The organism is Parvularcula oceani (assembly GCF_000733125.1).
Taxonomy (GTDB): Bacteria; Pseudomonadota; Alphaproteobacteria; order Caulobacterales; family Parvularculaceae; genus Parvularcula; species Parvularcula oceani.
Map to the genome: position 1 here is coordinate 1 of NZ_JPHU01000002.1, position 375,173 is coordinate 375,173.

Genomic DNA, 375,173 nt, shown 5'->3' on the forward strand with positions numbered 1-375,173 from the left:
TGCCCCGCCGCGAACCCAGCCCCCGGCGAAAGCCGTTGCGGCAGGCGCGCGAAGCGGCCTCGGCGACACGCGGCTGCCGCGACGCCGCAAGAGCCGCCGGGCACCGTGCAGGGCAGCCGCCCTACGGGCCCTGTAGGGTGGATCATGATCCACCATCCGGCGGCGGGGTCCGTGGTGGATCACGATCCACCCTACGCGCATCTCGGTCGCGCTATCGCTCCGCTACATGAGCGCACTTCAGTCGCGCTACCGCTCCGCCACATGAGCGCGGAGGAGCCCCGCCACCCGCGCTTCGAGCCCCTCCGGCGGGTCTTGGACCGCGAGCAGCTCGTCCCGCCCGCGCTCGCCTCTTTCGATCGAGAGGGAGGATTTCGGCACGCCCAGCGCCTTCGCCATCTGCTTCAGCACGGCCCGGTTCGCCCGCCCGCCCTCGGGCGGCGCCGTCACCCGGACGATCAGGCGCGGCGGCCGGCCTCCGCGCCGGGATCATGCGTGCCGCCGACAGAGGGCGCGGCGGCGTTCGGGGTGACGCGGAGGGGGATGTGCATGAATGAAATTAGCCCAGACCGGTTTCTCCTGTGACAAAACCTCAGAAGCTACTTAGCGAGTGTTGGGCTGATTTGATACTGATCTATATATAACGCTTAGCCCACACCCAAACCTCATGGCAGTAAGCCAACGATTGCCTCCATCTCGTCCACCCAAATACTCATACGGGTTTCACCCAAGGCGCCTACATTCTCTGTAGGGAATGTGTATAGTCTCGAATCATCAACGTTGACTTTACTTTTGAGCTTTATAGCCGCCTCCTCTGAGCGGTGTGCAATAAAGTTCCGGTAGTGCCGGAAATCGTCAAGAGCCCATGGAGTTTGCCCAAAAAGAGTCGATACGTCGTTTGCCACTTGGGGCGCCATTAAGTTCGTGAAACTGATACACTCCTGAGGTATCGTCCAATTCGGCTCCCGGCGGGCTCGAGCGCCGCGATTAAGATACTGTCGGAGAACCGCATTTGTATGCAAGCGCCGTTGCTGACGACTTGGCCTATGAGCCACTGCAGCTTGATGTAATAAATAGGATCTTACAAGCTGCTCCCATCGGGCAAATGTCTCAATCTCTAGAGCATGCCGCACAAGCCGATCATGTCGATCCGCCCCGTTCAGGCTTTCAATTTCATCAGAAAGCTTCTTGATAACACCGAATATTCGTAAATAATTATCGGGCACATCAATTCACAAGGCTTGCCAAATGCTGAAAGCGCGACAAGCGTTGAGCAAGACGTTGAGTTGATGATTTCGAATTGATCACAAATCGGGCATGGGGACCGTCGGCTTCGTTGTTCTCAACCGCAACTGCAACTTTACGAAGAGCATCAATAAGCTTATCGTCATCTATATCCTTGAAGGATTCTATAGGCGCGGCCTTTGCCTTTTCATTCTGCGAGTTCTCCGGTAGGTACCCAAATTTTGCCGACACGACGTAGAACAATATCAAGAAGTTTGGAGCATCGAAGAACGTTGTTTCCGACAGATCATATTCATACACTTTCTTTATATGGCCAATCATCTCATCAAATTTTTCCCTGTATGATTCGAAATAATTCTCGTCCTCCTTTGTCTTTGCCCTGTAAAACGCATCAATTTTTTGCTCTCCCCCATCTTGAATCCCCGAGATCAATGCCCTCATCAACTCAGCAACTAGAGTGTTGTCCTTCATTCGAACAACGTCACGAGTAGTCAGTATATGGTTATCAGTTATGAATCCGCGGTAGGCTTGAGCTAAATTCCATACCGCCCACTTTATTGGCTCAGAGTACTTAGCATGCCTCAATTCAGGCGGCGTTACCTTCACACTATACGAGTTCAGCCTCGCAAATACCTCTAGCACATCCTCGTCTTTTGCGTTGATAAGCTGAACCGTTGCGATTTGATAAGAGAGAAACTGTTCCTGCTCATCATCGGTTAATGAACTATACTTTTTACCAGAGAAGTCATTACTCTTTGTTGACAGCCGTAACTTGTCTGACGCAAAGTCCAGTATGGCTTTCAATCGCTGCTGCCCATCAACAACTTCTCTTATGCTAACCTTCTTTTTTGTATCTACCCGCGTTCTTATATAGACTTGTGGTATACTGAGACCTTTGAGTATTGTATCGATTAAGAACGTCCGAGCTGCCGGTGTCCAAACATCTCCACGTTGAAAATCTGGGGACAGTTCGAGCATGTCTTTTTCATGCCATTCAACAAAATCAGCAATAGTATAAGTCTGCTGAGACGATCCAGCCATAAACTTTCCCTTCGTATTTATTTCCACAACGGTCGGATCGAAAGCTCAGCGCGCCTACTGCGATTGATTGAGTGCTACAGTCTGATTCCGAATCCACAGCAACATACGCTGAGTCTTATCACCCCGCCACATCCTCAGCCGTCACCGTCTCCTCCTCGGCGCGCTCCTCGCTCACATAGAGCCGCCCGCCGACCTCCGCATATTTCGCGCTCATGGTCTCCATGCCGCGCTGGCGCTCGGCCTCGGACATCTCCTCCAGCGCGCGCTTCTCGTTGTCGCCGAGGCCTGCGGAGTAATCCCGCACGTCCTGGGTGATCTTCATCGAGCAGAATTTCGGGCCGCACATGGAGCAGAAATGGGCGGTCTTGTGCGCCTCCTTCGGCAGGGTCTGGTCGTGGAAGTCGCGCGCGGTCTCGGGGTCGAGCGAGAGGTTGAACTGGTCCTCCCAGCGGAACTCGAACCGAGCGCGGCTGAGGGCGTCGTCGCGCAGGCGGGCGGCCGGGTGGCCCTTGGCGAGGTCGGCGGCATGGGCGGCGAGCTTGTATGTGACGACGCCGGTCTTGACGTCGTCGCGGTTGGGCAGGCCCAGATGCTCCTTGGGCGTCACATAGCAGAGCATGGCCGTGCCGAACCAGCCGATCATGGCCGCGCCGATCCCGCTCGTGATGTGGTCGTAGCCCGGCGCGATGTCGGTCGTCAGCGGGCCGAGCGTGTAGAACGGCGCCTCGCCGCAGACCTCGAGCTGCTTTTCCATGTTCGCCTTGATCTTGTGCATGGCGACATGGCCCGGCCCCTCGATCATCACCTGGCAGCCATGCTTCCACGCGATCTTGGTCAGCTCGCCCAGGGTCTCGAGCTCTGCGAACTGGGCCCGGTCATTCGCGTCGGCGGTCGAGCCGGGGCGCAGGCCGTCACCCAATGAGAAGGTGACGTCGTAGGCGCGCATCAGCTCGCAGATCTCCTCGAAGCGAGTGTAGAGGAAGCTCTCCTTGTGATGGGCGAGGCACCACTTGGCCATGATCGAGCCGCCGCGCGACACGATGCCGGTCACGCGGTCCGCCGTCAGGTGGATGAAGGGCAGGCGGACCCCGGCGTGGATGGTGAAATAGTCCACCCCCTGCTCGCACTGCTCGACCAGCGTATCCATGAAGATGTCGAAGGTGAGGTCTTCGGCGACGCCGCCCACCTTTTCGAGCGCCTGGTAGATCGGCACGGTGCCGATGGGCACGGGCGAGTTGCGGATGATCCATTCGCGGGTGTTGTGGATGTTGCGCCCCGTGGAGAGGTCCATCACCGTGTCCGCGCCCCAGCGCGTGGCCCAGACCATCTTGTCGACCTCTTCCTCGACGGAAGACGCGACCGCGGAGTTGCCGATATTGGCGTTGATCTTGGTCAGGAAGTTCCGGCCGATGATCATCGGCTCGGCCTCGGGGTGGTTGATGTTGGCGGGGATGACCGCGCGGCCGCGCGCGACCTCGTCCCGCACGAATTCGCCGGTGACGAATTCGGGCAGCTCGGCGCCGAAGCCCTGGCCGTCGCGAAGGGTTTCCGCGGCGGAGGCGAGCGCTTCCTGCCGGCCGAGATTCTCGCGGATGGCGATATACTCCATCTCGCGCGTGACGACGCCGGCGCGGGCATATTCGAGCTGGGTCAGCGGGCCGTCGCCGGTCTTGCGCAGGGGCGCGTTGCGGACGGGGAATTCGCGGGCGAGATATTTGCCGGCGGCGCCGCCATTGTCCTCCGGCTTGACCTCGCGGCCGTCATATTCGGCGACGCCGCCGCGCCCCTCGATCCAGGCGGTGCGCTTGCGGGCGAGGCCGGCCTCGACGTCGGGGACGAAGCCTTCTTCGGTGTAGGGGCCGGAGGGGTCGTAGACCGGCAGGTCCGGCTCATTCGCGCTCTCGTGCACGGAGATGTAGCGGACGGGGGCGGCGACGTCCTCGAACCGGGCGGAGCGGACATAGCGCTTCTCGCTGGCGGGCAGCGGGCCGGTCGTGACCTTGGGGGTGGCGAACTCGCTCTGATGGGTGGGCTTGTTCATGGTCGTGTCTCCTCTTTCGAGGGGACGCGCGGGAGGGGAATGCCCTGTCGTCCGCCGTCCCTACGCCGGTGTCAGCCGGATCAGGTTCGAAGGGTAGCGTCTCAACCCCGCTCATCGGGGTGCCCCTCGGCTGATCGCAGGCTAGTGGCGCGGGGAGCGTCCCGCAAGGACGTCGTCAGTCAATCGGCGGAAGGCCTTGGCGAGGATGCGGGCGGTGCGGCGCCCCTCCTCCACCGGCAGGCCGTTCGGCGGCCAGGCGGGCGTGTTGGCGACGTCCACGATATAGATGCGGCCGTCATGCCGGTCGCGCAGGACGTCGAGCACGCCGTAATCGAGGCCCATGGCCACGCAGAAGCGCCCGATCTGCGCGATCTCGTCAGCGCTGAAGACCTCTTCGGCCTCATGCGCGGTGACGGAGGTGTTCTCGGCCGCCGCGAAGCGCTTTACCTCGGGCCGCCGCTTGACGAAGACGAGCGGGACGGCGCCGCCGCAGACATAGGTGCGCAGGTCGCGCGCCTCGCCGTCCTTCACCGTGTCGACGAGGCGCTCATAGACGGCCTCGCCGCGCACCCGTTCGGGCGGCAGCGGCCCCTGAACGATACGGCCGTCATGCCGGTAGTTCTCGTCGGATTTCTCGACAAGCGGGCCGTCATGGGTCAGCGGATCGACGGCGAGGGCGTAGCCGAAGACCTCTTCGAAGACCTGCTCGACATGGCGCTTGGAGATGTCCTCGCAGGCGCGGTTCAGGATCGGCACCCCGCCTGCGACATGGGGCATGTCGCCCTCGCCGAAGCGGATGGCGAGGTCATGGGGGGCGCCGTCCGCCGCCTCTTCGGCCGTCACGATCCGGTCGCCATTGAGGGCGCAGAACAGCGTCAGGGCCTGATAGATGGAGGGGCTGCGCGGGGTCGTCAGGATGCGAAGGCGCGGCGCGACCCGTTGGCGCAACGCCGCGGATAGCGGCTCGACATAGGGCGCGACCTGGCGCCCGCGCCAGCGCATGCGGCCGACGGCCCCCGGTGCCTGCTGCAACCCCTCTAACCACGTCTGTGGCATCATGGCCCCTACTGCGCTGGCCCGGCGCCTTTGCGGCGCGAGGTCAATTCCAGTGAGGGTAGGTCAATCCGCGGCCGCGTCGAGTAACAAACCGATGAATTCCGAGAGGGTCTCGCGGTCGAGCCAGCGGACCACGGCCACGAGGTCGTGCTCGTAGTCGATGAAGACCATGTTCGTCCCCGCGCCGAGATAGGCGACCGCGTCCTCGCGCGCCGCGGGGAAACGCTCCTGCCCGGTGTTGAGGAACCAGTTCATGTAGCCATAGCCGGGCTCGGGTCCGGTCGGGGTGGTCGCGCGCTCGACCCAGTCCTCCGACAGGATGCGCTCGCCGCCCCATTCCCCGCGCCGAAGGCCCAGGAGCCCGAGGCGCGCGAGGTCGCGGGCGGAGACGAACATGCCGCCGCCCCAATGGCCGCCGCCGGAGACGACCTCGACCGGCTCGCCGCCAAGGTCGATGGTGGAGTTCTCGTAGCCCTCCCAGTGCCAGTCATCCGAGGCGCCGATGGGATCCATCACCCCCTCCTTCAGAACCTCCGGCAGCGGACGGTCCCAGAGATGGGTCAGAGCGAGCGCCAGCGCGTTGACGCGGACGTCGTTATATTCCCAGTGCTCGCCCGGCTCGGGCGGACCTGCGGCGAGGTCGGACCAGGGTTCCTCGCCCTGCGGGCGGTCGGCCCACCATGGCTTGCCCCAGAGCGTGCCGATCCAGCCGGAGGTCTGGCGCAGCATCTGATCCCAGGTGATCGGCCGGTTGTGCGGCAGGGCGAAATCCTCCGTTGGCGGATCGATGGTATCGAGCATTGCGGTGTCCGGGTCGAGCATCCCCCGGTCGAAGGCGAGCCCCGCCATATGCGAGAGGAAGGTCTTGGAGATCGAGAAGGTCATGTCGACCGCGTCCGTCTCGCCCCATTCGGCGACGATATAGCCGTCCTTCAGGATGATGCCGTTCGATGCCGCGCGCGGCTCGAAGGGACCGATGGGCGAGGAGAAGGGCTCGCGCGCCCAGGTCAGCGGGACGGTCAGCGAGAGGTCGCGGACATCGGCGACCTCCGCCAGCTCGGGCGGGAACTTGGTCTCGTTCTCGACGGCGAAGTCGATGGCGGCCTGGAGCTTTTCGGGGTCGAGGCCGAGGTCTTGGGGCGCGCGGGTGTCCCAGGCAGGATGGGGGCCGGGGACGTAGCCCGTCTGCGCCTGCGCCGTGCCGAAGAAGAGCACTGTTGCTGCCAAGAGAATCCGCATCCGTCCGCTCCGTCGCTGTCGCGGCATCCTTCTGGCAGTCGCCGGATGCGAAGGCACGGGAAAGGTTCAGCGTTTCCCGTGCGAAGCGGAGGGGTTGCCGTCCTGCCCGCGTCGCCGCAGGCTTGCAGCGGAACGGGGGCGAAGATGATCTTGCGATTGGCGGCAGCCGCGTTGTTCGGGATGGTACTCGGCGCGGGCGGGGTCTTGCTGGTGCAGGACATGCGCGCGGGAGGGGCCGGGGCCGAGGGGGCCGAGGCCGCGCTTGGGCGGGACCTGCTCGCGGAGGTGCAGCCCGCTGCGGGAGATGCCGAGGCTGCACCGCTCGTCGCGGTCGAGGCGGACCGAGCCGATGCGGGGCCCATCGAGGACGCGGTCGAGCCGAAGGAGGCGGCGGCCTGCGACGAAGCCTGCGCCGCCGACCTTGCCGACCGTTGGATTGATGGCAGGTTGGAGGAGGAAGGGAGCGAACGGCTGATGCGCAACCTCCAAGGCGTCGCTGCGGCGATCAGCGGGGACCGGAACCGACTCAGCCGATTTCTTGGCGTGGTCAGTCGCCAAACGGATCCGCCGGAGGAGTGGAGCGAGGAATTGCTTCTGCTCGAAGCGAGTCTCTCACCACCTGCCAAGCGCGAAATGGTCGAAATGATGGTCCGGTCACCCGAAGAGACAATTCGCGCACGCGGCATCTGGGCCTTGCCGTTCGAATGGTGGAAGAACCCGCAGGACATCGCGCTCTTGGAGCGTCATCTGACGAGCGAACGGGGCGGTCCTGCCCTTATGGCCGCAATTCATCAGATACAGTATCTCGATCCCAGCCTTCGTTCCCGGGGAATGCAAGCGACGCTGCGAAGCCATGCGCAGCATCATCCGGAGCCGCAGATCCGTGCCGCTGCGTTCGGAACGGTGCTGAGCCACGAGGTACGACCAAGTGCGAGTACAGGCTTGGCCGAGAACGCGCTAACCGACCCCGCGCCGGAAGTCAGACTCGCCGCCGCCTACTATCTCTATCCGGTGGGAGATCGTCCCGAGGATGAAGCTTTGCGGACCGATCTGCGCTCGATCGCGAAAAGCATCGCTGATGACCCGAAGGCCAATGCGCACCTTCGACTTCAGGCGCTCAGCCTTCTCATCGATGGACCCTTCGTGATCCAGCACTAGCCCTCCCGCGCCCTCAATGCCCCGTATCCGTCCGCCCCGTGCGGACGCGGTAATCGGCGGCCACGGGGTAGTCCGGATCGTCCGGCAGGGTGTCGATCAGCTGGCCGGCGGTCGTCAGGAGCCTGCGGCAGTCGGGGCTGAGATGGCGCAGGCGGAGGTCCTTGCCGCGGGCGGCATAGCGGCCAGCGAGCGCATCGATGGCGGCGAGGCCTGAATGGTCGGCGACGCGCGCCTGCTTGAAGTCGATCACCACGTGCTGGGGGTCGTCCTTGGGATGGAAGAGATCGCCGAAGCTCTGCGTCGAGCCGAAGAAGAGCGGGCCCGCCACGTAATATACCTTGGCGTCATCCTCTTCCTCGGTCCTGGCGATGTGCATGTGGGTCGCTTGCTTCCACGCGAAGACCAGCGCCGAGATGACGATGCCGACGACCACGGCGACCGCCAGATCCTCCATCACCGTGACGACGGTGACGGCGAGGATGACGAGCGCGTCGGATTTGGGCACGCGGGCGAGGATCTGGACCGACTTCCACGCGAAGGTGCCGATCACCACCATGAACATGACGCCGACCAGCGCCGCGAGCGGGATCTGCTCGATGGGGCCGGAGGCGAAGAGGATGAAGGCGAGGAGGAAGAGCGCGGCAAGCGTGCCGGAGACCCGCGTGCGGCCGCCCGATTTCACGTTGATCATGGACTGGCCGATCATGGCGCAGCCGCCCATGCCGCCGAAGAAGCCGGTGACGACGTTCGCGGCGCCCTGCGCCACGCATTCCTGGCTGGCGCCGCCCTTCTCGCCCTTGATCTCGCCGACGAGGTTCAGGGTGAGGAGCGACTCGATCAGGCCGATGGCCGCGAGGATGACAGCATAGGGCAGGATGATGCCGAGCGTTTCGAGGTCGAAGGGCACGCCCGGAATGTGGAAGGGCGGCAGGCCGCCCTTGATGCTGGCGAGGTCGCCGACGCGCGGCACGGGCAGGTCGAAGCCGATGACGAGCCCCGCCACGACGCCGATGGCGGCGAGCGGCGCGGGAATGATTCTCGTCACCTTGGGCAGGCCCCAGATGATCGCCATCGTCAGCGCGACGAGGCCGAGCGAGAGATAGAGCGCGGTGCCGGACATCCATTCATGCCCCCCTGCCCCGTCAGAGACCTGGAACTGTTCGAGCTGGGCGAGGCCGATGACGATGGCGAGGCCGTTCACGAAGCCCAGCATGACCGGATAGGGCACCATGCGGATGAACTTGCCCCAGCGCATCAGGCCCGCGCCGAGCTGGATCAGCCCCATCAGGACCACCGTGGCGAAGAGATATTCCACGCCATGGGAGGAGACGAGTTCGACCATGACCACGGCCAGAGCGCCGGTCGCCCCCGAGATCATGCCGGGACGCCCGCCGAAGAGCGCGGTGATCAGGCCGACGATGAAGGCGGCATAGAGGCCGACCAGCGGGTTGACATTGGCGACCAGCGCGAAGGCCACCGCCTCCGGCACCAGGGCGAGCGCCACCGTCAGGCCGGACAGGGTCTCGGTCTTGAAGGTGGCGGGCGTGAGGCTCCGCCACTCCTTGGCGGTGCGGTCGGCATAGCCGCGAACGGCCGAGAAGCCGTCCGCGAACAAGGTCGCGGTCGTGTTGCTGGTCATGGCGGTCCGGGCTTGGGGAAAGAAACGATCCGGCCGCTAGCGCGTTTTGTGCGATGCAGCAAGGGCGCCCCCGAAGGGGCGCCCTTCTTCAGGCGCCGACGAACTGGCCCAGGATCGCGCCATAGGCGGCGACGGGCGTGACATAGGCGACCATCAGAAGCAGCGAGCCGAAGACGGTGCCGAAGTTCCAGCGGTTCGAATTGGATGTACGCATCGGGGTCTCTCCTTGTGTTCTGCGTCGAGGAGAAGATGCGCGCCCCGCGTGTGAAGCACCGTTTGAACGGGTGTGGAGATGTCGCGCGAAACCGTGGAATTCACGTGGCGAGGAAGCGCTCGATCGTCTCGATCATCACGCGCGAGGCCGGCTCCCGCGACAGCGGCAGGTGGCTGTCCGTATCGAGCCCGACGAAACGCGCGCCGGGAATGCCGGCGGCCAGCGCCCGCCCCGCCGCGAATGCGACCCGCCTGTCGCGCCGGGCGTGCATGACGAGCGTCGGCGCGCGGACCTCGGACAGCCTGTGCCGCACGTCGATCTCGGAGAAGGCCTGCAGGAAGCGGACGGCGTTTTCCGGCGAGGTCGTGCGGCGCTGGAAATCGTCGAACCACTGGAGCTCCTCCTGCGTCGCCGAGGGCATGAAGGCCTGGGAGAAGATGTGCCTGTAGGCGGGATTGTTCCGTCCCCAGCCGGTCTCTGTGAGGACCATGATGGCCTCGGCCTCCCGCGCCGCCTCGGGCGTGGCCGTGAAGCGCCAGCCCGCCGCATAGCCCCCGATCAGGATGAGGTGGGAGACCCGCTCTGGGTGCCGCACGGCGTATTCCACCGAGACGGCGGCGCCCTGGCTGATCCCGAGAAGGGCGAAGCGCTCGGCGCCCGCCGCCTCGACCACGGCTTCGAGATCGGCGACGAAGGTGTCGAAGGTCAGCTCGGGCACATCCCAGTCCGACAGGCCGCAGCCGCGCTCGTCATAGCGCAGGAGGCAGTGGGCCTGCGTCAGCGCGTCGAAGATGCCCGACCAGACCGGCGCGTCCCAGTCGAGCTCCAGATGGGTGAGCCAGTTCGCGGCCTTGACGATGCGCGGGGCCTTCGCCTCCCCCATCTCGGCCCAGGCGAGGGTGACGCCGCCGGGCGCGGTGCAGAAATGGGTCCGCTGCCGCTCGAGAAGGCGGCGCGACAGGGTGCGCGGGTCGGGCGCGGGCGGAGGGCCGGCCGGCGGCGTCGCGGCCTCATCGAGCCGCAGCCCTGCCGTGCGGAAGCGCGTATCGAGCATCCCGGCCAGCGCATCGGCGTCTTCTCGCCGCCCGAGGCGGCGCCGCGCCTCGAGCGCGGTCCTCGCGGCCTCGTCGCTGTAGGGCGCGGCCCAGAGCCAGGCATCGGCCCAGCACAGGCGCTCGTCCGGCGGCATCAGGGGATGCCGGGCCAGAGCGGCCGCAAGATCCCCCCTCAGCCGGTCGAGCGCCGCCCTCTCGGCCGTCAGCCAGGCATGGAAGCTCTGCGCATCGGGAAGATCGCAGCCTGCCAGGAGAGGCTGGCTCGCGCTTTCGAAGGCCGTGCGCAGATCCTCGATATCGGCGGCGCTGTCCGCAGCGACCTTGCGGATCGAGAAGAGATCCACCTCGTCCCGGGGCGCAAGGCACAGGACGACCCGCTCGCGATCCGCGCGGAGGCGCTGCCGGCCGGCCCCGTCGACCACCCCGCGCAGCTTGCTGAGCGACCAGCGCAGCGCACCGCGCGGATCGTCCGGCAACTCCCAGAAGAGCTCGCAGAGCCGGTCCCGCCGCTGCGGACGGCCGGTGAGAAGAAGATAGGCGAGGAGCGCGCGCGTCTTGCGCGATGGCGGCAGGCCGAGAGGCGCGCCTCCCGCACTCACCGCGAGCTCGCCCAATACCGTGAAGGTCCGTTCTTCCATGGCGCCTCTCCGCGCGCCCCGGCACACGATCATCGCGGCTCGAAGGCCGTCTGGCCAGTGAATTCCGCTGCGGAACGGAAGCGCAGTCGCCTCCTGTACTTAGCTTGGCAGGAGGGGCTCAGGACCTGCGGAGGCTGCGCTCATCGCTGGAAGGCGCACGCTTTCGCGAGTACTGTCCTCCGACTGCCGTCCGGGGGGCTGGAGGAGAGGCGAGGCAGGCCGCGGGTGAGTTCTTTGCAGATGTCCTTCAAGAACGCTCGGCGGGCGCTGAGCGTGATCGGCCAGGAGCAGGCGCTGCGGACCCGGCTGTTCGCCGTCTCGCATCTCCTCGCGGGGAATTTCGGCGCGGCGGGCCTGAGCCTCCTGACCACCGCCTTCGCCGCGCGCACGCTGGGCCCGGCCGCCTATGGGACCCTCGCCCTCGTCACGGTCTACGTCCAGACGATCGAACGCCTGTTGAGCTTCCAGACGTGGCAGCCGCTGATCCGCTATGGCGCAGAGGCCGAGCGCGCCCAGGACTCGGCCGATTTCAGGACCATCGTCAAATTCGCCTTCCTGCTGGACCTGTCCACGGCGGTGGGCGGCTTCGCCCTGGCGGTGACGCTCGCATTGATGGGGCAGAGCCTGTTCGGCTGGAGCGAGGAGATCTCCCGCTATGCCGTGGTCTATGCGGCGACGCTCCTGATCGCGATCAACGGCACCCCCGTCGGCGTCCTGCGGCTGGCGGGCCGCTTCCGGGCGGTCGCCTATGTGCAGGTCGTCACCATGAGCCTGCGGGTCGTCCTGTCGGCGCTTGGATATCTTCTCGGCTGGCCGCTCATGGCCTTCGTGCTGATCTGGGCGTCCACGCAGGCGCTCGGCGCGGTCCTCCTCCTGGCCGCGGCGGGGCGGGAGCTCGCCGCGCGGCAGTGCCTCGGCTTTCTGCGCGAGCCCATGGTCGGGCTGAGGCAGCGCTTTCCCGGCATCTGGCGCTTTTCCCTGGTGGCCAATTTCGGCCTGACCCTGCGGGCGAGTTCCCAGCAGGTCGACGTGCTGCTGGTCGGCGCGATCATCGGCCCGGCGGCGGCCGGCTTCTACCACATCGCCAAACGGGTCGCGAAATTCGCCGAGCAGGCGGGCGGGCAGCTGCAGGTCGTGGTCTTTCCGGAGCTCGCGCGCCTCTGGGCGGCCGGCGAGCGGGCCGCGTTCCGCCGCGCGGTGGTCCAGTCCGAAATCCTCATCGCGGCGGCCTGCGTTCTCGGCGTCGGCTTCGTCCTGGTCGTCGCCGAACCCGCCATCGTCCTGTTCGCCGGGAACAGCTTCGCGCCCGCAGGAAGCCTTCTCAAGGTCCAGATCGTCGCCATCGCGCTGTTCCTGTGCGGCACGATCGCCCGGTCGGGCCTCCTGGCGCTGGGGCGGGAGACGGAGATCTTCTGGATCTCCCTCGCCGGAGCCGGCGTCTTCTTCGCCGCGGCGCCCCTCCTCCTGCCGCGGATGGGCGCGATGGGCGCCAATGTCGCGCATGTGCTTCAGGGCCTCGTCTGGCTGATCAGCCTTTCGGCCGCCTTCCTCCTCGCCCTGCGGAGGACGGAGCGCGCCGCCGGTCCGGGGCCCGGCTGAACGCGCGTCAGCGGTCCTTGCGGACCCAGAGCTCTCCGGATCCGTAGCGGTCGGTGACGGAGAAATCCGGCACCTGACGATAGCCGTTCTCGCGCGCGAAGCGGCGCATCGGCGCCTCGATCTCGGGCACGAAGCCCAAAAGCAGGGCGGCGGGCGGGTCGGCGGCGAGGAAGGCTTCGACGTCGGAGGGCGCGGTGGTCACATAGCGCGCCCGAAGCTCGGGCCTCAGAAGATCGCCCGTGCGGTAGGCGAACTGGCCCGTGGCGAATTCGGGATAGACCGGCAGGCCCGCTTCGAGCGGATAGACCGGCAGGAGAGTGGCGACGGGCCCTGCCTGCCCCTCCGCTTCGATGGCGCGGCGCAGGGCCACGCCTTCCGCGTGGATGCGGTTCACCGTCCAGCCCGAAGGATCGGCGAGCGCCGGCGCGGCCAGAAGAAGGCGCGGCAGCCCGAGCGCGAGGCCGAGGAGGAGAACGCCGGTCATGACCTGCGCGGGCACGGCCTTTCCGGCAAGGCCCAGGCTGCGCCAGAGGATCGCGGCGAGAAGGGGCAGAACGACGAGCGGCGGCGCGAAATATTGCGGGAAGGACGGCGTGGGCAGGAACGCCATTCCGAGCGGGATCAGGAGGGCGATCAGCAAGAACAGGACGCAGCGCTCTTCCTGCCCGAAGCGGAAACGCCCCCTCTGCGCGGCGAAGAGGACGAGCCCGATCACGCAGAGCGCGAAGAGGAGGAGGTTGGCGCCCGATCCGTAGACGTCATAAGCCAGGAAGACCTTTCCGGACAGCGACAGGGCGAGGCCGGGTTCGGTTTCCGCCGCCCCGGCCCACCAGTCCCTGTGCGGACCGGTGTGATAGGCCACGACATTGGCCCAGAAGGTCGCCGGGCCGCGCAGGACGAGCGGCAGGAGCGGCAGCGCCCCGGCCAGCCCGCCCAGCGCCAATGGCAGGGTCACCCTGCGCAGGCGGTCCGCCGCGCCCAGTCCTGCGGGCAGGAAGAGGCTGCCGAGCGCGGCCGCGAAGGCGAAGGCGACCGCATTGACCTTGAACAGGATCGCCGCCGACAGAAGGATGCCGGCCACGAAGACGAGGCCGGACCGGGGCATTGAAGGGGCGCCCCCCGCCGCAGCCCCCTGCGGGCCGCCCGCCCCCAGCACGAAGAGCGACAGGCCCGCAAAGGCGATCGGCAGCGGCAGGATGTTGTTCGTCGCGGTGACGCCGGAAACGCCCATGAGATAGTCGTTCGTCAGTATCAGGATCACGAGCGCGGCGCCGAGCAGCGCGCTGCCGCCGAAGCGCCGTCCGGCCCAGAAGACGAGCCCTGCGAACACGATCCAGGCACAGAAGACGGCGAGGCGGGCGGGCAGCAGGACGCGCTCGCCGCCAAAGGGCAGCGCCGCGGCGCGGAACAGCCAGGCCGAGGCGGGCGTGTGATTGTAGAAGACGTCCTCGTAGAGGCGCATCTCGTCCAGCAGCACGGCCGGCGGCGCATAGAGATGCTCGTCATTGCGCATCTCGAAGGTCATGATCCGCAAGAAGACGCCGAGAAGAACGAGCGCGGCGGCGGCGGCGAGCAGCACGGCGCCGATCCGCCCGCCTGCGCGGATGGATGACGGGCGCAAAGGCGCAGCCTGCGCGGCGGCGATGGTCACCTCTCCCCTTCCCCCTTCGCATGCCGGCCGCGCCGGGAGGCCGGCCGGGTGCGCCCCGACCCTAGGGAAGGAATTTACAGCCCGGCAAGCGGGACGGGCAGTCCGCTCTCTTGCCTAAAGCCGCCGAAGAGGGGACACTCTGCCCGGGGGCCGGTTCGGGGACCGGCTGAAGAGAGAGGGGGATGGTCATGCAAACCGTCCTGCTGGCAGGGGGCCTGGGCTCCCGCCTGGCCGAAGAGACCGTTCGCATTCCAAAGCCGATGGTGGAGGTCGGCGGCCGGCCGATCATGCTGCACGTGATGGACACCTATTCGCATTGGGGGTTCCGCGACTTCATCATCGCCTGCGGCTACAAGTCGATCCTCATCAAGCGGTTCTTCCGGGACCTGCACCTGATGAACAACGATTTCACGGTGGCGCTGGGCGACGGCCGCATGAAGCTGCAGCCCTGCGGCGACATGGACTGGAACGTGTCCGTCGTGGACACGGGCGAGCTGACCATGACCGGCGGACGGCTTCTGCGCCTTCGCGACTGGCTGAAGGGCGAGCCCTTCATGGTGACCTATTCGGACGGTGTCGGGAATATCGACATTCCGGCGCTGATCGAGACCCACAAGAAGCACGGCAAGCTCGCCACGGTGACGGCCGTGCAGCCGGCCGCCCGCTTCGGCAGCCTCGAGATCGACGATGGCGAGGTCACCGAATTCTCCGAGAAGGTCCAGCACAAGGAAGCGTGGATCAATGGCGGCTTCTTCGTCTTCGAACCGGGCGTCCTGGACTATATCGAGGGCGACGAGCAGCCGCTGGAGCGCGGGCCCCTGGCGGCCATCGCGCGCGACGGGCAGCTCGCCGCCTACAAGCATCCCGGATTCTGGCACCCGATGGACACGGTGCGGGACCGCGATCACCTCAACGGCCTGTGCGAGGACGGCGCCCCGCCCTGGAGGCAGTACGGCGATTGAGCCGTGCTGGGGGATGGCGAGGGAGCGATGAGCCCGATGGACGATCCGAACGCTTCCCCGCTTTCCCGCGTGCGCCGCGCGCTTGCGGGAAAGCGGGTCCTCCTGACCGGCCATACGGGGTTCAAGGGCGCCTGGCTGAGCCTGTGGCTGTCCCGCCTCGGCGCGGAGGTGACCGGAATCGCCCTGCCCCCGCGCGACGAGCGGGACCTGTTCGTCACTGCCCGCATCGGGGACCTCGTCGAAACCCGCGTTGGCGACATCCGGCACGAGGAAGACTTCGCACGCGCCGCAGAAGGGGTGGACGCGGATCTCGTCATCCACATGGCCGCCCAGGCGCTCGTGCGTCCAAGCTATGAACGGCCGGTCGAGACCATCGCGACCAACGTCACCGGCACGGCCGTCGTTCTTGAAGCGGCGCGGCGCATGCCCTCCCTGTCCGGCGTGATCGTGGTGACGAGCGACAAGTGCTACGAGAACAGGGAATGGGTCTGGGGCTATCGCGAGAGCGACCCGATGGGCGGCGCCGATCCCTACAGCGCGTCCAAGGGCTGCACCGAGCTGATCGCGAGCGCCTATCGCCGTTCCTTCTTCTCGCAAGGCCAGGCCCTCCTTGCGAGCGTGCGGGCCGGGAACGTATTCGGCGGCGGCGACTGGTCGCAGGACCGGCTCGGCCCCGACCTCGCCAAGGCGGCGATCGCGGGCGAGACGGTGACGATCCGCAACCCCGCGAGCGTCCGCCCCTGGCAATTCGTGCTGGAGCCGCTCTGGGGCTATCTCCTGGTCGCCGAGCGCCTGCTCTCGGGCGACGCTTCGGCGGCAGAGGGCTGGAATTTCGGCCCCGACCCGGCAGCCGTCGCGCCGGTCGGACGCTTTGCGCGCGCCTTCCGCGACGGCTGGGGCGGGCGGCCCGAGCTGTCGCTCGGCACCGCGCCCGGCGGCCCCCACGAAGCGAAAATCCTCCGCCTCGACAGCACCAAGGCGCAGGTTCAGCTGGGCTGGTCGCCCGCCCTCTCCTTCGAGGCGGCGATCGGACGGACCGTGTCCTGGTACAGAGGGTTCGCCGAGGGCGCTGACATGCGCGCCCTCAGCCTTGAACAGATCGAGACCTATGAAGACCTGGCCTGTGCGTCCGCACCGGCCGCCGCACCGGGCGAAGGGGGACGAGGATGAGAGTGAATTACGGGCAGACCGTGCATGGCGACGAAGAGATCGACGCCGTCACGCATGTGCTGAAGACGTCGACGCAGATGGGCGAGCATGTGCGCAGGATGGAGGCGCGGGTTTCCGACCTCTTCGCCAAGCGCTTCGGCATCATGGTCAATTCGGGCTCTTCGGCGAACTATATCGCCATGGAGATCGCGGGGCTGGACAAGGGCGCCGAGGTCATCACGCCGGCCCTCACCTTCGCGACCACGGTGGCGCCGATCGTGCGGTGCGGCCTCGTCCCCGCCTTCGTCGACGTGGCGCCGGGCACCTATAATATCGATACGGACGCGATCGAGGAGATGGTCACCGAGCGGACCAAGGCGGTGATGATTCCCTCGCTGATCGGCAATCTGCCCGACTGGGACGCGATCCGCGCGGTGGCGGACAGGCACGGCCTCCTCGTCATCGAGGACAGCGCGGACACGCTCGGCGCCACCTTGCGCGGAAAGAGCACGGGGACGCGGTCGGACATCAGCACGACGAGCTTCTACGGCAGCCATGTCATCAATGCGGGCGGCAATGGGGGCATGCTCTGCGTCAATGACGAGGCGCTGGCGCGCGAGGCGCTGCTCCTGCGCAGCTGGGGCCGCTCCTCCTCCCTCTTCGTGGAGAGCGAGGCGGTCGAGAACCGCTTCGACGTCGAGGTCGGCGGCTTCAGCTATGACGCGAAATTCGTCTTCGAGCGCCTTGGCTACAATGTCGAGCCATCGGAGATGGGCGCGGCCTTCGGCCTCGTCCAGGTCGACAAGCTGGAGCGGAACATCGCCGCGCGGGAGCGGAATTTCGCGCGGCAGCTCGACTTCTTCAAGGCCTATGAGGACTGGTTCGTCCTGCCCCGCCAGATGGAGGAGGCGCGCACGGGCTGGCTCGCCTTCCCGCTCACCCTGCGCGAGGGCGCGCCCTTCTCGCGGCGCGACATGCAGATCTTCCTGGAGAAGCGCGACATCCAGACGCGGGTCGTCTTTACCGGGAACATCCTGCGCCAGCCCGCCATGAAGGGGGTCACGGCGAAGACGCGCGATGAGGGATATCCTGTCGCCGATGCCGTGATGCGCGGCGGCGTGCTGCTCGCCTGCCATCATGGCCTGACGGACGAGCAGATCGAGTACATGCATGAAAGCTTCGCGGCTTTCGCGGAGCAGTTCTGACGCTGCCGCGTCGGACGCATGAAGGGGGAGAAGAGATGGCCGAAACGTTGAGCGCATGCCGGGCCTGCAGGGCCCCGGACCCTTACCTGTTCCTTCCTCTGGGAGATCATCCGCCGGCGAACATGTTCGTCCGTCCCGAGGACGCGGACAAGCCGCAGCCCGCCTTTGCGCTGAACGCGCAGGCCTGCCTGAACTGCGGCCTGATCCAGGTCGCCGACCAGATCCCCGAGGATTTCTTTCGGCACTATCTCTACGTGCCCTCGGCCGCGACGACCATGCACGGGCATTTCGACGCCCTCGCCGAGCGGCTCGTCGCCGAGGCCGGTGGCGGGCTGATCGTCGATATCGGCTGCAATGACGGCCTTCTCCTGATGAAGTGCAACGACAAGGGCGCCAAGACGCTGGGCATCGACCCGGCCGCCAACCTGGCCGAGACGGCGAACGAGCGGGGCGTCGAGGTCCATGTCGCCTATTTCGGCCCGCAGACGGCGCGGGACGTCCTCGACCGGAACGGCCGGGCGAGCGTGATCGTCACCACCAACACCTTCAACCATATCGGCGACCTGCACGACTTCATGGCGGGGGTGGATATCCTTCTCGCGGAGGACGGGACCTTCGTCATCGAGGTTCCGCGGGCCGACAAGCTGCTCGAATACAACGCCTTCGACACGATCTACCAGGAGCATGTCTCGGAGTTCAGCCTGCTGTCGATCCAGAAGCTCGCCGAGTTCTTCGACATGACGGTGGGCGACGTGGTGAAGATGGACGTCCATGCGGGGTCCATGCGCGTCTTCGTCAAGCGCAACGGGGCGAAGAAGACCGAGGCCGTCACCACGCTTCTGGCCGAGGAGAAGGCGGCGGGTGTGCTCTCGGCCGAGGCCTATGACGCGCTGGCCGGGCGGGTGCAGGACATCCGCGCCGAGCTCCTCGAGATGCTGGAGGACGCGAAGGCCCAGGGCCTGAAGCTCGCGGGCTATGGCGCGCCGGCCAAGGGGAACACGCTTCTCAACTTCTTCGGGATCGGGCCTGACCTCCTGCCCTTCCTCGTCGACAGGAGCCCCCTCAAGCAGGGCCTCCTCTCGCCGGGCATGAAGATCCCGGTCCGCAGCGTCGAGGCGGTGGAGGAAGAGAGCGTGGACGTCCTTCTGGTGCTGGCCTGGAACTTCCTCGACGAGATCCGGGCGCAGCAGGAGGGCTTCCTGTCGAGGGGCGGCCGCCTTCTCGCGCCCCTGCCCACGCCGCGCTTCATCGGCTCCGCGCCAGCGGAGCGGTAGCCTTGCGGGTCCTCGTCACCGGCGCGAACGGCTTTGTCGGCTCGCATCTCGTCGCGCGCCTCGCCGCAGACGGGCATGAGGTGACGGCGGCGGTGAGACCCTCCGCCGACCTGCGCCGCCTGGCGCCGCTCGGCACGGCGGTGAGCATCGTCCGGCTCGAGCTGGACGATGCGCCCGCGCTCGCCGGGGCCTTCGCCCGGGCCAGGCCGGAGGCCGTCTATCACCTGGCCTGCCGGACGCGGCCGGGCGGGCAGGATGCCATCGCCGAAGCCCGGCGCTTCCTGTCCGAGGACGTGACGAACCTCATGCGTGTGGTCTCTGCGGCGGCCGAGGCGCAGGAGCCGCCCTTCCTGCTCGTCAGGACCGGGACGCTGGCCGAATATGGCAGCGCGCCTCCTCCCCATACGGAGGAGACGCTGCCGCGCCCGAGCACCCCCTATGGCGCCGGCGCGCTGGCCGGGTCGGTCATGCTGGGCAGCCTGACCGGCAAGACGCCCTTCCGCCTCCTGAACCTGCGTCTCGGCCTGACCTATGGACCGGGGCAGGACGAGAGCTTCCTCATTCCAAGAATCATCCGCAGGCTTGCCGAGCGCGAACCCGTCACCGTGGCCAGGCCCGCCGCGCGGCGCGACCTGATCCATGTGGACGATGTCACGGCCGCCCTCCTTGCGGCGTTGCGGACGCCGGTGCCGACGGGGACGGTGCTCAATATCTGCTCGGGAGAAGCGCCGACCATGAAGCAGGTCGCCCGGATCCTGTCCCGGCTGACCGGCGCGCCCGGAACGCTTCTGTCCTACGGTCCCGCCAATGCCGGCGCGGACGACGTCCTGTCCTGCGATCCGCAGGCGGCGCAGTCCCTCCTCTCCTGGCGTGCGAAGGTGCCGCTCGAGGAGGGACTGGCGCGTCTCGTCCATGCTTTCCCCGCGCCGCAGCCAGCCGAAGAGGCCATCTGATGCCCCAAGATCCCATCCTCGTCTCGGTCCTGGTGCCCGCCTTCAACGAGGAAGAGAACGTGCATGCCGTCCACGAGGCGGTGAAAGCCGTCTTCGAGGAACTGCCGGGCTACAGCTTCGAGCTCGTCTTCACCGACAATCATTCGACCGACCGGACCTTCGATCTGCTGCGGGGGATCGCGAAGACCGACGAGCGGGTGCGGGTGATCCGCTTCTCGCGCAATGTCGGCTATCAGCGCTCGCTCCTCGTCGCCTACAAGGCGGCGCGCGGCGACTGCGCGGTCCAGATCGACTGCGATCTTCAGGACCCGCCCGAGCTCATCCCGCGCATGCTGGAGCTGTGGCGCGAGGGGCATGCCGTGGTCTACGGCGTCCGCAAGACGCTGAAGGACGGCCCCGTGACGGCGGCGAGCCGGCGCCTCTTCTACCGCTTCATCCGCGCGATCAGCGAGGACGACCTTCCAGCCGATGCAGGCGAATTCCGCCTCGTCGACCGTCGCATCCTGGACGAGCTGGCCATCGTCGAGGACACCTCGCCCTATCTGCGCGGGCTGATCAGTTCGATGGGCTTCTCGCAGGTGCCGCTGCCCTACGACCGGCGGGCGCGGGTGGCGGGCGAGAGCAAGTTTCCCTTCCGCGCCATGCTGAGCCTGGCGGTCGACGGCGTCCTCAACCACTCGCTCGTGCCGCTGCGCATCGCCACGCTGACGAGCCTGGCAGTCGCCCTGCTGACCTTCCTGGTCGCCTTCGTCTATCTGTTCGGCAGGCTGTTCTTCGGACAGGACTGGCCGGCGGGCTTTGCGACGACCACCGTCCTGCTCCTGATCTCGATCACGCTGAACGCGCTCTTCCTCGGCGTGATCGGGGAATATCTCGGACGCGTCTTCCTGCAGGCGAAGCGGCGCCCCTATCCGATCATCGAGGCGGTGGTGAACGCCCCGCCCCCCGGATCTTCACGCGCAGACGCCGCGCCCTCCCCCTCCTTGCGGCATCTCAACGGCGGTGGCCGGGCGGCGAAGCCGAAGAGCGCCGTTCAGGAAGGCCGCCCGATCGAGCTGTAGGCGAAGCCCGCTTCGCGCATCGTCGCCGGGTCGTAGACATTGCGCAGGTCGACCAGGACGGGCTCGTTCATCATCGACTTGACGCGGCCAAGATCGAGCGCGCGATAGGCGTCCCACTCCGTCACGATGACGCAGGCGTCCGCGCCTTCGAGCGCGTGATAGGGCCCGTCGCAGTACAGAATGTCCTCGAGGTGCTTTTGCGCCTCTTCCATGCCTTCGGGATCGTGCGCGCGCACCTTGGCGCCCATGCGCTGAAGCTCCGGCAGGATGTCGAGGGAGGGGCTGTCCCGCATATCGTCCGTGTTCGGCTTGAAGGTCAGGCCGAGCACCGCGACCGTCTTGCCCGACAGGTCTCCGCCCACCGCCTCGGCGACGCGGGCCGCCATCTTCTTCTTGCGCTCGTCGTTTATGCCGACGACCGCCTCGACGATGCGGCTCGGCGCGCCGTGCTGCTGCGCCGTGCGGACGAGGGCGAGCGTGTCCTTGGGGAAGCAGGAGCCGCCATAGCCGGGGCCCGCATGCAGGAACTTCGCGCCGATGCGGCCGTCGAGGCCGATGCCCTTGGCGACCTGCTGGACGTCGGCGCCGACCTTCTCGCACAGATCCGCCATCTCGTTGATGAAGGTGATCTTGGTCGCAAGGAAGGCGTTGGCGGCGTATTTGGTCAGCTCGGAAGTCACGCGATTGGTGAACAGGATCGGCGTCTCGTTGATGTAGAGCGGGCGGTAGAGCTCCCGCATCACGCCGCGCGCCTTGTCGTCCTCGGCGCCGACGACGACGCGGTCGGGCCGCTTGAAATCCTCGATCGCCGCGCCCTCGCGCAGGAATTCGGGGTTCGAGGCGACGGAGAAGTCCTTTCCGGGCACGAGATCCGGACGCTCCTCGAGAATGATCTTCTCGACCTCCGCGCCCGTGCCGACCGGCACGGTCGATTTGGTGACGATCACGGTATAGCCGTCGATCAGCGCCGCCACCTCGCGCGCCGCGGCATAGACATAGGAGAGGTCCGCGAACCCGTCGCCGCGCCGCGACGGCGTTCCGACGGCGATGAAGACCGCATCGGCGCCGGGCATGGCCTTGGCGAGGGATCCCGTGAAGGAGAGCCGCTCCTCGGAGACGTTCTTCTCGACCAGCGTCTCGAGTCCGGGCTCGTAGATCGGCATCTCGCCGCGCTCGAGCCGCTCGACCTTGCTGGGATCCTTGTCCACGCAGACGACCGTGTGGCCGAAATCGGAGAAGCAGGCTCCGGAGACGAGGCCGACATAGCCGGTTCCGATCATCGCGACGCGCATAGCAAGTTCCCTTTCAGGTGCAGATCGGTCTTAGGTAATGGGCCGGGCCCTGCAAAGGCCGCACCGGCCCCGCATTGATTGACGAGAATGAGCCTTTCGGCGGCAGGCTCCGGCGGCATGCCTGATGCCGAACGGAAGCAGACGCTGCCTATCCGAAGCTGCGCAGGCTGTTAAGCATTGAATGCGGATGCGGATGCGGAAGCGGCCTGCCCGGCGCCGCATCACCGCGCACCGCGCAGGGGCGGACGGGCCGCAGCGGCCGCCCGCTGCCCACGCCCGCTCATCGCCCGCTCATAGGCCTGGACGTGCCGCGCGACATAGCGGTCGAGGCCGAACTCGCCCGCGACGCGCGCCCGCGCCGCCGCCGAGAGGCGGGCGCGCCCCTGCGCGGGGAGGTCCAGGATGCGCGCGCAGGCCCGGGCGAGAGCCTGGGGGTCCGAGGGCGGCACCGTCGCGCCGGCGTCTCCGACAAGCCAGGCGCTGTCTCCCACATCGGTCACAACGGGCGGCACGCCGCAGGCCATGGCCTCGGAAATGGCGAGCGAGAACGCCTCCCCCCAGGCCGAGCTCTGCACATAGAGGTCGAGGCCCGGCAGCAGCGCCGCCACGTCACCGCGCGGGCCCAGCACGCTGATCCGCCCACCAATGCCGTGGGCCGAGGCGGCGGCGCGCACCGCGCTGCCGCCCTCGTCGTGACCCGCACCGATCACCACGCCCTGCACGTCCCGCCCCTCTTCGAGCAGGCGGGCGATCGCGGCCACGAAACTGCCGGTGTCCTTCATCGGATGCGCCCGGCCGACATGGCCGACGAGCTGCCGGGCGGGCGGCACACCGAGAAGCTCCCTCAGCCGCTCCCCCGCCCCCGGCGCCGGACGGAACGCGTCGGTATCGGTGCCATTGGGGATGACGATCGCGGTCTTCGCCCGGAAGCCGAGCGCTTCGTGCTGGCCGCGGGCCGCCCGCGAGCAGTAGGAGATCGCGGCCGGCGAACCGGACATGGCCGCGGACAGCCGGATGACCGCCCGCGTCGACGCCTTCTCCCGCGAAATGTCCGCAAGGGAATGGTGGATGCTCCAGAGGCAGGGCGCCCGTCCGGCGGCCCCCGCCAGGCTCGCGGCCAGATTGCCGTGATACATCCAGCCATGCACGATATCGGGCCGCACCGCGCGCGCGATGCCGGCGATCCGCAGCGCGGCGCGGAGCGTGAACCGGCCCTGCGGCATCAGGGCGGAATGCACCCGCACCCCCAGCGCCGCGGCATTGGCCGCAAGAGGCCCCGGCGGCAGAAGGGAGAGGATCTCGCTGCGCCAGGCGGAGGGGTCGAGCCCCGCGGCATGGCGCAGGAGCATGTGCTCGGCGCCGCCGATGTTCAGCCCGGTGATGACATGGAGGACCGTCTTCGCCATCGCCCCTCCCCTCCCAGGCACGACGCAAGGCCCCAAGCGTGCGTCGGCCGGGCGGCCCGGTCAAGCCGGAGGGGCAGCGGGTCCCGCGCCATCTTCCGGCGAGATCCGCCCGCACTGCATCGGAGCGTTTGGGCGGGCCGCGCGCTGTGTTAGGATCATCGCAGGGGAGAGAGAATGACCAGTTGCTTCAGGACCTGTGGTCCAGCCGCTGCGGGCGTGCTCGTCACGCTTGCGTTCAGCCTGCTCGCCGCCAGCGCCCAGCAGCTCGCCTTTCCGACCGCGGAAGGGTTCGGCCGCTTCGCCGAAGGCGGGCGCGGCGGCGAGGTCCATATCGTGACGACGCTGGCCGATTCGGGGCCGGGCTCCTTGCGCGCATGCGCCGAGGCGGCGGGCGCGAGGACCTGCGTCTTCGAGGTCTCGGGCGAGATCAAGCTGCGCGACGCGATCAGGATCCAACATCCCTATATCACCATCGCCGGTCAGACCGCGCCGGGCGACGGGGTCATGCTGACGATCCGGGGCGGCCCGTCCCTCGTCTATCCGATGCTGATCGAGACCCATGACGTGATCGTCCGGCACCTGTCGATCCGCCCCGGCCCCTCGGCCCAGCCCTCAAGCAATGTCGACGCCCTCGTCGTGAGCGGCCAGGACATCATCCTCGACCATCTGAGCCTGTCATGGGGCACGGACGAGATTCTCAGCATCTTCGGCAATAGCGGCACGACCGGCAGCCAGGCGGTCGAGAACGCCGCCCGCATCAGCGTGCAGTGGAGCATGATCTATGAAGGGCTGCGGCGCTCGAGCCACCCCAAGGGATCGCACAGCAATGCGACCTATATGGGATATGCCGCGCAGGAGATCACCTTCCACCACAATCTGATCGCCCATTCGAGCCGCCGCAATCCCAATCTCGGCATCACCGGCCAGTTCGATTTCCTCAACAACATCGTCTATAACGGGTCCGATTACTTTGCCGAGGTCTATAACCGCCACGGCACCAGCAATCTGAACTGGGTCGGGAACATGGCCATTGCCGGGCCCGACACGCCGCGCAAGCTGGACCGGAACGCGGTCAACCTGTTCGTCAACGAACCGCTCGGCACCCACAACCTCTTCCTGTTCGACAATCTCGACATCAACAGGCGCTCCGGCTCGCAGGCGGAGCGCAGCCTCGTGGATCCCAAGGACTGGCAGTATATCCGCTCCGCGCCCGTGGGCAGCGGAACGCTGTCCCTGCCCTGGACCTCGATCACCCGGCCCCAGCAGGCGCTTCAGGACGTGCTCGCCTTCGCCGGCGCGACCATGCCGGTGCGGGACAGCGCCGACCGGCGGGTGGCGGACGAGCTGCGCCGCTGCGGCGGGGGGATCATCGACCACCCGGACGAGCGCGGCGGCTGGCCCCTCCTCCTCGGCACCGTCGCGCCCGCCGATACCGACCGCGACGGCATGCCGGACGACTGGGAGCAGGCGCGGGGCCTCGACCCGGCACAGCCGAACGACCGCAATGGCGATGCGGACGGCGACGGCTACACCAATCTCGAGGAATATCTGAACGCGCGCGCCGGAGACGATGACGGCTTCCGGCAGGGCAAAGGCCGGGGCCGGAACCACGACACGCGCTGCTGGTGGAGCTTCGAGCCGGGCTCCGACCTCAGGATCAAGGCCTTCGAGGTCTTCCCCCAGGCCGTTCCGCCCGGCGGCGAGGTGACGGTCTATTACGATGCCGTCGCGCGCACCTGCGACAAGAGCTGGGCGCCGGGCTCCGATCCACGCGATGTCGGCGGGCTGATCAAGCTCCGCCTCTTCGAGACCCAGCGCTTCGATTTCTTCTGCTCGAAGGACGGCCAGGAGGACTGGGCGAGCGCCATCGTCTTCGTCAATGACGAGGGCACGGTGCCGCGGCCCAGCGTGACCCTGCGCACGGACAAGACGTCCTATGCGCCCGGAGAGCCCGTGACCCTGACATGGATGACGGGCGATGCGGGCGGACCGGATGCCGGCGAGTGCGAGGCGTCGGGCGCATGGAGCGGGATCAAGCCGGTCATCGGCGCGCAGACCTTCGAAGCGGCCGTCGCGGGCGACTACACCCTCGCCTGCCACGGCCCCGGCGGCACGAGCAGCGCCAGCGTGCGGGTCGCGATCGGGAGCCCCGGCTTCGCCCCCGGCAGCCCGGTCCGCCTGTCCGCCGTTCTGGCCTGGATCCGCGCTTCGCCCGGCGGCGCGAGGATCGGCTCGCAGCGGGAGGGCGCGCAGGGACAGATCGTCGGCGGGCCGTTCCGGCAGGACGGGTTCACCTGGTGGGACGTCGACTTCGCCTCCGGCGTCGATGGCTGGGTGACGGAGGCGAAGCTCGCGCCCTGACCGGCCGGCGCCGCGAAGGATGAGCGGCATCCCGGAGGCTTTCTTACGAAAAGGGCCGGCGCTTCGCAGCGCCGGCCCCTTCTTTTCCTTGCTTCGCGCGTGCGGCGTTCAGCGCACGGCCAGGGAACTTTCGCGGATCCAGCCATCGGCGCCGGAGGCGAAGTCGACGTCCCACCAGGTGAAGCCGTCCTGCTTGCGCGATTGCCCGCTGATCGTGCCGGCCGCGCCTTCGCGCTGAAGCGCGATCTTGGCGCCGCCGGGATTGGCGCGGACGAAGCCCGTCCGCACGACTTCCACCGCCGCATCGGGGCCGAAGCTGCCGCCCGGCGCAGGCGCGGGCGCTGGAGCGGGTGCCGGTGCCGGAGCGGGCGCCGGGGCCGGTGCAGGCGCGGGAGCCGTCGTGCCGCCGCTCGTCAGGGCGAGCTTGGCTTCGGGCACCCAGCCATCGACGCCGGAGGCGAAGTCGACCTTCCACCAGGTGAAGCCGTCCTGCCTGTTCGGCGTGCCGGTGATGACGCCCGCCGCGCCATCGCGCTGCGCCCCGGTCCTGAGGCCGCCCGGATTGGAACGGACATGCACGAGGGGCACGTCGACCGCGACGCCCGCCCCATCGCCGAAGCTCGTCGGCGCGGGCGCCGGAGCGGGGGTCGGGCTCGGCGCAGGCGTGGGAGCCGGAGCCGGTGCCGGAGCCGGCGCGGGTGCCGCATCGTCATTGCGGATCACGCCGTCGGCGGTGGCCGTGCCGATCGTCGCGTCCTCGGCTGCGAAGAGCTGCACCGTGAAGGCTTCGTCCCGCTCCACATCGGCGTCGCCATGAACGGAGATCGCGACGGTCTTGCGCGTTTCCCCGGCGGCGAAATCGACCGAACCGGCAGGCAGGGCGCTGCCGAAATCGGCCGCGTTCACCTCGGTCCCGGTGGTGCGGTAGTTCACCGAGGAGGAGGAGGAGATATCGCCGCTCCGCGTCACCGTGAAGGTGAAGGGCGTGGTGCCGCTATCGCCTTCGGACTGGGCCGCATTGACGGCCGCGAGGCTCAGCGTCGGCAGGGGAGCCGGCTGCGGCGCGGGCGCCGGAGCGGGCGTCGGCGCAGGAGCCGTCCCGCCGCCATTGACCTCGAGCGAGACCTTGGCGGACCCGGTGCCGCCCGGTCCCGTGCAGGTGAGAACGTAGTCGCCGGAGACCTCGGCGGGGAATGTCTCCTTGCCGATCACGGTCTTGATGCCGTCCCAGCCGCCCGAGGCGCGGCATTCGCCCGCTTCCGTGTCGCCGGCCTCGCCGGTGACCCAGCTCATCTCGACCGGCTCTCCGAAGTCGTAGACGCTCTTGTCCGCCCTCAGCACGGGCTTGGGCTTGGGCATCTGGCCGTCGGGCGTGGCGAAGGCGACCGCGCTGACCCAGTCATCGAGGCCGTTATCGGTGCAGATGAGGTCGAACTGCGTCGTCTCCTCGAGCACGAACTTGTCGCTGCCCGAAAGCATGAAGGGGCTCAGATCCCTGTTCCAGCCCTTCTGGCAGGTATTGGCGACGGCGTCCCAGTAGACGGTGACCGTCTCGCCCGGGCGCGCGGCCCGCGGCTCGACCCGCAACTCCTTGATCTCGAGCTCCGTACCCCTGGCGAAGCTGTAGCCGCAGGTCGGATCGGGATCGGCGCCCGTGCCCCTGCCCGCCATCGAACCGGCATTGTCCCCGGCGCGCTCGTTCAGATACTCCTCGAGATTGGTGTAGCCGTCGCCATCGGCATCGCCATTGCGGTCGGCGGCATCGTTGGGATCGAAGCCCTGCGCCTGCTCCCAGCCGTCGGGCATGCCGTCGCGGTCCGCATCGACCGGCGCGGGACCGCCCTTGAGCACCGGCCAGCCGCCGACCTCGCTCGGATCGTCGATGATGGAGCCCGAGCAGGAGCGGATCTGCGAGGCGATCCGGCTGTCGGCGCTGTCGCGCGCCGGGCGGGTCGCGCCGGCGAAGGCGAGAACGTCCTTATAGGCCTGGGAGGCCGTGGTGACGGAGCCGCCCGCAAGGGAGAGCTCGCCATAGCCGACCGGCGAGGCCTCGATGTATTTCCAGTCCTTGGGATCGACGACCAGCCGCTCGTCCTGCGCATAGGACGTCCGGTTGATGTCGAGATTGTCCCGCACATAGAGCTTGTGCGTCGCGACCGCCTCGTTGAGGAACAGGTTCACCGCGTGCCGGTCGTCGCTCTTTCGCGTGTCCGGACCGGCGATCGCGACATTGCCGACCCAGTTCAGGTTCGACGTGCCGTGGCGGTCATAGACTTCGCCGAAATACTGTCCGGCATTGTAGATGATGTTGTTGACGAAATCGAACTGGCCGGTGGCGCCGAGGTTCGGATTGCGCCGGGTCGAGTTGGCGATCAGGTTGTGGTGGAAGGTGATGTCCTGAATGCCGTAGCCAAGATAGGTCGAGCGGCTGTGGTTCGCGCTCGGATGGGTCGAGTTGCGGAGCGATTCGTAGATCATGCTCCACTGGATCGTCACGTTCTCGGTGTTCTGGGCGCCGCTATAGTTCGTGGTTCCCGAATTGCCGATCATGTTGAGGGTTTCGTCCGTACCCCACGACATGGTCACATGGTCAAGGATGACGTCCTGGCCCGACAGGAGGAGCGCGTCCACATTGCCCGAGACTTCCTGGGAGGGGCCGGGACGGAGCGCAATGTGCCGCATGATGACGTCATGCGTGGCGATCTCCATCGGATAGTTCTTGGACGGGCCGCCCCGGATCGTCAGCATGACCCCGTCGCCGGGCGCGGTCTGGCCGGCGATGGTGATATAGGGGTTGCGGATGCGGATGGCGTCGCGAACCTTGATCTCGCCGGAGACCGCGAAGACGCAGGTCCGCGGCCCGCTCGCCTCTGCGCATTCGCGGAAGGAGCCTGCGCCGGAATCGGCGAGGTTGCTGACGATGTAGACGTCGCCGCCGCGCCCGCCTTCGGCGAAGCGGCCGAAGCCTTCTGCGGTGGGGAATGCGAGCTGCCCGCCGGCCGCCGGCGCAGCGGCCGCGGAGGCGAGCAGGCACGCCTTCACAGCCACCGTCGTGAGGGTGAGTCTGGGTTTCATGGGTGGTTCTGCCCTGGTCTGCTTCGAGTCGAGCCGGTCCGCCGGCCCCGCCGCGCTGCCCAGCGCGGTGAGGAAGTTTTGCACATAGCAATGGAACCAAAATCGGGTACGAAGTGAGGCATGTTCGCCTTATTGGTGTAGATTCGAGAAGCCCCCCGGCGCCGGCAGCCTAAGAACGGCTTCGTAAACGCTCTGCTAATCGCGAGAGGCGCGGCGACAGGATCGGCTCGCCGCCCCCTCGAAGCGGGGCATCGCCTGCTCCCGCGCCCTGTGATGCGGAGTTGAATGCTGCAGCATCCTGCGAAACAAGAGCGGCGGGATGGAGTTCGGCATGCCGCTCGAGCGGCATGCCGGAGGGGAGAGGGGAAGCAGCCGGGCGATGAGACATGTCCTGATCCTGTCCGCGGGGCGGCGCGTCTCGCTGCTCGAAGGGTTCGAGGCGGCGGCGCGGCCGCACGGCTTAAGGGTGCTGGCCGCCGACGCCGTGCCCGGGCGGAGCGCCGCCTGCGCGCGCGCCGAGGCGGCCTTCTCCCTGCCCAGAGTGGGCCAGGCGGGCTGGGCCGACGCGCTGATCGATCTTTGCCGGTCCGAAGAGGTCGGCCTGATCGTGCCGACGATCGACACCGAACTGCCCGCCCTCGCAAAGCTGGCCCCCCGGCTGGCCGAAGCGGGAGCGGCGGCCGTGGTGAGCGCGCCGGACCTGATCGAGACCTTCGCGGATAAGAGGCGGACCGCCCGCTTCTTCGAGGAGGCGGGCGTGGCGGCGCCGCGCCTCTATCGGCCCGATGGCCTTCCCTTTCCGGTCTTCGTCAAGCCCTATGACGGCTCCTTGAGCGCCGGGGCGCGCCTTCTTTCCTCGGCGGCGGAGGCGACGCCCGAGATCCTGGGCGATCCGCGCAACATCTTCTGCGAATATGCCGACCCCGCCGAATATGCCGAATTCACCTGCGACCTCTATTACGACCGGAAGGGCTCCTTGCGCTGCGCGGTTCCGCGCGAACGGCTGGAAGTGCGCGGCGGCGAGGTTTCCAAGGCGCGCACGGCGCGGCTGGATATCACCGGCACGCTGTTCGAGCGGTTCGGAGCGGTCGAGGGCGCGCGCGGCGTCCTCACCTTGCAGCTCTTCCGGCACCGCGAGACCGGCCGGATGCTGTTCAACGAGGTCAATGCCCGCTTCGGCGGCGGCTATCCGCTCAGCCGGCTCGCGGGCGCGGACTGCCAGTCCTGGCTGATCCGCGAATATCTCCTCGGAGAGGAGGTGCCGGTCTTCGATCAATGGGAAGAGGGCCTCGTCATGCTGCGCTACGATGCCGAGATGATCGTCCGCTCGTGAGCCAGACCGCCTTCGTCTTCGATCTCGACGACACGCTCTACAAGGAGCGCGACTATGTCGCCTCCTGCTTCGCCTTTGTCGGTGCGGCGATGGCCGGTCGGGGCCATGAGGGCGTGGCGGCGCGCCTGCACGCGCTGTTCGCCGAAGGGCGGCCCGATCCCATCGCGGACGCCTGCGCGCCGCTCGGCCTCACCCCGGAGGAGGTGCGGGCCCTCGTCTTGGAGATGCGGGGCCATTTTCCCGACATCGCCCTGCGGCCCGATGCGGCCGCCCTGCTCGGCGCCCTGCGGGAGCGGGGCCTGCCCTATTCGATCGTGACCAATGGGCGCGGCGAGACCCAGCGGCGCAAGATCGGCGCGCTAGGCCTTGGGGATGCCGCCTCGGTCAGCATTTCCGGAGAGACCGGCCATGCGAAGCCCGACCCGCGCGCCTATGAGGCGGCGGCCGCGGCGCATGAGGGATGCCGCCTCGTCTATGTCGGAGACAATCCGCAGAAGGACTTCCTCGCCCCCAATGCGATGGGCTGGACCACGGTCATGCTGCGCTGCGACGGCAGCCACATCCATGCGCAGGCGGCGGTGCCGGAAGAGGCGGCGCCGGCGATGACGATCGGCCGGCTGACCGAGCTCCTGCCGCTCTTGGAGAGCTGACCGCTCAGTCCACGATTCTGCGGATCAGCACGAAGCCCTCGGCCGCCTCGGCGCCGATCTGCGAGCCGCGAAGCGCCGCGAGCGCGCGGATCGCCTGCTCCGAGCGCGGCAGGGGCGCAGGCTGGCTCTGGCTGTCATAGCAGGACAAGGCTTCGACCTTGCGCCCGATCGTGGCGGAGATGTCGACATAGACGTTGGGCGTGAAGGCCGGCTCGAGATAGGGCGCCGACAGATGCGTCTCGGACGGCGTCTCATAGGCATAGACCTCCGAGATGCTGCGCCCGAGCGGGAGATAGGCGCGAGCATGGACCGAGAAGGAATAGAAGAGCTCGCGATGGTCCCGGTGCAGATCGTAGGGAAAGGGCAGGTAGAGCCGATCGGGCCGGACCTCTTCGATCACCGCCCTGGTGACGGCGTTGACCGCGTGGGTCGGCTCCTCGTGGACCTGCACGGTCGGCAGGTCCTTGAGGATCGCCCGCTCCACGCCGAGAACGCCCATCGCCCGGCGGAATTCCGCGCGCACCGTCTCGAAGGCCTCACGCGGGAAGAGCGGGTGCCGCCCGCCCTCCCCCGCGCCGGTCATCAGGGCGACGGTCACCTCGTGCCCTTCATCGCAGAGCTTGGCGATGGTGCCGCCCATGCCGAGGGTCTCGTCGTCCGGGTGCGGCGCGATGATCAGGATACGGCTCATTGCGGTCCTCCGAGGCGCATGTGCTGGCGGAGGACCGCGCCGTCTTCGGCCGTCCAGTCCTCGATCAGGATCGCGCCTTCGCCGCAGCGCACGCCGATCCCGGCCTGGCCGAGGCGCACGACCTGGCCGGGCGCCGCGGCGTGGCGCTCGCCTTCGGGCCACAGCCTCGCGCGCCAGACGGTGAGCCGCCCCTTGGGCGTCGTGGTGAAGGCGCCCGGATAGGGCCGCGTCACCGCGCGGATCAGGCGCTCGACCTCCAGGGCGGGCCGGGTCCAGTCGATCCTTCCGTCCTCCGGGCCGCGCTTGGCGGTATAGGTGGCGTAGCGCTCGTCCTGGACCTGCCCTTCCTCTCCCGCCTCGATCCGCGGCAGCGCTTCGCGCAGGGCCTCGCGCAGCGCGTCCTGATGCTTGTCGTAGAGGGTCGTCGCCGTCTCGTCCGGCGCGACGTGGAAGAAGCGCTGCGCGAGGAGCGGGCCGCTGTCCACGCCCTCGTCGATCCAGAAGAGCGAGGCCGCGCTGATCGGCTCCTGCAGGAGGATCGTCCAGGGCAGCGCCGCCCGCCCCCGACCGCGCGGCAGGGGCGCGGGATGATAGCCGAGCGCCCGGCCGCCAGCCGCCGCAACGAAGGATGGCGGGCAGATCTGCGACCAGCCGACGATCACGGCGAGGTCGGCGCCGAGCGCTTCGACCGCCGCGATGACGCCTTGATCGTCCGAACGCGCCGCTTCGATCACCTCCGCCCCCTCCTCCCGCGCCATGCCGCGCAGATCGGCATAGTCGGAATGGCGGGCCGACAGGCGCGGGGGCAGCGTGACGAGCCCGGCGAGCGACCAGCCCTCGGCCCGCGAGATCTCCTCGAGAGCGACCCGCGTGCTGTCGACGGCCCCGACCAGAACCGCTCTCACGCGCGGCTCCCGCAGGGCTGGCGGCGCAGGCGCTCACCGAACAGGACGACGCCGAGCGTCAGGACCAGGATGCGCAGGTCGAACAGGAAGGAGCGCCGCCGGACATAGTGAAGATCGAGCGCCGCCTTCTCCTCGTCGGACAGGAGCGTGTTGCCGTTGACCTGGGCCCAGCCGGTGAGCCCGGGACGGGCGGCGAGGCGCAGCCTGCCCGCCTCTCCCTGGTTGATCGGCGCATCCGGCAGCAGGGGCCTCGGGCCGACGAAGCTCATCTCTCCGCGCAGGATGTGCAGGAGCTCGGGCAGCTCGTCGAGGCGGCTGCGGCGCAAGAAGCGCCCGAGCGGCGTGACCCGCGCGGCATCGGGCAGCGGACGCCCCTTCGCATCGGCCTCGTCCCGCATCGTACGGAACTTGACCATGGTGAAGGGCCGCCCGCCCTTTCCCGCGCGCCTCTGGCGGAAGAAGACCGGCCGGCCCATCCGCGCACGGATCGCGATCATGACCAGGAAGAGGAGCGGCGAGGCGAAGGCCAGAAGAAGCAGGGAAGCGGCGATATCGAAGCCCCTCTTGAGAGGCTCCGCCTTCGTTCTCCGCGGCGGCGGCCCGCCCGTGCCTTCGCTGCCGCGAAGGCCGATCGTGCGCAGGATCCTGTCATTGACGAGCCGCACGTCGAAGCGCTCCAGCACGCGCTCGCGCGAGCGCTCCCCCATCGCCCCGGCGAGGCCCGGATCGGCCGCGAAGCGCTCGGCCGCGCGGATCAGCGCGTCCGGATCGCGGGGCGGGACGAGGAAGCCGTTCACTCCCTCCTCCACCGTGTCGCGGCAGCCCGGCATGTCCGTCGTGATCACCGCCCGCCCCGTCGACATCGCTTCGAGGATCGAGCGGGGCAGCCCCTCGCGGTGATAGCTCGGCAGGACGAAGACGGAGCAGTCGGCAAGGTGGGGGCGGACATCGTCCGTCTCTCCCAGATAGCGGATCGCGCCGCTCTCGACCCAGGCGTCGAGCTGCGCCTTCGAGATGCTGGCGGGGTTGGGATCGAATGGCCCGAGGACCCGGAATTCGAGCTCGGGATGGCGCTCCCGCAGGGTCCTGGCCGCAGCGGCATAATCCTCGAGCCCCTTGTCCCGCATCAGGCGGGCGACCAGCAGGAAGACGGTCGGCCCGTCGGGCACAGGCATCTGGGGATAGCGCTGCGGATCGACGCCGGAGCCCGCCACCCGCACCACGCGCTGGCCCGGCCGGATCATGCCGAGCCTGCGCATGTCGGCCTCGTCGGCATCGTTGAAGACGAAGACGGTCTCCGCCTTGGCGAGCGCGGCCCGGTACAAGAAGGTGACCGCCTGCCGGAGGCCGGCGCTCTTGTTCTCTTCACTGAACGTATAGCCGAGGCCGCTTTGCAGCGCGTGGAACCGGGCGCCGGTCGACCGGGCGGCGAGCCCGCCATAGACGATCGGCTTCTGGGTGTAGGCGATGACGATGTCCGCCTGCCGCTTCCGGAAGATGCGGCGCAGCGCGAGAAGCGTGCGCAGGTCCGAGAGAGGATCGGCGGCGGCCCGGCGCATCGGCACCGTCTCGAAATCGATGCCCATATCCGCCAGCTCCGCGGCCACCGCGGGATCGTCCTCGGGCGCGCAGGCGGTCACGGTGTGCGGCCCGCTCTGGGCGATCTCGCGCAGCAGATCGCGCCGGAAATTGGTGAGCGAGCGCGTAAGGCTGGCCACCACGACAATGTTCCGTCCCCCGTCCACGTCTCTCCCGCCGGTCCCCTCTCCCTCATCCGGCCGGGCAGCCCCGGGCCGGACGGTCCCCCGACCGTTCTCGCCGGCATGATGCCACCGGAAAGCGCATCGCGCCAATACAGCGTGCAGAACGCCGCAAGCCCGGACATATCAATCGACTGGTTCGCTGCAGTGCAGCGAACAGCACTGTCGATTCCGCAGATTGCGTTAGGAATTTCGTAACCTGTGTTTGCCTGACGCCGCTTTCCGTGATATCCAAAAGGTGGAGAGAGGGTCCCTTCCTGCCGATAGGCGGGAAGGACATTGGGGGACGATCGTGAAAGCGAAGGTGTACTCCGCCTGTATTCAGGGCAGAAAGCGTTCTGCCCTTCTGGCGCTGGACGTTGCCGCCGCAGCGGCAATGCTGATTCTTGCGAGCATCCTCGTCACACCGCCCCCCGGCCTGCCCGCCGGTCCCGCGGGACAGGCGGCCGCGCTGGGGGCGCTCGCCCTTTGCGCCGCCGGCATCTTCCACCTTGCGGGCCTCAGCCGGCGCTTCTGGCGGTTCGTCTCGATCCTCGATCTCGCCTTGATCGTGCTGTCCGTCGCGCTTCTGGCGCTCGTCGTCTCCGGCTTCGTCGTGGCGAGCGGCGATCCGCTGCCGCTCGGCTTCATCGGCGCCTTTGCGGGCCTGACCATCGGCGCGATGGCGGCCATGCGGATGCTCCGCCGCGCCACGGTCGTCATGACGCGCCGGAGGAGCGGATGCGCGAACGCGCCTCTGCCGCGCGCGCTGGTCGCGGGGCGCCCTGACGATGTCGAGGCCCTGTTGCGGGCCAATACCGGCTCCGCGCAGAGCTTCGAGCCCGCAGGATGCCTGCTCGAGGACAATGTGGATTACCGCCGCGTCCTGCGCGGCGTGCCGGTCCATGGAAGCCTCGGCGCCCTGCCCGCCGCGCTGTCGCATCTCCGCGGCCGCGCCCTGCCTCCCGAAATGCTGGTCATCGCCGCGCAGCCCGAGGCGATCTCCGATCCGCACTATCTCGCCTTGTCGAGCCGCGCCCGCGCGCTCGGCCTCAAGGTCTCCCGCGCGGGCAGCGGCTCGGCTCTGGCCGACGGTGTGGCGCTCAAGGCCTTCGACCTGTCCGAGCTTCTCGGCCGCGATCCGGCTCTTCTCGACCCTTCGGTCACCCGCAGGGCGATCTCGGGGCGGCGCGTCCTCGTGACCGGCGCGGGCGGCTCGATCGGCAGCGAACTCGTCCGGCAGGCCGCCGCCGCCGGCCCCGCGGAAATCGTGCTTCTGGAAATGTGCGAGTTCGCGCTCTATTCGATCGACCGGGAGATTTCCGAGAACTTTCCGGGCGTCCGGGCGGTTCCGCTCCTCTGCGACATCCGCGACCGCAAGAGCGTCCTCGCCGCCTTCCGCCGCCACAAGCCCGACCTCGTCTATCACGCCGCCGCGCTCAAGCATGTTCCGCTGGTGGAGCTGAACCCCTGCGCGGGCGCGACCACCAATGTGTTCGGTACGAAGAACGTCGCCGATGCGGCCCTGCGCTGCGGCGCGCGCGCCATGGTGCAGGTCTCGACCGACAAGGCGGTGGATCCCGTCGGCATGATGGGCGCGACCAAGCGCGCGGGCGAGCTCTACTGCCAGGCGCTCGACCTCGAAAGCGCGGAGCGCGCGCATGCCACCCGGTTCATGACCGTGCGCTTCGGCAATGTCCTGGGGTCGAGCGGTTCGGTCGTGCCGCTGTTCAAGAGCCAGCTCGAGGATGGCCGCCCCCTGACGGTGACCCATCCCGACATGAAGCGCTTCTTCATGACGGTGCACGAGGCGGTGTCGCTGATCCTGCACAGCTCCCAGGCCGCCTTCGAGCAGGATGCCGCGCGCGGGCGGATCTTCGTCCTCGACATGGGCGAGCCGATCAAGGTGATGACCATCGCGGAACGGATGATCCGCCTGTCCGGCCTGGAGCCAGGCCTCGACGTGCCGATCGAGATCGTCGGCCTGCGTCCCGGAGAGAAGCTCTTCGAGGAGCTGTTCGACAGCGCGGAACGCAAGCTAGCCTCCGCGATATCGGGCGTCTTCGAGGCCGAGCCCTCGCCGCTGCCCCTGCCGGTGATCGAGCGCAAGCTGGCCGCGCTGCAGGATGCCATCGCGAAGCGCGACGACGAGGCGGCGCGGCGCGCCGTCTTCTCGCTGATCGCCGGCGAAAGCCGGCCGGCCCAGGGCCGCGCGAACGGAGCGGGACGGGAGGCCGGCGAGATCGGCCTCGAAGCGGCCGTCATCATCAAGCGGCCGGTCGTTCCCGATGAGGCAAGAAGGGGGATCTCGCGATGACAATCTCGAGCAGCGGGAAGTTCATTCTGGACGAGATGCCCGAGCGGGCGCTCGGCGCCGGCGCGGCCGTCCCGCTCGCCGAGGCGCTGGACGGGGAGAGCCTTCCCCCGATCCGCTCGGCCTGGCCGCTCCACGAAGAGGACGAGATCGAGGCCGCGTCCGACGTCTTGCGCTCGGGCCGCGTGAACGCGCTTCAGCACGGCGATCACTGCCGCGCCTTCGAGGCGGAGTTCGCCGCCTTCTGCGAGGCGCCCCATGCGCTCACTCTCGCCAATGGCACGCTCGCCCTCGAGCTCGCTCTTCGCGCGGTGGGCGTGCGCCCCGGCGACGAGGTCGTGGTGACGCCGCGCAGCTTCGTCGCCTCGGCGAGCTGCATCGCCAATTGCGGCGCGAGGCCCGTCTTCGCCGATGTGGACCCCGACACGCAGCTCATCACCGCGGGAACGGTCGAACCCGTCCTGACCGCCCGCACCCGCGCCATCGTCGCGGTGCATCTCGCCGGGCGTCCCTGTGAGATGGATGCGCTGAGAGCGCTGGCGGAGCCGCGGGGCATCGCCCTCGTCGAGGACTGCGCGCAGGCCCATGGCGCGCGCTACAAGGGGCGCCCGGTCGGCGGGCTCGGGGATGCGGGCGTCTTTTCTTTTTGTACGGACAAGATCATGTCGACCGGCGGCGAGGGCGGGATGATGGTCACCCCGCGCGAGGACGTCTGGCGCAGGGCCTGGGCCTATAAGGATCACGGCAAGGATTACGACTTGTTCCGCCGCCCCGCAGGGGGCAACGCCTTCCGCTATATCGTGAACAGCATCGGCAGCAATTTCCGCATGACCGAGATGCAGGCGGCGATCGGACGGCGCCAGCTCGGCAAGCTCGGCCGCTGGCACGCCGCGCGCGCGGAGCGGGCCGACATCCTCACCCGCATGCTCGGCGACGTGCCGGGCCTGCGCGTTCCGGCGGTGCCCGGGCATCTCACCCATGCCTGGTACAAGTTCTACGCCTTCGCGCGCCCCGAGCGCCTGGCGCCGGGCTGGACCCGGGACCGCATCATCAATGCGGCGAGCCGCGCCGGCGTGCCCTGCCAGAGCGGAAGCTGCTCGGAGATCTATCGCGAGAAGGCCTTCCGCGACCTCGTCGGCCCGGACCAGCCGGTCCTGCCCCATGCGCGGGCGCTCGGGCAGACGAGCATCCTGCTGCCTGTCGATCCCACGCTGTCCCTGACCGATGTCGTCCGGATGGGCGGGGTGCTGCGCGAGATCGCCGAGGCCGCCTCGGGAGCGCAAGGCTGAGCCATGTCCGCGAAGATCCAACCCGACTTCATCATCATCGGCGCGATCAAGGCGGCCACGACCTGGAGCGCGCGCGCGCTGAGGGCCAATCCGCGCGTCTTCATGCCCGCGCCGGAGCCGCATTTCTTCAGCACCGAATATGAGCGGGGCGCGGACTGGTATGGCAGCCTCTTCGCGGAGGCGCCCGAAGGCGCCGTGGTGGGCGAGAAATCCGCCGATTACCTCTCCCACCCCGATGCCGCAGCGCGCATCGCCGGGATGCTGCCCGAAGCGCGGCTGATCGTGCAGCTGCGCGATCCCGTCGCCCGCGCCTATTCGGACTACTGCATGCTCTTCCGCCGGGGCACCGTGACGGCGCCGCCAAGGGAGCTCCTGCGGCCGGGCAGCGCCTATGCCGACAGGTTCCTCAGCGGTGGTTACTACGCGGATCATCTGGCGCGCTTCTACGACCGCTTCGCGGCCGACCGGATCGAGGTCGTGCTGATGGAGGATGTGGAGCGGGCGCCCGCCGCCGTCATCAGGGCGCTCAGCCGCCATGTCGGCGTGCCGCCCGTCATCGAGGCGCCGCTTCTCGAAAGCCGGGCCAATGACAGCCAGGCGCCGCTCCTGCCTCTCGGCCTGCGCCGGACGCTCGCGCCGCTCAAGCCGCTCGCGGCGCCGCTTCGGGACAGCCCATGGTTCGAGCGCGCCCGCCGCAGCATGGCGCGGCCGCCGGACTATCCTCCGCTCGACGCTGCGACCCGCCTCTATCTCGAGGATCTCTACGCAGCGGACATCGCGCGGCTCGAGGGCATGATCGGGCGAAGCCTCGGCGCGTGGCGGAGGAACTGCCGGGCGAGCGAGAGGCGAAGAGGGACCGCCCTGCCCGCCGCTCCCGCACTGACGTGATCGCCCACCGCATCCGCGCGCTCGGCCGCCTCGACCTCGCCGATCACGCGCTCTTGCTCGGCGTGTTCCTCGCGACCTATCTGTCGATCAGGCCGTGGGCGGTCTTCGTGACGATCAGCGACCTCCTGATCCTCGCGGCAGGCGTCCTGATGCTGCTGACCGGGCGGCTCATCCTGCGCCCCTTCGGCAGCGCGACGGGCCTCTGGTTCATCGGCCTCGCCCTCCTGCTCGGCGGGCTGTTCATCAGCAGCCTGAATTCGGGCGCCCTCGAGCGGTGGGCGCTGGTGGGCGTGCAGTACCTTTTCTGCCTTCTCGTCCTGCCCCTGATCTTTCTGAGCCGCGGAGCCGCTTCGTGGCGGCGCCTGGCCAAGGCCTTCGTTCTCGGCATCGTGGCGATGGAGCTCGTCACCTTCGCCGTCATCATGGGCCATGGCGCCTCCTATCCCGCGTTGAGCGCGCGGTTCGGCTATGCCTTCTTTTCCGGCTCGGGCCGGGTCGGCGCGTTTTTCGGCGATCCGAACCAGCACGCCGCCATCATCAGCATGGGGCTGCCCTATCTCTTCTATCTCCGCGGCATCCGCGCGGTCAGGCTCCTGCCCTTCCTCGCCGGCCTCGGCATCCTCGTCACGGCGCTGTTCTGGACCGCCTCCGTGACGGGGTTCGCGGCGGCCCTGGCCGCGAGCCTCGTCTATTTCGTCCTGACGCCGGCGCGCGCCTCCCTGCCCGCCCTGATCGGCGTCGCCTCGCTCGGCTTCACGCTTCTGGCCTTCGACCTGCCCCTTCCCTCGAGCTTCGAGGAGCGCGTGCTCAACGCGGTGACGAGCGGCAATGTCGAAGAGGCAGGAACCTTCACCGGGCGCACGGCCCTGATCGCGGAGGCGTGGGAGGTCGCCAGCGACACCACCTTCCTCGGGGTCGGCGTCGACCAGTACCGCGTCGTGAGCAGCCATGAGGCGCCGGTGCACAACACCTTCCTTCTTCTCTGGACGGAAGGCGGGTTCGTCTCTCTGCTGGGCTGGCTCGTCCTCCTGGCGGTCTTGGCGTTCAGCGGGCTTTCCGCCCTGCCGAGGCAGCCGCGGGAGGCGGCGCTGGCCCTGTCGGTGCTCGTCGGCTTCGTGATGTTCTCGCAGACCGCCGCGCACATGTATGCGCGGGTCTGGATGCTGCCGGTCATCCTCGCCCTCGCGCCGCCTCTGCGCGGGCTGCAACCGGGCGGCCTTCTGCCGCGCGCGGTGCCGCAGGGCGCCGCGCCCTGACTGTGCTGGCGTCTTTTCTGCTTTCGCAGGAATGGCTAACCTTTCGCGAGGGGATGAAGAGGTGGGGAGAATGCGACCAATCCTGCGATTCTGGCGTGCGGTCCTGCCGGCGCTCCTGATGGCCTGCGCCTCGGCGCCGCCGCCATTGCCCGCTGCCGATCAGGGCCCCTACCGCATGGGCGCCGGCGACGAACTGCGCGTGACGGCCTACGGGCTCGACGACCTCTCGGACAGCTACCGCGTCGGCGATGCGGGGACGATCTCCCTGCCGCTCCTCGGCGCGGTCGATGCCGAAGGGCTGACGGTCGCGGAACTGGAGACCGCGCTGACCGAAGCCGTCCGCGACAGGGCCCTGGTGCGCAATCCGAGCGTATCGGTCCAGATCAGCGAATACCGGCCCTTCTACGTCATCGGCGAAGTGCGCAATCCCGGCGAATACGCCTATGTGCCCAATGCCTCCGTCCTGACGGCCATGTCCGTGGCAGGGGGGCCGACCTTCCGCGCCGCCGATGACAGGGTGGTCATCACACGGAGGGTCGACGGCCGGACGGTGGAGGGGACGGCCTCGCTCGACGCCCCCATCATGCCGGGCGACACGATCCGGGTGCCGGAGGGATGGTTCTGATCCCGCCGAAACCGCCGCGCATCAGCGCGGGATTCGCCGCGGCCATGTCCTCGGCTCTCGCCTGCGGCGCGGGCGCCGCGCCCGCCATGGCGCAGGACGGGGGCATCACCTCGATCGGCAATCTGCCCCGGCCGGGATACGAGCCGAGGGGCATCCGCCAGGGCGGCATGCTGATCCTGCCCTCCTTGCAGGCGAGCGCGCAGACGGAGAGCAACGTCTTCGCGACGCCGGACAACGAGGAAGACGATGTCCTCTTCCTGATCGAGCCGCGCGTCGAGGCTTCGGGCGGCACGCAGAGGCTGTCCGTCGGCGCCAATCTGGGCGCCGCCGTCTATCGCTATGCGGAGAATACCCAGGAGGACCTCGAGACCTATCTGGCCGAGACCGTCCTGTCCTACAGCCTCGACAGCGCCAGCACGCTGTCGGGCGGGCTGCGCTATGTCCGCGACTTCGAGCGGCGCAGCGACCCCGAGGCGCGCGACGACCTCACCCGGACGCCCACCTCGATCGACGTCTTCGCCGGAGAGGCGAGCTACAGCTACCGCCCCGGCCGGCTCGGCGCGACCGCCAGCGTGAGCGCGAGCGATGCCGATTTCCTGGATCCCGAGGACGACGAACGGGACCTTGCGACCTACACCGCCTCGCTGCGGGGGCTCGCGGCGCTTTCGGCGGATATCGACGCCTTCGCGGAGATTTCGGCGACGCGCAGGGATTTCCGGCTCGACCGCGACTTCAGCGGCGTCGACAGGGACGCGGAGACCGTGGGGATGCGCGCGGGCCTCGCTTTCGGCCTGACGGACAAGCTGGTGGGCGATATCGGCGCAGGAGTGTTCGACGTCGACAATGACGACTCGCAGCTCGAGGATTTCTCGGGACTGAGCGTCGAGGGCCGGCTCGCCTGGGCGCCGAGACAGCGCACCAGGGTCACGCTGTCCGCCTTCCGGGGAGATGTCGCCACCATCCGCTCGGGCGCGAGCGGGCGGATCGACACGCGCATCGTGGCCGGAATCGAACAGGAAATCCGCCACGATCTCATCGGAACGGCGAGCCTTGGCTATCGCGCCAGCACGTTCAGGGCCAATCGGGACCTGGTGCAGGAAGACCTGACCGGGAGCGTCGCCCTGCGCTATCTCCTCAACCGAACCGTGGCCGTCGAGCTCGGCTATGCGGCACGGCAGCGCGAGGCGGATATTCCGTCCGAGGAATTCGAGTCCCACAATGTCCGGCTGGCCCTGACCCTGACCTATTGAACGGCATCCGCCTGGCCCTGAGCGAGCAGGGTCCGGTGGCGGTAGTCGAGATATTCCTCGAGATTGCTCCACCCGTCGCCGTCCACGTCCTCCCACGGATCATAGACGCCGGCCGCGATGCCGCGCATCCGTTCCCACCCGTCATCCATGCCGTCGGCATCGGCGTCCGGCGGCGGCTGCCCCCCCGCGATCGCGGGAAGGGTGCCCGGCTCGGACACCCGGCCGCCCGCACGCCCCACGACCTCGGCGACGATGCGCGCATCGACATCGTCGCGGGGCATCGCCCCGGCCCGCGCCAGCACCCGCCCGGCGGCGCGCGCAGCGGGCACGGGGCTGTGACTGAGCGGACAGACCGGCCGGTCGCTGAGGATTTCCGCGACGTCGAGATCCGCCTCGCCGAGGGGCGGCTCGATCCGGTTGTCCGCGGCGAAGACGGCGGCGGTGCCCGTGCTCGCGATGCGGTTGCGGGTGATGGCCGGCGTTCCGGGCGCCGTCTCGGGGCCTGGCAGGAAGACGTTCCCGACGAGGTTGACCGGGCTGCCCCCATAGGTTTCCCAGACCTCGGCGAACTCCGTGCCGCCGTCATAGAAGACGTTGTTGACGACCTCCACGCAGGAGCCCGGCGGGAAGTTGATGTCCGGGTTGCGGTCGCCGTTATGGGCGCAGAGATTGTTCAGGAAGCTGACATTCTGCGGCCCCTCGGGATCGCTGCTCAGAAGCGCGCATTTGTCGTGCGGCTTCAGCCCTTCGGCGAAGACCGACCAGGAGACGGTCAGATCGTCATTGCGGCCATGCCCGTTATAGTTCTCGTCGAGCGCCCATGAGCCGCTGACATGGTCGAGGATGACCCTGTGGCTGTTCTCGATCGTGAAGGCGTCGTTCCCGCCGCGATTCCTTGCGATGCGGTCGGGCCGGACCCGCATGTGGCGGATGACGACGTCATGGGTGTTCTTCACCACGAGAGGCGTCAGCCCCGCCGCGCCGCCTTCATGGGTCAGGAGGATGCCGCCGCCCGGCGCGGTCTGGCCGGCGATCGTGATATAGGGCGAGCCGATGATCGGCCGCTCGCCGCGAAAGCGGATCACGCCTCCCGTGCGGAAGATGCAGACGCGCGGCTCCTCCGCCTCGATGCAGGCGCGCAGGGAGCCCGGGCCGCCATCCTCCAGCGTGTCCACGAAATAGAGCGCGCCGCCCCGCCCGCCGCTCGCATGGCGGCCGAATCCCTGCGCGCCGGGAAAGGCGAGCTGCTCTGCGCCCTTCGCCGCCACCGCCGGGGCCCGCGCGCCGGCCGGCGCGGCCTCCTCGCCGCAGGCCGAGAGGCCGCCGAGCAGCAGGAGGGCGGCCGCGAGAGGCAGGATGGCTCCCCTCTCAGCCATGCCGCGCCAGGAGTTCGTCATAGATCGCCATGACCGCCTCGGCATGGGGGCCGGCGCCGTAGCGATGCTCGGCCTGCGCCCTGGCCGCATGCGACACGGTTTTGCGGAGGGCGTCGTCCCGCAGGAGCCGATCGGTCCCCTGCGCCAGCGCCTCTGCGTTTTCGGGCGGGACGAGAAGGCCGGTCACGCCGTCCTCGATCGCTTCGGGATTGCCGCCCGAGCGGGTGGCGACGATCGGCGTGCCGACCAGCATGGCTTCGATCAGCGTGCGTCCGAACGGCTCCTCGACCGCCGGAACGACCAGCACCTCGCAGCCCGCGATCCACCAGTCGCCGGGGCTGCGGAAACCCATGAGGCGCACGCAGTCGGCGACGCCGCAGGCTTCCGCATGGGCGGCGACGGCCCGCATCTCCCGCTTGGGGCCGGTGCCGAACAGAAGGCCCATGAGCGGGCGGTCAGGATCGCGCGCGCGGAGCGCGGCGATGGCCTCGACGAAGAGGCGCGGCCTCTTGCGCGGAATGATCGCGCCGAACGTGCCGACGAGCCGGGTGTCCCCGGGCAGGTTCAGCTCGCGCAGGATCGTCTCGCGCGCCTCGGCGCGATCGGCGGAGACCTCCGTGTCGAAGGGGCTGTGGATGACCGTGTTGCGCCGCGCCGCCGACAGGATGCCGGGGTTCGGCGAGGCGAAGCGCGAGACGGAGACGACGCGGTGCGCCAGCAGCGGCGCGGCGAGGCGCAGCCCCCGCGCCCGCGGATTGCCGCGATTGTGCCAGACGACGCGCTTGCCGGCGAGCCGGGCCGGAAGCGCCCAGAGGGCATTGGTGCGTCCGTCATTGCAGTGCACGATGTCGACGCCGAGGCTGCGCAGGAAGCCCGCCAGCCGCGGCGCCTCCATCACCGCGCGCAAGCCCGCCAGCCCGCCGAAGGGGCGGCCCGCGACGAGGGTCATGGTGGGCGGCGATGCCACCGCCGTCAGCCCGCGCGCCGCGACCGCCTCCGCGATCGGGCCGTCGGGATGCTGGAGCACGATGACCGGGTCGAAGCGCTGCCGGTCGAGCCTGTCGATCAGGCCGAGGGAAGAGATATGGCTGCCGCCGAACTCCCGGCCGACATAAGGATAGCAGATGCGCGTCAGCTTCTTGGACACATCGGCCTCTCCCCTCTCCAAAGTCCCCGCCAGGACGTTCGCGGATAGGGACCATGGGGGTCAACACACTCTTGCACTTCGGCGGGACTGCGGTCTTGATTGCGGCAGCGACGAGGAACTCGGGGGAGAATATCGTCATGACGAGGCCAATGCCGGACCACTTGATGCTTGCCGTACCTTCGCTGGGCGCAGGCGGCAGCGAGCGGGTCATCTCGCATCTGGCCAATCACTGGGCCGAAGCGGGCCGGCGGATCACGATCGTGACCTTCGATGCGCCTTCCTTCGAGCCCTATTACGCCCTGCACCCCGCGATCAGGGTCGTGAAGCTCGCCCTGCCCGCCCTCTCCAAGCCGCTTGCCGCGGCGCTCCTGCGAACGGGTCGGCGCATCCATGCCCTGCGGCGCGTGCTCCGCGAGCAGGAGCCGGACGTGGTCATCAGCTTCCTGACCAAGATGAACATCATGATGCTTCAGGCGGCGCGCGGCACCGGCATCCCCGTCGTGATCTCCGAGCGGAACAATCCCTATCTGCAGCGCTTCGGGCCGATGTGGTCGCGCGCGCGGGCCCTCTCCTATCCCCGGGCCCATAGCTTCGTGACCATGACGCAGCGCGCCGCCGACTTCTATCCGGAGGCGCAGAGGCCGCGCCTGACCCTCATCCCCAATCCGGTCGCGCTTCCGCCGGGCTGGCGGGACCGCCGCGAGGGCGGCAAGCTGGTCGCGGTCGGGCGGCTCGATCCGCAAAAGCGCTTCGACCGCCTCATCGACGCGTTCTCGCGCATCGCGGAGCAGATCCCGCAATGGTCGCTGGTGATCTGGGGAGAGGGGCCGGAGCGCGCGCGCCTGGAGGCGCAGCGGGACGCCTTGGGCCTTGCCGGGCGGGTCCATCTTCCCGGGACCACGCCCGCCCCCGGAACCTGGGTCGAGACGGCGGACGTGTTCGTGCTGTCGTCGGAGTTCGAGGGCTGGGCGAATGTCATCATGGAGGCCATGGCCGCCGGACTGCCCGTGGTGAGCTTCGACTGCCCGTTCGGGCCGAAAGAGATGATCGAGGACGGCGAGAGCGGCATTCTGGTCGAGAACGGATCGGTGGACGCTCTCGCCGAGGCGGTGCTGCGCGTCGTGAAGGACGAAGACCTGCAAAGGCGCCTCGGCGCGGCAGCCGCCCGCACCAGCGAACGCTTCGCCATTGCGAACGTCGCGGCGCAATGGGAGGCGGTCGCCGCCAGCGCCGCGGAGAGCGGAAGAACGCGCCGGGCGCAGCCCGCGGCAGCCTAGGCGACGAATTCCATGGCATCGCCATAGCGGCCGCGGGCATGCTGGCGGACATTCACGTCGGTGATGACCGCCGATAGCGGCACGCGCCCGAACAGATGGCGGGCCGTCCGCAGCGCCCTCGGCTTCATCCTGCCCCACGGGATACCCAGCACCACCTCGTCGGCGAAGGGCGCCAGCGCCTTCGCGTCCCGGCTGACGAAGACCGGCGGCGCCTCGACCACGATCAGGTCCCAATCCTCGGACATGCGCGCAAGGTCGTGGGGCATGCGGTGGGACAGGGCCGAATTCTCGCTTCGCGCCGGAGCCGCCGCGTCCGCCTCCGCTTCCGCCGGATGGCCGGAGGGCCCTGCCGCGCCCCGGGCGCGCCACCCTTCCGAGAAGGAAAGCTCGCCCTTGCTGTCCATGCTGAGAACGACCGTCCGGTAGCCGAGAAGCTCGGCGGTGGTCGCGAGGGCCGCGGCGAGCGTGCCCGCGCCCTGGCCCGGCAGAAGCGTCGTGACCACCACGGTCCGCAGCTCGCGCGTGCGCTGCGCGGTCGACAACTCGAGGAACAGGTCGCGCACGGCAAGAGCGTAGTGGGAATCCCGATGGGACCGCAGGTAGTCGCCGATCGTGTCGGGGGTGAGGGAGCGGTCCTTCATGCGCGGCAGCAGGGACAGGGTCGGCGCATCGAGAAGGCCGCGCACCTCCGCCGCCGAGCGGATGCGGCCATCGAGGGTCTCGGCGGTCAGCGCGGCGAGAACGGCGAGGGCGAAGGCGCCGAGCGAGCCCACCGCGAGGACCTTCGCGGTCTCAGAATGCTCCGTCGCGGCCGGGACGGAGGCTTCCGTGACATAGCTGATGCTGTCCGGAACCCGCTCGGAGAGCGCGCGGGTGCGGCTCAGCCGGTCCTCCACCGCGTTATAGGCATCGAGCTTGCGCGCGGCGGCGCGCTCCAGCTCGCGCAGGCCCGCATTGGCCTCGAGCGCGGCGAAATGCCGGCTGCGCACGCTCGAAAGCTCCTCGGACAAGGCGGCGGCACTCGCATCGACCGCCGCCCTGCTGTCCAAAAGATCGCGCTCCACGGAGGCGCTCTCCTCCGCGATGCGGCCCCTGAGCCTTGCGATCTGATCGGTCAGCGCGACGACCTCTGGATAGCCGGTTCCGTAGGTGAGGGTGAGCGTCGACAGCCTTTCGGCGAGGGCGGCCTCCTGTTCGCGCAGGCGGTCGAGCTCACGCGAGGCGCCTTCGGCGCGGGCGGTGCCGAGCGCGCGCTCGAGCGCCGCCATGCGGGCTTCCACCGTTCCGCCCTGCTGCGGGGAGACCAGATCGTTGTCGCGCATATAGGCGGCGGTGGCGAGTTCGGCCTCGTAGAGCTCTGCCTGCAGCGTCTGCGCCTGCTGCTCTAGCCTCGCCATGCGCTCGCTCTGCGCGCGCTCGATCGCCGTCCGTTCGAGGTTGAGATAGGTCTGCACCAGCGCATTGGCGAGCACGGCTGCCTGGAGCGGCGTTTCGCCCTGCGCCTCCACGCCGATGAGCCGCGAACCGCTCAGCCGGTCGACGGAGGTCGCGCCGAGCACCTGGACCGTCAGCCTGTTCAGCTCGGCCGCCCGCGCTTCGTCCTCCGGCCTCGGCGGCGCCGCCTCCGCGCCGCCGAGCACGGGTTGCAGCACCTGCCTGACCACGCCGATCAGGCCCGGCATTTCCGGCACCGTCAGGTCGGGATCGTCGATCGCCTCGGAGGCCAGCGCCCGGGCCACGGTGCGGGAGGACAGCTCCTCGATCACCGTCTCGATCTTGAGTTCCTCGGCCAGGCTCTCGGAGGCCGTCAGCGGCGAGACCTCCTCGACCGGATCGCGTCCCTGCACCCGGACGACGGCCTCGGCGCTGTAGGTCGCCCGCAGCGCACCGGCCACGAGCATGACCAGGATCACGCCGAGGGCGAAGACACTCCAGAAGACGAGGCGGCGGCGCCGCAGGACGAGCATGAGGTCGGCAAGGCCCATATGCTCTTCGGCGAAAGGCCCGGCGCCCTGCGCGCCCGGGGTCCCGTAGTCCATGACCGGCGAAAAGCTCATCCCCTTCCCCCTCCCCAAGGGCGGCCGGGCATCGCAGCGAGGACGGAACTTGCAGGATCGATGCCGGCCAATGCTTGAAATCGTAAAGGCTCGCGGGAAAAAATTCCACAAGCTTCTTCACTGCCTCCTCCCGGCGGCTACTCCCGTTTGACTGTCACCGAGCCCCCGTTCAAACCGAGGCGAAGCACACCATTTCGGCGGAGGAAGGAGAGCGATGCGCGTTCTTGTGACCGGCACAGCGGGCTTTATCGGCTCCTACGTCAGCTCCGCCCTGCTGGCGCGGGGGAACGAGGTCCTGGGCGTCGACAATCTCAACGCCTATTACGACCCGGCGCTCAAAGAAGCGCGCCTCGCCGCCCTTGAGGGACAGCCTGGCTTCTCGTTCCGCAAGCTCGACATCGCGGAGGACGGTGCCCTCGAAGCCGCCGCGGGCGCGGCCGGGATCGACCGGATCGTGCACCTCGCGGCGCAGGCGGGCGTGCGCTATTCGATCGAGAACCCGTCCGCCTATGTCCGCGCCAATCTGAGCGGCCATGCCCGCATCCTCGAATTCGCGCGCGACCACGACATCGCGCACACCGTCTACGCATCCTCTTCTTCCGTCTATGGCGGGAATACCAAGGTCCCGTTCTCCGAGGACGATGTCACCGACGACCCCGTCTCCTTCTATGGCGCGACCAAGAAGTCCGACGAGCTGCTCTCGAACAGCTATGCCCGCCTCTACGGCCTGCCGATGACCGGCCTGCGCTTCTTTACCGTGTACGGACCGCAGGGAAGGCCGGACATGGCCTACTGGATCTTCAGCGAGAAGATCCTGAAGGGAGAGCCGATCCGCCTGTTCAACCAAGGCCAGATGGGCCGCGACTTCACCTATATCGACGACATCGTGGCGGGCGTCGTCGCCGCGCTGGACAGGCCGCCCTCGGGCACGCCGCCGCACCGGGTCTACAATCTGGGCAATGATTCGCCGCAGGAACTGATGGAGATGGTCGGCCTGCTCGAACGGCATCTGGGACGGGAAGCCGAGAAGCGCCTCGAGCCGATGCAGGCGGGCGATGTGGAGCGGACCTGGGCGGACATCTCGCGGGCCCGCAAGGAGCTCGGCTACGATCCGAAGACGAGCCTCGACGAAGGCCTGGAGCGGTTCGCCCGCTGGTTCCTTGACCATGCCGGGCAGCGCCACGGCTGACGCGGGGTGGCCAGGGCGCGCCGCTCCGGCTAGCGCTCCGCCATGCGGATCGATCGTTTCTCCCATCTCGACTGGCAAGGCATCCTGTCCGGCATCGCGCAGGACGTGGAGCCGCATCTGGGCCAGGGCCGCGTCGCCGATTACATTCCCGCCCTCGCCGAGCAGGACCCCCGCGCCTTCGCAATGGCCTTCACCAGCCTGCGCGGCGAGACCTATGCGGTCGGACAGAGCGACCGCCCCTTCTCGATCCAGTCGATCTCCAAGGTCTTCACGCTCGTCCTCGCCCTCCAGCTCGAGGGCGAAGGCCTGTGGTCGCGTGTCGGCAGGGAGCCGTCGGGCACGCCCTTCAATTCCATCGTGCAGCTCGAGCGCGAGAAGGGGCGCCCGCGCAATCCCTTCATCAATGCCGGGGCGATCGCGGTGACGGATTCGGTCGTCGGCCATTGCGGCAGCGCCAGCCCCGCGCAGACCATTCTCTCCTTCGTGCGCCGCTGCGCAGGGTCCGACGCGCCGGCGATCGACGAGCGCGTCGCCGCCTCGGAACGCGACTACGGCGACAGAAACCGGGCGCTCGGCTATTTCATGAAGAGCTTCGGCGTCGTGAAGAACGCCGTGCCGGACGTGCTGGACACCTATTTCAGCCAATGCGCCATCGCGATGAGCGCGGCGGAGCTGTCGCGGGCCGGCCTGTTCCTGGCGGGCGGCGGAAACGATCCGCGCACCGGAGAGGCCATCAGCGATCACGAGCGGGTCGATCGGGTCAACGCGACCATGATGCTGTGCGGCCATTACGACATGTCCGGCGATTTCGCCTTCCGCGTCGGCCTCGCCGGCAAGTCGGGCGTGGGCGGCGGCATCCTCGCCGTGATCCCGGAAGTCGGCTGCGTGACGGTGTGGTCGCCGGGCCTCAATGCCGCCGGCAATTCTCTTGCGGGAACCCTGGCGCTCGAATGGTTTTCGGAGCGCACGGGCGTGAACCTGTTCTGACGGGGCGCGGGCTTCACCCGGCCTGCGGGCCGGCCCGCCCTCCTGCCGGGACGATGCGAAAAGGACCGAATGCGTGACGATCGAGACCCCCGGCAGGCCCAGCAAGGCGGCCGCCCCGAAGAAGATCGAGGGAATCCAGCTCCTGCGCGCGCTCGCCGCGATCCTCGTCGCCGCCTTCCACCTGAACGGGTCGATGGTGAACGATTACGGCTATGACGGCCTGCTCGGCCTCTTCCGGCATGGGGAGGCGGGGGTGGACCTGTTCTTCGTCATCTCCGGATTCATCATCCTGCACACGACGCTGAAGCGGCCGGAGATGACGAGGAACGCGTTTCTCGAGGCCCGGGCCTTCCGCATCTATCCGATCTACTGGGCGATCCTCGCCGCCTATCTCCTTCTCGCGGTCGTCGGGGCCCGGTTCGGGGTCGAGGCCGGCTATGCGACCGACCCGCTCACCGTCCTGAACAGCGCGGCGCTCTTTCCCTATCCTCGCGAAGTCATCACGATTGCATGGACACTGACGATCGAAGTCCTGTTCTACCTCGTCTTCGCGCTGACCTTCTTCCGCTTTGGCGTCAAAGGGTTCCTGACGGCCATGCTCGCCTGGGTGCTTCTCTCGCAGGCGGTCAAGGCGGCCGGTTTCGAGGGGCCCTGGACCGCCCTCACCCTCTATACCGGCAATGCCGAATTCCTCTACGGCGCGCTCCTCGCGCTCGCCTTCGCGCAGGGCCGGATGCCCGCCGCGCTTCCCGTGCTTCTCGCCGGGGTGGTGGGCTTCTCGGCTTTCTTGTGGACCGGCGGCGAGGGATACGGGCCGCTTTCCTCGCGCGAGTTCGGCGCCGGGATTCCGGCCGCCGCGATCCTCTACGGCATTCTGGGCCTCGGCGGGCGCCTGCCGCGCGTCTTCACCCTGCTCGGCGATGCCTCCTATGTCCTCTACCTGATCCACCTCCTGGCCTTCTCGGTGCTGTTGCGGGTCTTCGGCAGCGTGCTGGCGCAGGGGGGGCTCCTTCAGGAGGCGGCCCTGCTGGTGATGCTGGTCGCCGTCACCGCCGCGTCGGCCATCGTCCACCTCCTCGTCGAGCAGCCGCTTCAGCGCTGGTACAGGGCGCGGCGCCGCGAACGCATATCGGCGACGGCTCGACCGGCGGCCGGGCGCTCCTAAGTCGAGGCGGTGATGACCGATTCCCCTCCCCCTCCCGCGGCGAGCCTCGGCGAGGACTTTTCCGTAGCGGTGCAGCCCGCGCGGTTCCCGAAGCATGTCCTGCGCTTCCGCAATGACCGCTGGGCCGGGCGGGTGGGCCTCGCGGCGCTCGATGGCGAAGCCTGGACGGAGCATTTCGGGCGCTTCGCCCCTTTGCCGGACAATCTGGCCGAGCCCCTGGCCCTCGCCTATCACGGCCACCAGTTCCGCGTTTACAATCCCGATATCGGAGACGGCCGCGGCTTCCTCTTCGCGCAGCTGCGCGATGGGCGCGACGGCCGACTTCTCGATCTCGGCACGAAGGGGTCGGGCACAACGCCCTTCTCGCGCGGCGGGGACGGGCGGCTGACCCTCAAGGGCGGCGTGCGGGAGGTGCTGGCGACCGAAGGGCTCGAGGCGCTCGGCGTCTACACCTCCAAGAGCTTCAGCCTGATCGAGACGGGCGAGGCGCTTCTGCGCGGCGACGAGCCGAGCCCGACGCGGTCCGCCGTGCTCGTCCGCCTGTCGCACAGCCATATCCGCTTCGGCGCGTTCCAGAGGCTCGCCTTCCTCCTGAACGTCGAAGGCATCGAGACGCTGCTGGACCATGCCTGCGCGCTGCATTTCCCGCAGCTCGCGGAGCTGCCGCGCGAGGAGAAGCCGCCGGCCTTCCTGCGCGCGGTGGCGGTGCGGTCGGCCCGCCTCGCCGCGTCCTGGATGGCGGCGGGCTTCGTGCACGGCGTTCTGAACACGGACAACATGAACGTGACGGGAGAGAGCTTCGATTACGGCCCGTGGCGCTTCCTGCCAAAGGTCGATCCGGGCTTCACCGCCGCCTATTTCGACCATGCGGGCCTTTATGCCTATGGCCGCCAGGCCGAGGCGGTCCTTTGGAATCTCGGCCAGCTCGGCGGCGCGCTCCTGCCGCTTTCCGGCGAGGACGCGCTGAACGAAGCGCTCGGCGCGTTCCCCGCCGCCTATCAGGAGGCCGTCGCCGACGCCTTCTTCGCCCGCCTCGGCCTGACCCGCGGCGGCGGGGAAGAGGACGGCGCCTTCGTGCAGGACCTTCTGCGCTGGATGCAGATGAGCGGCGCGCCCTTCGAGCAGACGATGTTCGATCTCTTCTGCGGGAAGGCGGGCACGGCGCGCCGCGCCGCAAGCCCGTCCGCCGCGCTCTACGCGGCCGCCGCCTTCGCGCCGCTGGCCGAACGGCTCGACGCCATGAAGCCGGAGCGGCCAGAGCGCTTGGACGCCCCCTATTTCGCCCGGCCCGAGCCCGAGACGCTGGTCATCGAGGAGGTCGAGCGGGTCTGGGACAGGATCGACGAAGCCGATGACTGGTCCGCCTTCGAAGAGAAGATCGCCGGACTGCGCGAGGCGGGCGCGGCCTATGATCTGCGGCCGCTATCGGCGCCGGAGGGACATGTCCCAATGGCGCCTCGCTGAATCACACGGGAACGTGATAATTTGCTTTCCCTGGCCCCGGCACCGGCCTAGCCTACCGTCTCGTAACACAGTCGGGGGGCATCCCAGTGAAGGTCCAGCATCTCGCCGTTCTCGCGGCACTCTTACCCATGTGCGCCTGCGCGACGGTCACGCGCGGCACCAAGGAGGTCATGGTCATCGAGTCCACGCCCAGCGGAGCGCTCGTCTCTCTCAGCAATGACAAGATGAGCGGCGCCATGACCTGCACCACGCCCTGCACCGTCGAGATGCCGCGCAAGCGCGGCTTCGAGGTGACGGTCGAGAAGGAAGGCTACGAGACGATCCAGACCAAGGTGATCACGCAGGTCGCCGGCGGCGGGGCGGCGGGCATGGCCGGCAATGTCCTGGTCGGCGGCGTGATCGGCGCAGGCGTCGATGTGGCATCCGGGGCGATGAACGAGTTCAAGCCGAACCCGCTCGTGCTGACCCTCGTGCCGCTGGCCGTCGCGCCGCAGGCCGAAAATGACGTGCAGGACGCACCCGTGCCGAAGGCCGACGAGGAGGCCGAGCTCGGCAGCTGACCGCCGACGCTCTCGACCCGGCGGCCGCTTCGCGGGACGCGGCCGCCTTCCCTCCCCTTCCGCGCCGGGAATGGCGGGCTCTGCCTCTAAAGGCTCGCCCGGAGCGGCGCGGCGTTCAAGAAGGGTGCCGCGACAAGGGCGCCGGGAGATCGGACTTGCGGCTCTTGCGCCTTGCCCTGCTTGTTCTTCTTTCCGCCTGCGTCACCACGGCGGACAGCCCGGTCGATGCGGCCTTCACCAGCGCCTATGCGCCGCCTGCGGTCCGCGTGCGCGTCACGGATGCGGAGGAGCTGCCGGGCACCTACGACCTGGCCTTCAGAGAAGCCGGCCTGACCCGCGCCGGCGCGCCGCTGGACGGTTCGGCGGCCGCCTGGGTGGAGCGGACGCTGGCGGAGCGGCTCGGCGAGCAGCTGTCCCCCGCCTATACGGGCAGGCGGCGCGCACAGCTCGAAGTTGCGGTCGTTAACGTGATCCTGCCGGACGCCACGCGCTTCACGCCGCTTTCGGGCATGAAGAGCTTCGCCGTCGAGGCGCGCCTTCTCGACGGCGAAGGCCGCGTCCTGGCCGAGACCACCCGGCCCTTCACCGTGCTGAGCGAGATGCAGAAGCGCCGCTTCGGCCGTTCTGCCTGGTCGCGCCTTGGCGAAACCGATCGCCTGCGGGTCGAGGCGGTGATGAGCCTGACCGAGAGCGCGGCTCTTGTCATTGCCGATGCGATGACCGGCGGCAGCGTGCAGACGGGCCTGTCCGGCGGCTTCACGGCCTATCCCGAAAGGATCGGCGGCCGTTAAGAGTTTTCGCCTGCCGGTCGTGCTAGACCCGGGGCATGACCCAGAGGCCGCAGAAGAACGCGCTGGTCCTCTCCGGCGGCGGCGCGCGGGGCGCCTATCAGGTCGGCGTCCTCAAGGCGCTGGCCGAGCGCGTGCCGCCCGGCACCAATCCCTTCCGCGTGGTGACGGGCCTGTCCGTCGGCGCGATCAATGCCGCCGTGCTGGCAGAGGGCGCGGACGATTTTCCCGGCGCCGTCGCCAAGCTCGAGCGGCTCTGGCGCTCGCTGCGCTCCCATTCGGTCTATGATACGCGCTGGTCGACGCTCGCGACCCGCGCTGCGGGCTGGCTCGGCTCGCTCGGCTTCGGCTGGGCCGGCGCCAAGGCTCCGCCTTCGCTTCTCGACGCGCAGCCTCTGGCAGAGCTTCTCGCCTCCCATGTCGATTTCGACCGCGTCGCGGCGATGGCGGACGGCGCGCCGCTCGACGCGCTCGCCATCACCGCCTCCTCCTATGAGAGCGGCAAGGCCGTCACCTTCTTCGCAGGCTCGGTGCCGACCGATGACTGGCAGAGGGCGCGGCGGACGGGGCGGCGGGTCAGGATGCAGGCCGAGCACATCCTCGCCTCCGCCGCCCTGCCGATCGTCTTTCCGTCCGTCGAGGTCGAGGGCGAATGGTATGGCGACGGCGCCCTGCGCCAGGTCGCCCCGCTGTCGCCCGCCATACATCTGGGCTGCGACCATCTCTTCCTGATCGGCGCCCGCGACAGCCGCCAGGACGTGCTCAGCCATGCCGCGATCGAGGAGGGGCCGACCCCCTATCCGACGGTCGGCCTGATCGGCGGCCAGCTTCTGGACATCGTCTTCAACGACAACATGGACGCCGATATCGAGCGCTGTGCACGGATCAACCGGACATTGGAGGTGATGCAGCCCGAGCGGCGCGCGCAGACCCCGCTCCGGCCCGTCGCGATCGAACGGATCAATCCCTCGCGCGACATCCGCCTCATAACGGCCGAGCATGCCAGCGCCCTGCCGCCCACCGTCAAGCTGCTCCTCACCGCGATCGGTGCCTACAAGGCGCCGTGGGTCCTGCCGAGCTATCTGACCTTCGAGCCCGGCTTCATCGGTGCACTGATCGACCTTGGCTATCGGGACGGCAAGCGCCGCGCGAGCGGGCTGAAGGCGTTTCTGGGCGTATCCGAGGGCCGCGCCATGCAACGGGCCCGCAGCGTCGCCGCCGCGGACCTCGTCGTCGACGAGTAGGCTCAGCCGGCCTGCCCCGCAAAACCGCCGAATTGGTAGCGGTAGGTCAGATTGAGGTTGAACGCCCCATAGTCCTGTTCCATCGTGAACGGATCGCCGAACGCATCGACATCGTCGCCTTCGAACGTTCCGCTGCCATGATAGGCGGCCTCGAGACCGAGCGCGTGGCTGCGCGCGAAGGGCAGAAGGATCCCGCCCTTCACCTGATAGCCGAGAGCGCGGTCCAGGGGATCGGCGAGATCGATGCCCGCATCGTCCTCGAGATCGTCCGCGCGGAACTCGGCGATGCCGATGCCGATGCCGCCATAGGGAACGAAGCGGCCGCCGGGTTTCCCGTACAGGACGGCGTTCAGCGACAGGAGGCTCGTTCCGATGACGATGTTCTCGTCGAGCGTGCTCGTATCGCTCAGGCGCGCGCTCGATTCGAATTCGAGCGCGAAGCGCGGCCTGATCCTGTAGCCGAGGAGGAGGCTCCCCGCGACGCCCGTATTCGGCTCGAGCGCGCCGCTCTCGGACAAGGGAAGGCCGTCGAGGTCGACGCCTTGGAGTTCGTATTCCCCATTCCCCGGGAAGGCCGCGCCGAGGCCGGTGCCGAGGTAGAAGCGGCCGCCATCCTGGGCGGCGGCAGGCATGCAGGAAGCGCTCGCGGCGAGCGCCGCGGCGATGATCGTTCTCATCTCGATGTGTCCCGAAAAGGATGTCCCCTGCCCGCCCTCATTACAAGAGAGACCGGACACTTCCCTTTAGGACATTCGAAGAGGCGGCGCGACGGCGAAGTCCTCCCGGATCAAGACTTCGCAAGATCCGCACAGTCGCCGCCGCGCCGCCGACAGGCTTAGTAGCCGTAGCCGAAATTGAAGCGATAGGTCGCCATGACGCTGACGCCGCCATAGGAGACTTCGAGGCTGTCATCGACGTCGAAATCGCCGGCGCCGAGATAGTTCACCTCGAGGCCGAGGGCCTGCGTGTTCTCCATGATGGGGAAATTGACGCCGGCCTTGGCCTGGTAGCCGAAGACGCCGTCCGTGTCGTCGAGATTGGCGTCGAGATAGCCGACGCCGAAGCCCGCATAGGGCTGGAACCGGCCCTGGGTCGGGGCGTTGAGCACGCCGTTCACCATGAAGGCGGTCGTGCGCAGGTCGTCATCGCTGATATTGCCTTCGAAATCGGTGTTGCGGCCCGCGATCTCGGCCTCGATCGCGAAGACCGGGGCGAGGCGGTAGCCGAACAGCGCGCTGGCGGCGAAGCCCGTATCATAGTCGATCGCTTCGGTGCCGAAGCCGTCGAGCGTGGCTTCGTCCTCGGTCACGAAATAGGCGCCGAGGCCGACCTGAAGGTAGGATTCGCCGCGATCCTGCGCGAGCGCCGCGCCGGGAAGAAGGGCCGCGGCCGATGCCGCGACGAGAAGAGGCTTGTTCATTTGAGACAGTCCACAGGGTGTTGAAGATGCACGGCACGCGTGTGCCGACACCGTCCGCCTGCAAGGTCAGGATGAACAGCGCCTTAACGCGCCTCAGCCTGCGAAGGGGTCGCGCATCAGGATCACGTCTTCCCGCTCTGGCGAGGTGGAGACGAGGGCGACGGGGCAGTCGATCAGCTCCTCGATGCGGCGCACATATTTCACCGCCTCGGCGGGAAGGTCCGCCCAGGAGCGCGCGCCCGCGGTCGAACCCGACCAGCCCGGCATCTCTTCGTAGACCGGCTGGACCCGCGCCTGAATCTCCTCGCCCGAAGGCAGGTGGTCGAGCGGTTCGCCGTCCAGCTCATAGCCCGTGCAGACCTTGAGCGTGTCGAAGCCGTCGAGGACGTCGAGCTTGGTCAGGGCGATGCCGTCCACGCCCGAAATCTTGAGCGACTGGCGCACCAGCGCCGCGTCGAACCAGCCGCAGCGGCGCTTGCGTCCCGTCACCGTGCCGAATTCATGGCCGCGCTCGCCCAGGCGCTGCCCCGTCTCGTCCTCGAGCTCGGTCGGAAAAGGCCCCGAGCCCACGCGGGTCGTATAGGCCTTGCAGATGGCGAGCGTGTAGCCGACCGAAGAAGGCCCGACACCCGCGCCCGCCGCAGCCTGCCCCGCCACCGTGTTGGACGAGGTGACGAAGGGATAGGTGCCGTGATCGACGTCGAGGAGAACGCCTTGCGCGCCTTCGTAGAGGATGCGCTTTCCGGCCTTGCGCGCCTCGTCGAGCAGGCGCCAGACCGGCTGAGCATAGGGCAGGAGCGCACCGGCGATGCCGCGCAGCTCTTCGGCCAGCGCATCGGCGTCGATCGCCTTCGCGCCGAAGCCCGCGCGCAGCGCGTTGTGGTGGGTCAGGAGGCGGTCGAGCTTGGGGCCGAGCGCATCCGGCGAGCGGAGGTCCGCGACGCGGATCGCGCGGCGGCCGACCTTGTCCTCATAGGCGGGGCCGATGCCCCGGCCCGTCGTGCCGATCTTGCCCGCGCCCGCCGCGCCTTCGCGCAGGCGGTCGAGTTCCCCGTGGAAGGGCAGGATCAGGCAGGCATTCTCGGCGATGGCGAGGCTGACCGGGTCGATCCGAACGCCCTGCCCGCGCAGCCGCTCGACCTCGTCCTTGAAGGCGAAGGGGTCGATGACGACGCCGTTTCCGATCACCGAGACCTTGCCGCCGCGCACGATGCCCGAGGGCAGCAGCGAGAGCTTGTAGACCTTCCCGTCCACGACCAGCGTATGCCCGGCATTGTGCCCGCCCTGGAAGCGCACGACCACATCCGCGCGCGCGGACAGCCAGTCCACGATCTTGCCCTTGCCCTCGTCGCCCCACTGGGCGCCGACCACCGCCACGTTCGCCATTTCGCGCTCCGGAAGAATGTCGCGCGGACCATAGGCACGGCGCGCAAAGGCGCAAGCTCACAACCAGGCTTAAGCCGGGATTAAGTCAGATGTGGGAGACCGGGCGCAGCAGTCACTTCCCGAGGTTCTCATGCGCGCGTCGATCAGCACACTCGTCCTGGCCGCAGCGGCGGGTCTCAGCCCGGCGCTGGCGCAGAGTGCCGATGATGGCGGCGCCTATGATCCGAGCGCCTATCGCGACGCCTATTTCACGAGCGATCGCCCCGCCATGCCGCAGGGCAAGGTGACCCCGGAGCCGCAGAACGATCCGCTGGCCGACCTGCCCCGGCTGCCCGCCCCAGAAGCGGCGCCGGAAGCCCCGACCCGCATCGCGGCCGCGCAGTCCTATCGCTCGCCGCAGAGCCGCGCCGCCCGGCAGAGCGAGGACCGCCAGGTCGGCGTGATGGCCGGACAGCAGGTTCCCGCCGGAACGCCCTATTACACCTCGCCCCTGCGCCGCCAGCGCACGGCGGGCAGCGTTCTGGGCGGCCGGATCGAGGCGCGCGTCGGCTATGACATGGTCGAGATCGCCAACCCCGCCCCGGCGGAGGACCTCAAGAGCGAGGGCGTCCTCTACGGGATCAGCGGCGGCTATGACCGCCGCTTCGGCAACATGTTCATCGGCGGCTTCGCCTCGGTCGACTTCTCCGAAGCGAGCGAGATGAGCACGGTGAGCGACAGCTTCGACAACGGCGCCGGCACCGTCACCGAAACGCTGATCGAGATGGAAAGCGGCATGGACCGCGACATCGAGGTCGGCGTGCGCGGCGGCTTCACCACGGACCGCTTCCGCGTCTACGCCCTCGCCGCGCTGACCAATGCGGTGCGCACGGCGAAGACCACGACGACCGAGACGGTGACGGACGCGACCGACCCCGACAATCCCGAGACCACCGTCAACGGACCGACCGAGGCGCCCGAAGCGCGCTTCTTCGACGATGGCTGGCGCGTGGGCGGCGGCGCCGAGGTCAGCCTGACCCGAGGCCTCTACATCAAGGCCGAGTACCGCTACTCGCAATATGACGAGGACTATACCCGCCACCAGGCGGTGACAGGCGTGGGCCTGCGCTTCTAGGCGGCTTGCCGCGGCCGCGCGGAGGGCCTAGCGCCCGCCCATGCTGAACGGCCGAACCCAGACGCCGCCTTCGGGCAGGCGCTCATCGCGCGTGGCGCCGCCCGTGACGGCGGCCGCCCCGGCTGCGCCGCGGCGTCCGGGGCGCACGGAATGGCTGATGATGCTCGGCGTGGCGATCATCGGCGGGTCGAGCTTCGCCGCCATCAGGATCGCCGTCGAGACCGCGCCCGCCCCCATCGTCAGCGCAGGGCGGCTCTGGATCGCCTTCGCCTTCATGCTCGTCTACACGCTGCGCACCGGCCGGACGATGATGCCGCTGAGGAGCGGCGGAGGGCTCAGCCCGGCCTGGGGCTATGCGCTCGCCGTCGGCCTCATCGGCTATGCGATGCCGCACATGCTGATCCCGGTGGCGCAGCAGACGGTCAGCTCGCTCCTCGCGGGCATCTACATGGCCTTCATGCCGATTGCGACCGTGCTTCTGGCGGCCGCCTTCGCGGACGAGCCGCTGACGCCGCGAAAGAGCCTCGGCTTCGTCGGCGGCACGGCGGGAGTCCTGATCCTGATCGGGCCGCAGGCGCTCTCGAACCTCCTCTCCGCCGATGTCCGGGCGCAGCTTCTCCTGCTCGTCGCCGTGACCGGCTATGCCGTGGCGAGCGTCCTGATGCGGCGCGCGCCCGAAGTGCCCGCCCGCAGCTTCGCCACGGGCTTCCTCCTGTCGGGCGCCCTTCTCGCCACGCCCCTGGCGCTGGCTTCGGACTGGCAATCCGTCAGCCTCTCCTCCTGGGCGGCCATCGCCTATCTCGGCATCTTCCCCACTGGCCTCACCGCGATCTTCATCATCCTGACGATCAAGCGGGTCGGCGCGGGCTTCCTGTCGCTCTCGGCCTATCTGTCGCCGGTGACGGCGATCCTGCTCGGCGTCGCGCTGTTCGGCGAGGCGCTGGCGATGCGGCACGTGCTCGGCCTCGGCGCGATCATGGTCGGCCTCGTCCTCGCCGAGCCGCAGAGCGGGCGGGCTTTGTCGCGCTGGCTTCTCAGACGGCGATCCGCCCCCGCAGATAGGTGACGGCACCGCCCGTGAGGCGGACCCTGTCGCCATCGAGGACGCAGTTCACCTTGCCGCCCCGGGCGCTCGCCTGGAAGGCGGAAAGCTCCGTCTTGCCCAGCCTCTCCGCCCAGTAAGGCGTCAGCATGCAATGGGCCGAGCCCGTCACCGGATCCTCGGTGATGCCCACCGTGGGCCCGAAGAAGCGCGAGACGAAATCGAAGTCCTCTCCCGGCGCGGTGACGCAGACGCAGTCGGTCGCCACGCCCTCGCGCGGGCTGCGGATCTCGCCGAGCGCGAGGAGATTCGGCCGGAGCGCGCGCAGCGCCGCCTCGTCCGGCAGCACGGCGAGGAGGTACTGCCCGGCGAGCACGGCTTCGAGCGGCGCTCCCAGCGCCTCGGCCAGCCCCTCGGGCGCCGAGATCGGTTCGGGCGGATCGGCCGGAAAGTCGAGGACATAGGCTTCCCCCTCCCGCGCCACCGAGAGCGCGCCGGAGAGGGTGTCGAAGCGCAGGGACGCCGCCGCCTCGTCAAGCTCGGTATAAAGAACATGCGCCGTGGCGAGGGTCGCGTGCCCGCAAAGCGGCACCTCGGCGCCGGGCGTGAACCAGCGCAGGTCGTAATGCCCCTCGCCCTTGCGCACGGCGAAGGCGGTTTCCGCGAGATTGTTCTCGGCCGCGATGGCTTGGAGGGTTTCGTCGGGCAGGAAAGCGTCCAGCACCATCACCCCCGCCGGATTGCCGGTGAACAGGCGCTCGGCGAAAGCGTCGACCTGGAACATGTCTCTGCTTGTCATGCCTGCACCTCGGCCACAGCCCGTTCATAGGCGGCGTTGATCGCCGCCATCCTGTGTTCGGCGATGCGCAAGAGGTCGGGCGGCACGCCGCGCGCGACCAGCGCGTCGGGATGGTTGTCGCGGGCGAGCTTGCGATAGGCGCTCTTGACCGCGTCGGGGGACGCATCGGCCTCGAGGCCGAGCACGGCGTAAGGATCGTCCCGGTCAAGGCCGATATGGGCGGCCTTGACCCGCCGCCAGGCCGCGGGGCTGAGGCCGAACGCCTCGGCGGCCTCTTCGAGCAGCCGCATCTCTTCGGGATGGGCGACCCCGTCGGCGAGCGCGACATAGAAGAGGCAGTCGAGCACGTCCTCGAGGATCGGCGCATCGTCCGAGAAGAGGCGCCCCACCTGCTTGGCATATGTGCCAAAGCCCGCCACGTCCTGCTGGGCCAGGGTGAAGAGCATGCGCACCCGCGATTCTTCTTCGGCCGGGAAGGTGAAGAAGCTGCCGAAGGCTGCGACCTCGTCCTGCGTCACCATGCCGTCGGCCTTGGCCATCTTGGCCGAAAGAGCGATGAGCGCGATCGAGAACACGGCGGCGTCGCGCCGCTTCCTTCGCTCCTCCATCGCCTCCATCACGGCGCCGAGCGTGCGCTCGCGCGCCTCCGAGAGAATGGCCTGAATGCGGTCCCAGAGATTCATGGGGGCCTGTTAGCCTGCTCCGGCAGCGAAGTCGCCTTCTGCCGCTGCATACCGTGTTTTCGGGACGGCGAAGAGACGGTTAGAGGGGAGCCACAGACGCGAAGGAGCGACCCCATGGCCATCGAAAGCGTGAATCCAGCCGATGAAAGCGTGATCGAGCGCTTCGAGGCGCATTCGGACGGCTTCGTCGACGAGGCGCTGGACCGCAGCGTCGCGGCCGTCGAAACGCTGCGCGCGACCGGGGTGCATGGCCGCGCCGCCCTGCTGAACGAAGCCGCCTCCGTTCTGGAACGCCGCAAGGACAGCCTCGCCGCCGTCATGACCGAAGAGATGGGCAAGACGCTGGCCTCGGCCAAGGCCGAAGTGGGCAAATGCGCCGCCGCCTGCCGCTATTACGCGGAGAACGCCGAGGGCTTCCTCGCCGAAGAGGCGGTGGTGATCGAACGGGGCGAGGGGCGGATCGTGCACCTGCCGCTCGGGCCCATCCTCGCGGTCATGCCCTGGAACTTTCCCCTCTGGCAGGTCTTCCGCTTCGCCGCGCCCGCGCTGGCCGCCGGCAATACGGGGCTCCTCAAGCATGCCTCCAACGTGCCGCGCTGCGCGCTCGCCATCGAGGACGTGCTGAAGGAAGCGGGCTTCCCCGAGGGGGCGTTCCAGACGCTGCTCATCGGCGCCTCCAAGGTCGAGAGCGTCCTGCGCGACGACCGGGTGCGCGGCGCGACGCTGACCGGCTCGGGGCCGGCAGGCTCGGCCGTGGCGAGCACGGCCGGCGACGAGATCAAGCCGAGCCTGATGGAGCTCGGCGGCTCGGACCCCTTCCTCGTCATGCCCTCCGCCGATCTCGACGCGGCGGTGAAGGCCGCGGTGATGGGGCGCACGCAGAACAACGGCCAGTCCTGCATCGCCGCCAAGCGCTTTCTGGTCCATGCGGATGTCTATGAGGCGTTCCGCGAACGCTTCGTCGCCGCCGTCGGCGCGCTCAAGATCGGCGATCCGAAGGCGGATGACACGGATATCGGCCCCCTCTCCACGGCAGGAACCCGCGAAGACGCAGAAGAGCTGGTCGACGACGCGCTGCGCGCCGGCGCCACGCGCCTTGTCGGAGCGGAGCGGATCGAGGGGCCCAATGGCGGCAAGGGGTACTGGTACGCGCCGGGCATCCTCGAAGGGATCACACAGGATGCCCGCGCCTATCGCGAGGAGCTCTTCGGTCCCGTCGCGCTTCTCTTCAAGGTGCCCGACCTCGATGCGGCGATCGAGCTCGGCAATGACACGGCCTTCGGCCTCGGCTCCGTCATCTTCACGCAGGACGAGGCGGAAATGCGCGAGGCGGTGCACAGGCTCGATGCAGGCGCCACGGCGATCAACCGCATCGTCGCCTCGGACCCCCGCCTGCCGTTCGGCGGCGTGAAGACGTCCGGCTATGGCCGGGAACTCGCCCGCGACGGCATGATGGCCTTCGTGAACCGCAAGACGGTGACGCGGCTCTAGGCCCTCTCGTCGCGCTCCCGCCGCGCATGGACGAGGAGCGCGACGCCGATCGCGCCGGGAAAGAGCGACACCGCCGTCAGGATCGGAAAGACCTGCGGATCGTCCGAAGCCTTGCCGACGATGAAGCCGAAGAGGATGAGAGCCACGGCCACCGCGATCAGGATCAGCCCGGCGACGCCTCGGCCGCCACCGCCCTCGTCTTCGCCCGCGGAGCGCTTGAGCTCTCTCACCGTGGCGGCGTCGAGCGGGACGCCTGCCCGGATCGCCTCGCGGATCGTCTCCTGCACCGCCTGCGCCTTGAGCCAGCTCGCAATGCTGGTGATGAGGACGATCAGGACCACGAAGCCGAACGCCCCGAGCGGCGCGTCGAAGCCGCCGAACAGCGATTCGATGTCGAACATGAAAAGCACTCCCCCGTGCTGACGGACGGGTTGTGACCCGAACATTGCCGAAGGGCAAGGCGGCAGGACACTCTCTGCCGGAGGGGCCCGCGCGGTCCCGGCGAGGCGCATCGTTTGGAACCTTCGCTGCCCGGCACGAGTCTGCTGGGAAAGACCGACAAGGAGGTCCGCGATGCTGAAGACAGGCGCACCAGCCCCGGAGCTGACGGTTCCCCTCGCAGAAGGCGGCAGCTGGCGGCTGAAGGATCAGTCCCCCGAGGCCTTCACGCTCCTCGTCTTCTATCGCGGCTATCACTGCCCGATCTGCAAGGCGCAGCTCGAGGAGATGTCGCGCCGCCGCAGCGAATTCGCGAGAGCGGGCCTCTCTCCTTTCTGCGTCAGCATGGACAGTCCCGAACGCATCGGCCGCACGACGGAGGAATGGGATATCGGCGGGCTGATCGTCGGCCACGGCCTGACGGCCGAGCAGGCCCGGCAATGGGGCCTTTTCCTGTCCAAGGGCGAGAAGGACGGGGAGCCCGCCCTCTTCAGCGAGCCCGGCATGGCCCTCATCCGGCCCGACTGCACGCTCTATGCGGCATGGGTGCAGTCCGTGCCCTTCGCCCGGCCAGGCCTCGACGACCTTCTTTCCGGCGTGAAATTCGTCACCGAGAACGACTATCCGGTCCGGGGGACAGCGGCGTGAGAGTGCTGACAGCTTGCGCCGCCCTCCTCGCCTGCCTTCTCGTTCCCGCTGCCGCCCAGACGGGCGCGGAGATCGCGCTGCGCACCAATACGGACGCCGAGAACGTCACCGACGGCGCATTCGTCCCGGCGCGTGCGGGCTTCACGGCCACCGTGCAGGACCTCGAAGTGCCCTATGAGCGCTTCTTCGCCCTCGCCCTGCCCGGCGAGGTCGTGGAGTTCGAGGTGCAGGCGCGGCCCGACAGCCCCGCCTTCGCCTTCGATGCGGGCAGCATCGAAGAGGTCATCGAAGGCCCCCAGAGCCTCGCCTTCGAAGCGCCAGCGACGCCGGGCCCCTATCCGGTGACGATCACCTCCCCCGAAGGCGAGACGATGACGGTGACCGTCTTCGTGCTGGTGCCCGCGAGCCAAGTCGAGGACGGCGAGCTCGAGGGCTACAGGATCGGCGCCTATCCCGACACGCCGCTTCGCGGCCTCGACAGCTACCTTCCGCCGGAGGGCTTCATCCGCATGCCGCCGGAGCTCCATGACTACGAGATCAGCCCGCATTTCCGCCTGGGCCAGTTCGTCACCAAGCAGGGCGGCAGCGAACCCGTGAAGTTCCTGCTTGTCCGGCCCGAGCTCGTCCTCAAGCTTGAGCAGCTCCTCGCCTACGTCAACGAGCAGGGCATCCGCGCCGACAGCTTCTACGTCATGTCGGGCTACAGGACGCCCTATTACAACGAGGCGATCGGCAACGTCGAATATTCGCGTCATCAATGGGGCGATGCGGCCGATATCTATGTCGACCGGGCGCCGCAGGATCAGAACATGGACGATATCGATGGCGACGGGCAGGTGCTGCGCAAGGATGCAGGGCGGCTCTACGACCTCGCAGAGGATGTCGACAATCTGACCGAGCTTCGCCGCTATCGCGGCGGGGTCGGCGAGTATGGCGCGACCTCCGCCCACGGACCCTTCGTGCATGTCGACACGCGCGGCACGCCCGCGCGCTGGGGCCGGAACTAGCCCCTAGCCGAGATCGCGCAGCAGGCGCTGCTTCTGGCGGTTCCAGTCACGCGATTTCTCGGTCGCCCGCTTGTCGTGGAGCTGCTTGCCCTCGGCGAGCGCGATGTCGAGCTTGGCGATTCCGCGCGAATTGAAGAACAGCTTGAGCGGCACGATGGTGAAGCCCTTGCGCTCCACCGCGCCGGTCAGGCTCGCCACCTGCCGCTTGTGCAGGAGGAGCTTGCGGTTGCGCTTGGGCGAGTGGTTCTCGCGATTGCCGCCCGAATATTCGAGGATGTTCGAGTTGATCAGCCAGATCTCGGTCCCGTTCGGCCCCGCTTCGGGCGAGCAATAGCTCTCGGCGATATTGGCCTTGCCCTCGCGAAGGGCCTTCACCTCCGTCCCGGTCAGGACGATGCCCGCCTCGATGACGTCGTCGAGCTTGTATTCGTGGCGGGCGCGCCGGTTCTCGGCGACGACCTTGATCGAGGGAGAGTGCTTTCGGGCCATGGCCTAGAGATCGAGGCCCGCCATGGCTTCGTCAACTCTGCGCCGCGCCGCGTCCGAGGCGGGCACGAGCGGGAGGCGGAATTCCTCTTCGCAGAGGCCGAGCCGCGAGAGCGCGTATTTGACCGGGGTGGGATTGGTATCGGCGAAGAGCGCTTCTGCCAGCGGGGTGATCTTGTCCTGAAGGGCGAGCGCCTCGTTCCAGCGGCCTTCGAGGCAGGCCTCCTGGAGCTGCGCGGAAAGCTTGGGCGCGACATTGGCCAGAACCGAGATGCAGCCCCGGCCGCCCATCGCATTGAAGCCGACCACGGTCGCGTCCTCGCCCGAGACCTGCACGAAGCCTTCGGCGCATTGGAGGCGGTGGCGCGCGACGCGGGCGAGGTCGCCGGTCGCGTCCTTGACGCCGACCACGCGCTCGAGCCGCGACAGCCGCGCCATGGTCGCCACCGAGATGTCCGAAGCGGTGCGGCCGGGCACGTTGTAGATCACGATGGGCAGGGACGTCGCCTCGTGGAGCGCCTCGTAATGGGCGAAGAGGCCGTCCTGGCTCGGCTTGTTGTAATAGCCCGTGGTGGCGAGGATCGCGTCCGCGCCCGCATCTTCGGCGCCGGCGGCGAGGCGGATCGCTTCGGCGGTGTTGTTCGAACCCGCCCCCGCGATCACCGGCACGCGCCCCTTCGTCGCCTTCACGCAGGCGGCCACGACGCAGAGATGCTCCTCCATCGACACGGTCGGGCTTTCCCCGGTTGTGCCCACGGGAACGAGGCCGTGCGTGCCCGCCGCGATCTGCCGTTCGATCATCGCCTCATAGGCTTCTTCGTCCACTGCGCCGCCCTTGAACGGGGTGACGAGGGCGGTGATGGAGCCGCGAAGCCAGTTCGCCTTTGTATCAGTCATGCCCGCGAGCTACGCGCCCGCCCGCCTGTGGGCAAGACGGCCTTCTCGTCATGTCACTACACGCGGCGCCGGAGGCATGTTAGCGTCGCCCGGTCATGACTTTGCGCATCGGGCGGGGCGCCCTTTTCCTGATCGGACTGACCGCGCTCGCAGCGCCCGCTGCGGCGGATGCCGCGCCGAGCCCGGCCCTCAAGCCGCCTGCCCCGACCTCGCCTTACGTCTCGCCCGCCGACGAGGCGGTCCTCAAATCGCTCTTCGAGGCGCTGGACCGCCGCCGCTACGGCCTCGCCGACACGCTGCGCCGGGATGTGGGAGAGCCCGTGGCGCGGTCGCTCGCCGACTGGGCCTATTACCGCTCGGATGCGGAGGACGTGCCGCTATCCGCCTATGACGCCTTCCTGACCGATCACCCCGATTGGCCGCAGACCGGCACGATCCAGGCCCGCGCCGAGGCGCTTCTGGACGAGGAGACGCCCGCGCAGGCGGTCCTGTCCTTCTTCGGGTCCCGCGATCCCGTCACCGCCGAGGGCCGCCTCCTGCTCGGGCGGGCGCTGATCGAGACCGGCAGCGAGGAGGCGGGGGCGCAGGAGATCCGCCGCGCTTGGATCGAGCACAATTGGAGCGCGTCCGAAGAGCGGGACATCCTGTCCCGCTTCGGTGCCGTGCTGCGGGATGAGGATCACGCCGCCAAGGTCGACCGGCAGCTCTTCGACATCATCGCCACCAATTCGCAGCGCCTCCTGCCCCTCCTGCCGCAGCCCGAGCGGCGCGAGGCGGAGGCGCGGATCGCCCTCCTCAAGCGCGACCGCAACGCGCTGTCGCTCTACGAGGCGCTGCCGCAGGCCTCGAAGGACGATGCCGGCGTGCTGCACGCCCTGACCCGCTATTCCCGCCGCGCCGATGACGAGGTCGCGGCAACGGCGGCGGCAGGGCGCGCGCCGCTGACGGCCGAGGGGCTGCGCGACCCCGAGGCCTGGTATCGCGAGCGGCGGCTTCTGGCCCGCAATGCGCTGGAAGATGGCCGCTTCGAGGACGCCTATGTGCTCTCGGCCTATTCGGGGCTCGAAGACGGCGCGGACTTCGCGGAAACGGAGTTCATGGCCGGCTGGATCGCGCTGCGCTTTCTCGGCGAACCGCAGCGGGCCAAGGCCCATTTCGCGCATCTCCTCGGCCGGGTCGGAAGCCCGATCAGCCTGTCCCGCGGCCATTACTGGCTCGCCCGCGCGCATGAGGCAGCCGGCGAGACGGAGGCCGCGCAGCAGGCCTATGCCCGCGCCGCCGCCCTGCCCTTCGCCTATTACGGCCAGCTCGCCGCCGAGCGGCTGGGGGCGCTGCCGGACACGGCCTTTCCCGCTCCGGCCGAGCCCGGCGCCGAGACGCTCGCCGCCTTCGAGGCGCGGCCGATGACCCGCGCCATGCGGATCCTGGCCGAGATCGGCGAGGGCTGGGCCTTCGACCGCTTCGCCCATGCCCTCGACGATACGCTGGAGGATCCGGGCGAAGTGCTCGCCTTCGCGTCGCTGGTCGAAGACGAGCGCAAGACGCATCTCGCCGTCCGGGCGGGCAAGACCGCCCGGCGCAGCGGCGCCTCGGTCCCCCAGATCACCTATCCGGAAATCGCCCTGCCCGAGGACGCGGATTTCGTGGAGCCGGCGCTCGTCCTAGGGCTCAGCCGGCAGGAATCCGAATTCAATCCGGACGCCTATTCCTCGGCGCAGGCGCGCGGAATGATGCAGCTCCTGTCCTCGACGGCGCGGATCACGGCGAACAAGGAAGGCATCGAATGGGCGCCGGACCGCCTCATCGGCGATCCGTCCTACAACATGATGCTGGGCTCGGCGCATCTCAGCCACCTGCTGGAGCGCTTCGGCGGCTCCTATGTCATGGTGCTGGCGGGCTATAATGCGGGGCCGCACAGGGTGACGCAGTGGGTGGACCGCTTCGGCGATCCGCGCGATCCCAATGTCGATCCGGTCGATTGGGTCGAGCTCATCCCCTTCTCGGAAACCCGCAATTACGTCATGCGCGTCCTCGAAAACGTGCAGATCTATCGCAGCCGCCTCGAGGGCGGACCCATTGCGGGGCGCCTCGCCGCGGACCTCACCCGCGGCGGCGGCGCGGCCGAGGCGATCGCGAATTCGGGCACCTCGCTGCGCCTCGCCGGTCGCGCCGATGGCCGCTCCAGCGTGCTCGCGCTGCCGGACGCTGCGCCCGAGGCGGTCAGCGCCCTGCCCGAGGCGCCGCCGCCGCCGACCCTGGCGCCGAACGGCGACTGATCAGCCGGCCTTTTCCCAGCGGCCCTGCGGGGTCTGCTTCCAATAGGTCGCCGTCAGCCCCGCCCCCTTCACCGCCCGCCAGGCATCGCGGGCATCCTCGGCACCCTCAGGGCCGAACATGACGACCGCGCGGGCGAAGCCCGAGAGAGCCCCGGTCTCGACCGGCGCGCCTTCGACCAGGAAGAGGACATCCGCCGCGTTTCCCGCCTCGCCCAGCGTCAAGAGGACCGGCTGCTCGTCCGGGCGCGGGTCGTCCTCCCGCGCATGGGGCAGGAAGCCGTCTTCGCGATAGGTCCAGAGATGGGTGTCGAGCGCTTCGAGACCTTCGGGCGTGCCGCAGCGCACGGCGGCGCGCTGGCCGCGGGCGAGCGTCTTCTCCAATAGGCCGGGCAGGACCTGCTCCAGCGTGGAGCTTTCGAGGTGGTAGAACAGGACTTCGGTCACGCCCCGCCCTAGCCCGGCCGGGCCCGGGCGGGAAGATGCGCGAGGCGCCTCGCGCGGGACAGGGCGGCGATGCTAGGACCGGTTTCGAACAGGGCGGCGGGGCGCGGTGACCAGGAAACGGAAGAGCGAAGAAGAGGCAGCCACGCCTGCCGCATCGCTGGCGACCGACCCTCTGTGGCGGGAGGCGCGCGCGCTGTTTTCCCATACCGGAGCGCTGCGCCCGAGGCTCAACTGGTTCACGAGCATGAGCAGCCGGACCGGCCCCAGACGGCTCGAAGCCCTCACCGGCAGCCGTCAGGCAAGACGCCTATGGCGCCTCCTCCTGAACAGCAGCGCCTATGAGCTGCGCCGGTTCGCGGTGCGCGCGCAGGTGAATCACGAGCAGGCCAAGGCGGCGCTGCGCATCAATGTCATCGTCAACATCTCCGCCCCCTTGGGTCTGCTCGTCCTTCTCCAGGAGGTCGTTCCCGCCTTGGGCGAGGCTCTGGTCGAGCTTGTGGAGCTGTCCACGCTGATCCTGGCCGGCTCGATCGGGCTCGGCCTCCTCCTTTTGAGCCTGTGGCACGCCTACAAGCTCACCGCCCAAGCGCAGGACCTGCACCACATCGCTCTTCTCGCCTTGGCCGAGCGCGACATCGCGCCGCCCGCAGGCGGGGCCCCGGACAGCGAGGACGACCCCACGCGGCTGAACGCGATATGAGCGCGCCCCTCACGGTCTGGGCCCTTTCGGACGGGCGCGCCGGGATGCGCAATCAGGCGCTGGGGCTCGCCGAGGCCGTGGGCCGGGTGCGGGATGCGGAGATCGCCGAGAAGACGGTCCGGATCGCTCCGCCCTGGGATCGCCTGCCCCGCGCGCTATGGGGCGATCCGTTCTCGCGCCTCGCGCCGGATAGCGACCCGTTCGCCGCGCCCTGGCCGGACATCCTGATCGCCTGCGGGCGGCGGACGATCCCCTTCTCGCTTGCCCTGCGAGAGCGCTGCTTCACCGTGCAGACGCAGGACCCGCGCACCGATCCGTCGCGCTTCGGCCTCGTCGTGCCGCCGCATCATGACGGGATCGGGGGACCCGATGTCTTCGCCATTCACGGCAGCCCCAACCGCCTGACCGAGGCGCGGCTCGCGGCGGATGCGGCGGCGCTGCGGCCCGCTTTGCCCGCTTTGCCCGAACCTCTGGCTGCCGTGCTGATCGGCGGGCCGTCCAGCGCCTACAGGATGACGCCGGGCACAGTGGCCGAGATCGCGCGCCGTCTCGAAGCGGCGGCGGAAGCGGGCTTCGGCCTCCTCGTCACCTTCTCCCGCCGCACCCCGCCCGAGGCCGAGGCGCAGCTTCGCGAGCGCCTCGCGCGCCTGCCTGCCTGGGTCTGGGACGGGGAGCCGGTGGGCGGCCTCGACAATCCCTATTTCGGGCTTCTCGGCCTTGCGAACCGCGTCTTCGTGACAGAGGAGTCGGCCAATATGGTGACGGAGGCCGCCTTTACCGGCCGGCCCGTCTTCCTCCTGCGCCTCGAAGGCGGCGCGCCGAAATGGCGGCGCTTCCACGCGGCGCTCGCAGAGCGCGGCGTGCTGCGCCCCGATGCGGCGCTGCGCGAAGACTGGAGCTACCCGCCCCTGCGCGAGACGGACCGTGCAGCGAAAGCCGTCCTTGCGGCCTATGACGCGCGGAAGCGCGCAGACGGTTGAACGGCCCGCCGCCCTCCGTACATTCGCTGTTCCAGATTCCTCCGCCCGAAGGCCCGATCATGTCCGAGACCACTCACGCCAAGCTGCTCATCATCGGCTCCGGCCCCGCAGGCTATACAGCCGCCATCTATGCCGCCCGCGCCATGCTGGAGCCCGTCATGGTCCACGGCCTGCAGCCCGGCGGCCAGCTGACCATCACCACCGATGTGGAGAACTATCCCGGCTTCGCCGACGTCATCCAGGGGCCCTGGCTGATGGAGCAGATGCAGAAGCAGGCCGAGCATGTCGGCACGGAGATGATCCACGACATCATCACCGAGGCCGACCTGACCGCCCGGCCCTTCCGCCTCACCGGCGATTCGGGCCGGACCTATACGGCGGACTCGGTTGTCATCGCGACGGGCGCGCAGGCCAAGTGGCTGAACCTGCCCTCCGAGCAGAAATATCAGGGCTTCGGCGTGTCGGCCTGCGCGACCTGCGACGGCTTCTTCTACAAGGGCAAGGTCGTCGGCGTGGTCGGCGGCGGGAATACGGCGGTCGAGGAAGCGCTGTTCCTGACCAATTTCGCCGAGAAGGTGGTCCTGATCCATCGCCGCGAATCGCTTCGCGCCGAACGCATCCTGCAGGAGCGCCTGCTGAACCATCCCAAGGTGGAGGTGCAGTGGAACCGCGAGGTGGAGGAGGTTCTGGGCGAGGACAACCCGCTCGGCGTGACAGGCGTGCGCCTGCGTTCGACCACGGGCGAGGAGACGATCGACGTCGACCTGCACGGCCTCTTCATCGCCATCGGCCATGCGCCCGCGACCGAGCTTTTCGCCGGCAAGCTCGACATGAAGGACAATGGCTACATCATCACCGCGCCCGATTCGACGGCGACCTCGGTCCCCGGCGTCTTCGCGGCAGGGGACGTGACCGACGAGACCTATCGGCAGGCGGTGACGGCGGCGGGCATGGGCTGCATGGCCGCGCTCGAGGCCGAGCGCTATCTCGCCACGGTGGAAGGCGTCGCCGAAGCGGCGGAGTGAACAGGCGGGGCGCCGCCCGGCGCCCCGCTCAACTTATGCCGTGAGGCCGAAGGTCACCCAGCCGACGCCGAACCAGAGGACGGTCGTCACCGCGCCCACGCCTAGAACATAGACCCACTCCTTCTCCTTGTTCGCGAAGAAGGCGAGCGTGATCACCCGCGCCAGCGCGCCCGCGGCGAAAGGCAGGACGGAGAGGCAGAGCACGGCGAGGAAGTTGAGCGGCGGGCCTTCGCGGGCGAGGTCGGACAGCCACAGGCCGCCGAAGAACAGCACGACGCTGGCCGCGAGGAAGACCAGCGCGGTCGACATGCGCTTGGCGGCGAAGGGCAGGCCGAAGCCGCACAGGAAGATCAGGGCAAAGCAGACGACGTAGAGAAACACGGCCATGAGGTCGCTCCGTTCGGGGGAAGAGTTCTGTTGGCGGGCGCTCTAGCGCGCGAAGCCGCGCGAGGCGAGCCCTCCGTCTCTGTTCCCTCCGTCGCTCTTCTCAATGCACGCCCGCCGCGCCCGCGCCGCTCGGCACCCGGATCCGCTCGACGAGCGCCCGCACCGTGCCCGGCACGGGCCGCGTGACCCTCGCCACGCCGAAGGCGACCGCGAAATTGAGCGCCATGCCCACAGCGCCGATGCCTTCGGGCGAGATGCCGAAGAGCCAGTCCTCCTCGCCCCCGCCACCGAACCAGCCGAACTTGAACCGGCCGATATAGAGGATGGTGAAGGTCAGGCCGGAGAGCATGCCGAAAATGGCGCCTTCCTTGTTCATCGACCGCGTGAAGATGCCCATGACGATGGCCGGGAAGAGCGAGGCGGCGGCGAGGCCGAAGGCGAGCGCGACGACCTGCGCGACGAAGCCTGGCGGGTGGATGCCGAACCAGCCCGCGATCAGGATCGCCACCACGGCCGCACCGCGCGCGGCCATCAGCTCGCTTCTTTCGGAAAGGCCGGGCCGGAAGGTCTTCTTGAGGAGGTCGTGGCTGACGCTGGCCGAGATGACGAGCAACAGCCCCGCCGCGGTGGATAGCGCCGCCGCGATGCCGCCCGCCGCGACGAGCGCGATGACCCAGCCCGGCAGGCTGGCGATCTCGGGATTGGCGAGCACCATGATGTCCCGGTCGACATAGATCTCGTTCGCCGAGCCGGTCGGGGCGTTGGTCAGCACGCGCTCGCCGGAGGGGCCCGTCTCGCCGCTGAAGTCCGGCGCCCCCTCGAAGGGCGCGCCTGCGGCGTATTGGATGCGCCCGTCCGCGTTCTTGTCCTGCCAGCCGATCAGGCCGATCCCCTCCCAGGACTTGACCCATTCGGGCGTGTCCTCGGCATAGGCGGTCCCGTTCACCGTCTCGACGAAGTTCAGCCGCGCCATGGCCGCGACGGCCGGGGCGGTGGTGTAGAGGAGCGCGATGAAGACGAGCGCCCAGCCCGCCGAGCGCCGGGCATCGGAGACCTTGGGCACGGTGAAGAAGCGCACGATGACATGGGGCAGGCCCGCCGTGCCCACCATGAGGGCGAGCGTGATGGCGAAGAGGTCCACCGTGGACTTCGTGCCCTCGGTATAGGCGGCGAAGCCCAGATCGGTCAGCGTGCCGTCGAGCCGTTCGAGCACGCTCTGGCCGGTCTCACCCGCCTCCGCCCCCAGAGCGAGCGGCGGCAGCGGATTGCCGGTCACGAGGATCGAGATGAAGACCGCCGGAACGAGATAGGCGAAAATCAGGACGCAATACTGGGCGACCTGCGTATAGGTGATGCCCTTCATTCCTCCGAGCACGGCATAGAAGAAGACCACCGCCATGCCGATCAGGACCCCCATATCGATGGGCACGTCGAGGAAGCGGCTGAACACCACCCCGACGCCGCGCATCTGGCCCGCGACGTAAGTGAACGAGACGATGACGAGGCAGAGGACGGCGACGACCCGCGCCGCCTTGGAATAATACCGCTCGCCGAGGAAGTCCGGCACGGTGAACTGGCCGAACTTGCGCAGGTAAGGCGCGAGGAGAAGCGCGAGCAGCACATATCCGCCCGTCCAGCCCATCAGGAAGACCGAGGCGTCATAGCCCGCGAAGGCGATGATGCCCGCCATGGAGATGAAGGAGGCCGCCGACATCCAGTCCGCAGCCGTCGCCATGCCGTTGGCGACCGGGTGCACCCCGCCGCCCGCCACGTAGAATTCCCTGGTCGAGCCCGCGCGCGACCAGATGGCGATGCCGATATAGAGAGCGAAGGACAGCCCGACGAAGAGATAGGTGAGGGCTTGCGTGCTCATGCCCGCCCCTCCTCGTCGTCGGAGACGCCGAAGCGGCGCTCGATCTTCGAGATCCGCCAGGAATAGACGAAGATCAGCGCCACGAAGACGTAGATCGATCCGGCCTGCGCGAACCAGAACCCGGCAGGGACTCCCAGGATCTCGAAGCGGTTGAGCGGCTCGTGCAACAGGATGCCGAAGCCGAAGCTGACGGTGAACCAGACGGACAGCAGCATGCCGAGAAGGCGCAGGTTCTCGGACCAGTAGCTGCGCTTCGGCTTCCCGTCCGATCTATCCGGCGATGCATCTTCCATATGGCGTGACCTCCCCCCGGGGACGTGCCGCCAGCACCGCCGCCGCCCCTCATCTTCGCGCGCACCTTAGGGAGCGTCGCCCGCAGGCAAAGCCCCGATTTTCTTTCTCGCCCCCGGCTGCCCCGGCCGCTTGCTTTCGGCGCGCCGCTTCCAATCTGACAGCCTCGGACGCGTGGGCGTCTTCAGGCCTGGGGCTTCTCGACCTTGATCTTCGTTCTCATCCTCGGCGGCTTCGCCGGTCTTCTCGTAGGCGGCGAGCTGCTCGTGCGCGGCGCCGTTGCGCTGGCGCGCCGCCTCGGCATCTCTCCCCTCGTCATCGGGCTGACGCTTGTCGGCTTCGGCACCTCGACGCCCGAGCTCGTCACCAGCATCCAGGCGGCGCTGGCCGGCGCGCCCGGCGTCGCCGTGGGCAATGTCGTCGGCAGCAATATCGCCAACGTCCTCCTGATCCTCGGCGCGGCGGCCGTGATCGCGCCGGTCGCGGCCCACCCGGCGGCGTTCCGCCGGGACGGGCTGGCGCTCGTCCTCGCCACGGGCCTCGGCATCGCGGCGATCCTGACCGGCACGATCGGCCGGCCTTTCGGCGCGGTGCTGGTTCTCGGCCTCGTCGCCTATCTCATCCTCGTGCTGCTCCTCGAGCGGAAGAACGCGGAGGGCGCGCGGCACGAGGAAGAAGCCGAAACGCTCGGCGAGGGGCCAAAAAGCCCGCTCGTCGCCGGCCTCTACTTTGTGGGCGGCCTGATCATCACCGTCATCGGAGCCCGCCTGCTCGTCACCGGCGCGACGGATCTCGCCCGCGGCTTCGGCGTATCAGAAGCGATCATCGGCCTGACGCTGGTGGCGGTCGGCACCTCCCTGCCTGAACTCGTCACCTCGGTCATCGCGGCGCGCAAGGGCCAGGCCGATGTCGCGCTCGGCAATGTCGTCGGCAGCAACATCTACAACATCCTCGGCATTCTCGGCATCACGGCGCTGGTCCACCCGGTCGCCGTGCCCCCGCAGATCGCGGTGCTCGATGTCTGGGTGATGGCGGCGGCGACGCTCGCACTCGTCCTCGCGGTCGTCACCGGCTGGCGGGTGACGCGGGCGGAGGGCGGCCTGTTGCTCCTCGCCTATGCCGCCTATCTCGCCGTGCTGGCCTTCCAGCTCTAGCGCGCGAAACGCCGCTTCAGATCGTCCCGCGCGCTGGCATGGGTGAGGTCGAGATGGAGCGGCGTGACCGAGATCAGGCCGTTGTAAAGGGCGTGGAGATCCGTCCCCTCGGGCGGATCGGACGGCTTGCCGTCGAAGCCGAACCAGAAATAATCCCGCTGGCGCAGATCGGTCCGGCGCTCTGCGTAAAGATGGAGCTGGTCGCGCCGCCCCTGCTCGGTGACCTCGACGCCTTTGACCTCATCGGGTTCGACATCTGGGAAATTGACGTTGGCGACCACGTCGCGCGGCCAGCCGCCATCGAGCAGGGTACGGATCACGCCTGCCCCGTGCGCCCGGGCCGTGTGCCAGCGGGCGGCATGGCGGTCCATCCGCGCAAGCGACAGCGCGACGGAGGGAATGCCGAGCGTCATGCCCTGGAACGCCGCCGCGATGGTGCCCGACATCGTCACGTCCTCGGCGATGTTCTGGCCGTTGTTCACGCCCGACAGGATCAGGTCCGGCCGCTCATCCATCAGCTGGTCGACCGCGAGGTGCACGCAGTCGGTCGGCGTGCCGTCCACCGCGAAATGCCGCTCGCCGATCTCGCGCACGCGCAAAGGCCGGTTCAGCGTGATCGAGCGCGCCATGCCGGACTGATCGACCTCCGGCGCCACGATCCAGACATCGTCCGTCAGCTCATGCGCGATATCCTCGAGCGCCTTGAGGCCCTCGGCATGCACGCCGTCATCGTTGGAAAGAAGGATTTTCATAAGGTCGCTCGCTGAACGCCTCCCCCGTGGGGGAGGTGGCTCCCGAAGGGGGTCGGAGGGGGCAGAATGCTCTTACGGGGATCGCGAAGCTGCCGCGCAGCTTGTCCAGGCGCTGCGAATGCCGCTACCGCGCTTCGATGCCGCCCCCCGTTCGAGAAGACAGAGATAGAGCGCGCAGGCTGCGTGAGGAAATGCCGCTCTGCGAGGTTCGACTCTGGAACCGGCTTCGCCGCTCCGCGCTCGGCTACCGATTCCGGCGCCAGCACCCGATTGGGCCCTATATTGCGGACTTCGCCTGCGTGGGGCTTCGGCTCATCGTTGAGGTCGACGGCGACAGCCACTACGCGAGCGAAGCGGCGGCAGCTTATGACAGGGATCGCAGCCGTTTCCTCGAAGAGAACAGGTTCAGGGTTCTGCGCGTGACGAATGCCGAAGTGTCCCGCGACATCTCGGCGGTGTGCGAGGCCATCATTGGGGCCTGCGGAGATGCCGCGCTCGCGCACCGCACAGACAGCGGCGGGACAACGCGCCGCATTCGGTAAGGGGCGGCTTGCCCCCTCCGCCCCTTCGGGGCACCTCCCCCACGGGGGGAGGAAGGTGGCGCCCGCCGTCACCGCGCGGCCTCGATCCGGTCCTTGCCCATGAGCGGCTTCAGCACGTCCGGCACGGCGATCGATCCGTCTTCCTGCTGATAGTTCTCCAGCACCGCGACCATGGTGCGGCCGACGGCGAGGCCGGAGCCGTTGAGGGTGTGCACATAGGACGGCTTCTTCTCGCCTTGCGGGCGGAAGCGGGCCTCCATCCGGCGCGCCTGGAAGTCGCGCGTGTTCGAGCAGGAGCTGATCTCGCGATATTTCCCCTGCCCCGGCAGCCAGACTTCGAGGTCGTATGTCTTGGCCGCCGAGAAGCCCGTATCGCCGGAGCAGAGCAGCATGGTGCGGAAGGGCAGATCGAGGCGCTTCAGCACCTCCTCGGCGCAGCCGGTCATCCGCTCGTGCTCTTCGTCCGATCTGTCCGGCGTCGTGACAGAAACGAGCTCGACCTTGGAGAACTGGTGCATGCGGATCATGCCGCGCGTGTCGCGGCCGGCCGAGCCCGCTTCGGCGCGGAAACACTGCGTCCAGGCGGTCATGCGCTTGGGGAGTTCTTCTTCGGAGAGGATGGTTTCCCGCACGAGATTGGTGAGGGTGACTTCGGCTGTGGGAGAGAGCCAGTGATCCCCGGCACGGAACAGATCGTCGTCGAATTTCGGCAGCTGCCCGGTCCCGACGAGCGGATCGCTCAGTACCAGAACCGGCGGCGAGACCTCCTCATAGCCGAACACCTCCGTGTGAAGATTCAGCATGAAGGTCGCCAGCGCCCGCTCGAGCTTTGCGAGGTCGGACTTCAGGACGACGAAGCGCGAGCCCGAGAGCTTCGCCGCCGCCTCGAAATCCATCATGCCGAGCGCTTCGCCGAGATCGACATGGTCGCGGGCACCCTCGATGCGGCGCGGCTCGCCCCATCTTCGCAGCTCGGCGTTCTCGTCCTCGTCCGCGCCTTCTGGCACGTCTTCGGCGAGGGCGTTGGGGATCGGCAGCAGGGCTTCGCGCAGCTCCGCCGACAGTTCGCGGTCGCGCTCTTCGAGGCGCTTCACCTCATCCTTGAGCCCCGCGACCTCTGCCATCACGGCCTTCGCAGCCTCTTCGTCGCCCTTGGCCTTGGCCTGGCCGATCAGCTTGGACTTCGATTTCTGCTCGGACTGCGCGGCGTTCATGGCCTGGGTGTTGGCGACGCGCTGCTCGTCGAGGGCGATCAGGTCAGAGGCCCTGTATTCCGCGCCGCGCCGCTTCATCGCGGCGTCGAAGGCTTCGGGGTCTGACTTGATGGCGCGGATGTCGTGCATGGGGAATTCCTTCTTCGCGCGCACAATAGGCAGGCGGCGCGAAGGGGCAAGCGCCCCCGGCCCCCGGCTTCAGCGCGCGCGGCTCTGGCGGAAAAAGCCCCAGGCGGTGGCGGCCTGAGCGAGGCCCAGGAGCGCGGAACGCCGGAGGGCCTTCTTGCCTCCTGCGCGCAGGGGATAGGTGACGAGGCGGGCATAGAAAGAGGGCCCCGAGAAGCTGTGCCCCCCGCCCTCTTCGCCGAGGCCGCGAAGATGCGCCGCGCCGCGCCCGTAATTGGAATGCTGGCGCCAGAAGCGCCTCAGGCTGAGCGCGTGATGGTGATGCATCAGCGCGCGCGGTTCGAGCACCAGCGGACGCCCGCTCCTGCCCCAGCGCAGGCCGAGGTCCCGGTCCTCTCCGGCTGCGAGCGGGAAGCGCTCGTCGAAACCGCCCATCGCCTCGAAGTCGGCTTTCGAACAGGCGATATTGTTGGAGGCGAAATAGCCCGCATCCGCGCCGCCGCGCTCGTGCAGGAAGCCGATCAGGTCCTGGCTCGCCTCGGCATAGACGTCGCCCGCCAGCGCGTTCACCGTGCGCCCGCCGACCAGAGCGTCGGGCGCTTTTTCCAGCGCGGAGACCATGGCGGCGAGCCATCCCGGATCGGGACGGCAATCATCGTCGGTGAAAGCGAGAAGCGGCGCCTTCGCCAGCCTCGCCCCTCGATTGCGTGCCGAAGCGGGACCGGCGTTTTCCTGCCGCTGATATCGCATCGGCAGCCCCGCCACGCCGAGCGCCGCCGCCTCGGCCGGCGGGTCCGAGCCGTCATCGACGACCACCACCTCGAAGGTCACCCCGTCGCTTTCCGCCAGCGCCTTGAGGCAGGCGCGCAGCGTTCCGGGCCGCTGATAGGTGGGCACGATCACGCTGATCTGAGGCGCTTTGCCGGGGCGGGCGGGAAAAGCGGAGCTGTCGGACATGGGAGCGGGCCTAATCCCCAAATGGCCGCAGCGCCAGCGCCTTCACGTCTGCGTCAAGCCTCTCGCTTCCCGCCGCATGGCACAAGAAATGCCTAACAATCCGCAAATAGTCGCGGTAACGGAAGTCTTAACGCGCTGTTCGGGCATGGAGTGAGTGAAAGCCGCTGCATCCCCGCGGGAGGGGTCTCGGAGGACGGCGGATGAAAGAGGGATTGCATGAAGTCGAGCGCGTTCAGCGTCGTCATTCCAGCCTATAACGCCGCCGAGACGCTCGGCGCGTGCCTGGAGAGCCTCGGCCGGGCCATGCCCGCTCCTGCGGAAATTCTCGTCTATGACGACGGCTCCACCGACGACACGCGCGCGATCGCGAGGGCGCATGGCGCGCGCGTCCTGCGCAATGACGGACCGAACCAGGGCCCGGCGCGGGGCCGCAATATCGGCGCCGAGGCCGCCTCGACCCGCACGGTCGTCTTCGTCGATGCCGATGTCGCCGTTCAGCCCGGCGCGCCCGGCCTCCTTGCTGCGCGCGTCGCGCGCGAAGCGGGCGTCGTGGCCGCTTTCGGCGCCTATGGCGCACGCTCTCCGGTCAAGAACTATGCGGGCCGCTATGCCAATCTGAGGCACCATCACACCCATGCCGAAGCGCCCGGCGAGGCGATGACCTTCTGGTCGGGCCTCGGCGCGGTGGACCGGGCGGCCTTCCTGCGCGCGGGCGGCTTCGATCTGTCCTATGACCGCCCCTGCATCGAGGACGTGGAACTCGGCCTCCGCCTGCGCGAGCAGGGCGGGCGCATCCTCCTCGTCCCCCAGGCGCAGGGCGATCACCTCAAGAACTGGACGATCCGCCAGCTCTGGCACACGGATGTCTTCGTGCGCGCCCTGCCCTGGTCGAAGCTGATGATCGAGGGCCGCCTCGGCGACACCCTCAATACGGGCGGCCGCGAGAAGGAAAAGAGCGTCCTCGCGCATGGGGTCTGGGCCTCCGCACTGGTGGCGCTCTTCGTGCCGCTCGTCTGGTTCGCCACGCTCGGCTTCGCCGCCGCCTATCTGTGGAGCAACAGGCGCCTCCTGCGCCTCCTCGGCAGGAATTCGCGGCGCCTGGCCGTGGCGGGCGCCGCGCTGCACTGGACCTATCACCTCTATGCGAGCGTAGCCTTCGCGCTCGTGCTCGTCGGGACCGGGCTCCGCACGCAGATGCGGCAGCGTCCACGCATCAGGCGGCAGGCGCGCCGCCTGCGCAGGGCCGCTCAGTCGCTGAAGACGCCGTCTTCGGCCCGGCAGGGCCTGCTCGAAGGTCCGACGCGGTAGAGACGGACCGGTTCGGGCTCGGCCGTCACCTGCACGATCTTGCCCGGCAGGACGCTCTCCGGCACTCGGCGGACCAGGCTTCTCGTCCAGGACACCCGGCGGATTTCAGCCTCGCTCAACAGGGCCCAGTCCGGCCCGGGACGAAGGCCGCCGGTCTGTCCTTTCGGCCGTCCCGTGAATGCCAAGGCGCCCGCACAGGGCTCCTCCGTCCCGTAGACGCGCGCGGCCTGCGCGCCATCCTTCCCGTCCCCTAGGTCGAGAAGAAGCTGCGTCCTGTTCGCATTGACGGGGTCGGTGGCCACTCTTTCGCCTGCGAGGGCGTCCGATTCCAGAAGGCGCGCAAGATGGCGCGCTTCGGCATATTCGTCGTAATCGCGGAAATCCGCCGCGGCCAGAGAGGCCGCGATCAGGCCGACGCTCGCCGCCGCTACGCCCGATTTCCCGATTCGCGGCCGGGCATGGCCGAGCGCGACGGCGCAGAGCAGGACGGCCGCATAGGGCAGGATGGGCGTGTAGAGCGCCTCTTCGAGCCGAAGGGCGAAGGAAGAGATGAGATAGGACAGCGCCGCCCCGCCGCCGAACACCAGGGCGACGGGCGAGAGCGGAGCGAAGACGCGGCGCGGCGCCAGCAGCGCCAGGAGAAGGGCCGCCAGAAGGAAGGGCGTCACGTTCGGCGTCGTCAGAAGCTCGATCAGCGGATTGCCCTGCAGCGGCGTGGCGACGGGAACCGCCACCGCCTCCGGCGCCTCGCCGCCGGCATTGATGACCTCGTGCCCGGAGCTGATGGTGAGACGGTAGAGCGGGTCGCCGGCGATCAGCCAATAGGCGGCGAGTTCGGCGGCGAGGACGGTCAGGAAACCGGCGCTCGACGCGAGCAGCGGCACGAGGCGGAAGCGGAAGGCATAGAAGCTGACGAGACCGAAGACGACCGGCAGGAACACGGCCGTCTCGCGGCAGAGCCAGGCCCCGCCGGCGAGCAGGCCCGCCAGATAGAGCCGCCGCACGCTGCCGGTCTTGAGCCCCTCGACCAGCAGCCACGCGCCCCAGGCCGCAAGGAACATCTCGGGCGCGTAGATCCTGACCTCGAAAGCCTGCGCGGCCAGAAAGGCGGATGTCGCGGTGAACAGGGCGGCGAGCGTTCCGGCGCGACGCCCCAGATGCCGCCGCCCATAGATGAAGGTGACGGCCACGAGCCCCGCCACGAAGGCCGCGCAGACGGCGCTGGCTGCGATTTCCGACGGCCCGAAGAGCCGGAAGGCTGCCGCGACCGGCAGCACGATGGGATAGCGCAGCGCCCAATGGGTCTCTCCCAGCGTCGGCCCCTCTTCGGCCCAGACGAGCGCGGCGCGGATATAGCGCTCGGCGTCCCGCGGCCCCATGCCGTCGAGGAAGGCGAACATCATCAGGCCGAAGCAGAGAACCAGAAGGCCGATCGCGGCTCCGCGCTCGGTGAGGCGCGATCCGCCCGCCGCCCTGCGGGCCTCCTGAAGATGCGGCTGCCAGACGCTCACGCCTTCGGCTTCTCTCTCGCCGTCAGGCGCTCGCGCAGGCTGGGGGGCAGGAGGGCGTTGCCGAGGTGGAAGGCCAGTTCCGCAGGCGAGACCCGGCCCTCAGCCAGCGCCTCGCGCAGAAGCGGCCAGAAGGCGCTGCGGTCTTCGGCCCTGCGGGCCCTGATGCTGGCAAGGGTCAGGAGATAGGCGCCGTAAGCCCTCTTCGTGACGAGGTGGCGGCGCGCCCGGATCCACTCCACGTCCCAGCGCCAGTCCGCCTCGTTGGAAATCCGGGGGCGGTCCTCGTCGATCGACCATGTCGCGAGCGGCGCCCTGCCGGCGAAGACGAGGCCGACATCGCCCCGCTGACCGGCCCGCAGGACCCAGTCGAGATCGACATAGCGCGACAGCGCCTCGTCGAAGGGAACGGCCTCGAACAGGGTCTTCGGCGCGAGGATCGTGGAGGTCTGGACGAGCCCCTCTCCCGTGCTCGGCCGCCGGCGGCAGAACAGGTATTCGCTGATCGGCTGCGAGGAGCCGGGCAGGCGGCGTGGCCAGGCATAGCGCGCCCGTTCGTGCCGGGCGATGAGGCGGCAGCTGACCAGCGGCAGCGGGACCGACGAGGCTTCGGCCGCATCCATCTGGACGGCCAGTTTCTCCGCCGCCCAGGCATCGTCGTCGTCGAGCAGCGCGATCCACTCCCCCCGAGCGGCGGCGATGCCGAAATTCCGCGCCCCGGCATTGCCGAGATTGCGCGGCGGCAGGAGCACGCGCAGGCGCCGGTCATGAATGGCTTCGAGGGCGGCGCGCGTTTCGTCGTCGAGGCCGTCGACCACCACGACGACCTCGATATCCTCGAAGGTCTGGCCGAGCGCGTCGGCGACGGCGCGCGTCACGCGCCCGGGGCGCCGGAAGGTGGGAATGACCACTGAGATGCGCGGCATAAGAGCCCGCTAGCACGGGCAGCGGGCCTGCTCTAGCGGGCTTCGAGCACAAGGTCGTCCCGGTGCAGGACGAGACGCGCCTTACCCGCCGAGAGCGCCGCATCGCTGCAGGCGGCGAGACCATAGCCGATCGTCTCTCCCTCCGCCTCGACCGCGAGAAGGTCGCCGGCCTCGAAACGCCCCTCGCTCCCCTTCACGCCCACCGCCAGAAGGCTGTTGCCCGCAGCCAGCGCCTGCGCGGCGCCGGCATCGATGAAGACCCTTGCGGCCGCGACGCTGCGGCCCGACAGCCAGCGCCGGCGCGCGGGCATCGGAGCCGCTGCGGCCTCGATCACGGTCGCCTTCGCCTCTCCCGACAGAAGCGCCCGCAAGGGCCGGGCCGGCATGCCCGAGGCGATGATCACGCCGACGCCCCAACTCGAAGCGAGGGCGGCCGCGCGCAGCTTGCTCGCCATGCCGCCGGTTCCGACGCCGGATCGGCTTTCCATGCCGCCGAGGTCGAGACCGGCCAGTTCCCTGCGCGACAGAGCGGGCCTGTGCCGCGCTCCCGGCTCGCCCGGCGGCCGGTCGTAAAGCCCGTCCACATCGGACAGGAGGACCAGCGTGTCGGCATCGAGAAGCCCCGCCGTCTGCGCCGCGAGACGGTCATTGTCGCCGGCGCGCAGTTCCTGGGTGGCGACGGCATCGTTCTCGTTGACGAGCGGCACGATCCCGGCGGCGTGCAGCGCCCGGAAGGCCGCCCTCGCATTGAGGTAGCGGGTCCTGTCCTCCAGCACGTCCGCCGTCAGGAGGATCTGCGCCGCTGTCAGCCCCTCCGCGGCGAGCGCCTCCTGCCATCGCGCCATCAGGGCGATCTGACCTGTAGCCGAGAGTGCCTGACGGCTGGCCAAGCCATCCCCGGTGATTCGGGCGATCCGGCGACCCGATGCCACTGCGCCCGAAGTGACCACCGTCACCTCGCCGCTGAAGGCGGCGAGATCAGCGGCGAGTCCCTGGATATCGGCTCCTGTCATGCCTTCCGGAGGCGCGAGAAGGGACGAGCCGATCTTCACGACCAGCCGCCGGCTGCCGCGCAGGAGTGCAGACGCTGCTGAAGGAAGGGGATCGGCCACCTCGACGCATTAGCAAGCGGCCCCACCGTTTTCCAGTCGGATGATCCATGCTCGCGACGCGAATTAGCAGTTAGTTGCGCATGCCTATTGCGTCGCACAATCGGTTGCTTCTATCTTGCGCAACCGTGATCAGAATCGGCGAGGGAGATCGAGATGCGAGGGCGAAGAAGAGTGGGCGTGGCGCTCACGGCAGCAGCGGCAGGCGCGGCGTGGAGCAGCGGCGCGATGGCGCAGACGACGGCCGAGACGCAGTTCATCCTGAACAGCTTCCTGTTCCTGTTCGGCGGCGTGCTGGTCATGTTCATGGCCGCGGGCTTCTGCATGCTCGAGGCCGGGCTCGTGCGGACCAAGAACGTGGCCGACATCTGCCTGAAGAACATCGCGCTCTACGCGCTGGCCGGCGTGATGTATTATCTGATCGGCTACGACCTCATGTATGACGGCGTCGAGAGCTGGATCGGCAGCTTCTCGATCTGGAATGCCGGCGAAGGCGCGCCCGGCGCCGAAGCGGTCACCGCAGAAGCCGGCGGTTATGCCGCCCATTCCGACTGGTTCTTCCAGATGGTCTTCGTCGCCACCGCCGCCTCGATCGTGTCTGGCGCCGTGGCCGAGCGGGTGAAGCTGTTTCCGTTCCTGGCCTTCGTGCTGGTCCTCACCGCGCTGATCTATCCGATCCAGGGGTCGTGGAAGTGGGGCGGCGGCTGGCTCGACGGCCTGGGCTTCAACGATTTCGCCGGTTCGACCATCGTGCATTCGGTCGGCGGCTGGGCCGCGCTGACCGGCGTGCTGCTGCTCGGGCCGCGCACGGGCAAATATGTCGGCGGCCGGGTCGCGCCCATGCCGGGCAGCTCACTGCCCCTGGCGACGCTCGGGACCTTCATCCTCTGGCTCGGCTGGTTCGGCTTCAACGGCGCCTCCCAGCTCGCGCTCGGCACGGCGCCCGACGCGATCGCGGTCAGCCGCATCTTCGCCAACACCAACATGGCGGCGGCGGGCGGCGCATTGGCGGCGACCGTGCTCACCAAGGCGCTGTACAAGAAGGTCGACCTGACCATGGTCCTGAACGGCGCGCTGGCGGGCCTCGTGTCGATCACGGCCGAGCCGCTGACGCCGAGTGTCGGCGCCGCGATCCTGATTGGCGCCGTGGGCGCGACCATCGTCACCTTCGCGATCCCGCTTCTCGACAAGGTCAAGATCGACGACGTGGTCGGCGCCATCCCGGTGCACCTCTTCGCCGGCATTTTCGGCACGCTGGTCGTGCCGGTGACCAATCCGGATGCGAGCTTCGTCGCGCAGCTGATCGGCGTGGCGGCGGTCGCGGCCTGGGTCATTCCAACCTCGGCGATCCTCTGGTTCGTCCTCAAGGTGACCATCGGGATCCGTCTGTCGCCCGAAGAAGAGCTGATCGGCGGCGACGCGTCGGAACTCGGCCTCGAAGCCTATCCGGAATTCGTGGACGGCGTTCCCGAAGGCGCCTCCTCCTCGCCGACGGCCATGGGGGCGCCGAGCCGGCAGACGGCGGCCAGCACGGCCTGATTTCAACGGATCGGTGGCGTCCCGCCCCTTCGACGGGCGGCGGGACGCCGGAACCAGCGGCCAGCGGGGGGAGCCCGTCGGACGCGACAGGGGAGCTGCGCCCGCATCCCGAGAGGATGGGCCAGCCGAAGAGAAGCGAGGGACAACTCGAAATGCGTAAATTCCAAGGATGCCTGACGGGCGCAGCGCTGCTTGCCGCTGGAGCGGCGCTGGCGCCGGCCGCGGCGCAGGACACGGTGGACGGACTGAGCCTGTCGGCGAATGTCGCCTTCACCTCCGATTACCGCTTCCGCGGGGTCTCCTTCTCCGAAGGCGATTTCGCCATCCAGGGCGGCTTCGATGCGAGCCTCGACAGCGGCTTCTATCTGGGCACATGGGCTTCCAGCATCGAAGGCTACGGCTCCAACATCGATGTCGGCATTGACGGGCTTCCCGTCTTCGAATCGGGCTCCGAGACGGAACTCGATCTTTACGGCGGCTATGCCTTCGGCACCGAAGCCGTCGCCTTCGACGTCGGCGTGATCGGCTATTTCTATCCCGGATCCGACAATACGGAATACTGGGAAGTCTACGGCTCGGCCTCGGGCAGCATCGGCGCGGGCAGCGTGACGGGCGGGATCGCCTGGGTGCCGGACCAGGACAATGCGGGCGGCGACAACCTCTACGTCTATACCGATGCGGGCTTCGGCCTCGGCGAGAGCGGCCTCAGCCTCGACCTGCATCTCGGCTATACCGACGGCGCCTTCGTCTATTCGGGCGACGACCAGCTCGACTGGTCGGCCGGCGTCAGCCTGTCGGCCATCGGCCTCGATTTCTCGGCCGCCTATGTTGCGACCGATGCGGACACCGATTTCGACGATATGGGCCTCGATCCGGTCGTCGCGGACGATCTGGAAGATGCCGCCGAAGACCTCTATGGCGGCACGGTGGTCTTCACCGTCGGCAAGAGCTTCTGACGCGCGCGCTCAGCGCGCGATACAAAACGCTAAAAACTGCGCCCCACGTGGACATTTTGTCCGCGGGGGCGTAGTTGCGTGAGGCGCCCGCCACAGGGCATTCCGAAAGCCGTCAGGAGTTCCTCCCGCATGACCGACATGCTGCGCTTCGTCACCGAGCCTCGCCGCACGCCAGACAAGCGCGCGCCCGAGCTTCGGCGCGAGGACTTCGAGGAGATCTATGCGGGGTTCCAGGAGCGCCAGGCCGAGGCGCAGGCCTCGCGCTGCTCGCAATGCGGCGTGCCCTTCTGTTCGTCGGGCTGCCCCCTGGGCAATCACATCCCCGACTGGCTCCGCCTCGCCGCAGAGGGCGACCTGCGCGAGGCCTACGAGCTTTCGACCGCGACCTCGAACATGCCCGAGATCTGCGGCCGGATCTGCCCGCAGGACCGCCTCTGCGAAGGCTCCTGCGTGATCGAGCAATCCGGCCACGGCACGGTGACAATCGGCGCGGTCGAGCAGTACATCACGGACAATGCCTGGAAGAATGGCTGGGTGAAGCCGGTCACCCCCAAGCGCGAACGGGACCAGTCCGTCGGCATCGTCGGCGCGGGGCCGGCGGGCCTGTCGGCAGCCGATCAGCTGCGCCATCTGGGCTACAAGATCACCGTCTATGACCGCTATGACCGGGCGGGCGGGCTGATGATCTACGGCATTCCGGGCTTCAAGCTCGAAAAGGACGTGGTCGCGCGCCGCGTGCAGCGCCTTCAGGATTCGGGCGTGGAATTCGTCCAGAACGCCGATGTCGGGGGCACCCTGCCCTTCTCCGAGCTGCGCGAGAAGCACGACGCGATCCTCATCGCCACCGGGGTCTACAAGGCGCGCGACCTCTCCGTGCCCGGCGCGGGCAGCAAGGGCGTCATCCGCGCGCTCGATTACCTGACCGCTTCGAACCGCAAGGGGCTCGGCGATGCCGTTCCCGATTTCGACAGCGGCGAGATGGATGCGCGCGGCAAGCGCGTCGTCGTGGTCGGCGGCGGCGACACGGCCATGGACTGCGTGCGCACGGCGATCCGCCAGGACGCGGCCTCCGTCACCTGCCTCTATCGCCGCGACCGGGAGAACATGCCGGGCTCGGCGCGGGAGGTTCTGAATGCCGAAGAGGAAGGCGTCGTCTTCCGCTGGCTGTCCAACCCGAAAAGCGTTCTCGGCGAGGCCGAAGCCCTGGCAGGCGTCCGGGTCGCGAGGATGCGCCTGGGGCCGCCCGACCAGTCGGGCCGCCAGAGCCCCGAGGAAGTGCCCGGCGAAGACGCCGATCTCGACGCCGACATGGTCATCAAGGCGCTCGGCTTCAGCCCCGAGGACCTGCCCGGCGCCTTCGGCGAGCCGGACCTCGCGCTGACGCGCTGGGGCACGCTCAAGGCCGACCCTTCGAGCTTCGAGACCTCGCTGCCGGGAGTTTTCGCGGCCGGAGACATCGTGCGCGGCGCGAGCCTCGTCGTCTGGGCGATCCATGACGGGCGCAAGGCCGCGGCGGGCATTCACGACTTCCTGCGCGCAGGCGAAATGCCGCATGGCGTCGCGACGGTCGGCGAGCAGTCGACGCGCTACGATCCGCGCGTGCAGGAGCCGGTGGCGGCGAAATGAAGAGCCGGACGGAAATTGCGGAGGGCGAATGGCAAGGAGCGGCGAAAGTCGTTCTCCAAGCCGCCCCGGAAGGGGTCTACATGTACGTGTACAAAACGGCGTCGTCTTCTTACGCAGAGGAGGACCACCTCCAAGACACTTTCGACATCTGCAAAGAGATTTGCACGGAACGCTTTCAAATTCCGGCAGATGCTTGGGTTGATACAAAAGAGTACGAACAATGAACAACGAACCCTTCGGACTCTATGACCCGGCCGACGAGCACGATGCCTGCGGCGTCGGCCTGATCGCCGCGATCGACGGCAAGCCGCGGCGCGAGGTCGTCACCAAGGCGATCGATGCCCTCAAGGCGGTCTGGCACAGGGGCGCTGTCGCGGCCGACGGCAAGACGGGCGACGGCGCGGGCGTCAGGCTCGACGTGGCCCAGGACTTCTTCAAGGAGAAGGTCGCGCGGGCGGGCCACATGCCGGGCAATGCCGATGTCTGCGTCGGCATGATCTTCCTGCCCCGGACGGATTTCACCGGCCAGGACCGCGCCCGCGCCATCGTCGAGACCGAGATCCTGCGCTTCGGCTTCCGCCTTTACGGCTGGCGGCAGGCGCCGATCGATTCGACCGTGATCGGGACCAAGGCGAACGATGCCCGCCCCGAGATCGAACAGATCCTGTTCTACGATCCGCAGGGCCGCGACCAGTCCACGCTGGAACGCGCGCTGTTCATCGTCCGCAGGCGGATCGAGAAGCAGGCCCTCGCCGAGCGCCTGCCCGACTTCTATGTCTGCTCGCTCTCTCCGCGCGACGTCATCTACAAGGGCATGTTCCTCGCCGGGGACATCGACAGCTTCTATCTCGACCTCAAGGACGAGCGCTTCGTCTCCTCCTTCGCGATCTTCCACCAGCGCTATTCGACCAACACCTTCCCGCAATGGCGGCTCGCCCAGCCCTTTCGCATGCTGGCCCATAACGGCGAGATCAACACGCTGCGCGGCAACATCAACTGGATGCGCAGCCACGAGGTGAAGATGACCTCGCATGCCTTCGGCGCGCATGACGAGGACGTCAAACCGGTGATCCAGCCGCAAAGCTCGGATTCGGCCGCGCTCGACGCGGTGTTCGAGGTTCTGGTCCATGGCGGCCGCTCGGCGCCCATGGCCAAGGCGCTCCTGATCCCCGAAGCCTGGTCCAAGCGCCAGTCGATCATGAGCCCGGAGGTCCGCGCCTTCTACGAATACTGCAACGCCGTGATGGAGCCCTGGGACGGCCCGGCCGCCGTCTGCGCCTTCGATGGCCGCTGGGCGGTGGCGGGGCTCGACCGCAATGGCCTCCGGCCGCTGCGCTATGCGGTAACCACGGACGGCCTTCTGACGGTCGGCTCGGAAAGCGGCATGTGCCCCTTGGGGGACAAGACCGTGAAGCAGCGCGGCGCGGTCCCGGCGGGCGGCATGATCGCCGTCGACCTCCAGGAGGGCCGCTTCTACGATGCGGGCCAGACGCTCGAACACCTGACCGCCGCCCATCCCTATTCGCAGTGGCTCGGCAATGTGCAGCAGCTCGACGAGGAGATCGTTCCGGGGCCGGAGGAGCGCCTCTTCGAGGAGCTCGAGCTTCGCCGCCGCCAGATCGGCGCGGGCTATACGCAGGAAGACCTCGAGCTGATCCTCAAGCCCATGGTGCTCGAGGGCAAGGAGGCGATCGGCTCGATGGGGGACGACACGCCGCTCGCCGTCCTGTCCGACCAGTACCGCCCCCTGCCCCATTATTTCCGCCAGCGCTTCAGCCAGGTGACGAACCCGCCCATCGACCCGCTTCGCGAGGGCCGGGTCATGTCGCTCAAGACCCGCTTCAAGAATCTCGGCAATATCCTGGCCGAGGACGAGACGCAGACGAATGTCTTCGTCCTCGACAGCCCCGTGCTGACCAACGGCATGTATGCCCGCATGACGCAGAAGCTCGGCATGCATGTCGTCGACTGCACCTATGAGGGCGGCGACGGGCGCGGCGAGGCGCTGCGCGAGGCGCTGGACCGGATCCGCGACGAGGCCTGCGCGGCCGTGCGCAGCGGCGCGGACCATGTGGTCCTGACCGACGAGGCCCAGGGGCCCGGCCGCCTGCCCGTGCCCATGGTGCTGGCCGCGGGCGGCGTGCATCGCCGCCTCATCGAGGAAGGCCTGCGCTCGTCCTGCTCTCTCACCGTGCGGGCCGCCGAATGCGTGGACAGCCACTACGCGGCGGTCCTGATCGGCGTCGGCGCGACCTGCGTGAACCCCTATCTCGCGCTCGAAACCATCGCCTCGCGCATCGAGGCCGGAAAATATCGCGGCGTCACCGTCGAAGAGGCGGTGACCGCCTACCGGACGGCCGTGGAGAACGGCCTTCTCAAGATCCTCTCCAAAATGGGCGTCTCGGTCCTCTCGGCCTATCGGGGCGGGTGCAATTTCGAGACGCTGGGCCTGTCCCGGACGCTGCTCGCGGAGTTCTTCCCCGAAGCCTCCTCGCGCATTTCCGGCATCGGCCTGTCCGGCCTCGAACGGGCGGGCGGAGAGCTTCACGAGCGGGCCTGGCCGCAGGACCCCGACGAGCTCGAACGCCTTCCCGTGGGCAGCTTCTACCGCGTGCGCAGCCATGGCGAACGCCATGCCTATGAGGCGAAGCTCGTCAGCGACCTGCAGACGGCGGTGCGCAATGACGACTACGGAACCTATAAGCGCTTCTCGAAGGCGCTGAACACCCAAGGGCCGATCCAGCTTCGCGACCTCCTGACCTTCCGCCGCGTGAGGGAGCCGATCCCTCTCGAACAGGTCGAAAGCGTCAACGCCATCCGCCAGCGCTTCGTGACCCCCGGCATGTCGCTCGGCGCCCTCAGCCCCGAGGCGCATGGCGCGCTCAATGTCGCGATGAACCGGATCGGCGCGAAATCGGTCTCGGGCGAAGGCGGCGAGGATCCCGCCCGCTACGAAGCCATGCCGAACGGCGACAACATGAACTCGGCGATCAAGCAGGTCGCGTCCGGCCGCTTCGGCGTGACGGCGGAATACCTCAACCAGTGCCGCGAGATCGAGATCAAGGTCGCGCAGGGCGCCAAGCCCGGCGAGGGCGGCCAGCTGCCGGGCTTCAAGGTCAACGCCTATATCGCGCGGCTGCGCCACGCGACCGAGGGCGTGACGCTGATCTCTCCCCCGCCCCATCACGACATCTATTCGATCGAGGACCTCGCCCAGCTGATCTACGACCTCAAGCAGATCAATCCCGAAGCGAGGGTCTGCGTGAAGCTCGTCAGCTCGGCCGGCGTCGGCACGATCGCGGCGGGCGTGGCCAAGGCCAAGGCCGACGCGATCCTGATCTCGGGCCATGTCGGCGGCACGGGGGCGAGCCCGCAGACCTCGATCAAATTCGCAGGCTCCCCTTGGGAACTCGGCCTCGCCGAGGCCAATCAGGTCCTGACGCTGAACGATCTGCGCGGCGACGTGACCTTGCGGACCGATGGCGGCCTGAGGACCGGGCGCGACATCGTCACCGCCGCCATGCTGGGCGCGGAGGAATACGGCATCGGGACCTTGAGCCTCGTCGCCATGGGCTGCCTCATGGTGCGCCAGTGCCATTCGAACACCTGCCCCGTCGGGGTCTGCACGCAGGACCCGGCCCTGCGCGAGAAATTCGTCGGCACGGCCGAGCAGGTCGTGAACCTGATGACCTTCATGGCCGAGGAGGTGCGCGAGATCCTGGCCGAACTCGGCGCGACCTCGCTCGACGAGGTGATCGGGCGCTCGGACCTGCTGCGGCAGGTCAGCCGCGGCTCGGACCTGCTCGACGATCTCGACCTCAACCCGGTCCTGGTCCGCGCCAATGAGGGGCCGATGCCGCCGCGCTCGGACAGGACGCACCGGCGAGAGCCCGATCCGACGCTCGATGCGCAGATCGTGGCCGATGCGGCGCCCGTCTGGAAACGCCGCGAGAAGATGCAGCTGACCTATACGGTGCAGAACACGCACAGAGGCGTCGGCGCGCGGACGAGCCACCACATCGTCAAATGGTTCGGCAACAGCCTGCCCGAAGGCCATCTCACCGTGCGCCTCTACGGCTCGGCCGGCCAGTCGCTCGGCGTGTTCGGCGCCAAGGGCCTGCGGATCGAGGTCGAGGGCGATGCCAACGACTATGTCGGCAAGGGCCTGTCGGGCGCCGAGATCGTCGTGCGCGGTTTCTCGGGAGAGAAGCCCGGCGGAACGGCGGTCGGCAATACCTGCCTTTACGGCGCGACCTCCGGCAGCCTCTTCGCCGCCGGCCGCGCGGGCGAGCGCTTCGCGGTCAGGAATTCCGGCGCGACGGCCGTGGTCGAGGGCTGCGGCTCGAATGGCTGCGAATACATGACCGGCGGCACGGTCGCGATCCTCGGCCCCATCGGCGACAATTTCGCGGCCGGCATGACCGGCGGCAGGGCGTTCGTCTACGACCCCCAGGACTCGCTCGAAGCCCTGGCCAATCTCGAGCATATCAGCTGGCGGGACCTCGGCGATCAGGAGGCGGATTGCCGCGCGCTGATCGAGCGGCACGCCGCGGAAACCGGCTCCGCCCTCGCGGCGGATCTCCTGGCCAATTGGGACGCCGAGCGCGGCCATTTCCGCGTCGTGGCGCCCAAGAACGCTCCGGCCATCCCGGCCGAGGAAGAGCTTTCCGCCGTCTCCGCCCGCCTCTGATTTGAGGTTGAAGATGCTCCGCCGCGCCTTTCCTTAGCCACAAAGGCGCTGGCGGAGCGCAAACTCGCGATTTTTTGCTATTTCCGTGTTGCGACGCGATGGGGGCTGTGTTAGCCGTCTCCCATCGGGACGATCCTGTCCCGCTCGCTTCGGAAGGCAGCGCCATGGCATGCGGCGTCTCGATCCCTGACAGCGTTCCCGGCCCGGCCGCCGCGCCGGCCCTCCTTCGTATCGTACTCCTTATTCCCTGCAGCCCCCCGGGAGCGGCATCGGTCTAGGCAGTGCGCCCACCGACGCGAAGCTCCCCCCGGGGAGCTTTTTTTATACCTGAATTCAGAAGATCGTTCATGACACAGACCAAACGCAGCGACGCGATCACCAAGGGACCGAGCCGGGCGGCGGCGCGGGCCATGCTGCGTGCGGTGGGCATGACGGACGACGATTGGGACAAGCCCATCGTCGCGGTGGTGAACACCTATTCCTCGGTCACGCCCTGCAACATGCATCTGCGGACGCTGGCGCAGCCGGTCTGCGACGGCATCCGCGAAGGCGGCGGCGTGCCGGTCGAATTCGGCGCCCCGGTCGTCTCGGACGGCATCACCATGGGCCACGAAGGCATGCGCGCGAGCCTGATGAGCCGCGAGGTGATCACCGATGCGGTCGAGCTGGCCGTGCGGGGCCACGCGCTCGATGCTGCCGTGATCCTCGTCGGCTGCGACAAGACGATCCCCGCCGCCGCCATGGCGCTGGCGCGGATGGATGTTCCCGGCGTCGTCTTCTATGGCGGCACGATCGCCGCCGGGTGCCTGGGCGACAAGGACCTGTCGATCCAGGACGCCTTCGAGGCGATCGGCGCGCATGCCAGGGGCGCGATCTCGGACGAGGCGCTCGATGCGGTCGAGCGCGCCGCCTGCCCCGGCGCCGGCTCCTGCGGCGGGCAGTTCACGGCCAATACCATGGCCATGGCGCTCGCATTCCTGGGCGTCGCGCCCATGGGCGCGGGCGAACCGCCGGCCGAGCACGAGGACAAGCCCGAACAGGCGCATCGCTGCGGCATGCTGGCCGCGAAGAGCGCGCTCGGCGAAGGCGCCCGCCGCTTCGTCACGCCCGCCTCCTTGCGCAATGCGGCCCTCGCCGTCGTCGCTTCGGGCGGTTCGACCAATGCCGTCCTGCACCTCGCCGCCATCGCGGCCGAAGCGGGCGTGCCCTTCGATATCGACATCTTCGACGCGCTCTCGCGCGAGACACCGGTCATCGCCGACATAAAGCCCGGCGGCCGCTATCTGGCGCAGGACCTGTTCCGCGCCGGCGGCTATCGCGTCTTCGGCCAGCGGCTGATGGAGGCGGGGCTGCTCGAGGACGCCCCGACCGTCAGCGGCAGGAGCCTGTTCGAGGAGCTGGCGGCCGCCGAGGAAACACCCGGACAGCAAGTCGTCCGTACGCTTGACGACCCGGTCAAGCGCACCGGCGGCCTGCGCATACTCTATGGCGACGTCGCACCGGAGGGCGCTGTTCTGAAGACCGCCGGCTATGCCACTGGCAGCTTTTCGGGCCCCGCGCGCGTCTTCGAATGCGAAGAAGACACTTTCGCCGCCGTCCAGCGCGGCGAGATCGGCGAAGGCGAGGTCGTCATCATCCGCCATGAGGGTCCGCGCGGCGGCCCCGGCATGCGCGAGATGCTGCAGGTCACCGCCGCGCTGGCAGGCCAGGGCCTCGCGGGCAAGGTGGCGCTGATCACGGATGGGCGCTTCTCCGGCGCGAGCCACGGCTTCGTCATCGGCCATGTCTCGCCGGAGGCCGCCGTCGGCGGGCCGATCGCGCTGATCGAGGACGGCGACACCGTCACCATCGATCCCGAGACCCGCCGGATCGATGCCGACATCGACTGGCAGGCCCGCAGGGCCGCCTACACGCCCCGCCCGCAGCGCCGCATGGGCGGCTATTTCGACAAGTTCGCCCGCCTCGTGGGCTCCGCCAGCAAAGGCGCCACAACCATCATCGAGGGAGATTCCGATGTCTGAAGATCTGCGCGTCTTTACCAAGGACGACGTCAAGCCGGAGACGCTGCGCGAGACGACCATCGCCGTGATCGGCTATGGCAGCCAGGGCCGCGCCCATGCGCGCAACCTCAAGGATTCGGGCCTCGACGTCATCATCGGCGCGCGGCGCGGCGGTCCTTCCGAAGAGAAGGCCGAGGCGGACGGCTTCCGCGTCCTCTCCCCCGCCCAGGCCGCCGAGGAAGCGGGCTTCATCGCCCTGACCGCGCCCGACATGGCACATGCGGACATCTTCGAGAACGACATCAAGCCGAACCTCAAATCCGGCGATACGCTGATGTTCGCGCACGGCTTTTCGGTTCTCTACGGACGGGTGACGCCGCCCAAGGATGTCGACGTGATCCTGGTCGCGCCCAAAGGCCCGGGCGACCTGGTCCGCCGCGAATTCGAGAAGGGACGCGGCGTGCCCTGCCTCTTCGCGGTCCATCAGGACGCGACCGGCAAGGCGGTGGACCGCGCCGTCGCCTATGCGGACGGGATCGGCGGGACGGCCGCCGCGCTCTTCCAGACGAGCTTCAAGGACGAGACCGAGACCGATCTCTTCGGCGAGCAGGCGGTCCTTTGCGGCGGGGCGACCGAGCTGGTCGTCATGGGTTTCGAGACCTTGGTCGAGGCGGGTTATGCGCCCGAGCTCGCCTATTACGAATGCCTGCACGAGCTGAAGCTGATCGTCGACCTCCTGCATGAAGGCGGCCTCGCCAAGATGCACGAGTTCATCTCCGAGACCGCGATCTATGGCGACCTAAAATCGGGCCCCCGCGTCATCGACGAGAACACGCGCGACAAGATGCGCGCCGTGCTGAAGGACGTGCAGTCGGGCCGCTTCGCCCGCGACTGGATCCTCGAAAACCAGGCCGGAAAGCCCGAATACAGCGCGCTTCTGCAAGCCGATCTCGACCATCCGATCGAGGAGACCGGCCGCAAGCTGCGCTCCCGCATGACCTGGCTGGAGCCCGGCCACAACAATTCAGGAGCCTGATCATGAGCGCTCGGCCAAAACCCGTTTCGGCCGCAGACAGGGCCCGCCGCCGCTATGAGCGCATGGTGGCGGCGGGCCGCGCCCCCGTGCCCGCGCCTGCCCAGGACACAGAGGCGTCCGCGGCCGAGCCTCAGCAGGAAGCGCGCGAAGAGGACCAGGGCGGCGAGAGCGGCGCCGAGCGCTTCGCAGGCTTCATGGGGTGCGCGCCATGAGCAGCACCGCCGTCGCAGAGGAAGTTCCGAAGGACCAGCCGCGCACGGGCGCGAGGCTGGTCGTCGAGGCGCTGGTCGCCCAAGGCGTGGAGACCGTGTTCGGCTATCCCGGCGGCGCGATCATGCCCGTCTATGACGCCCTGCCCGGCTCGGGCCTGCGCCATATCCTGTGCCGCCACGAGCAGGCCTGCGCCTTCGCCGCGGCCGCGGTCGGACGGATGACGCGGCGCGCGGGCGTGTGCCTCGCCACCTCCGGTCCCGGCGCGACCAATCTCGTGACCGGCATCGCCGACGCATACATGGACTCGGTTCCCATGGTCGCGATCACCGGCCAGGTGGCCCAGCCCGTCATGGGCACGGACGCCTTCCAGGAGATCGACACCTTCGGCATCACCATGCCGGTCGTGAAGCACAGCTATATCGTCCGGAACGCCGACGACATCCCCGCCATCATCGCCGAGGCCTTCGATATCGCCGAACACGGACGGCCCGGCCCGGTCCTGATCGACATCCCCAAGGACATCCAGATGGCCGAGGGCACGGGCGAGCCCTATGCCGGGCGCGTCACGCCGCAGCCCTGCCTCGACGAGGACGGCCTGCGCCGGGCGGAAGCCGCCTTGCGCGAGGCGGAGCGTCCCCTCTTCTATCTTGGCGGCGGCACGGTCCGCGCGGGCGCCGTGGCCGAGGTCCGCCGCCTGGTCGAACGCGCGCGCATCCCCGCCGTCTGCACCTTGCAAGGGCTCGGCATCCTGCCGACGGGGCACGAGCAGTTCCTCGGCATGCTGGGCATGCATGGCAGCCGCGCGGCGAACATGGCGGTGCAGGAATGCGACCTCCTGATCAATATCGGCGCGCGCTTCGACGACCGCGCGACCGGCGCCCTCGACCGCTTCGCGCCTCATGCGCGCGTCATCCATTTCGACAAGGATGCGAGCGAGATCTCCAAGCTGCGCCACGCCGATGTCGCGGTCTCCTGCGACCTCAAGCCGGCCGTGCGCTCCTTCCTGCCCGAGCCGGCCGATATCTCGGACTGGCGGAAGCTCAACCGTTCGCGCGCCGAGGAGTTCGCGCCCTCCTATGATGCCCCGGCCAAGGGCATCTACGCCCCGGCCCTGCTGAAGGAGTTGTCGGAGCGCGCAGGGGACGGCTTCGTCGCCGTGCCCGATGTCGGCCAGCACCAGATGTGGGTGGCCCAGCATTGCCGCTTTTCCCGTCCGCAGGCGCATATCACCAGCGGCGGCCTCGGCTCCATGGGCTTCTCCCTGCCCACCGCCATCGGCGCCAAGATGGCCGAGCCCGACGCCTGCGTCGTCTCGGTCTCGGGGGATGGCGGCTTCATGATGAACATCCAGGAGCTCGCCACCCTCAACCGCTACGGCGTGCCGCTCAAGGTCATCGTGCTGAACAATTCTCATCTGGGCATGGTGCGCCAGTGGCAGGACCTGTTCTTCGCGGGCAATCGCTCCGAGGTCGACCTGTCGGACAATCCCGACTTCGCCAAGGTGGCCGAGGCCTTCGGCATCGAGGCCTTCACGATCAGCGAGCCCGGCGAGGTCGAAGGCGGCCTGGACCGCCTGCTCGGCGCTAAGGGCCCGATCCTGATGCACGTCGTGATCGACCCGAACGAGAATGTCTGGCCGCTCGTCGCGCCGGGCAAGGCCAACCACGAGATGATGGAGCAGAGCGAGAGCTGAGAACGCTTTCGCGGCAGGAGAGAAGGATGACCATCGAGACCTTCACCATCGAGAGCGACGACGTGAACGGCACGCTGCGCCGCATCTGGACCGTCATCGAGCAGCGCGGCTGGTCGGTGCGCTCGCTCCTCGTCGAAGAGGTCGAGGGCGGCGTCGAGACGCGCGTCCAGGTGAGCCCTTACGGCACGACGCGCTCGATCGAGACGCTCCGCCTGCAGATCGAGCGCCTGCACAATGTCCGCCGCGTGCGCCTCGAGCGCCGCTCCCGCCAGAAGCCCTCGCGCTGGAAGGAGATCCCGCATGCCGCCGTCATCTGAAGCGCTGCGCGAGATCGAGCTGACGTCCCCGCTGGGCCTGCCCCAGGCGGAGATCGAGGCGATCACCAATCGCGCCGACCCGGCCTGGGATGAGGTCGCCGTGACCCCCTGCCTGCCGAGCCGGAAGCTTTCGGCGATGGCGGGCTGCGAGCTCTTCGTCAAATACGAGAACATGCAATACACCGCCTCCTTCAAGGAGCGCGGCGCGCTGGCGAAGCTCCTCTCTCTGAGCGAGGCGGAGCGGCGCTCCGGCGTCATCGCGGCATCCGCGGGCAATCATGCGCAGGGTCTCGCGCGGCATTCGGCGCTGCTCGGGATCGACGCGACCATCGTCATGCCCGCGCACACCCCTTCGGTGAAGGTCGAGGAGACCCGCCGCTTCGGCGCGCGCGTCCTGCTCGAAGGCATTGATTACGACGAGGCGAGCGGCCTCGCCCATGCCCGCTGCAAAGAGGAAGGGCTGACCTATGTGCACCCCTTCGACGACCCTTATGTTTGCGCGGGACAGGGCACGGTCGCGGCCGAGATGCTGGAACAGGCGCCGCAGATCGACACGCTGGTCGTGCCGATCGGCGGGGGCGGCCTGATTTCCGGCATGGCGACGGTGGCCGCCGCGCGGCGGCCCGATGTCCGCGTCATCGGCGTGCAGTCGGACCTTTACCCCGGCATGATCAACGCAGTGCGCGGCGGCACCCGGCCCTGCGCCGGAACGACGCTGGCAGAAGGCATCGCGGTCGCGGCGCCAGGGCTTCTGACCCGCAAGATCGTCAGCACGCTGGTCGACGAGATCGTCACGGTGAACGAGGCGCAGCTCGAACGCGCGCTGTCCCTCCTCCTGACCTGTCAGAAGACGCTGGCCGAAGGCGCGGGCGCGGCAGGCCTCGCTGCCGTCCTGGCGCATCCGAGCCTGTTCCGTGGGCATACCGTCGGCAGCGTCGTCTGCGGCGGGAATATCGACACCCGCCTCCTGTCCTCGATCCTGATGCGCGACCTCGCCCGCCAGCGGCGCCTCGCCCGCCTGCGGATCACGCTGACGGACGTTCCCGGCCAGCTCGAGCGGGTCAGCCGCGCCATCGGGCAGGCCGGCGGCAACGTCATCGATGTCAGCTATCACAAGACCTTCAACGATCTGCCTGCCAAGCAGACCCATCTCGACATCTCGGTCGAGGCCACGGACGGTGTGCATATGGACGCGATCGTCGATGCGCTGAGAACGGACGGCCTGCCCGTCGAGAACGCGAATTACTGATGGAGGACGCGGTGGACCATCGAGTGCGATCCTCCTCCCCCCGTGGGGGAGGTGCCCGCAGGGCGGAGGGGGCCCGCCGCCCCGCAAGAGAGGCCGAGCGACTTACGGGGCGGGGCATTCCGCTCCGCTGAACTCCCGCGCGGGGGCGTCTGCCCCCTCCCCTCCGCTTGCGCTCCGGGACCTCCCCCACAGGGGGAGGCGGGGCGCTCCGCTCCAAGGCCCGTTCCCATGACCTATACCCCAGAACCCATCGTCCGGATCTTCGACACCACTTTGCGCGACGGCGAGCAGTCGCCCGGCTTCTCCATGACCATGAAGGGCAAGCTGCGCATGGCGCGCGTGCTCTCTGCGCTGAAGGTCGACGTCATCGAGGCGGGCTTCGCCGCCGCCTCGCCCGGCGATGCCGAGGCCGTTCAGGCCGTGGCCGAAGAGGCGGACGGCCCGATCGTCTGCTCCCTCGCCCGCGTGACCGAGCGCGATATCGACGCCGCCGCCAAGGCGCTGGAGCCAGCGAAGCGCAAGCGCGCCCATGTCTTCATCGGCACCTCGCCCACCCACCGCCAGCACAAGCTGAAGATGCGCAAAGGCGAGGTGCTGGACGCGATCGAGCACGGCGTGCGCTATGCGCGCAGCATCTTCGAGGATGTCGAGTTCTCGGCCGAGGACGCGATGCGCACCGAGAAGACCTTCCTCGCCGAGTGCCTGCGCACCGCGAACGAGGCGGGCGCGCGGACGCTGAACGTGCCCGACACGGTCGGCTATTTCACGCCGGAGGAGACCTATGAGGTCTTCAGCTATCTGATCAATGCGGTGGAGCCGGACGATCAGACGGTCTTCTCGACCCATTGCCATGACGATCTGGGGATGGCGGTCGCCAATTCCCTCGCCGCCGTCCGCGCAGGCGTGCGCCAGATCGAATGCACGATCAACGGCATCGGCGAGCGCGCGGGCAATTGCGCGATGGAAGAGGCGGTGATGGCCCTGCGCACGCGCCGCGACACCTATGGCGTCGACACGCTGCTCGACACGCGCCGCTTCTACGAGGCGTCGCGGACGCTGGAGGATGTCACGGGAGAGAAGGTCCAGCGCAACAAGGCCGTAGTCGGACGCAACGCCTTCGCCCATGAAGCGGGCATTCACCAGCACGGCATGCTGTCCAACCGCAAGACCTATGAGATCATGGAGCCCGAGGATGTCGGCGCGCCGGTCAGCGCGCTGGTGCTGGGCAAGCATTCGGGCAAGCACGCCCTGTTCGCGCGGCTCGAGGAGCTGGGGCACGAGGTCTCGCCCGACCGCCGCGAAGCGGTCTTCGCCGCCTTCAAGCTGATCGCCGACGAGAAGCACGAAGTGTCCGACGACGAGCTGCGCACGCTGGTCTCGGGCGCATCGAACCGCGTGGTGCCGGTGCTGTGAGGACGCTGTTCGACAAGGTCTGGGCGCGCAACCTCGTCCGTGCGGAGGCGGAGGACATGCCCGCCATCCTGCATATCGGCCTGCATCTCGTGCACGAGGTGACGAGCCCGCAGGCCTTCTCCGTCCTGCGCGAGCGGGGCCTGAATGTCCGCCGTCCCGACCTCACCCTCGCCACCATCGACCATTCCGTTCCCACTCTGCCCGCGGGGCCGGACGGCCGCCTGCCTTATGTCACGCCGCAGGCCGAGCGGCAGGTCGAGACGCTGCGCGCCAATTGCCGCGAGCACGGCATCGAGCTTCTGGACCTCGGCGACGAGCGGCGCGGCATCGTGCACCTGATCGGGCCGGAGCTCGGCCGGACGCAGCCGGGCATGACGGTCGTCTGCGGCGACAGCCACACCTCGACCCATGGCGCGTTCGGCGCCCTCGCCTTCGGCATCGGCACCACCGAGGTGGGCCATGTCCTCGCCACCCAATGCCTGTTCCAGCGGCGGCCGAAGACCATGCGCGTCCTCTTCGAAGGCGCGCTCCAGCCCGGCGTGACCGCCAAGGACATGGCCCTCGCGGTGATCGCGAAGCTCGGGATGGAAGGCGGCACGGGCCATGTGCTCGAATATCAGGGCGAGGCGGTGCGCGGGCTGTCCATGGAAGGGCGCATGACTCTCTGCAACCTGTCGATCGAGGCGGGCGCGCGCGCCGGGATGGTGGCGCCCGACGAGACGACCTTCGACTATCTGCGCGGCCGCCCCGGCGCCCCAGCGGATTTCGAAGCCGCAATGGCCGAGTGGCGCGCTCTGCGCTCGGACGAGGATGCGGCGTTCGATGCGGAAGTTGTGATCGACGCGGCCGCGATCTCGCCCATGGTCACCTTCGGCGTCAGCCCGGACGAAGCGGCGAGCATCGCGGGCGCCGTGCCCGAGCCCGCCAATGACAGCCAGGCGGCGGGCCTTACCTATATGGGCGTGCGCGCGGGCGAGCCCGTGGCGGGCCTGAAAGTGGCGCGGGTCTTTGTCGGCTCCTGCACCAATGGCCGGATCGAGGACCTGCGCGCGGCGGCCGCCGTCCTGCGGGGACGGCGCGTCGCCGAGGATGTCACGGCGCTGGTCGTTCCGGGCTCCGAAGCGGTGAAGCGGCAGGCCGAGGCGGAGGGCCTTCACGAGGTCTTCCTCGCCGCAGGCGCGCAATGGCGAGAGCCGGGCTGTTCGATGTGCATCGCGATGAATGGCGACAAGGGCGCCCCCGGCGAGGTGGTCGTTTCGACCTCGAACCGGAACTTCCGCGGGCGCCAGGGCGAGGGCGTGCGCACCGTGCTCGCCTCGCCCGCCACGGCCGCGGCGAGCGCGGTCGAGGGCAGGATCGCCGATCCCCGTCCCTATCTGAAAGGCGCAGCGGCATGAGCTTTCAGCCCTTCACCGCCCTCACCTCGAAAACCCTCGTCCTGCGCGAGGAGAATATCGACACCGACCAGATCATTCCGGCCCGCTTCCTGACGACCACCGACCGGGAGGGCTTGGGCGATGCGGCCTTCCATGACTGGCGGTACGGGCCGGACGGCGTGCTCGACGAGGGTCACGTCCTCAACCGCACCGACATGGCGACGCATCGGGTCTTGGTCGCGGGCGACAATTTCGGCTGCGGCAGCTCGCGCGAGCATGCGCCCTGGGCGCTTCTCGCCTTCGGCCTGCGCGCCGTGATCAGCACGTCGATCGCAGACATCTTCCGCTCGAACAGCCTCAAGAACGGCCTGCTGCCGGTGGTGGTCGACGAGGAGACCCATGCCCTGCTGCTTTCCGAGCCGGGGCGGGAGGTGACCGTCGACCTCGAAGAGAACAGGCTGCGCTTTGGCAATCATGCCGTGCCCTTCGAGACCGAGGCCTTCGCCCGGCGCTGCCTCCTGGACGGAAAGGACCCCTTGGGCGTCCTGCTCGACGCCCTGCCTGAGATCGAAGACTTCGAGGAGCGCGCGGCATGAGCCTGCATGTCACCGTCCTGCCCGGCGACGGGATCGGCCCGGAGGTCACCGATGCCGCGCTGCGCGTTCTCGCGGCCGTCTGCGAGGCGGAGAATATCGGGCTGCGCACGGAGACCCGCCATTTCGGCGGCGCGGCCATCGATGCGACCGGCGAGCCGCTGCCCGAGGAGACGAAGGAAGCCTGCCTGTCGGCGGATGCCGTGCTCCTGGGCGCGGTCGGCGGCCCGAAATGGGACGAGGCCGCCAAGAGCGGCGCGCCGCGTCCGGAAAAGGGCCTTCTGGGCATTCGCTCGGCGATGGGTCTCTTCGCCAATCTGCGCCCCTCGCGCCTCTTTGCCGGCCTGGAGAACGCTTCGCCGCTGCGCCCCGAACGGGTGGCGGGAACGGATATCCTGGTCGTGCGCGAGCTGACCGGCGGCGTCTATTTCGGCGCCAAGGAAGAAGGAACGGACAGGGCGACCGACCTCATGCCCTATAGCCGGGAAGAGGTGGAGCGGGTGGCCCGCGTCGCCTTCGAGGCGGCCAAGGGGCGGCGCGGACGGCTGACCTCGGTCGACAAGGCGAACGTGCTGGCGACCTCGCGGCTCTGGCGGAGCGTGATCGAGGATCTCTCGGGCGACTACCCGGAAGTGACGGTCGATCACGTTCTCGTGGACGCCATGGCCATGCATCTGGTCACCCACCCGGCGGATTTCGACGTCGTTGTCACCGAGAACCTCTTCGGCGACATCCTCTCCGACGAGCTTTCCGCAGTGGTCGGCTCGATCGGCCTCGCAGCCTCGGCCTCGCTGGGCGAGCCGGGCCGCCCGGGCCTCTACGAGCCGATCCATGGCTCGGCGCCGGACATTGCGGGGCGCGGGATCGCCAATCCGGCCGGTTCGATCCTGTCCGTCGCCCTTTTGCTGCGCCATTCCGCCGGTCAGGAGGCGGCAGCCTCGCATATCGAGCGGGCCGTCTCCGCGGTGCTCGAACAGGGACTGCGCACCGCGGATCTCGGCGGCAGCGCTTCGACGGAGGCTTTCACGGAAGCCGTTCTCGAAGCCCTCACGGCGTCTTGAGCCGCGCGAACTCCTCTCAGTTTCCTTTCTCTCGACAAAGTCGGCAGGAAGACCGGGCGTAACGGCGTGGCCCTTGCTAGGGACTCCGCAAACCCGCACGAGGGGAAGACTTGGAACCAGAACGCGTAATTCGGGTTGGGCTCCTGAAGGGGCATGTCCGAACCGGCCGCTGCACTGCGGACCGGCCTGCGAGGCCGGCCCGGGTCCTGCCATCGTGACGCAATGAGTTCCCGCAAGAGGACGACCGATATGTTCGACGACGCAAGCGCCGCCGGAACGCCGACCACGACCGCCATCATCGGCGGCGGCCCCGCCGGCCTCACGGCCGCCTACGACCTGCAGAAATACGGGGGCGCGGGGCACAAGCCTCTCGTCTTCGAGGGCAGCGCGCTCGTGGGCGGCATCGCGCGCACCGAAAGCTATAAGGGCTACCGCTTCGATATTGGCGGCCACCGCTTCTTCACCAAGGTCGGCGAGGTCGAGGCCTTCTGGAAGGAAGTGATGGAGGACGACTTCATCACCCGGCCCCGCCAGTCGCGCATCTATTACGACGGCAAATATTACGCCTACCCGCTCAAGATCTTCAACGCGCTCGGCAATATGGGCCCGCTCGAGGCGGCCAGCATCATGGCGAGCTTCGCCAAATGGCGCGCCAAGCCGCACAAGGAAGAGGAGAACCTCGAGCAGTGGGTGACCAACCGCTTCGGGCGGCGCCTCTATGAGCGGTTCTTCAAGACCTATACGGAAAAGGTCTGGGGCATTCCCTGCACCGAGATCCGCGCCGACTGGGCCGCGCAGCGCATCAAGAACCTGTCGCTGACCAAGGCCGTGTGGAACGCGCTGACCGGGGCGAACGACACGACGAGCCTGATCGAGGAATTCGAATATCCCCGCCTCGGCCCGGGCCAGATGTGGGAGACCTGTTCGGCCAAGGTCCAGGAGCGCGGCGGCGAGGTCCACATGGAGACCTATGTCACCCGCGTGAACCGCGAGGGCAGCAGGGTCGTCTCGATCGAGACGCGCGACAAGGATGGGCAGACCCGCACGGTGAAGGCCGAGAACTTCATCAACACCATGCCCCTGCGCGAGCTGATCGAGGTCATGGATCCCCCGCCCCCCGCAGAGGTGCGCGAGGCGGCGGCCAAGCTGAAATATCGCGACTTCCTGATCGTCACCCTGATCCTGGACCACCCCGATCCCTTCCCGGACAACTGGATCTACATCCACAGCCCGGAAGTGAAGGTCGGCCGCATCCAGAACTTCCGCGCCTGGTCGCCGGACATGCTGCCCGACAAGGATACGGCCTCTATCGGGATGGAATATTTCTGCCATGAAGGCGACGGGCTGTGGGAAAGCACCGAGGAGGAGCTCATCGCCCAGGCCGGCGCCGAGCTCGAACAGCTCGGCCTCGCCGACGCCAAGACGGTGATCGGCGGCAAGATCATCCGCCAGCCCAAGGCCTATCCCGTCTATGACGGCGAATACCGGGCCGCGCTCGACACGATCCAGGCCTATATCGACACGCTGGAGAACTTCCAGACGGTCGGCCGGAACGGCATGCACCGCTACAACAACCAGGACCACAGCCAGCTGACCGCCATGCTCGCGGTCAAGAACATCCTCGGCGAGGATCACGACCTGTGGAACGTCAATGTCGAGCGGTCCTATCACGAGGACTTCACGACCGGCGAGAAGAAGCGGAACGAAGGCGGCATGGCCGGCGCCGCGGCCATTCCGGCCAACTGAACGGGCGCGCGCCCTAGGCATCGGCGCGCTTTTGCCTAACTTCCGCTCTCGGCAGCGGGACGACGGACATGGCGGATGGCGAAGAGACGGTGACGGCGGAAGCCGTCACCGCGATCGGCGAGATCGGCAAGGCGGCATGGGATGCGCAGGCAAACCCGCAAGGGCGGCCCTACAACCCCTTCGTCGCCCATGACTTCCTGAGCGCGCTCGAAGACTCCGGATCGGTCCGCCCCGAGACCGGCTGGGCGCCGCGCCACCTCGTCCTGCGCCGCAAGGACGATATTGCCGGTGTCATGCCCTGCTATCTGAAGGGGCACAGCCAGGGCGAATACATCTTCGACCACGCCTTCGCCGATGCCTATATGCGCGCTGGCGGGCGGTATTATCCCAAGCTTCTCAGCGCCATCCCCTTCACGCCCGCGACCGGCCCGCGCCTGCTCGCCGCGCAGGGAGACGACCGCGCCCTCCTCGCGCAGATCGGCCCGCAAGTGGCGAGCGAGCTTCGCCTCAGCTCCTTCAACATCAACTTCCCCCCGCCCGAAGAGACGGAGGCGCTGCGCGAGGCGGGCTATCTCATAAGGACCGGGCAGCAATACCATTTCGAAGATGAGGGGTTCGGCGACTGGGACGGCTTCCTCTCCGCCCTCTCCTCCCGCCACCGCAAGGCGCTGCGCAAGGAGCGGGCGGCGATCCGCGACATGGACGTCACCGTCCGCTGGGTCACGGGGCCCGAGGTCACCGAAGCCGAACTCGACACCTTCTGGACGTTCTATCAGGACACGGGCAGCCGCAAATGGGGCACACCCTATCTGACCCGCGACTTCTTCAGCCTCCTGGCCGAGCGGATGGCGGACAGGATGCTGCTCATCCTCGCGGACCGTGGCGGGCGCACGATCGCGGGCGCGCTCAACATGATCGGCGGCGACACGCTTTACGGACGCTATTGGGGCCGCACCGAGCATGTGCCCTTCCTGCATTTCGAGCTGTGCTATTACCAGGCGATCGACTTCGCGCTGGAACACGGCCTGACCCGCGTCGAGGCGGGCGCGCAGGGCGAGCACAAGGTCGCGCGCGGCTATCGGCCGGTGGCGACCTCGTCTGCGCACTGGTTCGCGGACCCCGGCTTCAAAGAGGCCGTCGCCGACTATCTCGAGCGCGAGCGCGCGCAGGTCGAGGACGATATCGGCTATCTTGGCGAATTCACGCCCTTCCGGCGCGGCTGATGCGGCAGGTCGCGGTGTTCCACGAAGCCGAGGAAGCGCAGATCGCGCGGAGCTTCCTGCGCAGCCACGGCATCGACGCGCAGCTGCCCGACGAGCAGGCGCTCTCGGTGATGCCCGATTTCGGCCTGGGCGGCTACCGCCTCATCGTGCCGCGGGAAGAGTTCTTCTCCGCGCAGGCGCTCCTGCGGGAGGTGGAGGAAAAACCCTCCCCTTACGCTGCGTGCGGGCGTTGCGGGAAGGCGGCCCTGCGTCGTAGCCGGGGCCGGACATTCCCGGCGATCCTGGCCGCCCTGTTCGGCGCGCTCGCCCCGCTCGCTTCGGCAAGGGGAGGCCTGCGCTGCGAGGCCTGCGGTCACAGACAGGACGCCGACGACAAGGAGATCCCCGCATGAGCCTCGATCATGCCTATGAGACCGAGAACATCTTCGCCAAGATCATAAGGGGGGAGATTCCTGCCGCGAAGGTCTTCGAGGACGACGAGATCCTCGCCTTCATGGACGCCTTCCCGCAGACCGAGGGGCACACCCTCGTCATCCCGAAGACCGTGCATGCGGTGAACCTGCTCGACACGCCTGCGGACACCCTGCAGCGCCTGATCGTCCGCACGCAGATCATTGCCGGCGCCATCGTCGACGCCCTCTCGCCCAACGGCTTCCGCATCGTCCAGTTCAACGGCGACGCGGCGGGCCAGTCGGTCTTCCACATCCACTTCCACATCATCCCGTCTTACCGGGACCGGTCCGAGGCCGCCCATGGCGGCGGCAAGGCCGATCCGGAAGACCTCGAACGCATTGCGAGCGTGATCCGTGAGCGACTCTAAGCCCATTTCGCCCGAGCGGCGCATCGTCCTCGTCACCGGTGCCTCGCGCGGCATCGGCCGCGCCGCCGCGCGCGAACTCGCCCGCCGCGGCGCCCATGTCCTCTGCCTCGCCCGCACGGTCGGCGCGCTCGAGGAGCTCGACGACGAGGTGCGCGCCGAAGGCGGCGCGTGCAGCCTCATTCCCGCCGACCTCACCGACGAGGATACCGTCACGCGCCTGCCGGCGGCGCTGGCGGAGCGCTTCGGACGGCTCGACGCGCTGGTGCTCAATGCCGGCACGCTCGGCGAGCTGACGCCCGTGACCGATATCGACGGGAAGACCTGGTCGAACGCCCTCGAAGTGAACGTCACCGCGAACTGGCGCCTCCTCGCCGGTCTCGACCCGCTCCTGCGCCTGTCCGACGCCGGCCGCGTGGTCGGCATCACCTCCAGCCGCGCGCGCAAATATGTGCCGTTCTGGACGACCTATTCGGCCAGCAAGGCCGCCTTCGAGGCGCTTTTGCTGACCTATGCCGCCGAGCGGGCGGAGACGAAGATCCGCACTAATCTCATCGATCCCGGCCCCATCGCCACCGGCATGCGGGCCAAGGCCATGCCCGGCGAGGATCAGGACACTTTGGCCCAGCCCGAAGACCTCGCCCCGCTGATCGCGGACGTCGCGGGCGAAGGCTTCACCGAAAACGCCGCACGCCTCTCCTTCAAGGAGTGGACGTCCGAGAAGGGAGAACAGGAATGAAGACACGCGCCGCCGTCGCCTTCGAAGCGGGCAAGCCTCTCGAAATCGTGGAACTCGACCTCGAAGGCCCCAAGGCCGGAGAGGTCCTGGTCGAGGTCAAGGCCACGGGCCTCTGCCACACCGACGCCTATACCCTGTCCGGCAAGGACCCCGAGGGCGCCTTTCCGGCCGTGCTCGGCCATGAAGGCGCGGGCGTCGTCGTCGAGACGGGCCCGGGCGTCACCTCTGTCGAGCCGGGCGATCACGTCATTCCTCTTTACACCCCCGAATGCCGGGAGTGCGAGTACTGCCTGAACCCCAAGACCAATCTCTGCCAGAAGGTCCGCTCGACCCAGGGCCAGGGCCTGATGCCGGACGGCACCTCGCGCTTCTCCTACAAGGGCGAGAAGATCCTGCACTACATGGGCACCTCGACCTTCTCGAACTACACGGTCCTGCCAGAGATCGCGCTCGCCAAGATCCGCAAGGACGCCCCCTTCGAGAAGGTCTGCTATATCGGCTGCGGCGTGACGACCGGCATCGGCGCGGTGATGTTCACCGCCAAGGTCGAGCCCAATTCGACGGCTGTGGTCTTCGGCCTCGGCGGCATCGGCCTCAACGTCATCCAGGGCCTCAAGCTGATCGGCGCGCGGCAGATCGTCGGCGTCGACCTCAATGACGACAAGCGCGCCATCGCCGAGCAGTTCGGCATGACCGATTTCGTGAACCCGAAGGATCACGGCAACAATCTCGTCGGCCACCTCGTCGAGCTGACGGGCGGGGGCGCGGATTATTCCTTCGAATGCATCGGCAATACCGATGTGATGCGCCAGGCCCTCGAATGCTGCCACAAGGGCTGGGGCGAGAGCGTCATCATCGGCGTCGCGCCTGCGGGCGCGGAGATCTCGACCCGTCCCTTCCAGCTCGTCACCGGCCGCGTCTGGCGCGGCTCGGCCTTCGGCGGCGCGAGGGGCCGGACCGACGTGCCGAAGATCGTCGACATGTACATGGAAGGCCGCATCGACATCGACAGCCTGATCACCGACGTGATGCCGCTCGAGGACATCAACAAGGGCTTCGAGCTGATGCATGAGGGCAAGGGCATTCGAAGCGTGGTGAAGTATTGACGATGTACAGCCGTGCGTGGTCGGTGGGTGTGGACTCGAACCACTCCCCGCGAACGGGCGCGGCTTTACAGGCCGCTTGCCGGAACCCCCGGCTTTACCCACCGATCGGTGCACCCTCTCTGGGTACGGCAATGAAAAGCCGTACTCAGGAAGAACGAATATGTTTTGTAAAGGCGTGCAACCGCACGCGCGTCTTCTAGATCCCCTTAAAGGGGATAAAGGCGCGCATATGAGTGGCGGATGAACATGCGCGTGTCTTGAGCAGAATCTCTGACGCCTGTCAATAAAGGATCTCGATCCATGAAGACCATCAAGAGTTGGCGTTCCTTCGGCGGCACGCTGTCCGTGCACGAGCATGACAGCGAAGCCTGCTCATGCCCGATGACCTTCGCGGTCTTCACCCCGCCGGGCGAAGGGCCCTTCCCGGTCCTCTGGTACCTGTCCGGGCTGACCTGCGACTGGTCGAACGTGATGGAGAAATCGGGCCTCCAGCGCATGGCGTCAGAGCTCGGCCTGATGGTGATCGCGCCCGATACGAGCCCGCGGGGGCCGGGCGTGGCCGATGACGAGGCCTATGATCTCGGCCAGGGCGCGGGCTTCTATCTCGATGCGACGCAAGAGCCCTGGGCGAAGCATTTCCGCATGGAGAGCTATATCACCCGGGAACTGCCGAAGCTCGTCTTCGGCAATTTCCCCGGCGACGAAAGCCGGCAGGGCGTCTTCGGCCATTCCATGGGCGGGCATGGCGCGCTGACGCTGCACCTCAAAAACCCGAAAACCTATCGCTCGGTCTCGGCCTTCTCCCCCATCGTCGCGCCCGCGCAGGTGCCTTGGGGCGAAAAGGCGTTCACGGCCTATCTCGGCGATGACCGCGATGCGTGGAACCGCCATGACGCGGCGGCGCTCGTGCAGGCGAAGGCGACGGAGGCCCATATCCTGATCGATCAGGGGACGGCGGACCAGTTCCTCGAAGAGCAGCTGAGGCCCGAGATCTTCGAAGCGGCCTGCGAGGCGTCAGGCCAGGCGCTCACCCTGCGGCGGCAGGAGGGCTACGACCACTCCTATTATTTCATCGCCAGCTTCATGGAAGACCATCTGCGCCATCATGCGCAGGCGCTGAAAGCCTGATCAGGCCGCCCGCTCGAGGCCGCGGGCGGTCCAGATCTCCTCGAGCGCATCGACCAGCCTGTCCATGTGCTCGTCGGTGTGCAGCGGCGTCGGCGAGAAGCGCAGGCGCTCCGTTCCCTTGGGCACGGTCGGATAGTTGATCGGCTGAACGTAGATGCCGTGATCCTCGAGCAGCTCGTCCGAGACCGCCTTGCAGGCGACGGGGTCGCCGACCATGAGCGGGACGATGTGGCTCGGGCTGTCCATGACCGGCAGGCCCGCCTCCGACAGACGCGATTTGAGCGTCGCCGCCCGTTCCTGGTGGCGTTTGCGGAGGTCGCCCCCTTCGCGCAGCGCCCTGACCGAGGCGAGCGCGCCGGCGACGAGCACGGGCGAGAGCGCGGTCGTGAAGATGAAGGAGGGCGCATAGGAGCGCACCGCGTCCACCATCGCCGCGCTGCCCGTGATATAGCCGCCCATCACGCCGATCGCCTTGCCGAGCGTTCCCTCGATGCAGTCGATCCGGTCGGAGACGCCGAGCTGCTGCGCAACGCCGCCGCCCTGCCCGTAAAGGCCGACGCCGTGGACCTCGTCGAGATAGGTGAAGGCGCCATAGCGCTTCGCCAGCTCCGCGACCTCCGCCACCGGGCCGAAATCGCCATCCATCGAATAGACGCTTTCGAAGGCGATGATCTTGGGCTTGTCCTTGGGCAGGCCCTGCAGAAGCTCTTCGAGGTGAGCGACATCATTGTGCCGCCAGATCAGCTTGGGTCCGCGGCCGCCCTTGATCCCCTGGATCATCGAGGCGTGGTTCAGCTCGTCCGACAGGATCACCGCACCGGGCAGGAGCCGCGCCAACGTGGAAAGCGTCGCCTCGTTCGAGATATAGCCCGAGGTGAAGAGCAGCGCGGATTCCTTGCCGTGAAGCGCGGCCAGCTCCTCTTCGAGGGCGACGTGGTAATGCGTCGTCCCGGCGATATTGCGAGTGCCGCCCGCGCCCGCCCCGACGGCGTGAAGCGCCCGCTCCATCGCATCGACCACCCGCTCGTCCTGGCCCATGCCGAGATAGTCGTTCGAGCACCAGACGACGACGTCCTGCCGGCCGCCATCCTCCAGATAGCGGGTCGCCAGAGGAAAGCGTCCGCGCTGCCGCTCGAGATCGGCGAAGACGCGATAGCGCCCTTCTGCGCGCACGGCGGCGAGCGCGTCCTCGAACACGGCTTCGTAGTCTGTCGTCATGGGCGGCGCCCTAACACGGCTTTCCTGAGGCAGGATATAAGGAACAGGCCTTATCTTGCGAGAAAGACCGGTCGTCGCAGCGCCTGCCTGCGCGGAACGCGCCCCGGAGCCGCGCTCTTAGAGCTGGTAGCGGATCTGGTCGGCCCAGAAGCGCTCGAGGCGCTCAAGCGAGATATTGGTCCGCTCCATCATCATGGCGCTGACATCGCCGACCTTCTCGACCGAGGCGAGGTGGCGGTCGAAGAGGTCCGCGATCTTGCCGCGCACGTCGAGGCCGGCTTCGGTGAGGGACACCCGCACCGAACGGCGATCGCTGTCGGAGCGTTGGTGGCTGATATAGCCCGCCTCGACCAGCTTCTTGAGATTGTAGGAGACGTTGGAGCCCAGATAGTGCCCGCGGCTGCGCAGCTCGCCGGCCGTCAGCTCCGCATCGCCGATATTGTACAGGAGCAGCGCCTGCACGGCATTGATGTCTGTCTGGCCGACGCGCTCGAGCTCGTTCTTGATGACGTCGAGGAGCTGGCGGTGCAGCCGCTCGATCAGGGTGAGCAGCCGCAGATAGACCGCTTCCTTATCCGTCGGCTCGTCATCCGCGGAATGGGCGACCTTGAGACCGTCTTGCATCAACATGGCGAACTCTCTGGACTGAGGACCTTGGCCCCGACCATAAGGATGCGTTTCTAAGGAGCGGTAAACTCCGACGCAAAAAAGAGGCGGTTCGAGGCAGGACTATGATTCGAAGCAGCTTTCCCGGTCGCCATCCCGCCACGCGCCCGCGCAGATTGCGCAGCGCGGGCTGGATTCGCGCGATCACGGCGGAGTCTCGCCTCATCCCCGCCGACCTCATCCAGGCGATGATCCTGCGCGAGGACGATGCCGAGGCGGGGCCGGTCCCCGCCATGCCCGGCATCCGCCGGCACAGCGTCGACGAAGCGGTCGAGGCCGCGCGGCGCGCCCGCGATCTCGGCCTGCCCGCCCTCGCCCTCTTCCCGCATACGAGCCAGGAGCAGCGCGATGCCGGAGCGAGCGCCGCCTTCGATCCGGACAATCTGATGGCGCGGGCGGCGCGCGCCATCAAGGCTGCGGTGCCCGGGATCGGCCTGATCGGCGACGTCGCGCTCGACCCCTATACCGATCACGGCCATGACGGCGTCCTGGCCGGGGGCGAGATCCTCAATGACGAGACCGTGCCGCTTCTTTGCCGGCAGGCGCTCGTTCTCGCCGAGGCGGGCTTCGACGTGCTCGCGCCTTCGGACATGATGGACGGACGGGTCGGCGCGATCAGGGGCGCGCTTGACGCGGAAGGGTTCACCGACCGGATGATCCTCTCCTACGCCGTCAAATATGCCAGCCGCTTCTACGGCCCCTATCGCGACGCCATCGGCTCTCGCGGCGTGCTGCAAGGCGACAAGCGGACCTATCAGATGGACCCGGCCAATGCCGAAGAGGGCCTGCGGGAAGTCGCGCTCGACCTCGCCGAAGGCGCGGACATGGTGATGGTCAAACCCGGCCTGCCCTATCTCGACATGGTGACGCGGGTGAAGCAGGCCTTCGGCGTGCCCACCGTCGCCTTTCAGGTCTCGGGCGAATACGCGATGCTCGCCCAGGCGGCCGAGGCGGGCGCCTTCGACTTCCAGGCGGCGGGGCTCGAAGCGCTCGCCTGCTTCCGCCGGGCCGGCGCGGATGCGGTGATCAGCTATTATGCCGACAGGGCGGCGCAGTGGCTGGCAGAGGAGCGCCGCTGACGGCCGGAGAGCTGGCGCGGCCCCTTACTCCTCGATCTGCGGTCCTTCGAGATATTGCCGCCCCGCATAGATGAGCGGGCGGCCCGGCCGGGAATCGAAATGCACGACCTGGCCGACGAGGATGATGTGGTCGCCCGCATCGTGCCGCGCCACGACCTCGCAGTCGAAGCCCGCCAGACGCCCGGCGAGAAGCGGCGAGGCGGTGGCGTAGAGCTCCGCCTCGCCCTCGCGGAAATCGTGCTGCCCCGGCGTCGCGAACCGGTTCGAGGCCTCGGCCTGATCGGCGGCCAGGATGCTCACGCCATAGCTCGGGCTTCCCATGAACGCGTCAAAGACGCCGGCCTCCTTGTCGAGGCACCACAGGACAAGGGTCGGGTCGAGCGAGACGGAGGTGAAGGAGTTCACCGTGATCGCGAGCGGCGGCTGTCCCTCCGGCGCGCAGGAGACGACGGTGACGCCTGTCGGATAGCGGGCGAAGGCGTTCTTCTGGGCACGAAACGGATCGGTCATCCTGCTGCGGTTAGACGAAGCGGCCCGTCGCGCCTAGGCCCCGGTTGCGCGCGCGGACGATGCGCGGCAAGACATGCGGCTGCGCAAGAGCGCTTCTCTCCCCCGCCGCCTTCCCGCGGGACCCGAACACCCGCAGACTGAGGCCTGATGGAAGTCGCGCTCACCACTTGGCAGATGTGGTTCACGCTTGCCGTCATCGCGGCGGCGATCGTGGCCTATTCGGCGGACCGGTTCAGCCTTGAGATCGTCTCCGGCGTCGTGCTGGCCGTGCTGCTGGTCTTCTTCCACCTCTTTCCCGTGGTGCGGGTCGACGGGGAGGTGCTGCTCGATACCGGCATCCTGCTGTCGGGCTTCGCCAGCCCCGCCCTGTTCGCGATCCTCGGCCTCCTGATCGTCGGCCAGGGCATGTATCAGTCGGGGGCGCTGGAATATCCCACCCGCATGCTGGTCAGCGTCTATGAACGCTACCGCCAGTTCGCGGTGATCGGCGTCTTCATCTTCGTGATGGTGATCAGCGCCTTTTTGAACAACACGCCCGTCGTCGTGATGTTCGTGCCGATCATGGCGGCCATCGCGGCCAAGGGAAAGATCGCGCCCTCGCGCCTGATGATGCCGCTCAGCTTCATGTCGATCCTGGGCGGCATGACGACGACGATCGGCTCCTCTACCAACCTGCTCGCGGTCGAGGCCTTCGAGAACGTCTCCGGCCTGCGCCTCGGCTTCTTCGCCCTGGCCCCGCTCGGCCTCGTGCTCGCGGCCGTCGGCAGCGGCTATCTCGCGGTCATCACGAAATTCTTCCTGCCCGACCGGCACGGCGCGACGGAGCTGACAGCGCCGGACGGACGGCAATTCGTCGCGCAGCTCACGCTTCAGCGGGGCAACCCCCTCATTGGGCAGGGCTCGGTTGCGGGCCTCTTCCCCGACCTGCCGAACATCACCGTCCGCATGGTCCAGCGGCGCGACGAAGTGCTGCTGCCGCCCTTCGACGACATCAAGTTCCGCCTGCACGACAAGGTCATCATCGCCGCCACGCGGGACGCCCTGACCGAGCTTCTGAGAAAGCGGCCCGCCATTCTCGCGGGCTACATGTCCGAGGTCGAGGTCAGCGACGGCTCGGAGGGCGAGCTGACCATGGTCGAGGCGGTGGTGGCGCCGGGCTCCCGCATCATCGGGCGGACGATCAGCCAGATCCGCTTCCGCTTCCAGACCAATTGCGTGATCATCGGCATCCAGCGCCGCTCGCGCATGATCCGCACGGAGGTGGCCCATATCCGCCTCGAGGCAGGCGACGTCCTCCTCATACTCGGAGACCGCGGCGATGTGCGGGCGCTGCGCGCGGACCGCGACATCCTGATGCTCGAGCAGTCGATGACGCAGCTGCCCGATCCCGACCATGCGCGCTATGCCGCCATGATCTTCGTCGGCGTCGTCGGCACGGCGGCGTTCGGCATCCTGCCGATCTCGGTCTCGGCCATTCTGGGCGCGACCGCGATGGTCGCCACGGGCTGCCTCAACGTGCGGCAGGCCGGCCGCGCCATCGACCGGCGCATCTATCTTCTGGTGGGCGTCGCCCTCGCCATGGGCGTGGCGCTCGAACGCACCGGCGGCGCCGCCTATCTCGCCGGCTTCCTGACCCCGCTGGCGACGAGCGAGGGGGCTTTCGGCCTCAGCGGGCCCGTCATCCTGATGTCGGCCTTCTTCGCGCTGACGGCGGCGCTGACCAACGTGCTCTCGAACAATGCGACCGTGGTCCTCTTCACGCCGATCGCGTTCAGCGCCGCGGCGGCGGCCGGCATGGACCCGATCGTCCTCGTCCTGACGGTGATCTATGCGGCGAACTGCTCCTTCGCGACGCCGGTCGCCTATCAGACGAACCTGCTCGTGATGGCGCCGGGGCATTACCAGTTCCGCGACTTCCTCAATACCGGGGTGCCGCTGATCGTGCTGCTGTGGATCGTCTACACGGCGGTGGCGCCGATATACTTTCGTGCGGTAGGGCTTCTGTGACGAAGAGCGTGCTAGGCACGCCGGCTCCAGCATCACCGCGAGGCGAACCGACTGCATGACGAAGGTATTCCCGACCGGGAACAGAGAGTTCTACCTGACCTCCCCCTCGCCCTGCCCCTATGTGAAGGGACAGCGCGAGCGGAAGGTCTTCACCTTTCTCGGCGGCGAAGGCGCGGCCTCGCTCAATGCCCTCCTGTCCCAGCGCGGCTTCCGGCGCTCGCAGAACATCGCCTATCTGCCCGCCTGCGACGGCTGCTCGGCCTGCAAGCCGGTCCGGGTGCCGGTGGCGGGGTTCGACGAGCGCCCCTGGCGCAGAACGCTGCGGCGCAATGCGGACCTCATCCGCGCCGCGCGCCCCCCGCGCACGACGAGCGAGCAGTTCTCATTGCTCAGAGCCTATCTCGATGCGCGCCACGCCGATGGCGGCATGTCCGAGATGACGGTTCTCGACTATGCCCAGATGGTCGAGCAGACGCCGGTCGACACCCTGCTGATCGAATACCGCCAGCCCAAGGACGAGGGCGGCGAGCTGATGGCCTGCGCCCTCACCGACCGGCTCGAGGACGGCCTCTCCATGGTCTACAGCTTCTTCGAGCCCGAGGCGCCGAGGCGCTCGCTCGGCAGCTTCATGATCGCCGACCACGTCGCCTATGCGCGGCAGCTCGGTCTTCCCTACGTCTATCTGGGCTACTGGATCGATGGCTCCCCCAAGATGGACTACAAGCGCCGCTTCGGCCCCCTCGAGGTCCTCGGCGGCGGACAATGGCAGCCGCTGACCGATTGAGCCGGGAAAGGCTGCGGTCTGCCGAAGGGCTCTCCCCGGCACAGGCGAGGCCTGTCATTCGCCTCCGGCGGCAGCGGACCGGTCGGACGGCGCCGCCGGACCGGCGTGCCGGGCGATCTCGGTGAGCAGGTCTCCCGCGGTGACGGGCTTCGTCAGATAGCCGTCAAAGCCCTGCGCCTTGTAGCGCTCGACCTGATGGCGGAGCGCGTGGGCGGAAACGGCGATGATGGGAATGGGTCCGCCCTCCTGCTTCTCCCGGATGCGCCGCATGGCCTCCACCCCGTCCATTTCGGGCATGGAGATATCCATCAGGATGATGTCGAAAGCGCCGCCCTCGGCGAGCGCCACGGCTTCCCTGCCGCTCTCGGCCATGACCAGGGCGGCGCCGGTCGGCGCGAGCAGGGCCGAGATGACCATGCGGTTGACGGCATTATCGTCCACCGCGAGCACACGCAGCGCTGACAGATCGGCGGCAAGCGGCCGCTCCGGCTGCGCTTCGGGTGCGGCGGCCTCGGCGCGATCACTGGCCGGCTCCAGCATGAGCGTCAGTCCGAAGCGCGTGCCGCAACCGGGCGAGGAGGCGACGCTGACGCTGCCGTCCATCGCCTTGACCAGAGCGCCCACGATCGCAAGGCCGAGGCCCGTGCCGCCATAGCGCCGCGTGGTCGAACAGTCGGCCTGCATGAAGGGATCGAAGATCCGCGCCTCCTGCTCCGGCGTCATGCCGATGCCGGTATCCTCGACGGTCAGCAGGACGGCATGGCCGCCCTCGCCCGGCTCGAACGCGACGCGGATGCCGCCCGCCGGCGTGAACTTCAAGGCATTGCTGACGAGGTTCTGCACGATCTGGATCAGGCGGTGCTCGTCGCCGATCCGCCGCGGCGCGAGCGCGGGAGAGACAGCGACCTCCAGATCGAGCCCCGCCGCCGCGGCCTTGAGGCCGAACAGGCTGCCCGTCTTTCTCGCGACATCCCTCAGGTCGAACTCCGCCCGCTCCAGTTCGAGCTTGCCCGCTTCGATCTTGGACACGTCAAGAATGTCGTTGAGGACCTGGAGCAGGGCGTCGCTCGAATCCGCGATGACGCCGAGCTTGTCCCGCGCACCCCTCGAAAGATCCTCTGCATCGAGAGCGCTGGCCATGCCGATGATCCCGTTGAGCGGCGTGCGGATCTCATGGCTCATATTGGCGAGGAAGGCCGATTTCGCCTCATTCGCCGCTTCCGCCGAAGCCTGTCGCTCGAGCGCCTCCTCGCGGGAGGCGCGCAGGCGCGCATCGGATCGCTGCGAGGCCCGGAAGGCGAAGCGCAGATGGCCGACATAGAGCGCGATCGCCATGAGGATCAGCAGGGCGCTGCCCCGGCCGGGCGATGCGCCGGTGATCAGGGAATGGAGCGGCAGCGCGACGGCACAGACCGCATGCGGAACGATGCCGCAGACGAAGATGCCGCGATCATGGTGCATGTGCAGCGTGACGTGCAGCAGCGAACCCATCAGCCACATCATCGCGAAGATCTTGTCGCCCTGCCCGCCATAGGCCCACACCGCGACGGGCAGGAACCCGTAGACGATCGCCGCCTGCATGGCGGAAAGGCGGATGGCGGCAAGCTGGCGCCGCCCCGGCGGGCCCGCATCCGGTGGGCGGCGCAGCGGCCGCCAGATGGCGTTGTCGACGACCTGGCTGAGGATGACCAGCGCCAGCCAGGGCAGAGCGAGGGGCAGCGAAGTGCCGAACCACAGGAAGATCGCGCCGACGGCGGCGATGCAGATGCGGGTTTTCAGTTCCTCGCGACGCTGCTGGGCGCTCGCCTGCATGCGATGCAGGGCGCCCTCCGACGACACCGGCTCAAAGACCGCGCTCTCCACCCCTGCGACACCCCCCGGACTTTATCACAACCCAAGGATGCCGCATTTGCCTTAAAGCGAATTGAAGAGCGGCCGGCAAAATGTACCGGCCGCTCCCCTTTCTTGATCGTCAGGCCGCGAGCTTGCGGATGACGTATTGCAGGATGCCGCCATTGCGGAAGTAGTCGAGCTCGTCCTGCGTATCGATGCGGGCGAGAAGCGTCACCTTGCGTTCCGTCCCGTCGGCGCTGCGGATCGTCATCTCGAGGTTCTCGCGCGGCTTGAGCGTCTCGACGCCGGCGATGGAGATTTCCTCCGTCCCGTCGAGGCCGAGGGATGTCCAGCTTTCCCCTTCGGAGAATTGCAGCGGCAGCACGCCCATGCCGATCAGGTTCGAGCGGTGGATGCGTTCGAAGCTGTTCGCGACGACCGCCTTGACGCCCAGGAGGATCGTGCCCTTGGCCGCCCAGTCGCGCGAGGAGCCCGTGCCGTACTGCTCGCCGGCGAAGACGACGAGCGGCGTGCCTTCCGAGCGGTATTTCATCGCCGCGTCATAGATCGGCATGACCGTCTCGGTCGGCGCGTATTTGGTCAGGCCGCCCTCGGTGCCCGGAACCATCTGGTTCTTGATGCGGATATTGGCGAAGGTGCCGCGCATCATGACCTCGTGGTTGCCGCGGCGCGAGCCGTAGGAGTTGAACTCCCGCGGGGCGACCTGATGGCTTTCGAGATATTCGCCGGCGGGGCTGTCCTCGGCGATCGCGCCGGCCGGGCTGATATGGTCGGTCGTGATGGAATCGCCGAGCAGCGCCAGGACCCGCGCCTTCTCGATCGGCTCGGGGGCCTTAGGATGCGGATCCATATCCCGGAAATAGGGCGGGTTCGCGATATAGGTCGAGGACGGCCACTCATAGGTCTCGGACGAGCTGGTCGAGATGCCCTGCCAGCGCGCATCGCCCTTGAAGACCTCGGCATAGCGCTCGGCGAACATTTCGGGCGTGACATTGGCACGGACCATCTCGGCGATCTCATGCGAGGTCGGCCAGATGTCCTTGAGGTAGACGTCGTTGCCGTCCTTGTCCTGGCCGAGCGGATCGGTCGTCAGGTTGATGTTCATCGAGCCCGCGATCGCGAAGGCGACGACCAGAGGCGGCGAGGCGAGGAAGTTCGCCCGCACGTCCTGACTGATCCGGCCCTCGAAGTTCCGGTTGCCCGACAAGACGCTGGCCACGGCCAGGTTGTTGCCCTGGATCGCATCGTGGATCGGATCGGGCAGCGGGCCGGAATTGCCGATGCAGGTCGTGCAGCCATAGCCGACGAGGTTGAAGCCGAGCGCGTCGAGATCGTCCTGAAGGCCCGATTTCTCGAGATAGTCGGTCACCACCTGCGAGCCCGGCGCGAGCGAGGTCTTCACCCAGGGCTTGCGCGTCAGGCCGCGTTCGCGCGCCTTCTTGGCGACGAGGCCGGCGGCCATCAGGATCGAGGGGTTCGAGGTGTTGGTGCAGGACGTGATGGCCGCGATGGCGATGTCGCCATGGCCGATCGTGTAGTCCGCGCCCTCAACCGGGACCTGCTTGCCCTTCTCTGCGAGCAGTCCGTATTCCTCGTCGAGCGCTCTGTCGAAGCCCTGGGGCGCATCCTTGAGCGCGATGCGGTCCTGGGGTCGTTTCGGACCCGCAATGGAGGGCACCACGTCGCCGAGGTCGAGTTCCAGCGTATCGGTGAAGACGGGGTCGGCGCCCTCATCCGTCAGCCACAGGCCCTGCGCCTTGGCGTAGGCCTCGACCAGCTCGACGCGGTCTTCCTTGCGGCCGGTGGCGCGCAGATAGCGCAGCGTCTCTTCGTCCACGGGGAAGAAGGCGCAGGTCGAACCGAATTCGGGAGACATGTTGCCGATGGTGGCGCGGTCTTCGAGCGTCATGTTGCGCACGCCGGGGCCATAGAATTCGACGAACTTGCCGACCACGCCCTTCTTGCGGAGCATCTCGGTCACGGTGAGCACGAGGTCGGTCGCGGTCGCGCCCTCGGGCATCTTGCCGGTGACTTTGAAGCCGATCACCTCGGGGATGAGCATGGAGACCGGCTGGCCGAGCATGGCGGCCTCCGCCTCGATGCCGCCGACGCCCCAGCCGAGGATCGACAGGCCGTTCACCATGGTGGTGTGGCTGTCCGTGCCGACCAGGGTATCGGGATAGGCGTAGGTCTCGCCCTCATGCTCGGCCGTCCAGACGGTCTGGCCGAGATATTCGAGGTTCACCTGGTGGCAGATGCCCGTGCCCGGGGGGACGACGCGGAAATTGTCGAAGGCGCCCTGGCCCCATTTGAGGAACTGGTAGCGCTCCTTGTTGCGCTCATATTCGCGCTCGACGTTCCGCTCGAAGGCTTCGGGCGTGCCGAAATAGTCGACCATGACCGAGTGGTCGATGACGAGGTCGACGGGCGCCAGCGGATTGATCTTCTCGGGGTCGTCGCCGAGCGCCTTCATCGCGTCGCGCATGGCCGCGAGGTCGACCACGGCCGGAACGCCGGTGAAGTCCTGCATCAGGACGCGCGCCGGGCGGTAGGCGATCTCGACGGGGTTCTTGCCGCCATTCTTGAGCCAGCCGGAGAAGGCGTCGATCATGCTGGTGTCGACCGAACGCCCGTCCTCGTAGCGCAGCAGGTTCTCGAGCAGGTATTTCAGCGAGACCGGCAGGCGCGAGACGTCGCCGAGCTGCTGGGAGGCCTCGTCGAGGCTGTAATAGCTGTAGGTCTTGCCGCCCGCATCGAGGGTTTTTTTCGTCTTCAGACTGTCGTGGCCGGGGATCATCAAAGCTCTCCTGATTATCTCTGCGCGCGGGGCGCGGGCGTTTGCAGGCCTTATGCGGGAGGTAGGGAGCCGACGCAACGCGACGAGGGCGCGGCGCAGTCCCCCCGGGGCAGCTCGCCGCATCCCCGCCCCGCCCCGCCGGACTAGCTTCACCGCAGGCAGACGGGAGAGACAGCGTGAAGATCAAGGACCGAGCCGAATACAAGACCAAGCCCAAGCCGATGACCTGCAAGCCCGACGAGACGGTCAGGGCGGCGGTGCTCCGCATGTCGGAACGCAATTACGGCGCCATCATCGTCACCGACGGCGCCGAAAGGGTCATCGGCATGATGACCGAGCGGGACGTGATGAACCGCGTGGTGGCCGAAAAGCGCGACCCGGACGCAACGCGGGTGTCCGAGGTGATGACCGCCGATGTGCGCTGCGCCAGCGCCGATGACGATTATGTCGGCTGGCTGCGGATCATGTCCAATGAGCGCTTCCGCCGCCTGCCCATCGTCGATGCCGAGGGACGCCTCCTGAACATCATGACCCAGGGCGATTTCGTGTCCTATAGCTGGCCCGAGCTTCTCGACCGCGCCAAGACGCTCGCCCAGGGCACCTGGACGAGCAGCTACAACCAGCTTCTCATCCTTGGCGGCATTCTGATCTACACGGTGATCCTGCTGGGCGTGGTCACCTGAGGCCAGTTGCGCCGGGCGGCGAGCCGGTGCACCCAAGGGCCATGGGCTTCGCCGTCTCCCTGTCCTGCAGCGACATCGCGCCTTCGCGCGGTGGGCGCATCGTCGCGTCAGGCGTGAGCTTCCATCTCGCGCCCGGCGATGCTCTCCTGCTGCGCGGGCCCAACGGGTCGGGCAAATCCTCCGTCCTCAGGGCTGTCGCCGGCCTCGCCACGCTGGCCGGGGGAGACATCCGCTTCGAGGCGGGCGGCACGCCGTGCGACCCGGCCGAGACGCGCGCCCGCGGCCTCCACCTCCTGGCGGCGGGCGAAGGCCTCGCCGACCGGCTCACCGCCGCCGAGCATATCGCCTTCTGGAGCGGGCTTTACGCGGCCGAACCCGGCGACGTTCTGGCCGATGCCGGTCTTTCCGGGTCCGAGACGATCCCTGCCGGGAAGCTCTCCACGGGGCAAAGGCGGCGGCTTGGGCTGGCCCGCCTCCTTCTGGCGCCCCGCCCGGTCTGGCTGCTGGACGAGCCCTTGTCGGGCCTGGACGCGGAGGGCCGGTCGGTGCTTCTGGACGCCGCCGCCGCGCATCGCGGGCGCGGCGGCCTCGTCCTGATGGCGACCCATGAAGGCGAGGGGCTGCCCGGCGCGCCGACCCTGCGGCTGTCGGCCCCGTGAAGGCCGCGCTTGTCGCACTTGCCCGGCGCGAGCTGGCCCTGCGCCTGCGCGGCGGCGGCTGGGCGGCCAGCCTCGGCCTCTTCGCCGTCGCCACCGCCCTCGCCCCGCTCGGCCTCGGCCGCGATGCGGCGCTCCTGGCGCAGGCCGGTCCCGGCATCCTCTGGCTCGCCGCCAGCCTGTCACTGCTCCTGGGGCTCGATTCGCTCTTCGAGGAAGACCTGCGCACGGGCGGCCTCGACCTCCTGCGGCTCTCGCCCCTGCCCCTGCCGCTGGTGGCGCTGGTCAAGATCGCCTGCGGCTGGGGGGCGACCTGCCTGCCGCTCGTGCTGGCGAGCCCGGTCCTGCTCCTGGCCTTCGGCCTGCCCGCGGGCAACGCGCTCGGCGGCACGCTCGGCGTTCTTCTCGGCACGCCCGCGCTGGCGCTTCTGGCCGGCACGCTCGGCGCGCTCCTCTCGGGGCTGCGGCGCGGAACGGGGCTTCTCGTCTTCCTCGCCCTGCCGCTCTTCGCGCCCGCCCTCGTCTTCGGCGCGGCCAGCACGGGCGAGGCGCCAGCGGGTCCTCTTCTCTTCCTCGGCGCCTACTCGCTCCAGGCCCTCGCCATCTGCCCCTTCGCCGCGGCGGCGGCCCTGCGCATCCAGTCGAGCTGAACCGTCCCCCGATGAACCGACGGTCAGTCGGCAGCGGCTTCCGGGGCGGGCCTGCCTCTGTCATAAGGCTCCCGCATGCGTGAAAGCAGGAGGCCCCATGACCAGAGTCCTGATGTCCGTTCTCGCCGCCATGGCGGCCGCCCTGCCGGTGTCCGCCGCCGCCGCGCCAGAGCAGATCGCGACCTATCAGGACTGGTATGTCTATGTGAACGACATCGGCGACGACACGATCTGCTATGCGGTCTCCTCGCCCAAGGACAAATCGCCGAGCAATGTGCAGCACGGCGATGTCTACATGATGGTCGCGACCTGGGCCTCTGGCGCGGCGAGCGAGCAGCCGAGCTTCATGGCGGGCTACCCGCTTCGCGGCACGCCCGATCCCGAGATCCGCATCGGTTCGGACCGCTGGGACCTCTTCGCCTCGGGCAATGAAGGCTTCGTCGAGGCCCCCGCCGAGGAAGACCGCCTGGTCGCCGCCATGCGCCGCGGCGCGAATATGCGCCTTTCGGCGACATCCGAGCGGGGGACCGCGACCGAATACCGGTTCTCGCTTCTCGGCGTGACGAGCGCGCTCGAGCGGGCGGCGAGCGCCTGCCGCTGAGATCCGGCCCACACCCCGAAGCTGTGCACCAAAAAAGACTCAACCTGCGATAACTGGCCGTTCATGACCAAACGGTAGGATAAGGTCCGCGGGCAGTGAGAGTTTCGGCAGGGCTCGGCGGGCAGGGGACGCATGAATGGAACACGCCAGGCGCTTTTAGGCGCTACGGGACTCTTCGTGCTGTCCTTCTGGACCACCGGCGCCCATGCCTCGCCCTGGACGCGGGAGCCGGGGCGCCCTCTCTCGATCAGCAAGCTGACCGCCAGCGAGGCCGAGGAGGACGGCCGCCAGTTCGGCCAGACCAGTCTCGAGACCTATTTCGAATGGGGCGTCGGCGGCGGCGCCATGATCGGCGGCAAGCTCGGGCAGGCCTGGCAGAGCATTGAGCAGGACGCCTTTTCCGACAGGCTGAGCGGGATCTCCGAGGCGGAAATCTTCGTGCAGAAGGGGTTCGCCCGCAGCGAACGGGGCGTCGCCAGCGGCGCTGTCGCTCTCGCCGCGCCGACCAGCACCACCTCGCAGCTGATCGCCGACCGCGCCTTCGAGCGCGACGCAGCGGCGGAAATCTCCGCCCTTGCCGGCTACGACTTCTCCGCCGCCTTCGTCACCGCCAAGCTCGGGCCGCGCTTGAGCTTCGGGGACGATGCCGATCTCCTGAAGGGAGAGGTCACGCTCGGCCATGCCCGGGACAGCGGCACGCTGGTCCTTGTCGACCTCTACGCGACGCAGTCGCTCGGCGGCGCGGCGCCGGGCGGGGTCGATTACAGCCTCTACCAGATCGCCCCGTCGGTCGTGCTGCCGCTTTTCGGCCGGGTCGCGCTCCAGCTCGGGGCGCGCGCCGATCTCGCCGGGGAAAACGTGGATCTCGGGCGGGGCGCATTCGTCGCCCTGTGGGTGGGCCGATGATCGAACTCCTCGCCCAATCCGCTCTCGCCGAAGCCGGCATGACCGCAGCCGGGCAGGCGGAGGACGGCACCACGGCGCAGGCGGGACTGACGCCGCTTCTGTCGCGCCTGGCGCTTCGCGAGAGCCTTCTCCTGCTCGCCCCGCTTATCGGCACGCTGCTCCTGAGGCGGCGGCGCTGAAGCCGGCGGCGGATATCGCTCCGGCCGGCGCGCTCCTCCGGCTGCGCACGCTCGCCGCGGCGGCGGGCCGGGCGCCGTCCTCCGATGACGGGCTCGCCGCCTGGGCTGCGACCGGCTATCTGCGGACCGTGCAGCCGCTGCTGACGGCCCATCGACGCCTTTCGGAAACCCAGAAGCGGGTATGCGCCGCCCTCGCGGTGACGCTTCTCATGGCGGGCGCTCTCGCGCCGCTTTCCAGCCTGGTGGCGCTCAACGCGCTCTTCCTGACCTTCACCCTCGCCGCGCTCGCCCTGCGCTTCGCCGCGGCCTGCCTGTCGCACACCAGGGGCCGGGAGCCCGTTCGCGCGGCAGGCCTGGCCGAGGAGGCCCTGCCGGTCGTGACGGTGCTCTGCCCCGCCTATCGCGAGGCGGCGAGCCTGCCGGGTCTGATCGGCGCGCTCGAAAGCCTCGACTACCCTTCGCAGCGGCTGGACGTGAAGCTGCTGCTCGAGGCCGACGATGCCGAGACGCAGGCCCTCGCGCGCACGCTCGCCCCGCGCTTCCCGCTCGAAGTGGTGATCGTGCCGCCGGGCATGCCGCAGACCAAGCCGCGCGCCTGCAATCACGGCCTGTGGCGCGCACGGGGCGAGCTTCTCGTCATCTACGACGCGGAAGACCGCCCCGAGGCGAACCAGCTGCGCCGCGCCGCCGCCGCCTTCGCCGCCCTGCCCCATGACGTGGTCTGCCTCCAGGCGCGGCTGAACTATTACAACCGGTCCGAAAGCTGGGTCACGCGGCTCTTCGCCATCGAATACGCGCTGCTGTTCGACCTGATCCTGCCGGGCCTCGACAGGCTCGGCGCGCCGCTGCCGCTCGGCGGGACCTCGAATATCTTCCGCGGCCTTAGGTAGCAAACGCAGGAAGGATAGCGGCGACTGCCATCGTTCGCAATGCTAACGTCACGGCATGAGCGACAATGGCTATCAGAACACCGTGTCGGGCCTGCTGCGGAAGCGGGCGGAGAAGCTGGACGAAGCGGCGGACCTTCGAGCCCGCATGGCGGTCGTGCAGAACGACGTGGAGGCGATAGAGCGCGTCCTGGAGACGCTGGGCTATGACGGCGAGCTGCCGACCGTGAACACCCGTCAGGCCCGCGTGGTGCTGTTCTATCGGAACGAACTGCGGAGCTGGCTCAAGGCGGAGCTGCGGGAGCGAGGCCCCGCCACGAGCCGGGAACTGGCCGAACGCATGGTCTCAGGAGAAGGCAAAGATCCGCGAGACGCCCGGCTCGTGCATGACCTCGTGAAGCGGATCGGGAAGGCCCTGCGGACAATGCGGGACGCGGGGCTCGTCACGAGCGAGCGGACGAAGGTGGGGTATGTGTGGGAGGCTAAGCCTTGATCGCCTTTTTCAGGGCTCGCCACTTCCTACGAGCCCACCCGGGCTCCGCATAGAAATTGCGGTCTTCCTTCCAAGCCTTGGCCAGAGCCTCCAACTCCTTGAAGATCGCGGGGTTCTGGCGGTTTATGCGGATTGCTTCGATGTATCCGGTCATCGACTCGTAATCTCGAATGTACGCCTTGTTGTACCAGCGACGGAACACTCGCTCATCGAGCGCGCCCTCTTGGATGGCAACCGCAGTCAGCTCATGAACGTTGAGGATCTTATCGATTGCCAAGCGATCGTCACGGCGTTCTTCATCTTCTTCGCTGAGCTTGCCCTCTCTATCCTTGCGCCCTGGCCCCCACCCTCGTTTTGCTGGGTAGGCGTCTTTCTGGGACGACCCCGCATCAGGACCAGCGAGATAGGTATTGGATTTTCGCCCGCTGCGGATGATGTCGATGAAGCGCTCGCGGGCCCTTATGATATCCTTATCAGCCTCGGTTTGCAGGATGAAGTGGAGAGTGTTTGTCCGCTTCGTGTTGGCTCGGTTCGACAAGATCAGGACGAGCGCCAGAATCGCCGACACGATAACGGCGGCGTCCGCTAGGTCGCCGCCGCTGATTTGGATGAATGGTGGGGTGGAGCTAGCCAACGGTCAGTAACCGCCAGTGCCTTCGTGCAGCTTCATTGTGGGCCTTTCTGTCACGCCTCCCCTCCAACCCGGGAGGCATCAGGATCGTTCCCATGAACGATCATGGGCGTCAACAGATGTATCAGAAGTCAGTGCAATTCAAGCTAACGTTCTCTGACATTCCGGTTAACACCTTGCACCCTATATAGTGCGGTTTGCCATCAAACACAACACTATATGGTTAACGCGAACGATTCTCAATTAACCATTCGCCCGCTGCCAATATCCTGCCCACGTCCGGCTAACAGGCGCCCAAAGCGCGTTCTGCAGAGCACGGCCCGCCAGCGTACCGTTCGCCTCTCTGCGGTGATCCTCAAGCCATGCGGCATGCGTCGCGTAGGCGTGCAGGTGCTTCGGGCTCACGCCGTGGTGCTGGCCCTCGATCATCCGGCGCAGGCGGGAGAAGAAGCTTTCCGCTTGGTTCGTGCAGGCGCCGTTGAGGCTGTAGGCTTCCGAGTGGTTGATCCGGTAGGTCGGGAAGCTGTCTTCGAGCGCATCCCAGTGCGTCGCCTCATCGGCGTGCACGACGGTGCCGGGCTTGATCCGCTTCATGGCGAAGGCGAGCCCTTCGCTCTCGCGGCGGGTGACGGTCGTGAGGGTGCGGCCGTCGCGGTCGCGGATGGCGACGACGACGCGGCGGGTGCCGGTCTGGTGACGCTTGAGGCGGCGATCCTTCCGGTTCTCGCGCAGGTTCGCCGGGCGGACATGGCCGCCGAAATAGGCGCCGTCGATCTCCGCCACGCCGTCAGCGAGGATGCGGTCGGTTTCATCGCCCATCGCCTCGCGCAGCTTGTGCGCCAGGACGAAAGCCGTCTTGTACTGCACGTCGAGGTCACGGGAGAGCTGGACCGCAGAGACGCCCTTGGCGCTGTTCACGATGATGCAAATGGCCGCCAGCAGGTCGGTGAAGTCGAGCTTGCGCGCATGGAAGATCGTCCCGCTCGTCACCGAGAAGTGGTGCTTGCAGGCTTTGCACTCGTATTTGCGGCGCGTCTTGAGGAAGTAGGTCTGATCGAAGCCGCAGCGCGGGCAAACGGCCTCGCCGTCCGTCTCCGGCCAGCGCATCTTGCAGAACGTCTCATACGCCTTCGCCTCGCCAGCCTTGTAGATCGCCTTCAGTGAGAGGGTGCGCGATCCTGCGGAGAGGAGAAAATGTTGAGCCATATTTGCCATCGTTTGCGTTACCTGTGTAACGCATATGATGACATGATGTGACTTTGACAAGGGCGAATGTCACACAAACGATGGCATTCGTGTTGCGGGCGCTGCCGTCCGGCTCTAGGTCCGAGGGAGCGGACGCTAGAGACGAAGGGGCCTTGCCATGCCGGACAGCAGCGTCGATTGGGAAGCCAAGGTCAAAGGGTTGCTGAAGGCTGAGCTGAAGAAGCGCGGCGTGACCTATGCCCAGCTCGTCGAGAAACTGGCGCAGATCGGCGTGAAGGAGACCGAGCCGAACCTCCGCAACAAGCTGGCACGGGGCAAGTTCACCGCTGTGTTCCTTGTACAGTGCCTAGATGCCGTGGGAGCGGACACTCTGCGGCTGGACTGACCATGTCCCGCCCGATTGCCGTTCTCGCACTGCTCGCCGCATTGTGGGCAGTGCTCGCACTAGCTCACCATGAAGAACAGCGCCGAGCCCGCGAGGACGCCGCCGACCAAGAATATCAGGAACTCGGTGGGGTCGCGCTCGAAGTCGCGCCGCTCAATGCGCCGCCCGGTGCGCTTCAACCCGTAGATGCTGACACCAAAGCCGAACGCGAAGAGTGGCGCCAAGAACAAGACCTTCTGGTTCAGCGTGAGATGGCGCGTTCGGCGCGAAACACGTTCTGGATCACCCTGATCGGTGTCGTGCTGGTCGCCGGCACTCTTTGGGAGGCTTTCCGCGCGACCAAAGCGGCTCAAGTCGCCCTTGAGCATGCCGAAGAGAATGTCCGCGTCACGCGCGACATTGGGGAGATACAGGCGCAAGCCTATGTACATTGCGCCGAATGCGCGGTGAAGCTCGTTCCGAGTCTTAACTCCCTGATATTCATTTTGAAACTGAAGAATACCGGGCAGACACCTGCCACCGGAATCACGCTCAATATAACCGGATATGTAGGCTTCCGGAAGCAATGGGCCGGTACGACGGTGAGCACCCACAGACAAAGTATACTTGAGGTGGGCTATGTCGCGTTCAACACAGTGATCGGTCCCGGCATGGATGCCAAAGAGAGTATTTTTATGCGCGTGCAGCATTGGGACAAACTCCCCAAAGACGGGATGATCCACATCGAGCTGACCATTGGCACCCACTACAGCACTGTATTCCCGCGCCCCAGCGGCCAATTGACCCGCCGCCACATCGGCACCACTAGCTTCGCTTGGGACAACCGATTCGTGCCCGACGATGAGAGCGGCGAGCACAAGATGTTTCCATCCCGACCGCCGTCTCAAGACTGACTTCCTGCGTTTGATACATAACACCGATCTTCCGCACCGGCGCGCTGGTCGAGGTCGGCGGCTGGGACGCCTACAACGTGACCGAGGACGCCGATCTCGGCCTGCGGCTGAGCCATTGGGGCTACCGCGCGAGAATGCTGGACTCGACGACCTACGAGCTTGCGACCGCCGGGACGGGCGCCTGGCTCCGCCAGCGCTCGCGCTGGATCAAGGGCTATCTTCAGACCTGGCTCGTCCATGCGCGGCGGCGGCCCGGCAGGGGAGCCTGGCGGCACGCGCTGACGCTGCATTTCCTGATCGGCGCGGTCGGGGTCTCGGCGCTTCTCAACCCGGTCTTCTGGCTCCTCTACGTGATCTGGCTCGCAGGGCTCGACCTGCCGGTCGAGACTCTCTTTCCGCCGCCGCTCGGCGCGATGGCCGTGGCCGCGCTCCTTCTGGGGAACGCCTTCCAGCTCTGGCTCTTCGTCCTCGCGCCGCTGAGAAGGGGCTGGCACGATCTCGTCCTGTTTGGCCTCACCGCCCCCGCCTATTGGGTCCTGCAATCGGTGGCGGGCTACAGGGCGCTCTGGCAGCTCCTCGTCCGGCCCTTCTACTGGGAGAAGACGGAGCACGAGGCCGGCGAGGCGCCCGAGGCCATCGCCGCCAAGGTGGCCCCCGCATGAGCGCGACGGCGCTCAGGCCGCTCACGCTGCCGCCGGCCCAGCGCTGGATCGGCGTCCTCGCCCTGTGCGCAGGCGCGCTGCTGGCCGCATGGCTGACGCCGCTGGACGCGGCGGGGCGCCTTCTTGCTTCGCGCGCCGCGCAGAGCGCTGCGGTGGCGCCGGGCGCCGAAGCGACGCTGCTCCTGGCGGGCAGGCTCTCGGCGGCTTCCGGCCTGCCTGCCGGAAGCGCTCTCCTGATCGCGAGCTGGTCGGCCCTGCCGCTTCTCGCGCTCTCCATCTGGCGGCTCGGCCGCGAGGCGCCGGTCCGCGCGGCGGCCGGCATGCTCTTCCTCGTCTGCAACCCGCTGGTCCTCTGGGCATGTGCGGCAGGCTACGGCTATGCGGCCCTCGGATTCACCCTGATGTGGTCCGCGGTCCTGACCCTGCGCGAGCGGGAGGTGCATATCGGCGTGCCGCGGGCGGGCGCCGGCCTGGCGCTCGCGGCGGCCTGCACGCCGGGCTTCCAGGGCTTCGCCCTGCCGCTCTTCGCCGTCCTCTTCCTCGCCATTCCGCGAAGCGTTCCGGGGCGGCACATGCCGTCGGTCTATCTCGTCGCCTTCCTGCCGGTCTGCGCCTGGGCGCTGACGCTGGCCTATGCGGGATGGGTGACGGGGGCAGCGGGCGCAGGCCCCCTGCCCGGCCTCAGCATGGAGGACGATCCCGTCCCGGCCGCCTTCTGCATCGGGCTCCTTCTCGCGATCGCCTGCGCGCCGGGCCTCGTGCGCTACGGCGTGAGGCGCCCCGCCCGGATCGCGGCGCTGCTCGCCTGCGCGCTGGCCGCGACCTCGAGCGACGTGCCGGTCTCTCTGGCCCTTCTCTGCGCCGCCTGCGCCCAAGGGGTCATCCTGATGCGCTTCGGGACGATGTTCGGCGCGGTCGCAGGCCAGCTCGGCGCGCTGGCGAGCGTGATCCTGCTCGCGCCGCACTGATGGACGAGCCTTCCTCCAGGCTCTAGGTGCGGGCCATGAGCACCAATTCGCTTTCTGGACAGCGCTACTGGCTGATGGACGGCCTCGGCAACGACTTCGTCATCGCCGATCTGCGCCGGGGCGGCCGCATGACGGGCGAGGCCGCGCGGGCTCTGGGCGACCGCGAGGGGCCCTTCGGCTGCGACCAGATCATCACGCTCGAAGAGGGCGACGGCCTGCCCCGCATGGGCATCTGGAACGCCGACGGCTCCGAGGCGGGCGCCTGCGGCAATGCCGCCCGCTGCATCGCCTGGCTGTTGATGGAAGAGGACGGCGAGGCCGCCGTCGCCTTCGGTACCCCCTCCGGCGTCCTGATGGCCGAGCGGATCGGCAGCACGCGCGTCGCCGTCGACATGGGTCCGCCGCGCCTGTCCTGGGAGGAGATCCCGCTGGCCGAGGCGCATGAGGATACCCGCTACGTCAACGTCAAGCTCGGCCCGATCGACGCGCCGGTCCTGTGGGGGCCCTCGGCCGTCTCCATGGGCAATCCGCACTGCGTCTTCTTCGTCGACGATGTCGAGACGCAGAAGCTCGACCGCTTCGGCCCGCTGGTCGAGCATCACCCGATGTTTCCCGAAGGCGTCAACGTCTCGGTCGCGCAGGTCCGCAGCCGCCACGATCTGCGCGTGCGGACCTGGGAGCGGGGCGTCGGCCTGACCAAGGCCTGCGGGACGGCCGCCTGCGCGGCGCTGGTCTCGGCCGCCCGCCGCCGCCTGACGGGGCGCAAGGCGACGGTCGAGCTCGACGGCGGCACGCTCGGGATCGAGTGGCGCGAGGAGGACGACCGCGTCATCATGGCGGGGCCCGTGCGCCTGAACGGGCAAGGCGTGTTCTGAGGCGCGGCTTGGCAAAAGCGCCCAGCGCCCGCACATAGCCCCGCGTGAGCGAGAATCCTTCCACTGTCACGCTGGGCTGCCGCCTCAACGCGTATGAGTCCGAGCGCATGGCGCAGCTCGCCGCGAAGAGCGGCGAGCGCGACGCGGTGGTCGTGAACACCTGCGCGGTGACGAACGAGGCCGTGCGCCAGAGCCGCCAGGCCATCCGCAGGGCGGCGCGGCAGGGACGCCGCGTGATCGCGACGGGCTGCGCCGTGCAGACCGATCCCGAGAGCTTCGCCGCCATGCCGGAGGTCGCGCGCATCATCGGCAATGGCGTCAAGCTCGATCCCGAAAGCTGGGCGCGGTCCGAAGACCGCGCGCCGGACGTCTTCGAGACCCGCAAGCTGCCCCGCGCGGAGGCGCCCGCCGCGCCCGCGGTGAGAGCCCATCTCGAGGTCCAGAACGGCTGCGATCACCGCTGCACCTTCTGCATCATTCCCTATGGCCGGGGCGCCGCGCGCTCCAAGCGGCCCGAGGACGCGCTCGCCGAGGCGCGGGCGCTGGCCGATGCGGGCGCGAAGGAGATCGTGCTGACGGGGGTCGACCTGACCTCCTGGGGACCGGACCTCGGCGAGGCGCGGCTCGGCACGCTGGTGAAGGTTCTTCTCGACGGCCTGCCCGGGAACGTCGCGATCCGACTGTCCTCGATCGACGGGGCGGAGGTGGACGACCTCCTCTTCCGCCTCCTGACCGAAGAAGAGCGGGTCGCCCCCTACGCCCATCTGTCGCTTCAGGCCGGGGCGGACATGATCCTCAAGCGGATGAAGCGCCGCCACAGCCGCGAGGATGCCGTGAAGCTCGCCGCGCGCCTCAAGGCTGCGCGGCCGGAGATTGCGCTCGGAGCGGACCTGATCGCGGGCTTTCCGACCGAGACGGAGGACATGGCCGCAGAGACCCGCGCTCTGGTCGAGGATTGCGGCCTGTCCTTCGTGCACGTCTTCCCGTTCAGCCCGCGAAGCGGAACGCCAGCGGCCCGCATGCCCCAGCTCGACCGCGCGGTGGTGAAGGCGCGCGCCAAGGCGCTGCGCGCGGTCGCCGATGCGGCGCTGGACCGGCACTTGCGCGCCAGGATCGGCGTGCCCCTGACCGTCTTGGTCGAGCAGGTCCGCGACGGCCTCGCCACGGGCAAGGCCCCCGATTTCACCGACGTCCTTTTCCCCGCCGACGGCGCCCGTCCCGGCGAACGCATCCGCGTAACGCCGCAGGCGCGGGACGAACGCCGCCTGCGCGCTGTTCACGTCGGGCCAGAGTAGAAGAAAGGCATATTCATGGCCGAGAAGAAGAAAGGGTTCTTCGACCGCCTGTTCAGCGGAAAGAACCAGCACGACAAGAAATCGCCGGACGAGGGCGTGCACAGGCGGCCCGACGAGACCCCGTCGGACCAGGTGCCGGCGGGCGGCGCGAAATCGCTTCAGCCCGGCACGAACCGTGAGCCGCATGCGGCGACGGTGGAGGAGGATTCCGAGGCCGGCGCGCCCGAATTCCTCAACGAGACGGACAAGCTGGGCGAAGGCGAGGACGAAGAAAAACCCGCGAGTACCGCGCCGGCCCGCGCCGGGGATGAGGAATCACCTCCGGAATCCCGTGCGGCCGGCGAACCAGAGGGGGGCGCGGCCGAAGAGCCCCGCCTGCCAGAGCCGGAACCCGAGCCCGCGCCGCCCCTGGCCGCCGAGCCGACCCCCGCGGCCGAGACGGCCCTCGAGGAACCGGCCCCACCCCCCACTCCAGAGCCAGAGCCGAAGAAGCGCGGCCTGTTCGGACGGCTCGCCGCCGGGATGTCGAAGAGTTCGGCGCGCCTGTCCGAAGGGCTGGCCGACGCCTTCGTTCAGAAGCGCGAGCTGACCGACGAGGCGCTCGAGGCGCTCGAGGATTCGCTCATCGCCGCCGATCTCGGCCTGCCCGCCGCCACGCGCGTCATCACCGAGCTGTCCAAGACGCGCTACAAGCAGGACGTGACGCTCGACGAGGTGCGGGCCGTTCTGGCTACGGAAGTCGCGCGCACGCTCAAGCCGCTCGAAGCGCCGCTGTCCATCGACAAGGGCAACGCCCCGCACGTCATTCTGGTCGCCGGGGTCAACGGCGCGGGCAAGACCACCACGATCGGCAAGCTGGCCGCGAAGCTGAAGGCGGAGGGGCATTCCGTCCTCCTCGCCGCGGGCGACACCTTCCGCGCCGCCGCGATCGAGCAGCTCCAGGTCTGGGGCGAGCGGACGGACACGCCCGTCGTCACCCGGCCGCAGGGCGCGGACGCTGCGGGCCTCGCCTATGACGCTGTGGAGCAGGCCCGCCGCGAGGGCATCGACGTGGTGCTGATCGATACGGCCGGCCGCCTCCAGAACCGGTCCGAGCTGATGGACGAGCTCTCCAAGGTCGTCCGTGTCATCCGCAAGCTCGACGAGACCGCGCCCCATGACAGCCTGCTCGTCCTCGATGCCACGGTGGGCCAGAACGCGCTGCGCCAGGCGGAGGCCTTCACCGAGACGGCGCATACGACCGGCCTCGTCATGACCAAGCTCGACGGCACGGCGCGCGGCGGCGTCTTGGTCGCGCTGGCCGACAGGTTCGGCCTGCCCATTCATTATATCGGGGTCGGAGAGCAGGTGGACGACCTTCAGCCCTTCGACGCCTCCGCTTTCTCCCGTGCCCTGACGGCCGAGACGACAGCCGCCTGAGGAGCGTTCCAACGTGACAGAAGAGATCACTTCGGCCGAACCGCCGACCCCTGCGGGCGCCCGCAAGCTCGACGGCGGCGAGAAGCTCGCCGTGGAGCTCGGCCCCCTCGGCGCCTTCCTGCTCGGCTATTTCCTGACCGACCGCCTCGCGCCTGCCGCCGACGGTCTTCTGGGCGAAGAGTTCTTCGCCCTGCCCGGCAACGAGCTCTATCTCGCGCTCGCCCTCTTCCTGCCGACCTTCGCGATCGCTTTCGTGTGGTCGGCGGTCCGGGCGCGGCGAGTCGCGCCCATGCTGGTCGTGACCGGTGTCATCGTCTCGGTGCTCGGGGCGCTGACCTTCCTCCTGCACGACAAGACGTTCTTCTACATGAAGCCGACCATCGTCTACGGAGTCACCGCGGCGGCGCTGGCGGGCGGCCTCCTGTCGGGGCGCAACTTCCTCCGCCTCCTGTTCGACGGCGCCTTCGAGTTGACCGAGAGCGCCTGGCGGACGCTCACCTGGCGCTTCGTCGGCTTCAACGTCCTCGCCGCCATCGCCAATGAGATCCTGTGGCGCACGCTGACGGCCTCCTGCGTCGAAGGCGCGGAATGCGCGGGCGAGGCGACCTGGGTGAACATCAAGATCTTCGGCTTCACGGCGGCCTATTTCGCCTTCGTCATCGCCAATACGCCCTTCCTGATGAAGCACATGCAGGACGGCGAGGCGGCGGACAGGAACCCGGCGGCCTAAACTCCCTCGGCCGGATTGGAGAAGGGCGGGAAATCGGCTCGCCCCTCCACCTCTTTCCAGGCCCGAAGCGCCCAGTACACGGTCGGAAAGGCGAGGTCCGGCCAGGGAATGTCTTCCCACGAGACCAGTTGCAGGGCCTCGCTCTCGACCCCCGGCGCGATCGTATCCGGATTGTCGAGGCGGGCGCGGAACATGATCTGCACCTGCCCCGCGCGGGGCACGGAATAGACGGCCAGAACACGGTCGAGCGTCAGGTCGGCGCCCGCCTCCTCCCGGGCCTCGCGGCGCGCCGCCTCTTCCACCGTCTCCCCCAGCTCCATATAGCCCGCCGGCAGCGTCCAGTATCCCTTGCGCGGTTCGATCGCGCGCTTGCACAGGAGGATGCGCCCGTCCTCCGTGCCCGCGACGGATGCCGCGACGATCTTGGGGTTCTCGTAGTCGATGAAGCCGCACCGGGTGCAGACGGCCCGTTCGTGCTCGTCGCCCTGCGGGACTTTCCGGACGAAGCGAGGCGTCTTCGCGCCCTCTTCTGCGGCCTGATCTTCGGTGTTCTTCACGCCCGATGCTCCCTTCCCTGACCGCCATCCGGGCCGGAACATCGTTCCGGCTGCGAAAAGTCTTGCATCCGTACCCGAAGCGCTCGACTTTGCAAGCGTTCCTTAAGGGAAACATGCCAAACGCGCCGTAGTCTGTTCGGTTGGGATGAGTTTCTCGGGGGAACAGACGGAGCGGATCTTTCCGCTTCTCTTGTCAACTGGCGGGCGCCGAAGGTCCGCTTCCACCAAGGCCGATCACGGCCGGAACGAACGGATAGACGATCATGGCAGATTTTGCCCTCAAACAGTCGCCCGGCCATCTTCTTCGCCGTGCGCAGCAATACGCAGACGACCTCTACAAGAAAGAAGTGGGCTCGACCGGCCCCACCCCGCGGCAGTTCACCGTTCTTCATACGGTGAGCGAGGATGAGGGCCTTTCCCAGACCGACCTCGTGCGGAAGACCGGCATCGACCGCTCCACCCTGGCCGACATGATCGCGCGCCTGACCGCGAAGGGCTATCTCGCCCGCCAGCGGACCAAGGACGACGCCCGCGCCAATGCGGTCAAGCTGACCGCGGCCGGCAAGAAGGTTCTCAAATCGGCCGAGGGCAAGGTGATGAAGGCCGAGGAGGAAGCGCTCTCAATGCTGCCCAAGACGCAGCAGGCGAGCTTCATGAAGAACCTCAAGGCCTATGCCGACGCGCTCGACAAGATCGAGGCCGAGCAGATGGCGCCCAAGCGCGCGCCCGCCGCCGCGGCCCCCGCCGCGAAGAAGGCGCCCGCCAAGAAAACCGCAAAGAAGGCTCCAGCCAAGAAAGCGCCCGCCAAGAAGGCTGCCAAGAAGACCACGGCGAAGCGCGAAGCGGTGAAGGCGACCAACGCCGCCGAGGCCCAGAAGGCCCCCGCCAAGAAGGCGACGCGCAAGAAGGCGACGGCCAAGAAGACCACCAAGGCGGCGCCGCGCAAGACGGCCGCCAAACGCTCGGCCACCAAGCAGAGCATGACCCGCAAGACGGCCCGCAAGGCGAGCCGGCGGAAGACCTCCGCCTGAGGCGAAGCCGCAGGAAACGCGAAAGGGGCGCCCCGGGGCGCCCCTTTTTTACGTCGCGAAGTCCAGGGTCACCGGCGCGTGGTCGGAGGGCTTTTCCCAGCCCCGCGCAGTCTTGTGCACGCGGAAGGCCTCTCGCCCGCCTGCCAGCGCGCTTCTTTCGAGCGCCCCGGTCACCCAGATATGGTCGAGGCGCCGCCCGCGATCGGACGCCTCCCAGTCCTTCGCCCTGTAGGACCACCAGCTATAGAGCTTCTCGTTTTCGGGCACGAGGCGGCGGGCCACGTCGATCATGCCGCCCGCCTCCACCATGCGCGCCATCGCCTCGCGCTCGACGGGCGTGTGGCTGACGACCCGCCGGAGCTGGCGCGAGGACCAGACGTCGTGCTCATAGGGCGCGACGTTCAGGTCGCCGACGATCACCGCAGGCTCCCGCGAGAGATCGGACATCAGGTCCGTCATCTCGTCCATGAAGGCGAGCTTGTGCGCGAACTTCTCGTTCTCGTCCGGATCGGGCACGTCGCCGCCCGCCGGGACGTAGAAATTGTGGATTTCGCAGCCATTCACCCGGACCGCCATGTGGCGGCAGTCGTCCTTGCCGCAGAACTGGGTGGGACCCGTCTCGGTCATGGGCAGGCGGGAAACGGTGGCGACGCCGTGATAGCCCTTCTGGCCGTGCACGGCCATGTTGCCATAGCCCGCCTTCTCGAAGGCCTTGCGCGGGAACTGATCGTTCGTGCACTTGATCTCCTGCAGGCACAGGACATCGGGCGCTTCTTCCTTCAGGAACCGCTCGACCTGGGCGATGCGCAGGCGGACGGAATTGATGTTCCACGTCGTGATCCGCATGCCGAACCTCAGCCCTTGCGCGGATCGGTGGCGGCGAAGGGCGCGGTGGCGAGAAGGCGGCCCGCCCGCTGCGCCAGCCCCTCATGGCGCTGCCACTCCACCGAAGGCAGGCGGAAGGCGAGCCAGTCGAGCGTGACGGCGAAGGCGATGTCGACCAGCCCCGCGCTTTCGGGAAGGCGCGCTTCGGCCTCGGCCATCGCCTCCAGCCCCGCCTCGACCCCTGCGAGGCGGCGCGACTGCCAGCTTCCCGACCGCTCGCCCTCCGGCCGGCGATCCTCGAGGAGCCAGGCGACGCCGACATCGAGCGTGCCTGTCGCAAGGGCGACATAGCTATCCGCCACATGCCGCGGATAGGGAGGCACCTCGTAGAGGGAGGGCGTGCCGCCAAGCGTGTCGAGATAGCGCAGGATCACGCCGCTGTCGTAGAGCGCGGTCCCGTCATCCAGCACCAAAGCGGGCACTTTGGCGAAGGGGTTCACTCTGCGGAACGCCCGGTCCTTGTAGGGATCTGTCTGAACGAGGGTGATCCTGTCCGAAAGGCCGCGCCGTTCGGCGGCGAGGCGGCACAGCCGCACATAGGGGCTGGTGAGGGAGCCGTAGAGTTTCATGCCCCAAGGTATGACGCGCCGGGACGCCGCGATCAATCGGAGGCCCCTTCGCGGAACCAGTGCCCTTGCGCGGCGAAGCGGTCTAGGGGCGGGCCCATGCCTTCGGTCTTCCTCCCTGCCGGCCTCGACAGCCCCCTCGCCGCCGGCATCATCCTGGCGGTCAGCTTTCTGGGATCGGCGACCACCGCCGCCTTCTCGATCGGCGGCGGGCTCCTTCTCATCGCGGTGATGACGACGCTGATGCCGGCGCCGGTGGTGGTCCCGGTCCATGGCGTCGTGATGGTGGGATCGAATGCGGGCCGCTTCGCGATCCTGCATCGGGCGGTGGACTGGCCGACCGTGGGCTGGTTCTCCGTCGGCGCTTTGATCGGCGGGCTCGTCGGTTCGCAGATCGTCATGTCCCTTCCGGCCGCCGCCCTGCGGCTCCTGATCGCGGGGTTCATCCTGTTCACCCAATGGGGGCCGAAGGTCTCCCTGCCGCTCGGCAAGCGGTCCTTCGTCGTCGCAGGGACGCTCTCGACCTTCCTCACACTCTTCGTCGGCGCGTCCGGGCCCTTCATGACGGCGGTGCTCGCCAAGGTGCCGCGCTTCGACCGGGTGAACCTGATCGCCACCGGCGGCGCCTGCATGACTCTGCAGCACACCGCAAAGGTGCTGATCTTCGCCGGGCTCGGCTTCGCCTATGCGCCCTGGGTGCCCTTCATCGCGCTCTGCATCGCGACGGGCTTCGCCGGCACGATCCTCGGCACCCGGCTCCTCAAGCGGCTCGATGAGCGCGTGTTCCGCTTCGCGCTGCGCTGGATCCTGACCGCGCTGGCGATCTATCTGGGAATCGCCGGTCTGAACGCCCTTTGAGCCTTCAGAAGACGTTGAAGCTGTTCCCGACCACGCCGACGGGCCAACGCCCTTCCAGGAACAGCTTCATTTTCCAGGCGAAAAGACTGTCGTCGGCCGCCATTTCGGGGTCGGCGGCGGCCGCGATCAGGGACAGGGCGGCGAGATGGCTGACCTGCGCCGCCGCGCCGACGGCGAGATTGCGATAGCCCTCCTCGGCGACGTCCCAATAGGCCGCCTCCTCCTCCATCGCCGCGCGCGCCGCCTCTCCGGCATGGCTCGCGACCATGCGCAGGCCGATATCGAGCGCGTCTTCGGACAGCAATGTCAGCGCCTGCGCGGTCAGATCGGCGCGGGCCAGCTCCTCCGCCTCCCAGGCCGGGCTCGCCCAGCCTTCGGTCTCGGCCGCCGCGCCCGCATCCTCCCAGTCGGGCAGGATGGCGAGTTCGGCATCGGGAAAGCCCAGCCGGTCGAGATAACCCTGCGCCGCCTCGCGCAGCGAAGCCTTTGGCGGCTCGCCAAGGCGCGCGAACCACGGCACGCGGTCGAGACCTTGGGCGAAGCGGCGAAGGCGGGCGAGAACGGGCGCCTCGCGCTCCAGCGCGGCGAAGCCCGGTCCGTCGATATCGATAGTCTCGTTGTCCATGAGCGATAGATGGACCGGCCGGCCCCGCTTCGCCATCGAAAAAAAAGGCTCCCGGCCTGAAGGCCGGGAGCCATTTTGGGCAGTCAGGACCGAGCGGGGCAGGCTCGGCCGGAAGCGCGGCGAGAAACGGGCCTCTCGAGCGGGGGGCAACGCAGACCCGCCTCAAACCGCTTCAACAGTGTATGTGCCAAATGAGCGAAGACCAGTTAAGAGCAGGCAAGTTCCTGCCTGTGACAATCAACCGGAAAACCCCATGAAGATCAGCGGTCGCGCAGGAAGGTCCCGCCCGCATCGGGTGCCCGGAACAGGCGGCCCGGAAGGCGCGCCTCCGTGTCGACGTCCTCGAGCGCGACCACGGTGACGCCGCCGCGCGGATCGAAGACCGCCCAGCGCCGCAGCATCATGTCCTCGGCATCGAAGACCAGCGCCACCTCGCCCTGAAGGTCCTCGTCGGCGGCCTGAAGGGTGACGGCGACTTCGTCCGCCGTGCGCTGGACGCCGCTGAGGATCGCGCCGTCGAGATCGATGCGCTTCGACAGGAGATAGCGCAGCGGGGTCTGGGAGACCGGATAGCTGTCCGTCGTTTCCAGTTCCTCGTCATGAACATAGACGAGGCCGCCGGTCGCCACGATGAGCTGCGGGTTCGGCTCGTCATATTCGAAACGCAGGCGGCCGGGCCGGTCGAGATAGAGCGTGCCGGCCGAGACATTGCCCGATGGCGCGGTCTGAACGAAACGCGCTTGGAACTTGTCTATGCCTTCGAGCGCGCCGGCGGCCTTCTGAAAGACCGCCTCGTCGGACAGGCCGGGAAAGGCGCGCGGCTCGGCGGGCGCCTCGGCCTCCGCGGCGAGAGGGACCGGCTCGCTCGGCGCGGACCGCACCGGGCGCGCCTCGATCAGTTCGGCAGGCGGCGCTGTCAGGTCGACAGGCGCGTCCTCGGCCGGAACGGCCGGAGCGGTATCCTGCGCCTGCGGCGCGGCGGCCAGAAGCAGCATGACGAGCGGCGCGACAGGGCTGATGATCACGGGCGATCCTCCTCACAGACCCAGAAAGGTAAGCATCGGGCCGCGATAGGCCTAGCCGCCCGCCCCTTACCGTTTCGAGAGCGCTTTCAGCGCGTTCGCCTCAGGCCGCATCCTCGCCGATCAGGACTTCCCGCTTGCCCGCATGGTTGGCGGGGCTGACGATCCCCTCTTCCTCGAGCTTCTCGATCAGGGTCGCCGCCCGGTTATAGCCGATCTGCAGGCGCCGCTGGATGTAGGAGGTCGACGCCTTGCGGTCGCGCGCAACGACGGCGACGGCCTGGTCGAAGAGCGCGTCGCCCGAACCCGTATTCCCGCCGGTCGAAAGGCCCATCGCCGCGGCGACGGCGTCGTCGCCCTCTTCGCCGCCTTCGGTGACTTCCTGAACGTAGTCGGGTTTGCCCTGTTTTTTCAGGTGCGCGACGATCTTCTCGACCTCGTCGTCGGCGACGAAGGCGCCGTGGACGCGGGTGATCCGCCCGCCGCCCGCCATGTAGAGCATGTCGCCCATGCCCAGGAGCTGCTCGGCCCCCTGCTCGCCGAGAATGGTGCGCGAGTCGATCTTCGAGGTGACCTGGAAGGAGATCCGGGTCGGGAAGTTCGCCTTGATCGTACCGGTGATGACGTCGACCGAAGGGCGCTGAGTCGCCATGATGAGGTGAATGCCGGCGGCGCGCGCCATCTGGGCGAGGCGCTGGACCATGGCCTCGATATCCTTGCCCGCGACCATCATCAGGTCGGCGACCTCGTCGATGACGACGACGATATAGGGCATGGGCTCGTAGTCGAGCGCCTCTTCCTCGTAGGTCGGCTCGCCGGTCTCGTCGTCATAGCCCGAATGGACCTTGCGGGTCATCTGCTCGCCATTCGCCTCGGCCGCCTTCACCCGCTCGTTGAAGCCGTGAATGTTCCGCACGCCGACCTTGGACATGCGCTGATAGCGCTCTTCCATTTCGCGCACGGTCCATTTGAGCGCGACGACGGCCTTGCGCGGATCGGTGACGACCGGCGCGAGGAGGTGCGGAATGCCCTCATAGACCGAGAGCTCGAGCATTTTGGGATCGACCATGATCAGCTTGCACTGATCAGGGGGCAGACGATAAAGCAGGCTCAGGATCATGGTGTTGATCCCGACCGACTTGCCCGAGCCCGTGGTCCCCGCAATCAGCAGGTGAGGCATCTTGGTGAGGTCCGCATATTGCGGCTCGCCGCCGATATCCTTGCCGAGGGCGAGGGTCAGGCCCTTGCCGCGCGCGAAGCCGTCCGCCGTCAGCATTTCCCGGTAGAGCACCGTTTCGCGGTCGTCGTTCGGCAGCTCGATGCCGATGGCGTTGCGCCCCGGAACGACCGCGACCCGGCAGGCGATGGCGGACATGGACCGCGCGATGTCGTCGGCGAGGCCGATCACGCGGGAGGACTTCACGCCCGCCGCGGGTTCGAGCTCGTAGAGGGTGACCACCGGGCCGGGGCGGACATTGATGATCTCGCCGCGCACCTTGAAGTCGGCAAGCACGGTTTCGAGCTGGCGCGCCCGCGCATCGAGCTCTGCATCCGAGACCACCCGCGCCTCGTCGGGCTTTGGCGCCTTGAGGAGGTTCACCGGGGGCAGCTTGTAGGTCGAGGGCTCGAAGACCGGCTGCGGCTCGGCCTTGCGCGCCGGCACCTTGCGGACCTCGCGGATGATCTTGCGGCGGGCGGAAGGGCGTTCGGCCGACGCCTCGGCGGCGAAGGGCTCCTCGTCCTCGTCTTCGTCCCCGTCGTCGTCATCCTCGTGAAGATCGTCCCGCGCGGGCTCGGCGCGGGCGGTGCCGCCCTCGTCCTCCTGCGCGCTCAGCGGCGGCTCCTCGCGCGCCTCCTTCGCGGCGGCGGCCGCCTCGCGGCGCGCGTCGATGAAGGCGAGGACGCGGTCGGCGAGCACGTCATAGCACCAGAAGAGCGCATCGAGCCCCGCCTCGACATGGTCGCGGCGCACGCCCGCGGCCCGGCCGCTCATCCACGCCGCGCCGGCAAGGAGGAGCGCGCCGGCGATGATACCCGCGCCCGGCAGGCCGAGCAGGGCGAGCGGCGCCTTCGCGATCGCTGCGACCCCGCCGCCGATCACGCCGCCCATGGCGGTGACGAAGGGCCAGTCGGCGGCGACGGGCAGGCAGGCGGCGAACCCCGCCATCAGAAGAAGGCTCAGGACCCAGGCGCCTCCGCGCCACCAGGACTGCGCGCGCGTTTCGCCCTCCGGCACGCCCCAGCGCAGGGCGGACCAGCCCCACAGGATCGGAACCAGCGGGAGGAGGAGCGCCGCGCCGCCGAAGGTCTGGAGAAGGATGTCGGCCAGCACCGCGCCCGCCTCGCCGCCCCAATTGGTCACGAAGCCGCGGCCGGTTGCATTGGACAGGCTGGGGTCGGAGACATCGAAGCTGACGACGCTGGCAAGGCAGAACAGGCACAGGACGATCAGCGCCAGCGCCCCGGCCCGAACCAGCAGCCAGCGCACGCCTCGCCACGCGCGCGCGGTGGGGGCCAGCTCTTCGATTGCGTCGCGGCTCGTCATCGGAATTTCCCGTCGCGGCTTTTCGGGGTCGGCCCTTTTGAAAGGACCGTGGTTAACGCTTCTTTACGAGACGTGTATCCGGCGCAGCGCGCTGATGCGCCGTCTGGACCGGGAGGCGCATTCGCGCCTAGCTGCTCGCCATGACCTCATACGATTTCGATATCTGCGTGGCCGGCGCCGGTATGGCCGGAAGGATGACCGCTCTGGCCCTAGCGGAGGCCGGCTTTTCCGTGCTTCTGGCCGATCCGGCGCGGGCGGGGACGGCGAAGCGGGATGGCCGGACCACCGCCCTCGCCTATGCCTGCGTCCGGGCGCTCGGCCGCGTTGGCGCCTGGGAAGGGCTGGAGGCGAGCGCCTGTCCCGTCACCGACATCGTCGTTGCGAACGGAGAGGCGCAGGACCGCTTCCGCGCAGGCGGCGTCCGCAGCGGCGTTCTGCACTTCCCCTCCGGCCTCCTCCCCGAGGAGGATGTATGGGAGGGCACGCCGCTCGCCCATGTCGTCGAGAATGCCGACCTCGCTGCCGCGCTCTCGCAGGCCTGCGCGCAGGCGGACGGTATGACCGAGTGCAGCGGGGCCGGCGTGACCGAAACCGAAGCGGACAGGGGGAGCATCTCTCTCGCGTTCAGCGACGGAAGCCGCGCCCGCGTGCGCCTCCTCGTCGCCTGCGACGGGCGCGGCTCTCCCCTGCGGCGCAAGGCGGGATTGCGGGAAATCGAGCGGCCATACGGCCAGGAGGCGATCACGTTCGTCATCGGCCATACCGAGCCGCACGGAAATGTCGCGCGGCAGGCCTTCTTCGCGAACGGCCCCTTCGCCGCCCTTCCGCTGACGGGCATGCGCAGCTCGATCGTCTGGACCGAAAGGGCGGACCGCTCCGGCGCCGTCGCCGCGCTTTCGAAAGAGGACCTTCTGAAAGCGGTGCGGGGGCGGCTCGGGGACGGCCTCGGCGAGCTGCGCCTCGAAACCGAGCCGCTGCGCTACCCGCTCTCCTTCCTCTTCGCCCCCGCCATGACCGCCGACAGGCTGGCGCTGGTGGGCGATGCGGCCCATGTCATCCATCCCATTGCAGGCCAGGGCTTCAATCTCGCCATCAAGGATGCCGCGGCTCTGGCCGAGGTACTGACAGAAGCGCAGCAGACGGGCCTCGATATCGGCCACGCAGCGGTGCTGTCGCGGTATGACCAGTGGCGCCGGGCGGACATTGCGGCCATGGCCTTCGGCACGGACATGCTGGCGCGCGGCCTGTCGAGCGGCGAGCGGGTGATGCGCGCGGCGGCCGGGATCGGCTTCGGCCTCGTCCAGCGGTCGGACACGCTGCGCGGGCTTCTCGCACGGCAGGCGGGCGGGGATACCGGCCGCCTGCCCCGGCTCTTGCAGCGGGAGGGGAAGGTTTGACCGGCCCTACTCGACTTCGAGGATCAGGCGGTCGCGGGTCGTCTCGCGGCGGTCGAAGCGGTTGAGGCCGTTCACGCCGAACAGGCTCCCGCCCAGGCGGTCGTCGGGAACCACCGCGACGGCGAGGTTCTCGATCAGTGCGTCGCCGATCCGGAGCTCGTCAAGCGTCGCCCCCGCGGCATAGACGCGGCCATTCGCCGTCTCGAACGGCACGTTGTAATCGGCCCGGGCGAGGTTGATGCCCGCCCGCCGCGCATCGCTCTCGGTCAGGGTGACGAAGCTGGCGCCGGTATCGACCATGAACCGGATCGGCGCCCCGTTCGCGGCGCCTTCGAAGAAGAAGTGCCCGTTCGGCCCGGCCTCCAGCACGATGCGGCGCTCGCCGCCGGGGCCGGTCTCGAAGCTGGCGGGCAGAGGCGCGCGGGTGGGATTGAAGCGGCCCTGATCGTCGACCGTCTGCATGCCCAGAAAGAGCAGGACCACCGCCAGCGTGCCGACGGCGTAGAGGCCGGCGCGGTCCCTCACAGGTCGAGCACGTCCCGCATGCCGTAAAGGGCGGGCGGACGCCCGAGAAGCCAGCGCGCGGCACGAAGGGCGCCGCGGCCGAAGACGTCGCGGCCGAGCGCGCGGTGGGACAGGCCCACCACCTCCTCTTCGGACAGGAAGGCGACCTCGTGGTCCCCCGGCACCCCGCCGCCGCGGCGGACGGAAAAGCCGATCTCGGATGCGGCGCGCGCCTCTGTCCGTCCGTGGCGGCCGAAGACGGCCGCGCTCGACAGGCTGGTGCCGCGCCCCTGCGCGGCCGCTTCGCCGAGCAGGAGGGCCGTGCCGGACGGGCTGTCCTTCTTGAAGCGGTGATGGGTTTCGGCGACCTCGATATCATAATCCTCGCCGAGATGAGCCGCGGCCTTCTCGACCAGAACGGAGAGGAGCGTCACCCCCATGGACATGTTGCCCGATTGAACGACCGGCGCGCGGGTCGCCGCTTCGCGCAGCTCCGCCTGCTGATCCTGATCGAGGCCGGTCGTCCCGGTGACGAGCGGCAGGCCGCGCTCGGAGATTTCGGGCAGCTTCGCCATCAGCGCTTCTGGAACGGAGAAGTCGACCACGACCTCCGCCCTCTCCGGAATGGCCGCGCGGCCATCCCAATCGAGCCGCTCGATGTCATCGGCCGCATCGGCCAGCTTGGCGACCGTGCTGCCCGTCCGGCCCGTCGCGCCGAGTACCGCCAGCCGCATCTCAGCCGGCATCCTTGAGCTGGTCCCAGAAGCCCTTGGCCTTGTCGAGGAAGCCGTTGGAGCGGGGGCAGTCCTGCCCGCCGCCTTCCGCGCAGAACTCGCGCAGCAGCTCTTTCTGGCGCGCGGTGAGGTTGGAGGGCGTCTCGACGCGCAGTTCGACGAACATGTCGCCGCGCGCCTTGCGGCGCAGCTGGGTCATCCCCTCGCCGCGCAGGCGGAATTTCTGCCCGGTCTGGGCGCCTTCGGGCACCTTGATCTCGACCCGGCCGCCCTCGATCGTCGGCGCCTCGACCTTGCCGCCGAGCGCCGCGGTGACCATGGGCACATGGACGTCGCAGTAAAGATCCGGCCCGTCGCGTTCGAACAGCTCGTGATCCTCGACCGAGACGAAGAGGTAGAGATCGCCGAAGGGCCCGCCGCGCAGGCCCGCCTCGCCTTCGCCCGTCAGGCGGATGCGCGTGCCGTCCTCGACGCCTGCCGGAATGTCGACCGACAGCGTGCGCTCCTTGCGCACACGGCCCTGGCCTGCGCAGGCCGAGCAGGGATCGGCGATGATCTGGCCCTGGCCCTGGCAGGACGGGCAGGTCCGCTCGACCGTGAAGAAGCCCTGCTGGGCGCGCACGCGCCCGATGCCGCCGCAGGTCGGGCAGGCCTGGGGCTGCGTTCCGGGCTCCGCGCCCGAGCCCTCGCATTTCTCGCAGGCCTCGGAGGAAGGAATGGTGATCTCGCGCTTGATGCCGGAAAAGGCTTCCTGCAGCGAAATTTCGAGATCGTATTTCAGGTCGGCGCCGCGCATGGCCGAGCTGCGACCGCGCGAACGCCCCGCGCCGCCGGACATGAAGTCGCCGAAAATGTCCTCGAAGACGTCCGAAAAGGCGCCGGAGGCGAACCCGCCGCCCATGCCGCCGCCGCCGCCCATGCCGCCATTCTGGAAAGCGGCATGGCCGAAGCGGTCATAGGCGGCGCGCTTCTGCTCGTCGGAGAGGACCTCATAGGCCTCGCCGCATTCCTTGAACTTGCGCTCGGCGTCCTCATCGCCCGGATTGCGGTCCGGGTGATATTTCATCGCCAGCTTCCGGAAGGCGGATTTGATGGCCGCGGAGTCCGCCGAGCGCTCGATTCCGAGTGTCTGGTAGTAGTCTTGGGCCATGAAGCTCGTTTCTTAACGTCGATCCTCGCATCCGTTCCGCCTGAGCCCCCGGACCGGGCGCGGCCGGAGAAGACCGGCGCAGCCTGCCGGACCGGCAGCGAGCGGAATGACGGAGCAAAGGTGGGAAAGAACAGGGGAAATGTGAAGAGGCCCCGCCGAAGCGGGGCCTCCTGTTCACAGTGAAGTCTTAGGACTTCTTGTCGCCGTCGACTTCCTCGTAGTCGGCGTCGACGATCTCGGCGTCCTGCGCGGCGTCGCTCGCCGCGTCGGCGGCCGCGGCCTCGTCGGCGCCGGCATCGCCGCCGCCCTGGCCGTAGATCGCTTCGCCGAGCTTCATCGAAGCCTGGGCCAGCGCCTGGACGGAGCCGTTGATGGCTTCGGCCGAGGCATCGTCATCCTCGAGCAGCTTCTTGGTGTCGGCGATGGCGTCCTCGATGCCCTTCTTGTCGGCATCGGAGATCTTGTCGCCATGCTCCTTGAGCGAGCTCTCGGTCGAGTGGACGAGGCTTTCGGCCTGGTTGCGGGCCTCGACGCGCTCGCGGCGCTCCTTGTCGGCCTCGGCGTTGGCTTCGGCGTCCTTGACCATCTGCTCGATATCGGCATCCGACAAGCCGCCCGAGGCCTGGATCCGGATCGACTGCTCCTTGCCCGTGGCCTTGTCCTTGGCGGACACGTTGACGATGCCGTTGGCGTCGATATCGAAGGTCACCTCGATCTGCGGCACGCCGCGCGGCGCCGGCGGGATGCCGACGAGGTCGAACTGGCCGAGCATCTTGTTGTCGGCGGCCATTTCGCGCTCGCCCTGCGCGACGCGGATCGTCACCGCCGACTGATTGTCCTCGGCGGTCGAGAAGACCTGGGACTTCTTGGTCGGAATGGTGGTGTTCCGGTCGATCAGGCGCGTGAAGACGCCGCCGAGGGTCTCGATGCCAAGCGATAGCGGCGTCACGTCGAGCAGGAGGACGTCCTTGACGTCGCCCTGCAGGACGCCGGCCTGGATGGCCGCGCCCTTGGCGACGACCTCATCCGGGTTCACGCCCTTATGCGGATCCTTGCCGAAGAAGGACTTCACCGTCTCCTGGATCTTGGGCATGCGGGTCATGCCGCCGACGAGCACGACCTCGTCGACCTCGTTCGCCTGGATGCCGGCGTCTTTGAGGGCCGCCTTCATCGGGTCGATCGTGCGCTTGACGAGATCCTCGACAAGGCTCTCGAACTTCGCCCGGCTCAGCTTGACGTGCAGGTGCTTCGGACCCGAGGCGTCGGCCGTGATATAAGGCAGGTTGACCTCGTACTGGCTCGCCGAGGACAGCTCCTTCTTGGCCTTCTCGGCCTCTTCCTTCAGGCGCTGGAGGGCCAGCTTGTCCTTGCGCAGGTCGATGCCCTGGTCCTTCTTGAACTCGTCGGCCAGGAAATCGACGATGCGGAGGTCGAAGTCCTCGCCGCCGAGGAAGGTGTCGCCATTGGTCGACTTCACCTCGAAGACGCCGTCGCCGATCTCGAGGATCGAGACGTCGAACGTGCCGCCGCCGAGGTCGTAGACCGCGATGGTCTTGCCCTCTTGCTTGTCGAGACCATAGGCGAGCGCGGCCGCCGTCGGCTCGTTGATGATGCGCAGCACTTCGAGCCCTGCGATCTTGCCGGCGTCCTTGGTCGCCTGGCGCTGGGCGTCGTTGAAGTAGGCGGGAACGGTGATGACGGCCTGGGTGACCTCGGAGCCGAGATAGCTCTCGGCCGTCTCCTTCATCTTCTGCAGGACGAAGGCGGAGATCTGCGAAGGCGCGTATTTCTCGCCGCGGGCCTCGACCCAAGCATCGCCATTGTCGCCCTTGACGATGGCATAGGGCACCATCTCCTTGTCCTTCTTGGCCGTCGGGTCGTCATATTGACGGCCGATCAGGCGCTTGATGGCGAAGAAGGTGTGCTCGGGGTTGGTGACCGCCTGGCGCAGGGCGGGCTGGCCGATCAGGCGCTCGCCGCCTTCGGTGAAGGCCACGACGGAGGGCGTCGTGCGGTTGCCTTCCGCATTCTCGATCACCTTGGCGTCCTGGCCTTCCATGACCGCGACGCAGGAATTGGTGGTGCCGAGGTCGATACCGATGACTTTGGACATGGGAATTCAATCCTTTCTCAAGCGGGCCGGGTGCCTGGGTCTCAGCCCCTCAAGGAGCCTTGCGAGCCCCCGGGCGTTCGGCCCCTCATATCTTCTCAGGTTTGCAGTCCTCGCGGAGCCGCAGGCTCCGCTTCGTGGGCGCATATATGGTCGGGCCGGGAGGGCTTCAACGCCTCCCGCGCGGGTTCAGGACGCTTCGTTTCCGCTCTCCTCGCCGGTGTGTTCCGCACCGGTCGAGACGGTGACCATGGCCGCGCGGACGACGCGGTCGCCGATGACGAAGCCGGGGGCGGCGACATCCGCCACGTGATCCTTGGGCAGGCCGCCGCCGGGCACCTGGGCGATCGCCTGGTGCACGTTGGGATCGAAGCGCTCGCCCTTGGGGTCGAGCTTCTTGACGCCATGGCGCTCGAAGACGGTCAGCAGCTCGCGCTCGGTCATCTTCATTCCGCCGACGAGGCTCTCGAGGCCGCCCTTGTCGAGCTTGGCCGGATCGTCGGGCGCAAGCTCGATGGCGCGGGAGAGGTTGTCGGCCACCGACAGGAGGTCGCGCGCGAAGCTGGAAATGCCGTATTTGGCGGCATCGGCCCGCTCGCGCTCCGCCCTGCGGCGCGTGTTCTCGAGTTCCGCCGCGAGGCGCAGGGCCTGGTCCTTGGCCTGGTCCCGCTCGGCCTCGATCTCGGCGATGCGCCCTTCGGCCAGCCGCTTGATCTGGGCGCCGTCGAGCGCCTCGTCGGTCAGGTGGTCGGGGATCGGCTCGAAGGCGGCCTCGTCCCGCTGCTCGTCGGCGGCGGTCGCGGTGTCTTCGGGGTTCGGCGTGTCGTCTCGGGTTTCGGCAGGGCCGTTCGTCTCGCTCATGTAGCAGCGCAGCCTTCATTGGTGTTCCGGGGCCGCGGATGTACGGAGAGGGAGGGGAAGGTTCAAGCGGAGGCAAGACAATGAAAGCCCTTGTCATTGTCCAGACGGCGGTCGGCAGCCGGAAGGAGGCCGCGAGCCTCGCCCGCCGGGCGGTGGAGGCGCGCCTCGCCGCCTGCGTGCAGACGACGCCGGTTTTCAGCACCTATCGCTGGGAAGGAGCGGTCACGCAGGAGGAGGAATGGCGCCTCGATCTCAAGACGACGGCGTCTTTGGCGGATCGGCTGGTGGCATGGCTCGCAGAGGCGCACCCTTACGACGAGCCCGAGCTGATCGTGCTGGAGGTGGCGCGGGCGAGCGCAGGCTACGCGGCCTGGGCCGAGGCCGAGACCCTCAGCGAATGAGGCGGGTGACGACCTCTGCCGTATAGTCGACGAGCGGCACGACCCGCGCATAGTTCAGCCGCGTCGGCCCCACAACGCCGACCACGCCGACGATGTTCCGCTCGGAATCGCGATAGGGCGCGGCGACGATGGAGCTGCCGGACAGGCTGAAGAGCCGGTTCTCCGAGCCGATGAAGACCCGCACGCCCTCGCCGTCCTTCGCCGCTTCGAGAAGGTCGATCAGCCCCTGCTTGCGTTCGAGCTCCTCGAAGAGCTGCTGGACACGCTCGAGGTCCTGTCCCGCCCCTTCGAGAAGGTTCGCCTGCCCCCGGACGATCAGCTGGCTGGCCCCGCCCGGCAGGTTGCCCATCTCGGCCACGCCCCTGCGGACGAGATCGGCGGTGAGGTCGTCGAGCTGGCCGCGCTGGGCCTCGAGCTCATCGAGCAGCATTCGTTTCGACTGCGTAAGCGTCTTTCCCGAGAGCTGCGCATTGAGGAAATTGCTCGCCCGTTCCAGCGCCGAGGCGGGAAGGCCCTGCGGCAGGGCGATCAGGCGGTTCTCGACATCGCCGCGCTCGTCCACCAGCACGGCGAGGGCCCTGTCGGGGTCGAGGCGGACGAATTCGACATGGCGCAGCGGGCGGTCGGACTTGGATGCGACGACGAGGCTCGCGGTCTGGGTGAGCCCCGACAGGGACCGCGCCGCGCGGTCCAGGAGATCCGCCGCCCCCTCCTCGCCCGCATCGGCTTCGAGCGCGCGCCGCTCTTCGGGGCTCGGCGCGCCAATCTCCATCATCCCGTCGATGAAGAGGCGCAGGCCGCGCTCGGTGGGAATGCGGCCGGCGGAGGCATGCGGCGCACCGAGCAGGCCGAGCTCGGTCAGGTCCGCCATCACGTTCCTGATGGTGGCCGGCGACACGTCGATGCCGGGCCCGCGCGACAGGGTCCGGCTGCCCACGGGCTCTCCGGTTTCGAGATAGGTCTCGACCAGCCGCTTGAAGAGCGCCCGGCTGCGCGCGTCGATGTCGGTCAGAAGCGTCACGCCTGTTCAGGTAGGCGCGCGGCGGGCGGAGCGAAAGCCGTCATTGCCGCGCGGCCGCCTCGAGGATCGCCGTCCAGTCCAGCGGCTCCCCGGAATTGGTCAGGATCGCCGCCGCCTCGCCCGCCTCCGGCATGATCCGGGCCGTCGCGAACCACATCGTGTTCGAGCCGCTGTGAATGAGCGATCCGTCCGCCGTCACCCCCCAGCCGAGGCCGTATCCGCTGCCGGGCCGGCTCGTCGCCATCGCGTCATAGGCGGCGAGCGGCAAAAGAGTACCTGGCAGGTCCATCTGCCCGCGCAGCTGGTCCGTCAGGAAGGCCGCATAGGCATGGAGCGGCAGGCTCCACGTGCCCGCAGGCGCCATGAAGGCGGGATTGTCCGCCCCCTTCGGCGAAGGTTTCGCGGGCCGTCCCTTGTGCCCCCGGATCGGGCCGGGCGCGCCGAGGACGACGCCTTCCATGCCCAGGGGTCCGAAGACCTTCTCCTCCATCAGCGTCTCATAGGGCGCGCCGCCCGCAGCGCTCAGCATCTCGCCGGCGAGCGTGTATCCGAGATTCGAATAGGCGAATTCGCCGATCCTTCCTTTCGGCGGCGCCTTGAGGAGGCGGCGCAGGACGGCCCGCCGGGCCTCCTGAGCGCCCGCCGCATCCTCCGTCGGCGCGAGGATGTAGCGCATCATCGTCAGGCGATCCGCATTCGGCTGAACGCCCCCCTCATGGCGCAGGAGATCCTCGAGCGTGACGGCGCCCCAGGCCTCGTGCACCTCGAAGCGCCGCCCGAGAACCTCCAAAACGCTGTCCGGCAGCGCGATCGCCCCTTCGGCCTCCAGGGCGAGGGCCAGCGTGGCCGTCATCGCCTTCGCGTTCGATCCGACATGCCAGGGGTCGCCAGGCCCGGGCGCCGCGTCGCCGCCCGCGATCCGGCTGCCGTCCGAGGCGATGAAGACCGGGCCATCGGGCCGCGTGACGATGATGGCGGCGGCGGGGGCGCCGGTCGCTTCCCGCGCGGCGGCCGGAACGGCGTCCGGCGGGAGGGCGGATGGGCGCGCGTTCTGCGCCGCCGCGCTGCCTCCGAGGGCGGCCATGAAGAGTGCGATCGCGCCGATATGGGGGCCCTGCATGCTCTCCTCCCTCATCCGGCGGCCAGGCTAGCGCAACCCGGCGCTTCTGGCACTCCCGCCGCGCCAACGCCGCTCGACAGCAAAGTCCCCGACCGTTACGTCTCGGCCCAGCAACAACCAAGGCTTCCCATGCGCCCATCAGGCCGCTCTTTCGACGAGCTGCGCCCGGTCTCCTTCGAGACCGGCTATTCCGCCCATGCAGAAGGCTCCTGCATGGTCCGCTTCGGCAACACGCATGTCCTGTGCACGGCGAGCTGGGACGAGAGCGTGCCGCCGTGGATGCGCGGCCGGGGCAAGGGCTGGGTGACGGCGGAATATTCCATGCTGCCCCGCGCGACCCACACGCGCGGCCGGCGCGAGACCAAGACGGGACCGTCCGGCCGGACGCAGGAAATCCAGCGCCTGATCGGACGCTCCATGCGCGCCGTGGTCGACATGAAGACGCTCGGCGAACGCCAGATCCTGATCGACTGCGACGTGATCCAGGCCGATGGCGGCACGCGCACGGCCTCGATCACCGGCGCCTATGTCGCCCTGCGCCAATGCGTGGACTGGGCGCTCAAGGACGGGATCATCACCAAGGATCCCATTCTCGATTCCGTCGCGGCGATCTCCTGCGGCCTCTACAATGGCAGCCCGGTGGTCGATCTCGACTATGACGAGGATTCGACCGCGCAGGCCGACGCCAATTTCGTGCTGACGGGCAAGGGCGGCATCGTCGAGGTCCAGGGCACGGCGGAAGGCGAGCCCTTCAGCCACGAACAGTTCACCGCCCTCCTCACCCTCGCCACCGACGCCTGCAACACGCTCGGCGAAAAGCAGAGGGCCGCGCTTGGCTGAGACGGAGCTGATCCGGACGGCAACGGGAGAGGCGGTTCCGCCTGCGCGCGTCGGCGCGGACAACCGCCCCCTCGACCCGTCCGATCCGGCCGATGCCGAGATCATCGCCTGGCAGGAGGCGAGCCCCTATTTCGTGCCGCCGCCGGCCGAGCGGAAGCACAAGCACATCGTCGACGTCCTGATCCGCGAGCGGGCGAAGCGCCTGTCGAGCTCGCGGTTCTGGCCCGCCTACAGGCTGGGGCTGAACAGGATCCTCGGCTACCGGGCGGCGAAGCGCATGGTCGACACGGCGGGCCGCTGGGACTCCGGGCGCGCCTTCGCGCATGCCTCCTCGCTCCTTCAGATGAAGCTGGACGTGCGGGGGCTGGAGCACATCCCGGCCGAAGGGCCCTTCATCCTCGCGCTGAACCACCCGACCGGCATCGCGGACGGGCTGGCCGTACACGACGCAATCAACGATCTGCGCCCCGACGTGATCATCTTCGTCAATGCCGACGCGATCCGGCTCAACCCGCGCCTGACGGACAAGCTGATCCCGGTCGAATGGCGCGACGAGAAGAAGTCGCGGGCCAAATCGCGCGAGACCCTCAAGGCGACGAATGCCGCCTTCAAGGAAGAGCGCGCGGTCGTCCTCTTCCCCTCCGGCCGCCTCGCCTTCATGGACGAGAACAAGGAATTGCAGGAGCGGCCCTGGCAGCCGACCATCGCCGCGCTCGCCAAGAAATACGGCTGCCCGGTCGTGCCCGCGAATATCCGCTCACGGAATTCCTGGCTCTATTACTGGTTCCACAATCTCGACCGGGAACTGCGGGACATGACGTTGTTCCACGAGCTCCTGAACAAGAAGGGCAAGACCTTCACGATCAGGATCCAGGAAGCGATCGAGCCCGAGGCGCTGCTCGAGGACAATGACGCGGCCGCGCAGGAGCTGCGCGCCTATGTCTGCGAAGGCGTGACCGAGGGCCTGAGCTTTCGGGAATGGCGGGCTGCGCAGGCGCGCTGAGCGGGCCTATCCTCAGTGTCCATGGGTATGCTTGGTGGCCGGCAGCGGCGGCGCCTCGCCCTGCGACAGGCTGCGATAGTCGCCGTGGAAGGTCACCGTGCGGACGGTCCGCCCCCCTTCGTTTTTGATCTGCACGCGGTTCGACCAGCCCGGGATGAGATCGGCATAGATCGCGCTGCCCTGGAGCTCCGCCCGCTCGGGGTGGAGCTGGTAGATGTAGAGGTAATTGCCCTCGAGTTCCGCGCCCAGGATCCTGGATTCAGCCTTCCCCGACAGGTCGAGATGGTCGCGCGCATGAGCGGCGATCCGCGCCTGCTGCGCGGGATCGCTCAGCTGCGGATTCTGTTCCCCGAGCGCGCGCAGGAGGTTCATCGCGTCGGAGGCGTGCAGGCGGTGCGTGATCTCGAGGATGTCCCGCTCCTGCTCGCTTACGGGCACGATGGTGATTTCCACCTCGGGCTGGCGGTGGGCTGCGGCGGGCATGGCGGCCATCAGGCCGAGAAGGACCAGCGCGATCAGTCTCATGATGGAATGTCCTCTTCTGCGGCCTGCTTCATAGCGGCGAGGCCGCGCGCCATGAAGACGGAGAATGCCGACCTTGCAAAGCGTTCGGTCAGTGGCCGGATCATGGGATGGGCGGGAATGAAGGCATAGGTCCAGACGAGGCCGGTTCCGGCCGAGCCGGGTTCGAAGTCGAAGCGCCCCTCCGCCTCCCGGACGAGGAGGCGGGCGAGGCCGGAGAAGCCATCGACGCGGTAGCGGAAGAGGCGCGGGGGCTCGGCTTCGAGGATTTCCTCGCGGACGCCCCCGCCCCTCTGGAGGATGCGGCGGCGCGCGCCCTTCCGGCCCCATTCCGGCCCGGGCAGCGCCTTCGTGCCGGTGACGCCGGGCACGCCGCCGCCGCCGCGAAGCACGCGCTCGGGCCTCATGGCGAGGAACCAGTCCCACACCGCGCCGCCCGGCCTGTCGATCCGGACGCGCTCGGCATGGGTGACGGGCGCGCCCGCCTCAGGGCGCGCCGCCCCGTTCATTCGCCGGACGCATCGCCCGCTTCGAGAGGCACCATGTCCTCTTCCTCGGCGTCGCGATCCGTCTTCTGATCACCCTCCAGCTCCTCGAGCGCGCGGGCCATCTGGTTGTCCGGCGTGTAGGAGGAGCGGTAGAGCTCGAAGCGGCTGCGCGTCAGCTGCGAGGGGAAGGCGTTGTTCGAGCGGTCCGCATCGGCGATCTCGTGATTGTCGTCGAGGCTGACCGAGGCGAGCGGCTTGTCGAGGATCATCAGCTTGGTGACCCTTTCCGCATCGCGGCGCCAGATCTCGGCGGGGATCATCATCTCCTCCATCGACCCGTCCTCATAGGTGAGGGTCAGCGGGATCGGCATGACGAGGCCGCCGACATTCTCGAAGTCCATGAAGTAGACATAGGGATCGCGTTCGGTCGCCATCTCGAACACCGCGCGCTCCCGGGCCGACAGGCCGTCGAGGAAGCTCTGATAGGCGTTCCGGTCGGCATTGGTGACCTCGAAGCGGTCGTTCTCGTTATAGAAGTCGCGCAGCTGCGGGCGGCGCTGCACCCGGGTCTGCCGCCCCTCCTCGCGGTTGCGCTGCTGGGCGAGAGGCTCCGGCACCAGCCGCTCGCGCTCTTCGCGGGCGAGGGCGAACTCTTCTTCGGGGTCCTGGGTCGAGATGCGGTATTCGCGCACGCCCGAAATGCCGATATCGACATGGTCGGTCGTGAACCACCAGCCGCGGAAGAACCAGTCGAGCTCCTTGCCGGAGGTCTCTTCCATCGAGCGGAAGAAGTCGGCCGGCGTCGGGCGCTTGAACTTCCAGCGGCGCGCATATTCGCGGAAGGCCGCATCGAAGAGGTCCCGGCCGAGCACCGTCTCGCGCAGGATCGTCAGCGCGGCGGCGGGCTTGGAATAGGCGTTGGGGCCGAATTGCAGGATCGAATCCGACTGCGTCATGATCGGCACCTGATTGGTGCTGGTCATGTAGCCGGTGATGTAGTCGAGCACGTTCGGCTCGCCGCGGAAGGCGGGATAGTCCTCCTCCCATTCCAGCTCGGCGACATATTCGAGGAAGGTGTTGATCCCCTCGTCCATCCACGTCCACTGGCGCTCGTCCGAGTTCACCGTCATCGGGAAGTAGATGTGCCCGATCTCGTGGATGATGACGCCGATCAGCCCGTATTTGATGTCGCGGCTATAGGTGATCTCTCCGTCCGGCGCATCGTCCGCGTTCGGACGGTAGCCGTTGAAGGTGATCATCGGGTATTCCATCCCGCCGCGTTCCCAGGTGTTGACGGACTGGGCGGTGGGATAGGGATAATCGAAGCTGAAGCGGTTATAGACGTCCATCGTGTGGATGACCGCCTCGGTCGAATATTGCGACCAGATCGGCTCGGCTTCCTGCGGGTAGAAGCTCATCGCCATGACGAGCGGGTTCTGCGCGCCCTCCTGCTCGAAGCCCATCGCGTCCCAGATGAACTTGCGGCTCGACGACCAGGCGAAGTCGCGCACATTGTCCGCCGAGAAGCGCCAGGTCTTGGTGCCGTCTTCCTTCTCGGCCGCGTTCTCGGCGGCCTCTTCGGGGGTGACGATGAAGACCGGGTTCTCCGCATCCCGCGCCTCGCGCAGGCGGCGGCGCTGCTCTCCGGTCAGGACCTCGCGCGGGTTCTGAAGCTCGCCGGTCGCGGACACGATGTGGTCGGAGGGCACGGTGATCGCGACGTCGTAATCGCCGAATTCCAGCGTGAACTCGCCGCGGCCCAGGAAGGGCTGGGTGTGCCAGCCCTCATAGTCGGTGAAGGCCGCCATGCGCGGGAACCACTGGGCGAGGAAGAAGATGTAGTCCTCGGCCTCTTCGTCCGGCACGTCGCCGGGGAAGCCTTCATAGCCGCCGCGCCCGCCGATGACGGGCTCGTTGATGATGTTGAAGGCCCAGTCGATGTTGAGCGTCGTCTCGCCGCCCGAGCGCAGCGGCTCCGGCAGGTCGATCCGCATCAGCGTGTCGACGACCGTGTAGTCGAGATCCTGCCCGCTTGCATCCGTGATGCTCTTGACCTCGAAGCCGTGCTCGGTCGCATCGAAGGCCATCTGCCGGGCGAGGACGCCGTAAGGCAGGCTGTCATTCGGTCCGCTGCTCTGGCGGCGCGTGCCGGCCGTCGAGGATGTCTCGGACATCCGCGCGAGGGAGCCGTCCGCGAAGCGGTTCTGGTCCATCAGCAGCCACACGTAACGCAGCGTGTGCGGCGAGTTGTTGGTGTAGGTGATGGTCTGGGAGGCGTCGATGCGCTTCTCGTCCTCGTCGAGCGCGACCTCGATCGAATAATCCGCCTCCTGCTGCCAATAGGCGGGCCCCGGCTCGCCCGTCGCCGCGCGGTAGACGTTCGGCGTGGGAAGCTCGGTGTCGATCCGCTCGAAGGCGCGGGCGCCCGAGCCGACGCCTGTGAAGGTCGGCGTCTTCTGTGCGAGTGCAGGCGTGACGGCGAGGGCGGCGAGACCCGCCGCGGAGAGGAGAATGCGCTTCATTACTGCCCTTTGTCCCGTGTCTTGCGGCGCAAACTGGCGGCTCGGCGGCCCAAAGGAAAGACCCGCCGCCGGGATTGGTTAATCGCGGTACCTCTCCACCCGCCTGCCGTGTGCACGAGGCCTGCGCCCGCTGGGCGCTCAGGCGCTGGCGATCTCGGCGAGGATCGCGCCCGCCGCCTCTGCCGGCGCGGGCGCCTTCACGATCGGCCGCCCGACGACCAGCCGGTCGGCGCCGGCGCGGATGGCGTCTTCGGGCGTCACGATGCGCTTCTGGTCGTCCGCCGCCGCGCCTTTGGGGCGAATGCCCGGCGTGACGATGCTGAGCCTGTCGCCGAAGCGCTCGCGGATGGCGCGCGCTTCTTCGGCAGAGGCGATGACGCCGTTCGCGCCATGCTCTGCCGCCATCTCCGCGCGCCTGAGGACGAGGCCCTCGAGCGGCGTGTCGATGCCGTGGGCGGAGAGGCTCTTCTGGTCCCAGCTCGTCAGCACGGTCACGACGAAGACCTCGAGCCCCGTATCGCCCCGTCCGGCAACGGCGCCGCGGATCGTATCGGGATCGGCATGAACGGTCAGCATGTCCGCGCCGTTCTGCGCGATGCTGCGCGTGCCCCGCTCCACCGTCGCGCCGATATCGAGGAGCTTGGCGTCGACGAAGACCCGCTTGCCGCGCGCATGAAGGCGCCGCGCCATCTCGTAGCCGCCCAGCGGCAGGAGCTGATAGCCGATCTTGAACCAGGAGACGCGCTCGCCGAGCAGGGCGATCAGGGTCTCCGCCTCGGCGCCGCTGGGCAGGTCGAGGGCGACGATCAGGCGGTCTGCGGGTGTCGGGGTAGGGGTCACGCGGCTGTCTTTCGTCTCGGGGCCTTGCCGGCGGGCGAAGCCTTCTGCGGCGGCTCCGGCGTCTTGTCCTTGAAGAGGCAGATATCGCTGATCTCGCAGCGCCAGCATTCGGGCCGCCGCGCCTTGCAGGTATAGCGCCCGTGCAGGATCAGCCAGTGATGCGCGTCGCGCGCGAATTCGGCCGGCGTCACCTTCACGAGCCTGTCGGACACCGCATCCGCCGTCTTCCCGCGCGCGAGCCCCGTCCGGTTCGACACCCGGAAGATATGCGTGTCGACGGCGATGGTGGGATGGCCGAAGGCGACATTGCGCACGACGTCCGCCGTCTTGCGCCCGACGCCCGGCAGGCTCATCAGCCCTTCCCGGCTCTGCGGCACCTTGCCGCCATGCTCTTCGATCAGCTTCCGGCTGAGGGCGAGAACGTTCTTCGCCTTGTTCCGCCACAGCCCGATCGTCTTGATGTATTCGGCGAGCCCCTCCTCGCCCAGGGCCACCATCTTCTCGGGCGTATCGGCCACCTCGAAAAGCGGGCCCGTCGCCTTGTTGACCGAGACATCCGTCGCCTGCGCGGACAGGGCGACCGCGACGACCAGCGTATAGGGGCTGTCATATTCGAGTTCGGTCTTGGGCTCGGGCAAGGCCTCGGCCAGCCGGGCATAGAGCGTGCGGATCTCGGCGCGGGTCAGGTTGCGGGGCATGATGCGCTGCTAGCGCGCGCCGCCGACGCGGGAAAGGCATGCGGACGCTCAGAGGCGGTCGAGCGTTCCGGTCTCGCTGGCGAGCAGGTAGTAGAAGGCCACGCGATGCTTCTTTCTGGCCTGCGCCATCCGGGCGCAGACGGCGAGGAGCGCGGTCATGATCTCCTCGTCCGATCGGCTCTCGTCCAGGCGCAGCCGCTTCTTCGCGAACCCGTCGCGGATCGCGAGGAGCTCGGCCCGGTCCTCGCAGGACACGTAGCGGCCGCCGCGGGTGCTCAGGGCGATGCCGAGGCGCCGCACGATCGCCTCGACCTTTTCGGAATCGGCCGCGGCATCATAGGCGCGCACGTCCGAAAGATAGCGGTCGCCATCCAACATGGCTCTCTCCCTCCGCCCCCCGGCCACAAGGATACCCGCTTGCAGCGGCAGCATGCAAAAAGCTTGCGAAGCTGTGACGCCAGGTCCTCTTGCAGGCTGCGGGGGCGGACCTAGTCTTGGCGCCATGGCCTCAGCGCTCACCATCGAGAACATGCCGCCCTCTGCGGTGGGCCGGGCCGCCGGCGCGCCGCTCGATCCCGTCGGCGAGGACGAGGATTTCCGCTTTCACGCGCTGCTCTATCCCAACCGGTCGCTGACGCCGGACGGCTTTCGCCGCGTGATCGGGCTCGTCGTGGGGGTGAACCTGATCAACGCGATCATCTATGTCACGCTCGGGGCCTGGCCGGTGGCCTTCTTCTGCGGCGTGGACATCCTGATCGTCTGGCTCGCCTTCCAAGCCTCCTATCTCAGCGGGCGCCGGCACGAGCGGGTGATGCTGACGGAGGACGCGCTCTGGGTGAGCCGGGTCCTGCCCTCGGGCCACGAGACGCGATGGAAGCTCAATCCCTATTGGGCGCGGGTCCGGATCGACCGCCCCGTCCGGCACGAGACCCAGCTGCGCCTGACCGAGAAGGGCCGCACGCTGGTGCTCGGCAGCTTCCTGTCGCCCAAGGAGCGCGGAGAGCTGGCCGAGGCGCTCGACAGCGCGCTGTGCGAAGCGCGCGCCTGACACGCGTGAAGGCTCGGTAGGCAAGCTTTACGCGCCTTGCGCGCCTCCCTACCTTCAGCGCCCTGCCTCGCGGAGACGCTGTCCTTGCTGACCTATTTCCTGATCGCCGCCCTGATCCTCGCCGTCCTCTGGGGCCTCTACGCCCTGTGGAGCCGCGGCGTGAACGCCGATATCGCCGAGGGCGCGCAGGCGGAATGGCGGCGCTTCCAGCGGCAGGACCCGCAACTGCTCGCGGGGATGACCGAGGACCAGTTCGCGCGCATCTATGCCCGCGTCGAGAGGCCGCGCTTTCCCGCCTATATGCTCGGCGCGATCACCGCCTTCGCGATCGGCACGCCCGCCCTGCTCGCGGTGATGAATGCCGCGGCCTATTTCGCGGATCGCGCGGGCATGATCGCGCAGCCGGCCGAGGCGGCGAGCTATCTGCGCTTCGACGAGAGCGGCGCGGCCACGCTGGCTGGCCGCGTCAGCCCCGAAGCCCTGCAATACGTGCTGCAGGGCTGGGCGGGCTTCTATTACTTCTTCGGTCTTCTGTTCTTCTGGGTGCTCGTGATCTTCGTCGCTATGCGCCGCTATCACGCTCGGACGCCAGGGTTTCTTCGGGAGGAGGTGTTGCGCTCTCGGTGAGGCCGTCGCCGGGCAGCGCGGGCGTGGTGTCCTGCCGGTTCCGCTCGCCTTCCTCGGTCCGCGCATCGGTGCCAGGATCGTAGACCGTATCGGCGCGCGCAGGATCGAGCACGAAGACCCGGTCGCAATACATGCACTCGACATAGCCCTTATCCCCGATGGTGTAGAACACCTTGGGGTGGCCGAGCGCGCCGCCGCCGGGGCCGGTCGGGCCCATGCAGGCGACGCGGCGTTCGCCGACGAAGAGCACCTCCATCGCGTCCCGGTCATAGACGATCTCGTCCAGCACCTCCGAGAAGGGGCGGACTTCGGTGTGGTGGGGCTGCTTTTCTGCCATAAGACGCGGTCCGTCCGAGGATTGAGACTGCCGGACCTGTGCCACGGGCGGCTCAGCTTCTCAAGAAGGCCTTGAGATCCGCCGTCAGCTTGTCCGCATGCGTGGCGAAGAGGCCATGGGGCGCGCCCTCGTATTTCCTGTACTCGGCCTGTGGCACCAGTTCGGCCACCCTGTCCGCCGAAACCTCGATCGGAACGGTCTGGTCGGCCGTGCCGTGGATGAGAAGGGTCGGCAGGTCGAAGGCCTTCATGTCCTCGCGGAAATCCGTGCCCGCGAAGCTGTCGCCGCATTTGAGCGTCGCATGCAGCGAGCCCTGCATGGCGAGCGATTGCGACCAGTCGAGCCACGCCTCGGACACGGCGCCGGGATTCTCGTTCACGCCGTAGAAGCTTCGCGCGAAGTCCTTGAGGAATTGCGGCCGGTCCTCGCGCAGGCCCTTCTCTATGTCCTCGAAGACGGAAGGGTCGACCCCGCCGGGATTGTCGGCCGTCTTCATCATGTAAGGGGTGACCGCCGAAATCAGCGCTGCCTTGGTGATGTTGTGCCGGCCATGGCGCGAAAGGAAGCGCGCGACCTCGCCGCCGCCCATGGAGAAGCCGACGATCGCGGCTTCGCGCACTCCCGCCTGGTCGAGCAGCGACCAGAGGTCGTCGGCCAGCGTGTCGTAGTCGTATCCCGTCCAGGGCTGCGCCGACCGGCCGAAGCCGCGGCGGTCATAGGCGAGCACCCGGTATCCCGCCTCCGCCAGCGCCTGGGTCTGGTGCTCCCACATGTCGGCGTTGAGCGGCCAGCCATGGATCAGGACGACGGCGGGCCCGTGCCCGATATCGCGCACGAAGAGCGGCAGGTGGTCCTTGGAATCGAAATAGGGCATCGAACCCTCCCTTGGGCACATGTTCGCCGGCGCGAACGCGCCGCCCGCTGCAGAAGTTCGCACCCGGCTGCGATTGACGCGGGCGCCTTCCGCGCCGACATCCGCCCCATGCCCGATGACGCACGCCCCCTCTCCCCCGCCTTGCAGTCGCAGCAGCCGATCGCTCGCGCCGCCACGAGTTCGGACGCGGCCATCGCCGCGCGCGGCCTGCGCAAGGTCTACAAGGGCACCAAGAAATCGGGACCGAAGGAAGCGCTCAAGGGCATCGACCTCGAAGTGCCGCGCGGCTCGGTCTTCGGGCTTCTGGGCCCCAATGGCGCGGGCAAGTCGACCTTCATCAACATTCTCGCGGGCCTCGTGAACAAGACCGAGGGCGATGTCTCGATCTGGGGCTTCGACATCGACAAGAACCCGCGCCAGGCCCGCGCCTCGATCGGGGTCGTCCCGCAGGAGATCTCCACCGACGTCTTCTTCACTCCCAAGGAAGGCCTCGAAATCCAGGCCGGCCTCTACGGCGTGCCGAAGTCCGAACGCCGGACGATGGAGATTCTTCGAAACCTGGGTCTGGAGGACAAGGCCGATTCCTATGTCCGGTTCCTCTCGGGGGGAATGAAGCGCCGCCTTCTGGTCGCCAAGGCCATGGTGCACGACCCGCCCGTGCTGATCCTCGACGAGCCGACGGCCGGCGTCGACATCGAGCTGAGAAAGCAGCTCTGGGAGCAGGTCATGCGCCTTCACGAGCGCGGCGTGACGGTGATCCTGACGACGCATTATCTCGAAGAGGCGCAGGAGCTCTGCGACACGATCGGCATCATCCACAAGGGCGAGGTCGCCACCGTGAAGCCCAAGGACGAGCTGATCGCCAGCCTCGACCGCAAGGCCCTGATGATCGTGCCGGACGAGCCGATCGAAGCCGCCCCCTCTCTCGGCGCGCTCTGCGGCGCGGAGGTGCGCGGCGGAAATCTCTATGTCGACTACCGGCCCAGCGAGACGCGGGTCGGCGACATCCTCTCGGCGGTCAACTCCGCCGGGATCTCGGTCAAGGACCTCTCCACCGTGGAGGCCGATCTCGAAGATGTCTTCCTCGAGCTGACCTACGGCTCCGACAGGAGTTGAACCCGCCGCGGACTGTGACCTGCGCGCATCGACCGCGCGCGGGCCGCAGGCGTTTTCGAACAATCGGCTCGACGCTCGCTTCCATCATGCCTAACGTTTCGGAAAGGGGAGAGGAACACACTCTCCCATAACCGACGCCCATAAGGGTGCGCTCAGGGAGTGAGATTATGACACGACGCCTCGCAATGCTTTGCGCGGTTTCCACCGCCGCCCTCGCCTGCGGTTCCGCATTCGCACAGGAAGACGACATCACGCAGGACGAGCCCCGGCGAGAGCGGGCGGGCGCCATCGACCAGCTGACCGACGTCATCACCGTCACCGCGACCAAGAGCGCCAATCCCGAGAACGTGCAGGACGTGCCGATCGCCATGACGGCTTTCGGCGAGGAAAGCCTCGAAGTCCTGAAGGTGCGCGACCTCGAAGACCTTAGCTTCTCGACGCCGAACGTCTCGCTCGAGGATGTCGGCACGTCGCGCGGCACGGCCAACTTCTCGATCCGCGGCCTCGGGGTGAACTCCTCGATCCCCTCGATCGATCCCGCGGTCGGCGTCTTCGTGGACGGTGTCTATCTGGGCGTGAATACGGGCGTCGTCTTCGACATTTTCGACCTCGAATCGATCGAACTCCTGCGCGGCCCTCAGGGCCTCCTCTTCGGGCGGAACACGACCGGCGGCGCGGTGCTGATCAATACCGGCAACCCCACCGACGAGTTCTCGGCCAAGGCGCGGATCGCGACCGAGACGCCGGTCGATGACGGCCGCGGCACCTGGAACACCTTCGTGCAGGGCACGGTCTCCGGCCCCATCGTCGAGGGCAAGCTCAACGGCAAGCTCAGCGCCTATTACAACAAGGATGGCGGCTATTTCGAGAATCTCGAAAACGGCCAGGACTTCGGCAAGGCCTCGACCTATATCGCCCGCGCCGCGCTCGAATGGTTCCCGACCGACAGGCTGAGCGTTCTCGGCAAGATCCAGTATTTCGACTCCGACGGCCAAGGCCCGGCGGGCCAGAACCGCGGCTTCTTCGAGCGCGACACCTTCGACTTCGCGATCGACGAAGAGGGCGACTACAAATCAGAGAACTGGTTCGGCACGATCCAGGCCAATCTCGACGTCGATTTTGGCGATGGCGAGATCGTCAACATCTTCGGCTATCGCGACGGCGACGGATCGACCGTCGGCGATATCGATTCGACCGATCGCTTCTTGTTCCACTCGGGCACGGAGTTCGCGCAGGACCAGATCTCGAACGAGCTGCGCTATGCGGGCACGTTCGACAAGGCGGACATCACGACCGGCGTCTACTACTTCCAGCAGGACGTCTCCTACACCGAGACGCGGGATATCACCCGCGACCTGCCCTTCCCCTTCCCCGACGTGCCGAACCCGAACGCGCCGCCCACCTTCTATGGCGGCGGGGAGCAGGACCACACGGTCTGGGGCGCGTTCGGCCAGATCGACTATTCCGTCACCGAGCGCCTGACGGCGACGGCGGGCCTGCGCTACTCCCATGAGGACAAGGAAGGCGCGGTGACCTATATCCGCCCGCGTCCCGAATGCTCCGTCGTCGGCGGCACCTGCCCGACCTCGGGCACGAATCCCTTCACGGGCGAGCCCAACGACTTCACCGACGATGACAGCTGGGAGAACTTCACGCCGAAATTCGGCCTGCAATACGACACCGGCGAAGGCGCCCTCGCCTATGCCTCCTACACCAAGGGCTTCCGCTCGGGCGGCTACAATTTCCGCATCACGGACGTGCCCGTCTTCCTGGAGCGCGTCGTCCCTGCGCTCGGCGGCTTCGCCTTCGACGAGGAGGAGGTCGACGCCTATGAGCTCGGCGCCAAGTTCCAGTCGAACGACCGCCGCCTGACGCTGAACACCGCGCTCTTCCTGACCGAGATCGCGGACATGCAGCGGGAGGTGAACGTCTCCGATCCCGGCGCCGCGGTCGTCCAGAACATCGTCAACACCGCAGATGCCCGGATCAAGGGCTTCGAGATCGACGGCCAGTACGTCATCTCCGACAGCCTGCTGGTCATGGGCAATATCGGCCTGATCGATGCCGAATACGAAGAGGTGCTCTACGACCTCACCGGCGACGGCCGCGTGACCCAGGCCGATCTCGAGCTCAAGCTGCCGCGCGTGCCCGAGGCGACCTATGGCGCATCGGTCATCCACGACCTCGATCTCGGCGATGCGGGCGCGATCGTCTCGCGGGTCAGCTATCAGTACCGGGACGAGGTCGCCTATACCGACAACAATCTCGGCTGGATCCAGGCCGCGGACATGCTGGATGCGAATATCGCCTGGGAAAGCCCCTATGAGGGCGTCTCGGTGGCGCTTTACGGCAAGAACCTCCTCGACGAGGTCCAGGCCGGCAACGACACCCAGCTGCCCTTCGGCGGGCCGCTGTCGACCGGCGTGGCCGAGCCCTTCGCCTTCTATCCGCAGGGCGGCACGCTCGCCCCGCTCAAGAAAGGCCGCCTGATCGGGATCGAGCTGATCCTCGAACGCTGAGGGGCGGAGGGCCGGCTGAGTTCCTCAGTCGGCCCGCTTCACATATTCCAGCGTCTCGGTGTTCACGACGATCTTCTGCGGCATGGAGATATGCGGGGGCACCATGACCCGCAGGCCGTTTTCGAGCACGGCGGGCTTGTAGGACGAGCTCGCCGTCTGCCCCTTCACCGTCGGCTCGGTTTCCGCGATCTCGAGCGTCACCTGCTCGGGCAGGGCGACGCCGATGGGACGGCCTTCATGGCTTTCCACCGTGACCTGCATGCCGTCCTGCAGGAAGGCGCGGCGCTCGCCGACCAGCTCCTCGGGGATCGAGATCTGCTCATAGGTCTCGGTGTCCATGAAGACGAGCATGTCGCCTTCCTCATAGAGGAAGGTGTGCTCCTTCTGCTCGAGGCGCACGCGCTCCACCGTCTCGGAGGCGCGGAAGCGCTCGTTCAGCTTGCGGCCGTCGAGCAGGTTCTTGAGCTCGACCTGCGCATAGGCGGGGCCCTTGCCGGGCTTCACCGCCTCGGTCTTGACCGCGACCCACAGGCTGTCCTGGTGCTGGATGACGTTGCCGGGACGGATTTCGTTGCCGTTGATCTTCATGAGAACCTTGTCTGCAGGACGCGCGCGCCGCGCAGCGTCAGGGAAGAAAGAGCCGCCCCGCCGAACAGGACGGACGTCCAGAAGACATCGCCGAGCAGCGTGGCGCGGAAGAAGGGCACCGCGGCGAGATAGCATTCGGCAAGGCCCGCCGGCGTATGCGGATACATGGACCCGAAGGCCCAGACCGCGAAATTGGTGAGGACGAAGAAGGCGCCGGCGCCGCCGAGCGCGGCGAGCAGCGCCCAAGGGAAGGCCGCCATGGCGCCCCTGGGCACGATTCGCGCGAACAGCGCCGGAAGCGCCAGCGCCGTCCACACGACCGCCTGGACCCTCAGATCGTAGAAGCCGACAACCGCATCGGACACGGCCATGATCCCGACGGCGAGAGCGGCGCCGAGCCAGGCCCGCCCCGTCATCCAGGCCGCGAACAGCGCCAGCGCCGCCACCGGCGCCAGGTTCGGCGCATGCGGCAGGAACCGCCATGCCATGGCGAGGACGCCGAGGCCCAGGACCAGCCAGACCGCTTGCGGGATCGGGTTGTGTGTGTTTCGCATCGCCCCGCTCCTGCCAGAGCCTCGCAAATCCCGCAAGCGACCTGCATCCATGTCGCACTGCAGCAACGATTTGAGGTTGTGCAGACACTCCCGGTCCCCGTAGTCTCCGCGCCAAGAGCCGCCCAATGAAGGCGGACGGGAGGAAACGGCCCTACCGACGGGTCCGCAGCCAAGACCGGCGCGGACCCGTTTCTCCATAGGGCGCTGCGCACGTCTCCACAGAGCCACGTCTCCACAGAGCGCTGCGCACGGCCGCCGCCCTCTTTCACTCCCCCCGCACGAAGATGTCGCCTGTCGGCGGCAGGCCACCGTCATCGAAGATCCGCGCCAGCGCGCCGAGCGTGACCCATTCGGGCAGATGCATGTCTGCACCATCGGTGCGGATGACATTCGCCTTTCCGAATCCGAGCGCCTCGAGGCGCCGGAGGCAGTCGTGGAGCCGATCCCCCTCCTCGCGGTGATATTCGATGGAGAGGCAGGGGACCGGGCGGGAGAGGCCCGCCAGCACTTCGCGCTCCAGACCTTCCACGTCGATCTTGCAATAGGCCGGCATCCCATGCTCCGCGACCAGCGCATCGAGCGTGGTCACCTCCACCTCGACCCGCTCTTCGGGACCGCCGAGACCGCCCTTCCCCAGATGCTCCCAGTCGCCCCGCAGGCTAGAGGAGGCTGCGAGGTCGTGGAAATGCAAGGTCGCGCGGCCCGCCTCCTCCGCGACTGCGGCGGGCACCACTGTGAGATTTCCGTTGCCGCCGAACTCGTGGCGCAGCACGGCCACGCAGCCCGGATTGGGCTCGACGGCCACGACGCGCGCGCCGAGCCGCAGGAATGTCTGGGCCTTGTGACCGAGATTGGCGCCGACATCGAAGACGAGATCGCCCGGAGAGAAGATCTGCCGGTAAAGCCGGGCGTCCCGCTCGAGGGATGAGCGGACCGCCGGGCTCAATCGCCGGTAGACATGGCGGGCCTGCGGAAACACCCCGAGCCTATGCGCAGCACGCTTGAGGACTTTCCGCATGACGAGCCCCCGCTTCCGACGGAGGAAGCGTGTCCGTCCGGCCGCAGCCCGTCAACGATCCCGTTCAGCGCTCAATCGTTCTCATAACTGCGCCCGGCGACGCGGATGCCGTCTCCGCGCGCCTCGACCTCGCCTTCGGCATCTTCGATCTCGATATCGCCCGAGCCTTGCGTGAAGAGGCGCGGCGCCACCGCGAGGCCGCCGAAGATCAGGTCGCCCGAGCCGTGAACCGAGCCTTCGAAGGCCTCCGCCCGGCCTCCGGAGATCTTCACGTCGCCGGAGCCGTTGACCCCGGCGCTGACACGGCCCGCGATTTCTCCGACCGAGATGTCGCCCGAGCCGTTCACGAAGGCCTGGAGGCCGGTCCCGGCCCGGTTCGCCTCGATATCTCCCGAGCCGTGAACCTCCAGGACAGCCTCGCCGCCGATTTCCCCGAGGATGATATCGCCCGATCCGTCGATGCGGGCCGAGACGTCTTCCGCCACATCGCCGCCTTCGATATCGCCAGAGCCGTGGACCGAAAGATCGGCCTCCCGCGCCGCACCGAAGCGCAGGTCGCCGGAGCCCGAGATCGCCGCTTCCAGCGGGCCGGAGATGTCGCCGAGCCTGTAATCGCTCGCGCCCTCGACCGAGATGTCGGCCGCGGCGGCATTGCCGAGGCTGGCCACGACATAGAGATTGTCCGCCGCCTCGACCCGGCCGGCATCGCCGGAGACCCGCAGGCGCAGCGCCGAGCCTTCGAAGGTCAGGTCCGCGCCCTCGGGCGCCTCGATCTCGACCAGCGGATAGCGCTCCAGCATCTCGTTGAAGTGAGGGTTCTCGCCACCCTGCATCTGGATCACGCGCCCGCCGCCGAGCTTGAGGCCGATCGGCCCGATACGGATCTGCGCGTCCCGGTCGTAATCCCGCCAGAACCGGTCGGGATCGATGCCCCGCTCTCCCGCGATGCGCAGGAGGCCGTCCTCCTCCGTCACCGCCAGTGGGCGCTCCTCGCCGCCGCTCACCCTGACGGTGACGGCATCCGCATCGGTCAGCCGGACGCTCACCGTTGCGATGGCATCGTCGATCACGATGCCCGTCACGTCGTCGAAGCTGTCCTGCTGCGCCATGGCGGGCGCGGCCGACAGGCCGAGGGCTGCCGCGCCCGCAAGGAGCAGCGCCCGCCGCCGGTTCAAGGTCTCGATCATGGTCATCGTGCTCTCCCGTAACGCTCGACCGGGCGCAGGTAAGCACGAGTGATCTTATCGACAAGCGATAAAGACAGGCGCGGCCGCCTCAGCCGCCGAGCGCCTCCGCCGCCTCGTCGTCCAGCTCGAAATTGGCGTAGACGTTCTGCACGTCGTCGAGATCGTCGAGCGCGTCGTAGAGGCGCATCATGGTCTCGGCCTTCTCGACGCCGAGCTCGATCGTGTTCTGCGGCCGCCAGTCGAGCTTGGCCGTGTTCGGCTCGCCGAAGCGCTCCTGCAGCGCGTTCGAGACCTCGTTGAGATCCTCGGCCGCGCAATAGATCGAATGGCCTTCCTCGGAAGAACGCACATCCTCGGCCCCCGCCTCGATCGCGGCTTCGAGGACCTCGTCCTCCGAGCCGATCTCGGCATTGTAGTCCACGAGACCGACACGGTCGAAGCCGAAGCTGACAGAGCCCGTCTCGCCGAGATTGCCGCCATTCTTGGTGAAGGTGCTGCGCACCTCGGAAGCGGTGCGGTTGCGGTTGTCGGTCAAGGCCTCGACGATGACGCCGACGCCCTCGGGGCCGAAGCCCTCATAGCGGATTTCCTCGTAATCGTCGCCCTCGCCCGCCGTCGCCTTGCTGATGGCGCGGTCGATATTGTCCTTGGGCATGGATTGCGACTTGGCGTTCTGCACGGCGAGGCGCAGGCGCGGATTCATGTCGGGATCGGGCGCGCCCATCTTGGCGGCGACCGTGATTTCCTTGGACAGCTTGGAGAAGAGCTTGGAGCGCTTGGCGTCCTGGCGCCCTTTGCGGTGCTGAATGTTGGCCCATTTGGAGTGACCGGCCATGAGAACCTCCGGATGTCGAGTTTTGCGGAGCCTGTAAGCCTGCGGCGCGGCCGCTTCAACGCCGCAAAGACGGCCCGGCGCCATTCACGGCCGAAGGGCGGCGGCGAGATGGTCGATCAGGGCCCGCAGGCGAGCGGGCATGGGACCGCCCGGCGGATAGAGGACATGGAGGTCGAGGCTCGGCCACTCATGGTCCGCGAAGAGCTCGACGAGGCGTCCCGCCTCGATGGCGGGGGCGAGAACGAAGCGCGGCTCGCAGACGAGGCCATGCCCCCTCGCGGCAAGTTCGGCGGCGAGGTCGCCATTGTTCGTCGCGACCCTCGGGCGCAGCGCCGCCTGGCCGGGCTCGCCCGGTCCCGTCCAGCTGACGAGCTCTCCGCGCGCGACATTGGAATAGACGAGGCCGGGCAGGCCCGCGAGATCGTGCGGCGTCCGAAACGGCCCCTCTCGCTCTATGAATTCGGGACTGGCGCAGAGCGCGAAGGGTACCGAGCAGAGCCGCTTCGCGATCAGCGAGGAGGAGGACAAGGCGCCGATGCGCAGAGCGAGGTCATAGCCCTCTCCGACGAGGTCCACGGCGTCATCGGAGAGGTTGAGGTCCACATCGACTTCCGGATGGGCCTCGAGGAAGCCGCTCAGCACGTCGGGCAGCGCATAGAGGCCGAAGGAGAGCGGCGCCGTCATCCGGACGGTGCCGGCGATGCGGCCGCCTTCGGCGCGCAGGCCGTCCTCGAGCGCATCGAGATCGCGCAGGAGCCGCTCCGCGCCGCGAAGATAGGTCCGCCCCGCCGCCGTCAGCAGGAGCCTGCGGGAATCCCGTCGAACGAGCTGCGCGCCGAGGCGCGCCTCCAGCGCCTTGAGCCGGCGGGAGACGGCGGAGGGCGCAACGCCCATGGCCTCGGCCGCCGCGGTGATCGTTCCCTCCCGCGCGAGAAGGCGGAAGGTCTGCATGTCCTCGAAGCTATCCAAGGCGGACGGTCACTCCGCCCGCTGCCAGACCTGCGTCTTGCAGATGAAGGTCCAGCAGCCCTCGACCTCCAGCGCATCGCCCTCGCGGCGGATTTCCGCCCCATAGGTGCGGTCCGCCTCGGGGTCGAGGATCTTGCCGTCCTCCCAAGCATCCTCGTCGCGCTCGAAATCCCACAGGAGCCGGGTGCCGAGCACCTCCTGCCCCGCCTCGCCCGAGCCTTCCGGCACGGAGGTCAGCGTGCCGCAGGGCGTTCCGTCGCCGCAATCTTCGATCGTGACGACGCCGCGCCCGCCCTCCACCTGCCAGCGCCCCCAGACATCGAGCGCGGCCGCTTCGGGCGTGGCCTGCATGAGGAGGGCGAGAGTGGCGAGAGCGGACATGGGTGTCTCCTGATCGAAAGCGCCTGACTGAGCTAGAACCGCGGCAGGGCCTCGGCCAGCCGGCCGCCCACCCGCAGCGCCTCGGCGCGCACGGCGAGGCCGGTGCGGTCGTCGGTCTCGACCACGATGCCGCAGACCGTGGCCTCTCCGCTCGCCGGCTGCATGCGCTTGCCGCGCATCTTGGTGACGAAGCTCTCCAGGATCGGTCCCTTGTCCATGCCGATCACGCTGTCATAGTCCCCGCACATGCCCGCATCGGTCTGATAGGCCGTGCCGCCGGGAAAGATCTGCACGTCCGATGTCGGCACATGGGTATGGGTGCCGACGACGAGGCTCGCGCGGCCGTCCATATAGTGGCCGACGGAATATTTCTCCGATGTCGCCTCGGCATGGACGTCCACCACGATGGCATCGGCTTCGCGACCGAGCGTGACCCCCTGGAGCTCCCGTTCGAGGGCGGGCACCATGTCGTCCATCGGATTCATGAAGCGCTGGCCGTGCAGCTGGACGACCAGCACCATGCGGCCGCTCTTGGATTCGTAGAGGCCCGCCCCGCGGCCGGGATTCGAAGAGGGGAAATTGGCAGGCCGCAGGAGGCGCCGCTCGTCGTCATAGAGTTCGACATCGTCGCGCTGGTCGAAGGCGTGATTGCCGGAGGTCAGGCAATCCGCGCCGGCGGCGAAGAGGTCGTCGGCGATTTTGGCGTTGAGGCCGAAGCCTCCCGCCGCGTTCTCGGCATTGATGATGACGAAGTCGAGGCCGAGCGTGCGGCGCAGCCCGGGCAGGCGCTCGCAGACCGCGACGCGGCCCGAGCGGCCCATGATGTCACCGAGGAAGGCGATGCGCATAGGGAAGTCCTTTCGGCGCTTCCGCTAGCATGGCTCCGCGGGCGTTGCGCCCCCCTCCCGCGCGGAAGCGCCCTATGCTGTCTGCGCGACGAGGCTCAGGGCCGGCTTGCGCATGGCCGAGAGGACGGCGTGCAGCGATTCGACGCTGCCCGGCCCGTCGGTCACGGCCAGCGCGCGGCCGAGTTCCGCGGCGTAGTTCGCGGCGCAGACGACGCTGATCTCGGGCTCGAGGAAGATCAGGCGGCCGCCTCCCATGATGAAGGCGTGCCACTGCTCCAGCGCCTCCCGGCGGCGCCAGGCGGGGGCGATCAGAACGTCGGGGAGCGCCTGCTGGGCCGCCTCGTCCGAGACGGCCTCGATGCCCGGCAGGGCCTGGCCGTCGACGACGGCGGTCACGAGGTCTTGGGTCAGCCCCGCCTGCCGCAGCATGGCCGCGACGCGCGGTCCGCCGTCGAGCACATAGGCATGCTCGAAGCGCCGCTGCATCTCGGCGGCGATGTCGGCGGCCTCTTCCGCGCGCCGGGCATGGCGGGCGGCGAAGGCGCGATAGGGCGGGTGGCCGTGAAGGGCGAGGCTCGCCTCCTCGTCCCACAGCTTGGCGAGCCCCTCTGTCCAGGGCGCGTAGTCATGGCCGGAATAGTCCGAATGGGTCAGGAAGAGCCGGATCGAGCCGCCGGAGGTCTCGGTCATCGAACCGCGCACGATGCGCAGGCCGGCCGCGCGGGAGAGCCGTTCGAGAACCGAAAGCATATAGACGGCGCGGGCTTCGTCATGGAAGGCGCTGCCGAGGGTCTTGGTCAAGGCGAGAACGGCATAGGGCGTCTCGAGCACGAGGACTCCGTCATCGGCGAGGCGCGACTTGGCCCGCATCAGAAAGGCGAGCGGATCCTCCTCGCGCTCCAGCGCGCCGATCGCGGTGATGAGGTCGAAGGTCCCGAAGCCCGCCTCATCGAGCGCGGCCTGCCCCTCCTGCGTCGCGAAGTCCTCGGCCAGCCCGAAGCCCCAGTCCTGCGGACCCGAGGCGGACAGGCGCGGATCGAGGCCGATCGGCGCAATCCAGCGGGGATAGGCGGATAGGAGGCTGCCATTGCCGCAGCCGATGTCGAGAGCGCATCCATCGCGCGTCGTGAGCATTTCGAGCGCTTGGTGCGCGGCGGCGCGCAGGCGGTGCTGTTCGGTCCAGCTCGGCTCCGGCGCGGGCGCGAGGGGCGCGTCAGGGCACATCGTCGCGCGCTGCAGGAGCCCGCAGCCATGATGGCCCTCGCCGTCGCCGCAGAAGACCCAAGGACCTTCGCCCGGCAGGGCGAAGGCCTCGGTGAGTTCCGTGCCTTCACAGGCTCTGCAGGTGGCGATGCGTTCTTGCGGCATGGACGTCCCCGGAAATAATCGGTCGGACGTTCCCCTAGCGAGCTACAGTTAAGTCGCCATGAAGCGGCCGGTCATAGGGACTTAAGCGGTGTATAGAGAGTCTTGCCGCGCCGCCTACGGACACGGGTTCGGCAGGCGCGCGTGGATCGCGTTGACCTTTTCCTCGATCTCCTCCGACCACTTCATGTCCAGGCTCGCGAAGATCTGATCGAGCTGCTCTTCGCCATGCGCGCCGAAAATGTTCGAGGTCACGAAGCTGCGCGTGGTGACGAATTGCATCGCCAGGACGGCGGGCGGCACGCCGATCTCGTCCGCAAGCTCGACATAGGCCCTGATCGCCTCGTCCGCGCTGGGGGTCTGGTAGCGGCCGAGCCGCCCGAACAATTCTCCGCGCGATCCCTTGGGCCTGGCGCCGCCGAGATATTTCCCGGTCAGCGCGCCCTGCCCGATCGGCGAATAGGCGAGGAGGCCGACATCCTCCTGCTGCGCGATCTCGGCGAGGCCGTATTCGTAATAGCGGTTCACGAGATTGTAGGCGTTCTGGTTGCTGACGATCCTCTCCAGCCCCTCGGCCTCTGCGGCCCGCAGGAAGGCCATCACGCCCCAGCTCGTCTCGTTGGACAGGCCGATATGCCTGATCTTGCCCTCGCGCACGAGGTCGCCGAGCGCGGAGAGCTGCGCCTCGATCGGCTCGCCGTCATCCTCGTAGGGCGCGAAGCCCTGAAGATCCTGCCCGAAAATGCGCACGGGCCTGTCCGGCCAGTGGATCTGGTAGAGATCGATCACGTCCGTGCGCAGGTTCTTGAGGCTGCGCTCGACGGCGAAGCGGATATCGGCCTCCCGCACGCGCGGCTTCGCGCCGTCCTCGCGGAACCAGTCCATCGAGGAGCGGCCGACGATCTTGGAGGCGATGAGGACGCGGTCCCGCACGCCCCGCTCCTCGATCCAGCGGCCGACGATGCGCTCGCTCTCGCCCTGCGTCTCGGGCTTGGGCGGAATGGTGTAGAGCTCGGCCGTGTCGAGGAAGTCGATGCCGCGCTCGAAACAGCGGTCCATCTGCCGGAAGGCCTCCGCCTCCCCGATCTGGTCGCCATACATCATCGTGCCGAGGCACAGGCTGGGCACGGTCGTATCGGAGCGGCCGAGCCGCCTGCGTTCGAGAGCCACGAGGACGTCCTTCCGTTGCGCGCGCTCCTTGTCAGGCGGGGCGCCCCGCCTCAAGCCTTTCGCGCCGCAAGGTAAGGGTTGCTCCCTGTCCTGGATTTCATCCGCGAGCCTCATTCGTGCCATTTTCGGACGGTAGCCCGGTTCTCGGGCGGAGAAGCGCACTCCCCGCCCATCCTGCCGAACGATCCGAAGCTGCGCGGCTCCCTTCGCAGCGAAGACCTTGCACCGCGACGCCCGCCCGCCCCGGCGGGCGTTCGCTTTTTGAGCGGCGGACGGAGCGGACCAATTGCCTTGATCGGCCTGCCTGCCCTAGCAAAGCAGCATGACGCCCCTGATCTCTCCTTCCATCCTCTCCGCCGATTTCGCCGCGCTCGGCGAAGCGGTCCGCGATCTCGACGCCGCCGGGGCGGACATGATCCATGTCGACGTGATGGACGGGCATTTCGTGCCGAACATGACGATCGGGCCGGGCGTCGTCTCGGCGCTGAGGCCTCATTCGGAGCTGCCCTTCGACGTCCACCTCATGGTCGCGCCGGCCGATCCGTTCCTCGAAGCCTTCGCGGAGGCGGGCGCGGACATCATCACCGTCCATCCCGAGGCGGGCCCGCACCTGCACCGCACGCTCCAGACCATCAGGGGCCTCGGCAAGAATGCCGGGATCGCGCTCAACCCGGCCACCCCGCTCTCCTTCGCCGAGCCGGTCCTCGACATGCTCGACCTGATCCTCGTCATGTCGGTCAATCCGGGCTTTGGCGGGCAGGCCTTCCTCGACGGCCAGCTGGCCCGCATCGCGCGCCTGCGCGAAATGATCGAGGGTTCGGGGCGCGACATCGTCCTCGAGGTCGATGGCGGCGTCACGCCGGACAACGCCGCCCGGATCGTGAAGGCAGGCGCGAGCGCGCTCGTTGCGGGCACGGCCGTCTTCCGCGGCGGCGCCTCCGCCTATGCGGACAATATCGCGGCCTTGAGGGGGAGCGGCGGGAGGGCGCGCGCCCGATGATGCCTCCGGGAAGCAGCCGCCACCGCTTCTATCACGACGTGTCGCTGCGCGGACCGGTGCCCGACAGGATCCTGACCGCGCCGGACGAGCTGCGAGGCCCCTCGCCCGCGCTCGCCCGCAAGTTGATCACCGAGGCCGAGCACGATCCGGGCGGCTTCTTCTCGCGCGAGGCGCCGAGCTTCGCCTATGCGCAGAGCTTCGGCTGGCTGGCGCCGCTGCGCCATGCCGAAGGTGGCGCCGAAGCCGCGCTGCGCCTCTATGACGCCTGGGCGAAGGCGCATGGCCGCTACGCCCCCAAGGCCTGGGCCCCGCCGCTGGCCGCCGCGCGGACCGAAGCCATTCTGCGCCATGCGGACCTTCTGCTGACCGGGCGCGACGCGCCCCACCGCGAGCAGGTTCTCAGCACGCTCATCCGGCAGACCCGCCATCTCGCCCGCACGGTTCGGGGCAAGCCGCCGGGCGAGCAGCGGCTCTCCGTGCTGATCGGCCTCGCAATGGGCGCGCTCTGCCTGCCTTTCGCCTCCGATCAGGAGCGCATCGTCAAGCCGCAGCTGGCCGCGGCGCTCTCGGCCATGGCGAACGGCGTCCTGCCGCCGCGCCTGCGCGAGCCCGAAGCCGCAATCACCCTCGGCCTCAGCCTCGCCGGGTTGCAGCAGGTCTATCGCCGCCGCGGCCTGACCCCGCCCTCCGGCCTCGCGCCGGCGCTGGCGGTCGTCCGCCTGATGCTGGGCGGCCTGCGCGTGGGCGATGGCGGCCTTGCCGTGCTGCCCGGCGGCACCGAAGGCGACGCGGTCGCCATCGAGGCGCTCGATCCCATGATCCGCCCCGAGGCCGAGCAGCTTCTCGAGCGCCTCGGCTATGTCAGCGCCCGCGCCGGCACCACGGCGCTTCACGCGGATCTGGGGCGCCTCAGCGGCGATGGCAGCGGCGCGGCCGCCTTCACGCTCTGCGACGGCGCGGACCGTCTCGTCACCTGCGCGGGCGCGCCCGAAAGCGCGCTCGGCGTGCTCGACCGCACCATGGCCGAATGGCGCGAGGCGCTGAGCGTGCCCGCGGCCAGCGCGACGCTCGATGCGGGAAAGCTCGGCCCGGCGCGCCTCGACCGGGAGGACAGCCGCGCCGGCACCCTCCTGACGCTCGACCGGCGCGGCGGGGGCGGGCGGCACCGGCGGCGGCTCTTCCTCGACCGGGACGGGACGGGCCTGCGCGGCGAGGATCAGGCGCAGCTCGGCGAACAGGCGGTCTTCCGCTTTCCCCTCGCCCCTTCGGTCGAGGCGCGGCGGAGCGCCGACGAGAAGGTCACGCTCGTCCTGCCCTCGGGCCGTTCCTGGCGGTTCGAGACGGCCGCGGCGGAGCTCACGGTGGAAGAGGGCATCTATTCGGGCGGCCGCCCCCCGGCCCGCAGCCAGCAGCTCGTCCTGCGCCCGCAGCACGAAGGGGTGCGCTGGGCGTTCAAGCGGGTCTGAGCGGCGCAATGACGCCCGGCCGAATGTTGTCACCGCGCCTTTGCCTGCTACTGTGCCGTTTTGGGCAGGCAAGCGTTTCTTCAGCATGAATCTCCGCGATTCCATACGGCGCATCGGCGAGGCCACCGGCCTGGTCCGGCACGTTCCCCGAACCGACCGCGTCGTCGCCCGCATCGCGCCCTCCGGCCTCACGGCGCTGGAGATGGATTCGACCGCCCTTCTGGGCCGCGAGCCGCGCAAGACCGATCTGCGGGCGGCCATGCGCCTGATCGCGGGCAAATCCGTGCTGATCACCGGCGCCGGCGGCACGATCGGCTCGGAACTCGCCCGGCAGGTCGCGAGCTACGGCCCAGAGCGCCTCGTCCTCGTCGACAATTCCGAGTTCAATCTCTACGAGATCGACCTCGAGCTGCGCACGAGCGGCCATGCCGAGATCCTGCGCCCGCGCCTCGTCGATGTCTGCCGCAAGGACCACCTGATGGCGGTCTTCCGCGAGGAAGCGCCCCAGGTCGTCCTTCACGCCGCCGCCTACAAGCACGTGCCCATCGTCGAGGCGAACCCCTGCCCCGCCGCCCTCGTCAACGTGCTCGGCGCCAAGACGGTGTTCGACGCCGCCGTCGAACTCGGCGCGGAGGCCGTGGTCTTCATCTCGACCGACAAGGCCGTGAACCCGACGAGCTTCATGGGCGCGACCAAGCGCGTCGCCGAGCTCTACGCCCAGGCGCTCGACATCGCCCAGACCGGCACGCGCTTCGTCACCGTCCGCTTCGGCAATGTCCTCGGCTCGACCGGCTCGGTCGCCCCGCTCTTCCAGCGCCAGATCGCGCGCGGCGGGCCCGTCACCGTCACCCATCCGGACGTGAAGCGCTACTTCATGACGACGCCAGAGGCGGTGCAGCTCGTCCTCCAGGCCGCGAGCCTGTCCGAGGACAAGAAAAGCGTCCTCACCCATGACGGCCGCATCTTCGTTCTCGACATGGGCGAGCCGGTGAACATCACCGCCCTCGCCGAGCGGATGATCGAAGCGGCGGGCCTCAAGCCGCACGAGGACATTTCGATCCGCTATACGGGACTGCGCCAGGGCGAAAAGCTGTTCGAGGAGATCTTTCACGGCCTCGAACGCCTGATCCGGACGAGCGCGGACGGCGTGCTTCTCGCCAGCCCCTCGATGATCGACCTGCCGCTCCTCAATCCGCGCCTCGCCGAGGTGATCCGCCATGCGGGCAGCGGCGAGCGCGAAGCGCTGGAAACGGCGGTGCATCACCTCGTGCCCGAATTCCGCCCGGACGACCGCGACGTGCCGGTGAGGAGCCCGCGCGCGGCGCAATGAGGCTCGGCGCTTGCCCCGCCGGACGGGTATGCCGATAAGCGCGCCCGAAGCCACCCGGTCCGCGCCATGCCTGAAGCTCTCCTCGATCCCCGCCCCGTCCGCAGGGCCCTCCTCTCGGTTTCCGACAAGACCGGCATCGCCGAATTCGCAAAGCGCCTCGCGGAAGAAGGCGTGGAGCTCGTCTCGACCGGCGGGACGGCGCGCCTCCTGCGCGAAAAGGGCCTCGAGGTCCGCGACGTCTCCGAGCTGACGGGCTTTCCCGAGATCATGGATGGCCGGGTCAAGACGCTGCATCCCGGCGTGCATGGCGGCCTCCTCGCCGACCGGCGCAGGACGGAGCACCTGGCCGCGCTTTCAGAGCACGGCATCGCCGAGATCGATCTCCTCGTGGTCAATCTCTACCCCTTCGAGGAGACGCTCCGCTCCGGCGCGGATGCCGAGACCATCGTCGAGAACATCGACATCGGCGGCCCCGCCATGATCCGCGCGGCGGCCAAGAACCACGCCTCTGTCGCCGTCGTCACCGATCCCGAGGATTATGACGCCGTCCTCGATGCGGTGAAGGCGGGCGGCACCGACCTCGCCTTGCGCCGCCGCCTCGCCGGCATCGCCTATGCCCGCACCGCGCAATACGACTCCCTGATCGCGACCTGGTTCGCCAAGGGCGAGGACGAGGCGCCGCGCAGGGTGGGCCTTTCGGGCCGCCTCGCCCAGACGCTGCGCTATGGCGAGAACCCGCATCAATGGGCCGCCGCCTATAAGGACGGCTCGGAGCGGCCCGGCGTCCTCTCCGCCGAGCAGGTCCAGGGCAAGGCGCTCAGCTACAACAATCTCAACGACACCGACGCGGCCTATGAGCTCGTCGCCGAGCTTCCGCGTGACAGAGCGGGCGTCGCCATCATCAAGCACGCCAATCCCTGCGGCGTCGCATCCGGAGAGACGCTCGGGGCCGCCTATGAGGCGGCGCTGCGCTGCGACCCCGTCTCGGCCTTTGGCGGCATCGTCGCGCTGAACCGGCCGCTCGACGGGCCGACGGCCGAGATGATCGCGGCGATCTTCACCGAGGTCGTCATCGCGCCGGACGCGGACGAGGCGGCGCGCGCAGCCTTCGCCAAGAAGAAGAACCTGCGCCTCCTGCTCACGGAAAGCCTGCCCGACCCCGCCGCCGAAGGCGCGCTGATCAAGCCGATCGCCGGCGGCTTCCTGTTCCAGTCGCGCGACAGCCGGCATGTCGGCCCGGACGACCTTCGCGTGGTGACCGAGCGCGCACCGACGGAGGACGAGCTGCGCGACCTGCTCTTCGCCTTCACCGTCGCCAAGCACGTCAAGTCGAACGCCATCGTCTACGCCAAAGACGGCGCCACGGTGGGCATCGGCGCGGGCCAGATGAGCCGGATCGACTCGACCCGCATCGCCGCGATCAAATCCGAGGACGCGGCCGTGGCCAGCAAGCTCGACCAGCCGCTGGTCAAGGGCTCCGTCGTCGCCTCCGATGCCTTCTTCCCCTTCGCCGACGGACTTCTGGCGGCGGCGAGCGCGGGCGCGACGGCCGTGATCCAGCCCGGCGGCTCGATCCGCGACGAGGAGGTGATAAAGGCCGCCGACGAGCAGGGCCTCGCCATGGTCTTCACCGGCGTGCGCCACTTCCGGCACTGACGCGGCGCTGGGCGAGCCAGAGATAGATCGCGACGCTGAACCCCGTGGCCTCGAGGATCATCGCCATGATCACGATCTGGTAGCGGACGGCGAGAAGCGGATCGACGCCGGCGATGATCTGCCCCGTCATCATGCCGGGCAGCGCGACGAGGCCGACTGCAAGCAGCGCGTTGATCTCCGGGATCATGGCCGCGATCCACGCGTCGCGGCGCGCCTTTGCGGGCGGCGAGCCGGCCGACCGTTCGCGCTCCAGCCGCTCGGCGGCGAGCGTGATGCCGGTCATCGCGTTCGAGAAGACCATGCCCGCGATCGGGACGGTGAGGCGGAGGTCCGAAAAGGGCTGGGCGAGCCCCAGAACCACCGTCAGCACGAAGACGAGCGTTCCACCGCCCCCCAGGGCCAGCGCGAGAAGCGCGCGCGGCAGCGCCTCTGTCCAGCGCGCCTCTCCCGCGAGCCGCGTCGCGATCACCGCAGAAGCCAGCACCATGACGCACACGATGAGGATGCCGAGCCAGACGGCCTCTTCTGCGAAGAGGAAGCGCAGGACGAAGCCGATGGCGACGAGCTGCGCCGTCATGCGGATCGTCGCATAGGCGATCTCGCGCCCGCCCCCGGCCCAGAGCTGGCCGATCGCGAGGACGCCGAGCACCGGCACGAGGCTCGCGATCAGGGCGATGACGGTGATCTGCGGCATGCCCCCACCCTTCGGGCATGCGCCGCGCCCCGGCAAGAAGCGCCGATCCCGCGGCCCGTGGCCCCCCGCGCCTCCTTGCCCCCCGGATGCTGAGCGGATTGTGACGGCGAGGGCCGCCCGCGCCCCCGCCTTCCCTGCGCTTTGCCCCTGTGCGGCGCTTCGCCGCTGAGCTAGGGCCGCTCCAACAGCGTGATCACAGGAGGAAACCCATGTCCCGCCCCGTGCATACCCGCGAGATGACGTTCCGCGAATCGACCGACATGATGTTCGACCGGGCCGCGGCGCATCTCGATATCTCCGACGGCCTCAAGCACAAGATCAAGGTCTGCAACTCGGTCTATACGGTCCGCTTCGGCGTGCGCCTGCGCGGGGACATCCACACCTTCACGGGCTATCGCGCGGTCCATTCCGAGCATGTCGAGCCGGTCAAGGGCGGCATCCGCTACGCGCTGTCGGTCAATCAGGACGAGGTCGAGGCGCTGGCCGCGCTGATGACCTACAAATGCGCGCTCGTCACCGTGCCCTTCGGCGGCTCCAAGGGCGGGCTGACGCTCAACCCGCGCGACTGGGACGAGGACGAGCTGGAGCGGATCACCCGCCGCTTCACCTATGAGCTCGCCAAGCGCGACCTGATCCACCCCTCCCAGAACGTGCCCGCCCCCGACATGGGCACGGGCGAGCGCGAGATGGCGTGGATGGCCGATGCCTATAACCGCCTGCACCCCACCGATATCGACGCGCGCGCCTGCGTCACCGGCAAGCCGCTCCATGCGGGCGGGATCGCGGGCCGGGTCGAGGCGACGGGCCGGGGCGTGCAGTTCGCCCTGCACGAGTTCTTCCGCCATGACGAGGATGTCCGGGACGCAGGTCTCGACGGGACGCTCGACGGAAAGCGCGTCATCGTCCAGGGCCTCGGCAATGTGGGCTATCACGCCGCCAAGTTCCTCTCCGAGGAGGACGGCGCGAAGATCGTCGCGGTGTCCGAATACAATGGCGCGATCCTCGACGAGAAGGGCATCGACATCGAGAAGCTCAAGACCTGGATCGCGCATAACGGTTCGGTGAAGGGCTATCCGCACGGCAAGTTCGTCGAGGACTCCGCCGGCGTCCTCGAAATGGACTGCGACATCCTGATCCCCGCCGCAGTCGAGGGCGCGATCAATTCGGGCAATGCCGAGCGGATCTCGGCCAAGGTCATCATCGAGGCCGCCAACGGCCCCGTCACCGCCAATGCCGACACCATCCTGCGCGAGAAGGGCGTCTTCATCATCCCCGACATGTACGCCAATGCCGGCGGCGTGACGGTGAGCTATTTCGAGTGGGTGAAGAATCTCAGCCATATCCGCTTCGGCCGGATGCAGCGGCGCGAGGAGGAGAAGCGCAACACCATGCTCCTCCAGGAACTCGAGAAGATGACGGGCAAGCCCTTCACCAACGACTTCGTCGCCCGCTTCGCCCGCGGCGCCGACGAGCTCGACCTCGTCCGCTCCGGCCTCGACGACACCATGCGCACCGCCTACGGCAATATGCGCGCGGCGTGGCGCGGCATGCCCGCCATCGAGGACCTGCGCACCGCCGCCTATTACGTGGCGCTGCAGGACGTGGCCACGAGCTACAGGAGCCTCGGCCTCTGAGAGAAAAGAAGGGGCGCCCGCCGGGCGCCCCTTCTTCGTTCCGCTACCGGAACCGCCTATTCGCGGAACTGCTTACCGCTCTCGTCGAGCTCGAAGCGGTATGCTTCGCGACAGAAGTCGCAGGACACTTCGATCGCCCCGTCCTCGAGCATGTCCTCGATATCCTCGCGGGTATATTGCGACAGGACATTGGCGACCTTGTCCCGGCTGCACGTGCAGCCGAAATGCGCGGTCTTGGGCTCGAACACCCGGACCCCGTCCTCGTGATAGAGGCGGAAGAGAAGCTCCTCGGGCGCGATGGTCGGATCGAGCAGCTCGTCCGGCTTCACCGTCTCGAGCAGGATCGCCGCGCGGTTCCACGCATCCTCGTCCTCATCGGCCATCAGGACGTCCTCGCCCCGCTCGCGGGTGCCGCCCTCGCCGGGCATGAACTGCACCATGATGCCGCCCGCGCGCCAGCGCTCGCGACCCTCCTCGTCCGTCACCCGCCCCACGGCGAGTTCGACGGCGGTCGGAATCTGCTCCGACTGCGAGAAATAGCTGATCGTCGCCTTTGCGAGCGTCGGCCCGTCGAGCGGCGTGACGCCCTGATAGCGCTCCATGTCAGGGCCCTGATCTATGGTCATGACCATGTGGCCCTTGCGCAGGAGATAGTGCAGCTCGGCGCCCTGCGCCTTCTCCACCGTATCCTTCGCGCCCTCGCGGATGGTCGCGGTCGCCCGGAGCGCGCCGCCCGCGCTGTAATCGGCGACGATCATCGAGACGGGGCCATCGCCCTGCGCCTGGAAGATCAGCTTGCCGTCGAATTTCAGCGCCGTGCCGAGCATGGCGACGAGCGCCGCCGCCTGGCCGGTCAGCTGGGCGAGCGGATCGGGATAGTCGTGGCGCGAGAGGATCTCGTCCACCGCCGGCCCCAGCCGCACGATGCGGCCGCGCACGGCGCTGTCCCCGACCTGGAAGGGCAGGATGAGGTCGTCGGTCCGCTGCGGACGCGGATCGCCGGAGGGAGTGTCGTCGAACATCGGGTTATGCCTTGAGCTTGTAGCCGCGCCGGAACAGCAGATAGGTGGCGAAGACCAGCACCATGGTCAGGGCGAGGCAGACGAGAGCGCCGCGCAGGACCGGCGCGTCGGATACGCCGATAAAGCCCCAGCGGAAGCCGTCGATGAGATAGAACAGGGGGTTGAAGGCGGACACGTCGGCCACCCATTCGGGCAGCCCCTCCTTGCGCACCGAGAAGAACGTGCCCGACAGGAAGGTCAGCGGCGTGATGACGAAATTCGAGATCATCGCCAGCTGGTCGAACTTCTCCGCCCACATCCCCGCGATGCAGCCGATGGCGGCGAGCAGGATCGCCGCGCAGACCGAGAAGAAGAGCACGGCCCAGATCGAGGAGAGCGTCAGGGGCGTGCCGCTGAACGCCATGAAGCCCGCAATGGTCAGCGCGGTGACGAGGCCGACCATCAGCCCCCGCGTCGCCGCGCCCGCGACGAAGGCGGCCGTCAGCTCCGCCGGGGACAAGGGCGGCATCAGCACATCGACGAGGCTGCCCTGCACCTTGGAGATGATGATCGAGGACGAGCTGTTCTGGAAGGCGTTGGAGAGCACCGCCATCATGATGAGGCCCGGCGGCAGGAAGGCCGCGAAATGCACCACCACGCCCTCCATGGTCACGTCGCGGCCCGAGCCCGAAAAGGCGACGAGGAAGACGGTCAGGTAGAGGAGCGTCGTGACGATCGGCGCGAGCACGGTCTGCGTCGCCACCTTCAGATAGCGCTGGACCTCTTTCTTGTAGAGCGTCCACAGCCCCAGCCAGTTCACCGCCCCGAAGCGGCGCTCGCCGAACGCCTCCTGCCCCGCCGGGCCGGGCGTCGTCGCGGTGTGGTCTGCGGTCATGGCGGTGCCGCTGGGCATGATGGAAATCCTTCGCGTTGCGGCACGCAGGCAGCTGGTGTCGGGAGGTCCCGAATGTGGGGAAGCGGGAGCGCGCGTCAAGCGCGCGTGCTTTTCCACACGCTCTTCGCGGTTTCCACATCGCCTGTGGATAAATACGCGCCGATAGGCCCCGACCGTTAATAACTCGTCAACCACAGATATTGTGCGGTCCGACCGCCCCTCTACCATACCTAGCGTGGCCCGGACGGGGCGAGGGAAATGGGCGCGAGCCCGAGAGGAGGCTGAGATGGCTTGGACTGAGGATCGGGTCGAGACGTTGAAGACGCTTTGGAGCGAGGGGCTGTCCGCCAGTCAGATCGCCGGACGCCTGGGCGGCGTGACCCGCAACGCCGTGATCGGCAAGGTGCACCGCCTCGGCCTCGCCGGGCGCGCCGCCCCCGCCAAGCCCAAGGCCGTTCAGCCCAAGGCGCCCGAGCCCGTCCAGCCCAAGGTGCAATCGGTGCAGATGGACCCCGCGACCTTCGGCGAGAGCCGCATGACGGTCAGCAATATCGGCGCGAACCAGTGCAAATGGCCGATCGGCGACCCCGCCTCCGAGGACTTCCACTTCTGCGGCCAGGGCGCGAGCTCGGGCAAGCCCTATTGCGCCTATCACAGCCAGCTTGCCTTCCAGCCGAACAGCACCCGCCGCGAACGCGGCCGCAAGGCGCCCGTCGCGCTCCCCAGCGCGCGCCGGGCGATGAATTAGGGCTGACGCGCTGCGCGCGACGGGCCTCCCGGCCCGGAGCCGCGGTCGCGGCTTTGGGTTTTCTTGATGCTGACGCGCTGCGCGCGACGGCAGCAGAGCTGCCGGCTCGCTCCTGAACGTCGCTCGCTCCGCGGCGCATTCGGGGCAAGGGCATAGCGGCACCTCGCGCGCTCCCTTCTCCGCCTTCGCCGCCAGAAGAGCCGCGACTGCGGCTCCGGACCAAGGGTCCGTCGCGCGCAGCGCGTCAGTTCTGCGAAACGAAAAAGGGCCGCCCCTGCGGACGGCCCTTTCGCGAGTCCCGCCGTCAGAACGGGTCTCGAACCTGATAGGGTTTCAGTAGGAGGCGACCCTCAGAGGGCGCGAGGCTGCTCGAGCCCCTTCGCTTCGCTTCCGATCCCGAACTGACGGCGAATGATCTCACTGGACACTCGACCACCTCCTTTCATGTTGCTGAACTCGAAGAGGAAGGTGAGGGGCAGCAGCCCTCGGCGCAAGCCGGAACGCGCCCGCCGCTCATGACGAATGCGCAAGCTCCGCGTTCAGACTGTCTTAACCCTCATGCGCGGCGGGGGTTTCTGCGCCTTCCGCGCCTGCTACCTCTCCGGTTCACACGACACTGGGAGGCTTCATGAAACATTCGCTCGCCCTGCTCGCCGCGACGGCGCTCACCGCCGCACCCGCATTCGCGCAGGAGCCGATGGAGATCGACGACCTGTTCAAGGTCCGCGCCGTCGGCGACATCGCCGTCTCCCCCGATGGCGGCAGCGTCGCCTATGCGCTGCACCGCATGCCGGACATCCTCTCGGGCGAAGAGAACGGCACGGCGCTGACGCAATGGCGCGTGGCGCGCGGACCGGGTTCGGACCGCCTCTACGTTTCCGAAGAGACGGGCGCGGGCAGCGTGTCCTTCCTCGACGACGAGACGCTTCTCTATCTCGCAGAGGGCCCGGACGGCGCCCGCGCCCTGTGGCAGCTGCCGCTCGCGGGCGGCGCGGCCGAGCCTTTCTTTGCCTTCGGCGAGGACATTCGCGGCTATGCGCTGAGCGAGGACGGACAGACGCTCTTCTTCACGGCGCAGGACGCCGCCGACCCGGTCCGCGACGCGCTCGAAGGGCGCGGCTTCGATGCCAACGTCATCGATGAGGACCTCTCCTATACCCGCCTCTACCGCGTGGATCTCGGCGCCGAGGCGCCCGAGGCGCGCAGGGTCGAGGTCGACGGCCAGGTCTCCGCGATCGCCGTCTCCCCCGATGGCAGCCTCGTCGCGGTGGCCTTGGCGCCGAGCCCGACCGTGGCCGACGACATCATCAATCGCCGCATCCGGGTCCTCGACGGGCGCAGCGGCGAGCTGGTCCAGGAGATCGAGACCGAAGGCAAGATCGGCAGCTTCGCCTTCTCGCCCGATGGCGGAACGCTCGGCTTCCTCGCGGGAACCTCGCGCTACGACTCCGTCGCCCACACGATCGGCGTCGCGGACCTCATGTCGGGCGAGATGCGCTTCCTCACCGGAGAAGACGAGGCCGACGAGATCGACTTCGTCTGGACCGGCGAGGACGAGATGCGGGTGCTCGTCCACGAGGGCACGGGCTCGGCGACCTATACGCTGAGCGCGGAGGGCGAGATCTCGGACCGGCAGGCGCATGACGGCTTCGTCGTCAGCAATATCGAGGGCGGCGCGAACGGGACTGTCGCGACCGCCTCCTCGCCCGAGGAGCCGTCCGCCCTCTTCGGCGGCGAGACGCTGACGCAGTGGACCGACCACAATGCCTGGCTGGACGGAGTGGAGCTCTACCCGCAGCGGGTCGTGCGCTACGAGGCCGAGGACGGCACGGAGGTCGAGGGCATCCTGATCGAACCCGCGACCGAGCGCCGCCGCTTCCGCCGCGGCGAGACGGCCTCGCCCATGATCACCGTGGTGCATGGCGGGCCGGAGAGCCATTATGTCAATGGATGGCTCACGGGCTATTCGACGCCCGGCCAGATCGCGGCGGGCGACGGCTATGCCGTCTTCTACCCCAATTATCGCGGCTCGACCGGGCGGGGGCAGGCCTTTGCCGCGCTCGACCAGGAGAACCCGCCCGCGGCCGAGTTCGACGATATCGTCGACGGCGTCGACTATCTCGCCGAAGAGGCCAATATCGATCCCGAGCGGGTCGGCATCACCGGCGGCTCCTATGGCGGCTATGCCTCCGCATGGGGCGCGACGGCGCTGACCGAGCATTTCGGCGCGGCCGTCGTCTTCGTCGCGCTGACGGATCTGACGAGCTTCATGGGCACGACGGACATTCCCGAAGAAATGGTCGACAGCCATTTCCGCGTCACCCCGGAAGAGGCGCCCGAGATCTATCGCGAGCAGAGCCCGGTCAATCACGCGGCCGATTCCACCACGCCGACCCTGATCCTGCACGGCGAGGCGGACCCGCGCGTCCATCCGAGCCAGTCGCTCCAGCTCTTCCGCACGATGAAGCGGCTGAGCGATGCGCCGGTGCGGCTCGTCACCTATCCCGGCGAAGGCCACGGCAACCGCCGGGCCGCGGCGCAATACGACTATGCCAACCGCATGATGCGCTGGTTCGACACCTATCTGAAGACGGGCGAGCGGGACGCGGCCATGCCGGCGCGCGAGCTCGAAGCGGTCCGCCGCCTCGAGGCGGAGCCGAGCTCGGCCGACTGAACCGGGAGCGGATCCTGAGGAAAGGGGCGGCAGGCGATCTGCCGCCCTTTTTTTGATCAGTCCGCAGGTGCGGGCGGCGCTTCGCGCAGGGCCGGGCTGTCCGCCACCGCCCGAAGCGAGGCGATATAGGCCTCGCCGTCATCGGCATAGGGCCCGGTCAGCGCGATGAGCGGCCCGGCCTGCGGCTCGAGGCCCTGCGCCCTCGCGCTCGCGCGGGCCTCCCGGAAGGCCGAGAAGGCGTCATGGCTCGCATAGAGGCGGATGAGGTCGAAGGCCGCGGAGACGAGGTTCGGATAGCCCTCCTCCACGTTCCGGCCGAAGACCGCATTGCGCGAGACGGCCCCCTCCGCCCCGCCCCAGCCCGTGGCGAGCGCCCCTTGCGCCGCCGCGAGGCGCGGGGGCACGATGTCGATCCGCTGGAGAAGCGTTTCGGGCGGCGCGAAGCGCAGGCCGTAGCGCCGGGCGAGCGCTGACAGCTCGGCTTCTTCCTCGAGCGTCAGGCGTCCGCGCGCCTCCACGCGCGCGGCCAGGGCCTGCAACTCCTCGCGGTCGGCGCGGACGCGGTCATTGGCGGCCTCGACGACCTCGGCCACCGTTCCGGCGAAGAGCGGCTGGCGCTCCTCGACCGGCCGGGCGGAGAAGCCCGGCGGAAAGGCGCCGGCGACGACCGTCTCTTCCTTCAGCGCATCGCGCAGCTCCTCCTCCGTCTCGGGCACGAAGACGGTCGGCAGCGCCATCGGCGCGAGGACCACGGCGAACCAGGCCCCCACCCCGATCGAGGCGGCGACGGCGCCGAGCCGGGCGATCGCGGCGCCCCGTCCCGGCGGCCCCTCCTCTCCCTCGACGACGCCGAGCCCATGGCCGACGATCGGGGCCGTCCACCCCTGGATGAGGAGCGAGAGGAGCACGACGACGGCCGCCGCGCTGAGATAGAGATTGCCGTTCGGCACGCCGAGCGCGGCGGGCAGAAGCCCGAGATAGACGGGCGTCGCGCCGCGCAGGCCGACCCAGGCGATGAAGCCGATCTCTTTCATCGCGAAGCCGAAAGGCGACAGCGCCAGGAGGACCGCGAGCGGCCGGGCGAGAAAGATCAGGGCCAGGGCGGCGCCCGCCGCCGGCAGAGCGAGCGTGGCGAGGTGGGAAGGCGTGACGAGCAGCCCCAGGAGGAGGAACAGCCCGGTCTGGGCGAGCCAGGCGAGGCCGTCCATCACGCTGCCCACGCGCTCCGCCTCTTCCGGCGCGGCGGCCGCGATGGTGAGCCCTGCGAGATAGATGGCGAGGAAACCGCTGCCGCCCACCGTCTCGGCGAGGCCGAAGGCGATGAAGCCGAAGCCGGCCGTCAGGATCGAGGTCAGGCCCTGCGGCAGCTCGACCCGGCGCAGCACCTTGGGCACGAGGACCCCGACCCCGAGGCCCACTATGGCGCCGAAGCCGAGCTTAACGAGCAGCGTCCCGCCCCAGCCCATAGCGCCCATGGGCTCGGTGGCGAGCGAGACCGAGAGGCCCACCACGAGCAGGATCGCGAGCGGGTCGTTGAAGCCCGACTCGACCTCCAGCGCCGCGGCGACGCGCTTGGGCATGCGCAGGCCCGTGGCGGCGAGCGCGAAGACCGCCGCCGCGTCGGTCGAGGAGACGACGGCGCCGAGCAGCAGCGCTGCGGGCCATTCGAGGCCGAAGGCGAAGCGCGCGAAGGGCGCGACCAGCAGCGCGGTGACGAGCGTGCCCAGGAGCGCGAGCGAGAGGCCCGGCCGCGCGCCGAGGCGGAACACAGATTGCGGCGTGCGGAGCCCGCCCTCGAAGAGGATCACGGCGAGCGCCGCAGAGCCCCAGACGAGGACGGCGCGGCTCGCATCGACCGAGATGCCGCCGGGCCCCTCCCGCCCCGCGAGCATCCCCGCCAGAAGGAAGACGAGAAGGATCGGCGCGCCGATCTTCTGCCCGGCGGCGCCGGCGAGGATCGCGCCGACGCTCAGCGCCGAGGCGGCGAGGATCACGATCCCGACGTCCACTCAAGCCTCCCCTGTGCCGGCCGCCTCCCCTATGCCGCGTTCGAGGCCCCGCGGGTAGCCGTGAGGGGAGAAAGCGCCCTTACCGATAGGAGAGTGACCGTGCCGGACCGCGAAACCGATCTCTACGCCGCCCTCGACGCGATGGGGATCGCCCATCGCACCGAGGAGCACGAGGCCGTGTTCACGGTCGCCCAGAGCGCGCCGGTCAAGGCGCGCCTTCCCGGCGGGCATTCGAAGACGCTGCTCGTGACCGACAGGGACCGCCTGTTCCTTCTGGTCGCGCTCGGCAGCCTCCGCGTCGACCTCAAGGGCGTCGGCCGGGCGCTCGGGGCCCGCGGACGGCTCTCCTTCGTCAAGCCGGACCGGCTTCTCGACAGTCTCGGGGTGACGCCCGGCTCGGTGACGCCCTTCGCGCTGATCAATGATGAAGAGCGAGAGATCTCGGAGGTCGTTTTGGATACGAACCTGATGGCCCATGATCCGGTCTGGTTCCACCCGCTGCGCAACACCGCCTCCACCGCCTTGTCGCCAGGCGACCTCGAGCGGTTCTGCGAACGCCATGCCCGATCGGTGCGCAGGCTCGATCTCGCCTCGCCGGAAGGCGGCTCATAGGGAAGTCCCTCACAGGCGCAGCCTGCGGCCTTGCCCCCTCCGGGCAGGGCCGCCATCTAACGGACCAAACGCTCACACGGATATCGGAAGACCTATCATGTCCCAGACGCTCGATTTCGGCTCATCGCCCCAGGGCAACTCGCCAGACCTCGTCAAGGATGCCACCGTCGAGACCTTCCAGGCGGACGTTCTGCAGGCCTCGCTCGAGGTTCCGGTCATCGTCGATTTCTGGGCGACCTGGTGCGGCCCCTGCAAGACGCTCGGCCCGATCCTCGAAAAGGAGGTGCAGGCGCGCGGCGGCAAGGTCCGCATGGTCAAGGTCGATGTCGACAAGAACCAGATGCTCGCCCAGCAGCTGCGCATCCAGTCCATGCCGACCGTGATGGCCTTTGTCGGCGGCCAGCCGGTGGACGGCTTCGTCGGCGCCCTGCCCGAAAGCGAGGTGAGAGGCTTCATCGACCGGATCGAGCAGGCGGCGCAGCAGATGGGCCTCGGCGGCGGCGGCCAGCAGGGCCCCGGCGCCGCCGAATATGTCGCAGCCGGCGACGAGGCGGCGGACGCTGGCGATCTCGGCCAGGCCGTGCAGCTTTACGGACAGGCGAGCCAGATGGCCGAAGAGGGCTCGGACGAGCAGGCCGGCGCCCTTGCGGGCCTCGCGCGCTGCTATCTCGCCGCGGGCAGCGCCGAGCAGGCGCAGGCCGCGCTCGACGCCGTGCCCGAGGCCAAGCGCGGCCATCCGGCCGTCGCCCAGGTCCAGGCGCAGATGTCGCTCGGCGGCGGCGCGGATGATGGCGAACTCGCGGAGGCGCGCGCCGCCTTCGAGAAGAACCCGCAGGACATGGATGCCGGCTTCGCCCTGGCCGAGGCGCAGATCGGCGCCGGCCGCTCCGAAGAGGCGATCGACACGCTGCTCGGCCTGATCGAGCGGGACCGGGAATGGAACGAAGGCGCGGCGCGGGCGAAGCTGCTGACCGTCTTCGAGGCCCTCGGTGCCAAGGATCCGGCGGTGAAGACCGGACGCCGGCGCTTGTCTTCCCTTCTCTTTTCCTAAGTCCCGAAAGAGAGGGGTTCGTTGCCGGCCTTCCCGCCGGCGCAACCGCAGAGGACAGCATGACACGATACAGCCGAACCGGACGCGAAGTTCCCGGCGCCGCGACTCTGCCGGACAGCCTGCCGCTCTTCCCGCTGCGCAGCGCCATCCTCCTGCCGCGCTCGCGCCTGCCGCTCAACGTGTTCGAGCCGCGCTATCTCGCCATGACCGAGGCCGCGCTCGGCGCGGGCCGGATGATCGGCATGGTGCGCCCGCGCTATGACGACGACGTCAATCCGCCGCTCTACGAGATCGGCTGCGCGGGCCGCATCACCTCCTTCATGGAGACCGAGGACGGGCGCTATCTTCTGACCCTGACCGGCGCGTCGCGGTTCCGGCTGGAAGACGACGACCTGACCGATGAAGGCTTCCGGGTCGGCAGAGTCGACTGGTCGCCTTTCGCCATGGACGCCTATCCCGATCCCGAAGAGAACCCGGCCCTGCGCGAACGGGTGCTCGAACTCCTCATCGACTATCTCGAAGAGGTCGGCCTCAAGGCGGACTGGGATTCGATCGAGGGCGCTTCGGCGGAGACGCTGATCAATTCGGTCGCCATGTCCTGCCCCTTCGAGCCCGACGAGAAACAGGCGATCCTGGAAGCTAAGACGCTGTGCGACCGCGGCCAGACCCTCATCGCCCTGATGCAGATGGCGGTGGCGGAATCGAGCCGCGATGCCGAGGACCGCACCGAGCGGCTGCAATAAGAGATGCCCCAGAACCAGACCCAGAACCGCCCGCTCGACCCGAAACTCCTCTCCATGCTGGTCTGCCCCGTGACCCGCGGCCCCCTGACCTTCGACAAGGAGCGCCAGGAACTCGTCTCGGACAAGGCGCGGCTCGCCTTTCCGATCCGCGACGGCATCGCGGTCATGCTCGAGGCCGAGGCGCGGCGCCTGGACGAGGAGGAAGGAACGGTTCGTTGAGTCCGCTTAACGCGGCTTTAACGCTGAGGGTGGCATTCAGCTTCCGTTGACCATGACGCGACGGAGGCTGACGATGCGGACCCGGTTTCTCCCTATCCTCTTCTCTCTTCTCATGATCGCGACGCCGCTCGCGCCGGGTGCGGCGCTGGCGGGCGGCGCGAACAGCACGGCGGCCAGCAGCAGCGCGACCACGGTGATCGGGCCTTCCGGCCTTCCCGTGCCGCGCTTCGTCGCCCTCAAGAAGGACAAGGTGCGCGCCCGCTTCGGCCCCTCCTTCGATTATCCCGTCGCCTTCACCTATCACCGCAAGGGCCTGCCCCTGAAGGTCATCGCAGAGACCCGCGACGATGTCTGGCGCCGGGTCGAGGACCGGGACGGCCGCCGCATGTGGATCCACCGCTCCATGCTGATGGGCAATGACAGCGCCGTCGTCGCCCGCGAGGACGCGGTCCTGCGGGCAAAGCCCTCCGAGGGCGCGCCCGGCCGCGCCCGGCCGCGCCCGGCTGGCGCCCGGCCTCGTGACCGAGATCGACGAATGCGAGGCGGGCTGGTGCCGCCTGCGCGCCGGCGACTTCCGCGGCTGGCTGCCCGAGGACGCGCTGTGGGGCGTCTCGCGGGGCTGACGGCGCGAACGCGTTGACGGGGAAAAGGATGCGCGGCTAGCAAGCAGCGCATGGAACAGACCGAGCGCCCGACCGACACGCCTCCTCCCGAGGACCGCCAGCACAGTTTCGACAAGGACGATCTGATCGCCTGCGGCATGAACGGGCTGCGGGGGCCGGGCTCGGCCCAGCTGCCCGTTCCGCCCATGCTGATGATGGACCGGATCACGTCGATCACGGCGGATGGCGGCAAATACGGCAAGGGCGGCGTCGTCGCCGAGCTGGATATCGCCAAGGACCTGTGGTTCTTCGACTGCCACTTCCCCGGCGATCCGGTCATGCCCGGCTGCCTCGGCCTCGACGCCATGTGGCAGCTGGTCGGCTTCTTCATGACCTGGGGCGGCAGCCCGGGCTCGGGCCGCGCGCTGGGCGCTGGCAGCGTGAAATTCTCCGGCCAGGTCACGCCCGACGTGAAGCTCGTGCGCTACGAGATCGACATCCGCCGGGCGATGCGCGGCAAGCTGGTGCTCGGCATCGCCGACGGCACCATGTTCGCCGATGGCCGCCCGATCTACGAGGCCAAGGATCTCCGCGTCGGCCTGTTCAGCCAGGAACAGCTGAACGCCGGCGCGCTCTGAACGCGCGGCGGGAACACGGGCGAGAGGACCAGAAAAGAGCCGGGCGGGCGATGATCCGCCCGCGCCACACAGAGTGAGGAGCGCGGATCGATGCGCAGAGTCGTCGTAACGGGCATGGGCATCGTCTCTTCGATCGGCAGCACGCTGGACGAGGTGACGACGTCGCTGCGGGAGAGCCGCTCGGGCATCACGCGGTCCGAGGAAATGGCCGAGCGCGGCTTCAAGAGCCAGGTCTGGGGCAAGCCCGGCATCGACGTCGAGGAGGTGCTCGACAAGAAGACGCGGCGCTTCATGGGCGAAGGCGCGGCCTGGAACTACCTCGCCATGCGCGACGCGATCGAGGATGCCGGCCTTGAGGAGGCCGAGGTCAGCCACGAGATGACCGGCATCGTCATGGGCTCGGGCGGGCCCTCGACCGAGACCATCGTCATGGCCGCCGACAAGACGCGCGAGACCGGCAGCCCGCGCAGGATCGGGCCGACGGCGGTCCCCAAGGCGATGTCGAGCACCAATTCGGCCTGCCTCGCCGTGCCCTTCAGGATCAAGGGCCTCAACTATTCGATCAGCTCGGCCTGCGCGACCAGTGTGCACTGCGTCGGCCATGCCTATGAGCAGGTCGCCATGGGCAAGCAGGACGTGATCTTCGCCGGCGGCGGAGAGGATCTCGACTGGACCCTGTCCAACATGTTCGACGCCATGGGCGCGATGTCGACCAAGCACAACGACACGCCGGAGAGCGCCAGCCGCGCCTATGACGAGAGCCGCGACGGCTTCGTCATCGCCGGCGGCGCGGCCGTCTTGGTCGTCGAATCCCTCGACCGCGCTCTCGCCCGCGGCGCGAGGATCTGGGGCGAGATCACCGGCTATGCCGCCAATTCCGACGGCTATGACATGGTCGCGCCGTCGGGCGAAGGCGCCGTGCGCTGCATGAAGGCAGCGATCCGCACGGCGCGCGGCCCGATCGGCTATGTGAACACGCACGGCACCTCGACCCCGGTCGGCGACGAGCGGGAAACGGGCGCCCTTCGGGAGGTCTTCGGCGATGCGGTGCCGCCCTTCTCCTCGACCAAGTCGCTCACCGGCCACAGCCTCGGCGCTGTCGGCGCGCAGGAGTTGATCTACAGCCTCCTGATGATGAAGGAGCGCTTCCTCGCGGCCTCCGCGCATATCGAAACGCTCGACCCGCAATTCGCGGACCTGCCCGTTCTCCGCGAGCGGCGGGACGATGCCGATCTCGACCGCTTCTTGTGCAACAGCTTCGGCTTTGGCGGCACCAATGGCTGCATGGTGATGGAGCGCTACGCGGATTGAGGCCGGGAGCTGCGCACGTTTCCGTGAACCGCCGCGATCTTCAGCAAGCGTTTAGCCTGCCATACTAGGCCCCTCCTCCGAAGACGGGGGAAGGGGCGGATGGCGTTCATACTGAACTGCGTGACCAGCGAGCACGAGTGGCAGCACGTGGTCGTCGCATTCGCGGTCTGCATCCTGTGCAGCTTCACCGTCGTCGCGCTCTGGGACCGCGCCGCGCGGGCCTCCGGCCTCCGGCGCAAGGCTCTCTGGGTCGTCATCGGCGGCCTTGCCTGCGGCTGCGGCGTCTGGGCCACGCATTTCATCGCCATGCTCGGCTACCAGTACGAGATCGAACGCGGCATCTCGCTTGCGAGAACGGCCGGGTCGCTCGGCCTTGCCTGCCTGCTCTACGGCTTCAGCGTCGTCCCCGTCATGCGCGGCTATGGCTGCCAGAGGTGCCGGAACGTGGCGGCGCTGTCGCTCACCGCCGCCGCTGGCGGCATGCACTATCTCGGCATGAGCGCCTATTCGGCGAGCGCGCTTCTGCAATGGGACATGCGCGTCGTGGCGGCCTCCTTCGCTCTGGCCTTCCTGCTCAATTTCGGCTGCGTGCAGCTCTTCACCACCGAGCGCTCGATGCGGCGCCTGGTGATCTGCCCGCTGCTCTTCGTCTGCGGCATTCTCAGCATCCACTTCCTCGGGATGGGCGCCCTGACCGTGCTGCCGCTCGATCCGGACCCGGCGGCCTGGACGGGATCGAGCACGCCTTTGGCGATCGCCACGGCCGCCGCCGTGCTGCTCGTGCTCGCCACAAGCTTCGCGGCCTCGGTCCTCGACCAGACGGTCACGCGCCGGAAGGCCGAGGAGGCGCGCCAGCTCCGCGCGCTGACCGAGGAGCTGGCCGCGCGCAATGCCGAACTCGAGATCGCGAAGTCGCGGGCCGAGGAGGCGAGCAAGGCCAAATCCGCCTTCCTGGCGAACATGTCGCATGAAATCCGCACGCCCATGAACGGCGTCCTCGGAATGTCGGAACTCCTGCTGGAGAGCGATCTGACCGCCCGCCAGCGCAGCTATGCCGACACGATCCACAATTCGGGCAGCGCCCTGCTGACGATCATCAACGACATTCTCGACTTCTCCAAGATCGAGGCGGGCCGCCTCGAACTCGATCCCACCGTCTTCGACCTGCGCACCGCCGTCGAGGACGTGGCGACGCTGCTCGCTCCCGGGGCGCAGGAAAAGGGTATCGAGATCCTCGTGCGCTGCGATCCCGACCTGCCGGCCGATCTGACGGGCGATGTCGGGCGCATCCGCCAGATCGTCACCAATCTCGCCAGCAATGCGCTCAAGTTCACGGCGAGGGGCCATGTCCTGATCGAGGTGTCCCGCTGCGAAGCGGATGCGGAGAACGGCACGCCGCGCTGGCGCATCGCCGTGCGGGACACGGGGATCGGCATCGACGAGCACAAGCTCGAAGCGATCTTCGAGGAGTTCAATCAGGCCGAGACTTCGACTACGCGCGAATATGGCGGCACGGGCCTCGGCCTCACCATCGTCAGCCGGCTGACCGAGATGATGGGCGGCCAGGTGGCCGTGGAATCGCGGATCGGGCGCGGCTCGACCTTCTGGGTCGACCTGCCCCTGCCGGTCGCCGAGACCTCGGCCAGGCCCCAGGCCGGGCTGCGTCCGCTTCCCCCGGCGCGCGTCCTCCTGGTGGACGACGTCGCGGTCAATCTGGAAATCCTCGAAGAACAATGCCGCTCCTGGGGGCTCAGCCCCACCAGGGCGTCCGGCGGCCGCGAGGCGATCGAACTCCTCGAAATGGCGGCCGCGGACGGCGTGCCATACGACGCGGTCCTGCTCGACTATCACATGCCGGAAATCGACGGCCTCGCAGTGGCAGAGCACATTCACCGGGCCGACACGCTCAGCCCGGTGCGGGTGGTCGTCCTCTCCTCGGCGGATGACGATGCGGTCGTGACGGCCTTCCGCGCGCTCGGGGCGGACGGCTATCTCGTCAAGCCGATCCGCTCGGCCGCGCTCTACCAGACCCTCTCCGAAGCCATGGACAGAGCGATGCTTCCCGCCCCGCCCGAAGCCGGAAGGCCGCCGCGCCTTGAGGAGGCCGCAGCCTGCCCTGATGCCGAAACCCAAGGCCGGCCGCGCCTGCGCGTTCTCGCTGCCGATGACAATGCGGTGAACAGGATGGTGCTGAGCAGCCTCATCGACGCGGACCGCTACGCCGTCACCCTCGCGGAGAACGGGCGCGAGGCCTATGAGGCCTGCCGGACGGCCAGCTTCGACATCGTCCTGATGGACCTGTCCATGCCGGAACTGGACGGCTATCAGGCGACCGCCGCCATAAGGGCGCTCGAGCAGAAAGAGGGCCGGGAGCGCGTGCCGATCGTCTGCCTGACCGCCCATGCCCTCGCGGGCCAGCGCGAGGACTGCCTCGCGCACGGCATGGACGACTATCTCGCAAAGCCGATCAAGAAGGAGGCGCTCGGCCGGATCCTCGAAAGCTGGACAGGCCCCGACCGGGATGCCGCCAGCGCGGCGATGACCGCCTGAGCCGCCCCGGGCACCGCTTCGCCCTGCCGTCACTGCCGGACCGTTACTGGCGCTTGGGCAAACCGCCCGGCGGCGCTACACGCGGGGCGAAGCAGAGCCGAGGCGCCCCATGTCCGAGACTTCCTCTCCCTTTCCCGCCGGCACGCTGATGAAGGGACGCCGCGGCGTCGTCATGGGCGTTGCGAACAAGAACTCGATCGCCTGGTCGATCGCGCAGCAGCTGGCCGCGCAGGGCGCGGAACTCGCCTTCACCTATATCGAGGCGATGGAGAAGCGGGTCCGTCCGCTCGCAGAAGAGCTCGGCGTCACCAAGCTCATTCCCTGCGACGTGACCTCCGACGCCTCGATGGAAGCCGCCTTCGGCGAGTTGCAGCGCGACTGGGGCGGCCTCGACTTCCTCGTCCACGCCATCGCCTTCTCGGACAAGGACGAGCTCAAGGGGTCCTTCGTCGAGAACACGACGCGCGAGAACTTCAAGCAGTCCCTCGACATCTCGGCCTTCAGCTTCGTCGACGCCGCGCGCCGGGCGAGCGCGATGATGTCGGAAGGCGGCGCGATGATCACGCTGACCTATCTTGGGTCCGAGCGCACCATCCCCTCCTATAACGTCATGGGCGTCGCCAAGGCCGCGCTCGAAGCGTCCACCCGCTATATCGCGCGCGATCTCGGGCCGCGCGGCATCCGGGTGAACGCGATTTCGGCGGGGGCGATCAAGACGCTGTCCCTCGGCGGCATTTCGGGCGGCCGCTCGCTGCTCTCCGAAGGGCGCAATTGGAGCCCTCTGCGCGAGGACACCGATCCCGCGGGCGTTGCTGGCGCGGCGCTCTACCTGCTCTCCGATCTCGGCAAGAGCTGCACGGGCGAGGTCCTGCACGTCGATGCGGGCTTCCACATCGTCGGCATGCCCGACGAGGACGTGATGCGCGGATCGAAGGGCGAGTAGCCCTTGCCAAGAGGCGCGGGGCGCGCCAACGAGCGCGCCATGTCCCGCATCGAGGCCCGTTTCAGGAAATTGCGCGATGAAGGCCGAGCGGCCTTCATTCCCTTCGTCATGGCCGGCGATCCCGGCTTCGACACCTCGCTCGACCTCGTCCGGGCCCTGCCCGGCGCGGGCGCCGACCTGATCGAGCTCGGTGTCTGCTTCACCGATCCCATGGCCGACGGCCCGGCGATACAGCTCGCCGGACAGCGCGCCATCGCGGCCGGGCAGACGCTCCGGCGCACGCTCGATCTCGTCCGCGCCTTCCGCGAAGGCGACGCCGAGACGCCGATCGTGCTGATGGGGTATTACAATCCCTTCTACGCCTATGGCGTCGAGCGCTTCCTTCGGGATGCGGCCGAGGCCGGGGTGGACGGCCTCATCGTCGTCGACCTCCCGCCCGAGGAGGACGCAGAGCTCTGCCTGCCCGCGCGCGGGGCGGGGCTCGATTTCGTGCGCCTCGCAACGCCCACGACTGATGATGCCCGCCTGCCCGACGTGATCCGCAACACCTCGGGCTTCGTCTATTACGTGTCCGTGGCGGGCGTGACGGGCGGCGCGACGGGCGCGCAGGGCGCGGTGGCAGACGCGGTCACGCGGCTGCGCGAGGCATCCGGCCTGCCCGTAGCGGTCGGCTTCGGCGTCCGCGACGAGGAGCGCGCGGCGCAGGTCGCGCGCGACGCGGATGCCGTCGTCGTGGGTTCGGCACTTGTTGACTCTTTGGCGCGAGCATTGCCCGACGGGGACGAGGCGGCGAAGACGGCGGTGCTCGGTTTGGCGTCTCGGCTGTCCCGCGCTATCAGGACTGCCAGGCAGGAGTAGGCATTACGGTGAACTGGTTCGCAGACATCACACCGCCAGGCATCAAGAAGATGTTCCGGCACCGAGACGACAAGGGCGACACCTTGTGGACGAAGTGCCCGTCCTGTGAAGAGATGGTCTTCAACAAGGACCTGGAGGCGGCGCTCCATGTCTGCCCGTCCTGTTCGCACCACATGCCGATCGGCGCGAAGGGACGGCTCGACGCCCTCTTTGGCAGGACCTGGGAGAAGATCGAGCTTCCCGAGGTTCCCGACGACCCGCTGCGCTTCCGCGACACCAAGAAATATACCGACCGCCTGCGCGAATACCGCCGCAAGACCGGCGAACGCGACGCGCTGATCATCGGCAAGGGCTCGGTGGGCGGCGTCCCGCTGGTCGCCGTGGCGCAGAACTTCGCCTTCATGGGCGGCTCGATGGGCATGGGCCTCGGCGAGGGCATCGTGAAGGCGGCCGAAGTGGCGGTCGAGGCGCAGGTGCCGCTGGTGCTCTTCTCGGCCTCCGGCGGCGCCCGCATGCAGGAAGGCATCCTGTCCCTGATGCAGATGCCGCGCACCACCATCGCGGTGCAGATGCTGCGCGATGCCGGACTGCCCTATATCGTCGTGCTGACCCACCCCACGACAGGCGGCGTCACGGCGAGCTATGCCATGCTCGGCGACGTCCATATCGCCGAACCCGGCGCCCTGATCGGCTTTGCCGGCCCCCGCGTGATCGAGCAGACCATTCGTGAGAAGCTGCCCGAGGGCTTCCAGCGCGCCGAATATCTGCGCGACAAGGGCATGGTCGACATGGTCGTGGACCGGCGCGAGCTGTCCGAGACCCTGACCACGCTGCTGCGCACGCTCACCAAGGCCGATCTCGATGCCGTCGCCGCGGCGCGGGCCGAGAAGGACGAGGCGGAGGCCGCCGCGGAGCGGGAGGCGCCCGAATCCGAAGAGGCGGAAGCGCCAGCCGACGAGGCGGAGGCCGAGGAGCCGCTGGCGAGAGCGGCGGAATAGCCATGCCCTCCGCACATGCCGTGCCGCAGACCGCGGCCGCCGCGGAGGTCCAGAAGCGGCTCGCCCGCCTGTCCGCCAATGCGCCCGCCGAGATGGAACTCGGCCTCGGCCGCATCCGCCGCGCCCTGTCGCGCCTCGGCGATCCCCAGGAGGCCCTGCCGCCCGTCATCCATGTCGCCGGCACCAATGGCAAAGGCTCCACGATCGCCGTGATGCGCGCCATTCTCGGCGCTGCGGGCCTGCGGACCCATGTCTACACCTCTCCCCATCTCGTCCGGTTCAACGAGCGCATCGTGCTGGCCGGCCAGCAGATCGAGGATGAGCGGCTGATCCGCCTGCTCGGCGCCTGCGAGGCGGCGGCGGGCGACCTGCCGCTGACCTATTTCGAGGCCGTAACGGCCGCCGCCTTCCTGGCCTTCGCCGAAGAGCCCGGCGATGTGGTCCTGCTCGAAACGGGCCTCGGCGGGCGGCTCGACGCCACCAATGTGGTCACCGCTCCGCGCGCCTGCGCCATCACGCCGATCGCGCTCGACCATCAGTCCTGGCTGGGCGAGACGCTGGGCGAGATCGCCTATGAGAAGGCCGGCATCCTCAAGGAAGGCGCGGCCTTCGTCACCGGCCCGCAGCGTCCCGAAGCGCTGTCCGTCCTCGAATCCCGGGCGCTGGCCGTCGGCGCCGACCCTCACATCTTCGGGCAGGAATGGACCGCGCTGAGCGAGGCGGGACGCCTCGTCTATACCGATGAGCGGGGGCTGTCGGACCTGTCCCTGCCGCGCCTTCTCGGCGCGCACCAGATCGACAATGCCGCGCTTGCCGTGGCCACCCTCAAGGCAGCCGGGCTCGCGCCGGAAGACGACATGATCAGCCTCGGCATCGAGGCGGCGGAATGGCCGGCCCGGCTTCAGCGCCTGACGCGGGGCCCGCTGGTCGAGGCAGCGGAGCGCCATGCGGGCGAGCCTGCCGAGCTCTGGCTCGATGGCGGGCACAATCCCCATGCCGCCGTGGCCGTCGCCCGCGCCCTCGCCGATCTCGAAGAGCGCAGCCCCAAGCCGCTGATCCTGATCGCGGGCATGCAGGCCAATAAGGACGCGGCAGGCTATTTCGCGCCCTTCGCCGACCTCGCCAGCGCCGTCTACACCGTCAGCGCCGACACGGCCTCGGCCGAGACGCCGCAGGCGCTGGCCGCGGCCGCGCAAGGGGCGGGCCTGCCCGCCGAGCCGGCAGCCAGCGTCGAGGCGGCGATCGAACGCGCTCTGACCGAGACCGGCCGCTCCGGCGAGGGCATGCCGCGCATCCTGATCTGCGGCTCGCTCTATCTGGCGGGCGAAGTCCTGGGAGAGAACGGATGACGACGACCAACCCGCCCCGCGTGCGCCTCCAGGTGCTGCCCCATGCCGAAGGGCTGGAGCTGCCGGGCTATGCGAGCGCAGGCGCGGCCGGGGCCGATCTGCGCGCGGCGGTGACCGAGCCGGTCCATATCCCCCCGGGCGGCACGGCGATGATTCCGACAGGCCTTCGCATCGCCCTGCCCGAGGGCTGGGAAATGCAGGTCCGCCCCCGCTCGGGGCTCGCCGCCAAGCACGGCGTCACCGTTCTGAACAGTCCCGGAACGGTCGATGCCGATTATCGCGGCGAGGTGAAAGTGATCCTGATCAATCATGCCGCAGAGCCCTTCACCGTCTCGCGCGGGGAGAGGATCGCGCAGGCCGTGCTCGCCCCTGCCCCGCAGGCCGTCTTCGAGATCGGCGAGATCGGAGAGACGGCGCGCGGAGCGGGCGGCTTCGGATCGACCGGCCGCTGAGCGGCTTCACCGGATGCTGACGCCAGAGCAGACCGCGCGCTACAAGCGCCACCTCCTCCTGCCCGAGATCGGCGGACAGGGACAGCAGGCCCTGCTCGGCGCCAGCGTTCTCGTGGTCGGCGCGGGCGCGCTCGGCTGCGGCATGCTTCCCTATCTCGCAGCCGCAGGCATAGGCCGCATCGGAATCTGCGACGGGGACAAGGTCGAGATCTCGAACCTTCAGCGGCAGGTCCTCTACCGCACCGGGGATATCGGACGGCCCAAGGCCTCATGCGCGGCCGAGCGGCTCTCGACGCTCAACCCCGATGTGCGCATCGAAGCGCAGGACTGCTTCGTCACCGCCGAAAATGCCGAAGCGCTGCTCGCGCCCTATGATCTCATCGTCGAAGGCCTCGACCGCTACGCGCCGCGCTACGTGCTGAACAGCGCCTGCCTGTCGCTCGGCAAGCCCCTGCTCTCGGCGGCTATCGGCCGCTTCGACGGCCAGATCGCCCTGTTCCGCCCCGGCCGGGGAGAAGCGCCCTGCTATGCCTGCCTCGTGCCCGAAGCGCCGGACGACGAAGCGGCCTGCGAGGCCGAAGGCGTCCTCGGCGCCGTGCCCGGCATTGTCGGGGCGATGGCCGCCGCCGAGGCGATCGGCTGGATCTGCGGCCTGAGCGAGCCCGGGAAGGGATGGCTGATCCTCCACGACACGCTTCGGGCCTCGACGCGCAGGATCGTATTGCCGCGCGACCCGGCCTGCCCGGTCTGCGCCGGCGCCTAGAGGCTCTGCGCCGAGAAGGTGTCGCAGGCGTTCATGTCGCCCGTCCGATAGCCGGTGGAGAGCCAGCGCTGGCGCTGCTCGGACGTGCCGTGGGTGAAGCTGTCGGGCACGACGCGCCCCCCGCTCTGCCGCTGCAACGCATCGTCGCCGATCGCGTTCGCGGCCCTCAGCCCCTCCTGGATATCGCCTTCCTCGAGCGAGAAGCCCTGGAGCCCGGCTGTCTGGCGCGCCCAGACGCCGGCGAGGCAATCGGCCATCAGCTCCATCCGGACCGAATAGAGATTGCGTTCCGCCTCGGATCCTGCCCGCGCCTGCTGCTGGCGGACCTGATCCGAAATGCCGGTCACGGTCTGGATGTGATGGCCGACCTCATGCGCGATGACATAGGCGCGGGCGAAGTCGCCGGGGGCGTCGAAGCGGGAGGCGAGCTGGTCGAAGAAGCTCGTATCGATATAGATCTGCTGTCCGCCCGGGCAGTAGAAGGGCCCGACGGCCGCATTGGCGAAGCCGCAGCCTTGGGTGCTGACGCCGCCCGAGAAGAGGTTCAGCCGCGGCGCGGGATAGGCGCCGAGGCCGTTCTCGCGGAATTGCTCTGTCCAGACGTCTTCGGTCGCCGCCAGGACCGCGCCGATCTCCGCGTCATAGCGGCTGGTGATCTCGCCGCGAGGGGCCGTCGCAGGCGAGGGCGAGGGCGAGGAGCTGAGCGGATTGATGCCCAGCGCGCTCAGGAGGAAGAAGCCGCCGACGACCACGACCACCCCGCCAATGCCGAAGCGGTTGAAGATCACGCGCAGCAGGAGGAAGGCGAGAATGCCCCGGCCGCCGCCCATGGCGCTGCCGCCCTCGTCGCGACGATTGAAGACATTGTCGCTCTGCCGATAGTCTTCCCAGCGCATGAAGGACTCCGTTCCGCTCCGCCCCCCTAACACGCGTCCTTGCGCAATGTCGCAGCGGGCGGCGCCTTTGCTGCCGCCGCCGCCTCGGCCCGGCGCGCATCGTTCATGAGGAGCTCGGTTCGAAACCGAACCGATCCCATGGCGACCGAGATTTCGAGGAGGAGAAGGCTCAGCCCCGCGATCAGGAGGGCCATGGTCGTCACGAAGAGCACCGCGATCGGCACGCCCAGTCCGAGCGCCAGAAGGTCACCGAGGAAGAGCAGCGCGACGACCGTGCAGACCGTCAGCGCCGCCGCCGCGCAGCAGGTGATGGCCCCGTTGACGAGCCGCATCCTGCGCGACAGCGCGGCGAGTTCCCTTTGGTGGCGCGCCGTCTCTTCCGGGCCTTCGCCGGCTTCGAGCAGGTCTTCGAGAGCGCGGGCCCGGTCGATGACCCGCGAGAGGCGCTGGGTCATCACGTTGAGGATGGCGCCGACGCCCGCCAGCAGGAAGACGGGCGCGACGGCGAGCTGGATGACGGTGGCGATGGCGGGATGTTCGATCATGCCGCCGCGCGTTGCGCGCGCGCCCCGCGCCCGTCAAGCCTTGCGGAAGCGGCGGCGTGACGTGTACCCCGCCCGGCACGCAAGCAGCGAGTTTTCGATGTCCGAGACGCCTCCGAACCAGCCCCAGCCCGACCAGAACGCTCCCGTCATGCGGGTGCTGAACCAGTATGTGAAGGATCTCTCCTTCGAGAACCCGAACGCGCCCCAGGCGGTGCGACCCGACCTGCCCGCGCCGGCTGTCGATGTCGCCGTCGACGTCAATGCCCGCTCGCTGGGTCAGGACCAGTACGAGGTCGAGCTGAGCTGCTCGGCGAACGCCACCCGGGACGGAAACACCGTCTTCGTCGTGGAGGTCAATTACGCCGGCCACTTCCTGATCCAGAACGTGCCGCAGGAGCATCTGGAAAGCGTGCTGCTCGTCAACGCGCCGCAGCTCCTCTTTCCCTTCGCCCGTCAGGTCGTCGCGACGGCGACGCGCGATGGCGGCTTCATGCCGCTCATGCTCGAACCTCTGGACTTCGCCGGCATGTACCAGATGCAGCTTGCGAAGCGGCAGCAGGCGGCGCGCGACAATGCCGCCGCCGGCGACGGCCCGCCCGAGGTCGGGTCCGCCTGAGCGGCCTTCGCGGCCGCCTCAATAATAGTCGTAGCTGCCTGAGCCGTGGGGCGCCTTGTTGAGGACCGTCCCCACGAGCTTTTCCTTGGGCAGGAGGGACACCGATTCCTCGAGCTGGGAGAACCGGCTTTCCCCCGCCGCGACCACCAGCAGGATCCCGTCGAGCTTGGGCAGAACGGCGAGCGTGTCGTCGCAGCCCGTCATCGGCGGCAGGTCGAGGATGATCAGAACATTCTCGGCCAGTCCGCGCAGCTCATCGAGCGCCCGGTCGAACCGCGAACTCGCCAGATGCTCCGCGCTCATCTCGGTCGAGCGGTCGGTCAGCATATAGGCGAGATTGCCTGCCTCGTTGCGGTAGAGGTAGTCGGTCGCCCGCCCCTCTCCGCGGAAATAGTCGATCGAGGGCTTGAAGCCGCGCGCATCGAGATATTGCGCGGCCGCGGGGCGGCGGAGGTCGAAATCGGCGAGCACCACGCTCTGCTCAGGGCGGCGCGCGCAGGCGAGCGCGAGGTGCAGCGCGGTCACGGTCTTGCCGGCCCCCGGACCGGGCGATGTGATCCCGAGGACCTTGCCGCCGCGCGCCCGCATCTCTTCGAGAACCCGCGTGCGCAGAATGCGGAAGGCGCCGTCCACGACGGCGCTGTCGCCGGCATGGCTGCCGAAATTCTCCCGGAAGAAGGCGATATCGGCCTGCAGGGGCGGCAGCGCCGCGATCGAGGGGCTGCCGCCTGTGTCCCGCCGGATTTCGGGCAGGCGCGGGGCGGGCGATGCCAGCTCCGCCTCTTTGGCCGCGGGCGCTTCGGGCGGGGGCGTGGCGACGCCGGCGCGGGCGCGCTTGAGCGCCTCTTCGAACTCTCTCATCGGGGTTCTCCTCGCTGCGGCTTAAAACAGCGTCTGATAGGCGGTCCAGGACAGCGCCACGGTGAGGACGACGCTCGCCGTGGCCAGTGAGGCCGTCGCGACGCGCTTGGGGGTTCTTTCATCGGCCGTCTTGAAGCGCGGCACTTCGATGATCTTCGTGTCGGGCAGCAGCTCTTCGAGATGCGACTTCGACTGTACCTTGGCGAAGAGCACTTCGGGGATCAGCACGAGCGCGCCGGCCAGGGCCGCCGAGAAGCCGAAGATGAGCACGGCGAGGCGCGGCTTGTCCGGGCTGCTCGGCTCGTCGGCCCGGATGGGCTGTTCGATCACGAGCACCCGCTCGCCCTTCTGCTGGCTCTCCAGGCTCTGCGAACGCTCGGCTTCGGCGCGGTTGCGCTGCAGGTCGACGAGCTCGCGCTCGAGCCGTTCCTGCTCCTGTTCGAGAACGTAGAGCTGCGTCTCGACCGCGGGAACGCGCGCCAGGCGGGCTTCGAGATCGGCGATCTGGCGCTCGGCGTTCTCTCTTTGCTGCTGCAGCGATTCGAGCTTGGACTGGAGCGTCAGGAGCTGCGCGGAATAGCTCGCTTCGGATGTGGAGGTGGTGCGGGCATTGTCCGGCAGCGCATCGAGCTGGCGCTGCAGCTCCTCGCGGCGGCGCGCGACGCGCTCATATTGAAGGCTGCCCTCGGACGCCTCGGCCAGCTGCTCGCCGAGCAGCTCGATCTCTTCACGGGCATTCTCGCGGAAGGCCTCGGGGTCGATGTCCCGCTCGAGGTCGAGCACCTCTTCCTTCAGCGCGATGACGTCGGGATAGGTCTCCTGATATTGCCGGCGGGCCTGGGCGAGCAGGCGGCGGCGCTGGCGCAGCTCCTCTTCTTCCGGCGACATCCGCCCCGCGCCTTCGAAGATCGGACGCTGCACCTCGAGCACCCGCAGCTCGGTCTCGGCCTGCGCGATGGCGCCCTCGATCCTGTCCTTCTCGATCACCACGCGCTGCAGCGTGCTTTCGTAGAGGCGCCGATTGTCCGGCAGGGCGTTGGGGTTGTCTTCCTTGATCTCGGCGATCTGCTCGCCGAGCCCGTCGATCGCTCTGCGGACCTTGCGCTCCTCCTCGAGAAGGAAGTCCGTCGTGTATCCCGCCTGCTCCGTGCGGATCTCGACGATCGTCGCCATGAACTGCGTCATCAGCTCGTTCGCAACGCGCTGCGCCCGCTCGGGATCCTCGTGCTCGAAGGCGATGGTGGTCAGGATCGAGGAGGGCTCGTCGCGCCGCCTCGAAGTCTGGGTGCGCTCGATGCTGATGCGCGAGCGGTCGTCCATGATGTCTTCTTTTTCGCTCCGGGACAGGCGCTCATCGCCGAAGACCTCGAAGCGCTCGCCGATCCGGATCACATTGTCCCGCGCCAGGACTTCCGCCCGCACGCGGCGAAGGCGCTGTTCCGCCTCGCTCTGGATCGTGGACTGCACATAGCTGTCGGGCACCTGCTGGTCCTCGACCAGAAGGAGCGCGCGGGACTCGTAGAGCGGCGGCAGCTGGGCGAGCACGGCGAGCCCCACGATCGCGAAGATCGCGAACGGGATGATAAGCCAGAACAGGCGCTGCCGGAGCATCCGCAGAATGTCCTGGGGACCGAAAGAGAAACGCATCCTGACCTACCTGTTACCCGCGCCTCACAGGCGAAGTTCCGACCTACCGCACGCCCGCGGCGTGCACAATTGAACCTCGTCACGCAAGCAGCATGCCGGGGGAAGGGACGCCAGCCTCGGTTGCCGTCGGCATCCGGGGTGGCTAATCGGACACCCCTATCGAAAGGCGCGCCATGGCAGAGATCAGGACGGACGAGGTCGCCCCCGTCAAGCACTTGACCCCGAGACGCTTCGGCGACGCGCGCGGCTGGTTCTCGGAGACCTTCCGCGCCGACTGGCCTCTGCTGGAGGCGGGCGCCTTCGTGCAGGACAATCACGCCTATTCCGCCGAGCGCCTGACGGTCCGCGGCCTCCACTTCCAGTTCGGCCCCTCCGCCCAGGCCAAGCTTCTCCGCGTGGCGGCAGGCGCCATTCTCGACGTGGCGGTCGACATCCGCCGCGGCTCGCCCACCTTCGGGCAGCACGTGGCGGCGGAGCTGACGGCCGAGAACGGAGAGCAGCTCTTCGTGCCTCACGGCTTCGCCCATGGCTATGCGACGCTGACCGAGGACACGCAGGTCCTCTACAAGGTCGATGCCTATTACGATCCGCAGCGCGAAGGCTCGGTGCGGTTCGACGATCCCCAGATCGGCATAGACTGGCCGGAAGGCGACGCGAAGCTGTCCGAGAAGGACAGGGCGGCCCCCTTCTTGAAGGACCTCGACACGCCTTTCGTCTATGACGAGAGCGCTCCATATGACTGCCGCTGCCTCGACCGGCCCGGCGCTTGAGAGACAAAGCGATGCGTTACCTCATCACCGGCGGCGCCGGTTTCATCGGCTCCGCCGTCGTGCGGCGCCTGATCGAGCGAACCGATCACGAGGTCTTGAACCTCGACGCCCTCACCTATGCGGGCAATCTCGAGAGCGTCGCGCCCGTGGCGGACGATCCCCGCTACCGGTTCGTGAAAGCCGACATCACCGATGCGCGCGCGGTGAACGAGATCGTTTCGGAATTCAAACCGGACCGGCTTCTGCACTTCGCCGCCGAAAGCCATGTGGACCGCTCGATCGACGGGCCCGCCGCCTTCGTCTCGACGAATGTCGTGGGCACCTCCGTCCTCCTCGAAGCGGCGCGCAGCCACTGGCAGGGCCTGCCCGATGGAAGGAAGGACGGCTTCCGCTTCCAGCACATCTCCACCGACGAGGTCTTCGGCAGCCTCGGCGAGGAGGGCCTGTTCCGCGAGGACAGCCCCTACCAGCCCAATTCGCCCTATTCGGCGTCAAAGGCCGGCTCTGACCATCTCGTGCGGGCCTGGGGCGAGACCTACGGCCTGCCGGTCGTCACCACGAACTGCTCGAACAATTACGGCGAGTACCAGTTTCCCGAGAAGCTGATTCCGCTGATGATCATCAACTGCCTCGAAGGAAAGCCGCTGCCGGTCTATGGCCAGGGCACCAATGTCCGGGACTGGCTGTGGGTGGACGACCATGCGCGGGCGCTCGTCACCGTCTCCGAGGAGGCCGGGCCCGGCAGCACCTACAATGTCGGCGGCCGGGCGGAGCGCCGCAATATCGATGTCGTCCGCGCCATCTGCGAAGCCGTCGACGCCTCTGGCGCGGGCGCTGCGAAACGCTCCGAAGACCTGATAACCTATGTGACCGACCGGCCGGGCCATGACGCCCGCTATGCGGTCGACTGCTCCAAGATCGAGCGGGAGCTCGGCTGGACGCCCTCCGTCGCCTTCGAGGAAGGCCTCGAGAAGACGGTGCGCTGGTATCTCGACAATCGCGACTGGTGGGAGGCGATCCGTTCGGGCGCCTATCGCGGCGAGCGCCTCGGCACGCTCGGGGCGGCGTGACCGACACGCTCCTCGTCACCGGCGCGCACGGCCAGGTCGGCCATGCGCTGACCCGCCTCGCCGGGCTGCACGGCTTCAAGCCGGTGGCGCTCGGATCCTCCGAACTCGACATCACCGACGCCGCCGCCGTGGAGCGCGCCGCGCAGGCGCACGCTCCTGCCGCCGTGGTCAACGCGGCCGCCTATACGGGCGTCGACAAGGCCGAAGAGGAAGAGGCGCGCGCGCAGGCCGTGAATGCCGACGGGCCCGCCCATCTCGCCCGCGTCTTCGGCTCCGCCGTGCCGCTGCTGCATTTCTCGACGGACTACGTCTTCGACGGCGAGGGCAAGCGGCCATACCGCGAGGACGATTCGACCGCGCCGCTCGGCGCCTATGGCCGCACCAAGCTGGCCGGCGAAAAGACCATACTCGCCGCGGCGCGCGGCAGCGTCATGCGGACGGCCTGGGTCTATTCCGATCATGGCGGCAATTTCCTCAAGACCATGCTGCGCGTCGGACGGGAGCGGGGCGCCCTGTCGGTGGTCGACGACCAGATCGGCACGCCCACCCATGCCGCGGACATCGCGGAAGCTGCGCTCGTCATGTTGCGCAAGCAGATGGAGGCGCCGGGTCTGGCCGGGCTCTACCACTATACCGCGTCCGGGCAGACGAGCTGGCACGGCTTCGCCGCAGCGATCTTCGAAGCCCTCGAGAGCGAAACGGGCGAGAGGGTCGGGCTTTCGGCCATACCGAGTTCGGACTATCCCACGCCCGCCGCGAGGCCGGCCTATTCCGTTCTCGACGGCAGCAGAATCGAACGGACCTTCGGCGTGACCCGGCCCGACTGGCGCGCGCCCGTCGCAGGCACGGTCGCAGAGGTCCTCAAGGAGAGGGTATGACCAATCAAGGTACGGCGATGAAGGGCATCATCCTGGCGGGAGGGTCGGGCACGCGCCTGCACCCGCTGACCCAGGTGATGTCGAAGCAGCTCCTGCCCGTCTACGACAAGCCGATGATCTACTACCCGCTGACCACGCTCATGCTGGCGGGGATCCGGGACATCCTGATCATCACCGCCCCGGAGGAGCGCGACCGCTTCGAGCGGCTGCTCGGCGATGGCAGCCAGTTCGGGATCGAGCTGTCCTATGTCGTCCAGCCCTCCCCTGACGGCCTGGCCCAGGCCTTCCTGCTCGGCGAGGAATTCCTGAACGGCGCGCCCGCCTGCCTCGTCCTGGGCGATAACCTGTTCTACGGCTCGGGATTGCAGGAAAAGCTGGTCGGGGCCGCCGGGCTCACCTCGGGCGCGCGCGTCTTCGGCTATTATGTCCACGATCCGGAGCGCTACGGCGTGGTCGAGTTCGACGATGCCTTCCGCGCCATCAGCATCGAGGAGAAGCCCGCCGAGCCCAAATCGCACTGGGCCGTGACCGGGCTCTATTTCTATGACGGCTCGGTCTGCGAGCGTGCGAGGGCCCTCGAACCCAGCCCCCGCGGCGAGCTCGAGATTACCGACCTGAATCTCAGCTATCTGCGCGACGGCACGCTTGAGGTGGAACGGCTGGGCCGCGGCTATGCCTGGCTCGACACGGGCACCCATGAATCCATGCTGCAGGCGGGCAACTACATCCAGACCGTCCAGGAGCGTCAGGGGCTCCTCGTGGCGTCGCCCGAGGAGACCGCCTTCAACAAGGGCTTCATCTCGAGGGCGCAGCTGGCAGAGCATGGCGAGCGCCTCAAGAAGACGGTCTACGGCCAGACCCTGCTGGAGATCGCCGCGCAGAAGTGACGCCGCCGCGCGAGCGGGCGGCCGCCGTTTCGAAGGCTGCCCCGGCGCTTTGCAGAGCCTTCAGGCGAATGTGATCATGCCTCGCTGGCGCCTCCCCGCCGGCCTCTTCGGCCCGGAAAGGGCCGCCTGCGGACCCGGGCCCGCCAAAGCGCGATCTGCCATGAAAAAGGCAAGATCGGCAATGATATCGCGCAATTAGGGGCAGGCGCGCGCGCCGCTGCCAAGGCGGAGACCTCTCCTCCGCCCCGCGGGAGCGCCGGGCCGCCACGGCGCGCCCGCCTGCCGCGAGCGCTGCATCCCGACTGCTCGCGGGGATTGCCGCCTCCGGTTCGGGGGAACACCGTGCCCGGAGGCGTATTCACGCATTCCGCTACGATTCCACTCGAGCAAGGACGACCGATGGCGCAGTCAGCAGCACATTTTCCCGTGTCTCCCAAGATCAGCGTTCTCACCATCGTGCAGGGGCGAAAACCGCTGCTCGAGAACCTGCTTCAGGCGCTGCGCGGGCAGCTGATGCCCCCTGACGAAGTCGTCATCGCCTATATGCAGCCCGACCCGTTCGAATTGCCGGACAAGCTGCCCTTCGAGGTGCGGATCTGCTTTGCCGAGGACGGCCACATGCCGGTCGCCGATGCGTGGAAACGGGCCGCCGAGACAGCCACGGGCGATGTCCTGATCTATCTCGACCCCGACTGCATTCCCGCGCCCTCTCTCGTCATGGCCTATGCGCTGGAGCTTCAAGAAACCGATGGCTGCCTGATCGGAGACGTGCTCGACCTTCCCGGCGGCGCGGCCGAGGGCGCGGATGCCGCAGCCCTCGAGCGCGCCGGCGAGCGTCCCGCCGACAGGCCCGCGCCGCCGGCAACCGGCCTTTCGCCCGAACCCGATTACGACATGTTCCAGGGCCAGACCGTCGCTCTGCGCCGCGCGACGCTCACGCGCTGCGCCGGACCCGGTGCCCTTGCCTCAGGCTTTGGCAGGCAAGGCGCCGATCTCGCCCGCAAGCTCGAAGCGGCTGGGGTGCAGCTCTACCACTGTGCGGGGGCCCGCGCCTATCGGCAGCTTCGGAGCGGCGGCAGGACGCGGCTGAACCGGCTGGGCGGAACGGCCGCCCTTGGCCGCGACGGCGAGAGGACGGGCGACCGGCCTCGCCGCCCGGCTGCGGGCGAGGCCGGAGCGGCCAGCGTGCCGAAGACCCGCCTATACAGCTGAACGCCGCCCGGCTGGCGCCTTTCCCTCTCTCCCCGAACCGCGCTCGTCTTGGGGCGGAATCCGACATCAAGGCGGTTTTGTGACGGATGACGGAACCCAAGCTGTCGCTGCGGCGTTTGATGCATAGTCCAACCGGGTCCCTTCCCGGCGGATGACAGCCGTACAGGGACGAGAGCAGTGAGACTCCAAGGCGTCGACAAGAGAGAATGGGTCCGGGGAGCCGACGCCGAAGAGGCTGCGCTGCGGCGCTATTTCCGGGCCGTTCTGGGCGATCAGCAGACCGGGGACCGGATGGTCTCCGCGCTCCTGCCGCGCATCGCGCGAACCCAGGACGAGGACCGGTCCGGCCTTGTCGGCCTCTTCGCCGCCGCCACGCGCGCCTGGCGGATGTGCCACGTCCACAATGGCGCCCGCATGTTCTCCGCTCGCCTGATCCTCGAGGTTCTGCCGCCGACGCGCGCCCTGGCGCGCCAGGCCGGCGTGATGGTGGATGTCTTCGGCTTCACCGTCGATGAAGCGGCCTCGGTCCTCAACCGCAGTCCCGGAGAGGTCGTGCGCCTGCTCGGCGCGACTCGCACCCAGCGGCGCAACCGCATCGGCCAGGCCGTGCTCGTGGTCGAGGACGAACCGCTGATCGCCGCGCATCTCGCCGGCCTCGCCCGCTTCGAAGGCGCCTCGCATGTCGCCACCGCGGCCAGCTATGACGCCGCCATCGCGGCGGCGGCGCAGCGCCGCCCCGACATCGTCATCTGCGATTACGATCTCGGCGAAGGCGGAACGGGCGTCGATGTCCTGCGCAAGCTGACGGCGGAGCATGACTGCGTGACCTTGTTCGTGACCGCCTATCCCGAAGCCGTCCTGACCGGCAGCGACGGAGAGCCCGCCTTCATCATCGGCAAGCCCTTCGCCGACGACGTGATCCGCGCCGCGCTCCATTATGCGGCGAGCGCCGAGCGCCCGGTCCTCCTGGCGGCATAGCCCTTCATGGCGCCGCCTCCTTCCGCGCCCAGCAATGCCGAAGCGGCGCTCGCGGCGCTGGCGGAGGATGCGGCCGGTTGCACGGCCTGTCCCCTCTACGAGAACGCGACCCGGACCGTATTCGGCGAGGGCCCGGCCGCTGCGCAGATCATGCTCGTCGGAGAGCAGCCGGGCGATCAGGAGGATCTTGGCGGGGAGCCGTTCATCGGCCCTGCGGGCCAGGTCCTCGACACCTGCCTCGACGAGGCGGGCCTCGACCGAAGCACCGTCTACGTCACCAATGCGGTCAAGCACTTCAAGTTCAAGCCGCGCGGGCGCCGCCGCATCCACGAAAAGCCGCGCGTGGGCGAGATCGACATCTGCGCGAACCGCTGGCTCTCGCGAGAGCGCGAAGTGGTGGCGCCGGACCTCGTCATCGCGCTCGGCGCCTCCGCTGTCCGGGGAATCACCGGCAAGTCGGGCACCATCAAATCGCTGCGCAGCGAAATCCGCCCGCTGACAGAGGCGAGCCACCTTCTGGTGACGATCCACCCCTCCTATCTGCTGCGCATCCCGGACGAGGACACGAAAAAGGCGGAGACGGAGCAATTCGTCGCCGATCTCCGCCTCGGGGCCGAATTCGTCGCCAGCCTCGACTAAGGGCAGCGCCCCGGGCAGGGGCGCTGCAAGCGATCAGTAGCGCATGCTCGCCGCGATTATCGGCAGGTCCGGCGCCATGTCCTCGGAGAACAGCGTGAGGCTCGCACCGTTCTTGAGCGCATTGCCGACGATCATGGAGCGGGTCTCCGCGCCCTCTTCTTCCATGGATCCGATCTTGAGGCGTTCGTCATCGCCGGGAATGAGGCCTGCGGCATCCTCCCGCAGATAGACCGTGTCGATCCGGCCCTCCCGCGCCGCGCTCAGGAGCTGCTGCTCATTGCGTTCGAGCGTGTTCGGATCGAGATCGTCCATCAGCGCCCCCCGGCGCTTGCGGTCCCAGTCCTCCATCGCCTCGCGCGCGCGGCCCGCGAGCTCCTCGAGCGCGAGCGCGTCGCCTGCCACATGCAGATCCGGCTCGACGAGGTTCTGGTCGTCGAAGTGCTGGCGGAACAGGCCCGTCCGCTTGGGGTCGCCGGCCAGAAGAACCGGGCGGCCGCCGCCGCCGACCGCCTTCTCGACATGCCCCGCGAAGTCCTGAAGCACCCGCTCGACCTCCTCGGCCTTGTAGTCGCTGACCGATGTGCCGAGGGCGTGGAATTTCGCCGCCGCATGACCGGCCTTGCCGATATGCGGCCGGCCGGAGGAATGGAACGTCACCGAATCCATCGGCGCGTATTGCGCCATCTCACCCGACAGCGTCCGCACGCCGGATTTCGGCGTCTTGTCGGTCCAGGTCGTCCCCGAAACCGAGAAGATGCGCGGCGCCTCGACGTCGAGGACCACGACCCAGTAATCCATCGCGCAGGCCGCATCGACGAGGGCGGGCAGCGCATAGAGCGGTCCCTTGTGCAGGGTCGGCGCGGGCCGGACATTCAGCGTGTGCGCGGACATCTCTCCGCCCTCGGCAAAGAGCGCGAAGCCGCCTTCGGGCAGGTGTTCGGGGTCCATCGCCTCGACCCAGGCGCGCAGCTTGCCGACCGCGGCCTGGTCCAGCCCTTCGGTCTCGTCGAGCCTGTCGAGAATGTTCTTCTGGGCGATACCCCATTTCTGCATGTCGCCGGCGATATCGGGCGTCGGGTAGAGAAGGCTGACGACATCGCGGGTCTTGCCCGCGGCCGGGTCGGCGCCCGGCGCGGCAGGATCGGCGATGAGCGGGGAGAGGCTGCTAATTCGGTCTTCGAGCAGGGTCATCTGGCTCACATCCTTCTTTTGTCTCGTGCCAGATCGGAACACCTCGCGGCCCTGCGGGGTTTCGTGAAAGCGCGGGCGGCCATGCCGCCCGCCCTTGCCGATCTCAGCCCTTGAGGCTGGCCGCCGCCTTTTGAAGGAATTTGGCGGACTGCTCTCCGCCCTGCTGGAGTTCCTTCTGGTCCGACGCATCGGCGATCCGGTCCCATGCATCGCGCACGGCCTCGGGGGTCTGCTCGCCGGGCGCCAGCCAGACACCGTCGGTCTCGTAGATCTTGGCCAGGGCGAAGCCGCCGGCCGCCGCGGCCAGGATGGCTCTGCGCGGCGCATCCTCGGAGGCCAGATAGACGAGCCCCGCGCTGACGCTTTCGGGCGTCATCAGCGCCATGGCCTCTTCGGGAATGCCGAGATTCTCCGTCATCCGCGTCGCCGCGGCGGGCGCGAGGCAATTGGTGCGGATGTCGTATTTGGCGCCTTCGAGATGCAGCGTGTTCATCAGGCCGACCATGGCCATCTTGGCCGCGCCGTAGTTCGACTGGCCGAAATTGCCGTAAAGGCCCGAGGAAGAGGTGGTCAGCACGATGCGGCCATAGCCCTGATCGCGCATCCGTCCCCAGACCGCCTTGGTGCACAGGAAGGTGCCGCGCAGATGCACGTCGATCACCGCGTCCCAGTCCGCGACCTCCATCTTGGCGAAGCTCTTGTCGCGCAGGATGCCGGCATTGTTCACCAGGATGTCGACACGCCCGAACTCCTCGATCGTGCGGGCCACCATGCGGTCCACGCCGGTCTCGTCCGAGACGCTGGCGCCGTCCGCGACCGCCGTTCCGCCCGCCTGCCGGATCTCCTCGACCACGCGATCCGCCGCTTCCGAAGAGCCGCCGGACCCGTCGACCGAGCCGCCCAGATCGTTGACCACCACTTTCGCGCCCCGTTCGGCGAGAGCGAGAGCATGCGTGCGGCCAAGGCCGCCACCGGCGCCGGTCACGATGGCGACGCGGTCGTCGAAGCGAATGGTCATGGGCGGTTTCCTCTTCGGTGCGTTAAGCCGCCCCTGCTACAGGGGCGGAGCTGACAAGAAAATGCTGCACGGCAGCAAGAGGGGCGGGCGCGCGTGAGAATCCTTTTCCTGCACAACAACTTTCCCGCCCAGTTCGGCACGCTCGGCCGCTACCTCTCGAAGGAGGGCTGGCACGTCACCTTCATGACGCAGCGCGCGGGCGCCAAGGCGGAGGGCATCGAGACCGTCGTCTATCGCGACCGCGAGCAGCCTTCGGACCTCAAGCCCCACCCTTTCCTCGGCGGCACGCAGAAGGCGGTCGTCACCGGCACATCGGCCGCCGAAATCGCCCAGCTCCTCAAGGCGAAAAAGGACTACCGCCCCGACGTCATCATGGCGCATTCGGGCTGGGGGCCCGGCATGTTCCTCAAGGATGTCTGGGAGGACGTGCCCTATATCGGCTATTTCGAGTGGTATTACCGGGGCGAGGCCGACGACATCACTTTCCTGTCCGGTCCGGACCGGCCGCCGCTGGAGCGGGCGCGCGAGCGGATGCGCAACGCGCCCATCCTGACCGATCTCGCCGCCTGCGAGCGCGGGATCGTGCCCACCGCCTATCAGGCCTCGCAATTCCCGCAGATGTTCCGCGACAGGCTCACCGTCATGCATGACGGCATCGACACAGGCACGTTCGCGCCGGGCGATCCGGGCACGCTGACCTTCGGCGAGCACCGCTTCTCGCCCGGCGACGAGGTCGTCACCTATGTCGCGCGCGGGATGGAGCCCTATAGAGGCTTTCCCGCCTTCATGGAGGCGCTGGCCATGGTCCAGAAGCGGCGCCCGGCTATGCGCGCGATCATCGTCGGCGAGGACCGCACCGCCTATGGCCGCAAGCTCGCTTCGGGGAAGACCTACAAGGAGGATGCGCTCGACCGCTTCGACCTCGACCCCTCGCGCCTCTGCTTCACGGGCCTCCTGCCGCGGAACCAGTATCGGCGCGTGCTCCAGCTCTCATCGCTGCACGTCTATCTCACCGTGCCCTTCGTCCTGTCCTGGTCGTCCATGGAAGCGATGAGCACGGGCTGCCTCATGCTCGGCTCGGACGTCGCGCCCGTGCGGGAGATGATCGCCCATGGCGAGAACGGCCTCCTGGCCGATCACCGCGACCCGGCCGCCCTGGCCGAGGCGATGGCCGAGGCCCTGGCCCGCCGAGAGGCGCTGGAGCCGCTGCGCGAGGCGGCGCGGGACACCATCCTCGCCCGCTACGCCATGCGCGACATCTATCCCGCAAAGAAGCTGCTGCTGGCGGAGATCGCGGCGAAGGGCGCTTGAGGAGGGAATGGTGCCGCTTGCGTGACTCGAACACGCGACCTACGCATTACGAATGCGTTGCTCTACCAACTGAGCTAAAGCGGCAGCGGCGCGCCCTGTAACCGGAAACGCGCCGCGGCGCAATGGCGGGGGAGCGGAGAGCGCGTTTTTTACGCCCGCAGCACCGCCCCCGTCGCCTTCTTCGCCTGCGTGAGAATCCGGTCCGAGACGCCTTCGATGTCCTTGTCGGTCAGCGTGCGCTCTTTCGGTTGCAGGACGACCTCGACGGCGAGAGACTTCTGCCCCTCCGGCACGCCCTCGCCCGAATAGAGGTCGAACAGCCGGACATCCCTGATCAGCGCCTTGTCAGCGCCGCGAATGGCCTTGAGGAGCGCTTCTGCCTGCACGTCGTCATCGAGAACGAAGGCGAAGTCGCGGCGCAGCGGCATCAGCTCGGACGCATCGAGGGCGGGCTTGGTGCGGCTCTTGGATTTGGGACTGGGGATCGCGTCGAGGAAGATCTCGAAGGCGGCGACCGGGCCGGGCACGTCCATCGCCTTGAGGACGCCCGGATGAATCTCGCCGAAGCGCGCGAGAATCTTTTTCGGCCCGAGGCCGAGAGAGCCCTTGCGGCCCGGATGGTAATGATCCGGCCCCCCTGTCAGCGTCATCAGGTTCGCCGTCGGCGCGCCCGCTGCTTCGAGGGCGAGAAGGACGTCCCGCTTGGCGGTGAAGACGTCCGGCGTGTCCTGTCCGCCCCGCCAGTCGCGCGGGGCCGTCCCATAAGCCACGCCGAAGGCGACCGAGCGCTGCCCGTCGGGGGCGTCGCTTTCATAGGCGCCGCCGATCTCGAACAGGCGCACATCTTCCGCGCCCCGCGCTCTGTTCCGTGCCAGGGCGAGCAGCAGGTTGGGCAGCGCGGTCGGCCGCATCACGCCGAGATCGGAGGAAATGGGATTGGACAGCTTCAGCCCCGGATCGGTGCCGCCGAAGAGCTTCGCCGCCTCTTCATCCGTGAACGCCCAGGTGACCGCTTCGAGATAGCCCTGCCCCGTCAGCGCCGTCCGCACCGCGCGCTGGCGCGCGATCAGCGGCGCGACCTTGCGGGTCGGCACCGCTTCGAGAGGCGGCAGGGTGGCGGTCGGCAGCTGGTCGAGCCCGACGATCCGCGCGATCTCCTCGACGAGGTCCGCCTTGATCGTCACGTCGGGCCGGCTCGTCGGCACGGTGACGGACCATGTCTCGCCGCGCTCCACGCCGAAGCCGAGGGCGGTGAGGATGCGGTCCATCCCGTCCTCGGCGACCTCGATGCCGGTCAGGCGCGCGACCTCCGAGGGCGGAAAGGCGATGACGGTCGGCGCCTTCTCGACGCTGCCCGCCAGCGCGATCTCGCTCGGCTCGCCGCCACAGGCTTCGAGGATGAGCCGCGTCGCAAGCTCGAGGCCCGGCAGGGTCGAGGCCGGATCGACGCCCCGCTCGAAGCGGTAGCGGGCATCCGAGGTGATGTTCGTCTTGCGCCCCGTGCGCGCCGTGCGCAGCGGATCGAAGAGCGCGCTTTCGATCAGCACCTCCGTCGTCTCTTCGGTGCAGCCCGAATATTCTCCGCCCATCACGCCGCCGAGCCCGAGGACCCGCGCATCGTCCGCGATGACGCACATCGTCCCGTCGACCTCATAGGTCTTGCCGTCGAGCGCCTCGAAGCTTTCGCCCTCGGCCCCGAGCCGGGCGCGGACCGTGCCGGTCAGCTTGTCTGCGTCATAGGCGTGGAGCGGCCGGGCGCGGTCATAGGAGAGGAAGTTCGTCACATCGACCAGCGCATTGATCGGGCGCAGCCCGATGGCGCGAAGCCGCGCCTGGAGCCATTGCGGCGAGGGGCCGTTCCTCACGCCGCGGATCAGGCGCGAAGCGAAGGCGGGGCAGGCCTCCTCGTCGTCGATCTCCACCGGCACAGGCTGAGCGAAGGCCCCTTCGACCGGTTCGGGCGCTTGCGTGACCAGATCGCCGATCCCGGCGGCGGCGAGGTCGCACGCCACGCCGTCGACGCCGTTCGTATCGGGACGATTGGGCGTCACCTCGAAGTCGATGACGGGATCGTCCGCGCCGAGAATGCCTGCGACCGGCGCGCCGACCTCTGCCGTCTCCGGCAGCTCGAGAATGCCGTCATGGCCCTCGCCGACCTCCAGCTCCTTGGCCGAGCAGAGCATGCCGAAGCTTTCGACGCCGCGGATTTTGGCCTTGGTCAGCGTCGTGTCGATGCCCGGGACATAGGCGCCGACCGGCGCATAGGCGACTTTGATCCCCTCGCGCGCATTGGGCGCGCCGCAGACGATCTGCTGGTCGCCGTCTCTGGTCTCGACCGTGCAGACCTGCAGCTTGTCGGCGTCCGGATGCTTTTCCGCCGAACGCACATAGCCGACCGTCACCGGGCTGAGCGCCGCGGCGGGGTCCGTCACCTCCTCGACCTCGAGCCCCACGCGCACCATGGCGTCCGTGATCTCGGCGAGAGAGGCGTCCGTGCGCAAGTGATCCTTCAGCCAGGACAGGGAGAATTTCATTCTGGTTGCTCATTAAGTTGAGGCATCTGCCTACGCGGCAAGCCGGTCTGGACACCATCTATGTGCTCGAACAGAGCTGGCCTCACAGACCAGCCCATAGGGTCGAGAATTACTTCGACCCCCTCGCGACGAGCTAGTTTGGCAGTCGTCACAAAGTCGCTGTCGCCAGCGACTAAAATGATGATATTTGCCTGCCGTTTCAGCGTGATCGATGCCATATCGGTGCCGATACGCATGTCGACTCCCTTCTGGCGCAATCCGAACTCAAAATGGTCGTCAGTTAGATCGGTTGGCAAGAGTTCCTGCCGGGCTACAGCCTTGGAAGCTTTCTCCGACAGGCGCCAACCATGCTCTCTATATACATCGCCAAGCCGAACCGCGAATTTTCGTGTCTGACGAAGCTCTGCGTGAAGCCTATTGCGGAAGTCAGCTTCCGGTGTTTTCGAGTAGTCCAACCTCTGTCGTGATACAGGACGTTCAGTCGACCCTTCGAATGGTTTAGCGTCGTAGTAGAATGCGCGGTAAAGCAGCGACCAGTGGCTCGAAGCGCAGTAGGTTCGGTTGAGGCGGTACAGGTGCCCCCCAACTAATTTATTTAGTGCATCTGCTGTGCTTGCAGGATCCGCCCCTTTCAAGTCAGGGCGCAAGGATGGGAGCCGTTTAAGAAAAAAGCCCCCGTCAATAAGAACGGCTACTCGAGGTCGGTCGTACATAAGTTGCCCCCTGGTTTCGGACAGGCCCGGAATCGCTGGCTCTCACCAGGGGCCCGCGTACTCCCAGGGGGCGGATAGACGTCATTTAAACACCGATTCGCAGCCTGGGAATTAATTTCTCTCGCTTCACGGAGATGTTTTTTCCGTTTCTCGCGGCAGCGGCGCGGGGCGCCCCTGCTCGTCGAGATGCACATAGGTGAAATCGGCCTGGGTGACCTTTTCGCGGTCCCCGATCAGGCCGCGCCGCACCCAGGCCTCGATGCGGATGGTCACCGAGGTGCGCCCGCGGCGCACCGCTCGGTCATAGATGCACAACACGTCGCCGACCTTCACCGGCGCGACGAAATGCATGGAATCGACTGCCACGGTCACGACGCGGCCGCCGGCCAGCTCCGCCGCCATCAGGCTGCCGGCGATGTCCATCTGGCTCATCACATAGCCGCCGAAGACATCGCCCGCGCCGTTGAGGTCGGCGGGCATGGGCATGACGCGGATGGCGAGTTCGCCTTGGGGTTCTTCGGTCTCAGGCATCCTCGCCTCCTTCCTCCGCCCCGCGAGAGGCGGTGTAGCTGTCCCAGATCGCCTCGACGGGGTCCCCGCCGGCCTCGCACTCGGCGACCGGTTCGGGACGGGCCGCCGCGGGGGACCCTTCGCCCTCGGTCCGCTCGAAGCATTTGTCGAAGACCGAGCAATAGCAGAGCGTCAGGCGCATGGCGTCGTAATTGGTGGTCGCCTCCTCGCGCATGAAGGCTTCGAGTAGAGCCCTGTTCTCCGGCGTGTCGTCCCACTCGAAGCGCATGATCTGGCGCTGCTCGCCGGGCGAGAAGAAGCCGCGCACGGCGGTGAAGCTGAAATCCGCCCGCTCGCCCAGCTCCTCGTTCAGCACAGCGCCCGCAAAGGCGTCATAGGTCGAAAGAACTTCCTCGCCGCTCGCCATCTCCGCCGCCTCGACGAAGGCGATGCCGTGCCCGGTATTACGCACGTCGATCGCCACGCGCAGGTCGTCCGGCGCCGTGCTGACCGTCGCGCGGACATCCATCAGCGGCATGAAGCTCGCCTCCTGGCTGCGCCGCATGAGCCGCGCCTCGTCCCAGGAAACGACGACGGCGACCACGCTGGTTACCAGCGCGGAGACCGCCATCACCGTGTTCGCGTTGACGTTCCCGAGCCAGCGCCGCATGTCACTCTCCCGGCTTGAACCCGTAATGCTCGATCCAGCGCGTATCGGCCGCGAAGAAGTCGCGCAGGTCCGGAATGCCGTATTTCAGCATTGCGAGCCGGTCGACGCCGACCCCGAAGGCGAAGCCCTGATACTCTTCCGGGTCGAGGCCGCAGGCCGTCAGCACGTTGGGATGCACCATCCCGCAGCCCAGGATCTCCATCCAGTCCCCGCCCGTGCCGATCTCGATCCTCTCGCCGTCGCGGGCATAGCCGACATCCATCTCCGCCGAGGGTTCGGTGAAGGGAAAGAAGTGCGGCCGGAAGCGGGTCTTCACCTCGTCCACCTCGAAGAAGGCCTTGAGGAAGGCTTCGAGCGTGCCCTTGAGGTGGCCCATATTCGTGTTCTTGTCGATCACCAGCCCCTCGACCTGGTGGAACATGGGCGTATGCGTCTGATCGCTGTCGCAGCGGAAGGTGCGGCCCGGCGCGATGATCCGGATCGGCGGCTTCTCCTTGAGCATGGTGCGCACCTGCACCGGGCTCGTATGCGTGCGCAGAAGCATGCGCGAGCCGTCATCCTTGGGCTCGAAGAAGAAGGTGTCGTGCATCTCCCGCGCGGGATGGCCCTCGGGGAAGTTGAGCGCGGTGAAATTGTGGAAGTCGTCCTCGACATCCGGCCCCTCGCGCACCTCGAAGCCCATCGCCGCGAAGATCGCCTCGACCTCCTCGAAGACGCGGGTGACGGGGTGGATGCGCCCGCGCGGCGGCAGCGCGACGGGCAGGGTGACGTCGACCGCCTCCTCCTCGAGCTGCCGGGCCAGCGCCTCCGTCTCGAGCACCGCCTTGCGCGCGCCGATCTTCTCGCCGACCCGCTGCTTGAGGCTGTTCAGGCGCGGCCCCGCCTCCTTGCGCTCTTCCGGCGTCATCCGGCCGAGCGTCTTCATGCGTTCGGATACGAGGCCCTTCTTGCCGAGGGCGGAAACGCGCACCTCTTCGAGCGCGCGGATATCCGCTGCGGCATCGATGCGGGCGGTGATGTCGTCTTCGAGGCGGCTGAGATCGTCCATGCGGGCCTGATGCCCAAATGCGCCGCGCGAGACAAGCGCAAGGCGCGTCAGGACGGCGCCCGCTGCGCCCCGCGATAGTGCCTCACCGCGTCCTTGGGCCCGAAATCCGTGCCGGTCTTGCGGCCGAGGAAATAGACCCCGCTCGCCCCGTCCACCGCATAGGTCTCGGGCACCAGCCGATCGAGATATTGCGTCCAGAAGAAGAGGAGCTTCGCCGCCTTGCCGGCCGCGCGGGAGCGGAAGACGCTGCGCGCGAGGTAATCCGCCGACCACATGAATTGCAGGCCCGGCCCGCCATTGGACCCGGAGGCCAGCGTCTCGAAGCGCCGGAAGAGATAGCGGTGCCCGCTTTCGGTGAAGCGGGTGAAGTCATAGGCGCCTTCATGGACCTGCTGCATGAAGGGCGTCTCGGCATAGACGACGCCGCCGGGCTTCAGGACCCGCTCGATCTCTTCGGCCACCCGCCAGGGCTCCAGCACATGTTCGAGCACGGCCTGGATGACCACGCCGTCAAAGCTCTCATCGGCGAGCGGGATCGCATGGGCGTCGCCCACGAACTGCGTATAGGGGGAGGCGTAGATATCGAAGGCGACGACCGACAGGTCCGGCTCGTCATAGATCGGGGCGAGGCCGCGGCCGATGCTGCCCCCGCCGATGACGAGCACGCGCGGCCGCTCCGCCCTCTCCTTCACCGCCGCGATGAAGCGGGCGACGTTGTGCTGCGTGCCGTCCTTTTCGGGAGAAAGCAGCGACTTCACCATCCCGGCCGCGCCGCGATAATCCTGCCGCTCGACCTTGGAGGCGCCATGCGTCGCAAGGGTCTCCTCCTCGTCGAGGACCGAACGGTCGAAATCGACGAGGAAGGGGGTGTCCGAGAGGAGAGCGTAGCGCGGCGCTTCGCCCTCCCCTTCGGATATCAGCCATCCCGCCCCGTCCGTCCGGAGGGGGCGTCCCGTGCGAGGGCAGCGATAGAGCTCGCGGACCTCGGCGGGAGGGGCGAGAGGCATGGTGCCGCGCCTTAGGCCAGCGCGCCTTTCGCCTTCTCGACGAACCCGGCGAATGCGGCGGGTTCGCGAGCGGCGATCTCGGCGAGCATCTTGCGGTCGACCTCGATGCCGGCCTTGGAAAGCCCGGACATGAAGACCGAATAGGTCATGCCGTGCTCGCGCGCCGCGGCGTTGATCCGCTGGATCCACAGAGAGCGGAAATTGCGCTTGCGGGCCTTGCGGTCGCGATAGGCGTACTGGCCGGCCTTCTCGACCGCCTGATTGGCGACGCGGAAGGTGTTCTTGCGCCGGCCCCTATAGCCTTTGGCGTTCTTGATGACCTTGCGGTGACGGGCGTGGGCGGAGGTGCCGCCGGTGACTCGTGCCATGGTTCAGACCTCCTTCAGCGCGCGTAGGGCATGTATTTCTTGACGATGGCCTGATCGGCCTCCGCCATGACGGTGGTGCCGCGCTTCTGGCGGATCTGCTTGGGCGTGCGCTTGATCATGCCGTGGCGCTTGCCGGTCTGACCGCATTTGATCTTGCCGGACCCGGTGATCTTGAAGCGCTTCTTGGCGCCCGATTTCGTCTTGAGCTTGGGCATTTGGACCTCTTGGGGTTGGGTGCGGCCGCCGAGGCATGCCTGAAGCCAGGCGGCCGGAAAGGCGGGGGTTATACCCACGCCTCACGAAAGCGCAAGCAGGCCGCTCAACCCGCCAGCGCGGCGCCGAGGCGCGGCAGGCCGACGGCCAGCACGACCGACACGATCAGGCCGAACAGCGCCTTGCCCGCGTCCGAGGCGACGATCTTCGAGGTCGCGCCCACGCTGCGGACCTGGGACAAGGTGGCGATGGCGTATTCGCGCCCGGCGATCAGGCCGAGGAAGACCCAGGTGGTCGACATCGGGATGTCGTTGAGTTCCTTGAAGTACCAGAGGAGCGAGGCATAGGTGAAGTCGATGATCGTCGCCGAGCGGATGTCGGTGACGGCCGTCTTGGAGCGCAGGATGCGCTGCACCGGGCCGCCCCTGTTGGCGAAGGTGATGCCGAGCAGCACCACGATCACCGCCATCGCCGTGAAGGACTGGGCCGCATTGAGCTGCCGCGGCAGGAAGACGAAGATGTTGGCGAAGTCCTGCATCAGCCATACGCCCCACAGATAGGCGGTGGTGGTCCATTGCGCGGCGACCCAGATCGTGCCGCGCGGGCGGTCCTCGGTCTTGCGGAAATAGCGCTCCAGCGTCGGGGTCAGGATCGCGTAGAGGACGCCGCCCACGACGAAGGCCAGGATGTAGCCGATCCCCGACTTGACCAGCATGGAGTTGAGGCCGGCGGCGGTCGCGAAGATGGTGAGGACGAGGAAGGTCGTGGAGACCGGAATGCCGAAGCGCGTCAGCAGGAGGAGGACGAGCGGCGGAATGGTATGATACCACTGCACCTCGAAAACGGGATATTTGCTCGTATTCGACAGGCGCCCGAAGGACGGATCACCCGAATTGACGATCCAGCCATAGGTGAAGACCGCCACCAGCACGACCGCCGCGAAGGCGAAGAGCAGCGTCCAGTGGACATGCCGGTTCGAGTTGATGAACGTGCCGAGGGTCTGAAGGGCGTCGTTCCCGACGACCGCATAGGCTGCGAAGAGAAAGCCCAGCGCGGCCCAAATCTCGATACCGACGACCATTTACGCCCCGCGTTTCCTGCCCAAGCTTCTGTCGCATCCCGCCCGTCCGGCGCCGCTAGCGCGGGGGTGCAACGGTTTCGTGACAGCCCGCCCTGCCAGATTCGCCGCCGCGCTTCAGCCCCGCCTGCGCTTGAGGAAGACATAGAAGGCGCCCCTGCCGCCATGCTTCTGATGCGCCTGCCGAACGGACGCGATCCGCTCGGAAAGCGGCGCCTCCTCCACCCAGTCGAGGAAACGGCGGCGCAGTATGCCGCGCGGGGCTTCGGCGAAGGGCACGGCGGGGGCGTCGCTGCCCTTGCCGGTGACGACGAGAAGCGTCCTCGCGCCATTGGCGGCGGCGAAGCCCACGAAGCTGACGAGCCGCGCATAGGCCGCCGCCTGCGTCATGCCGTGAAGGTCGAGCGTCGCGTCGATTTCGCGGCGGCCGCGCGCGACGCGGCGGGCGAGCTTGGGGTCCCCGCCATCGAGCTTCGCCGGCGGCGGCGGCGGCGCTGCCCGCTGCGGCGGCGGCGCAGGCGGCCCGGCCGTCTTCCGGCGGCGCACGGGACCGGCCGGCGGCGGCGGAGCCTCGGGAAGGCTTTCCGGGCCTGAGCCGGGATTCGGAGCGGGCGCGGGATCGAGCGGCGTCACGCTTTCCGCGACGGCCTGCCAGAGCGCCCGTTCGGAGGCGCTGAGGCGGCGTCCCCTGCCCTCACGCCGCCGCATCGAACAGCCGTTCCGCGAGCGGTTCCGGCAGCAGAACGATGAGGCGCCCTTCGGCCTTCATCGTTCCGGCCAGCGCGGCGGCCCCCTCTCCCGCGCCATAGAAGACATCGCCGCGCACAGGCCCGCGGATGGCGCCGCCAGTGTCCTGCGCGACCATCAGCCGGGCGAGAGCGGGATTGTCGGCGCTCGGCCGGGTGGCGAGCCAGACGGGCGCGCCCATCGCGTGGAAGCGGCGGTCGACGGCGAGGCTGCGCCCCGGCGTCAGCTGCACGCCCTGCGCGCCAAGCGGCCCGAGCGCCTCGTCTTGAAGCGAGAGCGCGCGGAAGAAGACATAGGAGGGGTTCGAATGCCGCACGCGGGCCGCGTCTTCGGGCGCGGCTTGGGCGAGCCAGCTGCGGATCGACTGCATCGAGACGTCTTCGAGCGCGAGATGGCCCTCCTCGACGAGAGTCTTGCCGATGGCGACATAGGGGCGCCCGTTCTTGGCCGCATAGCCCACGCGCAGGCTTTCCCCGTCGGGGAAGACGAGCCGGCCCGACCCCTGGATCTGCAAGAAGAGGAGGTCATTGGGATCGACGAAGCCGAGCGCTTCGGCGCTCTCCGGCGGCTCCGCGGCGAGCGCCTGCGCATCGTCATAGGGCACGAAGCGGTTTCCCTGCACGCGCCCCACGATGTCCTGTCCGCGCAGGCCCTCCTTGAAGGCGCCGAGATCGGCGGTGAGGAGATCGTCAGGCCGCGTGAGGACAGGAGCGTCGCGCAAGCCCTGCGCCGCGCGGCGGGCGGGATAGCTCGGTTCGAAATAGCCGGTGAAGAGGCTGGCCTCGGCCGTGATCTCGACCGGCCGGAAGGCGCTCTCGAAGAAGGCGCGCACGGCATCGGCATCGGCTGCCCGCTCGGCCAGATCCGCCGCCTCCTCGCAGGCGGGCCGCCAGTCGGCCACTCTGCCCGAAAGGCTTCCGACGCCCTCATGGCCGAGCTGCTCGACCGGGTTGGCGGGCGCATCGTCCGGGCGCTTCAGGAGCGCTTCGCAGGAGCGCAGGAAGACCGGCAGCGCGTCTTCCACGGCATCGGCCCGCCAGCCGGGCAGCGCGGCGAAGCGCAAGGGGCGAAGGCCGAAAGGCGGCTCTGCGGCAACCTCTTCGGCCGGCCTCTCGCCTGTCGGCGAGAGGAGCTCGAACAGGGCGAGGACGGTAAGAACGGCGGCCGCCGCCCCGCCCGGCAGGAACAGGCGACGCATGGCTCAGGCGGCCGGCGCGGCGCCGTCCGTGGCGACGAGTGTCCAGTTGGGGTCCCGCGCGCCGAGCTTGCGCGCGAAGGTCCAGCGGTCGCGCACGGCGTCGATCCGGTTGGGATCGCCGTCGATCACCTCGCCCTCGGCATTGCGCGTGACGCGGATCTGGTCGGAGCGGTAATCGACCGTCACCTCGATATGCGCGCTCTGGCGGTGGGCCTCGACGACCTCCGCGCGCTCGATGCCGACAAAGGTGACCTCCATCGTCTGGCCCGCACCCCTGCGCCCGTCGATGGCGACCTCGAACGCCTTGCGCACGCTCGGATCGACATAGGGCGCGACCTCGGACAGGTCGCCCTCGGCAAAGGCGGTGACGATCATCTCATAGGCGGCCTTGGCGCCTTCCTCGAACTCGCGCGGATCGAAAGAGGCGTCGTCCTCGCGCACCGTGCGCACCCAGGCGGGGACGGGCCCCTTGGGCTCAGGACGGGGCTCGGGCTCCTCGGCGGCGGCGGCGTTTTCCGAAGGGCGCGGAGCGAGACTCGGACGCTCGCCCTCCTCGGGCTCGTGCCCGCCCTTGGTGCCGAGCACGGAGAAGAGGCGGTAGCTCAGGAAAGCCGCCAAAGCGGCGAAGAAGATGAGGCTCGGGTCCATGGGATCCTTCGGGCAGGCCGGTCTGCCCCCTCGTTACCTGTTACGAACGTCATATGTAAGACCGAGGTTCCGATCCGCTGCCCCCGACGTTCTGAAGAGGCCTTCATGTTCTACCTTCTCCTCGGCCTTCTGGTCATCCTGCCGATCGCCGAGATCGCCGTCATCGTCGAGGTCGGCCAGGCGACCAACTGGCTCGTGGTCGTCCTCCTGACCATCCTGACCGCGGCGCTCGGCGCGGCGCTGATCCGCTGGCAGGGCCTCAACGCCCTCAAGGAGTACCGGGCCGCCGCGGCCCGGCGCGAGGTCCCGGTCGGCGCGGCCGTCGACGGGGTGAGCCTGCTGCTCGCCGCGCCCCTGATGATGACGCCGGGCTTCATCACCGACGCCTTCGGCTTCGCCCTTCTGATTCCGCCGGTGCGGCGCACGGTCGCGAGGGCGCTCCTGCGGCGCGTGAAGCGCGGGATCGACCGGGGACAGGTGCGGATCATCCGCCGCTGAGCATCGATGCCGTCTCATGGCGCGTTGACTTGCCACGGTGCCTCCGTAGTGTCCGCCGGCCTATAGTCGGAACACACGCATGTCACAGTCTTCTGCCGATACCCGGCCGCGCGCTGCGGCCTCCGCCGTAAGGATGAAGCGGGCTGGGCGCGACGCGCCGCTCTCGCCGCACCTGTCGATCTGGCGCTGGACCCCGGTCAACACGACCTCGATCCTGCACCGCGCGACGGGCATCGCCAATGCCGCGGGTGCCACGCTTCTCGCCGCCTGGCTCGCCTGCGGCGCGATCGGCGAGGGCGCCTATGACGTGGCGACCGCGATCCTCGGCTCGCCCATCGGCCTTCTGATCCTCTTCGCCTTCACCCTCTCGGTGATCTACCACATGACCAACGGCATCCGGCACCTGATCTGGGATTCGGGCCACATGATCGGCAAGGCGGGGCGCGGCACCTCGGCCTATGCGGTCTACGGCATCGCTCTTGTCCTGACGATCCTGGTCTGGATCGCCGCCTTCACGCTCGCGGGGGCCTGAGCCATGGCATCGAAAGCCACGAACCATTTCGTCATGCAGCGCCTGACGGCGATGATCCAGGTCCCGCTGGTGATCTGGCTCATCATCGCCGTCGTCGGCCATGCCCGCGACACCCATGCCGAGTTCCTCGCCTGGGTCTCCAGCCCGCTGACGGCGATCCTGCTGGTCGTGCTGATCCTGTCGATCAGCTACCACCTGCGGCTCGGCCTCGGCGAGGTCGTGGACGACTATGTCCACGAGAAGAAGCGGCTCAAGACCGGCCAGACCCTCGTCTCCCTCTACGCCCTGGCGGTCGGCGCCGTCGCGCTGTTCTCCGTCATCGCCATCACCCTGATTGCCTGAGGCTTTCCCATGAGTGCCACTTTGCCCAGCTCGAAATACGAGATCGTCGACCACGCCTATGACGTGGTCGTGGTCGGCGCGGGCGGCGCCGGCCTGCGCGCCACGCTCGGCGCGGCCCAAGCGGGCCTCAAGACCGCCTGCGTGACAAAGGTCTTCCCGACCCGCTCCCACACCGTCGCGGCGCAGGGCGGCATCTCGGCGAGCCTCGGGAACATGGGCGAGGATGACTGGCGCTGGCACATGTACGACACCGTCAAGGGGTCGGACTGGCTGGGCGACCAGGATTCGATCGAATATCTGTGCAAGCACGCGCCCGCCGCCGTCTATGAGCTCGAGCATTGGGGCGTGCCCTTCTCGCGCACCGAGGAAGGCAAGATCTACCAGCGCGCCTTCGGCGGCATGACCAAGAATTTCGGCGAAGGCCCGGTGCAGCGCACCTGCGCCGCCGCCGACAGGACCGGCCACGCCATCCTGCACACGCTCTACGGCCAGGCCGTCCGCCGCCAGGCGCAGTTCTTCATCGAGTATTTCGCGCTCGACCTCATCATGGAAGACGGCGAGTGCCGCGGCGTGATGACCTGGAATCTCGAGGACGGCACGATCCACAGATTCCGCGCCAAGATGGTCATCCTGGCGACCGGCGGCTACGGCCGGGCCTATTTCTCCTGCACCTCGGCCCACACCTGCACGGGCGACGGCAATGCCATGGTCCTGCGCGCAGGGCTCCCGCTCCAGGACATGGAATTCGTCCAGTTCCACCCCACCGGCATTTACGGCGCGGGCTGCCTCATCACCGAGGGCGCGCGCGGCGAGGGCGGCTACCTCACCAATGGCGAGGGCGAGCGCTTCATGGAGCGCTATGCGCCCTCCGCCAAGGACCTCGCCTCCCGCGATGTCGTCAGCCGCGCCATGACCATGGAGATCCGCGACGGCCGCGGCGTGGGCGAGCACAAGGATCACATCCACCTCAACCTCAACCACATCCCGGCCGAAACGCTCGCCGAGCGCCTGCCCGGCATCTCCGAGACGGCGCGCATCTTCTCCGGCGTCGACGTCACCAAGGAGCCGATTCCGGTCCTGCCGACCGTCCACTACAATATGGGCGGCATCCCCACGAACTACTGGGGCGAGGTCGTCACCAAGGAGGGCGAGGATTCCAACAAGGTCGTCCCCGGCCTGATGGCGATCGGCGAGGCGGGCTGCGTCTCGGTCCACGGCGCGAACCGCCTGGGCTCGAACTCGCTCATCGACCTCGTCGTCTTCGGCCGCGCGGCGGGCCTTCGCTGCGCCGAGATCCTCGATCCGAACGAGCCGATCCCCGAATTCAGGAACGGCGCGGGCGACAAGGCGCTCGACCGCCTCGACCGCTTCCGCCACGCCAGCGGCTCCACCCCGACCGCCGAGCTTCGCCTCAACATGCAGAAGGTGATGCAGAACAATGCCGCCGTCTTCCGCACCGGCGAGACGCTGGCCGAGGGCAGAGAGAAGATTCGCGGCGTCGAGCGCGGCCTGCCGGACGTCTCGGTGACCGACCGCACGATGATCTGGAACACCGACCTCGTCGAGACGCTCGAATTCGACAACCTGATCAGCCAGGCCATCGTGACGATGGACTCGGCGGCGAACCGGACGGAAAGCCGCGGCGCCCATGCCCGCGAGGACTTCCCCGACCGGAACGACGACGAGTGGATGAAGCACACCATCGCCTGGTACGAGGACGGCGACACCGACATCGACTACCGCCCGGTGCACACTTGGACCATGTCGAACGAGATCAGCTATATCGAGCCGAAGAAGCGCGTCTACTGAACGAGCGCTTCACCGGACTGGAAAAGCCCCGCCGCTGGCGGGGCTTTTTTATTCCCGGCAGCGCTCTGCAAGCGGCTATGGCAGGACGGATGTCACTTCGGTAATGGTGCGGCGGAAGGGGCTTTCATGAAGACGAGATTCATCCTGCTGGCCGGGCTCTGCGCCTGCGCATCCACCGGCGAGCCGCTGCCCGCTCCGCAAGAAGAGGAACGGGTCTACAGTCCCGTCGCGATCCGGGAGCCGACCGCTGCCGCCGACTCTCCCCTGATCGCGCGCTTCGTCAGGAGCCACGTCTATGACGAGACGCTGATGCGGTATGTGCCCCGGCCGGAGGACCGGCCCTATTCGGGCGAATTCGACGACGTGATCGCGAGTAGGAGCTATCTGCCGCTCGTCCGGTTCCCGCCGCAGGATTTCGAGAACTGCCGCGGCAGCGCGAAGGCGTCTGTGCATCTGCGCTTCGACGTCCTGCCGTCCGGCCGCACCGGGAATATCGAGATCGTGGACAGCACGGATGCGTGCTACGGACACAGCGCCGCGGAAGCCGTCGGCCGGTGGCTCTATCAGCCCGCCCGGACGCGCGAAGGCGGACTGACGGTGACGGGCGTCGAGACGACCGTGAGCTTCGACTTTCAGAGCTAGAGCGAACCGCTCCTACTCCCCCGCCACGAACAGCTCGAGGAACTTCGCGGCCAGCGGGTTCTTCTCGATCTGCGCCTTGGTCAGCGTGTCGATCTCGGTCCTGATGCCGTCCGTATTGCCCAGGGCCACGAGCGTCCAGCCGTCATCGGGCGCCTTGAGGAGCAGCCCGGCATAGGCGTCGGGCCACCAGCCGCCATGCCAGACCAGGCGGTGCCCCTGCCAGTCCTGCACGAACCAGCCATTCGCATAGGGCGCGGGCTCGCCATCCGGATCCCGCGGCGGCGTCCACATCGCCTCGCGCAGCGCGGGCGGGAGGATCCGTCCCTCGTCGAGCGCCACCGAATAGGCTGCGAGGTCTTCCGCGCTGGCGATGATGCCGGAACTTGCATTGAGTTCGGGATTGGGCAGCACCGAAGGCGCCAGGCCGTCGGACTGTTCCGGCGCATGGCGGAAGGGCGGCGCGAGGTGGGTCAGGGCTGCGGCCCCTTCGGCATCCCGCCATCCGGCCGCGACGCTGTTCAGGCCGGCGGGCTCGATCACATAGGTCCGCATCCAGTCGCGCCAGGAGCGGTCCGTGTTCTCCTCGACCCAATTCGAGAGCCGCCCGAAGACGACCGGGTTATAGAAGAAGGACGTGCCCGGCTCGCCCTGCACGCGGTTCTGGAGGACCTGGCGCAGCGTGATCGGTCCCTCGCAGCGCACGGGTTCGACCGTGCGGCCATCGTCGAGCGTTCCGCCGCCGAAGATGATGCCGCTGCCGCCGAGCCACTCGCAGCGGCCGTCCCAATCGCTCAGCGTGGTGAAGTCGGCATCGAGGTCGATGTGCCCGTCCGCCTCCATGGCGAGCAGGGTCGCGGCGGTGAAGGTCTTGGTGATCGACGCGGCGAGATAGGAGGTCTGCGGCGTGGTCGGCTCCTCCGCGTCATGGTCCTGCCAGCCGAGGCTCTCGGTCATGACGATCTCGCCGTCCTTCGCGAGCGCGACCGAGAAGCTGAGGACCGCGTTCTCCTGCCGGAACTCTCGCAGGAAGTCGCGGAACGCCTCGATGCGCTCGGTCGGCACTTCGGCGCCGCTCGCCGGGGCGATCATGGCCGCACCGAGCAGCAGCGCCGCGATTGCCGATTTCATATCTACCCCCTCATGGTCCTCTGATGGTCGATGCATAGCGCACACCGCGCGGCGAGCGACCATACCATGCAGCGTCCGATGCGGCGGGCGCCACCGGGCTTCACCCCCTGCGCAAGCGGCCCGCCGCTGCACGCGTCCGTTCGTCCCGAAATGGGCCCCGGCGCGGGGGCCGGGGTGACAGCGGGTAAAGCGCGGCGTCACCCCGGCCGGAGCGCAGCGGAGAGCCGGGGCCCATCTCGGACCAGCGGGCGCTGCGCACGATGTGGCGGGCGGCGCCGGGCGATGGTGGATCATGATCCACCCTACTTGTCCCCGCAGCCTCCACATGGCGCATACTCACCCCTCGCGCCGGGAGAGGGCTGTGCGGGATCCATCACCGCTCTGCCCGGCGCCGCGGAGCCTGCGTGCCCGTCACTCGTGACGGGGATGGCACGCGCCGGGCGAGCTCCGGAGGGGCCCCGGCGAGAGGCTGAAGAGCCGAAAGGGCCTCGCGCCGCGCGCGGCGAGGGTGTGGGAAGCCCGAACCGAGCCGACACAGTATTCATAGACCCTCCGTCGGCACGGAAGCCGCGCGCGGGACCCTCATCTTCTGCAAAACCGGCTCGGACGGATGATGACGGCTGCGCGGAGCTCACCGGCGGCACCGACGCATGGTGGATCATGATCCACCCTACGAGCCGCTCCGTGCCCGCCACCTGCGCCCCCTCTCCCCGCGGAGCGAGCGACGTCCAGGAGCGAGCCGGGCCGCAAGGCCCGTCGCCGCAGGCGTCAGCACCAGGAATGCGCGACGTCCAGGAGCGAGCCGGCAGCTCCGCTGCCGTCGCCGCAGGCGTCAGCAGATAGGAGAGACAATTCGCGCTTTGCACTGCAGCGTGCGCCCGGCTAGTCAGGCAGCGAAGAACACCGAACACGAAGGCATAGGGGCCCGATGGTCGAACTCACGCTTCCGCGCAATTCCAAGGTCAACGGCAAGGGACGCACCTTCAGAAGCGACCGCGCCGGAAACGGCGCGACTGCGCTCCGGACGGTGAAGGTCTATCGTTACGACCCCGAAACCGACGAGAACCCGCGTCTCGATACCTATGAGCTGGACGTGTCCGGCGTCTCCATGGTTCTGGACGTCCTGATCAAGATCAAGTCCGAGCTCGATCCCACCCTCGCCTTCCGCCGCTCCTGCCGCGAAGGGGTGTGCGGCTCCTGCGCCTTCAACATCAACGGCACGAATGCGCTCGCCTGCACGACCGGGCTCGACGAGCTCAAGGGCGGGACGATCACCATCTATCCGCTGCCGCACATGCCGGTGGTCAAGGATCTCGTCTGCGACCTGTCGAAATTCTACGAGCAGCACGCCGCGATCCAGCCTTGGCTGCAAAGCGCGGCGGAGCCGGAGACCGAGCACCTGCAGAGCCCGGAGGAGCGCGCCAAGCTCGACGGCCTTTACGAGTGCATCCTCTGCGCCTGCTGCTCGACCTCCTGCCCCTCCTATTGGTGGAACGGGAACAAGGAGAACGATCAGGAATATCTCGGCCCGGCCGCGCTTCTCCAGGCGCATCGCTGGATCAAGGACAGCCGCGACGATGCCATCGATGACCGGCTGGCCTTCCTCGACGACACGTTCAAGCTCTATCGCTGCCACACCATCATGAACTGCGTTCAGGTGTGCCCGAAGGGCCTGAACCCGGCAGAGGCCATCGCCGAGATCAAGCGCCTCCAGGTCGAGCGCCGCTAAGCTGCGCCGAGCGCGCTTTCGAGGCGCTCGGCATCGACGTTTCCGCCCGACAGGGTGACGAGCGTCGTGCGGCCTGGCGTTTCGACCTGACCGTTCAGGAGCGCGGCGAAGGCCGCCGCGCCGCCCGGCTCGAGGACCACGCGCAGCTCTTCGAGGCCGAGGCGCATCGCGGCGAGGGCCTCGGCATCGGAGACCGTGACGCCGCGCGCGCCCCGCGCTTTGAGGATCGGGAAGGTCAGCTCGCCCGGCGTCCGAATGAGGAGGGCGTCGCAGATCGACCTCGCGCCGGGCATGTTCTCGCGCCGCTCGCCCGCTTCGAGCGAACGCCTCGTATCGTCGAACCCTTCGGGCTCCGCCGTGAGGATCGCGCAGCCCGGCGCCTCCCGCTCCAGCGCCAGCGCGATGCCCGAAGCGAGCCCGCCGCCCGAGCAGCAGATGACCGCCTGGTCGAGGGCGAGGCCCATCGCGCGCGCCTGCGCAGCCGCCTCGAGGCCGATCGTCCCCTGCCCTGCAATGGTCGCCGGATGATCATAGGGCGGGATCAGCGCCGCCCTCCGCTCGGCCGCGATCTCCGCCCCCATCTCCTCGCGGCTCTCGGTCTCGCGGTCGTAGAGGACGACCTCCGCGCCGTATTCGGCGGTCCGGCGGCGCTTCGTCTCGGGCGCATCCTTCGGCATGACGATCACCGCCGGAAGGCCCGTCAGCTTCGCGGCATAGGCCACGGCCTGCGCGTGATTGCCCGACGAATAGGCGACGACACCCCCTGCCCGCTCCTCCTCGGTCAGGCACAGGATCGCATTGAGCGCTCCGCGGATCTTGAACGAGCCCGTCAGCTGGAGGCATTCCGCCTTGAACAGCACCTTGCCCCCGAACCGTTCGTCCAGGCGCGGCGAATGCAGGAGCGGTGTCGGCAGGACCCGGCCCGACAGCCGCTCCGCTGCGGCATCGACATCGGAAACGGCGACCATGGCAATCCTCCTCGCTGCGGGGCGTGCTAGGATGGAGAACGCCCGGTTGCCAGCCGTCCTCCCCCGCCCTAGCTGCGCTTTCTGTGACAGGTCCTCTTTCCCGATACCACGCTCTTCTCGAGGACGACCGGCTCGACCCCGATCCGGCGCAGGAGGACGCCATGCAGGCGCTGCAGGCGCTTCATGACGCCCTCGAAGCCTATGAGCCGCCGCGCCTCACTCTCTTCGGCGGCCCGGATGCGCCCCGCGGCCTCTATCTGTGGGGCGGGGTCGGAGCAGGCAAAAGCCTTCTCATGGATCTCTTCTTCGAGACCGCGCCGGTGGAGGAGAAGCGGCGCGTTCACTTCCATGCCTTCATGCAGGAGGCGCACGGCCTGATCGGCCGCTGGCGCGGGCTCAGCGATTCCGAGCGGCGCAAGGACCCGAGCAGGGCCCGGCGCGCGCCGCTCGACGATCCCATTCCCCATGCGGCCAAGGCGCTCTTTTCGCGCGCCCGCCTTCTCTGCTTCGACGAATTCCAGGTCAGCGACGTCACCGATGCGATGATCATGAGCCGCCTCTTCGAGGCGCTGTGGGAGCGCGGCGCGGTGGTCGTCGCCACCTCGAACCGGGTGCCGGACGACCTTTACCTCAACGGCCTCAACCGCCAGCTCTTCCTGCCCTTCATCGAGACGTTGAAGGGCCATTGCCGGGTGATGGAGGTGAAGGCCGCCAGGGACTACCGGCTTGAGCGGCTGGAGCGTCAGCCGGTCTATCACGCGCCGCTCGGCGAGGAGGCCGAGGCGGCGATGGACCGCGCCTGGGCCGATCTGACGGCGGGCGCCGAGCCGCAGGAGACAACGCTTCGCGTCGGCAGCCGGGCCATACCGATCCCCTGTGCGGCGCGGGGTGCGGCCCGCGCAGGCTTTTCGGACTGGTGCCGAACAGCGCTCGGGGCCGCGGATTATCTCGAGATCGCCCGGACATACCAGGCGGTACTACTTGAAGGCGTGCCGGTGATGACGCCGCAGGACCGCAATGAGGCCAAGCGCTTCGTCACGCTGATCGACGCGCTCTACGAACATCGCTGCAAGCTGGTCATGTCCGCCGAGGCGGCGCCCGATGCGCTTTATGCTGCGGGCGATGGCAGCTTCGAGTTCGCCCGCACGGCGAGCCGCCTCCACGAGATGCAGTCGCGGGACTACCTCGCCCTGCCGCACCGGCAGGGCGAGGACGCCGCTCAGTCGTCGAGATAGGAATAGCTGGCGCCGGCGCCCTGTTCCCAGTCCGGCGTGATCCGGATGTAGTCCCGGATGCTGGTCTCACCGTCGGCGAGGAAGGAGGTGTCGAGGAAGTCCTGATAGACCTCGTCGGACACGGACCGCACCGCCCGCAGGATATGCGACAGATAGGTCGGGAAGGGCAGGACGTCGTCCCGCCACAGGCGGCCCGGGTAGTACTGCCCGACTCTGCGGTAATACTCGTCCTCGGTGACGCATTTGTTCAGGCGGTAGTCTTCGTCGGTGGTGCCCGTCGTCATCCGGGCGGGCGTCACCCGCCCCTCGGCATCGACGGTGTCGACCATCACCCAGCGATAGCGGTGCTCCCGCTCATAGAGCGCGAGGAAGTCCTCGTCGTCGCACTCGAAGCGGCAGCAGGTCATCTCGAAACCGGGCTCGGCCCGCGTCGAGCAGGCGGCGATGTCACGGCGATCCGGTGTCGCGCCATGGCGGGCGAAGAAGACGACCGCGACCTTGTCGAAGACGCGCTTGTAGCCGCGGACGGTGACGAGCTGGAAATCGCGGAGATTCGGCACGGTTTCCCGCGCCGAAGCCTCGCTGAGCAGTGATCCGTAACCGGCGACGACCGGCATCGGCTATTCGCCCGACATGGCGATCAGGCTGGCATTTCCGCCCGCCGCGGTGGTGTTGATCGTCACCGTCCGCTCCTCGCAGAAGCGGGTGAGATAGAGCGGGCCGCCCGCCTTGGGGCCGGTGCCAGAAAGGCCCCTGCCGCCGAAGGGCTGCACGCCGACGACCGCGCCGACCGTGTTCCGGTTGACGTAGACATTGCCCGCCGGCGCCCGGTGGACGATGCGCTCGATCCGTTCGTCGAGGCGGGTGTGCAGGCCGAAGGTGAGGCCGTATCCGGTCGAACCGATGGCGTCGAGCACGTCGTCGATCTGGTTGGACTTGTAGCGGACGATGTGCAGGATCGGACCGAAGGCCTCCTGATCGACGGCGCGAAGGTCGTCCATCTGCACGATGCGCGGCGCGAAGAACGTGCCTCCCTCCGGCGCCTTGCCTTCGTAGAGGACCTTGCCGCGTGACGAGACATCCTCCCAGTGCCTGGCGAGGCGGCCGCGCGCCTCTTCGTCGATGACCGGGCCGACATCGGTATTGGGATCGCCGGGATCGCCGAGTTCGAGCAGCTTCGCCGCGCCGATGATCATCTCGGTCATCAAGTCGGCGACGTCCTCCTGAAGGTAGAGGACCCGAAGGGCGGAACAGCGCTGGCCGGCGCTTCGGAAGGCCGAGCTGACGACGTCGTCGGCGACCTGCTCGGGCAGGGCGGTCGAGTCGACGATCATCGCGTTGATGCCGCCGGTTTCCGCGATCAGGGGCAGGATGCCGCCCTCGCGCTCGGCGAGCGTCCTGTTGATCGCCTTGGCCGTGCCGGTCGAGCCGGTGAAGGCGACGCCGTTGATCCGCTCGTCGGAGACCATGGCCGCGCCGACCTCGCCGCCGCCGAGGAGGAGGTTGCAGACCCCGGAGGGCACGCCCGCCTCGGCCATCAGCTCGACGGCCATTCTCGCCGTCAGCGGCGTCTGCTCGGCGGGCTTGGTGACCACGGTGCAGCCCGCGGCCATGGCCGCGACGGCCTGGCCGACGAAGATCGCCAGGGGGAAGTTCCACGGCGCGATGCAGGCGAAGACGCCACGGCCCTCGAGATAGAGAGTGTTCGTCTCGCCGACCGGCCCCGGCAGCTCGCGCGGCGCCATTAGGTCTTCCGCGCCATTGGCGTAGAAGCGGCAGAAATCGGCCGCCTCGCGCACCTCGGCGATGCCGTCATCGACGGTCTTGCCCGCCTCGCGGGCGAGGACGCCCAGAAGCCGGTCCCGGTTCGCTTCCAGGATGTCCGCATAGCGCCGGAGGATCTCCGCGCGCGCTTCGGGTCCGCGCCTGTCCCAGGCCGGGAAGGCGTCCCTCGCCGCGGTCACGGCGTCATGCACCGTCTCCTTCGTGGCCTCGCGCCACTGCCCCGCGGGCTCGCCGGTGACGGGGTTGAGGCTCGGCTTGACGGTTTCGCCGCCCGCATCTTTGCCGTTCACGATCGAGGCGATGGGCGCCGACGGCACGCCATAGCCCGCAACGGCCTGCATCAGCCCTTCGAGGTCGGGCCTGTATCCAAGCTCCGCGCCCGGGCTGTTGGGCCGCAGGGGGTAGAGCTTGAGCGGCATGCGGATCAGCGGATGCCTGACGGGCTCGCCCGCCTCGATCAGGCCCTTCAGCTCGTCGGCCGGCTGGCTGAGGAGGTCGTCATCGCTGACGCGCGGGTCGGCAACCTGCGCGACGAAGGAGGAATTGGCCGCATTCTCGAGCAGCCGCCGGACGAGATAGGCGAGAAGCTCCTTATAGCCGCCGACAGGCGCGTAGATGCGCACCGGAACGTGCGAATCCTTCAGCTCGTTGTCGTGCAGCACCTCGCCCATGCCGTGCAGGCGCTGGAACTCGTAACCGGCATCGGGCCCTTCGCCGCCCAGCTCGATCAGCGTCGCCATGGTCAGGGCATTGTGCGTCGCGAATTGCGGATAGAGATGCTCGCGCGCGTCGAGCAGCTTGCGAGCGCAGTCGTGATAGCAGAGATCGGTTGCGACCTTGCGCGTGAAGACCGGGAAGCTTTCGAGCCCCCGCTCCTGCGCGCGCTTGATCTCGGTATCCCAATAGGCGCCCTTCACGAGGCGCACCTTGAAGCGGCGATCGAGGCGCCGCGCCACGTCCTCGACATAGTCGATGACCTGCGGCGCCCGCTTCTGATAGGCCTGCACGGCGAGGCCGAAGCCGTCCCAGCCCGCCAGCCGCTCGTCGCTCGCCACCTTGGCGAAGACGTCGAGAGAGATTTCCAGCCGATCGGCCTCCTCGGCATCCACCGTGAAGCCCAGATCGTGCTCCTTGGCCGCCAGCGCCAGCGTCGTCAGGCGCGGCACCAGGTTCTCCATCACGTCCTTGCGGTTCTTGAGGAAGTAGCGCGGATGGATGGCGGACAGCTTGACCGAGATGCCGGAGCGGTCGGGCATGTCGCGGCCGATCTTGTCCGCGCGATTGCCGATCGCCTCGATCGCGGAGGCGTAGGCCTTGCAGTAGCGGATCGCGTCCGCCTCGGTGCGGGCGGCCTCGCCCAGCATGTCATAGGAGTAGCGGTAGCCCTTCTTCTCCTGCTTAGCGGCGCGCTTGAGCGCGTCCTCGATCGTCTCGCCGAGCACGAAATTGTGGCCCATGAAGTTCATGGCCTGGCGCGTGCCCTGGCGCACGACGGGGCTGCCCAGCCGCCTGACCATGCCGCGCAGGACCCCGCCCGGCGTCTCGCCGGGCGTCACGATCCGCGCGGAGAGTCCGATGCCCCAGGAGGCGGCCATCAGGAGCCATCCCTCGTCGCCGTCCGGCGCGTCCCAGTCGCCCGCGCCGAGCTTGTCCTCGATCAGGCGGTCCTGCGTGGCGGGGTCGGGCACGCGCAGAAGCGCCTCGGCCAGCACCATGAGGGCAAGGCCCTCCTTGGTGGAGAGCGCGTATTCCTGCATGAACTCTTCGAGGCCGGCGCCCTTGGGCGCCTTGCGGATGCGCTCGACATAGCCGCCCGCGCGCTTGCGGATCCGGGCCTCGAGAGCCGGATCGAGCTGGCTGCGGCTCAGCAGTTCCTCGACCAGCCTCTGGTCGGAAGGACAATAGTCGGCTTCGAAAAGGGGCATGGGCGCATCGGAGTAGGGCATGACGATCTCCTGACCATCACGACCTAGCGCGTCAACAAAAGTGTCAAACGGTTGCGTGAGCTACAGCTTCCATCCCCCGTGCAGCGCCGCGATGCCGCCGGTCAGGTTCTCGACCGAGACGCGGGAGAAGCCGGCCGCCTCCACCTCCGCGGCGAAGGCGCTCTGGGGCGGGAAGCGGCGAATGCTTTCGACGAGGTAGCGATAGCTTTCGGCATCGCCCGCCACCGCCTTCCCCAGGCGCGGGATCACGGCGTCCGAATAGGCGTCGTAGAGCGCCCCGAAGCCGGCCGTGACGGGGCGCGAGAATTCGAGGCAGAAGAAGCGCCCGCCCCGCCGCAGGACGCGCCGCGCCTCGGCCAGAGCCCGGTCGCGATGGGTGACGTTCCGGATTCCGAAGGCGATCGTGTAGGCATCGAAGCTGCCATCGGGGAAAGGCAGGCGCTCGGCGTCGCCGCACACGCGCGCCAGCCTGTCGCCCAGCGCGGCCGCATCCCGGCGCTCCCGGCCCGCCGCCATCATGGAATGGTTGATGTCGCAGATGACCGCGCGCGCTTGGGGGCGGCCGCGTGCGGGCCGCCCATCGGCGCGGCCGAGGAATCCGGCGGCGACGTCGCCCGTCCCCCCTGCGACATCCAGTAGCACCTGTCCCGGCTGCGGCGAGAGCCGGTCGAGCAGGACCTGCTTCCAGGCGCGGTGCACGCCGGCGGACATCAGGTCGTTCATCACGTCATAGGCGGGCGCGACCTGGTCGAAGACGCCGCGGACGAGGCTCTCCTTCTCGGCCTCGGGCACATCGCGGGCGCCGAAGCTGACGGTGCGGGGGGCGGGATCGGAAGTGCTCATGCCGCCTTCTGGCTCCGGAGCGGCTCTGGCGCAATCATCACGCGGAGTTGACAAAGGTTAAATAAAGCGGTTTTCTATGATCCCGTAACGGGTTGGGGGACGTTCGGGCGTCGTGCGGCGGGTTTTCGGTCCTTCCGCTAGCGACCGGCCGCCACCCCGCATTGGAGGAGCGGCAATGATCAAGTCAGAGTTGATCCACAAGCTGGCCGAAGAGAATCCTCACCTCTACGCCAAGGATATCGAGCGCGTCGTGAATACGGTCTTCGGCGAGATCGCCGATGCCCTGTGCCATGGCGACCGCGTGGAGCTGCGCGGCTTCGGCGCCTTCTCCGTCAAGCACCGCGAGGCCCGCACCGGGCGCAATCCCCGCACGGGCGAAGCGGTGGAGATCGAGGAGAAGTGGACCCCCTTCTTCAAGGCCGGCAAGGAAATGCGCGAGCGGCTGAACAAGGAGCCGCTCGACCTCGACACGGCAGGCGCGGCGCGCCGCAGCGCCTGATCCGGCTATCGGACCGGACAGCCGGGCAGAGCCCCTGGCTGAAAGCAATATGCCTTCGTTCTGGCCAGATCGAAGAGGCGCGGCTATCTGACCGCTCATGAGACGCTTCCTTACCGTCCTCCTCCTGTTCGCGATCGGCGTCCTGCTGGTCGTCTTTTTCGTGTCGAACCGGCAGGAGGTCTTTGTCAGCCTCGATCCCTTCGCGCCGGAGGATCCGGCGCTCGGCTTCGGCCCCATCTCCCTCTCTCTCGTCCTGATCATCCCGCTCTTCGTCGGCTATCTGCTCGGCGCGCTCGGCATGTGGCTGTCGGGCGGACGCAACCGCCTGCTCGCCCGCGAACGCAAGCGCGAGATTTCGCGCCTGCGCGAGGAGCTGAAGGCGGAGCGCGAGATGCGCCCGCGCGAAGAAGGCGCCCTGGTGCCGGTATCGGGCGCGGACGCGTCGCGGAGCGCGCCGGCCATCCGTGCCTGAAAACGTGCCTTTGGGCCTGGGCCGCTCCGGCCTCGTGAAGATCTGCGGCCTGACGGACGAGGCGGCGATGCGGGCCGCCACCCTTGCGGGCGCCGACCTTGTCGGGCTCGTCTTCGTGCCGGGCAGCCCGCGCGCGGTGACGGCCGAGGCGGCGCGGGGATTGGCCGAAACGGCGCATGGCAAGGCGGCGGTGGTCGGCCTCTTCCAGAACCCCGCCCTTTCGGAGATCGAGGAGGTGCTCGAACAGGTGCCGCTCGACATGATCCAGCTGCACGGAAGCGAGGACGCCGAGGATGTCGCGCGCATCGGCGCGGGCTTCGGCCTGCCCGTCATCAAGGCCGTCTCCGTGCGCGAGCGCGGCGATCTCTTCGCGAGCAATGGCATGCCCGCCGACCTGATGCTCTACGATGCGAAACCGCCCGAGGGCGCGCGGGCGGCCGGCGGGCATGGCGCAACCTTCGACTGGCGCGTGCTCCAGGGGCACGGCCACCGCACGCCCTGGCTTCTGGCGGGCGGCCTCACGCCGGACAATGCCGCCGAGGCGGTTCTCGCCTGCGCCGGGATCACGGGGTTCCGGGGCCTCGATGTCTCCTCCGGCGTGGAAGCTGCCAAGGGGGTCAAGGACCCCGCGCTCATCACCCGTTTCGTCGCGGCCGCCCGTGCTGCTATGGGCGTCCTCGAAAGGACCGATCCCGATGTCTGACACCGTTCGTGCGAACACCTATCGCGAAGGCCCCGATCAGGACGGCCGCTTCGGCCTGTTCGGCGGGCGCTTCGTGGCCGAGACCCTGATGCCGCTCGTGCGCCAGCTCGAAGCCGAATACGAAGCGGCCAAGACCGATGAGAGCTTCCACGCGGAGTTCGAGGAGCTTCTTTCGACCTATGTCGGGCGCCCCTCCCCGCTCTATTTCGCGCGCCGCCTGACCGAGCATGCTAGGAAGGGCGCGGCCGAAGGCCATGGCGCGAAAATCTATTTCAAGCGCGACGAGCTGAACCATACGGGCGCGCACAAGATCAACAATTGCGTGGGCCAGGTCCTCCTTGCCCGGAGGATGGGCAAGACCCGGATCATCGCGGAGACCGGTGCGGGCCAGCACGGCGTCGCGACCGCGACGGTCTGCGCGCTCTTCGGCCTCGACCTGACCGTCTATATGGGCGCCACCGATGTCGAGCGGCAAAAGCCCAATGTCTTCCGCATGGAGCTTCTGGGCGCCAAGATCGTGCCCGTCACCTCCGGCACGGGCACGCTGAAGGACGCGATGAACGAGGCGCTGCGCGACTGGGTCACCAATGTCGCCGACACCTTCTATGTGATCGGCACGGCCGCAGGGCCGCACCCCTATCCGGCCATGGTCCGCGATTTCCAGTCCGTGATCGGACGGGAAGCCAAGGAACAGATGCTCGCCGCCGAAGGCCGCCTGCCCGACACGATCATGGCCTGCATCGGCGGGGGCTCGAACGCGATCGGGCTCTTCCACCCCTTCCTCGACGACAAGGAGGTGGAGATCATCGGCGTCGAGGCGGCGGGCAAGGGGCTCGATACGGACAAGCATGCCGCCTCCCTGACGGGCGGGCGGCCGGGCGTGCTGCACGGCAACCGCACCTACCTTCTTCAGGACGAGGACGGTCAGATCACGGATGCCCATTCGATCTCGGCCGGGCTCGACTATCCCGGCATCGGGCCGGAGCATGCCTGGCTGCACGATAGCGGCCGCGTCACCTATACCTCGGCGACGGACGAGGAAGCTCTGGCGATGTTCCAGCTCTGCTGCCGCCTCGAGGGCATCATCCCCGCCCTCGAACCCTCCCACGCCCTCGCCCGCGCGCTCGATCGGGCGGCCGAGATGCGCGACGACCAGATCCTGCTGCTGAACATGTGCGGCAGGGGCGACAAGGACGTCTTCACCGTGGCCGCCGCGCTCGGCGAGAAAGTGGACTGACCGGTCTGGCCTTCGCCTGGGGGCGGGCTCTAGAACCGCCTCAGGGGATAAATCGGGGGCCATGCAAATGAAGATCTTCGCCGCGGCGGCCTGCGCCGTTTTCCTGGCTGCGCCGAACCTGCCGGCCGCGAGCCAGCCCGCCCCGCCGGAACGTGAGGCGCTCGAGGCGACCGCCGCTTACAACAGAGCCCTCGGAGAGATCATCGGCGGCTACGTTTCGGTGATGCAGGCAGCGCAGCTGACCGCGATCTTCCTTCGTCTGGCGGACGACCCGTCGGGCTATGACAGCGTCGGCGCGCAGGCGCGGGCGCTCGTCGCCGATGCGCACAGGCAGCTGGACGCGCTCGATGCCGCGCTTGCCGCCATGCCGGATGCGCCCGATCCCATTGCGGGTCACGAACAACTCCGCGGCGAGCTGCGGCCCTATGCCACCCGCCTCGCCCGGATCGCCCGGCAACAGGCGGAGGGGTGGTCCGCGCAGCTCGATGCGCTGGAGGGCGGGGATGTCGCCGCCTATTACGAGCTGGTCGGCGATGAAGGCGACAGCACGGTGGTCCTGCTCGCCGCCGACACGGCGCTGACGAAGGTCATGCAGAGCAGCGTGGAGCGGGACTTTCCCATGTGGGGGCATCTGGAGGCGATCGTGATCGGCAACGAGATCCTGAGCACCCTCCTGACGCTCATCGGCGGCTACGAGCAGAGCCTCCCGGCGACCGATGAGCGCTATGCCGAAGAGATCGCCCAAGACGTCCGGGCGCTTGCCGCGCTCCTGAAAGAGACGGAGGAGACGACGGAGGAATCCTGCGCGGGCCCGACCCGGAACGAGCAGCAGGAAGACACGCTGCGCGCGCTTTGCGCGACCTTTGCGGAGCAGAACGAAACCGAACGCGAGATCCTCGCGATCATGGAACGCTATGAAGCCGCGGCGCGCCTCATGGCGGAGCAGAGATTCGACGACGCGGCGCACCAGGAGATGGTCGACGCGGATGCGGCGCTTGCAACCGCCGCCGACCGGCGGATGCAGCTCCAATTCGAGCGCCAGGAAAAGTCCCTGGCCGTCGTCGAGGCGTTCCGATGACGCCCCTCTTCGCTTAACCAGGCGGCACGGCCGCCGGCGCGCCGCCCAGGCGCTCTTCCTGCGGCGCGGGCAAGGCGTCGCGGCCGGCGCCGGCGGCACCGTCATCGCTCTTGGTTGCCCGTCCGATCAGAGCGCCGAGCCCGAAGAGCGCAAGCGCGCCCCCCAGCACCAGGCCGAGGCGGGTATTGTCCGCATCGAGAATGACAGCGTCCGTCTTCGCCTTGTCGTCGAAGTAACCATGCGCCGCGACGTCCATCTCCACCGGTTGATAGAGATTCCCCTCCTCGTTCGCCTGCGTCGCCGGGCGATCCGATTGCTGCGAGGCATAGCCCTTCTTGCCGGCGAGGACATGGCCCATCGCATTGGGCAGGATCTGCTCGCCGGCCCAGACCTGCACCGTGCTGCCGCCGACGAAGATTTCCCGCGACTGGTCGTCGATGAGCTTGAGGACCGCTTCCGCGATGATCTCCGGCTGGTAGATGGGGGGAACGGCCTGCGGCAGCTTGGGCATCGTCGTCTTCGCCCAGGCGAATTGCGGCGTATTCACCGCCGGGGGCATCACCATGCCCAGATGCACCGCGCTGCCGTCATGGAACAGCTCGGCCCGCACGCCCTCGGTCAGGTTCTTGATCGCGGCCTTGGTGGCGCAATAGGCGGTCTGCAACGGAATGCCCCGATAGCTCAGACCCGATCCGATATTGACGATGGTGCCGCGGTCGCGCGGCTTCATCCGGCGCAGCGCCGACTGCATGCCGTGCACATAGCCCATATAGTTCACATCCGTGATGCGCTGGATGTCCCTTGTCTCCATCTCGCTGAACGGAGCGATGACCGTCGTCATGGCGTTGTTCACCCAGACCGCGATCGGGCCGAGCTCGGTCTCGGCCCGCTTCGCCGCCTCCTCGACCTGACCGGCATCGGCCACGTCGCAGGAAATGCCGCGGGCGTGGACGCCATAGCCATGCAGCTCGTCCTCCGTCTCGCGCAGACGCTTCGAGTCCCGCGCGAGGACGGCGACATCATGGCCTCTGGCTGCGAGGGCGCGCGCGATGGCCCTGCCATTCCCGGCAGAGCCGCCTGTCACGACTGCGGTTCCTGGATGTCTGCTCATGTCGGTCCTCCGTTCATCGGACAGAGGACACCCCGAAGGGCCCGGCCGTTGCGCGCTCAGCTGTCGCGGGCGACCGGGAAGGGGCCGAAGGCCTGCTGGACGGGCATGACCTCGACGGTGTTGACGTTCACATGCGGGGGCAGGACCAGCACGTTCCCGATCAGATGGGCGACGTCGTCCCCGGTGAGCGGCTTCATCTTCTCATAGACCTTGCCGGCCTTGTCCCGGTCGCCGCCGAAGCGGACCTCGGAGAACTCCGTATCGGTCATGCCCGGCTCGACGCAGGTCACGCGCACCATCGACCCCAGAAGATCCGCGCGGAGGTTCAGCGAGAACTGGTGCACGAAAGCCTTGGTGCCGCCATAGGCGTTCCCGCCGGGATAGGGATAGCTGCCCGCGACCGAGCCGATATTGACGATATCCGCGCGCGGCCGCTCCTTGAGCTGCGGCAGGAAGGCGCGGGTCATGTGGACGAGGCCGCGGATATTGGTGTCGATCATCCGGTCCCAGTCGGAGAGCTCGGCCGTGTCCGCGCCGCCGAGGCCGAGCGCGAGCCCGGCATTGTTCACCAGGATGTCGGGCGCGAATTCCTTCGGCAGATCCTCCGGCAGGCTGGCGACGGCATCCGTGTCCGTCACGTCGAGCGGCACCGCGTGGCATTTCGCCCCGCCGACGGCCTTGATTTCCGCCAGGCGATCCTGCCGCCGTCCCGCTGCCACGACGCGGCCGCCGCCCGCGAGGATCCGGGCGGCGAGCGCCCGGCCGATGCCTGAGGTCGCGCCGGTGATGAGGGCGCAGCGGCCTTCGAAGCTCTGGGTCACGGGTCCCTCCTCCTTCTCACTCGGCCGCATCGAAGCCGACGAGCAGCACGCCTTCGGCGACGCTGTCTCCTTCGGCGAAGGGCAGTTCGCGCACGGTGCCCGCACCCGGCGCCTTGACGACATGCTCCATCTTCATCGCCTCGATGGTGAGGAGCGGGGTATCCGCCTCGACCTCGGCGCCGACATCCACGAGGACGCCCGTGACGGTCGCGGGCATGGGGCTGAGGAGGCCGGCGGCATCCGCCCCGCCATCGCCCGCCGCCGTCAGCGGGTCGTGATAGGCGAGCTCGCCGCGCGCATCGCGACCCGAGCCGAAAGCGAGGCCGCCCGGCGCCTCGTCGAAGCGCAGAGCGAGGCGGCGGCCGCCGATCAGCGCAGACGCGCCCTTTCCATCCGTCTCGACCGCTTCGAGCGTCAGCGCCTCGCCTCCGACCGCGCCTTCCCAGCGGCCCGCGGCCACCTCGTCCATCGTAACGGCCAGAGGGCCGTCCGGCCCCTCGAAGCGCGCATGCGCCGCGGCGGGGAGGTTGAGGCGGAAGCCGCCGCCGGCCTGAGCGGTTCGCCAGATCGCGGCGAGCGCGAGGACGGGAGGCTCGGGCGCCCGCCCGCGCGTCACCGCCTCGCCCGCCTCGTCCAGGAAGGCCGTGCTGACCGCGCCCGCGACGAAGTCTTCATGGGTGACGATGCGGCGGAGGAAATCCGCATTCGTGGTCACGCCGCGCACGCGGGTCCGGGCGAGCGCATCGGCGAGCCGCGCCAGCGCCGCCTCCCGGGTCTCGGCCTTGGCGATCACTTTCGCGATCATCGGATCGTAGAAGGGCGTCACCGTGTCGCCCTCGGCCACGCCGGCATCGATGCGGATGCCCCGCCCGCGCGGCAGGCGCAGCGTGTCGAGGCGGCCCGTGCTCGGCATGTAGCCCTTTGCCGGATCCTCGGCATAGAGCCGCGCCTCGACCGAATGGCCCTCGCAAGCGATCTCGTCCTGCGTAAGCGGCAGGTCCTCCCCGCTCGCGATGCGCAGCTGCCATTCGACGAGGTCGATGCCGGTCACGCCCTCGGTCACCGGGTGCTCGACCTGAAGCCGGGTGTTCATCTCCATGAAATAGACCGAGTCTTTTCCGTCATAGAGGAATTCGACCGTGCCCGCGCCGCGATAGGAGACGGCGCGCGCCGCCTCCACGCCCGCCTCGAGAAGGCGAGTCCGGACATTGGCGGGCAGGTCGGGCGCGGGCGCCTCCTCGATCACTTTCTGGTAGCGGCGCTGGACCGAGCAGTCGCGCTCGAAGAGGTGGACGATATTGCCCCGGCCGTCGCCGAAGACCTGCACCTCGACATGGCGCGGGGTCTTGAGAAACTTTTCGACCAGGAAACGGTCGTCGCCGAACGCGGACTTCGCCTCGCGCTGAGCGCTTTCGAGCTCGCCCCTCAAGGCGCGCTCCTCGCGCACAATGCGCATGCCCTTGCCCCCGCCGCCGGCTGCGGCCTTGAGGAGGACGGGATAGCCGATGCGCCGCGCCTCGCGCTCGAAGACCTCCGCGGACTGCTCCTCGCCCTGATAGCCGGGCGCGAGGGGCACGCCCGCTTTCTCCATCAGGTCCTTGGCGCGCGACTTCGAGCCCATGACCTCGATCGTCTCGGCCGTAGGGCCGACGAATGTGATGCCCCGCTTCTCGCAGGCGCGGGCGAAGCCGGCATTCTCGGAGAGGAAGCCATAGCCCGGGTGGATGGCGTCCGCGCCCGCGCGCTCGGCGACATCGAGGATCGCATCGCCGCGCAGATAGCTCTCGGCGGCGGGCGCAGGCCCGGTCAGGAAGGCCTCGTCGGCCTGGCGCACATGGGGCGCGTTGCGGTCGGCTTCGGAGAAGACGGCGACCGTGCGGATGCCGAGGCGGCGCGCGGTCTTGAGAACGCGCAGCGCGATCTCCCCGCGATTGGCGATGAGGAGCTTCGAGATCATGGAACGCCTCATGCCATCCCCGGCGCCGTCCCGCCAGCGCTGCGCGCAATGCCCGCGCGCTAGACATCGCAACCGCCTCTCCTTACGGTCCCGCGACTTTCCTCCAAGCAATCAAGGGCAGGCGCATGGAAGACGCGATCAGGGCGGTGAACGGACTGGTATGGGGCGTTCCCATGCTGAGCCTGCTGCTCGGTACCGGGCTGTTCCTCACCATCGGGCTGCGGGTCATGACGCTCCGCAAGCTGCCCTTCGCCGTCGGCCAGCTCTTCGCCAAGCGCGACTCGAAGGAAGAGGGCGATGTCAGCCCCTTCGGCGCGCTGATGACCGCCATGTCCTCGACCATCGGCACGGGCAATATCGCCGGTGTCGCCGCCGCCATCGCGATCGGCGGGCCGGGCGCGGTGTTCTGGATGTGGATGACCGCGATCGTCGGCATGGCGACGAAATATGCCGAAGGCGTTCTCGCCGTGCGTTTCCGCGAACGCGACGCCAACGGCAATTATGTCGGCGGCCCGATGTACTACATCAAGAACGGCATGGGCCGGAAATGGATCTGGCTCGCCGTCCTGTTCGCCGTCTTCGGCGTTCTGGCGAGCTGGGGCACCGGCGCCTCGATCCAGGCGAACTCGGTCGCCGACGTCCTCGATTCCAATTACGGCATCTCGCCGATCCTGACGGGCGCCGCCCTCGCGATCGGCGCGGGCGCGGTGATCCTGGGCGGGGTCAGCCGGATCGCCTCGGTCGCCTCCAAGCTCGTGCCCTTCATGGCGATCGCCTATCTGGGGGCGGGCCTGCTCGTGATCCTGCTCAATTTCGACCAGATCCCGAGCGCCTTCTACCGCATCTTCGCGCGGGCCTGGGGCGTGGACGCGGCCGGCACGGGCGTGGCCATCGGCCTTCTCATGCTGGCCATGCAGAAGGGCGTCGCGCGCGGCATCTTCTCGAACGAGGCGGGCCAGGGCTCGGCGCCGATCGCGCATGCGGCGGCCAAGAACGAAGACCCGGTCAATCAGGGCATCATCGCCATGCTCGGCACGGTGATCGACACGCTGATCGTCTGCACGATCACGGCGCTCATCATCCTGACCTCGGGCGTCGTCACCGATGCCTGCCTGCCCTCGACCCTGACCCTGGAAGTCTTCCAGGCCGACGGCCAGCCCGCGGGCTGCGACACCGGCGCGCCGCTGACGGCCGCCGCCTTCGACGCGACGCTGTCGGGCATCGGCAGCCATATCGTGGCGATCAGCCTCGCCGTCTTCGCCTTCACGACGATCCTGGGCTGGTCCTATTACGGAGAGCGCTGCTGCGCCTTCCTCTTCTCCGAAAAGTCGATCCTTCCGTTCAAGATCTCCTGGATCGTGGTCGTCTTCTTCGGCGCTTCGGCGCTCGCCCTTCAAGAAGAGCCCGTGGCGGTCGAGCCGACGCAGGTGGTCGAGCGGTCGGGGGACTACCTCCTCATCGACGGCGAACCCTTGGAGATCGGGGGCGAGGAATGGGTGCTGACGGCCGGCGCGGTGGCGGTGACGAACGGCGTCGTCACAGTCGGCGGCGAAACGCTCTACGTGCCGTCTGCGCTGTCCAATATCGTCAACCTGTTCTGGCTGGTGGCCGATACGCTGACGGGGCTGATGGCGGCGCCGAACCTGATCGCGCTCCTGCTTCTGAGCCCGCTCGTGTTCCGCCTGACCAAGGCCTATTTCAAGCGCGGGATCATCGCGCCCTCGGGCGTGGGCGAGACATCGAGCGCGCCGGGCGCCGCCCCGGTCGACACGGCGAGCTGAGGAGGCGCGCATGGGCCTTTCCGCACTCGCCGCCTCGCTTCTCCTGGCCGCGCAGGGCACTGCGGCCGCCGATGCGCCTGCGTCCTGTGCGGCGCAGGAGGATTACGCCATCATCGTCCATGGCGGCACGGCCCGGGCCGGTCAGGTGCCCGAAGAGCGCCTGACCTTCATCCGCTCCATGCTCGGCGAGATGCGCGAGGACCTGCGCGAAGGCAGCCATGCGGTCGACGTGGCGCAGGAGGCGATCCGGCGCATGGAGGCCTCGGGCCTGTTCAATGCCGGCCGCGCCTCGATCACCAATGCCGAAGGCTTCGTCGAGAACGACGCCTCGATCATGGATGGCCGCACTTTCGAAGCGGGCGCCATCGCCTCGATGACGGGCCTCAAGAGCCCGATCACGGCGGCGCGCCTCGTCATGGACGAAACGCGGCACGTGATGATGGTGGGCGATCGGGGCGAGGAAGCGGTGCTTGAGCGCGGCGCCGAGCCCGCGCCCGAAGGCTGGTTCCTGCGCGCGCGAGGCCATGACGAGCCCGAAGAGCACGGCACGGTCGGCGCCGCCGTCCTGGACCGCTGCGGCGACCTCGCCGCTGGCACTTCGACGGGCGGCTATGACGCGAAGATTCCCGGCCGGGTCGGCGACAGCCCCGTCATCGGCGCAGGCACATTCGCGAAGAACGGCGTCATGGCGGCCTCGGCCACGGGGCATGGCGAGTATTTCGTCCGCTTCGGCGCGACGCGCAGCATCGCGGCGCGCATGGAATACGGGGGCCAAGGCCTCGAAGAGGCCGCAGAGGCGGTCATCGCGGAAATGCAGGCCGCCGGCGATGGCCGCTCGGGCCGCGGCGGGATCGTGGCCGTCGACGCCGAGGGCAATTTCGCGACGCCGTTCAGCTCCGAAGGCATGGTGCGGGGCTATGCCTCGGACGAAGAGGCGCCGGTCGCGGGCGCCTTCGGCAGCGTGGATTAGGCTCTACCGCCCGCCGGTCAGGTGGCGGCGCAGAATGCGCACGTTCCGCTTGTTCGCCTTGTAGGCGACGTCGAAGATCGTGCCCAAAACCGGCACGGAGCCGAAGACCGCGTCGAGGCCCACATTGACCGCCATCTTGGCCAGGGTCCTCTTGGGCGCGCCGAAACGCGCCGCCTCGAGCACGAGATAGCCGGAAAACGCCGCCCCCGCGAGGTCGCCGGCCACGGGCAGGATGCCCAGGATCGGCTCGATCCCGAAGCGGATGCCGAGAATCGAGAACTGGCTGTCGAGCAGGGTCGCGATCCTGTCGAGCCGCTCGACCGCCGCGCGCTGCTCGGGCGGCAGGTCGTCGAGCGAGCTGGTCTCGATCCGCCCGTCCGGCGCATCGTGATAGGGCGGAGCGTCATAGCCGAAGCCGTGCGGCTCGGCCGGGTCGGGATCGTAGGGCCGCGAGACACTCACGGGATCAGCGGCTCAGGATGATGTAGAGGGCATGGATGATGCCCGGAACATAGCCCAGCAGCGTCAGGATCACGTTGATCCAGAACTGCGTTCCGAGCCCCTCCTGCAGGAAGACGCCGAGCGGCGGCACGAAGATGGCCAGAATGACGCGGATGATGTCCATGTTAACGCTGTCCCGTTTGCCTCTTGCCATAAAGAACGGGACGAGCCCGGCGGAGGTTCCGCCCCGCCGCTTCGCGATGCGGTCTCAGATCGTGTCGGCGAAGGCGCTGACCGCCGCCACGCCCAGCGCGCTCGACAGCACCGCGCCATAGATCGTGAACACGAAGAGCGTCGTGAAGATCACCTTGCGCAGCGACCGCCCGTAAGCGCCCTTGAGCGCGACGCCGTAATAGATGGGAACCCCGAGGAACAGGGCGCCGGCGAAGAGCCAGCCGGGCAGGATCGCGCTCGTCCAAAGCCCGAGCGTCAAGATGCCGAAGGCGACGGCGTGCGTGTTCAGCGACAAGAGCGCATGGTCGTAGAGCAGCGCGTCGCGCCCGTGGATGACGAATGCGCCGAGAAGCGCCATGAGCGGGATCATCAGGATCATGATCCGCGGGATCCAGTCGTCGAGCGCATTGTTGAAGGCGCGCGGGTTCTCGGCGAGGCGGAAAGCGGCATCGAGAAGCCGGTCCGTGTCGACCAGCTCGCCATTGAGCGTGATCTGCCCGTCCGACCCGTCGTCCTGTGCGGCGCCGTCCTCCTCTGCCCCCGCCGCCGCCTCCTCCTCCTGCGGCGCCGGAGGCGATGGGGGCGCCGAGGCCATGCCCGGGTTCTGGCGCGCCTCTTCCTCGCGCGCGCTCTCCGCCACGCGCCGCGCCGCCTCCGCCTCGATATCGGCGATGGCCAGGCGGGCCTCGGCCCGGATCTCCTCGGCGCGCAGCTGCGCATCCCGCCCCTCGTCGCGCAGAGCGTCCTCGGCAGCTTCCTGCGCCTCGTCGCGCAGGGCGTCGATCTCGGCCTGCGCATCGGCCTGAATGCTTTCGATCACCTGCTCCGGCGAGGCCCGCCCCTCGGTCACGGCCTGCCGCATCAGCGCCCGCTCCTCTTCGGAATAGCGCAGGTCGCGGGCATGCTGGAAGAAGCCCGCGGTCATGGCGCCGAAGCGCAGAGTGCCGTCCTCGTTCACCTCGACATCGGGCTGGAGCACGACGATCTGCCGGTCGGTGACCCAGAGCGTGGTGAAGAACAAGAAGGTGACGACGAGGAAGAATCGGATCGGCGGCGAATAGGGGCTGCGCCGCCCCCCGCCATATTCGCGCACATAGCGGCCGGGCCGGGTCACCACGGCCCGCACCGTATGGGCGAAACGGCCATCGAGGCTCATCACGTCGTGAAGCGTCTCGGCCGCGAGCCGGATCAGGGACCGCCTGCAATCGTCGTTCTTCTGGCCGCAGACATGGCAGTAGGGGCCGAGCACCGGCGCGTGGCAGGCATAGCAGCGCTCGGGCAGAGGCATTCGCGCCTTGCGTCCTGCGCGCGCTTCGTCGGTGACGGCCGCAGCCTGAAGAATATCCGTCTCGCTCACGGAACAGGTCCCCTTTTCCCGATGCCATACTAGCAGGCCGCGCGCCCCGGCGCAGCCTCGCTTCGTTGCGGCTGCGAAGCGTCCCCGCTAGTGAGGCGCCACCTGACAGACACCATCGAAGGAGACGGACCATGGCGAGAAACAAGATCGCGCTGATCGGCGCCGGGATGATCGGCGGCACTCTCGCGCATATCGCTGCGCAGAAGGAACTGGGCGACGTCGTCCTGTTCGACATCGCCGAGGGCACGCCGGAGGGCAAGGCGCTCGACATCGCGCAGTCCGCGCCGGTGGACGGCTATGACAGCCGCCTCAAGGGCACGCAGGACTATGCCGATATCGCGGGCGCCGATGTCTGCATCGTCACCGCCGGCGTGCCGCGCAAGCCGGGCATGAGCCGCGACGACCTCGTGGAGATCAATCTCAAGGTGATGAAATCCGTCGGCGAGGGCATCAAGCAGCACGCGCCCGACGCCTTCGTGATCTGCATCACCAACCCGCTCGACGCCATGGTCTGGGCGCTGCAGAAATTCTCGGGCCTGCCGAAGAACAAGGTCGTGGGCATGGCGGGCATTCTCGACAGCTCGCGCTTCCGGCACTTCCTGGCCGAGGAATTCGACGTCTCGGTCGAGAGCGTCACCGCATTCGTCCTCGGCGGTCACGGCGACACCATGGTGCCGCTGACCCGCTATTCGACGATCGCGGGCGTGCCCCTGCCCGACATGATCGAGATGGGCTGGTCGACGCAGGACAAGATCGACGCGATCGTGGACCGCACCCGCAAGGGCGGCGGCGAGATCGTCGGCCTCCTGAAGACCGGATCGGCCTTCTACGCCCCCGCGGCGAGCGCGATCCAGATGGCCGAGAGCTATCTGAAGGACAAGAAGGTCGTCGTGCCCTGCGCGGCCTATCTCGACGGCGAATACGGCGTGAAGGGCCGCTATGTCGGCGTGCCGATCGTGATCGGCGCGGGCGGCGCCGAGCGTGTGCTCGAGGTGGCATTCACCGACGAGGAGAAGAAGATGTTCGACCACTCCGTGGCCGCCGTCGAAGAACTCGTCGAGGCGTGCCAGAAGATCGAGCCCGCCCTCGCCTGACCCTTCCTGCATGAAGACAGACGGGCACTCCCGCAGGGGCGTGCCCGTCGCCGCCTACGCAGGCATTCGCCGCGTGTGGATGCGCACCGAATTCCATTTCGGGATTTCCTGGAAGCGGCGGCGCCGCGACCTTGCGGCCGCGGCGCCTACCCGTTCGCGCTCCAAGGGGGGAGAGAGGAGGAGCGCTGAGAACGGGGTTCAGGATCCGGCGCCGCGCACTCTCAAGGGGGGAGAGAGGGAGAATGCGCAGCGCCGGACTGAAAGCCGGTCATCTATGGCCCCCTCAAGGGGGGAGAGAGAAGGGAGCCGAGATTCGACCGGCCTTGGAACCATCGCGAGCCGCTTTGGAAGCGTCTGGCGATGGGCGTTAGCTAAGCGCCCCCCCTGCCAGTAGCAACAATTAATCGCGCCCCGGCGTCATTAATTTCCCGTGATTGGGATATCGCGTTAATCTGCTGCAAAGGAACAGGATTTCACCGCTCTCGCGCCGATGCGAGGCCTTCCTGCCAGCGGGAGGCGCCGCAATGGCCGATTGACCGTCCCGGCCCTCTCTTTACGCTGCCGGACCTGCCGTGAGATGAGACGATCATGCTCAGAATCCTGCTTCTCTCCGCCGCCCTGATCCTTCCCGCCGCCGCCCAGGAGGGCCGCCTTCCGGAGGCCGTGACCCGAACGGCCGACCAGCTGATGCGGACGGGGCTCGAAGACGGAACCGGCTATGCGGTGATCGAGGATCTGACGACCGAGGTCGGGGCCCGGCTGGCGGGCAGCCCGTCCGAGGCGCGCGCCCGCCAATGGGCGAAGGCCCGGCTCGAGGAGATGGGCTTCTCGAATGTCAGGATCGAGCCGTTCACACTGCCCTTCTGGTCGCGGGCCTATGAAGATGCCCGGATCATCGAGCCCTTCCCCCAGCGCCTCGAAGTGACGGCGCTCGGCAACAGCGTCGGCACCGAGCCCGGAGGCGTCAGCGGCGAGGTCGTGCGCTTCGAGACGCTGGACGACCTTCTGGAGGCGCCGTTGGACGGCTCGCTCGAAGGCAGGATCGTCTTCGTCGACGAGAACATGACGCGGACGCAGGACGGCTCCGGATACGGGCAGGCCGTACGGAAGCGCTCGGGCGCGGCGCGGGCGGCCGGAGAGCGCGGGGCGGTCGCCGCCCTCATCCGGTCGGTCGGCACGGACCGGCACCGCTTCCCGCATACCGGCGCGATGAGCTATGGCGATGTCGCGGCCCGCGTGCCGATCGCCGCGCTCTCCTGGCCCGATGCCGAACAATTGCAGCGCGCGCTCGAACGCGGCCCCGTCACCGTCAATCTCGATATCGATGTCGTCACCGAGGAGAAGGCGCCCTCGGGCAATGTCCTCGCCGAGATTCCGGGGCAAACGGACGAGATCGTCCTTCTCGGCGCCCATCTCGATTCCTGGGACCTCGGAACCGGGGCCGTCGATGACGGCGCAGGAGTCGGCATCGTCGCCGCGGCGGGCAAGCTGATCCTCGACCATGTCGAGGAGACGGGCGAGCGGCCGCTGCGCACGATCCGCATCGTGCTCTTCGGCGCGGAGGAGGTCGGACTTCTGGGTGCCGAGGCCTATGCCGAAGCGCATGCGGACGAGTTGCCGCTGCACGTGGTCGGCGCCGAGAGCGATTTCGGCGCGGGCCGCATCTGGCAGTTCGAGACCCGCTTCGGCGAAAGCGCGCTTCCCCTGGGCAATCAGATGGCCCGCGTCCTTCAGCCGCTCGGCGTCGCGCGGGGCGGCAACGAGGCCTATGGCGGGCCGGACCTGACCCCGATGCGCCGGCAGGGCATGCCCGTCGTCACGCTGAAGCAGGATGGCTGGGATTATTTCGACCTGCACCACACGGCGAACGATACGCTCGACAAGATCGATCCGGACGATATCGCCCAGAACGTCGCCGCCTATGCGGCCTTCGCCTGGATGGCGGCGAACAGCGAGGCGGATTTCCGCGGGAAGGCCACCGAAGAGGCCGCCGCCGGGGCGCAGTGAGGCGGAGCAGCCTCAGCCGGGCCCATTCAGCGGCCGGGGCCTGATGCGCGTGCCGCCGAGATCGTCGAAGACGCGCTGGCGGCAGCTCAGCGCGATGACCTGAACGTCCGAGGCGGCGAGGTTGAGCGCCGTGAACATGCGCGCGATCCGGTCGTCATCGGCGAAGACCAGCGCATCGTCGAGAATGACCGGCATGGGGCGCCCCTTCTTGGCCATCAGGCGGGCGAAGGCGAGCCGGGTCAGGATCGCCAGCTGCTCGCGCGTGCCGCCCGACAGGCGCTCCACCGGCTCGTCCGCGCTGGCGCGGAGGAAGGTTTCGGGCGCGAGATCGCTTCCCAGTACCAAGGACCCTGCCCCGAAGACGCTGCCGAGAAGCGGGGCGAGTTCGGCCGTGACCGGCGCGAGGAAGCGGTCGCGGCGCTCGGTCTGCGCCCGGCCGAGCGTTTCGGTCAGCAAGATCAGCGCGCGGACCTGCCGCCCGTAGCGGGCCTCGTCGGCCTCGGCCGCTTCGAGCTGCCCTTCGGCCTCGGCCAGCCGCTCCTCGGCGCCCTCGGCGCGGAAGTGGCGCAGCTCCGTCGTCATGCGCGCCCGGTCCTGGCGCAGCCGGTCCGCTTCGTCCCGGGCATTGGCGACAGCCTGGCGCAGCCGCGCGACCTCGGCTTCGAGGACGGCGAGATCCGGCAGCGCCGCCGCCTGCTCGCGAAGTGTCCCTGCCGCAGCTGCTGCCGCTTCGCGCGCCGCGCCGAGACGGGCGTCCTGCGCAGCGAGGGCCTCCGGCCACGCAGCCTCCGGCCCGAGCCGGGACAGCGCATCCTGCCAGCGCGCCTCCGCCACGCGCAGATCGCCGTCGATGCGCGCCTGCGCCTCGCGCGCCGCATCGGCCGCATCGCGCAGCGCCTCGGTCCGCCCCGCCGCTTCGTGCAGGGCGCGGCTCGCCTGCTCATGGTCCGCTTCGGCCTCTTCGACGGACGGCGCCTCGTCCGCCGCTTCCGCGAGCGTGCGAAGCGCCTCCACCTCGTCTTCCAGCGCTTCGAAGCCTTCGGGCGCGAGCCGCTCCAGGCTCTCCTTCAACCGGCCGCGCTCCGCCTCGCGCGCCCGCGCCTCGGCGGCGCTCCGGCGCGCGCCGTCCAGATCGTCGGCGCCGACGGCGTGCAGCGCCTCGCAATAGGCGGCGCGGGCGGCATCGAGCGCCGCCTCCGCCGCGCCCGCAGGCGTCTCGACGCGGAAGCGGATGCCCGCCCCCGCCGTGATGACGCTCTGCGCCGAGAGGGGCCGCTCCGCGCCTGCTTCGAGCGGCTCTCCGCCGAGCCGGAGGCTGCCATCGGTCGCCTCAACGATGAGGCGGGCCCGCGCAGCTTCGGCCCGCGCCTCGGCCTGGAGGAAGCGGGTGTGGCGCTCTTCGAGTTCGGACAGATCGGGCGGGGGCGCCGGGGGGCCCAGAGCCCGCAGCGCGTCGCGCGCCTCCCGTGCCGCAGAAATATCCCGGCGAAGCCGCTCCAGCCCCTCTCTCGCCCGCGCGGCCTGTTGCGCCCGCCTCGCCTCGGCCAGCGCCTCCTCGGCCTTCCGGGCCCTCCCGGCCGCCGCCGCGCTGTCCGCGCGCGCCGCATCGAGAGCGGCGACGGCCTCTTTCCTCTTGCCGCCGGCGGCCTCGGCGCGTTCCGCCGCCTCGCCGAGCGTCCGCCGGGCCTCTCTCGCGGCGGCCTGCTCGTCGCGCAGAGCGGACAGCGCCTCCTCCGCTTCCCTTGCAAAGGCGGCGCTGCGCTCCGCCTCGATCCTCAGCGCGGCGAGCCCGGCGCGCCGGTCCCGCGCTTCGCCGAGCCGCGCCTCGGCGGCGGCCAGGCGCTCGGCGCGATCGCGGCTCCGCTCCTCGTCCTCGATCCGGCGCAGCGCATCCTCGGTCCGGGCGAGGTCCTCGCGCAGGCTGCGGGAGGCATGAACCGCCGCTTTCAGCTCGGCGACCTCGCCGCGCAGCGCCTCGGCCGCCTCGATGGCGCGGGCATAGGGGCTGCCCGCCTTGGGTTTGCGGGTCTGGGCGGTGACCAGCGCCTCCAGCGCCTCGGTCGCCCGCGCCAGGACATGGCGGGAGCGCTCGCCATCCGTGGCGTCCTGGACCTCGCGGCCCAGAAGGCTCAGCACCGCCTCGCCCCGCCCCTCGGCGGCGTCCGGCTGGCGCAGCGAGGCGCCCTGCTCGACCCAGAGGAGGCCCGCAGGCCCCTCGCCCGGCGTGTCGGCGCCGATGACGTTCCGGATCCAGCGCTCGGCATCGTCGGCCTCGGCCACGACGCGGCCGCTGCTCAGATCGGTGACTTTCGCCATGCGCTTGCGCAGGAAGCGCTTGTCGATCCGGAACCGGCCCTCCTGCGTGGTCAGCTCCAGCGTCACCTCGGGCGCGCCGCCGCCGGGATCGGGTTCGAGCGACTTGATCTCCTTGGGCGCGCGCGTGTGCCCGTAGAAGAGCGCCGCGCGCAGGGCATCGAAGAGCGTCGACTTGCCGAACTCGTTCGGTGCCGAAAGGATGTTGAGGCCCGGCGCGAAGCCTTCGAGCGCCACCCCCTCCTCTCCGAAGCCGCGCACATGGCGAAGCCTGATCGCGTCGAGCCGCATCCCGTTCCCTTACGCCGCGAAGGTCATCAGGAGGTCGAGGGCCAGCTTCGCCTCGTCCCGGCGCGAGGGATCGGCGGCCGCATCCTCCGACAAAGCGTGAAGGTCCTCGGCCGTCTGGCGCAGGCTGCCCTCGGCGCCCATCGCTTCGAGGCCCGCCGCCTCGATCAGCGTGTCGAGGCGCGAATGCTCGGTTTCCAGATGCGCATAGCGATGGGATTCGCGCCCGATATGGTCGAGCAGCGCCGCCCGGTCCTCGAGCCGCACCGCGCCTGTGACTTCCACCTTGGCGAGGCGGTAGCGGCGCTCGAAGCTCTGATCGTGCAGGGCTTCGAAGCGCGTGACGGGATCGCCCTCGGCCAGGAGCTCGAGCCGGTCGGCCGACCAGCAATAGCGCGCCGTGCGCAGCGGCTCGACCACCGGCACCGCGCCGGGCGCCACTTCGACCGACAGCACATAGCCCGGCGCATTCTGCGGGAAGCGGTCGGGCTCTGGCGTGCCGGCATACCAGCTGCGCTCATCGACCCGCTTATGGCCGTGCCAGTCGCCGAGCGCGAGATAGTCGAGCCCGCCGCGCGCCGCCGCCCCCTTTGCGATGGCGCTCGACTGCACCGCGTCCTGGGAGAATTCCACGGTGCCGCCATGGGCGATGCCGATGCGCAGGGCGCCCTCGGGCGTCGCTTTGCGGGCATAGTCCTCGGTCAGGTCGCGGCCCGGATTCTTGCTCTCCCAGGGGGCGGGCAGGAAGACGACGCCCGGCGCGGCCTCCACAGGTTCAGCCGAGCAAAGGCAGCGGATATTGGCCGGCAGCGTGCCCGCGCGCAGCCTGTCCCAGAGGCCGTGGCGCGCCGCGGGGTCGTGATTGCCGGGCAGCAGCCACCAGGTGACATCCGCCGCCTGCGCCATCGCGTCGAGCGGCTTCGCCAGCGTCTCGTCCGAAGGGGTCTCGCAGTCCCAGACATCGCCCGCCACCACGACATGCGCCGCCCCCTGCGCCCGCGCCGCAGCCGCGATCGTGCCGATGGCGTCGATGCGCGCCGCGCGCAGCTGCGCCGCAAGCTCGGGCGAGAAGCGGCCGAAGGGTTTTCCGAGCTGCCAGTCGGCGGTGTGAATGAAGCGGAAGGTCATGGAGCCGGACGAATAGCGGAACAAAAGGGTAACGGGCGTCGGCGCCCACGCCAAGCGCCTCTTGTCCACCGCACCGGCCGCTGCCATAGCCCGCTTCGCGCGAGGTGCCTCCCCCCCGAAGGAGGTGAAAAGGGAAGTCCGGTGAGGCGAAAGCCGAGACCGGCGCTGTGCCCGCAACCGTGAGCGGCGAGGGTCCTGCCGGAAGGCCACTGGCGAAAGCCGGGAAGGCGGCGGGACCGTTCGAGCCGTGAGCCGGGAGACCTGCCCCGCGCGAGGCTGCGAAGCCGTCCGTCCGGGACCAGGCGGAGGCGCGGGAAACCGTCAGAGCACCTGCGCGCCTGAGGTCCTTCCGCGCAAGCGGGAGAGGCGTTCGCTTCTGCTCGCGCGGGCCGGCCCCGCTCGCGCGACGAGGATGAAAAGATGACACTCCTTCTGATCCCGCTCGCGGCGCAGGCCGCGGCTCCTTCGCCTGCGCAGCCCCCTGATATCGTCACGGTGGTCGGACGCGCGCCCGCTCCGCTCGAAAGCCTGCCCTTGTCGATCGACGTCGTGACGGACGAGGCGATCGACGAGCAGGCGATCCTCAGCGTGACCGAGGCGCTCTCTCTGCTCCCCGGCGTGCAGGTGGTGCGTGCGGGACCCTTCGGCACGCAGGCCTCGGTCTTCCTGCGGGGCACGGATTCGGACCACGTGCTGTCGACCTATGACGGCATTCGCCTGAACAGTCCCGCGACCCCCAACGGCGCCTACAGCTTCGGCAGCGACCTGTCGGGCGGCGCGGCGCGCATCGAGGTGCTGCGCGGGCCGGCCTCGGCCACCTATGGCTCGGATGCGATCGGCGGCGTGATCAATGTGGTGCCGCGGATCGAGGGCGAGCCCGGCGGCAGCGCGAGCCTCTCCGCCGGCGAGCTGGAGACCTATGCGGGCGGGATCGATCATGCGGGCGAGGCGGGCCCCTTGCGCTTCGCCCTCTCCGCGCAGGCCTATGGGACGGACGGCTATGATGCCGTGCCCGGACGGATCTCCGAAGAAGTGGGATCTGGCGACCGCGACGGATCGGACGCCTACAGCGCCAGCGCCGCCTTCGCCTATGCGCTGACGGAGGAGTGGAGCCTCGAAGCGACCGGCCTGCACCGGCAGGCCGAAGCCGGGTTCGACACGTTTTCGGGCGGCCCGACCGGCTTTCAGCGGGCCAGCGATCCGGACCTGTCCTCCGAAGACCGCCTGAGCGTCGCGCGCGCCGGCATCGCCTATGAGGGCGCGGCCACGCTGCGCCTTCGCGCCGGGATCGTGGATGCCGCCTTCGAGGAGAGGGACGGCGAGGCCCTGACCGGCGAGGTCGATGGCCAGCGCCGCTTTTCGGAGCTGCTCGCAGGGCGCGAGGGGAAAGGCTGGCGGCTCAATGGCGGCCTGATCGCCGAGCAAGAGAAGATCGACATTCCGGTCAGCTTCAACGATCCGCTGAAAGCCGAAGAGGATCATTTCGGCGGCTTTCTCTTCGGCCAGCGCGACTGGGGCGCCCTCACCCTGACAGGTGCGCTGCGGGCGGACGATTACGAAGGGTTCGGCACGCCGGTCACCTATAATGCGGGGGCCGTCTGGACGCCGTCGCAAGGCCTCCGGCTGCATGCGGCGTATGGGACGGCCTATAACATTCCGACCCTGTCCGAGCGCTTCTCGACCTCGGCCTTCACCGCGGCCAATCCCGACCTCGAGGAGGAACAGGCCGAAAGCGGCGAGATCGGCGTGACGCTGGAGCGCCGGGTGGCCGCAGGCGTGGTCGGCGCGGGCCTCGTCCTGTTCCGCACCGAGACCGAAGACCTGATCGAATATGCCTTCGCGACCGGGCAGAACGTCAATATCGGCGATGCGCGGACGCAGGGCGCCGAGCTGTCGGTCCATGCCGAGCTCGAACGCTTCAGCGGCAGGCTCGCCTATACCTATACCGACGCCGAGAACCGCGACACGGGCACGGACCTTCTGCGCCGTCCCGAGCACGGCTTCGCGGCGAGCGCGAACTGGCAGGCGACGGACAGGCTGGCCCTGTCCGGGCGCTGGTCGCGCGTCGGCGAGCGGCTCGACGTCACCTATTCGGATGACGGCAATTTCTTGGGCAATGGAGAGGTCGGCGCATTCGACGAGGCGGCGGTGACGGCGCGCTATGCGCTGCGCAAGGATCTGACCGGTTTCGTGACGGTCACGAACCTTCTGGACGAGACCTATGAGCAGCCCGCAGGCTTCGGCAGCGCGCCGCGCCTCGTCCGCCTCGGGCTGCGCAAGGACTGGTAGCGCTATTCTGTCAGCGTGCGGCGCACGGCGTCGCGCCAGAGGGCCCGCTTCGCCTCGCGCGCGGCGGGCTCGCTTCCCGGCGCGAAGGCGGCGTCCTGCTGCCACAGGGCGCAGGCCTCTTCGAGGCTGGAGAAGACGCCCGCCTGAAGCCCCGCCAGCATGGCCGCGCCGAGCGCCGTCGTCTCGCCCACGACCGGCCGCTCGGCCGGAAGGTCGGTGATGTCGGCGAGGGCCTGGCAGAACCAGTCATTGGCGACCATGCCGCCATCGATGCGCAAGGCTTCGATATCCGCGCCGTCCGCCCGCATCGCCTCGATCAGGTCGTCGGTCTGGAAAGCGACCGATTCGAGCGCCGCCCGCGCGAGCTCCGCCGGCCCCGCATCGCGCGTCAGGCCGTAGATCGCGCCGCGCGCCTCGGCATCCCAATGCGGCGCGCCGAGCCCCGTGAAGGCGGGCACCATGACGACGCGGCTGTCCGACCGGGCCGCCCGCGCCAGCGCCTCTGTCTCGGAGGCATGGGAGAGGACGCCGATGCCGTCGCGCAGCCATTGCACGGCCGCGCCCGCGACGAAGATGGACCCTTCGACCGCGAAGGTCGTCTCGCCGCCGAGACGATAGGCCACCGTAGACAGGAGGCGGTGATCGGAGCGCACGATCTCGCCCCCGGTGTTCAGCACCACGAAGCAGCCCGTCCCATAGGTCGATTTGATCATGCCCGGCTTCACGCAGGCCTGGCCGATCAGCGCCGCCTGCTGGTCGCCCGCAATGCCGCCGATCGGCAGGGCGCGGCCGAGCACCGCCTCGTCGGTCGTGCCGAAATCCGAGGCGCAGTCGCGGATCTCCGGCATCATCGCGCGCGGCACGCCGAAAAGCGCCAGAAGCTCGTCGTCCCAGTCCTGCGCTTCCAGATTGAACAGGCTCGTCCGGCAGGCATTGGTGACGTCGGTGGCGTGCACCCGCCCGCCCGTCAGGCGATAGAGAAGGAAGCTGTCCACCGTGCCGAAGGCGAGCTCGCCCGCCTCCGCCCGCGCTTTCGCGCCCGGCACCTCGCCGAGGATGAAGGCGAGCTTGGTCGCGGAGAAATAGGGATCGACCACGAGCCCGGTGCGCTGGCGGATGAGATCGCCATGCCCGTCCGCCTCGAGCTTGCGGCAGGCGGCGGCGGTGCGCCGGTCCTGCCAGACGATGGCGTCGTGGATCGGCTCGCCCGTCTTACGGTCCCAGACCAGCACGGTCTCGCGCTGGTTCGTGATGCCGAGCGCGGCCACCGGCGCCTCCGCCCGCTTGAGGACGGCGCGCGCCGTGCGCAGCACGGACTGCCAGATCGCCTCGGGATCGTGCTCGACCCAGCCGTCGCGGGGATAGCGCTGCGGAAACTCCTCCTGCGCCGTGTCGAGCACGCGGCCCTCCTCCGAGAAGAGGATCGCCCGCGAGGAGGTCGTGCCCTGATCGATGGCGAGAAGTGTCATGCGGCGTCTCCGAAGAAGCGGACGGCCAGACTAGCGGGATCGGCCCGGCGACACGAACCCGTCACGCAGGACCGCTAGGGACGGCCGGATGAAACGCATCCTCCTGCCGAGCCTTCTTCTCGCCGCCTGTTCGACCGGGCCTCGTGCCGTCGACGCCATCGCCGTGCCGGAAAAGGCGGCCTACGCCCCGCCGACCGTCACCCTCGCCTCGGCGCCGCTCGACCGGAGCGCCGCCATTTCCCGCATCGGCTTCGGCTCCTGCGCCAAGCAGCAGGCCGATCAGAGCTTCTGGACGGCGATTGCGGAGACGGATCCGGACCTGTTCGTCTTCCTCGGCGACAACGTCTACGGCGATGTGACCACGGACGACCCCGCCCTGCCCGAGCTGCGTGCCGCCTATTACCGCCTGGCCCGGTCCGAGCCGTTTTCCGCCTTCCGCGACGATATCCCCGTCCTGCCGGTCTGGGACGACCACGACTACGGCAGGAACGATGCGGGCGCGGACTTCGCGCTGAGAGAGGAATCAGAGGCCCTGTTCGAGGATGTATGGGCGCTGGATGCCGACGATCCCCGCCGCAGGCGTCCCGGCGTCTATGAGGCGGTCACGGTCGGCGCGCCGGGCGAGCGCGTGCAGATCATTCTTCTCGATACGCGCTATTTCCGATCGGAGCTGACACCGACGGACCGGTACGGTGCGCCCGGCAAGGAGCGCTACCTGCCGAGCGCAGCCCCCGAGCAGACCATGCTCGGCGCCAAGCAGGAAGCCTGGCTCGCCGAGACCCTGCGCCAGCCTGCGGATCTGCGCATCCTCGTCACCTCGATCCAGCTCCTCGCCGACGGGCATGGCTGGGAGGCCTGGGCCACCATGCCCGGAGCGCGCGAGCGGCTTTACGAAACGCTGCGCGCATCGGGCGCGGAGCACCTCGTCGTGGTGTCGGGCGACCGCCACGCCGGCGCCTTCTATCGCCGCGACGACGTGCTCGGCTATCCGCTTCACGAGATGACGGCCTCCTCCCTGAACGATCCCGCTTCGGCCTGGGCGGATGCGGCGGAGGAAGCGGGACCCCACCGCACGACGCCGATGATCCGCGACGAGAATTTCGGCGAGGTGCTGGTGGATTGGGATCGCAGGCAGGTCACGCTCCGCCTGCGCGACATGGATGGCGGCACCTATGCGGAGCGCGTCCTGGACCTTCCGGCGCTCAGCGGCGATTGACGCGGCTCGGGGGGCCTCCCTACCCTTTTGCGGATGAGCGCGGCGGGATGAGATGAGCGCGGCAGACGGGCCGGTCGCGCCGGAGGCGCGCCATGACAGCCTCGACGTGCTGCGCGGTCTCGCCGTCCTGATGATCTTCGCGGTCAATGCGAAGGCGATGTTCGCGCCCTTCGCGTTCTACGAGAACCCGACTCTTTGGGCCGGTCCCCAGGACCGGCTCTTCGCCGGCCTCCTTGCCATCGCCGTCGACGGGAAGTGGATGCCGGTCTTCGCGCTCCTCTTCGGGGCGGGACTGGCCCTTTCATGGGACAAAGCGGTCGCGGCCGGCCAAGATCCTCAGGCGCGGATCCTGCGCCGGCTGGGCTGGCTGTTCGTCTTCGGCCTGATCCATCTCTTCGCGGTCTGGGCCGGCGATATCCTGGCGGCCTATGCCGTGACCGGATGGGCCGCCCTTCCGTTCCTGCGCAGGCGGACCTTCGTGGTCTGCGGCTGGATGGCGGGCCTGTTCGTGCTGGGCCTCCTGTGGACGGCGGGGCTCAACGCCCTTCTCGCCGCCCTTCCGCCGCCGGCGCTGGCTGATCTGTCCGCGGCCGCATGGGACCCAGGCCCGCAGGCCCTGCGAGAGGATCTGGCGGCGTTCCGCAGCGCCTCCCCCCCCCCTCGACCATGCCGCGGCGCGGTTTCCGCTCGCGCTCGGCAATCTGACCGGCCTGCTCTTTGCGGGCCTGCTGCCGATGATCCTTTCCTACATGCTCGGGGGCATCGTCCTGTTCCGCAGCGGCATCCTGCTCGGCACGAAGGCGCCGAAGGCATATCTTCCGGCCGCAGCGGCCTGCCTGTCATCCGCCTGGGCCCTGGCTTTCCTTCGCGCCGAAAGGCTCGAAGCCGCGCAATGGGACTTCGCCGCCTCTTTGCGGCAGGAATGGATCGCCTATCTCGAAGGGCCGCTCGGCGCGTTCGGCTATACCGGCCTCGTTCTCGGCATCCTGAGCCTCGGCAAGGCGCCCGCCGCCCTCGCCGCCGCAGGCCGCATGGCCTTCACCAATTACATCGCTTGCTCGCTGATCGGCACGACGCTGGCCTATGGCCATGGCGGGAGCCTTTACGGCCATCTGACCCTGGGCGAGATCCTGATCGCCGTCGGCGCCGTCTGGGCGATCATCCTGATCGCCTCGCCGCTCTGGCTCGCGAGGTTCCGCTTCGGACCGCTCGAATGGGTCTGGCGCCGCCTCGCCTATGGCCGCCCGATACCGTTTCGCAGGCGAAGCGGCCCTGCGCCCGGCTAGACGTCGGTGGCGAGGCGGTAGCCGCCGGAATCGGTCAGCAGGAGCGTCGTCTCGCCCGGCTTCGGCTCGATCTTCTGGCGCAGCCGGTAGACATGGGTTTCCAGCGTGTGCGTCGTCACGCCCGAATTGTACCCCCAGACCTCGTCGAGCAGCGTGTCGCGGCTAACGGGCTTTCCGCCCGAGCGATAGAGATATTTGAGGATCGAGGCTTCCTTTTCGGTCAGCTTGATCCGCTTGTCGTCGCTCGTGACGAGCATCTTCACCGCCGGACGGAATTCATACGGCCCGATCCGGAAGACCGCGTCCTCGGACTGCTCGTGGCTGCGCAGATGGGCGCGCAGGCGGGCGAGCAGGACGCCGAACTTGAAGGGCTTGGTGACATAGTCGTTCGCGCCGGCATCGAGGCCGGTGATGACGTCGGATTCCTCGTCGGCGCCGGTCAGCATGATGATCGGCGACTTGAACCCGCCATCGCGCAGCTTCCGGCAGGCCTCTCGGCCATCCATGTCAGGAAGGCCGACATCGAGCAGGACGAGGTCGATGTGACCTTCGGCGCGCAGCTTTTCTATGGCCGCGCTGCCGGTCTCCGTGACCTCGAGTTCGAATTCCGGATGCTCCGCGAACTGGTCGGACAGAGTGCCGGCCAGCAGAGCATCGTCTTCGACCAGGAGAACGCGTGCCGCACGTGCCATAAAGTCTTCCCTCGTGCCGCTTGGGGCGGCATCACTTCCCGTTGAGGTGTACCGAAACTTGCCTGGGAACAACACGCAAAAATGAGCTTCGTTCTGACCGCGACGCCGAAAAAGAGCGATCGCGGTGTGCTGGAAGCAGCGGATTTCCAGACAATCTGCGCTTTCGGGCGCGGTGGTTTGACAAATGATAAGAAAGAAGGCGACGGCGCGACGCCCATCGGACGCTTCGGAATGCGCAGCTGCTATTGGCGTCCAGACCGCGTCGCCCGGCCCGTGACAGGGCTTCCCGTCCTGCCAATCCGGCGCTTCGACGGCTGGTGCGACGACCCTGGGCACCCGCTCTACAACCGCCCTGTCCGGCTGCCCTTCCCGGCCAGCCATGAGCGGATGTGGAGAGAGGATGCCGCCTATGATCTCGTCGTCGTGCTGGATCAGAACCTCGACCGGCCCGAGCCCGGCGCGGGCAGCGCCGTGTTCTTCCACCTGACCAAATCCGCCGATCCGACGCCGACCGAAGGCTGCGTCGCCATCGCGGAGCCGGCCATGCGCCGCCTCCTGCGTCTGTGCGACACGAAAAGCGTGCTGGAAATCCGGGCATAGAAAAAGGCGGTGCCGGCCTGAAAGCCGGCACCGCCTGCGATGTCTCTGCCGCGACGCTTAGTCGAGCTTGCGCTCGATCCGCTCCACCTGGAAGCACTCGATGACGTCGCCGACCTTCAGGTCGTCGTAATTGGCGAAGCTCATGCCGCATTCCTGACCCGCGGGCACTTCGTTGACGTCGTCCTTGAAGCGCTTGAGCTGGCTCAGCTCGCCCTCGTGGATGACGACATTGTCCCGCAGCAGCCGGACATTGGCACCGCGCTTCACCTGGCCTTCAGTCACGCGGCAGCCGGCGACCTTGCCGACCTTGGAGACGTTGAAGACCTCGAGGATCTCGGCATTGCCGAGGAAGGTCTCGCGCAGCTCGGGGTCGAGCATGCCCGACAGCGTGCCTTTGATGTCGTCGATCAGGTCGTAGATCACCGAATAATAGCGGATCTCGGTGTTCGACCGCTCGGCCACCTCGCGCGCCTGCTTGTTGGCGCGGACATTGAAGCCGATGACGGGCGCGTTCGACGCTTCGGCGAGGACGACGTCGCTCTCGGAGATCGCGCCGACGCCGGTGTGCAGCACGCGCACCCGGACCTCCTCGGTCGCCATCTTGTCGAGGGCGCCGACGATCGCTTCGACCGAGCCCTGCACATCGCCCTTGATGACGATCGGCAGGTCCTTGATTTCGGCGTCCTGGAGCTGCGCCATCATCTGCTCGAGGCTGGTCCCCGAGGTCGAGGCATTCGCCTTTTCGCGTTTCACGCGGGCGCGGTATTCGGCCACTTCGCGGGCCCGGGCCTCGCTGTCGACGACGACGAACTGGTCGCCCGGTTCCGGCACGCCGTTGAGGCCGAGGACCTCGACCGGCTGGCTCGGCACGGCCGTCTTGACCTGCTTGCCCTTGTCGTCGGTCATCGCGCGGACCTTGCCCCATTCGGAGCCGACCACGACGATGTCGCCGCGCTTGAGCGTGCCCGCCTCGATCAGGAAGGTCGCGACGGAGCCGCGGCCCTTGTCGAGCTGCGCCTCGACCACGGAACCATGGGCCGCGCGGTCCTCATTCGCCTCGAGCTCGAGGAACTCGGCCTGAAGGCTGATCGCCTCGAGAAGGCCGTCGAGGTTCTGCTTCTTGAGCGCTGACACCTCGATGTCCTGAACCTCGCCGCCAAGGCTCTCGACCTGCACTTCGTAGCGCAGGAGGTCGTTCTTGACCTTGGTGGGATCGGCGCCCGGCTTGTCGATCTTGTTGACCGCGATGATCATGGGCACGCCCGCGGCGCGGGCATGGCTGATCGCCTCTTCGGTCTGCGGCATGACGCTGTCATCGGCCGCGACCACCACGACCACGATATCCGTGACATCCGCGCCGCGCGCCCGCATCGCCGTGAAGGCGGCGTGGCCCGGCGTGTCGAGGAAGGTGATCTTGTTATGCGCCTTGTCCTCGATCTGATAGGCCCCGATGTGCTGCGTGATACCGCCGGCCTCGCCGGAGACGACATCGGTCTGGCGCAGGGCGTCGAGCAGGCTCGTCTTGCCGTGGTCGACATGGCCCATGATCGTGACCACGGGCGGACGCGGCTTGAGCGTGGCGTCCTCCGGATCGGGCGCGATCAGGCCTTCTTCGACATCGGCCTCGGAGACGCGCTTGGCGGTATGGCCGAGATCCTCGACGATCAGCTCCGCCGTATCGGCGTCGAGCGTCGCATTGCCGGTGACCATCTGGCCCTGCTTCATCAGCTCCTTGATGAGGTCGGTCGACCGCATGGCCATGCGCTGGGCGAGATCGGAAACGGTGATCAGTTCGGGAATGACCACCTCGCGCTTCTTCTGGCTCGCCTGATTGCCGCGCTTGGCCCGCGCCGCTTTCTCGCGCTCGCGCGCTCTGCGGACGGAGGCCAGGCTGCGCTGGCGGTCGTCGTCCTGAAGGGCGTTGGCGATGGTCAGGCGACCGGTGCGGCGTTTCGGCGCCTCTTTCCGGCTCGTATCCGCGCCGCCGAAGCCGCGCTTCTGCTTGATCCGGCCGCCGAGCGCGGAGAGCGGGTCATCCGCATCCTTTTCGAGAGCGGGACCCTTCTTCTGCTGGCCGCCGGCATTTTCGAGACCCTTGGCCTTGGCCTCCTGACGGCGCTTGCGCTCGGCCTCCTCGGCTTCGAGCTGCTTGCGCGCCTCTTCCTCGGCCTTCTTGCGAGCTTCGGCCTCCTCGGCGCGGCGCTTCTCTTCGGCCTCGGCCTGCTTGCGGGCCTCTTCGAGGCGCGCCCGCTCCTCGGCCTCGCGGCGTTCGCGCTCCTCGCGCTCCTTGGCCTCGCGCGCGGCCTTCTCCTTCGCCGCCTTCTGCGCGACGGCGAGGGCGGCCGCCCTGCGCTTGGATTCCTCGTCGGACAGGCGGCGCACCACCTTGCCCTTGGGCTTGGCCGCCACTTCCTTGGCGCGCCCGGCCGCAGCCGCGGGCGGCACCTTGGCCGTCTCGCGCTTGGGCGCAGGCTCGATCACCTTCGTCTTGGACGAGGGTGACTTGCCGCCGGGGGAGGCCACTCTGCGCTTCTTCACGACCTCGACCGTCTTGGTCCGGCCATGGCTGAAGCTCTGCTTGACCGAACCTGTTTCGGTCTTGCCACGGAGGCTCAGCGGCTTGCGCTCGCCCTTCGATTTTTCTTGCGTCTCGTCGCTCATACGTCTCCACGGGGACCGCCGGGCGATCCGAAAACTGTTCCCAACAAGGCCACTGACCTGATCGCGGGAGGGGACCCGCTCGCTCCGAGGACGCCGATCCGGCGCACCGCCGAGCAGTCTACCACATCCCTCACCGCCGGGGACGGCCCACATATACGCGAGGGCGGCTCACGTCCACCGCCCCCAGAACACCTCAGTGCGATTTAAGTCGCCGGAGGGTTTTCCGTATAAGCCGCCCACACTGCTGCGGCCTCTGCCGCCGCCCGTCCGGCACCGCCTGCGGCGAGCCCGAGATGGACGGCGCCGACCTCGCCGATCGCGGCGCTGACCGCTTCCGACGTGGCCGGAAGACGGATGTGGGTTGCCGGCGACGTCGCGGCAAGGCGCGCCATGATCTTGTTCACGCCGTCCTCCGCCGCATCCGCAGGCGACAGATAGGCGCAGAGCCCCGGCAGCCGCTCGCGCACCGCCTCGAAGCCCGCGAAAAGAGCGCCCGCCTTGCGGGCGAGGCCGAGGCGGGACAGCGCCCTTTCGGCAAGGAGCGCCTCGATGCGCGCCGCGAAGCCCTCTGCGGGCTCCGGCACCGCCGTCGGCGCCTTGAAGGCGCGGGAGAAGGCGTTCCGGCGGACCGCCGCCTCGACCGCCGAGCGCTGCGCGCTCACCCAGGCCCCGCGCCCCGGAAGGCGCAGAGCGAGGTCGGGCACGGCCTCCCCCTCGGGCGACCGCACGAAGCGCAAAGCGCGCGCATCCGGTCCGAGCGGCGCGCCGGTGGCGATGCACCGGCGGTCATTGAGGCGGCCCTGCGGCATGGCGCCCGGCTCAGGCAGAGACCGAAGCCTCCTCGCCCTCCTCCTCGTCGTCCCAGCCGACCTTGGCGCGCGCTTCGGCGATCATCGCTTCGGCGGTGTCCGGCTTGACGCGGTATTTCTCCAGCATGCCTTCGTAATGCTTCTTCTCGCCGTCCACCCGCTCGGTCCAGCCGGTCAGGTCGTCGGCGACGCAGCCGGCGAGGTCCTCGACGGTCTTCACGCCTTCCTCGGCGAGCGCGACGATCATCTTGAGGTCGAGGCCGTCGATCTCGAGAAGATCGTCCTCGACGCCCATCTCGCGGCGCTTCTCGTCGAGCTCGGCCCGCTCGCGCTCGAGATATTCCTGCGCCCGCGCCTGAAGCTCCTCGGCGGTCTCCTCATCGAAGCCCTCGATCATCGCGATCTCGTCGAGATCGACATAGGCGATCTCCTCGACCCGCGCGAAGCCTTCGGCGACGAGCAGGTTGGCGATCATCTCGTCGACGTCGAGCACTTCCATGAAGAGTGCGGAGCGCTCGGCATATTCCTTCTGGCGCTTCTCGGACTCCTCCTCCTCGGTCATGATGTCGATCTCGAAGCCCGAAAGCTGGCCTGCGAGGCGGACATTCTGGCCGCGGCGGCCGATGGCGAGGCTGAGCTGATCGTCGGGCACGACGACCTCGACCCGCTCCATCTCCTCGTCGAGCACGACTTTCGCGACCTCTGCGGGCGCGAGCGCGTTGACGATGAAGGTGGCGGTGTCTTCGGACCACGGCACGATGTCGATGCGTTCGCCCGCCATCTCCGAGACGACGGCCTGCACGCGGGAGCCCCGCATGCCGACGCAGGCGCCGACGGGGTCGATCGAGCTGTCGTTCGAATAGACGCCGATCTTGGCGCGCGACCCCGGATCGCGGGCGGCGGCCTTGATCTCGATCACGCCGTCATAGACCTCGGGCACTTCCTGCTCGAAGAGCTTGGCCATGAATTGCGGGTGCGTGCGCGAGAGGAAGATCTGCGGGCCGCGCGGCTCGCGCCGGACATCGGCGACATAGGCGCGCACTCTATCGCCCTGGCGCAGCGGCTCGCGCGGGATCTGCTGGTCGCGGCGGATGACCGCCTCGGCGCGGCCGAGGTCCACGATGACATGGCCGTATTCGATCCGCTTGATGAGGCCCGAGATGATCTCGCCCTGGCGGTCCTTGTATTCCTCGTACTGGTTCTCGCGCTCGGCGTCGCGGACCTTCTGGGTGATCGTCTGCTTGGCCGCGAGGGCCGCGACGCGGTTGAAGTCCACCGGCGGCAGGGGGTCGGAGAGGAAGTCGCCGATCTCGGCTTCGGGGTTCTGCCGCTGCGCATCGGCGAGAGAGATCTCGGCGGAGTCGTTCTCGACCTCCTCGACCACCTCCATCAGGCGCCACAGGCGCGTTTCGCCCGTCTTGGGGTCGATCTCGGCGCGGACATTGGTCTCCGCGCCGTAGCGCGAGCGCGCCGCGCGGGAGAGCGCGTCCTCCATCGCCTCGATCACGACCATGCGGTCGATCGACTTCTCGCGGGCGACGGCGTCCGCGATCTGCATCAGCTCGATCTTGTTGGCTGTCACGGCCATGAGGCTACTCCTTCTCAGGGGCGCTTCCGCCCGCGTCATCTATACCGTTGTCGTTCGCTTCGGCATTGTCCGGCGCATTTCCCGCCGCCTTTGCCCGGCGCAGGCTTTCCGTGACCAGATCGTCCGTCAGAAGAAGCTTGCCGCTCGCGATCAGGGCGAAGGGAATGACGGCCGTCTCCTCCTCGCCCTCGATGTCGAAGAGGACGTCCTCGCCCTCGACGCCGGCCAGCGTCCCCTTGTAGCGCTTCTGGTTCTCGACCGCCTGGGTCAGCTCGATCTTGGCCTCGAAACCCTCCCAGCGCTCATAGTCCTTGAGGCGGGTGAGCGGCCGGTCGATGCCGGGCGAGGACACTTCGAGCGTATAGGGATCGTCGATCGGATCGTCCGCTTCGAGCGCGGGGCTGATCGCCCGGCTGAGCTTCGCGCAGTCCTCGGCCGTCATCGTGCCGTCGGGCCGCTCGGCCATGACCTGCAGCGTCTTGTTCCTCGATCCCGTGACGCGCAGGCGGACGAGCTCGAAGCCCTCGGCCTCGGTCACGGGCGCGACGATCTCGGACAGTCTGTTCTCAAGCGGTGTCGTCATGCTCTCGGCTCAACAAAAAAGCGGCCCCGGGGGGCCGCTTCCGATCGGGGTTCGAATGCACTCTCCACATAGGCGAGCCCGAGCGGTCTGTCACCCCCGCTTCGCCGAGGTTTCCGACTGGCACGGCTCGTGCCAGAGAGCGGCCATGACAATTCCGCTTCCGCCCGTCGCCTGCATCGTCGTGAACTATCGCGCGGCGCATCTGGTGGCCCGCAACCTGCCCGCCACGCTGGCAGCGCTGCGAGACATTCCCGGCAGCCGCCTCTTCGTCGTCGACAACGCCTCGCCCGGGGACGATGCGCGAACGCTGCGCGCCGCGGCCGCGAACGAGACGGATGTCGAGGTCATCGCCCATGAGCGCAATGACGGCTTCGCCGCCGGCAACAATGTCGGCTTCGCCGCCCTTCGCCGGGCCGAGGCGGAGCGGGGCGCGCCCTTCGGCTACGTCTTCCTCCTCAACCCCGATGCCTGGCCGGAACCGGGCAGCCTCAAGACCCTCGTCAGCTTCGCGCAGGACTGTCCCGAAGGCGGTATTTTCGGCCCGGCGATCACCGAAAGCGACGGCCGCGTCCACTGGTCGGCCTTCCGCTTTCCCTCCGTCGCAGGCGAGATCGAAGGGCGCGCCGGCACCGGGCCGATCACGCGCCTTCTCGGAAAGGCGCGCGTCTCGCCGCCTCCGCGCAGCGAAGCGCATCGCACGGACTGGGTCTCGGGCGCCGCGCTCCTCCTTCGCCGCGAGGTGCTCGACCGCCTCGGGGACATGGACGAGGCCTATTTCCTCTATTTCGAGGAGGCCGACTATCAGCTCCAGGCGCAGAGGGCGGGGTTCCAGACCTGGTATGTGCCGCAGGCGCGGATGACCCACCTGCAGGGCGCCTCGACGGGCATGGCGGTGGCGAACCGCAGCGAAGCGGGACTGCCCGATTACTGGTTCCGTTCGCGCCGACGCTTCTTCGAGAAGAATTTCGGGTCCCGCTATGCCGACCGGGCGGACAGGGCCTGGCTATGGGCGTCGCGCTTCTTCGTCCTGCGCCAGAAGGTCCTGCGCCGCCCGGATGGCGGACGGGCCGATGCCATCGGCCGCTTCCTCGCCAATCGGGGAAAGACCGGCCAGGGCCGCCCGGGCGAGGCCGGCTAGCGCCGGAGGAAACGCAGATAGGCGGGCCGGCGCCCCTCGCGGAGGGCCTTCGCCTCATAGCGGGTCTGCGGCCAGTCCCCGGGCCGGTCGAGCCAGTCGGACGGCGCTCTCGCCGTCCACTCGAACCGCCGCTCCTCCCGGTTCGCGACCTGCACCTGCATCAGCGTCCAGCGGACATAGTCGGGGATGTCCGAACTGACCCGCAGCTCGGCGCCGGGGCGCAGGAGGCGCGCGGCCTCGGCCAGGAACGGCTGCGAAACGATCCTGCGCTTGTGATGCTTTCGCTTCGGCCAGGGGTCGGGATGCAGGACGAAGAGGCGGGACAGGCAGCGATCCGGCATCGCCGCCATGAGCTGGCGGGCATCGCCATGGCAGATGCGGACATTAGAGAGCCGGCGCTCCTCGATCTGGGTGAGGAGCTTGGCGACGCCGTTGACGAAAGGCTCGGCGCCGACCAGCAGCGCATCGGGGTGCCGCTCGGCCTGCCATGCGAGATGCTCGCCGCCGCCGAAGCCCACTTCGAGCCAGACTTCCTGCGCGGTCTTTCTTTTTGGCGCTACCGCTCGCTCTCGCTCGCTGCTTGAGCGCTTTTCTGACTGCGCCATCGCTTCGCTGCTTGAGCGCTCTTCTGTCTGCGCTATCGCTTCGCTGCTTGAGCGCTCTTCTGTCTGCGCTATCGCTTCGCTGCTTGAGCGCGGGGAAGCCCGTCTTTCGGCGATGACATCCGCCACCGTCTCCGGCGTCACCGCCAGTTCCGGCAGCAGCGACTCCATCAGGCGGGCCTGCCGCGGCTTGAGCGGCTTGTCCTGGCGGCGGCCGAACAGGCGCAGATCCTTGTAGCCTGCGCTGCGGGGATCTGCGGCCGTCACGTCAGGAGAAGGCGGAGCGCAGATCGTCCACGAGGTCCGTCCGCTCCCACGAAAAGCCGCCATCCTCTTCGGGTGTCCGGCCGAAATGCCCATAGGCGGCCGTGCGCTCGTAGATCGGGCGGTTGAGGCCGAGATGGGTGCGGATCCCGCGCGGGCTGAGATCCATGACCTCCAGCAGCACGTTTTCGAGCCGCGTCGGATCGACCTCGCCCGTGCCGAAGGTGTCGACATAGAGCGAAAGCGGCTTGGCGACGCCGATCGCGTAGGAGACCTGGATCAGACACTTCTTGGCGAGGCCCGCAGCGACCACGTTCTTGGCGAGATAGCGGCTGGCATAGGCGGCGGAGCGGTCGACCTTGGTCGGGTCCTTGCCCGAAAAGGCTCCTCCGCCATGCGGCGCCGCGCCGCCATAGGTGTCGACGATGATCTTGCGGCCGGTCAGGCCCGCATCGCCGTCGGGGCCGCCGATGACGAACTTGCCCGTCGGGTTCACGTAGAAGTCGTCCTCGCCGCACATCCAGCCTTCGGGCAGGACCTGCTCGACATAGGGACGCACGAGTTCGCGCACCTCGGCCTGGGAGAGGCCTTCAGCATGCTGGGTCGAGACGACGACGGAATCCGTGCGCACCGGGCGGCCGTCTTCATAGCGCAGCGTCACCTGGCTCTTGGCATCGGGCATGAAACCGGGCTGCGAGCCGTCATGGCGCGCCTTGGCGAGGGCGCCGACAATGGCATGGGCGAAGGCGATCGGCGCCGGCATCAGGCTTTCGGTCTCATCCGTCGCGAAGCCGAACATGATGCCCTGATCGCCCGCGCCCTCGTCCTTGCCCTCGCTGCTGTCGACGCCCTGCGCGATTTCGGCGGACTGTTCGTGGACGTAGCACTGCACGTCCATGTTCTTCCAGGAGAAGCCCTCCTGGTCATAGCCGATCTCGCGGACGACACGGCGGGCGGTCTCGGTCAGCGCCTCTTCGCGGTCCTTCGAGTTCGAAAGCGCGGCCGAGCGGACCTCGCCCGCCAGCACCACCCGATTGGTCGTGGTCAGCGTCTCGACCGCGACCCGGGCCTCGGGCTCCTGCGCGAGGAAGAGGTCGACGATCCCGTCGGAAATCCGATCGGCGACCTTGTCCGGGTGGCCTTCGGAAACGGATTCGGAGGTGAAGTCGTAGCTGCTGGCCACCATGGCGTCGCCCCGCTTGCATGCGTGGAAAGGATATAAAGGATGCTTTATGTCCCCGGCGCGCTCCTCGCAAGAGCGGGAGGCGGCCCGCACGGTTTTCGGGCTGTCAGTCCTCGTCGTCCTCGCCCAGGACCTTGACGAGGTCGAGGACGCGCCGGCGCACCTGATAGTCCGGAATCTTCGCGAAGGCGCGGCAGAGCTGCATGCCTTCGGGGGTCGAGAGGACCGACAGGAAGTCGGCCTTGTCCTCGTTCTTGTCGGGGCTCGTCTCGGCGAAGCCGATCATGGTTTCCGGCCCGTCGCCGAAATCGTCGTAGAAGAACTGGACCGGCACGCCGAGAATGCGGGCGATATCGTAAAGGCGCGACGCGCCGATCCGGTTCACGCCCTTTTCGTATTTCTGCACCTGCTGGAAGGTCAGGCCCAGTTCCTCGCCGAGCTTGTCCTGGGACATGCCCTGCATCATCCGGCGCAGACGGACCCGGCTGCCCACATGGATATCCATCGGGTGGGGCGCTCGCTTGTTTTCCGTACCGGCCATATTCATTCTCTCTGAACCGTGAGGATGCGCTGAATTGCCGACTTCACTCCCGGCGCGCAAGCCCCGTAACCCACGGAGAAACAACAACCAGAAGTAGCATGATCGCGAACCCCGCCTCGCCCCAGCGGTCATAGAGCGTGGGAGGCGCGGGCGCGGGAAGCCATGCGGTCAGGGTCCCCGCCTCGTAAAGCGGCAAGGATTCCAGGACCCTGCCCCTGGGACCGATCAGGGCGGAGATGCCCGTATTGGCGGAGCGGGCCATGGGCAGGCCGCTTTCGATCGAACGCAACCGCGCGATGGCGAGATGCTGGCGCGGCCCGACATTGTCGCCGAACCAGGCGTCGTTGGTCACCGTCACCAGCCAGTCGGGCCGTTCGCCGTCAGGATAGAGCGCCCCGGGGAAGATGCCTTCATAGCAGACGAGCGGCGCGAAGGGCGCAGGTCCGACGGACAGCACTTCGGGCCCGGCCCCCGGCGTGAAGCCGCCCGCGCCGACCGGCGACATGGAAGCGAGGCCGAGCGCCTCGAACAGGCCCGACAGCGGCAGGTATTCGCCGAAGGGAACGAGGTGATGCTTGTCATAGGTGGCAAGCAACGGCTTCTCGCCGCCCTCGGTCTCGCCGAAGACCTGCACGGCATTGCCGAAGGATGCGGCCTCCGCCTCGCCATAGACACGAACCGATCCGGTCACGAGGATCGTATCGGCAGGAAAACGTTCCGCGAGCCCCTGCCCGACGCCGGGGATCTCGCCCAGATGCGGAAAGGTGTTCTCGGGCCAGACGGCATAGGTCGGCACGTCGTCGGCCACGGCGGCCGCCGCCTCGGCCGTCATGTCGAGCGTGCGCTGCAGGTTCGCCTCGCGCTTTGAGGGATCGAGCTTGTCGCGCTGGGGCACGTTGGGCTGGACGATGACGAGCTGCGCCTGCGGCTGTGACGGGCTCAGCGGCTGAAGACGGACCCAGCCGAACAGCGCCATCGCGCCGATACCGCAGGCGAGCGCGAGCCAGGGCCAGCGGCGCCCGCCCGAGAGCGCGGCCGCCGGCAGGAGCGCGAGAAGCGCGACGATGAGGGAGAGGCCATAAGGTCCCACAAGGCTCGCCGACTGCGCGAGCGGCAGCCATGCCAGCGTGCTCTGCGCCAAGAGGTTCCAGGGGAAGCCGGTGAGGATCCAGCCGCGCAGGAATTCGCCGAGCGCGAAGGCAGCGGCGAGGGTCAGGACCCGCGCTCCGGCGCTGCGCCCCCAGGGGCCGCGCCAGGCCCGGACCGCGATGAGGGCGGCGAGGCCGCTATAGATCGCGAGATACGCCATCAGCCCAGGCACGAGGATCGGGATCATCCAGGCGAACTGTTCGGCCTGCACGAGGAAGGCGAAACCGATCCAGTACATGCCCAGCGCGCAGGCGCCGAAGCCGAAGGCCCAGCCGGTCAGGAAGGCGCTTCGCAGAGGCTTCCGCCCGCCGCTTGTCCCTTCGAGCAGCAGGGCGAGACCCGGAAAGGCGATCAGCAGGACCGGCAGGGCGCCATAGGGCGCGAAGGCGGTGGCGGACAGCGCGCCGAAAAGGAGCGCGAGCACGAAGCGCCGCCACCCGCCGGTTCCGCGCAGGCCCTGCGCCAGGCGCAGCGCGGGCCCCCTCCCGGCTCTGTCTTCGGCGTCCGCATCGCCGCGCGCGGCAAGCGTCACGTGGCGGCGGCCTCGGCCGTCCGCATCGCCTCTTCATGCCGCACCGTCTTCTCGGCGGGCGGCGGCAGGGGTTCGCGCCGCACCGTCTCGGCCGCCAGCGGGCGCACGAGCACCCGGCGGATGCGGCGGGCATCGGCCTCCGCCACCTCGAATTCGGCGCCGTCGGGATGCGGGATCACCTCGCCCCGCACCGGAATGCGGCCGGCGAGCGCGAAGACGAGCCCGCCCACCGTGTCCGCCTCGTCGTCGGGCAGCCGCAGGTCGAGACCGGTCTTTTCCTCGAACTCCTCGAGCGGCAGGCGCGCATCGGCGTCCCAGCGGCCGTTCTTGGTCTTGCGCAGACCGAACTCCTCGGCATTGTCGTGCTCGTCGCGGATGTCACCGACGATTTCCTCGATCAGGTCCTCAATGGTGACGAGGCCGTCCGTGCCGCCGAATTCGTCGATGACGAGCGCCATGTGGATGCGGCTCGCCTGCATGCGCAGGAACAGGTCGGTGATGGGCATGGAGGGCGGCACGTAGAGAATCTTGCGCGTCAGGCCTTTCAGGATCGGCGTGTCGCCGCCCTCGGCGCGGTCGGGCTCGGCGAGCATGCCGACGAGGTCCTTGATGTGGACCATGCCGATCGGGTCGTCGAGATCGTCGCGATAGACCGGCAGGCGCGAATGGCCGGCCTCGGAAAAGGTCGTCAGAAGCTCGGCGAGGGTGACGTCATGGTCGACCCCGATGATGTCGGCGCGCGGGATCGCCACGTCGTCGACGCGCTTGGTGTCGAAGGCGACGATGCGCTCGATCATCTCGCGCTCGGCCGGGGTCAGCGTCGCGCCGCTGCCCTCCTGCAGGACGCCGTTGAGGCCCTTTTCCCGCGCCGGACGGAACCGGCCGAGCAGGTTGCGAAGGGATGAAGAACTCCGCGCGGGAGAAGATGCGGGCCCGGCCGCTGAGCCGGGAGCCGTCTGTCGGGCTTCTCGCCCGGAAGGAGACGGCGCTGCGCCGTCGGACATATTCGTCTCCGTCTGGCCCGCTCAATCGGCGGGCTCTTCCTCGTAAGGGGGAGCGATCCCCAGGCTGGCGAGCGCCCGCGTTTCGAGCGCTTCCATCGCACGAGCCTCCTCCCCGTCCCGGTGATCATAACCGAGAAGGTGAAGAAGACCATGAACGAGAAGGTGGGCCGCATGATGGCGCAGCGAAACCCCCTTTTCCGCCGCTTCCCGTTCGCAGGTCCCGAGCGCCAGCGCCAGGTCGCCGAGCGGCTGCATGTCTTCGGGCAGGCCCGGGACGGGATCGGCCGGAAAGGACAGGACGTTTGTGGGCCGGTCCTTCCCGCGCCAGTCGCGGTTCAGGCTCTGCACCGCCCCGTCATCGGTGAAGAGGACCGAGACCTCCCCGCCGCGCATCCCTGGCAGGCAAAGCTCTCCGACCGCCCGCGCGCAGGATGATGGCAGGTCCAGCACGTCTTCGGGCCAGGGCGCCTCCGTCTCGCAGTCGAAACGGATCAAGAGCCGCGTCCCGCTTGCGCGGCCGCCATGCGGTCCCGCTCGCGGCCGTCATAGGCGCGGACGATCTCGCCGACGAGGCGGTGCCGGACCACGTCCTCGCCGGTGAAGCGGGTGACCGCGACGCCGTCGATCTCGGTCAGGAGCGAGAGCGCGTCCTGAAGGCCCGACTGGCGCGCATCGGGCAGGTCGGTCTGGGAGGGGTCGCCCGTCACCGTCATGCGGCTGCCTTCGCCGAGGCGCGTCAGGAACATCTTCATCTGGCCGATGGTCGCGTTCTGCGCCTCGTCGAGGATCACCGCGGCCCGGCTCAGCGTCCGCCCGCGCATGAAGGCGAGCGGCGCGATCTCGATGTCGCCGGCGGCGATGCGCCGGTCGACATAGTCGGTGTGCATGGTGTCGTAGAGCGCGTCGTAGAGCGGACGCAGATAGGGATCGACCTTCTCCTTCATGTCGCCCGGCAGGAAGCCGATGCGCTCGCCCGCCTCGACGGCCGGGCGCGACAGGATCAGCCGCTCGACCTCGCCGCGCAGGAAGGCGCTCGCGGCATGGGCGACGGCGAGATAGGTCTTGCCCGTGCCCGCCGGGCCGACCCCGAAGGTCAGCTCGTTCGCCGACAGCTTGCGCATATAGTCCGCCTGCGCCGCGCTGCGCGGGGCGATGGTCCGCTTGGGCAGCGTCAGCACGGGCGCGGCGCCCGCGCCTTTCGGTTTCTCGGCCTTGCCCTCGGCGGCCGTCGCGGAGAGCCGCAGCGCGCCCTCGACATCGGCGCTCGACAGGCCCTCGCCGCCCTCCAGCCGGCCATAGAGCGCGCGCAGCGCCTCTTTCGCCTGCCAGCGCGCGCCGTCCTGCCCGCGCAGGGCGATCGTGTTCCCCTTGGCATCGAGCCGCACGCCGAGCGCGTTCTCGATCAGGAGGAGGTTCGCGTCATGCGGCCCGCAAAGGTCGGAGACGAGGGCGTTGTCGTCGAAGACGAGAGTTTCCGTGGTCATTGCCGCTCTAGGTAGGGGGCGCGGAGGCGAGGACAAAGCACAAATCGGGGTCGCGGCTGCGGACGGGGCGTCAGCCCCGTGCCGCGGTCCTGCACGTCTTCTCATCCAGCCTCTCCGATACGAAATCGCGAACGGCCTTTCGGCTTTCCGGCGAAGCCACCATGGAGTCGTGAAAAGCCGCCCGGGCGGCGCGTAAAGATGCATGCGGCATTCCCGAGAAGAACCGCTCGGCAACCGCCTTGTCCATTCTGTTCTCGGACTCGGGGAACACGGCAATGATCTCTTCGTCGATCTCGGCCTCCGCGACGACGCTGCGCATCCACTGGCGCGCCGGGTCGTCGTCCAGATCCTCGTCGATGTGCAGATAGTCTCGATTGCCTTCGCGCCAGCCTGCGATGCGCTCTTCGATCGTGAGCTCGAAGCTCGGAAACGGTTTGTTCGCCGGATCGTAGACGAAGCTCGATGGATAGAAGCTGGTCCAGGGCGCGACGAAGACGCCGATCGTGCAGGACGTTTCAGCCGGATCGTTCCGGGTCAGCGCGATGACGCCTGCGAGTGTCGAAAAACTCGAAACGTGGATGACGACGGGCACACCGTCGATCCTGCGCGCCTCGATTAGGTCCAGGAGCGCCTCCGCATCCCGCTCCAGGGCGGAAATGCCCGTCTCTTTCAGGCGCTCAAGGAAGATGCCGCCGCAGCACTCCGTTCCGGAATAGTCGACGAAGGTGAGGTCGGGACGCATCTTCGCATAGATGTCGACGATGTAGCGCAGGCTCTGTTGAGACCATGTCCGGGAGAAGGGGCCGCCGCCGAGATAGTAGACCTGCATGCGGGGCGTTCGCCAATGGCGTGTCAGATCCATCGTCCAGAGCGGCCAGTCCTCATCCCCCTTCAGCCCGTACCGGTTGCGCCAGTTGCGATCGACATAGGCGACCAGATCCTCCCGGTCCGCCCCGTAGAACGCGGTCCGGTCGCGCAGCTTGTCCGGATCGGCCCAAGCCGTGGATGAGGTGGGGTCACCCTCCCCCTCACACGGACCCAGCAAGAGCAAGAGCAAGGCCGAAGCGGCCAGGGCCAGAAGCGGACGCCGGTCCAATGCCGGGCTCAGGCCGCGGCGGAGCATTCGATCCGGCCCGTCAGGCTGTTCGGTCCCGCCCGCTCGATCGCGACCGGCACGACCTGTCCGATCAGCGCCTCGGGCGCTTCGGCATGGACCGATTGCAGATAGGGGCTGCGGCCCTTGAGCTGGCCTTCATGGCGGCCCCTGGCCTCGAATAGGATGGGCAGCGTTCGGCCCACCTGGCGCGCATTGAAGGCGTGGCGCTGCTCATCGAGGAGGGCTTGGAGGCGCGCGAGGCGCTCGGCCTTCGCGTCTTCTGCGACCTGGCCGCGCATGGTGGCGCCGGGCGTGCCGGGGCGGCGCGAATATTTGAAGGAGTAGCAGGCGGCGTAATCGACCTCCCGCGTGAGGCTCATCGTCTCCTCGAAGGCGGCCTCGTCCTCGCCGGGGAAACCGACGATCATGTCGCCGGAAATCGCGATGTCGGGCCGCGCCGCGCGGATGCGCTCGATCAGGCGCAGATAGTCCTCGGCCGTGTGCTGGCGGTTCATCGCCTTGAGGATGCGCGTGCTGCCCGACTGCACCGGCAGGTGCAGATAGGGCATGAGCTTCTCTTCCTCCGCGAAGGCTTCGATCAGCGCATCGTCCATGTCGCGCGGATGGCTGGTCGTGAAGCGGATGCGCTCGATCCCGTCGATCCTGGCGAGATGCCGGCAGAGCCGGCCGAGGCCCCACACCTCTTCGCCGCTGCCCGCGGGCGCGGTGCCGCGCCAGGCATTGACGTTCTGGCCCAGAAGCGTGACCTCGCGCACCCCTTGCGCGGCTAGCGCGCGGACCTCCGCGACGATGCGGTCGGTCGCGCGCCCCACCTCGGCGCCGCGCGTATAGGGCACGACGCAGAAGGTGCAGAACTTGTCGCAGCCTTCCTGCACGGTGACGAAGGCGGTCGGGCCGTCCGCCTCGCGCGGGGTTTCGAGCGCGTCGAACTTGGCCTCTGCCTCGAACTCGGTCTCCAGCACCTCGCCCCGCTCGCGCGCGGCCCGTGCGATCAGCTCCGGCAGGCGGTGATAGGATTGCGGCCCGATCACCATGTCGACCTGCGGCGCGCGGGCGGGGATCTCCGCGCCCTCGGCCTGCGCGACGCAGCCCGCGACGGCGATCCTGGCGCCGTCCTTGCGCTGCGACTTCAGGCGGCCGAGCTCGGAGTAGACCTTTTCGGCCGCCTTCTCGCGGATGTGGCAGGTGTTCAGGATCAGAAGATCCGCCGCGCCCGGATCCTCCGTCACGCCATAGCCGAGCGGGCGCAGGAGGCCGATCATGCGCTCGGTGTCATAGGCGTTCATCTGGCAGCCCCAGGTCTTCACATGGACCTTGCGGGGAGAGTTCGTCTCGGACATGGCCGCCCCTTAGCGCGACGCGCCCCGCCTTTGCGAGAGGGTGAATTGCCGAGCTGTTCTGCTACGCATAGCTTCGAGACGTTCGACAGGGGTTTCTTGCGACGTGCAGCAGCAAGACGACGAGACCATCACCGTTCCCGCAGAGGACATCACGGTCGAGCTCTCGACCGAGGAGCTCGAGGCGATCCTCGAAGCGCGCCGCGCAGAGGACGCCGCCGCGGCAGCGGCCGCCGATCCCTCGGCGACGAGCGAGACGCCGGAGATCCTCGAGGGCGCGGCAGAGGACGTCGCCGAGCTGCAGGACGAGCTGATCGCCGAGACCGAAGAGCTGGCCGAGGAAGGATCGGCCCTCGCCGATCTTCTGGACGTCGAGCTGCTGCAGGTCTGGGGCACGAGGGCGCTGACCTGGATCCGCACGGATGTCCTGACGATCAACGCGCTGCTGCAGCTCGGCCTCGTCTTCGGCGCGCTCATTCCCGCCGTCCTCTTCGGGCCGCGCCTGAAGGGCTTTATCGGGCGCTATCTGCGCAAGCAGGTGCCGGCGGGCATATTGCGCCGCCTCGCCGATGCCGCCGCCGTCCTCGCCACGCCGATCGCGCTGTGGATCACGCTGACGGTCTTCATGTGGATCCTGCGAAGCATGGGGGAGCATTACGGCTTCGTCTCCGCGGCGCAGAGCCTTCTGGCCGCCTGGATCATCGTGCGCGTGGTGACCCTCGCCATCCGGTCGCCCTTCTGGTCCAAGGTCGCCTTCTACATCGCCTGGCCGATCGCCGCGCTCGACGCCTTCGGCGTGCTCGGCGACGTCTTCGACTGGATGGAGGCGCGGGCCTATACGCTGACGCCGGCCGGGCCGGGGCAGGAGGCGCAGACGATCAGCCTCTACGACGTGCTGCGCGCAGGGCTGATCTTCGCGCTCTTCCTTCTGGCCGCGAACTTCGTCACCGGCCTCCTGATCAGCCGGGTGAACCAGACCGAGGAACTGAACGTCAGCTTCAAGGCGCTGCTCGCCAAGGTGCTGAACTTCGTTCTGCCGATCGCGGCGCTGATCGCAGCGCTCGCCTTCATCGGCTTCGATCTGACCTATCTGGCCGTCTTCGGCGGGGCGGCGGCGCTGGGCATCGGCCTCGGGCTGCAGAAGATCATCGGCAATTTCCTCGCCGGCTTCACCCTGCTCGCGGACCGGTCGATCAAGCCGGGCGACACGATCCAGGTCGGCGACACCTTCGGCTGGATCACGGACATGAAGAGCCGCTACGTCTCGATCCGCACGCGCGACGGGACGGAGCACCTGATCCCGAACGCGACCTTCATGGACGAAGGCGTGATCAACTGGTCGCACAATGACCGGGCCGTGCGCTGCAAGGCGGATGTCGGCGTGGCCTATGGCACTGAGAGCCTGCGGCAGGTGCAGAAGATCTGCCTCGAAGCGGCCAAGACGACGCCGCGCGTTCTCGACCGGCCGCCCCCCGTCTGCAATCTCATCGGTTTCGGCGCCAGCTCGGTCGACTTCTCCTTGCGCTTCTGGATCAACGACCCGCCCAACGGCATCGCCAATGTCCGCTCCGAAGTGCTCATCAAGGTGTGGGAGGGCCTGAAAGAAGCCGGGATCGAGATTCCGTTCCCGCAGCGCGACCTGCACATCAAGAGCTCGGACGTCGCCTTCGACGCGGGCTTCCAGGAGGCGGCCGAATAGCGCAGAGCCGCGCGCGCCTCTTCACGCCGGAGCAGGGTCGGCTATGCTTTCCGGGATCGAAACGAGCGGAGCCTGACGGGGATTTCGATGACGGACGACAATGTGGTCGTGCTGCGGCAGATGGATCGCGCCATGCGGCGGCGGGGACCCGGAGCGAGCCTCGAAGAGCTGGCCGACGAAGCGGGGATCGACGAGACCGTCATCAAGGTCGCCTTCCCCGGCGGCCGCCGGGAAGTCGTCGAGGCGGTCATCGGCAGCACCTGCGACGAGTTCGACGAGGTCGTCACCGAGCCCATGCTGTCCGCCCCGACAGCGCGCGAGGCCCTGCAGGAGGCGGCGGACGGCCTCTCCGCCTATTACGAGGGCGGCGCGCAATCCTGCCTGTTCGAGCTGTTCTCGGTCCCGGCCGGCACGAACCACGCGCCGAAGATCGAGGCGGCGGCGCAGCGTTTCCTCGCGGCGCTCAGGACGACCTTCCTGCGCACGGGCCGCGACGAAGCGGCCGCCCTGCGGCAGGCGCAGCGGACCTTCGCCGAACTTCAGGGAACGCTGATCCTCGGCCGGATGACGAAAGACCCGGACCTGTTCCGGGCCTTCACCGACCAGTTGCCGAAAATGGCTCGGGCGGACGCATAGCGCCCGCCCGACCGAATTTCCGAAAATTGCGGAGAATGCCGCTTATTTCTTCTTGGCAGCCTTCTTGGCGGCGACCCGCGCGACGCGCTTGGTGTCCACCTTCTCCTTGATCCGCGCGGACTTCCCGCGGCGCGAGCGGAGATAGTACAGCTTGGCGCGCCGGACCTTGCCGCGGCGCACGACCTCGATCTCCTCGACCAGCGGGCTGTAGAGGGGGAAGACCCGCTCGACGCCTTCGCCGAAGCTGATCTTGCGGACGGTGAAGGACTGGTTCAGGCCGCCGCCGGAGCGGGCGATGCAGACGCCTTCATAGGCCTGAAGCCGCTCGCGCGTGCCCTCGCGCACCCGCACCTGGACCCGCACGGTGTCGCCGGGCGCGAAATCGGGCACTTCGGGTTTGAGTTCCGCGGCGTGCTCGGCTTCGAGCTGTTCGATCACGTTCATGTCGTCGTCTCGTCTTTCTTGTCGCCGGATTGGACCGCCCTGAGAAGGTCCGGTCGTCGCGCGCGCGTCAGCTCCAGGGCCTGGTCCCTGCGCCACTTCGCGACCTTTCCATGGTCGCCGGAGAGGAGCACGTCCGGGATGGCCCTGCCTTCAAATTCTCTCGGCCGGGTGTAATGCGGATATTCGAGCAGGCCCTGCTCGAAGCTCTCATCGTCACGGCTGGCCGGCGCGCCCAGTACACCGGGGACGAGCCGCACGCAAGCCTCGACCAGCGCCTGGGCGGCGACCTCCCCGCCTGCCAGCACGAAGTCGCCGATCGACACCTCCTCGAGGCCGCGCGCGTCGATCACCCGCTGGTCTATGCCCTCGAACCGGCCGCAGACGAAGACCGCGCCCGGCCCCCGGGCGAGGTCATGGGCGAAATCCTGGGTGAAGGGACGCCCGCGCGGGCTGAGAAGGAGGCGGGGGCGCCTGTCCGCCTCGACGGAATCGAGCGTCGCCGCCAGAACGTCCGCCCGCAGCACCATGCCCGGACCGCCTCCCGCCGGCGTGTCGTCGACGAGCTTGTGCTTGCCCGCCCCGAAATCGCGCGGATTGGCGCAGTCATAGGACCACTGCCCCTCGCGCAGCCCCCTTCCGAGAACGCCCACGCCGAGCACGCCCGGAAAGGCGTCCGGGTAGAGGGTCACGAAGGTCGCATGCCAGCTCATCGGCGCTGTGTGACGGGCCGCACCGTCTTGGGCAAGAGCGCAGAGCCGATCTTGCGAAGCTGCCTGAAAACGCAGTCATGCCGCATTTTGCGGCGTTGACGCCGCCAGCCCCGCCCCGCACCTTACCGCGGAACGATAAAGCTGGGAGCATCATCGCATGTCCAAAGCCCTACTGGCCTCGGCCTTTCTGACCGCCTCCGCGCTCGGCCTCGCCGCAGCGCCCGCCGTGCAGGCGCAGACCTCCGGCATCGAGGTCGAGCTGCCCTATGAGGAGTTCACGCTCGACAACGGCCTGAAAGTGGTCGTCCACGAGGACAGGAAGGCGCCGGTCGTCGCGGTCCAGGTCATGTATGGCGTGGGCTCGAAGGACGAGCCGCAGGGCAAGACGGGCTTCGCCCACCTCTTCGAGCACCTGATGTTCAACGGCTCGGAGAATTTCGACAAGGACTTCTTCGTCGCCCTCAAGGATATGGGCGCGACCCAGTATAACGGCACGACCAATACCGACCGCACCAACTACTACGAGACGGTGCCGCGCGCGGCGCTCGAGCGGATCCTCTTCCTCGAAAGCGACCGGATGGGGCATCTCCTTGGCGCGGTGACGCAGGAGAAGCTCGAAAACCAGATCGGCGTCGTCCAGAACGAGAAGCGTCTTGGCGAGGACCGCCCCTTCGGCCGCAGGATCTGGACCGAGATCTACGAGAACCTCTATCCGGTCGGGCACCCCTATCACCACTCGACCATCGGCTCGATGGAAGACCTCGACAACGCTTCGCTCGAGGATGTGCAGGAATGGTTCCGGCAATATTACGGCGCGGCCAATGCCGTGCTCGTCCTCGCCGGGGACATCTCCGCCGACGAGGCCCGGCCGCTGGTCGAGAAATATTTCGGCGATATCGAGGCGGGCCCGCCGCTCCTCAAGCCGGTCGTGGACTCGGTTCCGCTCGAAGCCAACAAATACGGCATGATGCAGGACCGCGTGGCCCAGCCGCGCATCTACAGAGCCTATATCGCGCCGCCGACGGGCTCGGCGGACAGCCCGCTCCTCGACGTGATGGCCCGCGCGCTCGGAGGCGGAAAGACCTCGCGCCTCTATCGCCGCCTGGTCGACGAGATGCAGATCGCGAACTCGGCCTCGGTCTTCTATGGCGAGGACATCCTGTCGGGTCAGATCTTCTTCATCGTCGATGCCAAGACAGAAGCAGACATCCCGCAGATCAACGCGGTCATCGACGAGGAGATCGCGCAGTTCCTCAAGCGCGGCCCGACGCGCGACGAGCTCGAGCGAACCAAGACCATCTATCTCGCCTCGGAGGTCCGCAGCCTCGAAGGCGTCTCCGGCAAGGCGGCCAAGCTCGCCCGCGGCGCGCTCTTCATGGACGATCCGGACTATTACACGGATGAGAACCTCGACCTGTTGCAGGCCGCGACGCCGAAATCCGTGCAGGAAGCCGCGCAGCGCTATCTGACCAAGGGCTTCTACGAGCTGCAGGTCCTGCCCTTCCCCGATTATGCGGCATCCGCCGAAGGCGTGGACCGCGCCGCGGGACTGCCGGGTATCGGCGAGGGCGCGGATGTCTCCTTCCCCGAGATCCAGACAGCGACGCTCGACAACGGGATGAAGGTCGTCGTCGCCCCGCGCCCGACCGTGCCGGTCGTGGAAGTCGCGGTGCAGTTCGACGCGGGCACGGCGACGAGCAATGTGCCGGTCGGCGACAATGAAGAGCCGATCCCCGGCCTGCCCTCCATGGCGGTGAACCTCATGGACGAGGGCACGCGCCGCATGGACGCGCAGGAAATCGCCACGCGGTCCGAGGAACTGGGCGCGCAGATCAGCGTCTACAATTCGCGCGACGACTCCAAGGCCTATCTCTCCTCCCTCAAGGCGAATCTGCGGCCGTCGCTGGAGCTCTTCTCCTCCATCGTGGAAGAGGCGAGCTTCCCCGAGGAGGAAATCGAGAAGTTCCGCAAGCGCACGATCGACGATCTGCGCCAGGAGAAGGCGGACGTGCAGTCGCTCGGCTTCCGCGCGCTCGGCAATGCGGTCTTCGGAGAGGATCATGCCTATGGCACGCCGATGACCGCCGAAGAGGAGGTCGAGGCGATCCGGTCGATCACCCGCGACGACCTCCTCGCCTGGAAGAGCGCCTGGCTGCGCCCCGAAAACGCGACGATCTACGTCACGGGCGATACGAGCGTCGAGGAGATCCTGCCCGAGCTCGAACGCGCCTTCGGCGACTTCACCGCGGAGGGCGAGCCTGCGAGCAAGTCCATCGACGAGGTGCAGGTGGCCGACACGCCCCGCGTCATCGTCATCGACAAGCCGGACACGCAGCAGGCGCTGATCCTGGCCGGCCGCCTGATTGATCCCACGGGCAGCGAGACGGACACCGCGCTCGAAGCGATGAACGACGCCTTCGGCGGCAACTTCCTCAGCCGGATCAACATGAACCTGCGCGAGGACAAGGGCTGGTCCTATGGCGTGCGCTCCGGCGCGGGCGATGCCCTCGGCCAGCGCATGTTCTATCTCTGGGCGCCGGTCCAGATCGACCAGGCGGGGCCTTCGGTCGCCGAGCTGACGCGCGAGATGGAAGAGCTGGTCGGCGGCGAGCGGCCCATCGAGCAGGCCGAACTCGACCAGACCGTCGCGGGCGTGGTCGGCGCGTTGCCCGGCAAGTTCGAGACCGCGCGCTCGGTCCTGTTCTCGATGATGGGGAACGCGGTCTATGGCCGCCCGCTCGACTACGACACCACCGAGGCCGAGCGCTACAACACGCTCAAGACGGACGACCTTCAGGCCGCCGCCGAAAGCGTGATCGATCCGGACAGCCTCGTCTGGGTCATCGTCGGCGACTATGACGAGATCGAGCCCCAGCTTCAGGGCCTCGACCTCGGCCCCGTCGAGGTCCGCGCACTGAGCGACGTCGCTGCGGATTGATCTTTCAGCGCCGCCCTCGCGGCGCTGTGCAATGCCGGACGAAGAGAGGCCCGCATCGAAAACGATGCGGGCCTTTTCTCGTCCGACCGAGCGCTGTGCGATCACGACAGGAGTGAACTGATCGCGCCCGTTTCGGGCGTTCTAGCGAGGCGGGCTGCCCTTTCGCGGAACTCTGCGGCCTTCCTCCTGTTCCACTAGCGAGAGGGAAAACCGAAGGACCCGGATGACAGAGGCTTTCTGGCTGTGGCTCTACGTGGCCGTCATGGCGGCGGGGGCTTGCCTGTTCCTTTACTGGAGCCGGAAGCCCAGGGGCGTACCGGGTTACGAGTACACGATCGCCGCCGTGATCCCGATCTGGTCAGGCCTCGCCTATCTCGCCATGGCGCTGGGCCAGGGCACGGTGATGATCGACGGCCGGGAAGTCTATTACGCGCGCTATCTCGACTGGCTCGTGACGACGCCGCTCCTCCTCTGGCTGCTCGGTTCGACGGCGACGTTCTACCGCGCCAATGACACACGCCTGATCGGCAGCCTGATGTTCGCCGACGTGGTGATGATCCTGTCCGGCCTGTTCGCCGATCTGACCGCAGAACAAAGCGTCCGGTGGCTCTGGTACACGATTGGCTGCGTCTCCTTCCTCCTCATCCTGTGGCAGGTCTGGGGCCCTCTGCGCCGGATCGCGGGGGAGCAGGGCGAGGCGTTGTCCAAGACCTATACGCGGGTTGCCGCCTACCTGACGGTGTTCTGGGTCAGCTATCCTCTTGTCTGGCTGATCAGTCCTTCCGGCATCGGCATTGTCGGCCCCACCGTCAGCATCGCGCTCTTCGTGATCCTGCCCGCCTTCTCGAAGGTCGGTTTTTCGATCCTGGACCTCTACGAGCTACGCCGCCTCGGCGACGACAGGCCCAGCCCGAAAGCGGCGATTCCGCCCCCGGCCGGCCATCGGGCAGTGGTGGAAAGGCCGGTCTGACCCACCCCGGACCCACGCAGCTGCGATCGGTCCGGCGGCGCAGAACGGCCTTTGGCTTCCCGCCTGCGGACAACACGAGCGCCATGCTGTCCGTATCCGCCTCAGTCCTTGTTCAAGGACCCGTCGATCAGCTTCATCACGCCGGAGAAGTCGAGGCCGCCCGCCTCCGCCGCTTCCATCAGCGTGTAGAGCTGCTCGGCCTGCGCCCCGAGCGGAATGGCGGCGCGGGCGGTTCTGGCGGCGTCCGAGGCGAGGCGGAGGTCCTTGAGCATCATCGCGGCCGCGAAGCCGGGCTTGTAGCCCTTGTTCGATGGCGCGGCCGGAACGGGCCCCGGCGCGGGACAATAGCTCGTCATCGACCAGGACTGGCCCGAGGCCTTGGACGAGATGTCGAAGAAGGTCTGCGGGTCGAGGCCGAGGGACTGCGCGAGGTTGAACGCTTCGCAAGTGCCGATCATCGTGATGCCGAGCAGCATGTTGTTGCAGATCTTGGCAGCCTGGCCCGTGCCTGCGCCGCCGGCATGGAAGACGTTCTTGCCCATCGCTTCGAGCACGGGTTTCGCGGCTTCGAAATCATCCTCCTCGCCGCCGACCATGAAGGTCAGCGTGCCGCCCTGCGCCGCCGCCGTGCCGCCCGAGACCGGGGCGTCGACGAAGCGGAAGCCGAGCGCCTTGGCTTCCATGCCGACCGTGCGGGCGGTTTCGACATCGATGGTCGAGCAGTCGATGAAGAGCGTGCCCTCGCGCGCATGGCTCGCCACCGCGTCACGCTCCAGATAGACGCGCGCGACATGCTCGCCCGCTGGCAGCATGGTGATGACGATATCGGCATCGCGCGCATCGGGCAGGCCGCCCGCTTCGCGTCCGCCGCCGCGCACCGCCTCGGCCACGGCCTCCTTGGACAGATCGTGGACCAGCACGTCGTGCCCGGCCTTCATCAGGTTCGCGGCCATGCCCGAGCCCATATTGCCGAGGCCGATGAAGAGGATCGTGCTCATTGCGGAAATCCTTCGTGGTGCGGCGCCCCTTGCGGCACCTCATAGGTATCGCCGGCTTCGCCGGTGAAGATGTGGGCGGAAAGATCGAGCCCGGTCGGCAGGTCGAGCGCGCCGATGGCGACGGCCACCCGCTCGCTGTCAGCCGCGCTCAGCCGCCAGAAGAGCGAGGAGCCGCAAAGGAGGCAGAAGCCCCGCTCGGCATGTTCGGATGAGGGATACCAGGCCAGCGACGCCTCGCCGCTCGTGAGGACGAGGTCGGATTGCGCGATATTGACCGAGGACCAATAGGTCCCCGACCAGCGCCGGCAGCTTTCGCAATGGCAGGCGCCAGCCGGTCCCGGCGCGCCGCGGATCTCGAAGCGGACATCGCCGCAGAGGCAATGCCCGCCAAGCGGAAGGGCCGGTGTCACCACGGCAGGGTCTTGCCCGCATAGGTGAGGAAAGGCGCCTTGTCCGACGGGGTCAGTCCGTCGATGACGCGGCGCAGGCCCTCGGCGCTTTCCTCCGGAGAGATCTTGCCGCTCGGGCCGCCCATATCGGTGCGCACCCAGCCGGGATGCAGGATCGCCATGGCGACCCCGTCGGATTTGACCTCGGCCGCGGCGACCGCGACGGCCATGTTGAGCGCCGTCTTGGACACGCGATAGGCGGTGGAGCCGCCCGAAGCGTCCTCGATCGAGCCCATCTGCGACGTGATCGCGACGAGTTTCCTGCGCTCGGACCGCTTCACATGCGGCAGGAAGGCCTGAAGGGTGCGCAGCGTGCCGATCGTGTTGGTTTCGATCGTATCGCGCAGGCCGTCCAGGTCCAGACGGCCGAAGGTCTGCGCCTCGGAGCCGGGGCCATAGACCCCGGCATTGGCGATGACGACATCGAGCGGCGCATCGATCTCTTTCGCCAGCCGCTCGGTCGCTCGCGCATCCGCGACGTCGAGCGCGTGGATCGAGACCTTGCCCTCGACCGCCCGCAGATCGTCCGCCTGCGAGGGCGTGCGGCAGCAGGCGAAGGCCTGCCAGCCGTCTTTGGCGTATTGGCGCGTCAACTCGAGGCCGATGCCGCGATTGGCGCCGGTGATCAGGACATTGGGCATGGAAGCCTCCTGTTTCGTCGTGGGCCTATTTCATCGTGGGAATGACGAATTCGGACGCGCCGAGTTCCTCGTCCCAGTCCCAGCGCTGGGTGACGGTCTTCACCTTGGTCCAGAAGCGGACGCCTTCTGGGCCGTGCTGGTTGGTGTCGCCGAAGCCCGAGCGCTTCCACCCGCCGAAACTGTGATAGGCGACCGGCACGGGGATCGGGACATTGACCCCGACCATGCCGACCTCGACCTCCTGCGCGAATTTGCGCGCGGCCGAGCCCGAGGCGGTGAAGATCGCGACGCCGTTTCCGTATTGATGCTCGCTCGGCAGGCGGATCGCCTCTTCGAGCGTGTCGGCGCGGACGATCTGGAGGACGGGGCCGAAGATCTCCTGCTTGTAGCTCTCATGCTCCGGCTTGACCTTGTCGAGCAGGGTCGCGCCCATGAAGAAGCCGTCTTCATAGCCTTCGACGCCCTGATCGCGGCCGTCGACCAGCACCTCCTGGCCTTCCTCGACCGCGCGGTCGATCCAGCCGCGCACGCGTTCCTTGTGCTCTTTCGTGACCAGCGGGCCGATATCGACGTCCTGATCGGAGGGGCCGATGCGCAGCGCCTCGATCTTGGGCTTGAGCGCCTCGATCAGGCGCTCGGCCGTGCCATCGCCAACCGGCACAACGACCGGCGTCGCCATGCAGCGCTCGCCGGCCGATCCGTAGGCCGAGCCGACGAGCTGGCTCGCCGCGTTCTCCATGTCGGCGTCGGGCAGGACCACCATGTGGTTCTTCGCCCCGCCAAAGGCCTGGACGCGCTTGTTGTGCGCCGTGCCCGTCGCATAGATGTACTGGGCGATATCGGACGAGCCGACGAAGCTGACCGCCTTGACCCGCGGATCCTCGAGGATCGTGTCCACCGCCTCCTTGTCGCCGTTGACGACGTTGAGGACGCCTTCGGGCGCGCCGGCCTCCATCATCAGCTCGGCGAGGCGCAAGGGGACCGACGGGTCGCGCTCGGAGGGCTTGTTGATGAAGGTGTTTCCGGCGGCGATGGCCGGGCCGAACATCCACATCGGGATCATGGCCGGGAAGTTGAACGGCGTGATGCCCGCGCAGACGCCCAGAGGCTGGCGCATGGAATAGACGTCGATGTCGGGGCCCGCGCCCTCGGTATATTCGCCCTTTTGCAGATGGGGGATGCCGCAGGAGAACTCGATCACTTCGAGCCCGCGCTGCACGTCGCCCATCGCGTCCGGGACCGTCTTGCCGTGCTCTTCGGAGAGGAGCTTGGCGAGGCGGTCCTTGTCCTTCTCGACGAGGCGCTTGAACTCGAACATGACCCGCGCGCGGCGCTGCGGATTGACCGCGGCCCATGCGGGGAATGCGTCCTGCGCGCGGCCGATCGCCTCGCGCACCTCTTCGGCCGTGGCCAGGCTGACCTGGCGACGCACCGTGCCGCGGACGGGGTCATAGATGTCATGCGTGCGGTTCGAGCGGCCTTCGACCTGCTTGCCGCCGACGAAGTGTCCGAGCGTTTCCATGGCGCTGCCTCTTCTGGTTCGGGTTTGGCGCCGGACTACGCCAGGCAGGCGCCGCTTTGCAAAACACGCCCGCAGGAAGCGGCATCAGCGCCGCGGCAGGACCCAGCGATTGAGGACCTCGTCCGCCGGCAGGACGAGCAGCGTTTCCGCGATCGCGTCGTGCATGCGTTCGCGGAGCGCCGCGTCCACCTCTTCGCGGCCCGCCCGCTCACGCGTGGCCCTGTCCGGCCAGCGGGCGAGCGCGGCATAGGTGCCGTCCTCGGCCCGGAACAGGGCGGAGCCGTGCGAGCCGCGCTCGCCCAGCGCCAAGGTCAGCGCATCCCATGCCGCCTCGAATTCGGCCTCGCGGCCGGGGCGGATGCGCCAGCGGAAGAAATAGGCGTGGCTCACCGAAGCCTCAGTGCATGAGTTCGACCGACAGCGCCGTCGCCTCGCCCCCGCCGATGCAGATGGCCGCGATGCCGGTCTGCAGGCTGCGCTGGCGAAGAGCATTGACCAGGGTGACGACGATGCGCGTGCCGCTGGCGCCGATCGGATGGCCGAGCGCGCAGGCCCCGCCATTCACGTTCACCTTCTCATGGGGAAGCTGCAGGTCCTCCATCGCGGCCATGGGCACGACGGCGAAGGCCTCGTTGATCTCGAAGAGGTCGACATGAGACTTCTCGAGCCCCGTCTCGTCCATCAGCTTGCGCATGGCGCCGACCGGCGCGGTGGTGAACCAGGCGGGGTCCTGCGCATGGCTGGTCATCGCGGTGATCCTGGCGAGCGGGGTCAGCCCGCGTCGCTCGGCCTCCGACGCCCGCATCATCACCACGGCCGCGGCGCCATCGGAGATCGAGGAGGCATTGGCCGCCGTCACCGTGCCGCCCTCGCGCTTGAAGGCGGGCTTGAGCTGCCGGATCCGCTCGGGCTTGGCCTTGAAGGGCTGCTCGTCCTTGTCCACCGTCACCGTTCCGGAGCGCAATTCGAGGCAGACCGGCACGATCTCGTCGGCGAACTGGCTCTGGGCGGCGGCGAGAGCGCGGTTCAGGCTCTCGATCGCGTATTCGTCCTGCACCTCGCGGCTGAATTCGTACTTGCCCGCGCAGAGTTCGGCGAAATTGCCCATCAGGCCGCCTTCATAGGCGTCCTCGAGCCCGTCGAGGAACATGGAGTCGATCACCTGGCCATGGCCGAGCCGCATGCCGCCGCGCGCCTTGGGCAGCAGGTAGGGCGCGTTCGTCATCGACTCCATGCCGCCCGCGACGATGACCTTGCCCGTCCCGGCGGCAAGCTCGCTCGCGGCCATCATGATCGTCTTCATGCCCGAGCCGCACATCTTGTTGACGGTCGTGCAGGGCACGGAGGTCGGAAGGCCCGCCTTGATCGCCGCCTGCCGCGCAGGGGCCTGGCCCTGGCCTGCCGGCAGGACGCAGCCCATCAGGACCTCGGCGACGTCTTCCTCGTCCACGCCGGCCCGCTGCAGCGCCGCGTGGATCGCCTTGGCGCCGAGTTCGGAAGCGGTCTTGGTCTCGAGCTCGCCCTGGAAGCCGCCCATGGGCGTGCGGGCGATGGATGCGAGAACGATGGGGTCGTCAGTGGGCAGCAGCATGATGGCCTCCGGTTTCCTGAGGCTCTTGTGCGCCCGGGAGGCCCGGCTTGCAAAGCCCTGCCCTCACAGGCGCTTCAGCGTCTCCTGGTCGCGCTCGCCGTCGTAATACCTGTCGAGAGCCAGCGCGTAGAGGCGCGGCTCGGCGGCGGCCCGCTCGAACAGGGTCATGCAGCTTCGGAATTTGAGATCGTCGGGACTGCCGAAGATGTCGTGCGCGCTGCGGCCTTGAAGATCGAGCACGGCCTGCGTCGCTTCGCGCAGCCGCTGGCCGAGGACCGGGTGGGCGAGATAGGCGGAGGCCTCTTCGAGCGACCTTATGGAGAAGCGCTGCGCGGTCGGCGAGCTGCCCAGCCCGCCGATCTGCGGGAAGACGTACCAGATCCAGTGCGTCTGCTTTCGGCCTGCCCGCAGCTCTTCGAGCGCCCGCGCATAGGACGGCTCCTGAGCATCGATGAAGCGTTTCAGATCGTAAGGATCGTCCATGGCGTTCGCCCTCCTGTACCGGACAGGAGGGCGAACGGGCCCTGGAGCGGAGGGGTTCCCCTCAGGCGCGCGCCTTGCGGCGGCGGGCGAAGGCGCCCGCCACGATGGCGCTCGCGAAGAGCGGCGCAGCCGCGGGCAGCGGCACGGCGTCGAAGCTGACCGAGGAGATGACGAAATCGTCCTCGGCGCTGCGGGCGCCGATGCCGAACACCTTGCCGACCACGTCGAGCGCGACGAGCTCGGAGATGGAGATCTCGCTGAAGGCGCAAAGCTCGCTCAGGCTGTCGCCGACGAAGAGCACGAATTCGTCCGGCAGGAAGCCATCGAAGCTGTCAAAGCCGATCGAGGTGAGGCGGACCGCTTCGTCGAAGGAGAAGACGGCGATGTCATTGGTCTTGAAGCCGTCGATATTGCCGGAATCGAGATTGATGCCGCCGAACGGTCCGAGGTTCAGGATCTCGTTGGAGTTCTTCACGCCCATCCCGTCGCTGCCGAAGGTGAGCTTCCCGCCCAGCGTGACGTCGCCATAGCCGTGATTGGAGAAGATGTTGAACCAGTCCACATCGAAGCTGCCGGCGGCAACCGTCACATCCACCCCGTCGACGCTCGCCGTCGCGGTTTCATGCGAGGCGCCCGGCGTCAGGTCCGCGCTGGTCAGCGTCGCAGCCATGGCCGTCCCCGAAGCCATGGACATGATGAGCGCCGCCGCGGCGCCTGTCTTGATAAAGCGTTTCATGGTTCCCCTGCCTTGGTTGCTCAAGTGTTACCACGCGACCAACTCAGCAGGTTCCATGCCAGATGCCGGAGTCCGTGTTCAGGACAAGGCGTCGATGAGGTCTTCTTTGGTCATATCCGACCGGCCCTCGATGTCCCGTTCCTGCGCCATCTCGTAAAGCTCGTCCTTCGTCTTCTCGGAGAGATGATCCCGATCGGCATCCGCCAGCGCCGAGACGAGTTCGTCCTTGGTCATCCCGGAGCGGCCCTCGATGTCCTGCCGCCTCGCCCGCTCTAGAAGCGCGTCCTTGGTCTCGTTCTCGAGCGCGGCCTCGCTGCCCTTCTTGCGGCCGTTCCCGTCCGTCGCCTCCTCGATCGCGGAAAGGAGCTCGTCCTTCGTCTTGGACGAGGAACCGCTCAGGCCGAGATCCTCGGCCCGCTCCTCGAGCATCGCCTTAGTCGGTCCGTTCTCCTTGATGTGCGAGACCTTCTTCCGCACGTCCTCCGGCTGATCGACATACTGGTCGTCGCCCGAACGCTTCTTGGCGGTGCTGCGGCGGTACTCGTCCTCGGTGAGCAGCATCCGGACCTTCTTGGGCAGATAGCGCTCTCCCGTCTCGCCGCTCTCGCCGCCCGACTTCGTGCCCCAGTCCTCCTCGGTCCATTCATGCAGGGAGGTCTCGTCCTGGTCGGGTCCGTCATCGGAATAGCCGCCGCCGCGCTTCTTGTATTCCTGGACCGCCATCTGCGCCTTGCGCGCCGACCACTCGCCGGGATCGCCGCCCTTGTCGCTCTGAGTGACGTCCTTCTTCACCTGCTCCCACAGCTCCGGGTCGGTCCGCTTGGCATCGGTCATGGCGCTCATCCTTTCGTGCCCGCCCCCGGGAACGGATGCCGCGGACGGGTTGTTCCGGACGAAGCGTCGCAGGCCCCCTCAGGAACGCGGAGGCGGCCCGGCCTGTTGCACGCGTTCGAGACAAGCGGAGAGATCCCCATGAAGACCCTTCCCCTGATCGCGCTCGTCGCGCTGGCCGGCGTCTCGGCCTGCGGCGGCGATGACGATATCGACGAGATCGAGGATGACGGAACCATCGTCGAGACCGCTGAAGATTTCGGCGACGAGGACATGGCTTACGGAGAAGAAGAGATCGAACCGGTTGCCCTCGAGGAGCCGGCCCTCGGCGGCGAGAGCATGGTGACGGTGACTGTCTCCGGTGTCGAAGCCGATGCGGGCGAGGTCTTCGTCGCCCTCCAGACGGAACAGAATTTCGCCCAGACCGGCGGCGAGTACACGCAGGTGGCCGAGCCGCAGGCGGGCATCGTCACGGTGATGTTCGAGGATGTCGAGCCGGGCTCCTATGCCGTGGCCGCCTTCCAGGACACTGATGGCGATGGCGGCCTGAGCCTTGAGGAAATGGGCCCGACCGAGCCCTGGGGCTTTTCCGGCAATGTCGATCGCACCGCCATGCCCGAATTTTCCGATGCGGCGATCGAGGTCGGGGACATGACGACCGAGGCGACGGTGAACCTTCTGGGCGGCCTTTGAGGCTTTCCCCGCCGGAGCGGGCCTGACCGCCCGCTTCGGCCACCGCGACCTTTCGCGGCCGCCGGAGGATCAGCGCGGCTCCGGCCGTCTAGGTCTGTCCGGGCGATCCTTGCGGCATGGTGATGGCGAGCGGGAGAAGAAGGCCTCAGCGTCTGGCCCGGGCGGCGAGCCGCAGGAGCGCCCGCTCGACGATCTCGCGCTGGGGGGCGCCGGTCCGTTTGGCGCCGAGATCCGCAGCCAGAAGATCCTGGACGGCCTGCTCCAGCGCCGGGACGGTCCATAATTTGAGCTGCTCTGCGAAGGCGCGCTGCTCGGAATAGAAGACCGGCGGGCGCAGGCTCTTCATCGCTGCGGCGGCAGGCTTGCCGTCCCGCACCATGCGGGCGGCGGCGAGGAGGCGCAGGAGCTTGGTCTGGCTGATGCGCAGGATGCCGAGCATGCTCGCCCCCGCCCCTTCCGCGCGATGCAGCGCTTCGGACAGCCCCTCGCTGTCGCCCGCCGCCGCGCAATCCCACACGGCGAAGGTCGCGTCCTGCGTTCCGTCGGCGAGGCAGGCTTCGACATCTTCGAGGCCGACCTGGCGCGGCGCGTCCCGCAGCGCTTTGGGCCCCGCAAAGAGGATCAGCTTCTCGATCTCGGACCGGGTGATGCCGCGATCATCGCCGAGCCGCCCGGCAAAGGCCATCAGCGCCTCTTCCGTGATCGTCAGGTCTTCGGCGGCGAGAGCTTCCCGCACCGCGGCGATGACGTCCCTCGCCTCATCCGCATAGCAGGGCAGGACCGCGGCGGCGGCGCTCTTCTCGCAGGCCTTGCGCAGGGCGGAGGTCTTTTTGAGGTCGCCCGCCTCGACCACGATCACCGCATTCGGCTTGACGCTGCCTGCCTCGATGCCGTCCAGAAGCAGGCGGACGGCCTTGGAGACGGGATCGCCGCCGCCGCGCACGCGGACAAGGCGCTCGCCGCCGCCGAAGGAGAGCGCCGCCGCTTCGTCCGCCAGCCGTCCGGGCTCGGACAGGTCGGTCTCTGTGAACTCGGTCGCCGCCCAGGGGTCGTTGGGATCGTCCGTGACCTGCGCGCCGATCCTGGCGGCCCGTTCGCGCACCAGCCCCTGATCGGGGCCGTAGACGAGCACGACCGGCTTTTCGGCGAAGCGCGTTTTCAGGAAGGCTTCGATGTCGCGTCCTTTGAGGACGGTCATCCCTCAAGGCCCGCCCCGGCCGGGGCCTGCGTGCCTTCTGCGTCCTCGGGGATCGTGGTCCCGGTGCCGGTCGTGTCGCCTTCATCCGAGGGCAGCTCTTCGAGCGGCTCGTCGTCGATCACGGGCGGCAGGGGCACGCGGGCCGTATCGGGCGCCCGGCCCTTGAGATAGAGGGCGACATCGGTCTCGATCCTGCGCGCAAGATCCGTCGCGGCCCGGCGGACCGCGTCCTCCCGCCCGACGAGCGAGGCGTATTGGCTGGCGACGACGCCGTAGGAGACCACCGTCTCGAGCTCATGCCTGCGCACCGCGCCGGTATCGAGATCGGTCAACGTATAGGCGGCGTTGAGGACATAGTCGTAGCGCGTGGTCGCGGCGGCCCGCGTCACGGCGATGGCGCGGCGCTGGTCGCGCAGGGCGACGCGCAGGCGGTAGCGCATTTCCGCGCCCGCCTCGTCCGGCAGGACGTCGCGAAGCGAGTCCGAGACGTAATAGCTGGCATCGGGCGGGCCGCTGACATCGCCGACGAAGACCTCGCGCATCTCGCCGGCGATGCTGTCCCCGCCCGTCGCATAAAGCGGTGTGAAGCCGCAGGCGGAGAGGAGCATGAGCGCGGGCGCGGCGAGGAGCGCTTTCATCTCATCCCACCACGACATTGACGATGCGCCAGCCCGAAGGCTTGTTCGGCACGGCGATCACCTTGCGGACGGTCTGGCCCTCGACGAAGCGCGCCACCGCGGGCTCGGCCAGGGCGGCGGCCTCGACCTCCTCCCGCGTCGCTTCTGGCGAGACCGCGACCTCGCCCCGGCGCTTGCCGCCGACCTGCACCGGCACGGTGACGGTGTCGGCGACGAGAAGCGCCTCGTCGGCCTGCGGCCAGGGCGCGTCGCAGCAAAGGCCCTTCCCGCCGATCTTCTCCCAGCATTCCTCGGCGAGATGCGGGCAGAAGGGCGCGACGAGGCGGCAAAGCGCGGAGAGCGCCTCGGCCGCCATGAAGCGCTCGGCGTCGGTCCCGGTCGCAAGGCCCTTCAGCGCACCGAGGAATTCGTAGAGCCGCGCGATGGCCTTGTTGAAGCGGAACGCCTCGATATCCGCCGTCACGCCCGCGATGGTGGCATGGGTGGCGCGGCGAAGCTCCGTGTCGTCATCCGTCGCGGGCATGTCCGAAGGCGCGGACGCCAGAAGACCTTCCTGCGCCGCACACAGATCGTATACGCGCGTGACGAAGCGACTCGCCCCCTCGACCCCGCTTTCGGTCCATTCGACGTCCCGTTCGGGGGGGCTGTCCGACAGCATGAAGAACCGCGCCGCATCTGCACCGTAGCGATCCGCGATCGCGTCGGGCGAGACGACGTTCTTCTTGGATTTGGACATCTTCTCGATGGCGCCGGTCAGGACGCTGCGCCCCGTTTCGGCATGCGTGGCCGAGCTTCCCTCGATACGGACCTCTTCGGGGAGCAGCCAATTGCCGCTTTCGTCCTTATAGGTCGCATGCGTCACCATCCCCTGCGTGAACAGGTTGGCGAAGGGCTCGTCCTGATCCGTATACCCGCAATCCTTCATGTTCCGCATGAAATAGCGCGCATAGAGAAGGTGCAGGATCGCGTGCTCGATGCCGCCGATATACTGGTTCACCGGCAGCCAGGCATTGGCCTCCGACGGGTTCACCGGCGCATCCGAGGGCTGGCTCGCGAAGCGGGCGTAATACCAGGAGCTGTCCACGAAGGTGTCCATCGTGTCGGTTTCGCGCCGCGCCGCGCCGCCGCAGGACGGGCAGGAGACCTCGCGCCACGCCTTGGCATAATCCTTGTCCAGAGGATTGCCGGGCTCGCCGAAGGCCTCGGCGGGAACGTCCGGCAGCTCCACCGGCAGCTGGCCTTTCGGCACCGGAACGGCGCCGCAAGATTCGCAGTGGATGATCGGGATCGGGCAGCCCCAATAGCGCTGGCGGGAAATGCCCCAGTCGCGCAGGCGGTAATTCGTGGTCCCCTGCCCCCAGCCCATCTCCTCGATCCTGGCAATGGCCTTGGGCAGCGCCTCTTCGACCGGCAGGCCGTCGAGGAAGCCTGAATTGATGATCGTGCCGGGATCGGTGAAGGCCTCGTTCTCGACCGCGAAATCCGCGTCCGCATCGGGCGGGCGGACGACCGTCTTGACCGGAAGGCCGTATTTGCGGGCGAAGTCGAGGTCGCGCTGGTCATGCGCCGGGCAGGCGAAGATCGCGCCCGTGCCGTATTGCATCAGGATGAAGTTCGCGACGAAGACCGGCAGCTCCTCGCACGTGAAGGGGTGCCGTCCAGTGACCGGCAGCGGATAGCCCGTCTTCTCGGCCTTCTCGATCGCCTCTTCGGACGTGCCCGCGGCCTGGCATTCGGCGAGATAGGCGGCGAGGCCCGGATCGTCCGAGGCGTAATGCTTGGCCAGCGGGTGATCGGGCGAGACGCCGAGGAAGCTCGCCCCGTAAAGCGTATCGGGACGCGTCGTGTAGATCGGCAGGCTGTCCATGCCGCCCGGCAGCGCGCCCGCGACGGCCGTGAGCGGAAAGGCCATTTTCAGGCCCTTGGACTTGCCGATCCAGTTGCGCTGCATCTGCTTGACGTGTTCGGGCCAGCCCGACAGCCGCCCGTCGTCGAGCGCGGCGAGAAGGTCCTCGGCCCGGTCGGTGATCCTGAAGAACCACTGGCTGAGCACCCGGCGCTCGACCGGCGCGCCGGAGCGCCAGCCCTTGCCGTCGATCACCTGCTCGTTCGCCAGAACGGTGTGATCGACCGGGTCCCAGTTCACCATCGATTCCTTGCGCTCGATGAATTCCTTATCGAAGAAATCGAGGAAGAGCTTTTGCTGGTGGCGGTAATAGTCCGGCTCGCAGGTCGCGAATTCGCGGTCCCAGTCGAGCGCGAGGCCCATGCGTTTGAGCTGCCCGCGCATCACTTCGATATTGGAGAGGGTCCAGTCGCGCGGATGCTTTCCGGTCTGGAGCGCCGCGTTCTCGGCCGGCATGCCGAACGCGTCCCAGCCCATCGGGTGGAGGACGTCGAAGCCCTGCGCCCGCTTGGTCCGCGCCACCACGTCGCCCATCGCGTAATTGCGGACATGGCCGATATGGATCTTGCCCGAGGGATAGGGGAACATCTCGAGGACGTAATAAGGCCGCTGCGGCGCGGCCTTCGTCCTGTAGGCATCGGCCTCGTCCCAGGCCTTCTGCCATTTCTCCTCGACGCGCGCGGGTTCGTACTTCGCCATGATGTCCTCGAGCTGAACGGGCCTTCTCGCGCCTGTGCGGCAGCGAGGCAAGCGGGCGCGGGCCGCGCCCTCAAAGGCTGTTCAGCCGAAGCTCCCGCGCGCGGCTGAGGATCGCGTTCTCGATCTCGGCGGCGGTCGAGGGATTGACCGGCGCATCGGCCCAGCCCGCCTGCGTCAGCTGCTGGCGGAAGACCGAGACGCGCAGCGCATCGGCCCGCAGCGCGGTGTCGAGGATGAAGACGTTCGCCTTGAACCGCTCGTTCGGCACCTGCGGGTTGGCATACCAGTCGGTGATGATGACGCCGGAGACGGGATCCACGCTGAACAGCGGCATGAAGTCGATCGTCTCGAGCGAGGCCGTCCACAGATAGCGGTTCACGCTGGTCGCCGCGCCGCTGCTGGACTGGATCAGAGGGACATTGCTGCCGCCCGTTCCCGTATCGGCGCAGGCGGCCAGAATGGCGGCCGACCCCGCAATGGCGGTGATCTTGAACGCGCGCAGCGCCTTGGCGCGGGAAATCTGGGACGTCATGCAGAAGCCTTCGTTTCGGACCGCGGCAAGGTAGTGGACGCGCCGGAAGGGTCAATGGCGCCCGCCTTACAGCGAGTTGAGGCGGTGATGGGGAGGCCGGTGCGCGCAAAAGCGTGGCTTTCTCACCACGCCCTCACGGATTCCGGCAGTTTGTGTCACTCAACCTTTGAACAGCGCTGCTAGCGGTATCACACTCTGGGGAACAAAAACGAGAAAGAGGGAGTTCGGGACCGGTGGATCAGCCAGCACGCATGCGCAAACGACAGGGGCCCCGCCGCGCGGCCGGAGCCGCCCTCGCGCTGGCTGCGGGGTTGTGCGCCGTCGATCTCGCCGTGGCGCAGGAACATCCGATCGAGGTGACCGGCGAAGCCACGGTGGTCGGCGGGGTGGTCGACGGCGATGCGCGCGGCGACGCCGATGCGGTCCTCCGGGCGGAGGGTTCGACCCTGCTCGGCAATGGCCTCGAGCTCGGCGCGGGCGGATCGGTTCGCGCGGACGGCGACATGCCGGAGAACCTCTTCGCCGGCGGGCGCTATTCCTCCCTCACCGCGGGCGGGCCGCGAGGGCTCGGCATCTCTTCTGGCGATATCTATCTCGAAGGCGCCTATGTCTTCGCCCGCGGCAGCTTCGGCAGCGTGCATGTCGGCCGCGATGACGGGGTCGCCGCCCGCCTCGCCGTCACCTCCCCGACCATTTTCCGCTCGATCGGCGTGAATGACTGGCGCACGGATCTGACAGGGTTGAACGACGTCCACACGGTGAACGATTTTTCGGGGTCGGCGACGAAGCTCACCTATATGCCGCCGGCCGGGTTCCTCGGCGGATTGATCGGCCAGCTCCAGCTCGGCCTTTCCTATGCCCCGACTCTGGCCGATTGCGGCGGCGACGCCTGCGCGCCCGTGCCGGGCTATGTCGTCCCGTTCGAGCCCGGCGCGTCGATCCAGGAGCAGTCTTGGCGCGACGTGGTCGAGGCGGCCGTCTACTACCAGAACGGCTTCGACGTCGGCAGCGAGCCGCTGCTGGTCGGACTCAGCGCCTCCTATGTCCGGGCGGACGAGGACGAGCCGGTGCTGAGGCCCGGCGCGGTCGCGCTGCCGCTCGGCGATTACAGGTCATATGCGCTGGGGCTGAACCTCGCTTATGGCAATGTGACGGTGGGCGGATCGGTCAAGTCGACCAATGCGGGCATCCTGAAAGAGCGCGACGAAGACTATCTCGCCTTCGATGCGGGCGTGACCTACGAGGCGGGCGACTGGAACTTCATGCTCGGCTATGGCGCGGCGGATGCCGAGCGCGATGCGGGGCTTCTCGTCGGCCCGATGAGCGGCGCCGATCCGGCGCTCATCCCCTATGCGCTCGACCGCCAGACCCAGACCGCGCAGGCCGGCGTCTCCAAGGTCTTCGACCAGGGCGTGACGCTCGGCGTGGCCGCGCAATTCGTGGACAGCGACAAACCCGATCCGCTGGGCGGCAAGGAAGACGCCGCCGCCATCGTGCTAGAAAGCGCGATCCGCTTCTAAGGACCGAAGGCGCCGATCGCCGCGATCCCGCAAAAGGGCGTGCCGATCAGGCGCTTCGTCGAAAGATCGTCGACACCGCCAAGCGCGAAGGCGGGATAAGGCAGGCGCTGCGCGATGGCCGATGCGCGGGCGGGGCCGAGCGCGGCAGCGCCCGGATGGCTTCGCGTCGGGAAGACCGGCGAAACGAAACCGAGATGCGGGCGCAGCGCCGCGGCCTTGGCCGCCCCTTCCCGCGGGCCGTGGACCGAGACCGTCCTGAGCCCCCTGCTCCAGCCATTATGCGCGCCGTCGCCGAAGCTGCCTCGCGCCGTCACGAAGAGGTGCCCCTTGCGCCGGGCCACGACCGCAGCCCTGTGCGCGAGGACGGCCCTGTCACCCGCACGAAGCCCGTAATGCCGGAAGACGATCAGGAGCGGCGGGAGGAGGCCTGCTCCCGGCAGCCGTTCCATAAGCGAAACGATATCCGGATGCCGTTCCTCATCCGTGAAGAGGGCGAGCGCGAAGGGGAGCGGAGAGCGCATGGGCGAAGCCCGGCGGACCGCATTCGCGGCTGCCTGTAGCCTCATGACACGCGCGGCGGTTTGGTTCATGCCGGAGACATGACAGACACAGCCCTCACCTTGAACCTCGAAGAGGTGCGAAGCCGGATCGCCCGCGCAGCGAGAGAGGCGGAGCGGGACCCCGGCGAGATCGCGCTGATCGCCGTCTCGAAGATGTTTCCCGCCGAACGGATCGCGCCCCTGCTTCAGGCGGGGCATCGCGATTTCGGCGAGAACCGCGTGCAGGAAGCGGCATCCAAATGGCCGGAACTGCGCGAGCGGTACGAGGATGTCGTGCTGCGCCTGATCGGGCCGTTGCAGTCGAACAAGGCCGCCGATGCCGTGGCCCTGTTCGACGTGATCGAGAGCGTGGACCGCGAGAAGATCGCGCGCGTGCTCGCCGCCGAGATGGAGAAGCAGAACCGCCCCCTGCCCGTCTATGTCCAGGTGAACACGGGCGAAGAGCCGCAAAAGGCGGGCGTGACGCCCGCCGAGGCCGTCACCTTCGCAAAGCGCTGCCGGGAGGAACATGGCCTGGCGGTGGAGGGCCTGATGTGCATTCCGCCGCAGGATGAGCCGCCCGCCCCGCATTTCGCGCTCCTCCACGAGCTGGCGCGGGAGGCGGGCCTTTTGAAGCTCTCCATGGGCATGTCCGCCGATTACGAGGCGGCGGTGAGCCTCGGCGCGACCTCGGTCCGCGTCGGCTCCGGCATTTTCGGGGAGCGTCCGCCGAAATGAACGAGGAGAACGCGATGAGCGACAGCGAGCTTTATGCGGGCCGCACGGCCCTGGTCACCGGCGCATCGGCGGGCCTCGGCGCCGCCTATGCGCGCGGGCTGGCGCAGCGCGGCGCGGATCTGGTTCTGGTCGCGCGGCGCAGGGACCGGCTTCAGGCCTTGGCGGGAGAGATCGAAGGGCTCGGCCGCAGGGCGCGGGTGGTGACGGCCGACCTGTCAAAGCCCGAAGCGCCCGCCGCCATTCTCGAAGAGATCGGCGCGGCGCCGGACATCCTGATCAACAATGCGGGCTTCGGCCTGCCCGGCACCTATGCCAACACATCCTGGCCAGAGCAGCGCGACTTCCTCCAGCTCATGGTGACCGCCTGCGCCGAACTCGCTCACCATGCCAACATGGCCATGCATGAGCGCGGCTGGGGCCGGATCGTCAATGTGGCGAGCCTCGCCGGGATCGTGCCCGGCAGCGCGGGGCACACGCTCTATGGCGCGTCCAAGGCCTTCCTCATCAGCTTCTCGCAGAGCCTCGCCGCCGAAGGCGAGAGCGCAGGCGTGCGGGCGCAGGCCTGCTGTCCCGGCTTCACCTATACCGAGTTCCACGACGTGAACGGCACGCGGGAGCGGATGAAGGGCGTGTCGGAGCGGATGTGGATGGAGGCGGGCGCCGTGACCGAAGGGTCGCTGGATGCGCTGGAAGACGGGCCGGTCGTCTATGTCCCGGGGCGGGTCAATCAGGCGATCGCCCGCTCATCGCGCCTGATGGGACCCGAACTCGCCGCCAAGGTGATGAACAAGCAGTCCAAGGCCTATCGGCGGACCGAAGGGGGCATGCCGTCATCGGGTTCGGACCCCTCGTCCTCTTCTGGCAGCACGACGACGACGTAACCGCCTTCGAGGCTCACCTCCGGCACGTCCTCCCGCGTGAAGGGCAGGACGATCAGGCCATTGCGGCCGGGCACGGCGGACAATTCGATCAGATCGCCCGCACCGTGGTTGAGGACGGCCTTCACGCGTCCTGCAGGCGCGCCGTCTTCGGTCCTGGCTTCGAGGCCGACGAGATCGTCGAGATAGAACTCGTCCTCGTCATCCGTTTCGGGCAGGCGATCGCGCGGGACAGAGAGCTTGAGGCCGGAATAGGCGTCGCAATCCTCTCGCGCGGTGATTTCCTTCGCCCGCGCCACGAACAGGCCGGGCTTCACCTCGCGGAGAAGCCGGACCGTCAGCGCGCGGCCGTCGGGCGTGAGGAGAGGGCCGTAGGCGGCGACCGCCTCCGGCTCTTCGGTGAAGCTGCGGAGCTTGAATTCGCCCCGCACGCCATGCGCGCCCGCGAACTGGCCCAGTATGACCTTGTCCGCAGGCATGCGGGCTTACTCCGCGGTCTCTTCGGCGGCTTCGTCCTCGGCCGGCGCATTGGCGGCGGCTTCGGCGGCCTCTTTGGCGGCGCGTTCCTTCTCGGCCCGCTCTTCGACGCGCTCTTTCGCCTTCTGGCCCGGCTCGCCCTTCTTGGGGTTGTTGCCGTGCTTCCATTCCATCAGGCCGGCCGTGCCGAGGAAGCGCGCGACGCGCTCGGTCGGCTGGGCGCCGCGCTCGAGCCAGTGCTTGGCGCGGTCGGTGTCGAGCTGGATGCGGTTCTCGTCGTCCTTGGCGAGGAGCGGGTTGTAGGCGCCGATCTTCTCGATGAAGCGGCCATCGCGCGGCATGCGCGCATCGGCGACGACGATCGAGTAATAGGGCCGCTTCTTGGAGCCGCCGCGGGCGAGCCGGAGTTTGAGAGCCATGGTTCTGTCCTTGTCTTTCAGGAGTTCGGGATTGTTTCGATGACGATGTCGCCATCGCTTTCACGGCCGTCCGCGGTGCACGAACGGTAGATCGCTTCGTCCGCCGCCTCGACGGCGAAGCTGGCTTCACGCCGCTCAAGCGGCGTTGCGTCCTTGGGAAGGCGGGTGAAGGCGCTGACCTCTCCCGTGCCGTCCGCGTTCCGCACGATCACGCGGACCGGCAGATCGTCGTTGAAAAGAGCGGTGAATTCGGAGGCGCCGCCGCGCCGGCCGAGGGCCCCGCGCAGCGCGAAGCCCTCCTCGGCCAGAACCGCATCGCGCGCGCAGGCGGCCTCGATCGGTTCCCGGGCATAGTTCATCACGCTCAGCGTCTCGGTCTCGCCGGAGAGAGCACATGCGCAGAGGAGCGTGAGGGGGGCCATCGGAAGCAGCCTCACTTCTTCTTCGGCCCGCCAAGGCCCGGCAGGCCGCCGAGTTTCGAAAGATCGGGCATGTCGCCCGGCGCGCCGCCGAGACCCGGCAAGTTCGGCGCGCCTCCGGGGGCTCCGCCGCCGGGCATTCCCGGCATGCCGCCGCCGAGCATCTTGGCCATGTTGGCCGCCATGCCGCGCTTTCCGCCCTTGCCCATCTTCTTCATCATGGTGGACATGCCCTGATGGGCCTTGAGGAGCTTGTTGACCTCCTGAACGGACGTGCCCGAGCCCGCCGCGACGCGCTTCTTGCGGCTCGCGTTGAGGAGCTTGGGGTTCTTGCGCTCCTTCTTCGTCATGGAGCTGATGATGGCTTCCTGGCGCCGGATCTGATTGTCGCCGAAGCCGCCCGCCGCATCGACGGCGCCTTTGAGTTTCCCCATGCCGGGCATGAGGCCCATGATCGCGTTCATGCCGCCCATCTTGCGCATCTGCGCGAACTGGTCGGCGAGGTCGTCGAGATCGAACTGGCCCTTGGCGAGCTTCTTGGCCGCGGCCTCGGCCTTTTTCTGGTCGATCTCCTCGGAGGCCTTCTCGACCAGCCCGACAATGTCGCCCATGCCGAGAATGCGGCCCGCCATGCGTTCGGGATCGAACGCGTCGAGAGCATCGAGCTTCTCGCCGACGCCGGCGAACTTGATCGGCGCGCCCGTCACCTTGCGCATGGAGAGCGCGGCGCCGCCGCGGGCATCGCCGTCGAGACGGGTGAGGACCACGCCGGTGACCGGCACGCGCGCCTTGAACCGCGTCGCCGTCTCGACCGCGTCCTGGCCGGTCAAAGCGTCGAGGACGAGCAGCGTTTCGGCGGGCTGCGCCACGCCATGAACCTCGGCGACCTCGGCCATGAGCTGCTCGTCGATCGACAGGCGGCCAGCCGTATCGAGCATCACCACGTCGAAGCCCTGAAGCTTCGCCGCCTCCATCGCGCGCTTCGCGATCTGGACCGGCGACTGGCCCTGCATGATCGGCAGGGTCTTCACCTCCGCCTGCTCTCCGAGGACGGCGAGCTGCTCCATCGCGGCCGGACGGCGCGTGTCGAGCGAGGCCATGAGGACCCGCTTCTTCTCGCGCTTCTGAAGGCGCATCGCGATCTTGGCCGTCGACGTCGTCTTGCCCGAGCCCTGGAGGCCGACCATCAGGATCGGCACGGGCGGCGCCTTGGCGAGGTTGAGGTCGTTCTCGCCCTCTTCGCCGCCGAGGGTCTCGACCAGCACGTCATGGACGATCTTGACGACCTGCTGGCCCGGCTTGATCGAGCGCAGCACTTCCTGGCCGACCGCGCGCTCGCGCACGCTGGCCACGAAGCTCTTGGCGACCGGCAGGGCGACATCGGCCTCGAGGAGCGCGATGCGGACCTCGCGCAGCGCCTCCTGGACATCGGACTCGGTCAGCGCCCCGCGGCCGCGCAGGCGGTCGAAGGTGGCGCCGAGGCGATCTGACAGGCTGTCGAACATGCAAAACCTTCCTTCCGGGCCGAGAAACCCTTGCCGCAACGCGTGTCGCCGCCGCGAGGGCGTTACCCCGGCGGCGGGACATCCCCGGCCCCGTCTCCGCTCAAGAGGCGGAGGGTCGTGCCGGTAGACGCAGCTGTGCTCAAGCTGACCCGAATGTGGTCGCGGCTTCTACGCGCGAAGCGGGCCCCGGTCAATCGATGCCCGTCCGCCCCCGGTTCAGATCAGGAACCAGCGCGGCACGCGGGCGGCGTAGCCGGGATAGGTATCCGGGAAGAGGCGCCGCAGGGCCGCTTCCTCGTGCCGGATCTGAAACCGCGTGAGCACCACTGGGAAGAGGCTCGCGATCAGGAGCGGCGAAAGGCTGCCCATGCCGAGCGCCAGCCCGAGGAGGAGGATCGCCATTCCCAGATACATGGGGTTCCGGGTCACCCGATAGATGCCGCCGGTGACGAGACCGCTGGCTTTTTCCGGCGCCATCGGGTTCACGGTCGTGCCCCGGCGGCGGAAGGCGAGGACGCCCGCGGCCATGACGCCGATGCCGCAGACGACCAGCGCCGCCGCCAGCGGCGTCTGTCCGGGCAGGTGCCATGCCGCCAGGGGCAGGATCCAGCCGGCCAGCGCCATCGTTCCCGCGAACAGGGCGAGCCAGACGAGGGGCGGCACAAGCGGGCCTGCCCCTGCCCCGCTCATGCGTCGAAGCGGCCGAGCCGCTCGTTCTTGCGCACCTCCTGCGCGGGGAAGACGCGGCCGTTCATCACCGCGAAGACGCCTGCGGGCAGGGTCTGCGCCGCGATGATCGCGCCGCCGAGGTTGAAGGCGGCGTCCGAGACGAAGAGCGAATGGGGCCGCATGGCGCCGGTCAGCACCACGGTCTTTCCCTCGATCTTCCCGTCGAGATAACGCGCGGTCTCTCCCATGGTGGAGGTGCCGTGGGTGACGACCAGCGCCGCCTCCTTCGCCTTGACGATACGCTCGAGGAGAAGCGCCCTATAGGTGTCGGTCATCTCGAGGCTGTCGATCTGGAAGAGCTGCTCGGTCTCTGGCCATTCGCAGCGCGCGTTCTCCAGCACTTCGGGCACCTGGCTTTTGCCTGCGCCGGCGAAGGCGAGCCCTTCGGTGCGCCAGTCATGCACCTTGTCGAGCGTGCCGCCGGTGGTGAGGATGCGGACGGGCTTCATGCCGGCACCGTCGCATCGACCTTGCCGTGACGGAAGACCTCCTCGTCGAGCTCCCCTTCCCATTTGGCGACGGCCGTGGCGACGGCCGCGTCGCCCGTCACATTGGTCGTGGTGCGCATCATGTCGAGGAGGCGGTCGAAGGGAAAGACGAGCGCGATCACCGCGACCGCCTGTTCGATCGTCACACCGAAGGTCTGGAGGACCGCGACGGCGAGGAAGAGGCTGGCCGACGGGATGCCCGCAGCCCCGATGGAGGCGGCTGTGGCGGTCACCGCGATGCCGACATACTGGCCGAGCGTCAGGTCGATGCCGACCATCTGCGCGGCGAAGACCGCGACGATGCCGAGATAGATGGACGTGCCGTCCATGTTGATCGTCGCGCCGAGCGGCAGCACGGACCCCGCCACCGATTTGTGGACGCCGAGATTCCGGCTGACATTGGAGATCGTCACCGGCAGCGTCGCCGAGGAGCTTGCCGTCGAATAGGCCGTGCTCATCGCGTCGAGAATGCCGCGCAGGAACCTGCCGAAGGGCAGGCGGAGGACGACCCGCACGAGGAAGCCGTAGACGAAGAGGATCTGGAAGGCGCAGGCGAGATAGAGGGCGCCTGCGAGCTTGCCGAGATTGACGAGGACGGCGAGGCCTTGCGTGCCCAGGACCCAGGCCATCAGGGCGAAGACGCCATAGGGCGCGAGCGCCATGACGAAGCCCGTCAGCTTGAGGATCGCCTCGGCCGCCGATTCGATGCCGCGCCCGATGGAGCGCGCGCCCTCGCCCGAGGCGAGGATGGCGACGCCGAACAGGATCGAGAAGAAGATGACCGCGAGGATGTCGCCCTCGACCATGGCGGCGAGCGGGTTGGCGGGGATGACGTCGAGGAGCTGCTGGACCACGGTGCGCTCGGCGCCCGCCGCCGCTTCGAGCCGCGCCGTCACCGCAGCCGAGGCGGCGTCCGCGCCCGCTTCCATGTCGAGGCCGATGCCGGGCCGCCAGATCACCGCCATGATCAGGCCGAGCGTCACGGCGAAAACCGTGGTCGCCATGTAGAGGAGGATCGTCCGGAGCCCGAGCGAGCCGAGCTTCTTGGGATCGCCCATGGCGATGACGCCGGCGGTGAGCGTGGTGAAGATCAGCGGGACGATGAGCATCCGGATCAGCTTCACGAAGGCGTCGCCGATGGGTTTCGCCTGCGCCGCCGTCTCGCCGAAGAGATAGCCGAGAAGCCCGCCCGCGAAGAGGCCGATCAGAACCCGCGCCCAGAGCGGCAGGTTCATGCGGCCGAGCACGAAGAGCCCGGCGAAGGCCGCCAGCGCCAGTATCCAGAAGCCCCAGGCGCCGAGCCCTGCGAGAATGCCAGCCATGTCCTGCCCCTGCCGTGCGAAGCGGGCAGCCTAGCCGTGCCCGCCGGTCTTGTCAGGGCACGGGATAGAAGGGCCTCGCCTCTTCGGGCAAGGCGTCCGGCCGCATCTCGATATCGTGCTCGACCGCGACGCGTCCCACGAGGGCGCCGAAGGCTCGGCCATCCGCCGGCGCCTCTTCGCGCAGGGCGAGGACCAGGGCGTCGAAGAAGTCCTCGAAACGGTTCTCGCCCGAAACCATGACCAGCATTTTGAGAGGCGTTTCGCCGGCATTCCAGAAGGCGTGCTGATGCCCCCGGGTCAGCGCGGCAAGCGCGCCGGGCCCGGCGGTGACGGCCTCTTCGCCGTCGAGCAGCGTCACCTCGCCTTCGAGCACGTAGAAATATTCGTCCTCCGAGCGGTGGACATGCGGCGGGGCCCCGCTGCTCTCAGGCGGAACTTCGAATTCGTAGAAGGTGACGCCGCCCTCGCTCGCCCTGCCCGAAAGGAGAAGGCGGACGGGATGGAAGGGGACGGGCACCGCCTCCCCCTCTCCCGCCGGCACGATGACCGGCGGATGGAGCGCGGCGATGGCCGCCAGCATCGAGATCATATCGCGGAATCCCTCTCTTCCCCGGCGGAAATCTACGCTTCGGCGGGAAGAGAGAGAAGTATGACCGGCAGCGCCCCCTTCGGGGCCCTGCCGCCGCCGGGATCAGTCGCCGGTTGTCCCGCCATCCGCCTCGAGGCCGAGGGCGTTGGCGAAATAGGTGTATTGCAGCGCGAGCCGCTTGGCCGTCTGCTCGAGATTCGCCGCGGCGCCGTGACCGCCCTCGATGTTCTCGTAGTAGAGGAAGGGCTGGCCATACCCCTGCATCTTCCTCGCCATCTTGCGGGCATGGCCGGGATGGACCCGGTCGTCCTTGGTCGAGGTGAAGAAGAAGGGCCGCGGATAATCCTCGTCCTCCTCGAGGTTCTGATAGGGCGAGATCGTCTCGAGGAAGGCGCGCTCTTCGGGCACGTCCGGGCTGCCATACTCGCCGACCCAGGACGCCCCGGCGAGGAGCTTGTGGTAGCGCAGCATGTCGAGGAGCGGCACGCCGATGCCGATCGCCTGGTAGAGGTCGGGGCGCTGCGTCATCGACACGCCCATCAAAAGGCCGCCATTCGAGCCGCCGAGTATGCCGAGCTGCTCCGACGTCGTGATGCCTCTGTCGATCAGATCCTCGGAGACCGCGTAGAAGTCGTCATAGATCTTCTGACGCTCGCCCTTCAGCCCCGCCTGGTGCCAGCTCGGGCCGTACTCGCCCCCGCCGCGGATATTGGCGATGACGTAGACGCCGTCATTCTCGACCCAGAGCTTGCCGGTCGTACCGGAATAGCCCGGCAGGATCGGCACCTGGAAGCCGCCATAGCCGTACTGGATCGTCGGCGCGGGTCCGCCTTCGAGCACGTCCTTCTTGGCGATGACGGTATAGGGGATCTGCGTGCCGTCGCTGCTGGTCGCCTTGTATTGGGTGACCGTGACCCCTTGGGTGTCGAAGAAATCGGGCGTGCGCTTGATCGGCTCGGGCTCGGCGTCCGCCGCCTTGTAGTAGAGGGTTTCCGGCGTCACCGGATCCTCGTGATAGAGCAGCATCTCGCCTGTCACCTCGTCGATGGAGGCGACGTTGACGACGCCGTTATCGGGCAGCGCCACCGGTTCGGACGACCAGCCGTCATCGCCCGGCGCGAAGCGCAGGATGCGGCCGTTGATATCGTCGAGAAGCGAGACATAGATCGCATCGGGCCCGGAGGAGACCGACTGCACCGCCTGGCTGTCCGAGGGCGAGAAGACGAGCTGCGCTGCTTCGGCCTGCGGGTCGTAGGCGACGACGCTGCCGATCGGGAAGGACTGTCCACCGAAGTCCCAGTCCTCGTTCAGGCTGACGATGATCTTGCCGTCCAGATAGCCGGCGAGGTCGACCTTGGAGGGGAAGGGCAGTTTCTCGAAGCTGCCGTCTTCCATCCGCAGGTGATGCTCGGAATCGTAGAAGGTCACGGCGCGGACGATGCCGCCGACATGCTCGCCGCTCTTGTGATCGTAGATCGAGAACGGCCAGACGCCGACATCGCTCGTTTCGCCCTCGAAGAGAACCTCCGCCTCCTCGAAGGGCGTGCCGCGGGTCCATAGGCGGGTCTTCACCGGATAACCCGAATCCGTCGCGCCATCCGTGCTGGTGCCGACCAGCATCTCGGTCTCGCCGAGCCAGGCGAGCGATGCCTTGGCTTCTTCGAGCCGGTAGCCGCCCTCGACGAATTCCCGGCTGGCGATGTCGAATTCGCGGCGGACGGCCGCATCGGAGCCGCCGCGGGACAGGGTCAGGATGCAGCGCTCATAGTCGGGCTCGAGGCAGGAGGCGCCCTCATAGACCCAGTTCTCGCCCTCTTTCTCGGCGAGCGCGTCGATGTCGAGGATGACGTCCCAATCGTCGGAGCCCTCGACATAGTCGGAGACCGGCATGCGCCGCCACAGCCCGCGCACGTGATCCTGGTCCTGCCAGAAGTTATAGGCATAGCCGCCGCGCAGCGAGGCGGCGGGGATGCGCTCTTCCGAGGTCAGGATGGCGCGGGCCTCTTCGAGCAGGGCCTCGTAGCGCGGATTTCCCTGCAACTCTTCGAGCGAGCGGGCGTTCTGCTCGCGGACCCAGTCGAGCGCGCGTTCGCCCTCGACCTCCTCCAGCCAGAGATAGGGATCTTCGCTCGCGGCGTTCGTGCTCTGCATCGTCTCGTCCTTCTGGGCCATGCCGGGCAGTTGGGCCGCATGGGCGGACAAGGAAAGGGCGGCCGTTCCAAGAAGGAAGGCCGCCCGGAGTTTGGTTTTCGCTGTCATGACTCGTTCCGTTCGCATCGGACGAGCCTAACCGGCCGAGAGGCTTTGCGGAAGCGTCAGCCCTGCTCTGCCGTGCGGATGACGGGTCCGAGATTGTTCACGACTTCCTGGGCGTCATAAGCGGTCAGCGTGTCCTGGGGCTTCTGGCCATTGCCCATCACGATATAGGCGATGGCGGTATAGCGGTTGCGCTCGCGCAGATCGAAATCCCCGAAGCCCGGACCCCAGGGGTAGCCGAACCCGTAATAGGGGAAGGCGCGCCCATAGCCGTAGTAATTGTAGAAGCCGGGGCCATAGCCGGTCAGCCCGAGGCTCGACGTGCCGGTATAGTTCGTCGTTTCCTCGGTGTCGTCCTCGACCACCACGAAATAGTCGAAGCCGTTCTGCAGCGTCAGCTCCGCCGCGCGATAGAGAAGATAGGTCTCCACCGTATCGCGCTGGGTGGAGCTGTTGCCGCGGAAGGTGATCCGGTAGCGGTCATTCTCGATCTTCTGGTCGGTGAACCCGTAGCCCGAGCCTTCGGCAGGCGCATAAGGGGTCGAGGTGGCGCAGGCGCCGAGCGCCAGCGCTCCCGCCCCTGCGAGCGCGGCGCGTCGCCATGTCGTCTTGTTCATCGCCCTGTCCTCCTTGCATTCCCCTCATAGATAGCGCACCCCCTCGCGAATGCGACCGAACAATGGCGTAAGGTAGACAAATCATAATGTTAGCCAAACCTTCAGAACGAAGCTCAGAACTTCCCGCAGAGGAATTGCCGCAAGGGCACCCGCCCGTGCGTCAAGGACGGATCGGCGTTCTGCTGGTCAATCTCGGCACGCCGGAGGGCACGGATGCGTCTTCGGTGCGCCGTTACTTGCGCGAATTCCTCTCCGACAGGCGGGTCGTGGACTATCCGAAGGCCCTGTGGTGGCCGGTCCTGAACGGCGTCATCCTCAATGTGCGGCCCAAGAAGACCGGCGCCGCCTATGCCAAGATCTGGCGGGAGGAAAGCGATGAGAGCCCGCTGCGCTATTACACCCGCGAGCAGGCCATGCGGCTTCAGGACCGCTTGGGCGACGCGGCGCGCGTGGACTGGGCCATGCGCTACGGCGTGCCGGGCATTGCCGGCCGTCTCGACGCGCTTCAGGCGGAGGGTTGCGACCGCATCCTGATCGTGCCGCTCTACCCGCAATATTCGGCCACCACGACGGCCACCGTCATCGATGCCGCCTTCGCCCATCTGGCGCGAAAGCCCTGGCAGCCGGCCATCCGGACCCTCCCGCCCTTCCATGACGAGAGCGCCTATATCGCAGCGCTGGCCGAGAGCGCGAAGGCGCATGTGGGGCCGCAGACAGAGCGCGTGATCCTGTCCTTTCACGGCCTGCCGCAGCGCTATTTCGCGGCCGGCGACCCCTATCACTGCCATTGCCAGAAGACCGCACGCCTGCTGCGCGAGGCGATGGGCTGGAGCGAGGCGTTCGCGCCGGTCGGCTTCCAGTCCAAGTTCGGTCCGGAGAAATGGCTCGAGCCCTCAACCGAGAGCCTCGTCCGCGCGGCCGCGGCGGAGGGAAAGAAGCGCGTCGCGGTCATGGCGCCCGCCTTCGTCTCCGATTGCATCGAGACGCTCGAGGAGATCGGCATCGGACTGGCGGAGATCTTCGAGGAAGCCGGCGGCGACGCGCTGACCGCTGTCCCCTGCCTCAATCTCGACCCCGCTTTCCTGGATGCGGTGGAGGCGCTGGTCCGCCGCGAGCTCGGCGGCTGGCTTGCGGCCTCCTCGTGATCTTCTTCGCCTCGAACGCCTTCGGCCTGACCCTGCCCGAAGGGCATCGCTTCCCGGCGGAGAAATACGCCCTCCTGCGGAAGGAACTCCTGGCGACGGACGTTCTCACCGAGGAGCAGATCGCGGTATCCCCGCTCGCGGACAGGCAGACGGTCCTGCGGGCCCACGACCCGGACTATGTCGATGCGCTCGAAAGCGGCAGCATCGATGCGCGGGCGATGCGCCGCGTCGGCTTTCCGTGGTCTGAGGAAATCCCGCTGCGGGGACGCCGGACCGTTGGCGGGCAGCTCGCCGCCGCGCGCATCGCGCTTCAGCATGGCCTGTCGGGCCAGATGGCGGGCGGGACACATCATGCGCACCGGGAATTCGGCGCTGGCTTCTGCATCTACAACGACCAGGCGGCGACTGCGCTCACGCTTCTTGAAGAAGGCCTGGTCGACCGTGTGGGGATCATCGACCTCGACGTCCACCAGGGCGACGGCAATGCCGCGCTGCTGGCGGATCGCTCGGACGTGTTCCTGCTCGACGTCTACGGAGAGAAGAATTTTCCCTTCCGGAAGGTCCCGGCGACGCTGAACGTGCCGCTGCCCGACGGGACGGAGGACGATGCCTTCCTGCGCGCGATCGAGGAGCACCTGCCCCAGCTCTGGCAGTTCGCGCCGGATATCGTGCTTTACCAGGCGGGCGTCGATCCTCTGAGCACGGATCGCCTTGGCCGCCTCTCGATCAGCTATGACGGCCTCGCCGCCCGCGACCGCCTCGTGCTGGAGGGTTGCAGGCGGCGCGGCATCCCCTGCTCCATGGCGATCGGCGGCGGCTATGCCGTGCCGATTTCGGATACCGTCCGCGCCTACGCCAACACTTACCGGGTGGCGAAGGCCGTCTACGGCTTCTAGCGAAGCGCTTCTTCGAGCGCAGCGATATCCGCATCCGCCGTGACATAGCTCGTCACGAAGCGGCGCGCCTTGCGGTCATGGGCGTCATTGGGCTGGATCCAGTCATAGAATTGCGCGCCTTGCTCGCGGAGCTTCTCCGCCAAACCGTCCGGCATGGTGACGAAGACCTCGTTGATCTGGGGGGGAAGGATCAGGTCGATCGCCTCGTGCCGCGACATCATCTCGGCGAGGCGCGCCGCTGCGTCATTGGCGTGCCCGGCCAGATCGAGCCAGAGCCCGTCCTTGAGATAGGCCGACCACTGCACGGAAAGGAAGCGGTGCTTCGACCAGCTCAGTCCGGCCCGCTTCTGGCGCCAGGGCAGCTGCTCGGCCAGCGCCTTGTCGAAGCAGATGACCGCCTCGGCCGCCATGCAGCCATTCTTCGTCCCGCCAAGGCAGAGGACATCGACCCCTGCCTTCCAGGTCAGCTCGGCCGGCGTTCCCGCGCCGGATGCGACGGCACCGGCGAAGCGGGCGCCGTCCATGTGGACCTTCAGGCCGAAGGCTCGCGCGACCTCAGCGAGCGCCCCGATCTCATCCGGCTGATAGACCGATCCCCATTCCGTGCCTTGCGTCAGGGACAGCGCGGCCGGCCGCACCCGGTGATATTGGGGCGGTGAATAGACGGAGAGGGCGTCGCGTAGCGCCGCCGGGGTCAGCTTCCCTCCCTGCCCCGGCACGGTCAGGACCTTGGCGCCGCCGGTATAGAATTCCGGCGCCCCGCACTCATCGATATGCACATGCGCATGCTCATGCGCCATGACCGCACCCCATGGCGGCATCATGCAGGCCAGGGCGAGGCCGTTCGCCGCGGAGCCGGTGGTGACGAAAGCGACCTCGACCTCCCGCTCGAAGGAGTCGGACAGAGCGGCGCGCGCCGCCTCGGTGGACGGGTCATTGCCATAGGCCGGCGCATTGCCGCCATTCGCGGCGACCATCGCATCGAGGATATCGGGATGGACGCCGGCCCAATTGTCTGAGGTGAAGAGCATGCCGCTCTTTGCCTTCGCCGGACCGGAGCGGTCAATATCGCCCCGCCGCGCTCTTCGGCCGATGCTGACGCTTCGAGCCCGCGCCGCACTTTTGCGGCCTCGGGCCCGAAAGTGCGGCTTCGCTCTTCCGCGCCTCCGGCAATAGCGGCTTGGTGAACCCGGCTCCTGAGGGGTCATACCGCCGACAGAACGAGCGGGCGCCGGCCATACCGGCAGGACCCGATCCCGTTGCCGTCTCGAAAAATTCAGATGGAGGTGCGCATCAGGCGGGCACAGATGTCATCGAGCTCGTCGAGGGTCCGGTAGTCGATACGGACTTCGCCGCCATCCTTGCCTTGGTGGTCGATGGCGACGGTCAGGCCCAATGCCGCTTCGAGATCACGTTCGAGGGCTTTGGTGTCTGCATCCTTCGTGCCCGAAGACGGTCGCCGCGGTGCCTTTTCGGCTACAGCCCCTTCGGATTTCCGTTCCGCCTTGGGTTTGGGAGAAGCCAGGCGTTCGGTTTCGCGGACCGACAGGCCCTTGGAGACGACCCGCCGGGCGAGTGCAGTGGCGTCGGACGCCGTCAGCAGGGCGCGCGCATGCCCCATGGAAAGATCGCCGTCGATGACCAGAGCACGCACATCGGAGGGCAGCTCGGTCAGGCGCAGCATGTTCGCGATATGGCTGCGGCTCTTGCCGACGGATTGCGCGATCTCCTGCGGCTTCCTGCCGAAGACGTCGCGCAGGCGCGCATAGGCATCCGCCTCTTCGATCGGGTTGAGGTCGACCCGCTGCACATTCTCGATCAGGGCGAGTTCGGCGCTGCCATCGGGGCTCGGCTCCCGGATGAGAACCGGAACCTCGTGCAGGCCCGCTTTCTGGGCTGCCCGCCAGCGGCGCTCGCCGGCGATGATGATATGGCCGCCTTCATCGGGGGAAGGCCGGACGAGGATCGGCTGGAGGATGCCCTGCGCGGCGATCGAGTCGGCGAGCGCCTGCAATTCGTCATCGCCGAACTTCTTTCTCGGCTGATCGGGATCGGGCTGCAGGTTCGCGATCGGCAGGAGCGCGACCCCGCCATCGACCCGCCCGCGATCGACTCGCTCCGGCGTCGCCTCCCCGAGTATGGCTTCGAGCCCGCGGCCGAGACCCTTCTTCGCCATCACATCGCCCTTTCGCGTTGAATGACCTCTGAGGCGAGGCGGACATAGGCTTGGCTGCCGGCGCATCGCAGGTCGTAGAGGAGCGCAGGCTTGCCGTGGGACGGCGCCTCCGAGACACGGACGTTCCGCGGTATGGCGGTGCGATAGACCTTGTCTCCCAGATGTCCGCGCACGTCGGCCTCGACCTCCTGGCTGAGATTGTTGCGCCGGTCATACATGGTGAGGATCACGCCTTGCAGTTCGAGGTCGGGATTGATCCGCTCCTTCACCGTCGAGATCGTCCTCATGATCTGGCCCAGCCCTTCGAGCGCGAAGAACTCGCATTGCAGCGGGATGATGACCGCGTTGGCGGCGCCCATGGCGTTGACCGTCAGGAGGCCGAGAGAGGGCGGGCAGTCGATCATCACATAGGTCAGGTCCGGCATCGCCTCGCGATAGGCGCGGATCGCATCGCGCAGGCGGTAGTGCCGATTGGGCACGTCGAGCAGCTCGATCTCCGCACCCGCCAGGTCGACGCCTGCCGGCGCGACCGTCAGGCCGGGTATGGCTGTCGTCATCTCGATTTCGGCGAGGGTGGCATCGCCCTGCATCACGTCATAGGTCGTGGCCTGCCGCGCGGAAGGCGGGACCCCGAGCCCGGTCGAAGCGTTCCCCTGCGGATCGAGGTCCACGACGAGAACGCGTTCTCCGACAGCGGCAAGCGCGGTTCCCAGATTGATGGCGGTGGTCGTCTTCCCGACCCCGCCTTTCTGGTTGGCGACAGCAAGGATGCGGGCATCGCGAATCTTCGAATCGCTCAACGGCGCGGCTCCGGGTTCGAGAGGAGGAGGATCGTAGCCTCCGGGTCGGTATGGCTTTGTACACGCTTCGCGTTCATCGTCCAACGCTTCCTCGCCTCGGCAAGCTCTTCTTCGGAGTTCCGACCCTTTGGCAGGATGAGATGACCGTTGGGCGCGACCCGCGGCACAGCGAGGTCGAGCAGGCGTGGAAGAGCCGTGACAGCCCGGGCGGAGACGATGTCGAACCGGCGATCCAACGCTTCGGCTCTCTGAGCCGTGACGGTGACGTTGGACAAGCCCATCTCTTGCGCAGTCGATGCGAGGAAGGCAGCCTTTTTTCCAACGCTGTCGCAGAGGGTCAGGTGGAGGCCAGGCATTCTGTCCTCTGCCAGAAGAGCGAGAAGCAGGCCTGGAAATCCTGCGCCGGAGCCGATGTCGAGCAGGGTCGAAGCCCCGTTCGGCACATGCTCCCAGAGCTGGAAGCTGTCGGCATAGTGGCGGCCGAACCGTTGCGGCAGAGTGCTGCGGGCGATCAGATTGGTATGGCTCGACGCCTGCAGCAACTGGGCATCGTAAATCTTGAGTCGTTCGGCTTCGGCAGGACTGAGGCCATAGGCGGACGCGACAGTGGAGAGATCGTTCATTTCAGCCCGCAGCTGCCATGCCGTGCCGCCGGAGAGCGACCAGCACCGTCGTGAGAGCGGAGGGCGTCATCCCTTCGAGGCGGCGCGCCTGGCCAAGAGTTTCTGGTTGAGCGGCAGCGAGTCTTTCAGTGACTTCCCGTGAGAGGCCGGGTACGGCGCGGAAGTCGAAATCGGTCGGGATCGAAAGGTTCTCCTGTCTCTTCAGATCCTCGACCTCCTGTTTCTGACGTTCGAGATAGCCGGCATAGAGCGCGTCCGCTTCCAGCCGTTCCGTCAGGACGGCGGGCATGGTGCCGAGCTCGGGCCAGACCCGCTGGAGGCTTTCGACAGTTTCGCTCGGCAAGGCGAGCAGCTCGAGGATGTTCCTGCGACGACCGTCTTGGTTCACCGTGATGCCGTTGTCGTTGGCCTCTTTGGGGGTAAGAGAAGTGGTTCTTGCCCAAGCCAGCGCTTCGTCGACTTGGTCTTGTTTCACGTGGAACGCTGCTTCACGATCGGCGCCGACGCAGCCGGCTTCGATCCCTCGGCCCGTCAGCCGCTCATCGGCATTGTCGGCGCGCAGGCTCAACCGGTACTCGGCCCGCGAAGTAAACATCCGATAGGGCTCGGTGACGCCACGCGTGACAAGGTCATCGATCATCACACCCAGATAGGCCTCGGATCTGTCGATCAGGAATGGCTCTTCCTCGCGGGCAGCTCTTGCAGCATTTACGCCTGCATAGAGGCCTTGCGCCGCGGCTTCTTCATAACCCGTAGTGCCGTTGATCTGGCCGGCCAGGTAGAGCCCGGGAAGCGCCCGCAGCTCGAGCGACCGGCGAAGTGCCCGCGGGTCGATATAGTCATACTCGATGGCATAACCCGGACGCAGAATCTCGACTGATTCCAGGCCGGCGATGGATCGAACGAACGCTTCCTGAACCCTCACAGGTAGCGATGTCGAAATGCCGTTGGGATAGACCGTCGGCACGTCCAGCCCCTCGGGCTCTAGGAAGATCTGGTGGGCCGTCTTGTCTGCGAAGCGGACCACCTTGTCCTCGATTGAGGGACAATAACGCGGCCCCCGCCCCGCTATCGCACCGCTATAGACGGCAGACTGCTCGAGATTCTCCTGAATGAGCTCGTGGGTCCGCTCATTGGTATAGGTGATACCGCACGCGATCTGCGGAACATCGATCCCGGCGGAGAGGAAGGAGAACGGGACAGGCCTCTCGTCCGCCTCCTGCTTTTCGAGACGATCCCAAGCGATGGTGTCACTGTTCAAGCGAGGCGGCGTCCCCGTTTTCAGGCGACCCAGCGGGAGATCGAGCGCTTCCAGCGCTTCCCCGAGCCCATTTGCCGGGGCTTCGCCATCACGACCAGCAGGGATACGTTCTCCGCCGCGGTGGATCACGCCGCGCAGGAAGGTTCCCGTTGTCAGAACCACCCGCTGCGCCCGGATCTCGCTGCCATCCGCGAGCACGACGCCGCGGCAGGCGCCGTTTTCGAGGATCAAATTGTCGACGGCCCCTTCAATGACGGAGAGGCCAGCGGTCGCGCCGATGGCTGCTTGCATGTGGCGCTTGTAGAGGACGCGGTCTGCCTGCGCGCGCGGTCCCCGAACTGCCGGTCCTTTCGACCGGTTGAGGAGGCGAAACTGGATGCCGGACTTGTCAATCACGCGTCCCATCAGTCCGTCGAGTGCGTCGATCTCACGAACGAGATGGCCCTTCCCCAGCCCGCCAATCGCGGGGTTGCAGGACATCTCGCCGATCGTGGCCCTCGAATGCGTGACGAGAGCGGTCTTCGCCCCGCAGCGGGCAGCGGCAGCGGCGGCTTCAACACCGGCATGGCCCCCGCCGATTACGAGGATTTGGAAAGCATCTGTGGTCATGGGCGGCAGATAGCAGGGCCGCGAAAGCAGTGCGAGAGGGTTTCGACTGTTTCACGTGGAACGGGGAGGCGCACATGCCAATCCCTCAAGCACTCCGTTTCACGTGAAACAGCGCCTCATTTCCCGATACAGAAGGACGAGAAGATCTCGCCGAGGACCTCGTCGGGCGCGAGTTGTCCGGTCAACTCATCGAGCTTTCGCAGGACCACCCGGATCTCCTCTCCCAGAAGCTCCGGTGGAAGATGGCCTGAAAGAGCGGGTTCGAGCTCTCGCACGACATATTCGACGAGCGCAACGTGCCGCTCCCGCGTCAGGTCTCCGATCCCGGCACTCCGGAGCACGAGGTTCCGGAGGCGCATCAGGAAGTTCTCCCATCCCTCCCCGGTTCGGACCGACAAGCCCGTCCACCCTTCCGGCGGGCCGCCATTTCGCAGATCGGCCTTGTTGAGAAGCAAGAGATCGGCGCTTCCCCGCTCCGGCATCTGCCCCTCTCCGTCCCAGACGAGGATGCGGATATCGGCCTGGGCAACAGCCCGGCGGGCGCGCCGCATTCCCTCTCGCTCGATCTCGTCCTCCGTATCTTCACGCAGCCCGGCGGTATCGAGCAGCGTCACCAGCTGGCCGCCGATGTCTGCGCGGATCTCCAGAACATCCCGCGTGGTGCCGGCGCGGTCGGAGACGATGGCCCGCTCCTCCCCCGCGATCCGGTTGAGGAGGCTCGATTTTCCGACATTTGGCGGGCCCGAGATCGCGACTGTCAGACCTTCCCGAACCGTCCGCGCGCCCGCCGCCTTGCCGAGGGCCTGCCGCATATCCGCGAGCATTTCGATGAGCGGCTGGATGGCAGCGGTCTCGATCGCCGCCGGAACGTCTTCTTCGTCAGGAAAATCGACGCCGGCTTCGATGGCAGCCAGCGCCGTGAGCAGGAGCCTGCGCCACTCCCCTGCCCTCTCCGACAGGCGGCCGCCCAACTGGCCGAGCGCCTGCCTCCGCTGCGCTTCGGTCTCGGCATCGAGGAGGTCGGCCAGCGCCTCCGCCTGGGTCAGGTCGAGTTTCCCGGCTTCGAAAGCCCGCATCGTGAATTCGCCGGCCGCGGCGGGTTGGAGGCCGAAAGCGACCAAGGCATCCATCAAAGCGCGCTCGACCGCAGGAGACCCGTGAAGCTGGAGCTCGGCGACGTCTTCACCAGTGAAGCTGTCGGGGCCGGGGAACCAAAGCGTCAGCCCCTGGTCGAGCAGGCTTCCATCCTGCAGGCGAATGCTTCGAAGATGGGCCTTCCGAGGCTCGCCGCGCTTGCCGCAGAATGCTTCGAGCGCCTCTCCTGCGCGGGGGCCGCTGATGCGGAAGACCGAGACGCCGGCCCTGCCGCTGCCCGAGGATTTGGCGAAGATCGTCGCTCTCGCATCGAACACGTGGACGCTATTCCTTGGCGCGGGCTGCGCTTTTCAGAATAGCCTGGAAGGCTTCCATGCTGCCCGTGCCCGCGGACATGGCGCGCTCCCAGAAGATCTTGGGATCCGCCAGGGTGTCGATGTTCTCCCGGGTCCGCCGCTCGAGTTCCTCCGTGATCAGATCATTCACGGTCTGCACATCCGGCAGCCCGAGCAGCGTCCGCGCCTCGGCCGGGGTGCACTCGATATCGAACGTGATCTTCATGGGGCGACCTTTCCGCGAGATGAGAGGCAGGGCAGAAGAGGGTTATGACAAGGACGCGAAAAGGAGCAAGCGTGAGACGGGAACTGCTGGCATCGGCACTGCTTTTGTGTTCCTGCGCGCCCGGCGATGCAGGCGGTATGAGAACGGATCAGGCGAGCCTCTCCGCCTATTTCGACTGCATCGACGAGGAAGGCTTAACTCTCGTCGCCGCCCACCGGGGAACGGATGGACGCGCTGCCGAGAACGCCCTCTCATCGATCCGGTCCGTGACCGCCCGAACGGCGGGCCTGGTGGAAGTCGACGTCGCGGCCAGCGCGGACGGAGTCCTGTTCCTGCATCATGACGATACGCTGGACCGGAGCACCACCGGCACGGGGCCTGCGGACATCCCCTGGTCGGAGCTTCGCGAGCTGTCGCTCCGCGACGCGGCCGGGCGGGTGACCGCAGAGCCGGTCACCTCTCTTGCAGCGCTTCTGGACTGGGTTCGGGACGAGCCGGTCATCGTCGAGCTCGATCTCAAGCCGTCAGCGCGCTATGCCGATGTCGCCGCGCTCCTCGAGGAAAAGGGAGTCGAGGACAAGGTCGTGATCATCGCCTACACCCAGGCGCAGGCGCGGGCGATCGCCGATGCCTTTCCCGAAGCGGTCATCTCTGCCGGCGTTGACGCCCTTTCGGACCTCGACGCCTTGATGGCCGCCGGTATTCCCGCCTCGAGGCTCCTTGCATGGACGGGGACGGAAACGCCGGATCCCGATCTCTACGAGGCGCTCGATGCGCGCGGCATCGAGGTGATCTTCGGCACGCTGGGCGGCCGGGAGTCCTGGGACGCCAGGATCGCCCGTTCCGGAAGCGAGGAGGCCTATGTGAGGCTGGCCGAACAGGGTGTCGATATTTTGGCGACGGACCGTCCGCTCGAGGCGCATCGCATTCTTGCAGAGACGGGCCGGGCCGATGCCGCACGGACCTGCCGCGCTTTTCTGCCCTGACATGAAAAAGGGCGGCCCGGGAGCCGCCCTCTGCCGCACTTTTCAGTCGCCTCGCGGAAAACCGCCGCAGCGCCGGGTCAGGTGTTCATCGAGTCGAAGAAGTCCTTGTTGGTCCGGGTCTGGCGCAGCTTGTCCAGAAGGAATTCGACGGAGTCCTGCGCGTTCATCGGCGAGAGGATGCGGCGCAGGACATACATCTTGGCGAGCTCGCCCTTGTCGACGAGGCGATCCTCGTTCCGGGTTCCGGACTTGCCGACATCCATGGCCGGGAAGATCCGCTTGTCGGCGACCTTGCGGTCGAGCACGATTTCCGAGTTGCCGGTGCCCTTGAACTCCTCGAACACCACCTCGTCCATGCGCGAGCCGGTATCGATGAGAGCCGTCGCGATGATGGTCAGCGAACCGCCCTCCTCGATGTTCCGCGCGGCGCCGAAGAAGCGCTTGGGCCGTTGCAGGGCATTGGCGTCGACGCCGCCCGTCAGCACCTTGCCCGAAGACGGCACGGTCGCGTTATAGGCGCGGCCGAGGCGGGTGATCGAGTCAAGGAGGATGACCACGTCGCGTCCGTGCTCGACCAGGCGCTTGGCCTTCTCGATCACCATCTCGGAGACCTGAACGTGGCGGGTGGCCGGCTCGTCGAAGGTCGAGGAGACGACTTCGCCGTTCACCGAGCGCTGCATGTCGGTCACCTCTTCGGGCCGCTCGTCGATGAGCAGCACGATGAGATAGCATTCGGGATGGTTCGTCGTGATCGCGTGGGCGATGTTCTGGAGGAGGACCGTCTTGCCGGTCCGCGGCGGCGCCACGATCAGCGAGCGCTGCCCCTTGCCGATCGGCGCGACGATGTCGATCACGCGGGTCGACAGGTCCTTGTTCGGCTCCTTCTTGACCCGGCCCATATCGTCGCGCTCGAGCTTCTCCTCGGGCACGACCGTCTCCATCTTGAGGCGTTCGTCAGGGTACAGAGGGGTCAGGTTGTCGAAGTGGACCTTGAGGCGCGCCTTCTCGGGCTCCTCGAAATTGATCGTGTCGAGCTTGGTCAGCGCGAAATAGCGCTCTTCCTGCTTGGGGCTGCGGATTTCGCCCGAAACCGTATCGCCGGTCTTGAGCGTGTATTTCCGGATCATCTGCGGGCTGACATAGATGTCGTCGGGACCCGCGAGATAGTTGGCGTCGGCAGAGCGCAGGAAGCCGAAGCCGTCGGGCAGGATCTCGAGCACGCCCGAGCCCATGATCTCGACGTCCTCTTCGGCGAGCTCGCGCAGCGTCGCGAAGAGAAGGTCCTGCTTGCGCAGGGCGGAGGCGTTGTCGACGCCGACTTCCTCGGCGAAGGAGACGAGCTCTTGCGGCGTCTTTTCCTTCAGCTCGTCGAGCGTCATGCGGTCGGGCAGCATGGCAGACATCCTGGCAGGTCGCGCGCGAAGGCAGAAAAGCGGCGCGGCGTGAAAATGGGGGAAGCGCATGGGCGGACGCCCGGCGCTGCTCCCTTACGTAAGCCCGCCCCCTGCCCGCGTCAATCGGAGAGGATGCGCCGCCTTCACTCCGCCGCCGCCGCGGCGGGGCCGTGCCCGGATTGCAGGACGTGATCGGGCAGGTCCCGCAGATGCAGGTCCCGCTGCGGGAAGGGGATCTCGATGCCTTCCTCGGCGAAGCGGGCATGGATCGCGATGCGCAGGCGCGTGCGGACCTTCAGCGTGTCCGAGACATCCCTGATATAGGTCCGCAGCGTGAAATCGAGGCTCGATGCGCCGAAATCCTCGAAGACGACCAGCGGCGCGGGATCGGACAAAACGTCCGGGCTGCGCAACGCCACATCCTCCAGGACGCGCACCACCTGAGCGGCATCCGAGCTGTAGGCGGCGCCCACCGCGATGACGAGCCGGCCCATGCGGTCCTTGTGGGTCCAGTTCGTCACGGCGCCCGAGATGAGCTCGGAGTTCGGGACGATGACCGAGGAGCGGTCGAACGTCTCGATCTCGGTCGAGCGGACGGAGATGCGCTTGACGATCCCCTCTCCCGAATTGGTCACGATCCAGTCGCCGACCTTGATCGGCCGTTCGAAGAGCAGGATCAGCCCGGAGACGAAATTGTTGACGATGGATTGCAGGCCGAAACCGATACCGACCGACAGCGCGCCGGCGATGATGGCGAGATTGCCGAGATCGAAGCCCAGCGTGCCCACCCCCGCGGCGAAGGCGATGATCAGCCCGACATAGCCGATCAGCGTCCGCAGGGAGTTCTGCACCCCCGCATCGAGCCGCGAGCGGGGAAAGACGCGCGTATCGGTCGCCCGCTGGACGGTCCGGGTGAGCCAGAGCAGCCCGAAGAAGACGGTGATCCCGGCGAGGATCTTGGCGACCGAAATCCTGACCGCCCCGACCTCGAAGCCGAAAAAGGCATCGGACAGCCAGCCGCGCACATCGGCCGGTTCCGCGCCGAGGATCAGGAGCGCGGGCGGGATGAAGACGATCAGGGCGAGGAGGTCGATCCCGATCCCGATCCACGAATAGAGCACACGCTCCTCTCGATCGGCCGTCACCTGCGCCTCGGAGGAGAAGCGCCGGTCGAACAGGCGCACGGCTTCGCGCATCAGGGCGCGCAGGGCCCAGACAAGGCCGAACAGCGCCAGAAGGGCGAAGCTGCGCGTCACGAGATAATGCCCGAGACTGACGAAGCCGAGGATCGCCGCGCCTGCGGCCAGGATCGAGATGATCTGGCCTGCCCGGCGGATCTGGGTCCAGCCTGACCGCTCGACCCTCAGCCCGATCGCCCGCGGCGCCGGAACGGTGACGGCGGGTGCCTCCGGCGCGCCCGGCGGCGCGTCGCCCTCGGTCAGCGCCTCGGGCTCGGCGGGAAGGGTCGGCTCGTCGCTTCCGCGCCGCCACATCCCGTCGCGGCAGAGCAGGAAGAGGAGAACGGCCAGCGTGATCGCGACGAGGCCCTCCTGCACCAGCGCCAGCGCCGCGGAATCGGCGAAGACCTCCGCCCCCATGCGCAGGACGAGGTCGCCGGCCAGGACGATCGCCGCGGACAGGATGACGCTGCGCACGGCGAGAACGCCGCGATTGGACAGCGGCGCCACGCGCCAGGCGGGCAGGCGCGGCGCGAAGACGGCATTCACCGCGCCGTCGGCGAAGAGCAGGGTGAGGAAGCCGACCCAGATCGCGCGCGCGAAGGCCTCGCCCCCGGGCGGGATCGCCCCGTTCAGGCGCAGCGCCTCATAGACGAAGAAGCCGCCCAGCAGGCCCGGAACGGTGCGGGCCAGCGTGCGGACGGTCGCCACCAGCACACGTCGCGAGGGCAAGGGTTCGAGATTCGCGATCCGCCGCTTGATCGCATTGTTGATCCAGCTCCGGATCGGCAGGAACAGGGCCACGGCCAGGGCGATGGCGACCACGATCGACAGGATCGCGTCGTTGAGGGCGCCCGCCGCCTGCTTTTCCGCGATCCAGGTGCCGAAGGCGTCCCGCGCGGCGTCGGTGCCGGCCAGAAGCGTGTCCGCGGCCGGACCCAGCACCCGCGGATCGACCGGTGACGGACCCCGCCGGAGCAGCGCGCCGGTAAAGGCTTCCCTGCGGCGTTCGGCGATCTCGTCGACGAGGCGTCCTGCGAGGGCGCTGTTCAGCTCCGCCTGGCGCAGGGCGGCATTCACGCGGCCGATCGAGGCTTCGATCTCGGAGCGGCGCTGTGCGATGGCGCTGTCTTCTGCCGGGGCGCCCTCTTCGGGCTCGGGGCCCAGCCGCTCGAGATCGTCCCGCAGCGTTTCCAGCTGCGCCTGAAGGGGAGCAGCGGCGAGCTCGACCTCCCGCCGCAGCGTGCGCAGCTCCTCCTGCCAGTCGACCAGAGCCTGGTCGGGCAGGTCTTCGGCCTGGTCGAGGGACCGCTCGATCTGGGCGATCCGGGCGCGCCGGTCCTCGGCCCCGTCCTGCGCCAGCGCCCCGGTCAGGACCGCGAGGAGAAGAGCGAGGCAGCAAGAAGCGAAGCGCATGGGGGGAGCCGGAGTTGCGATCCCCCGCTCGTCTCACATCCGGGCTGCGCGGAGCAACATCACCCGGCCATGGGTTTGAGGAGGACGAGGAACACGATCCCGATCAGCAGGACGAAGGGCACCTCGTTCATCAGCCGCCAGAAGCGCTCGGTCCGCGGCCGCTCGCCCCGCTCGAACGTCTTGCGGCTGGCCGCGTAGAAGCCGTGCACGCCGCTCAGGATCACGACGAGCAGGATCTTGATGTGCAGCCAGCCATCATCGAGCCAGCCCGGCGCCAGCGCGACGAGCGCGATCCCGAATATCCAGGTGGCGATCATTGCGGGCGTCATGATGCCCTTGAGGAGGCGGCGCTCCATCACGGTGAAGAAGCGCTCGGCCTCCCCGCCGGCTTCGGCCTGGGAGTGATAGACGAAGAGGCGCGGCAGATAGAGCATGGCCGCCATCCAGGCGATGACGCTGAGGATGTGGAGGGCCTGGACAGAGAGATAGAGCATGTCTCCGCCCTAGCGTCCCCGGACGTGCCGGACCAGAGCGGCGACGTTTTCGGGCGGGGTCTGCGGCGTGAAGCCGTGCCCGAGATTGAAGATGTAGGGCGCGCCCGCAAAGGCTTCGAGCAGCCTGTCGGCCGCCGCGAACATCGCGTCGCCGCCCCGCACGACCAGCAGCGGGTCGAGACCCCCCTGCACCACCGCATGGGGCGAAAGACGCTCCCGCGCCCAGGCCGGCGGGATCTCCGTTCCGATCGACACGCCGTCGAAGGCGTCCGAGCGCGCCACCGCCTCGTAGAGCGGTCCCGCCCCTTTCGGAAAGGTGATGACCGGCACGTCCGACCGCGCCTTGACCCGCCGCGCGATCTCCTCGGCCGGCTTCAGGCAGTAGCGCTCGAAGAAGGGCTCGGGCAGGCCGCTCGCCCAGCTGTCGAAGATCTGCAGCGCATCGGCGCCCGCCTCCACCTGGCGGATCAGGTAGTCCGCGGTCGCCTCGGTCAGCATGGCGATCAGCCGGTCGAAACTCTCGGGATGCTCATAGGCGTAGAGGCGAAGGGCGGAAGGGTCCTTCACCCCCCTGCCCGCCAGCATGTAGGTCGCCACGGTCCAGGGGGCGCCGGCGAAGCCGATCAGCGCCTTGTCCTCGGGCAGCGCCTCGCGCACGCGCCGGACGGTCTCGTAGACCGGCCCGAGAGTGTCGTGGATCGCGGAAAGAGACAGCCGCGACAGGAGGGCCTCGTCGAAGAGCGGCTCCAGCCGCGGACCTTCCCCCTTCACGAAGCGCACGCCCTGCCCCAGCGCCTGCGAGATCAGGAGGATATCGGCGAAGAGGATGGCCGCATCGAGATCGTAGCGCCGGATCGGCTGCAGAGTGACTTCCGCCGCGAGTTCGGGCGTATAGCAGAGATCGAGGAAGCTTCCCGCCTCCGCCCGCGTCTTCAGGTATTCCGGCAGGTAGCGCCCGGCCTGCCGCATGAACCACATGGGCGGAGGAGTTTCCGCTTCGCCTGAAAGGGTGTCGAGGAACCGCCCGCGCCGCTGCGCCATCCCAAAATCCTAATAAAACCTAAACGAGTCCGAGTCCTAGGCCGGGGGGGAGTGTGGGAAACCACCGGGGCTTCGCGCCGTCCCCCGCCGGTCCGGAACAAGTCCCCATATCCCCAGCTTTCGGGAAAAGCGAGCCGAAGGCCGGTCATACCTGGTCCTGCCGATCGGATCACGGACGCGTGAACGGGCTTTCCCACAGCCTGGGGAGAGCGCGATGGCCGTTAACCTCTTGGTAACATTTTGCAGATCGGCACTGTGCAGCCGCGGCGCAGACTGCGCGGAAGAGTGCCGCTGGCCCTTCGCCCTTCCGTTCTCTCCCCGATCGGTGAATAAGTCCTTAACGGCAAGGAAGGCTTCGCATGTCCGCAACCGCGATGCCGGCGTCCCCGCGCCTGGCGACCTGGTTTCACGTTCATCTCGTCTCGGATTCGACCGGCGAGACTCTGAACACGCTTCTCAAGGCGACGGCCGCCCGCTTCGAGACGGCCAAGCCGCTCGAACATGTCGCGAGCCTGGTGCGCAGCCATGTCCAGCTCGACAAGGTGCTGGCCCGTATCGAGCAGGCGCCGGGCCTCGTCATGTACACAATCGTCGATGCGGGCATGCGCCGCCGCCTCGAGGTGAAATGCGCGGAACTCCAGGTGCCGGCGATCTCCGTGCTCGATCCCCTGCTCAACGCCTTCGCGGACTATCTGGGGCTCGAACAGACCATGCGCGCGGGCGGGCAATACGAGCTCGACGAGGACTATTTCCGGCGGATCGCCGCCATCGACTACACGCTGGCCCATGATGACGGGCAGATGACCTGGGATCTCGAAAGCGCGGAGGTCGTGCTGGTCGGCGTCAGCCGGACCTCGAAGACGCCGACCTGCATGTATCTCGCGAACAGAGGCATCAAGGCGGCGAACGTGCCGCTCGTGCCGACTTCCGATCCGCCGCCCGAGCTGCCCGGCCTGCGCAAGCCGCTGGTCGTCGGCCTGACCGCCAGCCCAGACCGCCTCTCCTCGATCCGCGCGAGCCGCATGACCAATCTCGCCGCGACCCAGGACGTCGAAAGCTATACCGAGCAATCCGCAGTGCGCGCCGAGGTGCAGAAGGCGAAGCGCTACTTCGCCTCCAACCAGTGGCCGGTGATCGACGTTACCCGCCGCTCCGTCGAGGAGACGGCGGCCAAGATCCTCACTCTGCTCTCGGCCCGGCGCGGGGGGGCGGAATGACCCTCATCCTCGCCTCCCGCAGCGCCTCCCGCCGGACGCTTCTCCGCGAAGCGGGCATTTCCTTCGAGGCCCGTGCCGCGGATGTCGACGAGGCAGCCACGAAAGCGCGGCATGACGGCGATCCTGCCAGCCTCGCCCTGCGCCTCGCCGAGGAAAAGGCGCTGTCCCTCGATGTTCCCGGCGCGCTGATCATCGGCGGCGATCAGGTCCTGGAATTCGAGGGCCGGGCCTATGACAAGCCCCGCAGCGGCGAAGAAGCGATCCGGCGCCTCGTCATGATGGGCGGCCACACGCACTACCTGCGCTCGGGCCTCGTCCTCGCGCAGGACGGACAGATCGTCTGGCGCCATGCCGGTTCGGCGGCGATGACAATGCGCCCGCTGACCCAAAGCGAGGCCACCGCCTATCTGGATGCCGCGGGCGAGGGCGTGCTCGCCACGGTCGGCGCCTATGAGCTCGAAGGCTTGGGCGCCCGCCTCTTCGAGCGGGTCGAGGGAGACTATTTCACCATACTCGGCCTCGCCCTCCTCCCATTGCTCGAGGAGCTCCGCCGGCGGGACGCGTTGCCATGGTGATCCGCGCCGGCGTCGTCGGGCACCCCGTCGCGCATAGCCTTTCGCCGCGGCTTCATACCCGGTGGCTCGAAAACTACGGCATTGACGGCCGCTACGAAGCGATCGACGCGCCGCCGGATGGTTTCGTGGCGACGATCGCGCGGCTGCGCAAGCAGGGCTATGGGGGGGTCAACGTCACCCTACCCTTCAAGACCGAGGCGCTGCTCTTCGCGACCGAGGCGACGCCTCTGGCGCGCCGTCTCGGCGCGGCCAACACGCTGACCTTCACGGAAGGAGGCGTGCATGCCGACAATACCGACGCGCCCGGATTCGCCGCAGCGCTGCGGCCATACCTGACCGGCCGGTACGGAGAGGCGCTGGTCCTGGGGGCAGGGGGCGTGGCACCGGCCATTCTCGCAGCACTTTCCGACCTGGGAGTTCGAAAAGTGCGGCTCGCAAATCGGACACGGGAAAGCGCCGAAGCGCTGGCCGAGCGCTTCGGCGCCGAAGTGGTGGATTGGGAATGCCGCAACGACGCGGCCGTCACCGATCTCTTGATCAACACGACGGCGCTGGGCCTGCCGGGCAAGCCCCCGCTCGAAATCGATCTGGGCGGCCTGCCCCCGCATGCGGTGGTGGCCGATGCCGTCTATTCTCCCGCGGGAACCGGCCTGACCCGCGCGGCCCGCGAACGGGGCCTGGCCGCGATGGATGGCCTGCCCATGCTGGTGCACCAGGCCATACCGGGCTTTTCGCGCTGGTTCGGCGTCACGCCGGGCGACCCCGAGGCCGCCGAAGCCTTTCTGCGGGAGGCGGCATGATCACGATCGGCCTCACAGGCTCCATCGGCATGGGAAAATCGACGACCCTCCGCCTGTTCGCCGAGGAAGGCTGCGCGGTCTGGGACGCCGATGCGGCGGTCCACCGCCTCTATGCGCCCAAGGGCGAGGGCGCCGCCGCCATCGCAGGCGCGTTTGCGGGCGTCCTCACCCCGGAAGGGGGCGTCGACCGCGACGCCTTGGGACGGCACGTCCTGTCCGATCCGGCCGCGCTGGCCCGGCTCGAGGCCCTGATCCACCCGCTGGTGCAGGAGGATCGCGAGAGCTTCCTCGTTCGGGCGAGGCGGGAGGGCTTCGCCATCGCCGTCTGCGACATCCCGCTCCTGTTCGAGACCGAGGCGGATGACGCGTTCGACGTCGTCGTCGTGGTCACGGCGGAGGAGGGGGTCCGGCGGCGCCGCGTTCTCGATCGACAGGGCATGACCGAGGCCAAGCTCGAAGCCATACTCGCGCGCCAGACGCCCGAAGCCGAGCGGGCGGGGCGGGCCGATTATGTCATCAGGACCGATGAAGGCCTGCCGGCTGCGCGCCGGGCGGTGCGCGCGATCCTCGCAGCGCTTGAGGAGAACTCGTCTTCCGCCGGGCGGCGAGGCGCACCACAATAGCGCCATGCGACACGTCATCTTCGATACCGAGACCACCGGCCTTTCCCCCCGCGAAGGACATCGCCTCGTCGAGATCGGGGCGGTGGAGATGGCCGGCGGCAGCCTCACCGGCCGCACCTTCCACGTCTATATCGATCCCGAGCGCGACATGCCCGAAGAGGCCTATCGCGTGCACAAGATCTCCGAGGAGATGCTGCGCGGGAAGCCGAAATTCGCCGATCCGGAAGTGGGGCAGGCCTTCTGCGATTTCGTCGGCGATGCGACTCTCGTCGCGCATAACGCGCCTTTCGATGTCGGCTTCCTCGCCCATGAGCTCCGGCTCGCGGGGCTGCCCACCTTCAAATGCGACGTAATCGACACCGTGCAGATCGCCCGGCGCAAGTTTCCGGGCTCTCCGGTCTCGCTCGATGCGCTGTGCTCGCGGTTCAAGATCGACACGAGCCAGCGGGAGCGGGAAGGGCACGGCGCCCTTCTCGACGCGCGGCTGCTCGCCGAGGTCTGGATCGAACTGACAGGCGGCGCGCAGGGCGGCTTTACGCTGACCGCCCGGCAGGACGAGGACGCGGAGGGCGAGCCCGGCATGATGCTGGAGACCCCGCGCCGCGACGGCCCGAGGCCCGTCCTCCTCACCGAGGAGGAGCGCGCCGCCCATGCGGCCTTCGTGACCGAAATGGCCGAACCCGTCTGGCAGCGCTGATCCGCCGCGTCACGCCCTTGTGAACGCGCGGCAGCCGTTCCACAAAGCGCCTTCGAGGCAGGAGGGCTTGGGGATGATCTGGCTGGGCGGCATTGCTGCATCCGCGATAATGACGGCGGCGCTCGCAAACGGGGCGGAAAGCTACAGCGTCGAGACGCCGCCGGGCTGGGTCGTTCCGGCCGAGATCCCGGACGCTCTCGACGAGGGCAGGGCGCAGGCCCAGAACGGCCGCTACGTCCTCCTCTACGACACCCAGGTCCGGCTGGGCCCGCAGGGGCGGGACAGCTACCGCCGCATCGCCACCCTGATCACCTCGCGGGCAGGCCTCGAGGAGGAGGGGCGGCTGACGCTCGGCTTCGACCCTTCGGATACCCGGCTGGTGCTGCACGGGGTCCGGCTCTGGCGCGACGGCGCCGCGCGGGATGTCCTGCCCGCCATGACCTTCCAGACGGCGCGCCAGGAAGACCGGCTGGACGACGGCATAGTCGATGGCGACCTCACCGTGTTCGGCGAGATCCCGGGCCTGCGGGTCGGGGACATCATCGACTGGGAGGCCAGCTGGCGTGCCACCGGATCGCATTGGCCAGGCGAGTTGACGGGCGGGTTCTCAACGCAATGGTCGGTGCCGAGCGGCCTCGACCGCTGGCGGGTCCTGACCGAGGCGGGAACGCCTCTTTCCGTTCGCGCCTTCGGGCCCGGGCCCGAGCCGGAACGCTCGGCCGCGGCGGGCTACGACATCCGCGAATGGCGCCAGCTCTACGCGCTCCCGGTCGCAGGCGAAGGAGACGTCCCGGGCGATGTCGTGCAATGGGGCAGCGTCACCTATTCGACCTTCACCGACTGGGCCGCGGTCGCGGACTGGGCGCGGCCCTTCTACGCGCTGGACGCGCCCCTGCCGGACCCGCTGCGCGCCCGCATGGCGGGCTGGGACGGGCTGCCGCTGGCGGAGCGCGTGACGCGCGCGATCCGGCTGGTGCAGGACGAGGTCCGCTATGTCAGCGACAGCGTCGGCCTCGGCGCCTACCGGCCCCGCCCACCCGCCGTCACCTGGGCGAACGGCTATGGCGACTGCAAGGACAAGGCTCTGCTCCTGGCCGCGATCCTGAGGACCATGGGCGTCGAGGCGGTTCCGGCCCTCGCATCGACCGAACGCGGCCTCGGCCTGGCCCATGTCGCGCCCTCGCCGGGCCGGTTCGATCACGTCGTCGTCCGGGTGCCGTGGGAAGACGGCGCGGTCTGGATCGATGCGACGCGGGCGCTTCAGGGGGGCGTATTCCCGGCGCTCGACCAGCCGCGGTTCGGCTACGCCCTTCCGATCGAGGAGAATGCGACGCTGGAGGCCATGCCGCGCGGTCCCGAAGCCTATCCCACTCTCGACGTCGTCGAGCGATACGATCTGTCGGATGCCGCCGGTGAGGGCGTCGCCCTGACGGTCGAGGCCGTGCGGCGCGGCGCGGCCGCGGACGCGTTCCGCAACGAGATGGCCCGCCGGCCGCTCCTCGACCTGTCCGACAGCTATCTCGACTATTACCGAACGTCCTATCCGGGCCTCAGCCGCAGCGCGCCGCTCGAATATGAAGATGACCGTGCGGCCAACCGGTCGGTGACGACGGAACGCTATCTCCTGCCCGCCGCGGCTTTCGAGGGCCCTCTCGCCGAGGCCTTCCCGCTGAATTTCTACGCCATGGAATTCAGCTTCCCCCAGGCGGCCGAGGATCGGACGCTGGCCCTGGCGATTCCTCACCCGGTCAGTGTGCGCCACGAAATCGCGCTTCTCGGCTGGGAAGGCGGCCACGTCGCGCCCGAGAAGATGGACCTCTCGGACGACGCCTTCCGCTTCACCTTCGATGCGTCGCGCTCCGGCGACGATCTCCGGCTCGTGCAGTCGCTGGTGACGAAAAGCGACCGGATCGAGCCCTCATCGCTTGCGGGCTATTCCGCCGCGCGGAGTGCATGGCTCGATCAGCAGCACTGGAACTGGGAGTTCCGGCGAGAGACCGAGGCAGTCGCCACCAGCCTGCTCCTGCCGGTCGCCGGGATGGGGTTCGGCCTTGCGATGTGGGGGGTCAGCACCGTCCGCCGGCGCCGCCGCGCCGGCAGGGGGGCGCAGCCTAGTTGATTTCCAGAAGGCCGTGATCGGTGCGGTCGGACACGACCTTCTCGATCACGTCCTTCGAGATCCGGTCCATGCCCTGGGCATAGGCATAGACGAAGGCGGTGTCGCACAGGATGTTGATCCGCCGCGGAATACCGTCGGTCTGCGCGTGAATGCCTTCCAGCGCATCGGGCGTGAAGAGCGATTCCTGACCGCCGGCCTTGTGCAGGCGGCTGACGATGTATTCGCGGGTCTCGTTCGGCGCGAAGGCCTTGAGGTGGTAGTGGCTGACGATGCGCTGCCGGAACTGCAACAGGCTCGGCACGTTGAGCTTGTTGGCGAGTTCGGGCTGGCCGAGCAGGACGAGCTGCAGGACCGGCATCATGCCGATCTGCATGTCCGAGAGGAGCCTGAGCTCCTCGATCACCGGCTCGGGCAGGAGCTGCGCCTCGTCGATGAACAGCACGGCCTTGCGCCCGCGCGCCTGGGTCTGGCGCAGGAATTCCTGCAACTGCCCCATGGAGGTGGTCGACGACACCGACCCGGTCTCGATGCCGAAGCCGTAGAGGACCCAGGCCGCCACGTCCTGCCCCAGGCCGATCTTGCCGTTGAGGCGGCCCAGCACGTGTCCGCTCTCGTTCCTGGTGATGATGTCGTTGAGCAGCGTGGTCTTGCCGCTGCCGATTTCGCCGGTGATGACGACGATGCCGTTGGTGGCCGTCAGCCCGTAGACGAGCATGGTCCGCGCCATCTTGTGCCCTTCGGCCCAATACATCATGTCGGGCTCGGGATAGCTCGCGAACGGCTTCCGGCCCAGGTTGAAATGGGCTTCATACATGCTCTTCCTCGACTTCGGACCGGTGCGGCCCGATTCTCGTGTTCCTGTGCCGGCGCGTCTCTTCAAGAAACGCACCAGATAAAGGCGGCTAGATGACGCCGCGAGCCCTAGAGGCGTTCCAGAGCCGCGTCGATCTCTTCCGCTGCGACCTGGGTCGTGGCGCCCATGTTCCGCTTGGCGGAGGTGAGGGCGGAGCGGGCGCTCGGCATATCGCCCTGCGCCGCCGCTATGACGCCGCGATGGTAGAGGATGTCCGCGTTCTCCGGCGCCCCCTCCGCAGCGATGCGGCTGTAGCGGGCAGCGTCCTCGAGCCGGTCGTTCTGGTAATAGGCCCAGGCGAGCGTGTCGGCGAAATAGGGGTTCTCCGTCCGGCGGAACCGCTCGGCGATGCGCAGGGCCTCTTCTTCATTGCCCTCGCGCTCGAGCAGCAGCGAAGCCAGATTGTTCGCCGTGAGCGGGTCGAGAAGCTCGTCCTGCTCCAAGGAGCGCAGGACCTCTATGGCCTCGTCGGTCTCGCCGAGCACGATCAGGTCGTTGGACAGGAGGGTCCGGATGCGCCTGCTGTTCTCGGCCTGCTCTGCGCCTTCGCGCAGGATCTGCGTGGTCTGCTGGGTCGGTCCGCCATCCTTTTCCGCAAGATAGCGCACGATGTGCAGGTCTTCCGAGCGGGGGAAGGCCTGAATGCCCCGCTGCGCCACATCGGCGGCGCGGGCCTGCTCCTCCTCGCGCAGAAGCGCCTCGCCGAGCAGGATGTAATCGGCCGCGACGGCGTCCTGCCGGTCGAGGCGGGCCTCGAGCGCGGCGAAGGCCTCTTCGGGCGCGCCGCTTTCGGCCAGGATCCGGGCGCGCATCGCCAGAAGGCGGCGATCATCGGGGGCGGCCTGCACCAGCGTCTCGGACAGGGGCAGGGCCTCGTCCCAACGCTCCAGCCCGACCAGCGCGGCGAGCCTGACCCGCTCCGCCCGGCGGGTGTCGACGCCGGCCTCGATCAGACGGCTCGCCGTTTCCAGGGCCGTGCGGTAGTCACCGGCGCCGAGGTCGCTCTGCGCCTTTTGCAGGACAGCCGAAGTGTCCCCGGGATTCTGCGCGATATAGCGTTCGAGCACCTCGCTCGCCCGGCGGCTTTCTCCGCGGCGCTGTAGGAACTGACGGTATTGATCGGAGACGATCTTGGTATAGCCGACCTCGTCCACCGCGCGGGCGAACTGGGCATCGGCGAACTGCTCCTGGCCGGTATTCTCATAGGCGAGGGCGAGGAAGACGAGCGCTTCGGCATTGTCGGGCTGGTTGTTCAGGGCGGTGCGCAGAAGCGGTATGGCCTCCTCTGCCTGATCCCGGGTCATCAGGATCTGCGCCTTGTTGGTCAGCGCCGCCACGTTCTCGGCATCCTCGGCGAGGATGGCCTCGGTCAGGCTCTCGGCGCGCTCGATCTGGCCCTGGCTCATCGCGACATCGGACAGGCCGATGCGCGCGCGAAGCCGTTGCTCCTCGGACAGGGTCTCGTCGCCCGCGAGCTGCTCGAAGGCCTGCTGGCACGCCTCGGGCTGCTCGGTCTGGCAGTAGAAGATCGGCAGGGAGAACCGCAGGTCCTCATTGGCCGGGTTCTCTTCGATGAACCGGCGCAGAGTCCGCTCCGCGGCCTCGTCGCCTTCGGTTTCGCGATCGATCGAGACGATGCGGGTGAACAGCGGCGTCTTGTCCGTCACGAATGGCAGCGCCTCCGTATAGAGGCGGCGGGCCGTGTCGTAGTCGCGAAGGCGCAGAAGGTAATAGTCGGCCAGGCGCTGGCGATAGGTGCCGTTTTCGGGCGCGGCCTCGATGAGCTGCTCGAAGGTGTCGACCACTTCCTCTTCGCCGAGCAGGCGCTCGGCGAGGATCAGCTTGACGATCAGCAGGGTCTCGGGGTTCTCCGCCTGGGCGATGCCCTCGTTCACGCGCTGCAGGGCCTGCTGGTAGTTGTCGGACCGGATGTCGCCGGCGGCCAGCAGGTTGAAGATCTCGGCATTGTCCGGATCCTGCTCGAGCGCGCGGTTGAGAACCTCGGTCGCCTCGGCGAGCTTGTTGTCGACGACCAGCGCCGCGCCCTTGATCGTCAGGGCCTCCGCATCCTCGGGGCGCTGGGCCAGGACCCGCTCGGCATGTTCGAGCGCGCGCTCGGCCGATCCGCCGAGCAGGGACAGGCGGGCGAAGGCGAGATTGGCCGGGATGTCGTCGGGGCGCTCGGCCAGCAGGCGCGACAGCATGCGCGCCTGGCGGACGGCCTGGTCCTTCTCTTCCGCGATCAGCGCCGCGCCGCGCAGGGCCTCGATATTGACGGGGTCCTTGAACAGGGCGTTGTTGAACTGCAGCTCCGCCTTGGTCAGGTCGCCCTGATCGAGATATTCCTGTCCGCTTTCGGCGAATTTGATCGCCTGTTCTTCCTTGCTCTCGCAGGCCGCGAGCAGGAGGAGCGCGCCGGCTCCCGCAAGAAGGTGCCGCTTCAGCCCTTTCCGCGTGGTCATCATCGTTGATCCTCGTCGTCCCTGCCGCCGTATCCGGCCTGTTTCGATCTATACGCTCAATCGCCGTTCACCAAGCGCGGGAGGTCCGGCCCCAGGGCCAGCGCGCATAGGTTGCGGGCATTGCCGCTCTCACAGCAAATATCGTACCTGACACCCTGTCGCGCGAAGGCGGTCCGGGCAATCAGGAGCTGGCCCAAGGCCTCGAGGTCGGGCGCGGCGCGCTCCGCGAGCTGCACTTTCAGGGGCCGGCCCGCAGCCAGAGCCTGGCGAAGAAGCGGACGCAGCGCCTCGGCACCGGTCTTTCCTTCGAGCCGCAGGACCTGCTGCGCGTCGTCCGCGTCCAGATGCGGCGCGGTGGCCGGGGCCCGCGCGGCGAGCCGTGCCGAGAGCCTGCGGATCCGCCGGGCCTCGGCGACGAGGCGCGGCAGGAGAGCGGCGTCCGCGGCGTAGCGGCGCCAGAGCTTGCGGTCCTGGCCGATCCGCCAGGCCCATTCGAAGCCGCTGACCTGAAGCGCGCGGGGAGCCCGCTGCACCGTGCCTGCCACGAAATCGACCACTGCGCCCAGATGCGCGATGACGGGCGGCACGAGGCGCGCTTCGTTGCGCAGGAGCCAGGCCTGTCCCTTGGCCGCGCCGAGCGCGGCGACCAGCATGTCGGCGCCCGAGCCATTGGCCGGGGCGAGCTGGGCCTCGGTGCTCATCGCGTCGAGATCGCCGAAACCGGGATTGGTGTGCCCGACGGGCCGCATGGGCCGGTCATCCGCTTCGAGAACGGCGCAGGCGGCGTCGGCTGCGCCTTCGCGCCCGCCGAAGAAGAAGACCGAGAGGTCCTCGTCGCGCAGGCGGTCGAAAAGATCCGATCCCGCGACCTTCTCGGCGCGCCCGGCGCCGGCGAGGCGGGCGAGCGCGACGACCGGGACGCCGTCCATCGTGACGAGATCGGAGGCCAGCACGCTGGCGCGGAAAGCGGGATCGGTCCGGCAGGTGACCAGCCAGTCGAGATTTGCGGTCGAAAGGAACAGGCGCTCGCGCGCCTTCGCCGCCCCCAGCACGGCCTGCGCCACGCTTTCGAGATCGAGGAGGTCGAAGGGCAGGCCGAACAGGGCGATCACGTCGCGGCCGAACGGGTCGGCCGTCTTCGGGTGCGGGGCGTTGGCGGCGGTGTCGCCGGTCATGTCTTCGTCGAGCATTGGCCGCCTCCTGCAAGACCCGGGCTGGCGCGCTGGCATCTGGCCCATCGAGGACCGCGCCGCAATGGCGCGGCTTGCCGGGGCGGTCCGTTCCCTGCAAAGCGCTGCGCGCAGGTTCCACTCCAGCGAGGCCGCATGCTCTCCGTCATCATGCCCGCCCATAACGAAGCCAATGTCATCGCCGAGGCGATCGACCGGTTCCTGGCGCAGAGGACGGACAAGCCCTTCGAGCTGATCGTCGTGCCCAATGGCTGCACGGACGACACCGCCGCCATCGCCCGCTCGCGGATCGAAGCGGCGGCGGCGCGGGGCATCCGCCTGCATGTCGAGGAGCGCGGGGAGCCCGGCAAGATCGGCGCGCTGAATGCGGGCGACGAGCAGGCCCGTTTCGATTGCAGGATGTATTGCGACTCAGACCTTCTCGTATCGGAGAGCCTCATCGAGGCGGCGCTCGCCGCGCTCGATACGGAGGCGCCCCGCTATGCGGCCTTCCGCCTCGTCGTGAAGCCGCCGCGCAGCGCCGTCAGCCGCGCCTATGCGCGCATGTGGTCGCAGCTGCCGCTCATCGCGAAACGGCCGCACGGCATCGCGCTTTACGCCGTGAACGCCGCCGGGCGCGCGCGTTGGGGGGCCTATCCCGATATCGTCGCCGACGACCATTTCGCCCGCCTCAACTTCGCGCCCGAAGAGCGGGTGCGCAGCGACGAGGCGTCATACGAGTTCGCCATGCCCGAGGGGCTGGGCGAGCTTCTGGCGGTGAGGACGCGCTGGGCGCGGGGCAATGAGGAACTCGCCGCGAAGTTCCCGGCGCTTCTGGAGAACGAGGATCGGGGCAACCGCTATGAGGGGTTCGGCCGTGTCGCGCTCCTGGACCCCGTCGGGTCGGCCGTCTTCACGGGCGTCTTCGTGTTCGGCAAGCTGCAGGGCATCCGCAAGGCGAAGCAGGGGACGGCCGCCTGGGAACGGGCCAGCGCCTCGCGCAGCGGGGCTCAGCTGAAGTCGTAGGCCCTTCCGGCTTTCTCCCAGTCGCCATAGCGGGTCGGTTCCTCGCGCTCCGGGCCGCCTTTTTCGGGCGGCAGGTCCGCCGCCTCGTCGATCGAGGCTCTTCGCGCCCGCGCCTCGCGCAGGGCCTCGATCTGGACATCCGTCAGGCGGACGCCATTGGCGAAAAGCGGAATGCCGTCTTCCGTCGTGGGAACGGGCGCCTCTTCGGAAGGCTCGGTCTGAGATGTCTCGGTCATGCTTTCGTAAGTGGCGCGCGAACGGCCCCGCGCCAAGGCCGGACCATCAGATCGGCGTGCCCTTGTCGCCGTTCGCCTCGCTCGCCGCGCTCCGCGTTCCGGACCCGCCTGGGCGATCCTCTTCCGCGACCGGGGCCGAGACGGTGGTGCGCGGCGCTTCTGCCCGCTGGGCAGGAGCGTCTTCGAAGCGGCGCTTCGGCTCTGCCTGCGCGGCCGGCGCCAGCCTGTCATCGATCGAGAGGATGGCCAAGACGACCTCCGTACCAACGCGCAGAAGAAGCACGCCGACGAGGAATTGCAGCGGCAGGAGGATCAGGAACTGGAAGAGATTGGCCCAGAACGGCCCGGTGAACAGGCCGATAAAGGCGGCGATCATTGCGATGACGGTGGCGATCGTCAGGATCGCCAGCAGAACGAAATAGGCGAACTTGACGAGGCCCTGACCGAGAGGGCGGTCGAAGCTCAAGAAGCGGCTGATCGCGTCGGACATCGGAACTCCCCGTTGGATGCAGGCCAGCGTTAGCGGCCGGCCGGCGCCGCGCAAAGCGTCCCGTTCAGTGCGCAGCCTCCCAGTTTCCGGCCGCCTTCGCCTCGACCGCGAGAGGGACCGAGAAGTCGACTGCCGGGCGCGCCGCGTCTTCCATGATGCGGGCGACGAGCGCGCAGGTGGCCTCGGCCTCCGCTTCGGGACATTCGAAGACCAGCTCGTCATGGACCTGCAGCAGCATCTTCGCTCTCAGGCCCTCCTTGCGGAGCGCATCCGGCACGCGGATCATCGCGCGCTTGACCACGTCGGCCGCCGTGCCCTGGATCGGCGCATTGATCGCCTGGCGCTCTGCGAAGGCGCGCATATTCCCCTGTTTGGACTTGATGTTCGGCGTATGGCTGCGCCGCCCGAACAAGGTCTCGACATAGCCGTGCTCGCGCGCGCCCTCGACCGTGTCGTCCATATAGGCGCGGATGCCCGGGAACTTCTTGAAATAGCCCTTGATGTAGTCCGCCGCCCGCTCGCGCTCGATGCCGAGGCGATTGGCGAGGCCATAGGCGGAAATGCCGTAGATGATGCCGAAATTGATCATCTTGGCCGAGCGGCGCTGATCGCCCGAGACCTGGTCGATCTCCGTCTCGAACATCTCCGAGGCCGTCAGCGCATGCACGTCGATGCCTTCCTGGAAGGCGCGCTTGAGCTCTGGGATATCGGCGATATGGGCGAGGAGGCGCAGCTCGATCTGGCTGTAATCGGCGGCGACCAGCACATTGCCGGGCTCGGCGACGAAGGCCTGGCGGATCTTGCGGCCCTCCTCCGTCCTGATCGGAATGTTCTGAAGGTTCGGGTCGGAGGAGGAGAGGCGGCCCGTCACCGTCTGGGCGAGCGAGAAGCTCGTATGGACCCGCCCCGTCTCGGGATGGATCGCGGAGACGAGCGCGTCGGTATAGGTGCTCTTGAGCTTTGAAAGCTGGCGCCAGTTCAGGATCTCGCGCGCGACCTCCACGCCCTGCGCGGCGAGATCCTCGAGGAGGTCGGCGCCCGTCGCCCAGGCGCCGGTCTTGGTCTTCTTGCCGCCGGGCAGGCCGAGCTTGTCGAAGAGGATGTCCCCGATCTGCTTGGGGCTGCCGATGTTGAAGCGCTCGCCGGCCGCCTCATAGGCGGCTTCCTCATGCGCGCCCATGCGCTGCGCGAAATCGCCCGACAGGCGCGACAGGACCTCGCGGTCGACCTTGATGCCCGCCGCCTCCATGTCGCGGATGACGGGGACGAGGGGACGCTCCACCGTCTCGTAGATGGTGACGAGGCCGTCCTCGATCAGCTTGTCCCGAAGGACCGTATGGAGGCGCAGCGTGACGTCCGCGTCCTCGGCCGCATAGTCCGTCGCCTCCTTGATCGGCACCTCGTCGAAGGTGCGCTTGTTGCGCCCCGTGCCCGCGACCTTGGAATAGGGAATGGGTTCGTGGCCGAGATGCCGCTTGGACAGCTCGTCCATGCCGTGCCCGCCAAGGCCGCATTCGGCGGCGTAGGACATCAGCATGGTGTCGTCATAGGGGAAGATGTCGACATCGTGCTGAGCGAGCACGACGAGATCGTATTTGAGGTTCTGCCCGATCTTGAGGACCGAAGGATCGGTCAGGACAGGGCGCAGGGCCTCCAGCACGTCCTCGGTCTTCAGCTGCGGGGTCTCGCTCTCCCCGCCGAGATCCAGCCCGCCCGAGCCGTGCAGGAGCGGGACATAGGCCGCTTTGCCCGGCGAGGTGGCGAGGCAGATGCCGACCAGCCGCGCGCGCATGGCGTTGAGGCTGTCGGTCTCGGTGTCGACGGCGAGGAGCCCCGTCTCATAGGCATCCGCGATGATCGCTTCGAGCGCGGCCATCTCTGTGACCGCCTCGTAGCCTTCGCCGATCGGCTCTGCCGTGTCCTCGGTCTTTTTCGCCTCGGGCGCGGCCATGCCGCCCGCTTCGCGCACCCGGCGGGTGAGGGTGTTGAATTCCATCTCCTCGAGGAAGGAGACGAGCTTCTCGTGGTCGAACGGCGCGAGGCCGAAGCTGTCGGGGTCCTCCGGCACGGGCACGTCGCGGCGCAGGGTGACGAGCTCGCGGCTGAGGCGCGCCGCCTCGGCATGCTCGATCAGGTTCTCGCGGCGCTTCTTCTGCTTGATGCCCTCTGCGCCGTCGAGCAGCGCGTCGAGCGTGCCGAATTCCTCCAGAAGCTGCGCCGCCGTCTTGGGCCCGATGCCCGGAACGCCGGGCACATTGTCCGAGGTATCGCCCATCAGGGCCTGAAGCTCGATCATCTGCGAGGGGCCGACGCCGTAGCGCTCGCGGATCGCCTCCTCGTCGATCACCTTGTTCTTCATGGGATCGAACATGATCGTCCGGTCGGTGACGAGCTGCGTGAGGTCCTTGTCCGACGAGACGATGACCGTCTCCGCGCCGCGCTCCTCGGCGAGGCGGGCATGGGTCGCCATGATGTCGTCCGCCTCGTAGCCCTCCTGCTCGAGGCAGGGCAGGCCGAAGGCGCAGGTCGCCTCCTTGATGAGCGGAATCTGGACGAGGAGGTCTTCGGGCGTCTCCGAGCGGTTCGCCTTGTATTCCGCATAGAGGTCGTTGCGGAAGGTGTAGCTCGACTTGTCGAAGACCACCGCGAAATGGGTCGGCGTGCCCATGTGCTCGACCGCGTCGTTATGGGCGTCGCTGAGCAGCTTCCACAGCATGTTGCAGAAGACGTGGACCGCCCCGATCGGCAGGCCGTCCAATTTACGGGTCAGCGCCTGGGCATTGGCCATGCCGTGATAGGCGCGGAAGATATAGGCCGAGCCGTCGACGAGATAGAGGCGGCTGTCGGGGCCGAGAGGCGTGTCCTGAGGCATGGGGTGCAGGTAGCGCCAAGCGCGCGCTCCGCCTAGCGCCGTTTCAGGCGGGGGTCACTCGGCGACGAGGCTGAGGCCGGCCCGCTCTGCCAGGAAACGCCGCTCCTCGGCGGGATCGAAGCGGTCCCGGATGAAGCGCGCCATCTTGGGCTGGATCTGGCCGCGCCATTTCGAGCCGTTGAAGACGCCGTAATGACCCGCGCCCTTCTGGACGTAGTCGATTTTGTCCGCCTTCGGGATTCCTGTGCACAGGTCGTGGGCGGCCTGGGTCTGCCCGATGCCCGAGATGTCGTCGAGCTCGCCCTCGACCGTCATCAGGCCGCAATCGGCGATGACGCCCGGATCGACGAGTTCGCCGCGATGCACGAACAGGCCGCGCGGCAGAAGATATTCCTGGAACACGTCATGGATCGTCTGGAGGTAGAACTCGGATGTCATGTCGCAGACCGACAGATATTCGTCATAGAAGCGGACATGCTTGTCCGCGGCGTCCTCGTCGCCCTGGATCAGGTTCTCGAAATAGTCCCACTGGGCTTCGGCGTGCCGCTCGGCATTCATCGACATGAAGCTGAAGAGCTGGAGGAAGCCCGGATAGACGCGCCGCGTCACCCCGGCATAGGGGGCGGGCACGGTCTGGATCATGTTGCTCTCGAACCATTCGAAGGCGCGCTGCTCGGCCAAGAGGTTGGTCACGGTGGGCGAGCGGCGGGCGTCGATGGGCGAACCCATGATCGTCATGCTGCGCGGCCGGGCCGGATCGTCCGCCTTGGCCATCACCGCCGCGGCGGCGACCAGCGCCGGGCCCGGCTGGCAGACCGCGACCGTATGGGCGCCGGGTCCGATCACCTGCAGGAAGTCGATCAGGTAGTCGATATAGTCGTTGAGGTCGAAACGGCCCTGGAAGATCGGCACGTCCCGCGCATCGGTCCAGTCCGTGATGAAGACCTCGTGATCGGGCAGCATGGCCTGAACCGTCCCGCGCAGAAGCGTCGCGTGATGGCCCGACATGGGCGCGACGATGAGCACGCGCGGGTCGGGCTCGGTGCGCCCGGCGGCGCGCAGCGCATCCCGGTCGCGGCGAAAGCGCAGGAGGCTCCCGAAGGGGCGCTCGCAGACGGTCTCGACCGAGACGGGCACGCGGTGGCCGTCGATCTCCGCATCGTCGAGGCCCCAGGCCGGCTTGCCGTAGCGGCGGGTCGTGCTCTCGAAGACGCTGTAGCCGGCGCTCGCCGCCCTGGCCGCAGCGCTGCCGCGGAAGGGGTTGAGGGGATGTTCCGCCGCCTCGTGCGCCGCATGGGCGAAGGCCCGCAGGGGCGCGACGGCCTGATGGCCGAGTTCATAGGCGACGTAGAGCATTCAGGCCTCCCGCATTCGAAGGCGCAGCATGCTGCATCGCAAAAAATTCGGCAAGGGGAGCGTTTCCGCCCCGCCCGAACGTGCGGTTTCAGAGATAGCGGGAGATGACGGCCGCGATGTCCTCGGGCGCCATGGCATCGTCGAGCGCCACCACCGGCTGCCCGCTCGCATCGGTCAGGAAGAACATGGACTGGTGATCGACCGTGTAGCCCATCGCGCTGTCCTGAAGCGGGACCTTGGCGGCGAAGACCTTCATCGCCTCGCGCGCCTCGCGCAGGGCCTCCTCGTCGCCGGTCAGGCCGAGAATGCGCGGATCGAAGGCGAGGTACTGGCTCAGCCGCTCCGGCGTGTCGCGTTCGGGATCGACCGAGATGAAGAGCGGCTGGATCTCGTCCGCCCTGCGGCCGAGCGCATCGAGGCTCGCGGACATGACGCCGAGCGCCGTTGGGCAGACATCGGGACAGCTCGCAAAGCCGAAATAGATCAGCATGGGCTCGCCTTCGAACCGTTCGTCGGTCGCGGGCGCGCCGGTCTGGTCGACGAGGTCGAAATCGGCGCGGAAGGCCTCGTTCAGCGCGATCTCGCCCGCGCGCGGGCGCTCATCGGCGCAGGCCGCCGCAAGAGGCAGAAGTCCGAAAAGGGCGAGGCGGGAAAGCGTCGCTGCCATGGGTCGCGTCTCCTTCACGTTTTCCCTGCTATAGGAAGCCTCGATGACCAATACCATGATGCTCGACGCCACAGCGCCGCGTCCGCTCGCCGCCTTCCGCCTGCGCACCGCCATCGGGATGCGCTGGTTCGCCGTGGCCGGCCAGCTCGGCGTGGTGATCGCCGTCCATTTCGGCTTCGGCTTTCCGCTGCCGCTCGGCCCGCTGCTCGCGGTGATCGCGGTCGGCCTGTCGATGAACCTCTATATGGTGTTCCGGCAGCCGCGGCCCGGCGCGCCTCTGACCGAGCGCGGCATCCTGACCCATCTCGGCTTCGACACGCTGCAGATCTCGGTGATCCTGTTCCTGACCGGCGGCATCCAGAACCCCTTCGCGGTGTGGCTGGTCATGCCGGCCATGCTGGCGGCGAGCGCGCTGCCGACGCGCCAGGCGGTGGGCGTGGTCGGCCTCGTCCTCCTGTCCCTGACGGTTCTGGCGCTGGTCCATTATCCGCTTCCCTGGGTGACGCCGGAAGGGTTCGCCCTGCCGCGCATCTACAATCTCGGCCTCTGGGCCGCCATGGTGCTCGCCGTGGCCTTCACCTCCGCCTATGCGCACGGCGTCGCCCGCGAGCAGGCCAAGCTCGCCGCGGCGCTCGCCGCCACCCAGACCGCGCTCGCCCAGGAAGAGCGGCTGGCGGCGCTGGACGGCCTCGCCGCGGCGGCGGCGCATGAACTCGGCACGCCGCTCGGCACCATCCTCGTCACCGCGCGGGAGATGGAGCGGGAGCTCGACGGCGACCTGCGGGAAGATGCGCAGCTCCTAATCTCCCAGACCCAGCGATGCCAGAGGATCCTGCGCCGCCTGTCGAGCGCGGGCCAGGCGGGCGACGCCGTCCACAACGTCCTCTCGCTCGATGCCCTGCTGCGGGAAGCGGCGAAGCCGTTCCTCGCGCAGGGCGACGGATCCGCGCAGGACGTGCCGCGCCTCTCCTTCGACCTTGATCCCCGCTCGGACGCGCCGATGCCGGACCGCCTCCAGCGCCGGCCGGAGGTCATTTACGGGCTGCGCAACCTGATCGAGAACGCGATGAAATACGCCGCCGAGACGGTGGCGATCGAGGCCTCCTGGTCGGAGCGCTTCCTGACCATCGCCGTGCGCGACGACGGCCCGGGCTTTCCCGCCGACGTTCTCGGCCGCCTCGGCGAGCCCTATCCGCGCGCGGAGGCGGTCCGCCAGAAGGAACGGATGCAAAAGGCCGGTCTCGGCCTCGGCTTCTTCATCGCCAAGACCCTGCTCGAACGAACGGGCGCAACGCTGGAGCACGGCAATGCGCCGGGCGGCGGCGCCTATGTGGAGGTGACATGGCCATTGGCGAATTTGCGGATCAGACCTACTTCACGCGGGAAGACCCGGCCGATCGAGACCGTAACGGCGTAAGAGGGAGCCAGACATGACCGAGACCGAAACCGTGAACCTGCCCGACGACAGGAGCTGCCTCATCCTCGACGATGACCAGCCCTTCCGGACCCGCCTGGGGCGCGCGATGGACAAGCGGGGCTTCGCCACCGTGCTTGCCGAGACCGTTGCCGAGGCGAAACAGATGATCCGCGACAGCGCGCCCGCCTTCGCCGTCGTCGACCTCCGGCTCGATGACGGGGACGGCATCGAGGTGGTGAACGCGCTGCATGAACGCCGTCCCGATGCGCGGGCGGTGGTGCTGACGGGCTATGGCAATATCACGACCGCCGTCGCCGCGGTGAAGGCGGGCGCGATCGACTATCTCGCCAAGCCCGCCGATGCGGACGACGTGCAGAAGGCGCTTCTGGCCGAGGGCGGCGAGCTGCCCGAGCCGCCGGAAAATCCGATGTCGGCGGACCGCGTCCGCTGGGAGCACATCCAGAGGGTCTACGAGCTGTGCGGCCACAACGTGTCCGAGACGGCGCGACGCCTCGGCATGCACCGCCGGACGCTGCAACGGATTCTGGCGAAGCGCGCGCCGGTCTGACGTCTCAGACTTCCCCTTCGGCTGCGTAGAGCAGCTCGAAGGTTTCGAAGACGACCGGCAAATCCTGCGAGAAGGTGTCGGCCGTGTTCGCGAGGACGCGCCGGTAGTAGGCTCCGTGCACGCTTCGCCAGGAGCTGAGCGAGCCGTCCCCTTCGCCTTCTGCGGCGGCGTGCGCCTCCGTGACGTCACGGAAGCGGAGAATTTCCACCCGTTCGGTCCGAAGAAGGCATCGGGCTCGCCCCGCGAAGTCCGTGACGATGTGCAGGTCGCCGACCTGCGGCACCGGTTGACCCGAAGCGCGCAATTCAGCCAACGAAGGAGCGGTCGCCCGCTTTTTTCCTGCAAGCACGAGGTCCAGGCAGGCGTCGGCGTCCGCCTCGTTGTCGCAGAAGTGCCAGGCCGGTGGGACAGGTCCGCGCGGAGCTGCGTGCTGAGGCCGGCTCGCGAGATAGGCGCGCCACAGCGCTTCGGGCGTGAGCGTCATCGAAGGTCAAGCGCCCGCGCCCTGCGCCCAGTCCCTGTGCTCGCGGTCGAGCTCATAGGCCGCCATCGCGGCGAGGGTGAGGATGTCGCCCACCTGAACGCCGGTCTGGACGATCTGCACCGGGCGCGAGAGGCCGAGCAGCACGGGGCCGATCACGGTGGCCCCGCCGATCTCGGAGAGGAGCTTGGTCGAGATGCCGCCCGAATGCAGGCCGGGCGTGATCAGGATATTGGCCGGCCCGGTCAGCCGGGCGAAGGGATAGATCGCGCGGACCCGGTCATTGAGGGCCATGCGCGGCGTCATCTCGCCTTCATATTCGAAATCGACGTCGTCGCGCGCATCGAGCGCCCGCACCGCGCCCGACACCCTGTGCATGTGGGGCGTGTCGGGATTGCCGAAATTGGAATGGCTGACAAAGGCGACGCGCGGCGTGAAGCCGAGCTGCCGGACGGCATGGGCGACCTGGACCGCGATATCGGCGAGCTCTTCCGAGGTCGGCAGCTCGGCGATGGTCGTGTCCGCCATGAACACCGTGCGCCCGCGCGCGAGGATCGCCGACATGCCGATCAGCCGCTCGCCGGGCCGCGGGTCGAGGGCCAGCTGCACATTGTTGAGCGCGACATTGTAGTGCCGCGTCACGCCGGTCACCATGCCGTCGGCATGGCCATGGGCCAGCATGCAGGCGGCGAAGACATTGCGGTCCTGATTGACCAGGCGCCGGCAGTCCCGCTCCAGATAGCCCCGGCGCTGCAGCCGGTCGTAGAGGAAGTCGATATAGACCTGGTTGTTCGCGCTCTCGCGGGCATTCCAGACCTCGAGCGGGCCGCGCGGGTCGAGGCCGAGCCGCTCCATCGTGCGGCGGACATTGTCGTCGCGGCCGATCAGGATGGCCTGGCCGAGGCCCTGGTTCTGGAACTGGTAGGCGGCGCGGACGACGACCTCTTCCTCGCCTTCGGCGAAGACGATCCGCTTTTGCGGCTTGTTCGACTTCACGCTGGCATAGATCTTCTGCAGGAAGCCCGCAGACGGATCGAGGCGCGTGGCGAGGTTCGCCGAATAGGCCTCGATGTTCTCGATCGGCTTGCGCGCCACGCCGGTCTCGCAGGCGGCTTTCGCCACCGCCGGCGGCACGGCGGCGATCAGGCGCGGATCGAAGGGCGTGGGGATGATGTAGCCCGGGCCGTATTGCAGGCGCTTGCCATAGGCGACGGCGACCTCGTCGGGCACGTCCTCGCGGGCGAGGCCTGCCAGAGCGCGCGCGCAGGCGGCCTTCATCTCCTCGTTGATCGTGCGGGCGCGCACATCGAGGGCGCCCCGGAAGATGTAGGGAAAGCCGAGGACGTTGTTGACCTGATTGGGATAGTCCGAGCGCCCCGTCGCCATGATCGCATCGCCCCGCACTTCGGCGACCTGCTCGGGCGTGATCTCGGGCGTGGGGTTCGCCATGGCGAAGATGATCGGGTTCTTGGCCATGGACCGGACCATGGCTTGCGTGATCGCGCCGCCGACCGACAGGCCGATCGCGACATCGGCGCCGTCCATCGCCTCTGCCAAACTGCGCTTGTCGGTGTCGACCGCATGGGCCGACTGCCACTGGTTCACGTGCTCGGTGCGGCCGGCATAGATCACGCCGCGGCTGTCGCAGACGAGGACGTTCTCGTGCTTCACGCCGAGCGACTTGATCAGGCCGACGACAGAGAGGGCCGAGGAGCCCGCCCCGGACACCGCGACCTTCACCTCGCCGATGGATTTCCCGGTGATGTCGAGCGCGTTGAGGAGCCCCGCGGCGGCGATGATGGCGGTCCCGTGCTGGTCGTCGTGGAAGACCGGGATGTCCATCAGCTCCTTGAGGCGCTCCTCGATATAGAAGCTGTCGGGGGCCTGGATGTCCTCGAGATTGATGCCGCCGAAGGAGGGGCCGAGATGCTTGACCGCGTCGATGAAGGCGTCGGGGTCCTCGGTGTCGACCTCGAGATCGATCGAATCGATGTCGGCGAAGCGCTTGAAGAGGACGGACTTGCCTTCCATCACCGGCTTGGAGGCCAGGGCGCCGAGATTGCCGAGGCCCAGGATCGCCGTGCCGTTCGAGATCACGGCGACCATATTGCCCTTGGCCGTCAGGTCGTAGGCGCTGTCGGGGTCCTGGGCGATCCGCTGCACCGGAACGGCGACGCCCGGCGAATAGGCGAGCGAGAGATCCCGCTGCGTCGCCATGGGCTTGGTCGGCGTGACCTCCAGCTTGCCGGGCTTGCCCCGGCGGTGGAAATCGAGCGCCTCTTCGTCGGTGAACTTGGAAGTCGTGTCGTCGGCCATGGCGAATCGCATAGCCCGCCCCGGCAGGCGGGGCTAGCCGCGAAGCTCACTTCGGCGCGGGCGGTCAACGGCTCCAGAAGCTGCGGGTGAAGATCACCAGAAGGGTGAAGAATTCGAGCCGGCCGGCAATCATCTCGAGGCTCAGCGTGATCTTCGCGCCGTCGGGCAGGGGCGCGAAATTCCCGGCGGGGCCGACAATGGGTCCGAGGCCCGGCCCGACATTGGCGACGGCCGTGGCGCTGGCGGTGACGGCTGTGACGATGTCGAGACCCATGACCGACAGGACGAGGGCGCCGGCCGCCACCGTGATCAGGAACAGGATCAGGAACGCAAGGATCGACACTGCCGTTTCGGTATCGACATGATGACCGTTATAGTTCACCGGCACGACGCGGGATGGGCTGATGAGCTTTTTCAGGTGGACCGAGACCAGGAGCGCCAGAATCTGCAGCCGGTAGATCTTGATGCCCCCCGCGGTCGAACCCGAGCAGCCCCCGACAAAGGTCAGAAGGAAGAAGGCGCCCACGGCAGGCGCGCCCCACAGCGTGTAGTCGGCGCTGGCATAGCCGGTGGTGGTGACAACCGACACGACGTTGAAGGCCGCGGCGGTCATGGCCTCGCCAAGAGTGATCCCCGCCTGGCCCGACAGCCAGAAGCCGAGCGCCATCGAGCAGACGGCGAGGAAGAGAACGAAGGCGGCGACCTGCGCATCCGCCACGATATCGCGGGCGCTGACGTCGAGCGCGCGGATATAGACGACGAAGGGCAGGGCGGCGAGGATCATGAACAGGATCGCCGCCCAGGACATGGCGGGATCGCGGAAATGGCCGAAGGAGGCGTCATGGGTGGAATAGCCGCCCGTGGAGATGGTCGTCATGGCGTGGTTGAGGGCGTCGAACCCGCTCATGCCGAGGAGGTCGTAGACGGCGGTGCAGGCGATGGTCAGCGCGAGGTAGAGGGCGACGATCCAGCGCACGATATCGATCGGATTGCCGAGCACCTTGTCCGAGCGGTCGGAGTTCTCCGTCTGGAAAAGCTGCATCCCCGCGACCCGCATGAAGGGCAGCAGCGAGATCGCCATCACGATGATGCCGATCCCGCCGAGCCATTGCAGGAAGGATCGCCACAGGAGGAGGCCGTCGGGCAGATGATCGAGGCCGGTCAGCACCGTCGACCCGGTCGTCGTGAAGCCTGACACGGCTTCGAACCACGCATCCACCGGCGACAGGCCCGCCCCCAGGAAGGGAATGGCCGCGAAGGCAGGGAGGATCAGCCAGGCGAGGGCGGTGCACAAGAAGGCCTGCCGCCGGTCGAGCTCGAAATTCCCCGGCCGGTACCCGATCAGGACGCAGCCCGTTCCGACGAAGAAGGTGAGGAAGAGGGCGACCTCGATGGCTGGCAGGTCGGCCCGCCCGTGCACCAGCTCGATGACGAAGGGCAGCATCATCATCACCGCCAGGATGACGAGCAGCATGCCGATGACGCGGACGACCGGGGCGTAGTAATGCATGAAGAGCTTCCTGCGCGCTCAGGCGAGAGGGCCGGATCGGGAAGACCCCGGCCTGCTGGCGAGACGCGGCTGAACCCGGATGGGTGCCATGTCAGGATCCGGGCGCATAGCGCCATCCGGCGCTGCGCGCTTCCTCGTCGCTGCAGAACCGGGTGATGCCGGGCAGGGCGGCGACTTGGCGGTAATCGGCATCGGTGGGCACGAAATAGAGCCGCGCTCCTTCCTCGGACACGCCGATCACGGGGCAGGCCTGCGGGGAGGCGTTCTCCGCTGGCAGGCGTTCGCCTTCGAGCCAGCGGGCCGGGGCGACATGCTCGCCGCGCCAGACGCCGAGATGCGCTGCCTTCGCCGTCTGCGCCGCCTGCCTGAAGGCATAGGGCGCGCCGGGGTCCGGATAGGCATAGCCGTCATGGATCTGCAGCTCGGCGAGCGACGATCCGCCGACATGGCAGACGAGTTCGCTGCGCCTCTCCGGCGCGGCTTCGCAGTGGAGGGGATCGAGCTTGATCCGCTTGTCGAGCGCCAGCGCAGCGTCGAGACCGCAAGGGTAGAGATGGGTTCCCGAAAGGCAGCGCTGCCCGAGCTCGGGGGCGTCGATGCCGTAGAGGTCGTGGAGGCGGCCATGCCACGCCACCGTGTCGCCATCGACGATCCTGATGCCCTCGTCCGGCGGCACTGCGGGATCCGGACTGCGGCCAAGGCCGATCAGGCCGAAGCTGACCGCGGCGAGGGCGGCGAGGAGGATGGTCAGAAGAGGAAGCTTCGGCATCGGCGCCTTCGATCGAGCTGCGCGCGCATGCGCGAGATTCGCAACCGGAGGAAGGACGGGGTCTCTCCCGCTTCGGTCGTTGCAGAGTTAGGGGGCTGCTGCTGCTGCTGCTAGGGCCGGAACCGGTTTTCCTCGCGGTGCCCGTGCGCGATGCGGGGAGCTTGCGCCCAGCGGCGCTCCCGCCCACATCCCGGCTATGTTCATCGAGACCGCACCCACCCCGAACCCGCAAAGCCTGAAATTCCTGCCCGGCCAGCCCGTGCTCGGCGAGGGCGTGCTCGGCATGGACTTTCCCACTCCCGGCACCGCCAAGCCGAGCCCGCTGGCCACGGCCCTCTACGATGTGGACGGGGTCACCGGCGTCTATCTCGGCGCGGACTTCGTCACCGTGACCAAGGATCCTTCGGTCGAGTGGACCCATATCAAGCCCGCGCTTCTGGGCACGATCGCCGACTATCTGGCCGCCGGCATTCCGGTCGTGGACCAGGGCGCGGTCGAGGAGAGCCCCGCGGGCAGCGCCGACGACTATGAAGGCGAGGACAAGGAGATCGTCGAGCAGATCGTCGAGCTTCTCGACACCCGGGTCCGCCCTGCCGTGGCGCAGGACGGCGGCGACATCGTCTTCCACAAATTCGTGCCGGGCGACGGCATCGTCTATCTCACCATGCGCGGCTCCTGCGCGGGATGCCCCTCTTCGACCATGACGCTGAAATCGGGCATCGAGAACCTCCTGCGCCACTACGTGCCGGAGGTGACGTCGGTCGAGGCGGTCGGCTAGGGGCAGCACCCACGGGCCGGATCGTCTCCGGCCGCCGACAGCCAGGAGATCCGCGATGACATCAGCGCATGCCCCCCTCGCCGACGCCGCGATGGATCAGCTCTTCCGCGAGGCGCGCACCCATAATGCCTGGGAGGACAGGGAGGTCCCGGAGACCCTGCTGCGGGCGCTCTACGACCTGATGAAATGGGCGCCGACCTCCGCCAATGGGCAGCCGGGGCGCTATCTCTTCCTGACGAGCCCGGAGGCCAAGGAAAGGCTGCGTCCTTTCCTGATCGAATCGAATGTCGAGAAGACGATGACGGCGCCGGTCGTCTGCCTCGTCGGCTATGACCTCGAATTCTACGAGCACCTGCCGACGCAGTTCCCCCACACCGATGCCAAGTCCTGGTTCGAGGGCAATGACGCCCTGATCGAGGAGACGGCGATGCGCAACGGCTCGATGCAGGGCGCCTATCTCATTCTCGCGGCCCGAGCGCTCGGGCTCGATTGCGGGCCGATGTCCGGCTTCGACCGCCAGGGCGCGACGGAAGAGTTCTTCGCGGGCCGGAAGGTGCATGCGAACTTCCTGTGCAATCTCGGCTACGGCACGGAGGAGAACCTCTTCGAGCGCGGCCCGCGCCTGAGCTTCGACGAGGCGGCGCAGATTCTCTGACGTGACCGCCGCCGGCCCCCTTCTCGCTCTCGATACCTGCCTCGCCGCCTGCTCGGCGGCGCTCCTGCGCGAGGACGGTGCCGTCTTCGCGCGGTCGGAGGTGATCGGCACGGGCCATTCCGAGCGCATCGCGCCCATGGTGGAAGAGCTGCTCGCCGAGGCCGGGGTCGAGGCGGCTGCGCTCACCCGCATCGCCGCGACCGTCGGTCCCGGCTCGTTCATGGGCACGCGCGTCGGGATCAGCCTCGCTAAGGGCCTGGCCCTGCCGCGCCGCCTGCCGACCGTGCCGGTCTCGACGCTCAGGGGCTTCGCCCTGTCCGCTGCCGGTCCGGCCTGCGTGCTGATCGATGCGCGGCGGGGACAGGCCTATGTCCAGCGCTTCGGGGCGGGCGGAGCGCCCTTGGGCGGACCCGAACTCCTGCCCCATGCCGAGGCCGTAAAGCGGGTTCGAAGCGGGGCCCGGATTGTGGGAACCGGTCTTCGCGCGATTCTCGCTCAGGAGGGAGCGGGCGACGAGATGACGGCGCCGGACCCCGAACGGATCGCGCGCTGGGCGGAGGCGGCGCCGCCCGCTCCGCTGCGTCCGCTCTATCTGCGGCCGCCCGACGCCAAGGCGCCGTCCCGGGCGCCGCTGTGAGGCCGGCCCGCCTGATCGACGCGCCGCGCCTCGCCGCCCTGCACGAGACCTGCTTTCCCGACAGCCCCTGGGACGAGGCCTATTGGCAGGACGCGGTCATGCTGACCGTGGTCGAGGTCGCCGAGCAGGGGCTCTGCCAGCTGCGCGTCGCGGCGGACGAGGCCGAGGTGATGACGATCTGCGTGGCGCCCGAAGCCCGCGGGCAGGGCCTCGGGCGCATGCTCCTCCGCGCTGCTGCGGCGAGGGCTCATGGCGCGGGCGCGGACCGGTTGTTCCTCGAAGTGGCCGTGGAAAATGCTCCCGCCCGATCCCTTTACGCGAAGCTCGGCTTCAAGGCCGTCGGACTGCGAAAGGGCTATTATGCCGCCGGCGGCGACGCGCTCGTCCTGGCGCGGGATCTTCCGCTTGAAGAGCCGGGCGCGGGCGACTAATCCTCTTTTCATGGACCGCATCGAGAAGATCTGCGTCGAGAAGGGCCTCCGCATGACCGGCCAGCGCCGCGTCATCACCAAGGTGATGTCGGAGGCCGAGGATCATCCGGACGTCGAGGAAATCCACCGGCGCGCCTCGGAGATCGATCCGGGCATCTCGGTCGCGACGGTCTACCGGACCATGCGCCTGCTCGAGGATTACGACGTGGTGCAGCGCCACGACTTCCAGGACGGGCATGGCCGCGCCCGCTACGAGGAGGCGCGCCCAGAGCATCACGACCACCTGATCGACGTGCGATCGGGCGAGGTGATCGAATTCGTCAATGACGAGATCGAGCGCCTGCAGGAGAAGATCGCGCGCGAGCACGGCTTCAAGCTGGTCGATCACCGGCTCGAACTCTATGGCGTCCCGCTCAAGGACGGCGAAAAGGGCTGAGCGCCGGGGCCTCTGCCCGCTCAGATATCGTCTCGCCAATGCGCCGTCGCCCAGGGCGCGGGGCGGGCGTGCTTATAGACCTTCTTGTACCAGCGCGCGGGCCATTCGCCGCGCGCCGCTTCGTCGATATCGGGACGCCCCGTGAAGGCGACGACCCGCGCCTCCTTCGGCAGCGCCGGCTCCCGCCACCAGTTCTGCGGGAATGGCGGCACGAGGTCGTGCTTGAACGAGAGCGCCCAGCCCCCGGGCCAGAAGGCCATTTCCCCGATCTCGGCCGAGACATAGGCCTGCTCCGTCCGGTAGCGCGCCAGCACCGCGCCCGGATCCGCCTCGAAGCGGTCGTAGAGATGGGCGTGCATGCCGGGCCGGAAGCGGAAGACGGATGTGTTGGCCGCCTGCCGCCCGCGCTGGGTCCAGTTCTCCGCGACGCAGAAGGCGCCGGGCCTGTGCGTGAAGAAGGGGGCGAGGGATCCCGTGACGATCATGTCGAGGTCGAGGAACAGGACATCGCCCTCAAGCCCCGCCAGCGGATGCTGCCAGACCGAGAGCTTGCGCCACGGGCTTTGCGTCAACGCCTCGGGCAGCGAGATCGGCGGCAGGGGATGGGCCTCCACTTCCGGGCGCAGCCCTGCGGGATCGTCGGTCAGGCAGACGAAGCGGAAGGGCTTTTCGAGATGGCGCGCCACCCCGGCATAGAGCCGGTTGACGTAAGGGGCCGGATAGCGCGTGCCCCAGCGCATGCAGAGGATGGTTCGCATGGTCAGGCCCGGTCCGTCCGCTCATGGGTGAAGAGGCCGCTCGGCACTCCGATCTTCCAGCCCGAGCGGCGCCAGACGGGTCCGTTCCACTCCTTCTCGATGTCGGGATGGCCGTTGACGCGCCGCCGCGAAGGATGCGCCTCGGCATGGGCGAGGATGCGTTCGAGAAAGAAGTCCCGCCGAAGCATGATCGACTGGTTCGTCCAGGGCAAAGCTGCCGCCGAGACCAGATAGGTTCCTTCGTCCGAGCGGTCGATCAGCCCGCGGTGGTGCCGGTCGGCCTGTTCGTGCACATAGACGGCGCTTCCGGCCAGGCGCTTCGCCTTTCCGGGCCGCAGGCTGCGGCGCAGGAGGGGCAGCATGCCCTCGCCGTGATAGCGGGCATATTTCGCCCTGGTATCGAATTTCTGCCCCGGCTCCCGGACCGATCGCAGGCGCACGACCTGGGCCTGGCCCGACAGGAGCAGGCGGGTGGCGAGTTCGATCTGGCGCGCCGTCTCCTCCCGGTCCTCGACCAGAGGCAGGTCGTTTTCGAGAAGAAGGAGGAGTTCGGACTCCATGGCCGAGGCCATGGCCTTGAAGCCGCCCAGAATGCCGAGGTTCTCCGCGCTCCCGCGCCAGTCGAGGCCGAAGCGGGCCGCGAGGGCCGCAGCCTCCGCATCGGCGTCCTGGAAGAAGACCATCGCCTCGCCGAAAAGCTCGAACAGCCCGGCTGCCTGATAGCTTTCGAGCGCGCGGGCGAAATCCGCATAGCCCCGCCAGCACAGCATGCCGACGCCGCGCCTGTCCCTCTCAGCCCTGGTCTTGCCTGCTGCCATCGCCAGCGGTTTAAGACGGCCGCGACACAAAGGCCACGCGACCATGCTGAACCTCGATGCCCTGCGCGCGGCGAAGACCCGTGAAGCGCCTTTCACCTATCTCGCGGCGCAGGGCGCGCTCAGCCGCGATGAGGCCGCCGGGGTGCGCGAGGATTTTCCGGCGATCGACAAGACGGGCTATCTGCCGCTGTCCAGGCTCGAGGCCCGCGGCCGCTTCGCCGAACTGGTGGAGGATCTGCGCTCGGAGGCGCTGGCGGAGGTCCTGTCGGACAAGCTGCGGCTCGATCTCGTCGGCAAGCCGCGCATGATCACGGTGCGGCGCCTGTCCAAGGCCGGCGACGGGCGCATCCATAACGACTCCGCCTCCAAGATCTGCACCATGCTCGTCTATCTCAATGACGAATGGGACCCGGCCGAGGGCGGCGCCATCCGCGCCCTGAACGGCCCGGACGACATGGACGACTACGCCGAGGAAGTCGCGCCGGTCGCGGGAAACGTCTTCGCCTTCGCGCGGTCCGAGACGAGCTGGCACGGCCACCCGCCCTTCGCGGGCGAGCGCTACGTGATCCAGACGACCTTCCTGACGAGCGAGGAGGAACTCGACCGCAAGGAGAAGCGCGGCGGCCTCCAGATGCGGCTCAAACGGCTCTTCGAACGGTAAAGAGGCGGGCCCGTAAGGCCCGCCTCTTCCTCTCCGCCCCGCGGCTGACGGATCAGCCGAACTGGTGCATCGTATTGTCTTCGCCGGCCGCCTTCAGCGCGGCCTCGCCGGCGAAATATTCCTTGTGGTCGTCGCCGATATCCGAGCCGGCCATGTTCTGGTGCTTCACGCAGGCGATGCCCTGCCGGATCTCCTGGCGCTGCACTTCCTTGACGTAGCCGAGCATCGCTTCTTCGCCGAAATAGCGCTTGGCGAGATTGTCGGTGCTGAGCGCCGCCGTGTGATAGGTCGGCAGGGTGATCAGGTGGTGGAAGATGCCGGCTCTGGCCGCGCCATCCTTCTGGAAGCTCTCGATGCGCCGGTCGGCTTCTGCGGCCAGCTCCGTCTCGTCATATTCGACGCTCATCAGCTGGGCGCGGTCATAGGCCGAGAGGTCGCGGCCTTCCGCCTCCCAGGCATCGAAGACCTGCTGGCGGAAGTTGAGCGTCCAGTTGAAGCTCGGAGAGTTGTTGTAGACGAGCTTGGCGTTCGGCACCGCCTCGCGGATGCGGTCGACCATGCCCGCGATCTGCTCGACATGCGGCTTCTCCGTCTCGATCCAGAGAAGGTCCGCGCCATGCTCCAGGCTGGCGATGCAGTCGAGCACGACCCGGTCTTCGCCTGTGCCCTTTCGGAACTGGAACAGGTTCGAGGGCAGGCGCTTGGGCCGCATCAGCTTCCCGTCGCGCTTGATCAGGACGTCGTTAGGCCCCGCCTCGTCGATCGTGATCTCTTCGCAGTCGAGGAAGCTGTTGTACTGATCGCCGAGATCGCCCTCTTCATGGCTGATCGCGATCTGCTTGGTCAGCCCCGCGCCGAGGCTGTCGGTGCGGGTGACGACGATGCCGTCATCGACGCCGAGCTCCAGGAAGGCGTAGCGGCAGGCGCGGACCTTGGCGAGGAAGTCCTCATGCGGAACCGTGACCTTGCCGTCCTGGTGTCCGCATTGCTTCTCGTCGGACACCTGGTTTTCGATCTGCAACGCGCAGGCGCCCGCCTCGATCATCTTCTTGGCGAGAAGATAGGTCGCTTCGGCATTGCCGAAGCCCGCATCGATATCGGCGATGATCGGCACGACATGAGTCTCATAGCCGTCGATCGCGTCCTGGATCCGCCGCTCGGCCAGCTCGTCGCCCGCCTCGCGCGCCGCGTCGAGATCGCGGAACATCCCGCCGAGCTCGCGCGCATCGGCCTGTTTGAGGAAGGTGTAGAGCTCCTCGATCAGGGCCGGGACGGCCGTCTTCTCGTGCATGGACTGGTCGGGCAGGGGGCCGAATTCCGACCGGAGGGCCGCGACCATCCAGCCCGACAGATAGAGATAGCGGCCCTTGGTCGTGCCGAAATGCTTCTTGATCGAGATCATCTTCTGCTGGCCGACAAATCCGTGCCAGCAGCCGAGCGACTGCGTGTAGTTCGCCGGGTCGCGGTCATAGGCGTCCATGTCGCGCCGCATGATGCCCGCGGTGTAGCGCGCGATGTCGAGCCCGGTGCGGAAGCGGTTCTGAAGTCGCATGCGCGCGGCGTTCTCGGCGTCGATGCCGTCCCACTTGCCGTCATGGGAGGAGATGAGCTGGCGGATTTCGCCGGCGGTGTCGGTATAGGACATGGGTGGCCCCTCAAGCTTGCGCCCGGCGATGGCCGGGCCGTCTGAGGCGAGGGTGGCACCGCCAAGGCGAGGGCGCTGCGGCCAAAGGGTGCGGCTGTCCGTCTTCACACATCGCTAGATGTAATGTTGTAAGGATTGTGCAGTCACGGCCCGAAAGGAGGCGCAGATATGCAGAAGCGCTCGCAATTCCTCGGCCCCCGCCTGCGCCGGCTGCGGCGGGATCTGGGGCTGACCCAGGCGGCCATGGCCGAGGATCTCGGCGTCTCCGCGTCCTATGTCGCCCTGATCGAGCGCAATCAGCGGCCGCTGACGGCGGAGCTCCTCTTGCGCCTTGCCCAGACCTATCAGGTCGATCTCGGCGCCTTCGCCGGCGATGGCGGCGCGGGGCAGGCGGCCCGCCTCGAAGAGGTGCTGCGCGATCCGATCTTCTCGGACCTCGACCTGCAACCGGGCGAGCCCGCCGACGTGGCTGGCAATTCCCCGGCCGTGACCGAGGCGGTGCTGCGCCTCTACACCGCCTATCGGGAGAGCCAGCTCGCCCTCGCCGACCGGCAGGAGGCGGGCAGCGAGAGCGATCCGCTCGAAGCCCTGCGCGCCTTTCTCGGCGCGCGGCACAACCATTTCCCCGTCCTCGACGAACAGGCCGAGAAACTGGCGGCGCGGGTCGAGGCGGCAGGCGGCTTCGCAGCCTATCTCAAGGACAGGCATGGCCTCGCCCTCAGGCGCATGCCGCCCGATGTGATGAACGGTGCTGTCCGGCGCTATGACCTGCACCGCCGGGCGCTCCTCCTCGACGACACGCTGGACGGGGCGGGCCGATCCTTCCAGATCGCGCTGCAACTCGCCTATCTCGAATTGGGCGACGCCCTGGGCGCCGCCGTGGCCGAAGGCCGCTTCGAGGGCGAGCAGGCGCAGAGGCTCGCGCGGCGCGCGGTCGCGAATTACGCGGCAGGCGCGATCCTCCTGCCCTATGGCGCCTTCCATTCGGAGGCCGAAGCGCGCGGCTATGACGTGGAAGCGCTGGGGCGGCGCTTCGGCACCAGCTTCGAGCAGACCGCGCATCGCCTGACGACGCTGCAAAAGCCCGGACGGGCGGGCGTGCCCTTCTTCTTCATCCGCGTGGACCGGGCGGGCAATGTCTCCAAGCGCCTCGATGGCGGCGCCTTCCCCTTTGCGCGGCATGGGGGGTCCTGTCCGCTCTGGTCGCTCCACCATGTCTTCGAGCGTCCCCGCGAGGTGGTGACCGAGACGGTGGAGCTGCCGACCGGCGAACGGTTCTTCTCCGTCGCCCGGACGGTCACCGCCGGGGGCGGCGCGCATGGCGCGCAGCGCGTGGTCCGTGCCGTGGCGCTCGGATGCGAGGCGGAGCATGCCCATCGCCTGATCTATGCGAAGGGTCAGCGGATCGAGGAGGGCCCCGCCACGCCCATCGGCGTCGCCTGCCGCCTCTGCCACAGGACGAACTGCCTCGCCCGGGCGGAGCCGCCGCTCGGCCGCGCCCTGATCGCGGACGATTACCGCCGCATGGCCGCGCCCTTCGGCTTCGCCGACGGCTGACGGCAAGGACCGCTTTTGCGGACCCCGCGCTTGGGCTAGGCCTTCGCCATGATCTTCTTCGCCGCGCCGCTCGCCCTGCTCATCGCCGCCAGCGCGGCCGATCCGTCAGGAGCCTCGATGACACAGACCCCGCCCGCCGCCGCGCAGGACACGCCGACGCCGCCGACCGCCAAGAAGGATCCTGTCACCTATACCCAGCACGACAGGACGCGGACCGACGAATATGCCTGGATGCGGGACGAGAACTGGCAGGACGTGCTGCGCGATCCTTCGGTGCTGCGGTCGGATATCCGCGAGCATCTGGAGGCGGAAGTCGCCTATTACGAGGCGATGACGAATGGGCTCGAGCCGCTGCGCAAGACGCTGTTCGAGGAGATGCGCGGGCGCATCAAGGAAGACGAGAGCTCCGTTCCCATGCCGGACGGCCCCTATGCCTATTATGTCCGCTACCGCGAAGGCGGCCAGTACCCGGTCTTCGCGCGCGAGCCCGTGGGCGGCGGCGACGAGCAGATGCTCTTCGATGGCGACAAGGAGGCCGAAGGCCATGACTTCTTCGATATCGGCGGGGTCGACGCCTCGAACGATTCCCGGCTGATCGCCTATTCGACAGATACGGTCGGCTCCGAATATTACGACATCCGCATCCGCAATATCGAGACGGGCGAAGAATACGCCGAGACCATTCCCTCGACCGATGGCGAGGTCGTCTGGGCCGCGGACTCCGGCTCCTTCTTCTATGTCGAGCGGGACGACAATCAGCGGCCCAAGCGCGTCAAGCATCACGTGCTCGGCACCGACCCGTCCGAGGACCGGCTGGTCTATGAGGAGCAGGACAATGCCATGTTCCTCGGCATAGACGAGACGACGTCGCGCGAGTTCATGGTGATCGGCATCGGAAACGGCGTGACCTCGGAGGCGCATGTCGTGCCTCTGGACGCGCCCGAGACCGAGCCGCGCCTGATCGCGGAACGCATCCATGACCAGCTCTACGACGTCGATCACCGCGAGGGCGTCTTCTACATCCATACGAATGCGGACGGCGCGACCGACTTCAAGATCGTCACCGCGCCGGAGGATGCGCCGGGGCGGGAGAACTGGACCGACTGGCTGGCCCACGAGACCGGGACCTATGTGACGGGCATCGAGACCTACAAGGACTGGCTCGTCAGGACCGAACGCAAGGACGGCCGTCCGCGCATCGTCATTTCCGATTACGACAAGGCCGAGCACGAGGTCGGCTTCGACCAGGACGCCTATGCCCTCTCGCTGCATGGCTGGGGCGAATACGACACCGATACGATCCGCTTCGGCTATGAGAGCCCGAGCCAGCCCGGACAGGTCTTCGACTACGATATCCGGTCTCGCGAGCGGACGCTGCGCAAGACGCAGGACGTGCCCTCGGGGCACGACCCGGACCTCTATGCGGTGGACGCGCTGACGGCGACGGCGGAGGACGGCTCGGAGATCCCGGTCACCGTCCTGCGCCTGAAGGACACGCCGCTCGACGGCAGCGCGCCGATCATGCTCTACGGCTACGGCTCCTACGGCGCCTATATCCCGGACGATTTCTCGACCTCGATCCTCAGCCTCGTCGACCGGGGCATGCCCTTCGCCCTCGCCCATATCCGCGGCGGCTCGGCCAAGGGGCGGCAATGGTATCTCGACGGGAAGCTGTCGAAGAAGGCGAACACCTTCACCGACTTCAATGCCGCCGCGCATATGCTGATCGAGAAAGGGTATACGGGTAAAGGCCGCATCGCCGCCTATGGCGGCTCGGCGGGCGGCCTTCTCGTCGGCGCGGCCGTGAACCTGGAGCCCGACCTCTACGGAGCGATCCTGGGCGCGGTGCCCTTCGTCGATGTCGTCACGACGATCTCGGACGACACCCTGCCGCTGACGCCGCCCGAATGGGACGAATGGGGCAATCCCATCACGGACGAGGCGGCCTATGAGACGATCGCGGCCTACAGCCCCTATGACAATATCCGCGAGGGCGAGAGCTATCCGCCGATCCTCGCGACCGGGGGCCTCGCCGATTACCGCGTCACCTATTGGGAACCGGCGAAGTGGATCGCGCGCCTGCGCGACCGGGCCGAGGGCGGACCCTTCCTCCTGCGGATGAATATGAGCGCCGGGCATGGCGGGTCCGCCGCCCGTTTCGAGCGGCTCGAAGAGCGGGCGCATCTTTACGCCTTCGCGCTCGACCGGCTGGGTCTTGGGGATTCGGAGCCGGTCGAACACGTCCGGTGAGACGAGGCGCGGTCCCGCCGATCGGCGGGACCGGGTCAGCTGTCCTGCGTCTCGTCCCCGGCTTCGGCGCTGCGGTCGCCATCCGCGGCGGAGCGGATCTCGATCCGCTTGCGTTCAGCCTCGGGCAGCGTGCGTTGCGGCAGGCTGATCGTCAGGACGCCATGCTCGTGATGCGCCTCGATCCGGTCGGCGTCGATATCCTCGGCGAGGCGGATCGAACGGCTGAACCGGCCATAACGGCGCTCGCGGCGGCTTCCGTCCTCGGCCTGCCGCTCCTCCTTCTTCTCGCCCGAGATCGTCAGGACCCCGTTCTCGACATCGACGGTCAGCTCCTCGGGGCGCACGCCCGGCGCCTCGACCGAGATGAGATAGCGGTCGCCGTCGCGGTCGATGTCGATCTCGGGAACGAAGGCGGCCCCATGGCCCCGACCACCGTCGCGGGGCGCGAAATCCGCCATGTAGCTGCCGAAGACGTCGTCCATCTCCCGCCGCAGATCGTCCATCATCCGGAAGGGCGACAGGCCGTAACCGAAGGATTGGGCGCCGGTGCGGGCAGGGGTGCTTCTTCCATAGCGAGCCATGATTTCCTCCATTCGTGACTCTGCACGAAAGGAACGAAAGACCCGCAGGCTCTGTTCCGCGATGCGCCGCAGGTGAACGGCTTTTCAGACAGCGCGTTCGCCCTAACTTCCCCTTCGACGCAACAAGGACATCCGGCCCGTGAACAGATCGACGCTCCTCGCCGCCACTGCCCTTCTTCTCGCCCCCGCCGCTGCCATGGCGCAGGAGACGGCCCAGACCTATCCCTTCGCAATCGAGGTGAAAGGCCAGCTCGACGAGCCGTGGGCGATGACCTTCCTGCCCGATGGCCGGATGCTGGTGACCGAAAAGCCCGGACAGCTTCACATCGTCACGCAGGACGGAGAGGCCTCCGAACCGGTCGAGGGCGTGCCCGAAGTCGCCTATTGCGGCCAGGGCGGCCTCGGCGACGTCGCGCTGCACCCCGATTATGCCGAGAACGATCTCGTCTATCTGACCTTTGCCGAGGCGGGAGAGAACGACACGCGCGGCGCGGCCATGGGACGGGGCACCCTCAATCTCGATGCGATGCGGATTGATGATTTCGAGGTCCTCTGGCGGCAGGATCCGAAAGTGACGGGCTGCGGCCATTACAGCCACAAGATCGCGTTCAGCCCCGACGGGCAGTACCTGTTCCTGTCCTCGGGCGAGCGGCAGAAGAAGGACCCCGCTCAGGACCGCTCCTCCAATCTCGGCGCGGTGCTGCGGCTGACCCTCGAGGGCGAAGCGGCCGAGGGCAATCCCTTCTACGATGAGGGCGGCGTGACGGCGCAGATCTGGTCCTATGGCCACCGCAACACGCTCGGCCTCGCCTTCGACGAGGAAGGGACGCTGTGGCAGCACGAGATGGGGCCCAAGGGCGGCGATGAGTTCCAGAAGATCGAGGAGGGCGAGAATTACGGCTGGCCCGTCGTCTCCAATGGCGACAATTACGACGGCTCGGACATCCCCGAGCACGATACGCGGCCGGAATTCCGCCAGCCCGACGAGTTCTGGAACCCGGTGATCTCGCCCTCCTCGATGATCATCTATGACGGCGCCATGTTCAACGCATGGCAGGGCTCGCCGCTGATCACCGGCCTCAACAGCCGGGCGCTGGTCCAGGTCTCCCTGAACTGCGAATGGGACAATCGCGAGATCTGCGAGGCGGAACGCTACGGCTTCGAGAACCGCCTGCGCGAGATCGAGCAGGGGCCCGACGGCGCGGTCTGGCTGCTCGAGGACGAGCGCGACGGCGAGGGCGGACGCCTCCTCAAGCTGACGCCGGCGGAGTGACCTGTTCGAGAAGCCAGGACTTGAAGGCCGCGACCTCCGGCAGGGCGGCCTTGGCGGAAGGGTGCACGACCCAATAGGAGAAATCCGTAGGCGTCGTGAAATCGAAGGGAATGACGAGGCGGGCCGCCACGAGGTCCGCCTCGGCCAGCGCGTATTTCGCCAGCGCGACGCCCTTGCCCGCCACCGCCGCCTCGATCGCGAGGGAGGACTGGTTGAAGCGGGGGCCGCGCGCACCGTCGATATCGGTGCCCGCCGCCTTCAGCCACATCGCCCAGGAGGGACCGTCCTCGGTCCGGCTGTCATCGTGCAGCAGGGTATGACGCGCGAGGTCGGAGGGCGTCTTCAGGGGCGGGTCCCCCCGCAGGAGGGCGGGGGCGCAGACCGGCACGATCCGCTCGGCCATGAGCAGGGTCGCGTCGAGGTTCTCGTATTCGCCGCGTCCGAAGCGGATCGCGATATCCGCCTCGCCGGAGGAGAAATCGACGAGTTGCATGTCCGCATGGACATAGACATCGATATCCGGGTGCGAGCTCTGAAAGCCGTCAAGGCGCGGCACCAGCCACTTCGAGGCGAAGGACGGCGCGGCCGAGACGGTGACGCGCCGAGGGCCGCCCCGCTCGGTCATCAATCGCGCGCCCGCCGCCAACCTGTCGAAGCCGTCGCGCAAGGACGGGAAGGCCGCGGAACCGGCCTCCGTCAGCTCCAGCCCGCGCGGGTCGCGGCGGAACAGCGCGACGCCCACGGTCTCTTCGAGGGCCTTGATCTGCTGGCTCACAGCGCCTGGCGTCACGGCGAGTTCGTCGGCCGCGCGGGCGAAGGAGAGATGGCGGGCCGCGGCTTCGAAGGCGCGGAGGGCATTGAGGGGAGGAAGTCGGCGCATGGATCGGGCTTCGTCGCGAGGGGGATTAGTATCTCTAATCGTCCCTGCTAGGAAGCCTCGTTTGCAAGATCGCCGCCTGCGCCCCAATTCCTTCTCCCAGGATCTTCGGTTTAGGTTTTCTGATGCGCTACTTTCCGGCCTTCTTCGATCTGCGCCACCGCGACGTCTATGTCAGCGGCGGCGGCGCCCTGGCCGCGCGCAAGGCGCGGCTTCTCCTCAAGGCCGATGCGCGGGTAACGTTCTGGGGCGCAGGCCCGGAGGCCCCTGTCCGAGCCGAATTCGATGGCCGTTGCGCCTTCGAAACGGAACAGCTCACGGCACTGTCTCCGCGTCCCGCCCTCGTCGTCGCGGCGAGCGGGGACGAAGAGGACGATGCGCGCGTGGCCGCGCTCGCCCGGGCGGCGGGCGTGCCGGTCAATGCGGTGGACCAGCCCCAAGCCTGCGACTTCGTCGTTCCCTCGCTGATCGAGCGGGGCGACGTGACGATTGGCATCTCGACCGGCGGCGCTGCGCCCGTCATCGGCCGCCGCCTGCGCGAGCGGATCGAGGCGCTGCTGCCCGCAAGGCTCGGTGCCCTCGTCGCTTTCGCCGGCGCGCGGCGCGGCGAGGTGGCCGAGCGCGTGGCGCCCGAGGCGCGGCGCGGCTTCTGGGAGCGCGTTCTGGCGGGTCCCGTGGCCGAGGCGGTTCTCGACGGCGACGAAGCGGGCGCCGAAGCGCGCTTCGCAGCGGCACTCGATGACAGCCGCCTGCCGCAGGGTCATGTCGCCATCGTCGGCGCGGGGCCGGGCGATCCCGAGCTTCTGACGCTCAAGGCGCTGCGCGTCCTGCAGGAGGCGGATGTCGTCCTCTACGACAATCTCGTCGGCACGGGTGTGTTGGAGCTGATCCGTCGCGACGCCGAGCGCGTCTATGTCGGTAAGAAGCGCTCGGATCACAGCCTACCGCAGGAAGAGATCGGCGCGCTGATGGTGCGCCTCGCGGGCGAGGGCAAGCGGGTGGTCCGGCTCAAGGGCGGCGATCCTTACGTCTTCGGCCGCGGCGGCGAAGAGCTCGACGTCCTGCGCGAGGCCGGGATCGCGGCGAGCGTGGTGCCCGGCATCACGGCGGCCGCGGGCTGCGGCGCGGATGCATCGGTCCCGCTGACCCATAGGGGGCTCAGCCAGGCCGTCACCTTCGTCACCGCCCAGGGCGGCAGCGGCGGCGCGCCGGGCATAGACTGGGAAGCGCTGGCGCGGCTGGGGCATACCATCGTGGTCTATATGGGCGTCGCCAAGGCAGGCGAAGTCGCGGGCAATCTGCGCGCGGGCGGCCTTGCGGCGGACACGCCGGTCGCCGTGATCGAGAAGGGCACTCTGCCCGAGCAGGCGATCGTCAAGACGGACCTTCAAAGGCTGCCCGACGACATCCTCGCCGGCGGCATCACCGGCCCGGCAATCCTCGTCATCGGCGCCGTCGCCGCAAGGGCCGACGGACGCGGCCTCGTCGACCTGACGAGAGCCTGCCAGCAGCACGACCTCCCCGCCGGAAGAGCCGCGACCGCGGCTCCGGGCATCCCCGCGCCCGTCGCCGAAGGCGTCAGCACCAAACAAAGAGCCTATTCATGAGCGCAGAAAACCCAGGTCCCCGCGCGCAGGCCCCGGCCAAGATCGCCGCTGGCGGCGTCAAGAAGGGCCGCAATGAGGGCGAGAAGATTCTCACGGCGAACCGCCTGCGCGACGGCGTGGTGATCTATCGCATGGGCGACGGTAGCTGGACCGAGGACATCTCCCGCGCGCAGGTCGTGGAGGGCGAGGACGCCATCGGCGCGCTCGCCATGGCGCAGGCGGACGAAAGCGAGAGCGTCGGAGCCTATCTCATGGACGTGGAGACGACGGGCGGCACGCATCCTTCCGGCCGCGGACGGCTGCGTGAGGAAATCCGAGAGGCGGGACCGACGATCCACCCCCAATTTGGCAGACAGGCAGAAAGAGCCTAGCCATGTATCAATACGACGACATCGACAAATCCATCGTCCAGGCGCGCGTCGACGAGTTCCGCGGCCAGGTTGAGCGGCGCCTGACGGGCGAGCTGACCGAGGACCAGTTCAAGCCGCTGCGGCTGATGAACGGGCTCTATCTGCAGCTTCACGCCTATATGCTGCGCGTCGCCATTCCGTATGGGACGCTGTCATCGGATCAGCTGCGCGTGCTCGCCGGCATCGCGCGCGATTACGACCGCGGCTATGGCCACATCACCACCCGCCAGAACATGCAGTTCAACTGGCCCGCGCTGGTCGACGTGCCGGATATCCTGCAGCGCCTCTGCGATGCGGAAATGCATGCGATCCAGACCAGCGGGAACTGCATCCGCAACACCACGACCGACCCCTTCGCCGGCGCCATCGCCGATGAGGTCGAGGATCCGCGCGTCTGGTGCGAGATCATCCGTCAGTGGTCGACCTTCCACCCCGAATTCTCCTTCCTGCCGCGCAAGTTCAAGATCGCGGTCACGGCCTCGGGCGAGGACCGCGCGGCGACGCAGGTGCACGATATCGGCCTGCAACTTCATCGGAATGCGGACGGAGAGATCGGCTTCAGGGTGCTGGTGGGCGGCGGCCTCGGCCGGACGCCTTATGTGGGCCATGTCGTGCGCGAATTCCTGCCGAAGGACGATCTCCTCAGCTATCTCGAAGCGATCCTGCGCGTCTACAACGTGCACGGACGGCGCGACAACATGTTCAAGGCGCGCATCAAGATCCTCGTCAACGAGATGGGCGAGGAGGCGTTCACCCATGCCGTCGAGGAAGAGTGGAAAGCCTTCCGCGAGATGGGCCCCGGCGGCAGCGTCGACCTGCCCGAGGCCGAGCGGGCGCGGATCGCGGGCTTCTTCGAAGAGCCGGAGCTGGCCGACCTGCCGGACGTCAGCGAAGCCTTCGAGGCGGCCAAGGCGCGCGACCCGCTCTTTGCCGCCTGGGCGAAGCGCAACGTTCACGACCACAAGCGTGCGGGCCATGCGGTCGTCACCGTCTCGCTGAAGCCGAACGGCAAACCGCCGGGCGACATCACGGCGGAGCAGATGGAGGCGCTGGCCGATCTGTCCGACCGCTACAGCGTCTCGGATATCCGCACCACGCATGAGCAGAACATGGTCCTGCCCCATGTGCGCAAGGACGACCTGCCCGCGCTCTATGCCGCGCTGCGCGAGCACGGGCTCGCCAGCCCCAATGCCGGGCTCGTCTCGGACATCATCGCCTGCCCGGGGCTCGACTATTGCAACCTCGCCAATACGCGCTCCATCCCGATCGCGAACCGCATCCAGGAGCGCTTCGCCGCCATCGAGCGGCAGGCGGAGATCGGCGAGCTCAAGATCAAGATCTCGGGCTGCATCAATGCCTGCGGCCATCACC

General features: G+C 68.2%; 348 protein-coding genes, 2 tRNA genes, 1 pseudogene and 2 riboswitches. Of the genes and pseudogenes, 171 read left to right on the forward strand and 180 right to left on the reverse strand.

Annotation, left to right across the window (positions count from 1 at the left end):
- Positions 1-246 precede the first annotated feature (246 nt).
- The 5 genes from IE88_RS0102365 to IE88_RS0102395 form a co-directional block, all read right to left on the reverse strand.
- The gene (locus IE88_RS0102365) at positions 247-447 is read right to left on the reverse strand and encodes a DUF167 domain-containing protein (protein WP_051881408.1); all 201 of its coding nucleotides are present in this window, start codon (positions 445-447) and stop codon (positions 247-249) included.
- 777 nt (positions 448-1,224) lie between these two features.
- Positions 1,225-2,283 (reverse strand): DUF262 domain-containing protein, encoded by a 1,059-nt coding sequence (locus IE88_RS17760; RefSeq protein WP_081871381.1) that lies wholly within the window; start codon positions 2,281-2,283, stop codon positions 1,225-1,227.
- Between the two features lie 118 nt (positions 2,284-2,401).
- Positions 2,402-4,324, reverse strand: a complete 1,923-nt coding sequence (gene thiC, locus IE88_RS0102385; protein WP_031549737.1) for a phosphomethylpyrimidine synthase ThiC — start codon at positions 4,322-4,324, stop codon at positions 2,402-2,404.
- 40 nt (positions 4,325-4,364) lie between these two features.
- Positions 4,365-4,461: riboswitch (TPP riboswitch) on the reverse strand.
- Between the two features lie 4 nt (positions 4,462-4,465).
- Positions 4,466-5,383 carry a hypothetical protein gene (locus IE88_RS17035; protein ID WP_156032315.1) on the reverse strand — a complete coding sequence of 306 codons (918 nt, stop codon included), beginning with the start codon at positions 5,381-5,383 and terminating at the stop codon, positions 4,466-4,468.
- Between the two features lie 60 nt (positions 5,384-5,443).
- Positions 5,444-6,619 (reverse strand): serine hydrolase domain-containing protein, encoded by a 1,176-nt coding sequence (locus IE88_RS0102395; protein ID WP_036766474.1) that lies wholly within the window; start codon positions 6,617-6,619, stop codon positions 5,444-5,446.
- A 144-nt stretch (positions 6,620-6,763) separates the two neighbouring features.
- Between IE88_RS0102395 and IE88_RS0102400 the strand changes: the two genes are divergently transcribed.
- Entirely contained in the window at positions 6,764-7,777 is a 1,014-nt protein-coding gene (locus tag IE88_RS0102400; RefSeq protein ID WP_031549741.1) for a hypothetical protein, read from the forward strand.
- A gap of 13 nt (positions 7,778-7,790) precedes the next feature.
- Here IE88_RS0102400 and IE88_RS0102405 read toward each other — a convergent pair whose 3' ends face one another.
- From IE88_RS0102405 to IE88_RS16195, 3 genes are all read right to left on the reverse strand, one after another.
- Positions 7,791-9,416 carry a SulP family inorganic anion transporter gene (locus IE88_RS0102405; protein ID WP_081871382.1) on the reverse strand — a complete coding sequence of 542 codons (1,626 nt, stop codon included), beginning with the start codon at positions 9,414-9,416 and terminating at the stop codon, positions 7,791-7,793.
- A gap of 88 nt (positions 9,417-9,504) precedes the next feature.
- The gene (locus IE88_RS18805) at positions 9,505-9,630 is read right to left on the reverse strand and encodes a hypothetical protein (RefSeq protein WP_272945591.1); all 126 of its coding nucleotides are present in this window, start codon (positions 9,628-9,630) and stop codon (positions 9,505-9,507) included.
- A gap of 100 nt (positions 9,631-9,730) precedes the next feature.
- A complete protein-coding gene (locus IE88_RS16195; RefSeq protein ID WP_036766475.1) occupies positions 9,731-11,323 on the reverse strand; it encodes a bifunctional AfsR/SARP family transcriptional regulator/alpha/beta hydrolase in 1,593 nt (530 codons plus the stop codon).
- A gap of 225 nt (positions 11,324-11,548) precedes the next feature.
- Between IE88_RS16195 and IE88_RS0102420 the strand changes: the two genes are divergently transcribed.
- Positions 11,549-12,922 (forward strand): lipopolysaccharide biosynthesis protein, encoded by a 1,374-nt coding sequence (locus tag IE88_RS0102420; RefSeq protein ID WP_162178287.1) that lies wholly within the window; start codon positions 11,549-11,551, stop codon positions 12,920-12,922.
- Between the two features lie 7 nt (positions 12,923-12,929).
- Here IE88_RS0102420 and IE88_RS0102425 read toward each other — a convergent pair whose 3' ends face one another.
- Positions 12,930-14,573 (reverse strand): hypothetical protein, encoded by a 1,644-nt coding sequence (locus IE88_RS0102425; RefSeq protein ID WP_031549745.1) that lies wholly within the window; start codon positions 14,571-14,573, stop codon positions 12,930-12,932.
- Positions 14,574-14,761: 188 nt separating this feature from the next.
- Here IE88_RS0102425 and rfbF point away from each other — a divergent pair, with 188 nt between their 5' ends.
- Genes rfbF through IE88_RS0102455 form a run of 6 tightly spaced genes read left to right on the forward strand, consistent with a single transcriptional unit; the run spans position 14,762 to position 21,177 of the window.
- Entirely contained in the window at positions 14,762-15,535 is a 774-nt protein-coding gene (rfbF, locus tag IE88_RS0102430; RefSeq protein ID WP_031549746.1) for a glucose-1-phosphate cytidylyltransferase, read from the forward strand.
- A gap of 36 nt (positions 15,536-15,571) precedes the next feature.
- Positions 15,572-16,705: a CDP-glucose 4,6-dehydratase gene (rfbG, locus tag IE88_RS0102435; protein WP_051881411.1), complete on the forward strand. Its 1,134-nt coding sequence runs from the start codon at positions 15,572-15,574 to the stop codon at positions 16,703-16,705.
- Complete coding sequence (locus IE88_RS0102440; RefSeq protein ID WP_031549748.1) at positions 16,702-17,889, forward strand: DegT/DnrJ/EryC1/StrS family aminotransferase; 1,188 nt, start codon at positions 16,702-16,704, stop codon at positions 17,887-17,889. The genes rfbG and IE88_RS0102440 overlap by 4 nt, the downstream gene beginning before the upstream one ends.
- A gap of 35 nt (positions 17,890-17,924) precedes the next feature.
- A complete protein-coding gene (locus tag IE88_RS0102445) occupies positions 17,925-19,163 on the forward strand; it encodes a class I SAM-dependent methyltransferase (RefSeq protein WP_031549750.1) in 1,239 nt (412 codons plus the stop codon).
- Positions 19,164-19,165: 2 nt separating this feature from the next.
- Positions 19,166-20,116 (forward strand): NAD-dependent epimerase/dehydratase family protein, encoded by a 951-nt coding sequence (locus tag IE88_RS0102450; RefSeq protein WP_031549753.1) that lies wholly within the window; start codon positions 19,166-19,168, stop codon positions 20,114-20,116.
- Positions 20,116-21,177, forward strand: coding sequence for a glycosyltransferase family 2 protein (locus IE88_RS0102455; RefSeq protein ID WP_081871385.1), 1,062 nt, complete (start codon positions 20,116-20,118; stop codon positions 21,175-21,177). Before IE88_RS0102450 ends, IE88_RS0102455 begins: the two co-directional genes overlap by 1 nt.
- On the opposite strand, the gene IE88_RS0102460 is transcribed toward IE88_RS0102455, so the two are convergent.
- Positions 21,150-22,469, reverse strand: coding sequence for a UDP-glucose dehydrogenase family protein (locus IE88_RS0102460; RefSeq protein WP_031549757.1), 1,320 nt, complete (start codon positions 22,467-22,469; stop codon positions 21,150-21,152). The genes IE88_RS0102455 and IE88_RS0102460 overlap by 28 nt on opposite strands.
- A gap of 221 nt (positions 22,470-22,690) precedes the next feature.
- The gene (locus IE88_RS0102465; protein ID WP_051881413.1) at positions 22,691-23,875 is read right to left on the reverse strand and encodes a glycosyltransferase; all 1,185 of its coding nucleotides are present in this window, start codon (positions 23,873-23,875) and stop codon (positions 22,691-22,693) included.
- Positions 23,876-24,049: 174 nt separating this feature from the next.
- Here IE88_RS0102465 and IE88_RS17040 point away from each other — a divergent pair, with 174 nt between their 5' ends.
- On the forward strand, positions 24,050-26,236 hold the full coding sequence (locus tag IE88_RS17040) for a hypothetical protein (protein ID WP_156032319.1): 2,187 nt from the start codon (positions 24,050-24,052) through the stop codon (positions 26,234-26,236).
- Positions 26,237-26,344: 108 nt separating this feature from the next.
- Here the strand turns inward: IE88_RS17040 and IE88_RS18810 are convergent, their stop codons facing one another.
- Complete coding sequence (locus IE88_RS18810; RefSeq protein WP_051881415.1) at positions 26,345-29,311, reverse strand: Calx-beta domain-containing protein; 2,967 nt, start codon at positions 29,309-29,311, stop codon at positions 26,345-26,347.
- A gap of 379 nt (positions 29,312-29,690) precedes the next feature.
- Between IE88_RS18810 and IE88_RS0102480 the strand changes: the two genes are divergently transcribed.
- Positions 29,691-30,644: an ATP-grasp domain-containing protein gene (locus IE88_RS0102480; RefSeq protein WP_031549766.1), complete on the forward strand. Its 954-nt coding sequence runs from the start codon at positions 29,691-29,693 to the stop codon at positions 30,642-30,644.
- Complete coding sequence (locus IE88_RS17050; RefSeq protein ID WP_051881417.1) at positions 30,641-31,294, forward strand: HAD family hydrolase; 654 nt, start codon at positions 30,641-30,643, stop codon at positions 31,292-31,294. Before IE88_RS0102480 ends, IE88_RS17050 begins: the two co-directional genes overlap by 4 nt.
- Before the next feature lie 4 nt (positions 31,295-31,298).
- Here IE88_RS17050 and IE88_RS0102490 read toward each other — a convergent pair whose 3' ends face one another.
- The 3 genes from IE88_RS0102490 to IE88_RS17765 are packed head-to-tail and all read right to left on the reverse strand — an operon-like array spanning position 31,299 to position 34,611.
- A complete protein-coding gene (locus tag IE88_RS0102490; protein WP_031549770.1) occupies positions 31,299-31,985 on the reverse strand; it encodes a PIG-L deacetylase family protein in 687 nt (228 codons plus the stop codon).
- Positions 31,982-32,890, reverse strand: a complete 909-nt coding sequence (locus tag IE88_RS0102495; protein WP_031549772.1) for a methionyl-tRNA formyltransferase — start codon at positions 32,888-32,890, stop codon at positions 31,982-31,984. Before IE88_RS0102495 ends, IE88_RS0102490 begins: the two co-directional genes overlap by 4 nt.
- Positions 32,887-34,611 carry a sugar transferase gene (locus IE88_RS17765; RefSeq protein WP_202900412.1) on the reverse strand — a complete coding sequence of 575 codons (1,725 nt, stop codon included), beginning with the start codon at positions 34,609-34,611 and terminating at the stop codon, positions 32,887-32,889. Before IE88_RS17765 ends, IE88_RS0102495 begins: the two co-directional genes overlap by 4 nt.
- Before the next feature lie 415 nt (positions 34,612-35,026).
- On the opposite strand from IE88_RS17765, the gene IE88_RS0102505 reads away from it, so the two are divergent.
- From IE88_RS0102505 to IE88_RS0102530, 6 genes are all read left to right on the forward strand, one after another.
- On the forward strand, positions 35,027-36,946 hold the full coding sequence (locus IE88_RS0102505; RefSeq protein WP_051881418.1) for a nucleoside-diphosphate sugar epimerase/dehydratase: 1,920 nt from the start codon (positions 35,027-35,029) through the stop codon (positions 36,944-36,946).
- Positions 36,943-38,232, forward strand: coding sequence for a DegT/DnrJ/EryC1/StrS family aminotransferase (locus IE88_RS0102510; protein WP_202900413.1), 1,290 nt, complete (start codon positions 36,943-36,945; stop codon positions 38,230-38,232). Before IE88_RS0102505 ends, IE88_RS0102510 begins: the two co-directional genes overlap by 4 nt.
- Positions 38,233-38,235: 3 nt before the next feature.
- Complete coding sequence (locus tag IE88_RS0102515) at positions 38,236-39,120, forward strand: sulfotransferase family protein (RefSeq protein WP_051881419.1); 885 nt, start codon at positions 38,236-38,238, stop codon at positions 39,118-39,120.
- Positions 39,048-40,376 carry an O-antigen ligase family protein gene (locus IE88_RS0102520; RefSeq protein ID WP_156032321.1) on the forward strand — a complete coding sequence of 443 codons (1,329 nt, stop codon included), beginning with the start codon at positions 39,048-39,050 and terminating at the stop codon, positions 40,374-40,376. The genes IE88_RS0102515 and IE88_RS0102520 overlap by 73 nt, the downstream gene beginning before the upstream one ends.
- 70 nt (positions 40,377-40,446) lie before the next feature.
- On the forward strand, positions 40,447-41,001 hold the full coding sequence (locus IE88_RS0102525; RefSeq protein WP_051881420.1) for a polysaccharide biosynthesis/export family protein: 555 nt from the start codon (positions 40,447-40,449) through the stop codon (positions 40,999-41,001).
- The gene (locus IE88_RS0102530; protein WP_031549787.1) at positions 40,992-42,251 is read left to right on the forward strand and encodes an outer membrane beta-barrel protein; all 1,260 of its coding nucleotides are present in this window, start codon (positions 40,992-40,994) and stop codon (positions 42,249-42,251) included. The genes IE88_RS0102525 and IE88_RS0102530 overlap by 10 nt, the downstream gene beginning before the upstream one ends.
- Here IE88_RS0102530 and IE88_RS0102535 read toward each other — a convergent pair.
- Together IE88_RS0102535 and IE88_RS0102540 are read right to left on the reverse strand one after the other, a co-directional pair.
- Positions 42,245-43,627 (reverse strand): pectate lyase family protein, encoded by a 1,383-nt coding sequence (locus tag IE88_RS0102535; RefSeq protein ID WP_036766540.1) that lies wholly within the window; start codon positions 43,625-43,627, stop codon positions 42,245-42,247. The two genes, IE88_RS0102530 and IE88_RS0102535, sit on opposite strands and share 7 nt — an antisense overlap.
- On the reverse strand, positions 43,620-44,774 hold the full coding sequence (locus IE88_RS0102540) for a glycosyltransferase family 4 protein (protein WP_156032323.1): 1,155 nt from the start codon (positions 44,772-44,774) through the stop codon (positions 43,620-43,622). The genes IE88_RS0102535 and IE88_RS0102540 overlap by 8 nt, the downstream gene beginning before the upstream one ends.
- A gap of 137 nt (positions 44,775-44,911) precedes the next feature.
- On the opposite strand from IE88_RS0102540, the gene IE88_RS0102545 reads away from it, so the two are divergent.
- Complete coding sequence (locus IE88_RS0102545) at positions 44,912-46,051, forward strand: glycosyltransferase family 4 protein (protein ID WP_031549793.1); 1,140 nt, start codon at positions 44,912-44,914, stop codon at positions 46,049-46,051.
- Here the strand turns inward: IE88_RS0102545 and IE88_RS0102550 are convergent.
- Positions 46,048-48,108: a GumC family protein gene (locus tag IE88_RS0102550; RefSeq protein ID WP_031549795.1), complete on the reverse strand. Its 2,061-nt coding sequence runs from the start codon at positions 48,106-48,108 to the stop codon at positions 46,048-46,050. The two genes, IE88_RS0102545 and IE88_RS0102550, sit on opposite strands and share 4 nt — an antisense overlap.
- Before the next feature lie 214 nt (positions 48,109-48,322).
- On the opposite strand from IE88_RS0102550, the gene IE88_RS0102555 reads away from it, so the two are divergent.
- From IE88_RS0102555 to IE88_RS0102585, 7 genes are all read left to right on the forward strand, one after another.
- On the forward strand, positions 48,323-49,297 hold the full coding sequence (locus IE88_RS0102555; RefSeq protein WP_031549797.1) for an NAD-dependent epimerase/dehydratase family protein: 975 nt from the start codon (positions 48,323-48,325) through the stop codon (positions 49,295-49,297).
- Positions 49,298-49,339: 42 nt separating this feature from the next.
- A complete protein-coding gene (locus tag IE88_RS0102560; protein ID WP_031549799.1) occupies positions 49,340-50,284 on the forward strand; it encodes a glutaminase in 945 nt (314 codons plus the stop codon).
- A 73-nt stretch (positions 50,285-50,357) separates the two neighbouring features.
- A complete protein-coding gene (locus IE88_RS0102565; RefSeq protein WP_031549800.1) occupies positions 50,358-51,449 on the forward strand; it encodes an acyltransferase family protein in 1,092 nt (363 codons plus the stop codon).
- Between the two features lie 12 nt (positions 51,450-51,461).
- Complete coding sequence (locus tag IE88_RS0102570) at positions 51,462-52,913, forward strand: protein adenylyltransferase SelO family protein (protein ID WP_051881422.1); 1,452 nt, start codon at positions 51,462-51,464, stop codon at positions 52,911-52,913.
- An 86-nt stretch (positions 52,914-52,999) separates the two neighbouring features.
- The gene (locus IE88_RS0102575; RefSeq protein ID WP_202900414.1) at positions 53,000-53,473 is read left to right on the forward strand and encodes a PEGA domain-containing protein; all 474 of its coding nucleotides are present in this window, start codon (positions 53,000-53,002) and stop codon (positions 53,471-53,473) included.
- A 155-nt stretch (positions 53,474-53,628) separates the two neighbouring features.
- Complete coding sequence (locus IE88_RS0102580; RefSeq protein ID WP_031549806.1) at positions 53,629-54,264, forward strand: hypothetical protein; 636 nt, start codon at positions 53,629-53,631, stop codon at positions 54,262-54,264.
- 35 nt (positions 54,265-54,299) lie between these two features.
- Positions 54,300-55,505: a patatin-like phospholipase family protein gene (locus tag IE88_RS0102585; RefSeq protein ID WP_031549808.1), complete on the forward strand. Its 1,206-nt coding sequence runs from the start codon at positions 54,300-54,302 to the stop codon at positions 55,503-55,505.
- A 2-nt stretch (positions 55,506-55,507) separates the two neighbouring features.
- Here the strand turns inward: IE88_RS0102585 and IE88_RS0102590 are convergent, their stop codons facing one another.
- From IE88_RS0102590 to IE88_RS0102600, 3 genes are all read right to left on the reverse strand, one after another.
- The gene (locus tag IE88_RS0102590) at positions 55,508-56,182 is read right to left on the reverse strand and encodes an outer membrane protein (protein WP_031549810.1); all 675 of its coding nucleotides are present in this window, start codon (positions 56,180-56,182) and stop codon (positions 55,508-55,510) included.
- A gap of 158 nt (positions 56,183-56,340) precedes the next feature.
- Positions 56,341-56,925 carry an outer membrane protein gene (locus tag IE88_RS0102595; protein WP_031549812.1) on the reverse strand — a complete coding sequence of 195 codons (585 nt, stop codon included), beginning with the start codon at positions 56,923-56,925 and terminating at the stop codon, positions 56,341-56,343.
- Positions 56,926-57,018: 93 nt separating this feature from the next.
- Positions 57,019-58,311 carry an adenylosuccinate synthase gene (locus IE88_RS0102600; RefSeq protein WP_031549814.1) on the reverse strand — a complete coding sequence of 431 codons (1,293 nt, stop codon included), beginning with the start codon at positions 58,309-58,311 and terminating at the stop codon, positions 57,019-57,021.
- A gap of 130 nt (positions 58,312-58,441) precedes the next feature.
- Here IE88_RS0102600 and IE88_RS17055 point away from each other — a divergent pair, with 130 nt between their 5' ends.
- Together IE88_RS17055 and IE88_RS0102615 are read left to right on the forward strand one after the other, a co-directional pair.
- Complete coding sequence (locus IE88_RS17055; protein WP_051881423.1) at positions 58,442-59,425, forward strand: outer membrane protein; 984 nt, start codon at positions 58,442-58,444, stop codon at positions 59,423-59,425.
- Positions 59,426-59,465: 40 nt separating this feature from the next.
- Positions 59,466-60,491 carry a DMT family transporter gene (locus IE88_RS0102615; RefSeq protein ID WP_051881424.1) on the forward strand — a complete coding sequence of 342 codons (1,026 nt, stop codon included), beginning with the start codon at positions 59,466-59,468 and terminating at the stop codon, positions 60,489-60,491.
- Here IE88_RS0102615 and IE88_RS0102620 read toward each other — a convergent pair.
- Positions 60,460-61,266, reverse strand: a complete 807-nt coding sequence (locus IE88_RS0102620; protein WP_031549820.1) for a PhzF family phenazine biosynthesis protein — start codon at positions 61,264-61,266, stop codon at positions 60,460-60,462. The genes IE88_RS0102615 and IE88_RS0102620 overlap by 32 nt on opposite strands.
- On the reverse strand, positions 61,263-61,949 hold the full coding sequence (locus IE88_RS18615) for a molecular chaperone DjiA (protein WP_031549822.1): 687 nt from the start codon (positions 61,947-61,949) through the stop codon (positions 61,263-61,265). The genes IE88_RS0102620 and IE88_RS18615 overlap by 4 nt, the downstream gene beginning before the upstream one ends.
- A 114-nt stretch (positions 61,950-62,063) precedes the next feature.
- Between IE88_RS18615 and IE88_RS0102630 the strand changes: the two genes are divergently transcribed.
- Entirely contained in the window at positions 62,064-63,440 is a 1,377-nt protein-coding gene (locus IE88_RS0102630) for an NAD-dependent succinate-semialdehyde dehydrogenase (RefSeq protein WP_031549824.1), read from the forward strand.
- Here the strand turns inward: IE88_RS0102630 and IE88_RS0102635 are convergent.
- Positions 63,437-63,841, reverse strand: a complete 405-nt coding sequence (locus tag IE88_RS0102635) for a hypothetical protein (RefSeq protein WP_051881425.1) — start codon at positions 63,839-63,841, stop codon at positions 63,437-63,439. The two genes, IE88_RS0102630 and IE88_RS0102635, sit on opposite strands and share 4 nt — an antisense overlap.
- 172 nt (positions 63,842-64,013) lie before the next feature.
- On the opposite strand from IE88_RS0102635, the gene IE88_RS0102640 reads away from it, so the two are divergent.
- Positions 64,014-64,526, forward strand: a complete 513-nt coding sequence (locus IE88_RS0102640; RefSeq protein WP_031549828.1) for a redoxin domain-containing protein — start codon at positions 64,014-64,016, stop codon at positions 64,524-64,526.
- A complete protein-coding gene (locus IE88_RS16205; RefSeq protein ID WP_036766483.1) occupies positions 64,523-65,533 on the forward strand; it encodes a D-Ala-D-Ala carboxypeptidase family metallohydrolase in 1,011 nt (336 codons plus the stop codon). Before IE88_RS0102640 ends, IE88_RS16205 begins: the two co-directional genes overlap by 4 nt.
- Positions 65,534-65,536: 3 nt before the next feature.
- Here the strand turns inward: IE88_RS16205 and smpB are convergent, their stop codons facing one another.
- Both smpB and dapA read right to left on the reverse strand, forming a co-directional pair.
- Positions 65,537-66,022 (reverse strand): SsrA-binding protein SmpB, encoded by a 486-nt coding sequence (smpB, locus tag IE88_RS0102650; protein ID WP_031549833.1) that lies wholly within the window; start codon positions 66,020-66,022, stop codon positions 65,537-65,539.
- Between the two features lie 3 nt (positions 66,023-66,025).
- Positions 66,026-66,916 (reverse strand): 4-hydroxy-tetrahydrodipicolinate synthase, encoded by an 891-nt coding sequence (gene dapA / locus IE88_RS0102655; RefSeq protein ID WP_031549834.1) that lies wholly within the window; start codon positions 66,914-66,916, stop codon positions 66,026-66,028.
- Between the two features lie 95 nt (positions 66,917-67,011).
- On the opposite strand from dapA, the gene IE88_RS0102660 reads away from it, so the two are divergent.
- Positions 67,012-69,192, forward strand: a complete 2,181-nt coding sequence (locus IE88_RS0102660) for a lytic transglycosylase domain-containing protein (protein ID WP_051881427.1) — start codon at positions 67,012-67,014, stop codon at positions 69,190-69,192.
- On the opposite strand, the gene IE88_RS0102665 is transcribed toward IE88_RS0102660, so the two are convergent.
- On the reverse strand, positions 69,193-69,636 hold the full coding sequence (locus IE88_RS0102665) for a DNA polymerase III subunit chi (protein ID WP_031549839.1): 444 nt from the start codon (positions 69,634-69,636) through the stop codon (positions 69,193-69,195).
- A 106-nt stretch (positions 69,637-69,742) separates the two neighbouring features.
- On the opposite strand from IE88_RS0102665, the gene IE88_RS0102670 reads away from it, so the two are divergent.
- Genes IE88_RS0102670 through trxB form a run of 3 tightly spaced genes read left to right on the forward strand, consistent with a single transcriptional unit; the run spans position 69,743 to position 72,341 of the window.
- Complete coding sequence (locus IE88_RS0102670; RefSeq protein ID WP_031549841.1) at positions 69,743-70,336, forward strand: hypothetical protein; 594 nt, start codon at positions 69,743-69,745, stop codon at positions 70,334-70,336.
- Positions 70,333-71,316, forward strand: a complete 984-nt coding sequence (locus IE88_RS0102675; RefSeq protein WP_031549844.1) for a mitochondrial fission ELM1 family protein — start codon at positions 70,333-70,335, stop codon at positions 71,314-71,316. The genes IE88_RS0102670 and IE88_RS0102675 overlap by 4 nt, the downstream gene beginning before the upstream one ends.
- Before the next feature lie 59 nt (positions 71,317-71,375).
- Entirely contained in the window at positions 71,376-72,341 is a 966-nt protein-coding gene (gene trxB, locus IE88_RS0102680) for a thioredoxin-disulfide reductase (protein ID WP_031549845.1), read from the forward strand.
- 33 nt (positions 72,342-72,374) lie between these two features.
- Here trxB and IE88_RS0102685 read toward each other — a convergent pair whose 3' ends face one another.
- From IE88_RS0102685 to IE88_RS0102695, 3 genes are all read right to left on the reverse strand, one after another.
- Complete coding sequence (locus IE88_RS0102685) at positions 72,375-72,728, reverse strand: hypothetical protein (RefSeq protein WP_031549848.1); 354 nt, start codon at positions 72,726-72,728, stop codon at positions 72,375-72,377.
- A 100-nt stretch (positions 72,729-72,828) separates the two neighbouring features.
- Positions 72,829-74,601: a sodium:solute symporter family protein gene (locus tag IE88_RS0102690; protein ID WP_031549849.1), complete on the reverse strand. Its 1,773-nt coding sequence runs from the start codon at positions 74,599-74,601 to the stop codon at positions 72,829-72,831.
- Positions 74,598-74,894, reverse strand: coding sequence for a DUF4212 domain-containing protein (locus tag IE88_RS0102695; RefSeq protein WP_031549851.1), 297 nt, complete (start codon positions 74,892-74,894; stop codon positions 74,598-74,600). Before IE88_RS0102695 ends, IE88_RS0102690 begins: the two co-directional genes overlap by 4 nt.
- 204 nt (positions 74,895-75,098) lie before the next feature.
- Here IE88_RS0102695 and IE88_RS0102700 point away from each other — a divergent pair, with 204 nt between their 5' ends.
- Entirely contained in the window at positions 75,099-76,046 is a 948-nt protein-coding gene (locus tag IE88_RS0102700) for a calcium/sodium antiporter (RefSeq protein ID WP_031549853.1), read from the forward strand.
- Here IE88_RS0102700 and surE read toward each other — a convergent pair.
- Positions 76,043-76,798, reverse strand: a complete 756-nt coding sequence (gene surE, locus IE88_RS0102705; RefSeq protein ID WP_031549855.1) for a 5'/3'-nucleotidase SurE — start codon at positions 76,796-76,798, stop codon at positions 76,043-76,045. The genes IE88_RS0102700 and surE overlap by 4 nt on opposite strands.
- A 137-nt stretch (positions 76,799-76,935) precedes the next feature.
- Here surE and IE88_RS0102710 point away from each other — a divergent pair, with 137 nt between their 5' ends.
- Complete coding sequence (locus IE88_RS0102710) at positions 76,936-77,340, forward strand: endonuclease domain-containing protein (protein ID WP_081871420.1); 405 nt, start codon at positions 76,936-76,938, stop codon at positions 77,338-77,340.
- Between the two features lie 68 nt (positions 77,341-77,408).
- Here IE88_RS0102710 and serS read toward each other — a convergent pair whose 3' ends face one another.
- Positions 77,409-78,683, reverse strand: a complete 1,275-nt coding sequence (serS, locus tag IE88_RS0102715) for a serine--tRNA ligase (protein WP_031549859.1) — start codon at positions 78,681-78,683, stop codon at positions 77,409-77,411.
- A 69-nt stretch (positions 78,684-78,752) separates the two neighbouring features.
- Positions 78,753-79,637, reverse strand: coding sequence for a glycosyltransferase family 2 protein (locus IE88_RS0102720; RefSeq protein ID WP_051881428.1), 885 nt, complete (start codon positions 79,635-79,637; stop codon positions 78,753-78,755).
- A 216-nt stretch (positions 79,638-79,853) separates the two neighbouring features.
- On the opposite strand from IE88_RS0102720, the gene IE88_RS0102725 reads away from it, so the two are divergent.
- A complete protein-coding gene (locus IE88_RS0102725) occupies positions 79,854-80,945 on the forward strand; it encodes a glycosyltransferase family 2 protein (protein WP_051881429.1) in 1,092 nt (363 codons plus the stop codon).
- Here IE88_RS0102725 and IE88_RS0102730 read toward each other — a convergent pair.
- Genes IE88_RS0102730 through proB form a run of 3 tightly spaced genes read right to left on the reverse strand, consistent with a single transcriptional unit; the run spans position 80,885 to position 84,491 of the window.
- A complete protein-coding gene (locus tag IE88_RS0102730) occupies positions 80,885-82,456 on the reverse strand; it encodes a glycosyltransferase family 39 protein (protein ID WP_031549865.1) in 1,572 nt (523 codons plus the stop codon). The two genes, IE88_RS0102725 and IE88_RS0102730, sit on opposite strands and share 61 nt — an antisense overlap.
- The gene (locus IE88_RS0102735; protein WP_036766485.1) at positions 82,453-83,379 is read right to left on the reverse strand and encodes a glycosyltransferase family 2 protein; all 927 of its coding nucleotides are present in this window, start codon (positions 83,377-83,379) and stop codon (positions 82,453-82,455) included. Before IE88_RS0102735 ends, IE88_RS0102730 begins: the two co-directional genes overlap by 4 nt.
- A gap of 32 nt (positions 83,380-83,411) precedes the next feature.
- Positions 83,412-84,491, reverse strand: coding sequence for a glutamate 5-kinase (proB, locus tag IE88_RS0102740; protein WP_031549868.1), 1,080 nt, complete (start codon positions 84,489-84,491; stop codon positions 83,412-83,414).
- A 153-nt stretch (positions 84,492-84,644) separates the two neighbouring features.
- Here proB and IE88_RS0102745 point away from each other — a divergent pair, with 153 nt between their 5' ends.
- The 21 genes from IE88_RS0102745 (at position 84,645) to IE88_RS0102845 (ending at position 109,881) form a co-directional block, all read left to right on the forward strand.
- The gene (locus IE88_RS0102745; RefSeq protein WP_081871392.1) at positions 84,645-86,027 is read left to right on the forward strand and encodes an ammonium transporter family protein; all 1,383 of its coding nucleotides are present in this window, start codon (positions 84,645-84,647) and stop codon (positions 86,025-86,027) included.
- A gap of 152 nt (positions 86,028-86,179) precedes the next feature.
- Positions 86,180-86,983: a TorF family putative porin gene (locus tag IE88_RS0102750; RefSeq protein WP_051881431.1), complete on the forward strand. Its 804-nt coding sequence runs from the start codon at positions 86,180-86,182 to the stop codon at positions 86,981-86,983.
- A 138-nt stretch (positions 86,984-87,121) separates the two neighbouring features.
- Entirely contained in the window at positions 87,122-88,609 is a 1,488-nt protein-coding gene (locus tag IE88_RS0102755) for an NAD(P)-dependent oxidoreductase (protein WP_051881482.1), read from the forward strand.
- A complete protein-coding gene (locus IE88_RS0102760) occupies positions 88,606-88,833 on the forward strand; it encodes a hypothetical protein (protein ID WP_031549872.1) in 228 nt (75 codons plus the stop codon). The genes IE88_RS0102755 and IE88_RS0102760 overlap by 4 nt, the downstream gene beginning before the upstream one ends.
- Positions 88,830-93,299 (forward strand): glutamate synthase large subunit, encoded by a 4,470-nt coding sequence (gene gltB / locus IE88_RS0102765; RefSeq protein ID WP_036766487.1) that lies wholly within the window; start codon positions 88,830-88,832, stop codon positions 93,297-93,299. Before IE88_RS0102760 ends, gltB begins: the two co-directional genes overlap by 4 nt.
- Positions 93,300-93,646: 347 nt before the next feature.
- Positions 93,647-95,320, forward strand: coding sequence for a dihydroxy-acid dehydratase (gene ilvD, locus IE88_RS0102770; protein ID WP_031549877.1), 1,674 nt, complete (start codon positions 93,647-93,649; stop codon positions 95,318-95,320).
- On the forward strand, positions 95,313-96,335 hold the full coding sequence (ilvC, locus tag IE88_RS0102775; RefSeq protein ID WP_031549879.1) for a ketol-acid reductoisomerase: 1,023 nt from the start codon (positions 95,313-95,315) through the stop codon (positions 96,333-96,335). The genes ilvD and ilvC overlap by 8 nt, the downstream gene beginning before the upstream one ends.
- 2 nt (positions 96,336-96,337) lie before the next feature.
- Positions 96,338-96,547, forward strand: a complete 210-nt coding sequence (locus tag IE88_RS0102780; RefSeq protein WP_031549880.1) for a hypothetical protein — start codon at positions 96,338-96,340, stop codon at positions 96,545-96,547.
- On the forward strand, positions 96,544-98,241 hold the full coding sequence (gene ilvG / locus IE88_RS0102785) for an acetolactate synthase 2 catalytic subunit (protein ID WP_031549881.1): 1,698 nt from the start codon (positions 96,544-96,546) through the stop codon (positions 98,239-98,241). Before IE88_RS0102780 ends, ilvG begins: the two co-directional genes overlap by 4 nt.
- Before the next feature lie 26 nt (positions 98,242-98,267).
- Entirely contained in the window at positions 98,268-98,558 is a 291-nt protein-coding gene (locus tag IE88_RS0102790; RefSeq protein ID WP_031549882.1) for an ACT domain-containing protein, read from the forward strand.
- The gene (locus IE88_RS0102795; protein ID WP_081871394.1) at positions 98,542-99,807 is read left to right on the forward strand and encodes a threonine ammonia-lyase; all 1,266 of its coding nucleotides are present in this window, start codon (positions 98,542-98,544) and stop codon (positions 99,805-99,807) included. Before IE88_RS0102790 ends, IE88_RS0102795 begins: the two co-directional genes overlap by 17 nt.
- Before the next feature lie 228 nt (positions 99,808-100,035).
- Positions 100,036-101,220, forward strand: coding sequence for a 2-isopropylmalate synthase (locus tag IE88_RS0102800; RefSeq protein WP_031549886.1), 1,185 nt, complete (start codon positions 100,036-100,038; stop codon positions 101,218-101,220).
- Positions 101,217-102,617 carry a 3-isopropylmalate dehydratase large subunit gene (gene leuC, locus IE88_RS0102805; protein ID WP_031549888.1) on the forward strand — a complete coding sequence of 467 codons (1,401 nt, stop codon included), beginning with the start codon at positions 101,217-101,219 and terminating at the stop codon, positions 102,615-102,617. The genes IE88_RS0102800 and leuC overlap by 4 nt, the downstream gene beginning before the upstream one ends.
- The gene (gene leuD, locus IE88_RS0102810) at positions 102,614-103,192 is read left to right on the forward strand and encodes a 3-isopropylmalate dehydratase small subunit (RefSeq protein ID WP_031549889.1); all 579 of its coding nucleotides are present in this window, start codon (positions 102,614-102,616) and stop codon (positions 103,190-103,192) included. Before leuC ends, leuD begins: the two co-directional genes overlap by 4 nt.
- Complete coding sequence (leuB, locus tag IE88_RS0102815) at positions 103,189-104,250, forward strand: 3-isopropylmalate dehydrogenase (RefSeq protein ID WP_031549890.1); 1,062 nt, start codon at positions 103,189-103,191, stop codon at positions 104,248-104,250. The genes leuD and leuB overlap by 4 nt, the downstream gene beginning before the upstream one ends.
- A gap of 249 nt (positions 104,251-104,499) precedes the next feature.
- Positions 104,500-105,996: an NAD(P)/FAD-dependent oxidoreductase gene (locus IE88_RS0102820; protein WP_051881432.1), complete on the forward strand. Its 1,497-nt coding sequence runs from the start codon at positions 104,500-104,502 to the stop codon at positions 105,994-105,996.
- Positions 105,997-106,064: 68 nt separating this feature from the next.
- Positions 106,065-107,219, forward strand: a complete 1,155-nt coding sequence (locus IE88_RS0102825) for a GNAT family N-acetyltransferase (protein ID WP_031549892.1) — start codon at positions 106,065-106,067, stop codon at positions 107,217-107,219.
- The gene (locus IE88_RS0102830) at positions 107,219-107,611 is read left to right on the forward strand and encodes a hypothetical protein (RefSeq protein ID WP_031549893.1); all 393 of its coding nucleotides are present in this window, start codon (positions 107,219-107,221) and stop codon (positions 107,609-107,611) included. The genes IE88_RS0102825 and IE88_RS0102830 overlap by 1 nt, the downstream gene beginning before the upstream one ends.
- Entirely contained in the window at positions 107,608-108,039 is a 432-nt protein-coding gene (locus IE88_RS0102835; RefSeq protein ID WP_031549894.1) for an HIT family protein, read from the forward strand. Before IE88_RS0102830 ends, IE88_RS0102835 begins: the two co-directional genes overlap by 4 nt.
- Positions 108,026-108,775 carry an SDR family NAD(P)-dependent oxidoreductase gene (locus IE88_RS0102840; protein WP_051881433.1) on the forward strand — a complete coding sequence of 250 codons (750 nt, stop codon included), beginning with the start codon at positions 108,026-108,028 and terminating at the stop codon, positions 108,773-108,775. Before IE88_RS0102835 ends, IE88_RS0102840 begins: the two co-directional genes overlap by 14 nt.
- The gene (locus IE88_RS0102845; RefSeq protein ID WP_031549897.1) at positions 108,772-109,881 is read left to right on the forward strand and encodes an S-(hydroxymethyl)glutathione dehydrogenase/class III alcohol dehydrogenase; all 1,110 of its coding nucleotides are present in this window, start codon (positions 108,772-108,774) and stop codon (positions 109,879-109,881) included. Before IE88_RS0102840 ends, IE88_RS0102845 begins: the two co-directional genes overlap by 4 nt.
- 17 nt (positions 109,882-109,898) lie before the next feature.
- On the opposite strand, the gene IE88_RS18025 is transcribed toward IE88_RS0102845, so the two are convergent.
- Positions 109,899-109,985: transfer RNA gene (locus tag IE88_RS18025), tRNA-OTHER, on the reverse strand.
- A 196-nt stretch (positions 109,986-110,181) separates the two neighbouring features.
- Between IE88_RS18025 and fghA the strand changes: the two genes are divergently transcribed.
- On the forward strand, positions 110,182-111,009 hold the full coding sequence (fghA, locus tag IE88_RS0102850; RefSeq protein ID WP_031549899.1) for an S-formylglutathione hydrolase: 828 nt from the start codon (positions 110,182-110,184) through the stop codon (positions 111,007-111,009).
- On the opposite strand, the gene hemA is transcribed toward fghA, so the two are convergent.
- A complete protein-coding gene (gene hemA, locus IE88_RS0102855) occupies positions 111,010-112,227 on the reverse strand; it encodes a 5-aminolevulinate synthase (RefSeq protein ID WP_031549901.1) in 1,218 nt (405 codons plus the stop codon).
- A gap of 117 nt (positions 112,228-112,344) precedes the next feature.
- Positions 112,345-112,851 carry a transcriptional regulator LdtR gene (gene ldtR / locus IE88_RS0102860; RefSeq protein ID WP_202900423.1) on the reverse strand — a complete coding sequence of 169 codons (507 nt, stop codon included), beginning with the start codon at positions 112,849-112,851 and terminating at the stop codon, positions 112,345-112,347.
- Positions 112,852-112,958: 107 nt separating this feature from the next.
- On the opposite strand from ldtR, the gene hemB reads away from it, so the two are divergent.
- A complete protein-coding gene (gene hemB, locus IE88_RS0102865) occupies positions 112,959-113,972 on the forward strand; it encodes a porphobilinogen synthase (RefSeq protein ID WP_031549905.1) in 1,014 nt (337 codons plus the stop codon).
- Between the two features lie 24 nt (positions 113,973-113,996).
- On the opposite strand, the gene IE88_RS0102870 is transcribed toward hemB, so the two are convergent.
- Positions 113,997-114,482 carry a flavin reductase family protein gene (locus IE88_RS0102870; protein ID WP_031549907.1) on the reverse strand — a complete coding sequence of 162 codons (486 nt, stop codon included), beginning with the start codon at positions 114,480-114,482 and terminating at the stop codon, positions 113,997-113,999.
- A 147-nt stretch (positions 114,483-114,629) separates the two neighbouring features.
- On the opposite strand from IE88_RS0102870, the gene IE88_RS0102875 reads away from it, so the two are divergent.
- Positions 114,630-116,489: an SLC13 family permease gene (locus IE88_RS0102875; RefSeq protein ID WP_031549909.1), complete on the forward strand. Its 1,860-nt coding sequence runs from the start codon at positions 114,630-114,632 to the stop codon at positions 116,487-116,489.
- A 55-nt stretch (positions 116,490-116,544) separates the two neighbouring features.
- Positions 116,545-117,273, forward strand: a complete 729-nt coding sequence (locus IE88_RS0102880) for an arginyltransferase (protein ID WP_031549911.1) — start codon at positions 116,545-116,547, stop codon at positions 117,271-117,273.
- A gap of 54 nt (positions 117,274-117,327) precedes the next feature.
- Here the strand turns inward: IE88_RS0102880 and IE88_RS0102885 are convergent, their stop codons facing one another.
- The gene (locus IE88_RS0102885; protein WP_162178288.1) at positions 117,328-119,136 is read right to left on the reverse strand and encodes an ATP-binding protein; all 1,809 of its coding nucleotides are present in this window, start codon (positions 119,134-119,136) and stop codon (positions 117,328-117,330) included.
- A 109-nt stretch (positions 119,137-119,245) separates the two neighbouring features.
- Positions 119,246-121,924, reverse strand: coding sequence for an aconitate hydratase AcnA (gene acnA / locus IE88_RS0102890; protein ID WP_031549915.1), 2,679 nt, complete (start codon positions 121,922-121,924; stop codon positions 119,246-119,248).
- A 176-nt stretch (positions 121,925-122,100) separates the two neighbouring features.
- Between acnA and IE88_RS0102895 the strand changes: the two genes are divergently transcribed.
- The 8 genes from IE88_RS0102895 to IE88_RS0102930 all read left to right on the forward strand — a co-directional run bounded on the left by IE88_RS0102895 (position 122,101) and on the right by IE88_RS0102930 (position 126,979).
- On the forward strand, positions 122,101-122,607 hold the full coding sequence (locus IE88_RS0102895; protein WP_031549917.1) for a CBS domain-containing protein: 507 nt from the start codon (positions 122,101-122,103) through the stop codon (positions 122,605-122,607).
- A gap of 41 nt (positions 122,608-122,648) precedes the next feature.
- Positions 122,649-123,266 carry a heme ABC exporter ATP-binding protein CcmA gene (ccmA, locus tag IE88_RS0102900; protein ID WP_031549919.1) on the forward strand — a complete coding sequence of 206 codons (618 nt, stop codon included), beginning with the start codon at positions 122,649-122,651 and terminating at the stop codon, positions 123,264-123,266.
- Positions 123,263-123,913 (forward strand): heme exporter protein CcmB, encoded by a 651-nt coding sequence (locus IE88_RS0102905; protein ID WP_031549921.1) that lies wholly within the window; start codon positions 123,263-123,265, stop codon positions 123,911-123,913. The genes ccmA and IE88_RS0102905 overlap by 4 nt, the downstream gene beginning before the upstream one ends.
- Positions 123,914-124,010: 97 nt before the next feature.
- Positions 124,011-124,514, forward strand: a complete 504-nt coding sequence (locus IE88_RS0102910; RefSeq protein WP_031549923.1) for an invasion associated locus B family protein — start codon at positions 124,011-124,013, stop codon at positions 124,512-124,514.
- Between the two features lie 132 nt (positions 124,515-124,646).
- A complete protein-coding gene (locus tag IE88_RS18030) occupies positions 124,647-125,420 on the forward strand; it encodes a hypothetical protein (RefSeq protein WP_156032333.1) in 774 nt (257 codons plus the stop codon).
- Entirely contained in the window at positions 125,417-125,599 is a 183-nt protein-coding gene (locus tag IE88_RS18035; protein ID WP_031549925.1) for a hypothetical protein, read from the forward strand. Before IE88_RS18030 ends, IE88_RS18035 begins: the two co-directional genes overlap by 4 nt.
- Positions 125,600-125,727: 128 nt before the next feature.
- Entirely contained in the window at positions 125,728-126,489 is a 762-nt protein-coding gene (locus tag IE88_RS18040) for a glycosyltransferase (protein ID WP_031549927.1), read from the forward strand.
- Between the two features lie 55 nt (positions 126,490-126,544).
- A complete protein-coding gene (locus IE88_RS0102930; RefSeq protein ID WP_031549929.1) occupies positions 126,545-126,979 on the forward strand; it encodes a hypothetical protein in 435 nt (144 codons plus the stop codon).
- Here IE88_RS0102930 and IE88_RS17065 read toward each other — a convergent pair.
- Positions 126,969-127,613 (reverse strand): DUF4760 domain-containing protein, encoded by a 645-nt coding sequence (locus IE88_RS17065; RefSeq protein ID WP_051881436.1) that lies wholly within the window; start codon positions 127,611-127,613, stop codon positions 126,969-126,971. The two genes, IE88_RS0102930 and IE88_RS17065, sit on opposite strands and share 11 nt — an antisense overlap.
- Positions 127,614-127,853: 240 nt before the next feature.
- Positions 127,854-128,816 carry an IS1595 family transposase gene (locus tag IE88_RS0102940; RefSeq protein ID WP_031549933.1) on the reverse strand — a complete coding sequence of 321 codons (963 nt, stop codon included), beginning with the start codon at positions 128,814-128,816 and terminating at the stop codon, positions 127,854-127,856.
- Between the two features lie 157 nt (positions 128,817-128,973).
- Between IE88_RS0102940 and IE88_RS0102945 the strand changes: the two genes are divergently transcribed.
- From IE88_RS0102945 to IE88_RS17070, 8 genes are read left to right on the forward strand one after another with little or no spacing between them, the layout of a single operon-like run.
- The gene (locus tag IE88_RS0102945; protein ID WP_031549935.1) at positions 128,974-129,201 is read left to right on the forward strand and encodes a DUF6471 domain-containing protein; all 228 of its coding nucleotides are present in this window, start codon (positions 128,974-128,976) and stop codon (positions 129,199-129,201) included.
- Between the two features lie 2 nt (positions 129,202-129,203).
- Positions 129,204-130,094: a hypothetical protein gene (locus IE88_RS18045; protein ID WP_156032335.1), complete on the forward strand. Its 891-nt coding sequence runs from the start codon at positions 129,204-129,206 to the stop codon at positions 130,092-130,094.
- A 26-nt stretch (positions 130,095-130,120) separates the two neighbouring features.
- Complete coding sequence (locus tag IE88_RS18505) at positions 130,121-130,756, forward strand: glycosyltransferase family 2 protein (RefSeq protein WP_272945596.1); 636 nt, start codon at positions 130,121-130,123, stop codon at positions 130,754-130,756.
- Positions 130,753-131,724, forward strand: a complete 972-nt coding sequence (locus IE88_RS0102965; protein ID WP_031549943.1) for a hypothetical protein — start codon at positions 130,753-130,755, stop codon at positions 131,722-131,724. Before IE88_RS18505 ends, IE88_RS0102965 begins: the two co-directional genes overlap by 4 nt.
- A 35-nt stretch (positions 131,725-131,759) precedes the next feature.
- The gene (gene dapF, locus IE88_RS0102970) at positions 131,760-132,599 is read left to right on the forward strand and encodes a diaminopimelate epimerase (RefSeq protein ID WP_051881437.1); all 840 of its coding nucleotides are present in this window, start codon (positions 131,760-131,762) and stop codon (positions 132,597-132,599) included.
- Positions 132,600-132,643: 44 nt separating this feature from the next.
- The gene (gene mtaB / locus IE88_RS0102975) at positions 132,644-133,894 is read left to right on the forward strand and encodes a tRNA (N(6)-L-threonylcarbamoyladenosine(37)-C(2))-methylthiotransferase MtaB (protein ID WP_036766489.1); all 1,251 of its coding nucleotides are present in this window, start codon (positions 132,644-132,646) and stop codon (positions 133,892-133,894) included.
- A gap of 15 nt (positions 133,895-133,909) precedes the next feature.
- Positions 133,910-135,313, forward strand: coding sequence for a signal recognition particle-docking protein FtsY (gene ftsY / locus IE88_RS0102980; protein WP_031549949.1), 1,404 nt, complete (start codon positions 133,910-133,912; stop codon positions 135,311-135,313).
- A gap of 13 nt (positions 135,314-135,326) precedes the next feature.
- Positions 135,327-136,043, forward strand: coding sequence for an inner membrane-spanning protein YciB (locus IE88_RS17070; RefSeq protein ID WP_051881438.1), 717 nt, complete (start codon positions 135,327-135,329; stop codon positions 136,041-136,043).
- Here IE88_RS17070 and IE88_RS0102990 read toward each other — a convergent pair.
- Positions 136,040-136,600 carry an NUDIX hydrolase gene (locus tag IE88_RS0102990; RefSeq protein ID WP_051881439.1) on the reverse strand — a complete coding sequence of 187 codons (561 nt, stop codon included), beginning with the start codon at positions 136,598-136,600 and terminating at the stop codon, positions 136,040-136,042. The two genes, IE88_RS17070 and IE88_RS0102990, sit on opposite strands and share 4 nt — an antisense overlap.
- 263 nt (positions 136,601-136,863) lie before the next feature.
- On the opposite strand from IE88_RS0102990, the gene IE88_RS0102995 reads away from it, so the two are divergent.
- Positions 136,864-137,631: a MarR family winged helix-turn-helix transcriptional regulator gene (locus IE88_RS0102995; RefSeq protein ID WP_081871398.1), complete on the forward strand. Its 768-nt coding sequence runs from the start codon at positions 136,864-136,866 to the stop codon at positions 137,629-137,631.
- A gap of 48 nt (positions 137,632-137,679) precedes the next feature.
- Here the strand turns inward: IE88_RS0102995 and xth are convergent, their stop codons facing one another.
- Complete coding sequence (gene xth, locus IE88_RS0103000) at positions 137,680-138,477, reverse strand: exodeoxyribonuclease III (protein WP_031549957.1); 798 nt, start codon at positions 138,475-138,477, stop codon at positions 137,680-137,682.
- 8 nt (positions 138,478-138,485) lie between these two features.
- On the reverse strand, positions 138,486-139,085 hold the full coding sequence (locus IE88_RS0103005; RefSeq protein WP_051881440.1) for a glutathione S-transferase family protein: 600 nt from the start codon (positions 139,083-139,085) through the stop codon (positions 138,486-138,488).
- A 96-nt stretch (positions 139,086-139,181) separates the two neighbouring features.
- On the opposite strand from IE88_RS0103005, the gene IE88_RS0103010 reads away from it, so the two are divergent.
- A complete protein-coding gene (locus tag IE88_RS0103010; RefSeq protein WP_031549960.1) occupies positions 139,182-139,940 on the forward strand; it encodes a sulfite exporter TauE/SafE family protein in 759 nt (252 codons plus the stop codon).
- Positions 139,941-139,944: 4 nt separating this feature from the next.
- Here the strand turns inward: IE88_RS0103010 and IE88_RS0103015 are convergent, their stop codons facing one another.
- From IE88_RS0103015 to IE88_RS0103025, 3 genes are all read right to left on the reverse strand, one after another.
- Entirely contained in the window at positions 139,945-140,565 is a 621-nt protein-coding gene (locus IE88_RS0103015) for a hypothetical protein (RefSeq protein ID WP_156032339.1), read from the reverse strand.
- Between the two features lie 260 nt (positions 140,566-140,825).
- Positions 140,826-141,590: a LolA family protein gene (locus IE88_RS17075; RefSeq protein WP_051881442.1), complete on the reverse strand. Its 765-nt coding sequence runs from the start codon at positions 141,588-141,590 to the stop codon at positions 140,826-140,828.
- 100 nt (positions 141,591-141,690) lie between these two features.
- Positions 141,691-144,132, reverse strand: a complete 2,442-nt coding sequence (locus IE88_RS0103025) for a DNA translocase FtsK (protein ID WP_031549966.1) — start codon at positions 144,130-144,132, stop codon at positions 141,691-141,693.
- Between the two features lie 140 nt (positions 144,133-144,272).
- On the opposite strand from IE88_RS0103025, the gene IE88_RS0103030 reads away from it, so the two are divergent.
- Complete coding sequence (locus IE88_RS0103030) at positions 144,273-145,529, forward strand: FAD-dependent monooxygenase (RefSeq protein WP_031549968.1); 1,257 nt, start codon at positions 144,273-144,275, stop codon at positions 145,527-145,529.
- Positions 145,530-145,535: 6 nt separating this feature from the next.
- On the opposite strand, the gene IE88_RS0103035 is transcribed toward IE88_RS0103030, so the two are convergent.
- From IE88_RS0103035 to grpE, 5 genes are all read right to left on the reverse strand, one after another.
- A complete protein-coding gene (locus IE88_RS0103035; RefSeq protein WP_051881443.1) occupies positions 145,536-146,054 on the reverse strand; it encodes a retropepsin-like aspartic protease family protein in 519 nt (172 codons plus the stop codon).
- Positions 146,051-146,767 (reverse strand): 4-hydroxy-tetrahydrodipicolinate reductase, encoded by a 717-nt coding sequence (gene dapB, locus IE88_RS0103040; RefSeq protein WP_031549971.1) that lies wholly within the window; start codon positions 146,765-146,767, stop codon positions 146,051-146,053. Before dapB ends, IE88_RS0103035 begins: the two co-directional genes overlap by 4 nt.
- 1 nt (position 146,768) lies before the next feature.
- Positions 146,769-147,917: a molecular chaperone DnaJ gene (dnaJ, locus tag IE88_RS0103045; RefSeq protein WP_031549976.1), complete on the reverse strand. Its 1,149-nt coding sequence runs from the start codon at positions 147,915-147,917 to the stop codon at positions 146,769-146,771.
- Positions 147,918-148,104: 187 nt separating this feature from the next.
- Complete coding sequence (gene dnaK / locus IE88_RS0103050; protein WP_031549979.1) at positions 148,105-150,030, reverse strand: molecular chaperone DnaK; 1,926 nt, start codon at positions 150,028-150,030, stop codon at positions 148,105-148,107.
- Positions 150,031-150,216: 186 nt separating this feature from the next.
- Positions 150,217-150,888 carry a nucleotide exchange factor GrpE gene (grpE, locus tag IE88_RS0103055; RefSeq protein ID WP_051881444.1) on the reverse strand — a complete coding sequence of 224 codons (672 nt, stop codon included), beginning with the start codon at positions 150,886-150,888 and terminating at the stop codon, positions 150,217-150,219.
- Between the two features lie 80 nt (positions 150,889-150,968).
- Here grpE and cutA point away from each other — a divergent pair, with 80 nt between their 5' ends.
- Positions 150,969-151,289 carry a divalent-cation tolerance protein CutA gene (cutA, locus tag IE88_RS0103060; protein ID WP_031549983.1) on the forward strand — a complete coding sequence of 107 codons (321 nt, stop codon included), beginning with the start codon at positions 150,969-150,971 and terminating at the stop codon, positions 151,287-151,289.
- Here cutA and hrcA read toward each other — a convergent pair.
- Positions 151,279-152,310 (reverse strand): heat-inducible transcriptional repressor HrcA, encoded by a 1,032-nt coding sequence (gene hrcA, locus IE88_RS0103065; RefSeq protein WP_031549986.1) that lies wholly within the window; start codon positions 152,308-152,310, stop codon positions 151,279-151,281. The genes cutA and hrcA overlap by 11 nt on opposite strands.
- 40 nt (positions 152,311-152,350) lie before the next feature.
- Entirely contained in the window at positions 152,351-153,430 is a 1,080-nt protein-coding gene (locus IE88_RS0103070; RefSeq protein WP_031549988.1) for a serine hydrolase domain-containing protein, read from the reverse strand.
- A 129-nt stretch (positions 153,431-153,559) separates the two neighbouring features.
- Between IE88_RS0103070 and rph the strand changes: the two genes are divergently transcribed.
- Both rph and IE88_RS0103080 read left to right on the forward strand, forming a co-directional pair.
- Positions 153,560-154,270 carry a ribonuclease PH gene (gene rph, locus IE88_RS0103075; RefSeq protein ID WP_031549991.1) on the forward strand — a complete coding sequence of 237 codons (711 nt, stop codon included), beginning with the start codon at positions 153,560-153,562 and terminating at the stop codon, positions 154,268-154,270.
- Positions 154,263-155,273, forward strand: a complete 1,011-nt coding sequence (locus IE88_RS0103080; protein ID WP_051881445.1) for a lysophospholipid acyltransferase family protein — start codon at positions 154,263-154,265, stop codon at positions 155,271-155,273. Before rph ends, IE88_RS0103080 begins: the two co-directional genes overlap by 8 nt.
- A gap of 12 nt (positions 155,274-155,285) precedes the next feature.
- Here the strand turns inward: IE88_RS0103080 and IE88_RS0103085 are convergent, their stop codons facing one another.
- From IE88_RS0103085 to IE88_RS0103110, 6 genes are all read right to left on the reverse strand, one after another.
- Positions 155,286-155,798, reverse strand: a complete 513-nt coding sequence (locus IE88_RS0103085; protein WP_031549994.1) for a DUF6702 family protein — start codon at positions 155,796-155,798, stop codon at positions 155,286-155,288.
- On the reverse strand, positions 155,795-156,304 hold the full coding sequence (locus IE88_RS0103090) for an SRPBCC family protein (RefSeq protein WP_031549996.1): 510 nt from the start codon (positions 156,302-156,304) through the stop codon (positions 155,795-155,797). Before IE88_RS0103090 ends, IE88_RS0103085 begins: the two co-directional genes overlap by 4 nt.
- Entirely contained in the window at positions 156,301-158,805 is a 2,505-nt protein-coding gene (locus IE88_RS0103095; protein ID WP_051881446.1) for a M1 family metallopeptidase, read from the reverse strand. Before IE88_RS0103095 ends, IE88_RS0103090 begins: the two co-directional genes overlap by 4 nt.
- A 138-nt stretch (positions 158,806-158,943) precedes the next feature.
- Positions 158,944-159,645 (reverse strand): orotidine-5'-phosphate decarboxylase, encoded by a 702-nt coding sequence (gene pyrF / locus IE88_RS0103100; protein WP_031549999.1) that lies wholly within the window; start codon positions 159,643-159,645, stop codon positions 158,944-158,946.
- Positions 159,642-160,343 carry an endonuclease III gene (gene nth / locus IE88_RS0103105; RefSeq protein ID WP_051881447.1) on the reverse strand — a complete coding sequence of 234 codons (702 nt, stop codon included), beginning with the start codon at positions 160,341-160,343 and terminating at the stop codon, positions 159,642-159,644. Before nth ends, pyrF begins: the two co-directional genes overlap by 4 nt.
- A gap of 48 nt (positions 160,344-160,391) precedes the next feature.
- Complete coding sequence (locus tag IE88_RS0103110; RefSeq protein ID WP_031550001.1) at positions 160,392-160,721, reverse strand: DUF2853 family protein; 330 nt, start codon at positions 160,719-160,721, stop codon at positions 160,392-160,394.
- 124 nt (positions 160,722-160,845) lie between these two features.
- Here IE88_RS0103110 and IE88_RS0103115 point away from each other — a divergent pair, with 124 nt between their 5' ends.
- Both IE88_RS0103115 and IE88_RS0103120 read left to right on the forward strand, forming a co-directional pair.
- Complete coding sequence (locus IE88_RS0103115; protein WP_162178289.1) at positions 160,846-161,391, forward strand: DUF2244 domain-containing protein; 546 nt, start codon at positions 160,846-160,848, stop codon at positions 161,389-161,391.
- Positions 161,392-161,475: 84 nt separating this feature from the next.
- A complete protein-coding gene (locus IE88_RS0103120; RefSeq protein ID WP_156032343.1) occupies positions 161,476-162,018 on the forward strand; it encodes a hypothetical protein in 543 nt (180 codons plus the stop codon).
- On the opposite strand, the gene IE88_RS16215 is transcribed toward IE88_RS0103120, so the two are convergent.
- Together IE88_RS16215 and IE88_RS0103130 are read right to left on the reverse strand one after the other, a co-directional pair.
- Positions 161,954-162,355: a zinc-finger domain-containing protein gene (locus IE88_RS16215; RefSeq protein ID WP_036766496.1), complete on the reverse strand. Its 402-nt coding sequence runs from the start codon at positions 162,353-162,355 to the stop codon at positions 161,954-161,956. The genes IE88_RS0103120 and IE88_RS16215 overlap by 65 nt on opposite strands.
- Positions 162,356-162,407: 52 nt before the next feature.
- On the reverse strand, positions 162,408-163,229 hold the full coding sequence (locus tag IE88_RS0103130) for an alpha/beta fold hydrolase (protein ID WP_031550009.1): 822 nt from the start codon (positions 163,227-163,229) through the stop codon (positions 162,408-162,410).
- Between the two features lie 108 nt (positions 163,230-163,337).
- On the opposite strand from IE88_RS0103130, the gene IE88_RS0103135 reads away from it, so the two are divergent.
- Together IE88_RS0103135 and IE88_RS0103140 are read left to right on the forward strand one after the other, a co-directional pair.
- On the forward strand, positions 163,338-164,345 hold the full coding sequence (locus IE88_RS0103135; RefSeq protein ID WP_031550011.1) for an ABC transporter ATP-binding protein: 1,008 nt from the start codon (positions 163,338-163,340) through the stop codon (positions 164,343-164,345).
- A gap of 167 nt (positions 164,346-164,512) precedes the next feature.
- The gene (locus IE88_RS0103140) at positions 164,513-166,864 is read left to right on the forward strand and encodes a TonB-dependent receptor (RefSeq protein ID WP_031550014.1); all 2,352 of its coding nucleotides are present in this window, start codon (positions 164,513-164,515) and stop codon (positions 166,862-166,864) included.
- Positions 166,865-166,888: 24 nt separating this feature from the next.
- Here IE88_RS0103140 and efp read toward each other — a convergent pair whose 3' ends face one another.
- The 10 genes from efp to IE88_RS0103190 all read right to left on the reverse strand — a co-directional run bounded on the left by efp (position 166,889) and on the right by IE88_RS0103190 (position 175,779).
- Positions 166,889-167,452 carry an elongation factor P gene (efp, locus tag IE88_RS0103145; protein WP_031550017.1) on the reverse strand — a complete coding sequence of 188 codons (564 nt, stop codon included), beginning with the start codon at positions 167,450-167,452 and terminating at the stop codon, positions 166,889-166,891.
- Positions 167,449-168,006 (reverse strand): DUF6580 family putative transport protein, encoded by a 558-nt coding sequence (locus IE88_RS0103150; RefSeq protein ID WP_031550020.1) that lies wholly within the window; start codon positions 168,004-168,006, stop codon positions 167,449-167,451. Before IE88_RS0103150 ends, efp begins: the two co-directional genes overlap by 4 nt.
- 265 nt (positions 168,007-168,271) lie before the next feature.
- A complete protein-coding gene (locus IE88_RS0103155) occupies positions 168,272-169,024 on the reverse strand; it encodes an FkbM family methyltransferase (RefSeq protein WP_051881448.1) in 753 nt (250 codons plus the stop codon).
- Positions 169,025-169,095: 71 nt separating this feature from the next.
- Entirely contained in the window at positions 169,096-170,217 is a 1,122-nt protein-coding gene (locus IE88_RS0103160) for a GIN domain-containing protein (RefSeq protein ID WP_031550026.1), read from the reverse strand.
- Between the two features lie 82 nt (positions 170,218-170,299).
- Positions 170,300-171,046: a YebC/PmpR family DNA-binding transcriptional regulator gene (locus tag IE88_RS0103165; RefSeq protein ID WP_031550028.1), complete on the reverse strand. Its 747-nt coding sequence runs from the start codon at positions 171,044-171,046 to the stop codon at positions 170,300-170,302.
- A gap of 84 nt (positions 171,047-171,130) precedes the next feature.
- Positions 171,131-172,015, reverse strand: a complete 885-nt coding sequence (locus tag IE88_RS0103170; protein WP_031550031.1) for a LysR family transcriptional regulator — start codon at positions 172,013-172,015, stop codon at positions 171,131-171,133.
- A gap of 9 nt (positions 172,016-172,024) precedes the next feature.
- The gene (locus tag IE88_RS17080; RefSeq protein WP_051881449.1) at positions 172,025-172,396 is read right to left on the reverse strand and encodes a DUF2147 domain-containing protein; all 372 of its coding nucleotides are present in this window, start codon (positions 172,394-172,396) and stop codon (positions 172,025-172,027) included.
- 32 nt (positions 172,397-172,428) lie between these two features.
- Entirely contained in the window at positions 172,429-173,244 is an 816-nt protein-coding gene (locus tag IE88_RS0103180; RefSeq protein WP_031550037.1) for a TIGR00282 family metallophosphoesterase, read from the reverse strand.
- A 72-nt stretch (positions 173,245-173,316) separates the two neighbouring features.
- The gene (locus IE88_RS0103185; protein ID WP_031550041.1) at positions 173,317-174,612 is read right to left on the reverse strand and encodes a class I SAM-dependent methyltransferase; all 1,296 of its coding nucleotides are present in this window, start codon (positions 174,610-174,612) and stop codon (positions 173,317-173,319) included.
- 114 nt (positions 174,613-174,726) lie between these two features.
- The gene (locus tag IE88_RS0103190) at positions 174,727-175,779 is read right to left on the reverse strand and encodes an aldo/keto reductase (protein ID WP_031550043.1); all 1,053 of its coding nucleotides are present in this window, start codon (positions 175,777-175,779) and stop codon (positions 174,727-174,729) included.
- A 322-nt stretch (positions 175,780-176,101) separates the two neighbouring features.
- Here IE88_RS0103190 and rpe point away from each other — a divergent pair, with 322 nt between their 5' ends.
- The 4 genes from rpe to purH all read left to right on the forward strand — a co-directional run bounded on the left by rpe (position 176,102) and on the right by purH (position 181,231).
- The gene (gene rpe / locus IE88_RS0103195; protein WP_031550046.1) at positions 176,102-176,779 is read left to right on the forward strand and encodes a ribulose-phosphate 3-epimerase; all 678 of its coding nucleotides are present in this window, start codon (positions 176,102-176,104) and stop codon (positions 176,777-176,779) included.
- Complete coding sequence (locus IE88_RS0103200) at positions 176,776-178,245, forward strand: heparinase II/III domain-containing protein (protein ID WP_031550048.1); 1,470 nt, start codon at positions 176,776-176,778, stop codon at positions 178,243-178,245. Before rpe ends, IE88_RS0103200 begins: the two co-directional genes overlap by 4 nt.
- An 85-nt stretch (positions 178,246-178,330) precedes the next feature.
- The gene (locus tag IE88_RS0103205) at positions 178,331-179,575 is read left to right on the forward strand and encodes a UDP-N-acetylglucosamine 4,6-dehydratase family protein (protein WP_051881450.1); all 1,245 of its coding nucleotides are present in this window, start codon (positions 178,331-178,333) and stop codon (positions 179,573-179,575) included.
- A gap of 66 nt (positions 179,576-179,641) precedes the next feature.
- Complete coding sequence (gene purH, locus IE88_RS0103210; protein ID WP_031550055.1) at positions 179,642-181,231, forward strand: bifunctional phosphoribosylaminoimidazolecarboxamide formyltransferase/IMP cyclohydrolase; 1,590 nt, start codon at positions 179,642-179,644, stop codon at positions 181,229-181,231.
- On the opposite strand, the gene IE88_RS0103215 is transcribed toward purH, so the two are convergent.
- On the reverse strand, positions 181,203-181,925 hold the full coding sequence (locus tag IE88_RS0103215; protein ID WP_031550058.1) for an ABC transporter permease: 723 nt from the start codon (positions 181,923-181,925) through the stop codon (positions 181,203-181,205). The genes purH and IE88_RS0103215 overlap by 29 nt on opposite strands.
- 209 nt (positions 181,926-182,134) lie before the next feature.
- Between IE88_RS0103215 and IE88_RS0103220 the strand changes: the two genes are divergently transcribed.
- The gene (locus tag IE88_RS0103220) at positions 182,135-183,559 is read left to right on the forward strand and encodes a Glu/Leu/Phe/Val family dehydrogenase (protein ID WP_031550061.1); all 1,425 of its coding nucleotides are present in this window, start codon (positions 182,135-182,137) and stop codon (positions 183,557-183,559) included.
- A 56-nt stretch (positions 183,560-183,615) separates the two neighbouring features.
- Here IE88_RS0103220 and IE88_RS0103225 read toward each other — a convergent pair whose 3' ends face one another.
- Both IE88_RS0103225 and IE88_RS0103230 read right to left on the reverse strand, forming a co-directional pair.
- Positions 183,616-184,581, reverse strand: coding sequence for an Hsp33 family molecular chaperone (locus IE88_RS0103225; protein WP_051881451.1), 966 nt, complete (start codon positions 184,579-184,581; stop codon positions 183,616-183,618).
- Positions 184,582-184,585: 4 nt separating this feature from the next.
- Positions 184,586-185,473, reverse strand: coding sequence for an ABC transporter permease (locus tag IE88_RS0103230; protein ID WP_238319257.1), 888 nt, complete (start codon positions 185,471-185,473; stop codon positions 184,586-184,588).
- A 268-nt stretch (positions 185,474-185,741) separates the two neighbouring features.
- Between IE88_RS0103230 and IE88_RS0103235 the strand changes: the two genes are divergently transcribed.
- Positions 185,742-186,203 (forward strand): GcrA family cell cycle regulator, encoded by a 462-nt coding sequence (locus tag IE88_RS0103235; protein WP_031550070.1) that lies wholly within the window; start codon positions 185,742-185,744, stop codon positions 186,201-186,203.
- A 628-nt stretch (positions 186,204-186,831) separates the two neighbouring features.
- Positions 186,832-188,877 (forward strand): S9 family peptidase, encoded by a 2,046-nt coding sequence (locus IE88_RS0103240; protein ID WP_036766500.1) that lies wholly within the window; start codon positions 186,832-186,834, stop codon positions 188,875-188,877.
- Between the two features lie 56 nt (positions 188,878-188,933).
- Here the strand turns inward: IE88_RS0103240 and IE88_RS17085 are convergent, their stop codons facing one another.
- The gene (locus IE88_RS17085) at positions 188,934-190,886 is read right to left on the reverse strand and encodes a potassium/proton antiporter (protein ID WP_051881452.1); all 1,953 of its coding nucleotides are present in this window, start codon (positions 190,884-190,886) and stop codon (positions 188,934-188,936) included.
- Positions 190,887-190,985: 99 nt separating this feature from the next.
- On the opposite strand from IE88_RS17085, the gene IE88_RS0103250 reads away from it, so the two are divergent.
- The 14 genes from IE88_RS0103250 to IE88_RS0103315 all read left to right on the forward strand — a co-directional run bounded on the left by IE88_RS0103250 (position 190,986) and on the right by IE88_RS0103315 (position 203,975).
- Positions 190,986-191,498: a prolyl-tRNA synthetase associated domain-containing protein gene (locus tag IE88_RS0103250; RefSeq protein ID WP_031550079.1), complete on the forward strand. Its 513-nt coding sequence runs from the start codon at positions 190,986-190,988 to the stop codon at positions 191,496-191,498.
- A gap of 97 nt (positions 191,499-191,595) precedes the next feature.
- Complete coding sequence (trxA, locus tag IE88_RS0103255) at positions 191,596-192,549, forward strand: thioredoxin (RefSeq protein ID WP_031550082.1); 954 nt, start codon at positions 191,596-191,598, stop codon at positions 192,547-192,549.
- Between the two features lie 59 nt (positions 192,550-192,608).
- Positions 192,609-193,292, forward strand: a complete 684-nt coding sequence (locus IE88_RS0103260) for an LON peptidase substrate-binding domain-containing protein (RefSeq protein WP_036766501.1) — start codon at positions 192,609-192,611, stop codon at positions 193,290-193,292.
- 3 nt (positions 193,293-193,295) lie between these two features.
- Positions 193,296-193,511, forward strand: coding sequence for a Trm112 family protein (locus IE88_RS0103265; protein ID WP_031550088.1), 216 nt, complete (start codon positions 193,296-193,298; stop codon positions 193,509-193,511).
- Positions 193,512-193,584: 73 nt separating this feature from the next.
- On the forward strand, positions 193,585-194,151 hold the full coding sequence (locus IE88_RS19010; RefSeq protein WP_051881453.1) for an SH3 domain-containing protein: 567 nt from the start codon (positions 193,585-193,587) through the stop codon (positions 194,149-194,151).
- Between the two features lie 33 nt (positions 194,152-194,184).
- Positions 194,185-194,751 (forward strand): bifunctional 3-hydroxydecanoyl-ACP dehydratase/trans-2-decenoyl-ACP isomerase, encoded by a 567-nt coding sequence (fabA, locus tag IE88_RS0103275; protein ID WP_051881454.1) that lies wholly within the window; start codon positions 194,185-194,187, stop codon positions 194,749-194,751.
- A 90-nt stretch (positions 194,752-194,841) separates the two neighbouring features.
- Positions 194,842-196,062, forward strand: coding sequence for a beta-ketoacyl-ACP synthase I (gene fabB / locus IE88_RS0103280; RefSeq protein ID WP_031550095.1), 1,221 nt, complete (start codon positions 194,842-194,844; stop codon positions 196,060-196,062).
- 99 nt (positions 196,063-196,161) lie between these two features.
- Positions 196,162-198,612, forward strand: a complete 2,451-nt coding sequence (locus IE88_RS0103285) for a response regulator (RefSeq protein ID WP_051881455.1) — start codon at positions 196,162-196,164, stop codon at positions 198,610-198,612.
- A gap of 109 nt (positions 198,613-198,721) precedes the next feature.
- Positions 198,722-199,555 carry an enoyl-ACP reductase FabI gene (locus IE88_RS0103290; RefSeq protein ID WP_031550100.1) on the forward strand — a complete coding sequence of 278 codons (834 nt, stop codon included), beginning with the start codon at positions 198,722-198,724 and terminating at the stop codon, positions 199,553-199,555.
- Between the two features lie 39 nt (positions 199,556-199,594).
- The gene (trpA, locus tag IE88_RS0103295) at positions 199,595-200,413 is read left to right on the forward strand and encodes a tryptophan synthase subunit alpha (RefSeq protein ID WP_031550101.1); all 819 of its coding nucleotides are present in this window, start codon (positions 199,595-199,597) and stop codon (positions 200,411-200,413) included.
- Positions 200,414-200,421: 8 nt separating this feature from the next.
- Positions 200,422-201,411, forward strand: coding sequence for an acetyl-CoA carboxylase, carboxyltransferase subunit beta (gene accD, locus IE88_RS0103300; protein ID WP_036766502.1), 990 nt, complete (start codon positions 200,422-200,424; stop codon positions 201,409-201,411).
- Positions 201,412-201,413: 2 nt separating this feature from the next.
- A complete protein-coding gene (locus IE88_RS0103305; protein WP_051881456.1) occupies positions 201,414-202,760 on the forward strand; it encodes a bifunctional folylpolyglutamate synthase/dihydrofolate synthase in 1,347 nt (448 codons plus the stop codon).
- Complete coding sequence (dut, locus tag IE88_RS0103310) at positions 202,757-203,212, forward strand: dUTP diphosphatase (protein WP_031550107.1); 456 nt, start codon at positions 202,757-202,759, stop codon at positions 203,210-203,212. Before IE88_RS0103305 ends, dut begins: the two co-directional genes overlap by 4 nt.
- Positions 203,213-203,225: 13 nt before the next feature.
- A complete protein-coding gene (locus IE88_RS0103315; RefSeq protein ID WP_031550109.1) occupies positions 203,226-203,975 on the forward strand; it encodes a HesA/MoeB/ThiF family protein in 750 nt (249 codons plus the stop codon).
- Here IE88_RS0103315 and ypfJ read toward each other — a convergent pair.
- Together ypfJ and IE88_RS0103325 are read right to left on the reverse strand one after the other, a co-directional pair.
- Positions 203,972-204,871 (reverse strand): KPN_02809 family neutral zinc metallopeptidase, encoded by a 900-nt coding sequence (gene ypfJ / locus IE88_RS0103320; protein WP_031550111.1) that lies wholly within the window; start codon positions 204,869-204,871, stop codon positions 203,972-203,974. The two genes, IE88_RS0103315 and ypfJ, sit on opposite strands and share 4 nt — an antisense overlap.
- Before the next feature lie 26 nt (positions 204,872-204,897).
- On the reverse strand, positions 204,898-205,416 hold the full coding sequence (locus IE88_RS0103325; protein ID WP_081871402.1) for a DUF2721 domain-containing protein: 519 nt from the start codon (positions 205,414-205,416) through the stop codon (positions 204,898-204,900).
- 97 nt (positions 205,417-205,513) lie between these two features.
- Between IE88_RS0103325 and secB the strand changes: the two genes are divergently transcribed.
- Entirely contained in the window at positions 205,514-206,032 is a 519-nt protein-coding gene (gene secB / locus IE88_RS0103330) for a protein-export chaperone SecB (RefSeq protein WP_031550115.1), read from the forward strand.
- Between the two features lie 18 nt (positions 206,033-206,050).
- Here the strand turns inward: secB and IE88_RS0103335 are convergent, their stop codons facing one another.
- Together IE88_RS0103335 and IE88_RS0103340 are read right to left on the reverse strand one after the other, a co-directional pair.
- Positions 206,051-206,893 (reverse strand): CpsD/CapB family tyrosine-protein kinase, encoded by an 843-nt coding sequence (locus tag IE88_RS0103335; protein WP_031550117.1) that lies wholly within the window; start codon positions 206,891-206,893, stop codon positions 206,051-206,053.
- 21 nt (positions 206,894-206,914) lie between these two features.
- Complete coding sequence (locus IE88_RS0103340) at positions 206,915-208,540, reverse strand: GumC family protein (protein ID WP_031550121.1); 1,626 nt, start codon at positions 208,538-208,540, stop codon at positions 206,915-206,917.
- Between the two features lie 173 nt (positions 208,541-208,713).
- Here IE88_RS0103340 and rfbC point away from each other — a divergent pair, with 173 nt between their 5' ends.
- The 7 genes from rfbC to IE88_RS0103375 all read left to right on the forward strand — a co-directional run bounded on the left by rfbC (position 208,714) and on the right by IE88_RS0103375 (position 214,974).
- Positions 208,714-209,310, forward strand: a complete 597-nt coding sequence (gene rfbC / locus IE88_RS0103345) for a dTDP-4-dehydrorhamnose 3,5-epimerase (RefSeq protein WP_051881457.1) — start codon at positions 208,714-208,716, stop codon at positions 209,308-209,310.
- Positions 209,311-209,321: 11 nt separating this feature from the next.
- Positions 209,322-210,380 carry a dTDP-glucose 4,6-dehydratase gene (gene rfbB, locus IE88_RS0103350; RefSeq protein WP_031550125.1) on the forward strand — a complete coding sequence of 353 codons (1,059 nt, stop codon included), beginning with the start codon at positions 209,322-209,324 and terminating at the stop codon, positions 210,378-210,380.
- Positions 210,377-211,258, forward strand: coding sequence for a dTDP-4-dehydrorhamnose reductase (rfbD, locus tag IE88_RS0103355; protein WP_031550128.1), 882 nt, complete (start codon positions 210,377-210,379; stop codon positions 211,256-211,258). The genes rfbB and rfbD overlap by 4 nt, the downstream gene beginning before the upstream one ends.
- Complete coding sequence (gene rfbA / locus IE88_RS0103360; protein ID WP_081871403.1) at positions 211,255-212,145, forward strand: glucose-1-phosphate thymidylyltransferase RfbA; 891 nt, start codon at positions 211,255-211,257, stop codon at positions 212,143-212,145. Before rfbD ends, rfbA begins: the two co-directional genes overlap by 4 nt.
- 426 nt (positions 212,146-212,571) lie before the next feature.
- Positions 212,572-213,357 (forward strand): glycosyltransferase family 2 protein, encoded by a 786-nt coding sequence (locus IE88_RS0103365; RefSeq protein WP_156032345.1) that lies wholly within the window; start codon positions 212,572-212,574, stop codon positions 213,355-213,357.
- 177 nt (positions 213,358-213,534) lie between these two features.
- Positions 213,535-214,335, forward strand: coding sequence for a response regulator (locus tag IE88_RS0103370; protein ID WP_031550134.1), 801 nt, complete (start codon positions 213,535-213,537; stop codon positions 214,333-214,335).
- Between the two features lie 6 nt (positions 214,336-214,341).
- Positions 214,342-214,974, forward strand: coding sequence for a UdgX family uracil-DNA binding protein (locus tag IE88_RS0103375; RefSeq protein WP_036766504.1), 633 nt, complete (start codon positions 214,342-214,344; stop codon positions 214,972-214,974).
- 33 nt (positions 214,975-215,007) lie between these two features.
- On the opposite strand, the gene IE88_RS0103380 is transcribed toward IE88_RS0103375, so the two are convergent.
- Positions 215,008-216,165, reverse strand: coding sequence for a baeRF3 domain-containing protein (locus IE88_RS0103380; protein WP_031550138.1), 1,158 nt, complete (start codon positions 216,163-216,165; stop codon positions 215,008-215,010).
- Positions 216,166-216,268: 103 nt separating this feature from the next.
- Entirely contained in the window at positions 216,269-217,183 is a 915-nt protein-coding gene (locus IE88_RS0103385) for an SDR family NAD(P)-dependent oxidoreductase (RefSeq protein ID WP_031550140.1), read from the reverse strand.
- Positions 217,184-217,276: 93 nt separating this feature from the next.
- On the opposite strand from IE88_RS0103385, the gene IE88_RS0103390 reads away from it, so the two are divergent.
- Entirely contained in the window at positions 217,277-218,494 is a 1,218-nt protein-coding gene (locus IE88_RS0103390) for a glycosyltransferase (RefSeq protein WP_031550142.1), read from the forward strand.
- Between the two features lie 8 nt (positions 218,495-218,502).
- Here IE88_RS0103390 and IE88_RS0103395 read toward each other — a convergent pair.
- From IE88_RS0103395 to IE88_RS0103455, 13 genes are all read right to left on the reverse strand, one after another.
- A tRNA-Thr gene (locus IE88_RS0103395) sits at positions 218,503-218,578 on the reverse strand.
- Positions 218,579-218,643: 65 nt separating this feature from the next.
- The gene (gene pheT, locus IE88_RS0103400) at positions 218,644-221,028 is read right to left on the reverse strand and encodes a phenylalanine--tRNA ligase subunit beta (protein WP_031550145.1); all 2,385 of its coding nucleotides are present in this window, start codon (positions 221,026-221,028) and stop codon (positions 218,644-218,646) included.
- Positions 221,025-221,483: an NYN domain-containing protein gene (locus IE88_RS18365; protein WP_162178290.1), complete on the reverse strand. Its 459-nt coding sequence runs from the start codon at positions 221,481-221,483 to the stop codon at positions 221,025-221,027. Before IE88_RS18365 ends, pheT begins: the two co-directional genes overlap by 4 nt.
- 384 nt (positions 221,484-221,867) lie before the next feature.
- Positions 221,868-222,272: an acyl-CoA thioesterase gene (locus IE88_RS0103410; protein WP_031550150.1), complete on the reverse strand. Its 405-nt coding sequence runs from the start codon at positions 222,270-222,272 to the stop codon at positions 221,868-221,870.
- Positions 222,265-222,921, reverse strand: coding sequence for a hypothetical protein (locus IE88_RS0103415; RefSeq protein WP_031550153.1), 657 nt, complete (start codon positions 222,919-222,921; stop codon positions 222,265-222,267). Before IE88_RS0103415 ends, IE88_RS0103410 begins: the two co-directional genes overlap by 8 nt.
- Before the next feature lies 1 nt (position 222,922).
- Positions 222,923-223,969: a phenylalanine--tRNA ligase subunit alpha gene (gene pheS / locus IE88_RS0103420; RefSeq protein WP_031550157.1), complete on the reverse strand. Its 1,047-nt coding sequence runs from the start codon at positions 223,967-223,969 to the stop codon at positions 222,923-222,925.
- Between the two features lie 47 nt (positions 223,970-224,016).
- Positions 224,017-224,976, reverse strand: coding sequence for a class I SAM-dependent methyltransferase (locus IE88_RS16225; RefSeq protein ID WP_036766506.1), 960 nt, complete (start codon positions 224,974-224,976; stop codon positions 224,017-224,019).
- Between the two features lie 11 nt (positions 224,977-224,987).
- Entirely contained in the window at positions 224,988-225,344 is a 357-nt protein-coding gene (gene rplT, locus IE88_RS0103430) for a 50S ribosomal protein L20 (protein ID WP_031550161.1), read from the reverse strand.
- Between the two features lie 14 nt (positions 225,345-225,358).
- Positions 225,359-225,559 carry a 50S ribosomal protein L35 gene (gene rpmI, locus IE88_RS0103435; RefSeq protein ID WP_031550163.1) on the reverse strand — a complete coding sequence of 67 codons (201 nt, stop codon included), beginning with the start codon at positions 225,557-225,559 and terminating at the stop codon, positions 225,359-225,361.
- Positions 225,560-225,663: 104 nt separating this feature from the next.
- A complete protein-coding gene (locus IE88_RS0103440; protein ID WP_031550165.1) occupies positions 225,664-226,638 on the reverse strand; it encodes an inorganic phosphate transporter in 975 nt (324 codons plus the stop codon).
- A 114-nt stretch (positions 226,639-226,752) separates the two neighbouring features.
- Complete coding sequence (locus IE88_RS0103445; RefSeq protein ID WP_031550166.1) at positions 226,753-227,343, reverse strand: Smr/MutS family protein; 591 nt, start codon at positions 227,341-227,343, stop codon at positions 226,753-226,755.
- Positions 227,330-228,580: a murein transglycosylase A gene (gene mltA / locus IE88_RS0103450; protein WP_036766508.1), complete on the reverse strand. Its 1,251-nt coding sequence runs from the start codon at positions 228,578-228,580 to the stop codon at positions 227,330-227,332. The genes IE88_RS0103445 and mltA overlap by 14 nt, the downstream gene beginning before the upstream one ends.
- Before the next feature lie 3 nt (positions 228,581-228,583).
- On the reverse strand, positions 228,584-229,228 hold the full coding sequence (locus IE88_RS0103455; protein ID WP_031550171.1) for a Tim44/TimA family putative adaptor protein: 645 nt from the start codon (positions 229,226-229,228) through the stop codon (positions 228,584-228,586).
- 105 nt (positions 229,229-229,333) lie between these two features.
- Between IE88_RS0103455 and IE88_RS0103460 the strand changes: the two genes are divergently transcribed.
- From IE88_RS0103460 to IE88_RS0103480, 5 genes are all read left to right on the forward strand, one after another.
- Positions 229,334-229,726: an FxsA family protein gene (locus IE88_RS0103460; RefSeq protein ID WP_036766509.1), complete on the forward strand. Its 393-nt coding sequence runs from the start codon at positions 229,334-229,336 to the stop codon at positions 229,724-229,726.
- Between the two features lie 79 nt (positions 229,727-229,805).
- On the forward strand, positions 229,806-230,258 hold the full coding sequence (gene sdhC, locus IE88_RS0103465) for a succinate dehydrogenase, cytochrome b556 subunit (protein ID WP_081871405.1): 453 nt from the start codon (positions 229,806-229,808) through the stop codon (positions 230,256-230,258).
- Positions 230,259-230,261: 3 nt separating this feature from the next.
- Positions 230,262-230,600: a succinate dehydrogenase, hydrophobic membrane anchor protein gene (gene sdhD, locus IE88_RS0103470; RefSeq protein ID WP_036766510.1), complete on the forward strand. Its 339-nt coding sequence runs from the start codon at positions 230,262-230,264 to the stop codon at positions 230,598-230,600.
- A gap of 9 nt (positions 230,601-230,609) precedes the next feature.
- Positions 230,610-232,409 (forward strand): succinate dehydrogenase flavoprotein subunit, encoded by a 1,800-nt coding sequence (gene sdhA / locus IE88_RS0103475; RefSeq protein ID WP_031550182.1) that lies wholly within the window; start codon positions 230,610-230,612, stop codon positions 232,407-232,409.
- Between the two features lie 126 nt (positions 232,410-232,535).
- A complete protein-coding gene (locus IE88_RS0103480) occupies positions 232,536-233,051 on the forward strand; it encodes an energy transducer TonB family protein (RefSeq protein ID WP_031550186.1) in 516 nt (171 codons plus the stop codon).
- A gap of 12 nt (positions 233,052-233,063) precedes the next feature.
- On the opposite strand, the gene IE88_RS0103485 is transcribed toward IE88_RS0103480, so the two are convergent.
- Positions 233,064-234,179, reverse strand: coding sequence for a serine hydrolase domain-containing protein (locus IE88_RS0103485; RefSeq protein ID WP_031550191.1), 1,116 nt, complete (start codon positions 234,177-234,179; stop codon positions 233,064-233,066).
- 928 nt (positions 234,180-235,107) lie between these two features.
- Here IE88_RS0103485 and IE88_RS0103490 point away from each other — a divergent pair.
- Positions 235,108-235,908, forward strand: a complete 801-nt coding sequence (locus IE88_RS0103490; protein ID WP_031550194.1) for a succinate dehydrogenase iron-sulfur subunit — start codon at positions 235,108-235,110, stop codon at positions 235,906-235,908.
- Here IE88_RS0103490 and IE88_RS0103495 read toward each other — a convergent pair.
- Positions 235,905-236,876 carry a threonine ammonia-lyase gene (locus IE88_RS0103495; protein ID WP_031550197.1) on the reverse strand — a complete coding sequence of 324 codons (972 nt, stop codon included), beginning with the start codon at positions 236,874-236,876 and terminating at the stop codon, positions 235,905-235,907. The genes IE88_RS0103490 and IE88_RS0103495 overlap by 4 nt on opposite strands.
- An 83-nt stretch (positions 236,877-236,959) precedes the next feature.
- On the opposite strand from IE88_RS0103495, the pseudogene zapE reads away from it, so the two are divergent.
- Positions 236,960-238,054: pseudogene (gene zapE, locus IE88_RS0103500) on the forward strand (cell division protein ZapE); the annotation flags it as partial.
- 41 nt (positions 238,055-238,095) lie between these two features.
- Here the strand turns inward: zapE and IE88_RS0103505 are convergent.
- The 3 genes from IE88_RS0103505 to IE88_RS0103515 are packed head-to-tail and all read right to left on the reverse strand — an operon-like array spanning position 238,096 to position 242,685.
- The gene (locus IE88_RS0103505) at positions 238,096-238,728 is read right to left on the reverse strand and encodes a gamma-glutamylcyclotransferase family protein (RefSeq protein ID WP_031550203.1); all 633 of its coding nucleotides are present in this window, start codon (positions 238,726-238,728) and stop codon (positions 238,096-238,098) included.
- Positions 238,729-238,731: 3 nt separating this feature from the next.
- On the reverse strand, positions 238,732-241,842 hold the full coding sequence (gene putA / locus IE88_RS0103510; RefSeq protein WP_031550206.1) for a bifunctional proline dehydrogenase/L-glutamate gamma-semialdehyde dehydrogenase PutA: 3,111 nt from the start codon (positions 241,840-241,842) through the stop codon (positions 238,732-238,734).
- A 60-nt stretch (positions 241,843-241,902) separates the two neighbouring features.
- Complete coding sequence (locus tag IE88_RS0103515; RefSeq protein WP_031550209.1) at positions 241,903-242,685, reverse strand: class I SAM-dependent methyltransferase; 783 nt, start codon at positions 242,683-242,685, stop codon at positions 241,903-241,905.
- A gap of 175 nt (positions 242,686-242,860) precedes the next feature.
- Between IE88_RS0103515 and ihfB the strand changes: the two genes are divergently transcribed.
- The 5 genes from ihfB to IE88_RS0103540 all read left to right on the forward strand — a co-directional run bounded on the left by ihfB (position 242,861) and on the right by IE88_RS0103540 (position 246,674).
- On the forward strand, positions 242,861-243,184 hold the full coding sequence (gene ihfB, locus IE88_RS0103520) for an integration host factor subunit beta (RefSeq protein ID WP_031550212.1): 324 nt from the start codon (positions 242,861-242,863) through the stop codon (positions 243,182-243,184).
- Between the two features lie 97 nt (positions 243,185-243,281).
- Entirely contained in the window at positions 243,282-243,656 is a 375-nt protein-coding gene (locus tag IE88_RS16230) for a lipopolysaccharide assembly protein LapA domain-containing protein (protein ID WP_036766513.1), read from the forward strand.
- Positions 243,649-244,359 (forward strand): phosphoribosylanthranilate isomerase, encoded by a 711-nt coding sequence (locus IE88_RS0103530; RefSeq protein ID WP_202900417.1) that lies wholly within the window; start codon positions 243,649-243,651, stop codon positions 244,357-244,359. Before IE88_RS16230 ends, IE88_RS0103530 begins: the two co-directional genes overlap by 8 nt.
- The gene (gene trpB / locus IE88_RS0103535; RefSeq protein WP_031550220.1) at positions 244,352-245,596 is read left to right on the forward strand and encodes a tryptophan synthase subunit beta; all 1,245 of its coding nucleotides are present in this window, start codon (positions 244,352-244,354) and stop codon (positions 245,594-245,596) included. The genes IE88_RS0103530 and trpB overlap by 8 nt, the downstream gene beginning before the upstream one ends.
- 61 nt (positions 245,597-245,657) lie before the next feature.
- Positions 245,658-246,674: a hypothetical protein gene (locus IE88_RS0103540; RefSeq protein WP_156032349.1), complete on the forward strand. Its 1,017-nt coding sequence runs from the start codon at positions 245,658-245,660 to the stop codon at positions 246,672-246,674.
- Positions 246,675-246,687: 13 nt separating this feature from the next.
- On the opposite strand, the gene IE88_RS0103545 is transcribed toward IE88_RS0103540, so the two are convergent.
- Genes IE88_RS0103545 through IE88_RS0103555 form a run of 3 tightly spaced genes read right to left on the reverse strand, consistent with a single transcriptional unit; the run spans position 246,688 to position 250,563 of the window.
- Positions 246,688-247,785 (reverse strand): SDR family oxidoreductase, encoded by a 1,098-nt coding sequence (locus IE88_RS0103545; protein WP_081871407.1) that lies wholly within the window; start codon positions 247,783-247,785, stop codon positions 246,688-246,690.
- A 56-nt stretch (positions 247,786-247,841) separates the two neighbouring features.
- Entirely contained in the window at positions 247,842-248,606 is a 765-nt protein-coding gene (locus IE88_RS0103550) for an SDR family NAD(P)-dependent oxidoreductase (RefSeq protein WP_031550230.1), read from the reverse strand.
- A gap of 16 nt (positions 248,607-248,622) precedes the next feature.
- On the reverse strand, positions 248,623-250,563 hold the full coding sequence (locus IE88_RS0103555) for an acetyl/propionyl/methylcrotonyl-CoA carboxylase subunit alpha (protein WP_031550232.1): 1,941 nt from the start codon (positions 250,561-250,563) through the stop codon (positions 248,623-248,625).
- A 125-nt stretch (positions 250,564-250,688) separates the two neighbouring features.
- On the opposite strand from IE88_RS0103555, the gene IE88_RS0103560 reads away from it, so the two are divergent.
- Both IE88_RS0103560 and IE88_RS0103565 read left to right on the forward strand, forming a co-directional pair.
- On the forward strand, positions 250,689-252,344 hold the full coding sequence (locus IE88_RS0103560; RefSeq protein ID WP_051881461.1) for an alanine/glycine:cation symporter family protein: 1,656 nt from the start codon (positions 250,689-250,691) through the stop codon (positions 252,342-252,344).
- 10 nt (positions 252,345-252,354) lie between these two features.
- On the forward strand, positions 252,355-253,314 hold the full coding sequence (locus tag IE88_RS0103565) for an isoaspartyl peptidase/L-asparaginase family protein (protein ID WP_051881462.1): 960 nt from the start codon (positions 252,355-252,357) through the stop codon (positions 253,312-253,314).
- A gap of 3 nt (positions 253,315-253,317) precedes the next feature.
- Here the strand turns inward: IE88_RS0103565 and IE88_RS0103570 are convergent, their stop codons facing one another.
- The 3 genes from IE88_RS0103570 to IE88_RS0103580 all read right to left on the reverse strand — a co-directional run bounded on the left by IE88_RS0103570 (position 253,318) and on the right by IE88_RS0103580 (position 255,346).
- On the reverse strand, positions 253,318-253,776 hold the full coding sequence (locus IE88_RS0103570; RefSeq protein WP_202900418.1) for a DUF4112 domain-containing protein: 459 nt from the start codon (positions 253,774-253,776) through the stop codon (positions 253,318-253,320).
- Between the two features lie 4 nt (positions 253,777-253,780).
- Complete coding sequence (locus IE88_RS17775; RefSeq protein ID WP_036766515.1) at positions 253,781-253,939, reverse strand: YqaE/Pmp3 family membrane protein; 159 nt, start codon at positions 253,937-253,939, stop codon at positions 253,781-253,783.
- 84 nt (positions 253,940-254,023) lie between these two features.
- Positions 254,024-255,346, reverse strand: coding sequence for a DUF3667 domain-containing protein (locus tag IE88_RS0103580; protein WP_031550242.1), 1,323 nt, complete (start codon positions 255,344-255,346; stop codon positions 254,024-254,026).
- A gap of 131 nt (positions 255,347-255,477) precedes the next feature.
- On the opposite strand from IE88_RS0103580, the gene mdh reads away from it, so the two are divergent.
- Both mdh and IE88_RS0103590 read left to right on the forward strand, forming a co-directional pair.
- Positions 255,478-256,440 carry a malate dehydrogenase gene (gene mdh, locus IE88_RS0103585; protein ID WP_031550245.1) on the forward strand — a complete coding sequence of 321 codons (963 nt, stop codon included), beginning with the start codon at positions 255,478-255,480 and terminating at the stop codon, positions 256,438-256,440.
- A gap of 588 nt (positions 256,441-257,028) precedes the next feature.
- Entirely contained in the window at positions 257,029-258,447 is a 1,419-nt protein-coding gene (locus IE88_RS0103590; RefSeq protein ID WP_036766516.1) for a M28 family peptidase, read from the forward strand.
- Between the two features lie 12 nt (positions 258,448-258,459).
- On the opposite strand, the gene IE88_RS16240 is transcribed toward IE88_RS0103590, so the two are convergent.
- Together IE88_RS16240 and IE88_RS0103600 are read right to left on the reverse strand one after the other, a co-directional pair.
- A complete protein-coding gene (locus tag IE88_RS16240; RefSeq protein ID WP_036766518.1) occupies positions 258,460-261,051 on the reverse strand; it encodes an ATP-binding protein in 2,592 nt (863 codons plus the stop codon).
- A 9-nt stretch (positions 261,052-261,060) separates the two neighbouring features.
- Positions 261,061-262,230 carry a metallophosphoesterase family protein gene (locus tag IE88_RS0103600; protein WP_162178291.1) on the reverse strand — a complete coding sequence of 390 codons (1,170 nt, stop codon included), beginning with the start codon at positions 262,228-262,230 and terminating at the stop codon, positions 261,061-261,063.
- Positions 262,231-262,261: 31 nt separating this feature from the next.
- A riboswitch (cobalamin riboswitch) is annotated at positions 262,262-262,459 on the forward strand.
- Positions 262,460-262,596: 137 nt separating this feature from the next.
- Between IE88_RS0103600 and IE88_RS0103605 the strand changes: the two genes are divergently transcribed.
- Positions 262,597-264,465 carry a TonB-dependent receptor plug domain-containing protein gene (locus IE88_RS0103605; RefSeq protein ID WP_031550253.1) on the forward strand — a complete coding sequence of 623 codons (1,869 nt, stop codon included), beginning with the start codon at positions 262,597-262,599 and terminating at the stop codon, positions 264,463-264,465.
- A gap of 2 nt (positions 264,466-264,467) precedes the next feature.
- Here the strand turns inward: IE88_RS0103605 and glpK are convergent, their stop codons facing one another.
- Complete coding sequence (glpK, locus tag IE88_RS0103610) at positions 264,468-265,934, reverse strand: glycerol kinase GlpK (RefSeq protein ID WP_031550256.1); 1,467 nt, start codon at positions 265,932-265,934, stop codon at positions 264,468-264,470.
- Between the two features lie 88 nt (positions 265,935-266,022).
- Here glpK and IE88_RS16245 point away from each other — a divergent pair, with 88 nt between their 5' ends.
- Entirely contained in the window at positions 266,023-267,150 is a 1,128-nt protein-coding gene (locus IE88_RS16245) for an alkaline phosphatase D family protein (protein ID WP_036766520.1), read from the forward strand.
- 734 nt (positions 267,151-267,884) lie between these two features.
- Positions 267,885-268,436 carry a DUF418 domain-containing protein gene (locus IE88_RS0103620; protein WP_031550262.1) on the forward strand — a complete coding sequence of 184 codons (552 nt, stop codon included), beginning with the start codon at positions 267,885-267,887 and terminating at the stop codon, positions 268,434-268,436.
- Here IE88_RS0103620 and IE88_RS0103625 read toward each other — a convergent pair.
- The gene (locus IE88_RS0103625; protein ID WP_031550265.1) at positions 268,433-269,128 is read right to left on the reverse strand and encodes a response regulator transcription factor; all 696 of its coding nucleotides are present in this window, start codon (positions 269,126-269,128) and stop codon (positions 268,433-268,435) included. The two genes, IE88_RS0103620 and IE88_RS0103625, sit on opposite strands and share 4 nt — an antisense overlap.
- 126 nt (positions 269,129-269,254) lie before the next feature.
- Between IE88_RS0103625 and IE88_RS0103630 the strand changes: the two genes are divergently transcribed.
- Positions 269,255-269,728, forward strand: coding sequence for a L,D-transpeptidase family protein (locus tag IE88_RS0103630; RefSeq protein ID WP_420330126.1), 474 nt, complete (start codon positions 269,255-269,257; stop codon positions 269,726-269,728).
- 57 nt (positions 269,729-269,785) lie between these two features.
- On the opposite strand, the gene infB is transcribed toward IE88_RS0103630, so the two are convergent.
- The 4 genes from infB to rimP all read right to left on the reverse strand — a co-directional run bounded on the left by infB (position 269,786) and on the right by rimP (position 275,369).
- Positions 269,786-272,389 carry a translation initiation factor IF-2 gene (gene infB, locus IE88_RS0103635; RefSeq protein ID WP_031550271.1) on the reverse strand — a complete coding sequence of 868 codons (2,604 nt, stop codon included), beginning with the start codon at positions 272,387-272,389 and terminating at the stop codon, positions 269,786-269,788.
- Between the two features lie 203 nt (positions 272,390-272,592).
- Entirely contained in the window at positions 272,593-273,198 is a 606-nt protein-coding gene (locus IE88_RS0103640) for a DUF448 domain-containing protein (RefSeq protein ID WP_051881463.1), read from the reverse strand.
- A 10-nt stretch (positions 273,199-273,208) separates the two neighbouring features.
- Positions 273,209-274,786: a transcription termination factor NusA gene (gene nusA, locus IE88_RS0103645; RefSeq protein ID WP_031550278.1), complete on the reverse strand. Its 1,578-nt coding sequence runs from the start codon at positions 274,784-274,786 to the stop codon at positions 273,209-273,211.
- A gap of 4 nt (positions 274,787-274,790) precedes the next feature.
- Positions 274,791-275,369 carry a ribosome maturation factor RimP gene (rimP, locus tag IE88_RS0103650; protein ID WP_031550281.1) on the reverse strand — a complete coding sequence of 193 codons (579 nt, stop codon included), beginning with the start codon at positions 275,367-275,369 and terminating at the stop codon, positions 274,791-274,793.
- A 145-nt stretch (positions 275,370-275,514) separates the two neighbouring features.
- Between rimP and IE88_RS0103655 the strand changes: the two genes are divergently transcribed.
- Entirely contained in the window at positions 275,515-276,507 is a 993-nt protein-coding gene (locus tag IE88_RS0103655; protein ID WP_051881464.1) for a glycosyltransferase family 2 protein, read from the forward strand.
- Here the strand turns inward: IE88_RS0103655 and trmB are convergent.
- From trmB to miaB, 9 genes are all read right to left on the reverse strand, one after another.
- Entirely contained in the window at positions 276,504-277,376 is an 873-nt protein-coding gene (gene trmB, locus IE88_RS16250) for a tRNA (guanine(46)-N(7))-methyltransferase TrmB (protein WP_036766567.1), read from the reverse strand. The two genes, IE88_RS0103655 and trmB, sit on opposite strands and share 4 nt — an antisense overlap.
- Before the next feature lies 1 nt (position 277,377).
- Positions 277,378-278,559, reverse strand: a complete 1,182-nt coding sequence (metK, locus tag IE88_RS0103665; RefSeq protein WP_031550290.1) for a methionine adenosyltransferase — start codon at positions 278,557-278,559, stop codon at positions 277,378-277,380.
- Positions 278,560-278,662: 103 nt separating this feature from the next.
- The gene (locus IE88_RS0103670; RefSeq protein WP_031550292.1) at positions 278,663-279,097 is read right to left on the reverse strand and encodes a helix-turn-helix domain-containing protein; all 435 of its coding nucleotides are present in this window, start codon (positions 279,095-279,097) and stop codon (positions 278,663-278,665) included.
- A gap of 43 nt (positions 279,098-279,140) precedes the next feature.
- On the reverse strand, positions 279,141-280,778 hold the full coding sequence (lnt, locus tag IE88_RS0103675) for an apolipoprotein N-acyltransferase (RefSeq protein ID WP_081871411.1): 1,638 nt from the start codon (positions 280,776-280,778) through the stop codon (positions 279,141-279,143).
- A complete protein-coding gene (locus IE88_RS0103680; RefSeq protein ID WP_051881465.1) occupies positions 280,775-281,782 on the reverse strand; it encodes a hemolysin family protein in 1,008 nt (335 codons plus the stop codon). Before IE88_RS0103680 ends, lnt begins: the two co-directional genes overlap by 4 nt.
- Before the next feature lie 21 nt (positions 281,783-281,803).
- Positions 281,804-282,274 carry an rRNA maturation RNase YbeY gene (gene ybeY, locus IE88_RS0103685; RefSeq protein WP_036766568.1) on the reverse strand — a complete coding sequence of 157 codons (471 nt, stop codon included), beginning with the start codon at positions 282,272-282,274 and terminating at the stop codon, positions 281,804-281,806.
- Positions 282,274-283,266 carry a PhoH family protein gene (locus IE88_RS0103690; protein ID WP_031550304.1) on the reverse strand — a complete coding sequence of 331 codons (993 nt, stop codon included), beginning with the start codon at positions 283,264-283,266 and terminating at the stop codon, positions 282,274-282,276. Before IE88_RS0103690 ends, ybeY begins: the two co-directional genes overlap by 1 nt.
- Before the next feature lie 70 nt (positions 283,267-283,336).
- A complete protein-coding gene (locus IE88_RS0103695) occupies positions 283,337-284,389 on the reverse strand; it encodes a hypothetical protein (protein ID WP_031550306.1) in 1,053 nt (350 codons plus the stop codon).
- Positions 284,371-285,723, reverse strand: coding sequence for a tRNA (N6-isopentenyl adenosine(37)-C2)-methylthiotransferase MiaB (gene miaB, locus IE88_RS0103700; protein ID WP_031550307.1), 1,353 nt, complete (start codon positions 285,721-285,723; stop codon positions 284,371-284,373). Before miaB ends, IE88_RS0103695 begins: the two co-directional genes overlap by 19 nt.
- 103 nt (positions 285,724-285,826) lie before the next feature.
- Here miaB and IE88_RS0103705 point away from each other — a divergent pair, with 103 nt between their 5' ends.
- Positions 285,827-287,419, forward strand: coding sequence for a mechanosensitive ion channel family protein (locus IE88_RS0103705; RefSeq protein ID WP_202900420.1), 1,593 nt, complete (start codon positions 285,827-285,829; stop codon positions 287,417-287,419).
- A gap of 87 nt (positions 287,420-287,506) precedes the next feature.
- Positions 287,507-288,055: a hypothetical protein gene (locus IE88_RS0103710; protein WP_031550311.1), complete on the forward strand. Its 549-nt coding sequence runs from the start codon at positions 287,507-287,509 to the stop codon at positions 288,053-288,055.
- A gap of 42 nt (positions 288,056-288,097) precedes the next feature.
- On the opposite strand, the gene rplS is transcribed toward IE88_RS0103710, so the two are convergent.
- A complete protein-coding gene (gene rplS / locus IE88_RS0103715; protein ID WP_031550313.1) occupies positions 288,098-288,499 on the reverse strand; it encodes a 50S ribosomal protein L19 in 402 nt (133 codons plus the stop codon).
- A complete protein-coding gene (gene trmD, locus IE88_RS0103720; RefSeq protein ID WP_031550316.1) occupies positions 288,496-289,209 on the reverse strand; it encodes a tRNA (guanosine(37)-N1)-methyltransferase TrmD in 714 nt (237 codons plus the stop codon). Before trmD ends, rplS begins: the two co-directional genes overlap by 4 nt.
- A 157-nt stretch (positions 289,210-289,366) precedes the next feature.
- Here trmD and IE88_RS0103725 point away from each other — a divergent pair, with 157 nt between their 5' ends.
- Together IE88_RS0103725 and IE88_RS0103730 are read left to right on the forward strand one after the other, a co-directional pair.
- On the forward strand, positions 289,367-292,147 hold the full coding sequence (locus IE88_RS0103725) for a M16 family metallopeptidase (protein ID WP_051881466.1): 2,781 nt from the start codon (positions 289,367-289,369) through the stop codon (positions 292,145-292,147).
- A 223-nt stretch (positions 292,148-292,370) separates the two neighbouring features.
- On the forward strand, positions 292,371-293,117 hold the full coding sequence (locus IE88_RS0103730; RefSeq protein ID WP_051881467.1) for a bacteriorhodopsin: 747 nt from the start codon (positions 292,371-292,373) through the stop codon (positions 293,115-293,117).
- A gap of 101 nt (positions 293,118-293,218) precedes the next feature.
- On the opposite strand, the gene mmsB is transcribed toward IE88_RS0103730, so the two are convergent.
- The 9 genes from mmsB to IE88_RS0103775 form a co-directional block, all read right to left on the reverse strand.
- Entirely contained in the window at positions 293,219-294,115 is an 897-nt protein-coding gene (mmsB, locus tag IE88_RS0103735; RefSeq protein WP_031550324.1) for a 3-hydroxyisobutyrate dehydrogenase, read from the reverse strand.
- Positions 294,112-294,528, reverse strand: coding sequence for a GFA family protein (locus tag IE88_RS0103740; protein WP_238319258.1), 417 nt, complete (start codon positions 294,526-294,528; stop codon positions 294,112-294,114). Before IE88_RS0103740 ends, mmsB begins: the two co-directional genes overlap by 4 nt.
- Positions 294,522-295,205 (reverse strand): SDR family oxidoreductase, encoded by a 684-nt coding sequence (locus IE88_RS0103745; protein WP_031550329.1) that lies wholly within the window; start codon positions 295,203-295,205, stop codon positions 294,522-294,524. Before IE88_RS0103745 ends, IE88_RS0103740 begins: the two co-directional genes overlap by 7 nt.
- Before the next feature lie 25 nt (positions 295,206-295,230).
- A complete protein-coding gene (locus IE88_RS0103750) occupies positions 295,231-296,727 on the reverse strand; it encodes a CoA-acylating methylmalonate-semialdehyde dehydrogenase (protein WP_031550332.1) in 1,497 nt (498 codons plus the stop codon).
- Between the two features lie 84 nt (positions 296,728-296,811).
- A complete protein-coding gene (locus IE88_RS16255) occupies positions 296,812-297,117 on the reverse strand; it encodes a putative antibiotic biosynthesis monooxygenase (protein WP_036766523.1) in 306 nt (101 codons plus the stop codon).
- Between the two features lie 7 nt (positions 297,118-297,124).
- Positions 297,125-298,318, reverse strand: coding sequence for an acetyl-CoA C-acyltransferase (locus tag IE88_RS0103760; protein ID WP_031550338.1), 1,194 nt, complete (start codon positions 298,316-298,318; stop codon positions 297,125-297,127).
- 63 nt (positions 298,319-298,381) lie between these two features.
- Positions 298,382-298,801, reverse strand: coding sequence for a DUF1810 domain-containing protein (locus tag IE88_RS0103765; RefSeq protein WP_031550341.1), 420 nt, complete (start codon positions 298,799-298,801; stop codon positions 298,382-298,384).
- 61 nt (positions 298,802-298,862) lie between these two features.
- The gene (locus tag IE88_RS0103770; RefSeq protein WP_031550344.1) at positions 298,863-299,537 is read right to left on the reverse strand and encodes a hypothetical protein; all 675 of its coding nucleotides are present in this window, start codon (positions 299,535-299,537) and stop codon (positions 298,863-298,865) included.
- Positions 299,538-299,615: 78 nt separating this feature from the next.
- Positions 299,616-300,371, reverse strand: coding sequence for a Rho termination factor N-terminal domain-containing protein (locus tag IE88_RS0103775; RefSeq protein WP_202900421.1), 756 nt, complete (start codon positions 300,369-300,371; stop codon positions 299,616-299,618).
- 138 nt (positions 300,372-300,509) lie between these two features.
- Between IE88_RS0103775 and IE88_RS17090 the strand changes: the two genes are divergently transcribed.
- Positions 300,510-301,061 carry a DUF2141 domain-containing protein gene (locus IE88_RS17090; RefSeq protein ID WP_051881468.1) on the forward strand — a complete coding sequence of 184 codons (552 nt, stop codon included), beginning with the start codon at positions 300,510-300,512 and terminating at the stop codon, positions 301,059-301,061.
- A 145-nt stretch (positions 301,062-301,206) separates the two neighbouring features.
- On the opposite strand, the gene holA is transcribed toward IE88_RS17090, so the two are convergent.
- The 4 genes from holA to IE88_RS0103800 all read right to left on the reverse strand — a co-directional run bounded on the left by holA (position 301,207) and on the right by IE88_RS0103800 (position 306,034).
- A complete protein-coding gene (holA, locus tag IE88_RS0103785) occupies positions 301,207-302,259 on the reverse strand; it encodes a DNA polymerase III subunit delta (protein ID WP_036766525.1) in 1,053 nt (350 codons plus the stop codon).
- Positions 302,256-302,897 (reverse strand): LPS assembly lipoprotein LptE, encoded by a 642-nt coding sequence (gene lptE / locus IE88_RS17095; protein ID WP_031550357.1) that lies wholly within the window; start codon positions 302,895-302,897, stop codon positions 302,256-302,258. Before lptE ends, holA begins: the two co-directional genes overlap by 4 nt.
- 1 nt (position 302,898) lies before the next feature.
- A complete protein-coding gene (leuS, locus tag IE88_RS0103795) occupies positions 302,899-305,502 on the reverse strand; it encodes a leucine--tRNA ligase (protein WP_031550360.1) in 2,604 nt (867 codons plus the stop codon).
- Positions 305,503-305,572: 70 nt separating this feature from the next.
- Positions 305,573-306,034, reverse strand: coding sequence for a DUF3576 domain-containing protein (locus IE88_RS0103800; protein WP_081871414.1), 462 nt, complete (start codon positions 306,032-306,034; stop codon positions 305,573-305,575).
- Positions 306,035-306,285: 251 nt separating this feature from the next.
- On the opposite strand from IE88_RS0103800, the gene IE88_RS0103805 reads away from it, so the two are divergent.
- Positions 306,286-307,554, forward strand: a complete 1,269-nt coding sequence (locus tag IE88_RS0103805; protein ID WP_031550366.1) for a porin — start codon at positions 306,286-306,288, stop codon at positions 307,552-307,554.
- Here IE88_RS0103805 and IE88_RS0103810 read toward each other — a convergent pair.
- Complete coding sequence (locus IE88_RS0103810) at positions 307,551-308,075, reverse strand: thiamine phosphate synthase (protein WP_051881469.1); 525 nt, start codon at positions 308,073-308,075, stop codon at positions 307,551-307,553. The genes IE88_RS0103805 and IE88_RS0103810 overlap by 4 nt on opposite strands.
- 78 nt (positions 308,076-308,153) lie before the next feature.
- Here IE88_RS0103810 and IE88_RS0103815 point away from each other — a divergent pair, with 78 nt between their 5' ends.
- Both IE88_RS0103815 and IE88_RS0103820 read left to right on the forward strand, forming a co-directional pair.
- Positions 308,154-308,831 carry a YggS family pyridoxal phosphate-dependent enzyme gene (locus IE88_RS0103815; RefSeq protein ID WP_031550372.1) on the forward strand — a complete coding sequence of 226 codons (678 nt, stop codon included), beginning with the start codon at positions 308,154-308,156 and terminating at the stop codon, positions 308,829-308,831.
- A gap of 14 nt (positions 308,832-308,845) precedes the next feature.
- Complete coding sequence (locus tag IE88_RS0103820; RefSeq protein ID WP_081871425.1) at positions 308,846-309,712, forward strand: SDR family NAD(P)-dependent oxidoreductase; 867 nt, start codon at positions 308,846-308,848, stop codon at positions 309,710-309,712.
- Here the strand turns inward: IE88_RS0103820 and rimM are convergent.
- From rimM to IE88_RS0103870, 10 genes are all read right to left on the reverse strand, one after another.
- The gene (rimM, locus tag IE88_RS0103825; protein WP_031550378.1) at positions 309,634-310,188 is read right to left on the reverse strand and encodes a ribosome maturation factor RimM; all 555 of its coding nucleotides are present in this window, start codon (positions 310,186-310,188) and stop codon (positions 309,634-309,636) included. The genes IE88_RS0103820 and rimM overlap by 79 nt on opposite strands.
- A 6-nt stretch (positions 310,189-310,194) precedes the next feature.
- Entirely contained in the window at positions 310,195-310,605 is a 411-nt protein-coding gene (rpsP, locus tag IE88_RS18815) for a 30S ribosomal protein S16 (protein ID WP_031550382.1), read from the reverse strand.
- 17 nt (positions 310,606-310,622) lie between these two features.
- On the reverse strand, positions 310,623-311,027 hold the full coding sequence (locus IE88_RS0103835) for a hypothetical protein (protein ID WP_031550385.1): 405 nt from the start codon (positions 311,025-311,027) through the stop codon (positions 310,623-310,625).
- 11 nt (positions 311,028-311,038) lie between these two features.
- Entirely contained in the window at positions 311,039-312,529 is a 1,491-nt protein-coding gene (gene ffh, locus IE88_RS0103840; protein ID WP_031550387.1) for a signal recognition particle protein, read from the reverse strand.
- A 216-nt stretch (positions 312,530-312,745) separates the two neighbouring features.
- Positions 312,746-313,192, reverse strand: a complete 447-nt coding sequence (locus IE88_RS0103845; RefSeq protein ID WP_051881470.1) for a methyltransferase family protein — start codon at positions 313,190-313,192, stop codon at positions 312,746-312,748.
- Positions 313,193-313,215: 23 nt separating this feature from the next.
- Positions 313,216-313,707, reverse strand: a complete 492-nt coding sequence (locus tag IE88_RS0103850) for an asparaginase domain-containing protein (RefSeq protein WP_031550393.1) — start codon at positions 313,705-313,707, stop codon at positions 313,216-313,218.
- The gene (locus IE88_RS0103855; protein WP_081871416.1) at positions 313,704-315,068 is read right to left on the reverse strand and encodes a dicarboxylate/amino acid:cation symporter; all 1,365 of its coding nucleotides are present in this window, start codon (positions 315,066-315,068) and stop codon (positions 313,704-313,706) included. The genes IE88_RS0103850 and IE88_RS0103855 overlap by 4 nt, the downstream gene beginning before the upstream one ends.
- A gap of 52 nt (positions 315,069-315,120) precedes the next feature.
- Entirely contained in the window at positions 315,121-315,657 is a 537-nt protein-coding gene (locus tag IE88_RS17100) for a cupin domain-containing protein (protein ID WP_051881471.1), read from the reverse strand.
- Positions 315,658-315,759: 102 nt separating this feature from the next.
- Positions 315,760-317,916: a prolyl oligopeptidase family serine peptidase gene (locus tag IE88_RS0103865; protein ID WP_051881472.1), complete on the reverse strand. Its 2,157-nt coding sequence runs from the start codon at positions 317,914-317,916 to the stop codon at positions 315,760-315,762.
- A 56-nt stretch (positions 317,917-317,972) separates the two neighbouring features.
- Positions 317,973-318,530: a CC0125/CC1285 family lipoprotein gene (locus IE88_RS0103870; protein ID WP_036766527.1), complete on the reverse strand. Its 558-nt coding sequence runs from the start codon at positions 318,528-318,530 to the stop codon at positions 317,973-317,975.
- Positions 318,531-318,685: 155 nt separating this feature from the next.
- On the opposite strand from IE88_RS0103870, the gene hemH reads away from it, so the two are divergent.
- Positions 318,686-319,675 (forward strand): ferrochelatase, encoded by a 990-nt coding sequence (hemH, locus tag IE88_RS0103875; RefSeq protein ID WP_238319259.1) that lies wholly within the window; start codon positions 318,686-318,688, stop codon positions 319,673-319,675.
- A complete protein-coding gene (locus tag IE88_RS0103880; protein ID WP_031550414.1) occupies positions 319,672-320,571 on the forward strand; it encodes a histone deacetylase family protein in 900 nt (299 codons plus the stop codon). The genes hemH and IE88_RS0103880 overlap by 4 nt, the downstream gene beginning before the upstream one ends.
- Here IE88_RS0103880 and IE88_RS0103885 read toward each other — a convergent pair.
- From IE88_RS0103885 to IE88_RS0103915, 7 genes are all read right to left on the reverse strand, one after another.
- Entirely contained in the window at positions 320,568-321,602 is a 1,035-nt protein-coding gene (locus IE88_RS0103885; RefSeq protein WP_031550418.1) for a threonine aldolase family protein, read from the reverse strand. The two genes, IE88_RS0103880 and IE88_RS0103885, sit on opposite strands and share 4 nt — an antisense overlap.
- A 245-nt stretch (positions 321,603-321,847) precedes the next feature.
- Positions 321,848-322,747 (reverse strand): ParB/RepB/Spo0J family partition protein, encoded by a 900-nt coding sequence (locus IE88_RS0103890; protein ID WP_031550422.1) that lies wholly within the window; start codon positions 322,745-322,747, stop codon positions 321,848-321,850.
- On the reverse strand, positions 322,747-323,547 hold the full coding sequence (locus IE88_RS0103895; RefSeq protein ID WP_031550425.1) for a ParA family protein: 801 nt from the start codon (positions 323,545-323,547) through the stop codon (positions 322,747-322,749). The genes IE88_RS0103890 and IE88_RS0103895 overlap by 1 nt, the downstream gene beginning before the upstream one ends.
- On the reverse strand, positions 323,544-324,170 hold the full coding sequence (gene rsmG, locus IE88_RS0103900; RefSeq protein WP_031550428.1) for a 16S rRNA (guanine(527)-N(7))-methyltransferase RsmG: 627 nt from the start codon (positions 324,168-324,170) through the stop codon (positions 323,544-323,546). The genes IE88_RS0103895 and rsmG overlap by 4 nt, the downstream gene beginning before the upstream one ends.
- 1 nt (position 324,171) lies before the next feature.
- A complete protein-coding gene (gene mnmG / locus IE88_RS0103905; protein WP_031550432.1) occupies positions 324,172-326,040 on the reverse strand; it encodes a tRNA uridine-5-carboxymethylaminomethyl(34) synthesis enzyme MnmG in 1,869 nt (622 codons plus the stop codon).
- Positions 326,041-326,156: 116 nt separating this feature from the next.
- Positions 326,157-327,452: a tRNA uridine-5-carboxymethylaminomethyl(34) synthesis GTPase MnmE gene (gene mnmE, locus IE88_RS0103910; protein WP_031550435.1), complete on the reverse strand. Its 1,296-nt coding sequence runs from the start codon at positions 327,450-327,452 to the stop codon at positions 326,157-326,159.
- 7 nt (positions 327,453-327,459) lie between these two features.
- Positions 327,460-327,696, reverse strand: coding sequence for a DUF6489 family protein (locus IE88_RS0103915; protein WP_031550438.1), 237 nt, complete (start codon positions 327,694-327,696; stop codon positions 327,460-327,462).
- 137 nt (positions 327,697-327,833) lie between these two features.
- Here IE88_RS0103915 and IE88_RS0103920 point away from each other — a divergent pair, with 137 nt between their 5' ends.
- A complete protein-coding gene (locus IE88_RS0103920) occupies positions 327,834-328,682 on the forward strand; it encodes a glycerophosphodiester phosphodiesterase family protein (protein ID WP_051881473.1) in 849 nt (282 codons plus the stop codon).
- Positions 328,683-328,759: 77 nt separating this feature from the next.
- On the opposite strand, the gene rho is transcribed toward IE88_RS0103920, so the two are convergent.
- The 4 genes from rho to hemE form a co-directional block, all read right to left on the reverse strand.
- On the reverse strand, positions 328,760-330,061 hold the full coding sequence (rho, locus tag IE88_RS0103925; protein ID WP_031550444.1) for a transcription termination factor Rho: 1,302 nt from the start codon (positions 330,059-330,061) through the stop codon (positions 328,760-328,762).
- Positions 330,062-330,219: 158 nt separating this feature from the next.
- Positions 330,220-332,670, reverse strand: coding sequence for a DUF3772 domain-containing protein (locus tag IE88_RS0103930; RefSeq protein WP_031550447.1), 2,451 nt, complete (start codon positions 332,668-332,670; stop codon positions 330,220-330,222).
- Between the two features lie 59 nt (positions 332,671-332,729).
- The gene (gene hemJ / locus IE88_RS0103935) at positions 332,730-333,164 is read right to left on the reverse strand and encodes a protoporphyrinogen oxidase HemJ (RefSeq protein WP_031550449.1); all 435 of its coding nucleotides are present in this window, start codon (positions 333,162-333,164) and stop codon (positions 332,730-332,732) included.
- Positions 333,165-333,173: 9 nt separating this feature from the next.
- Positions 333,174-334,205, reverse strand: a complete 1,032-nt coding sequence (gene hemE, locus IE88_RS0103940) for a uroporphyrinogen decarboxylase (protein WP_031550452.1) — start codon at positions 334,203-334,205, stop codon at positions 333,174-333,176.
- A 359-nt stretch (positions 334,206-334,564) separates the two neighbouring features.
- Between hemE and IE88_RS0103945 the strand changes: the two genes are divergently transcribed.
- The 6 genes from IE88_RS0103945 to IE88_RS0103970 all read left to right on the forward strand — a co-directional run bounded on the left by IE88_RS0103945 (position 334,565) and on the right by IE88_RS0103970 (position 340,236).
- On the forward strand, positions 334,565-335,422 hold the full coding sequence (locus tag IE88_RS0103945; RefSeq protein WP_031550455.1) for a pyruvate, water dikinase regulatory protein: 858 nt from the start codon (positions 334,565-334,567) through the stop codon (positions 335,420-335,422).
- Entirely contained in the window at positions 335,419-335,997 is a 579-nt protein-coding gene (locus IE88_RS0103950) for a Maf family protein (protein WP_031550458.1), read from the forward strand. The genes IE88_RS0103945 and IE88_RS0103950 overlap by 4 nt, the downstream gene beginning before the upstream one ends.
- Complete coding sequence (locus tag IE88_RS0103955; protein WP_031550461.1) at positions 335,991-336,797, forward strand: shikimate dehydrogenase family protein; 807 nt, start codon at positions 335,991-335,993, stop codon at positions 336,795-336,797. Before IE88_RS0103950 ends, IE88_RS0103955 begins: the two co-directional genes overlap by 7 nt.
- Positions 336,794-337,420, forward strand: a complete 627-nt coding sequence (gene coaE / locus IE88_RS0103960) for a dephospho-CoA kinase (protein ID WP_031550463.1) — start codon at positions 336,794-336,796, stop codon at positions 337,418-337,420. The genes IE88_RS0103955 and coaE overlap by 4 nt, the downstream gene beginning before the upstream one ends.
- Before the next feature lie 4 nt (positions 337,421-337,424).
- Entirely contained in the window at positions 337,425-338,117 is a 693-nt protein-coding gene (gene dnaQ / locus IE88_RS0103965; protein ID WP_031550466.1) for a DNA polymerase III subunit epsilon, read from the forward strand.
- 73 nt (positions 338,118-338,190) lie between these two features.
- Complete coding sequence (locus IE88_RS0103970; protein WP_031550469.1) at positions 338,191-340,236, forward strand: DUF3857 domain-containing protein; 2,046 nt, start codon at positions 338,191-338,193, stop codon at positions 340,234-340,236.
- Here IE88_RS0103970 and IE88_RS0103975 read toward each other — a convergent pair.
- The 3 genes from IE88_RS0103975 to IE88_RS16270 form a co-directional block, all read right to left on the reverse strand.
- Positions 340,229-341,050 carry an ExeA family protein gene (locus IE88_RS0103975; protein WP_031550472.1) on the reverse strand — a complete coding sequence of 274 codons (822 nt, stop codon included), beginning with the start codon at positions 341,048-341,050 and terminating at the stop codon, positions 340,229-340,231. The two genes, IE88_RS0103970 and IE88_RS0103975, sit on opposite strands and share 8 nt — an antisense overlap.
- Before the next feature lie 107 nt (positions 341,051-341,157).
- Positions 341,158-343,554 carry a tetratricopeptide repeat protein gene (locus IE88_RS0103980; RefSeq protein WP_031550475.1) on the reverse strand — a complete coding sequence of 799 codons (2,397 nt, stop codon included), beginning with the start codon at positions 343,552-343,554 and terminating at the stop codon, positions 341,158-341,160.
- 53 nt (positions 343,555-343,607) lie between these two features.
- Positions 343,608-344,741, reverse strand: coding sequence for a WecB/TagA/CpsF family glycosyltransferase (locus IE88_RS16270; RefSeq protein ID WP_051881474.1), 1,134 nt, complete (start codon positions 344,739-344,741; stop codon positions 343,608-343,610).
- 135 nt (positions 344,742-344,876) lie between these two features.
- Here IE88_RS16270 and IE88_RS0103990 point away from each other — a divergent pair, with 135 nt between their 5' ends.
- Positions 344,877-345,746 (forward strand): glycosyltransferase family 2 protein, encoded by an 870-nt coding sequence (locus tag IE88_RS0103990; protein WP_051881475.1) that lies wholly within the window; start codon positions 344,877-344,879, stop codon positions 345,744-345,746.
- Here IE88_RS0103990 and IE88_RS16275 read toward each other — a convergent pair.
- The 5 genes from IE88_RS16275 to IE88_RS0104015 all read right to left on the reverse strand — a co-directional run bounded on the left by IE88_RS16275 (position 345,731) and on the right by IE88_RS0104015 (position 351,367).
- On the reverse strand, positions 345,731-345,982 hold the full coding sequence (locus IE88_RS16275; RefSeq protein WP_036766531.1) for a DUF1674 domain-containing protein: 252 nt from the start codon (positions 345,980-345,982) through the stop codon (positions 345,731-345,733). The genes IE88_RS0103990 and IE88_RS16275 overlap by 16 nt on opposite strands.
- A 46-nt stretch (positions 345,983-346,028) precedes the next feature.
- Positions 346,029-346,472 carry a DUF4282 domain-containing protein gene (locus IE88_RS0104000; RefSeq protein WP_031550484.1) on the reverse strand — a complete coding sequence of 148 codons (444 nt, stop codon included), beginning with the start codon at positions 346,470-346,472 and terminating at the stop codon, positions 346,029-346,031.
- 64 nt (positions 346,473-346,536) lie between these two features.
- Positions 346,537-349,344, reverse strand: a complete 2,808-nt coding sequence (gene polA, locus IE88_RS0104005) for a DNA polymerase I (RefSeq protein ID WP_031550487.1) — start codon at positions 349,342-349,344, stop codon at positions 346,537-346,539.
- A gap of 54 nt (positions 349,345-349,398) precedes the next feature.
- Positions 349,399-350,700, reverse strand: a complete 1,302-nt coding sequence (locus tag IE88_RS0104010; protein WP_036766532.1) for a polyhydroxyalkanoate depolymerase — start codon at positions 350,698-350,700, stop codon at positions 349,399-349,401.
- 88 nt (positions 350,701-350,788) lie between these two features.
- A complete protein-coding gene (locus IE88_RS0104015; protein ID WP_051881476.1) occupies positions 350,789-351,367 on the reverse strand; it encodes an SCO family protein in 579 nt (192 codons plus the stop codon).
- A gap of 43 nt (positions 351,368-351,410) precedes the next feature.
- Here IE88_RS0104015 and IE88_RS0104020 point away from each other — a divergent pair, with 43 nt between their 5' ends.
- Complete coding sequence (locus IE88_RS0104020; protein ID WP_051881477.1) at positions 351,411-352,784, forward strand: ActS/PrrB/RegB family redox-sensitive histidine kinase; 1,374 nt, start codon at positions 351,411-351,413, stop codon at positions 352,782-352,784.
- A gap of 13 nt (positions 352,785-352,797) precedes the next feature.
- Positions 352,798-353,352 (forward strand): ActR/PrrA/RegA family redox response regulator transcription factor, encoded by a 555-nt coding sequence (locus tag IE88_RS0104025; RefSeq protein WP_031550498.1) that lies wholly within the window; start codon positions 352,798-352,800, stop codon positions 353,350-353,352.
- A 4-nt stretch (positions 353,353-353,356) separates the two neighbouring features.
- Here the strand turns inward: IE88_RS0104025 and IE88_RS0104030 are convergent, their stop codons facing one another.
- The 4 genes from IE88_RS0104030 to IE88_RS17105 form a co-directional block, all read right to left on the reverse strand.
- Positions 353,357-353,836 carry an ASCH domain-containing protein gene (locus IE88_RS0104030; RefSeq protein WP_036766533.1) on the reverse strand — a complete coding sequence of 160 codons (480 nt, stop codon included), beginning with the start codon at positions 353,834-353,836 and terminating at the stop codon, positions 353,357-353,359.
- A gap of 6 nt (positions 353,837-353,842) precedes the next feature.
- Positions 353,843-356,149 carry an NADP-dependent malic enzyme gene (locus IE88_RS18820; protein ID WP_051881493.1) on the reverse strand — a complete coding sequence of 769 codons (2,307 nt, stop codon included), beginning with the start codon at positions 356,147-356,149 and terminating at the stop codon, positions 353,843-353,845.
- 64 nt (positions 356,150-356,213) lie between these two features.
- Positions 356,214-357,659: a TrkH family potassium uptake protein gene (locus tag IE88_RS0104040; protein ID WP_031550508.1), complete on the reverse strand. Its 1,446-nt coding sequence runs from the start codon at positions 357,657-357,659 to the stop codon at positions 356,214-356,216.
- 91 nt (positions 357,660-357,750) lie between these two features.
- On the reverse strand, positions 357,751-358,428 hold the full coding sequence (locus IE88_RS17105; RefSeq protein ID WP_031550510.1) for a thermonuclease family protein: 678 nt from the start codon (positions 358,426-358,428) through the stop codon (positions 357,751-357,753).
- Between the two features lie 196 nt (positions 358,429-358,624).
- Here IE88_RS17105 and IE88_RS0104050 point away from each other — a divergent pair, with 196 nt between their 5' ends.
- From IE88_RS0104050 to IE88_RS0104070, 5 genes are read left to right on the forward strand one after another with little or no spacing between them, the layout of a single operon-like run.
- On the forward strand, positions 358,625-359,206 hold the full coding sequence (locus tag IE88_RS0104050) for a NifU family protein (protein ID WP_031550513.1): 582 nt from the start codon (positions 358,625-358,627) through the stop codon (positions 359,204-359,206).
- A gap of 55 nt (positions 359,207-359,261) precedes the next feature.
- Positions 359,262-359,861 carry a malonic semialdehyde reductase gene (locus tag IE88_RS0104055; RefSeq protein ID WP_031550516.1) on the forward strand — a complete coding sequence of 200 codons (600 nt, stop codon included), beginning with the start codon at positions 359,262-359,264 and terminating at the stop codon, positions 359,859-359,861.
- Position 359,862: 1 nt separating this feature from the next.
- Entirely contained in the window at positions 359,863-360,498 is a 636-nt protein-coding gene (gene tsaB, locus IE88_RS0104060; protein WP_031550519.1) for a tRNA (adenosine(37)-N6)-threonylcarbamoyltransferase complex dimerization subunit type 1 TsaB, read from the forward strand.
- Positions 360,495-360,929, forward strand: coding sequence for a ribosomal protein S18-alanine N-acetyltransferase (gene rimI, locus IE88_RS0104065; protein WP_031550522.1), 435 nt, complete (start codon positions 360,495-360,497; stop codon positions 360,927-360,929). The genes tsaB and rimI overlap by 4 nt, the downstream gene beginning before the upstream one ends.
- Before the next feature lie 10 nt (positions 360,930-360,939).
- Positions 360,940-361,365: a Fur family transcriptional regulator gene (locus IE88_RS0104070; RefSeq protein ID WP_031550526.1), complete on the forward strand. Its 426-nt coding sequence runs from the start codon at positions 360,940-360,942 to the stop codon at positions 361,363-361,365.
- A gap of 20 nt (positions 361,366-361,385) precedes the next feature.
- On the opposite strand, the gene IE88_RS0104075 is transcribed toward IE88_RS0104070, so the two are convergent.
- Complete coding sequence (locus tag IE88_RS0104075) at positions 361,386-362,123, reverse strand: hypothetical protein (RefSeq protein WP_031550527.1); 738 nt, start codon at positions 362,121-362,123, stop codon at positions 361,386-361,388.
- 2 nt (positions 362,124-362,125) lie between these two features.
- Positions 362,126-362,941, reverse strand: a complete 816-nt coding sequence (locus tag IE88_RS0104080) for a hypothetical protein (protein WP_156032356.1) — start codon at positions 362,939-362,941, stop codon at positions 362,126-362,128.
- Positions 362,942-362,984: 43 nt separating this feature from the next.
- Here IE88_RS0104080 and IE88_RS0104085 point away from each other — a divergent pair, with 43 nt between their 5' ends.
- Positions 362,985-363,602 (forward strand): 2OG-Fe(II) oxygenase, encoded by a 618-nt coding sequence (locus IE88_RS0104085; RefSeq protein ID WP_031550533.1) that lies wholly within the window; start codon positions 362,985-362,987, stop codon positions 363,600-363,602.
- 52 nt (positions 363,603-363,654) lie between these two features.
- On the opposite strand, the gene IE88_RS0104090 is transcribed toward IE88_RS0104085, so the two are convergent.
- Positions 363,655-365,247: an isocitrate lyase gene (locus tag IE88_RS0104090; RefSeq protein WP_031550536.1), complete on the reverse strand. Its 1,593-nt coding sequence runs from the start codon at positions 365,245-365,247 to the stop codon at positions 363,655-363,657.
- A 168-nt stretch (positions 365,248-365,415) separates the two neighbouring features.
- On the opposite strand from IE88_RS0104090, the gene IE88_RS0104095 reads away from it, so the two are divergent.
- Together IE88_RS0104095 and IE88_RS0104100 are read left to right on the forward strand one after the other, a co-directional pair.
- Positions 365,416-366,804 (forward strand): helix-turn-helix domain-containing protein, encoded by a 1,389-nt coding sequence (locus IE88_RS0104095; RefSeq protein WP_031550538.1) that lies wholly within the window; start codon positions 365,416-365,418, stop codon positions 366,802-366,804.
- A gap of 48 nt (positions 366,805-366,852) precedes the next feature.
- Positions 366,853-369,054, forward strand: coding sequence for a S9 family peptidase (locus IE88_RS0104100; protein WP_156032358.1), 2,202 nt, complete (start codon positions 366,853-366,855; stop codon positions 369,052-369,054).
- Between the two features lie 35 nt (positions 369,055-369,089).
- Here the strand turns inward: IE88_RS0104100 and IE88_RS0104105 are convergent, their stop codons facing one another.
- Complete coding sequence (locus tag IE88_RS0104105) at positions 369,090-369,635, reverse strand: Hsp20/alpha crystallin family protein (RefSeq protein WP_162178292.1); 546 nt, start codon at positions 369,633-369,635, stop codon at positions 369,090-369,092.
- Positions 369,636-369,831: 196 nt separating this feature from the next.
- Between IE88_RS0104105 and IE88_RS0104110 the strand changes: the two genes are divergently transcribed.
- Positions 369,832-370,908 carry a PQQ-dependent sugar dehydrogenase gene (locus IE88_RS0104110; RefSeq protein ID WP_081871427.1) on the forward strand — a complete coding sequence of 359 codons (1,077 nt, stop codon included), beginning with the start codon at positions 369,832-369,834 and terminating at the stop codon, positions 370,906-370,908.
- Here IE88_RS0104110 and gcvA read toward each other — a convergent pair.
- Entirely contained in the window at positions 370,886-371,788 is a 903-nt protein-coding gene (gene gcvA, locus IE88_RS0104115; RefSeq protein ID WP_031550550.1) for a transcriptional regulator GcvA, read from the reverse strand. The two genes, IE88_RS0104110 and gcvA, sit on opposite strands and share 23 nt — an antisense overlap.
- Positions 371,789-371,910: 122 nt before the next feature.
- Between gcvA and cysG the strand changes: the two genes are divergently transcribed.
- The 3 genes from cysG to IE88_RS0104130 form a co-directional block, all read left to right on the forward strand.
- Positions 371,911-373,392: a siroheme synthase CysG gene (gene cysG / locus IE88_RS0104120; protein WP_051881479.1), complete on the forward strand. Its 1,482-nt coding sequence runs from the start codon at positions 371,911-371,913 to the stop codon at positions 373,390-373,392.
- Positions 373,389-373,763, forward strand: a complete 375-nt coding sequence (locus IE88_RS0104125) for a DUF2849 domain-containing protein (protein ID WP_051881480.1) — start codon at positions 373,389-373,391, stop codon at positions 373,761-373,763. The genes cysG and IE88_RS0104125 overlap by 4 nt, the downstream gene beginning before the upstream one ends.
- A 2-nt stretch (positions 373,764-373,765) precedes the next feature.
- The coding region (locus tag IE88_RS0104130; protein ID WP_031550560.1) for a nitrite/sulfite reductase at positions 373,766-375,173 on the forward strand (1,408 nt) is incomplete at its 3' end.

Coding starts and splice junctions, on each gene's coding strand:
- IE88_RS0102910 (WP_031549923.1), top strand. CDS start 124,011: ATGACCAGAGTCCTGATGTCCGTTCTCGCCGCCATGGCGGCCGCCCTG.
- IE88_RS0103290 (WP_031550100.1), top strand. CDS start 198,722: ATGTCCGAGACTTCCTCTCCCTTTCCCGCCGGCACGCTGATGAAGGGA.
- IE88_RS16230 (WP_036766513.1), top strand. CDS start 243,282: ATGAGACGCTTCCTTACCGTCCTCCTCCTGTTCGCGATCGGCGTCCTG.
- IE88_RS0102685 (WP_031549848.1), bottom strand. CDS start 72,728: ATGGCCGTGTTTCTCTACGTCGTCTGCTTTGCCCTGATCTTCCTGTGC.
- IE88_RS0102490 (WP_031549770.1), bottom strand. CDS start 31,985: ATGAGCCGTATCCTGATCATCGCGCCGCACCCGGACGACGAGACCCTC.
- IE88_RS0102510 (WP_202900413.1), top strand. CDS start 36,943: ATGACAATCTCGAGCAGCGGGAAGTTCATTCTGGACGAGATGCCCGAG.
- IE88_RS0102620 (WP_031549820.1), bottom strand. CDS start 61,266: ATGACAAGCAGAGACATGTTCCAGGTCGACGCTTTCGCCGAGCGCCTG.
- IE88_RS0104075 (WP_031550527.1), bottom strand. CDS start 362,123: ATGCGAACCATCCTCTGCATGCGCTGGGGCACGCGCTATCCGGCCCCT.
- rplS (WP_031550313.1), bottom strand. CDS start 288,499: ATGAACGTGATCGAACAGCTCGAAGCCGAGCACGCCGCGGAACTCAAA.
- IE88_RS0103505 (WP_031550203.1), bottom strand. CDS start 238,728: ATGCCGGTCGTCGCCGGTTACGGATCACTGCTCAGCGAGGCTTCGGCG.
- IE88_RS0103565 (WP_051881462.1), top strand. CDS start 252,355: ATGGGCCTTTCCGCACTCGCCGCCTCGCTTCTCCTGGCCGCGCAGGGC.
- IE88_RS0103890 (WP_031550422.1), bottom strand. CDS start 322,747: ATGGCGAAGAAGGGTCTCGGCCGCGGGCTCGAAGCCATACTCGGGGAG.
- IE88_RS0103805 (WP_031550366.1), top strand. CDS start 306,286: ATGCGCAAACGACAGGGGCCCCGCCGCGCGGCCGGAGCCGCCCTCGCG.
- trxA (WP_031550082.1), top strand. CDS start 191,596: ATGTCCCAGACGCTCGATTTCGGCTCATCGCCCCAGGGCAACTCGCCA.
- IE88_RS0103410 (WP_031550150.1), bottom strand. CDS start 222,272: ATGCCTGAGACCGAAGAACCCCAAGGCGAACTCGCCATCCGCGTCATG.
- acnA (WP_031549915.1), bottom strand. CDS start 121,924: ATGATCCCCGGCCACGACAGTCTGAAGACGAAAAAAACCCTCGATGCG.
- serS (WP_031549859.1), bottom strand. CDS start 78,683: ATGCACGACATCCGCGCCATCAAGTCAGACCCCGAAGCCTTCGACGCC.
- IE88_RS0102725 (WP_051881429.1), top strand. CDS start 79,854: ATGAAGTCGAGCGCGTTCAGCGTCGTCATTCCAGCCTATAACGCCGCC.
- metK (WP_031550290.1), bottom strand. CDS start 278,559: ATGGTGGCCAGCAGCTACGACTTCACCTCCGAATCCGTTTCCGAAGGC.
- IE88_RS0102600 (WP_031549814.1), bottom strand. CDS start 58,311: ATGGCGAACGTGGCGGTGGTCGGCGCCCAGTGGGGCGACGAGGGCAAG.
- IE88_RS0103200 (WP_031550048.1), top strand. CDS start 176,776: ATGATGCCTCCGGGAAGCAGCCGCCACCGCTTCTATCACGACGTGTCG.
- IE88_RS0104000 (WP_031550484.1), bottom strand. CDS start 346,472: ATGTCCGACGCGATCAGCCGCTTCTTGAGCTTCGACCGCCCTCTCGGT.
- IE88_RS0102695 (WP_031549851.1), bottom strand. CDS start 74,894: ATGGAAGATGCATCGCCGGATAGATCGGACGGGAAGCCGAAGCGCAGC.
- IE88_RS0103750 (WP_031550332.1), bottom strand. CDS start 296,727: ATGGAAACGCTCGGACACTTCGTCGGCGGCAAGCAGGTCGAAGGCCGC.
- IE88_RS0104090 (WP_031550536.1), bottom strand. CDS start 365,247: ATGTCCTATACCGACACCGCCGGCGAAATCCGCCAGCTCATCTCCTCC.
- IE88_RS0102395 (WP_036766474.1), bottom strand. CDS start 6,619: ATGCGGATTCTCTTGGCAGCAACAGTGCTCTTCTTCGGCACGGCGCAG.
- IE88_RS0102780 (WP_031549880.1), top strand. CDS start 96,338: ATGAGCGCTCGGCCAAAACCCGTTTCGGCCGCAGACAGGGCCCGCCGC.
- IE88_RS0102750 (WP_051881431.1), top strand. CDS start 86,180: ATGCGTAAATTCCAAGGATGCCTGACGGGCGCAGCGCTGCTTGCCGCT.
- pheS (WP_031550157.1), bottom strand. CDS start 223,969: ATGGACGATCTCAGCCGCCTCGAAGACGACATCACCGCCCGCATCGAT.
- IE88_RS0104055 (WP_031550516.1), top strand. CDS start 359,262: ATGACATCAGCGCATGCCCCCCTCGCCGACGCCGCGATGGATCAGCTC.
- IE88_RS0102930 (WP_031549929.1), top strand. CDS start 126,545: ATGAGCGACAATGGCTATCAGAACACCGTGTCGGGCCTGCTGCGGAAG.
- IE88_RS0102880 (WP_031549911.1), top strand. CDS start 116,545: ATGACGAAGGTATTCCCGACCGGGAACAGAGAGTTCTACCTGACCTCC.
- mdh (WP_031550245.1), top strand. CDS start 255,478: ATGGCGAGAAACAAGATCGCGCTGATCGGCGCCGGGATGATCGGCGGC.
- putA (WP_031550206.1), bottom strand. CDS start 241,842: ATGCCCTACTCCGATGCGCCCATGCCCCTTTTCGAAGCCGACTATTGT.
- IE88_RS0103800 (WP_081871414.1), bottom strand. CDS start 306,034: ATGACGTCCCAGATTTCCCGCGCCAAGGCGCTGCGCGCGTTCAAGATC.
- IE88_RS0103815 (WP_031550372.1), top strand. CDS start 308,154: ATGACAGACACAGCCCTCACCTTGAACCTCGAAGAGGTGCGAAGCCGG.
- IE88_RS0102630 (WP_031549824.1), top strand. CDS start 62,064: ATGGCCATCGAAAGCGTGAATCCAGCCGATGAAAGCGTGATCGAGCGC.
- IE88_RS17035 (WP_156032315.1), bottom strand. CDS start 5,383: ATGATGCCACAGACGTGGTTAGAGGGGTTGCAGCAGGCACCGGGGGCC.
- IE88_RS0102835 (WP_031549894.1), top strand. CDS start 107,608: ATGAGCCTCGATCATGCCTATGAGACCGAGAACATCTTCGCCAAGATC.
- IE88_RS0102800 (WP_031549886.1), top strand. CDS start 100,036: ATGACCTATACCCCAGAACCCATCGTCCGGATCTTCGACACCACTTTG.
- smpB (WP_031549833.1), bottom strand. CDS start 66,022: ATGGCCCGAAAGCACTCTCCCTCGATCAAGGTCGTCGCCGAGAACCGG.
- IE88_RS0102515 (WP_051881419.1), top strand. CDS start 38,236: ATGTCCGCGAAGATCCAACCCGACTTCATCATCATCGGCGCGATCAAG.
- IE88_RS0102745 (WP_081871392.1), top strand. CDS start 84,645: ATGCGAGGGCGAAGAAGAGTGGGCGTGGCGCTCACGGCAGCAGCGGCA.
- IE88_RS0102590 (WP_031549810.1), bottom strand. CDS start 56,182: ATGAGAACGATCATCGCCGCGGCGCTCGCCGCGAGCGCTTCCTGCATG.
- fabA (WP_051881454.1), top strand. CDS start 194,185: ATGGAACAGACCGAGCGCCCGACCGACACGCCTCCTCCCGAGGACCGC.
- IE88_RS0103185 (WP_031550041.1), bottom strand. CDS start 174,612: ATGCCGCAAGAACGCATCGCCACCTGCAGAGCCTGTGAAGGCACGGAA.
- IE88_RS0104050 (WP_031550513.1), top strand. CDS start 358,625: ATGTTCATCGAGACCGCACCCACCCCGAACCCGCAAAGCCTGAAATTC.
- IE88_RS0104110 (WP_081871427.1), top strand. CDS start 369,832: ATGGCGCAGGAGACGGCCCAGACCTATCCCTTCGCAATCGAGGTGAAA.
- IE88_RS16270 (WP_051881474.1), bottom strand. CDS start 344,741: ATGCTCGACGAAGACATGACCGGCGACACCGCCGCCAACGCCCCGCAC.
- IE88_RS0103415 (WP_031550153.1), bottom strand. CDS start 222,921: ATGCGGCGCTGGCTCGGGAACGTCAACGCGAACACGGTGATGGCGGTC.
- IE88_RS0103180 (WP_031550037.1), bottom strand. CDS start 173,244: ATGCGCATCGCCTTCCTCGGTGACATCATGGGCCGCTCGGGCCGCGTC.
- IE88_RS0102455 (WP_081871385.1), top strand. CDS start 20,116: ATGCCCCAAGATCCCATCCTCGTCTCGGTCCTGGTGCCCGCCTTCAAC.
- ilvD (WP_031549877.1), top strand. CDS start 93,647: ATGACACAGACCAAACGCAGCGACGCGATCACCAAGGGACCGAGCCGG.
- rph (WP_031549991.1), top strand. CDS start 153,560: ATGCGCCCATCAGGCCGCTCTTTCGACGAGCTGCGCCCGGTCTCCTTC.
- IE88_RS0102505 (WP_051881418.1), top strand. CDS start 35,027: ATGCTGATTCTTGCGAGCATCCTCGTCACACCGCCCCCCGGCCTGCCC.
- rfbC (WP_051881457.1), top strand. CDS start 208,714: ATGGCAGAGATCAGGACGGACGAGGTCGCCCCCGTCAAGCACTTGACC.
- IE88_RS0102945 (WP_031549935.1), top strand. CDS start 128,974: ATGCCGGACAGCAGCGTCGATTGGGAAGCCAAGGTCAAAGGGTTGCTG.
- rplT (WP_031550161.1), bottom strand. CDS start 225,344: ATGGCACGAGTCACCGGCGGCACCTCCGCCCACGCCCGTCACCGCAAG.
- IE88_RS0103455 (WP_031550171.1), bottom strand. CDS start 229,228: ATGGACCCGAGCCTCATCTTCTTCGCCGCTTTGGCGGCTTTCCTGAGC.
- IE88_RS0102640 (WP_031549828.1), top strand. CDS start 64,014: ATGCTGAAGACAGGCGCACCAGCCCCGGAGCTGACGGTTCCCCTCGCA.
- ftsY (WP_031549949.1), top strand. CDS start 133,910: ATGGCCGAGAAGAAGAAAGGGTTCTTCGACCGCCTGTTCAGCGGAAAG.
- sdhA (WP_031550182.1), top strand. CDS start 230,610: ATGAGTGCCACTTTGCCCAGCTCGAAATACGAGATCGTCGACCACGCC.
- IE88_RS0103445 (WP_031550166.1), bottom strand. CDS start 227,343: ATGCGGCGGCGTGAGGGCAGGGGACGCCGCCTCAGCGCCTCCGAACGG.
- rfbF (WP_031549746.1), top strand. CDS start 14,762: ATGCAAACCGTCCTGCTGGCAGGGGGCCTGGGCTCCCGCCTGGCCGAA.
- rimP (WP_031550281.1), bottom strand. CDS start 275,369: ATGACGACACCGCTTGAGAACAGACTGTCCGAGATCGTCGCGCCCGTG.
- IE88_RS0103915 (WP_031550438.1), bottom strand. CDS start 327,696: ATGAAGATCACGTTCGATATCGAGTGCACCCCGGCCGAGGCGCGGACG.
- IE88_RS0103710 (WP_031550311.1), top strand. CDS start 287,507: ATGACGGACGACAATGTGGTCGTGCTGCGGCAGATGGATCGCGCCATG.
- IE88_RS0103745 (WP_031550329.1), bottom strand. CDS start 295,205: ATGCCCAATGTCCTGATCACCGGCGCCAATCGCGGCATCGGCCTCGAG.
- ffh (WP_031550387.1), bottom strand. CDS start 312,529: ATGTTCGACAGCCTGTCAGATCGCCTCGGCGCCACCTTCGACCGCCTG.
- IE88_RS0104030 (WP_036766533.1), bottom strand. CDS start 353,836: ATGACGCTCACGCCCGAAGCGCTGTGGCGCGCCTATCTCGCGAGCCGG.
- secB (WP_031550115.1), top strand. CDS start 205,514: ATGTCCGAGACGCCTCCGAACCAGCCCCAGCCCGACCAGAACGCTCCC.
- gcvA (WP_031550550.1), bottom strand. CDS start 371,788: ATGCGCCGACTTCCTCCCCTCAATGCCCTCCGCGCCTTCGAAGCCGCG.
- IE88_RS17100 (WP_051881471.1), bottom strand. CDS start 315,657: ATGATCTCGATGCTGGCGGCCATCGCCGCGCTCCATCCGCCGGTCATC.
- trmD (WP_031550316.1), bottom strand. CDS start 289,209: ATGAGCTGGCATGCGACCTTCGTGACCCTCTACCCGGACGCCTTTCCG.
- ilvC (WP_031549879.1), top strand. CDS start 95,313: ATGTCTGAAGATCTGCGCGTCTTTACCAAGGACGACGTCAAGCCGGAG.
- IE88_RS0102875 (WP_031549909.1), top strand. CDS start 114,630: ATGGAAGTCGCGCTCACCACTTGGCAGATGTGGTTCACGCTTGCCGTC.
- sdhD (WP_036766510.1), top strand. CDS start 230,262: ATGGCATCGAAAGCCACGAACCATTTCGTCATGCAGCGCCTGACGGCG.
- IE88_RS16225 (WP_036766506.1), bottom strand. CDS start 224,976: ATGCCTCTCGCCCCTCCCGCCGAGGTCCGCGAGCTCTATCGCTGCCCT.
- IE88_RS0104010 (WP_036766532.1), bottom strand. CDS start 350,700: ATGCTCTACGTCGCCTATGAACTCGGCCATCAGGCCGTCGCGCCCCTG.
- polA (WP_031550487.1), bottom strand. CDS start 349,344: ATGCCTCAGGACACGCCTCTCGGCCCCGACAGCCGCCTCTATCTCGTC.
- IE88_RS0103265 (WP_031550088.1), top strand. CDS start 193,296: ATGCCCCAGAACCAGACCCAGAACCGCCCGCTCGACCCGAAACTCCTC.
- pheT (WP_031550145.1), bottom strand. CDS start 221,028: ATGAAATTCTCCCTGTCCTGGCTGAAGGATCACTTGCGCACGGACGCC.
- mnmG (WP_031550432.1), bottom strand. CDS start 326,040: ATGACCACAGATGCTTTCCAAATCCTCGTAATCGGCGGGGGCCATGCC.
- rpsP (WP_031550382.1), bottom strand. CDS start 310,605: ATGGCTCTCAAACTCCGGCTCGCCCGCGGCGGCTCCAAGAAGCGGCCC.
- IE88_RS0102530 (WP_031549787.1), top strand. CDS start 40,992: ATGGTTCTGATCCCGCCGAAACCGCCGCGCATCAGCGCGGGATTCGCC.
- IE88_RS0103540 (WP_156032349.1), top strand. CDS start 245,658: ATGCAAATGAAGATCTTCGCCGCGGCGGCCTGCGCCGTTTTCCTGGCT.
- trpA (WP_031550101.1), top strand. CDS start 199,595: ATGTCCCGCATCGAGGCCCGTTTCAGGAAATTGCGCGATGAAGGCCGA.
- IE88_RS17080 (WP_051881449.1), bottom strand. CDS start 172,396: ATGTCCGCTCTCGCCACTCTCGCCCTCCTCATGCAGGCCACGCCCGAA.
- nth (WP_051881447.1), bottom strand. CDS start 160,343: ATGCCCCGCAACCTGACCCGCGCCGAGATCCGCACGCTCTATGCCCGG.
- IE88_RS0103025 (WP_031549966.1), bottom strand. CDS start 144,132: ATGACGAGCCGCGACGCAATCGAAGAGCTGGCCCCCACCGCGCGCGCG.
- IE88_RS0103545 (WP_081871407.1), bottom strand. CDS start 247,785: ATGAGCAGACATCCAGGAACCGCAGTCGTGACAGGCGGCTCTGCCGGG.
- IE88_RS0102400 (WP_031549741.1), top strand. CDS start 6,764: ATGATCTTGCGATTGGCGGCAGCCGCGTTGTTCGGGATGGTACTCGGC.
- leuD (WP_031549889.1), top strand. CDS start 102,614: ATGAGCTTTCAGCCCTTCACCGCCCTCACCTCGAAAACCCTCGTCCTG.
- lptE (WP_031550357.1), bottom strand. CDS start 302,897: ATGAAAGCGCTCCTCGCCGCGCCCGCGCTCATGCTCCTCTCCGCCTGC.
- IE88_RS0102465 (WP_051881413.1), bottom strand. CDS start 23,875: ATGGCGAAGACGGTCCTCCATGTCATCACCGGGCTGAACATCGGCGGC.
- coaE (WP_031550463.1), top strand. CDS start 336,794: ATGATCACGATCGGCCTCACAGGCTCCATCGGCATGGGAAAATCGACG.
- IE88_RS0102585 (WP_031549808.1), top strand. CDS start 54,300: ATGACCCAGAGGCCGCAGAAGAACGCGCTGGTCCTCTCCGGCGGCGGC.
- mmsB (WP_031550324.1), bottom strand. CDS start 294,115: ATGAGCACGATCCTCTTCATCGGCCTCGGCAATATGGGCTCGGGCATG.
- IE88_RS0104040 (WP_031550508.1), bottom strand. CDS start 357,659: ATGCATTACTACGCCCCGGTCGTCCGCGTCATCGGCATGCTGCTCGTC.
- IE88_RS0103235 (WP_031550070.1), top strand. CDS start 185,742: ATGGCTTGGACTGAGGATCGGGTCGAGACGTTGAAGACGCTTTGGAGC.
- IE88_RS0103110 (WP_031550001.1), bottom strand. CDS start 160,721: ATGTTGGATGGCGACCGCTATCTTTCGGACGTGCGCGCCTATGATGCC.
- rimM (WP_031550378.1), bottom strand. CDS start 310,188: ATGCCTGCGGACAAGGTCATACTGGGCCAGTTCGCGGGCGCGCATGGC.
- IE88_RS0103655 (WP_051881464.1), top strand. CDS start 275,515: ATGACAATTCCGCTTCCGCCCGTCGCCTGCATCGTCGTGAACTATCGC.
- IE88_RS0103920 (WP_051881473.1), top strand. CDS start 327,834: ATGAGAACGGATCAGGCGAGCCTCTCCGCCTATTTCGACTGCATCGAC.
- IE88_RS16275 (WP_036766531.1), bottom strand. CDS start 345,982: ATGACCGAGACATCTCAGACCGAGCCTTCCGAAGAGGCGCCCGTTCCC.
- IE88_RS0103835 (WP_031550385.1), bottom strand. CDS start 311,027: ATGGCCCCCCTCACGCTCCTCTGCGCATGTGCTCTCTCCGGCGAGACC.
- IE88_RS0103135 (WP_031550011.1), top strand. CDS start 163,338: ATGCCCGATGACGCACGCCCCCTCTCCCCCGCCTTGCAGTCGCAGCAG.
- IE88_RS0102795 (WP_081871394.1), top strand. CDS start 98,542: ATGCCGCCGTCATCTGAAGCGCTGCGCGAGATCGAGCTGACGTCCCCG.
- trpB (WP_031550220.1), top strand. CDS start 244,352: ATGTCTGACACCGTTCGTGCGAACACCTATCGCGAAGGCCCCGATCAG.
- infB (WP_031550271.1), bottom strand. CDS start 272,389: ATGAGCGACGAGACGCAAGAAAAATCGAAGGGCGAGCGCAAGCCGCTG.
- dapA (WP_031549834.1), bottom strand. CDS start 66,916: ATGACTGATACAAAGGCGAACTGGCTTCGCGGCTCCATCACCGCCCTC.
- rho (WP_031550444.1), bottom strand. CDS start 330,061: ATGACGCTCGACGAGCTGAAGGAAAAGACGCCGCAAGAGCTCGTCTCC.
- IE88_RS0102555 (WP_031549797.1), top strand. CDS start 48,323: ATGCGCGTTCTTGTGACCGGCACAGCGGGCTTTATCGGCTCCTACGTC.
- IE88_RS0103165 (WP_031550028.1), bottom strand. CDS start 171,046: ATGGCCGGTCACTCCAAATGGGCCAACATTCAGCACCGCAAAGGGCGC.
- cutA (WP_031549983.1), top strand. CDS start 150,969: ATGAAAGCCCTTGTCATTGTCCAGACGGCGGTCGGCAGCCGGAAGGAG.
- cysG (WP_051881479.1), top strand. CDS start 371,911: ATGCGCTACTTTCCGGCCTTCTTCGATCTGCGCCACCGCGACGTCTAT.
- IE88_RS0102570 (WP_051881422.1), top strand. CDS start 51,462: ATGACCGATTCCCCTCCCCCTCCCGCGGCGAGCCTCGGCGAGGACTTT.
- IE88_RS17760 (WP_081871381.1), bottom strand. CDS start 2,283: ATGGCTGGATCGTCTCAGCAGACTTATACTATTGCTGATTTTGTTGAA.
- IE88_RS17105 (WP_031550510.1), bottom strand. CDS start 358,428: ATGCCGAAGCTTCCTCTTCTGACCATCCTCCTCGCCGCCCTCGCCGCG.
- rpe (WP_031550046.1), top strand. CDS start 176,102: ATGACGCCCCTGATCTCTCCTTCCATCCTCTCCGCCGATTTCGCCGCG.
- IE88_RS17040 (WP_156032319.1), top strand. CDS start 24,050: ATGACCAGTTGCTTCAGGACCTGTGGTCCAGCCGCTGCGGGCGTGCTC.
- IE88_RS0103810 (WP_051881469.1), bottom strand. CDS start 308,075: ATGCGCTCTCCGCTCCCCTTCGCGCTCGCCCTCTTCACGGATGAGGAA.
- IE88_RS0103955 (WP_031550461.1), top strand. CDS start 335,991: ATGGTGATCCGCGCCGGCGTCGTCGGGCACCCCGTCGCGCATAGCCTT.
- gltB (WP_036766487.1), top strand. CDS start 88,830: ATGAACAACGAACCCTTCGGACTCTATGACCCGGCCGACGAGCACGAT.
- IE88_RS0103305 (WP_051881456.1), top strand. CDS start 201,414: ATGCCCTCCGCACATGCCGTGCCGCAGACCGCGGCCGCCGCGGAGGTC.
- surE (WP_031549855.1), bottom strand. CDS start 76,798: ATGAAAATCCTTCTTTCCAACGATGACGGCGTGCATGCCGAGGGCCTC.
- purH (WP_031550055.1), top strand. CDS start 179,642: ATGCCTGAAGCTCTCCTCGATCCCCGCCCCGTCCGCAGGGCCCTCCTC.
- rpmI (WP_031550163.1), bottom strand. CDS start 225,559: ATGCCCAAGCTCAAGACGAAATCGGGCGCCAAGAAGCGCTTCAAGATC.
- miaB (WP_031550307.1), bottom strand. CDS start 285,723: ATGTCCGAGACGAACTCTCCCCGCAAGGTCCATGTGAAGACCTGGGGC.
- IE88_RS18820 (WP_051881493.1), bottom strand. CDS start 356,149: ATGGCCGACGACACGACTTCCAAGTTCACCGACGAAGAGGCGCTCGAT.
- IE88_RS0102710 (WP_081871420.1), top strand. CDS start 76,936: ATGCCGCCCCCCGTTCGAGAAGACAGAGATAGAGCGCGCAGGCTGCGT.
- IE88_RS0103560 (WP_051881461.1), top strand. CDS start 250,689: ATGGAAGACGCGATCAGGGCGGTGAACGGACTGGTATGGGGCGTTCCC.
- trxB (WP_031549845.1), top strand. CDS start 71,376: ATGTCCGAGACCACTCACGCCAAGCTGCTCATCATCGGCTCCGGCCCC.
- IE88_RS0103090 (WP_031549996.1), bottom strand. CDS start 156,304: ATGAACGGGGCGGCGCGCCCTGAGGCGGGCGCGCCCGTCACCCATGCC.
- IE88_RS0103690 (WP_031550304.1), bottom strand. CDS start 283,266: ATGACCACGGAAACTCTCGTCTTCGACGACAACGCCCTCGTCTCCGAC.
- efp (WP_031550017.1), bottom strand. CDS start 167,452: ATGAAGATCAACGGCAACGAAATCCGTCCCGGCAACGTCATCCAGCAC.
- IE88_RS0103240 (WP_036766500.1), top strand. CDS start 186,832: ATGAAACATTCGCTCGCCCTGCTCGCCGCGACGGCGCTCACCGCCGCA.
- IE88_RS0102595 (WP_031549812.1), bottom strand. CDS start 56,925: ATGAACAAGCCTCTTCTCGTCGCGGCATCGGCCGCGGCCCTTCTTCCC.
- IE88_RS0103340 (WP_031550121.1), bottom strand. CDS start 208,540: ATGCGTTTCTCTTTCGGTCCCCAGGACATTCTGCGGATGCTCCGGCAG.
- IE88_RS0103950 (WP_031550458.1), top strand. CDS start 335,419: ATGACCCTCATCCTCGCCTCCCGCAGCGCCTCCCGCCGGACGCTTCTC.
- IE88_RS0102675 (WP_031549844.1), top strand. CDS start 70,333: ATGAGCGCGCCCCTCACGGTCTGGGCCCTTTCGGACGGGCGCGCCGGG.
- hemA (WP_031549901.1), bottom strand. CDS start 112,227: ATGACGACAGACTACGAAGCCGTGTTCGAGGACGCGCTCGCCGCCGTG.
- IE88_RS0103375 (WP_036766504.1), top strand. CDS start 214,342: ATGGCGCCGCCTCCTTCCGCGCCCAGCAATGCCGAAGCGGCGCTCGCG.
- IE88_RS0103980 (WP_031550475.1), bottom strand. CDS start 343,554: ATGATGACCACGCGGAAAGGGCTGAAGCGGCACCTTCTTGCGGGAGCC.
- IE88_RS0103975 (WP_031550472.1), bottom strand. CDS start 341,050: ATGTATGAAGCCCATTTCAACCTGGGCCGGAAGCCGTTCGCGAGCTAT.
- IE88_RS17055 (WP_051881423.1), top strand. CDS start 58,442: ATGCGCGCGTCGATCAGCACACTCGTCCTGGCCGCAGCGGCGGGTCTC.
- IE88_RS0102735 (WP_036766485.1), bottom strand. CDS start 83,379: ATGCCGCGCATCTCAGTGGTCATTCCCACCTTCCGGCGCCCCGGGCGC.
- IE88_RS18810 (WP_051881415.1), bottom strand. CDS start 29,311: ATGAAACCCAGACTCACCCTCACGACGGTGGCTGTGAAGGCGTGCCTG.
- IE88_RS0103885 (WP_031550418.1), bottom strand. CDS start 321,602: ATGCTCTTCACCTCAGACAATTGGGCCGGCGTCCATCCCGATATCCTC.
- IE88_RS0102560 (WP_031549799.1), top strand. CDS start 49,340: ATGCGGATCGATCGTTTCTCCCATCTCGACTGGCAAGGCATCCTGTCC.
- IE88_RS0103730 (WP_051881467.1), top strand. CDS start 292,371: ATGACAGAGGCTTTCTGGCTGTGGCTCTACGTGGCCGTCATGGCGGCG.
- IE88_RS0103070 (WP_031549988.1), bottom strand. CDS start 153,430: ATGCAGGGCCCCCATATCGGCGCGATCGCACTCTTCATGGCCGCCCTC.
- thiC (WP_031549737.1), bottom strand. CDS start 4,324: ATGAACAAGCCCACCCATCAGAGCGAGTTCGCCACCCCCAAGGTCACG.
- ilvG (WP_031549881.1), top strand. CDS start 96,544: ATGAGCAGCACCGCCGTCGCAGAGGAAGTTCCGAAGGACCAGCCGCGC.
- IE88_RS0103775 (WP_202900421.1), bottom strand. CDS start 300,371: ATGACCGATGCCAAGCGGACCGACCCGGAGCTGTGGGAGCAGGTGAAG.
- IE88_RS0103335 (WP_031550117.1), bottom strand. CDS start 206,893: ATGAGAGAGTTCGAAGAGGCGCTCAAGCGCGCCCGCGCCGGCGTCGCC.
- hemJ (WP_031550449.1), bottom strand. CDS start 333,164: ATGCTCTATCTCTCTGTCCAGGCCCTCCACATCCTCAGCGTCATCGCC.
- IE88_RS0103850 (WP_031550393.1), bottom strand. CDS start 313,707: ATGAAGCCCGTCCGCATCCTCACCACCGGCGGCACGCTCGACAAGGTG.
- leuB (WP_031549890.1), top strand. CDS start 103,189: ATGAGCCTGCATGTCACCGTCCTGCCCGGCGACGGGATCGGCCCGGAG.
- IE88_RS0103625 (WP_031550265.1), bottom strand. CDS start 269,128: ATGGCACGTGCGGCACGCGTTCTCCTGGTCGAAGACGATGCTCTGCTG.
- sdhC (WP_081871405.1), top strand. CDS start 229,806: ATGTCACAGTCTTCTGCCGATACCCGGCCGCGCGCTGCGGCCTCCGCC.
- IE88_RS0103725 (WP_051881466.1), top strand. CDS start 289,367: ATGTCCAAAGCCCTACTGGCCTCGGCCTTTCTGACCGCCTCCGCGCTC.
- IE88_RS0104070 (WP_031550526.1), top strand. CDS start 360,940: ATGGACCGCATCGAGAAGATCTGCGTCGAGAAGGGCCTCCGCATGACC.
- IE88_RS17775 (WP_036766515.1), bottom strand. CDS start 253,939: ATGGACATCATCCGCGTCATTCTGGCCATCTTCGTGCCGCCGCTCGGC.
- nusA (WP_031550278.1), bottom strand. CDS start 274,786: ATGGCCGTGACAGCCAACAAGATCGAGCTGATGCAGATCGCGGACGCC.
- IE88_RS0102440 (WP_031549748.1), top strand. CDS start 16,702: ATGAGAGTGAATTACGGGCAGACCGTGCATGGCGACGAAGAGATCGAC.
- IE88_RS0103490 (WP_031550194.1), top strand. CDS start 235,108: ATGGTCGAACTCACGCTTCCGCGCAATTCCAAGGTCAACGGCAAGGGA.
- IE88_RS0102845 (WP_031549897.1), top strand. CDS start 108,772: ATGAAGACACGCGCCGCCGTCGCCTTCGAAGCGGGCAAGCCTCTCGAA.
- IE88_RS0103970 (WP_031550469.1), top strand. CDS start 338,191: ATGATCTGGCTGGGCGGCATTGCTGCATCCGCGATAATGACGGCGGCG.
- IE88_RS0102615 (WP_051881424.1), top strand. CDS start 59,466: ATGCTGAACGGCCGAACCCAGACGCCGCCTTCGGGCAGGCGCTCATCG.
- IE88_RS0103865 (WP_051881472.1), bottom strand. CDS start 317,916: ATGACAGCGAAAACCAAACTCCGGGCGGCCTTCCTTCTTGGAACGGCC.
- ldtR (WP_202900423.1), bottom strand. CDS start 112,851: ATGCAAGACGGTCTCAAGGTCGCCCATTCCGCGGATGACGAGCCGACG.
- fghA (WP_031549899.1), top strand. CDS start 110,182: ATGAAGACCATCAAGAGTTGGCGTTCCTTCGGCGGCACGCTGTCCGTG.
- mltA (WP_036766508.1), bottom strand. CDS start 228,580: ATGCGTCGCCTGTTCCTGCCGGGCGGGGCGGCGGCCGCCGTTCTTACC.
- IE88_RS0102870 (WP_031549907.1), bottom strand. CDS start 114,482: ATGACCGATCCGTTTCGTGCCCAGAAGAACGCCTTCGCCCGCTATCCG.
- IE88_RS0102545 (WP_031549793.1), top strand. CDS start 44,912: ATGACGAGGCCAATGCCGGACCACTTGATGCTTGCCGTACCTTCGCTG.
- IE88_RS0102760 (WP_031549872.1), top strand. CDS start 88,606: ATGAAGAGCCGGACGGAAATTGCGGAGGGCGAATGGCAAGGAGCGGCG.
- IE88_RS18045 (WP_156032335.1), top strand. CDS start 129,204: ATGTCCCGCCCGATTGCCGTTCTCGCACTGCTCGCCGCATTGTGGGCA.
- IE88_RS0103680 (WP_051881465.1), bottom strand. CDS start 281,782: ATGTCCGACGGCGCAGCGCCGTCTCCTTCCGGGCGAGAAGCCCGACAG.
- IE88_RS18805 (WP_272945591.1), bottom strand. CDS start 9,630: ATGCGTACATCCAATTCGAACCGCTGGAACTTCGGCACCGTCTTCGGC.
- IE88_RS16240 (WP_036766518.1), bottom strand. CDS start 261,051: ATGCGGCTCGACGCGATCAGGCTTCGCCATGTGCGCGGCTTCGGAGAG.
- IE88_RS0103820 (WP_081871425.1), top strand. CDS start 308,846: ATGAGCGACAGCGAGCTTTATGCGGGCCGCACGGCCCTGGTCACCGGC.
- IE88_RS0104105 (WP_162178292.1), bottom strand. CDS start 369,635: ATGGCTCGCTATGGAAGAAGCACCCCTGCCCGCACCGGCGCCCAATCC.
- IE88_RS0102550 (WP_031549795.1), bottom strand. CDS start 48,108: ATGAGCTTTTCGCCGGTCATGGACTACGGGACCCCGGGCGCGCAGGGC.
- IE88_RS0103695 (WP_031550306.1), bottom strand. CDS start 284,389: ATGCTCCGCCGCGGCCTGAGCCCGGCATTGGACCGGCGTCCGCTTCTG.
- IE88_RS0102405 (WP_081871382.1), bottom strand. CDS start 9,416: ATGACCAGCAACACGACCGCGACCTTGTTCGCGGACGGCTTCTCGGCC.
- IE88_RS0103155 (WP_051881448.1), bottom strand. CDS start 169,024: ATGCGGAAAGTCCTCAAGCGTGCTGCGCATAGGCTCGGGGTGTTTCCG.
- IE88_RS0102720 (WP_051881428.1), bottom strand. CDS start 79,637: ATGTCCGACAGCTCCGCTTTTCCCGCCCGCCCCGGCAAAGCGCCTCAG.
- IE88_RS18035 (WP_031549925.1), top strand. CDS start 125,417: ATGATCGAACTCCTCGCCCAATCCGCTCTCGCCGAAGCCGGCATGACC.
- IE88_RS0102995 (WP_081871398.1), top strand. CDS start 136,864: ATGGCAGATTTTGCCCTCAAACAGTCGCCCGGCCATCTTCTTCGCCGT.
- IE88_RS0104095 (WP_031550538.1), top strand. CDS start 365,416: ATGCAGAAGCGCTCGCAATTCCTCGGCCCCCGCCTGCGCCGGCTGCGG.
- IE88_RS17090 (WP_051881468.1), top strand. CDS start 300,510: ATGAAGACCCTTCCCCTGATCGCGCTCGTCGCGCTGGCCGGCGTCTCG.
- IE88_RS0104015 (WP_051881476.1), bottom strand. CDS start 351,367: ATGGCAGCGACGCTTTCCCGCCTCGCCCTTTTCGGACTTCTGCCTCTT.
- IE88_RS0104100 (WP_156032358.1), top strand. CDS start 366,853: ATGATCTTCTTCGCCGCGCCGCTCGCCCTGCTCATCGCCGCCAGCGCG.
- IE88_RS0103605 (WP_031550253.1), top strand. CDS start 262,597: ATGACACTCCTTCTGATCCCGCTCGCGGCGCAGGCCGCGGCTCCTTCG.
- IE88_RS0103085 (WP_031549994.1), bottom strand. CDS start 155,798: ATGAGACTGATCGCGCTGGTCCTTCTCGGCCTGATGGCCGCCATGCCC.
- IE88_RS0103855 (WP_081871416.1), bottom strand. CDS start 315,068: ATGGCTGGCATTCTCGCAGGGCTCGGCGCCTGGGGCTTCTGGATACTG.
- IE88_RS0103765 (WP_031550341.1), bottom strand. CDS start 298,801: ATGGACGATCCTTACGATCTGAAACGCTTCATCGATGCTCAGGAGCCG.
- IE88_RS0102660 (WP_051881427.1), top strand. CDS start 67,012: ATGACTTTGCGCATCGGGCGGGGCGCCCTTTTCCTGATCGGACTGACC.
- IE88_RS0102965 (WP_031549943.1), top strand. CDS start 130,753: ATGAGCGCGACGGCGCTCAGGCCGCTCACGCTGCCGCCGGCCCAGCGC.
- hemE (WP_031550452.1), bottom strand. CDS start 334,205: ATGGCGCAGCGGCGCGGGCGGTTCCTCGACACCCTTTCAGGCGAAGCG.
- IE88_RS0102690 (WP_031549849.1), bottom strand. CDS start 74,601: ATGAGCACGCAAGCCCTCACCTATCTCTTCGTCGGGCTGTCCTTCGCT.
- IE88_RS0104025 (WP_031550498.1), top strand. CDS start 352,798: ATGACCGAGACCGAAACCGTGAACCTGCCCGACGACAGGAGCTGCCTC.
- IE88_RS0104085 (WP_031550533.1), top strand. CDS start 362,985: ATGCTGAACCTCGATGCCCTGCGCGCGGCGAAGACCCGTGAAGCGCCT.
- ihfB (WP_031550212.1), top strand. CDS start 242,861: ATGATCAAGTCAGAGTTGATCCACAAGCTGGCCGAAGAGAATCCTCAC.
- IE88_RS0102525 (WP_051881420.1), top strand. CDS start 40,447: ATGCGACCAATCCTGCGATTCTGGCGTGCGGTCCTGCCGGCGCTCCTG.
- dut (WP_031550107.1), top strand. CDS start 202,757: ATGACGACGACCAACCCGCCCCGCGTGCGCCTCCAGGTGCTGCCCCAT.
- fabB (WP_031550095.1), top strand. CDS start 194,842: ATGCGCAGAGTCGTCGTAACGGGCATGGGCATCGTCTCTTCGATCGGC.
- ypfJ (WP_031550111.1), bottom strand. CDS start 204,871: ATGCGCTGGGAAGACTATCGGCAGAGCGACAATGTCTTCAATCGTCGC.
- rfbG (WP_051881411.1), top strand. CDS start 15,572: ATGGACGATCCGAACGCTTCCCCGCTTTCCCGCGTGCGCCGCGCGCTT.
- IE88_RS0103760 (WP_031550338.1), bottom strand. CDS start 298,318: ATGCTGCTGCCCACTGACGACCCCATCGTTCTCGCATCCATCGCCCGC.
- IE88_RS18030 (WP_156032333.1), top strand. CDS start 124,647: ATGAATGGAACACGCCAGGCGCTTTTAGGCGCTACGGGACTCTTCGTG.
- IE88_RS0103380 (WP_031550138.1), bottom strand. CDS start 216,165: ATGACCCTGCTCGAAGACCGAATTAGCAGCCTCTCCCCGCTCATCGCC.
- IE88_RS0103440 (WP_031550165.1), bottom strand. CDS start 226,638: ATGGTCGTCGGTATCGAGATTTGGGCCGCGCTGGGCTTTCTCTTCGCA.
- dapB (WP_031549971.1), bottom strand. CDS start 146,767: ATGCGGCTGGCGGTACTCGGCGCGACGGGCCGGACGGGCAGCACGGTC.
- IE88_RS0103485 (WP_031550191.1), bottom strand. CDS start 234,179: ATGAAATCGGCAATCGCGGCGCTGCTGCTCGGTGCGGCCATGATCGCC.
- dnaQ (WP_031550466.1), top strand. CDS start 337,425: ATGCGACACGTCATCTTCGATACCGAGACCACCGGCCTTTCCCCCCGC.
- IE88_RS0102635 (WP_051881425.1), bottom strand. CDS start 63,841: ATGTTCGACATCGAATCGCTGTTCGGCGGCTTCGACGCGCCGCTCGGG.
- xth (WP_031549957.1), bottom strand. CDS start 138,477: ATGCGGATCACGACGTGGAACATCAATTCCGTCCGCCTGCGCATCGCC.
- dnaJ (WP_031549976.1), bottom strand. CDS start 147,917: ATGGCCCAAGACTACTACCAGACACTCGGAATCGAGCGCTCGGCGGAC.
- IE88_RS0103670 (WP_031550292.1), bottom strand. CDS start 279,097: ATGGCCGGTACGGAAAACAAGCGAGCGCCCCACCCGATGGATATCCAT.
- IE88_RS0102825 (WP_031549892.1), top strand. CDS start 106,065: ATGGCGGATGGCGAAGAGACGGTGACGGCGGAAGCCGTCACCGCGATC.
- IE88_RS0103590 (WP_036766516.1), top strand. CDS start 257,029: ATGCTCAGAATCCTGCTTCTCTCCGCCGCCCTGATCCTTCCCGCCGCC.
- IE88_RS0103130 (WP_031550009.1), bottom strand. CDS start 163,229: ATGCCCTATTTCGATTCCAAGGACCACCTGCCGCTCTTCGTGCGCGAT.
- IE88_RS0103230 (WP_238319257.1), bottom strand. CDS start 185,473: ATGCCCAGCGGCACCGCCATGACCGCAGACCACACCGCGACGACGCCC.
- ccmA (WP_031549919.1), top strand. CDS start 122,649: ATGGGCTTCGCCGTCTCCCTGTCCTGCAGCGACATCGCGCCTTCGCGC.
- glpK (WP_031550256.1), bottom strand. CDS start 265,934: ATGACACTTCTCGCCATCGATCAGGGCACGACCTCCTCGCGGGCGATC.
- IE88_RS0103620 (WP_031550262.1), top strand. CDS start 267,885: ATGATCCTTTCCTACATGCTCGGGGGCATCGTCCTGTTCCGCAGCGGC.
- IE88_RS0103640 (WP_051881463.1), bottom strand. CDS start 273,198: ATGCCGCAGGGCCGCCTCAATGACCGCCGGTGCATCGCCACCGGCGCG.
- IE88_RS0103990 (WP_051881475.1), top strand. CDS start 344,877: ATGCTCTCCGTCATCATGCCCGCCCATAACGAAGCCAATGTCATCGCC.
- grpE (WP_051881444.1), bottom strand. CDS start 150,888: ATGAGCGAGACGAACGGCCCTGCCGAAACCCGAGACGACACGCCGAAC.
- rsmG (WP_031550428.1), bottom strand. CDS start 324,170: ATGAACGATCTCTCCACTGTCGCGTCCGCCTATGGCCTCAGTCCTGCC.
- IE88_RS0103005 (WP_051881440.1), bottom strand. CDS start 139,085: ATGAAACTCTACGGCTCCCTCACCAGCCCCTATGTGCGGCTGTGCCGC.
- IE88_RS0103930 (WP_031550447.1), bottom strand. CDS start 332,670: ATGCGCTTCGCTTCTTGCTGCCTCGCTCTTCTCCTCGCGGTCCTGACC.
- IE88_RS0103770 (WP_031550344.1), bottom strand. CDS start 299,537: ATGAAACGCTTTATCAAGACAGGCGCCGCGGCGGCGCTCATCATGTCC.
- IE88_RS16245 (WP_036766520.1), top strand. CDS start 266,023: ATGAAACGCATCCTCCTGCCGAGCCTTCTTCTCGCCGCCTGTTCGACC.
- IE88_RS0103220 (WP_031550061.1), top strand. CDS start 182,135: ATGTCCCGCCCCGTGCATACCCGCGAGATGACGTTCCGCGAATCGACC.
- IE88_RS0103870 (WP_036766527.1), bottom strand. CDS start 318,530: ATGAACAAGACGACATGGCGACGCGCCGCGCTCGCAGGGGCGGGAGCG.
- IE88_RS0103010 (WP_031549960.1), top strand. CDS start 139,182: ATGCCTTCGGTCTTCCTCCCTGCCGGCCTCGACAGCCCCCTCGCCGCC.
- IE88_RS0102480 (WP_031549766.1), top strand. CDS start 29,691: ATGAGACATGTCCTGATCCTGTCCGCGGGGCGGCGCGTCTCGCTGCTC.
- IE88_RS0102445 (WP_031549750.1), top strand. CDS start 17,925: ATGGCCGAAACGTTGAGCGCATGCCGGGCCTGCAGGGCCCCGGACCCT.
- holA (WP_036766525.1), bottom strand. CDS start 302,259: ATGACCGTCCTCAAAGGACGCGACATCGAAGCCTTCCTGAAAACGCGC.
- IE88_RS0104080 (WP_156032356.1), bottom strand. CDS start 362,941: ATGGCAGCAGGCAAGACCAGGGCTGAGAGGGACAGGCGCGGCGTCGGC.
- IE88_RS0102940 (WP_031549933.1), bottom strand. CDS start 128,816: ATGGCTCAACATTTTCTCCTCTCCGCAGGATCGCGCACCCTCTCACTG.
- IE88_RS0103095 (WP_051881446.1), bottom strand. CDS start 158,805: ATGAAGCGCATTCTCCTCTCCGCGGCGGGTCTCGCCGCCCTCGCCGTC.
- rfbB (WP_031550125.1), top strand. CDS start 209,322: ATGCGTTACCTCATCACCGGCGGCGCCGGTTTCATCGGCTCCGCCGTC.
- IE88_RS0103460 (WP_036766509.1), top strand. CDS start 229,334: ATGTTCTACCTTCTCCTCGGCCTTCTGGTCATCCTGCCGATCGCCGAG.
- IE88_RS0103205 (WP_051881450.1), top strand. CDS start 178,331: ATGAATCTCCGCGATTCCATACGGCGCATCGGCGAGGCCACCGGCCTG.
- IE88_RS0103160 (WP_031550026.1), bottom strand. CDS start 170,217: ATGACCATGATCGAGACCTTGAACCGGCGGCGGGCGCTGCTCCTTGCG.
- IE88_RS0104020 (WP_051881477.1), top strand. CDS start 351,411: ATGACCAATACCATGATGCTCGACGCCACAGCGCCGCGTCCGCTCGCC.
- IE88_RS0103495 (WP_031550197.1), bottom strand. CDS start 236,876: ATGGTCGCCGTTTCCGATGTCGATGCCGCAGCGGAGCGGCTGTCGGGC.
- IE88_RS0103385 (WP_031550140.1), bottom strand. CDS start 217,183: ATGACCATTCGCTTCGACGACCGCGTCGCCATCGTGACCGGCGCCGGT.
- IE88_RS0104125 (WP_051881480.1), top strand. CDS start 373,389: ATGAGCGCAGAAAACCCAGGTCCCCGCGCGCAGGCCCCGGCCAAGATC.
- IE88_RS0103285 (WP_051881455.1), top strand. CDS start 196,162: ATGGCGTTCATACTGAACTGCGTGACCAGCGAGCACGAGTGGCAGCAC.
- IE88_RS0102790 (WP_031549882.1), top strand. CDS start 98,268: ATGACCATCGAGACCTTCACCATCGAGAGCGACGACGTGAACGGCACG.
- IE88_RS0102830 (WP_031549893.1), top strand. CDS start 107,219: ATGCGGCAGGTCGCGGTGTTCCACGAAGCCGAGGAAGCGCAGATCGCG.
- rfbA (WP_081871403.1), top strand. CDS start 211,255: ATGACCAATCAAGGTACGGCGATGAAGGGCATCATCCTGGCGGGAGGG.
- hemB (WP_031549905.1), top strand. CDS start 112,959: ATGATTCGAAGCAGCTTTCCCGGTCGCCATCCCGCCACGCGCCCGCGC.
- IE88_RS0103015 (WP_156032339.1), bottom strand. CDS start 140,565: ATGGACAACGAGACTATCGATATCGACGGACCGGGCTTCGCCGCGCTG.
- IE88_RS0102820 (WP_051881432.1), top strand. CDS start 104,500: ATGTTCGACGACGCAAGCGCCGCCGGAACGCCGACCACGACCGCCATC.
- IE88_RS18615 (WP_031549822.1), bottom strand. CDS start 61,949: ATGAATCTCTGGGACCGCATTCAGGCCATTCTCTCGGAGGCGCGCGAG.
- dapF (WP_051881437.1), top strand. CDS start 131,760: ATGAGCACCAATTCGCTTTCTGGACAGCGCTACTGGCTGATGGACGGC.
- IE88_RS0103315 (WP_031550109.1), top strand. CDS start 203,226: ATGCTGACGCCAGAGCAGACCGCGCGCTACAAGCGCCACCTCCTCCTG.
- IE88_RS19010 (WP_051881453.1), top strand. CDS start 193,585: ATGCGGACCCGGTTTCTCCCTATCCTCTTCTCTCTTCTCATGATCGCG.
- IE88_RS0103555 (WP_031550232.1), bottom strand. CDS start 250,563: ATGATCTCGAAGCTCCTCATCGCCAATCGCGGGGAGATCGCGCTGCGC.
- IE88_RS0103945 (WP_031550455.1), top strand. CDS start 334,565: ATGTCCGCAACCGCGATGCCGGCGTCCCCGCGCCTGGCGACCTGGTTT.
- IE88_RS16215 (WP_036766496.1), bottom strand. CDS start 162,355: ATGGCAGAAAAGCAGCCCCACCACACCGAAGTCCGCCCCTTCTCGGAG.
- IE88_RS0102460 (WP_031549757.1), bottom strand. CDS start 22,469: ATGCGCGTCGCGATGATCGGAACCGGCTATGTCGGCCTCGTCTCCGGA.
- IE88_RS0103150 (WP_031550020.1), bottom strand. CDS start 168,006: ATGCGAAACACACACAACCCGATCCCGCAAGCGGTCTGGCTGGTCCTG.
- IE88_RS0103225 (WP_051881451.1), bottom strand. CDS start 184,581: ATGTTCGACGACACTCCCTCCGGCGATCCGCGTCCGCAGCGGACCGAC.
- IE88_RS0103515 (WP_031550209.1), bottom strand. CDS start 242,685: ATGAGCACTTCCGATCCCGCCCCCCGCACCGTCAGCTTCGGCGCCCGC.
- leuS (WP_031550360.1), bottom strand. CDS start 305,502: ATGGCGAAGTACGAACCCGCGCGCGTCGAGGAGAAATGGCAGAAGGCC.
- IE88_RS0103260 (WP_036766501.1), top strand. CDS start 192,609: ATGACACGATACAGCCGAACCGGACGCGAAGTTCCCGGCGCCGCGACT.
- IE88_RS0103480 (WP_031550186.1), top strand. CDS start 232,536: ATGAAGACGAGATTCATCCTGCTGGCCGGGCTCTGCGCCTGCGCATCC.
- IE88_RS0102535 (WP_036766540.1), bottom strand. CDS start 43,627: ATGGCTGAGAGGGGAGCCATCCTGCCTCTCGCGGCCGCCCTCCTGCTG.
- dnaK (WP_031549979.1), bottom strand. CDS start 150,030: ATGTCCAAAGTCATCGGTATCGACCTCGGCACCACCAATTCCTGCGTC.
- IE88_RS0103140 (WP_031550014.1), top strand. CDS start 164,513: ATGACACGACGCCTCGCAATGCTTTGCGCGGTTTCCACCGCCGCCCTC.
- IE88_RS0103325 (WP_081871402.1), bottom strand. CDS start 205,416: ATGATCGAACATCCCGCCATCGCCACCGTCATCCAGCTCGCCGTCGCG.
- IE88_RS0103115 (WP_162178289.1), top strand. CDS start 160,846: ATGGCCTCAGCGCTCACCATCGAGAACATGCCGCCCTCTGCGGTGGGC.
- IE88_RS0103215 (WP_031550058.1), bottom strand. CDS start 181,925: ATGCCGCAGATCACCGTCATCGCCCTGATCGCGAGCCTCGTGCCGGTG.
- IE88_RS0103030 (WP_031549968.1), top strand. CDS start 144,273: ATGACCTCATACGATTTCGATATCTGCGTGGCCGGCGCCGGTATGGCC.
- IE88_RS16195 (WP_036766475.1), bottom strand. CDS start 11,323: ATGGAAGAACGGACCTTCACGGTATTGGGCGAGCTCGCGGTGAGTGCG.
- IE88_RS0102755 (WP_051881482.1), top strand. CDS start 87,122: ATGCTGCGCTTCGTCACCGAGCCTCGCCGCACGCCAGACAAGCGCGCG.